Annotated in this window: 369 protein-coding genes, 6 tRNA genes, 2 rRNA genes, 1 other RNA gene, 1 pseudogene and 2 riboswitches (1 of these 381 cut by a window edge); of the genes and pseudogenes, 207 read left to right on the forward strand and 172 right to left on the reverse strand. The window is 63.4% G+C overall.

The features are described from left to right. The first annotated feature begins 303 nt into the window (after nucleotides 1-303). The 5 genes from FFI89_RS02690 to FFI89_RS02710 are packed head-to-tail and all read left to right on the forward strand — an operon-like array spanning nucleotide 304 to nucleotide 5,216. On the forward strand, nucleotides 304-3,072 hold the full coding sequence (locus tag FFI89_RS02690; RefSeq protein ID WP_138832657.1) for a hybrid sensor histidine kinase/response regulator: 2,769 nt from the start codon (nucleotides 304-306) through the stop codon (nucleotides 3,070-3,072). 12 nt (nucleotides 3,073-3,084) lie between these two features. Further along, entirely contained in the window at nucleotides 3,085-3,561 is a 477-nt protein-coding gene (locus FFI89_RS02695) for a chemotaxis protein CheW (protein WP_138832659.1), read from the forward strand. A gap of 41 nt (nucleotides 3,562-3,602) precedes the next feature. Further along, nucleotides 3,603-3,989, forward strand: coding sequence for a PleD family two-component system response regulator (locus tag FFI89_RS02700; protein WP_138832661.1), 387 nt, complete (start codon nucleotides 3,603-3,605; stop codon nucleotides 3,987-3,989). Nucleotides 3,990-4,019: 30 nt separating this feature from the next. After that, complete coding sequence (locus FFI89_RS02705; RefSeq protein ID WP_138832663.1) at nucleotides 4,020-4,892, forward strand: protein-glutamate O-methyltransferase CheR; 873 nt, start codon at nucleotides 4,020-4,022, stop codon at nucleotides 4,890-4,892. 3 nt (nucleotides 4,893-4,895) lie between these two features. Further along, the gene (locus tag FFI89_RS02710; RefSeq protein ID WP_138832665.1) at nucleotides 4,896-5,216 is read left to right on the forward strand and encodes a PilZ domain-containing protein; all 321 of its coding nucleotides are present in this window, start codon (nucleotides 4,896-4,898) and stop codon (nucleotides 5,214-5,216) included. Between the two features lie 175 nt (nucleotides 5,217-5,391). Here FFI89_RS02710 and FFI89_RS02715 read toward each other — a convergent pair whose 3' ends face one another. Continuing rightward, nucleotides 5,392-5,736 carry a hypothetical protein gene (locus tag FFI89_RS02715; RefSeq protein ID WP_138832667.1) on the reverse strand — a complete coding sequence of 115 codons (345 nt, stop codon included), beginning with the start codon at nucleotides 5,734-5,736 and terminating at the stop codon, nucleotides 5,392-5,394. A 154-nt stretch (nucleotides 5,737-5,890) separates the two neighbouring features. Between FFI89_RS02715 and FFI89_RS02720 the strand changes: the two genes are divergently transcribed. Next, nucleotides 5,891-6,526, forward strand: coding sequence for a response regulator transcription factor (locus tag FFI89_RS02720; protein WP_138832669.1), 636 nt, complete (start codon nucleotides 5,891-5,893; stop codon nucleotides 6,524-6,526). A 140-nt stretch (nucleotides 6,527-6,666) separates the two neighbouring features. Here FFI89_RS02720 and FFI89_RS02725 read toward each other — a convergent pair whose 3' ends face one another. The 3 genes from FFI89_RS02725 to FFI89_RS02735 all read right to left on the reverse strand — a co-directional run bounded on the left by FFI89_RS02725 (nucleotide 6,667) and on the right by FFI89_RS02735 (nucleotide 11,707). Further along, nucleotides 6,667-10,170: a PAS domain S-box protein gene (locus FFI89_RS02725; RefSeq protein WP_138832671.1), complete on the reverse strand. Its 3,504-nt coding sequence runs from the start codon at nucleotides 10,168-10,170 to the stop codon at nucleotides 6,667-6,669. Between the two features lie 165 nt (nucleotides 10,171-10,335). Then, nucleotides 10,336-10,770 (reverse strand): response regulator, encoded by a 435-nt coding sequence (locus FFI89_RS02730; RefSeq protein WP_138832673.1) that lies wholly within the window; start codon nucleotides 10,768-10,770, stop codon nucleotides 10,336-10,338. Nucleotides 10,771-10,987: 217 nt separating this feature from the next. Further along, nucleotides 10,988-11,707 carry a GntR family transcriptional regulator gene (locus FFI89_RS02735; protein ID WP_138832675.1) on the reverse strand — a complete coding sequence of 240 codons (720 nt, stop codon included), beginning with the start codon at nucleotides 11,705-11,707 and terminating at the stop codon, nucleotides 10,988-10,990. Between the two features lie 152 nt (nucleotides 11,708-11,859). Here FFI89_RS02735 and FFI89_RS02740 point away from each other — a divergent pair, with 152 nt between their 5' ends. The 5 genes from FFI89_RS02740 to FFI89_RS02760 all read left to right on the forward strand — a co-directional run bounded on the left by FFI89_RS02740 (nucleotide 11,860) and on the right by FFI89_RS02760 (nucleotide 17,030). Beyond that, a complete protein-coding gene (locus FFI89_RS02740) occupies nucleotides 11,860-12,828 on the forward strand; it encodes an ABC transporter substrate-binding protein (protein ID WP_371722546.1) in 969 nt (322 codons plus the stop codon). 4 nt (nucleotides 12,829-12,832) lie between these two features. After that, entirely contained in the window at nucleotides 12,833-13,597 is a 765-nt protein-coding gene (locus FFI89_RS02745; protein ID WP_138832679.1) for an ABC transporter ATP-binding protein, read from the forward strand. Nucleotides 13,598-13,608: 11 nt separating this feature from the next. Further along, nucleotides 13,609-14,472, forward strand: coding sequence for an ABC transporter permease (locus FFI89_RS02750; protein WP_138832681.1), 864 nt, complete (start codon nucleotides 13,609-13,611; stop codon nucleotides 14,470-14,472). After that, a complete protein-coding gene (gene araD, locus FFI89_RS02755; protein ID WP_138832683.1) occupies nucleotides 14,469-16,205 on the forward strand; it encodes an L-arabinonate dehydratase in 1,737 nt (578 codons plus the stop codon). The genes FFI89_RS02750 and araD overlap by 4 nt, the downstream gene beginning before the upstream one ends. A 105-nt stretch (nucleotides 16,206-16,310) precedes the next feature. Further along, a complete protein-coding gene (locus FFI89_RS02760; RefSeq protein WP_138832685.1) occupies nucleotides 16,311-17,030 on the forward strand; it encodes a ribonuclease activity regulator RraA in 720 nt (239 codons plus the stop codon). Nucleotides 17,031-17,239: 209 nt separating this feature from the next. Here the strand turns inward: FFI89_RS02760 and FFI89_RS02770 are convergent, their stop codons facing one another. Then, nucleotides 17,240-19,357 carry a S9 family peptidase gene (locus FFI89_RS02770; protein WP_138832687.1) on the reverse strand — a complete coding sequence of 706 codons (2,118 nt, stop codon included), beginning with the start codon at nucleotides 19,355-19,357 and terminating at the stop codon, nucleotides 17,240-17,242. Between the two features lie 362 nt (nucleotides 19,358-19,719). Here FFI89_RS02770 and FFI89_RS02775 point away from each other — a divergent pair, with 362 nt between their 5' ends. Both FFI89_RS02775 and FFI89_RS02780 read left to right on the forward strand, forming a co-directional pair. Continuing rightward, nucleotides 19,720-21,156, forward strand: coding sequence for an MBOAT family protein (locus FFI89_RS02775; RefSeq protein ID WP_138832689.1), 1,437 nt, complete (start codon nucleotides 19,720-19,722; stop codon nucleotides 21,154-21,156). Further along, nucleotides 21,156-22,262: a hypothetical protein gene (locus tag FFI89_RS02780; protein WP_138832691.1), complete on the forward strand. Its 1,107-nt coding sequence runs from the start codon at nucleotides 21,156-21,158 to the stop codon at nucleotides 22,260-22,262. The genes FFI89_RS02775 and FFI89_RS02780 overlap by 1 nt, the downstream gene beginning before the upstream one ends. Nucleotides 22,263-22,369: 107 nt before the next feature. Here FFI89_RS02780 and FFI89_RS02785 read toward each other — a convergent pair whose 3' ends face one another. The 7 genes from FFI89_RS02785 to FFI89_RS02815 all read right to left on the reverse strand — a co-directional run bounded on the left by FFI89_RS02785 (nucleotide 22,370) and on the right by FFI89_RS02815 (nucleotide 31,616). Further along, entirely contained in the window at nucleotides 22,370-24,091 is a 1,722-nt protein-coding gene (locus FFI89_RS02785; protein ID WP_138832693.1) for an iron ABC transporter permease, read from the reverse strand. A gap of 141 nt (nucleotides 24,092-24,232) precedes the next feature. Further along, nucleotides 24,233-25,300 (reverse strand): ABC transporter substrate-binding protein, encoded by a 1,068-nt coding sequence (locus FFI89_RS02790; protein WP_138832694.1) that lies wholly within the window; start codon nucleotides 25,298-25,300, stop codon nucleotides 24,233-24,235. A gap of 26 nt (nucleotides 25,301-25,326) precedes the next feature. Then, on the reverse strand, nucleotides 25,327-26,388 hold the full coding sequence (locus tag FFI89_RS02795) for an ABC transporter ATP-binding protein (RefSeq protein WP_138832696.1): 1,062 nt from the start codon (nucleotides 26,386-26,388) through the stop codon (nucleotides 25,327-25,329). Between the two features lie 154 nt (nucleotides 26,389-26,542). Then, entirely contained in the window at nucleotides 26,543-27,727 is a 1,185-nt protein-coding gene (locus FFI89_RS02800; protein WP_138832698.1) for an alanine--glyoxylate aminotransferase family protein, read from the reverse strand. 198 nt (nucleotides 27,728-27,925) lie between these two features. Continuing rightward, the gene (locus tag FFI89_RS02805) at nucleotides 27,926-28,675 is read right to left on the reverse strand and encodes an LssY C-terminal domain-containing protein (protein ID WP_138836041.1); all 750 of its coding nucleotides are present in this window, start codon (nucleotides 28,673-28,675) and stop codon (nucleotides 27,926-27,928) included. 222 nt (nucleotides 28,676-28,897) lie between these two features. Continuing rightward, on the reverse strand, nucleotides 28,898-29,623 hold the full coding sequence (locus FFI89_RS02810) for a thermonuclease family protein (RefSeq protein WP_138832700.1): 726 nt from the start codon (nucleotides 29,621-29,623) through the stop codon (nucleotides 28,898-28,900). 265 nt (nucleotides 29,624-29,888) lie between these two features. Then, nucleotides 29,889-31,616, reverse strand: coding sequence for a hypothetical protein (locus FFI89_RS02815; RefSeq protein WP_138832702.1), 1,728 nt, complete (start codon nucleotides 31,614-31,616; stop codon nucleotides 29,889-29,891). A gap of 464 nt (nucleotides 31,617-32,080) precedes the next feature. Between FFI89_RS02815 and FFI89_RS02820 the strand changes: the two genes are divergently transcribed. Further along, on the forward strand, nucleotides 32,081-32,920 hold the full coding sequence (locus tag FFI89_RS02820) for a caspase family protein (protein WP_138832704.1): 840 nt from the start codon (nucleotides 32,081-32,083) through the stop codon (nucleotides 32,918-32,920). A 310-nt stretch (nucleotides 32,921-33,230) separates the two neighbouring features. On the opposite strand, the gene FFI89_RS02825 is transcribed toward FFI89_RS02820, so the two are convergent. Further along, nucleotides 33,231-34,133 (reverse strand): efflux RND transporter periplasmic adaptor subunit, encoded by a 903-nt coding sequence (locus tag FFI89_RS02825; RefSeq protein WP_138832706.1) that lies wholly within the window; start codon nucleotides 34,131-34,133, stop codon nucleotides 33,231-33,233. A 182-nt stretch (nucleotides 34,134-34,315) separates the two neighbouring features. Here FFI89_RS02825 and FFI89_RS02830 point away from each other — a divergent pair, with 182 nt between their 5' ends. After that, complete coding sequence (locus FFI89_RS02830) at nucleotides 34,316-34,549, forward strand: AbrB/MazE/SpoVT family DNA-binding domain-containing protein (protein ID WP_138832708.1); 234 nt, start codon at nucleotides 34,316-34,318, stop codon at nucleotides 34,547-34,549. After that, nucleotides 34,546-34,950 carry a PIN domain-containing protein gene (locus FFI89_RS02835; protein WP_138832710.1) on the forward strand — a complete coding sequence of 135 codons (405 nt, stop codon included), beginning with the start codon at nucleotides 34,546-34,548 and terminating at the stop codon, nucleotides 34,948-34,950. The genes FFI89_RS02830 and FFI89_RS02835 overlap by 4 nt, the downstream gene beginning before the upstream one ends. 61 nt (nucleotides 34,951-35,011) lie before the next feature. On the opposite strand, the gene FFI89_RS02840 is transcribed toward FFI89_RS02835, so the two are convergent. From FFI89_RS02840 to FFI89_RS02860, 5 genes are all read right to left on the reverse strand, one after another. Further along, nucleotides 35,012-35,440 (reverse strand): hypothetical protein, encoded by a 429-nt coding sequence (locus FFI89_RS02840; RefSeq protein WP_138832712.1) that lies wholly within the window; start codon nucleotides 35,438-35,440, stop codon nucleotides 35,012-35,014. Further along, on the reverse strand, nucleotides 35,427-36,188 hold the full coding sequence (locus FFI89_RS02845) for a type I restriction-modification system subunit M N-terminal domain-containing protein (RefSeq protein WP_138832714.1): 762 nt from the start codon (nucleotides 36,186-36,188) through the stop codon (nucleotides 35,427-35,429). Before FFI89_RS02845 ends, FFI89_RS02840 begins: the two co-directional genes overlap by 14 nt. Before the next feature lie 608 nt (nucleotides 36,189-36,796). Further along, complete coding sequence (locus FFI89_RS02850; protein ID WP_138831594.1) at nucleotides 36,797-37,756, reverse strand: IS110 family transposase; 960 nt, start codon at nucleotides 37,754-37,756, stop codon at nucleotides 36,797-36,799. Nucleotides 37,757-38,536: 780 nt separating this feature from the next. Beyond that, complete coding sequence (locus FFI89_RS02855) at nucleotides 38,537-40,990, reverse strand: adenylate/guanylate cyclase domain-containing protein (protein ID WP_138832716.1); 2,454 nt, start codon at nucleotides 40,988-40,990, stop codon at nucleotides 38,537-38,539. Between the two features lie 181 nt (nucleotides 40,991-41,171). After that, entirely contained in the window at nucleotides 41,172-43,223 is a 2,052-nt protein-coding gene (locus FFI89_RS02860; protein ID WP_138832718.1) for an AsmA family protein, read from the reverse strand. A gap of 221 nt (nucleotides 43,224-43,444) precedes the next feature. On the opposite strand from FFI89_RS02860, the gene FFI89_RS02865 reads away from it, so the two are divergent. Beyond that, nucleotides 43,445-44,119 (forward strand): Crp/Fnr family transcriptional regulator, encoded by a 675-nt coding sequence (locus FFI89_RS02865; RefSeq protein WP_138832720.1) that lies wholly within the window; start codon nucleotides 43,445-43,447, stop codon nucleotides 44,117-44,119. A 10-nt stretch (nucleotides 44,120-44,129) separates the two neighbouring features. Here the strand turns inward: FFI89_RS02865 and FFI89_RS02870 are convergent, their stop codons facing one another. From FFI89_RS02870 to FFI89_RS02885, 4 genes are all read right to left on the reverse strand, one after another. Then, complete coding sequence (locus FFI89_RS02870) at nucleotides 44,130-47,288, reverse strand: efflux RND transporter permease subunit (RefSeq protein WP_138832722.1); 3,159 nt, start codon at nucleotides 47,286-47,288, stop codon at nucleotides 44,130-44,132. After that, nucleotides 47,288-48,211 carry an efflux RND transporter periplasmic adaptor subunit gene (locus FFI89_RS02875; RefSeq protein WP_138832724.1) on the reverse strand — a complete coding sequence of 308 codons (924 nt, stop codon included), beginning with the start codon at nucleotides 48,209-48,211 and terminating at the stop codon, nucleotides 47,288-47,290. The genes FFI89_RS02870 and FFI89_RS02875 overlap by 1 nt, the downstream gene beginning before the upstream one ends. Nucleotides 48,212-48,358: 147 nt before the next feature. Next, the gene (locus tag FFI89_RS02880) at nucleotides 48,359-49,036 is read right to left on the reverse strand and encodes an OmpA family protein (protein WP_138832726.1); all 678 of its coding nucleotides are present in this window, start codon (nucleotides 49,034-49,036) and stop codon (nucleotides 48,359-48,361) included. Nucleotides 49,037-49,182: 146 nt separating this feature from the next. Next, the gene (locus FFI89_RS02885; RefSeq protein ID WP_138832728.1) at nucleotides 49,183-50,661 is read right to left on the reverse strand and encodes a caspase family protein; all 1,479 of its coding nucleotides are present in this window, start codon (nucleotides 50,659-50,661) and stop codon (nucleotides 49,183-49,185) included. A gap of 458 nt (nucleotides 50,662-51,119) precedes the next feature. On the opposite strand from FFI89_RS02885, the gene FFI89_RS02890 reads away from it, so the two are divergent. Continuing rightward, the gene (locus FFI89_RS02890; RefSeq protein WP_138832730.1) at nucleotides 51,120-51,926 is read left to right on the forward strand and encodes an N-acyl homoserine lactonase family protein; all 807 of its coding nucleotides are present in this window, start codon (nucleotides 51,120-51,122) and stop codon (nucleotides 51,924-51,926) included. Nucleotides 51,927-52,028: 102 nt separating this feature from the next. On the opposite strand, the gene FFI89_RS02895 is transcribed toward FFI89_RS02890, so the two are convergent. Then, complete coding sequence (locus tag FFI89_RS02895; protein WP_246669576.1) at nucleotides 52,029-52,478, reverse strand: MarR family winged helix-turn-helix transcriptional regulator; 450 nt, start codon at nucleotides 52,476-52,478, stop codon at nucleotides 52,029-52,031. Between the two features lie 224 nt (nucleotides 52,479-52,702). Here FFI89_RS02895 and FFI89_RS02900 point away from each other — a divergent pair, with 224 nt between their 5' ends. The 5 genes from FFI89_RS02900 (at nucleotide 52,703) to fahA (ending at nucleotide 58,337) form a co-directional block, all read left to right on the forward strand. Then, nucleotides 52,703-54,316, forward strand: coding sequence for an FAD-dependent oxidoreductase (locus FFI89_RS02900; RefSeq protein WP_138832733.1), 1,614 nt, complete (start codon nucleotides 52,703-52,705; stop codon nucleotides 54,314-54,316). A 14-nt stretch (nucleotides 54,317-54,330) separates the two neighbouring features. Next, on the forward strand, nucleotides 54,331-54,558 hold the full coding sequence (locus FFI89_RS02905) for a DUF2783 domain-containing protein (protein ID WP_138832735.1): 228 nt from the start codon (nucleotides 54,331-54,333) through the stop codon (nucleotides 54,556-54,558). Between the two features lie 32 nt (nucleotides 54,559-54,590). Beyond that, complete coding sequence (locus FFI89_RS02910) at nucleotides 54,591-55,556, forward strand: MBL fold metallo-hydrolase (RefSeq protein WP_138832737.1); 966 nt, start codon at nucleotides 54,591-54,593, stop codon at nucleotides 55,554-55,556. A 2-nt stretch (nucleotides 55,557-55,558) separates the two neighbouring features. Next, nucleotides 55,559-56,905 carry a homogentisate 1,2-dioxygenase gene (gene hmgA / locus FFI89_RS02915; protein WP_138832739.1) on the forward strand — a complete coding sequence of 449 codons (1,347 nt, stop codon included), beginning with the start codon at nucleotides 55,559-55,561 and terminating at the stop codon, nucleotides 56,903-56,905. A 157-nt stretch (nucleotides 56,906-57,062) separates the two neighbouring features. Beyond that, nucleotides 57,063-58,337 (forward strand): fumarylacetoacetase, encoded by a 1,275-nt coding sequence (gene fahA / locus FFI89_RS02920; protein WP_138832740.1) that lies wholly within the window; start codon nucleotides 57,063-57,065, stop codon nucleotides 58,335-58,337. Between the two features lie 148 nt (nucleotides 58,338-58,485). Here the strand turns inward: fahA and FFI89_RS02930 are convergent, their stop codons facing one another. Both FFI89_RS02930 and FFI89_RS02935 read right to left on the reverse strand, forming a co-directional pair. Next, nucleotides 58,486-58,797, reverse strand: coding sequence for a DUF1272 domain-containing protein (locus FFI89_RS02930; protein WP_138832742.1), 312 nt, complete (start codon nucleotides 58,795-58,797; stop codon nucleotides 58,486-58,488). An 85-nt stretch (nucleotides 58,798-58,882) separates the two neighbouring features. Then, nucleotides 58,883-59,350, reverse strand: coding sequence for an Lrp/AsnC family transcriptional regulator (locus tag FFI89_RS02935; protein ID WP_138832744.1), 468 nt, complete (start codon nucleotides 59,348-59,350; stop codon nucleotides 58,883-58,885). Between the two features lie 139 nt (nucleotides 59,351-59,489). Here FFI89_RS02935 and hppD point away from each other — a divergent pair, with 139 nt between their 5' ends. Further along, on the forward strand, nucleotides 59,490-60,608 hold the full coding sequence (hppD, locus tag FFI89_RS02940) for a 4-hydroxyphenylpyruvate dioxygenase (protein ID WP_138832746.1): 1,119 nt from the start codon (nucleotides 59,490-59,492) through the stop codon (nucleotides 60,606-60,608). Between the two features lie 159 nt (nucleotides 60,609-60,767). On the opposite strand, the gene FFI89_RS02945 is transcribed toward hppD, so the two are convergent. The 4 genes from FFI89_RS02945 to FFI89_RS02960 all read right to left on the reverse strand — a co-directional run bounded on the left by FFI89_RS02945 (nucleotide 60,768) and on the right by FFI89_RS02960 (nucleotide 65,770). Next, nucleotides 60,768-61,880, reverse strand: coding sequence for a CaiB/BaiF CoA-transferase family protein (locus FFI89_RS02945; protein ID WP_138832748.1), 1,113 nt, complete (start codon nucleotides 61,878-61,880; stop codon nucleotides 60,768-60,770). A gap of 161 nt (nucleotides 61,881-62,041) precedes the next feature. Then, entirely contained in the window at nucleotides 62,042-62,842 is an 801-nt protein-coding gene (locus FFI89_RS02950; RefSeq protein WP_138832750.1) for a xanthine dehydrogenase family protein subunit M, read from the reverse strand. Between the two features lie 15 nt (nucleotides 62,843-62,857). After that, nucleotides 62,858-65,197, reverse strand: coding sequence for a xanthine dehydrogenase family protein molybdopterin-binding subunit (locus tag FFI89_RS02955; protein ID WP_138832751.1), 2,340 nt, complete (start codon nucleotides 65,195-65,197; stop codon nucleotides 62,858-62,860). An 87-nt stretch (nucleotides 65,198-65,284) separates the two neighbouring features. Continuing rightward, a complete protein-coding gene (locus FFI89_RS02960) occupies nucleotides 65,285-65,770 on the reverse strand; it encodes a (2Fe-2S)-binding protein (RefSeq protein WP_138832753.1) in 486 nt (161 codons plus the stop codon). Between the two features lie 365 nt (nucleotides 65,771-66,135). Here FFI89_RS02960 and FFI89_RS02965 point away from each other — a divergent pair, with 365 nt between their 5' ends. From FFI89_RS02965 to FFI89_RS02980, 4 genes are all read left to right on the forward strand, one after another. Next, the gene (locus FFI89_RS02965; protein WP_371722547.1) at nucleotides 66,136-68,106 is read left to right on the forward strand and encodes a methyl-accepting chemotaxis protein; all 1,971 of its coding nucleotides are present in this window, start codon (nucleotides 66,136-66,138) and stop codon (nucleotides 68,104-68,106) included. Between the two features lie 234 nt (nucleotides 68,107-68,340). Next, nucleotides 68,341-69,834 (forward strand): MFS transporter, encoded by a 1,494-nt coding sequence (locus FFI89_RS02970; protein WP_138832757.1) that lies wholly within the window; start codon nucleotides 68,341-68,343, stop codon nucleotides 69,832-69,834. Between the two features lie 6 nt (nucleotides 69,835-69,840). Continuing rightward, complete coding sequence (gene otsB, locus FFI89_RS02975) at nucleotides 69,841-70,677, forward strand: trehalose-phosphatase (protein WP_138832759.1); 837 nt, start codon at nucleotides 69,841-69,843, stop codon at nucleotides 70,675-70,677. Nucleotides 70,678-70,876: 199 nt separating this feature from the next. After that, nucleotides 70,877-72,340: a trehalose-6-phosphate synthase gene (locus tag FFI89_RS02980; RefSeq protein WP_168212756.1), complete on the forward strand. Its 1,464-nt coding sequence runs from the start codon at nucleotides 70,877-70,879 to the stop codon at nucleotides 72,338-72,340. A 172-nt stretch (nucleotides 72,341-72,512) separates the two neighbouring features. On the opposite strand, the gene FFI89_RS02985 is transcribed toward FFI89_RS02980, so the two are convergent. Further along, the gene (locus FFI89_RS02985) at nucleotides 72,513-72,860 is read right to left on the reverse strand and encodes a hypothetical protein (protein WP_168212757.1); all 348 of its coding nucleotides are present in this window, start codon (nucleotides 72,858-72,860) and stop codon (nucleotides 72,513-72,515) included. Nucleotides 72,861-73,066: 206 nt separating this feature from the next. Here FFI89_RS02985 and FFI89_RS02990 point away from each other — a divergent pair. Further along, nucleotides 73,067-73,156, forward strand: a tRNA-Ser gene (locus tag FFI89_RS02990). A 109-nt stretch (nucleotides 73,157-73,265) separates the two neighbouring features. Here FFI89_RS02990 and FFI89_RS02995 read toward each other — a convergent pair. The 4 genes from FFI89_RS02995 to FFI89_RS03005 form a co-directional block, all read right to left on the reverse strand. Beyond that, entirely contained in the window at nucleotides 73,266-73,631 is a 366-nt protein-coding gene (locus FFI89_RS02995) for a phospholipid-binding protein (protein ID WP_246669354.1), read from the reverse strand. Between the two features lie 75 nt (nucleotides 73,632-73,706). After that, nucleotides 73,707-73,904, reverse strand: a complete 198-nt coding sequence (locus FFI89_RS03000; protein ID WP_138832763.1) for a hypothetical protein — start codon at nucleotides 73,902-73,904, stop codon at nucleotides 73,707-73,709. A 269-nt stretch (nucleotides 73,905-74,173) separates the two neighbouring features. Next, a complete protein-coding gene (locus FFI89_RS34210; protein ID WP_168212758.1) occupies nucleotides 74,174-74,350 on the reverse strand; it encodes a hypothetical protein in 177 nt (58 codons plus the stop codon). A 26-nt stretch (nucleotides 74,351-74,376) separates the two neighbouring features. Further along, nucleotides 74,377-74,694 carry a GcrA family cell cycle regulator gene (locus FFI89_RS03005; RefSeq protein ID WP_138832765.1) on the reverse strand — a complete coding sequence of 106 codons (318 nt, stop codon included), beginning with the start codon at nucleotides 74,692-74,694 and terminating at the stop codon, nucleotides 74,377-74,379. A 123-nt stretch (nucleotides 74,695-74,817) separates the two neighbouring features. On the opposite strand from FFI89_RS03005, the gene FFI89_RS34215 reads away from it, so the two are divergent. The 3 genes from FFI89_RS34215 to FFI89_RS03015 all read left to right on the forward strand — a co-directional run bounded on the left by FFI89_RS34215 (nucleotide 74,818) and on the right by FFI89_RS03015 (nucleotide 76,556). After that, nucleotides 74,818-74,955, forward strand: coding sequence for a hypothetical protein (locus FFI89_RS34215; RefSeq protein WP_168212759.1), 138 nt, complete (start codon nucleotides 74,818-74,820; stop codon nucleotides 74,953-74,955). A 521-nt stretch (nucleotides 74,956-75,476) separates the two neighbouring features. Next, the gene (locus FFI89_RS03010; RefSeq protein WP_168212760.1) at nucleotides 75,477-75,809 is read left to right on the forward strand and encodes a hypothetical protein; all 333 of its coding nucleotides are present in this window, start codon (nucleotides 75,477-75,479) and stop codon (nucleotides 75,807-75,809) included. Nucleotides 75,810-76,052: 243 nt separating this feature from the next. Next, nucleotides 76,053-76,556 carry an isoprenylcysteine carboxylmethyltransferase family protein gene (locus tag FFI89_RS03015; protein WP_138832769.1) on the forward strand — a complete coding sequence of 168 codons (504 nt, stop codon included), beginning with the start codon at nucleotides 76,053-76,055 and terminating at the stop codon, nucleotides 76,554-76,556. 634 nt (nucleotides 76,557-77,190) lie between these two features. On the opposite strand, the gene FFI89_RS03020 is transcribed toward FFI89_RS03015, so the two are convergent. Beyond that, nucleotides 77,191-78,204: an IS110 family transposase gene (locus FFI89_RS03020; protein WP_138829241.1), complete on the reverse strand. Its 1,014-nt coding sequence runs from the start codon at nucleotides 78,202-78,204 to the stop codon at nucleotides 77,191-77,193. Between the two features lie 640 nt (nucleotides 78,205-78,844). Between FFI89_RS03020 and FFI89_RS03025 the strand changes: the two genes are divergently transcribed. From FFI89_RS03025 to FFI89_RS03035, 3 genes are all read left to right on the forward strand, one after another. Further along, a complete protein-coding gene (locus FFI89_RS03025; protein ID WP_138832770.1) occupies nucleotides 78,845-79,585 on the forward strand; it encodes a DUF2786 domain-containing protein in 741 nt (246 codons plus the stop codon). Nucleotides 79,586-79,875: 290 nt separating this feature from the next. Further along, on the forward strand, nucleotides 79,876-80,934 hold the full coding sequence (locus FFI89_RS03030) for a S1C family serine protease (RefSeq protein ID WP_371722462.1): 1,059 nt from the start codon (nucleotides 79,876-79,878) through the stop codon (nucleotides 80,932-80,934). A 66-nt stretch (nucleotides 80,935-81,000) separates the two neighbouring features. After that, on the forward strand, nucleotides 81,001-83,223 hold the full coding sequence (locus FFI89_RS03035; RefSeq protein WP_138832774.1) for an SLC26A/SulP transporter family protein: 2,223 nt from the start codon (nucleotides 81,001-81,003) through the stop codon (nucleotides 83,221-83,223). A 26-nt stretch (nucleotides 83,224-83,249) separates the two neighbouring features. On the opposite strand, the gene FFI89_RS03040 is transcribed toward FFI89_RS03035, so the two are convergent. Further along, nucleotides 83,250-83,558 (reverse strand): hypothetical protein, encoded by a 309-nt coding sequence (locus FFI89_RS03040; RefSeq protein WP_138832776.1) that lies wholly within the window; start codon nucleotides 83,556-83,558, stop codon nucleotides 83,250-83,252. A gap of 294 nt (nucleotides 83,559-83,852) precedes the next feature. Between FFI89_RS03040 and FFI89_RS03045 the strand changes: the two genes are divergently transcribed. Next, nucleotides 83,853-84,032 carry a hypothetical protein gene (locus tag FFI89_RS03045; RefSeq protein WP_138832778.1) on the forward strand — a complete coding sequence of 60 codons (180 nt, stop codon included), beginning with the start codon at nucleotides 83,853-83,855 and terminating at the stop codon, nucleotides 84,030-84,032. Continuing rightward, nucleotides 84,032-84,328, forward strand: a complete 297-nt coding sequence (locus tag FFI89_RS03050; protein ID WP_138832780.1) for a hypothetical protein — start codon at nucleotides 84,032-84,034, stop codon at nucleotides 84,326-84,328. Before FFI89_RS03045 ends, FFI89_RS03050 begins: the two co-directional genes overlap by 1 nt. A gap of 51 nt (nucleotides 84,329-84,379) precedes the next feature. On the opposite strand, the gene FFI89_RS03055 is transcribed toward FFI89_RS03050, so the two are convergent. Next, the gene (locus FFI89_RS03055; RefSeq protein WP_138832782.1) at nucleotides 84,380-84,844 is read right to left on the reverse strand and encodes an Lrp/AsnC family transcriptional regulator; all 465 of its coding nucleotides are present in this window, start codon (nucleotides 84,842-84,844) and stop codon (nucleotides 84,380-84,382) included. Between the two features lie 159 nt (nucleotides 84,845-85,003). On the opposite strand from FFI89_RS03055, the gene FFI89_RS03060 reads away from it, so the two are divergent. Continuing rightward, a complete protein-coding gene (locus tag FFI89_RS03060) occupies nucleotides 85,004-86,017 on the forward strand; it encodes a 1-aminocyclopropane-1-carboxylate deaminase (RefSeq protein WP_138832784.1) in 1,014 nt (337 codons plus the stop codon). A gap of 18 nt (nucleotides 86,018-86,035) precedes the next feature. On the opposite strand, the gene recQ is transcribed toward FFI89_RS03060, so the two are convergent. Further along, a complete protein-coding gene (gene recQ, locus FFI89_RS03065) occupies nucleotides 86,036-87,898 on the reverse strand; it encodes a DNA helicase RecQ (RefSeq protein WP_138832786.1) in 1,863 nt (620 codons plus the stop codon). Nucleotides 87,899-88,056: 158 nt separating this feature from the next. On the opposite strand from recQ, the gene FFI89_RS03070 reads away from it, so the two are divergent. After that, entirely contained in the window at nucleotides 88,057-88,410 is a 354-nt protein-coding gene (locus tag FFI89_RS03070; RefSeq protein ID WP_138832788.1) for an Hpt domain-containing protein, read from the forward strand. Here the strand turns inward: FFI89_RS03070 and FFI89_RS03075 are convergent. The 3 genes from FFI89_RS03075 to FFI89_RS03085 all read right to left on the reverse strand — a co-directional run bounded on the left by FFI89_RS03075 (nucleotide 88,404) and on the right by FFI89_RS03085 (nucleotide 91,476). Then, the gene (locus FFI89_RS03075) at nucleotides 88,404-89,777 is read right to left on the reverse strand and encodes a VWA domain-containing protein (protein WP_138832790.1); all 1,374 of its coding nucleotides are present in this window, start codon (nucleotides 89,775-89,777) and stop codon (nucleotides 88,404-88,406) included. The two genes, FFI89_RS03070 and FFI89_RS03075, sit on opposite strands and share 7 nt — an antisense overlap. A gap of 7 nt (nucleotides 89,778-89,784) precedes the next feature. Continuing rightward, nucleotides 89,785-90,753 (reverse strand): AAA family ATPase, encoded by a 969-nt coding sequence (locus FFI89_RS03080; RefSeq protein WP_371722463.1) that lies wholly within the window; start codon nucleotides 90,751-90,753, stop codon nucleotides 89,785-89,787. 87 nt (nucleotides 90,754-90,840) lie between these two features. Further along, nucleotides 90,841-91,476, reverse strand: coding sequence for an HAD-IA family hydrolase (locus FFI89_RS03085; RefSeq protein WP_168212761.1), 636 nt, complete (start codon nucleotides 91,474-91,476; stop codon nucleotides 90,841-90,843). Between the two features lie 109 nt (nucleotides 91,477-91,585). Here FFI89_RS03085 and FFI89_RS03090 point away from each other — a divergent pair, with 109 nt between their 5' ends. After that, entirely contained in the window at nucleotides 91,586-92,347 is a 762-nt protein-coding gene (locus FFI89_RS03090; protein WP_168212762.1) for a trypsin-like serine protease, read from the forward strand. Between the two features lie 173 nt (nucleotides 92,348-92,520). Here the strand turns inward: FFI89_RS03090 and FFI89_RS03095 are convergent, their stop codons facing one another. The 3 genes from FFI89_RS03095 to FFI89_RS03105 form a co-directional block, all read right to left on the reverse strand. Beyond that, entirely contained in the window at nucleotides 92,521-94,743 is a 2,223-nt protein-coding gene (locus tag FFI89_RS03095) for an acetate--CoA ligase family protein (RefSeq protein ID WP_138832795.1), read from the reverse strand. A gap of 201 nt (nucleotides 94,744-94,944) precedes the next feature. After that, nucleotides 94,945-95,511 (reverse strand): class GN sortase, encoded by a 567-nt coding sequence (locus FFI89_RS03100; protein WP_138832797.1) that lies wholly within the window; start codon nucleotides 95,509-95,511, stop codon nucleotides 94,945-94,947. A gap of 199 nt (nucleotides 95,512-95,710) precedes the next feature. Continuing rightward, nucleotides 95,711-97,981, reverse strand: a complete 2,271-nt coding sequence (locus tag FFI89_RS03105; protein WP_138832799.1) for a marine proteobacterial sortase target protein — start codon at nucleotides 97,979-97,981, stop codon at nucleotides 95,711-95,713. A gap of 187 nt (nucleotides 97,982-98,168) precedes the next feature. Between FFI89_RS03105 and FFI89_RS03110 the strand changes: the two genes are divergently transcribed. Continuing rightward, nucleotides 98,169-98,933 carry a helix-turn-helix transcriptional regulator gene (locus FFI89_RS03110; RefSeq protein ID WP_138832801.1) on the forward strand — a complete coding sequence of 255 codons (765 nt, stop codon included), beginning with the start codon at nucleotides 98,169-98,171 and terminating at the stop codon, nucleotides 98,931-98,933. A 176-nt stretch (nucleotides 98,934-99,109) separates the two neighbouring features. Further along, complete coding sequence (locus FFI89_RS03115) at nucleotides 99,110-99,319, forward strand: cold-shock protein (RefSeq protein ID WP_138832803.1); 210 nt, start codon at nucleotides 99,110-99,112, stop codon at nucleotides 99,317-99,319. A 95-nt stretch (nucleotides 99,320-99,414) separates the two neighbouring features. Here the strand turns inward: FFI89_RS03115 and FFI89_RS03120 are convergent, their stop codons facing one another. The 3 genes from FFI89_RS03120 to FFI89_RS03130 all read right to left on the reverse strand — a co-directional run bounded on the left by FFI89_RS03120 (nucleotide 99,415) and on the right by FFI89_RS03130 (nucleotide 104,046). Then, nucleotides 99,415-100,653, reverse strand: a complete 1,239-nt coding sequence (locus FFI89_RS03120; protein ID WP_168212763.1) for an ABC transporter substrate-binding protein — start codon at nucleotides 100,651-100,653, stop codon at nucleotides 99,415-99,417. A 76-nt stretch (nucleotides 100,654-100,729) separates the two neighbouring features. Continuing rightward, on the reverse strand, nucleotides 100,730-102,283 hold the full coding sequence (locus FFI89_RS03125; protein ID WP_138832807.1) for a long-chain fatty acid--CoA ligase: 1,554 nt from the start codon (nucleotides 102,281-102,283) through the stop codon (nucleotides 100,730-100,732). 815 nt (nucleotides 102,284-103,098) lie between these two features. Next, the gene (locus FFI89_RS03130) at nucleotides 103,099-104,046 is read right to left on the reverse strand and encodes an MBL fold metallo-hydrolase (RefSeq protein ID WP_138832809.1); all 948 of its coding nucleotides are present in this window, start codon (nucleotides 104,044-104,046) and stop codon (nucleotides 103,099-103,101) included. A 240-nt stretch (nucleotides 104,047-104,286) separates the two neighbouring features. On the opposite strand from FFI89_RS03130, the gene FFI89_RS03135 reads away from it, so the two are divergent. Continuing rightward, nucleotides 104,287-105,231: a LysR family transcriptional regulator gene (locus tag FFI89_RS03135; protein ID WP_138832811.1), complete on the forward strand. Its 945-nt coding sequence runs from the start codon at nucleotides 104,287-104,289 to the stop codon at nucleotides 105,229-105,231. Nucleotides 105,232-105,470: 239 nt separating this feature from the next. Here FFI89_RS03135 and FFI89_RS03140 read toward each other — a convergent pair whose 3' ends face one another. Both FFI89_RS03140 and FFI89_RS03145 read right to left on the reverse strand, forming a co-directional pair. Beyond that, a complete protein-coding gene (locus tag FFI89_RS03140; protein WP_138836049.1) occupies nucleotides 105,471-106,448 on the reverse strand; it encodes an alpha/beta fold hydrolase in 978 nt (325 codons plus the stop codon). A gap of 1,458 nt (nucleotides 106,449-107,906) precedes the next feature. Continuing rightward, complete coding sequence (locus FFI89_RS03145) at nucleotides 107,907-109,124, reverse strand: ABC transporter substrate-binding protein (RefSeq protein WP_138832813.1); 1,218 nt, start codon at nucleotides 109,122-109,124, stop codon at nucleotides 107,907-107,909. A 222-nt stretch (nucleotides 109,125-109,346) separates the two neighbouring features. Here FFI89_RS03145 and FFI89_RS03150 point away from each other — a divergent pair, with 222 nt between their 5' ends. From FFI89_RS03150 to FFI89_RS03190, 9 genes are all read left to right on the forward strand, one after another. Continuing rightward, nucleotides 109,347-110,501, forward strand: coding sequence for an acyl-CoA dehydrogenase family protein (locus FFI89_RS03150; RefSeq protein ID WP_138832815.1), 1,155 nt, complete (start codon nucleotides 109,347-109,349; stop codon nucleotides 110,499-110,501). Nucleotides 110,502-110,681: 180 nt separating this feature from the next. Beyond that, on the forward strand, nucleotides 110,682-111,839 hold the full coding sequence (locus tag FFI89_RS03155; protein ID WP_138832817.1) for an acyl-CoA dehydrogenase family protein: 1,158 nt from the start codon (nucleotides 110,682-110,684) through the stop codon (nucleotides 111,837-111,839). A 33-nt stretch (nucleotides 111,840-111,872) separates the two neighbouring features. Next, entirely contained in the window at nucleotides 111,873-113,084 is a 1,212-nt protein-coding gene (locus tag FFI89_RS03160; protein WP_138832819.1) for an acyl-CoA dehydrogenase family protein, read from the forward strand. A 68-nt stretch (nucleotides 113,085-113,152) separates the two neighbouring features. Next, complete coding sequence (locus FFI89_RS03165; protein WP_138832821.1) at nucleotides 113,153-113,809, forward strand: glutathione S-transferase family protein; 657 nt, start codon at nucleotides 113,153-113,155, stop codon at nucleotides 113,807-113,809. 192 nt (nucleotides 113,810-114,001) lie between these two features. Continuing rightward, on the forward strand, nucleotides 114,002-114,847 hold the full coding sequence (locus tag FFI89_RS03170) for an AraC family transcriptional regulator (RefSeq protein ID WP_138832823.1): 846 nt from the start codon (nucleotides 114,002-114,004) through the stop codon (nucleotides 114,845-114,847). A gap of 58 nt (nucleotides 114,848-114,905) precedes the next feature. Next, a complete protein-coding gene (locus tag FFI89_RS03175; protein ID WP_138832825.1) occupies nucleotides 114,906-115,772 on the forward strand; it encodes a 3-keto-5-aminohexanoate cleavage protein in 867 nt (288 codons plus the stop codon). Between the two features lie 106 nt (nucleotides 115,773-115,878). Then, complete coding sequence (locus tag FFI89_RS03180) at nucleotides 115,879-117,480, forward strand: AMP-binding protein (protein ID WP_138832827.1); 1,602 nt, start codon at nucleotides 115,879-115,881, stop codon at nucleotides 117,478-117,480. Nucleotides 117,481-117,616: 136 nt separating this feature from the next. After that, nucleotides 117,617-119,233, forward strand: coding sequence for an acyl-CoA carboxylase subunit beta (locus FFI89_RS03185; RefSeq protein WP_138832829.1), 1,617 nt, complete (start codon nucleotides 117,617-117,619; stop codon nucleotides 119,231-119,233). Between the two features lie 5 nt (nucleotides 119,234-119,238). Then, nucleotides 119,239-121,203: an acetyl-CoA carboxylase biotin carboxylase subunit gene (locus FFI89_RS03190; protein ID WP_168213140.1), complete on the forward strand. Its 1,965-nt coding sequence runs from the start codon at nucleotides 119,239-119,241 to the stop codon at nucleotides 121,201-121,203. Nucleotides 121,204-121,328: 125 nt separating this feature from the next. Here the strand turns inward: FFI89_RS03190 and FFI89_RS03195 are convergent, their stop codons facing one another. From FFI89_RS03195 to FFI89_RS03225, 7 genes are all read right to left on the reverse strand, one after another. After that, entirely contained in the window at nucleotides 121,329-122,318 is a 990-nt protein-coding gene (locus tag FFI89_RS03195) for an ABC transporter ATP-binding protein (RefSeq protein ID WP_138832833.1), read from the reverse strand. Then, nucleotides 122,315-123,328: an ABC transporter ATP-binding protein gene (locus FFI89_RS03200; protein ID WP_138832835.1), complete on the reverse strand. Its 1,014-nt coding sequence runs from the start codon at nucleotides 123,326-123,328 to the stop codon at nucleotides 122,315-122,317. The genes FFI89_RS03195 and FFI89_RS03200 overlap by 4 nt, the downstream gene beginning before the upstream one ends. Further along, nucleotides 123,328-124,221 (reverse strand): ABC transporter permease, encoded by an 894-nt coding sequence (locus FFI89_RS03205; RefSeq protein ID WP_138832836.1) that lies wholly within the window; start codon nucleotides 124,219-124,221, stop codon nucleotides 123,328-123,330. Before FFI89_RS03205 ends, FFI89_RS03200 begins: the two co-directional genes overlap by 1 nt. Nucleotides 124,222-124,231: 10 nt before the next feature. After that, on the reverse strand, nucleotides 124,232-125,179 hold the full coding sequence (locus FFI89_RS03210) for an ABC transporter permease (protein WP_138832838.1): 948 nt from the start codon (nucleotides 125,177-125,179) through the stop codon (nucleotides 124,232-124,234). A 42-nt stretch (nucleotides 125,180-125,221) separates the two neighbouring features. Next, a complete protein-coding gene (locus FFI89_RS03215; RefSeq protein WP_138832840.1) occupies nucleotides 125,222-126,817 on the reverse strand; it encodes an ABC transporter substrate-binding protein in 1,596 nt (531 codons plus the stop codon). 252 nt (nucleotides 126,818-127,069) lie between these two features. Further along, nucleotides 127,070-128,620, reverse strand: a complete 1,551-nt coding sequence (locus tag FFI89_RS03220; protein ID WP_138836051.1) for an AMP-binding protein — start codon at nucleotides 128,618-128,620, stop codon at nucleotides 127,070-127,072. Between the two features lie 16 nt (nucleotides 128,621-128,636). Then, nucleotides 128,637-129,791, reverse strand: coding sequence for an iron-containing alcohol dehydrogenase (locus tag FFI89_RS03225; RefSeq protein WP_168212764.1), 1,155 nt, complete (start codon nucleotides 129,789-129,791; stop codon nucleotides 128,637-128,639). A gap of 88 nt (nucleotides 129,792-129,879) precedes the next feature. Between FFI89_RS03225 and FFI89_RS03230 the strand changes: the two genes are divergently transcribed. Then, nucleotides 129,880-130,542 (forward strand): glutathione S-transferase family protein, encoded by a 663-nt coding sequence (locus FFI89_RS03230; RefSeq protein ID WP_168212765.1) that lies wholly within the window; start codon nucleotides 129,880-129,882, stop codon nucleotides 130,540-130,542. Between the two features lie 91 nt (nucleotides 130,543-130,633). Here the strand turns inward: FFI89_RS03230 and FFI89_RS03235 are convergent, their stop codons facing one another. Continuing rightward, a complete protein-coding gene (locus FFI89_RS03235) occupies nucleotides 130,634-132,406 on the reverse strand; it encodes an acyl-CoA dehydrogenase family protein (RefSeq protein ID WP_138832844.1) in 1,773 nt (590 codons plus the stop codon). A gap of 538 nt (nucleotides 132,407-132,944) precedes the next feature. Between FFI89_RS03235 and FFI89_RS03240 the strand changes: the two genes are divergently transcribed. From FFI89_RS03240 to FFI89_RS03250, 3 genes are all read left to right on the forward strand, one after another. Beyond that, nucleotides 132,945-134,063, forward strand: a complete 1,119-nt coding sequence (locus tag FFI89_RS03240; protein WP_371722548.1) for an efflux RND transporter periplasmic adaptor subunit — start codon at nucleotides 132,945-132,947, stop codon at nucleotides 134,061-134,063. Next, nucleotides 134,060-137,215 (forward strand): efflux RND transporter permease subunit, encoded by a 3,156-nt coding sequence (locus tag FFI89_RS03245; RefSeq protein ID WP_138832848.1) that lies wholly within the window; start codon nucleotides 134,060-134,062, stop codon nucleotides 137,213-137,215. The genes FFI89_RS03240 and FFI89_RS03245 overlap by 4 nt, the downstream gene beginning before the upstream one ends. Nucleotides 137,216-137,384: 169 nt before the next feature. After that, nucleotides 137,385-138,578, forward strand: coding sequence for an ABC transporter substrate-binding protein (locus FFI89_RS03250; protein ID WP_138832850.1), 1,194 nt, complete (start codon nucleotides 137,385-137,387; stop codon nucleotides 138,576-138,578). Between the two features lie 99 nt (nucleotides 138,579-138,677). Here the strand turns inward: FFI89_RS03250 and FFI89_RS03255 are convergent, their stop codons facing one another. The 6 genes from FFI89_RS03255 to FFI89_RS03280 form a co-directional block, all read right to left on the reverse strand. Then, nucleotides 138,678-140,300, reverse strand: a complete 1,623-nt coding sequence (locus tag FFI89_RS03255) for a porin (protein WP_138832852.1) — start codon at nucleotides 140,298-140,300, stop codon at nucleotides 138,678-138,680. A 478-nt stretch (nucleotides 140,301-140,778) separates the two neighbouring features. Then, entirely contained in the window at nucleotides 140,779-141,171 is a 393-nt protein-coding gene (locus FFI89_RS03260; RefSeq protein WP_138832854.1) for an MAPEG family protein, read from the reverse strand. Between the two features lie 129 nt (nucleotides 141,172-141,300). Then, a complete protein-coding gene (locus tag FFI89_RS03265; protein ID WP_138832856.1) occupies nucleotides 141,301-142,386 on the reverse strand; it encodes a lipocalin-like domain-containing protein in 1,086 nt (361 codons plus the stop codon). Continuing rightward, complete coding sequence (locus FFI89_RS03270) at nucleotides 142,376-144,838, reverse strand: ABC transporter permease (RefSeq protein WP_138832858.1); 2,463 nt, start codon at nucleotides 144,836-144,838, stop codon at nucleotides 142,376-142,378. The genes FFI89_RS03265 and FFI89_RS03270 overlap by 11 nt, the downstream gene beginning before the upstream one ends. Continuing rightward, nucleotides 144,835-145,500 (reverse strand): ABC transporter ATP-binding protein, encoded by a 666-nt coding sequence (locus tag FFI89_RS03275; RefSeq protein ID WP_138836055.1) that lies wholly within the window; start codon nucleotides 145,498-145,500, stop codon nucleotides 144,835-144,837. The genes FFI89_RS03270 and FFI89_RS03275 overlap by 4 nt, the downstream gene beginning before the upstream one ends. 39 nt (nucleotides 145,501-145,539) lie before the next feature. Further along, nucleotides 145,540-146,304 (reverse strand): class I SAM-dependent methyltransferase, encoded by a 765-nt coding sequence (locus FFI89_RS03280; protein ID WP_138832860.1) that lies wholly within the window; start codon nucleotides 146,302-146,304, stop codon nucleotides 145,540-145,542. Nucleotides 146,305-146,576: 272 nt separating this feature from the next. Here FFI89_RS03280 and FFI89_RS03285 point away from each other — a divergent pair, with 272 nt between their 5' ends. Further along, a complete protein-coding gene (locus tag FFI89_RS03285) occupies nucleotides 146,577-147,866 on the forward strand; it encodes an MFS transporter (protein WP_138832862.1) in 1,290 nt (429 codons plus the stop codon). Nucleotides 147,867-148,243: 377 nt separating this feature from the next. Here FFI89_RS03285 and FFI89_RS03290 read toward each other — a convergent pair whose 3' ends face one another. From FFI89_RS03290 to FFI89_RS03300, 3 genes are all read right to left on the reverse strand, one after another. After that, complete coding sequence (locus tag FFI89_RS03290) at nucleotides 148,244-148,813, reverse strand: hypothetical protein (protein ID WP_138832864.1); 570 nt, start codon at nucleotides 148,811-148,813, stop codon at nucleotides 148,244-148,246. A 110-nt stretch (nucleotides 148,814-148,923) separates the two neighbouring features. Continuing rightward, complete coding sequence (locus FFI89_RS03295) at nucleotides 148,924-149,505, reverse strand: hypothetical protein (protein ID WP_138832866.1); 582 nt, start codon at nucleotides 149,503-149,505, stop codon at nucleotides 148,924-148,926. 563 nt (nucleotides 149,506-150,068) lie between these two features. Next, on the reverse strand, nucleotides 150,069-151,811 hold the full coding sequence (locus tag FFI89_RS03300) for an amidohydrolase family protein (protein ID WP_138832868.1): 1,743 nt from the start codon (nucleotides 151,809-151,811) through the stop codon (nucleotides 150,069-150,071). 200 nt (nucleotides 151,812-152,011) lie between these two features. On the opposite strand from FFI89_RS03300, the gene FFI89_RS03305 reads away from it, so the two are divergent. Together FFI89_RS03305 and FFI89_RS03310 are read left to right on the forward strand one after the other, a co-directional pair. Further along, nucleotides 152,012-153,283, forward strand: a complete 1,272-nt coding sequence (locus tag FFI89_RS03305) for an FAD-dependent monooxygenase (protein WP_138832870.1) — start codon at nucleotides 152,012-152,014, stop codon at nucleotides 153,281-153,283. A 62-nt stretch (nucleotides 153,284-153,345) separates the two neighbouring features. Next, a complete protein-coding gene (locus tag FFI89_RS03310; RefSeq protein WP_138832872.1) occupies nucleotides 153,346-154,320 on the forward strand; it encodes a tripartite tricarboxylate transporter substrate binding protein in 975 nt (324 codons plus the stop codon). 23 nt (nucleotides 154,321-154,343) lie between these two features. Here FFI89_RS03310 and FFI89_RS03315 read toward each other — a convergent pair whose 3' ends face one another. Beyond that, nucleotides 154,344-155,552 (reverse strand): MFS transporter, encoded by a 1,209-nt coding sequence (locus FFI89_RS03315; protein WP_138832874.1) that lies wholly within the window; start codon nucleotides 155,550-155,552, stop codon nucleotides 154,344-154,346. Between the two features lie 186 nt (nucleotides 155,553-155,738). On the opposite strand from FFI89_RS03315, the gene FFI89_RS03320 reads away from it, so the two are divergent. Next, nucleotides 155,739-156,986, forward strand: a complete 1,248-nt coding sequence (locus FFI89_RS03320) for a hypothetical protein (protein ID WP_138832876.1) — start codon at nucleotides 155,739-155,741, stop codon at nucleotides 156,984-156,986. Between the two features lie 103 nt (nucleotides 156,987-157,089). On the opposite strand, the gene FFI89_RS34220 is transcribed toward FFI89_RS03320, so the two are convergent. Further along, entirely contained in the window at nucleotides 157,090-157,245 is a 156-nt protein-coding gene (locus FFI89_RS34220; protein ID WP_168212766.1) for a hypothetical protein, read from the reverse strand. A gap of 168 nt (nucleotides 157,246-157,413) precedes the next feature. Here FFI89_RS34220 and FFI89_RS03325 point away from each other — a divergent pair, with 168 nt between their 5' ends. Further along, nucleotides 157,414-157,653: a hypothetical protein gene (locus FFI89_RS03325; RefSeq protein WP_138832878.1), complete on the forward strand. Its 240-nt coding sequence runs from the start codon at nucleotides 157,414-157,416 to the stop codon at nucleotides 157,651-157,653. Nucleotides 157,654-157,782: 129 nt separating this feature from the next. Here the strand turns inward: FFI89_RS03325 and FFI89_RS03330 are convergent, their stop codons facing one another. The 13 genes from FFI89_RS03330 to soxC all read right to left on the reverse strand — a co-directional run bounded on the left by FFI89_RS03330 (nucleotide 157,783) and on the right by soxC (nucleotide 167,024). Beyond that, the gene (locus FFI89_RS03330) at nucleotides 157,783-158,064 is read right to left on the reverse strand and encodes a hypothetical protein (RefSeq protein WP_246669355.1); all 282 of its coding nucleotides are present in this window, start codon (nucleotides 158,062-158,064) and stop codon (nucleotides 157,783-157,785) included. A 5-nt stretch (nucleotides 158,065-158,069) separates the two neighbouring features. After that, nucleotides 158,070-158,315: a transcriptional regulator gene (locus FFI89_RS03335; RefSeq protein WP_138832880.1), complete on the reverse strand. Its 246-nt coding sequence runs from the start codon at nucleotides 158,313-158,315 to the stop codon at nucleotides 158,070-158,072. Between the two features lie 268 nt (nucleotides 158,316-158,583). Beyond that, entirely contained in the window at nucleotides 158,584-159,624 is a 1,041-nt protein-coding gene (locus FFI89_RS03340; RefSeq protein ID WP_138836059.1) for an MBL fold metallo-hydrolase, read from the reverse strand. Between the two features lie 199 nt (nucleotides 159,625-159,823). Continuing rightward, complete coding sequence (locus tag FFI89_RS03345; RefSeq protein ID WP_138832881.1) at nucleotides 159,824-160,270, reverse strand: DsrE family protein; 447 nt, start codon at nucleotides 160,268-160,270, stop codon at nucleotides 159,824-159,826. Between the two features lie 66 nt (nucleotides 160,271-160,336). Further along, complete coding sequence (locus FFI89_RS03350) at nucleotides 160,337-160,738, reverse strand: hypothetical protein (protein WP_371722549.1); 402 nt, start codon at nucleotides 160,736-160,738, stop codon at nucleotides 160,337-160,339. A gap of 56 nt (nucleotides 160,739-160,794) precedes the next feature. Then, a complete protein-coding gene (soxB, locus tag FFI89_RS03355; protein WP_138832885.1) occupies nucleotides 160,795-162,537 on the reverse strand; it encodes a thiosulfohydrolase SoxB in 1,743 nt (580 codons plus the stop codon). 19 nt (nucleotides 162,538-162,556) lie between these two features. After that, nucleotides 162,557-162,865 (reverse strand): hypothetical protein, encoded by a 309-nt coding sequence (locus FFI89_RS03360; RefSeq protein ID WP_371722464.1) that lies wholly within the window; start codon nucleotides 162,863-162,865, stop codon nucleotides 162,557-162,559. After that, nucleotides 162,862-163,722: a sulfur oxidation c-type cytochrome SoxA gene (gene soxA / locus FFI89_RS03365; RefSeq protein WP_138832887.1), complete on the reverse strand. Its 861-nt coding sequence runs from the start codon at nucleotides 163,720-163,722 to the stop codon at nucleotides 162,862-162,864. The genes FFI89_RS03360 and soxA overlap by 4 nt, the downstream gene beginning before the upstream one ends. Next, the gene (gene soxZ / locus FFI89_RS03370; RefSeq protein ID WP_138832889.1) at nucleotides 163,719-164,030 is read right to left on the reverse strand and encodes a thiosulfate oxidation carrier complex protein SoxZ; all 312 of its coding nucleotides are present in this window, start codon (nucleotides 164,028-164,030) and stop codon (nucleotides 163,719-163,721) included. Before soxZ ends, soxA begins: the two co-directional genes overlap by 4 nt. Before the next feature lie 76 nt (nucleotides 164,031-164,106). Continuing rightward, nucleotides 164,107-164,598, reverse strand: coding sequence for a thiosulfate oxidation carrier protein SoxY (soxY, locus tag FFI89_RS03375; protein ID WP_138832891.1), 492 nt, complete (start codon nucleotides 164,596-164,598; stop codon nucleotides 164,107-164,109). 43 nt (nucleotides 164,599-164,641) lie between these two features. After that, nucleotides 164,642-164,965 carry a sulfur oxidation c-type cytochrome SoxX gene (soxX, locus tag FFI89_RS03380; protein ID WP_246669579.1) on the reverse strand — a complete coding sequence of 108 codons (324 nt, stop codon included), beginning with the start codon at nucleotides 164,963-164,965 and terminating at the stop codon, nucleotides 164,642-164,644. 63 nt (nucleotides 164,966-165,028) lie between these two features. Continuing rightward, nucleotides 165,029-165,658, reverse strand: coding sequence for a c-type cytochrome (locus FFI89_RS03385; protein ID WP_138836063.1), 630 nt, complete (start codon nucleotides 165,656-165,658; stop codon nucleotides 165,029-165,031). 64 nt (nucleotides 165,659-165,722) lie between these two features. Further along, nucleotides 165,723-167,024, reverse strand: coding sequence for a sulfite dehydrogenase (gene soxC, locus FFI89_RS03390; protein WP_138832895.1), 1,302 nt, complete (start codon nucleotides 167,022-167,024; stop codon nucleotides 165,723-165,725). Nucleotides 167,025-167,178: 154 nt separating this feature from the next. Between soxC and FFI89_RS03395 the strand changes: the two genes are divergently transcribed. The 5 genes from FFI89_RS03395 to FFI89_RS03415 all read left to right on the forward strand — a co-directional run bounded on the left by FFI89_RS03395 (nucleotide 167,179) and on the right by FFI89_RS03415 (nucleotide 171,423). After that, the gene (locus FFI89_RS03395; protein WP_138832897.1) at nucleotides 167,179-167,544 is read left to right on the forward strand and encodes a helix-turn-helix transcriptional regulator; all 366 of its coding nucleotides are present in this window, start codon (nucleotides 167,179-167,181) and stop codon (nucleotides 167,542-167,544) included. Between the two features lie 60 nt (nucleotides 167,545-167,604). Then, nucleotides 167,605-168,321 carry a DUF938 domain-containing protein gene (locus FFI89_RS03400; protein ID WP_138832899.1) on the forward strand — a complete coding sequence of 239 codons (717 nt, stop codon included), beginning with the start codon at nucleotides 167,605-167,607 and terminating at the stop codon, nucleotides 168,319-168,321. A 101-nt stretch (nucleotides 168,322-168,422) separates the two neighbouring features. After that, nucleotides 168,423-169,682, forward strand: a complete 1,260-nt coding sequence (locus FFI89_RS03405) for an MFS transporter (protein ID WP_168212767.1) — start codon at nucleotides 168,423-168,425, stop codon at nucleotides 169,680-169,682. Between the two features lie 20 nt (nucleotides 169,683-169,702). Then, complete coding sequence (locus tag FFI89_RS03410) at nucleotides 169,703-170,065, forward strand: nuclear transport factor 2 family protein (RefSeq protein WP_138832903.1); 363 nt, start codon at nucleotides 169,703-169,705, stop codon at nucleotides 170,063-170,065. A gap of 131 nt (nucleotides 170,066-170,196) precedes the next feature. After that, entirely contained in the window at nucleotides 170,197-171,423 is a 1,227-nt protein-coding gene (locus tag FFI89_RS03415) for an MFS transporter (RefSeq protein ID WP_138832905.1), read from the forward strand. A gap of 77 nt (nucleotides 171,424-171,500) precedes the next feature. On the opposite strand, the gene FFI89_RS03420 is transcribed toward FFI89_RS03415, so the two are convergent. Both FFI89_RS03420 and FFI89_RS03425 read right to left on the reverse strand, forming a co-directional pair. Beyond that, a complete protein-coding gene (locus FFI89_RS03420; RefSeq protein ID WP_138832907.1) occupies nucleotides 171,501-171,995 on the reverse strand; it encodes a VOC family protein in 495 nt (164 codons plus the stop codon). A 52-nt stretch (nucleotides 171,996-172,047) separates the two neighbouring features. Continuing rightward, complete coding sequence (locus FFI89_RS03425) at nucleotides 172,048-172,593, reverse strand: carboxymuconolactone decarboxylase family protein (RefSeq protein ID WP_138832909.1); 546 nt, start codon at nucleotides 172,591-172,593, stop codon at nucleotides 172,048-172,050. 159 nt (nucleotides 172,594-172,752) lie between these two features. On the opposite strand from FFI89_RS03425, the gene FFI89_RS03430 reads away from it, so the two are divergent. From FFI89_RS03430 to FFI89_RS03440, 3 genes are all read left to right on the forward strand, one after another. After that, nucleotides 172,753-173,937 carry an acyl-CoA dehydrogenase family protein gene (locus FFI89_RS03430; RefSeq protein ID WP_138832911.1) on the forward strand — a complete coding sequence of 395 codons (1,185 nt, stop codon included), beginning with the start codon at nucleotides 172,753-172,755 and terminating at the stop codon, nucleotides 173,935-173,937. 132 nt (nucleotides 173,938-174,069) lie between these two features. Continuing rightward, nucleotides 174,070-175,209 (forward strand): acyl-CoA dehydrogenase family protein, encoded by a 1,140-nt coding sequence (locus tag FFI89_RS03435; protein WP_138832913.1) that lies wholly within the window; start codon nucleotides 174,070-174,072, stop codon nucleotides 175,207-175,209. 238 nt (nucleotides 175,210-175,447) lie between these two features. Continuing rightward, a protein-coding gene (locus tag FFI89_RS03440) for an IS630 family transposase (protein WP_138829534.1) occupies nucleotides 175,448-176,390 on the forward strand; the annotation gives its coding sequence in 2 pieces (ribosomal slippage) (nucleotides 175,448-175,783 and nucleotides 175,785-176,390; 942 coding nt in all). Nucleotides 176,391-176,517: 127 nt separating this feature from the next. Here the strand turns inward: FFI89_RS03440 and FFI89_RS03445 are convergent. From FFI89_RS03445 to FFI89_RS03505, 13 genes are all read right to left on the reverse strand, one after another. Beyond that, entirely contained in the window at nucleotides 176,518-177,558 is a 1,041-nt protein-coding gene (locus FFI89_RS03445; RefSeq protein WP_138832917.1) for an amino acid ABC transporter substrate-binding protein, read from the reverse strand. Between the two features lie 57 nt (nucleotides 177,559-177,615). Then, nucleotides 177,616-178,215: a L,D-transpeptidase gene (locus FFI89_RS03450; protein ID WP_138832919.1), complete on the reverse strand. Its 600-nt coding sequence runs from the start codon at nucleotides 178,213-178,215 to the stop codon at nucleotides 177,616-177,618. 177 nt (nucleotides 178,216-178,392) lie between these two features. Further along, nucleotides 178,393-178,524, reverse strand: a complete 132-nt coding sequence (locus FFI89_RS34765; RefSeq protein WP_138832921.1) for a DUF2474 domain-containing protein — start codon at nucleotides 178,522-178,524, stop codon at nucleotides 178,393-178,395. Continuing rightward, a complete protein-coding gene (cydB, locus tag FFI89_RS03460) occupies nucleotides 178,521-179,531 on the reverse strand; it encodes a cytochrome d ubiquinol oxidase subunit II (protein WP_138832923.1) in 1,011 nt (336 codons plus the stop codon). Before cydB ends, FFI89_RS34765 begins: the two co-directional genes overlap by 4 nt. After that, on the reverse strand, nucleotides 179,528-180,937 hold the full coding sequence (locus tag FFI89_RS03465; RefSeq protein WP_138832925.1) for a cytochrome ubiquinol oxidase subunit I: 1,410 nt from the start codon (nucleotides 180,935-180,937) through the stop codon (nucleotides 179,528-179,530). The genes cydB and FFI89_RS03465 overlap by 4 nt, the downstream gene beginning before the upstream one ends. A 134-nt stretch (nucleotides 180,938-181,071) precedes the next feature. Then, entirely contained in the window at nucleotides 181,072-181,638 is a 567-nt protein-coding gene (locus FFI89_RS03470; RefSeq protein ID WP_138832926.1) for a thioredoxin family protein, read from the reverse strand. Nucleotides 181,639-181,656: 18 nt separating this feature from the next. Beyond that, nucleotides 181,657-182,346, reverse strand: a complete 690-nt coding sequence (locus FFI89_RS03475; RefSeq protein ID WP_138832928.1) for a cytochrome c biogenesis CcdA family protein — start codon at nucleotides 182,344-182,346, stop codon at nucleotides 181,657-181,659. A 262-nt stretch (nucleotides 182,347-182,608) separates the two neighbouring features. After that, nucleotides 182,609-182,803, reverse strand: a complete 195-nt coding sequence (locus FFI89_RS03480; protein WP_138832930.1) for a hypothetical protein — start codon at nucleotides 182,801-182,803, stop codon at nucleotides 182,609-182,611. Nucleotides 182,804-182,979: 176 nt separating this feature from the next. Next, nucleotides 182,980-183,591, reverse strand: coding sequence for a sigma-70 family RNA polymerase sigma factor (locus tag FFI89_RS03485; RefSeq protein WP_138832932.1), 612 nt, complete (start codon nucleotides 183,589-183,591; stop codon nucleotides 182,980-182,982). A 273-nt stretch (nucleotides 183,592-183,864) separates the two neighbouring features. Continuing rightward, complete coding sequence (locus FFI89_RS03490; RefSeq protein WP_138832934.1) at nucleotides 183,865-184,605, reverse strand: response regulator; 741 nt, start codon at nucleotides 184,603-184,605, stop codon at nucleotides 183,865-183,867. After that, entirely contained in the window at nucleotides 184,602-186,347 is a 1,746-nt protein-coding gene (locus FFI89_RS03495; protein WP_138832936.1) for a DUF3369 domain-containing protein, read from the reverse strand. Before FFI89_RS03495 ends, FFI89_RS03490 begins: the two co-directional genes overlap by 4 nt. Next, nucleotides 186,317-188,308 (reverse strand): ATP-binding protein, encoded by a 1,992-nt coding sequence (locus tag FFI89_RS03500; protein ID WP_138836065.1) that lies wholly within the window; start codon nucleotides 188,306-188,308, stop codon nucleotides 186,317-186,319. The genes FFI89_RS03495 and FFI89_RS03500 overlap by 31 nt, the downstream gene beginning before the upstream one ends. A gap of 94 nt (nucleotides 188,309-188,402) precedes the next feature. Next, nucleotides 188,403-189,398, reverse strand: coding sequence for a TRAP transporter substrate-binding protein (locus FFI89_RS03505; RefSeq protein WP_138832938.1), 996 nt, complete (start codon nucleotides 189,396-189,398; stop codon nucleotides 188,403-188,405). 249 nt (nucleotides 189,399-189,647) lie between these two features. Here FFI89_RS03505 and ugpB point away from each other — a divergent pair, with 249 nt between their 5' ends. From ugpB to FFI89_RS03555, 10 genes are all read left to right on the forward strand, one after another. Further along, nucleotides 189,648-190,964, forward strand: a complete 1,317-nt coding sequence (gene ugpB, locus FFI89_RS03510) for a sn-glycerol-3-phosphate ABC transporter substrate-binding protein UgpB (protein ID WP_246669605.1) — start codon at nucleotides 189,648-189,650, stop codon at nucleotides 190,962-190,964. 138 nt (nucleotides 190,965-191,102) lie between these two features. After that, the gene (locus FFI89_RS03515) at nucleotides 191,103-192,053 is read left to right on the forward strand and encodes a phosphotransferase (protein WP_138832942.1); all 951 of its coding nucleotides are present in this window, start codon (nucleotides 191,103-191,105) and stop codon (nucleotides 192,051-192,053) included. A 245-nt stretch (nucleotides 192,054-192,298) separates the two neighbouring features. Continuing rightward, complete coding sequence (locus FFI89_RS03520) at nucleotides 192,299-193,921, forward strand: ABC transporter substrate-binding protein (RefSeq protein WP_138832944.1); 1,623 nt, start codon at nucleotides 192,299-192,301, stop codon at nucleotides 193,919-193,921. 6 nt (nucleotides 193,922-193,927) lie between these two features. Beyond that, the gene (locus FFI89_RS03525) at nucleotides 193,928-194,941 is read left to right on the forward strand and encodes an ABC transporter permease (RefSeq protein ID WP_138832946.1); all 1,014 of its coding nucleotides are present in this window, start codon (nucleotides 193,928-193,930) and stop codon (nucleotides 194,939-194,941) included. 9 nt (nucleotides 194,942-194,950) lie between these two features. After that, nucleotides 194,951-195,850 (forward strand): ABC transporter permease, encoded by a 900-nt coding sequence (locus FFI89_RS03530; RefSeq protein WP_138832948.1) that lies wholly within the window; start codon nucleotides 194,951-194,953, stop codon nucleotides 195,848-195,850. A 94-nt stretch (nucleotides 195,851-195,944) separates the two neighbouring features. Further along, nucleotides 195,945-197,660, forward strand: a complete 1,716-nt coding sequence (locus FFI89_RS03535; RefSeq protein WP_138832950.1) for an ABC transporter ATP-binding protein — start codon at nucleotides 195,945-195,947, stop codon at nucleotides 197,658-197,660. Nucleotides 197,661-197,716: 56 nt separating this feature from the next. After that, nucleotides 197,717-197,899: a DUF4089 domain-containing protein gene (locus FFI89_RS03540; RefSeq protein ID WP_138832952.1), complete on the forward strand. Its 183-nt coding sequence runs from the start codon at nucleotides 197,717-197,719 to the stop codon at nucleotides 197,897-197,899. A gap of 28 nt (nucleotides 197,900-197,927) precedes the next feature. Further along, nucleotides 197,928-199,304: an AtzE family amidohydrolase gene (locus FFI89_RS03545; RefSeq protein ID WP_138836067.1), complete on the forward strand. Its 1,377-nt coding sequence runs from the start codon at nucleotides 197,928-197,930 to the stop codon at nucleotides 199,302-199,304. 2 nt (nucleotides 199,305-199,306) lie between these two features. Next, nucleotides 199,307-199,696, forward strand: a complete 390-nt coding sequence (gene hpxZ / locus FFI89_RS03550; RefSeq protein ID WP_138832954.1) for an oxalurate catabolism protein HpxZ — start codon at nucleotides 199,307-199,309, stop codon at nucleotides 199,694-199,696. 2 nt (nucleotides 199,697-199,698) lie between these two features. Next, a complete protein-coding gene (locus FFI89_RS03555) occupies nucleotides 199,699-200,433 on the forward strand; it encodes a GntR family transcriptional regulator (protein WP_138832956.1) in 735 nt (244 codons plus the stop codon). Between the two features lie 113 nt (nucleotides 200,434-200,546). Here the strand turns inward: FFI89_RS03555 and atzF are convergent, their stop codons facing one another. Then, on the reverse strand, nucleotides 200,547-202,355 hold the full coding sequence (gene atzF / locus FFI89_RS03560) for an allophanate hydrolase (protein WP_138832958.1): 1,809 nt from the start codon (nucleotides 202,353-202,355) through the stop codon (nucleotides 200,547-200,549). A gap of 297 nt (nucleotides 202,356-202,652) precedes the next feature. Here atzF and FFI89_RS03565 point away from each other — a divergent pair, with 297 nt between their 5' ends. Beyond that, on the forward strand, nucleotides 202,653-204,515 hold the full coding sequence (locus FFI89_RS03565) for a feruloyl-CoA synthase (RefSeq protein ID WP_168212768.1): 1,863 nt from the start codon (nucleotides 202,653-202,655) through the stop codon (nucleotides 204,513-204,515). 235 nt (nucleotides 204,516-204,750) lie between these two features. Here FFI89_RS03565 and FFI89_RS03570 read toward each other — a convergent pair whose 3' ends face one another. Continuing rightward, entirely contained in the window at nucleotides 204,751-205,269 is a 519-nt protein-coding gene (locus FFI89_RS03570) for a MarR family winged helix-turn-helix transcriptional regulator (protein WP_138832962.1), read from the reverse strand. A 125-nt stretch (nucleotides 205,270-205,394) separates the two neighbouring features. On the opposite strand from FFI89_RS03570, the gene FFI89_RS03575 reads away from it, so the two are divergent. Then, nucleotides 205,395-206,624, forward strand: a complete 1,230-nt coding sequence (locus FFI89_RS03575; protein WP_138832964.1) for a cytochrome P450 — start codon at nucleotides 205,395-205,397, stop codon at nucleotides 206,622-206,624. Between the two features lie 24 nt (nucleotides 206,625-206,648). After that, on the forward strand, nucleotides 206,649-207,875 hold the full coding sequence (locus FFI89_RS03580; RefSeq protein ID WP_138832966.1) for an ABC transporter substrate-binding protein: 1,227 nt from the start codon (nucleotides 206,649-206,651) through the stop codon (nucleotides 207,873-207,875). 19 nt (nucleotides 207,876-207,894) lie between these two features. Here FFI89_RS03580 and FFI89_RS03585 read toward each other — a convergent pair whose 3' ends face one another. Both FFI89_RS03585 and FFI89_RS03590 read right to left on the reverse strand, forming a co-directional pair. Then, complete coding sequence (locus FFI89_RS03585) at nucleotides 207,895-209,169, reverse strand: NAD(P)/FAD-dependent oxidoreductase (protein ID WP_138832968.1); 1,275 nt, start codon at nucleotides 209,167-209,169, stop codon at nucleotides 207,895-207,897. A gap of 109 nt (nucleotides 209,170-209,278) precedes the next feature. Next, entirely contained in the window at nucleotides 209,279-210,685 is a 1,407-nt protein-coding gene (locus FFI89_RS03590) for a DHA2 family efflux MFS transporter permease subunit (RefSeq protein ID WP_138832970.1), read from the reverse strand. Between the two features lie 175 nt (nucleotides 210,686-210,860). Here FFI89_RS03590 and FFI89_RS03595 point away from each other — a divergent pair, with 175 nt between their 5' ends. The 7 genes from FFI89_RS03595 (at nucleotide 210,861) to FFI89_RS03625 (ending at nucleotide 217,283) form a co-directional block, all read left to right on the forward strand. Then, the gene (locus tag FFI89_RS03595) at nucleotides 210,861-211,169 is read left to right on the forward strand and encodes a hypothetical protein (protein ID WP_138832972.1); all 309 of its coding nucleotides are present in this window, start codon (nucleotides 210,861-210,863) and stop codon (nucleotides 211,167-211,169) included. 21 nt (nucleotides 211,170-211,190) lie between these two features. Further along, nucleotides 211,191-212,090 (forward strand): sigma-70 family RNA polymerase sigma factor, encoded by a 900-nt coding sequence (locus FFI89_RS03600; protein ID WP_138832973.1) that lies wholly within the window; start codon nucleotides 211,191-211,193, stop codon nucleotides 212,088-212,090. Between the two features lie 326 nt (nucleotides 212,091-212,416). After that, entirely contained in the window at nucleotides 212,417-213,589 is a 1,173-nt protein-coding gene (locus FFI89_RS03605; protein WP_138832975.1) for an ABC transporter substrate-binding protein, read from the forward strand. A gap of 345 nt (nucleotides 213,590-213,934) precedes the next feature. Next, nucleotides 213,935-214,852 (forward strand): branched-chain amino acid ABC transporter permease, encoded by a 918-nt coding sequence (locus FFI89_RS03610; RefSeq protein WP_138832977.1) that lies wholly within the window; start codon nucleotides 213,935-213,937, stop codon nucleotides 214,850-214,852. Continuing rightward, nucleotides 214,849-215,796 carry a branched-chain amino acid ABC transporter permease gene (locus tag FFI89_RS03615; RefSeq protein WP_138832979.1) on the forward strand — a complete coding sequence of 316 codons (948 nt, stop codon included), beginning with the start codon at nucleotides 214,849-214,851 and terminating at the stop codon, nucleotides 215,794-215,796. The genes FFI89_RS03610 and FFI89_RS03615 overlap by 4 nt, the downstream gene beginning before the upstream one ends. Continuing rightward, the gene (locus tag FFI89_RS03620; RefSeq protein ID WP_138832981.1) at nucleotides 215,789-216,556 is read left to right on the forward strand and encodes an ABC transporter ATP-binding protein; all 768 of its coding nucleotides are present in this window, start codon (nucleotides 215,789-215,791) and stop codon (nucleotides 216,554-216,556) included. Before FFI89_RS03615 ends, FFI89_RS03620 begins: the two co-directional genes overlap by 8 nt. Then, complete coding sequence (locus FFI89_RS03625; RefSeq protein WP_168212769.1) at nucleotides 216,549-217,283, forward strand: ABC transporter ATP-binding protein; 735 nt, start codon at nucleotides 216,549-216,551, stop codon at nucleotides 217,281-217,283. Before FFI89_RS03620 ends, FFI89_RS03625 begins: the two co-directional genes overlap by 8 nt. 120 nt (nucleotides 217,284-217,403) lie before the next feature. Here FFI89_RS03625 and FFI89_RS03630 read toward each other — a convergent pair whose 3' ends face one another. Beyond that, nucleotides 217,404-218,840 carry a glutamine synthetase family protein gene (locus FFI89_RS03630; RefSeq protein WP_138832983.1) on the reverse strand — a complete coding sequence of 479 codons (1,437 nt, stop codon included), beginning with the start codon at nucleotides 218,838-218,840 and terminating at the stop codon, nucleotides 217,404-217,406. 132 nt (nucleotides 218,841-218,972) lie between these two features. Then, nucleotides 218,973-220,331: an aromatic ring-hydroxylating dioxygenase subunit alpha gene (locus tag FFI89_RS03635; RefSeq protein WP_138832985.1), complete on the reverse strand. Its 1,359-nt coding sequence runs from the start codon at nucleotides 220,329-220,331 to the stop codon at nucleotides 218,973-218,975. Nucleotides 220,332-220,431: 100 nt separating this feature from the next. On the opposite strand from FFI89_RS03635, the gene FFI89_RS03640 reads away from it, so the two are divergent. Next, a complete protein-coding gene (locus FFI89_RS03640) occupies nucleotides 220,432-221,223 on the forward strand; it encodes an IclR family transcriptional regulator C-terminal domain-containing protein (protein WP_138832987.1) in 792 nt (263 codons plus the stop codon). An 8-nt stretch (nucleotides 221,224-221,231) separates the two neighbouring features. Here the strand turns inward: FFI89_RS03640 and FFI89_RS03645 are convergent, their stop codons facing one another. After that, entirely contained in the window at nucleotides 221,232-222,140 is a 909-nt protein-coding gene (locus tag FFI89_RS03645; protein WP_138832989.1) for a helix-turn-helix transcriptional regulator, read from the reverse strand. Between the two features lie 113 nt (nucleotides 222,141-222,253). On the opposite strand from FFI89_RS03645, the gene FFI89_RS03650 reads away from it, so the two are divergent. From FFI89_RS03650 to boxB, 4 genes are all read left to right on the forward strand, one after another. Further along, nucleotides 222,254-223,795 carry a benzoate-CoA ligase family protein gene (locus FFI89_RS03650; RefSeq protein ID WP_371722465.1) on the forward strand — a complete coding sequence of 514 codons (1,542 nt, stop codon included), beginning with the start codon at nucleotides 222,254-222,256 and terminating at the stop codon, nucleotides 223,793-223,795. A gap of 77 nt (nucleotides 223,796-223,872) precedes the next feature. Next, nucleotides 223,873-224,688, forward strand: coding sequence for an alpha/beta fold hydrolase (locus FFI89_RS03655; RefSeq protein WP_138832993.1), 816 nt, complete (start codon nucleotides 223,873-223,875; stop codon nucleotides 224,686-224,688). Between the two features lie 182 nt (nucleotides 224,689-224,870). Next, nucleotides 224,871-226,559, forward strand: a complete 1,689-nt coding sequence (gene boxC / locus FFI89_RS03660; protein ID WP_138832995.1) for a 2,3-epoxybenzoyl-CoA dihydrolase — start codon at nucleotides 224,871-224,873, stop codon at nucleotides 226,557-226,559. Between the two features lie 105 nt (nucleotides 226,560-226,664). Continuing rightward, nucleotides 226,665-228,116, forward strand: a complete 1,452-nt coding sequence (gene boxB / locus FFI89_RS03665; RefSeq protein WP_138832997.1) for a benzoyl-CoA 2,3-epoxidase subunit BoxB — start codon at nucleotides 226,665-226,667, stop codon at nucleotides 228,114-228,116. Between the two features lie 81 nt (nucleotides 228,117-228,197). On the opposite strand, the gene FFI89_RS03670 is transcribed toward boxB, so the two are convergent. Further along, nucleotides 228,198-228,998 carry an SDR family oxidoreductase gene (locus FFI89_RS03670; protein WP_138832999.1) on the reverse strand — a complete coding sequence of 267 codons (801 nt, stop codon included), beginning with the start codon at nucleotides 228,996-228,998 and terminating at the stop codon, nucleotides 228,198-228,200. An 82-nt stretch (nucleotides 228,999-229,080) separates the two neighbouring features. Beyond that, nucleotides 229,081-230,139 (reverse strand): polysaccharide deacetylase family protein, encoded by a 1,059-nt coding sequence (locus FFI89_RS03675; protein WP_138833001.1) that lies wholly within the window; start codon nucleotides 230,137-230,139, stop codon nucleotides 229,081-229,083. Nucleotides 230,140-230,305: 166 nt separating this feature from the next. On the opposite strand from FFI89_RS03675, the gene FFI89_RS03680 reads away from it, so the two are divergent. The 10 genes from FFI89_RS03680 to phoB all read left to right on the forward strand — a co-directional run bounded on the left by FFI89_RS03680 (nucleotide 230,306) and on the right by phoB (nucleotide 240,193). Next, nucleotides 230,306-231,700 carry an OmpA family protein gene (locus FFI89_RS03680; RefSeq protein ID WP_138833003.1) on the forward strand — a complete coding sequence of 465 codons (1,395 nt, stop codon included), beginning with the start codon at nucleotides 230,306-230,308 and terminating at the stop codon, nucleotides 231,698-231,700. 2 nt (nucleotides 231,701-231,702) lie between these two features. After that, entirely contained in the window at nucleotides 231,703-231,999 is a 297-nt protein-coding gene (locus tag FFI89_RS03685) for a hypothetical protein (protein WP_138833005.1), read from the forward strand. A gap of 246 nt (nucleotides 232,000-232,245) precedes the next feature. Beyond that, nucleotides 232,246-233,301, forward strand: coding sequence for a lysylphosphatidylglycerol synthase domain-containing protein (locus tag FFI89_RS03690; RefSeq protein ID WP_138833007.1), 1,056 nt, complete (start codon nucleotides 232,246-232,248; stop codon nucleotides 233,299-233,301). A gap of 117 nt (nucleotides 233,302-233,418) precedes the next feature. Further along, nucleotides 233,419-234,720 (forward strand): ATP-binding protein, encoded by a 1,302-nt coding sequence (locus tag FFI89_RS03695; RefSeq protein ID WP_138833009.1) that lies wholly within the window; start codon nucleotides 233,419-233,421, stop codon nucleotides 234,718-234,720. 140 nt (nucleotides 234,721-234,860) lie between these two features. Then, complete coding sequence (gene pstS, locus FFI89_RS03700) at nucleotides 234,861-235,871, forward strand: phosphate ABC transporter substrate-binding protein PstS (protein ID WP_138833011.1); 1,011 nt, start codon at nucleotides 234,861-234,863, stop codon at nucleotides 235,869-235,871. A 189-nt stretch (nucleotides 235,872-236,060) separates the two neighbouring features. Further along, on the forward strand, nucleotides 236,061-237,053 hold the full coding sequence (gene pstC / locus FFI89_RS03705) for a phosphate ABC transporter permease subunit PstC (RefSeq protein WP_168213141.1): 993 nt from the start codon (nucleotides 236,061-236,063) through the stop codon (nucleotides 237,051-237,053). A 1-nt stretch (nucleotide 237,054) separates the two neighbouring features. Then, on the forward strand, nucleotides 237,055-237,900 hold the full coding sequence (pstA, locus tag FFI89_RS03710; protein ID WP_138833015.1) for a phosphate ABC transporter permease PstA: 846 nt from the start codon (nucleotides 237,055-237,057) through the stop codon (nucleotides 237,898-237,900). Beyond that, a complete protein-coding gene (gene pstB / locus FFI89_RS03715; protein ID WP_138833016.1) occupies nucleotides 237,897-238,721 on the forward strand; it encodes a phosphate ABC transporter ATP-binding protein PstB in 825 nt (274 codons plus the stop codon). Before pstA ends, pstB begins: the two co-directional genes overlap by 4 nt. 22 nt (nucleotides 238,722-238,743) lie before the next feature. After that, nucleotides 238,744-239,460: a phosphate signaling complex protein PhoU gene (gene phoU, locus FFI89_RS03720; RefSeq protein WP_138833018.1), complete on the forward strand. Its 717-nt coding sequence runs from the start codon at nucleotides 238,744-238,746 to the stop codon at nucleotides 239,458-239,460. Between the two features lie 28 nt (nucleotides 239,461-239,488). After that, nucleotides 239,489-240,193, forward strand: a complete 705-nt coding sequence (gene phoB / locus FFI89_RS03725; protein WP_138833020.1) for a phosphate regulon transcriptional regulator PhoB — start codon at nucleotides 239,489-239,491, stop codon at nucleotides 240,191-240,193. Between the two features lie 187 nt (nucleotides 240,194-240,380). On the opposite strand, the gene FFI89_RS03730 is transcribed toward phoB, so the two are convergent. Next, the gene (locus FFI89_RS03730) at nucleotides 240,381-240,890 is read right to left on the reverse strand and encodes a GcrA family cell cycle regulator (protein ID WP_138833022.1); all 510 of its coding nucleotides are present in this window, start codon (nucleotides 240,888-240,890) and stop codon (nucleotides 240,381-240,383) included. Nucleotides 240,891-241,466: 576 nt separating this feature from the next. On the opposite strand from FFI89_RS03730, the gene FFI89_RS03735 reads away from it, so the two are divergent. From FFI89_RS03735 to FFI89_RS03745, 3 genes are all read left to right on the forward strand, one after another. Next, nucleotides 241,467-242,675: an aspartate aminotransferase family protein gene (locus FFI89_RS03735; protein WP_168212770.1), complete on the forward strand. Its 1,209-nt coding sequence runs from the start codon at nucleotides 241,467-241,469 to the stop codon at nucleotides 242,673-242,675. Continuing rightward, nucleotides 242,675-243,601 (forward strand): ornithine carbamoyltransferase, encoded by a 927-nt coding sequence (argF, locus tag FFI89_RS03740; RefSeq protein ID WP_138833026.1) that lies wholly within the window; start codon nucleotides 242,675-242,677, stop codon nucleotides 243,599-243,601. Before FFI89_RS03735 ends, argF begins: the two co-directional genes overlap by 1 nt. A 186-nt stretch (nucleotides 243,602-243,787) precedes the next feature. Beyond that, the gene (locus tag FFI89_RS03745) at nucleotides 243,788-244,792 is read left to right on the forward strand and encodes an Hsp33 family molecular chaperone (protein WP_138833028.1); all 1,005 of its coding nucleotides are present in this window, start codon (nucleotides 243,788-243,790) and stop codon (nucleotides 244,790-244,792) included. Between the two features lie 436 nt (nucleotides 244,793-245,228). On the opposite strand, the gene apaG is transcribed toward FFI89_RS03745, so the two are convergent. Continuing rightward, on the reverse strand, nucleotides 245,229-245,621 hold the full coding sequence (apaG, locus tag FFI89_RS03750; protein ID WP_138833030.1) for a Co2+/Mg2+ efflux protein ApaG: 393 nt from the start codon (nucleotides 245,619-245,621) through the stop codon (nucleotides 245,229-245,231). Between the two features lie 266 nt (nucleotides 245,622-245,887). Between apaG and FFI89_RS03755 the strand changes: the two genes are divergently transcribed. Genes FFI89_RS03755 through FFI89_RS03765 form a run of 3 tightly spaced genes read left to right on the forward strand, consistent with a single transcriptional unit; the run spans nucleotide 245,888 to nucleotide 249,002 of the window. Beyond that, a complete protein-coding gene (locus FFI89_RS03755; protein ID WP_138833032.1) occupies nucleotides 245,888-247,177 on the forward strand; it encodes an OpgC domain-containing protein in 1,290 nt (429 codons plus the stop codon). Then, complete coding sequence (locus tag FFI89_RS03760) at nucleotides 247,174-247,932, forward strand: SGNH/GDSL hydrolase family protein (RefSeq protein WP_138836071.1); 759 nt, start codon at nucleotides 247,174-247,176, stop codon at nucleotides 247,930-247,932. The genes FFI89_RS03755 and FFI89_RS03760 overlap by 4 nt, the downstream gene beginning before the upstream one ends. Nucleotides 247,933-247,946: 14 nt before the next feature. Next, nucleotides 247,947-249,002: an SGNH/GDSL hydrolase family protein gene (locus FFI89_RS03765; protein ID WP_138833034.1), complete on the forward strand. Its 1,056-nt coding sequence runs from the start codon at nucleotides 247,947-247,949 to the stop codon at nucleotides 249,000-249,002. Between the two features lie 120 nt (nucleotides 249,003-249,122). Here the strand turns inward: FFI89_RS03765 and FFI89_RS03770 are convergent, their stop codons facing one another. Further along, nucleotides 249,123-250,316, reverse strand: a complete 1,194-nt coding sequence (locus tag FFI89_RS03770) for an O-succinylhomoserine sulfhydrylase (RefSeq protein WP_138833036.1) — start codon at nucleotides 250,314-250,316, stop codon at nucleotides 249,123-249,125. Between the two features lie 73 nt (nucleotides 250,317-250,389). Next, nucleotides 250,390-250,469, reverse strand: a riboswitch (SAM riboswitch). Between the two features lie 78 nt (nucleotides 250,470-250,547). Here FFI89_RS03770 and FFI89_RS03775 point away from each other — a divergent pair. After that, nucleotides 250,548-251,699 (forward strand): 2'-deoxycytidine 5'-triphosphate deaminase, encoded by a 1,152-nt coding sequence (locus tag FFI89_RS03775; RefSeq protein WP_138833038.1) that lies wholly within the window; start codon nucleotides 250,548-250,550, stop codon nucleotides 251,697-251,699. A gap of 10 nt (nucleotides 251,700-251,709) precedes the next feature. Here the strand turns inward: FFI89_RS03775 and FFI89_RS03780 are convergent, their stop codons facing one another. Beyond that, on the reverse strand, nucleotides 251,710-253,185 hold the full coding sequence (locus tag FFI89_RS03780) for an amidase (RefSeq protein ID WP_168212772.1): 1,476 nt from the start codon (nucleotides 253,183-253,185) through the stop codon (nucleotides 251,710-251,712). Between the two features lie 138 nt (nucleotides 253,186-253,323). Here FFI89_RS03780 and FFI89_RS03785 point away from each other — a divergent pair, with 138 nt between their 5' ends. Both FFI89_RS03785 and FFI89_RS03790 read left to right on the forward strand, forming a co-directional pair. Continuing rightward, nucleotides 253,324-254,385 carry a hypothetical protein gene (locus FFI89_RS03785; protein WP_138833040.1) on the forward strand — a complete coding sequence of 354 codons (1,062 nt, stop codon included), beginning with the start codon at nucleotides 253,324-253,326 and terminating at the stop codon, nucleotides 254,383-254,385. A gap of 120 nt (nucleotides 254,386-254,505) precedes the next feature. After that, the gene (locus FFI89_RS03790) at nucleotides 254,506-255,948 is read left to right on the forward strand and encodes an MATE family efflux transporter (RefSeq protein WP_138833042.1); all 1,443 of its coding nucleotides are present in this window, start codon (nucleotides 254,506-254,508) and stop codon (nucleotides 255,946-255,948) included. A gap of 156 nt (nucleotides 255,949-256,104) precedes the next feature. Here the strand turns inward: FFI89_RS03790 and FFI89_RS03795 are convergent, their stop codons facing one another. The 4 genes from FFI89_RS03795 to FFI89_RS03810 all read right to left on the reverse strand — a co-directional run bounded on the left by FFI89_RS03795 (nucleotide 256,105) and on the right by FFI89_RS03810 (nucleotide 258,474). Next, nucleotides 256,105-256,506, reverse strand: coding sequence for an SRPBCC family protein (locus FFI89_RS03795; RefSeq protein WP_138833044.1), 402 nt, complete (start codon nucleotides 256,504-256,506; stop codon nucleotides 256,105-256,107). Between the two features lie 125 nt (nucleotides 256,507-256,631). Then, on the reverse strand, nucleotides 256,632-256,991 hold the full coding sequence (locus FFI89_RS03800) for a VOC family protein (protein ID WP_138833046.1): 360 nt from the start codon (nucleotides 256,989-256,991) through the stop codon (nucleotides 256,632-256,634). A gap of 55 nt (nucleotides 256,992-257,046) precedes the next feature. Then, nucleotides 257,047-257,886: an AraC family transcriptional regulator gene (locus tag FFI89_RS03805; RefSeq protein WP_138833048.1), complete on the reverse strand. Its 840-nt coding sequence runs from the start codon at nucleotides 257,884-257,886 to the stop codon at nucleotides 257,047-257,049. A 9-nt stretch (nucleotides 257,887-257,895) separates the two neighbouring features. Next, the gene (locus tag FFI89_RS03810; protein WP_138833050.1) at nucleotides 257,896-258,474 is read right to left on the reverse strand and encodes a methylated-DNA--[protein]-cysteine S-methyltransferase; all 579 of its coding nucleotides are present in this window, start codon (nucleotides 258,472-258,474) and stop codon (nucleotides 257,896-257,898) included. A 141-nt stretch (nucleotides 258,475-258,615) separates the two neighbouring features. Here FFI89_RS03810 and FFI89_RS03815 point away from each other — a divergent pair. The 9 genes from FFI89_RS03815 to FFI89_RS03855 all read left to right on the forward strand — a co-directional run bounded on the left by FFI89_RS03815 (nucleotide 258,616) and on the right by FFI89_RS03855 (nucleotide 263,321). Continuing rightward, nucleotides 258,616-258,689: transfer RNA gene (locus tag FFI89_RS03815), tRNA-Gly, on the forward strand. Nucleotides 258,690-258,731: 42 nt separating this feature from the next. Next, the gene (locus FFI89_RS03820; protein WP_138833052.1) at nucleotides 258,732-258,950 is read left to right on the forward strand and encodes a hypothetical protein; all 219 of its coding nucleotides are present in this window, start codon (nucleotides 258,732-258,734) and stop codon (nucleotides 258,948-258,950) included. Continuing rightward, nucleotides 258,940-259,173, forward strand: coding sequence for a type II toxin-antitoxin system RelE/ParE family toxin (locus FFI89_RS03825; protein WP_246669582.1), 234 nt, complete (start codon nucleotides 258,940-258,942; stop codon nucleotides 259,171-259,173). Before FFI89_RS03820 ends, FFI89_RS03825 begins: the two co-directional genes overlap by 11 nt. A gap of 187 nt (nucleotides 259,174-259,360) precedes the next feature. Further along, nucleotides 259,361-259,672 (forward strand): hypothetical protein, encoded by a 312-nt coding sequence (locus tag FFI89_RS03830; RefSeq protein ID WP_138833054.1) that lies wholly within the window; start codon nucleotides 259,361-259,363, stop codon nucleotides 259,670-259,672. Between the two features lie 236 nt (nucleotides 259,673-259,908). Continuing rightward, on the forward strand, nucleotides 259,909-260,181 hold the full coding sequence (locus FFI89_RS03835) for a DUF1905 domain-containing protein (protein WP_138833056.1): 273 nt from the start codon (nucleotides 259,909-259,911) through the stop codon (nucleotides 260,179-260,181). 105 nt (nucleotides 260,182-260,286) lie between these two features. Further along, nucleotides 260,287-260,661: a transfer-messenger RNA gene (ssrA, locus tag FFI89_RS03840) on the forward strand. 121 nt (nucleotides 260,662-260,782) lie between these two features. After that, complete coding sequence (locus FFI89_RS03845) at nucleotides 260,783-261,352, forward strand: hypothetical protein (RefSeq protein WP_138833058.1); 570 nt, start codon at nucleotides 260,783-260,785, stop codon at nucleotides 261,350-261,352. A gap of 80 nt (nucleotides 261,353-261,432) precedes the next feature. Next, nucleotides 261,433-263,127: an FAD-dependent oxidoreductase gene (locus FFI89_RS03850; RefSeq protein ID WP_138833060.1), complete on the forward strand. Its 1,695-nt coding sequence runs from the start codon at nucleotides 261,433-261,435 to the stop codon at nucleotides 263,125-263,127. A 14-nt stretch (nucleotides 263,128-263,141) separates the two neighbouring features. Continuing rightward, complete coding sequence (locus tag FFI89_RS03855) at nucleotides 263,142-263,321, forward strand: DUF2783 domain-containing protein (RefSeq protein WP_138833062.1); 180 nt, start codon at nucleotides 263,142-263,144, stop codon at nucleotides 263,319-263,321. Between the two features lie 94 nt (nucleotides 263,322-263,415). Here the strand turns inward: FFI89_RS03855 and FFI89_RS03860 are convergent, their stop codons facing one another. From FFI89_RS03860 to FFI89_RS03885, 6 genes are all read right to left on the reverse strand, one after another. After that, nucleotides 263,416-263,730 (reverse strand): cupredoxin domain-containing protein, encoded by a 315-nt coding sequence (locus FFI89_RS03860; RefSeq protein ID WP_138833064.1) that lies wholly within the window; start codon nucleotides 263,728-263,730, stop codon nucleotides 263,416-263,418. Nucleotides 263,731-263,741: 11 nt separating this feature from the next. Beyond that, nucleotides 263,742-264,263 (reverse strand): DUF4142 domain-containing protein, encoded by a 522-nt coding sequence (locus FFI89_RS03865; RefSeq protein WP_138833065.1) that lies wholly within the window; start codon nucleotides 264,261-264,263, stop codon nucleotides 263,742-263,744. Between the two features lie 90 nt (nucleotides 264,264-264,353). Then, the gene (locus FFI89_RS03870) at nucleotides 264,354-265,040 is read right to left on the reverse strand and encodes an RNA polymerase sigma factor (RefSeq protein ID WP_138836075.1); all 687 of its coding nucleotides are present in this window, start codon (nucleotides 265,038-265,040) and stop codon (nucleotides 264,354-264,356) included. Nucleotides 265,041-265,181: 141 nt separating this feature from the next. Beyond that, nucleotides 265,182-265,529: a nuclear transport factor 2 family protein gene (locus tag FFI89_RS03875; RefSeq protein WP_138833067.1), complete on the reverse strand. Its 348-nt coding sequence runs from the start codon at nucleotides 265,527-265,529 to the stop codon at nucleotides 265,182-265,184. Nucleotides 265,530-265,779: 250 nt separating this feature from the next. After that, nucleotides 265,780-266,691, reverse strand: coding sequence for a PHB depolymerase family esterase (locus FFI89_RS03880; RefSeq protein WP_138833069.1), 912 nt, complete (start codon nucleotides 266,689-266,691; stop codon nucleotides 265,780-265,782). Next, nucleotides 266,688-267,590, reverse strand: coding sequence for a LysR family transcriptional regulator (locus FFI89_RS03885; protein WP_138833071.1), 903 nt, complete (start codon nucleotides 267,588-267,590; stop codon nucleotides 266,688-266,690). The genes FFI89_RS03880 and FFI89_RS03885 overlap by 4 nt, the downstream gene beginning before the upstream one ends. 240 nt (nucleotides 267,591-267,830) lie before the next feature. Between FFI89_RS03885 and FFI89_RS03890 the strand changes: the two genes are divergently transcribed. Continuing rightward, nucleotides 267,831-268,895: an aromatic ring-hydroxylating dioxygenase subunit alpha gene (locus FFI89_RS03890; RefSeq protein WP_138833073.1), complete on the forward strand. Its 1,065-nt coding sequence runs from the start codon at nucleotides 267,831-267,833 to the stop codon at nucleotides 268,893-268,895. Nucleotides 268,896-269,082: 187 nt separating this feature from the next. Here FFI89_RS03890 and FFI89_RS03895 read toward each other — a convergent pair whose 3' ends face one another. Both FFI89_RS03895 and FFI89_RS03900 read right to left on the reverse strand, forming a co-directional pair. Then, nucleotides 269,083-269,433, reverse strand: coding sequence for a RidA family protein (locus FFI89_RS03895; protein ID WP_138833075.1), 351 nt, complete (start codon nucleotides 269,431-269,433; stop codon nucleotides 269,083-269,085). A gap of 81 nt (nucleotides 269,434-269,514) precedes the next feature. Further along, nucleotides 269,515-271,173 (reverse strand): FAD-binding dehydrogenase, encoded by a 1,659-nt coding sequence (locus tag FFI89_RS03900; RefSeq protein WP_138833077.1) that lies wholly within the window; start codon nucleotides 271,171-271,173, stop codon nucleotides 269,515-269,517. A 287-nt stretch (nucleotides 271,174-271,460) separates the two neighbouring features. Here FFI89_RS03900 and FFI89_RS03905 point away from each other — a divergent pair, with 287 nt between their 5' ends. From FFI89_RS03905 to FFI89_RS03930, 6 genes are all read left to right on the forward strand, one after another. Beyond that, complete coding sequence (locus FFI89_RS03905; protein WP_138833078.1) at nucleotides 271,461-271,946, forward strand: hypothetical protein; 486 nt, start codon at nucleotides 271,461-271,463, stop codon at nucleotides 271,944-271,946. 312 nt (nucleotides 271,947-272,258) lie between these two features. Next, the gene (locus FFI89_RS03910) at nucleotides 272,259-272,453 is read left to right on the forward strand and encodes a hypothetical protein (RefSeq protein ID WP_138833080.1); all 195 of its coding nucleotides are present in this window, start codon (nucleotides 272,259-272,261) and stop codon (nucleotides 272,451-272,453) included. 22 nt (nucleotides 272,454-272,475) lie between these two features. Continuing rightward, nucleotides 272,476-273,066 (forward strand): SCO family protein, encoded by a 591-nt coding sequence (locus tag FFI89_RS03915; RefSeq protein ID WP_138833082.1) that lies wholly within the window; start codon nucleotides 272,476-272,478, stop codon nucleotides 273,064-273,066. A gap of 90 nt (nucleotides 273,067-273,156) precedes the next feature. Beyond that, a complete protein-coding gene (locus tag FFI89_RS03920; protein ID WP_138833084.1) occupies nucleotides 273,157-274,077 on the forward strand; it encodes a transporter substrate-binding domain-containing protein in 921 nt (306 codons plus the stop codon). A 159-nt stretch (nucleotides 274,078-274,236) separates the two neighbouring features. Continuing rightward, nucleotides 274,237-275,877 carry a lysine--tRNA ligase gene (locus FFI89_RS03925; protein WP_138833086.1) on the forward strand — a complete coding sequence of 547 codons (1,641 nt, stop codon included), beginning with the start codon at nucleotides 274,237-274,239 and terminating at the stop codon, nucleotides 275,875-275,877. A gap of 243 nt (nucleotides 275,878-276,120) precedes the next feature. Next, nucleotides 276,121-276,903 (forward strand): class II aldolase/adducin family protein, encoded by a 783-nt coding sequence (locus FFI89_RS03930; RefSeq protein WP_246669356.1) that lies wholly within the window; start codon nucleotides 276,121-276,123, stop codon nucleotides 276,901-276,903. A gap of 107 nt (nucleotides 276,904-277,010) precedes the next feature. Here the strand turns inward: FFI89_RS03930 and FFI89_RS03935 are convergent, their stop codons facing one another. Together FFI89_RS03935 and FFI89_RS03940 are read right to left on the reverse strand one after the other, a co-directional pair. Continuing rightward, nucleotides 277,011-277,496, reverse strand: coding sequence for a mismatch-specific DNA-glycosylase (locus FFI89_RS03935; RefSeq protein ID WP_168212773.1), 486 nt, complete (start codon nucleotides 277,494-277,496; stop codon nucleotides 277,011-277,013). Nucleotides 277,497-277,528: 32 nt separating this feature from the next. Beyond that, entirely contained in the window at nucleotides 277,529-278,179 is a 651-nt protein-coding gene (locus FFI89_RS03940) for a helix-turn-helix transcriptional regulator (RefSeq protein ID WP_210249071.1), read from the reverse strand. A gap of 227 nt (nucleotides 278,180-278,406) precedes the next feature. Here FFI89_RS03940 and FFI89_RS03945 point away from each other — a divergent pair, with 227 nt between their 5' ends. Together FFI89_RS03945 and FFI89_RS03950 are read left to right on the forward strand one after the other, a co-directional pair. After that, nucleotides 278,407-278,751, forward strand: a complete 345-nt coding sequence (locus tag FFI89_RS03945) for a DUF952 domain-containing protein (protein WP_138833092.1) — start codon at nucleotides 278,407-278,409, stop codon at nucleotides 278,749-278,751. Beyond that, nucleotides 278,748-279,845 carry a quinone-dependent dihydroorotate dehydrogenase gene (locus FFI89_RS03950; RefSeq protein ID WP_138833094.1) on the forward strand — a complete coding sequence of 366 codons (1,098 nt, stop codon included), beginning with the start codon at nucleotides 278,748-278,750 and terminating at the stop codon, nucleotides 279,843-279,845. The genes FFI89_RS03945 and FFI89_RS03950 overlap by 4 nt, the downstream gene beginning before the upstream one ends. Before the next feature lie 145 nt (nucleotides 279,846-279,990). On the opposite strand, the gene FFI89_RS03955 is transcribed toward FFI89_RS03950, so the two are convergent. The 5 genes from FFI89_RS03955 to FFI89_RS03975 form a co-directional block, all read right to left on the reverse strand. Continuing rightward, the gene (locus FFI89_RS03955) at nucleotides 279,991-281,313 is read right to left on the reverse strand and encodes an MATE family efflux transporter (protein ID WP_138833096.1); all 1,323 of its coding nucleotides are present in this window, start codon (nucleotides 281,311-281,313) and stop codon (nucleotides 279,991-279,993) included. A 2-nt stretch (nucleotides 281,314-281,315) separates the two neighbouring features. After that, entirely contained in the window at nucleotides 281,316-282,050 is a 735-nt protein-coding gene (locus FFI89_RS03960) for an MBL fold metallo-hydrolase (protein ID WP_138833098.1), read from the reverse strand. 22 nt (nucleotides 282,051-282,072) lie between these two features. Continuing rightward, nucleotides 282,073-282,375, reverse strand: coding sequence for a DUF6460 domain-containing protein (locus FFI89_RS03965; protein ID WP_138833100.1), 303 nt, complete (start codon nucleotides 282,373-282,375; stop codon nucleotides 282,073-282,075). Nucleotides 282,376-282,476: 101 nt separating this feature from the next. Further along, nucleotides 282,477-284,288, reverse strand: coding sequence for a cisplatin damage response ATP-dependent DNA ligase (locus FFI89_RS03970; RefSeq protein ID WP_138833101.1), 1,812 nt, complete (start codon nucleotides 284,286-284,288; stop codon nucleotides 282,477-282,479). Then, nucleotides 284,285-285,346, reverse strand: a complete 1,062-nt coding sequence (locus tag FFI89_RS03975; protein WP_138833103.1) for a ligase-associated DNA damage response exonuclease — start codon at nucleotides 285,344-285,346, stop codon at nucleotides 284,285-284,287. The genes FFI89_RS03970 and FFI89_RS03975 overlap by 4 nt, the downstream gene beginning before the upstream one ends. A 163-nt stretch (nucleotides 285,347-285,509) precedes the next feature. Here FFI89_RS03975 and FFI89_RS03980 point away from each other — a divergent pair, with 163 nt between their 5' ends. From FFI89_RS03980 to pdeM, 4 genes are all read left to right on the forward strand, one after another. Then, complete coding sequence (locus tag FFI89_RS03980) at nucleotides 285,510-286,436, forward strand: class I SAM-dependent methyltransferase (protein ID WP_138833105.1); 927 nt, start codon at nucleotides 285,510-285,512, stop codon at nucleotides 286,434-286,436. A 94-nt stretch (nucleotides 286,437-286,530) separates the two neighbouring features. Continuing rightward, nucleotides 286,531-287,760, forward strand: coding sequence for an ABC transporter substrate-binding protein (locus tag FFI89_RS03985; protein WP_138833107.1), 1,230 nt, complete (start codon nucleotides 286,531-286,533; stop codon nucleotides 287,758-287,760). An 84-nt stretch (nucleotides 287,761-287,844) separates the two neighbouring features. Beyond that, nucleotides 287,845-290,577 carry a ligase-associated DNA damage response DEXH box helicase gene (locus FFI89_RS03990; RefSeq protein ID WP_246669357.1) on the forward strand — a complete coding sequence of 911 codons (2,733 nt, stop codon included), beginning with the start codon at nucleotides 287,845-287,847 and terminating at the stop codon, nucleotides 290,575-290,577. Nucleotides 290,578-290,619: 42 nt separating this feature from the next. Further along, nucleotides 290,620-291,291 carry a ligase-associated DNA damage response endonuclease PdeM gene (gene pdeM / locus FFI89_RS03995; RefSeq protein WP_168213142.1) on the forward strand — a complete coding sequence of 224 codons (672 nt, stop codon included), beginning with the start codon at nucleotides 290,620-290,622 and terminating at the stop codon, nucleotides 291,289-291,291. A gap of 31 nt (nucleotides 291,292-291,322) precedes the next feature. On the opposite strand, the gene FFI89_RS04000 is transcribed toward pdeM, so the two are convergent. Then, a complete protein-coding gene (locus FFI89_RS04000; RefSeq protein ID WP_138833111.1) occupies nucleotides 291,323-291,523 on the reverse strand; it encodes a hypothetical protein in 201 nt (66 codons plus the stop codon). Nucleotides 291,524-291,543: 20 nt separating this feature from the next. Beyond that, nucleotides 291,544-292,407 carry a LysR family transcriptional regulator gene (locus FFI89_RS04005; protein ID WP_138833113.1) on the reverse strand — a complete coding sequence of 288 codons (864 nt, stop codon included), beginning with the start codon at nucleotides 292,405-292,407 and terminating at the stop codon, nucleotides 291,544-291,546. 96 nt (nucleotides 292,408-292,503) lie between these two features. On the opposite strand from FFI89_RS04005, the gene FFI89_RS04010 reads away from it, so the two are divergent. The 3 genes from FFI89_RS04010 (at nucleotide 292,504) to FFI89_RS04020 (ending at nucleotide 295,691) form a co-directional block, all read left to right on the forward strand. Beyond that, nucleotides 292,504-293,439 (forward strand): DMT family transporter, encoded by a 936-nt coding sequence (locus tag FFI89_RS04010; RefSeq protein ID WP_138833114.1) that lies wholly within the window; start codon nucleotides 292,504-292,506, stop codon nucleotides 293,437-293,439. Nucleotides 293,440-293,450: 11 nt separating this feature from the next. Then, on the forward strand, nucleotides 293,451-294,233 hold the full coding sequence (locus tag FFI89_RS04015) for an MBL fold metallo-hydrolase (protein ID WP_138833116.1): 783 nt from the start codon (nucleotides 293,451-293,453) through the stop codon (nucleotides 294,231-294,233). Nucleotides 294,234-294,332: 99 nt separating this feature from the next. Then, nucleotides 294,333-295,691: an NRAMP family divalent metal transporter gene (locus FFI89_RS04020; protein ID WP_138833118.1), complete on the forward strand. Its 1,359-nt coding sequence runs from the start codon at nucleotides 294,333-294,335 to the stop codon at nucleotides 295,689-295,691. A 115-nt stretch (nucleotides 295,692-295,806) separates the two neighbouring features. On the opposite strand, the gene FFI89_RS04025 is transcribed toward FFI89_RS04020, so the two are convergent. From FFI89_RS04025 to FFI89_RS04045, 5 genes are all read right to left on the reverse strand, one after another. Continuing rightward, nucleotides 295,807-296,592 (reverse strand): TIGR02186 family protein, encoded by a 786-nt coding sequence (locus FFI89_RS04025; protein WP_138833120.1) that lies wholly within the window; start codon nucleotides 296,590-296,592, stop codon nucleotides 295,807-295,809. Continuing rightward, a complete protein-coding gene (locus FFI89_RS04030) occupies nucleotides 296,589-297,515 on the reverse strand; it encodes a sulfite exporter TauE/SafE family protein (RefSeq protein ID WP_138833122.1) in 927 nt (308 codons plus the stop codon). Before FFI89_RS04030 ends, FFI89_RS04025 begins: the two co-directional genes overlap by 4 nt. A gap of 267 nt (nucleotides 297,516-297,782) precedes the next feature. Beyond that, nucleotides 297,783-298,508 carry a hypothetical protein gene (locus FFI89_RS04035; protein ID WP_371722466.1) on the reverse strand — a complete coding sequence of 242 codons (726 nt, stop codon included), beginning with the start codon at nucleotides 298,506-298,508 and terminating at the stop codon, nucleotides 297,783-297,785. 158 nt (nucleotides 298,509-298,666) lie between these two features. Continuing rightward, nucleotides 298,667-302,062 (reverse strand): SEL1-like repeat protein, encoded by a 3,396-nt coding sequence (locus FFI89_RS04040; protein WP_138833126.1) that lies wholly within the window; start codon nucleotides 302,060-302,062, stop codon nucleotides 298,667-298,669. A 289-nt stretch (nucleotides 302,063-302,351) separates the two neighbouring features. Beyond that, nucleotides 302,352-302,936, reverse strand: a complete 585-nt coding sequence (locus FFI89_RS04045) for a PadR family transcriptional regulator (RefSeq protein WP_138833128.1) — start codon at nucleotides 302,934-302,936, stop codon at nucleotides 302,352-302,354. Between the two features lie 129 nt (nucleotides 302,937-303,065). Here FFI89_RS04045 and FFI89_RS04050 point away from each other — a divergent pair, with 129 nt between their 5' ends. From FFI89_RS04050 to FFI89_RS04065, 4 genes are all read left to right on the forward strand, one after another. After that, the gene (locus FFI89_RS04050; RefSeq protein ID WP_138833129.1) at nucleotides 303,066-303,476 is read left to right on the forward strand and encodes a nuclear transport factor 2 family protein; all 411 of its coding nucleotides are present in this window, start codon (nucleotides 303,066-303,068) and stop codon (nucleotides 303,474-303,476) included. Between the two features lie 134 nt (nucleotides 303,477-303,610). Further along, complete coding sequence (locus tag FFI89_RS04055) at nucleotides 303,611-305,401, forward strand: acyl-CoA dehydrogenase C-terminal domain-containing protein (RefSeq protein WP_138833131.1); 1,791 nt, start codon at nucleotides 303,611-303,613, stop codon at nucleotides 305,399-305,401. 72 nt (nucleotides 305,402-305,473) lie between these two features. Further along, nucleotides 305,474-306,682, forward strand: a complete 1,209-nt coding sequence (locus FFI89_RS04060) for an acetyl-CoA C-acetyltransferase (RefSeq protein WP_138833133.1) — start codon at nucleotides 305,474-305,476, stop codon at nucleotides 306,680-306,682. Between the two features lie 165 nt (nucleotides 306,683-306,847). After that, a complete protein-coding gene (locus FFI89_RS04065; protein ID WP_138833135.1) occupies nucleotides 306,848-309,064 on the forward strand; it encodes an FAD-dependent oxidoreductase in 2,217 nt (738 codons plus the stop codon). A 188-nt stretch (nucleotides 309,065-309,252) separates the two neighbouring features. Here the strand turns inward: FFI89_RS04065 and gstA are convergent, their stop codons facing one another. Beyond that, on the reverse strand, nucleotides 309,253-309,864 hold the full coding sequence (gene gstA / locus FFI89_RS04070; protein WP_138833137.1) for a glutathione transferase GstA: 612 nt from the start codon (nucleotides 309,862-309,864) through the stop codon (nucleotides 309,253-309,255). 226 nt (nucleotides 309,865-310,090) lie between these two features. Here gstA and FFI89_RS04075 point away from each other — a divergent pair, with 226 nt between their 5' ends. The 3 genes from FFI89_RS04075 to FFI89_RS04085 all read left to right on the forward strand — a co-directional run bounded on the left by FFI89_RS04075 (nucleotide 310,091) and on the right by FFI89_RS04085 (nucleotide 312,817). Next, nucleotides 310,091-310,579, forward strand: a complete 489-nt coding sequence (locus FFI89_RS04075) for a MarR family winged helix-turn-helix transcriptional regulator (protein WP_138833139.1) — start codon at nucleotides 310,091-310,093, stop codon at nucleotides 310,577-310,579. A 96-nt stretch (nucleotides 310,580-310,675) separates the two neighbouring features. After that, the gene (locus FFI89_RS04080) at nucleotides 310,676-312,046 is read left to right on the forward strand and encodes a glutamate--cysteine ligase (RefSeq protein WP_138833141.1); all 1,371 of its coding nucleotides are present in this window, start codon (nucleotides 310,676-310,678) and stop codon (nucleotides 312,044-312,046) included. 216 nt (nucleotides 312,047-312,262) lie between these two features. Continuing rightward, nucleotides 312,263-312,817, forward strand: coding sequence for a PAN domain-containing protein (locus FFI89_RS04085; RefSeq protein ID WP_138833143.1), 555 nt, complete (start codon nucleotides 312,263-312,265; stop codon nucleotides 312,815-312,817). A gap of 66 nt (nucleotides 312,818-312,883) precedes the next feature. On the opposite strand, the gene FFI89_RS04090 is transcribed toward FFI89_RS04085, so the two are convergent. From FFI89_RS04090 to FFI89_RS04110, 5 genes are all read right to left on the reverse strand, one after another. Then, on the reverse strand, nucleotides 312,884-313,462 hold the full coding sequence (locus tag FFI89_RS04090) for a nucleotidyltransferase family protein (RefSeq protein ID WP_138833145.1): 579 nt from the start codon (nucleotides 313,460-313,462) through the stop codon (nucleotides 312,884-312,886). 82 nt (nucleotides 313,463-313,544) lie between these two features. After that, nucleotides 313,545-313,883, reverse strand: a complete 339-nt coding sequence (locus tag FFI89_RS04095) for an MmcQ/YjbR family DNA-binding protein (protein WP_138833147.1) — start codon at nucleotides 313,881-313,883, stop codon at nucleotides 313,545-313,547. Between the two features lie 6 nt (nucleotides 313,884-313,889). Beyond that, nucleotides 313,890-314,660, reverse strand: a complete 771-nt coding sequence (gene lepB / locus FFI89_RS04100; RefSeq protein WP_371722494.1) for a signal peptidase I — start codon at nucleotides 314,658-314,660, stop codon at nucleotides 313,890-313,892. Between the two features lie 23 nt (nucleotides 314,661-314,683). Further along, nucleotides 314,684-316,108 (reverse strand): metalloprotease TldD, encoded by a 1,425-nt coding sequence (gene tldD / locus FFI89_RS04105; RefSeq protein ID WP_138833151.1) that lies wholly within the window; start codon nucleotides 316,106-316,108, stop codon nucleotides 314,684-314,686. 208 nt (nucleotides 316,109-316,316) lie between these two features. Beyond that, nucleotides 316,317-316,835 carry an invasion associated locus B family protein gene (locus FFI89_RS04110; RefSeq protein ID WP_246669358.1) on the reverse strand — a complete coding sequence of 173 codons (519 nt, stop codon included), beginning with the start codon at nucleotides 316,833-316,835 and terminating at the stop codon, nucleotides 316,317-316,319. Between the two features lie 582 nt (nucleotides 316,836-317,417). Between FFI89_RS04110 and coxB the strand changes: the two genes are divergently transcribed. The 9 genes from coxB (at nucleotide 317,418) to FFI89_RS04155 (ending at nucleotide 324,403) form a co-directional block, all read left to right on the forward strand. Further along, on the forward strand, nucleotides 317,418-318,257 hold the full coding sequence (gene coxB / locus FFI89_RS04115; RefSeq protein WP_138833153.1) for a cytochrome c oxidase subunit II: 840 nt from the start codon (nucleotides 317,418-317,420) through the stop codon (nucleotides 318,255-318,257). Nucleotides 318,258-318,329: 72 nt separating this feature from the next. Further along, on the forward strand, nucleotides 318,330-319,961 hold the full coding sequence (gene ctaD / locus FFI89_RS04120; protein WP_138833155.1) for a cytochrome c oxidase subunit I: 1,632 nt from the start codon (nucleotides 318,330-318,332) through the stop codon (nucleotides 319,959-319,961). Between the two features lie 61 nt (nucleotides 319,962-320,022). Beyond that, a complete protein-coding gene (locus FFI89_RS04125) occupies nucleotides 320,023-321,000 on the forward strand; it encodes a heme o synthase (protein ID WP_138833157.1) in 978 nt (325 codons plus the stop codon). Between the two features lie 18 nt (nucleotides 321,001-321,018). Then, a complete protein-coding gene (locus FFI89_RS04130; RefSeq protein ID WP_138833159.1) occupies nucleotides 321,019-321,180 on the forward strand; it encodes a CoxF protein in 162 nt (53 codons plus the stop codon). A 22-nt stretch (nucleotides 321,181-321,202) separates the two neighbouring features. Continuing rightward, nucleotides 321,203-321,841 (forward strand): cytochrome c oxidase assembly protein, encoded by a 639-nt coding sequence (locus FFI89_RS04135; RefSeq protein WP_371722495.1) that lies wholly within the window; start codon nucleotides 321,203-321,205, stop codon nucleotides 321,839-321,841. 106 nt (nucleotides 321,842-321,947) lie between these two features. Further along, a complete protein-coding gene (locus FFI89_RS04140; protein ID WP_138833163.1) occupies nucleotides 321,948-322,844 on the forward strand; it encodes a cytochrome c oxidase subunit 3 in 897 nt (298 codons plus the stop codon). 67 nt (nucleotides 322,845-322,911) lie between these two features. After that, nucleotides 322,912-323,301 carry a DUF983 domain-containing protein gene (locus FFI89_RS04145; RefSeq protein ID WP_138833165.1) on the forward strand — a complete coding sequence of 130 codons (390 nt, stop codon included), beginning with the start codon at nucleotides 322,912-322,914 and terminating at the stop codon, nucleotides 323,299-323,301. Then, nucleotides 323,298-324,071 carry an SURF1 family protein gene (locus FFI89_RS04150; RefSeq protein ID WP_138833167.1) on the forward strand — a complete coding sequence of 258 codons (774 nt, stop codon included), beginning with the start codon at nucleotides 323,298-323,300 and terminating at the stop codon, nucleotides 324,069-324,071. Before FFI89_RS04145 ends, FFI89_RS04150 begins: the two co-directional genes overlap by 4 nt. Before the next feature lie 89 nt (nucleotides 324,072-324,160). Next, nucleotides 324,161-324,403, forward strand: coding sequence for a hypothetical protein (locus tag FFI89_RS04155; RefSeq protein WP_138833169.1), 243 nt, complete (start codon nucleotides 324,161-324,163; stop codon nucleotides 324,401-324,403). A gap of 164 nt (nucleotides 324,404-324,567) precedes the next feature. Here the strand turns inward: FFI89_RS04155 and FFI89_RS04160 are convergent, their stop codons facing one another. Continuing rightward, entirely contained in the window at nucleotides 324,568-324,798 is a 231-nt protein-coding gene (locus FFI89_RS04160; RefSeq protein ID WP_138833171.1) for a hypothetical protein, read from the reverse strand. 891 nt (nucleotides 324,799-325,689) lie between these two features. Between FFI89_RS04160 and thrC the strand changes: the two genes are divergently transcribed. The 4 genes from thrC to FFI89_RS04190 all read left to right on the forward strand — a co-directional run bounded on the left by thrC (nucleotide 325,690) and on the right by FFI89_RS04190 (nucleotide 329,780). Next, nucleotides 325,690-327,108, forward strand: coding sequence for a threonine synthase (gene thrC / locus FFI89_RS04175; protein ID WP_168212775.1), 1,419 nt, complete (start codon nucleotides 325,690-325,692; stop codon nucleotides 327,106-327,108). Beyond that, complete coding sequence (locus FFI89_RS04180; RefSeq protein WP_138833176.1) at nucleotides 327,105-328,394, forward strand: pitrilysin family protein; 1,290 nt, start codon at nucleotides 327,105-327,107, stop codon at nucleotides 328,392-328,394. Before thrC ends, FFI89_RS04180 begins: the two co-directional genes overlap by 4 nt. 30 nt (nucleotides 328,395-328,424) lie before the next feature. Then, entirely contained in the window at nucleotides 328,425-329,012 is a 588-nt protein-coding gene (locus FFI89_RS04185; protein ID WP_138833178.1) for a GNAT family N-acetyltransferase, read from the forward strand. Between the two features lie 129 nt (nucleotides 329,013-329,141). Then, the gene (locus tag FFI89_RS04190; protein ID WP_138833180.1) at nucleotides 329,142-329,780 is read left to right on the forward strand and encodes a hypothetical protein; all 639 of its coding nucleotides are present in this window, start codon (nucleotides 329,142-329,144) and stop codon (nucleotides 329,778-329,780) included. A gap of 52 nt (nucleotides 329,781-329,832) precedes the next feature. On the opposite strand, the gene FFI89_RS04195 is transcribed toward FFI89_RS04190, so the two are convergent. The 5 genes from FFI89_RS04195 to FFI89_RS04215 form a co-directional block, all read right to left on the reverse strand. Further along, on the reverse strand, nucleotides 329,833-330,318 hold the full coding sequence (locus FFI89_RS04195; protein WP_138833182.1) for an ATP F0F1 synthase subunit B: 486 nt from the start codon (nucleotides 330,316-330,318) through the stop codon (nucleotides 329,833-329,835). Between the two features lie 4 nt (nucleotides 330,319-330,322). Beyond that, entirely contained in the window at nucleotides 330,323-330,892 is a 570-nt protein-coding gene (locus tag FFI89_RS04200; protein WP_138833183.1) for a F0F1 ATP synthase subunit B', read from the reverse strand. Between the two features lie 60 nt (nucleotides 330,893-330,952). Then, nucleotides 330,953-331,183 carry a F0F1 ATP synthase subunit C gene (locus tag FFI89_RS04205; protein WP_027537362.1) on the reverse strand — a complete coding sequence of 77 codons (231 nt, stop codon included), beginning with the start codon at nucleotides 331,181-331,183 and terminating at the stop codon, nucleotides 330,953-330,955. Nucleotides 331,184-331,239: 56 nt separating this feature from the next. Further along, nucleotides 331,240-331,989, reverse strand: coding sequence for a F0F1 ATP synthase subunit A (locus tag FFI89_RS04210; protein ID WP_138833185.1), 750 nt, complete (start codon nucleotides 331,987-331,989; stop codon nucleotides 331,240-331,242). A gap of 69 nt (nucleotides 331,990-332,058) precedes the next feature. Next, nucleotides 332,059-332,430 (reverse strand): AtpZ/AtpI family protein, encoded by a 372-nt coding sequence (locus tag FFI89_RS04215; RefSeq protein WP_138833187.1) that lies wholly within the window; start codon nucleotides 332,428-332,430, stop codon nucleotides 332,059-332,061. Between the two features lie 274 nt (nucleotides 332,431-332,704). Between FFI89_RS04215 and FFI89_RS04220 the strand changes: the two genes are divergently transcribed. The 3 genes from FFI89_RS04220 (at nucleotide 332,705) to FFI89_RS04230 (ending at nucleotide 334,457) form a co-directional block, all read left to right on the forward strand. Next, on the forward strand, nucleotides 332,705-333,328 hold the full coding sequence (locus FFI89_RS04220) for a 2-hydroxychromene-2-carboxylate isomerase (RefSeq protein WP_138833189.1): 624 nt from the start codon (nucleotides 332,705-332,707) through the stop codon (nucleotides 333,326-333,328). A gap of 36 nt (nucleotides 333,329-333,364) precedes the next feature. Then, nucleotides 333,365-333,901, forward strand: a complete 537-nt coding sequence (locus FFI89_RS04225) for a hypothetical protein (protein WP_138833191.1) — start codon at nucleotides 333,365-333,367, stop codon at nucleotides 333,899-333,901. Nucleotides 333,902-333,983: 82 nt separating this feature from the next. Continuing rightward, complete coding sequence (locus tag FFI89_RS04230) at nucleotides 333,984-334,457, forward strand: secondary thiamine-phosphate synthase enzyme YjbQ (protein WP_138833193.1); 474 nt, start codon at nucleotides 333,984-333,986, stop codon at nucleotides 334,455-334,457. Between the two features lie 86 nt (nucleotides 334,458-334,543). Here the strand turns inward: FFI89_RS04230 and FFI89_RS04235 are convergent, their stop codons facing one another. Continuing rightward, a complete protein-coding gene (locus FFI89_RS04235) occupies nucleotides 334,544-336,208 on the reverse strand; it encodes an MFS transporter (protein WP_138833195.1) in 1,665 nt (554 codons plus the stop codon). A gap of 326 nt (nucleotides 336,209-336,534) precedes the next feature. Between FFI89_RS04235 and FFI89_RS04240 the strand changes: the two genes are divergently transcribed. Continuing rightward, nucleotides 336,535-337,209: a response regulator transcription factor gene (locus tag FFI89_RS04240; protein ID WP_138833197.1), complete on the forward strand. Its 675-nt coding sequence runs from the start codon at nucleotides 336,535-336,537 to the stop codon at nucleotides 337,207-337,209. 75 nt (nucleotides 337,210-337,284) lie between these two features. Next, a pseudogene (locus tag FFI89_RS04245) lies at nucleotides 337,285-337,401 on the forward strand (transposase); the annotation flags it as partial. Between the two features lie 80 nt (nucleotides 337,402-337,481). On the opposite strand, the gene FFI89_RS04250 reads toward FFI89_RS04245, so the two are convergent. Together FFI89_RS04250 and hemA are read right to left on the reverse strand one after the other, a co-directional pair. After that, nucleotides 337,482-340,991 carry a hybrid sensor histidine kinase/response regulator gene (locus FFI89_RS04250; protein WP_138833199.1) on the reverse strand — a complete coding sequence of 1,170 codons (3,510 nt, stop codon included), beginning with the start codon at nucleotides 340,989-340,991 and terminating at the stop codon, nucleotides 337,482-337,484. A gap of 109 nt (nucleotides 340,992-341,100) precedes the next feature. After that, nucleotides 341,101-342,330 carry a 5-aminolevulinate synthase gene (hemA, locus tag FFI89_RS04255; protein WP_138833201.1) on the reverse strand — a complete coding sequence of 410 codons (1,230 nt, stop codon included), beginning with the start codon at nucleotides 342,328-342,330 and terminating at the stop codon, nucleotides 341,101-341,103. A 282-nt stretch (nucleotides 342,331-342,612) separates the two neighbouring features. Between hemA and FFI89_RS04260 the strand changes: the two genes are divergently transcribed. Next, the gene (locus tag FFI89_RS04260; protein WP_138833203.1) at nucleotides 342,613-343,236 is read left to right on the forward strand and encodes a trans-aconitate 2-methyltransferase; all 624 of its coding nucleotides are present in this window, start codon (nucleotides 342,613-342,615) and stop codon (nucleotides 343,234-343,236) included. A gap of 203 nt (nucleotides 343,237-343,439) precedes the next feature. Here FFI89_RS04260 and FFI89_RS04265 read toward each other — a convergent pair whose 3' ends face one another. The 4 genes from FFI89_RS04265 to FFI89_RS04280 form a co-directional block, all read right to left on the reverse strand. Next, nucleotides 343,440-344,501, reverse strand: a complete 1,062-nt coding sequence (locus tag FFI89_RS04265; protein ID WP_138833205.1) for an MBL fold metallo-hydrolase — start codon at nucleotides 344,499-344,501, stop codon at nucleotides 343,440-343,442. A gap of 213 nt (nucleotides 344,502-344,714) precedes the next feature. Then, complete coding sequence (locus tag FFI89_RS04270; RefSeq protein WP_138833207.1) at nucleotides 344,715-346,859, reverse strand: methyl-accepting chemotaxis protein; 2,145 nt, start codon at nucleotides 346,857-346,859, stop codon at nucleotides 344,715-344,717. A 201-nt stretch (nucleotides 346,860-347,060) separates the two neighbouring features. Next, nucleotides 347,061-347,783, reverse strand: a complete 723-nt coding sequence (locus FFI89_RS04275) for an outer membrane protein (RefSeq protein ID WP_138833209.1) — start codon at nucleotides 347,781-347,783, stop codon at nucleotides 347,061-347,063. A gap of 220 nt (nucleotides 347,784-348,003) precedes the next feature. After that, nucleotides 348,004-348,324, reverse strand: coding sequence for a DNA-binding transcriptional regulator (locus tag FFI89_RS04280; protein ID WP_138836081.1), 321 nt, complete (start codon nucleotides 348,322-348,324; stop codon nucleotides 348,004-348,006). Between the two features lie 98 nt (nucleotides 348,325-348,422). On the opposite strand from FFI89_RS04280, the gene FFI89_RS04285 reads away from it, so the two are divergent. Further along, nucleotides 348,423-348,668 (forward strand): hypothetical protein, encoded by a 246-nt coding sequence (locus tag FFI89_RS04285; RefSeq protein ID WP_138833211.1) that lies wholly within the window; start codon nucleotides 348,423-348,425, stop codon nucleotides 348,666-348,668. 14 nt (nucleotides 348,669-348,682) lie between these two features. Here FFI89_RS04285 and FFI89_RS04290 read toward each other — a convergent pair whose 3' ends face one another. The 3 genes from FFI89_RS04290 to FFI89_RS04300 form a co-directional block, all read right to left on the reverse strand. Continuing rightward, entirely contained in the window at nucleotides 348,683-350,152 is a 1,470-nt protein-coding gene (locus FFI89_RS04290; RefSeq protein ID WP_138833213.1) for a GH1 family beta-glucosidase, read from the reverse strand. A gap of 94 nt (nucleotides 350,153-350,246) precedes the next feature. After that, nucleotides 350,247-351,263, reverse strand: coding sequence for a family 16 glycosylhydrolase (locus FFI89_RS04295; protein WP_138833215.1), 1,017 nt, complete (start codon nucleotides 351,261-351,263; stop codon nucleotides 350,247-350,249). Between the two features lie 129 nt (nucleotides 351,264-351,392). Beyond that, nucleotides 351,393-351,467 (reverse strand) — tRNA-Thr (locus FFI89_RS04300). Nucleotides 351,468-352,101: 634 nt separating this feature from the next. Between FFI89_RS04300 and FFI89_RS04310 the strand changes: the two genes are divergently transcribed. From FFI89_RS04310 to FFI89_RS04375, 14 genes are all read left to right on the forward strand, one after another. Further along, nucleotides 352,102-353,805 carry a cyclic nucleotide-binding domain-containing thioredoxin-disulfide reductase gene (locus tag FFI89_RS04310; protein WP_138833219.1) on the forward strand — a complete coding sequence of 568 codons (1,704 nt, stop codon included), beginning with the start codon at nucleotides 352,102-352,104 and terminating at the stop codon, nucleotides 353,803-353,805. Between the two features lie 62 nt (nucleotides 353,806-353,867). After that, complete coding sequence (locus FFI89_RS04315) at nucleotides 353,868-354,176, forward strand: EthD family reductase (RefSeq protein WP_138833221.1); 309 nt, start codon at nucleotides 353,868-353,870, stop codon at nucleotides 354,174-354,176. A 4-nt stretch (nucleotides 354,177-354,180) separates the two neighbouring features. Then, nucleotides 354,181-354,492, forward strand: a complete 312-nt coding sequence (locus tag FFI89_RS04320; protein ID WP_138833223.1) for a UBP-type zinc finger domain-containing protein — start codon at nucleotides 354,181-354,183, stop codon at nucleotides 354,490-354,492. A gap of 177 nt (nucleotides 354,493-354,669) precedes the next feature. Next, complete coding sequence (locus tag FFI89_RS04325) at nucleotides 354,670-355,161, forward strand: hypothetical protein (RefSeq protein ID WP_138833225.1); 492 nt, start codon at nucleotides 354,670-354,672, stop codon at nucleotides 355,159-355,161. A gap of 122 nt (nucleotides 355,162-355,283) precedes the next feature. After that, the gene (locus tag FFI89_RS04330) at nucleotides 355,284-356,108 is read left to right on the forward strand and encodes an alpha/beta fold hydrolase (RefSeq protein WP_138833226.1); all 825 of its coding nucleotides are present in this window, start codon (nucleotides 355,284-355,286) and stop codon (nucleotides 356,106-356,108) included. Next, entirely contained in the window at nucleotides 356,105-356,764 is a 660-nt protein-coding gene (locus FFI89_RS04335; protein ID WP_138833228.1) for an NAD(P)H-binding protein, read from the forward strand. Before FFI89_RS04330 ends, FFI89_RS04335 begins: the two co-directional genes overlap by 4 nt. Nucleotides 356,765-356,999: 235 nt before the next feature. Continuing rightward, entirely contained in the window at nucleotides 357,000-358,289 is a 1,290-nt protein-coding gene (gene murA / locus FFI89_RS04340) for a UDP-N-acetylglucosamine 1-carboxyvinyltransferase (protein ID WP_138833230.1), read from the forward strand. A 33-nt stretch (nucleotides 358,290-358,322) separates the two neighbouring features. Next, nucleotides 358,323-358,778, forward strand: a complete 456-nt coding sequence (locus tag FFI89_RS04345; protein WP_138833232.1) for a DUF2948 family protein — start codon at nucleotides 358,323-358,325, stop codon at nucleotides 358,776-358,778. Nucleotides 358,779-358,978: 200 nt separating this feature from the next. Then, the gene (gene hisD / locus FFI89_RS04350) at nucleotides 358,979-360,274 is read left to right on the forward strand and encodes a histidinol dehydrogenase (protein ID WP_138833234.1); all 1,296 of its coding nucleotides are present in this window, start codon (nucleotides 358,979-358,981) and stop codon (nucleotides 360,272-360,274) included. Further along, nucleotides 360,271-360,774, forward strand: a complete 504-nt coding sequence (locus tag FFI89_RS04355) for a UPF0262 family protein (protein ID WP_138833236.1) — start codon at nucleotides 360,271-360,273, stop codon at nucleotides 360,772-360,774. Before hisD ends, FFI89_RS04355 begins: the two co-directional genes overlap by 4 nt. 110 nt (nucleotides 360,775-360,884) lie before the next feature. Continuing rightward, nucleotides 360,885-361,352 (forward strand): low molecular weight phosphatase family protein, encoded by a 468-nt coding sequence (locus FFI89_RS04360; RefSeq protein ID WP_138833237.1) that lies wholly within the window; start codon nucleotides 360,885-360,887, stop codon nucleotides 361,350-361,352. Nucleotides 361,353-361,579: 227 nt separating this feature from the next. Further along, nucleotides 361,580-362,203 (forward strand): Maf-like protein, encoded by a 624-nt coding sequence (locus FFI89_RS04365; RefSeq protein WP_138833249.1) that lies wholly within the window; start codon nucleotides 361,580-361,582, stop codon nucleotides 362,201-362,203. Further along, complete coding sequence (gene yacG / locus FFI89_RS04370; RefSeq protein ID WP_138833250.1) at nucleotides 362,193-362,396, forward strand: DNA gyrase inhibitor YacG; 204 nt, start codon at nucleotides 362,193-362,195, stop codon at nucleotides 362,394-362,396. Before FFI89_RS04365 ends, yacG begins: the two co-directional genes overlap by 11 nt. 135 nt (nucleotides 362,397-362,531) lie before the next feature. After that, nucleotides 362,532-362,607: transfer RNA gene (locus FFI89_RS04375), tRNA-Phe, on the forward strand. A gap of 199 nt (nucleotides 362,608-362,806) precedes the next feature. Here the strand turns inward: FFI89_RS04375 and FFI89_RS04380 are convergent. Beyond that, the gene (locus FFI89_RS04380; RefSeq protein ID WP_138833252.1) at nucleotides 362,807-363,295 is read right to left on the reverse strand and encodes a hypothetical protein; all 489 of its coding nucleotides are present in this window, start codon (nucleotides 363,293-363,295) and stop codon (nucleotides 362,807-362,809) included. A 390-nt stretch (nucleotides 363,296-363,685) separates the two neighbouring features. Here FFI89_RS04380 and FFI89_RS04385 point away from each other — a divergent pair, with 390 nt between their 5' ends. From FFI89_RS04385 to FFI89_RS04410, 5 genes are all read left to right on the forward strand, one after another. Then, nucleotides 363,686-366,376 (forward strand): DEAD/DEAH box helicase, encoded by a 2,691-nt coding sequence (locus FFI89_RS04385; RefSeq protein WP_138833254.1) that lies wholly within the window; start codon nucleotides 363,686-363,688, stop codon nucleotides 366,374-366,376. A 3-nt stretch (nucleotides 366,377-366,379) separates the two neighbouring features. Further along, on the forward strand, nucleotides 366,380-367,300 hold the full coding sequence (locus FFI89_RS04390; protein ID WP_138833256.1) for an SWIM zinc finger family protein: 921 nt from the start codon (nucleotides 366,380-366,382) through the stop codon (nucleotides 367,298-367,300). An 89-nt stretch (nucleotides 367,301-367,389) separates the two neighbouring features. Then, on the forward strand, nucleotides 367,390-368,109 hold the full coding sequence (locus FFI89_RS04395; RefSeq protein ID WP_138833258.1) for a hypothetical protein: 720 nt from the start codon (nucleotides 367,390-367,392) through the stop codon (nucleotides 368,107-368,109). Between the two features lie 388 nt (nucleotides 368,110-368,497). Continuing rightward, nucleotides 368,498-368,686 (forward strand): hypothetical protein, encoded by a 189-nt coding sequence (locus tag FFI89_RS04400; RefSeq protein ID WP_138833260.1) that lies wholly within the window; start codon nucleotides 368,498-368,500, stop codon nucleotides 368,684-368,686. Nucleotides 368,687-369,124: 438 nt separating this feature from the next. After that, nucleotides 369,125-369,766 carry a trans-aconitate 2-methyltransferase gene (locus tag FFI89_RS04410; protein ID WP_138833261.1) on the forward strand — a complete coding sequence of 214 codons (642 nt, stop codon included), beginning with the start codon at nucleotides 369,125-369,127 and terminating at the stop codon, nucleotides 369,764-369,766. Between the two features lie 288 nt (nucleotides 369,767-370,054). Here FFI89_RS04410 and FFI89_RS04415 read toward each other — a convergent pair whose 3' ends face one another. Beyond that, on the reverse strand, nucleotides 370,055-370,288 hold the full coding sequence (locus tag FFI89_RS04415) for a hypothetical protein (protein ID WP_138833263.1): 234 nt from the start codon (nucleotides 370,286-370,288) through the stop codon (nucleotides 370,055-370,057). Nucleotides 370,289-370,386: 98 nt separating this feature from the next. Here FFI89_RS04415 and FFI89_RS04420 point away from each other — a divergent pair, with 98 nt between their 5' ends. Next, nucleotides 370,387-373,608: an ABC transporter substrate-binding protein gene (locus FFI89_RS04420; RefSeq protein ID WP_168212776.1), complete on the forward strand. Its 3,222-nt coding sequence runs from the start codon at nucleotides 370,387-370,389 to the stop codon at nucleotides 373,606-373,608. A 392-nt stretch (nucleotides 373,609-374,000) separates the two neighbouring features. Next, on the forward strand, nucleotides 374,001-374,912 hold the full coding sequence (locus tag FFI89_RS04425) for a formylglycine-generating enzyme family protein (RefSeq protein ID WP_138836085.1): 912 nt from the start codon (nucleotides 374,001-374,003) through the stop codon (nucleotides 374,910-374,912). Nucleotides 374,913-374,981: 69 nt separating this feature from the next. Here FFI89_RS04425 and FFI89_RS04430 read toward each other — a convergent pair whose 3' ends face one another. After that, nucleotides 374,982-375,221: a PilZ domain-containing protein gene (locus FFI89_RS04430; RefSeq protein ID WP_138833267.1), complete on the reverse strand. Its 240-nt coding sequence runs from the start codon at nucleotides 375,219-375,221 to the stop codon at nucleotides 374,982-374,984. 465 nt (nucleotides 375,222-375,686) lie between these two features. Between FFI89_RS04430 and FFI89_RS04435 the strand changes: the two genes are divergently transcribed. The 4 genes from FFI89_RS04435 to FFI89_RS04455 all read left to right on the forward strand — a co-directional run bounded on the left by FFI89_RS04435 (nucleotide 375,687) and on the right by FFI89_RS04455 (nucleotide 380,788). Then, the gene (locus tag FFI89_RS04435; protein ID WP_246669359.1) at nucleotides 375,687-376,544 is read left to right on the forward strand and encodes a LysR family transcriptional regulator; all 858 of its coding nucleotides are present in this window, start codon (nucleotides 375,687-375,689) and stop codon (nucleotides 376,542-376,544) included. 532 nt (nucleotides 376,545-377,076) lie between these two features. Then, a complete protein-coding gene (locus FFI89_RS04445; RefSeq protein ID WP_168212777.1) occupies nucleotides 377,077-377,538 on the forward strand; it encodes a spore coat U domain-containing protein in 462 nt (153 codons plus the stop codon). A 78-nt stretch (nucleotides 377,539-377,616) separates the two neighbouring features. Next, nucleotides 377,617-378,351 carry a molecular chaperone gene (locus FFI89_RS04450; RefSeq protein ID WP_138833272.1) on the forward strand — a complete coding sequence of 245 codons (735 nt, stop codon included), beginning with the start codon at nucleotides 377,617-377,619 and terminating at the stop codon, nucleotides 378,349-378,351. Nucleotides 378,352-378,439: 88 nt separating this feature from the next. Next, entirely contained in the window at nucleotides 378,440-380,788 is a 2,349-nt protein-coding gene (locus tag FFI89_RS04455; protein WP_168212778.1) for a fimbria/pilus outer membrane usher protein, read from the forward strand. A 159-nt stretch (nucleotides 380,789-380,947) separates the two neighbouring features. Here FFI89_RS04455 and FFI89_RS04465 read toward each other — a convergent pair whose 3' ends face one another. Then, nucleotides 380,948-381,988, reverse strand: coding sequence for a spore coat U domain-containing protein (locus tag FFI89_RS04465; protein WP_168212779.1), 1,041 nt, complete (start codon nucleotides 381,986-381,988; stop codon nucleotides 380,948-380,950). Between the two features lie 509 nt (nucleotides 381,989-382,497). Between FFI89_RS04465 and FFI89_RS04470 the strand changes: the two genes are divergently transcribed. Genes FFI89_RS04470 through FFI89_RS04480 form a run of 3 tightly spaced genes read left to right on the forward strand, consistent with a single transcriptional unit; the run spans nucleotide 382,498 to nucleotide 391,984 of the window. Continuing rightward, nucleotides 382,498-384,069, forward strand: a complete 1,572-nt coding sequence (locus FFI89_RS04470; RefSeq protein ID WP_168212780.1) for a ShlB/FhaC/HecB family hemolysin secretion/activation protein — start codon at nucleotides 382,498-382,500, stop codon at nucleotides 384,067-384,069. After that, complete coding sequence (locus FFI89_RS04475) at nucleotides 384,069-389,057, forward strand: S-layer family protein (protein ID WP_138833279.1); 4,989 nt, start codon at nucleotides 384,069-384,071, stop codon at nucleotides 389,055-389,057. The genes FFI89_RS04470 and FFI89_RS04475 overlap by 1 nt, the downstream gene beginning before the upstream one ends. A gap of 8 nt (nucleotides 389,058-389,065) precedes the next feature. Further along, nucleotides 389,066-391,984: a diguanylate cyclase domain-containing protein gene (locus tag FFI89_RS04480; protein ID WP_168212781.1), complete on the forward strand. Its 2,919-nt coding sequence runs from the start codon at nucleotides 389,066-389,068 to the stop codon at nucleotides 391,982-391,984. 27 nt (nucleotides 391,985-392,011) lie between these two features. On the opposite strand, the gene FFI89_RS04485 is transcribed toward FFI89_RS04480, so the two are convergent. Then, nucleotides 392,012-392,812: a lytic transglycosylase domain-containing protein gene (locus FFI89_RS04485; protein ID WP_168212782.1), complete on the reverse strand. Its 801-nt coding sequence runs from the start codon at nucleotides 392,810-392,812 to the stop codon at nucleotides 392,012-392,014. A gap of 105 nt (nucleotides 392,813-392,917) precedes the next feature. Here FFI89_RS04485 and FFI89_RS04490 point away from each other — a divergent pair, with 105 nt between their 5' ends. The 6 genes from FFI89_RS04490 (at nucleotide 392,918) to FFI89_RS04515 (ending at nucleotide 399,402) form a co-directional block, all read left to right on the forward strand. Continuing rightward, nucleotides 392,918-394,180: a serine hydrolase gene (locus FFI89_RS04490; RefSeq protein WP_138833283.1), complete on the forward strand. Its 1,263-nt coding sequence runs from the start codon at nucleotides 392,918-392,920 to the stop codon at nucleotides 394,178-394,180. A gap of 668 nt (nucleotides 394,181-394,848) precedes the next feature. Next, entirely contained in the window at nucleotides 394,849-395,076 is a 228-nt protein-coding gene (locus FFI89_RS04495) for a hypothetical protein (protein WP_138833285.1), read from the forward strand. A 192-nt stretch (nucleotides 395,077-395,268) separates the two neighbouring features. Beyond that, the gene (locus tag FFI89_RS04500) at nucleotides 395,269-396,825 is read left to right on the forward strand and encodes a hypothetical protein (RefSeq protein ID WP_138833287.1); all 1,557 of its coding nucleotides are present in this window, start codon (nucleotides 395,269-395,271) and stop codon (nucleotides 396,823-396,825) included. 15 nt (nucleotides 396,826-396,840) lie between these two features. Continuing rightward, on the forward strand, nucleotides 396,841-397,332 hold the full coding sequence (locus FFI89_RS04505; protein ID WP_138833289.1) for a hypothetical protein: 492 nt from the start codon (nucleotides 396,841-396,843) through the stop codon (nucleotides 397,330-397,332). A 122-nt stretch (nucleotides 397,333-397,454) separates the two neighbouring features. Further along, nucleotides 397,455-397,703 carry a hypothetical protein gene (locus FFI89_RS04510; RefSeq protein WP_138833291.1) on the forward strand — a complete coding sequence of 83 codons (249 nt, stop codon included), beginning with the start codon at nucleotides 397,455-397,457 and terminating at the stop codon, nucleotides 397,701-397,703. Nucleotides 397,704-397,842: 139 nt separating this feature from the next. Continuing rightward, on the forward strand, nucleotides 397,843-399,402 hold the full coding sequence (locus FFI89_RS04515; RefSeq protein WP_246669476.1) for an IS1182 family transposase: 1,560 nt from the start codon (nucleotides 397,843-397,845) through the stop codon (nucleotides 399,400-399,402). Between the two features lie 692 nt (nucleotides 399,403-400,094). Here the strand turns inward: FFI89_RS04515 and FFI89_RS04520 are convergent. The 3 genes from FFI89_RS04520 to FFI89_RS04530 are packed head-to-tail and all read right to left on the reverse strand — an operon-like array spanning nucleotide 400,095 to nucleotide 403,006. Further along, entirely contained in the window at nucleotides 400,095-401,036 is a 942-nt protein-coding gene (locus FFI89_RS04520; protein ID WP_138833293.1) for a prephenate/arogenate dehydrogenase family protein, read from the reverse strand. Next, on the reverse strand, nucleotides 401,033-402,130 hold the full coding sequence (gene hisC / locus FFI89_RS04525; protein WP_138833295.1) for a histidinol-phosphate transaminase: 1,098 nt from the start codon (nucleotides 402,128-402,130) through the stop codon (nucleotides 401,033-401,035). Before hisC ends, FFI89_RS04520 begins: the two co-directional genes overlap by 4 nt. 27 nt (nucleotides 402,131-402,157) lie before the next feature. Further along, nucleotides 402,158-403,006: a chorismate mutase gene (locus FFI89_RS04530; protein ID WP_138833297.1), complete on the reverse strand. Its 849-nt coding sequence runs from the start codon at nucleotides 403,004-403,006 to the stop codon at nucleotides 402,158-402,160. Between the two features lie 183 nt (nucleotides 403,007-403,189). After that, nucleotides 403,190-403,269, forward strand: a riboswitch (SAM riboswitch). Nucleotides 403,270-403,352: 83 nt separating this feature from the next. Between FFI89_RS04530 and FFI89_RS04535 the strand changes: the two genes are divergently transcribed. Both FFI89_RS04535 and metW read left to right on the forward strand, forming a co-directional pair. Then, nucleotides 403,353-404,555, forward strand: coding sequence for a homoserine O-acetyltransferase (locus FFI89_RS04535; protein ID WP_138833299.1), 1,203 nt, complete (start codon nucleotides 403,353-403,355; stop codon nucleotides 404,553-404,555). 1 nt (nucleotide 404,556) lies between these two features. Beyond that, complete coding sequence (metW, locus tag FFI89_RS04540) at nucleotides 404,557-405,225, forward strand: methionine biosynthesis protein MetW (RefSeq protein ID WP_168212784.1); 669 nt, start codon at nucleotides 404,557-404,559, stop codon at nucleotides 405,223-405,225. Nucleotides 405,226-405,282: 57 nt separating this feature from the next. On the opposite strand, the gene FFI89_RS04545 is transcribed toward metW, so the two are convergent. Then, nucleotides 405,283-406,149: an alpha/beta fold hydrolase gene (locus tag FFI89_RS04545; protein ID WP_138833303.1), complete on the reverse strand. Its 867-nt coding sequence runs from the start codon at nucleotides 406,147-406,149 to the stop codon at nucleotides 405,283-405,285. Nucleotides 406,150-406,377: 228 nt separating this feature from the next. On the opposite strand from FFI89_RS04545, the gene FFI89_RS04550 reads away from it, so the two are divergent. After that, nucleotides 406,378-407,028, forward strand: coding sequence for a TIGR02594 family protein (locus FFI89_RS04550; RefSeq protein ID WP_138833305.1), 651 nt, complete (start codon nucleotides 406,378-406,380; stop codon nucleotides 407,026-407,028). Nucleotide 407,029: 1 nt separating this feature from the next. On the opposite strand, the gene FFI89_RS04555 is transcribed toward FFI89_RS04550, so the two are convergent. Both FFI89_RS04555 and FFI89_RS04560 read right to left on the reverse strand, forming a co-directional pair. Then, nucleotides 407,030-408,049 carry a YeiH family protein gene (locus FFI89_RS04555; protein WP_138836091.1) on the reverse strand — a complete coding sequence of 340 codons (1,020 nt, stop codon included), beginning with the start codon at nucleotides 408,047-408,049 and terminating at the stop codon, nucleotides 407,030-407,032. A gap of 87 nt (nucleotides 408,050-408,136) precedes the next feature. Next, on the reverse strand, nucleotides 408,137-408,913 hold the full coding sequence (locus FFI89_RS04560) for an MOSC domain-containing protein (protein ID WP_138833307.1): 777 nt from the start codon (nucleotides 408,911-408,913) through the stop codon (nucleotides 408,137-408,139). A 222-nt stretch (nucleotides 408,914-409,135) separates the two neighbouring features. On the opposite strand from FFI89_RS04560, the gene clpB reads away from it, so the two are divergent. Next, the gene (gene clpB, locus FFI89_RS04565; protein WP_138833309.1) at nucleotides 409,136-411,775 is read left to right on the forward strand and encodes an ATP-dependent chaperone ClpB; all 2,640 of its coding nucleotides are present in this window, start codon (nucleotides 409,136-409,138) and stop codon (nucleotides 411,773-411,775) included. A 70-nt stretch (nucleotides 411,776-411,845) separates the two neighbouring features. On the opposite strand, the gene FFI89_RS04570 is transcribed toward clpB, so the two are convergent. The 4 genes from FFI89_RS04570 to FFI89_RS04585 all read right to left on the reverse strand — a co-directional run bounded on the left by FFI89_RS04570 (nucleotide 411,846) and on the right by FFI89_RS04585 (nucleotide 416,660). Next, nucleotides 411,846-412,115, reverse strand: a complete 270-nt coding sequence (locus FFI89_RS04570) for a hypothetical protein (protein ID WP_138833311.1) — start codon at nucleotides 412,113-412,115, stop codon at nucleotides 411,846-411,848. Nucleotides 412,116-412,201: 86 nt separating this feature from the next. Further along, a complete protein-coding gene (locus FFI89_RS04575; protein WP_138833313.1) occupies nucleotides 412,202-412,561 on the reverse strand; it encodes an SPW repeat protein in 360 nt (119 codons plus the stop codon). Nucleotides 412,562-412,775: 214 nt separating this feature from the next. After that, nucleotides 412,776-414,413, reverse strand: a complete 1,638-nt coding sequence (locus FFI89_RS04580) for an SMP-30/gluconolactonase/LRE family protein (RefSeq protein WP_168212785.1) — start codon at nucleotides 414,411-414,413, stop codon at nucleotides 412,776-412,778. A gap of 171 nt (nucleotides 414,414-414,584) precedes the next feature. Beyond that, the gene (locus FFI89_RS04585; RefSeq protein WP_138833317.1) at nucleotides 414,585-416,660 is read right to left on the reverse strand and encodes a LysM peptidoglycan-binding domain-containing M23 family metallopeptidase; all 2,076 of its coding nucleotides are present in this window, start codon (nucleotides 416,658-416,660) and stop codon (nucleotides 414,585-414,587) included. Between the two features lie 869 nt (nucleotides 416,661-417,529). Between FFI89_RS04585 and FFI89_RS04590 the strand changes: the two genes are divergently transcribed. The 4 genes from FFI89_RS04590 to FFI89_RS04605 form a co-directional block, all read left to right on the forward strand. Beyond that, nucleotides 417,530-419,020, forward strand: a 16S ribosomal RNA gene (locus FFI89_RS04590). A gap of 246 nt (nucleotides 419,021-419,266) precedes the next feature. Then, nucleotides 419,267-419,343: transfer RNA gene (locus FFI89_RS04595), tRNA-Ile, on the forward strand. A 35-nt stretch (nucleotides 419,344-419,378) separates the two neighbouring features. After that, nucleotides 419,379-419,454 (forward strand) — tRNA-Ala (locus FFI89_RS04600). A 427-nt stretch (nucleotides 419,455-419,881) separates the two neighbouring features. Then, a 23S ribosomal RNA gene (locus FFI89_RS04605) occupies nucleotides 419,882-421,051 on the forward strand; it runs 1,675 nt beyond the window's last position. Together the 16S and 23S rRNA genes with 2 tRNA genes alongside form the textbook arrangement of a ribosomal RNA operon.

The raw sequence follows: 421,051 nt of genomic DNA on the forward strand, positions 1-421,051 counted from the left end.
CGACGAAGCGTTGCTCGCGGCCTGACGCCGGCGTGTGGCCCCGAGACGAAGTTTTCCGGTTTGTCTCGGATGATCGCCGCGCCTTTTGCGCGAACGTCGATATCGCCCGCATCACCAGAACCCGCCTGGTATCGCCACCTGCGCACCGTTGTCGAAGCTGCAAGCGATCGCGGACGGACGCAGGCGGATCGCCAAAATTCACTTCCTCCGTATTTGCACGGACAACGAAATTAACGTCGTCGTGAAACCCGGACAGGTAGCCTGGAAGGCGACCGCTATTTGAATTTTGGAAGGCATGCTCTGATGGACGATCTGTTGCGGGAGTTCCTGACCGAGACCAACGAGAGCCTGGATACGGTCGACAATCAGTTGGTGCGGTTCGAACAGGATCCGACCGACGCCAAGATCCTGGATAACATCTTCCGCCTGGTTCACACCATCAAGGGCACCTGCGGCTTCTTAGGGCTGCCGCGACTCGAAGCGCTGGCCCATGCCGGCGAGACCCTGATGGGCAAATTCCGCGACGGCATGCCGGTGACGGCCGGCGCGGTGACGCTGATCCTGTCCTCGATCGACCGCATCAAGGAAATCCTCGCCGGCCTCGAGGCCACCGAGACCGAGCCCGAGGGCACCGACGAAGACCTGATCGAGAAACTGCACGAGATGGCCGAAGGCGCCGCGCATGCGGTTGCCGAAGTTGCAGCCGCACCGGTACCCGTGGTCGCCGCCCCTCCGATGGCGCCTGCGGTCGCACAGGGCACGCCCGTGACCAGCGTAGCTGGCGCTTTGGTCGAGCAGGTGCTGGAACGCCCGTTGCGTCCCGGCGAAGTCTCGCTCGACGACCTCGAGCGCGCCTTCCGCGAGACCGAGATTGAAGTCGCGCCGGCCGCGCCCGCGCTTGCTCCTGTTGCTGCACCTGTCGCCAAGGCCGCCGAGCCGGAAGCCGCCCCCGGGCCGCGCGCGAAAGCCAAGCCGTTAAAGAAGCCGGTCGTCGCCGAGGCCGATGTCCAGGAAGCCGACAAGATCGCCAACCAGTCGATCCGCGTCAACGTCGACACGCTGGAACACCTGATGACCATGGTCTCCGAGCTGGTGCTGACCCGCAACCAGCTCCTGGAGATCTCCCGCCGCAACGAGGACACCGAGTTCAAGGTGCCGCTGCAGCGGCTCTCCAACGTCACCGCCGAACTGCAGGAAGGCGTCATGAAGACGCGGATGCAGCCGATCGGCAATGCCTGGCAGAAGCTGCCCCGCATCGTCCGCGACCTCTCCGGCGAACTCGGCAAGCAGATCGAACTGGAGATGCACGGCGCCGACACCGAACTCGACCGCCAGGTGCTCGACCTGATCAAGGATCCCTTGACCCACATGGTGCGCAACTCCGCCGACCACGGCCTGGAGACGCCGGCCGAGCGCTTGGCCAGCGGCAAGCCCGAGCAGGGCACCATCCGGCTCTCCGCCTACCATGAAGGCGGCCACATCATCATCTGCATCGCCGACAACGGCCGCGGCCTCAACACCGAGCGGATCAAGGCCAAGGCCATTCAGAACGGTCTGGTCTCGGAGTCCGATCTGGAGAAGATGACCGAAGCCCAGATCCACAAGTTCATCTTCGCGCCGGGCTTCTCGACCGCGGCCGCCGTCACCTCGGTCTCCGGCCGCGGCGTCGGCATGGACGTGGTGCGCACCAATATCGACCAGATCGGCGGCACCATCGACATCAAGTCGGTGGCCGGCGAAGGCTCCAGCGTCACCATCAAGATCCCGCTGACCCTGGCCATCGTCTCGGCCCTGATCGTGGAAGCCGCCGGCGACCGCTTTGCGATTCCGCAGCTGTCGGTGGTCGAGCTGGTGCGGGCCCGCGCCAACTCCGAACACCGCATCGAGCGCATCAAGGACACCGCGGTGCTCAGACTGCGCAACAAGCTGTTGCCGCTGATGCACCTGAAGAAGCTTTTGAAGATCGACGACGGCTCCTCGTCCGACCCCGAGAACGGTTTTATCGTGGTGACGCAGGTCGGCAGTCAAACGTTCGGCATCGTGGTCGACGGCGTGTTCCACACCGAAGAGATCGTGGTCAAGCCGATGTCGACCAAGCTGCGGCACATCGACATGTTCTCCGGCAACACCATTCTGGGGGACGGCGCGGTGATCATGATCATCGACCCCAACGGCATTGCCAAGGCGCTGGGTGCGGCCGGCTCCGCTTCCCGCGAGCTCGCCGACGAGCATGCCGCCGCGCACGCCTCCTCGGGCGAGCAGCTGACCTCGCTGTTGGTGTTCCGCGCCGGCTCGAACCAGCCCAAGGCGGTGCCGCTCGGGTTGGTGACCCGTCTGGAGGAGATCGCCACCGACAAGATCGAACTCAGTAACGGCCGCTACATGGTGCAGTACCGCGAGCAGTTGATGCCGCTGGTGCAGATGGACGGGGTCACGGTCCGGACCGCGGGCGCGCAGCCGATCCTGGTGTTCGCCGACGACGGCCGCTCGATGGGGCTGGTGGTCGACGAGATCATCGACATCGTCGAGGAGCGGCTGCACATCGAGGTGGCGGGCTCGCAGTCCGGCATCCTGGGTTCGGCCGTGATCAAGGGCCAGGCCACCGAAGTGATCGACGTCGGCCACTTCCTGCCGATGGCGTTCGCCGACTGGTTCTCGCGCAAGGAGATGCGGCCCTCGATGTCGGCGCAGTCGGTGCTGCTGGTCGACGATAGCGCGTTCTTCCGCAACATGCTGGCGCCGGTGCTGAAAGCCGCCGGCTACCGGGTCCGGGTCGCCCCCAACGCCCAGGAAGGCCTCACCGCGCTGCGCTCGGGCCAGGCCTTCGACGTGGTGCTGACCGACATCGAGATGCCCGACATGAACGGGTTCGAGTTTGCCGAGACCATCCGGGCCGACCAGCACCTGAGTTCGATGCCGATCATCGCACTGTCCTCGATGGTGTCGCCGGCGGCGATCGAGCGCGGCCGGCAGGCCGGCTTCCACGACTACGTCGCCAAGTTCGACCGTCCCGGCCTGATCGCGGCGCTGAAGGAACAGACCGCCGCGGCCGAGATCAGGCAGGCGGCTTAAGAAAGCAAGCACATGACAACGACCAAGACCGACACCATCGAGGGCACCGTGGCCGAATACGTCACCGCCGTGATCGGCGGCCAGCTGTTCGGCCTGCCGATCTCCCGCGTCCAGGACGTGTTCATGCCGGAGCGGCTGACCCGGGTGCCGCTGTCGTCGGCGGAGATCGCCGGCGTGCTCAACCTGCGCGGCCGCATCGTCACCGTGGTCGACATGCGCGCCCGGCTCGGCCTGCCGAAGAACGAGGACGGCAAGCCGCCGATGGCGGTCGGCGTCGACCTGCGCGGCGAGTCCTACGGCCTTCTGATCGACCAGATCGGCGAGGTGCTCCGACTCGCCGACGAAGGCCGCGAGGACAACCCCGTCAACCTCGATCCCCGCATGGCCAAGCTCGCCGGCGGCGTCCACCGGCTCGACGGTCAGCTCATGGTCGTCCTCGACGTCGATCGCGTCCTCGAAATCGTGCCCAAAGCAGCCCTCGCAGCATAGCCCGATTGGCAAGCGTCGTTCGTCAGACAAGGAGGCCAACAATGAAAACCTGTCTCGTCGTCGATGATTCCAGCATCGTACGCAAGATTGCGCGCCGCATCCTGGAAGAGATGTCTTTCCAGGTCCTCGAAGCCGAGGACGGTGTAGACGCGCTGGTGATCTGCAAGCGCGCCATGCCGGAAGCCATCCTGCTCGACTGGAACATGCCTGTGATCGACGGCTATCAGTTCCTCGGCCATCTGCGCCGCATGCCCGGCGGCGAAACGCCCAAGGTGGTGTTCTGCACCACCGAGACCAGCATCGACCACATCTCGCGCGCGATCGACGGCGGCGCCAACGAATACATCATGAAGCCGTTCGACAAAGTCATCGTTGCCGCGAAATTCCAGGAAGTCGGCTTGATCGAGTTGACGGAACCGACGGTCTAAATTCTTTCCGCTTGCCCTTGAGAGGCCCCCGTGACCCCGCCAGACTATGAGTATCTGCGTAAGCTCCTGAAGGATCATTCCGGTCTCGACCTGTCCGCAGACAAGCAATATCTGATCGAAAGCCGCCTGCTTCCGCTGTCGCGCAAATGCGGCCTGCCTGGCATCAGCGAACTCGTGCAAAAGATGAAGGGTGGCTCGTCCTCCCTGATCGCCCAGGTGGTCGAGGCCATGACCACCAACGAAACCTTTTTCTTCCGCGACAAGGTGCCGTTCGAACACTTCCGCGATTCGATCATGCCCGAGATCATGAAGGCTCGCGCTAATCGCAAGAGTATCCGGATCTGGTGCGCGGCCGGTTCGACCGGCCAGGAGCCGTATTCGCTCGCGATGAGCCTGAAGGAAATGGGCGCGGCGCTTGCCGGATGGCGGATCGAGATCGTTGCGACCGACCTGTCCCAGGAAGTGCTGGAGAAATCCAAGGCGGGCATCTACAGCCAGTTCGAGGTCCAGCGCGGCCTTCCGATCCAGCTGCTTGTGAAATATTTCAAGCAGAACGGCGAGTTCTGGCAGATCGGCGCCGACGTTCGCGCCATGGTTCAGCACCGGCAACTGAACCTGCTGCACGATTTTTCCCAACTCGGGGTATTCGACGTCATCTTCTGCCGCAACGTCCTGATCTATTTCGACCAGGATACCAAGATCAACGTTTTCGGCCGTCTCGCCAAGACGATGGAACAAGATGGCTTCCTGGTGCTGGGTGCGGCGGAAACGGTTGTCGGCTTGACCGATGTGTTCAAGCCGTTTCCGGACAAGCGCGGGCTCTACCGGCCGACCGGCACGCGTGCGATCAACGCACCGGCCGCAACAGCAACGCCAAAGGTCGCGGCGATGGCAGGACGTTGAGGAATGTCAGAAGACAACAAGGGAACCGAGCGCGTCACGTTCAGCCGGGGCTATGATGTCTGCATCATGGCCATCGACGGCACGTGGCGCCGCGATTGCCAGCTTAATGCGATCTCGGATAACGACGCGGCCTTGACCGTTGAAGGCTCGATCCAGGGCCTCAATCTCAAGGAGTTCTTCCTGTTGCTGTCGTCGACCGGTCTTGCCTACCGCCGATGCGAACTGGTTCGCGTCAACGGCACGGAAATGGACATTCATTTCCTGAGGGGCAAGCACGGCAAGAAGCGGTCGGGCGCTGCCAAGGACGACGAGAAGATGAACTGAGGCGATCCCGCCTCGAGCTTGAGCGCGGCGTCGAGCTTCTCCGTCATCGTGGCGGAGTCCCGATCGGCGCCCGCGATATGCGAGCCGCCAAGCCGCTGCTGCCGCAGGGAGCCAATTGCGCGAGATAGTCTGTCACGGAGGGACATCGAGAGCCCCCGCAGGATGCCGCCTCCGGCTACATCCGCAAGATCGAAAGCGCCGGCGCGAATTCGGCATACGCGCCGGCACCGCGCCCGGGCGCCCAGGAATCCAGCAGGGAGTGGAGGGCGATGCCGAGCTTTGCCTCGCAGGCTTTCAGCGCCGCGGTCGCCTTGACGTAACGCGGCGAGACGTCGTCCAGCACGATGACATTGGCGATGTTTTCCTGGTTGCCGGGCGAGGTTTCCCGGACCATCGTCTGTTCGATCAGCCGCAGGCTCGCCTGGACATGCTCGATCAGGCCGACGAGATCGGATACGACCGATCGATAGCTGTCACCATCGGGTCCGGGCTCGGTGCCGTCACCTGCTGCATCCTGCATGGGTACACTCCCTACTCACATGCTTAGAACGCGCGTTGCTACTTGTGCGTTAAGCCAACGTCCCGTACAAATACGGGTGCGTTCTGATCGGGTATGAAGTTGAATACCGTCACCTAAGTATGTGTCATGATTCACCACGCACGGACGATGAAACATGGCTGAAAAAGCCCTCTCCCGCGGGGAGATCTTCGTGGTCGACGACGATCCGGCGGTCCGCGACACCCTGTCGATGGTCCTGACGGCGGGCGGTTATCAGGTCATCTGTTTTGCAGACGGCGCCGCCCTGCTCGCGCTTGCGAGAAGCCGGACGCCATCCTGCATCCTGCTCGACGTCAACATCCCCGGTAAGTCCGGCCTCGACATTTTGAAGGAACTTCACGGCGAGGACTATCCGGCGCCAATCTTCATGATCTCCGGGCAAGGCGATATCGCGATGGCCGTCAGCGCCATCAAGAACGGCGCGCTGGACTTCATTGAAAAGCCGTTTCGCGGCAGCGAAATCGTCGCGAGACTGGACGAGGCGATCGAGGCATATGCCCGCCGACAGGCGGAAAACGCCGCCTCACGGATCGCGACGCTGCATTTTCCGGGACGCGAACCACTGACGCGACGCGAGCGCGAGGTGCTGGAGCAGTTCACCGCCGGTGCATCCAACAAGGAAGCAGGACGCCAGCTCGGGATCAGCCCGCGCACGATCGAGGATCACCGCGCCAATATCATGAAGAAGCTCGGGGCGCGGAACGCCGCCGATCTGGTCCGGATCGTGATGACCACCCAGCGTCAGGCCTGACTGACTCAATTTTGACCATAGCGTTTTCGAGCGAAGTGGGTACCGGTTCGCACAGCAATCAAGTTTACGCAGATTGCGTAGACTTATCTGCGGTAGAAAACGCGTCAAAACACAGGACTCCACCAGGATCGGGCGTGCGCTCAATCGGCGAGCGCTTTGCGGATCATGATCGCCATATCCGATTTGCGATAGGGCTTGGCGAGCAGCAGCACGCCCTCGTCGAGCCGGCCGTGATGGATGATCGCGTTTTCCGTATAGCCCGACGTGAACAGCACCTTCAGCCCGGGCTTGATCCTCGATATCTCGTTGGCGAGCTGGCGACCGTTGATGCCGGGCATGATCACGTCGGTAAAGAGCAGGTCGAAGGGGCGGCCGGCATTGGCGATCGCCAGCGCCTCCGTCGCATTCGCCGCGTCCAGCGTGACATAGCCCAGCGAATGCAGCTGGGTCAGCACATAGTCACGCACCAGCTTGTCGTCTTCGACGACCAGGATCGTTTCGTGACCGCCCTCCATGACAGGTGCCAGCGTCGGTTCGGCGGCCGGCAACGTCCCCGTGGCCGGCGGCAGGTACATCTTGATCGTCGTCCCGTGACCCTCTTCGCTGTAGATCATGATGTGGCCAGCCGATTGCTTGACGAAGCCGTACACCATGCTCAGCCCGAGGCCGGTGCCCTTGCCGGGACCTTTCGAGGTGAAGAACGGATTGAACACCTTGTCGAGCAGGTCGGCCCGAATGCCGGTCCCGGTATCGCTGACCGCGATCATGGCGTAGCGGCCCGGCCGGACGTCGCCGTGCGTCCTGGCGTAATTCTCGTCGAGCACGACGCCCCCGGTCTCGATGATCAGCTTGCCGCCATTCGGCATGGCGTCGCGGGCATTGAGCGCGAGATTGAGGATGGCGGTGGCGAGCTGATTGGGATCGACCAGGGCCGGACAAACCTCGTCCTCGAACACCGATTCGATTTCGACGTGCTCGCCGAGCGTTCGCTGCAACAATTTGGCGGTGTCGATGATCAGCGTGTTGACGTCGGTCTCCCGCGGTTCCAGCGGCTGCTTGCGAGCGAAAGCCAGCAGATGCTGGGTGAGGTCGGCGCCCCGTGACGCCGCCTCGTCGATCATCCGCGTGATCGCGGCCAGTTGCGGCTCGCCTTTGACCGCGTCGGCCAGGATTTCGATCGTCCCCGTGATCACCGTCAGGATGTTGTTGAAGTCATGCGCAATGCCGCCGGTGAGCTGGCCGACAGCTTCCATCTTTTCGGCCTGCCTGATCCTGTCCTCGGCCGCGATCTTGTCGGTCAGGTCGCGCATGAAGCAGTTGAACACAAATCCGTCGCGGGTCTTCAACGCCGTGATGCTCAACTCTGCGGTGAATTCAGTCCCGTCGCGCCGTCGGGCCTGGACCTCGCGGCGGGGTCTCGCAACCTGTTCGAGCCCGGACTCCAGAAAGTGGCCCAGGCCGGCCTGGACCGGACTCTGGTTCGGATCCGGGGCGATCATCTTGAAAACGTTCTTGCCAAGCATGTCCGTCCGTGGCCATCCGAAGATGACCTCGGCTTGCGAATTCCAGTCCCGGATGATGCCGCGTTCGTCGGTCTGGACGAAGGCATCGAGCGCGGAATTGATGATGCCGCGTGCGAGTTGCTCGCTTTCGCGCAAGGTCTCCTGCGCCAGCCGGCTCTCGGTCATGTCGCGGCCGACGAGGAAAAACCGCTTGACCGGTTCGGACCAGGTCCCGAGCCATGACAGCCATACGGCGCGTCCGTCCTTGTGCATGCAACGGGTATCGGAAATCTTCGAGCGCAAACCGCGCCGCGCCGCGCGCAGTTCCTCGCGGGAGTTCTCGAGATGATCGGGGTGGATGAAGTCGCTGCCGCTGCGACCGATCATTTCCTCGGGCCGAAACCCCAGGATGGCTTCGCAGCTCGGGCTGATCTGGACCAGAAATCCGCGGGCATCCATCACCAGGATCAGGTCCTGCGAGGTCTCGAAGATGCGGCGAAGTTCCTCGGTCTGTTGCCGCAGCACCTGCCTGGTCTTGTTGCTGTCGGTGATGTCGCGCGCCACTTTGGAGATGCCGATCGTCGCTCCCGAGGGCGCCTTGATCGGGGAAATGCTGAGCGAGACCTCGATCGGGGTGCCGTCCTTCCGCAGCCGCACCGTCTCGTTTTGCTCGATGCTCTCGCCCCAGCCGATGCGGCGCAGGCTATCCTGCACCTCCGACAACCGGTCGTCGGGCACGAGCAGCGCGATGCCCTGGCCGGTGGCTTCCGCCGCGGAGTACCCAAACAGACGCCCGGCGGCCGAATTCCAGCCGGTGATGGTGCCGTCGAGCGACATGGTAATGATGGCGTCGTTCGACGATTCGACCGCCGCGCTGAACAGGCGCTCGCGTTCCGCATGGTGATCGCGCGCGGCTATGGTGCGGCGGTGTTCCCCGACCTCGCGCTCGAGCGCGATGGTTTTGGCATTGGCTTCCCCCATCACATGCGCAAACGCGCGCGCAAGCACGCCGGTCTCGCCGCGCGCGTCGACCGGGATCACCGCCGTCCCGCTCCGGGCGGCGGCTTCGACGGCCTTGGTCAACTGCACGATCGGCCGGGTCAGCGATCGCGCGATCAGCAACGCCAACAGTGTTGCACACAATACGGCGATCAATCCGACGGTGATCGAGCTGTTCTGGATCGCCTGCGCCGGCGCCATGACGACGGCATTCGGCACCGATTCGATCACCGCGGTCCACTCGCTGCCGGCCAGCAGGGCGGGCGCCAAAGCCTCGCCGCCGGGGCGTCCGGCCTCCGTTTGCACGATCTGTGCGACACCTTTCGTGGCGCCGATCGACGCCGCCAGATCCGGAAAGTCCTTCCGCCAGTCGGTCGGCGTACCCAGTTGCGAACCGAATTCGCGCGCCCGGTCGGGATGGACGAGATAGTTGCCCCGGGCATCGACCACGTAGACTCTTTCGCCAGGCCGGACCGACGCCCGGACGCGGGCGAGCGCGGGCCGCATATCGGCGGTGGCGATGACGATGCCGAACGGCTTGCCGCCGGGCGCGAAGATCGGCATCGCGATCCGCATCGTCGGCACATGCGGGTTGGCGATGACACCGTTCTCTTCGTTCAAATCGACCGGCGAGACGTAGATTTCATTCGGCGCCAGTTTGATCGTGTCGCGGAAATACGCCGCATCGCCGACCTGCTTCAACTCGGCGTCCGGCACGACGCGGACGGCGTCGTTCGGACCCGAGCGGTCGACCCGGACGATTTCCCGGTGGCCATCCGCAACGCCGATGAAGCGGAGCGAATAGGCCGGCCTGAGCGGCATCTGGGCGGCCAACCGGCCTGCCAGCCGTTCGCGCCAGAGCGCCTCGGTGGTGCCATCGGTTGGATCGATCCCGCCATTGAGACGCGCCCGCATCAATCCCGCCACCGCCGCCAGCCCATGGAAGGTGGCAATGTCGCCGCGCGCGGTGCGGACCTGGGACTCCAGCTCGTTGGCGGCCAGCCGCGAATGGGTCTCGATCCGGTCGAGGACACGCGGCAGGACCGCCTGTTCCAGGCTCCGATAGCTCAGCCATCCGACCGCGGATACCGCAATCGCGACCAGAGCAATCATCGCGATGGCAAGCCTGGTTGTCAGCGTCATCTTGCTTTCGCGCGCCCTCCCATGGCGCCCCGGTCGAGGCGCCGGGCAAATCCAATGCTAGAGCGTTTTCCAGCGAAGTGGAAACCGGTTCGCGTCAAGAAAACGCGTTCAATCAAAAACCTAGAACCTCGTTCCGATTCCATCGGAAAGGGGCTCTAGGGCGCATTACCGGCAGGAGGCAACACCGCCGGATGGCAGGGACGACGGCGAGGATCGCCCGGCCGCTTCCAGGCAGCCGGCGACCGCTACCAGAAGGTCGGCAGGCCTGAACGGCTTTTGCAGGCTCGAGACCGCCCCGAGCTTGGTGGCCATGGTGAGGAAGTCAGGCGCGGAGTCCGGCTCCGTCGAAATCGGCCGGCCGGAGATGACGATGATTGGCATCAGCGGATGGCGCTGGCGAACCATCCGCATGGTCTCGAATCCATCCATCCCCGGCATGAAGATGTCGAGAAACAGGAGATCGAAATCGCCGGTCTCGCACAAGCTAAGTCCCTTGCCGCCGTCGCCGGCCGTGACCACGCTGTGGCCGGCGCGTTCCAGCAACAGGCGGACGGTGCTCTGAACCGCTACATCGTCATCCACGACCAGTATTCTTGCCAAAGGAAGGTTCTCCGCTCCCGCTGATGTAGCCAACGACAGGTTGTGAGTCTTGCCGAAAGCCCGCTCTCTCGCAACCGTTTCCCCTCGACGCAGGTTCCGCGCCAGCGATCAAAAGGCTCTCACAAAAACGCGCTACCCGGATGCTGCCGGGCAGACGACCGCCCGGCCTGCATATCAGCGCAGCATGATTCGCCTGGGGATACCGGAACCGCGCGGCTCAGTTGCTCAGATATTCCGGATAGCGCGCCCTGATCGCGGCGAGTTCGCTGAGCGTGCCCGACAGATGGGTGCGCAGATGCTTCTGCGCCTCGTCGGGTTCGCCGGCGCCGATGGCCTTTGCAATCAGCCTGTGGTGCCGCACGATATCCTGCGCCTTGCCGGGCGAGGGCAGGTGCATCCGCCGCAGACGGTCGATATGCCCGCTGCGGCTGCGTACCAGCGACCAGATGTCCTGCTTGTCGGTCGCCGCATAGAGCTGGGCGTGGAATTCGTTGTCGGCGGCCATGAAACGTTCGAAATCGCCGGCTTTGGCGAATTGCTGCTGGCGCGCGACGGTCGCGTTGAGCTCGGTGATGAACGTGTCGTCATGGTGGATCGCCAGCCCGCGCACGATTTCGAGTTCGACTGCCTGCCGCAGGAAATGCGCCTGCTGCGCCAGCCGCACGTCGACCCGGCTGACCACGGTCGCATATTGCGGAAACACCTCGACCAGCCCTTCCTCCTCGAGCCGCATCAGCGCGTCGCGGATCGGCGTCGAAGAGACCCCGAATTGCGCGGCCAATGCGGCGCGCGACAGCGGCGATCCCGGCGGCAGATCCAGTGAAATGATCATGCCGCGCAGGCGCTCAAAGACCTGCGGCGCCGCCTGACGGTCGCGGTCGAGCCGATCGGCGGAACCCGGAACGGCGCGTCGGGGGACGGTGTGCGATGGGGTCATCAGGCGAAGCCGGCCGTTTCAGAAGGTGCTTGCATCAAATACACTAATACATTAGTGCATTTCGCCAAGGGCGTCAACGAGACCGCCGGAGGAGATGCACAATGAAAAACAGGATTTGGCGCGCGGGCGCGCTCGCGGTCGCGGCGCTGGCCATGGTGTTGCCGGGCGCGCCGGCGCTGGCCCAGGCCAAGAGCGAGATCTCGCTGTCGCGGCAGCCGGGCATTTTCTACATGCCCTCGCACATCATGGAAAAGAACAGGCTGATCGAGAAGCACGCCGCGGCGCTGGGCGTGCCCGGGGTCACGACCAAATGGATCAATCTCAGCGGCGGCGGCGCGCAGACCGACGCGTTGCTCGCCGGCGGCGTCGACATCCTCAACACCGGCACCGGCAATCTGTTGCTGCTGTGGGATCGCACCCGCGGCGGCGTCAAGGGTATCGTCGCCACCTCGGCGCAGCCGATGACGCTGATCAGCCGCGATGCGAATATCAAATCCATCAAGGATTTCGGCCCCAACGACAAGATCGCAGTGCCGACCGTAAAAGTCTCGACGCAGGCAATCGTGCTGCAGATCGCGGCGTCCGAGGCGTTCGGCGCCGACCAGTGGTCGAAGCTCGATGCCAACACCGTGCAGCTCGGCCATCCCGACGCCTACGTGGCGATGACCAACGCCCAGCACGAGGTGCGCAATCACTTCGCGATCCCGCCGTTTACGTTCCTCGAACTGAAGAACGTGCCCGGCGCGCATGTGGTGCTGTCGTCGCCTGACGTGATGGGCGGGCCGCTGAGCCAGGCGCAGTTCTTCACCATGACGAAGTTCGCCGATGCCAACCCGAAAATCATCCAGGCGGTGTTCGACGCCACCAAGGAGGCGCAGGATTTCATCCGCAGCGACACCAAGGGTGCGGTGGAAATCTACAAGGAGGTCACCGGCGACAAGACCAGCGCCGAGGATCTGCTGGCCTGGCTCAAGGAGCCCGGCATGATGGAATGGAACCTGCAGCCGCAGGGCACCATGAAATTCGCCGCGCATCTGTTCAAGACCGGCACGCTGAAGACCATGCCGAAAGCCTGGACCGACTATTATCTGCCGGTCGCGCACGAGCTGAAAGGCAACTGAGCCGATGACCGCGCTTCTCGATGTCAGTGACGTCACGCTGCGCTACAAGACCTCGAGCGCGGTCGTCACCGCGACCGAGCGGGTCAGCTTCACGGTCGATCGCTCCGACCGTTTCGTGTTGCTCGGTCCCTCCGGTTGCGGCAAGTCGACGCTGTTGAAGGCCGTCGGCGGCTACATGACACCGAGCGAAGGCAAGATGCGGATTTCGGGACGCGAGATCTCCGAGCCCGGCGCCGACCGGATGATGATCTTCCAGGAGTTCGACCAGTTGCTGCCGTGGAAGACGGTGCTGGAAAACGTCATGTTTCCACTTCTGATGACGCGCCGGTTGCCGCGCAAGGAGGCGGAGCAGCGGGCGCGGGCCTATATCGAGAAGGTCAGCCTGACCCGCGTCGTCGATGCCTATCCGCACACGCTTTCGGGCGGCATGAAGCAGCGCGTCGCGATCGCGCGCGGCATGGCGATGGAGCCGGATATTCTCTTGATGGATGAGCCGTTCGCAGCCTTGGACGCGCTGACGCGGCGCACCTGTCAGGACGAATTGCTGCAGCTCTGGGCGGAAACCAAATTCACGGTGCTGTTCGTGACCCATTCGATCGCGGAAGCGATCAAGATCGGCAACCGGATCCTGCTGCTGTCGCCGCATCCCGGCCGGGTCAAGGCCGAGGTCATCGATGTCGACCAGGTCTCCAGCGAAGACGGCAGCGCCGCCCGGCTGGAAAAGCAGATCCACGACCTGTTGTTCGCCGAATCCGTAACGGCACACTGAGGGAGCGCGCGATGGGTGAAGCGAGAATCCTGCTGCGCGATGGATCGGCCGCTACGACCGATGTGCCGGTCGAGGTCGAGCGCAAACTGACCGTGCTGGAATTGCTGTGGAACGACGGCTTCGTCCGCAAGGCCGTCATCATCGTCTTTCTGGCGGCGGCATGGGAGGCCTACGGTACCTTCCTCGACAATCCGTTGCTGTTTCCGACCTTCCACGACACCATCATCACGATGTTCGACAAGGTGAAGGACGGCACCATTCCCTTGCGCGCCTGGGCATCGCTAAAAGTGCTGTTCATGGGCTATGGCGCCGGCATCGTGCTCGCGGCCGTCTTCACCATTCTCGCGATCTCGACCCGAATCGGAACGGATTTCCTCGAAACCATCACCGCGATGTTCAACCCGCTCCCGGCGATCGCGCTGCTGCCGCTGGCGCTGATCTGGTTCGGGCTCGGCAACGGCAGTCTGGTGTTCGTGCTGATTCACTCGGTGCTGTGGCCGGTCGCGCTGAACACTCATTCCGGCTTCAAGAGCGTGTCGAACACGCTGCGCATGGTCGGCCGCAACTACGGCCTACGCGGACTTCCTTACGTGGCGCGCATTCTCATTCCGGCAGCCTTCGGCTCGATCCTGACCGGCTTGAAGATCGGCTGGGCGTTTGCGTGGCGGACACTGATCGCCGCCGAACTGGTGTTCGGCGTGTCGTCGGGGCAGGGCGGTCTCGGTTGGTTCATCTTCGAGAACCGTAACCTGCTCGACATTCCCGCGGTCTTTGCCGGCCTGCTGACCGTGATCATCATCGGTCTTATTGTTGAAAACCTGATCTTCCGCACCATCGAGCGCAATACCGTCCAGAAGTGGGGCACCCAGTCATGACCGCCAGAAAGAACCCCGACGATCTCCGCAGCGCGCGCTGGTTCGCGCCCGACGATCTCCGCGCCTTCGGCCATCGCTCGCGCGCGATGCAGATGGGTTACGCGCCGGAGGAATGGAAGGGCCGGCCTGTCATTGCGATCCTCAACACCTGGTCGGATGCGCAGCCCTGCCACATGCATTTCAAGTCGCGTGTCGATGACGTCAAGCGCGGCATCCTGATGGCCGGCGGTTTTCCGATGGAGCTGCCGGCGCTGTCGCTGTCGGAATCGTTTCTGAAGCCGACCACCATGCTCTACCGCAACATGCTGGCGATGGACGCCGAGGAACTTTTGCGCGGGCATCCCGTCGACGGCGTCGTCTTGATGGGCGGCTGCGACAAGACCACGCCGGGGCTGTTGCTGGGCGCCACCAGCATGGGCCTGCCGGCGATCTATCTTCCGGCCGGGCCGATGCTGCGCGGCAACTGGAAGGGCAAGACGCTGGGCTCGGGCTCGGACGCCTGGAAATTCTGGGACGAACGGCGCGCCGGAAAGATCTCCGACAAGGACTGGGTTGACGTCGAGGCCGGCATCGCGCGCAGCTACGGCACCTGCATGACCATGGGCACCGCCTCGACCATGACCGCGATCGCCGAATCGATCGGCATGACCTTGCCCGGCGCGTCGTCGATCCCGGCCGCCGATGCCGGCCATATCCGGATGGCCTCGGAAAGTGGCCGCCGCATCGTCGAGATGGTGTGGGAGGATTTGACGCCGGACAAGATCCAGACCCGAAAAGCCTTCGAGAACGCGATCACGGTGGCAATGGCGATGGGCTGTTCGACCAATGCGATCATCCACCTGATCGCGCAGGCCCGCCGCGCCGGCCAGGACATCGGGCTCGATGATTTCGAAAAGGCCAGCCGCAAGGTTCCCGTGATCGCCAATGTGCGGCCGAGCGGTGACAAATATCTGATGGAGGATTTCTTCTATGCCGGCGGGCTGCCCGGCCTGATGAGCCGCATCAAAGACCACCTGCATCTCGACGTCATGACCGTCACCGGCCAGAGCCTCGGCGACAACATCGCGCGCGCGGAAGTCTATAACGACGACGTCATCCGCACGGTCAAGGATCCGATCTATGCCGAAGGCGCGCTTGCCGTGCTCAAGGGCAACCTTGCGCCGGACGGCTGCGTCATCAAGCCCAGCGCCTGCGAGCCGCGCTTCCTCAAGCACACCGGCCCGGCGCTGGTGTTCGACGATTATCCCTCGATGAAGAAGGCGGTCGACGATCCCAACCTCGACGTCACGGCCGATCACGTCATGATCCTGCGCAATGCCGGCCCGCAGGGTGGCCCGGGCATGCCGGAATGGGGCATGCTGCCGATCCCGACCAAGCTGGTGAAGCAGGGCGTGCGCGATATGGTGCGGCTGTCGGATGCGCGCATGAGCGGCACCAGCTACGGCGCCTGCATCCTGCACGTCGCGCCGGAAGCCTATATCGGCGGGCCCTTGGCGCTGGTGCGGAACGGCGACCGCATCACGCTCGACGTCAACGCGCGCACCATCAATCTCGACGTGTCCGAAGCCGAATTGGCAAAACGCCGCGCCGAATGGAAGGCGCCGGAGCCCCGCTACGAGCGCGGCTATGGCTGGATGTTCACCAAGCACATCAAGCAAGCCAATGAAGGCTGCGATTTCGATTTCCTCGAAACCGGGTTTGGCGCGCCGGTGGATGAGCCGTCGATTTATTAATCCGTCGTTCCGGGGCATCGCGCGGCGATGAACCCGGAACCTCGAGATTCCGGGCCTGGTCCTTCGGACCATCTCGGAATGACGAACAACCTGGGATGTGGAACCATGACAAAACTGAGCGACGCCACCCGCAACAAGCTGAAGACCGTCTCGACCGCCACCATCGCCACTGCGTTGTTCAAGCGTGGCTTTCGCATCCAGATGATCCAGGACGTGCATCCGCTCGGTCCAGATCAGCCGGTATTGGTTGGTGAGGCCTTCACGCTGCGCTACATGCCGGCGCGCGAGGACCTCAACAAGATCGACGTGTTTCGCGACCGCGCCCATCCGCAGCGCAAGGCGATCGAGGATTGCCCTGAAGGCGCGGTGCTGGTCATGGACAGCCGCAAGGATGCCCGCGCCGCGTCCGCCGGCGCGATCCTGGTGACGCGGCTGATGCAGCGCGGCTGTGCCGGTGTCATCACCGATGGCGGCTTTCGCGACTCGGCTGAGATCGCAAAACTCGGCTTTCCCGCCTATCACCACCGCCCGAGCGCGCCGACCAATCTCACGCTGCACCAGGCCATCGAGATCAACGTGCCGATCGGCTGCGGCGATGCGCCGGTGTTTCCCGGCGACGTCATCCTCGGCGACAGCGACGGCGTAATCGTAATTCCGGCGCATCTCGCCGATGAGATTGCCGACGAGGCTGTCGAGATGACCGCGTTCGAGGATTTCGTCACCGAGGAAGTCGGCAAGGGCCGCTCGATCCTCGGCCTCTATCCCGCAACCGACGAGCAGACGCCAAAGGATTTTGCGGCGTGGCGCAAGAAGAACGGAAGGTAGTACGTCGAGCGCGGGCCCTTTCAACCTCGCCCCGCTTGCGGGGAGAGGTCGGATTGCCCCGGCGATGCGAAGCATCGTCGGTGCAATCCGGGTGAGGGGGTACAGGTCTCACCACTGCCAGAGTGCTCGCGGATAGAGGCCCCTCACCCCAACCCTCTAAGAGCGAGCTACGCTCGTCTCGACCCCGCAAGAGCGGGGCGAGGGAGAAGTCACACCTCCGACTTCTCCGCCAGCCCGACCGCCCACAGCGCAAACGCATAGACGATCGCGACTTCGTCCAGCCGGTTGAATCGCCCCGACGCGCCGCCGTGGCCGGCGCCCATGTTGGTGCGCAACAGCACGGGTCCGCCGCCGGTCATGGTCGCGCGCAAGCGCGCGATCCATTTCGCCGGCTCCCAATAGGTGACGCGCGGATCGGTCAGGCCGCCCATCGCCAGAATCGCCGGATAGTCCTTGGCCGCGACGTTGTCGTAGGGCGAGTAGGAGAGGATGGTGCGGAAATCCTTTTCGCTCTCGATCGGGTTGCCCCATTCCGGCCATTCCGGCGGCGTCAGCGGCAAGGTGTCGTCGAGCATGGTGTTGAGCACGTCGACGAACGGCACCTCGGCGACGATGCCTGCGAACAACTCGCCGGAGCGGTTGGCGACCGCGCCCATCAGCATGCCGCCGGCGCTGCCGCCATGGCCGACAATGCGTTTTGCATTGGTATATTGGGCCTTGATCAGCGCACGGGCAGAGGCGGCGAAATCATCGAACGTGTTGGTCTTTTTCTCGCGCTTGCCGTCGAGATACCAGCTCCAGCCCTTGTCGGCGCCGCCGCGGACATGCGCGATGGCGTAGACGAAGCCGCGGTCCACCAGCGACAACCGGTTGGCGGCAAACGATGCCGGCATCGCCATGCCGTAGGAGCCGTAGCCATAGAGCAGCAGCGGCGCGCTGCCGTCTCGCACAAGATCCTTGCGGTGCAGGATCGAGACCGGCACTTGCGCGCCGTCTTTTGCCGTCGCCATGATGCGGGTGGTGACGTAATCGGCCGGGTTGTGACCGGACGGAATCTCCTGGCGCTTGCGCAACACCCGCGTCCGCTTGGCCATGTCATAGTCATAGACTTCCGATGGCGTCGTCATCGACGAATAGGAAAACCGCAAATTCGTGGTCTCGAATTCGTAGCCGCCCATGGTGTCGAGCGAGTAGGCCGCCTCGTCGAAGGCGATGGCGTGTTCCTCGCCCGTCGTGAGGTCGCGGATGATGATCGCGGGCAACGCGTTGGCGCGCTCCAGCCGCACCATGTGGTTAGCGTAAAGTTCGACATCGAGCACATAGATGCCTTCGCGATGCGGAATGAGGTCGCGCCAGTTGGCCCGCTCCGGCGACGCCAGCGGCGCGGTCACCACCTTGAAGTCGATCGCGCCGTCCGCATTGGTCAGAATGAACAGTTCATCGCCGCGGTCGGCGATGGAGTACTGCACGCCTTCCTCGCGCGCCGCGACCAGGCGCGGCGGCATCTCGGGATGGTCGAGATCGATCAGCCGCTGCTCCGACGTCTCGTGGTCGCCACCGGCGATCACGCAGAACCGGCCGCTCGAACTCTCGTGCAGATGGGTGAACCAGCCGGAATCCGCTTCCTCATAGACCAGCGCGTCGTCGGCCTGTTTTGTGCCGAGGCGATGACGCCAGACCTGCATCGGGCGGTGATTGTCGTCGAGTTTGATGTAGAAGAAGCTCTTGCTGTCCTTGCTCCAGACCACGCCGCCGTCGGTCTCCTCGACGAGGTCGTTGCGGTCGGTGCCGTCGGCCCAGTCGCGGACCCGGATCGAGAAGTATTCTGAACCCTTGGTGTCGGCACTCCATGCGTGCAGCTGGTGGTCGGGCGAATGCCGGCTGCCGCCGAACTTGAAATAATCGTGAGCGGCCGCTAGCGCGTCGCCGTCGAGCACGGTCGTTGCGTCGCCGCCGTCGCGCGGCGTGCGCGCGAAAATCTCGTGCTGCCCACCCTCGCGGAACTTGCGAAAATAGGCGAACGGGCCGTCCGGCGACGGCACGCTGGAATCGTCTTCCTTGATCCGCCCGCGCATTTCCGCGACCAGATTCTTCTGCAGCGGCGTGGTGTGGCCGAGCAGGCTTTCGGTGTAGTCGTTCTCCGCCTCGAGATAGGTGCGGATATCGCCGTCAAGGATCGAGGGATCGCGCAGCACCTCCTGCCACTTCTCGTCCTTGAGCCAGGCGTAATCGTCGGTCACGGCGATGCCATGGGTCGTGAACGTATGCGGACGGCGCGGCGCTGTGGGCGCGGAGAGCGAAGGTTTTTTGGCTGCTGCTTGTGTCACTCAATCCTCGTTCAGTTCCAGGAACAAATCCGATGGGCGGTTTCGCTTCACCTCGCCCCGCTTGCGGGGAGAGCGTAGGCCGCGTCCCGCGGCCGTTATTAACAAGAACGCCGAAGCGAAGCTTCGGCTATCGCGCTCTTGCGCGGCGGGTGAGGCGGTACAGTTCTATCAGTTAGCACCGGCTGTGCGGAGAGGCCCCTCACCCCGACCCTCTCCCCGCAAGAGCGGGGCGAGGGAGAAAAGAGGCGCCTGCTTTCCTGCTTATATCATGTCGAATGGCGCGGATTGCCACACCCGTCGGCCGCAGGGTTGTTGCCTCCCGCGTTGTATGGTTAGGCTTTCGGCCCCGCCGGGAAAGCCTGATGCTGTTCAATTCCTACTCGTTCATTTTTCTGTTCCTGCCGGTGGGGCTGGCGGGCTATTTCGCGCTCGGCCGCGGCGGCAATCTGGCCCCGGTGCTCTGGCTGGCATTGGCCTCGCTGGCGTTTTACGCGTTCGGCAACTGGCAATATGTTCCGTTGCTGCTGGCTTCGATCGCGTTCAATTATGGCATCGGCTATTTGTTGGTTGAACGGAAGCTGCGGCCCAAGGTGCGGTTCGCAGTGCTCACAGCCGGCGTAGCCGGCGATCTGCTGGTGCTCGGCGTCTTCAAATATGCCGGCTTTCTCGTCGCCAACTTCAACGCGGTGTTTTCGACCGGCTTTGTCGTCCACATCCTGCTGCCCGTCGGCATCTCCTTCTATACCTTCACCCAGATCGCGTTTCTGGTCGATGCCTACCGAGGGCAGGTCGCACGCTACGCGGTGCCGCATTACGCGCTGTTCGTCACTTACTTTCCGCATCTGATCGCGGGGCCGATCCTGCACCACCGGGACATGATCCCGCAGTTCGAGCGCACGGAGGCCAAACGTCCGGACCCGCATCTCATTCTGTGCGGGCTGATTATCTTCGCCATAGGCTTGTTCAAGAAGACGTGCCTGGCCGACGGCATTCAGCCGCTGGTCGGGCCGGTGTTCGGCCCGGGGTCGCCGACCTTCGATCAGGCCTGGATCGGCGCGCTGGCCTATACGTTCCAGCTCTATTTTGACTTTTCCGGCTATTCCGACATGGCGATCGGAATATCCCTGATGTTCGGCATCTTCCTGCCGCTGAATTTCAACTCCCCCTACAAGGCCACCTCGATCATCGATTTCTGGCGGTGCTGGCATATGACGCTGTCGCAGTTCCTGCGCGACTATCTCTACATACCCCTCGGCGGCAACCGCCGCGGCCCGGTGTGGCGCTATGTGAACCTTGTCATCACGATGCTGCTCGGCGGCCTCTGGCATGGCGCGGCCTGGACGTTTGTCGTCTGGGGCGCGCTGCACGGCGCCTATCTCTGTATCAATCACGCCTGGAACCGGTTCGGGCCAGACGTTGCGCCGCGGCTGCGGCCGGCCGCGACATTTGCGGGTGCGATGCTGACGTTTCTGTCGGTCGTCGTCGCCTGGGTGTTCTTCCGCGCCGACGACATCGATTCGGCCATCTACGTGCTGGTGCGGATGGCCGATCCCACCAGGCTTGCGTTGGGCCGCGTTGAAATCGTCAATCTGGCGTTCATCGCCTGCTATGCCGCGCTGGCGTGGTTCGCGCCGAATACGCAGACGATCATGGGCTACGATCACGCGCGCCGCACTGTCGGCGATAGCCTGGCACAGGCGCGGCTGCGTCCCTGGTTCCTCTACGCCACCGCCGCGGTGCTGGCGTTCGGAATTCTGGGAATCCAGCAGCATAGCGAATTCATCTATTTCAGGTTCTGATGAGTCCTATATCTAAAATCCTGCTGAAGTTCCTGTGCGCGAGCGCGTTCATCATGCTGATGGCGGCGGCGCTCAACTTCGTCGTCGATCCCCTGCAATTGTTTCGCCAGGCGCGGCCGTTTCCGGCGATGTACTCGGCGGATACGCGGATGCAGGACGCCGGCCTGATCCGGAGCCAGCCGTTCGACACCGCCTTCATGGGTACCTCGCTCGCCATCCATTTCCGTCAGCGCGACATCGACCGCATCCTGGGCGGCCGGTCGCTGAAGCTGTCGATGACGGGATCGAACTCGCGCGAGCAGAGCTTTGTGCTTGATGCGGCGATGGCGCGCCATCCGAAGCGCGTGGTCTGGCAGCTCGACGACTGGATCTTTCGCGATACGCCGGAGATCGATTCCGACATCTTTCTTCCCTCAGGTCTCTATCGCCGCAGTGCCGCGGGCCTTGCGGGCTATCTGTTCAGCGGCCAGATGGCGCGGGAGTCGCTGTGGATCCTGGCGCGATCACTGCCGCCGCTTGAACCGGCCATCGCGCGCCTGACCTCGGATCTCGTCTTCAAGTTCCCGATCGCCGATGTCGACGACATCAACGCGCTGCCACCGGATTACGACGTCGCCGCAGGCTACAACGCCAGAAAAGCATTCGCTGCTTTTCGGCACATCACCGATCCCGTGCGCAGCCGGTATCTGGCCGACGGCTACGAGTACGAGGCGATGGTCCGGGCCTTCGAGCGCGATGCGATCAGCCTGATCGCAAGGAACCCCGATGTGGCGTTCGATATTTATTTCCCGCCTTATTCGGTGCTGCAATTCGTGGCGATGCGTGACGCTGCGCCTTCGGCCCTGAAGACGGTTTATGACTTTACAGCGTATGCGTTCCCGCGATTGCTGCAATTTCCCAACGTGCGGCTGTCAGATTTTCGCGCGGTGAAGGAGGTCACCCACGACCTCGAAAACTACGGCGACGTGATCCATCATTCGCCCGCAGTCGACCTGAAGGTGCTGCAGTGGCTGGCGCAGGGCAAATATCAAGTCGATCGCTCTGCGCCGCTGGCATCGCTGGAGCGGCTCAAGGTGCAGGTCGATGCGTATCGGTTGGAACGGTAGAAGGCCTCATCCTGAGGAGCAGGCGGAGCCTGCGTCTCGAAGGATGAATGGCACAATCGGGGCCTCATGGTTCGAGACGGCGCTTTGCGCCTCCTCACCATGAGGGTTTAGCTATTCCTCAACCTTGCCGTCGCGTTGCCGCCGAACACCGGGATCCGGTTGACGGCCATCACCACCGCGAACGTAATTACCAGCATCGCGATGCCGAGCACCGAGATCGCGGCGAGATCGCCGCTTTCGTTGAGATCGTAGATCAGAACGCTCAACACCTTGGTTTGCGACGTGAACAGCACGATCGCGGCCGACAGTTCCCGCATCACGCCGATGAAGATAAAGCACCAGGTCGCGATCACGCCGGTGCGCAGCAGCGGCGCGGTGATCTGGCGCAGCGACTGCAGCCGCGTCGCGCCGAGGATACGGCTGGCGTCTTCCAGCTCGGGATGGATGGTCGCGAACGCCGCCTGCAGTTGCTGATAGGCCGACGGCAGGTTGATGGTGAGAAACGCGATCAGCAGGATCCACAGCGTGCCGTAGAGCACGAAGGGCGGCCGCGTGTAGCTCAGGAACAGGCCGACGCCGAGCACGATGCCGGGGACGGCGACGGGGGCGGTGGCGAGAAAGCCGAGGATGCGATGGCCGGTGATCACGCGGCGGGTGGTGACATAGGCAATCACCAGCGCGAGGATGGTGCCGATGGTCGCGGTGGAAGCGCCGAGGATTACCGTGTTCTTGAGCGCGAGCTGGGTCGACGACAACTCCGTGAACACGAAGACGACGTTGTGCCAGGTTGCCGTCGACGGCGTCACCAGCGTGGTCGCGTTCGGCGAGAACGCCGCGTTGAGTAGCGCCAGATACGGCAGGAACACCGGATTGAGCAACACGACCAGGCAGAACGCAAGTGCTACCCAGCGCCAGGCTTTCAGTTCGACCTGGCGCGGCGCGCCATATTTTCCACCGACCACCGAATAGCCGCGGCGGCCGAGCAGGAATTTCTGGCCCTGCAGCAGCAGGATCGTCAGCACCAGCAGCGGCACCGCGGCGGCCGCTGCGAGTTCGAGTTTCGGCGGATACTGGAACAGGCTCCAGATCTTGGTGGTCATGGTGTGGAAGCCGGCGGGCAGCGCGAGGATCGCGGGCGATCCGAACAGCGTCATTGCCTGCAGGAAGGCGATTAGCGCGCCGGCGACCAGCGCCGGCAGCGCCAGCGGTATCGTCACCCGCCGCGCCGTGGTCCAGGCCTTGCCGCCGAGAATGGCGGAGGCGTCTTCGAGTTCGCCCGGCATGTTGTCGAGCGCATTGGCGACCAGCACGAACACGAACGGAAAGGTGTAGCAGGAGATCACGAAAATGATCCCGGTCAGCGAATAGATGTTGAACAGAACGGAGTCGGACTCGGTGCCGGTCAGGTAGCGATAGAACTGGTTCAGCAATCCGCTGTTCGGCGCGGCCAATAGTTCCCAGGCCACCGCGCCGAGAAACGGCGGCGTCACGAACGAGGCCGTCACCAGCGCGCGGATGGTCTGCCGCCCCGGCATGTCGGTGCGCGAGACCAGCCAGCCGATCGGTGCGGCAACCAGGCAGCAGATCAAAGCCGAGGTGGTGGCGATGATCGCGGTGGTCAGCAGTGGATCGAGGAAATCCGGATTGGTGAACAACGTGACGAAGTTCTGCAGCGTCGGATGCCGGGCCTTGTCGGTGAAGGCGTAGATGGCAAGCCACGACATCGGCAGCGCGATCAGCACCACCATGCAGAGCGCAACCAGCGACAGCACCGGCTTGGTCCAGTCGATGCGGGTCTTGGGGGCGGCGGTGGTAGCGGCGGCGGTCATGCTGTTTCTATTTCCTGTCATTCCGGGGCGCGCGAAGCGTGAACCCGGAATCTCGAGATTCCCCGATGCGCAATTGCGCATCTGTGGTCTGGTGCTAACGCACCATCCCGGAATGACGTCGTTGGTCGGCGCGCCTGCACCCTAAACCCTGAACAGGCGCGCATAGCGCGTCTTGATTTCTTCCGCCATTTTCTCGACGCCGGCCGCATCCTCCTTCATCAGCTTGATGTCGGAGAGTTTTCGGCGTCCCGGGTGCGGCACCACTTGCGCATGGGCCGAATATTGCGCGGTGTAGTCGGTGAAGAACTGTTGGGTCTCGCGGGTGTGCAGCCAGGCCTGGAACAGCCGCGCGGCATTGGGATGCGGTGCCGAAGCGAAGATGGCTGTCGGTCCCGAGATCGTCGGCGTGCCCTCGGTCGGATAGATCGGCTCGACCGGCTGGCCGGCTTCCTTGAGCAGCACGACGCCATATTCGTTGCCGTCGGCCATCACCGCGCGCTCGCCGAGCGCAAGTTTCTTTGGCGGATCGGTCGAGGACTGCACCTGCATCACGCGCTGCTTCGACAGCTTGTCCAGATAGTCCCAGCCCAGTTCACGAACCAGCTGGAAGGTCGCGGTCATGATGGTGCCGCTATAGGCGGGATGGCCCTTGACCATCTTGCCGGCCCATTTGGGATCGAGCAGGTCGGCGTAGCTTTTCGGCGCGTCCTCGGGCTTAACTAATTTGGTATTGTAGGCGATCGACGACAGATAGATCCGCGAGGTCGCCGACATGCCGTCGGGGTCGCGATACTCAGGCAGGAAATGCCGGGCCATGTCATCCGACACGAAAGGTGCCAGCCAGTTATTCTTCTTCCAGGAGATGATGTGCGATGCATCCGAGGTGTTGACCACGTCGGCGGCGTGGATGTTGCTCGCGAATTCCTGGTCGAGCCGCTGGAACAACCGTTCCGAGCCGGAGCGCTCGATCTGCACGGAAATGCCGGGATAGGCAGCCTCGAACGCCTTGCCGAGCTTTTCGCCGACCGGCAGGTCCATCGAGGAGTAAAGAATGACCTTGCCTTCCTTCTTCGCCGCGTCCACCAGCTCGGGCGTGATCGCGACCGGCGCCGGCGCCTCGGCGCGGGCCGGCGAGGCGAATATGCTTCCCGCCGCCAGCGCGGCCGCGCCTTGCAGGATGTCGCGCCTCGAAAGTTTTCGTCCCTTCATCGCGTCCTCCCGTTTGTTTTTCTTGTTCACCGGCTCAACGCGCGGCAGCGGTCGGGCGGCAGTGTCAGCCAGACCTCGCTGCCTTTGCCGACATTGGTTTCGGTCGGCGTGGTGACACGCAGCGCCGTGCCATCAGCGACTTCGACCATGTAGTCGCGCGCGGCGCCGAGAAAGACCTGACGGGTGACGACGGCCTTGATCGTGTTGTCGGGCGACGCCGGCGCCTGCGTCGAAAGTCCGATGTCGTGCTGGCGGATCGCAACCGCTGCACTCTGGCCCGCCGTGAGCGGCGCACCGATCACCTGCAGGGTCGCGCCCGCGAACGAAACATGGTTGCCGTCGCGCGCGGTGCCCTTGATGACGTTGCTGGCGCCGATGAAGCGCGCGACGAATTCTGATTCCGGCCGTGCGTAAATGTCTTCCGGCGAGCCGAGCTGGTCGATTTTGCCGCCGTTCATGACCGCGATCAGGTCGGCGGTGGTCATGGCCTCGGACTGGTCGTGGGTGACATAGACCGTCGTGTAACGGTATTCGTCGTGCAGCCTGCGGATCTCGAACCGCATCTCCTCGCGCAGATTGGCATCGAGATTCGACAAGGGTTCGTCGAGCAGCAGCGTTTCGGGCTCGACGATCAAGGCGCGCGCCAGCGCCACGCGCTGCTGCTGGCCGCCGGAAAGTTCGCCGGGATAGCGTTGCGCCAGCGGCTCGAGCTTGGTGGTGGCGAGAATGGCCGCGAGCTTTTTCGCGATGGTGTCGCGGTCCATTTTGCGCAGCCGCAGGCCATAGACGATGTTTTCGGTGACCGTCATATGCGGCCACAGCGCGTAGCTCTGGAAGATCATCGACATCTTGCGCTGCTCGGGCGGCAGCGTGCGCGCTTTCGAGGATACCAGCCGGTCGCCGACATGGATTTCGCCGTCGGAAGGCTCCAGGAAACCCGCCATCAGCCGCAACGTCGTGGTCTTGCCGCAGCCCGATGGTCCCAACAGGCAGACCAGTTGCCCGTGATCGATCCGCAGCGAGACGTCATCGACCACCGCAAGCGCACCGAAGCGCTTGGTCAGGCCGCGCAAATCAACGGACGCCAATCGGATTCCTCCAGCATTTTCTGGCGCGGATCAGCGTCCGGCGCTTGTATTCTTGTATGCCAGTATAAGCACAGAAAATGCCGGGAGGAACAGCCGTCGTAAGACGAACGGCTGCAAGTAATTTAGCCCTCCCAGAATGGAGAAGGCTAAATCGTCACGCACTCACGCTTTCGCCGAGATATTCGATCGCGGCTTCGGTTCCGCCCTTGCCATGCGGCACATCGAGCGCATTGAGGGCGACTTCGATGACGCCGAGCGTGCCCAGGATCATCGGGGCGTTGACGTGGCCCATATGGGCGATCCGGAAGGCCTGTCCCGAGAGGTCGCCGATCCCGGTGCCGAGCACCACGCCGCATTTCTCCTTGCAGTAGCGCTGCAGCGCAGCAGGATCATGCCCGTTCATCGTCACCGTCGTGACCGTGTTGGAGCGCTCGTTCGCCTCGGCAATGTTGAAGCCGAGCACCTGGCCCTCGGCCCAGACCGAAACCGCGCGGCGCACCGCTTCGGCGAGCAGACTGTGGCGCAGGAAGGCGTTTTCCAGCCCCTCCGAATGGAGCATGTCGATCGCCTTGCGCAGCGCGAACAACAGATGCACCGGCGCGGTGCCGGAATATTTGCGGTAGTGCTCGCTGCCGTCGCGCTCGGTCCAGTCCCAATAGGGCGTGCGCAGGTTGGCCTTCTTGTGCACCTCGCGGGCGCGGTCGTTGGCGGCGACGAAGCCGAGGCCGGGCGGGGTCATCAGGCCCTTCTGCGAACCGGACATCGCGACGTCGATGCCCCACGCATCCATTTCGAACGGCATGCAGCCGAGCGACGCCACCGTGTCGACCATGAACAGGGCCGGATGGCCAGAGGCCTTGATCGCCTTGCCGATGGCTTCGACGTCGTTATAGGCGCCGGACGCCGTGTCGACCTGCACCGCGACGATCGCCTTGATGCTGTGATCCTTGTCCTGCTTCAGCCGTGCCTCGACCTCGGCGGGTCGGATGGCGCGGCGCCAGTCGCCTTTCAGCACCTCGACATCGGCGCCCATCGCCTTGGCGGCCATGCCCCAGCCGATCGCAAAGCGGCCGCTTTCCAGCACCAGCAGCTTGTCGCCGCGCGACAGCACGTTGGAAAGCGTCGCTTCCCAGGCGCCGTGGCCGTTGGCGATGTAGATGTAGGAGTGGCCTTTGGTTTTGAACAGTTTGGAGAGATCGGCGAGCAGGCCGTGCGTCAGCTCCACCATCTCGTTGGAATAAATGTCGAGCGCCGGACGATGCATCGCCTGCAGCACTTCGTCGGGCATGGTGGTGGGCCCGGGGATGGCCAGAAATTCCCGGCCCGCGCGAACGGTCATTTTTTGGTTTTCCTTGTCGGAGATTTAGCGTCGAACATTCAGCCCTGAGTTCCACAATAGGCGATCGAAGCCGTCATTGCGAGCCACCCCAACCGTCATTCCGGGGCTCGCGAAGCGAGAACCCGGAATCTCGAGATTCTCAGGTGCGCAATTGCGCACCATAGTTCGCTTCGCGCCCCGGAATGACGGCAAAGGCCGTCATTTCGACACCGCATCGGCGATCGCGTGCCAGATCTGATCTTTCATCTCGGTCGCCGGCGGGCTCGGGATCGTCACCGCGGGCCCGTCGCGCTTCTTGCAGGCTTCGACCAGCCGCAGCACCCAGATCTCGCCGTCGGTGTAATAAAGGTCGCCGCCGCCATTGTGGCCGGCGAACGTCGGCCCAATGCCGGTGACCTGATATTTGGCGTCGACCATGCCGGCGTTCTCCAGATCGGCCGCCAGCAGCGCGCGTTCGGCGTCGAGGTCGGCGCTGATGTGGTGGGTCACCGCCACCGTGTATTTGCTGACGCCGACGCCACGGTCCTCCGTCGCCGCCCCCAGCCACACCGGACGCTTCTCCTCGCCCTCCGCCAGCACCTTCCAGTAGCGGACATGGTTGCGCCGATCGGCGTTTTGGCCGATCGGCTTTTCAAAGGCGAGGTCCTCGCGGCGGCCGAGGTAATAAAGATGGCTCACCGGCGCGTCCCTGTAGGGCCGGTCGAGCAGCACGGAGCCGACGATCTCGATCGACGATTTCAGCGTGATCGGATCGGCCGGGTACCAGCCGGCCGCGTGCATCGCACAGACCACGTCGCCGATGTCGCCGACCAGGCCGACATTCATGGGATCGCCGGGAATGCCCTGGCCGGTGCGCGTCACCATCGGCAGGTTGGCGAGGCCTTTCTGGTGCTCGTAGTGGGTCCAGAACAACGGCAGCAGCAGATAAGCCAGTGCGGTGTAGACCATGACGACGGCGAGCGAGAGCAGCAGAATGCGCTCCAGCCGCGAATGTTGTCGTAGTCGCTGCGATTCCAGTTCGTCGTAGAGGTCGGACACGGGGCGTTACTCTTGGCTTCATCCTTCGAGACGGCGCTACGCGCCTCCTCAGGATGAGGGAGAGACTTTGAATTCCTCATGGTGAGGAGCGCGGCAACGCCGCGCGTCTCGAACCATGGAGGCCCACAACCGCTAGCGCTTGGTCTCCCGGCAGCCGGCGGCTTCGGCCTCGTCGACCGAGCAGAACCAGCGCGTGCCCTTGCTGATCTTCATCTGGATCCGTGCATACCAGCGGCTCGTCGGCGTGTGGTAGATGCATTCGCCCGAGGTGTTGACGTTGCCCTTGATGGTGCAGTCGGGCGAGGGCGCGACCGGACCGGAGGCCGAAGCCAGCAGGATCGTCGAGGCATTTTCCGGCGGCTTGGCGGCGCCGAGAATGGTGGTCTTCTTGTTGCGGGCGCGCCAGTCCCACGGCGCGATGAAGGCGCCCTGCCACATCCCGGCCTTGGCCTCGCGCGCGGCCTTCTCGTCGGCGTCGTAGTCGTGGCTGATGCGGGTGTAGGACAGCGCCCAGCCATTTCCGACCAGCCACTTCTGGATGTCCTCGCCCTCGACCTCGCATCGCGCCACGGTGTGGCCGCGGCGGTCGGTGTTTCTGGGATGACAGGTCCAGCTCTTGTTGCCGACATGCTTGATCAGTTCGTCGCGGGCGGCGACGCCGCAGGTCCAGCGCTCGCCCGAATTGTTCAGGCAGAGCTGGTCTACCGCCGGCGCGTCAATTCCGCCCAAGCGAATGCGGCTGTTGCCGATCTGGATATGGTCGCCTTCGCGGATTTTCGGCACGCCTGATATGTCGGCCGCCTGGGCCAGGACCGGCAGCAGCGAGAGGATGGCGGCGAGCAAGAACTTCGATGTCATCGGCAATCCCGAAAGTGAGCGCAAAAGGCCTCGATCAAATCTGCGCAATCCAGACCTGCCTATTCATTGTGCGGGCATTGCGACCGGCTTGCCAACAGCCGGGCCGACGCCCGCCTTCAACTTCCCGTCATTGTCGTTGTCATTCCCCGGTGCGCAATTGCGCACCTGAGGGCGATGCGTCAGCATCGAACCCGGAATCTCGAGATTCCCCGGGGTGCAATCGCACCCCTGAGGTCTGGTCCTTCGGACCATCCCGGAATGACAGTCATCCACTCGCCATTTTCCTCCGTGCCAGCGCCAGCCCCATCAGCACGAACGCTGACGTCACCTCGGGGCCGCCGACCAGAATCCGCGTCGGGGTCTTCATCTTGTTCCACTCATAGGCCTTGTAGGGCCCATGCCGGCCGCCTTCGCCGAAACTCGCGACAATGCACGCCAGCGCCGGGGTAAAGGTCGCAACATCGGCGCCGAGATGCGCCAGCGCCATCAGCGCCAGCGCCGCATCGAACGCGTTCATCTCCCGGGTAATCAGCTCACCCTCGACATAGGCCAGCACCTTGCCTTTGATGAAATCGAAACTGCCGCCGGGATCGATCGCCTGCCGCGCCGCCAGCGGCAATGCCATGAACGCGGCATGGCAGCGGCCGAAATAGGCCGAATAGAGTTCGGGCAGATAATAGATATGCGTGCGCGGGTTGGCGAACGCGCTGTTTTCGGCCAGCTTGCGCTGGAAGCCGATGATGCGGTGCACGGTTTCCAGCCGCTGCGGCGTCTCGAGGATGTTCCAGCGGGCGAGGTTGCGGAAACTTACCTCGAGAATGTCGAGATTGAGTGTCGGATCGAGGTCGTTGCCGTAGGGCCGGTCGCCGGCGAGATTGTCGATCCAGGTGACGACGCCGCCCTCGTAATCGACATGGTCGTTCAAGGGCACCGTGACGCGCGGTTCGTTGGCGCCCTCGCGCACCTGGTAGCCGCGGTAGAAGTCGAGCAGCGGCTGATCGAGGATCGGATCGGTCGAGCCGGCCTGGGTCGCGGCCGAGAACGAGCACGCCGTGGTGTCGCAATCCGGCACGTAGATGCCGAAGCCGAGATCCTGCTTGATCTGCGCGAAGAAGCGCGAGAACCGCGGCCCCGACCCGGGCGCCAGCGCGGTGATGACCTTGACCGTCGAGCCGTCGTGCGAGGGCACTTCCTCGGCGCTGGTCTTCAGGCAAAACTCCACCATCTCCGCAATCGCGCGCTGCGACGCCGCGGTCTCTTCGCCCGAGGCGAGCCCGGTCTCGACAAAGCTCAGCAGCGCCTCGGTGAAGAAGGCGTCGTAATAGGCCGAGCGGTGCCGGATCTGCATCGGCTCCCACATCGGCTCGGCGATCCCCCGCCAGGGCGGGTTGATCAGCGCGCGCGCCGGCGAATGCGCGATGAAGATCCGCGCCAGGTTGAACAGCAATGTCGAGTTCTTGTAGCCGCGGGCATTCAGCCCGGTCAGCGCCATCAGCATCTCGCGCCCGCCCACATCGGGGTCGCCGAGCAGGTTGAACGCCGCATAGGTGGGGATGAAGCCGTTTTTCGAGAACGAGCCCAACAGATGCGCGCCGCAGCGGCGGATCACGCGCTCGATCTCGGCCATGCCGGGCGCGCGGGCGGTGGCCGTGACCTTGGCCGGCTCCGGGTGGCACACGTCGATATCGGCCATCAGCTCGGCGATCGGGGCGCCGACCGCGGCCCAGTCCGGCTCGGCGGCGTCGCGGGCATGGGTCAGCGCCGCGCGCAGCCGCTGCAGCCGGGCTTCATCGTTCAGGGCCGGCAGCCCGGTGCGGCGGAGCAACGGCCGCAGCGCCGGGTTGCCGAGCGCGGTCTTGTAGAACTTGCCGAGATGGGGGTCGCCGCCGCGGTAGTTCAGCAGCACGGGATCGCAGACGTCGTACAGCGACGGGCCGTCCTTCCGGGCGGTCAGCGCGCGGAACGCCGCGCCGGCGAAATACTGGAAGCCCATGCCGTTTCTTTCAGCCGGAACGGTGAACCGAGGCGTCTTTATTCATAGGGCATGATCCCGAAAAGTGGGTACCGGTTTTCGGAAAAGATCATGCCCAGCTTCAGAAGGCATGATCCCGAGAAGTGGGTACCGGTTTTCGGACAAGACCATGCCCCCCTAACAAAAATGCCCACCGCCGGCCGGACGCGGCCTGCAAGCCCTTGAAAACTATACAAGTTGGCGGGAAACACAAATGTGATGAAGGTCACATAATCCAGCCCCGGGTTCCGGCCACCATCCGCCGCCATCGGCTCCATGCGCCAAAGGAGGTTGCCCCGGCGAGCGCTGCGGGTTAAGGGTTTCTTTGTTGCAGTGCCGCAAATTGCGCGCAATTCGACGGCACAGATTTGGCAACCCCTCAAACCTAACCGGCATTGGCGCGACTAATTGGCGCGCGCGCTGGAAAACGATTGGGAATGGAAACGATGAATTTGACCCAAGCCCGCATCTCCCGCCGCCCCGTCACCATTGCCGCCGCTTTGGTTGGCCTGGTGTCGCTGGCGATCGGCGCCCATGCGGCGTTGAACAAGCGCTCGCTCGAGGCCGCCAAGGCTGTTGGCACCGAGCAGACCGGCTCGATCGGCAAGGATGCATCGCGCGTCGCCCTCGTCATCGGCAATGGCCATTATCCGGATGCTGCCGCGCCGCTGGCGCAGCCGATCAACGACGCCCGCGGCCTGACCGCGGCGCTGCGCGCCCAGGGCGTTGACGTCGACGTGGTGGAAGACGCCACCAAGGACGACATGGTCCGCGCCATCGAGCGGATGAAGTCCAGGATCAGCAAGGACACCGTGGTGATGCTGTTCTTCGGCGGCTACGGCATCCAGGTCGGCCGCGAGAGCTTCATGATCCCGGTCGATGCCACGATCTGGAAGGAAAGCGACGTCCGCCGCACCGGCGTCAGCATCGAGCAGGCGCTGGACGCGATGACCGAGAAGGGCGCCAAGGCCAAGCTCGTCGTCGTCGACGCCTCCCGCCGCAATCCCTATGAGCGCCGCTTTCGCTCGTTCAGCCACGGCCTCGCGCCGATCTCGCCGCCGGAAAACGCGCTGGTGCTGTCGGCCGCCACGCCGGGCACCGTGACCGATGACGGCAAGGGCCAGTACAGCGTGCTGGTGACCGAGCTGCTCAACAATCTGAATGCGCAGACCGGCGCCGAGACCGCCTTCAACAAGACCCGCGTCGCCATCTCCCGCGCCTCTGAAGGCGAGCAGGTGCCGTCGGTCTCGTCGTCGCTCTTGGAAGACGTCCGCATCGGCGGGTAAGCGCGCAACTGTCGTCCTGCGAACGCAGGCGATCACAACATCATGTTCGTCATCATGGTCGGGCAAAAGCGCGAAGCGCGTCTTCGCGCTAGGTGACCCGGCCATCTACGTTTTCTCTCGGCTTGCTCCGCTGCACCTCTCCCGCTTGCGGGGGAGGTCGACACGCGCAGCGTGGCGGGTGGGGGAAACTCTATCCTCTCGACGAGCTGCTTCGGAGAGGCACCCCCACCCCGACCCTCAAAGAGCGAGCTTTGCTCGTCTCGGCCCGCAAGCGGGAGAGGGAGCGCACCTTCATCGCCGACGTATCGAGTTACTTCACATCCGCGGCCGTCACCGCGCGCACCGGATCGCCTTCGCGCAGCAGCGCGCCGGCGCGGGCCACCACGACATCGCCTTCGACCAGTTGCGAGCCTTCGCGGATCTCGACCTGGCCGCCCGACATCAATCCGGTTTCCACCCGCCGCGTTTCGACGCGGGCGCGCCGCACCACCTGCACCACGGTGCCGGCGGAACCATAGAGAATGGCCGTCAGCGGCACCGACAGGCCGCAGCTCTGCCCGGTCGTGATCAGCGCGCGGCCCGAGGAATTCACCAGCAGCCGCCGGTTGGTGGTGATGCCGATGAAGGCCTGGCCGAGCTGGCTGTCCGGCTGCACGGTGGTCGACAGCCGCCGCACCTTGCCGTCGACCTCGCCGACGCCGATCACCTTGATCCGCGCGGGCTGGTTGACCGCGAGCTTGGAAATATCGCGCGTCGGCACCAGGCCGACCAGGTCGAACTCGCTGCGCGCGATCACCGAAAACAGCGCCTCGCCCTTGCCCGAAGCCACAGCACCAACCGCCGCCGTCGAGGCCGAAATCAGCCCCGCCACCGGCGTCTGCACCGTCGCCGTGCCGCCCTCCGGCAAGGTCAGCCGCGCCAGCACCTGGCCGGCGGTGACGCTGTCGCCGGCATCCGCCAGCACCTCGGAAACCTTCAGCCCCATCCGCTCGGGCCGCACCTGCGTCTCCTCGCGCGGAATGATGGTGCCGGACACCTCGACAATATTGGCAAAACAGGATTTCGCGGCTTTGAGCACCGTGACCGCGGCGCCCTTGGGCACGACTTCGGGATCGTCGGCGGCGAGGGTGGGGGAGGCGGTGAGGGAGAGCAGGCCAGCCACCGCCGAGACGAAGAATATTCGCGACGAGGCGAACGCGCTGAAATAAGGCATCGGCAATCCAGTCTCGGTTTACGGGTCATGGATATCAGAAGGGCGGCGGCGGAGCCAAGGACCATGGGTTTCATTGGATTTGGCCTTTCCGCACACCATTTTCCGGCTTCGCGACCGACTTGAAACTCCATGATATCCTCATATAATATACAAATATCAAATGTATATCACGGAGGCGCCGCATGCAGGTTTCCAAATGGGGTAATAGCCTCGCCGTTCGCCTGCCCAAGGCGCTGGTCGAGCAGCTCGGGCTGAAGGAAGGCGACGAGTTGAATGTCGTCGCCGCCAGCAGCGACACCCTCGCGGTCGAGACCAAAGAGGCCAGGCGGTTGCGTGCGCTCGCTAACATCCGCGCGCGAAACTGGACGTTGCCGGCGGACTACAAGTTCGACCGCGACGAGGCCAACGAGCGGTGAGCGCGTTTCTCGACACCAACATTCTCGTCTACGCGCAGCAGACCGGCCGCAAGGCGGAGGTCTCACAAAATCTGATCGCTGAAGGCGGCACGATCAGCGCCCAGGTTCTCAACGAGCTGGTGAATGTACTGCGCAAGAAGCTGGGCCAAAGCTTCGGTGAAATCGCCGCGGTGCTCGACGATATCGACAACGCGCTCGATCCCGCGCGTCCCCTGACCGCGCAGAATTGCCGCAGCGCGCTTGCCCTTGCCGGCGAGCACGGCCTTTCGTTCTACGACGCGCTGATCGTCGCCTCGGCCATCGAAGCCGGCTGCCACACGCTCTACAGCGAGGACATGCAGCACGGCCGCACCATCGGCGCGCTGACGATCCGGAATCCGTTTAACGAAGGGGTGCGGTGAGGGCTTGCGCGTAGGCGGTGATGCAAAGTGGCGGCAGGAACATCGCCTTGGGAAGGTTTGTCTACTTGGGATTCTCTTCGGCCTTTGCGCCCGCACGCAGTCGCTCATAAATCTCACGCATCAAATGGGCAGATGCTACGTCACGGAATGACGCATCCTGCATGATCCGGTCGAATATCTCTTCGTTTCCTTCCATCCGATCAATGAAAAGCCCTTCATCCTCCATTTCATAGCCAAGACCGCTTTCGCGTCGGGGCAACTTTAGAAGAAGGAACCTGGCATAGGTATAGAATTTCTCCAGGTCGGAATCTTGATAAGGAATAATTTGCGACAGGAAAGAGTACAGATTGCGGAAGCTAACGAGTTTTACCTTGAATTCTTCCTGGTTCGCTTCGTAGAGCGATTTATAACGCTCGACTGCTTGGTCGAGAATCGCATTGAGCTGCTTATGCTCACCCGGCGTGGAATCCTTTCGGTTACGCCTCGTCATTATAATCTTGCCCGAACAAGGTCAGATGAGCCTGCGGATTCTGCTCACGAATGTACTCTTCCGAGACCGAGAGCATGCCACCCGTGCCGCAGGCGGGATCATAAATGGTCCGCGAAATGCCTGGCACGTGAATATCTTCATCGCCGGTATAGAGCACATGCGCCATTAGCTGAATTACTTCGCGCGGTGTGAAATGGTCTCCGGCCTCTTCATTGGCCTGTTCGTTGAATTTTCGGATCAAATATTCGAACACGTATCCCATTTCCAGGTTTGGAACCGTGTTGGGATGCAGGTCAAGTGTTGAAAACTCCTTGATAATCTCAAACAACATATTGTTCGCGTCGAGCTTTTCGATTTCGGCTTCGAATTCGAAGCGCTCGAAAATTTTACGGACATTGGGCGAGAACCCCTTGATGTAGTTCGTGAGGTTGCGGGCAATACCTGACGACTCGCCGAGTAGTTTTCCGAAAGTATACTTGCTAGTATTGAAAAGCGGCTGCTTGCGATCTTTGCTCGCAACTTTCGCGAGAGCTTTTTCAATCGCTTCCGGCGAAAGCTTCTTTGCCTTTAGCTTGTCGACCTGTTTAAGCACCTGATCCTTGGTCGGCTCCAGTACGCAATCGAGACGCCGAAGCACGATTAGCGGAAGCATCACTTTTCGGTACTGTGGAGGGCGATAGGGGCCGCGTAGTTTATTTGCTACGGACCAGATTTTGTCGGCGAGCCTTTGATGGCCTTCAGCGAGCATGGGAGGAGTATCCGAGATTGGAGTGATAACAACCTAGAATAGGTTTGAGTGAGCCCCTTGACCAGCGCCTATCTTGGCGTCGTCGTGTTTTGTGTCCTTCGCTGACGCGATGTCGCTTGTGATTGGGACAGGGCGCATCGTTAGAAAGTTTTTAAAGGCGACAGTTCGCCCGCATCTACCTCGGAAAAGGAATATATGCCGCATATTTCGAGCGGCACATATGAAGATCGTCACGGGCGTGGGAGGGGCGATAGTGTACGCGATGTTGAGCCCTCCTAAGGCCGGGTGCGTAGTGATCCTAGACAGCTGCTCTTCCGCAAATCTTGCCCGACGGGCAAATCAGTTCACGGCTTGGCGATTGATCGTGTCAATACCGAATCAAGAAAATGATCCTCTTTGAGAGTTGGTGGAATCAACCGCACAATGCATGCATCCCATCCCGCCAGAGCAACCATGCTGAGAAGTAGCCCGGCGATCGGGCGGCCTCAAGGCTGGCGCTGACGCGCCCCCGCCTTCGGCGGCTACGGCCTTGACCCCGCCCGCTCGTCGGTCTGTTGGCTTTCCATGCGCACGGTCGGAGACCGAGCGCAGTAAGTGCGCTCGCGCAGTCAACCCGTGGCGTGACGGCCGGGATTCCATTTCTGGCGGCGTGCGAGCATCGTGTTGAGAATGATGATCAGCTTGCGCATGCAGGCGACGAGCGCAACCTTGGGCTCCTTTCCCTTGGCAAGCAGACGCTGATAGAAGGCCTTGAGCACCGGATTACACTGCGTAGCTGCGCCGAGACAGGGCATGTAGAATGCGTTTCGCACCCAGCGGCGCCCGCCCTTGATGTAGCGCTCGCCGCGCCGCTTGCCGCTATCATCGTCGTAAGGGGCAACGCCGATCAGGGCGGCGGCGACCTCGTCGCTGACCTGTCCGAGCTCGGGCATTCCTGCAATGAGGATCGCGGACGTCACGTGCGCGAGGCCCGGAACACTCTCGATGATCTCGGCACGCTCGGCAAACTCCGGTGTGGCCTTGACCTTGGCAGAGATTGCGGCCTCGAGCTTGTCCATTTCGGCGGCGAGGTTCTTCAAGACACGCGCATAAGCCTTCCGGGCCGGTTCTGGGGCCGCATGCTCGTCCTGAGCCTGCAGGCGGATCTTGACGTCGACCAGGGCCGTGCGCGCTTTCGCCAGCGCCGCGAGTTCCTCACGCGCGGCATCAGGGGTCTGGCCCGGCGCCTGGCTGAACGTCTCGGCAAACCAGGCGATCATCTCCGCGTCGATCGGATCGTTCTTCGCCAAGCGTCCGGCCGACTGCGCAAAGCTGCGGACCCGCCTGGGATCGACGATCCGCACCTCGATGCCGGCTTTGTGCAGCACGTTGCGCCATTCCAGCTCGTAGCCGCCGCTTGCCTCCATCACCGCCTTGCCCACTTGGTATCTTCTCAGCCAGGCAACCAGCTTGCGATGACCTTGTGCGGTGTTCGGGAACGTTTGCCGCAACGTGAATCTGCGAATGCAGGCATCCACCTTGTCTTTGGCCACGTCAATACCGACGACAACGAGGTCGTTTTGTGCCATCTTCTACTCCCTTCCTTGCTCGGTTCGGGCTCGAAGCCCTTGCAACTATTCGGGTTGAGGAAGACCACCGGAGCTGTCCCTTGCTCTGATCTCAGGCTCTGCCGCCTTTGGGGCGTCACGGGCTCAGTTCCAGCGACGGGCGGTTTTGCGAGAACCGCCCGTTCGCACATTCTGGCAGATTTCGCGGACACAAGGGGCGTATCGCGATCGTCACGGCGTGGGAAGGGCTGCGGTGGACGCCAAAGGTCGCAAGACGAGGTGGCCTTTAGCGTACGGTGAAATCGTGTGGGTCTGACGCCCCGATGCAGGCGTCAAGTTCGAGGGCGGCTAACGCGGCCTGAGAGCGATGGTGTCACAAAAAGCAGGGTCACCAGGGCGATCACGTATAAGCCGTAAAGCCATTGCGCAGGGAAGGCCGGATGCCTCCGCCAAACCTGTATGCTCGGGCGCAGCATTCCTCTGCAACATTGCGCACGAGACCGCGGGTGCGGCGCGCACCCGGTCTTCCCTGCGCCCTCTGATTTTCGAGGGCAAGGTTACGAGCAAATCCTCGGGCGCGTGGCGCTGCGGGATGATTTGGCGTGTGTGGCTGTTTGATAATCAAATCCGGCCGTCATTCCGGGGCGATGCGAAGCCTCGAACTACGATGTGCAATTGCACATCGGAGAATCTCGAGATTCCGGGTCTGGTGCTAACGCACCATCCCGGAATGACAGTGGAGTGCGACGGCACCCGCCCGTCTTCGCCAAGGGGCTTCGCCGGGCCTGAACGCATTCGCGTTCAGGACTGCTTCTTCCGCCTTGCCGCCGCCGCCGCGGCATCCACCACGTTGTCGACCTCTTCGCGCCAGCTCAGAATCTCCGCGGCCAGCACCGGGTGATTGAAACCCTTGAGGTTGAGATCGTCGATCGCTCGGCCCTCGACCCAGGGTTCGACCATGCCGTAGACGCGCCGCGACACCACGATCTGGTTGGCCTTGGCTTCGTCGCACAGCCGCGACGCCAAATTGGTGACGCTGCCGATCGCGGCGTATTCCAGCCGCTGTTCGAAGCCGATCTGGCCGAGCGTGGCATAGCCGAGCGCGATGCCGATGCCGAAGCCGAGATTGTGGCCGCGGTTGCGCCACTTCTCGGTCAGCAGGCCGATGGTGTCGCGCATCTCCACCGACATCCGCACCGCGCGCGCCGTGTGGTCCTCGAACTGGATCGGCGCGTTGAACAGGATCATCACGCCGTCGCCGGCATAGCGGTCGAGCGTGCCTTCGTAGCGGAAGATCAGTTCGCCGAGCGCGGCGTGATATTCGCGCAGCACGTTCATCGCCTCTTCGGGCTCGGTCTGCTCGGTGAAAGCCGTAAAGCCGCGCAGGTCGCAGAACACCACCGTGACTTCGCGGCGGTGGCTGTCGAGCAGGCCTTCATGGCCGTCGGAGGACGCGATCAGTTGCGCCACCTGCGGTGCGAGGAAACGCTCGAGCCGGCGGATGCGCTCGATCTCGCCGAGCTGCGTCTCGACCCGCTGTTCCAGCGACTTGTTCCAGTCTTTGAGCTGGTCGGTCTGCTGCTGCAGCTTGTCGGCCTGCCGGCGCACCGTGTCATTCGCGGTCAGCAGTTCGCGGCTCTTGTGGTCCACCTCAGTGAACAGCCGCGCATTGCGCATCGCCAGCACCGCCTGGTGCGCAAAGGTTTTCATCAGCCCGATCAGGTTCGGCGAGAACTCGCCGGCGTTCCGCCGCAACACCACCAGCGAGCCCAAAATGCCCTGCTGGTCGACCAGCGGCACCACCAGCACCGAATGGAAGCCGGCGTCGACCGCCATGTCGCGCAGCGGATGCTCTGATGTCGCGTCGAGATTGGGTATAGAGATCGGCTCGCTGTTCGCCGCGGCGTCGCCGAGCGGGCTGCCGGCCTCGTCGATGGCGCGATGGCCGCCTTCGTCCGCACTGTCGATGCCGATCGCCTCGGTCAGGTTGAACTGGCGGTTCGCGGCGTCATAGCCGTAGATCAGCACCGCGTCGGCATGGGTAATCTCGAGCGCACGGGCGGCGACCGTCGGCAGCACCGCGTTGAGATCGAGCGAGGAGGCAACCGCGCGGCCGACTTCCTCGAGCACCTTGAGCTCGTTGATCGACTGCGCCAGATCGCGCGTCCGCTCCGTCACCTTCCATTCGAGATCGGAATATGTCTCCGCCAGCTGCCCCGCCATGCTGTTGAACTGGTTGGCGAGCTCTTCGAGTTCGTCGGATGTCTTCACCTCGATGCGGTGGCCGAACTCGCCGGCGCCGAGACGACGTGCGCCGGCGCGCAATGCCGTGATCGGCACCAGCATGCGGCGCGCCATGATGGTGCCGGCGATGATCGCGACCACGAGGCCGAGCGCGATCAACAGCGCGATCCGCGCCAGCTGGTCGCGGATCGGCGTCAGCGCCTGCGCGGTCGGCTGTTCGTAGAACACGTGCCAGCCGAGCTTCGGCACCGGGCTCGACGTGGTCAAAACGTCATGACCGGCGCCGTCGGTGCCGGTCGAAAGCGCTGCGCCGCCGGGCTTGATTAAGGCTGCGACCTGCGGCAGCGCGGACAGGATCTTGCCGACTTCGGGCCCCTTCGACGAACTCGCCAGCACCTGGCCCATGCCGTCGACGATATAGGCAAAGGCCACCTTGCCGACCTGGGCGTCGCCGAGGAATTCGGTGAGGAAGTCGAGATCGATCTCGGCGACGGTGACGTTGGAATCGGAATGCGACAGCGCGATCGACATATACGGATGCTCGCCGCGGAAATACGGCGGCGAATAGCCGGTGCCGCGCGCGAAGGCTTCGGTGAAGGAGACGTCGCGGGAGAAATCGAGGTTGCTGCCGACATTGACGGTGCGGCGCGACAGCCGGAGCTGTTCGTGGCCGCGGGGGTCGAGCAGCGAAAGCTGGCTGACCTGGGGGACCTGCCGCAGCAGTTGCGCATAGTCGGCGCGGCGCAGCTCGATCGTGTTGGAATAGGCGCGGGTCGCCCAGGAAATCTGCCGCTCGAGGTCGGCCATCGATTGCTCGATGTGCCTGGCGGTGGCCTCCGCCTTCTCCGACATGCCGTCGTTGAGCGTGGTCTTGATGCCGCGGTAGCTGATCCAGATTTCCATCGCGCCGTTGACGGCCAGCACGAACACGACGAGGCCGACCAGGGCGATGACGTATTTGGCGAACAGGCCCTCGCGCAGGAACCAGATCTTATCCTTCACCCCGCTCATCCGGACCCTCGTGCGCCATGCCTCGAAAGGCGCATCAGCCTCGTTGCCGCAAGTGGGCCCCGTGGGGAGGCGCGCATGGGGTCCGTTCTAGCACGAATTGGGGCCCCCGACCGGCTCTCCGCCGGCATGGTTAGCCCCGAATTCGGGGAGGGCAGAGCGTGCGCGAAGCAGAAGCAGTGGCTCAGCGGTTGAACAGTTGCCGCAGCACGTCGTTCATCGGCTGGCTGTCCTGCTGCGCGGTCGTGTCAGCGGGGGCCGGGGGCGCGGTGGTCTCGGCGGGGGCGGCTGGGGTGGACGCGTTCGGGCTTGGAATATTGCGGCCCTGGCTCGGACGCGTGGTGCCTTGACCTGTTCCGCCTTGGCCCAACCCGCTCAAACCTTGCTGCAGGAGATTGCCGATGGCCTCGCCGAGCTGGCCGCCGAGTGGATCGTTCGCCTTGCCGCTCTGACCGGTACCCGGCGCGCCGGCCTGGCCGCCGCCGAGCAGGCCGCCGAGCGCGGCGCCAATGCCGGCACTGTCAAGTCCGGCGCCGCCAGCGCCGAACAGGCCCTTGCCCATCTCCCTGAGCCTGGCGTACGCCGCCTCAGGATTGTCGAGCATGCCCTGCATCTCCGGATAGATCCGCGGCGCGCCCCACGGTCCCTCGATCATGACGGGAATGCCGAGCCCGACCGGCTCGGCGGTGCGGCCCTGGCCTTCGGTGGTCATGACCAGTTTCGGCTCGACGCGGAATCCGATCTGCTTGGTGCCGAGGTCGATGGTGCCGACGCCGGTCATCTTCACCAGCGGGCCGACCAGGTTGAGGTCGGTGGTCTGCGCCTGGCCCTTGTCGATCTTGAACGAGGCGGACAGTTGCGTCAGGTCCGTCGCCTGTTCGCTGCTCTCCTGCCAGCCCGACAGCGTGCTCGCCGTCAGCGAGCGGATCATCTGCGCGAGGTTGAGCCCCTTGATGGCGCCATCCTGGAACACCGCAAACGTCGTACCGGACATGTTCGCCATGATCGCGCGCTGGCTGGTGCCGGACGAACGCACGCTGATCCTGGTCTGCAGCTTGCCGTCGAGCTTGTCGAAATCCGCAAGGCCGTTCAGCAGCGGCAGCGCGCGCACGCCGGTGAGATCGGTACGCAGCGTAAAGGTGGGGTTCGCGGTCGAGGCGTCGATGGTCACGTCGCCATTGGCGGTTCCGCCATAGGCGCCGAGGTTGGAGACCCGTGCCTTCAACACGCCGCTCGCCAGCGTCGCCTCGATCGCGGCGGGTGCGAAATGGCCGTCGCCGATGGTGAGTTCGGCGGCGGAAATGCGCGCCTGCACGTCGACATAATTGAGGCCGGTGAGGTCGATCGTCGCATTGCTCCACGGCTGCGCCGCAGAATCGGCGCGATCAGGCGATTTCGCCAGTGCCAGCCGCTGAAAGTCCAGATCGAGCTTGACCAGCGGCTTGCTCGCCAGATCGATCGAGGCCCAGCCGTTGAATGCGTCGTCGCCGAGCACGCCGCTCAGTCCGTTGATCATCACCACCGCGCCGTTGAGCCGCACCTCGGCTTTGGCCGAAAGCTGTGCCGGCAACAGGCCGGGCGCATCGAGCTTGATCTCGGTCGGGATGTTCTGCCGTTCGAGCGGCGGGGCTGACGGAGCCGCCTTGATCTCGAATTTCAGCGGACTGTCGCCGCTGCGCGCATTGCCGGATATCCGGATCCTGCGATCGGCATCCACGGTGACGTCGGCGTTGATGGTCTCGATCCGGTTCTCGACTCGGTCGCGCAGGTTGGAAAACACCACCGTGCCGCCGGTGATGCTGACATGCTCGATCGAAACGGCGTTGCCGGCGCCTGCGGCCCGGGGCATCGGCGCGGGAGCCGCATCCTTGAGCCGCTCGCGCTGCAGCGGCACGTTGACGACGGGGCGTACGACCACGAGTTCGGTGATCGCGGGCTTGCCGGCCCACACGCTGGCCAGCGTCATATCCGCCTGGATACTGCCGGCGGTGATGCGATTGTCGTTGTCGCGCTCTTTCGGGTCCTGCAGGGTGACGTCGTTCAGGGTGACGTTGAGCGACGGCCACAGGCCGATCCCGGCGCCGCCATTGACGGTGAGCCTGTAGCCGGTCTCGCGCTCGACCCGGGCCGTGATCTGCGCGGTCAGGAACGAGGAGGGGACGCCGACCAACAGCAGCAGCGCGATGACGACGATCACGGCTGCGATAGCGGCGCCGGCGAATTTCAATGCTCTCATTTCGACATTCCAGACCGGGTCACCGGCATCGAGTTCGACCGCGTCACAGGCGCACGCGGCCGATCGGGCGAGTTTATCCCGGAAAGGAACAGCGCCCAAAGAAGCCAAAAATAATCCAAGGCTACTGCAAAGTTATGTGACTTATGACACACTTCCATGCGGTCAAATTTTGCTAACCGGCTAGCGGGCTGGTTGGGACTGATTTGGAAGGCAATACTACAATGAGTAAACAGGCCGAATTTGCGGTCATCCTGAAAATGAATCCGATGTTCGCGGATCTGGGCGCCGATGAATTGCAGCGCATTTCCGGCCTTTGCCATACCCAGCAGCTCGCGGTCGGCGAAATGTTGTTCCAGAAGGGTGACGCCGGCGATGCCCTGTATGGGGTCCGCCGCGGCCAGATCCGGATCGAGACCGGCGCCTCCGACGGCAGCCGCCTGACGCTGAATTTCATGGGCCCGGGCGACCTGTTCGGCGAGGTCGCGGTGCTCGACGGCCAGAGCCGCACCGCGGATGCCGCCGCCGGCGAGCCCTCGGAACTGTTCGTGCTGCGGCGCGAGGATTTCCTCGCCTTCCTGGAACGCGAGCCCAAGGTCGCGATCAAGATCATCATGCTGTTGTGCCAGCGCATCCGCTGGCAGAGCGAGCGCATGGAGGAATCGGTGCTGCAGCCGTTGCCGGTTCGCCTCGCGCGCCGGCTCTGCGCGCTGTCAGACGATTTCGGATCGGAGGTGCACATCTCGCAGGAACAACTCGGCATCTTCGTCGGCGCCGCCCGCGAGAGCGTCAATCGTCAACTGCAGCTCTGGCGCAAGGACGGCATCCTCGACCTGCAGCGCGGCAGGATATTGCTGCAGAACATGACAAAGCTGACGGCGGTGGCGCGGAACGATTAGGGCTTTATCCTCACTTCGCCGCGGGTGACATCGCCGGTGGCGCCGCCGGCGGGCCTTTGGCTGGCGGCTCGTCGTGATCAGAGGCGTGGCCCGCGGGCTCGGTTTCGGCGTGGGAGACGAGCAGCAGTTTGCCGAAGCGCCAGATGAACGCGCCGAGGTCGTCCATCATCATGAACATCGCCGGGACGAACACCAGCGACAGTACCGTCGAGAACAGCAGGCCACCGATCACGGCGAGCGCCATCGGCGAGCGGAATTCGCCGCCGGCGCCGAACGCCAGCGCTGAAGGCATCATGCCGGCGGCCATCGCGATGGTGGTCATCACGATCGGGCGGGCGCGCTTCATGCCGGCGTCGATGATCGCTTCGTCGCGCTTCTTGCCATCGCGGATCGCCTCGACCGCGAATTCCACCAGCATGATGGCGTTCTTGGTGACGATGCCCATCAGCATTAGGATGCCGATCCACACCGGCGTGGTGAGCTGCTTGCCGGTCAAAAGCAGCGCCGCGATCGCGCCGCCGATCGAGAGCGGCAGCGAGAACAGGATGGTGATCGGTTGCAGGAAGGTGCCGAACAGCAGTACCAGCACCGCATAGACCATCATCAGGCCGGCGGTGATGGCGGTGGCAAAGCCTTCCGACAATTCGTTCAGGCTTTCGGCATCGCCCGACGGGCTGACCTTCACGCCCTTCGGCAGGCTCTTCATGACCGGAAGTTCGTAGATCTTCCGGGTGGCGTCGCCCAGCGCAGCGGTGCCGACGAGATCGGCGGCAACTGTCGCTTGGCGTTCCCGGTCGTAGCGGTTGATGCTGGTCGGGCCCTGATCGAGCTGGATGTCGGCGACGACCGATAGCGGCACGCCGCCGCGCTCGCCGCGCTGGCCGAGCGGCACGCGCAATTGCTGCAGCATCTGCAGGTCGCCGCGCGCGTTGTCCTCGAGCTGGACGCGGATCGGCACCTGGCGGTCGCCGGCATCGAATTTGGCGAGTGCCGGCCCGACGTCGCCAATGGTGGCGACGCGGATCGTCTGCGACAGGCTTTCGGTCGAAACGCCCAGCCGGGCGGCGAGCTCCGCCCGCGGCCGGATCCGAAGCTCGGGCCGGTCGAGCGAGGTCTCCGAGATCACATTGGCGATGATCGGAATCCGCTTCATCTGGGTTGCCAGTTCGCTGGCGACGTTGTTGACGATGTTGCTGTCGACGCCGGTCACAACCAGCGAAATCGCGCGCAGGCCGTTTTCGTCGAGGAACCAGAAGCGGATATCGGGAACGTTTTCGAGTTCCTGGCTGATCTCCAGTTCAAGTTGCCGCTGGGTGATCTTGCGGTCCGTCTTCGGGGTGTAATTGATGATCAGCGCGGCGCGCCGCACCTCCAGCGTTCCCGGCGGCACCCGGCCGCCGTCGACGAAGATGCTCTTCACCTCCGGCCGCTTGCGCAGGCGGGCGACGATTTCTTCCGTCACCTTCTCGGTATAGGCGAGCTGCGAGCCGGGCGGCAATTCCATCGCCAGCAGCGAACGTGCGGTGTCCTGCGCCGGCAGGAAGCCCTGCGGCAGCAGCGTGATGCTCCAGATCGAGGCGGCAAAGATGCCGAAGCCGATCAGCACGGTGATGAAGTAGTGCTTCACCGACCAGGTCACGAGCCTGGTGTAGGTCTGCAGCACGCGGCCGGGCGGCGGGTCGTCGTGCGGATGATCCTTCAGGAAGTAGGCGGCGAGCACCGGCGTGACAAAGCGCGCGGCCAGCAGCGAGAAGAACACCTGCACCGACACGGTGATGCCGAACTGCTTGAAGAATTGTCCAGCGATACCGGACATGAAACTGGCGGGCGCGAAGATCGCGATGATGGTTAGCGAGATCGCGATCACGGCGAGGCCGATTTCATCGGCGGCTTCCAGCGCGGCGCGATAGGGCGTCTTGCCCATGCGCATGTGGCGCACGATGTTCTCGATCTCGACGATAGCGTCGTCGACCAGAATGCCGGTCGATAGCGTGATCGCGAGGAAGGAGACGAGGTTCAGCGAGAAGCCGAGCAGGTCCATCGCCCAGAACGCCGGGAAGATCGACAGCGGCAGCGAGATCGCGGCGATGATGGTGGCCCGGATGTCGCGCAGGAACAACAACACGACGACAACGGCAAGAATCGCGCCCTCGAACAGGGTCGAAATCGCGGCGTCGTAGTTGCCCTTGGTGAATTCGACCGAGGTGTCGATCAGCTTCAGATCGACGTCGGGATAGGCGGCCTTCAGCACGTCGATGCGCTTCTGCACGGCGGCGGCGACCACCACGTCGCTGGCGCCCTTGGAGCGCTTGATGCCGAGCGCGACCACCGGCTCGCCGTTGAAGCGGGCGAAGGTGCGGCGGTCGGCGATGGTGTCGGTGACGGTGCCGAGATCGTCGAGCCGGACTTCGCCGCCGCCGAACAGCGGGATCATGGTGCCGGCGAGTTCGTTCAGTGTCTTGGCGCCAGCCAGTGTCCGGATCGCCTGGTCGTTCTTGCCGATTTCGGCACGGCCGCCGGCGAGGTCGACATTGGTGCCGCGCAGGATCTGGCTGACATTGACGGCGGTGAGACCCGCGGCCGCTAGCCGGTCGGGATCGAGCGAGACCAGAATCTCGCGCTCGACACCGCCGATGCGCTCGACCTGGGCGACGCCGCGCACGCCCTGCAGCGCGCGTTTGACGACGTCGTCGACGAAATAGGACAATTGCTCCGGCGTCTTGCCGGGCGAGATCGCGGCATAGGTGACGATCGGCAGGCCGATGACGTCGACGCGCTGGATCAAGGGCTCGGTGACGTTCTGCGGCAGGTTGGCGCGAACGCGGGTGACGGCGTCCTTGATATCGTTCAGCGCGCGGTCGGTATTGGTCTCGAGCGCGAACTGGATTGTCGTCAGCGACAATCCGTCGGTGATCGAGGAGGAAATATGCCGCACGCCCTCGACGCCGGAGACGCCGTCTTCGATCGTCTTGGTGACCTGCGACTCAAGTTCCGACGGCGCGGCGCCGAATTGCGAGACCGCCACCGAAATCACCGGGATGTCGGCGCTCGGCAGCCGCGTCACCGCCAGCTTGGTGAAGCTCACCCAGCCCAGCACCAGCAGGATGATCGAAAACACGATGGACGGAAGCGGGTTCCGGATCGACCATGCCGAGATATTCAAAGCCATTAGCGTGTCCGCGTGCGCTCGAGTTCATCGGCGAACATGGTCTTGATCTGGTCGCCGTCGTGCAGCGAGGTGCCAGCATCGGCCACGACGGTTTCGCCGACATCGAGGCCTTCAAGAATTTCCGTTGACGTGTCGGAGGTCAGACCGACCCGCACCCTTCGCGTCTCCACCGTATTGCCCTTGACCACCTGCAGGGTGAGGCGGTCGATGGCGGTGCGCGGAACGGCGACGCCGCAAGAACGCTTGGCGTCGATATTTGCGCGGGCGAACATGCCGACCTTGAGCGACGGGTTGTTGTTCAGCGTGATCCGGACCTTGCCGAGTTGAGTGGCGCGGTCGATCTGCGGCGAGATCTGCCGGACCTTGCCGACGACATCGGGGGCGTCGTCGCGGCTGATCCGCACCGTGGCGCCGGGGTTGAGCTTGAGCAGATGGACGCTCGGCACCTCGGCCTCCAGCTCGATTTCATTGTTGACCGAAATCCGGAACATCGGTCCGGCCTGCGGCGAGGCCAGCGCGCCGACCGCCGTCCTGACTTCGGTGACGAGGCCGGCCGCCGGGGCGCGCAGTGATGTCGGCCCGGGCCGGCCGGCGGGAACTCCCGGCTGCGGCGGCGGCGGTGTCAGGCGCGCCAGTTCTTGATTTTCGGTGACTGTGTCGCCTTCGCGGACCAGCACGTCGGTGACCCTCGATCCCTCCTGGTCGACGCCGACCTGCGCTTCGCGGCGCGGCACGATGAAGCCGGTGACCCGGACCATGTCGGAGAAGCAGGCGTTGGTGGATTTGGTCACGATCACCAGCGCCTGGCCCGGCGTTTCCTTTTCTTCGGCGCGGGAACGGTGCTCGAACCAGTAATAGCCGACGCCCAGCACAGCAAAGAATGCCACTCCAAGCGCAGGTTTGAGGTATTCGGAGAACTTCATCGCGGGGTCAATCCAGACTGCAAGTCAAATCAGGTAGGGGTGCATTCGGTTGACCGAGAAGCTTGAATGACGCCCAAAACGAATACGTCCCGCACGGGTGTTGCGGGACGTATTGTAGCCGGAAAATCCTGGTCGGCGCCACGCTTGTTACTTGGACGCGGTGGCCTTGTTTTCCATGTTCACGACCTGGACGCGTCGGTTGACCTCGGCCATCGGCTGGCTCGGGTCCTTGAGCTTGCTCTTGCCGTAACCGACGGTAACGAGATCGGTGCCGGTGATGCCGAATTTGTCGACGAGATAGCGCTTGATCGCGTCGGCGCGGCGCTCGGACAGATCCTGGTTGTAGGACTCGCCGCCGGCCGCATCGGTATGACCCGCGACCACGAAGGTCGAGCCCTTCAGATCGGCGTTGGTCAGCGCGCGGCCGAGTGCCTGGACCGACGGCAGCGATTTTGCGCTGATATCGGCTGAATTGTAGTCGAAGTTGATTTCCAGATCGATCTTGGGCTTGTCCTTGACGATGGTGGCGATCTCTTCGCGCTCGGTGCTCGACAGCGAACGGGTGGATCGGCCACGGATCTGCTGCACGAATTTGCCCTCGGCGGCGGCTGCCGCCGGGTCGACGGTTTGCTGCGGTCCGACCGAAAGGCCACGGGTCAGCGGCGCTTTCTTCTCGGGAGCCAGTGCGCGGACGATCTGATCTTCGGTGACGTTCTTGTCGTTGTCTTCGGCCCGGGCGGCCACCGTCGAGAACGAAATTGCGGCGCCGATCGTCGCGATCGACAGGATCGCGCCAAGGGTTCGGGTTGCAGATTTCCTTGACATTGCCAGTCCCTCCAGCGGGCATCCCGCGCGGTTCCAAACGTGATGCAAATGCGTTGCCGGACCAATCGGCCGCGGCCTACTATTTCCGTTAGTCTGGACGCCTGCTCCGGGGTTCAGCAAACGCCATCCTTCGCCTCAAAAAATCGTCACTGCACCCCGTAATCGGCAAATTCCTTTGCGATATTGGGGTCCATCGCCTTTGCATTGTTGATATCCAGATCGCCTTCCGAAATCGAGCCGTTGCGCTTCTTGGCAACGCCGCGTCCGTACAGCGACGAGGTCAATCGCGGGTTGATCTTGAGGGCGGCATCGAAATCAGCAATCGCATTCTTGGTCTGGCCGCTCTTCAGGTTGACCAGACCGCGGCTGTCGAGTGCATCGACGAAGTTCGGCCGCAGCCGCAGCGCCTCGTTGCAATCCTTCAGCGCGGCCTGCAGGTCGCCGATCACCGTGCGCGCCCAGCAGCGGTTGTTAAACGCTTCCACGTCCTTCGGGTTCAACCGCAGCGAATTGTTGAAGTCCTTGATGGCGAGATCGTAGGCGCCCTTGCTGGCATAGACCTGTCCGCGCCGGTACAGCGCAGCGCCGTCGTCGGGATTGTCGACGAGCCTGGCGGTCAGGCTCTTGATGGTCGGATCGTCGGCAAGCGACGGCGTTGCCGGGGTACTCTCGACCGGTTTCGCCGGCGGCGGAGGCGGGGGAATCGCGGCCTCGACCCTGGGCGGGGCCGGTGGCGGCGGCAAAGGCGGTGCGGGAGCCGCCACTTGAGGCGTAGGGGTGGGCGCAGGTGGCGGTACGGGCGCGGGGGCAGGCGCCGCAACCACCGCGGGCGGCGGCGGGCTTGACGGCCGCGGTCCGGTGCCGCCGGGGATGAAAGAGAAATCCTCGGCCAGCGACGACGAAATCCACGGCACCTGCTCGCTGCGCGAGGCACGGGTCACGCCGACACGGGTACGGTTCAGCGATTCCTCCGCCATCAGGTCGGGGGTACGGATTTCCTTGAGAAGTTCCCGCACGAACAGGCTGTGGTCGGTGCCATTGTCGGAAATAACCGACGACAAGGCTGCCGAATACATCACCAACGTGCCGTTCGGCGCGATGACGGGGGCAAGACCCGCCGAAAAGCTGCGGAACCGGCGCTCGAACGGATTGCGCCTGGAGGCGTCGATCAGGGCGATCTTGACACCGGCGCCGCGGCTGTTGATCTCCCCCAGCACGGTCTCGAGGCTGAAACCGTCGCGGCGAACGTCAGGCTCGGTCCAGATCTGCGCATCGACCGGGATCATGTAGCTCTGGCGGCTCGACTGCACGCCGAAGCCCGAGAAGAAAACCAGCGCGACCGAGCCCGGCTTGATCCTGCCGTAAAGCCGGTCGAAGGCGCGGCGCATCTGCTCGCCGGTGAGGTTCTCGCCGACATCGACGTTGAAGCCGTCGCGCTTGAGTTCGTCGGCGACGTCACGGGCGTCGTTGATCGGCTCCTTCAGCGGGGCTTCGGCATCCGGATATTTTGCATTGCCGATGACCAGCGCATAGCGATCGCTTGCTGCGAACGATGGGATGATCGAGGCCGAGAAAATCGCGGCCGAAAAAATCAACGGGGTAAGCAATGCTAGGCGAATTTTCATAATGACGGCGGTCCAGATCGCAGCAGTCCAGCCAAAAAGGCGCCGATACCAGCTTGCGCCGCGGCGACCTTACTCTACGCATCTTGCATTATCAAACCGCGCTCGCAACGCGTCAACTGCTTGCGATGACGTCGTTAATTGCGACAATTCACCGCGACACCGTGGCGCGAAGTAGCGGGAATAAATCGCGCTCAAGGTGAAGTCGCGCCGGCGCCATACGGTGGCAACGCCGGTCCCATTGGCTGCCCCTCGCGAAGCACATTTGCATTGAGCCCACACTGGGTCATGACCGGGGCATTCGCTTCGGTGATGATGCCGGCGGCAATGTGATCTCTCTCACACAGGGGCGCGGCTGGCATGCGCGAGGCGGGTTTGACCTTTGCGGATGACGATGGCTTGTTGCCGGCATCGGCCAATCCGAGACCTCATGAAACAAGACCTCAAGAAAAGTGACACCGATGGGAAATGCCTACGAAGTCTACGCGCTGCGCTATGCAACGATGTCGCCACGCACCCCGCATTTGAATTTCCTGGTGCCGGATCCGCACGAAACCACGGCGCAGGACCTCGATTATTTCGTCTGGCTGATCCGGGGCGGTGGCCGCGAGATCCTGGTCGATACCGGTTTCAACGCCGAAGAGGCCAAGGCACGCGCCCGCAAGCTCACGCTCAACCCGGTTGACGCGCTCGAAGGCTTTGGCGTCAAGGCCGACAGCATCAAGGACATCATCGTCACCCATCTGCACTACGACCACGCCGGCAATCTCGACCGCTTCCCCCACGCCCGGTTCCATTTGCAGGACCGCGAGATGAGCTACGCGACCGGGCGCTGCATGTGCAACGGCATGCTGCGGCATCCGTTCTCGGTGGAGCACGTCACCACGATGGTCCGTCACGTCTATGGCGAGCGCGTCACCTTCCATTCCGGCGACGGCGAGATCGCGCCGGGCGTGACGGTGCATCGCGTCGGCGGCCACTCCGACGGGCTGCAGGTGGTGCGGGTCGAAACCGCGCGCGGGCCGGTGGTGCTGGCGTCGGACGCGGCGCATTACTACGCCAATCTGCAGAAGCGCAGTCCGTTTCCGATCGTCTACAATGTCGGCGACATGGCGCAGGGCTGGGAGATCGTGGAAAAGCTCGCCGGCCATCCCGATCGCTTCATCCCCGGCCACGATCCGATCGTGAGCGAGATCTATCCGCGCGCCAGCGACAAGGTCGATGCCTTCGCGCTGCATCTGCCGCCGTCGCGATCGTTTGTGAAGTAAGAGACAAACGAGAAGTCATTCCGGGGCGATGCGAAGCATCGAACCCGGAAGCTCGAGATTCCGGGTCTGGTCCTACGGACCATCCCGGAATGACGATGCCCCTCAATACGCTTCCTTCGCGTCCGCTTCCTGGCTGTCACGTACCAGCGCGAGGCTGTCCTCGATCTTGCCGAGCAGCAGTGCGAGGTTCTTGCGTTCCTGCGCGGAGAGGCAAGACAGGATCTCCTGCTCCCTGCGCAGCAGGCGCGGGATCAATTCCTCATAGAGCGCCGCGCCCTTGCGGGTCAGGCGCAAGCGGAATTCGCGGCGATCGTCGGCGTTCTCGACGCGCTCGACCATCTGCCGCTTCATCAGCGCGGTGACGGCGCGGCTGATGGTCGATTTATGGGTGCGGGTGCAGTGGGCGATATATTGCGCGCTGCAGGCGTCGTTGCGAAAACCGAGCGTCGCCAGCACGCGCCATTCGGGAATATCGAGCCCGTAACGCGCCTGATACTCGGCGGCGAGCGCCGAACTGACTTCGGCTGCCAGCCGGTTCAGACGGAACGGCACGAACTTGAAGAGATCGAGCCGGGAGCTTTTCCCGGCTGCGTCTTGTTCACGCGAACCACTGCCGGGCCCGGCTCGTGTCCGGGGCGTGCGCTCGCTGGAGGGCGCTTGTGCCAAAATCGCTCCAATTTGAGTTGACTAGGGAATGCGCACAGGATTTAAGATAGTTGCAGATGCGACTATTATCAAGGTCGCATGCCCTTGGCTAGATGCAAGGTTCAGCCCGCATGGCGCCCACCAAAACCCAGTTCGGTTATCGCAGGCATCCCGACCAAGAACGGGCGGGTGCTGATGTGGCCGAATATCCGGTCGTGGTGGTCGGCGCCGGGCCGGTCGGGCTTTCGCTGGCGATCGATCTGGCGCAGCGCGGCCAAAGCGTGGTGCTGCTCGACGATGCCGACCGGATCGGCGAGGGCTCGCGCGCGATCTGCTTTTCCAAACGCTCGCTGGAATACTGGGACCGGCTCGGCGTCGGCCAGCGCATGGTCGACAAGGGCGTGGTGTGGAGCGTCGGCAAGATCTTTCATGGCGATTCGAAGCTGTACCAGTTCAATCTGCTGCCGGAACAAGGCCACAAGCGACCGGCCTTCATCAACCTGCAGCAATTCTACGCCGAGGCCTATCTGGTCGATCGCGTCGAGGAGGTTTCCGCCATCGACCTGCGCTGGCGCAACAAGGTGGTCGCCCTTGAGCAACACAACGACCATGTGGCGCTGACGATCGAGACGCCGGATGGTCCGTACCGGATGCGGGCCGGGTTTATCGTCGCCTGCGACGGCGCCCGCTCGTCGCTGCGGCAGATGGTGGGCGCGGAGTTTGCGGGCCAGGTGTTCGAGGATCAGTTCCTGATCGCCGACGTCAAGATGACGGCGGAATTTCCAACCGAGCGCTGGTTCTGGTTTGATCCGCCGTTCCATGCCGGGCGATCGGCGCTGCTGCACAAGCAGCCGGACGATATCTGGCGGATCGATCTGCAACTCAATCGTTTCGCCGACCCCGCGGTCGAAAAGCAGCCGGAAAACGTGCGGCCCCGGATCGCGCGCATGCTCGGCCATGACAAGTTCGATTTCGAATGGATCTCGCTCTACAAATTCCAGTGTCGCCGCATGGACCGGTTCATCCATGGCCGCGTGATCTTCGCCGGCGACGCCGCCCATCAGGTCTCGCCGTTCGGCGCCCGCGGCGCCAATTCGGGGCTCGAGGATGCCGAGAATCTGGCGTGGAAGCTCGACCTGGTATTGCGCACGCGGTCGCCGCAAACCCTGCTCGACAGCTACCATGTCGAGCGCAGCGCCGCCGCCGACGAGAACATCCGCGAATCAACCCGCTCGACCGATTTCATGGCGCCCAACTCCCATCAGGAGGCGCGGCTGCGCAAGGCGGTGCTGTCGCTGGCGAAAGAGACCGAATTCGGCAAGCGCATGGTCAACGGCGGGCGACTGTCGACGCCTTCGGTCTACGAGACGCCGCTCTCGACCGCCGATTGCGACGTCTGGCGCGACGGCGTGCGGCCCGGGGCGTCGATATCAGATGCGCCGCTGGTGGCGACCTCCGGCGAGCGGACGTACCTGACGGAGGCTTTCATCGGCAGCGGCCTGCGCTTCACGTTGCTGGCGTTCGGCAATGGCGCCGCCGTTGACCCGCCCGACGGCGTCGGCGTGGTCCGGATCGGTGGCGATGATGGACTTTCCGATTCCGAAGGCCTTGCCGGCGCGCGCTACGACGCAGCACCTGGGACGGCCTATCTGTTGCGGCCCGACGGCTACGTCGCCGCCCGTTTCCGGCATCCGACCCGGCCCGCGCTCGATGCTGCACTGGCGCGTGCGTCTGGCCACAACTGAGTACGGAGGTTCTCTTGGCGCTGTCGACCAGTTCGAATTTCGCAAAGCCCGACGATGCGTTTCGCGCCGTCGTCGAGGCACATCGCGGCCTGAGCGACGAGCAGAGCGCCGACCTCGATGCAGCGCTGGTGCTGGTGCTCGCCAACCACATCGGCGATATCGCGGTCCTGCACGAGGCGATTGCGCTCGCCAAGCGGCGGATGCTCGATGCCGGTCAGCAGCAACAACAACAGCAACAATAGATACGTCTCAAACGAAGTCAGGAATGGAATTGATGGCCAAGAGTACTGCCAAGGGTTTCGCGTCCACGACCGATATGGCGGAGAAGAAGATCACGTTCTCCGAGATCGGCACCGATCTCTACGCTTTCACCGCCGAGGGCGATCCGAACTCGGCCATCATCGTCGGTGACGACGGCTGCCTGGTGTTCGACGCGCAGTCGACGCCGGCGATGGCGCATAAAGTGATCGAGCGCGTCCGGACCGTGACCGACAAGCCGATCAAGTATGTGGTGCTGTCGCATTACCACGCGGTGCGTGTGCTCGGCGCCTCCGCCTACAAGGCGCAGGGCATCGTCGCATCGGCGGAAACCCACCGGTTGATCGAGGAGCGCGGCCAGCAGGACTGGGATTCCGAATATGGCCGCTTTCCCCGCCTGTTCCAGGATGCCCAGAGCATCCCCGGCCTGACCTGGCCGACGCTGACCTTCGAAGGCGAGATGTCGATCTACCTCGGCAAGCGCGAGGTGCGGCTGATGCAGCTCGGCGCGGGGCATACCTCCGGCGATATCGTCGCCTGGGTGCCGGACGCCGAAGTGATGTTCTCGGGTGACCTGATCGAATATCACTCGGCGTGTTACTGCGGCGACGCGCATCTGCGCGAATGGCCGATGACGCTGAACGAAATCCGCGCCTTCAATCCCAAGGCGATCGCGCCGGGCCGCGGCGATGCGCTGAAAGGCCTGTCGACCGGGCGCGATGCCATCGCAATGACGCGCGATTTCGTCACCACGCTGTATGGCGCGGCCGAAACCTCGGTCGCCCGGGGGCGTAATTTAAAGGAATCGATGGCGGCAACGCGCGAGGTGATGGATCCGAAATTTTCCTCCTTCGCGATTTACGAACACTGCCTGCCGTTCAACGTTTCTCGCGCGTTCGACGAAGCGTCGGGGATCGACGATCCCGTGATCTGGACCGACAGGCGCGACCAGGAAATGTGGACCGCTCTGCAAGGAGGATAACCATGAATATCAACACCTCGCCTGATCAGATCAGCAAGAGCTCCGTCAACATCACCCCGGGCTACATGTCCGGCTTCGGCAACAGTTTCGAGACCGAGGCTTTGCCGGGCGCGCTGCCGATGGGGCGCAATTCGCCGCAGCGCTGCGCCTACGGTCTTTATGCCGAACAGCTCTCCGGCTCGCCGTTCACCGCGCCGCGCGGCAGCAACGAGCGCTCGTGGCTCTATCGCATCCGTCCATCGGTGAAGCATTCCGGGCGGTTCGCGAAAGCCGATGCCGGCTTGTGGCGCACCGCGCCGTGCCACGAACATGAATTGCCGATCGCGCAACTGCGCTGGGACCCGGCGCCGATCCCCAAGGAGGACATGACCTTCCTGCAGGGCGTGCAGACCATGACCACGGCCGGTGACGCCAACACCCAGGCCGGCATGGCCGCACATGTCTATCTCATCACCAAATCGATGGTCGATCAGCATTTCTACAATGCCGACGGCGAGATGATGTTCGTCCTGCAACAGGGCAATTTGCGTCTGGTCACCGAATTCGGACGTATCGACGCCGAGCCTGGCGAGATTGTTGTCATTCCGCGTGGCGTGAAATTCCGCGTCGAGATTCCGTCAGGCCCCGCGCGCGGCTATCTCTGCGAAAATTACGGCGGCGCCTTCACGCTGCCGGAGCGTGGGCCGATCGGCGCCAATTGCCTTGCCAATTCGCGCGACTTCCTAACGCCGGTGGCCGCCTACGAAGACAAGGACACGCCGACCGAATTGTTCGTGAAATGGGGCGGGTCGCTGTTCAAGACCACGCTGCCGCATTCGCCGATCGACGTGGTGGCCTGGCATGGCAATTATGCGCCCTACAAATACGACCTGCGGACGTTCTCGCCGATCGGCGCCATTGGCTTCGACCATCCCGATCCTTCGATCTTCACGGTGCTGACGTCACCGTCGGAAACCGCGGGCACCGCCAATATCGACTTCGTGATTTTCCCGGAGCGGTGGGCGGTGGCCGAAAACACGTTCAGGCCGCCCTGGTACCACATGAACATCATGTCGGAGTTCATGGGGCTGATCTACGGCGTCTACGACGCCAAGCCGGAAGGTTTTGTCCCCGGCGGCATCAGCCTGCACAACATGATGCTGCCGCACGGCCCGGACCGCCAGGCGTTCGATCACGCCAGCAACGGCGAATTGAAGCCGGTGAAGCTGACCGGCACCATGGCCTTCATGTTCGAGACCCGCTACCCGCAACGCGTCACCGCGCATGCGGCGAAGTCGGCGACCTTGCAGGAGGATTACGCCGACTGCTGGAAGGGCCTTGAAAAGCGCTTCGATCCGAACAAGCCGTGAGTTTTGTACGCTGTCCATGATTCGTCATGCCCGGGCAGAAGCGCGAAGCGCGTCTTCGCGCTAGATGTCCCGGGCATCCACGTCTTGACGCAGCAAAGAAAAGTCGTGGATGGCCGGGTCAAGCCCGGCCATGACGGAATTCAATTGGAGAGATATCGTGCCCCACCCCAACGACCCCAAACTAAAATCCTTCGTCCCCGTCGCCGCCACGTCCGACTTCCCGATCCAGAACCTTCCCTACGGCGTGTTCTCGGCGAACGACGGCCTCGCGCCGCGCGTCGGAGTCGCGATTGGCGATTACGTGCTCGATCTCTGGCAACTCGCACAGGACTGCCGGTTCGAGATCGATGAGCCCGCGGTGTTCGCGGCGCCGTCGCTCAATCCGTTCATGGCGCTGGGCCCGAAAGCCTGGTCGCGGACGCGGGCGCGGATCAGCGAATTGCTGCGCCACGACAATCCGGAACTGCGCGACAACGAGAAACTGCGCCAGCGCACGCTGGTGCCGATGGCCGACGTCAGGCTGCATCTGCCGATCGCGGTTGCCGGCTACACCGATTTCTATTCGTCGAAGGAGCACGCGACCAATGTCGGCGTGATGTTCCGCGGCAAGGACAATGCGCTGCAGCCGAACTGGCTGCACATGCCGATCGGCTACAACGGCCGCGCCTCGACGGTCGTCGTCAGCGGCACGCCGGTGCGCCGGCCGTGCGGGCAGTTGAAACCGCCGAGCGCCGACGTGCCGAGCTTCGGACCGTGCAAGCGGCTCGATTTCGAGCTCGAAATGGGCGTCGTGGTCGGCCAGCCCTCCGCCATCGGCGAGAGGCTCACCGAACGACAGGCCGAGGAGATGATCTTCGGTTTTGTGATCCTGAACGACTGGAGTGCGCGCGACATCCAACAGTGGGAGTATGTCCCGCTCGGGCCGTTCCAGGCCAAGGCGTTCGCGACCTCGATCAGCCCGTGGATCGTGACGCGCGAGGCGCTGGAGCCGTTCCGGTTGCATGGCCCGAAGCAGGATCCGGAGCCGCTGGCCTATCTGCAGCAAACCCAGCCGAACAGTTACGACATGCAGCTCGACGTCGCCTTGCGCGCCGGCGCTGCGAACGCCGCGGCTCGGATCTCCAGCACCAATTTCAAATACATGTACTGGTCGTCGGTGCAGCAACTGGTGCACCACGCGTCCTCCGGCTGTGCCATGAATGTCGGCGACCTCCTGGGGTCCGGCACCATCTCGGGCCCGGAGAAAGACCAGCGCGGCAGCCTGCTCGAAATCTCGTGGAACGGCACCGAGCCGGTCGAACTGCCCGGCGGCGTCAAGCGCACGTTTCTGGAAGACGGCGATTCGCTTGTCATGCGCGGTTGGTGCCAGGGCGATGGCTACCGGGTCGGGTTTGGCGAGGTCGAGGGCACGATTACGCCGGCGGTCGGCTAGCTCCATCCGTCATTGCGAGCGCAAGCGATTGGACTCCGTCATTCCGGGGCGATGCGAAGCATCGAACCCGGAATCTCGAGATTCCCCGGGGTGCAATTGCACCCCTGAGGTCTGGTCCTTCGGACCATCCCGGAATGACAGCAACGGTTCACCGCTTCTCCGGCGGAATATCCCGATACTTCGCGCAATGCGCCGCGACGTCCTCGAGGCTGTATTTCAAATGCACGCGCTTGTCCGACGGCGGCTGCTTGTCGACGCAGACGCCGGGCCGCATGACGGTCATGGGCCGGATCGGCCGCGGCACAAAACCGCCGCCGCAGTTCGGGCAGACATTGTGAAGTTTGTTCTCGGCGCAGTCCGCACAGAACGTACATTCGTAGGAGCAGATCCGCGCCTCGGTCGCGTTCGGCGGCAGGTCCTTGTCGCAATATTCGCAGTTCGGCCGGAGTTGCAGCGCCATGGCGGTCCCGTGCGGTGAGTTGAAACGGATCATCGCAAATCGGGCGGCGAAAGCGAATGGCGAATTTCCCTCGATTTAGGTCATGCTAGGCGCGCAACGGCAATTTCGAACTTTCCTTCAGCCGGTCCAGCACGATCGACGAGCGAACATGCGCCACGCTCTGGTGCGGCATCAGCACGTTGTTGACGATGTCGGAGAGACTCTTGAGATCGCGCAGCACGGCCTTCAGCAGATAATCGGCGTCGCCGGTGAGCGAGTACGCCTCCTGGATGTCGTCGACGCGATTGACCAGAGCGCGGAATTTCTTGGCATTGTCGGGCGAATGCGTCGCCAGCGTGATATGGATGAAGGCGATCAGGTTGAAGCCCAGCGCCTCGCCGGCGAGGTCGGCGTGGTAGCCCGCGATGACCTTCTCGTCCTCCAGCCGCATCCGCCGCCGCGAGCATTGCGAGGCCGAGAGGCCGACCTGGTCGGCCAGTTGCTGGTTGGTCAGGCGGCCGTCGTCCTGCAGCGCGGCCAGCATTTTGAGGTCGAAGGCGTCTACCGTGATCATGCGTAAAATGCCCATATCATACACAAAGTGTGCATGATTATAGCCTACGAAGCCCCGCTTTGCATGCCCTTTGCGCCCGGTATGGCGGAAACTCGACTAAAGCCAGATCAGGGAGATTCCGGCGTTAGGGAGATTAGAGATGGGTCCATTTCCGCATGATGCCCCGGCCGCCACCGTCAGCGCCGACAATCCGATGGGCACCGACGGCTTCGAGTTCGTCGAATACGCTCATCCGAGGCCTTGGGAATTGCACGCGCTGTTCAAGCTGATGGGCTATGCGCCGGTCGCGCGCCACAAGAGCAAGAAGATCACGGTCTATCGCCAGGGCGACGTCAATTATCTCGTCAATGAAGGGCCTGGCACCCACGGCCACGATTTCGTCGCCGCGCATGGGCCGTGCGCGCCGTCGATGGCGTTTCGCGTCGTCGATGCCAGGCAGGCCTATGCGCGCGCTTTGTCGCTCGGCGCGGAGGCTGCCGACCTAGCTGCGGCGCAGAAGACGCTCGATGTTCCCGCCATCAAGGGCATCGGCGGCAGCCTGCTCTATTTCGTCGATCGCTACGGCGCCAAGGGATCGGCCTACGACCTCGAGTTCGACTGGCTGGGCGTCCGCGATCCGCGTCCGGCCGGCGCCGGGCTGTTCTATATTGATCACCTCACCCACAACGTCCATCGCGGCCGCATGGACGTCTGGACCGGCTTCTACGAAAAGCTGTTCAACTTCCGCCAGATCCGTTTCTTCGATATCGAAGGCCGCGCCTCCGGCCTGTTCTCGCGCGCGCTGACCAGCCCGGACGGCAAGATTCGGATTCCGATCAACGAGGACGCCGGCGATTCCGGGCAGATCGAGGAATATCTCAACATCTATCGCGGCGAGGGCATCCAGCATATCGCCTGCGGCGCGCGGGATATCTACCTCACGGTCGAGACGCTGCGCGCCGATGGCTTGCCGTTCATGCCGTCACCGCCGGTGACCTACTTCGAGAAGATCGATACGCGTCTGCCGCAGCACGGCGAAGACGTCGCGCGGCTGCAACGCGATGGCATCCTGATTGACGGCGAAGGCGTCGTCGACGGTGGCCACACCAAGGTGTTGCTGCAGATCTTCTCGGCGAACGCGATCGGGCCGATCTTCTTCGAATTCATCCAGCGCAAGGGCGACGATGGCTTTGGCGAAGGCAACTTCAAGGCGCTGTTCGAATCGATCGAGGAGGATCAGATTCGCCGCGGCGTGTTGAAGGTCGACAATGCGGCGTAAGCGCTGGCGTCACACTCCGCCGTCATGCCCGGGCTTGTCCCGGGCATCCACGTCCTTCCGTCGATGCAAAGGAAGTCGTGGATGGCCGGGAGTGCAGACAAGTTTACGTAGTCTGCGCAACGCGGACTACTACGCCCGGCCATGACGAGGATAGACCTTCTACCGTCCCGCCTTCCACGCGCTGGTCAGTTCGCCGATATCGGCGCTCACCGCGTCCCGGATCGCGGATGGCGTGCGCGAGAAGCGCGGCGCCGGCGCGGGCTGGGTGACCCCGTGACGTTCGACGAAAATATTGCGCGCCGCATTGTGCGGGTGCTTGGGGGCCTCCTGCATGGTCAGGATCGGCGCGAAGCAGATGTCGCTGCCTTCCATGATCTTGCACCAGTCCTCGCGGGTCTTGGTCTTGAACACCTTTTCCAGCTTTTCCTTCAGGGCCGGCCAGGCCTTGCGATCCATCTGGGCGTCGAAATCGGCGTCGATGAGGCCGGCATGCTGGCGCAGCAGCGCGTAGAACTGCGGTTCGATCGAGCCGATCGAGATGAAATGACCGCAGGAGCATTCATAGACGCCGTAGAAATGCGCGCCGCCGTCGAGAAAATTCTGCTCGCGGCCCTCGGCCCAGCGGCCCATCGCGGTCATGTCGAAGAACATCGACATCAGCGACGCCGCGCCGTCGCACATCGCTGCGTCGACCACCTGGCCCTTGCCGGATTTCGAGGCTTCCAGCAATGCGGCGAGCACGCCGACCACGAGATACAGCGCGCCGCCGCCGAAATCGCCGACCAGGTTGAGCGGCGGCACCGGCTTGTCCTTGGTACCGATCGCGGCCAGCGCGCCGGTGATCGAGATATAGTTGATGTCATGGCCGGCGGCGTTGGCCAGCGGGCCTTCCTGGCCCCAGCCGGTCATGCGGCCGAACACCAGGCGCGGATTGCGCGCCATCACCACGTCGGGACCGAGCCCCAACCGCTCCATCACGCCCGGCCGAAAGCCTTCGATCAGCGCGTCGGCATTGGCTAGCAGGTCGAGCGCCTGTGCGATCGACGCCTTGTCCTTCAAATCGAGTTCGACGACTTTCCGACCGCGCGTCGCCACCGCTTTCAGGTTCTTCTTGGCGCCGACGCGATCGAGCGTCACGACTTCCGCGCCCATGTCGGCCAGCATCATGCAGGCGAACGGGCCCGGACCGATGCCGGCGAATTCGACGATGCGGAAACCGGCGAGCGGGCCGGAAGCGCGGGTGGCGGATTGGGCGGCTGGTTTATCGAGCACGTTGTTTCTCTCCCGAACGAAGCGTCGTTAATTAGTTGATTAGCTAAATTGTCCCGCCGAAGCGAGGCCGTGGCAAGCTTCTTTTGCTGACAATCTGTCCAAAATGCAGAACGGCGCGCATTGCTGCGCGCCGTCCCCTGTGATGTTGCGTTTAGGCGCTATCAGCCGGCGGCAGTAACCGCTCGCTGCGCCATCACCTTGACCAAGTTGGCGCGATAGGCGGCCGAGCCATGGATATCGGCGAGCATGCCATCGGCGGCGATGGTGACGCCGTCGATCGCGCCGGGCGACCAATTGGCTTTCAGCGCTGCCTCGATCGCCGGCACCCGCATGACTCCATTTTGCGAGGCGCCGGTTGCAGCCACCCTGACATCGCCGGCCTTTGTCTTGGTCACAAACACGCCGGTCAAGGCAAAACGCGAAGCGGGGTGCCGCATCTTGGCGTAACCCGCCTTGGCCGGAACCGGGAACGACACGGCGGTGATGATCTCGCCGTCTTCCAGGGCCGTCGTGAACAGGCCCTTGAAGAAATCATCCGCCGAAATCGAGCGCTTGTTGGTCTTCACCGTCGCGCCGAGCGAAAGCAGGGCCGCGGGGAAGTCGGCAGCCGGATCGTTGTTGGCAATCGAGCCGCCGATGGTGCCGCGATAACGCACGGCGGGATCGCCGAGCGTCGAGGTGAGGTGGGCGATCGCCGGGATCAACTTTTTCACATCGGCATTGTGCATGATGTCGAAATAGGTGGTCGCCGCCTTGATCGTCAGCGTGTCGCCGGATGCTTCGATGCCGACCAGTTCCTTGATCCTGGCGAGATCGATCACATCGGACGGCGAGGCCAGCCGCTGCTTCATCACGGGAATCAGCGTGTGGCCGCCGGCCAGATATTTCGATTCCGAACCCTTGGCGAACAGTGCCACGGCTTCGTCGACCGAGGAGGGGCGATGGTAAGTTGTCTCGTACATGGCGCTCTCTCCCGCTTAACCGTGAATGGCATGCCAGACGCGATCGGGCGTCGCCGGCATTTCCAGTTTGTTGTTACCGATGGCGTCGGTGATGGCGTTGATCACGGCCGCCGACGAACCGATCGCACCGGCTTCGCCGCAACCCTTGACCCCGAGCGGGTTGCCCGGACAGAGCGTCGGCGTATGCGACAGCTTGAACGAGGGCAGGTCGTCGGCACGCGGCATGGCGTAATCCATGAACGAGGCTGTCACCGGCTGCCCGTTGCTGTCATAGACCGCGAGTTCAAGCAGCGCCTGGCCGATGCCTTGGGCGAGGCCGCCGTGCACCTGGCCTTCGACGATCATCGGGTTGATGAGGCGGCCGAAATCGTCCGCCGCGACGAAGTCGACGAACGAGGTCTTGCCGGTCGCGGGATCGACTTCGATCTCGCAGATATAGGTGCCGGCCGGGAAGGTGAAGTTGGTGGGGTCGTAGAACGCGGTTTCCTTCAGGCCGGGCTCCATGCCGTCAGGCAGGTTGTGCGCGGTGTAGGCGGCGAGCGCCACCATCGGCAGCGCGATCGACTTGTCGGTGCCGGTGACCTTGAACTCGCCGTTCTCGATGACGATGTCGTTCTCCGACGCTTCGAGCTGATGGGCTGCAATCTTCTTCGCCTTGGCTTCGACCTTTTCCATTGCCTTGATGATGGCGGTGCCGCCGACCGCGAGCGAGCGCGAGCCGTAGGTGCCCATGCCGAACTGCACCTTGTCGGTGTCGCCATGGACGATCTGGACCTGGCTGATCGGGACGCCCAGGCGTTCCGAAATCAACTGCGCGAAGGTGGTCTCATGGCCCTGGCCGTGGCTGTGCGATCCCGTCAGGACTTCAATCGTACCGACCGGATTGACGCGGATCTCGGCCGACTCCCACAGGCCGACGCCGGCACCGAGGCTGCCGACCGCTTTCGAGGGCGCGATGCCGCAGGCCTCGATGTAGCAGGAGACGCCGATGCCGCGCAGCTTGCCTTCGGCTTTGGCCTTGGCCTTGCGCGCGGGGAAGCCGGCATAGTCGATCGCCTTCATCGACGCATCCAGCGAGGCGCCGAAATCGCCGATGTCATAGGCCATGATCACCGGCGTCTGATGCGGGAACTGGGTGATGAAGTTCTTGCGGCGCAATTCCGTCGGGTCGACCTTCAACTGCCGCGCCGCGGTTTCCATCAGCCGCTCGACCAGATAGCTGGCTTCGGGGCGGCCGGCGCCGCGATAGGCATCGACCGGCGTGGTGTTGGTGTAGACCGTCATCACCTCGGCGTAGATCGCCGGGATGTTGTACTGGCCCGACAGCAGCGTGGCGTAGAGATAGGTCGGGACCGAGGACGAGAACAGCGACATGTAGGCGCCGAGATTGGCGTGGGTCTTCACCCGCAGCCCGAGGATCTTGTTGTCCTTGTCGAAGGCCATCTCGGCTTTCGAGATATGGTCGCGGCCATGGGCGTCGGTCAGAAACGCTTCGGTGCGGTCGCCGGTCCACTTCACCGGGCGCCGGACCTTCTTGGAGGCCCACAGCGCCACCATTTCCTCGGGATAGATATAGATCTTAGAGCCGAAACCGCCGCCGACGTCGGGCGCGATCACCCGCAATTTGTGTTCCGGCGCGATGTTGTAGAACGCCGAGAGCACCAGGCGCGCGACATGCGGGTTCTGCGAAGTCGTGTACAGCGTAAAATGCTCTTCGGCCTCGTCATATTCCGCGATCGCCGCGCGCGGCTCCATCGCATTCGGCACCAGCCGGTTGTTGGTCAATTCCAGCGTCACCACATTGGCGGCCTTGCCGAAGGCATCCTTGACCGCAGCCTCGTCGCCGATGGCCCAGTCATAGATCACGTTGCCCGGGGCCTCCGGATGCAGTTGCGGCGCGCCCGGCTTGAGCGCCGAGCGGATGTCGGCGACGACGGGCAGTTCCTCGTAGTCGACCACCACGGCTTCCGCCGCGTCCTTGGCCTGGTTCTTGGTCTCGGCGATCACGACCGCGACCGCCTGGCCGACGAAACGCACGGTTTCCGGCGCCATCGCCGGCCATGCGCCCATCTTCATCGGCGTGCCGTCCTTGGAGGTGATGGCCCAGCCGCAGATCAGGTTGCCGACCTTGTCGTCGACGATCTGCTGGCCGGTCAGCACGCCGACCACGCCCGGCATCTTCATCGCCGCGGATGAATCGATGCTCTTGACCTTGGCATGCGCGTGCGGGCTGCGGATGAAGTGGGCATGGGTCATGCCCTGCAGTTTGATGTCGTCGACGTAACGGCCCTTGCCAGTCGTGAAACGGCGGTCTTCCTTGCGCACGACGCTTGCGCCAATGCCTTCAACGCCCATGTTCTGTCCTCCCAACCGGAGTTATTGTTTCCGCCCTTTCCATCGAAAGGTGGCGGTCTTGAATTCGGATTTGGTAGCCGGCAGAGGCTATTCGGCCGCCTGCGCGACCTTCATGCGGCCGGCCGCATCGAGCACCGATTTGACGATGTTGTGGTAGCCGGTGCAGCGGCAGATATTGCCTTCCAGCTCCTGCCGGACGATTTCCTCATCCAGCTTGCCGCCGTAACGGTGCACGATATCGACCGCCGACATGATCATGCCCGGAGTGCAGTAGCCGCACTGCAGGCCGTGATTGTCGCGAAACGCCGCCTGCATCGGGTGCAGTTCGTCGCCCTTCGAAAGGCCTTCGATCGTGGTGACGCTGGAGCCGGCGGCCTGTCCGGCCAGTACCGTGCAGGATTTGACGGCCTTGCCGTCGATATGGACGACGCAGGCGCCGCATTGGCTGGTATCGCAGCCGACATGGGTGCCGGTCAGGTTCAGGTTTTCGCGCAGGAGATGGACGAGGAGGGTCCGATCCTCGACATCGACCGAGACGGCCTTGCCGTTCACCGTCAGTTTGATGGTAGACACGCGTGATCCTCCCGATGTTTTGTAATTATTCCAATTAGAAACAGCGGGGAGGGAACTTGCAACTAGGATTTTGGTCGCGCTTGTCATTGTGATGACATGCAGGGCGCGCGCGGAGTCAGCGCGAACCGTTTTTCTTCCCCCTCCAGGGGAGGGTGAGGGTCGGCCTCCCCCACAACCCAAGGGAAACCGGGCCGAATTTACTCACCCTTATCCATTCTGCCGTAGTTTTACGCAGGGATCGGGGGCCTTCGGCCGCCCGGTCCCTGAGTTTTCAGAACGAAGGCGGGGGGCTTGAGGTGGGAATACTGAAACGTGCCGGGGCGTCGTCGATCAAATTTCCGACCCTCCGGTTCCGCGCCAAGATCATGCTCGGCTTCGCCGTGACGCTGGCCATTTCGGCTGCCAGCATGGGTTTTGCCTATCTCGGCTTCGAGCGGGTTTCCGGGGGCGTGGAGTCCTACCGCCGCAGCGTGCTGGAGGCGGATCTGGCCCGCAATATCGACCGCGAACTGATCTCCTACCGGTCGCTGGCCCGCTATTTCGTGGCGACGGGGAAGGAAGACGACGGCAAGGCGGCGCTGGCGGCCGAGGGCAGCCTGAAGGAGGCCATCCTCGCCTCGATGAAGGGCACCACCAACCCGGCCCGGCTCGAACAGGTCGTGAAACTGGAGCGGGAATTCCGCGCCTTCACCAAGATTTTCGCCGACATCCTCCAGGTCAAGGAGCAGAGCGCGCAGATCACGCAAAATCAGCTCGCGCGCACCGGGACCACGTTGCGCTACAAGCTCGACGATCTCCCCAGCAACGCCGATGACAGCGAACTCCAGGTGGTCACCCTCGGGTCAAAGCGGGTGCTGGATCAGTTTCAGGCGGTGACGGCGCTCGCCAACACCTTCGTGGTCAATTCCGACAAGGCGACCGCGGCGAGCGCGCTGGCGCGCCTGAAATTTGTCGAGGGATCGCTGAAGGCGATCTCGTCGACCACAGACAAGGTCCAGCAGGGGATCAAGGAAGTCTCCGGCATGCTGGACGAGTACCGGCAGGCGCTGACCAAGCTGGTCGATAATTCCAAGGAAATCGACGAGCTGACCCTCGAAATGACGGAGTCGGCGGCCGCCATCAACCAGGGCTCCGGTGTGATGAAGTCGGACCTGCTGGCCGACCAGAAGCGGCTCGAGGCCGAATCGAACGCGACCATCGGCGAGACCGAGCATCTGATCCTGATGCTGGCGGCCGGCGGCTTCGTGCTCGGTTGCGTCTGGGCCTTTTTCCTCGGCAAGGGCATTTCCCGGCCGATGACGGCGATGTGCAGTGCGATGCGCAAACTCGCTGCCGGCAATTTCGACGTCGTGCTGCCCGGCCTCGGGCGCAAGGACGAGCTCGGCGAGATGGCGGGCGCGGTGGAGGAGTTCAAGGTGCAGGCCGTTGCCCGCGCCGAACGTGACGCCGCCACCCAGGAAGCGCAGAACAAGGCCGCAAGCGCGGCGCGGCGCGCCGAGCTCATTCGTTTCGCCGACGATTTCGAGACCGCGGTCGGCGCCATCGTCGGCAACGTTTCGGCGTCGGCCGTGCAGCTTGAAGCGGCTGCGGGCACCTTGACGCGGACGGCGGAAACCACCCAGAGTCTGTCGAGCCAGGTCGCCGGCGCCTCGGAAGAGGCCTCCAGCAACATGCAGTCGGTGGCATCAGCGACCGAGGAGCTCTCGGCCTCGGTCGACGAGATCGGCCGCCGCGTCAAGGAATCCAGCCAGATTGCCGAAGCCGCGGTGCGTCAGGCCGAACAGACCGATGGCCGCATCGGCAAGCTGTCGCGCGCGGCGCAGGAGATCGGCGACGTCGTCAAGCTGATCACCGCGATCGCCGAGCAGACCAATCTCTTGGCGTTGAACGCCACCATCGAGGCGGCCCGCGCCGGCGATGCCGGCCGCGGCTTTGCGGTGGTCGCGTCCGAGGTCAAGTCGCTGGCCAGCCAGACCGCGAGGGCGACCGACGAAATCTCCAACCACATCTCGGGCATGCAGGGCGCGACGCAGGAGTCCGTCGCGGCGATCAAGGAGATCGGCGGCACCATCGGCAAGATTTCGGATATCGCCACCACGATCGCCGTCGCGGTCGAGCAGCAGAGTACTGCCACGCAGGAAATCGCGCGCAGCGTCCAGAACGTGGCGCAGGGCACCCAGGAAGCTGCCGCCAACGTCATGCAGGTCAACCGCGGCGCCACCGAAACCGGCTCGGCCTCGGAGGAAGTGTTGAATTCGGCGCGCACGCTGTCGAGCGAGAGCACGCGCCTGCGCGAGGAGCTCGATCGCTTCATGGCGAATATCAGGGCGGCGTAGCGCACCTGTCGCCGTCCCGGCCTGATGCGCAATTGCGCACGGGCGCCGGGACCCTTAACCACAGGCTTTGGCTGTTACTCTCTCCGTTACTTGTGCCTTGGTTCCTTCATCGCCATGCGGGAACCCTGAGGCTGCGCGGGCGTTGTCTGGCGTGGCGGGCATCATGTTTGCCGCAATTTGGGCGAGGGAACCCCGGGGAAGCCGTTCCGGGGATTTTTTCGTTGGTCGAATCCAATGAATGTGCAGGTGACGGCGCACGGTTCGAAGGCGAACGACAATGCGTTCGCCTCGCGATCGCTGCGGCGAGATAACGATCGCATCATCGAGACCAGTATTCCCGCGCGGCTCGATAATCTGCGTTGGAGCGGGTTTCACACCCGTGTGGTGCTGGCGCTCGGAATCACCTGGATTCTGGATGGGCTGGAAGTCACGCTGGCGGGCTCGCTGGCCGGCGCGTTGAAGGAAAGCCCGGCGCTGCATTTCTCGAATTTCGACGTCGGATTTGCCAACAGTGCGTATCTGGCGGGCGCCGTGCTCGGCGCCTTGGGCTTCGGCTGGCTGACCGACCGGATCGGTCGCAGGAAGCTGTTCTTCATCACGCTGGCGCTCTATCTGACGGCGACCGCCGCAACGGCCCTGTCATGGAGCGTGGCGAGTTACGCGCTGTTCCGTTTTTTGACGGGCGCGGGGATCGGCGGCGAATACACCGCGATCAATTCGACGATCCAGGAATTGGTGCCGGCGCGCTACCGCGGCTGGACCGACCTCGTGATCAACGGCAGCTTCTGGATTGGCGCGGCGATTGGCGCGTTCAGCGCCATTGTTCTGCTCGATCCCGCCGTGATCGCTCCCGATCTCGGTTGGCGGCTGGCCTATCTCACCGGTGCAGGTCTCGGCCTGATCGTGTTCGTGATGCGGATGTGGATTCCGGAAAGCCCGCGCTGGCTGATGATCCACGGCCGTCCCGACCAGGCGCATGCGATCATGGCGGAGATCGAGAAATCGGCAGCGGGGGACGTGCCGCAGCAAACTCTCCCGAAGATCAGGATACGCATGCGCGATCATACCCCGCTGCGGGAAGTGGCCGATACCTTGTTCAAGGTCCATCGTCAGCGCTCGCTGGTCGGACTGGTGCTGATGGCCGCGCAGGCGTTTTTCTACAACGCCATCTTCTTTACCTTCGCGCTGGTGCTGACCGACTTCTTCGGTATCCCGGCCAGTCAGATCGGCTGGTACATCCTGCCGTTCGCCGCGGGTAATTTTCTGGGGCCCCTGCTGCTCGGAAAACTGTTCGATACGCTGGGTCGCCGCGTGATGATCACACTGACCTATGGGGTCTCGGGCGTGCTGCTCGCGGTGTCCGGCTATCTGTTTTCGATCGGCGCGCTGAGCGCGCAGACCCAGACCATCGCCTGGATGGTGATCTTCTTCTTTGCGTCGCCGGCGGCGAGTGCGGCCTATCTCACCGTCAGCGAGACGTTCCCGCTGGAAGTCCGGGCGCTGGCGATCGCGCTGTTCTACGCGATCGGCACCGGCATTGGCGGCGTGGCGGGTCCCGCCTTGTTCGGGGCGCTGATCGATACCGGATCTCGCAACTCTGTTTTCGCCGGCTATCTGTTCGGGTCGGCATTGATGGTCGCGGCCGCCGTCGTCGCCTGGCGATACGCGGTCGCGGCCGAGCGCAAATCGCTCGAATCGGTTGCACGGCCGCTTGCCTTTGTGGAGTAGAATGAGATGAATCAGGAACTGGCTGAAATGCCGTTGGAAGACGAAATCGCGGACGACGATACGGGTGCGCCGGAAACCGTTCCGGTGCCGCGCTCGCTGGTGCCGCATCTGCGCGAGTGTGCCGTGCTGCTCGACATCGACGGTACGCTGCTCGATCTGGCGCCGACGCCGCGCGAAGTCTGGGTGCCGCCGGGCCTGGCGAAGACGCTCCATCGTTTGCTGGAGCGGACCGATGGCGCGCTAGCGTTGGTCAGCGGGCGCTCGCTCAACGATATCGATCTGATCTTCGCGCCGGATCAATTCCCGGCGGTCGGCGGTCATGGCGCGGAGATGCGAATTCGCGGTGACAGCGAAGCCGTCGACGCCCATGCGCCGCCGATGGACAAGGAATTGAAGCGGCGGCTCGCCGCCATCGCCAAGTTGAGCCCTGGAATATTGCTGGAAGACAAGGGCTATTCGCTGGCGCTGCATTACCGGCTCGCGCCGCATGCGGAAAAGGCGATCTACGCGGCGGTGTCGCTGATCAGGGCCGATCTGCCGAGCGCGCCGATCGAAGTGCTGCCCGGAAAATGCGTCTGCGAGATCAAGCATTCCGGATTCAACAAGGCGAGCGGCGTGCGCGAACTGATGATGCACGAGCCCTTCAGGGGGCGCCGTCCGTTCTTCATCGGCGACGACGTCACCGACGAATCGGTGTTCGCCATCATGCCGGATATGGACGGCCTCGCATTTTCCGTCGGCCGTCGCGCCAAGGGCGTGGCCGGACATTTCGATACGCCAAGCGATGTGCGGGAGTTTCTCTCGCATCTGCTTGACGACGAAAGGGACGCAAGCCTGCCATAAACGTTCTGGTGTCGCCGGGTTTCAACCATCATTTCTTCGCGCTTCATCCTCGTTGTCACGTCGAATTTTATTTTTCGTGAGTTCCGGTGAGTTCCGCCCCGTCGCAGCCCGAATTTGGTTTCAATTCGTTGAAACGGTGATCAGGAACCATATTGATGAATGGTTGTTAACTTGCGAGCGAACCAACAGGAGGGGACCTGTGAACCTCGTCGTCGTCTCAAATCGCGTGGCGCACGCCAAGCCGAACGAACCCATGACCGGGGGACTCGCGGCGGCGTTATTGCCCGTTGTCGAGAAATCGGGCGCGATCTGGGTCGGTTCCAGCGGCCGGGTCCGTGACGGGAACCAGAAGGAACCTTTCGCCGAAATCGAGGCCTTGGGGACGGGCGCGCTCGCGATGCTCGATCTGCCGGCCGCGCATTACGGCGGCTATTATGAAGGCTTCGCCAATTCGGCCTTGTGGCCGGCGCTGCACTCGCGCGCCGACCTGATCCGCGCTTCCGAGGAGGACTACGCCAGTTACCGCGAAGTGAACGCCTTCATGGCGCGCGCGCTGCTGCGATTCCAGAATCCGGATTCGATGTTCTGGATCCAGGATTATCACTTCCTGGCGCTGGCCGCGGAGTTGCGTGATCTCGGCATCACGCAACCGATCGGACTCTTCATGCATACGCCGTGGCCCGCGCGCGCGGTGATCGCCGGCGTGCCGCATCATCGTGCGTTGATCGAGGCGATGCTGGCCTACGATCTCGTCGGCTTCCAGACCGACGAGGATTGCGAGAACTTCCTGTCCTACGCGCAGGTGGATCTCGATCTCGTCGTGCACGCTGGGGTCGTGATCTCGCAGCACGGCCGGACCCGCGCCGAGGTGTTTCCGATCGGTATCGATCCGCAGAAGTTTGCCCAGCTCGCGGCCAAGGCCGTGACCCATCCCGATGTCTCGCGGCTGCGGCGCAGCCTGAACGGCGAGGCGCTGGCGATCGGCGTCGACCGGCTGGACTATTCCAAGGGACTGGTCAACCGCATCAAGGCGTTCGACCGGATGTGGACGTTGCAGCCGCAGCTCAAGCGCGCGGCATCGTTGCTACAGATCGCAACGCCGTCGCGCGGCGCGATCGAGGCCTACGGCAACCTGCAGAGCGAACTTGCCAGGCTCGTCAGCGACGTCAACGGCATCCACGGCGAAGCCGACTGGACGCCGATCCGCTATCTCAACAAGGGTTTTGGCCAGGCGGTGCTGGCAGGTCTCTATCGTACCGCGCAGGTAGGCGTGGTGACGCCGCTACAGGACGGCATGAACCTCGTTGCCAAGGAATATGTCGCCGCGCAAAATCCGGAGAATCCCGGCGTGCTGGTGCTGTCGAAATACGCCGGCGCCGCCAACGAGCTCGACGCCGCGCTGCTGGTCAATCCGCATGACATCGACGGCATGGCGCGCGCCATTGCGACCGCGCTGTCGATGCCGCTGCCCGAACGGCGGATGCGCTGGGAAGCGATGATGACGAGACTGCGCAACCACACCATTCAGCAGTGGTCTGCCGATTTCATCGACGCGCTGCAGGAAAGCCAAGTCGATGCAGGCCCTTTGGGACCGATGCCGGCTGAACCGCCGACCCCGTCGTGGCCGCTTCGTTCGGTCAACGGCGGTGTGCGGTATCATTAGAAACGTCAAGCGCTCGCTGGCAATCTTCTCCTCATCCTGAGGAGCGGCCACGTGGCCGCGTCTCGAAGGATGAAAGCCCGGCCTCATGGTTCGAGACGCAGCGGAGCCTGTCATCGGGCGCGCATTCGCGCGACCCGTTGGCGCTCCTCACCATGAGGGAGTCAAATCGACCTCAGTAGCAATACGACACGCCATCGAGCACCGGGCAGCGCGCCCGGCGCGGGTCGCTGGGATTTTCCATCGGCACGACGCCCTTGCCCTGGCCGCCGGCGAACACGCCCTGGCCAACGATGACCGATGGTTTGTGGCCGACGATGACACTCGGATGCGGCGAGGCCAGGCGCGATCGCGTGCCGTCGGCCCAGATGATCGCGTCGCCCGCGAACATCCCGCGCCTGCCGTCGTCGCAACTCACATCCGTGCCCTGGCGGGTACAGGCCTGCGCCATCGCCGGGCCGGCGGCGCCCGCGGCAAAAGCCGCCATCAGGACAGGGAACAGGAGTGTCCGCGTGATGTTCATGCCGTCCTCCGCCCGCAGAATCCGCTGAGTTGCCGCTACGGTCGTCGGCAATAGCAGGATTTCGGTTCAAGGCGCCAGCATCCGCCGCCGCGGCGCTTGGGGTTGGTGCGAAATTATCAAATAAATTCAATTGGTTGGGGAAACTTCGACGGCTGCGCCCGGCGTCCCTTGCAAAATCGGTCCTGCCCCTTCAAGAGAGGGCCGCTGGAGAGATGGCCGAGTGGCTTAAGGCGCACGCTTGGAAAGCGTGTGTGCGGGAAACCGTACCGTGGGTTCGAATCCCACTCTCTCCGCCAGCCTGACCAAAAAACGCTCATTTCCCAGTATCTTACGAAATGGGTTGATCGGCGGCCCATATTCCCGCCCATACTCTTTATGGGACGAGGGAAGCACGGCTACTAGCGCCTATTTCTCAGGAAACTTTCGCGTGGAACTTGCAGTTCCTAGCGTTCCGCCTGCGCCGATCGCCGTAACATCAAATCGATAGTTGTGGCTGCCGCTCGGGGGGCTCGGGGGCGAATAGTTGTTCAGCGCACCGCAAGGAATTGCCTTTTGTCCGGTGTAGGCAACATTGCCGCCGCCGTGATTGTAGTCCGGTTTATCTAGGTCAATCATGTGGAATTGAAGTGTTTTCGTCCCGCTCGGAACGCCGCTCAACGAAAACACCGGAGAAGGTCCACCACACCATTTGAAGGTTGCCGAAAAGGCCGACGCATTGACCGTGCTTGCGACCAGCAGACCGACCGCGCAAAGACACATCTGAATACGCATTTTTTGTCCCAACCTTTTCTGGCACCCGCTGATGAGTGAAATCGAGGGTAACAGGCGACCCAGCTAAATCAACCACTAGGACCATATCGAGAATTCTATCAACCTTGAGCCACCTCGAAAAGTCGGGGTCATGGTGTCCGGGCAATCGAGCTTCTTGCGACAATCAGAGAGACGTTGTCTCGGTTGGTTGACGATCAGCGCCTTGACGGCCTCGCGGGCATCACCGCCGCACGCCTCGATAGCTTGATCCGCTGCCTCCTCAAGCTGGCCCATCAAGCCATGTCCCGCTTTGCCATTTCATCGAATGGGACAGCAACGCTGGCTTGAAGAGCATCGCCGCCAGTCACATGTCATAAGGATCGGGGATCGTTGGCCCGACACACTGGCAACGCACCCACCGCCTCATTGAAGGTCGTGTGCGTCCAAATAAGAGCGAGCACGGGCTGCGTTCGAGCACCGCTCGACACAGTACCTCTACGCAAACGCAACGGCACGAGCCGTCGAGGGAGACCTTGGCGGCTTTTTGCGTGTGGAATCATGCTCTAGTCTTCGTCCGGCTCGCGCACGACCGGCGGTTCGTCGGCGCGGTCCTCTTCCTCTTCCTCTTCCTCTTCATCCTCGTCAGGATGATCTCGGGGCGGCATCGTGTTGCCCATGATCACGAAGGGACTCCAGTCGATCAACCTGGTGGAAAATTCCTCGGGGATGCGTGGGGTCATGTTTTTGCTCCTCCCAAGGCAAGGCATCATCGAAGCAGTCGCGCAGTGTTAGCGGCGGCCTCAGCCAGCATCTCGCAGAGCTGGCGCTTGGTGAATTCCTTAGGCTTTGGCTTGTGTGAAGACATCACCTTTTCCACCGGGCGGTGGCATGCCGCCAACGATGGCCTCGCGATGATCTTGGGATTGGCGGTTGGCGGCTTGTGACCGCGCTTCAGGCCCATGCGCAGCAACTTGGCGCAGACCGCGTTACGGCTATACCCGAGACGGCGCGCGATCTGCGCGGCGCTGTGGCCCTTGGTCCAAAGCGCTGTGAGTAACGCAACGTCGGAGGCGTTCCACTCCATGGCAGATGGCTTATACACCAAACACAAAGGACTGCGAAAGGTTTGGCGGCACCGACTTTTTTAGATTGCCCTCTTCCGGAATTGGACTAGCCTGCTGAACGCAGTTTTTGGGAGGGCGCGCACGTGAACTCCACCCTTAAAATTCAGACACCAGAAGCAATAACCTTGATCGAAAAGATCAAGGCCGAACTCAAAAAGCGTGCCGAGGCAAGGGCCATGCGGATGTGGCTGAGAAAGCCCAAAAGGCTGGCGAGACGTTGAGGGCTAGTCGATCAGCTCATCGGTATCGCCGGTCTCTTTGAAAAGCGTCCTCAGCAACCGCCATAGCTCGCGGTGCGCAGCAGTTTGCCACCGCCGCAGACGATGACACCGCAATCGGCAGCGCAGCTGACCGATGTCTGCGCTCGGGGAGAAATCCCATTTCAAGGGCGTCGGGACCGTGTTTTTAGTGTCCCAGTTTGAAATTCCCGCGCAACGTTGACCGTCACCCCCTGCCGCGAGCCGTGGTATGCTTTAGCGCGAAGCAGGGAGAAAAAGCTTATGCCCGTGGGGCTATTTCGTGAGGAAGGGTGGGTGCAGGTCGATTACGGGACCGGCACCACCATTCCGGTCCCACGCTCAAAGTATGAGGCAAATGGATATAAGCCGGATTTCGATAAACTACCGTCGGAAGCGGAGTATTGGGCCGCAGAGAAAAAGAAGGAAGATGATTCCAAGGGGGCCTAATCGGCAACGAAGATATGTCGCGGTGCCCAGGCGCGATAACATCGGAGGGGACGCGGATGATCACTGAGGGGAAATATTCCGTCTGGTTCAGAACGCCCGTCGGCGAGGGCGCTGGGATGGTGGTGTTTGGCCCCGATGGCAAGCTGAGCGGGGGTGATACAACGTTTTCTTACACCGGGGATTGGGAGCAAGACCGGAAGCGGTTCAAAGCCACATTGTCTGCAAAGCGAACGTTGCCCGGTCCGCCCGGTGTGTTTGGAATGGATGAAATCGATATAGTTGTCGCTGGCTACTCCGATGGCGGTGTCTCGGTTTCATGCACAGGATTTGCAAGACAATCGCCGGGGTTGAAGCTGGATGTCACGCTGGTTCGCATACGTGACGATTAGCGTTCCTTAGGCTCGGTATGGGGCGACGCTGTCGCTCAAAGAGCATTGAACAAGCCCGCCGCCGTCCAAATAAAACCGGCGATCCTTTACGAGGGGCCACTTCCCGAAATTGGCACTTTTCGGACAATGTCCGCTCCCGGGAGTAGAGCGGAAGTCTCATTTCAAGGACGACACTTCCGTTTTTGACCCGACTGAGAGATTAGCGCAATATGGTTTGATATTAGCAAGGAACGGATCGTGTCCATGCGCGGAGCCGCCGCCGTCATCGGTACCGCCATCTTCTTCGTGTTCGTGCCCTGCGTGCTGGCCGGGGTGGTCCCGTGGTGGATTTCGCGCTGGGAGTTCCAGTTGTCGTTCCTCGGAGTCGAACTCACGCGCTTCGTCGGCGCCGCGCTGATTCTTGCCGGCGTAGCCGGGCTCGTGGATTCATTCGTGCGTTTTGCGCTGCAGGGGCTCGGCACGCCGGCGCCGATCGCCCCGCCCCAACACCTCGTCGTTACCGGCCTGTATCGCTACGTGCGCAATCCCATGTACGTTGCCGTCGTCGCCGTCATTCTGGGCCAAGCGATCCTGTTCGGCGACTGGCGTCTCATGACTTACGGCGGGCTCATGTGGCTCGCCTTCCACGCCTTTGTCCTGACGTACGAGGAGCCGGTGCTTGCTCAGAAGTTTGGGGCCCAGTACGAGGATTTTCGGGCCAGCGTTCCGCGGTGGATTCCGCGGCTGTCTCCATGGCGCACCGCATAAGGCCGCCAGCCCAATGGCGGAGACGGGGCGAGCGGGGACGACAGCACTCAAAACCGGCTGCGCACTACAGGGGCGTCGATTTCGGTCATTCGGTCGTGGCCATGCGCTCCCGCGCATCGACTTGTATCCGGTGGCGGTGCGAGCGCCCTCTCCCAATAATCGAAGTTCGCGGCTCAAGCCGACCATCTGCTTTTGGAATTTTCAGCGAGAATTACGGTGACACCCATTAGCCGGCCGGTCGTCAAGATACAGAGCAAATTTTTTTGGCAGCGCTAGCTGCCAACGGCTTTGATTGGTCGCTTTCAGTTACTGTGCGCGTACCGCGCCCGTTTCTTCGTTTAATGGCTGAGTCCGCATCGCGGATCGCGCCAGACACCCATCAGGATCAAGCATCGGCCCGAGTGAGGCCTGCGCCCTGGCGGCATGGCCGCCCCAGAAGAACGTTGGTACCGCCCGTATCCAATAGAGTTTCACAGAACCGTGGTTGCCGGCAGGCCGGTGCCAATCTCCGGATGGCTTACGGTGCGGGCGATCCGCTGTCACAACAGCTGGTGACGGCGATCCGGCGTCCAATTCAGTGCAGCTGGTTGCAGCCCCAGTCACCGTACGTGGCTTGCCGGATCGCCGTCGTCTCTCAGGCAAAGCAACGCGTTACGTCGAACGGCTTGCCCTCCTTCAGAATGTGATAGCTGGCGCGCGCCAGCTTGTGCGCCAACGCCTTGGTGGCGACAACGTTGTTGGTCTTGGCCTTCTTGCGCTCGTGGAAACGCCTGGCCTCGGGGCAAAAGCGCCTGGCGAAGTTCGCCGCCTCGACGAAGGCCCAGGCAAGATATCTGTTGCCGTTCTTGACGTTGCCTTCGCCCTTCTTCTTGCGATTGCTGGTGTGCACGCTGTCGACACAGCGCGCATAGGACGCAAAGTTGCTGACGTCGGCAAACCGATCGATCGGACCGGTTTCCAGAAGAATGACGGTGGCGAGCGTCTGGCCGATGCCCGGCACGCTAGTTAACAAGCCGTATTGCGGTCGGGGCTTGACGCGTTCTTGTAGGCGCTTCTCCAGAACCTCGACCTGTGACTGCAGTGTCGCGATGACGGCAACGTTGGCCTTGATTGCCAAGCCTACATCCGCCGCCAGTGGCAGGCTGTCGATCGTATCGTCGGTCAGCCGCTTGATCTGATTGCTGGTCATCCGCCCACCGAGCTGCCTGGCCATGATGTTTTCCACCGCCAGGACATGTGCCGTGCATGACTGCACCAGCTGCATGCGCTTGCGCGCCAGATCGCGCACGACGCGATGCTCCCTCGGCAGGATCGTACCCGTCGGCAGGATTCCCAATCGCAGCAGGTGCGCAAGGTGCTGCGCATCGGTCTCATCGCCGCTGTGCTTCAGTCCTTCGTACTGCTTGATCGCCGCCGTGTTGGCGAGATGCACGTGGAAGTCCGCATCCCGCAAACCGTCGACCAGCCAATACCAGTTGTAGGTCGACTCGACCACCACGCCGGCCAATTCGTCTTGCCATCGAGCCAGAAAGCCTACGATCTTCGCGATGTCGTTGGGCAGGCGCTTCTGCGCCACAACCCGATCAGCATCGTCGATAATCGCGACGACGCTGTTGTTCGAATGCAGATCAATTCCGCTATACATCATCTTCGCCTCCTCGTCGCCAAAAGTGATTCGTTGATTGCGAATTCACCTTAGCTCCACCGCCTTCTTGGTCGCGAAGGCCGGCTAGATGATCTTCAGTGCACCATACTATCCTGAGTAACGGCCCAGACGACGAGCCGCCGCCCTGCATGCGCCTTTCACTTCGTAGTCACTTCCGACTAACGTCGGCGCTCGTCCTCAGCGGTATACCCACGCGGAACATGATCGCATCAATGCATTAAAGCTGTCACGATGCAGCGTCCGATCATAGGTGAGGGGTTCGCCTGACGTTACACTGGACAGCATCCGTGCGCGCCCGTGGTCGTTCATCGGATTTTGGGATGATAAAATTGTCCCACTGATTTGCCCGACGTGTCAAGTATTAGGCCAAAACCGTCCGTTGCGGCGGGCGCCGGCTACTTTGCATGGGGTTGTTTTCGATATTTTTGGTGAGAGCCGCGGCGACCAGGCGCGACGGCGCCCGGCCTGAACCGCATAGGCCTTTTCAGGCTGTTGCCCAAATCGTGGGTTTGGTCTAGGAGGGTCGAAAATCCTTGATCTTTCAAAGAGGATTGACTCCTACTCGCTCCGCCACCCGCCTTCGCCCGATGTTCTTGGTCGGACTTTCTCGGAGAGATGATCCGTGGACCAGCGCGATATCGGCGGGCTCGACAAGCTGAAGGCCCGCGTTCAGGCCTTGCGCGCCAAGACCATCGACAATGGTTGCACCGAGGACGAGGCGTTGTCGGCGGCCGCCAAGGTCGCGGAGTTGCTCGATCGCTACGACCTGTCACTGACCGACCTCGAGCTGCGCGCGGCGCCGTGCGAGCGTCGTGTCTATGAGACCCATCGCAAGAAGCGAATTCCTCTCGACGACTGCATCGGCGCGATCGCTCGTTTCTGTGATTGCCGGGTCTGGCGCGAGAAGGATGCGGCTGGCGAGAGCAGCTATGTTTTCTTTGGTCTGCGCCCGGATATCGAGGTCGCGCATTATTTGACCGAGCTGATCGATGCCGCGGTGCGCGCCGAACTCGGTCGCTTCAAGACTTCGGCCGATTACGGCCGGTTGCGGCACCAGGAGCGGCATCTGGCCAACGCCTCGTTCGCGCTGGGGATGGTGGCTTCGATTGCGGACAAGCTGATGGCGATGAAGGCCAGTCGCGATGATGTCAACCACAGCACGGGCCGCGGGCTGGTTGTCCTCAAGACCTCGGTGGTCGATGCCGAATTCGACAAGCTCAACATGAAGCTGCGGACCCTGCGCAGCAATAGCCGGATGGTGTCGATGATGGCCTATGAAGCCGGAGGCGCCGCCGGCGCGTCGGTGGCCATAAATCCCGGCATCAGCACGTCGCCACCACGGGCCGCCGGGAAACGCAACTGAACTCGGCGAAGGGGAGAAGGTTCGGCCCCATGATTCAAAGAAGCCTTAGACTCTGGTTGCAAGCCAAATTATGCTCGCCTCGATCTTGCTGGGGGCCTGCCATGAAATTCCGCGTTGCTGCCATCGTAGCGCTGTGGGTTGCGATATTTGCCGGTTCGAATGCGGAAGCGCGAGGGCCTTACGGTTCGATCAATGTCGGAAACTGGAAGGGTGGGGCCTACACCAACGACCAGAACGGGGCGTTTACGCATTGCTCGGCCGGCACCCAATACACCAGCGGCATCTTTTTCATGGTGATGATCGATAGCAGTGGGGGGTGGAGCCTCGCCTTTGCTCACGACAAATGGTCGCTGACCACAGGGGAAGCTTTTCCGCTCACCCTTACCTTCGACGGCCAGCAGCCGTTCAACGTCCACGGAGTGCCAATTGGCGAAAAGCTGGTCCGTGTCCCCATGCCGATCACTTCATCGCTGATCACTCAGTTTCGAAAAGCGAGGGCCATGACGGCCTATACGCAGGGGCAGCTTTTCCAGTTCAATCTCGATCAAACTGCGCAGTTGTTGCCGGCGTTGGTGAATTGCGTCACCAAGACCAAGCAGGGTGGCACCGCCAGTGCCGGTGACTTCTCCGTCCCGGTCGCCAAACCGGTGGTCGCAACCACAACGGCGCCGCCGGCCAAGCCCGACAAACTGTTTGACCAGACCGGCACGGGTTTCCTCGTCAGCACGAACGGCCATGTCGTGACCAACCAGCATGTCGTCGATGGGTGCGTCGGAGACATTCAGGGCAACCTGACCGGTGAGGCGCCCGCCACTCTGCGTCTGGTTTCAAGCGACGAGACCAATGACCTCGCGCTGCTTCAGGTGCCCGGCACGTTCAAGGAGGTCGCGAAAATCAAGGACAAGGCGGTCCAGTCCGGCGACAGCGTCATTGCGATCGGTTTTCCGTTTCATGGACTGCTCACCTCCGATTTCACGGTTACGACGGGAATCGTCAGCTCGCTCAGCGGCCTCCTGAACGACACGCGATTCCTGCAGATCAGCGCCGCCGTTCAACCCGGCAATAGCGGCGGGCCGCTGCTGGCGGCCAGCGGTGACGTGGTCGGCGTGGTTGCCGCGAAATTGGACGCGTTGAAGGTCGTCAGGGCGACGGGCAACATCCCCGAGAATATCAATTTCGCGATCAAGACCGGTGCGCTGCGGGATTTTCTGGATAACAGCGTCGTGCCGTACCAGATTTCCGACGCCAAGACCGAACTGAAGACGACGGACATCGCGCGTAATGCAAGGGCGTTTACCTTTTTGATTTCCTGCAAGGTAAAAACGAAGAACGAGACGGCAAGGAAATAGGATCAGACCGGCACTCCGCGTGTTTCCCACTAGCCATTCCCCTGATCTCCCGGCTAAGTAACCCGGATGGAAGCAAAGACGGCCGCGTCGCGGCGAGCGAACTTCAGCGCGGCCACAGTGCGCGGCGACGTCGTTGCCGGCCTCGTCTCTTCGACGGTCGCCATTCCGCTGGCGATGGCGTTCGGCATGTTCGCCTTTGTCACGCTGGGCGACGAATATTTCGCCTATGGCGCGATGGCGGGGCTGATGTCGGCGTTTATCGCCGGCGTGGTGTGCGTGGTGCTCGGCGATCGCTCCACCCGCGTCTACGCGCCGCGCATCACCACCACCTTCTTCCTCGGCCTGCTGCTGTATTCCCTGCTGCATCGCGACACCGCCGGGGGCGGCGAGCCAAGCGTGCCGGCCACGCTGCTGGTGTTCTTTGCCATCATCCTGCTCGGCGGCGTATTCCAGGCGCTGTTCGGCCTGATGCGGCTGGGCTCGCTGATCAAGTTCGCGCCGCATCCGGTCATGGCGGGATTCCAGAACATGGCAGCGGTGCTGCTGTTTCTGGTGCAACTCGGCAATGTGCTCGGCTTCGATCATAATGTGCGGTTTACGCGCGTGTTCGGCGCGCTCGATGAGACGCGGCCGCTGAGTCTGCTGGTTGCGGCGCTGACCTTTGCGGCGATGTGGAACGCGCGCCGGATCACGACCAGATTGCCGCCGATGCTGGTCGGGCTCGGCTGCGGCATCCTGGCTTACTACGCGCTTGTCATCGTCGGGCTCGGCGGCAGCTTAGGGCCGATCATCGGTTCGCCGACGGCGAGTGCCGCGATGCGTACCGTGCTGGTCGACTTTTCCGGCCTGGCGATGGCCGCTCCGCTGGAGCAGTCGTGGCCGTTGATCGTCTCGAGCGCGCTGGCGCTGGCGATCATCGCGTCGATCGACGCGCTGCTGTGCGCCAAACTCGCCAGCCGGCCCGGCGAACTGCGCGCCGGCGACGACAGCCTGCTGGTTCGTCTCGGCATCGCCAATGCGATTTCGGCGGCCTTTGGCGGCATCACCAGCGGCATCAACATCGGGCCCAGCCTCGCCAACCGTGCCTTCGGTGCGCAAAGCCCGCTCTCCGTGCTCGTCAATGCCGCGGCCGTGCTGGCGGCGGCGACGCTGCTGTTTCCGCTGCTCGCCTACATCCCGCGGGCAGTGCTGTCGGCGGCGGTGATGGTGGTCGCGATCCAGCATATCGAGCCCTGGACCCGGCAACTGGCGCAGCGCCTGATCAGCCCGGGGACGCCGCAGCGCGGCGCCATCGCGCTCGATCTCGGCGTTTGCCTGTTCGTTTCGCTGCTGTCGATCGCCGTCAATGTCGTGCTGGCGGTGTTCATCGGCATCGTGCTTGCGGTGTTTCTGTTCGTGGTTCGCATGAGCCGCTCGAATATTCGAAAGCTCTATCGCTGCGACAATGTCCGTTCGCGGCGCTACCGCGACCCGGCCGAGCTGGCGGTACTGCATGCGCAGGGCGCTTCGGTGCTGGTGATCGAGCTGCAGGGCGCACTGTTCTTCGGCAGCGCCGAGCGGCTGGCGCAAATCGTCGAGCGCGAGACCGCGCAAGGCACCATTGTTCTTTTACTGGAAATGCGGCGCATTACCGAGATCGACTCGACCGGCGCCCGTATCCTCGGTGATATCGACGCGGCGCTTGCCGCGCGCGGTATCAAGCTCGCGCTGGTCCTGTCCGCGCGCACCGAGACCGCCGCCCGTCTCGCCGACATCTTCCACGCGCCCGACCGCTTCTTTCCGGATATCGACCGGGCGATCGAATGGGCCGAAGACGATCTGCTCCGGCAGACCGCCGCAGCGCCTTCGTCGGAATGGCCGCTCGAGCGGCTGCCGCTGGTCAGCGATTTCACGGCAGGCCAGATCGAGCGGTTGCGAAGTTGGCTCGAGCCGGTGGCGTGGTCGGCCGGAGAGGTCGTGTTTCACAGCGGCGATCCCGGCTCGTCGCTCTATCTCGTCACGCAGGGTCGGGCCAGCGTCCACATCCTGCACGACGGCGGCGACATCAGGCTGGCGACGTTCGCGCCAGGTGCCGTGTTCGGCGAACTCGCGCTGCTCGATCGCGGGCCACGCTCGGCCACCATCACGGCTGACGAGGATCTCAAGGCGTTCGGCTTGAGCGAGGCGTCCTTTGCGGTGCTGTGCCAGCAGCAGCCGGATCTCGCGATCAAGCTGCTGACGGCGCTGGGCCGCGAGTTGAGCGTGCGGATTCGCTACGCCAACATGACGATCCAGCAGCTGGAAACCTAGCGCCCGGTTCTGAAGCGTCCGGCGCCTTACCGCGAATTATTGCTGCGCGTGTGCGCGGCCTGCGCGTTCCAGCTACTCCAGCTCACATTGGCGAGGCTTCGCTGGTCGGTCGCAAGAGGCCGCCGGGTCTGCCGTTCGTAGGCCGCGATGATCTGCAGCGACTGGCTGATCTTTCGTTGCAGTTCGGCAATGGTCTTTTGGGTCTTGCCGGTCTTCCTCGATTGGGCAGGCTCGCCAACCGTGAACCTGGCGGTCTCGATATGCTTCAGGGTTTCACGGAGCATCTTGAGCTGTGCCCGGTGCCACGCGATGGTGCTGTCACTATCTGCAGACATGAAAACCTCCTGATTCGCCCCCGAGTCTAGCATGCATGGGGCGATCCGGCCGATATCGTCGCGCCCCAATCTCTCCCGGCAGGAGCCCAGGAGGGCTCCTGTTTTGTTTGACGCGTTTTCTTGACGCGAACCGGCGGCCACTTCGCTCGAAAACGCTATTGTGCCGCATTTTGCCATCGAAGCGACCGGGCGCGGGCCTCGAAACACCAAACTTGCATGCGATCTGCCGTGCGCGCGGTTCCCCCAAATGATCCTTGCGGCGCTCAATGCCGGCCAGGGCCGACGGAGCGTGCGATGAGTGAAATTGAGTTCGACCGGGTGATGGATGCTGTGCGGATGGCGATCGTGCTGCTGCCGATAGAGGACTCGCTGGGGAGATCGTCGACGGCCGCCGGGCCGCCGGAAGCCACCAACGACAATGTCGGGCCATCCTGGCCGACGATCCCATTCCCCGAAGGCGCGTGCGTCTCCTGATGGCGCGGTCGGTTTTCGAAGTCGTGAAGGCGCCGTTGGGGTGGTCGGTGTTTGCCGACAACGTCAAGATAGCCGGCGTCTACGATTCCAGAGCCGCCGCGCTGGAAGCCGCCGCATTGGCCGCATCCTTTGCCGTCAGCGACGGTGTTGCCGTGCAGATCAATGTGCCGGGCGAGGATGAGGAAAGACCGAGATGGGCGGTCGCGTTTGAAATCGCGGCGACGATCCTGCCAAACCGGGAGCCCGCGGCTGCGCCGTCATCGCCGCGCGATACGGCCGGCAAATCGCGGGCTTGAAGGAGCAGCTCCGGACCCAGCATTATCCGGGTCCGTCATGCCTGAGACGGATCAAAAATCCAGCGGTGCATTGTCGACCACCTCCTTCATGACGAAGAAAGTCCGGGTCTGGCGGACGCCTGGCAGCGCGATCAGTTGATCGCCATGGATGCGGTTGAAATCCTCCATGTCGCCGACGCGGATTTTGAGAAAATAGTCGAAATCGCCGGCCACCAGATGGCAATCGAGCACGAATTTCAGCTTCGCGATCGCCCGCTCAAAGGCCGCAAAGCTTTCCGGCGTGGAGCGGTCGAGCACAACACCGACCATGACCAGCGCGCCTTTGCCGACCTTGCGCGGCGCCACCATCGCCCTGACCTCGCCGATAAAGCCATCGTCGAACAGGCGTTGGGTGCGGCGATGACAGGTAGCTGCGCTGACGCCGACCGTTTCGGCCAGTTCGGCATTGCTCAGCCGGCCGCTATTCTGCAGCAAACGCAAGATCTTGAGGTCGGTGCGGTCGAGCGGACCCGCCATGGAAGAATCTCTCGCAATTTCTCTAAAGTGCGGATGAAAAGATAATATCTAGGGATAGATGCGCAAGAAATATAAAAAATTCTCATCAAGTTAGAGAGCACCTTTCTGGGGCTTGGTGATAGGGCATTTCCGCAGATCAGGCCACCAACGGGGATGACAATGCTGGAGAAATTCGAGCGCTATCCGCTGACCTTCGGACCTACCCATATCGAGAAGCTGGAGCGGTTGACGCAGCATCTCGGCGGCAAGGTCGAACTCTATGCCAAGCGCGAGGATTGCAATTCGGGACTCGCCTTCGGCGGCAACAAGCTGCGCAAGCTCGAATACATCATCCCCGACGCCATCGCCTCCAACGCCGATACGTTGGTCTCGATCGGCGGCGTGCAATCCAATCACACCCGCATGGTCGCCGCCGTGGCGGCCAAGATCGGCATGAAGTGCCGTCTGGTGCAGGAGAGCTGGGTGCCGCATGAGGACGCGGTCTACGATCGCGTCGGCAATATCCTGCTTAGCCGCGTCATGGGCGCCGACGTGCGGCTGGTGGACGAAGGTTTCGACATCGGTATCCGGCAAAGCTGGGAGCAGGCGATCGCGGATGTAAAGGCCGCGGGCGGCAAGCCCTATGCGATCCCGGCCGGCGCTTCCGTGCACAAATATGGCGGGCTCGGCTATGTCGGCTTCGCCGAGGAGGTTCGGGCCCAAGAGAAAGAGCTCGGCTTCGCCTTCGATTACATCGTGGTTTGCACGGTCACTGGTTCGACCCATGCCGGCATGCTGGTGGGATTTGCCAAGGACGGCCGCGCGCGCAAGGTAATCGGCATCGACGCGTCCTTTACCCCGGCGCAGACCAAGGCCCAGGTGCTCGACATCGCCCGCAACACCGCAGGCCTCGTCGAACTCGGCAGCGAGATCGTCGAGGACGACGTCGTGCTCGTCGAAGACTATGCCTATCCCGCCTACGGCGTTCCTTCCGAGGAGACCAAGGACGCCATCCGGCTCTGCGCGCGCCTCGAAGGCATGATCACCGATCCGGTCTACGAGGGAAAATCCATGCAGGGCATGATCGACCTCGTCAACAAGGGCTATTTCCCCGCGGGCTCGAAGGTGCTCTACGCCCATCTCGGCGGTGCGCCGGCGATCAACGGATACGCTTATACGTTCCGCAACGGATGACGGCGCGGCCAGCCGTGCTCACGCCTGCGCCGCCCGCACCAGCGCGATCAACTCATCGCCGTAATGCTCGAGCTTCTTGTCGCCGATTCCTGGGATGTTGCGAAGCTCGTTGAGCGTCGTCGGGCGCGAAGCGGCGATGCCGTCGATCGTCGCATCGTGCAGCACGACATAGGCGGGCACGCCGCGTTTGCGCGCAATTTCCGAACGCCATGCCCTGAGGTCGGTCTGCAAACCGGCATCGTTGGGCCGGCCTTCACCGGTGGCGCGCGGCGCCAGATCGCCGCGTCGCGATTTGCTCCGGCTGCCGCGGACACGCGCTCCAGCGGGCGCCTCGCGCAGCATGACTTCGGTCTCGCCCTTCAGCACGCCGCGCGCGCTGTCCGTCAGCTTCAGCGCGCCAAAGGCTTCGCTATCGGCCGCAAGATGACCCATCGCGACCAGTTGCCGGACCACGGCGCGCCACTGTTTTTCGTTGAGTTCGGTACCGATGCCGAACACCGATAATTTGTCGTGACCGAACTGGGTGACGCGCTCGGTGAGGCGGCCGACCAGCACATCGATCAGATGCATGGCGCCAAAACGCTGCCCGGTACGGTAGGCGCAGGACAGGACTTTTTGCGCCGCGACCTTGCCGTCGAGAAGCTGCGGCGGCGACAGGCAGTTGTCGCAATTGCCGCAATTGCCTGACTTGACCGCCTCGCCGAAGTAGCCGAGCAGGCGGCTGCGCCGGCAGCCCGCGGCTTCGGCGAGACCGACCAGCGCATCGAGCTTGCCGACCGACACGCGCTTGAACGCGTCGGACCCCGTGGACTCGTCGATCATGCGGCGCTGCTGCACGATGTCGGACAGGCCATAGGCCATCCAGGCGCTCGACGGCTTGCCGTCGCGCCCCGCACGCCCGGTTTCCTGGTAATAGGCCTCGATGCTCTTCGGCAAATCGAGATGCGCCACGAAGCGCACGTCGGGCTTGTCGATGCCCATGCCGAACGCGATGGTGGCGACCATCACGACGCCGTCCTCGTTGATGAAGCGATCCTGGTTGCGGGCACGAACGCTGGCGTCGAGGCCGGCATGATAGGGCAGAGCGGGGATGCCGGCCTTGGTCAACGCGGTGGCGGTGTCTTCGACCTTGGCGCGCGACAGGCAATAGACGATGCCGGCGTCGCCGGCGTGGCGCTCGTCGATGAAGGCCTTGAGCTGGGTCGGCGCGTTCTGCTTCTCGACGATTTCATAGCGAATGTTCGGGCGGTCGAAGCTCGCGACAAAGCAGGGCGCGTCAGTAAGGCCGAGCCGGTCGGCGATCTCCTTGCGGGTCAGTTCGTCGGCGGTCGCCGTCAGTGCGATGCGCGGCACCTCGGGGAAACGTTCGGCGAGCACCGACAGGCCGATATATTCGGGGCGGAAATCATGCCCCCATTGCGACACGCAATGCGCCTCGTCGATCGCAAACAGCGCAATTTTGGCGCGATCGAGCAGGCTCAGGCAACGTGGCGTCAACAGCCGTTCGGGCGCCACGTACAGCAGGTCGAGATCGCCCGCCAGCAGACGCCGCTCGACGTCATTGGCTTCCTCATAGGACAGCGTGGAGTTCAGCACCGCCGCCTTGACGCCGGCTTCCAGCAGCCCCGCGACCTGGTCGCGCATCAGCGCGATCAGCGGCGAGACCACGATGCCGCAGCCGTCGCGCAACAGGGAAGGCAATTGATAGCACAGCGACTTGCCGCCGCCGGTCGGCATCAACACCAGGCAATTGCCGCCGCCAGTGACGTGGCGGACGATTTCTTCCTGCGCGCCGCGAAACGCCGGCAGGCCGAACACGGCGTTCAGCACGGACAGCGCATCGGGGGCATTGTCGCGGTGACGGGCTGCAGGGGCAGGCATGGGGAATCAGATCATCCGGCTGGAGCACCCTGATATCACTAACCGATCGTAAAATTCAGGAAAAGTTCTGTCAGCCGTGCTTTACGCGCTGTCCACGCGATTGCGTTAGCCTTCGGCGCCCGCTGGCGTCCCGGGCCAAAAATGAGGAAAGACCGCGCATGAAAGAAGCGCCCCAGTTCGACCCATCCGTGTTCCGCGGGCTCTGTTCCGAACTCGGAAACGAAGACGCTGCCGAGGTGTTGCAGACTTTCCTGGACGATACACCGCGCAAGCTGGTCATCATGATATCGGATGTGACGGATCGCCCGTCGATCAGGCGGGCCGCACATTCGATCAAGAGTTCGGCGGCGACCTTCGGCTTTGCAGAATTGTCGACGCTGGCGCGCGATCTCGAATCCGGCATCGGGGGCATGAGCGCCCTGCAGTTGCATGACTGCGTCGGAACGCTCCGCCGGGCATTCGAGAAAACGGTGGAATTTGCGCGGGCGAACCTGCTGCAGGGCGCCTACTGATAGCTGGCCACGATATCCGATACCGCGCGTTCGAGCTGCTGAGCGGTGGCGCATTGACGGACGACGGTGCAGAAGGTCGAATAGCGCGGCATTTCGGAATCGCCCCAGCCCCAGGCCATGCGGCCCTCGGGATTGAGCCATACCAGCCGCTTCGAGCGCTCGGCGATGCGGCGCAGGATGTCGGCGCGCGGATCGAGGTTGTTGCTGCGGGCATCGCCGAGCACGATCACCGTGGTGCGCGGCGTCAGCGAATTCATCCACTCGCCTTCGAAATCGGCGAATGAATTGCCGTAGTCGGACGATCCGAAGCCGACCTTGGACATGATCTCGGCCATCGCCTCTTCCGGCGACTTCTTCTCCAGGATGTCGCTGACCTCGATCAGGTGGCCGGAGAAGGCGAACGAGCGGACGTCGTCGACGACCTCGTGCAGGCTGTGGATCAATAGCAGGAAGAAATCCGAGACTCGCGCCACTGAACCCGAGACGTCGCAGATGGCGACGATCTTCGGCTTGTCGCGGTGCCGGCGTTTCCAGGCGGTGAGGAACGGCACGCCGCCCCACGCGGCGTTGCGCCGGATCGTTCGGCGGACGTCGAGATGGCCGCGGCGCTGGCGCTTGCGCGGCTTGCTGTAACGCTCGCGCAGGCGGCGTGCGATCTGGCGGATCAGATGCCGCATCTGCTCGACCTGCCGCGGCTCGATCCGCGATAGCGGCGCGTTGCGCAGGATCTCGTTGCGCAGGTTTTCGGCTTCCTCGCGGCCGTACAGCATCAGCGCCTGCGCGACCATTTCGCGAACGGTGCCGCGCAACCCCTCCAGCGCATCCGTCAGCCGCTCCGCCAGTGCGGGGTCGGTCGCCTGGAGATCGTCGAGGTCGTCGCGAAGACGCTGGATACCCATCCGCTCGAGGATGCGGCCGGAGAAGATGCCGCGCTGGGTGAAGTAGCGGATATCAGACAGCGAGGCCGCACTGGCCGCGTTGGCGATCGCCGCCGAAATCTCGTTGCGATCCTGCGCCAGCAGCATCTGCGCCAGTTGGCCCAGCCCCTCGGCCTGCTCGCCGCCGCTGGCTTCGCCGGGCGGGCCGGCTGACGGGTCGGATCTTTCCGTGTCAGGCTCGTCCGCCTCGCTGTCCTCGGGCGGGGTTTGCGGCTCCGGCTGATCGAAGAACAGGTCGAAGCAATCGCCGAGCGCCTTTTTCTCGTCCTGGGTCTTGGCGAGCGTCAGCAGAAACGTATCCCGCAGGATCGCGCGATCGGAAATGCCGACCTTGGCGACCGCGCGCATCGCGTCGATGCTCTCGGCCGGCGAGAGCCGGACACCCGCGCCCCGCGCCGCACGAAAGAAGCGATGCAGGTTTTCTCTCATTCCGGCGCTACCCGAAGACGTTCTGACGCGATGTCTTGGCGATGAAGGTCGAGACCTGAGGCATCGTGGCCTCGATATCCGCCTCGTATTTCAGCAGCACGTTCAGCGTGTCCTTGACGATCTCGTGGCCCAGTTCAGGCGCCTGCAGCAGCACCAGCACGCGGGCCCAGTCGATGGTCTCGCTCACCGACGGCAATTTCTTGAGATCGAGCGACCGGACTTCGTTGATGAAGCCGACCATCTGCCTGCGCAGTGTCTGCGAAATGCCGGGCACGCGGCTTTCGACGATGCGCTCTTCCAGTCGCTGCTCGGGGAAGCCGATGTGCAGATGCAGGCAGCGCCGCTTCAGCGCGTCGCCGAGGTCGCGTTCGCTGTTCGAGGTCAGGATCACGGTCGGCGCCGCGACCGCCACCACCGTCCCGAGTTCCGGGATCGTGACCTGGAAATCGCTGAGGATTTCCAGCAGCAGCGATTCGAATTCGGCGTCGGACTTGTCGATTTCGTCGATCAGCAACACGCAGCCGGCCGGCTGTTCCAGCGCCTGCAGCAGCGGCCGCGGCTCGACGAATTCCTTGGAGAAGAACACGTCGCCGAAATCATGCAGCTGCTCCAGCGCCGCCTCGAGCGTCGGCGCGCCGCCGAGCACTTCGCCGAGCTTGTCTTTGAGGATCTGCGTGTACAGCAGCTGCTTGGCGTATTTCCACTCATAGAGCGCCTTGGCTTCGTCGAGCCCTTCATAGCATTGCAGGCGGATCATCTTCAGCCCGCGCCATGCCGCGATGGCTTTCGCGAGCTCGGTCTTGCCGACGCCGGCGGGGCCTTCGACGAGGATCGGTTTCTCGATCTGCTGCGCCAGATAGACCGCGGTCGCGATCTGGCGGCTCGCAATATAGCCTTGCGCCGCAAGACCGCTTTCCACTGCCTCGATCGAGGCCGAAGGCCGATTGTCAGCCACGGGTTTCAACTCCGAATTCACGTGATTTCAGAGTGTTCTGCCTGCGTTCCCGGCAAAGGACAAGCCTCGTTTCAACATAAGGCGGCCGCAAATTCCGCGATTTTCCGTCTAGCGCAATGCCAGCCCGGTCGCGGCTTCCAGTTCCGTGATCGCCTGCGCCGCGTTGAGCACCTTGATCGTGGTCATGCCCATGTCGCGCGCCGGCTTCAGGTTGACGCCGAGGTCGTCGAGATAGACGCAATTCGTGGGGTTCACTTTCAGCGTCTCGACCATGATCTGGTAGATGCGCGGGTCGGGTTTTCTCAAGCCAAGTTTTGCGGATTCGATGACGTGGTCGAACAGCACCATCACTTCGGCGACATAGAGCGAGCGGCCGCTGTGGCTGCCGATGGCGTTGGCCGGCAGATTGTTGGTGATGCAGCCGGTCTTGAACCTGGCCTTCACGCGCTTCAGCGCCTCGACCATTTCGGGCCGCAAATCGCCCGACAGCAGCGGCAGCACGTCCTTGCCGCGAACCTCGGCGCCGAGCGCCCGCGATTCCGTCGCGAACAGTTCGTCGAACGCGTCGATATCGACCTCGGCGCGCTCGAACTTCGCCCAGGCGTTCTCCAGATGGTTGGCGGCGTTGGTGCGCCGGATGATGTCGGCGGGCAGCCCGCGCTCGGTCTCGTATCGCGAGAACGCCTCGAACGGCGAGGTGGTCAGCACCCCGCCGAAATCCCAGATCACGGCCTCGATCATCATTCCCTGCCCATATGGATAAATGTTGCAGAGCGGCTAACACGGAATGGCCGATCGAGCCAGCCCGATCCGCCGCTTGGCGACAGCCGTTGCGCGGGCTATTGCTGCCGCCATGAAAATTCTGCCTCCGGTGATGGCCGGCCTCGCGCTGCTGCTTTCGGTTCCCGCCCATGCCATCGTCGGCGGCGGCGTGCCGTCGATGGATGGCGTCGCCCGCTCGGTCGTTACCATCGTCGGCTCGCGCGGCAATTTCTGCACGGGATCGCTCATTGCGCCAAAGCTGGTGCTGACCGCGGCGCATTGCGTGCAGCCCGGTGCGGACTACAAGATCGTCGAGTACGGCGCGGACAGGCAGCCGTCGCTGCAGGACGTCAGGACAGTGGCTGTTCATCCGGGCTTCAACATGCAGACCATGCTAGCGCATCGGGCCACCGCGGATGTCGCGCTGTTGCAATTGGTTGCGCCGGTCAAAGCAAAGACACCGTCGGCGCTCGGAATGCCCAACATTCCCATCGTCGTCGGCGGCCGCTTTTCCATCGCCGGCATCGGCGTCACCGTGCGCGGTGACGGCAAGAGCGGCGGCATCATCCGCGTCGCCGGCCTGATCGCGACCGGCAAGCCGGGGACGCTGCAGATCAGGCTCGTCGATCCCGTCAATCAGGGCACGCGTGACGGGCTCGGCGCCTGCACCGGCGATTCCGGCGCACCGGTGTTCGAGGACCAGCAAAGCGGCCCCGCCATCATCGGCGTCGTCAGCTGGTCGACCGGGCCGAACGGCTCAGCGGGCTGCGGCGGTCTCACCGGCGTCACGCCGCTGACGCTGTATCGCGATTGGATTTTGCAGACCGCGCGGCAGTGGGGCGCGGGGTTGTAGTCTACTTCACCTCGCCCCGCTTGCGGGGAGAGGTCGCCGCGCGCTTGCGCGGCGGGTGAGGGGGTACAGGTCTCACCACGTTCATAGTGCGCTGAGAGAGCCCCTCACCCCAACCCTCTAAGAGCGAGCTTCGCTCGTCTCGACCCCGCAAGGGCGGGGCGAGGGAGCTTATTTTAATGCCCCGCCGCCTTGTTCGCGGCGGCGTTGTTCAGCACGATCAGGCCGTCGACGGCGACGCCGAGCTTGCTGTTGATCAGGAACGGATTGACGTCGATCGAGGCGATGCGGTTGCCGGCGTCAGCCATCAAATTGGACAGGCCGACCAGCGCCTTCACGGCGGAAGCCTCGTGCAGCGCCGGCTTGCCGCGATAGCCCTTCATTTTTACGCCGGCCTTGGTCCTGGCGATCAACTGTTTCGCCTCGGCCGCATCCAGCGGCGCGCCGGCGAGGGCGACGTCCTTCATCAATTCGATGTCGACGCCGCCGGTGCCGAACAGCACCACCGGCCCCATCTCGGCATCGAGCGAGGCACCGACCACGAGCTCGAGGTCGGCCTTGACCTGCTGGGCAATCAGAATGCCCTCGAGCTTCGGCTTGCCCTTGAGCTTCTTTACCCGTGCCGTGATGTCGTTGAACGCCTTCTTCACGTCAGCCGCGCTGTTGAGGTTCAGCACCACACCACCGATATCCGACTTGTGCAGGATGTCGGCGCTGACCACCTTTGCCACCACCGGGAAGCCGATCTTCTTGGCGATCTTCACAGCTTCCGCCGCGGTTTGCGCGATCTCTTCCTGCGAAACCGGAATGCCGTAAGCCCTAAGCAGCCTCTTCGACGCGACCTCGTCGAGCGCCGCGGCGCCGTTGGCGCTCTTGAGCATCTTTTCCATCATCGCGCGGGCGGAAGCCTTTGAGCTCGACTTGATATCCGGCACTTCCTTGCGCAACTGCGCATAGTCGATCAGCGACTTGATCGCGCCCACCGCGCGGTCCAGCCCCTGCATGACCGCGATGTTCGGCAGCGATTTGCGCAGGCCCTTGGTGAATTCGGTAAATCCAATCGACATCGCGCTGATATAGACCACGGGCTTGGAGGCCGCTGCGGCCATGTCGTTGACGATGCGCAGGTTGCGTTCGCGCAACTCGTGCGGCGCCTTCGGCAATTCAGCGTCGATGATGACTATATCGGTGTCGGGATCGTCGATCATGATCTTGATCGAATTCATGTACACGGAGGGATCGACCACGGCGGCAAAGCCGGCGTCGAGCGGATTGCCGACGATGCTGCCGGGGCCGAGCATTTTTGCCAGTTGCCCGCTGGCGTTGGCACTGAGCGGCGCGAAGTTCAGGCCGGCCGAATGGAACGCATCTATCAGCAGGCCGCGCTTGCCGCCGGACAGCGATACGGCGGCGAGGCGATTGTTCTTCGGCGGCTCGGCATGCACGAAGCATTCGGTGGTCTCGATCAGTTCGTCGAGCCCACGCACGCGGATCACGCCTTCGCGGGTCGAGATCGCGTCAAAAGTTTCGATCGAGCCAGCGAGCGCGCCGGTATGCGCCATCGCGGCGGCGCGGCCACCTTCGGAGGTACCGAGCTTGAGCGCGATCACGGGCTTTCCGGCCTTGCGCGCGGCCTTGCAGGCGTCGCGGAACACCTTGGTGTTCCGTACGCCTTCGAGATAGACGACGATGACACGTACGCTCGGATCGGCGGCGAAATAGGCCATCAGGTCGGGCGTCTCGAGGCCGGTCTCGTTGCCGGTCGTGACCATGTAGCCGACGCCGACGCCGCGATCTTCCAGCGCCTGGCGGATCGCCATCACGATCGCGCCGGATTGCCCGGCAACCGCCACCGGGCCGGCTTCCATGGTCACGATGCGGTCGTCGATATTGGTGAACAGCTTTTCGCCGGCGCTCAGGTTGCCGAGGCAGTTCGGACCGGTGACGGCAAGGCCGGTTTCCTTGACGGCCTGCTTCAGTTCCTCCGCCAGCCGCTGGCTATCGTCGTCCTGCAACTCGCTGAAGCCCGAGGTGACGATGGTGGCGGAGCGGGCGCCGGCCGCGGCGGCGTCGCGGATCACCTGTACGGCAAAACGCGCCGGCACCAGCACCACGACATGGTCGGGCTTTTCGGGCAAGCTGGCGAAATCCTTGTAGCAAGGCACGCCCCAGATCGTTTCGCGCTTGGCGTTGACCGGAAACAGCCCGCCTTCGTACTGGTACTTGATCAGGTTGTTCCAGATGCGCTCGGCATAGTTGCCGGGCTTGTCGGTGGCGCCGACCAGGACGATATTACGCGGGTGCAGCATCGCATGGATGCCTTTGACGATGTCGCTGGCGTCAGGCGAGGGCGCCCATTTTTCGTTTCCTTGCGACGCGGTGCTTGCCTGAACTGCCATGGACTTCCCTTACCCGTTGTTTCCTTTGGCCGTGGCGATCGAGGTGGTCGCCGCGCCATGATTTTCATTTGTTGAAGCCTTTTTATTGAGACTTGGTGAGGGTGGCAACACGCGTTGGACGGGCAGCGCCATTCGCCCTGCGCACGATATCCCGGCGTGCGGAGAATTCAGTACGCGTACGGCATTGACAGGCCCGCGAAATCAGGAGCCGGGTTCGATCATGGTGGCATGCAGCAGATAGCGGTCCGGGCCCGGTGTCAGCGCGTCGAACGGCCAACACGTCGACAACACCAGTTGATGTCCGCGGGCGAGGGGATCGATGCCGGAAGCGTCAAAGCGCGCGACGGAAGTTGCGTCCGCCCGATAACGGAACGTCCGACCGTCGCTTCTGGTGATATCGATCTCGTCGCCGACTGCGACATTTTTCAGGAAGGCAAAGTGCGTATCGCGGTGTGCGGAATAGACCGCGACGCCCCGTTCGCCGGCATTGGGCGTCAGTTCGACATGGCCGGGGCCGAAGGCGAGCGCCTGGCCGCTGCTTCCCGACAGTACGATGGTGCGGGCATGAATCCGCTTCACCTCGATCCGCGCCACCGGCCAGGTATCCGCCCATGACCACGGTTTTGTGGGGTGTCCGGTAGCAACGGTGGTGTTGAAGGCGCGCTCCAGCAGCACCTGGGCAAGCAGCGCCTTGGCGTGGATGTAGGCGCCCTGGCCGAACAGGATCAGACCGGCGAGGGCGAGGAGGAGAGGGAGGAAGCGGGGCATGCGAATGCTCATTGAAGTGCTCCGTCATTCCGGGGCGATGCGAAGCATCGAACCCGGAATCTCGAGATTCCGGGTCTGGTCCTTCGGACCATCCCGGAATGACACCGAGAATAAAACCTCACGCGCGCGGCGTTGGGGGACGGGCAGGCCGCGCGCGCTTTTCAGGAGGAGGTTGGGGCGCCTCCTCCATCGCGTGACGTCAGCGCATGAACAGCTGACGCCGGTTGTAGACGAACAGCATCAGGCTGAGCATCAGCAGGATCGAGCCGGCGATCAGTTTCAGTTCGGCATCGGTTGCCGTCTTCGGCAGCGTGACCGTGGCGGGCTGCACGACCGGAGGCTGGGCACGCTTCAGTGTTGCGACCTGAACCCTCGCGTCGCCATTGTCGGCGCGTCGCTCCGTCGGCGTTGCCGGAAGCTGCGGGCGTTCGCCGAACAGTTTTGCGAAATCCCAGCCGGCGGGCAGGTTGATCGGCAGTTCCGAAACCTTCAGCGGTTCGCCAGTCGGGCGGCTCGGCGTTTGGTCGACCGCAACCAGGCTGGTCAGCCGCGTCACCAGTTGATGCTGCAGTGCCAGCGCGAGGATGGCCTTGTCGGCGTCTTCGGGCTTCAGCTGCTGCGTGGTGCGTGCGACCTCGGCATCCGCAATCTTGCGGCGAGCCCATAGTTTGGACAGGCCCTTGCCTTCGGCGGCATTCGCCAGCGGAAGGGTGACGACCCAGGGACGGTCGCCGATGCGGCCCGTGATCTCGACCGAGCCGGCGAGCTTGTCGAGCTTGGCCGCGAGCACCAGCGGCTCGTCGCGATAGACGTCGGGGATCGCCGCCGGCGTGATGTCGCCTGAGGCCTCGGAGAATTTTGCGGTGAGATTGGTCACCGCGGGGTTTTCCAGCTTGGCGAACAGGCCGCGCATCCGCTCCTCGACCTGCTCGACCGAGCCGATATGGGTGAAGGTGCCGCGGCCGAGTTCGGCGGCGCGCGTCATCAGATAGGTGTTCGGCGCCGAGCCGATGCCGACCATGAAGATACGCGAACGGCCGCGCAGCGCGTTGATGGTTTCGAACAATTGCTGCTCGTTGCCGATGGCGCCGTCGGTCAGGAACACGACCTGACGGACATAGTTGGCGTCGCCGCTGTTGTCGGACAGCGCCGCGCGCATCGCCGGCACCATCTCGGTGCCGCCATTGGCCTGCAGCGCGCCGACAAACGAGGTCGCCTGGCCGAGATGCTCGCGATCGGCCGGTACCGGCGCCGGGAACAGCACGTCCATGGTGTGATCGAACCGGATCACGTTGAAGCGGTCGCTGGGCTGCAGGCGACCGAGCGCGTAGATGAGACTGGCCTTGGCCTGGATGATCGAGACGCCGCCCATCGAGCCGGAATTGTCGATCACGAAGATCACCTCGCGCGGCAGCGGCTTTTGCTGGGCCCGCTCGACCGTCGGCGGCGTGACGAAGGCGAGCAGGTAATCGGCGTCGCCGACATGTTCGCGGAACAGGCCGACCGACGGCGCTTTCTCGGCCGCGGGCTTCCAGCTCAGTTCGAAATCGCGATCGGCCGGCACCGCGCCTTCAGCGAGGCGGACGATGCTGGTGCTGGCGTCGGCCTTTTCGGTTTTGATCGGGTGGTGGTGGCTCTTGACCTCGCCGAGCGGAAAGCCGGCCTGGAGGTGAACGGTAATGGTGGTCGGGTTGACGGGCGCGTTGGTCGCGGGGTCGAGCACTTCGGACGAAATGCGTTCGCGGTCCGGAACGGAATCGGATTTCACCGCGCCCCAGCCGCCGCCGTCGGGCCGGAAGTCGACGCTCTGCACCACGGGTGCCGGATTGTAGCGCGGGCCGACCACCATCGGCACCCGCAGCGAGAACTCGTTGCCGGATTGCTGCACCGGTTCCTGATATTCGATCTGCACCAGCACGGTCTCGCCGGGGCCGATATTGGCGACGGAATTGGTGAAGATGTTCGGCCGCTCCTGTTCGGTCAGCGCCGCCTTCTGGCCGTTCTGCTTGGCCTGTTCGTAGATGGCCTTGGCCTGTTGCCGCTCCTTGATGTCGCCGACCACGACGCGGTCGCCGATCACCATCTTCAGCGTATCGACCGCGCCGCCCGACGGCAGCGGATAGACGTAGACAGCCTCAACCCAGTTTTGCGTCGGGTTGCGAAAGATCTGCGTGACGCGGGCGCGCACCGTCGGCCCCGATACGGTGAGATCGACGTCGATGCCGAGCCGCGAGGCGTCGGCGTAACCGTCCTCGGTCTTCAGCAGCAGTGAGCCGGAGCGGGCGTCGCCCGCCTTGAGGAGAGCCGTCGGCTGGCCGGCCGCCGACCACACCGGCTCGAAGCTCAAAAATAATGCCGCGAACCCGACCAGGATCACGGCAAGTCCTTGCATCACAAAGAACAGCACCACCCTCATCAGATCAGGCACACCGGTGCTGCTGTCGGTTTCGGTCTCATCGCATGTCGTCATGTCGCTCACTCCCAAACGGCGATTTCGCCGCTTGAAAGCGTGCGGAATGCCGCGCTCTGGCGCGAGCGGAATGATCGGCCTTGTTCAGCCGCGGGCCAGCCCGGCGCGCCGCGGCCGCGGCCGATTTGTGCGGGTTTGTGATGGATTGTGCGTCTGGTACACTGAGCTCGACCGAACAGGGGTGACGATGCCGACGCCGGACAAGCAGCTTTCCGCCGAGCAAAGCCGGCAGATTGCGGACACGATTCGCGAGGAGATTGCCCGCCGCCGCATCTCGCGGCAGTCTCTGGCCGAGCTTGCAAAACTCAGTCTGTCGACGCTCGAGAAGGTGCTAGGTGGACGCCGTCCGTTCACGCTCGCAACCACGGTACGGCTCGAACAGGCGCTCGGCGTTTCCCTGCGCACGACGCCGGAGGCGCCGGCACCATCTCTCGCCGTCAACGGCGAGGTCGCATCGGATGGACTAGGCGCCTATTCGCGCCGCGCGGTCGCCTGGATCGAAGGAACCTATGTGACGATCCGTCCGTCGTTCGGCGACAAGGATGCGATCTTCGCCTACCTCACCGAAATCAGCTGGGACGCCGCCGCATCGTGTCTCGTGTTCCACGAGAGCGAACGGCAGGATGCGGCCTACACCCAGTATGGCGAGGTGGCGGTGCCGAACCAGTCGGGTCACATCTATCTCGTCACCAACCGGCACGGCCAGCATCGTCTGATCACGGTCGCGCGGCTCCCCATCTCCGGCGAGATGTTCGGTATCATCACGACATTGCTGGCGGGGCGCGGCTCGCTGCTGACGCCGATCGCTGCCCCGATTGCGTATTTGCCGGCCAATATGATGCCAAATCCGACATTTGGACGGATTTCGCCCGATAATGCCAATTATTCGGCCTATCGCACCCATTTGCGACGGACCCTGGACGAGCCGTTTGCGATGTTTTTGCCGGGGTAGTGCCCTCACCCTTGCTTTTTCGCTGGAATAGACTATATCAGCGTCATTCGAATTACCGCTCTGCCTTGTTGACCGCGCCGAAATCGGCTCCATTCCCAAGACATCGATGAAATCGGATCAAGCCTGCACGGAGGTCGTGTAGGCAAAGCGCATTAGCGCATCTTGGAGATAGTTACATGGCTACCGGAACAGTTAAGTGGTTCAACGCGACCAAGGGCTTCGGCTTCATCCAGCCCGACGACGGCGGAACCGACGTATTCGTCCACATCAGCGCCGTGGAACGTGCAGGTCTGAGCTCGCTCAATGAAGGCCAAAAGCTTTCATATGAAGCGAAGGTCGACAGCATGCGCGGCAAAACCAGCGCGGAAAACCTCCGCGTCGGTTAAGGCGATCGATCACGGAGACCCACGGATGTACTGGGATCCTTCGATCGACTTCTGAATAGAAAAGCCCGCTGGCGATGCCAGCGGGCTTTTTGCTTTTAGCCACCCGTCTCGGCGCTGATGATGTCGCCGAACAGATCCCACTGGCCGCCCTTGAACCGCATGATCTTGAGCTGTTCGATCGGGGCGAAGTCGGTGGCCGAGGTGTTGACCTTGATGCCGGGGATCAGCGTATCCGGCGCAAAATCCTTCAGGCTCGCGGCCTGCTTCATCACGTTCTCCCGGGTCAGGTTGTCACCGGCCTGCTTCAGCACCTGCACCATGGTCTGCGCCGCGGCGTAGCCATAGACCAGGTTGGAGTCGGAGACGTTGGCGCCCGGCATGTACTTGTCGATGAAGGTCATGAACTTCTTCATGCCCTCGTCGTCCTTCCACTGCGGATCGGACGCATCCTTCAGATAGCTGGCCGACAGCACGCCTTCGGAAGCTTCAAGCCCGGCGGGCTTCATCACCGCGCCGATCGAGATCGACACGTCGGTCATCAGGTGCATCGGCTTCCATTCCAGCTCGGCCATCTTCTTGATCGCCTGTGCAGCGAATTTCGGCGTCGAGATGTTGACGAAGACGTCGGCGCCGGTGCCCTTCAGCTTGACGATGTGGGAATCGATCGACGGCTCGGTGGTCTCGTAGCTTTCCTCGGCGACGATGATGCTCGAGGCCTTGTCGCCGAACACGTCCTTCAATCCGGCGACATAATCCTTGCCGAAATCGTCATTGGCGTAGAACACCGCGACCTTGCCGTCGGGCTTGTTCTTCAGGATGTACTTCGCAAAGATCCGGGCCTCGACGCGGTAGCTCGGCTGAAAGCCCATGGTCCAGGGAAAGTCCTTCGGGTCGTTCCACTTGCTGGCGCCGGTGGCGAGGAACAGCTGCGGGATCTTCTTGGCGTTGTGGTACTTCTGAACCGCGGTCTGGGTCGGGGTGCCCAGCGCGTTGAACACCAGGAAAACCTCGTCGCTTTCGATCAATTTACGGATCTGCTCCACCGTCTTCGGCGGGCTGTAGCCGTCGTCATAGGAGATCCAGTTGATCTTGCGGCCGTTGACGCCGCCCTGGTCGTTGATCATCTTGAAATAGGCTTCCTCGGTCTTGCCGATGACGCCGTAGGCCGAAGCCGGGCCGCTATAGGCCTCGACATTGCCGATCTTGATTTCGGTGTCGGAGGCGCCGGTATCGTATTTCTTCTGTGCCAGCGCGCTTTGCGTGGTCAGCAGCGACAGTGCCGCGGCTGCGGCAAGCCAAGACAGTTTCTTGTTCTTCAGTTTCTTGTTCTTCATCGAAATTTTCTTCCCTGGTTTCTTTGTGTTGAGAGGCATTAACGAAATCGCGGCGGTGCTCTTATTAAATCGGCGGTCAGGAGGCGATCGCCTTCGCCGTATCGGTGGCTTTGGGCGCGCCGAACTTGTTGCGCAGCGTCGGTTTGTGGATCTTTCCGGTCGCATTGCGCGGCAGGGCCTCCACGAACTCGATCAGGCGCGGGCATTTGAACCGCGCCAGATTGGCGGCACAATGCGCATGAATTTCCTCGGCGGCAAGGGTATGCCCGGGCCGGATAGCCACGATCGCCATGCCGACCTCGCCCCACTGCTCGTTCGGGATGCCGATGACCGCGGCTTCGGCAACTGCCGGAATTTGATGCAGCACGCTTTCGACCTCGGCCGGGTAGACGTTCTCGCCGCCCGAAATGTACATGTCCTTCCAGCGGTCGACGATGAAGTAGAAGCCCTCCGCGTCGACCCGCGTGGCGTCGCCGGTGTGCAGCCAGCCGTCGGTGAAGGATGACGCGTTGGCGTCCGGCCGGTTCCAGTAGCCGGGCGTGACGTTCGGGCCGCGTACCCAGAGTTCGCCGAGCTCGTCGATGCCGGCGTCCGAGCCGTCGGGGCGAACGATTCTTACCTCCGTGTGCATCACCGGCTTGCCGGACGAGCCGGCCTTGCGCACCGCGTCCTCCTTGTCGAGCGTCAACACGGCCGGGCTGGTCTCGGTCATGCCGTAACCCTGCTGCAGGGCGACGCCGCGCTCCTCCCACACCTTCAACAGCGGCACCGGCATCGGCGCGCCGCCGACGCCGCCGATCACCAGCCGGCTGAAATCGGCGGTCGCGAACGAAGGATGCTGCGCCATGAACTGGTAGATCGAGGGCACGCCGAAGAACTGATTGATGCCGACTGACACATCGCTGATCAGTTGCAGCGCCACGCCGGGATCGAACGTGCGCATGATCAGCACGGTGCCGCCGGAATGCAGCACCGGATTGGTGTAGCAATTCAGCCCGCCGGTGTGAAACAGCGGCAGCACCGTGAGCAGCACCGTCGACGGCGAGATATAGGCGGGGCCGCCGAGATTGACGCAATTCCAGAACGTCATGCCGTGAGTGATGATCGCGCCCTTGGGCTGGCCGGTGGTGCCCGAGGTGTACATGATGGTCGAGATGTCATCGAGCGTGACGGTCTCAGGGTTTTCGAGCGGCTTCGACGCCGCGATCGCGGCCTCGTAGGAGCCGCCGGGCCCGAGCAGCAGCGCCGACGCGACGTTGCAGAGCTTGGCGACGGTGAGGGCTGTTTCCGCCAAATCCGTATCGTGGACCATCACCTTGGGCGAGGCATCGCCGACGATGAACTGCAATTCCGGCACGGTGAGGCGGTTGTTCAGCGGTAGGAACACGGCGCCGATCCGGAAGCAGGCGAACTGCACCTCCAGCGTATCGGTCGTATTCAGCGCCAGCACCGCGACCCGGTCGCCGCGCTCCACCTTCAGCGCGTCGCGCAGATGGCCGGCGAGCCGCGCGATGCGCCTGTCGAATTCTGTATAGGACAGGCGGCGCTGGCTGGCGAGGTCGATGACCGCGGTCTTGTCCGGCGTGCGGCGGCCGAAATGGGCGATCCAGTCGTAATAGCGAACGGACAAGATTTCCTCCTGATGTTCAGCGGTCTGGCACCGCCCGATCCTTAACTGATCCTATCCCATATTGCCGGATGGAGCGGCCGAATTGGAAACCTGTCTTGCGTTGAGTGGTTGTGCCGGGGACGGGTCAACGTCATTCCGGGATGGTCCGAAGGACCAGACCCGGAATCTCGAGATTCTCGGATGTGCAATTGCACATCCTAGTTCGATGCTTCGCATCGCCCCGGAATGACGGCGCATCGATACGACTCCGCATTCTCGCGGCGCAATGCGCCCGGAGCTTTGCAAGGAAACCTTACCCCCTCCAATGAGAGGGCGCAGGGAAGACCGGGTGCGCGCCGCACCCGCGGTCTCGCGTGCAATGTGCATCAAAAAAATGCGCACACGAGCATACAGGTTTGGCGGAAGCCTCCGGCCTTCCCTGCGCAATGGCTTTACGGCTTATACGAGTTCGCCCCGGTGACCGGCTTTCTTGCCACCGTCATCCCTGAGGAGCGTTTGCTCCTCCTGAACTTGACGCCAGCACCGGGGCGTCAGGCCCACACGACTTCGCCGTACGCTCTTGCCACGCTCGTCATCGTGACCTTCGCGTCCACCGCATCCCATCCCGCGTCTGTGACGATCGCGAAACGCCCTCCGAGTGGAACGGGACGGGGGAGGTGTAAGGTTGATTTGGGGTCGCGGTCAAGAGCAATTTCGGAAAATCAGAAATTGAAGGGCCGCCGCTCAGGCGCAGATCGGCCGTGCGCGGCCTGACTTCCGAAGTGGATCCAGAGCAGTCCTGATTGCTTCGAATGTCGGCTTCCAATCGTGTCCGATCAAGGCGAAGTGCGGGCAGGCCGCCGAACCTCTACGTTCTCGCCCACTTCAATAACCATTAGGTCCTCGCCCACCTCCAGCGGCCCGGAGTAAGTCCTTCGCGTTGGCGGAATCAGATCCTGCTCGGTCGCGGTCGGCAGCACAATGTGCGAATACACGGCCAATTTAGGCTTTGTCCGCGAAAACACCTGGCCCGCCTCCTCGGCAGTCGTGTGATGGACAATAATGCTTTGAGCCCGCTCCGGGGATAAGCCCGCCCGCTGGAGGGTTTCGGGCGCGGCCACGTTGTGAACCAACACGTCCACGCCCTGGGAGTATCGGATGAGATTTTCTGAGATACGCGTATCCCCGGACAGCACGACCGAGCGCCCCGCATGATCGATCCTGTAGCCGAATGCCGGTTTCACCGGCGTGTGGTCCACCTCAAACGCAGTTATCTTCACGCCCTCCTTCTCGTAGACCACTCCTTCACCGATATCTTCGGCGAGCAAGACGGCACCGTCCGGCGAAATTTGATCGCCGTAAGGCCGAATACGGATGTCGTAATCGTACGCTTGCTCAAGGTATGACATCATTTTTTTGGTTCCTCTTGGGCCCCATACCTGGAGCGGAACATCCCGTCGAGAAACAAGCCACCCGGTCAACCACAAGTCTGGAAATCCGACCACGTGATCCGAGTGCAAGTGCGTGAGGAATACACCACTCACGTCCTGCCAACGGATGCCGATCTGGCGGAGGCGTTGCAGCGCACCGCGGCCTGCGTCAAAGAGAAATTTCTGTCCGCCAGCTTCCACCAGGGTACTTGGCCCGAAGCGATTCATCACCGGCGGTGGATTACCGGTACCCAGGAGCGTCACCTTGATCCCTTGCGCCTGCATGGCCACCGGGAGAAGGGCGCTGATAAATAATGCAGTAGCAACCACTCTGCAGCAAATGGTGGAGACCATGATGATCGGTCCTGCCTGGTTTCGAATCCAACGTTCGAGTCACACCTCCTCACTTGAGGCGTTGGTCACGCATGGTGGTCCTCTCTCCGCCGAACCTTCGACAGGTCCGGCGTTCAGCCAACAGACATCCAGCAAGCCGCAAGCCTGTTCGATCGTGACATGCGGACTATGCGCCGTGGAGACATACATATCCAATTCTGATATGTGATCGTTGCATAACTGTTTTGATAGGTCCGTGCCATGAAGTGGGTCGATCGCGTCGGACGTCATCTCAAGCTGCGAGACCTGCATATTCTGCTCGCGGTGGTGCAGCGGGGCAGCATGGCAAAGGCTGCGGCCGAACTCGCGATATCGCAGCCCGCGGTATCGAAAGCGATCGCGGACATGGAGCATATGTTCGGGCTCCGCCTGCTCGACCGGAGTCGCAGCGGCATAGAGCCGACAGCCTACGGCCGCGCCCTCGTCATGCGCGGCCAAGCGATTTTCGACGAGCTCAAACACGGCGTCGAGGAACTCGCAGTTCTCTCCGACCCGAGCGTCGGAGACCTGCGTATCGGCAGCACCGAGAGCGTCGCGGCCGGCTTTTTGCCTGCTGTCATCAAACGTTTCTCGCTCGAGCAGCCGCGTGTCAGACTCGACGTCGCGCAAACTGTGATGAGCAAGCTACATTATCGCGAGTTGCGCGAGCGCAGCATCGATCTGCTGATCGGCCGTATTCCGGCGCCGTTCGACGAGGACGACCTCGAGGCGGAAGTTGTGTACAATGATGACACCGTGGTGATTGCGGGCCGGCAGAGCAAATGGGCGAAGTCGCGCAAGCTCAAGCTCGCCGACCTCGCCGGTGAACGCTGGATACTGCCGCCGCGGGATACGATGCATGGCGCAGGCGTACCAAAAGTATTTCGCGACAGCGGCTCCGAAATGCCACCTGCGCCCATCACGACCCTTTCAATTCATTTATGCCTCCGGCTGGTGGCGGGCGCACAATTTGTGACGATGCTTCCAGCCTCGGTACTGGGCTTCGGCAACAGAGACGAATCTCTCAAAGTCCTTCCAATCAACATTCCCGTGCGGCGGCGGCCTGTCGCAATCGTAACCCTCAAGAATCGTACGCGCAGCCCGGCAGCAAAGCTTTTCATTGAATGCGTCCATCGGACGGCGAGAGAGGACGCGAAGGCGCCGTAGCGCGTACACAGCGAGAAGCAGGCTAATCCAAGCGGGAGATGCTGAGGAGGAATGGCGCTTTGGGTCACGGCGAGTTGGCTGTCGCGAAACTCAACGATATAGCCGTCCTTGATCGGACGGTAGTCGGTCGGTGAGGTGTTGAGGGTGATGCCGGCCTGCCCCGTTGACGAATGCACGAATGCCACGACCAGCATCGTCGTATCGCCGAAAACATACGCCTGGGTTCAGGCCTTGCAGGCTCAAGATTTGGAGATGCCCGCGATCAGCGCCTTGTCAAAACCTTCGGGGTCCGTCATTTGCGGCGCGTGGCCGAATTCGGGAAACTCGATGAGCTTCGCGCCGGGAATGGCCTTGGCGGCGGCTTTGCCCAGTTCGGGATAATTTCCAAGCTTCGGCCGAAGCTCCGGAGGTGCGAAATCCTTGGCAATGGCCGTGGTGTCTTTCTGGCCGATCATGAGCAAGGTCGGCACCGAGATTTCCGGAAACCGGTACAGCACGGGTTGGGTCATGATCATGTCGTAGATCAGCGCCGAATCCCAGGCGACGGCTTCCTTGCCCGGACCTTTGTTGAGGCCGGCGAGCATCTGGACCGCGCGTTCGTAGCGATCCTCCCATTTGCCCGCATAGTAGGTCGATTTCTCGTAGGCACGGATTCCATCGGCATTGGTCTTCAGCTCACGCGCGTACCATTGGTCGACCGAGATCGGAGGCACGCCCTTAGCGGACCAGTCCTCGAGCCCGACGGGGTTGACCATCACGAGGTGGCTGACGTCCTGCGGATAGATCAGCGAATAATGTGCCGCCAGCATGCCTCCGGTCGAATGACCGATCACAACCGGCTTTTCGATGCCGAGGCTGGCCAGCAGTTCATGGGTGTTGCCGGCAAGCTGCTTGAAGGTGAACTGGTAAGCGGCGGGCTTGCTCGACTTGCAGAAGCCGATCTGATCCGGCGCGATCACACGATAGCCGGCCGCGACCAGGTCCTTGATGGTCGGCTCCCAGGTGGCGGCGCAAAAATTCTTTCCGTGCAACAGCACCGCCGTCTGTCCGTTCGGGCGGTCCGGCTTGACGTCGAGATAGGCCATCTGCAGCGACTGCCGCTGCGACGTGAAAGCAAAGTGCTGAAGTGGATACGGATAGTCGAACCCTTCTAGTTCCGGCCCGTAGGCCGGTGTTGCGTCGGTCGGCTGCTGGGCCGCCAGAGGTCCCACGACCATAGCCGCTGAAAGCGCTACGCCGACGAAGGTCGTCCGTATCCGGAATTTCATGGTTTTTCCCGCAAATCGTTGGGAGATTTCGAACTCTCTCCCTTGCTGACTATCGCCAAGCGGGCTGCGCCGATAGTCAAAATCCCTTGATGCACCGGATCGGCCGGCGCCATGCAACGGGCCGCCGGGCGCACTGTGCGCAAGATCGTTGTTCCGACGTCAAAACTGCTCGGCGTGCAACAAAGCGGAAGTGCGCTCCGGCTCACTTTCGGACGTCGAAAGCCTGCATCGGTGCGACGTCTGTTTATGCTCGATGAGGTGACAAAATCGGTCCGCGTGCGCAGGTCAGAAAGGTGCCAAAAAGCGGAACTCGCACCTAACGACTTCGGCGGCCCCAGCGCGAAAGCGTTTCGTAAATAGCCCCAGCAAACGCTGCAAGGCCAAGGATTATTAGAAGGACGTTTCCACCAAACTCATACGCGAATAGGTATGGGTCGGCTGCATAAGCCACCGTGCGATGGAAGCCACGGTGCAACGCTATTTGTCCGGTCTCATGCCATTCATATAGAGCCTGCCCACCTACAGAAATGAAAGCGATGCCCATCGCGGCCAGCCCTAAGTTGTACCAACGCTCTTTCATCTGCGAGACTGTTGTCTGAACCTATTGCCGCTTAATGAATGGGCGCTTCAGAAATGTCCGCTAACCGAATGCGCGGCGCAAGCTAATGGCACACCATAGGCCGCACATCATAACAATGATGCGGAGGGCTTGCTGGTAGCTCTTGGGAATGCGCAACAGATTTACGGCAAGCATAGCAACAATTGTTCCCGTGAATGTCAAAGCGATAGCCAAATCAGCGTGTCCTTTGTGAGCTCGATGGCGGGGACTGTATCGCGCTCGGAACAAGTAAGCATAAATCGATTTGCTACATCTGGTTGCGTCGTATTAATAGTTGGTTTGGAATTTCTCACTGCAATAGGGCTTTAGCATTGAATAGACGCTCATCGTTTCTATTGCTTCAGCAGGCACGCCGTGGAGATTTTTGCAGGCATCTTCTACCTTTTCGGCCTTATCTTTGGATGGCCGATACGTGCGTTCCGCCGATGGTTGGATCGACAGCCAGATCGCAACCCGTCTCAAATATCTACATTGCACAAGGTTGGCCGGTTAGCGTTAGCCGCGAGTTTGACGCTTGCTATTTTGATCCCACTGGGATGGCTACTTTTTAGATGACCTAATCCCGTGGACGGTACGGCCCTTTGAGTCAAGAGCTGGCCGGGCCGCCTTGAAGTCCGACTTCGGCAATACCTGTGGGCGCCTTAAATTGAGGCCGTCATGCCCGGCCTTGTCCGGGCATCCACGTCTTTTCTTGGCCCGATGCAGCTAAGACGTGGATGCCCGGGACAAGCCCGGGCATGACGAGCAAGGAGGCCCGACTATGATGCGTTGCTTTCACGCCAGCCTCGTCACGACCCGCCGTGCAGCAATTCGCTGATCACGGCGAGCTGGCTGTCGCGAAACTCGACCATGTAGCCGTCCTTGATCGGGCGGTAGTCGGTCGGCGAAGTGTTGAGGGTAATGCCGGGCAGCAGCATCGACAGCGGGACGCCTTTGAGGTTGGCGGCCTGGGCCATGATGTTGGCGCGGCTCAGATCGTTCTTGCACTGCTCCAGCACCACGACCAGCGCTTGCGCCACCATGTAGCCGTAGCCGGCGGCGAAGTTCGCCGGATCGACATTGGGCAGCCGCGCCTTCATGAAATCGCCGTAGGCGACGAGGCCAGGATCCTTGGAGTCGGGCAGATAAGGTTTCAGCGAAACCACCGACATGATGCCGTGAGACGCATCGAGCCCGGCCGGCACCATCACGGTGTCCTTGTTGGCGCAGCCCGAGGCGATGAAGCGCATCGGCCGCCAGCCGGTTTCATAGGCCTTGCGGATCGCCTGCGCGCAGGCGCGCGGGGTCACGCTGTAGATCAGGAAGACGTCGGCCTTGGTGTTGGCGAGCGTCAGGATCTGCGAGTCCACCGTAGGATCGGCGACCTCGAAGCTCGAGGCCATCGCGATCGCGTTGTCGGCGTCGGCGCCGAGTGCTTCCTTGACGCCGCGCAGATAGTCCTTACCGGCATCGTCGTTCTGGTAGAGGATCGCAAAGCGCGCATTGGGATTTTTGGCGCGCGCAAAGCGCACCTCGATGCCGGCTTCCTCGACATAGTTGGGCGCCCACGGCAGCGCCATCAGCCAGGGCTGCGTCGCCGGCTCGTTCCATTTCGAGGCGGAGGAGATCAGGAACAAATGCGGCACCTTGGCGCCGTTGAGATATTTGGCGGTCGCCGAGCTGGGCGCGGTGCCCATGGTTCCGAACATGAAAGCGACGTTGTCGTTCTCGACCAGCCGGCGGGTGGCCTCGACCGTCTTCGGCGGCGAGAAGCCGTCGTCGAGCGAGATCATGTTGAGCTTGCGGCCGTTGACGCCGCCCTTTTCGTTGATCATGTCGAAATAGGCGGCAAACACCTTGCCGGTGACGCTGAGCGCCGACGCCGGCCCGCTATACGGCATGATATTGCCGAACTTGATTTCGGTATCGGTGATGCCGGGCTGCTGGGCCGAGGCCGCCGTCCCGGCCGCAAGCGACAGCGTGACTGACAAAACGGCGGCGGGGACGAACTGGCTCGATCGGATCATGCTTCATCCTCCCCGGTGAACGACCGTATGTGCTATTTTGTCTTTTTGGAAGGCTAGGCAGGCCACAGGTGATTGTCCAGCCGCTGAACGCAAGTTTGCGCGGGCCAAATCAGGGCAACCTGACCTTTATATTGGAGCATGATCTCCGCGCAAACGCCCCCCGGCGTTTGTCGCGAGGGAAAACCGGTACCTACTTTTCCGGATCATGCTCGGGAGGAAATCATGCTGGAACGAAGCCGGGTACAAAACCCCTTCTACACGCCGGAGCACGAAGCGTTTCGCGACGTGATGCGCCGCTTTGTTTCGCGCGAGATCGAGCCCTATGCCCATGAATGGGATGAGGCCGGCGAGTTTCCGCGCGAACTCTATGCCAAGGCATCCGAGATCGGGCTGTTGGGGCTCGGCTTCCCCGAGGAGTTTGGCGGCGTGCCCGCCGACCAGTTCATGAAGATCGTGGCCTCGCAGGAACTGGCGCGCGCCGGCGCCGGCGGGGTCAGTTCGAGCCTGATGAGCCACACCATCGGTTCGCCCCCGATCGCGCGCGCCGCCCGCCCCGAGGTGAAGGCGCGGGTGCTGCCGGACGTATTGGCCGGCAGGAAAATCTCGGCGCTGGCGATCACCGAGCCGAGCGGCGGCTCCGATGTCGCCAACCTCCGCACCAAGGCGCGGCGCGACGGCGACCATTATGTCGTCAGCGGCGAGAAGACGTTTATCACCTCGGGCATGCGGGCCGATTATCTCACTGTCGCGGTGCGCACCGGCGGCGAGGGGCCGGGCGGGGTCAGCATGCTCTTGATCGAAGGTGATACGCCGGGGTTGTCGCGCACCAAGCTCAAGAAGATGGGCTGGTGGGCGTCGGACACCGCCACCTTGCATTTCGACGAGTGCCGGGTGCCGGTCGAAAACCTGATCGGCGAGGAAGGCCAGGGCTTCAAGATCATCATGCATAACTTCAACAGCGAGCGCATGGGCATGGCGGCGGGCTGCACGGCCTATGCGCGTGTCTGCCTCGAGGAAGCCATTGCCTATGCCAAGGAGCGCAAAACCTTCGGCAAGCCGATTTCGCAGCACCAGGTGATCCGTCACAAGCTGGTCGACATGGCGCAGAAGGTGGCGGCGTCGCAGGCGATGCTGGAAATGCTGGCGTGGCGGCTCGGGCAGGGCGAGAGCCCGGTCGCCGAGATCTGCATGATGAAGAACCAGGCGACCCAGACCATGGCGTTCTGCGCCAGTGAAGCCGTGCAGATTTTCGGCGGCGCCGGCTTCATGCGCGGCGTCAAGGTCGAGCGCATCTACCGCGAGGTCAAGGTCAACGCCATCGGCGGCGGCACCGAGGAGATCATGAAGGATCTCGCGTCAAGGCAGATGGGGTTGTGATACGCGCCGTCGTTCCGGGGCGCGCCGTCAGGCGCGAACCTCAGATGTGCAATCGCACATCGGGGAACCTAGAGATGAGTAAAACAGAGATGAGTAAAACAATGTCGAACTTCTCCGATGTGCAATTGCACATCGTAGTTCGCTCGCTTCGCATCGCCCCGGAATGACGAGAGGACAAAGATGCTCTTCACCGCCGACCACGACGAACCGCGCCGCATCCTGCAGAAATTCATCGCGGCCGGGATCAATCCGTTCGTCGACGAATGGGAGAAGGCGGATATCTTTCCCGCCCATGCGCTGTTCAAGAAGCTCGGCGATCTCGGCTTTCTCGGCCTCAACAAGCCCGTCGAATTCGGCGGTCAGGGGCTCGACTACAGCTATGCGCTGATGATGGCCGAAGAGCTCGGCGCCATCACCTGCGGCGGCGTGCCGATGGCGATCGGGGTGCAGACCGACATGGCGACGCCGGCGCTGGCGCGGTTTGGTTCCGATGAGGTTCGTCGCGAGTTCCTGGCGCCCGCGATCGCGGGCGACATGGTGGCCTGTATCGGCGTGTCGGAGCCGGGCGCCGGCTCCGACGTCGCCTCGATCAAGACCAATGCCCGCTCCGATGGCGATGACTATGTCATCAATGGCGGCAAGATGTGGATCACCAACGGCACGCAGGCCGACTGGATTTGCCTGCTCGCCAATACCAGCGACGGCCAGGTCCATCGCAACAAGTCGCTGATCTGCGTGCCCATGAAGAGCAAGGGCGTCCAGATCGCGCGCAAGCTCGACAAGATGGGCATGCGTTCCTCCGACACCGCGCAAATCTTCTTCGACAACGTCCGGGTGCCGAAGCGCAACCGCATCGGCGAGGAAGGCCAGGGTTTTTCCTACCAGATGGTGCAGTTCCAGGAGGAGCGGCTGTGGGGCGCGGCCGCCTGCCTCAAGGCGCATGAATACATCATCCATGAGACGATCGAATACACCCGCAATCGCAAGGCGTTCGGCAAATCGATCCTCGACAACCAGACCGTCCATTTCAAGCTGGCGGAAATGCAGACCGAAGTCGAGCTGCTGCGCGCGCTGATCTATCGCGCCGCCGAAGCGCTGGTCGCGGGCGAGGACGTCACAAGACTGGCGACGATGGCGAAACTCAAGGCGGGACGTTTGGGCCGGGAACTGACCGATGCCTGTCTGCAGTTCTGGGGCGGCATGGGGTTCATGAACGAAACGCCGGTGAGCCGGGCCTATCGCGACAGCCGCCTGACCTCGATCGGCGGCGGCGCCGACGAGGTGATGCTGACGGTGCTGTGCAAGATGATGGGCACGCTGCCGGGCGCCAAGAAATAGGGCAGGAAAATAAGGAATAAGGACGGTGTGACCATGTTCTACGAACAGAGCCAGAAGATCACCGAGCTGAGGCATCGCCTTGAATCGTTCATGGATCGCCATGTCTATCCGAACGAGGAGCGGTTCTATAAGGAGGCCGAGGATCTGGGGCCGTGGAAGGTTTATCCTGTTGTCGAGGAGTTGAAGCCAAAGGCCCGTGAGGCCGGCCTCTGGAATCTCTTTCTGCCCGAAAGCGAGCGCGGCGCCGGCCTGACCAATCTCGAATATGCGCCGCTGTGCGAGGTGATGGGGCGGTCGCATCTGGCGCCCGAGCTGTTCAACTGCTCGGCGCCCGACACCGGTAACATGGAAGTTCTGGCGCGCTATGGCACCAGGGAGCATCAGGAGCGGTGGCTGAAGCCGCTGCTATCAGGCGAAATCCGGTCCTGCTTTGCCATGACCGAACCGGCCGTTGCCTCCAGCGACGCCACCAATATCGAGAGTTCGATCGTCCGCGACGGCGATGACTACGTCATCAACGGCCGCAAGTGGTACACGACCAATGCCACCGACCCGCGCTGCAAGATCTGCATCTTCATGGGCAAGACCGATCCCGCCAACCCGGATCGCCATCGGCAGCAGTCGATGATCCTGGTGCCGATGGATACATCAGGCGTGACGGTTCTGCGGCCGATTCCCGTTTTCGGATTCTACGGCGTGCCTGACCGGGCGTCGGAAGTCGTATTCAGCAATGTGCGCGTTCCCGCGTCAAACATGCTGCTCGGCGAGGGGCGCGGCTTCGAGATCGCGCAGGGGCGTCTCGGCCCCGGCCGCATTCATCACTGCATGCGGTTGATCGGGCTTGCCGAACGGACGCTGGAGAAGATGTGCGTTCGGACCCGGAGCCGGGTTGCCTTCGGCAAGCCGGTTTCGGAGCAAACGGTGACGCAGGAGCGGATCGCGGAATCGCGCATCATGATCGAGCAGTCGCGGCTCCTGACCCTTCATGCCGCCCACATGATGGATACCGTCGGCAACCGAACCGCAAGGGCCGAGATCGCGATGATCAAGGTGGCGGTGCCGAACATGGCCTGTCAGGTCATCGACTGGGCGATCCAGGCGCATGGCGGCGCCGGCACCAGCAACGATTTCGGACTGGCGGCAGCCTATGCCACGGCGCGTCTGCTTCGTCTGGCCGATGGCCCCGATGAAGTCCATCGCAACCAGATTGCGCGTCTTGAACTGAAAAAGCACAGCAACGGCTGACATGCGCTCCATGGTGCTCGCGCCGCGCCTGTCTTAAACTGACCTGAAATAATTCAAGGGAACGCCTGATGATCACGCTCTATCACTGCGACGGTGCACGCTCGTTTCGTCCGCTCTGGATGCTGGAAGAGCAGGGGCTGCCTTACGAACTCAAAATGCTGCCGTTCCCGCCGCGGGTGTTCGCCAAGGAATACATGGCGATCAATCCGCTCGGTACCATTCCCTTCATGGTCGATGGCGAGACCAAGATGACGGAATCCTCGGGCATCTGCCATTACCTCGGCACCCGGCATGGGCCGACGCCGCTGGTGGTCGGGGTGGATGAGCCGGCCTACGGCGCCTTCCTCAACTGGATGTATTTCAGCGACGCCACGCTGACCTTTCCGCAAACGCTGGTGCTGAGATACAGTCAGCTCGAGCCGGAAGAGCGCCGCAATCCGCAGGTCTCCGGCGATTACGCCAAATGGTTTCTCGGCCGGCTCCGGGCGGTCGAGGCCGCCACAGCCACCGCCGAGACCCTGTGCGCCGGCCGGTTTACCGCCGCCGATATCGCGATCGGCTACGCGCTGCGTTTGGCCGGTAACATCGGGCTCGCCAAGGATTTTGGGCCCAATGTCAGGGCATATTGGGACCGGTTGCAGCAACGCGACGGTTACAAGCGCGCCGTGGCGGCGGAACAAAAGGCCGGTGTCGAACAGGGTGTGAAGGCCAGGGTGCGGCCCTGATGGGTTGCCGTCATTCCGGGGCGATGCGAAGCATCGAACCCGGAATCTCGAGAATCCCCGGGGTGCAATTGCACCCCTGAGGTTCGCTTCGCGCCCCGGAATGACCGTTTTTGTTCGTCTGGTCAGCCCCCCATTTTGCGCTATGGTTGACCCCGTCGCAGCGGCCTAAGAGCCGCGCGAGGAGGATCTGCCATGGACGACATCGGTCACAAGAGCGGTCACAAATCCGGCCACCTGATGCTGATCACCCCGGAACGCGTGTTTTACGCGGGCCTGCTCGGCCGCCCGCGGGCGCGCTGCTCGGGCGCCTTCAATATCTATGTCGCGATCGAGGGCGGGCTGTGGCTCACCACTGCCGACGGCCGTGAGACCTTTTGTGAACTGGCCGCCGTGTTGCCGAACGTCCGGCACACCATCGCCAGCGACTACCGCTCAGTGATCAGTCTCGTGATCGAGCCGGAAAGCGTTCCCCCGGGTGTCTTCGAGGATCTCGTCAAGCGTCTCTCGGGACCCGAGAGCGAACATTTCGCCAACCGGATTCGCGCCGCCCATCGCGCTTTACGCGAGCGCCAGGGCAATGACGATGGCAGCGACGATATCTCCAATGCCGAATTCGATTGCCTGTGCCTCGGCGAGGCGCTGCCGCGACGCGCGCTCGATCCGCGGGTGGCGCGCTCGATCGTGCAGATCGGAAAATTCTGCGGCGAACCGGTGACGGCGGCAAGCTGCGCCGCGGAGGCGGGGCTGTCGCCGTCGCGCTTCCTGCATCTGTTCAAGGAAGAGACCGGAATCTCGTTCCGCTCGTTCCGCGCCTGGAAGCGCGCGCGGCATCTGCTGCACTTCGCCAACCAGGACATCAACCTCGCGCATCTCGCGCAGGATATCGGCTATCCCGACTCGACGCATTTCAGCCACTCGATCCGCCGCTTCTACGGCTTGAAGCCGCGGGCGATCTTTTCCGGCTCGCGCGACCTTGCGATCTATTCGAGCGGTCGCACCGAGGCCGACAATAGCGCATGGACGCAAGAAGCCAGTTGATGCCGGCCGCATGATCGCGAAAGCAATCCAAAGCTTCCGCACATCAAAAGGCTGATCCATGGGCGACAAGGCCGTCATTACCTGCTCGCTGAACGGCGTGCTGACCGATCCGAAACAGCACAACGTGCCTGTCACGCCCGAGCAGATGGCGCGCGAGGCCAAGGCCGCGTTCAACGCCGGCGCCAGCGTCATGCATGTCCATCTGCGCCAGCAGGAGCCGAACAAGGGCCACCTGCCGTCTTGGGACGTCAGCGTGTCAAAAGAGATCCAGCAGGCGATCCGCGAGGCCTGTCCGGGCGTCATCATCAACCACACCACGGGTACGTCGGGGCCGAATTATCAAGGCGCGCTCGATTGTGTGCGCGAGACCAGGCCCGAGATCGCGGCCTGCAACGCCGGCTCGCTGAACTATCTCAAGGTCAAGTCCGACAATACCTGGGCATGGCCGCCGATGATGTTCGATAACGCGGTCGAGAAGGTGCAGGACTATCTCGACGTCATGAAAGTGGCCGGGACGATCCCGGAATTCGAATGCTTCGACGTCGGCATCGTGCGCTGCGTCAACATGTACCGGCAGACCGGGATGTATGCCGGGCCGCTGGAGTATAATTTCGTGATGGGCGTCGCCTCCGGCATGCCGGCCGATCCGGAACTGCTGCCGATCCTGTTGAAGCTGAAGCTACCGGATGCGCGCTGGCAGGTCACCGCGATCGGGCGTGGCGAAATCTGGCCGCTGCACCAGCGCTGCGCTGATTTGGGCGGCCACCTGCGCACCGGCCTCGAAGACACCTTCTATCTCGCCGACGGCACCAAAGTGACCTCGAACGGGCAGTTGATCGAAGCCATCGCCGCCTGTGCCCGGCGCGCCGGCCGCGAGATCGCCAGCCCCGCCGAAGCGCGGCAGATTTTCGGGACCAGGCATTAACGGCACACACCGTCATTCCGGGGCGATGCGAAGCATCGAACCCGGAATCTCGAGGTTCCGGGTTCGTCCTTCGGACGCCCCGGAACGACAAGAGGAGATCATCGGCATGACCAACCTCACCGCAACCGGCGGCGTGCCTGGGCCGGGCCGGATCGGCCGCGTCGCGATCGGCGATTTGCTCAAGCGCGCGGCGGCGCGGTTTCCCGATCGCGTGGCGCTGACCGACGGCGCGCGCCGCGTCACCTTCACCGAGATCGAGCGCGACGCCAACCGCTTCGCCAACTATCTTGTTGGACGCGGGTTGAGGCCGGGCGACAAGATTTCGACGATCTGCAACAACTCGGTCGAATTCGTCAAAGCGCTGTTCGGCATTCACCGCGCCGGCCTGGTCTGGGTGCCCATCAACACCATGCTCGGCCCGGTCGATATGGACTACATCCTCGACCATGCCGAGGTTCGCTTCGCATTGATCGACGATGTCATGCATGCGCAGCCCGACCGCCGCGCCGCGCTGGAAAGGCGCGGCATGCAGATGATCGCGATCGATCTCGCCGGCAACGTCGCAGCGACGGGGCTTGAGAACTTCACCGATCTGATCAAGGACCAGTCCGAGATCGAACCCGAGATCGATTTCGACGACCGCGACCTCGCGATGATCATCTACACCTCGGGCACCACCTCGCGGCCGAAGGGCGCGATGCATTGCCACCTGGCCGTGGTGATGGCCGTGATGAGCAACGCCATCGAGATGAAGCTCGGCCGCGAAGACGGCATCACCGGGCAGTTTCCGCTGTTCCATTGCGCCGGCCATGTGCTGCTGCTGAGCTATCTGTCGGTCGGCGGGCGGATGGCGCTGATGCGCGGTTTCGATCCCGTGGTCTGCATGGAAGCCATCGTCCGCGACAAGCTCACGGTATTCGTCGGGCTGTCGCTGATGTACCAGGCCATCCTCGATCACCCGCGCCGCAAGGAGTTCGACCTCTCGGGCTTGCGGACCTGCATCTACACCATGGCGCCGATGGGCCGTCCGCTGCTGGAGCGCGCGATATCAGACATGTGTCCGAACTTCGTGCTCACCTCGGGTCAGACCGAGATGTATCCGGCCACCACGATGTCGCAACCGGACCGCCAACTCGAACGCTTCGGCAATTACTGGGGTGAATCGCTGATCGTCAACGAGACCGCTATTATGGACGACAACGGCAACCTGCTGCCGCGCGGCGAGGCCGGCGAACTCGTGCATCGCGGGCCGAACGTGATGATGGGCTACTACAAGGACCCGAAGGCGACCGAAGAGGCGCGCAAGTTCGGCTGGCATCATACCGGCGACCTCGCCTTGATCGACGCGCACGGCGAGGTGCTGTTCCTCGACCGCAAGAAGGACATGATCAAGTCCGGCGGTGAGAACGTCGCCTCCGTCAAGATCGAGGAGACGCTGCTGGCCCATCCCGCGGTGCAGAACGCCGCGGTCGTCGGCCTGCCGCATCCGCAATGGGGCGAGGCGGTATCCGCCTTCGTCAAGCTGAAGCCGGGTGCCCAGGCCGATGAAGCCGCGATTGCCGAACATTGCCGCAAGCATCTCGGCGGCTTCCAGGTGCCGAAATTCATTCGCATCCTCGACGAAATGCCGATGACCGCGACCGGGAAATTGCGCAAGGTAGAATTGCGCCAGTCCTTCAGCGAACATTTTACCGGGAAGAGTGCGTGATGATGGTCAACCCTATCAACGTCATTCCGGGGCGGCGCGAAGCGTCGAACTCCGATGTGCAATTGCACATCGGAGAATCTCGAGATTCCGGGTCTGGTCCTTCGGACCATCCCGGAATGACGGAGTGAGATAATTCATGGCTATCCTTGAATCGACGATTGCGACCGGCGGGGCCGCTTACAAGGCCAACCGCGACGGCATGCTGGCGCTGATCGCGCGGATGCGCATGCTGGAGGAGCGAACGCGAGCCGCTTCCGCCGGCGCCAAGGATCGCTTCCACAAGCGCGGCCAGTTGCTGCCGCGCGAGCGCGTGGCGCTGGTGCTCGATCCCGGCACGCCCTTTATCGAACTGTCGACGCTTGCCGGCTACATGTTCGACGTGCCGGACGCGGACAAGAGCGTCCCCGGTGGCGGGTTGATCGCCGGGATCGGCTTCGTCGCCGGCATCCGCTGCATGATCAGCGCCAATGATTCCGGCATCGATGCCGGCGCGCTGCAGCCTTATGGGCTCGACAAGACGATACGGGTGCAGGAACTGGCGCTGGAGAACAAGCTGCCTTACGTGCAACTGGTCGAAAGCGCCGGCGCCAATCTGCTGCGTTACCGCGTCGAGGATTTCGTTCGCGGCGGCAACATTTTTCGCAATTTGGCGCGGCTGTCCGCTGCAGGTCTACCCGTGGTCACCGTGACTCACGGCTCGTCGACGGCAGGCGGCGCCTATCAAACGGGACTGTCCGATTACATCGTGATGGTGCGCGGTCGCACCCGCGCCTTCCTGGCCGGGCCGCCGCTGCTCAAGGCCGCCACCGGCGAGATTGCGACCGAGGAGGAACTCGGCGGTGCCGAGATGCACACCTCGATTTCCGGGCTCGGCGATTATCTCGCCGAAGACGACCGCGACGCGTTGCGCATCGCGCGCGACATCATGGCCAATCTGGAATGGGACCGGCCGAAGCCGACTGAGCCCGCCTGGCGCCCGCCGCGTTACGACCAGGAAGAACTGCTCGGCATCATGGCGATGGACCACAAGCGCCCCGTCGACATGCGGCAGGTGATCGCGCGGATCATCGACGATTCCGACTTTACCGAATTCGGCGCCAATTACGGTCCCGCCACCGTCTGCGGTCACGCCCGTATCGAGGGCCAGGCGATCGGGATCATCACCAACAACGGGCCGCTCGATGTGCCCGGCGCCAACAAGGCAACGCATTTCATCCAGGCCTGCTGCCAGTCGCGCACGCCGATTCTCTACATGAACAACACGACTGGCTACATGGTGGGCAAGGCCTATGAGGAAGCCGGCATGATCAAGCATGGCTCCAAGATGATCCAGGCCGTCACTTCGGCGACAGTGCCGCAGATCACCATCTATTGCGGCGCATCGTTCGGCGCCGGCAATTACGGCATGTGCGGCCGCGGCTTCCATCCGCGCTTCTGCTTCTCCTGGCCCAACGCCAAGACCGCGGTTATGGGCGGCGAACAGGCGGCCGAAACCATGGCGATCGTGACCGAGGCCGCAGCTATCAGGCGCGGCAAGCCGATCGAAAAGGAAAAGCTCGACGCGATGAAGGCCCAGATAACAGGCGTGTTCGACGGCCAGATGGACGTGTTCTCGACCAGCGCGCGCGTGCTCGACGACGGCGTGATCGACCCGCGCGATACCCGCAGCGTGCTCTCGGAGGTGCTGGCGATCTGCCGCGAGGCCGAGGCGCGCATCCCCCAGCGCATGCAATTCTCGGTCGCGCGCCCATGACCATGATGAAGCGGACGCCGTTCTTCAAGATACTGATCGCCAATCGCGGCGAGATCGCGCTGCGGATCATGCGCACCGCGCGCCGGCTCGGCTATGGCGTGGTTGCAGTCTATTCCGATGCCGACCGCGATGCGCTGCATGTCCGCGAGGCCGATCAGGCGGTGCGTATCGGCGAGGCATTGCCGTCGCAATCCTATTTGCGGATCGACGCCATCATCGCTGCGGCAAAGGCCTCCGGCGCCGGCGCGGTGCATCCCGGTTATGGCTTCCTCGCCGAGAACGAAGATTTTGCGCAGGCCTGCCGCGACGCCGGGCTGGTGTTCATCGGACCGTCGCCGGAAGCGATCCGGGCGATGGGTAATAAGGCCGGTGCCAAGGACATCATGCTGAAGGCCGGCGTTCCCTGCGTGCCCGGTTATCAGGGCGCGGACCAGAGCGACGCCGCGATGCTGAAGGAGGCCAAAAAGATCGGCTTTCCCGTGATGATCAAGGCCGTCGCCGGCGGCGGCGGGCGCGGCATGCGGCTGGTCGCGGACGCGGCTGCGTTTCCGGACGCGCTGCGCAGTGCGCGCTCCGAGGCGCAGGGTGCGTTCGGCGATCCCACCGTGATCCTGGAGCGCGCCATTGTCGATCCCCGGCATATCGAGGTCCAGGTGTTTGGCGACCGCTACGGCAACGCCATTCATCTCGGCGAGCGCGATTGCTCGGTGCAACGCCGGCACCAGAAACTGATCGAGGAAGCGCCGTCTCCGGCGGTGACGCCGAGACTGCGGGCACGGATGGGCGCGGTCGCCGTCGATGCGGTGAGGGCGCTGCGCTACGAGGGCGCCGGCACGCTGGAATTCCTGCTCGACCCGAACGGCGAGTTCTATTTCATGGAAATGAATACGCGGTTGCAGGTCGAGCATCCCGTCACCGAGGCGATCACCGGGCTCGATCTGGTCGAGCTGCAACTGCGCGTCGCCAGCGGCGAGCCGCTCGGACTGGTGCAGGAGGATATCAAATTCTCCGGCCATGCGATCGAGGTGCGGTTGTGTTCGGAAGACGCCGACCATGATTTCATGCCGCAATCCGGCAGGATGGCGCTGTGGCAGATGCCCGAGGGCGTCCGTGTCGAGCATGCGCTGCAGTCGGGTTCCGAGATTCCGCCGTTCTACGATTCGATGATCGCCAAGGTCATCAGCCATGGAACCGACCGCAACGAGGCGCGCGGCAAGCTAATCTGCGGCCTGGAGCAGACCGCGGCCTTCGGCGTTACCACCAATCAGGGCTTCCTGATCTCCTGCCTGCGTCATCCCGGTTTTGCCGCGGGTAAGGCGACGACGGCCTTCATCGGCAATCATCGTGGCGAGCTGCTGGTGCCGCGTGCCGATGACAGAGCGGAGGCCGCGCTGGCCGCGTTGCTGCTTTATGCGACCCATCCGAACGCGCCGCCCTGGCGTCCCGGGCGTTCCCTGGTGGCGGCGTTTCCGTTGACGACGCGGATCGATCTTGGTCATGGCGTGCACGAGGTCGACATCGTGCGCGAACGCGACGGCGGCTATCTGGCGTCCTTCGAGGGTGGCGAGCAGCGCTTCGAAATCGATGAACTGGGCCGCGATACAATTCGCTTTCGTTTCAACGGGACGATGGAATCCGCAAGATTCCTGCGCGATGGCGACCAGCTCTATGTTCTGCATCGCGGCGTCACGATCGGCGTCCGCGACCTGACGCTGGCGGCCCCGGTCTCGGCCGCTGCCAGCGGTGGCGACGGCAAGGTGCGCGCGGCGATGAACGGCCGCGTCGTCGCGGTGCTGGTGAAGCCGGGCGACAAGGTCGCGGCGGGGCAACCGGTGATGACGCTGGAAGCGATGAAGATGGAGCACGTGCACACGGCCGGCGTTGCCGGCATGGTCTTGGCAATTGATGTCGCCGAGGGCGAGCAGGTGACGACGGGGAAGATCGTCGTGGAGATCGAGGCGGCGGTCTAATTCTCTCGGCCGTCATTGCGAAAAGCGAAGCGACGAAGCAATCCATGCTTCCTTCGCGGCACAATGGATTGCTTCGCTTCGCTCGCAATGACGGGGGAGCGTTCGCCGGGACGACAATAGAGAGTTTATCCCGGTCGCCCCGTTCCGTCGTTCAGCCAGCACGCCACCTCGTGCTTCGCGCCCGCTTCCTTCAGCACCGGACGTTCCACCTTGCAGCGGTCCATCACATAGCGGCAGCGGGTGTGGAACGCGCATCCGGGCGGCGGGTTGATCGGGCTTGGCACGTCGCCGTCGATGCCAGGCGCGAGCTTTTTCGCCTTGGGGTCGGCAATCGGCACCGAGGCCAGCAACGCCTGCGTATAGGGATGACGCGGGTTGGCGAACAGCTCGGTCTTGTCTGATATCTCGACGATGCGGCCGAGATACATCACCGCGACGCGGTGGCTGATATGGGCGACCACGGCGAGGTCATGCGCGATGAACAGGTAGGAGAAGCCGTGCTTGCGCTGCAGGTCGATCAAGAGATTGATCACCTGCGCCTGGATAGAGACGTCGAGCGCCGACACCGGTTCGTCACATACAATCAGGCTCGGCCCGAGCGACAGCGCGCGGGCAATGCAGATGCGCTGCCGTTGTCCACCGGAGAACTGATGCGGATAGTTCTTCATCTGGTCGGGACGTAGTCCGACCTGCGCGAACAGTTCGGCGACGCGTGCCTGCTTCTCGCGGCCGGTCGCCAGCCCATGCACGCTGAGCGGTTCGCCGACGATATCGCCGGCGGTCATGCGCGGGTTGAGCGAGGCGAACGGGTCCTGGAACACGATCTGCATCGAGCGTCGATGCGGCCGCATCTCCGCCTTGCTGAGGCCGGTGATATCGGTGCCGTTCAGCTTGATGGCGCCGCTGGACGGTTCCACCAGCCGCAGCACGGCGCGCGCCACCGTCGACTTGCCGCAGCCGGACTCGCCGACGAGACCCAGCGTTTCGCCCTTGCCGACCGAGAAGCTGACGCCGTCGACCGCATGCACGGTGCCGATGCGACGGCGCAGCACGCCGCCGCGCACCGCATAATGTTTGACGAGGTCGGTGACCTCCAGCAGGGGTGTGTCGGTCATGGCGCGGCCACCGTTTCCGCCGCGCGCCAGCACGCCGCCAGATGTTTGCCGCCGAATTCCTCCAGCGGCGGATATTCGGCACGGCAGCGGTCGATCGCAAGACTGCAGCGCGGCGCGAAGGCGCAGCCCACCGGCAGGTTGGTCAGCGACGGCACCATGCCGGGGATTTCGGTCAGTCGCGCATCGGCCTTGGCTTCAAGCGAAATCACGGCCGGCATCGAGGCCATCAGTCCGCGGGTATAGGGATGCAGCGGGTTCTCGAACAGATCCTCGACGGTGGCTTCCTCGACCTTCTTGCCGGCATACATCACGATGACGCGCTGCGCGGTTTGCGCCACGACGCCGAGATCGTGCGTGATCAGCACCAGCCCGGTGCCGAGCGTCTTCTGCAGGTCGACGATCAGCGCCAGGATCTGTGCCTGGATGGTGACGTCGAGCGCGGTGGTCGGCTCGTCCGCAATCAACAGCGCCGGCCGGCACGCCAGCGCCATCGCGATCATGGCGCGCTGGCGCATGCCGCCGGACAATTGATGCGGATATTCCTGCGCGCGCCGCTCCGGTTCGGGAATCCGCACCAGGCGCAGCATCTCGACCGCCTTGGCCCACGCCTGCTTGTTGCTCATGGTCTGGTGCAGTTGCACCACTTCGGTGATCTGGTCGCCGATCCGCATCACCGGATTGAGCGACGTCATCGGCTCCTGGAAAATCATCGAGATCCGGTTGCCCCGGATCTTGCGCATCTCGGCCTCGTCGAGGCTGAGCAGGTCGGTGCCTTCCAGCGTCACCGAGCCGCCGACGATCCGGCCCGGCGGGTCGGGCACCAGCCGCATGATCGACAGCGCGGTCACGCTCTTGCCGCAACCGGATTCGCCGACGATCGCCAGCGTTTCGCCGCGGCGGACGGTGAACGACACGTCGTCGACCGCCCGGAACAGCCCCGAATTGGTGAAGAACACCGTCTGCAGGTTCCGGACGTCGAGAACCGTTTCTTCCGCCTGTGCCCCGGTCATCAGCCGCGCTGCCTCGGGTCGAGGATGTCGCGCAGCGCGTCGCCGAACAGGTTGGTGCCGAACACCGCGAGGCTGATCGCGATGCCCGGGAAGATCACCAGCCACGGCGCGGTGCGGACATATTCCGCCGCCGATTCCGACAGCATGCGGCCCCATGACGGATAGGGTTCGGGAATACCGAGGCCGAGGAACGACAGCGAGGCTTCGGTGAGGATGGTGGAGCCGAGCTGCGCCGTCGCCAGCACGATCAGCGGCGCCAGCGTATTCGGCAGCACGTGACGGAGCGCGATGCGGGTTTCACTCATGCCGATCGATTTGGCGGCTTCGACGAACGGCAGTTCGCGCAGCGCCAGCGTGTTGGCGCGGATGACGCGGGCCACCGTCGGGATCAGCGGGATCGCAATGGCGATGATCACGTTCGGCAGCGACGGGCCGAGTGCTGCCGTCATGACCAGCGCCAGCACCAAAAGCGGCAGCGCCTGCAGGATATCGGTGACCCGCTGGAACACCAGGTCGACCCAGCCCGACAGGTAGCCCGAGGCGAGGCCGACCATCACGCCGATCGAAGACCCCAGGAAGGTCGAGCCGATGCCGACCGCCAGCGAAATGCGCGCGCCGTGGACGATCCTGCTCCAGACGTCGCGGCCGAACGAATCCGTTCCCATCCAGTGCCGCCAGTCGGGCGACGCCAGCCGGTGGGCGGAATCGACGCTGAGCGGATCGTAGCGGCTGATCAGGTCGGCCGAGATCGCCACCCAGACGAACAGCAGCATGATGAACAGGCCGAAGGTGCCGAGCACGTAGCGTTGCGCGAGAAACGTCAGCCGGCGCCAGCCATGCGTCGAATGGGCGCCGGCGCGTTTGAGCTCGCTGTCGTAGTTGATCGAAGTCAAGCGGCGGCTCCTAATCCGTATACCGGATGCGTGGATCGATCGCGGCGTACAGCATGTCGACGGTGAAGTTGGCGAACACCACGACCACGGCGATCAGCATCACGAGGTTCTGCACGATCGGGTAGTCGCGCCAGCGCAGCGCTTCCACCAGGAAGCGGGCGACGCCGGGAATGTTGAACACGGTCTCGGTCACGATCAGGCCGCCGATCAGGAAGGCGGCCTCGATGCCGATCACGGTGATGACGGGCAGAATGGCATTCTTCAGCGCGTGGCGATAATTGACCGAGGCCTCGGAAGCGCCCTTGGCGCGCGCGGTGCGGATGTAGTCCTGCCGCAGGATTTCGAGCATCGAGGAGCGGGTGATGCGCATGGTCAGCGCGGCGCTGCGGAACCCGACCGCCATCGCCGGCACGCAATAGATCGCGATCGCCTCGGTCCAGGTTTTCGGATTCGGATTGTAGATCGGCATGGTGCCGAACAGCGAGACCGACGCCATCAGGATCAACAGCCCGAGCCAGAACGACGGCAGCGACAGCCCGCTCAGGCTGACGATGCGCAGAGCGTAATCCAGCCGCGAGCCCTGATGCACCGCGCTGATGACGCCCAAGGGAATGCCCATCGAGGCGGAGAACAATAGCGCCAGGCCGGCGAGCCGCGCGGTGATCGGAATCCGTGGCAGGATCTCCTGCAGGGCCGGCTTTTCCGACACGTAGGAATAGCCGAGGTCGCCGTGCAGCAGCCCGCCGATCCAGTGCAAATATTGCACGTAGAGCGGCAGGTTGAGGCCGAGTTCCTTTTCCAGGTTGGCCTTGTCGGCGGGATCGACGAAGCCGGCGGCGTCGAACAGGATGTCGACGATGTTGCCGGGCACGACGCGCAGCAGCACAAAGATGATGATCGAGATCCCGATCAGGGTCACGAGCATCAAGGCGAGGCGTCGCACGATATAAGCAAACACCTGACGTTTCTCCCTGAGCGTCTCGCTTGTCGCGGCTGGACGCTACTTGTCCATCCAGACGTCTTCGTAACGATAGCCGTTATAGGAGCTGTTGGACATGATGGTAATGTTCTTGACGTAAGGTTGCCAGCAGGTCCCGGTACGGGCGTGGAAGATGATGGGGCGGGCCACGTCTTCCTGCAACTTCTTGTCGATGTCCCAGACCATCTTCTTGCGCTTGGCGACGTCGGTTTCCTGCGACTGCTGGTCGAACAGCTTTTCGATCTCCTTGTTGCAATAGTTGGTGTAGTTCCGCTCGGAACCACAGGAATAGTTCTCGTAGAAGGATTGATCGGGATCATCGACGGCGTTGCCGGTGAGGTTCAGTCCGAGCGCATAATCCTTGCGCGCGACCTTTGGAAACCATTGCGCGGTGTCGACGACCTCGAGTTCGCCGTCGATATAGATGCTCTTGATCTGGTCGATCAGGATGACGGCAGGATCGCGGTAGATCGGAATGTTACGGGTCGAGACCTTGATTTGCAGATGCTTGTCCGGACCGTAGCCCGCCTTTTGCATCAGCTTGCGCGCTTCCTCGCGGTTGGCGTTGATGTCGGGGCCGTAGCCGGGGATCGATTCCAGCATTTCCTTCGGCATCGCCCATTGCCCGGCGGGGGCCGGTTCCATGGTGCCGCCGATATCACCCTGTCCCTCGAACATGATCGAGATGAACGCCTTGCGGTCGAGTGCCAGCGCCAAAGCGCGGCGGATGTCGATATTGTCAAACGGCGGCGAGGACGAATTGACGATGATATTGGTCGAAACGTTATTTGGTTCCACGACGCAAACCGCCTTTGGGGCTTGCGATTTGACGTCCTTGATCATGGGGATCGTCACTTCGGTCGGCAGCGTGATGTCGAACTGGCCGGAGATGAAGCCGAGTATAGCCGTCGAGCGGTTGGGGATGATGGTGAATTCGATGCCGTCGAGATAAGGCAGGCCCTTCTTGAAGTAGTCGGTGTTCCTGGTGAGCTTGATCGATTCATTGGCCTTGAACTCGACGAATTTGAACGGGCCGGTACCGATCGGCTTGGTGCGCATGTCGCCCGGCGAGACGTGGCAGGGATAGACGGGCGTATAACCGGAAGCGAGCAGCGCCAGCAGGGCCGGCTGCGGCCGTTTTAACTTGAACGATGCCTCGTAATCGCCATTGGTGACGACGTCGTCGACCTGATCGTACCAGGACTTGCGCGGGTTCTGCCGGAACTTCTGCGGCGACTTGCCCATCAGCATGTCGAAGGTGCATTTGACGTCGGCGGAGGTGAAGGGCTTGCCGTCGTGCCACTTGACGCCCTGTCTCAATTTGAAGGTCAGGGTCTTGTTGTCGCTGCTCCAGGCCCAACTCTCGGCGAGTTCCGGGACGATCGATTCGATGCTGTTCTGGGCGACGTGCTGATTGTAGATGACGAGATTGTTGTAGACGGGCATGAAGGGGATGTTGACCGAATAGGTCGCGCCCTCGTGGATCGAGGCACTGCCCGGACTGTCGCGGTGATAGAATCGGAGGATGCCGCCGTGCTTCGGCTCCTCAGCCGATGCAACATGATACGCCGGCAGCAACAACAATGCCGCAGCGGCAAGCGCGCGAACGCTCCGCATGGTCCCTCCTCGAGCTTCGGTCTCAATTGGCCGATTGCCGGCGACGATAGCATGGCGGAGCGTCGGGGCAACCGGCCAAGCCGATGCAGGGATTGGCAATTCGGACTACGCCAGTTCGCGTTGCGGAACTTGTGGGCGGGCTATTCGCGCTATTTGCGGGGAATTCGCGCATCGCCCGCGTTTCGGCCGGCCACGGATGGCAACGGCTCGCGCCAATATGCCTCACCCGTTTCACGGGCGCGTTCCGTCTCGTCACACGATCCGCGAGGTCTTGCTGCCCCAGTAGCGGTCGCGCAGCAGACGCTTGTAGAGCTTGCCGGTCGGCAGCCGCGGCAGTTCGGCCTCGAAATCGATCGAGCGCGGCACTTTCTGGCGCGACAGCGACTGGCTGCAGAACGCGATCAGTTCGTCCGCCAGCGCCTGCCCCGGCTCAACCCCGGGCATCGGCTGCACCACCGCCTTCACTTCCTCGCCGAGATCCGGATTGGGCACGCCGAACATCGCGGCGTCGGCGATCTTGGGGTGGGTGATCAAGAGGTTCTCGCATTCCTGCGGATAGATATTGACGCCGCCGGAGATGATCATGAACGTGGCGCGATCGGTCAGATACAGATAGCCGTCGTCGTCGACATAGCCGACGTCGCCGACGGTGCTCATGCTGCCGTCGGGCGAGCGCGACTCCTGGGTCTTGGCCGGATCGCCGAAATATTCGAACGGCGTCGCGGTCTTGAACCATACCGTGCCTGGCGTTCCCTTCGGGCTCGGCTGCATGTTCGCGTCGAGGATATGCAGGTCGCCGAGCAGCACCTTGCCGACGGTGCCGCGATGGGCCAGCCACTGCTCGCTGTCGCAGGCGGTGAAGCCGAGCCCTTCGGTGGCGCCGTAATATTCATGGATGATCGGTCCCCACCATCTGATCATCTCGTCCTTGACCGCCGCGGGGCAGGGCGCCGCGGCGTGGATCGCGATTTCGAGCGAGGACAGGTCGTAGCGCTGGCGGACCTCGGTCGGCAGCTTCAGCATCCGCGAGAACATCGTCGGCACCAGCTGGGTATGGGTGATGCCCCATTGCTCGACCAGCGCGAGATAACGCTCGGGGTCGAAACTCTCCATGATGACGACGGTGCCGCCGTTGCGGATCGTCAGATTGACGGCGGCCTGCGGCGCCGAATGATAGAGCGGCGCCGGCGACAGATAGACCATGCCTTCGCGGTAGTGCCACAGCTTCTGCAGGAAATCGAACAGCGGCAGTTGCTGCGAGGCCGGCTGTTCCGGCAACGGTCGCAGAATACCCTTTGGCCGGCCGGTGGTGCCGGACGAATACAGCATCGCGGTGCCGTTGCTTTCGTCTGATATCGGCGTGTTCGGCAGGCCCGCCGTCGCCCGTTGCAGGCCGACGATGCGATCGCTTTCGCCTTCTCCGTCAACGACGATGCAGAGTTCGACCTTCGGGCATTCCTTCAAGGCCTCGCGCGCAACATCGAGTTTTGCTTTCGAGGTGATCAGAATGCGCGACTGGCTGTTGGCCAGGATGTAGGCGAGCTCGCTCGCGGTCAGGTAGGAATTCACGCAGGTGTAATAGAGCCCCGATCTCTCGCCGGCACCGCAGGATTCGAGATAGCGGTTGTTGTTCTCCATGAAGATCGAATAGTGATCGAGACGTTTGAGCCCGCGGTTGCGGAACAGGTGCGCCAGCCGGTTGCTGCGGGCATCGAGTTCGCGATAGGTGACGGCCTCGCCGGTGCTCGCCATGATGAAGGCGGGTTGCAGCGGACGAAGGTGAGCGTGCTTGCCGGTGTACATCGAATTCAAAATCCTCTCATACAGCCAGTTCAAGAATTTCGCGCACCTGCGCCGGTCCCTCGATCTTGCGCGGGTTGCGCGGCACCCAGGGCGTCGCCATCGCCTGCTGCGCGATGCGGTCGAAATGTTCGGGGCCGACCTTGACCTCGTGCAGGCTGCGCGGCATGCCGAGACCACGAATGAAGGCATCAAGCACGTCGCCGGCATCCTCACCCGGATGGCCCATCGCGGCGGCGACCATTGCCTGGCGCTCGGCATTGACGGGCTTGTTCCAGCGCATCACGAACGGCAGCATCACGCAGGAGGTGTAGCCGTGTGGCACGCCGAACTCGGCGCCCAGCACATAGCCGATACCGTGACTGGCGCCCATCGGCACGCCGGACGACAGCCCGCCCATCGAAAGCCAGGTTCCGATCTGGCAATCCATCCTTGCGTCGAGATCGTTGCCGTCGGCTTTCACCCGCGGCAGCGCCTGCGCCAGCAACGACAGCCCCTTCACAGTCTGCGCGTCGGCGTAGGGGTGCGATTGGCCCGAGCAGATGGCCTCGACGCAGTGGTCGACGGCGCGAATGCCGGTCGATAGCCACAGCCATTCCGGCGTGTGCGATCCCAGCGCCGGATCGAGGATCACCGCGCGCGGAATCGCCAGCGGATGGCGCACCGCCTCTTTGACTTTTGTGGTCTCGTTGGTGACGCCCGCGCTGTGGCTGAAGTCGCCACCGGCGATCGTGGTCGGCGCGCTGATCTGGCGCACGACAGGCGCATTCATCGGCGGCGGTGCGCCTTTTCTTGCCCTGATCCGGTCGATGTCATCAACGGTCCGGACGTCATTGGCGAGGCAAAGCTGTACCGCCTTGGCGCCGTCGGTGATCGAACCGCCGCCGACCGTGACGATGAGGTCGGCGTTGGCGGCGCGCGCCTGATCGGCGGCGGCGATCACCGCCGAGCGCGGCGTGTGCGCCGGCATCGCGTCGAAGGTGGCGGCATAGCGAGCCCCCAGGGCGCGGCGGATTTTCTCGATTTCATCGGTTTCGCGGTTGAGTGTCCCGCTGACCATCAGGAAGGCGCGTTGCGCGCCCAGCCGGTCCATCTGCTCGACCACCGCCTCGGATGCCGGTCGCCCGAACACGACCTCCTCCATGGCGCCGAATACGACACGCCCTTTATGCACGCTTGTCCTCCCCGGACATTTTGGCTTTGTTGCAAGCCTTGAAGCTGCAAGCCTTGAGCCTAGCGTAACTGAGGAAATCTGGAACGTCATGCCCGAAGATGATGCGTTGACGAACCTGGTGCTGTATGGCCGCCATGCGTCGCCCTTTGTGCGCCGCGTGGCGGTGACCTTGCGGTTCTACGGCATCGATTACGATCATGTGCCGCTGATGCCGTTCGGCCCGGACAAGGCGGAACTGGCCGCCTTCAATCCGATTGCGCGGGTTCCGGCACTCAGGCTTGCCGATGGCGAGATGCTGGTCGACAGCGCGGTCATTCTCGATCATCTCGACCAGATGGCGGGCGCGCGGTCGCTGACGCCGGCCGCAGGTGCCGAGCGCCGTCGCGTGCTGACGCTGGTGGCGGTAGCACTTGGCGCCAATGAAAAGCTGGTCGCCGGTCTCTATGAACGTCACTTCCGGCCGCGCGAGGCTTGGCACAAGCCGTGGCTCGACGGCTGCGACAAGCAGGTCCGCGACGGTTTTGGCTGGCTCGACGGACAATTTGCCGGGCCGTGGTTTACGGGGCCCGAGCTGACCCAGGCCGATATCACGGTCGCGGTGTTCTGGCTGTTCGGCTGCGGCAAGCGGCCGAAGTTCTTCGCCGCCCTCGGTTGCAACAGGCTGCAGGCGCTGGCCGAGAAGTTGCAAGGTACGCCGGCGTTTCAGGCGACGTTGCCGGAAAAGGAGACGCTGGCGAAGGAGTTGGGGTGATGGCCCCAGCGTCATTCCGGGGCGATGCGCAGCATCGAACCCGGAATCTCGAGATTCCGGGTTCGTCCTTCGGACGCCCCGGAATGACGGCCTAGACGAGCAGCTTCGCAATCTCACTGAGTGACACCGGCTGCTCCGACAACAACACCTCCGCCGCCGCGCGCTCCCACGTCGCCTCTTGCGGTGCCAGCGGGTCCTGCACGCTCAACCGGTGCTCCAGCACGAGCCGTGCATACAGCGCGCGCCGTGCGTCGGCGCTGGGATTTGCGGCTTCCGAGGCCATGAGGATCGCGCTGGTGACGTGATAGAGCGCGCTTGCAGCCTGCCGCGCATGCTGTTCGGCATCCGGCTCGGCGGCGACGCGTTCGGCAAACGCGACCACGCGATCTAGCGTTTGCCGCAGTCGGTCGCGGAATGCGGCCGGAATCGACGCGGCTTGATCCAGCAATTTCACCAGCGCCGTTTGCAACGCCGTGTGCGCCCGGCTCTTGCCGACCGCGCGGGTGATGATGTCGAGCGCGTTGATGTTGCTGGTGCCTTCCCAGAGCACGCCGAGATGGGCATCGCGCACCAGCCGGGCATGCACCCATTCCTCGATGTAGCCATTGCCGCCACGCACTTCCATCGATCCGGTCGCCACCGGAATGTTGTCGCGACAGGCGCGGAATTTCAGCAGCGGCGTCAGGATGCGCAGGATATTTTGGGCATCCTTGTCGCCGGCATTGGCGCGGTCCATCGCATCGGCCGCGAACAGGAACATCGACAGCGATTGTTCGGCCGGCAGCGTGATCTTCAGCAACTGACGACGCAGCAGGGGATAATCGATGATGGTGTGGCCGAACGCCTGGCGGCTGCGCGCACACACCATGGCCTCGTTGACGCAGCGCCGCATCATCGCCGCCGCGCGCACGCCGTGCGACAGCCGCGACAGGTTGACCTGCTCCATCATCTGCTTGAGGCCCTGGTCCTGCGCGCCGACCAGGTAGGCGACGGCGCCTTCCAGCAAAATTTCGCCCGACGCCATCGAGCGGGTCCCGAGCTTGTCCTTGAGACGGACGATGCGATAGGCGTTGCGGCGTCCGTCCTTCAGCCGGCGCGGCAGCGCGAACAGCGCTAATCCCTTGGTGCCGGCGGGGGCGCCCTCGGGCCGCGCCAGCAGCAGGGCGACGTCGGCGTCGGCATGCGAGCAGAACCATTTGTCGCCGAACAGGCGCCACTCGCCGTCTTCCAGGCGCGCCGTGGTTTCGATGGTGCCGACGTCGGAGCCGCCGGCGCGCTCGGTCATGAACTGCGTGCCTTTCCACATCGTGGCGACATCGCCGGACAGCATTTTCGGCAGCAGATAGGCCTGCAGCTCCGGGCTGGCGAATTTTTTGATCAGGTGGGTCGAGGTGTCGGTGACGCTGATCGGGCACATCAGGCCGAACTCGGCCTGCACGAACAGATACTGCAGCGCGTATTTCGCCACCGCGGGCAGCGGACGATCCAAGCCCAGCGCGCCGGCGCGATGGCTCATGGCGTGGAATTGAAAGTCACCGAAGGCGATCTGTTCCATCTCCCGATAGGAGGCATGGTAGTCGATCCAGTCTTCGTCGCGGCCAAAACGGTCGCGCGGATGCAGCACCGGCGGATGCTTGTCGGCAAGCCGCGCCAGTTCGTCGAGCCTGCCGCCGGCGAGCGCGCCGAGCCGGTCGAAATACGGCTCCAGGTGCTGGAAGTCGGCGGGCGACAGATAGTACGCGAGCAGATCGCGCAAGCCCCGGTCGACGGCGTAGAAATTCTGCCCGGCGGCATCGGGTGCGATGTGGTCGGCGCCGCGGCGCAAGCCCGCATCCGGCGAAGGTCGGGGTGAAAGCGCATCCATGGCGGGCCTCCCTGTCGTGTTTTTCCGATGCTTACCGCTTTAGGGGCGAAGGTTCCACCCGTCGCTGTGACGGAGGAGAGCGAAGCTCCACACTCGTGTCGTGCCCCGCGACGGCGGGGCATCCCATACGCCCTTGCGGAACGGGATGCTTCCCCCACCGGCCGGACGATATTTGTATGATGTCACGTTTCCGTCATCGGGACGTCGAAAGCCGAAATCGGCAAGGGATTTCATGGCCGCAGGGAACGACGCGCCTCCCTTTTTTCCCGGCAGGTTCCACGCCGAACGCCCGACCACTCCGCCGCTTGAGCCGGGCATCCATAAACATTTTGCTTGCTCCGGCGAGGTTCTTGCACAGACTGGGAACCGTTCCCATCTGTGACCTCCGCCGCGGATGCCGCGGGGCCGAGGTCTCGGTCGATGACGTTGTCGGGAAGTGCGGGGGAGTTGGATGTTGGGCGAGACTGGGCCATCTGAATTTGTGACAGGCAAAAGCCTTCATGTTCTTTCGCTTCGCGGCCTGCGGCCGTTGATCCCGCTGGTCGCGCTTGCGCTGACGAGCTGCGGCGACAAACCGCCGCAGCCGGCGGCCGCCGCCGCGCCGCCGGTCACGGTGGCGCAGCCGGTGAAACGCACCGTCACGGACTGGGATGAATTCACCGGGCGCTTCGAGGCGATCGAGGAAGTCCAGGTTCGCGCCCGCGTCGGTGGCTTCGTGACGTCAGTGGAATTCCGCGACGGCGCCATCGTTCATGCCGGCGATCTGCTCTATGTGATCGACTCCCGCCCGTTCGAGGCGGTCGCCGAGCAGGCCGACGGCCAGCTTTCCGATGCGCGCGCCAAGGCAGAACTTGCCAAGCGCGATCTCGACCGCGGCCTGTCGCTGGTCCAGACCAGCGCTGTCTCCGAACAGGTCGTCGACCAGCGCCGCCAGGCCCTGCAGGCGGCGCACGCCGCCGAGACCATAGCCGAAGGCGCGCTGAAGGCGGCCAAGCTCAATATCGAGTTCACGCATGTGATGGCGCCGATCACGGGCCGGGTGAGCCGCCATCTGGTCAGTCCCGGCAACCTCGTGCAGGGCAGCGAGGGCGGTTCGACGTTGCTGACCTCGATCGTTTCGCTCGATCCGATCTACATCTATTTCGACGTCGACGAGGCGACCTATCAACGCAACAGCAAGCTGTGGTTCGAGGGCAAGCGGCCGAGTTCGCGCGATACGCCCAATCCGGTCCAGGTGACGCTGACCGGCGAAACCAAGCCCTCGCATGAGGGCAAGATGGACTTCCTCGACAACCGCCTCGATGTCTCGACCGCCACGCTGCGCAGCCGCGCGGTCATCCCTAACAAGGATTTGTCGATCCTGCCCGGCCAGTTCGGCCGCGTCCGCCTGATCGGCAGTTCGCCCTATGAAGCCCTGCTGTTGCCGGACTCCGCGATCGCGACCGACCAGTCCCGCAAGATCGTGTTCGTGGTCAAGGACGACAACACCGTCGAGGCCAAGCCGGTGGTGCTCGGGCCGCTCGACCAAGGCCTGCGCGTGGTCCGCGAGGGGCTCAAGGCGGAAGACCGCGTCATCGTCGACGGCCTGCAGCGCGCCCGCGTCGGCGCCAAGGTCACCCCGCAGACCGCGAAAGCGCCGGATGGTGCCAAGCCATGAATCTCGGAAGGCTTTCCATCAACCAGCCCATCCTGGCGATGGTGCTGTCGATCGTGCTGCTGATCGTCGGCGCGCTCGCCTATACCACGCTGCCGGTCTCGGAATATCCGCAAGTGGTGCCGCCGACCGTCGTCGTCACCACGCAATATCCCGGTGCTTCGGCGCAGACCGTCTCCGATACGGTGGCGGCGCCGATCGAGCAGGAGATCAACGGCGTCGAGGACATGCTGTATCTCTACAGCCAGGCGACCTCGAACGGGCAGCTCACGATCACCGTGACCTTCAAGCTCGGCACCGATCTCGACAAGGCCCAGGTGCTGGTGCAGAACCGCGTCGCGATCGCGCAGCCGCGCCTGCCCGAGGAGGTCCAGCGCAACGGCGTGACGACACGCAAGAACAGTCCCGACATCCTGATGGTCGTGTTCATGCTGTCGCCCGACGACAGTTTCGACCAGCTCTACATCTCGAACTATGCGCTGCTGCAGGTCCGCGACCAGTTGCTGCGGCTCGACGGCGTCGGCGACATTCAGATGTTCGGCGCGCGCGACTATTCGATGCGGCTGTGGCTCGATCCCGACCGCATCGCCAATCTCGGCCTGACGGCGGCCGAAGTGCTGGCGGCGATCCGTTCGCAGAACCTGCAGATCGCCGGCGGGCAGATCGCGGAGCCGCCGATCGCGGACCGCGCCTTCCAGCCCAATCTCGTCTTTACCGGCCGCCTGAAAGACCCGCGGCAGTTCGAGGATATCCTGATCAAGGCGGGTTCCGACGGCCGTGTCGTCCGCCTGCGTGACGTCGCCCGTATCGAACTCGGCGCGCTGTCCTACGCCACCAACAGCTTCCTGCTGCGGAAATCGGCGGTAGCACTTCTGGTGACCCAGCGCCCCGGATCGAACGCGCTTGCCACCGCCAAGAGCATTTCCGATACGATGGTGCGGCTCAGGGAGAGTTTTCCGAAAGGGCTGGACTACAATATCGGCTACAATCCGACCGAATTCATCGCGCAATCTGTCCATGAGCTGATCAAGACCATCTACGAGGCGATGGCGCTCGTCGTGATCGTGGTGCTGGTGTTCCTGCAGGGCTGGCGGCCCGCCATCATTCCGATCATTGCGATCCCGGTGTCGCTGGTCGGCACTTTCGCCGTCATGGCCGCGCTCGGCTTCTCGATCAACAACCTGACGCTGTTCGGCCTCGTCCTTGCGGTCGGCATCGTGGTCGACGACGCCATTGTCGTGGTGGAAAATGTCGAGCGGCATCTCGAGCACGGCATGAGCCGGCGCGATGCCGCGCTCAAGACCATGGAGGAGGTTGGCGGCGCGCTGGTCTCGATCGCGCTGGTGTTGTGCGCGGTGTTCGTGCCGACCGCGTTCCTCGGCGGCATCTCCGGACAATTCTTCCAGCAATTCGCCGTCACCATCGCGGTGGCGACCGCGATCTCCTGTTTCTGTTCGCTGACGCTGTCGCCGGCGCTGGCCTCGCTGATTCTGGTTCCTCACGAGGAAAAGCGGCCGCCGGCAAGCTGGAATGTCATCGCCCGCGGCTGGGCGGCCTTTACCGGCGTGTTCAACCGCATTTTCGACCGGCTCTCGCACGGCTACGCGGGCGCGGCCGACTTCGTGATCCGGCATACGGTGGTGATGCTCGTGATCTACCTCGCGCTGATCGGTAGCGCCGGCTGGCTGCTGGTGACGACGTCGCAGGGCTTCATTCCGGCGCAGGACCGCGGTTACGTGATCATCTCCGCGCAGCTGCCCGGCGCGGCGTCGCTGGATCGCACGACCAAGGTGGTGCGCGAGATCGAGCGCATTGCGCTGGATACGCCGGGCATCGTTCGGGTCGCGGCCTTTGCAGGCTTCTCCGGCGCGACGCGCACGCAGGCGGGCAATGCCGCGGCGCTGTTCCCGGTGTTCGACGAGCCGGAGGCCCGCCTGAAGAAGGGGCTGTCGGCGAACGCCATCACGGCCGACCTGCGCAAGCGCCTGTCCGTGATCCAGGGCGCTTTCATTATTGTGATCCCGCCGCCCGCGGTGCCCGGCATCGGCACCGGCGGCGGCTTTGCCATCCGCGTCCAGGACAGGCAGGGCCGCGGACCCGAAATGCTGGCCGCTGCGACCGACGAGCTTGTCGGCGTCGCGCGCAAGTCGCCCAACCTCACCTCGGTGTTTTCGCCCTTCACCGCCAACACGCCGCAGGTCTTCGTCGACATCGATCGTGTCAAGGCGCAGAAGCTCGGCGTGCCGATCTCCGGCATCAACGACACCATCCAGACCTATTTCGGCTCGACCTACGTCAACGACTTCAACCTGTTCGGCCGCACCTATCACGTCACGGCGCAGGCCGACCTGCCGTTCCGCAAGGAGACCTCCGATCTGGCGCGGCTGCGCACGCGCAATGCGGCGGGTGACATGGTGATGCTCGGCAGCGTGGTCGACTTCCGCGACATCTCGGGTCCCGACCGTGTCGCGCGCTATAATCTCTATGCGGCCTCCGAACTGCAGGGCGAGCCGACGCCGGGAACGAGCTCGCAGACCGCGCTCAACACCATCAAGCAGCTTGCCGACCAGACGCTGCCGAGCGGCTTTACGTTCGAATGGACCGATCTGTCCTATCAGCAGGTGACCGGCGGCAATTCCGGTCTCTATGTGTTTCCGATCTGTGTGCTGTTCGTGTTCCTGGTGCTGGCCGCGCAGTATGGCAGCTGGACCCTGCCGTTCGCCGTGATCCTGATCGTGCCGATGTGCCTGCTGGCCGCGACCATCGGCGTGCGGATCATGGGACAGGACGTCAATATCCTCACCCAGATCGGCTTCGTGGTGCTGGTCGGACTGGCGGCGAAGAACGCGATCCTGATCGTTGAGTTCGCCCGCGACATCGAGATCGAGGGCCGGCCACGGCTCGAGGCCGTAATCGAAGCCTGCCGGCTGCGGTTGCGGCCGATCCTGATGACCTCGTTCGCGTTCATTCTCGGCGTGCTGCCGCTGGTGGTTTCGACCGGGTCCGGATCGGAAATGCGCCAGGCGGTCGGCGTCGCCGTGTTCTTCGGCATGCTCGGTGTGACGCTGTTCGGCCTGATCTTCACGCCGATCTTCTACGTCATCGTCCGCAACCTTGCCGATGGCAGACGCGGCAACAAGCCCGAGGCCGTGTGAAAGCTTGCTGTCATTCCGGGTTCGCGCCTACGCGCGCCCCGGAATGACGAAGAGCGTTGATGACCGCAACCCCAATACTATTGGCTGATCTGAAATAGATGGGCAGCCGCAGGGTTATGAAATATTGTTGCGCGAGATTTCCCTGAACAGAGACTGCTGGGAGGCACATATGAAGTCGGGATTGTTGGCGGCCGTTGCGATGAGCGGTCTTTTGCTGGCCGGGACGGCGTCGGCACAGGGCGTCAAGATCGGCATTCTGAACGACCAGTCCGGGGTCTACGCCGATTACGGCGGCAAGTATTCGCTCGAAGCCGCCAAGATGGCGATCGAGGATTTCGGCGGCAGTGTGCTCGGCCAGCCGATCGACATCGTCTCCGCCGACCACCAGAACAAGCCGGATCTCGCCACCGCCATTGCGCGGCGCTGGTACGAGGTCGAGAACGTCGACATGATCACCGAATTGACGACGTCCTCGGTGGCGCTCGCGGTCCAGGAACTCTCGAAGGAAAAGAAGAAGATCGACATCGTCGTGGGGGCGGCGACCTCGCGCATTACCGGCGACGCCTGCACGCCGTACGGTTTCCACTGGGCCTACGACACCCACGCGCTGGCGGTCGGTACCGGCGGTGCGCTGGTGCAGGCCGGCGGCGATACCTGGTTCTTCATGACCGCGGACTACGCCTTCGGTTATGCGCTGGAGAAAGACACCGGCGATCTCGTCAGGGAAAAGGGCGGCAAGGTCGTGGGTACGGTCCGCATCCCCCTGAACTCGTCGGACTTCTCCTCGTTCCTGCTGCAGGCGCAGAGTTCGAAAGCCAAGATCATCGGTCTCGCCAACGCCGGCCTCGACACCACCAACTCGATCAAGCAGGCGGCGGAGTTCGGCATCGTCAAGGGCGGCCAGAAGCTCGCCGGGCTGTTGCTGACGCTGGCCGAAGTTCACGGCCTCGGGCTCGAAGCCGCCCAGGGCCTGGTGCTGACCGAAGGCTACTACTGGGATCGCGACGACAAGAGCCGCGACCTCGCCAACCGCTTCTTCAAGCGCACCGGCCGGATGCCGAACATGATCCAGGCCGGCACCTATTCGGCGACGCTGCAATATCTGAAGGCGGTCAAGGCCGCCGGCACCAAGGACGCGGATGCCGTCGCCAAGAAGCTGAAGGAATTGCCCGTTGACGACGACTTCGCGCAGGGCGGCAAGGTGCTCGAAAACGGCCGCATGGTGCACGACCTCTATCTGTTCGAGGTCAAGAAGCCGTCGGAATCGAAGAAGCCGTGGGACTACTACAAGCAGCTCGCAGTGGTTCCCGGTGACAAGGCATTCCCCACAGCCAAGGAATCCGGCTGCCCGCTGACGAAGTAACCGCGGCGGCGATTGTTCGATCGCCGGATAGTGCTGCTCAACGGCAAACGCCGCGCTGGTTTGAAGCCAGCGCGGCGTTTGTTCGTTCAGGTGGCAGGATCAGAAGTTACGCTGGGCGCGGACCTGCAGCAGCACCGTGTTCTGGTCCTTGAACTCGTAGGTGGCGGCCGGCTTCGGCGCGCCCGCGCTGAAGACCGACGTGCCCGTGTACTTCTGGTCGAGGTGGAACCAGTCGACTTCGGCCGAGAACGTCAGGTTCTTGACGGGCGTCCAGCGAGTCACCAAGCCGAGCTGCGAGACGTTGAAATCGGGGTTGCAGGTGTAGGTTACGCCCTGACCGGCATGGCCCGCGGCGAAGGCCGCGCAATACGCACCCTTGGCCGTCGTCAGATCGCCAACCGCACCGTTGTAGCGAACCGCCGAGTAGCCGCCGAACAGGCTGGAAGACCAGTAGGGATCCCAGTTGTGGTTGAACGCGCCGCGAATGCCATAGGCTTCCGTCAGCTTCAGATCGCCGGTTCCGCCGGAACCGACCGGAAGCCAGACGGCGTCGGTCGTCACGCCGAGGCCGATGCTTTGATAGGCGCCGGGAGCGCTGGTGCCGCTGAACATCGCGAAGTTCGGCGAAGCCGAAGAGGTGGAGATCACGCTCTTGGTGTTGCCCTTGGCATAGCTCACGTCGACCTTGATGTCGTCGCCCGCGCCGGTGGGGATGTTCTTGATCTGCAACGCAGCCATCACCGATCCGCCCCATTTGGTCTCGGGGTGGCCGGAGATTTCCGAGAACGCGGTCGGCGATCCGTTGGCAACACCGACGGTACCCGCCGCCGCGGCGGCGGTGTTCAGGACGTTGTAGGAACCGGAGACTTCATGCGCCCCGGCCGAAAGCTGGAACAGACCCCAGGCCTGGTCGACGCGAATGTTGCCGACGATCTCCGGAGCGTGAGCGCCGGCATAGGCGTTGCCGCTGGTACCGGTTGCGCCGACGCCACCGACACCGAGGCCGCTCGGACCGAGATTATAAACCGCGGTGCGGTTCCATACGGTCGGGTCGTCGAGGCCGATTGTGCCCGATACGCCGTTGCCGAACTGGGCGGTGTACTGGATGTTGTTCACGCCGGTATCGGTGTTCTGGCCGCCGAGCAGCGAAGAATTGATGTTACCCGGAAATCCCTGCCAGGGCGTCGCGTAAGCCGAGGCGGACTTGCCGAAGGTGAAGCCGGCGAACTGGATGAAGACGTACTCGACCGCGACATAGCCTTCGCCGGGCTGGTTCAGGAGCGACGTGTTGGTGCCGGCGGCCGGCGAGGCCGTGAAGTTGGCCGGATTGACGGTCGTGCTGCCCTGCGTGCTGAACTGGAAGTCGGCCTGACCAAAGGTGCGGACCACGCCATATTCGGTGGCGGTGCGGGTATCGACGGTCAGCGCCATACGCGAGCGCGAAGCAAAGTAGTCGCGAAAACGATTGCCTTGCCCGATGTCGCCCGACCACGCCGGCGTTCCGTGGATGCCGCCGTTGAAGGTGGTGTCGACGCGCAGATAGCCGCCGAGCTTGATGCAGGTATCGGTGCCCGGGATGTAGAAGAAGCCGGCGCCGTAGAGCGAGCAGATTCGCACATACTCGACCGCCTTGGCCTTGACGGGAAGATCGGCGGCCTGTGCCCCGCTGATGGCTAGTAGACCCGCGGCCGAGCCGAGGATCAGGGTTCTTGTCGAAAACATAGCTATTCTCCGGTGATGGTCTACGCGCTGTTCGAGCGTACTACGGAGATAATGGAGAACCTGAAGTTTAGAATGACAGCAGCGTCATACGCTGCATTTCACGGCGCGATAGTGGTTTTTGCGCAACGAAACAATGAGTTAGAAAGCTAATTTTGTTATGCAATTGAGCCGTTCGGCGCGTGGTATGAATACCATCATACCAAACGATGCAAATTGCAGATGCGTGGTCGAGGTTCGAGCGGGCGATGTTCAGACCGCGCAAATGAAAACCCCGCCCGTTGGGGATCAACGGACGGGGCAGATCAGAGCAACAGCAGCGTACGTGTACGATGCATGCTGCATGATATTCACGAAATGCATGAAGGGAAGACGACATTCTTCCGTGCTCGCGCGACTGTGATACGCGACGCATTGTCGAAGGCATAATCGGCCGCTCCGGACTCGTAGCGGGCAACTCATGTCGAAAACGAAATGATCGTCAGGCGTGAACGATGCGCCAGATGATCATGCCTGATGCGCCGACCCAGAGCGCGATGGTCGCGACGGCCTGAACAGCAAAACCAGGCCCGCGTTTCGCAACCGCCTGCGCATAGCCGAGTACGTAGAGGATGCGGCCGATGACCCAGACCAGCCCCAGCACCGCGGCGATGGTGTCGCTGATATAGATCGCGAACAGCCACAGCGACGGCAGGAAGATCGGGAGCCATTCCAGCGTGTTCATCTGGGCGCGAAACACCCGCTCGAAATCGGCATTGCCCGAGATCGCGGGCAGTTTGACGCCGAACTTGCCGCGCGCCCGCGACACCAGAATCGAAGAGTAGAAGTAGACCAGGATCGCCAGACATGTGACGAGCGCGGTGAAATGGTACATCGAAAGAATCCCCCTCTTGGACTTGTTGGCTCATAGCGTTTTCGAGCGAAGTGGCAACCGGTTCGCGTGAAGAAAACGCGTCAAAACAAAAAATAGAGCCCTGGTTCTGATTCAATCAGGACCACGGCTCTAGTAGCCCGTCATTTCCAGATATCCTAATCCGGCATGGCTGCCGGAAAAGCTGATCGGTCCCTCCCAATAGGGAAAGCTCGTTCCCATCCAGCTTCGCGGGTTCAGCGGCACGCATTCGATCGCGAACGCAAGTCTGGGAATGGCGATGCGCCATGTGGTCGGAATCTTTCGCCCCTCGATTTCGGTAAAGGCCTGCGGCGTCATGGCGATGTCCGCGGAAGCGAGCAGCGTCGTGCTGCCGTCGCGTGCGAACCATTTGCCGGAGCCGTAATGTTGACCGTCGGTCTGGCGCATCCGGTACAGCATCAGCTTGTCGCCGGCGGCAAGATGCAGCGAAAGCCAGTCCCAACCGGGCTGGTCCGACGCCAGCGGTTGGCTGCTCCACTCTCGGTCGAGCCAGGCCTGGCCGGTGACGTCGGCGGGCTTGTCGTCGATGACGATGCTGCCTTTCACCTGATAATGCGGCTGGCTGTAATAATACGAGGCCTGCTCGCGCAGCGATTTGCGGCTGTAGCCGCCGTCGCCTTGCAGGACCAGCGGCCGCTCCGCATCGAGCCGCAGCGCGTAGCTGAAGTCGGCGCTCGACGCGCTGAGTTCGAGCGGCGCAATATTGGCGTCATCCATCGTATCGCGCCCGCGCATCTCCCAGGCATCGATCCAGGCACGAAACGGACTTGCTTCAACGCCGGCCTGCCCGACGCCGCCGCGTGCAAAAGTCTGCGCATAGCGGTGGGTGTCGGCGCTGGTGACCGCGGCGTGGCCCATCCAGATCTGCTGGTTGGCCCATCCCTCCTGCGGCCCGTCGGCTGCGGCCGCCTGACGAAACAGCGTCCATTGCGCGCCATAGGCGGTGCCGTTTGCGGCAACAAGATTGGCGGTCACGTACCACCATTCGATGCGAAACGCCGGATGCGGGCCGTGATCTCTGGGAAACGAAAAGGTCTTTCCGGGGACGACAGCTTCAAACCCGTTGGCGGTTTCGCCGAGCCCGGCAAAGCCCTGCGCCCAAACCTTGCTGCCGAGCCCGCCAAGCAGCGCGCCGGCCGTGAAGCCGCGGCGGGTGATGGCGCGGCTACCGCTCATTGGCAAAGATCCGGATCAGGTTCGCCGGCTGCATGCGCGCGAGCCGGATCACCGGCAAAGCCGATGCGGCGAGCGCCGCCGCCATGGCGACGACGACCAGCCACAGCAATTGCAGCGGGAACACATGGAACGGCAGCCGCCAGCCGAACGCCTTGACGTTGACGATCGCAAGCAGGCACCACGCCACCAGCAACCCGAGCGGCAGCGCGAACAGCGTGGTGATCAGCGCCACCGACATCGTCTTCAGAAGCTCGATGACGGCCAGTTTTTTTCGCGTAATGCCGATCGCCCACAGCGGCGCCAGTTGCGGCAGCCGCGAATTGGCCAGCGTCAGCAGGCTGGTGAGCAGTGCGATGCCGGCGACGCCAAGCGTGAAGGCATTCAGCGCGGCGGTGACGGAAAAGGTGCGGTTGAAGATCCGCCTCGATTCCGCCTTCATGGTCGCCTGATCGGCGACGTTGCGATCATCGAGCCCGAATTTCTCCTGCAGCGCCGCGATCAGCGCCGCGATCTTCGGCCGTTCGACCCGCAGGCCCACGCGCGTCAGCGGGATTTCCGGAAACCGCCGCGTCAGTGCGGCAAAATTGACCGCGATCTGGCCTTTCGGATTGCCGTAATCCGCGTAGATGCCGACCACTTCAAGCGGCCAGTTGCCACCGGGCGCAGGCACGTCGATGCGGTCGCCGAGGCCGATATGAAGACGCCGCGACAATTGTTCGCTGACGAGGCAGGTATCGCCGGGCCGCAGCCTGATCCAGGCCTTGTCGGCGGATTGCAACAGCGGCCAGTTGTCCCGGTAGGTCGGGTGATCGGGCAGGCCCAGTACCTCGATCGGCGCGCCCGCGAGTTGCGTCTCGGCGCGGCCGCCCGGCAGGACCGCCTCGACCTCGGGACGCTCGCGCAACCATGCCTTGATTTCGGTCGCCTGGGCATCGCTGGCGGCGTTGACGTAAACATCCGCCGCCAGCCGCCCGTCGAGCCAGACCAGGAAGGTGCGGCTGAAACTCTCCACCATGGTGGTGACGCCGACATTGACCGCGAGCGCAAGCAGCAGCGCCATCAGCGCCAGTGACAGTCCCGACAGTTGCTGGCGGCTGTCGGCCCAGAACCAGATGCTGAGCGCGCCCTTGGCGTAGCGCTGGCCGAGCGCCAGCACGGCCTCGAGAAACATCGGCAGGACCAGTGCCGCGCCCAGCATCAGGGCAGCGAGCACGGCAAAGCCCGCAATGAGAGAATCGCCGAACCACAGCAAGCCGCCGGCGGTCGCGAACACGGCAAGTGCTGCGATGCTTTGAAACACCAGCCAGCGGCGCTGCGCCTGTTGCCAGGCCTGAGGCTGGGCGGTGGCCAACAGCGGCAGCCGCAGCGCCTTGGCCAGGCTGGCGGCCGCGGCGGCCAGCGCACCCAAAACGCTGATGGCGATGCCGGCAACCCACCATTCCGGCTTGAGCGTCAGCTGTCCCGGGATTTGCGCGCCATAGAGTCCGCGCAGGGAAGCAACGACGTCGGGCAACAGGGCGGCCGCGATGAAATAGCCGCACACCAGCCCGATCAATCCTGCAACCAGCGCCAGCGACACCAGCTCAGCGACCAGCACCGCGTTCAGCATCCGCGCCGAGACGCCGCAGGCGCGCAAGGTGCGCAACATCGTAAGGCGCTGCTCGAAGGCAAGGCCAACGGCCGAATTGACGATGAACAGGCCGACAAAGAACGACAGCAGCCCGAATGCCGTCAGGTTCAGATGAAAACTGTCGGTGAGGCGTTCGAGATCGCTCTCCGCGTTGGGTTCGACCAGGCGAAGCCTGTCGCCGATGATGCTTTCAAGCGGCGCACGCTTGCCCGCGGTCTTGCCGATCAACAGGCGCGACACCTGATCCGGCATTTTCAACAGGCTCTGCGCAACCCCGATGTCGACCACCAGCACCCCGGGCACCAGTTGCGGCTGCACGCGAAGCGGCGGCAGCAGCGCGCCGCCATTGGCCTGATGCCGCGCGCCCTCGGCGAGCTTGAGATCGGACAGCGTCTCCGGCGCCACCAGCATTTCTCCCGGCGGCGTCATGAAGGATTGCAGGTCGGCTTTGCCGATGGCAGGTGCGCTGCCGACTTCCGCGGGTAACGTCACCGGCTCGATGCCGAGCAGGCGGAACGAACGTCCGTCGATCTGGATGCGGCCTTCGAGGACGGGCGACACCGGCCAGCCGGCGCGGCGCAGATCGACAAAGAGTTGCTGCGGGAAGGTCGCCCCGGTGCTTGCGACCAGCATGGCGGTGCGGGTGCCGCCGAAAGTGGCGGCGGCGCGGTCGTAGGAATTGCGCGCCTGCTGGTTGAGCGCCTGCACGCCGCTCCACAGCGCGGTCGCCGAAATCAATCCGATCAACAGCGTGGCGAGTTGCATCGGATGCCGGCGCCAGTGGCTCAGCAACACGGCCAGCGTCCACAGGGCGCGCTTCATGCGATCACCCCCGCAATAATTCCTGCATGGAGGTTGACCTGGCGGTCGAGCGTGGCGGCGAGCCGCGCGCTGTGGGTCACCAGCAGGAAACCGCAGCCAGAGCGCGCGACCAGATCGCGCGCCAGCGCCAGCACTTCATCGGCGGTGGCCTCGTCGAGATTGCCGGTCGGCTCGTCGGCCAGCAGCAGCAGCGGTTTTGTCGCGAGCGCTCGGCCGATCGCGACCCGCTGCTGCTGGCCGCCGGATAGTTGTTCGGGATAACGCTTCAGAAAATTCGATAGACCCAGCCGCTCCACCAGTTCGCGGTGCCAGTCGGGATCGTGACGGCCGGCGATGCGCGACTGGAATACGAGATTGTCTTCCACCGTCAGGCTCGGGATCAGGTTGAACTGCTGAAACACCAGGCCGAGGCGGTCGCGGCGCAATTCGGCCCGGCCGGCATCGCCGAGCTCCGACACCGAAGCATCGGCCAGCCTGATCTCGCCGCCGTCGGCGGCATCGAGGCCGGCGATCAGGTGCAGCAGCGTGCTCTTGCCGCTGCCGGATTCGCCGGTCAGCGCGACGCTCTCGCCGGCACTGACGGTCAAATTCACGCCGCGTAGCACCGCGATTTCTTCGCCAGCGGCGCGGTAACTCTTGGTCAGGCCGGTGACGCTAAGCACAACAGGGCTGCCGTTGGTGATGGCCACGATGGCCGCGCCTCACAACGGCTTCTGGTATTTCAGCACGAACTCGTCGACCGGCACCACCGGCTGAAACACCTTCGCATCCCGGGGATCTTCGGGATGACGCAGGAAATCGCCTTCCGCGACCAGCTTGAAACCGGCGGCCTCGATTTCCTGCCGCAGCGTGCTCTCCTCGATCCGGTGCAGCGTCCTGGCGACGCTGATGCCGTCGCCTTGCTTGGCCGAGTGGTCGGCGATGATGAGGAAACCTCCGGGCTTGAGCGCCGCGAACATCTTCTTGTTCATGACCGCGCGATCGACCGGCATGTAGCTGATATCGTGATAGGCGAAGAAGAACGTGATCAGGTCCAGCCCCGAAACCTCGGGTGGGATCGGATCGTCGAAGTCTCTCACGACATGCACGACATTCTTCATGACGGGCTTCTGGGCGCGGATGTCGAACCTGTCCTTGACGAAGCGTTCGATCACGGCGGCCGAATCCTGGGCGTAGACGGTGCCGGACGGGCCGACGGCGCGGGCCAGAAGCTCGGTGCTGTAGCCGGCGCTGGCCTCCATATCCAGAACCTTCATCCCGGTCCGGACGCCGGTAAAGGCCAGCATCTTGGCAGGCTGGCGGCGCTGGTCGGCCTGGCGGTCGACGTCGGTCCGGTCCGGGGAGGCGACGATGGCCTCATAGTCGGGTGCCTTGGCTTCCTGTGCAAAGGTGCCTGATGGTGCCGCAATCGCCAGTGAGACAAGCGCGCCGATGAGCAACGTGCGTCGATAGACCGTTCCAGACATGAGCATTCCCTTTTGTTTCCGGCAACATATCAGGGCAACACTATCAGATCACGGCCTCAATCCGGTGACGACGGGATCGTGATCCGGCTGCCGGGCTTCCCAAAACAACGTCAGGCGGCGCGTTACGGGCGGCTTGCAGTTGCACTGCACGCAACCTTACCAAAATCCGCAGTTGCGTTGCCGGGAAAGCCGTGGCTAGCATCGGACAAGTCCGGTTCAACCGGGCACGATCAAGAGCAAAGATACAAAGTTACAACGGGGAGAGACCAGTCATGATCACGCAACCGACGCCCAAGGAAACGCCCAAGGGCGCCTGGAAAATCACATTCCTGCTGTTCCTGTTCATGCTGGTGAACTTCGCCGACAAGATCGTGGTCGGTCTCGGCGGCGCGCCGATCATGGACGAGTTGAAGCTGCAGCCGGAGCAGTTCGGCCTGCTCGGCTCCTCGTTCTTCTTCCTGTTCTCGATCTCGGCCATCGTCGTCGGCTTCATCGTCAATCGCGTCGCCACCCGCTGGGTGCTGCTGGCGATGGCGGTGATCTGGTCGCTGGCGCAGTTTCCGATGGTCGGCACCGTCAGCTTCTCCACGCTGTTGATCTGCCGCATCATTCTCGGCGCCGGCGAGGGTCCGGCGTTTTCGGTGGCGGCGCATGCGATCTACAAATGGTTTCCCGACGAGAAGCGGACGCTGCCCACCGCCATCCTGTCGCAGGGCTCGGCCTTCGGCGTGATCCTGGCGGTGCCGGCGCTGAACTGGATCATCGTCAATCATAGCTGGCACTACGCCTTCGGCGCGCTCGGCGTGGTCGGACTGATGTGGACGCTGGCATGGCTGGTGATGGGCAAGGAAGGGCCGCTGGTGCAGACCGCCGCGATGGTCGCGGCCGAGTCCCGGATTCCTTATTTCCAGCTCCTGACCTCGCGGACGTTTCTCGGCTGCTGTGCCGCGACCTTCGGCGCCTATTGGGCGCTGTCGCTCGGCCTCACCTGGTTCACGCCGTTCATCGTCAAGGGCCTGGGCTTCTCGCAAAAGGACGCCGGCTGGATTTCGGTGCTGCCCTGGGTGTTCGGCGCCACCATCGTGCTGCTGACGGGCTGGATTTCGCAGGTGATGCTGACGCGCGGTTACACGACGCGCGGTGCGCGCGGCGTCTTAGGTTCGGCGCCGCTGATCGTCGGCGGCCTGATCCTCGCCGTGCTGCCGCACGTGGCGCCCGGCGGATTGATGATCGCGCTGCTGGTGGTCGGCTCCGGTTTGTGCGGATCGATCTATGTGGTGTGCCCGCCGATGCTCGGCGAATTCGCGCCGGTGCAGCAGCGCGGCGCCGTGATCGCGATCTATGGCGCGATCTACACGCTGGCCGGCATGATCGCCCCGTCGGTGATGGGCGCCGTGATCCAGAACGCAGCGGTGCCGCTCGACGGCTACATGACCGGCTTCACCATCAATGCCGTGGTGCTGGTGGTGTCGGGCTTGCTCGGGCTGTTGCTGCTCTGGCCCAACACCGAACGCGCCAGGCTGGCGGCAGGGCAGGAAGCGGCCCAGGCCAAGTTCGCGTAAGGGAGTGGCCCGCTACAAGCTGCATTGCATCGGCGCGTCAGGCAATTCCTACAGGCTGGCGCTCTACCTGAACTGCGCCGGCCTCGACTAGGAGCCGGTCGGCGTCGACTTTGCCGGCGGCCAGACCCGTGCGGACCTCGATGCTTCGACCGGCGTAGCGGTGCGGAAGGAAGCGGCGCAATTGCGCACGGGAGCGGGGATCCATAGCCACCGATGCCGATGCTCAACCAGGGCGTGACTCATAAATCGAGGTTCGTGAGCGCGGCTCGACCCATGTCTGCTATCCGGCGAATTGCAGACTCAAACCCGACATCGCCTCAGGTCCGAAAAGTGCCGCCATCAGCAGACATGGCAAGGGCACACCAACTTTTCGGGCATCATCGCTTGCAGATATCGCGATTCTGTTTCTCTTGGTTCATCACTCGCAATATCTCGGGCGCCGCAAAACTGCTGAAATCGGCGGCGACAAGCGTGCCATAATGTCGGTGGTTCTTGAGTGCGTTGAGCAGCTTGTCGCTCAAGTTCTCCAAGGTGCGTGCCGCACTGGCCGGGATTCCAGACTTGGACGTGTCGATCTGCTTTGCGGAAGCAAAGAACTTCGTGGTGGCCTCCACCATCGCCGCGCGATTATCGGGATCGCAAAGCTCGCGATCGTCCTGCTCGTAGATGCATTCTGCCAACTCTCCCCATTTTAGGGCCACTGAAACCGTGCGGAATTCCGATCTCGGATCCTCCTGCTTGCCGGCAAGAACGGAAATGTTCGACTGCATGGTGCCGGCCTTCAGGATGAAATATCCGGCGCTCGGCTCGATCTTGTTTACTTCCGAGCCGACGTCCACGACGCGAAAAATGCAGGTCCGTACGACCGGCGCGACCTCCGGTCGGCCGAGACGGCTGGAGTCGGCGAACAGCGATACACTCGGCCCCGTCGAGACGAAGTCCGACATCGCATTCGATATCTTCGGGCCCCAAACCCATGCGCCGACAGCGAGAAAGCCGCCGGCGAAGGCGAATATGAGGGTGACAATCTGGCGAAGCAATTTCAGACTCCCATGACCTAAGCCTTGGAACAGTTATCCGGCGCGCCGTTGTAGCGCTCGAGCATCGGCTTCATTGCCGCCGGGACCGTCCAGCCGAAATCGGCGTTGATCAGGCGACCGTTGCTGGCGTTCTGCATCAGAGCGGAATTGATCGCTCGGTTGCGAGGGCTGTCCCAAAGGCTTCTCACCGTGGCCATCTCGGATTCGCCATATCGCTTGGCGGTATTCATCATTTCATCGAACTGCAGGAAATAGCGGCCGATGTAGTCGACGATGTAGGCGCGGTTGTTCCGCTCGCAAACGGCATTCGGTTCGGTGACGAGATAGCAGTTCAGCGCCGCCGTCATCTCTCTTGCCTTGGTGAGTTCTCGCCAGTCGATGCGATGTTTGTCCGTCGTCAGCTTCGGCAGCATGTCGTCGCGCTCCGGGCTTTCCAGCGCGGGATAACACTTTTCGCGGACCTGTGCCTCCTTCCATTCGCCCATCCGTGGACCGCTGGGCAGGTAGTCTCCGCTATTGCCAAGAACATAATAGTTGATGAGGTTGATGCCGACGAAAATGCCACCCAAGACGAAAGCTACACGCATCAGGAAGTTCATTGGCCAAGCCTGCTCTGGTTGTATCAAGCTCCTATACACCCACGGTGTGCCAAGAATGTTAATCGACGCACGACATATGTATGGACTTGTGACGAGCGCTGCGGCGTAATGACGCAAACAAAATCGAAATGGTTGCTCGATTTTTCGCCGAACCGGCGATGGAATCTGACCATCCGAACAACCTGTTAATACGTTGTTGGCGAAGTCTTTCGATTGCAGGAGCGAATTCGCAAGCGCGGGCGCGCGGCCGGCTCAACCGGTCGACGCAACACAGGCGAGCCGGGGTCCATTCTACTTTGCATGGGGTTGTTTTCGCGATTTTGTGTCTGGACCCCCCCCCCCGAACCTTCCGGCTGTGCTGTGCTGTGCTGTGCTGTGCTGTGCTGTGCTGTGCTGTGCTGTGCTGTGCTCACGGCGAGCCCGATTCAACTCCAAGCCATCATGCTCTGGGGTGTCGACCAACTTGCTTTAAACGATGGGCCGCGGCGTATGGGTCCCCCGATGTGCAATTGCACATCTGAGCTCGCGCTTCGCTTGGCCGGGACGACGACTTGGTGCGTTTACTAACCCGCCGCCGCGCCGAACTGGCGTGCGTCACCCTGCGCGCCGCGCACCAGTTTGCCGGGGCGGGCGCCGGTGGCATTGCCGCCACGCTGCGTCACCACGCCTGAGACGATGGTGGCGTCGTAGCCGTCGACCTGCTGCAGCAGGCGGCGGCCGCCGACGGGCAAGTCGTAATGCACCTTCGGCGGATGCAGATGCAGCCGGTCGTAATCGATTACGTTGACGTCGGCCTTGAAGCCCGGCGCGATCACGCCGCGATCGTAAAGGCCGACCGACAGCGCGGTCTTGCGCGCCTGCGCCGCGACCACGAACGGGATCGACAGCTTTTCGCCGCGGGTGCGGTCGCGGGTCCAGTGCGTCAAGAGATAGGTCGGGAAGCTGGCGTCGCAAATGATGCCGCAATGCGCGCCGCCGTCGCTCAGTCCCGGAACCGAATTGGGATCGCGCAGCATCTCGCGGGTCGCGTCGAGATTGCCGTCGGAGTAATTCAGGAACGGCACATAGAGCATGCCGCGGCCTTCCTCGGTCAGCATCGCCTCATAGGCGAGTTCTTCCGGCTGCCGGCCCTGGCGGCGGGCCTGCGCGCCCAGCGTATTTTCCGGCGGCTGTTCGTAGTCCGGCGGATTGCCGAGCAGATACATCTTGTCGTAGTTCGGCCGGAAGAACAGCGGATCGTCGGTCGCGGTGGCGTGCTCGCTCAGGATCGCCTTGCGCATCTCGGGCTGGTGCAGGCGCTTCAGCCGCTCCGCCAGCGGCAGGTGGGCGATCGCCTTGTAGCTCGGATGGGTCTGGAACGGGTTGCGCGACAATTCCAGCCCGAGCATCAGCCCGACCGGGCGGGCGGGGATCTGCGCGGTGATATTGAGACCGCGCGCGGAAGCGGCGTGGATGATGTCGAGCGTCTTGCGCCAGCGCTGCGGCTCCTTGTCGTTCTGCGTGATCGAGAACGTCACCGGGATCCTGGTATTCTCGGCCACCCGCAGCATCATCGGCAGGTCTTCGTTGATGGTGGAGAGATCGAGCACGAACTGCAGCACGCTGCGGCCCTCGGCATGCATCGCCGCTGCAATCGCGGTCAGTTCGTCCTCGCCGGCCTTCAGCGTCGGCGTGAAGTCGCCGGTCGAGGTGCGGTGGTTGAGGGTGCGCGAGGTCGAAAAGCCGAGCGCGCCGGCCCGTACCGCGTCACCCGCCAGTGCCGCCATCGCTTTGTTGTCCTCGGGCGTGGAGGGATCGCGGCGCGCGCCGCGCTCGCCCATCACGTAGACGCGCAACGCCGCGTGCGGCAATTGCGCGCCGACGTCGATGTCGAAATTGCGCTTCGACAGCCACTCCATGTAATCCGGGAAACTTTCCCAGGCCCAGGGAATGCCGGCGCTCAACACCGGCTCTGGAATATCCTCGACGCCTTCCATCAACTGGATCAGCCGGACATGATCGGCCGGCCGGCACGGCGCGAAGCCGACGCCGCAATTGCCCATGATCGCTGTGGTGACGCCGTTCTGCGACGACGGCGTGATGTCCTGGCTCCAGGCGACCTGGCCGTCATAATGGGTGTGAACGTCGACAAAGCCAGGCGTGACCAGTTTGCCCCTGGCGTCGATCTCTTCCTTGCCCTTGGCGGCGACCTTGCCGACCTCGGTGATGCGACCGCCTGAAATGGCGACATCGGCCTCGAACAGTTCACCACCCTTGCCATCGGCAATATTGCCGCCACGGATCACGAGGTCAGGGGTCGAGGTCATGGCTTTCCATCCCGAATCTGTTTTGTTGCCGCATCATCGGACGTCCCGGCAGGCTGTCAACCGGCCGGGATGAGGTTCTGGGATGCGTTAGGCGGCATTCGGACATTCTGGCCGCACGTCGGCGCTGTCCCCCAAGAACCAGACATCAATCGGACAGGCTGGCATATCGGCTATGGGCCGGAAGTTGATTAAGGCTTCGATTGCCGGACAACGAAAAAAAGGCACAATGCTGCTCAGAAAACTTTGGAAGCCGTCGGGAGGACGCGTCAATGGCCCGTTTGAAAGTTCTCATCGTCGGCGGCGGTATCGGCGGCATCACCGCAATGTTGGCGCTACGACAACGCGGTATCGAGGTCCAACTGTTCGAACAGGCGGCTGCGTTCGGACAGGTCGGCGCTGGCCTCCAGGTCTCTTCGAACGCTGCACGTATCTTGCTCAAGCTTGGGCTTGGTGAGGCGCTCAAGCGCGTAGCTACCTATCCAGACGGCCGCGATTATCGCGGCTGGGACACTGGCGAGCGGCTCTATTACACGCCACTCGGGCAGAAAGCAGAGGCGCATTTTGGCTCGCCGTACTATGCCGCCCACCGGGCCGAACTGCTCGACGTGCTGTTGAGCGGACTCGGCGAGCACGGGTTCCGGCTCGGCTCGCGTGTCGAGCGCGTCGATCAGGATCAAAGCGGTGTCTCGCTCACGTTCGCCGATGGGTCGATTGCGCAAGGCGATATTCTTATCGGCGCCGACGGAATTCACTCGACCGTGCGTGCGCAATTGTTCGGCAAGGAACTGCCGCGCTACACGGGCAACGTTGCGTGGCGCGGCCTGGTTCCTGCCGAACGCGTAGCGCATCTCGATCTTGGTAGTGTTGTCGGCGTCTGGATGGGGCCGAACCGCAGCATCGTCCAGTACTATGTCTCCGCCGGCAAGACCTTCAACTGGATCGGGATAAGCCGCTCATCGCAGCCCGCGCAGGAATCCTGGCTGGCGGAAGGCAGGACTGAGGATGCGTTGGCCGAATATGACGGCTGGCATTCGACCATTCGAAAGATCATCGCGGAGACGCCGAAAATCCTGCGCCAGGCTCTATACGACCGCGAACCTCTGCCAGACTGGCAGGTCGGTCGTGTCGTGCTCATGGGCGACGCCGCACATCCGATGATGCCGTTTTACGCTCAGGGCGGCGCTCAAAGTATCGAAGACGCCTACGTGTTGGCCGGCTGCATCGCCGAAGCCCAGGACCGGCCACTCGATGCGCTCGCGCGCTTCGTCAGAATGCGGCAGCCGCGCACCGCATGGATGCAAGGCCTCGCCCGGCGCGAGGAGCAACTATATCAGATGAACGACGCCGCGGCGATCAGGGCGCGCAACGATCGCATGCGTACGAACCGGGTCCCCGAGACGGCGACGTTTCCGCCGGAACAGGAGCGGCTTTACGGTTACGACGCCGAAATCGAATTGCGCAAAAGCGTCTGATCGAGCTCCGAACAATATTGCGGCCATCGCGCAACGACGCGGGTTCATATTCGGGTAGGGACATGAAATTCAGCAAATCGTGGGCGATTGCGTTATGGGCTGCGACCGCTTTGGTCTCCGATGCCGCAAGTGCGCAAAGCTTTCCCAGTCGGCCTATCACGGTGATCATGCCGTTTGCTGGCGGCAGTGCCAGCGACGTGGTCAGCCGGGTCCTTTTCAACAAGATGGCGACCCTGCTCGGGCAACCGATTGTGGTGGAAAACAAGCCGGGCGCCGGTGGAAATCTCGGCACCGCGATGGCGGCCAAGGCTACTCCCGACGGGTATACGCTGGTCGGCGCGGCTTCGGGCCCGCTGGCCGCCAATCTGACGCTCTACAAAGAGCTTGGCTACGATCCGCAAAAACTCGTCCTGATCTCGCCGTTCGCCAGCTTCACCATCGTGGTTGCGGCGAGCAAGAAGCTTGGCGTCACCACGATCAAGGAGCTCATCGAGCGTGCGAAAAAAGAGCCGGGCGCGTTGAATTACGGTTCGGTTGGTATCGGCTCTTCACAGCATTTGGCCGGGGAATATTTCGCCCAGATCGCCGACGTGAAACTCACCCACGTCCCCTATCGCAACATCGCACAATTCGGACCGGACTTGATGGCCGGGACGGTGCAACTCGGCTTTGCCTGGTATCCGAACGTGTCAGGGCCGCTGGCAGCCAACGGAGCAGTCGCGCTCGCCGTCGCGGGAGACGCTCGGCTGTCGGTGCTGCCAAATACGGTGACAACGGCGCAAGCCGGCTTGTCGCAATATACGTTCGACGGCTGGTTCGGCTTGGGCGCGCCCGCCGGCGTGCCGAAGGACATCCTGGAACGATTGAACGCTGCACTGAACGAAGCGCTGAAAGATCCCACGGTACTTGTCAGATTCGAAGAGATCGGCGCCGTACCGATCGGGCTCGGGCTCGACAACGCCAGGACATTCCTGGCGGACGAGGTGGCGAAATATCGGGACATCATTACCAAGGCCGGGATCGCCAAGATCGAATAGTGGAGTCCGGCGAGATCGACGCCTTAGGCGGTTTTCGCCGGCTTGCGGTCGGTGACCATTGCCAGCACGACCGTCAGCACCATGAAGCCGACGGAGGCGCCGAACACCCAATGCGGCATGTTCTGGTCCATGATCCAGCCGTACAGCAGCGGGCTCAAGATGCCGCTGAAATTGAATCCGGTGGAGACGATGCCGAAGGCGCGGCCGGCGGCGCCGGCGGGCGCGGCGTTACGGACCAGCATGTCGCGCGACGGCGCGATGACGCCGCCGAGGAAGCCTGCCAGTCCCAGCGCCGCGGTCAGCACCGCTGTCGGCAGATTGACCGTTGCGATGACGGTGATGATGACGGCATTGATGCCGAAGCAGGCCGCGGCCACGCTGCCGTGGCGGCGGGTGCGGTCGGCCAGATAACCGCCGGCCAGCACACCTATCGCGCTGGCGCCGAGAAAGGCCGTCAGCGCGATATTGGCGGCCGAAAATGTTACGCCGTAGCCGCTCATCAGCGCGACGACGCCGAAATTGCTGATGCCGGCATTCGACAGGCCGAGCAGCATGAAGAAGATCGTCAGCACGATGATCGCAGGCGTCAGGATGCTTTGCTTCGGCGCCGCCAAATCGTCGCCCTTGCGATCGGCCGAACTGGCGTCGGGAATACCGACGGCAATCAACAGCAGCGCCACCGCCGGCCCCACCGCACCTGCCACGATCAGGGCGCCGAGGCCGCCGACCGTTGCCACCAGGGCTGCCATGATGGCGGGCGCGACTGCGCCGCCGACGAAGCCTGCAAAGGTGTGAATCGAAAACGCACGGCCCATCCGCCTGACGTCCATATGCGCCGACAGAATCGCATAGTCGGCGGGGTGATAGACGCTGTTGGCGAGGCCGAGCAACGCGGCGCAAAGAATCAGCGACGTGTAGCTCAGGTGCATGCCGAGCAGGATCAGTGCGAGACCGCCGACGGTGAGGCCGGCCAGCAGCACCTTGCGGGCGCCGATATGGTCGGCGAGGTAGCCGATCGGCGCCTGGGTCAGGCCCGAGACGACACCGAACACGGTCAGCGCGAAGCCGAGTTCGATATAGCCGACGCCGAGTTGCGCCTTCAGGTACGGAAACAGCATCGGCAGCACGAACAAATGGAAATGGCTGACCCAATGCGCCACCGAAATCGCCGTCAGCGTGCGCAGCGAGGTGTCCGCTTTTGATTGTTGCGGTGCGGCGAGAATATCGACCATGTCAGCTCAGAACCCCGTATCGCTTACGGCCCGGCAAGGCACTGGAATCAAGGCGCGGTGAAACTATAGGCTGGTCGTTATTTGTCCATGAATGCCGCTGCATGGCTGCCCCGGCGCCGTCCCGGACGCGCGCAATGCGTCATTAAAGCTGAAGACAATGACGGGCCGGTGCGGCCATGATCCGGCATGCCTGATGCCATCAAACCGCTCCGCGTGCTCGTCTCCGAGGGTTCCAGTACCTCGGCCCGCGAGGCCATCACGATTCTGGGTCTGTCGGGCCATCACGTCGAGGTCTGCGATCCCTCGCCGTGGTGCCTGGCGCGGTTCTCGCGCTGGGTGCGGAGATTTCACCGCTGCCCGGGGCTGCGGACGGATCCTGCCGGATATCTCGCCTTTGTCGAACGGCTGATCGAGACCGGCCGCTTCGATGTGCTGCTGCCGACGCATGAGCAGGGATTTCTGTTCGCGCGGGTACGGCGGCGCCTGGAGGGGCGCATCGGTCTGGCGCTGCCGGGCTTCGACAGCTACCGCACGGCGCACAGCAAGGCAGGCTTCAGCCGGCTACTCGATCGACTCGCGCTGCCGCAGCCACCGACGCGGATCGTCGCCTCCGTGCAGGCGCTGCGCGAGGCCATCCGCTTTCCGGCAGTGGTGAAAACCTCGGTCGGCACCGCGAGCCGCGGCATCTGGTTCGTGCGCCATGCGGGCGATCTCGAAGACGCGCTGCGTGATCTCGCGGCAAGCGATGCCTTCGCGGATGAGGTGCTGGTGCAGGACCTCGTCGCGGGTACCCCCGAGAAGGCGCAGTCGGTGTTTTGCCGCGGCCGGATGCTCGGCTTTCATGCCTACCGGCAGGTTGCGCCCGGCGTCGGCGGCGGCGAGGCGATCAAGCAGAGCGTGCGCCGGCCACAGCTGCGCGGTGATGTCGCAGCGATCGGGCAGGCGCTCGATTGGCACGGTGCGCTGTCGGTCGATTACATCATGCCGCATGACGATGCGACGGCGCTATTGATCGACTGCAATCCGCGGCTGGTCGAACCCATGAACGCCTATCGCGCAGGCGTCGATCTGGTCGGTCCGTTGCTCCGTCTTTCACTCGGCGAGACGCCGGCACCGCTGCCGGAAAGCCGCGAGGGCGTGCTGACGCATCTGGCGATGCAGGCGCTGTTGGGATCCGCATCGCGCGGCGGAACGCGGCGCGACATCGTCAGGGAATGCGCCCAACTTGCCGCAGTGAGCGGACCCTATGCCGGCAGCAGCGAAGAACTCACGCCCGTCGGACTGGACTGGATCAGCGCCGTGCCACTGGCGATGACGGTGGGATTTCTGCTGGCCTCGCCGGCCTTCGCGATCAAACTCGCGCGCGGCGGCTTTGGCGCGCATCTGCTCGATCTCGGGAGCATCCGAGTGATCGAGGGTGAGGGGTTTGGGTAATCACAACTCGTCATCGCCCGGCTTGACCGGCGGCGTCAGCATTCGACGGAAAAGTCACGGCGTACTGGATCGCCCGCCTTCTTCGCGGGCGATGACAACCTCCTCACAACGGCTCGTCGTCGTTGCCTGAGCGGTCACGTTTCGGCGTGGCGATGTCGCCGTCCTCGTAATCGTCGTCCTCGACGGGAATCCGCGGCGGCTTTTTCGGTTTATCGTCGATTTTCTTCGGAGGTTCGTTGCTCTTGCCGGTTCCGCCCATATAATTCCTTTTTGCCGCATCAATCGGCGTTTGCCCTGCGGGTCGATTCAGAGTAACGGCATAACTACAATCTGACCGACCTTGATGTTCATCCTAGCGCCGGTCAGAAGGATTTTCCTGCCCTTTTTGCGGCGTTAGAGCCCCAAGGGCGTTTTTCACGGAGCCAGCATGAAGAAACCCCGCATCGAGGCGGAAGAACCGCAATCGCGCAAAATTATCCGCGCCGACAAAGCGCCGGTCAGCGGCTATTCGCTGGTGGTGGACGGTCATTTCAAGTCGCACCACGACACGGTCGAAGCCGCCGAAGAGGCGGGCATGGCCTTGAAGAACAAGTTCCAGATGCTGCAGGTGCAGGTCTACGACGCCGAGACCAAGACGCGGTCGATGATCAACTGGCCGCCGGCGTAAACGTCAGCCTCCAGCCTCGACCTGCTCCATCGCGGTTTCGAGCGAAAGCCTGTCCCGGACTTGATCCGGGGTGGCGTCAAAACAAAAAGAGGAGAGCCCGGTTCTGATTCAATCTGAACCGGTCAGGCGCTAGGTGCGCCGGCCGCCGCTTTGCTGGCTTGCCAGCCAATCCGACAGGGCCGGGGCCGGCTCGTCCGCTTTCTTCTTTTTCGGGGCCGCCTTCTTCGCCGCGGCGACGCGCGGAGGCGCAGCCGCTTCGCGCGCCAGCCGCAACGCCTTCAGCTTCGCCATGTTGTCCAGCACGGCCTTGTTGGCCGCGTCGCGGTCGGCCTTCCCTGATCTTGCGTCCTGGGCGGCCCTGGTTTGCTTGTCCATGCGCGCCTGGGCGCGATCACGATCTTCCTTGGTCATGATGCTCAGCCTTTTTTCGCGATTTTGGCTTTTGTCACGCGCTTGGCCTTGACCTTCGGCTCAGGCGGGTTTGCGAGATCGGCAGCTTCCTTGGCCAGACGCAGCGCGCGCAACTGTTCGGTCCGCTTCCGGATCGCGATGTCGGCCGCCGCGATTTCGGCCATCGCCTTGATGCCTTCTACTTCCTGGCTGCGCTTGCGGTGGAGCCGAATTTCCTTCATTTCGGCGGGGCTCTTGGGCTCATCGTTCATCTTATACCTCTGAAATCACGACCGATATCGTCGAACGATCTGTCCGGGTGTTACCACGGATCGCCGGCCAGAGGGCGATATTTTGGGCACCAAAAGCCGCGTTTTCGCGCGGATTTGGCCCTCATGGTGAAGCGGCGGCCCTTCCGGGCGCCGGCCACCGTCTCAACTAGAGCCTTTTCCGTTCCGATGGAATCGGAACGGGGCTCCAGATTTTTGATTTGACGCGTTTTCTTGACGCGAACCGGTTCCCATTTCGCTCGAAAACGCTCTAGCCGTGGACCACCGGGCCGCCGGCTTTCTTCCAGGCATCGATGCCGCCTTCGATATGGGCGGTATTGGCCAAGCCGGCGCTCTTGGCGGCGGCAACGGCCATCGCCGAGCGTTCGCCGAAGGCACAGAAGAACACCACGCGGCGTCCGGTCGCAGCTGCGACTTCGCGCAGCATGCCGCCCGGCTGCAGGTTTTCGCCGATCGCCGGATAGGGGGCGTGCAGCGCGCCCGGGATCATGCCGTGCTTGGCGCGTTCGTTGTTCTCGCGCAGGTCGACCAGGAGGATGTCGGGCCGGCCCAGGCTCTCGATGGCGTCGCGGGCGCAGAGCGCGAGCCCCTGTTTGGCGAGCTCTTCCTGATGCAGGCCGACATGCATGTTGGCGGGCACTGCCACGTCCATCATCTTGGGATTGGGCAGCTTCAGATTGGCCATCAGCTCGATATATTCGTCGACCGAGCGCACCTGCAGCCGTGGATTGTAGCGCTTCTCCTCGCCGATGGTGGAAACCGTATCGCCCTTGTAGTCATGGGCGGGGAACACCATGGTTTCCTCCGGCAGCTTCAAGAGCCGGTTGAAGATCGATTCATACTGGGCGCGCGAAGAGCCGTTCTGGAAGTCGGTGCGGCCGGTGCCGCGGATCAAGAGCGTATCGCCGGTGAAGACGCGGTCGCCCATCAAGTAACTATAGGAATCGTCGGTGTGGCCGGGCGTGTACATGACGTCGAGGCTGAGGCCCTCGATCATCACCTTGTCGCCGTCAGCGACCCGCATCGACACCACGTCGGCCTTGCTCTGCTCGCCCATGATGGTGATGCACTGGGTGCGGTCGCGGAGTTCGCCCAGGCCGGTAACGTGATCGGCGTGCAGGTGGGTATCGACCGCCTTCACCAGCCGCAGATCCAACTCCCTGAGCAATTTGCAGTAACGATCAGCCTTTTCCAGCACGGGATCGAGGATCAGCGCCTCGCCGCCGGGCCGGCTGGCGAGCAGATAGCTGTAGGTGCCCGAGACGCTGTCGAAGAGCTGGCGAAAGATCATGGCGGCTGCCGAATGTTGGTTCCGGAGCATGATATTCTATCGCGGCGACTTATTCAAACCATCCCTTCTCCCTGAGAGGGTGCAGAGCACCGCATCGAGGGCGAGCGCCATGTGCGGAGCCGTTCATCCTGCGAGGCCCTGCGCGAGCGCCTCAACGGCGGAGCCGTTGCGCGGGGATGAGGGACGCAGCTGATGCTCCTCAGGGCCGGACATAACTCCAGCCCTGCTCCTGCAATTCCATCAGCCGGACCACGCCCGAGGGCACGATGGTGGCCTCGGGGATCATGGAAATCGCATGACCTTCGGACTTTTCCATGCCCTGCTTGGTGTTGTTGCAGGCCGAAAACTGGATCTTGCCCGGAAACACCATGTCCTTCAGCCGCCTGATACGGTCCTGCACCGGGGACGTATCGGATCGCAGCATGTGCAGGCCGGGACCGTAGGTGACGATATCGATATCGACGTCCTCGTTCTTGGCCCGGTAATATTCGATGACGTTGGTGGCGTTGTTCAGCGCGAGATTCATCACCTGCGGGTCGTTCTGGTCGACCTGGATCGCGATGCGATGCGGCTTGGCATCGGCGGCCAGCGCGCCTGCGGCAAATGCGATCGAGAGAAGGGCGGCGGTAACCAGGCGACGAAACATTGCGAACTCCCCGGGATGAAACGAACATCTATCCCCGTCATTGCTTCGCTCCGCTCGCAATGACGGTTAAGGCCGGACCAACGTATAGCCGTTTTCGGTCAGGAACAGAATCTGGGCGACGCCAACTTGCACCGGCGTAGCGGCGGCGATGTAGTCCGGACGCTTGCCGGTTTCGCGCTCCAGCGTGTCGACGGTGTTGAGGCAGATATCGACCCGCGCGCCCTGCGCGACCAGGCTTTCGACCAGCTTGCGGTTGGGATTTTCCGGACGCAGCAGCTCGATGCCCGGGCCGAACGTCACGATCTCGACCGCCACCTTGTCGGGGTCGTAGAATTTCATCAGGTTGTTGGCGACGCTGATCACCATGCCCTGCTTCTTCGGGTCATTGTCCGAGAGCTGCAGCACCACCTTGTGCTCGGCGAACGGCTTGTCCTGCAGCGGCGTCTGCTGGGCGTGCGCGGACATCATGAATGTTGCGATCAACAGCGCCGTGGCCAGCCCGCGAAGGATGGTCGAAAATCTCTTCATTGATGTGCCGCGATGCCCGGATTGCCGTCGATGCCTTTCAGCGTGACACCCGGTGCGTCCCGGTTAGGTGGCTTGCCCGATCTGAGATGGTTGGCGACCACGTCCCAGACCGGCCCGCCCTTCTGCTCGTTGACCGAGGCCCATCCCGCCACCTTGTAATTCTTGCCGGCCTCCAGCGTGCGGCCGCCGTCGAGCTTCAGTTCGGAAATCCGCTTGCCAACGGTCTCCGAAGGCGCGCAGGCATAGGACAGGCCACCGACGCGGACCATGTCGCCGCCCTGCTGGTAGTAGGGATCGGGGTTGAACAGATTGTCGCAGACGTCTTCGAGCACGTCCTTGATCTGGGCGCCGGTCATGCTGACGACGTAGGTCTCGGGATAGGTGGTGGCGGTCTGCGCCAGCACGTCTTCCATCGTCAGCGGCTGGCCGGCCAGCACCGTCGTGCCCCAGCGGAAACCCGGCGACAGCGCGATCTCGGCGTTGAGTTCGCCACGCAGCGCGTCGCAGATCAGTTGGTCCATGGTGCCGCTGAAATTACCGCGGCGGTAGAGCAGGCGGTCGGCGGCGGCGATCTTGTCGCCCCAGGCCGCCGCGTGCGGTTCGCGGGCCTTGTCGATCAGCGCCTGCATCGCCGGATCGGGCTTCAGCAGTTCCGAGAACACCGGCAGCAGCCGGTAGCGCACATTGGCGACCTTGCCCTTGGCGATATCGAGATCGAGCACGGCGAGATATTTGCCGTTCGATCCGGCATTGGTGACGAGCGTGACGCCGCCGGCATTGGTCACGGTGATCGGCTGCGGCACGGCGTCATGGGTGTGTCCGCCGAGGATGACGTCGATGCCGGTGACGCGGCTGGCGAGCTTGAGGTCGACGTCCATGCCGTTATGCGACAGCAGGATCACCGCATCGACCTTGTCGTTGTTGCGATGCCCATCGACGAGCTTCTGCAGCTCCTCGTCGCGGATGCCGAACTTCCAGTCGGGCGTGAAACGCTTGGGATGGGCGATCGGGACATAGGGAAACGCCTGTCCGATCACCGCCACCCGATGGCCGCCGATCTCCTTGATGACGGAAGGCTTGAAGACGCGGCCGGAAGCCGGATCGAACGCCTTGGCGTCGTTGAAGGCGGCTTCCTCGGTGAGGAAGACGTTCTGCGCCAGGAATTCACCCTTGAAGCGCGCGAGATTGTCGCGCAGCGCCTGCTCGCCATAGGTGAATTCCCAATGGCCGGTCATCGCCTCGATGCCGAGCAGGTTGGCGGCATCCACCATGTCGGCGCCCTGCATGGCATTGGCAAACCCGGTGCCTTGCCAGAGATCGCCGCCGTCGAGCAGCAGCGAACGCCCCGCGCCGACATCGCTGCGCAACCGGTCGATCAGTGTCTTCAGATGCGCGAAGCCGCCGAGCTTGCCGAACCGTCCGGCGCCCTTCTCGAATTCGATAAAAGTGTAGGCGTAGGCATCGGCGCTGTCGGGGCGGATGCCGAAGCGATCGAGAAAGGCCTTGCCGACCAGGTGCGGCGGGTTGCCCTGCATGGAGCCGATGCCGATATTGACGCTCGGCTCGCGGAAATAGACCGGCTTGAGCTGCGCATGCGTGTCCGTCATGTGCAGGATGCGCGCATTGCCGAAGCGGTCGAGATCGTAGGCGTTGTCGGCACTGCGGGCGAGCCGCGGCAGGCTGCCGGCAAGCGCGGCGGCGCCCGCTAACGTCAGGAAATCCCGGCGGCGGATGGTCATGCGTCTCTCCGCGGAACGCTCAGCGTATTTCCAAGTCTTTCCAGCGGGTCTTCTCGCTGGTGGCCTGGAAGATCGAAGCTTTTGCCAAGGCTTCGGCTTCCTTGGCCGAGGCGGTGGCCTTGTCGAAGTCGCCGCCTTCGGCCGATTTTTTCGCCGCCGCCAGCGTTGCCGCCGTCGTGGTCCACTGGTTGCGCAGGCTGCCTGCTTCCTTGTTCGCCGCTTCGGCCGCGGCGTAGGCCGCCTTGTAGTCGTCCTCGCTCGCCGCAAACGCGGCAGCTGGGCCCGCCAGCAGCAACACGGAAATCAAAGCGGATTTCAGCAGGTTCATGGTCGCGCTCCCGGACCTGAAATCGGCAAACCGTTGCTGACATAGGACAGATAGTATTCGACGTTGCGATACTCATCGTCCTGCGGACTGAGCGGCACGCCGCGGATCTGGCTGTTGCAGGTGGTGAAGCGCCGGCTGGTGGTGCCCATGCCGCTCCATTCCGAACGATAGATCGGCATCGCGTTGAGAATGCCGAGCGCGGGCGCCAGCACTTCGGCGCGGATGCGCTCACCCGGGCTCTGCACGTGGCAGGTGGCGCAGGAGAAGTTGAGCTGGCCGCGGCGGGTGTAGAAATATTCCTTGCCCTTCTCGTAGGCTTCGAGCGCGCGCGGATCGTTGGGGATCTTGATATCCATCGGCTTGCCGCGCGAGGTGAAGGCCATGTAGGCGGTCAGCGCCGCCATTTCGTCCTTCACATAGGAGAACGCCGGCTCGCCATTGGCCTCGCGGCAGCGGTTCAGCGCCAGCTCCAGCGTGACGACCTTGCCTTCCTTCTCGTCGAAATAAGGATAGTTCTGGCGGATGCCGATGCCCTTGTTCGGGAAGCAATCCTGATAGCTCTTGCCGTTCTTGAACGGCTTCGTGAACATCTCCTTGCCCATTTCGAGCGAGAACTCGTAGGGCGGAAACTGTTCCTTCTCTTCCCATTGCCTGTGCAGGTCCTCGTTCATCGAGTAGGGACCGTTGACGAAATCATCCAGCTTCACCTTGGGAAACTTGTCGGTGAAGAATTTCCTGAACGCGGTGGCATCCTTGACCGGATCGACGGTGTCGGCGGCAGGCGCCGGCGCAGCAAACGCCAGCACGGCGAGCGCCAGTGCGGCCGAGGCAAATGGGATCGCGGATCGCAGCCTCATTGAATCTTCGCCGTCGTTGTGTCGGTCGCGCCCTTGTTGTCGACCCAGCTGATCTTGAGGTCGTCGCCCTTCTTGCCGCCCTTGAAGGCGAACTTGACGTAAGGATCCTTGGACACGCCGCCGCCCCAGTCGGCGGCGAAGACGTTCTTGCCGTCATATTCGAAGGTGAGCTGCTGGATGAAATGCGGCGGAATGATCTCGCCCTTGGCGTCCTTGACGAAGCCGGAATCCATCGGATGCTGGATCAGCGCCTGCACCTCGGTGATGTCGCCGTTCGAAGTTGCGCGCACGCGAATGGTCGATGCCATCTGATAATTCTCCTGGCTTTATATTTTGCGCATGATCTGGTGGGGAAACCGGTTCCGCTTTTCCGGATCAAGCGCACTAGCCGCCGCAGCCGCCGACGGTGACCTTGACCTCTTTGGTGGTGCTGTAGACCTTGCCGCCAGCTTCGACGATGACGATGACGTTGCTGGTCTTCGCCATCTTGATGCGATTGGCGACAACAGGCATCGTGCCCGCGGGAATCTTGTAGGACGCCACCAGCACGACCGGATTTTCGCTGACCAGAAACGAGATCGAGGTCACGTCGGGAAGCGTCGTCGTCACCGATACCGGCACCACGGCGCCGTTCTCGGCGATTTCGGGCGCATCGAGCTTGACCTTGTCGGACGTCTCGGCGGGCTTGCCGTAGAGCGCCTTGATTGCGTCGGCTTCGGTTCTCGCCTTGAAGGCGTCTTCCGGATACTTGTCGTTGGCGGCGGCGAACGCACCCCTCACGAAGGGGATATTGCCGAGGCCGACCAGTGCGACCGCGCCTGTGCCTTGCAGGATCAGCCGCCGCGTGGCCGAAAACCTTGTGTCAGTCCTGTCCATCCAAAGTCTCCTCAAGCGTGCGCTCGCGCGCCACGGCTTTGCATCACAGCGTCTGCAGGAAATCCACCACCGCGTTGATCTCCTGCTCGGTCAGGATCCGGTTTCGTCCGAACGGAGGCATCACGGTCAGCGGATTGCGAAGGGTTTCGTCGGTAACAATGGCGACGAGATCGGCGCGATTGGGATATTTGCTCTTGATGTCGACCAGTTCCGGCGCGATCGAGCCGGGCAGGTCGCCGCCCTTGATGACATGGCAGGTCAGGCAATTGCCCTTGCTGCGGTCGAAGGCGAGCTTCTGGCCTTCGGCGGCCGCGGACTGCGCATGGGCCGGATTTGCGAATGCCACGATACCTGCCAGCAGCAACAGGGCGAGCGCCGGATTTGTGACGGGCTTCGTTGAGAGGCGCTTGGTCAAGGGCATTCCTGTTGGCTACTTTGACTGCATGGTATCGAGCGGTCCCGTCGTGCGCGGCGTCAATTGCTTGCCTTCAGCCGTGGACACAATCCTGGTTTCCGCGGGATCGGCACAGGCGTTCATGCATGGCCTCGCCATCGTATCAGGTCTTGGATCGGTCCAGATGAAACTTTCGCTATTGGGCATTTTGACGGTGGGCAGGCTGGTCCGGTCGGCAACGAATTCATTCGGAACGATGTCGTTCAGGTTCAGAACATAGGCTGTCAAAGCATAAACGTCATCGGCTGACAATGTGTGCGGCGCGGGCATCGGCATGGCGCGGTTAATGTAATCCCATAACGTCGGCGCAAACGGCCAGTAGCTGCCGACCGTCGGCTCGGGCCGTTCCCCCTTGAGCGTTCCCTGGCCGCCGACCAGTTTGGGAAAGCGGCCTTCGCCTTCGCCGAAGGTTCCATGGCAGGCGGCACACTGCTCGGCGTAGACCTCCTCGCCCCGTTTGACGGTGCCGCTGCCGGGGGGCAGGCCGACGCCGTCGTCTCCGCGTACGTCGATGTCCCATCCGGCGATCTGTTCGGGCGAGGCTTTGCTGCCATAACCAAAGTGCCCAGGCTCTGCTGCGCTTGCGAAGGTGCCGGCGGCCAGCATCAGGCCAAGGAACAAGCCAAGGAACAGGCCAAGGAACAGGCGACGGCCGAGCAGCATGGAATGTTCACGCGAGCTGAACATCAAATACGCTCCCGTCAGGCTTGATCTGCCAGGTCTGGATCGAGTTGTTGTGGTAGACCGAATTCGTTCCGCGCTGCGTTCGCAGCTGCGCAATGGTCGGTTGGACGTAGCCGGTTTCGTCGATCGCCCGCGATTCCAGCAGCGCGGGCCGGCCGTCCCATTGCCAGGGTAGCGTGAATTTTGTCAGCGCCTTCGACAGTACCGGTTCATGCAGCCGTGCGGTCTGCCAGTTGACGCCGCCGTCGGTCGAGACGTCGACACGTTTGACCTTGCCATTGCCGGTCCACGCCAATCCCCTGATCTCGTAGAGGCCCGGGCCACTGAGCGGTTTTTCCGGACAGGGGAATGTGATCACCGACTTGGCGTCGATCAGCCAGGTGAACCCGCGTGAGGTGCCGTCCGGCATCAGGTCGGTATATTTCGAGGTTTCTTCGCGGGAAAACCAGGGCTTGTCGCCGAGCTTGATCCGTCGCAGCCACTTGATGTTGACGTTGCCTTCCCAGCCCGGCACCACCAGCCGCAATGGGTAGCCCTGTTCCGGCCGCAGTGCCTCGCCATTTTGTGCGTAAACCACAAGGCAATCGTCGAGACACTTGTCGAGCGTCAGGCTGCGGTTCATGTGCGCGCCGTCGGCGCCCTCGACCATCGCCCATTTCGCTTCCTTCCTGACACCGACCTCGTCGAGCAGGGTCGATAGCTTCACGCCGGTCCATTCCGCGCAACTGATCATGCCGTGATTGAACTGCAGCGAGTTGACCTGCGCGGCGCGCCATTCCATGCCGCCATTGGCCGGGCATTCGATGAAATGAATGCGCGACGTCGATGGAAAGCGCACGATGTCCTTCATGGTGAGGACCAGCGGCCGCTCGACCAGGCCATGGATCATCAATCGGTGCTGGTCGGGATCGATGTCTGGCCGTCCCGCATGATGGCGTTCGAAGAACAGGCCATTGGGAGTGATGATGCCGTGCAGGTCCTGCAGCGGTGAAAAGCTGACGGAAGATTCGGCGCCAGCAGTCAGCCACGGGACGTTGCGCCTGATGACGCCGGCCTCGGAGTCGGCGGGCCTGCCATAGGGTCGATCGACCACGCCGGCGCCGATCGATTGCGACCAGGGCGCATCCGCGGGCGGGGAGGCGGGCGCTGGCTCAGCATTGGCTGGCTTCGCACCGATCGCGAGGCTGCCGGTCAATGCGGCACCGAGACCCAGAAAGGAGCGTCGTCCGAGCGGCGTGCCGGCAACGTTCGACGATAGAGATATGCTGCGCCAGAGGTTTGGCCGCATGTTTCCTTCCATCCGCGGTCAGGTAGCCGCATCATTTATTGCTTTTTTTTAGGCGTATCGGCATTCGCTAATTTAGTCAATGCTAAATAACCATGGCCGCGGTAAACTGCTGCCGGCGCCTTGGTCGGCGCCGGTACCGACTGGAAATGAAGCAATGCGAGCCGCTGCGGCAACAGCCACGAAGACACCCCCGAAAACCAGCGCCGACGACGCGGCGTCCCTGAGGAAACTGGCGAAGCAGGCCGGTGAGGCCGCGCAACTTCTCAAATTGCTGGGTCACGAGAAGCGTTTGCTGGTTCTTTGCTTTCTGGCAGCGCGTGGCGAGATGACCGTCGGTGAACTCGTCGGCGTCGCCAAGCTCAGCCAGTCGGCTCTGTCGCAGCACCTTGCAAAAATGCGCGCCGACGGTCTGGTCGAATTCCGGCGGGCCTCGCAGACGCTGCACTACCGCGTTGTCGATCGGCGCGCCTTGCGCGTTCTGCAATTGCTGAAGGAAATCTATTGCGGGGATCTAAAGTGACGCGCCGCCGGCCGCGACTTTGGTTGCAGCCATCGCCCGCCGATACGGTATAAGACTGCCATGGCGGAATATGTCGTGGAATTCGGCAGGGATGGTCGGCCGGTCGAGCCCGATGGGCGACTGGATGCGGCGGCGTTCCATCGCAACCATGGGCCGATCTGGGCGGTGTTGCAGCGATTCCTCGCCGGCAAATCCGGCGATGTGCTGGAGGCCGGTAGCGGCACCGGCCAGCATGTGGTGCATTTTGCCAAGCATAGCCCCGAGCTCACCTGGTGGCCGAGCGATACCAATGAACGCCATCTCGGCAGCATCGCGGCGTGGATTAAATATGCCGGTCTTGCCAACATTCGCCCGCCGCTAACGATCGATCTTTCCGATCCCGCCTGGTGTCCGGCGATGCATGACGGCAGCGGTCCCGGTGAATTGCTGGCGGTATTCTGCGCCAACGTCGTTCACATCGCGCCATGGCGCGTGGCCGAGGGGCTGTTTGCCGGTGCGGCGCGATACCTGCGGCCGGACGGGCGGCTGTTTCTTTATGGCCCCTTCAAGCGTGACGGCAGGCACACCGCGCTCAGCAACGCCGTGTTCGACACCAGCCTGCGCGAGCGCGATGCCGAATGGGGTGTGCGCGACATCGGAGAACTCGGTGCATTGGCTGATGGCGTTGGCCTCGCTCTGGTCGAAACCGTGGAAATGCCCGCCAACAACCTGATTCTGGTGTTCGCGCGATCACAAGCGGTGACGCGGCGATCACCAAAGGGTGACGCCGGCGCATAGCGCGCGCCCGTTTGCGTCGGTTGATGGCGCGGGCTCACCTCTCCATAGTGCCGGAAATGATTCAGGGCTCCCCGCCGGGCGCCTGCCGGGCGGGAATGCCGATGTTGGATAAGACAGCCACGCAAGAGAACGCCCAAGAGATCGCTAATGACGCGCGGGCACGAGCCAACGTGCTGCGGCTGGCCGCGGCACAGGCGCTGACCGGCGCCAATTCGGCGGTGATTTTCGCCACCGGCTCGATCGTCGGCGCAACCTTGGCGCCCTCGATCTCGCTCGCGACCGTGCCGCTGTCGATGTATGTGCTCGGCCTCGCCGCCGGCACCCTGCCGACCGGCGCCATCTCGCGCGCCTATGGCCGCCGCACAGCCTTCATCATCGGCACCTTCTGTGGCGTGCTGACCGGCGCGCTCGGCGCGTTTGCGATCCTGCATGCATCGTTCTGGCTGTTTTGCGGCGCGACCTTCCTCGGCGGGCTCTATGGCGCGGTGTCGCAATCCTATCGCTTCGCGGCGGCCGACGGCGCCAGCGCAGCGTTCCGGCCCAAAGCCGTGTCGTGGGTGATGGCGGGCGGCGTGTTCGCCGGCGTGCTCGGTCCGCAGCTCGTGCAATGGACCATGGATATCTGGCCGCCTTATCTGTTCGCCTTCAGCTTCGTGATGCAGGCCTTGGTCGCGCTGGTGGCGATGGCGGTGCTGTCGGGCGTCGACGCGCCGAAACCGGCAGCGGCCGATCTGCACGGTGGGCGGCCGTTGTTCGAAATCGCGCGGCAGCCGCGCTTCATTGCGGCGGCGATGTGCGGGGTGATCGCCTATCCGATGATGAACCTGGTGATGACCTCGGCGCCGCTGGCGATGAAGATGTGCGGGCTCACGGTCAGCGATTCCAATTTCGGCATTCAGTGGCACATCGTGGCGATGTACGGGCCGAGCTTCTTCACGGGCTCGCTGATCGCGCGCTTCGGCGCGCCCCGGATCGTCGCGCTCGGGCTGACGCTGGAGGCCGCGGGGGCCGCGATCGGTCTGTCCGGGATCACCGCGATGCATTTCTGGGCGACGTTGTTCGTGCTCGGAATCGGCTGGAATTTTGCGTTCGTCGGGGCTTCCGCGCTGGTGCTGGAGACGCACCGGCCGCAGGAACGCAACAAGGTGCAGGCCTTCAACGATTTTCTGGTGTTCGGGATGATGGCGGTCGGATCGTTCTCGTCCGGCCAGTTGCTCGCCCATTACGGCTGGTCCGCCGTCAACATGGTGGTGTTCCCGCCGGTGCTGCTGGGGCTCGGAATCCTGCTGTTTGCGTCGTTCGCGAAGCGGCGGGCGAGCTCGCAGGTGGTCGAGGAAATTCCCGAGCCGGCGTTTGATTGATCAATTCCTTGGAAGGTTCCATGCCGTCGCGCGCCCGTATCGATGAATTCATTGCGGCCGTCGTCTCCGGTGACCATGCCGGCGCGATCGAGCGCTATTACACCGAAGACGCCAGCATGCAGGAGAACGCCGCCCCGCCGCGGGTCGGCCGCGACGCCCTGGTGGCGCATGAGCGCGCCGCGCTCGCGCGCGCAAAAAGCGTGACCTCGATTTGCGTCGCCTCGGTGGTCGAGGGCGACCGGGTCGCGATCAACTGGGTGTTCGAATTTGTCTATCATTCCGGCAAGACCGGAAGGTTCGACGAAGTCGCGCTGCAGGAATGGCGCGGAGACCGGATTTTTCGCGAGCGGTTCTTCTACGACCCGTCGAAGCCGTCGACCTAGTTGCCATCTGCTGACAGTTCGATGCGCATCGAAGTGGTGACCCTTGCAGTTTGGAGGGTGGCTATCGACTTGCTCCGGTAGACGCGCGAAGAACGTCTTCGCGGCGATGACGGCTCAAGAGGGTTGATAGTTTGGACGCTTCCACTCACATCAAATTGGACGAAACCTCCATCCGTTACGATGGCTGGCGCATTGTCGTCGTCTGCTTCCTGCTGGCGACGTTTGGCTGGGGGCTCGGCTTCTACGGCCAGAGCGTCTATGTCGCCGAGCTGCATCGGCTGCACGGCTGGCCGGCGTCGCTGGTCTCGTCGGGCACGACCTTCTTCTATCTGTTCGGTGCGGCGCTGGTTGCCTTTGTCGCCGAGGCGATCAAGGCGTTCGGCCCGCGCAACTGCCTGATCGCGGGCACGTTCGCGATGGCGGCGGCCGCGATCTCGATCGGCCAGGTCACCGAGCCCTGGCAGCTTTATCTCGCCAACGCGGTGCTGGCGTTCGGCTGGGCCGGCACCAGCCTCAGCATCATCAACAACACGCTCGGGCTCTGGTTCGACAAGAAGCGCGGCATGGCGATCAGCCTGGCGCTGAACGGCGCGAGTTTTGGCGGCATTGTGGGCGTCCCCCTGCTGGTGGCGGCGATCGGCTATTTCGGCTTTTCAGGCGCGATGATCGCGTCAGCCGTCGTGATGATCGCGCTGATGGTGCCGGTGATCCTGATCTTCGTCGGGCAGCCTCCGGTCCACGCCTACACGAGTGCCGTGGCTGCGGCCGATGCGCCGTCGCCGACGCAGATCCGGGCGCGGGCGCTTCGCGATATCGCCTTCCTTTCGGTGTCGATTGCGTTCGCGCTGGTGCTGTTCGCGCAGGTCGGCTTCATCGTTCACCTGATCTCGTTTCTGGACTCGGTGGTCGGGCGCGAAAAGGCCGCGATTGCAGTCGCCGTCCTGACGGCGATGGCGGTGGTCGGCCGCGTGCTGTTTTCCTTCGTGATCGATCGGCTCCATCAGCGGCTGGCGTCGTCGCTGTCGTTCATCAGCCAGGCCGGCGCGCTGCTGGTCCTGATCAACGTACACAATGATATTGCCGTCATCGCGGCCTGTGCGGTGTTCGGATTTTCCGTCGGCAACCTGATCACGCTGCCGTCGCTGATCGTGCAGCGCGAGTTCGACCCGCGTTCGTTCGGCGTGCTGGTCAGCCTGATCACCGCGATCAACCAGATCACCTACGCGTTCGGGCCCGGCGTGATCGGCCTGCTGCGCGATATGTCCGGCAGTTATGCGCTGCCGTTCTACGGCTGCATCGGCGTGGAATTGACGGCGGCGGTGCTGATCATGGTTCGCGGGAGGGCAAAGAACTTGTAGCCCGGATGAGCGACGCGACATCCGGGACCGGTTTCGCAGTCACCCGGATATCGCTTCGCTCATCCGGGCTACAGGCCTCACGTCTCCCTCGCGCGCAGCAAATCGTCGAGATCGAGCCGCTTCGTGAACATCGACAGCGTGCCGTCGGGCGTGCGCGGCCACTCTTCCTGCGGGCGGTCGCGATAGAGTTCGACGCCGTTCTCGTCGGGGTCGCGTAGATAGAGCGCCTCGCTGACGCCATGGTCGCTGGCGCCGTCGAGCTGGATGCCGGCGCTGATCACGCGGTGCAGCGCATCGGCGAGCGCCGGACGGGTGGGGTAGAGGATCGCGGTGTGGAACAGCCCGGTGGTGCCCGGCGGCGGCGGATGGCCGCCCTTGCTCTCCCAGGTGTTGAGGCCGATGTGGTGGTGATAGCCGCCGGCCGAAATGAACGCCGCGCTGTCGCCCATCCGCTGCATCACCTCGAAGCCGAGTACGCCGCAGTAAAACCCCAGCGCCCGCTCGAGATCGGCGACCTTGAGGTGCACATGCCCGATCCGCGTACCGGCAATGATAGGTGGGTTTTCGGGCATGCTCTCTCCTGTGCAACGACCGCCTTACGGCGATCTATGCAGCGACCGTTCCTCACGCAAGGTCGGACACTTCGCCCTCGGGCAGCCCGAACTCGAAGGTGTTCAGCGTCATCGACACCATCGTGTAGTAGCCGCACAGGCCGATCACTTCGACGACGCCGCGTTCGGTCAGCACCTTCACGGCCTCGTCGTACAGCGATGTGGAGACGCCGTGGCCTTCGTGCAGGGATTTGGCGACATCGTAGATCATCTGGCCCTTCGGATCGTCGAAGGTGGGCGTACGGCGATCGCGGATGTCGTCGATGATCCTGGGGTCCATGCCGCCTTTCAGCGCCAGGCGTTTGTGCGCATACCATTCGTAATGCGAGGTCCAGTGCCGCGCGGTAACGAGGATCGCGATCTCCGACAGTTTAGCCGGAAAGATGGTGTTGAACCGAAGCTGCTCGCCCAGGCGGGTGGCGTGCTTCGCCATCGCGGGGCTGTTGAGCCAGGCCATCATCGGCGCCGGCGCGGCACCGCGCTTGCCGGCGATCGACTCGTCATAGGTTTCTTTTTGCTCGGCGTTCATTTCGCCAGGCGAAAGCAACTTCAGCCGCATGTCCGTTTCCTCTTGTTTTTCAATCGTTGCGCGCCCTGCGATACACCCGATCTGGCATCGTGACCACCGCGGCCGGAGCATGGCGTGGCCGAGATGGTTATTGAATTCCGCAATGCGATAGCTAAGGTCGATCCAACATTCCCACATGGAAACGCCGATATGTCCGATTTGGAAAATTTTCGCCGTGAGACCCGCGCCTGGCTGGAAGCCAATTGCCCGCCGGAGATGCGGCGGCCGATGACCTCGGAGAGCGACACCTTCTGGGGTGGCCGCAACGCCAAATTCTCTTCCGAGCCGCAGCGCATCTGGTTCGAGCGGATGCGCGACAAGGGCTGGACTTGCCCGCATTGGCCCAAGGAATACGGCGGTGGCGGCCTCGATCCGGAGCAGGCCAAGATCGTGCGCCAGGAGATGGCGGCGATCGGCGCCCGGCAGCCGCTGACCTCGTTCGGCATTTCCATGCTCGGGCCGGCGCTGCTCAAATACGGCACCGAAGCGCAGAAGAAGGAACATCTGCCGAAGATCACCGCCGGCCTGATCCGCTGGTGCCAGGGCTATTCCGAGCCGAATGCCGGATCGGACCTCGCCTCGCTGCAGACCCGCGCCGAGAGCGACGGCGACGACTATGTCATCAACGGCCAGAAGATCTGGACTTCCTACGCGAATTACGCCGACTGGATCTTTTGCCTGGTGCGCACGGACGCGTCAGCCAAGAAGCATGACGGCATCAGCTTCATCCTGTTCGACATGACCTCGAAGGGGGTGACGACCAAGCCGATCCTGCTGATCTCCGGCTACTCGCCGTTCTGCGAAACCTTCTTCGACAATGTGCGCGTGCCGAAATCGCATGTGCTCGGCACCGTCAACCGCGGCTGGGATGTGGCGAAATATCTGCTGCAGCACGAGCGCGCGATGATCTCGGGCATGGGCGAGCGCGGCTTCGGCCGGCCGCTCGGCCAGGTCGCCGCCGACTCCGTCGGCACCGACGAGCAGGGCCGGCTGGAAGATTCGATGCTGCGCAGCCAGATCTCGACCTTCGAGATCGACGAGGCGGCGCTATCGGCGGCGGCCGAGCGCGCGGTCGATCTCGCCAAGGTGGGCCAGTCGCATCCGGCGTTTTCCTCGGCGATGAAATATTACGGCACCGAGCTCAACAAGCGCCGCTACGAAATCCTGATGTCGGCCGGCGGCGCCGATGCGCTGGAGTGGGAAAGCGAGCGCTCCAAAGGCGGCGCCCGCCCGCGCGCCTGGCTGCGCACCAAGGCCAATTCGATCGAAGGCGGCACCTCGGAGGTGATGCTCGGCATCGTCGCCAAGCGCATCCTCGATCTGCCGGGGGCGTAGGCTCCTCCGTCGTCGTTCCGGGGCGATGCGCAGCATCGAACCCGGAACTTCGAGATTCCGGGTTCGCCGCTTCGCGCCGCCCCGGAATGACGAGTTAGCAAATCACGCATTCATCTGAACCGGAAATCCCCAATGGCACTCGTCCTCACCGAAGAACAATCCATGCTGCGCGACAGCGCGCGCGGCCTTATCAGCGACAAGGCGCCGGTGTCGCATCTGCGCAAGCTGCGCGACGCCAAGGATGAAACCGGGTTTTCCCGCGAGCTCTGGAAAGCGTTTGCCGAGATGGGATTTGCCGGCCTGTTGGTGCCGGAGAATTTCGGCGGCAGCGGGCTCGGCTGCGTCGAGGCCGGCGTGGTGATGGAGGAAATCGGCCGCACCTTGATGCCGTCGCCGTTCCTTTCGACCGCGGTGCTGGCCGCGTCCGCGCTGTCGCGCGGCGGTAGCGAGGCGCAGAAAGCGGCGTACCTGCCGAAGATTTCCGACGGCTCGCTGCTGGCAGCACTCGCGATCGACGAGGGCGCCAAACATCGCCCGCTGCAGACCAAACTGCAGGCGGTGCGATCGGGCAACGGGTTCAAGCTTGATGGCGCCAAGGCGTTCGTGGTCGACGGCCACACCGCCGATCTGCTGATCGTAGCGGCGCGCAGCGGCGGCGCCGCCGGCGAGCGCAACGGGCTGACGCTGTTCCTGGTCGATCCCAAGGCCAAGGGCGTCGCGGTCGAGCGCACCGCGATGGTGGACTCACATAACGCGGCGCGGATCGACTTCGTTAATGTCGAGGTCAATGCCGATCACGTGCTCGGCGAGGTCGATCAGGGCGGGCCCCTGCTGGAAGGCGTGCTCAATATCGGCCGCGCAGTGGTGGCGTCCGAAATGGTCGGCTTAAGCGAAGAAGTATTCGGCCGCACCGTCACCTATCTGAAGGAGCGCAAGCAGTTCGGCAAGCTGATCGGCGAATTCCAGGCGCTGCAACATCGCGCCGCCGAGCTCTATATCGATATCGAGATCACCCGCGCCGCGGTGCTGAAGGCGCTGCAGACGCTGGACGGCGATTTCGATCACGCCAGTGCTGCGGTGGCGGTCGCCAAGGCCCGCGCCGGCACCACCGCGACGCGGGCGGTCCAGGAAGGCGTGCAGATGCATGGCGGCATGGGCATGACCGACCAGTTCGACATCGGCTTCTTCATGAAGCGCGCACGGGTCTGCCAGGAATTGTTCGGCGACGCGAACTACCACGCCGATCAGTTGGCGCGGATGAAGAGCTACTAAGCCAACCCCGTCATTGCGAGCGAAGCGAAGCAATCCACGGCCACAAAGAAAGTATGGATTGCTTCGCTTCGCTCGCAATGACGACGAGAGGCCGGCATCTGATTACTAACCGTCATGGCCGGGCAAAAGCGCGAAGCGCGTCTTCGCGCTAGAGTGTTTCCGACTTTTTCTGAATCGGGGATTCCCAAATCAGGTGGGCTCTGATTCAATTTTCCTGCTGGGACGGAGGCCAGCAAGGATGGCGCGAGCATACTCACTGGATCTGCGTGAGCGTGTTGTCGGGTTGGTTGCGAGTGGTGAGACGTGCCGAGCGGTGGCAGAACTGTATGACGTCAGCGTTGCGAGCGTCGTGAAGTGGTCGCAGCGGGCGCGCGCGACGGGCAGTGCGGCGGCCAAGCCGATGGGCGGCAGGCGGCCTTACCTGCTGGAAGGCGAGCGCGACTGGCTGCTGGCTCGGCTGGCCGAGAAACCTGATCTGACCTTGCACGCGCTGCTGGCAGAACTTGGCGAACGCGGTGTCGCGGTGTCCTGCGACACGCTCTGGCGGTTCCTCAAGCGCCAGGGCATCAGCTTCAAAAAAAACCGTGTTCGCGGCTGAGCAGGATCGTCCTGATATCGCGCGCCGCCGCGCCTGGTGGAGACGGCACCAATCGAAAATCGAACCTACCCGTCTCGTCTTCATTGATGAGACCTGGGCCAAGACCAACATGACCCGTACCCATGGTTGGTGGCGACGGGGCATCCCGCTCAAGGCTCAGGTCCCGCACGGCCATTGGCGGACGATGACCTTCCTCGCAGCACTCCGGCACGACCGCATCGCTGCGCCCTGCGTCATCGACGGGCCGATCAACGGCGAGAGCTTCCGTGCCTATGTCGAGCAGTTGCTGGTGCCAACGCTCCAACCTGGCGACATTGTCGTCATGGACAATCTCGGCTCCCACAAGGGTCCCGCTATCCGAAGAGCTATCCGAGCTGCCGGCGCACGGCTCGTCTTCCTTCCGCCCTATAGCCCGGACCTCAATCCGATCGAGCAGGTCTTCGCAAAGCTCAAAACCCTGCTCCGCAAAGCCGAAGAGCGCACCATCGAAGGCGTGTGGCGCCAAATTGGCAGCCTTCTCCAACACTTCACACCGCAAGAATGCGCAAACTATCTGCGCAACGCTGGATATGCTTCCGTCTAAATCGGAAAGACTCTAGATGACCCGGCCATCCACGTCTTTGCTTCAACTAAGCAAGTAAAGACGTGGATGCCCGGCACAAGGCCGGGCACGACGGAAGTGGTTGTGGTCGCTTCGGTGCTCGAAAATCTTACCGGATCGGCGGGGCGTACTGGATGCCGCCGTTGCTCCACAGCGAGTTCAGACCGCGCGGGATCTTGAGTCGCGATCCCGAGCCGACATTGCGCTCGTAGATTTCACCGTAATTGCCGACGTGGCGAATGATGCGGGCGGCCCAGTCCTTGGGCAGGCCGAGGTCTTCGCCGTAGGTGCCTTCGGTGCCGACCAGCCGCATCACGTCCGGCTTCTTCGACTTCAGCGCCTCGTCGATATTCTTCGAGGTGACGCCGAGCTCCTCGGCGTTGATCATCGCATACAGCGTCCACTTCACCAGCATCATCCAGTCGTCGTCGCGCTGGCGCACCACGGGGGCCAGCGGCTCCTTGGAGATGACGTCGGGCAGGATGACGTGGTCGGCCGGCTGGGTCAGATTCAGCCGCAGCGCGTAGAGCTGGGAAACGTCGGCGGTTAAGGTGTCGCACTTGCCGGACTCGTAGGCCTTGATCACCTCTTCCAGCTTGGGAAACTTCATCTCCGTGTATTTCATGTTGTTGGCACGGAAATAGTCCGCGAGATTGAGCAGCGTGGTCGTGCCGTCCTGGACGCACACCTTGCTGCCGTTCAGGTCCAGCGCGGAATCGATCTTGCGGGACTGCGGCAACATGAAGCCCTGGCCGTCATAATAGGCGACCGCCGGGAAGTAGAGGTCATAATTGGTTTCTCGCGACATGCTCCAGGTCGAGTTGCGCGAGAGGATGTCGACCTTGCGGTTCTGCAGCTCCTTGAAGCGCTCGTTGGCGTCCAGCGGCACGAAGCTCGCTTTCTTGGGATCGTCGAAGATTGCCGCCGCTACCGCGCGGCAGAAATCGACGTCGAAGCCGGTCCAGTCGCCCTTGTCGTCGGGGTTCGAGAAGCCGGGCAGGCCCCTGTTGACGCCGCACAGCACTTCGCCGCGGCGGATCGTTCGCTTCAGGGTCTTGGTGTCATAGCGCTCATAGGTGATGGCGCCGGCCAGGATCGCGGCTGCGACCGCCAGACCAATCAGGAGGCCGCCTCGAAATGTACGTAGCATTTTTCAACTCACCAATTTCAGGGGAAATGGATCGGCCAGAACGAGAAGGCGCCGCCGTTACAGTTCCGGCTTCTGCCGGATAATCACCTTGGTGCCGACCGGAACGCGCTCGTAGAGGTCGGCGACGTCGGAGTTGACCAGCCGGAAGCAGCCGGAAGAGACGGCGGTGCCGATGGTGTCGGGCCGGTTGGTGCCGTGAATGCGATAGACTGTCGTGCCGAGATACATCGCGCGCGCGCCGAGCGGGTTGCCCGGTCCACCGGCCATGAAGCGCGGCAGATAGGGCTGGCGCTGAATCATTTCCGGCGGCGGCGTCCAGTCCGGCCACTCCGCCTTGCGGGTGATGTTCACCAGTCCCTGCCATTGAAATCCGTCGCGGCCGACGCCGATGCCGTAGCGCAAAGCGCGGCCATTGCCCTGGATCAGATAGAGATGGCGCTCCGAGGTGGAGATGATGATGGTGCCGGCTGGTTCGTTGGTGCGATAGAGCACGGCGGTCTTCCGGTACTCCGGATCCAGCTCGACCGAGTCATCGGCAATCAACCCGGGCTGGTCGCCGACGTCGGGCTGGCGCAACTGCGCCTGGCTTTGCGAGGTCGAAAGGATCAGACCGGCTGTTGCGATCAACAACCAGATCAGGTGCCGAAACTTCGTCATCGCGGAATTCTCCTTCGTGGCGCGTCAGGCCAAATGAGCGGGGTTTGGCCAAATCACGGAACCATCAAATCTCACGGCCAGCTTGATGGCAAGTTTAGGGCGGGTGTGTCGGATAGGTCGCTGAAATACCTTCTATTTTTGTCGACCGCCGATTTCATGGGGATGTCACGGAAGGCCTTATTTCGGCGCGATCCACAACCGCAGGCCAAATGAGATCAGCGCGACGGTGCCGACCCCGCCGAGCCAGAGCGCGGCGAACCATAGCAGGCGCTGTCGAAGGGGACGCGGATTTGGCTCCGATGGGGTCAATGGTAGCCGCTTTCCGGCTTCACTTTGCCGCGGAATACCCAATAGGCCCAGCCGGTATAGCCGAGGATCAACGGCACCAGCACGGCGACGCCGAACAGCATGAAGAGCTGGCTGTTCGCGGGCGAGGCCGCCTGCCAGATCGTGATGCTCTGCGGCACGATATAGGGGTACATGCTGATGCCGAGGCCGGCATAGGACAGCGCGAACAGTGCCAGTGTCAGGAAGAACGGCTGGAAGTCGTATTTGTTGGCGAGGCTGCGCAGCAGCAATACCGTGACGCCGGCCACCGCGATCGGCACCGGCGCGGTCAGGATGATGTTCGGCCAGGCAAACCAGCGCTGGGTGTACTGCACGTGCAGGAACGGGGTTGCGATGCTGACGGCGCCGATGGCCCCTAACATCGCCAGCAGCAGCAGCCAGCTCAGGTGATAGGCGCGGTCGCGCAACGCGCCTTCGGTCTTCATCACCAGCCAGGTCGCGCCCAATAGCGCATAGCCGATGACGAGCGCCGCGCCGGTCAAAATACTGAACGGCGTCAGCCAGTCCCACCAGCCGCCGGCATAATGCCGTCCGTCGACATGCACGCCCTGCAGGATGGCGCCGAGCGCGATGCCTTGCGCCAGCGTCGCCAGCAGCGACCCGCCGGCAAAGGCGATGTCCCAGCGGTTGCGCTCGCTCTGCGTGGTGCGCCAGCGGAATTCGAAGGCGACGCCACGGAACACCAGGCCGAGCAGCATCGCGATCATCGGTGTGTAGAGCGCCGGCATCAACACGGCATAGGCCAGCGGAAACGCGGCCATCATGCCGCCGCCGCCGAGCACCAGCCAGGTTTCGTTGCCGTCCCAGACCGGCGCGACACTGTTCATGATGACGTCGCGGTCGGCCTTTTGCGGAAACAATGGAAACAGGATGCCGAGGCCGAGGTCGAAGCCGTCCATCACGACATAGACGAACACGGCAAAGGCGATGATGAAGGCCCAGATGGTGGGGAGGTCGATGGGAATCATCGCGCGGCTCCTTCGGCAACGGCACTCGCGGCGGGCGTGATGCCGGCGGCGCGGGCCGGGATGTCGCTGCGCGGCCCCTGTTCGCCGTGATGCGGCGGCTGTGCCATCAGGCGCAGCAGGTAAATTACGCCGGCGGCAAACACCGCGAAATAGACGATGATGAAGGCGATCAGCGACGATGCCACGGCGGGCGCCGCCAGTGGGGAGGCCGATTCAACCGTACGCAGCAGGCCGTAGACCGTGAACGGCTGCCGTCCGGTCTCGGTGGTGATCCAGCCTGCCAGCACGGCGATGAAGCCCGCCGGGCCCATTGCGAGCGCGAACATATGCAGCAGCCGCGTTTCATAGAGTTTGCCGCGCAGGCGCATCAACAGGCTGAACAGCCCAAGGCCCATGATCAGGAATCCCAGCCCGACCATGACGCGGAACGACCAGAACGTGATCGGCACCGGGGGCCAATTCTCGCGCGGCACCGTGTCGAGGCCGGCAAGCGGCGCGTCGAGCGAATGTTTCAAGATCAGCGACGACAGCTTTGGAACCTCGATGGCGTATTTGACCTTGGCGTCAGTCATGTCGGGCCAGCCGAACAGCACCAGCGGCGCGCCGTCCTTGTGGCTCTGGAAATGACCTTCCATCGCCATCACCTTCGCCGGCTGGTGCTCCAGCGTATTGAGCCCGTGCTGGTCGCCGGCGAGAATCTGGATCGGCGCCACGAGCGTGGCCATCCACATCGCCATCGAGAACATCACGCGGGGGCCGGCGAGGTGCCGGTCGCGCAGCAGGTGAAAGGCGCCGACCGCGCCGACCACCAGCGCGGTGGTCAGGTACGCCGCCAGCACCATGTGCACCAGCCGGTACGGGAACGACGGGTTGAAGATCACCTTGAGCCAGTCGGCGGCGACGAACTGCCCGTCGGCGTTGACGGCGTAGCCGGTTGGCGTCTGCATCCAGGAATTGGCGGAGAGAATCCAGAACGCCGAAATCAAGGTGCCGATCGCGACCATCAGCGTCGCCAGGAAATGCAGCCGGTGGCCGACGCGCTCCAGCCCGAACAGCATGACGCCGAGGAAGCCGGCCTCGAGGAAGAACGCGGTCAGCACCTCATAGGCCATCATCGGGCCGATCACCGGACCGGTCTTGTCGGAGAAGGCCGACCAGTTGGTGCCGAACTGGTAGGACATCACGATCCCCGACACCACGCCCATGCCGAAGGCGACGGCAAAGATCTTCAGCCAGTAATTGAACAGGTTGATGAATACCTCGCGCCCGGTTGCAAGCCAGAGCGCTTCAAGCACCGCGAGATAGCTGGCAAGCCCGATCGAGAAGGCGGGAAACACGATGTGGAACGACATCGTGAAGGCGAACTGCGCCCGGGCCAACACAACGGCATCCCAGCCTTCGAACATCGCGCACCATCCATCGTCAATTCCTGAGGCGCGATCTTTTCCGAAAACCGGATTCCACTTTTCGGGATCGCGCCTGCCGGCGTGGACCTTACCACGCCGGATTTGACGATAGTACCGCCTCGTTGTCGCGCAGCTCAGCTATTCGCGTTCAGCAACCTTCCGACGGTGCGGTCGATCTCTTCGTACTGGCCTTCGCCGGCGTGCTGGAACACGACCTTGCCGTTCTGGTCGACGATATATTGCGCGGGCCAATACTGATTGTGCCAGGCGTTCCAGGTCTGCGAGTCGTTGTCCTGCGCCACCGGATAGGTAATGCCGTGCCGCTTCAGCGCGGCCTGGACGTTCGAGGCGGAGCGCTCGAACGGAAATTCCGGGGTGTGGATGCCGACCACCACCAAGCCGCGATCCTTGTACTTGGCGTAGAGTTGGGTCAGGTGCGGCAGCGTGTTGACGCAGTTGACGCAGCCATGGGTCCAGAAATCCACCAGCACCACCTTGCCGCGTAGATCCGCGAGCTTGAGCGGCGGCGAGTTGAACCAGTTGCCGAGGCCGACGAAATCGGGGGCGCTGCTCTGCGCCGCCGCGACCGTGAACGGCGCATCTTGCGCGCGCGCCGTTTCTCGGCCGGCCGCGTGCAGGGCTGCGCCGGTCAGACCGACCGCGATGAATGCAGCGGACGCGACGAACGATCGTAAGGTCATGGCAGTCTCCATTTGGTCTCAGAGGCCGATCTGGCCGTTGGGGTAAAATCCGGTCAGCCACGACACGATCAGGGTGTCGTACTGGAAGTAGGACAGAGCTGCGAAGGCGATCACGACGCCGCCGAAGACCTGCTGCAGTCTTGGCGCGACCCGTGCGATGCTGCGAACGCGGGTGGTGACGGCCTGGCCGCCATAGGCGATCGCCAGCATCGGCAGCGCGGCACCGACCGCGTAGACGATCAGCAGCAGGCTCGCCCAGGCGGTATCCCTCGACGTCGCCACGACGGTCAGGATCGAGCCCAGCACGGGGCCGGCGCAGGGCGTCCAGACCAGGCCGAGCGTGGTTCCGAGCACGAAGCCGCCGATCATGCCCTGGCGCGAACCGGCCGCGCTGCCGCTAAAGCCGCCGATCCGAACCGACAGCCATTCGAAAGGCGCCGGCCAGATCATCAGCAATCCGAAGCCAGCCAGCAGGACAGCCGCGCCAGTTCGCAAGGTATTCGGATCGAAATCGAAAGTGCGGGTGATCGCGCTCAGCAGCAACGCCACCATCGAGAATGACATCACGAAGCCGAGCGCGATCATCGCCGGCCGCGCCTTGCCGGTCTGGCCGACCGATGCCCCGAGGAGAATTGGCAACATCGGCAGCGTGCAAGGCGCTGCGACGGTGACGACACCGGCCAGCAGCGCGAGAACCAGATTGAACATCGAAAGCATCCATCCGCGGGCCCGGTGACAGATTTGTCCATGCCGGGCGTATGATGATCTTCGATGCGAGGCGTTGACGCGTTACGCCGGCCGTATGCAGGCAGCGTCACGTCTCTGTGAGATTTTGGTGCGTCGGCTACACGGAATCGGGTGCCAGACACAGAGCGACCCGGCTGGGGGGCATCCCGGCCGGGTCGTTGGAGGTAACTTGGGAGGTTAGAAGATCGGTCCGTTAGAAAACTAAGTCAGAGTAGAAACTGGTTTAGCGAAGGCTGTCGGGGGAGATCACGCAGACCTCCGTGGGATTCTTGTTGCTGCAATCGATCACCTGTTCGCGGACGAGCATCGAGCCGCTATCGCGCTGGGCGCGGGGCGAGACGTTCTGGGCGGACAGCGAGGCCAGGGTGCAGACGGCGCCGAGTGGGATAATGAAAAAGCGGAAGGACGGCTTCAGCATATTCGCTCTCCTGTTCGGCGTTGGTGTTGCGTTGTTGAGTAAGGGTATAGGGGCTGAGTTTTTCCGCCTGATGTCGTCGATTGTTTCATTTGTTTCGTCGGAATTAATCTTCGTCCGTCGAAACCTGCCCGTTTTCCGCCCCCGATACCCGATTAACAAATTGAAATTGCTATATTTTACGCAGCGAGGCTGTCCACGCCGGCACCCTTAAGCAAGTCGGCCAATTGTTTGCGGGCGTAGAACATCCGGGTCTTCACCGTGCTCTGCGGGATGCCGATGATGGCGCCGGCCTCTTCGACCGACTTCTCGTGATAGTAGACGAGGTTGATGATCTCGCGGTGGGCCGGCGACAGCTTGGCGACACAGGCGCGCAGGATGGCGCTGGTGTTGCTGCGGTCGAGGGAAGCTTCCGGCGTATCGGCGTCGTCGGCGATCTCGAGCACGTCGTCCTGGTCGATATCCTCATGCTTGCGCTGGCGCAGCGCGGTCAGCGCCTTGAAGCGGGCGATCGACAGCAGCCAGGTCGAAACCTGGGAGCGGCCCTCGAACTGGCTGGCGGTCCGCCAGACGTCGAGGAACACCTGGCTGACCAGGTCTTCCGCCAGCGTGGTATCGCGCACCATGCGCAGAACGAAGCGGTAAACCCGGACGTTGTGACGGGAGTAAAGCACATGCATCGCGGTACGGCCGCCTTCGGCAATACTTTCCAGCAGCATCTCATCAGATGTCGCGCGGGCCGCGATGATCGACTTGCGGGCTGCAGCGTTGATGGCGATGACGTTCGGCATGACAGGCTCCCAGTTCGCCGCTTGGCGGCGGTTCGTTGGGAGGATTTTTAGTTAGTCAACGTTTCGGGACGTCTGCACCAAAAGGGAAAAATGGTTTCGTGCAGGGGAGAATTGTTTCGTCGCCGGCCCTGCGACGAAACATTCGGGGCAGAAATGCCAGTAATTTCAATACACGGAAAATTCGAAGCTTTGCGGACGCCAACACAACGGCATCGTCGTCCCGGCCTAGGCGCAATTGCGCACGGGGAGCCGGGACGACGCTGGGGTCGTGCCTCAGGCCTTGTCGCCGGCGGGCGAGAACAGATAGCCGCCGCCGCGGATGGTTCGGATCACGGCGGGCTTGGTCGGATCGATCTCGATCTTGCGCCGGATCCGCATGATCCGCAGGTCGACGGCGCGGTCGAAGGCCTCGGCGTCGCGCGCATTGGCCAGCTCCAGGAGCCGCTCGCGCGACAACACCCGCTTGGGGTTGGCCGCGAACACCTTCAGCAGGCCGAATTCGGAGGCCGTGAGCGGATGCTCGTTGCCCTCTTCGTCGCGCAGCGCCTGGGCCTCGAGGTCGAGCCATTTGGTGCCGAACCGCACCAGTTGCTCCTTCTCGGCCTTCGCCGCCGCGGCTTCGGGCGCCGCAGCCGCCCTGGCCGGCGCGCTCCGGCGCAGCACCGAGCGGATCCGCGCCATCAGTTCGCGCAGTTCGCACGGCTTGGCGATGTAATCGTCGGCGCCGAGTTCGAGGCCGACGACGCGGTCGATCGGGCTTGCGGTCGCCGTCAGCATGATGACGGGGACGTTGATGCGGCTCTTGAGGTCGCGAATGATCGACAGCCCGTCTTCCTCGGGCATGTTGAGGTCGAGCACCACGAGATCGGGCACGTGGGTCTCGATCACGCCGCGCAGGCTTTTGCCGCCGTCGCACAGCGTCACGGCAAAGCCGTGCATCTTGAGGTAATCGCCGACCATTTCGCGGGCCGGCGCCTCGTCGTCAACGATGATGATGTGCTGGCTCTGGGTCATGTCGTCTCTGTTGCGGGCAGTGTAACCGTAAACGACGAGCCCTGTCCGGGGCCGGCGCTTTCCGCGGTCACATGGCCGCCATGCATGTCGATGATGCGCTTGACGATCGACAGGCCGAGGCCGGTCGAACTTTCACCGGCGGTCGGCTTGGCCGAAAGCCGCTGGAAGCGGCCGAACAGCCGGCCGAGGTCCTCCGGCGACAATCCCGCGCCCTCATCGGCGATGCGGATGACGGTATTGCTGCCCTCGTGGCTGACGGCCACCGCGATCTTGCCGCCGATCTGCGAATATTTGATGGCGTTGCTGACGAGATTGTCGATCGCCTCGCGGATCCGGTCGGCGTCGCACATGGTGACGAAATTCGGCGGCGCGGACACGCTGAGCGTCTGTTGCTTGTTGACCGCCGAGGGCAGGTTGGCGTCGACGACCTCGGCGACGAGGGCGGCGACATCGACCGGCTCGCGGCGGATGGTGATGTCGAAGGCGTCCGCCATGGCGTCCGAAATCAGATGATCGACCATCGAGGTCAAGCGCTTGGTGGCGTCGCGGATATGCTCGACCTGCGCGGTGACGTTTTCCTTGGGCGAGCCGGCGCCGATCAGTTCGGTCAGCATTTCGGTACGGCCGAGGATCACGCCCAGCGGGTTCTTCAAATCGTGGGCGACGGTGCCGAGAATTTCGTTCTTGAAGCCGTTGGCGCGCTGCAGCCGCAGCCACTGCGCCGAGAGCCGGCGGTTGGCCTGCATCAGCGCGCGGGTGCGCTGGGCGACGCGGTCCTCGAGCTGGGTATTGGCCTCGTGCAACTGCTGGTACAGAATGACGTTGTCGAACGCGATCGAGAGCCGGCTCGAGAAAATCTCGACCAGCGAGCGGTCGGTGTCGGAGAGCTGGCGCTCGGCCTGCAGCAGCACCACGACCTCGCGGCCGCTGCCGGTGCGCAGATAGAGCACGCTGCGGTGGTCGGCGAATTCGTTCTTGCGGCGCGTGAAGGCGGCTTCCACCATCTGCCGCAGATCCGCATCGAGCGCTTTCGAGCTGGTGGTGCCGATGAAGCGGCTGTAGCAGCCGGAGCCCGCGAGCACCGAGAAATCGCTATCGGCATTGCCGTCGTCGCGCAGCACCAGGATGCCGGCGCAATCGACGTTGAGCAGCGAGGCGAGCTGCGTCAGCACGCCCTCGGCGAGGCGCTGCATCGACTTGAAGTCGTACAGGGTGGAGGCGGCGTCGATGATGATTTCCAGCCCGCGCCGGGTCTGCACCATGCGCTCGAGTTGCTGGTAGCTTCGCAGCGCCGCGGTCAGCGAGGTGAACAGCTTGTCGGCCGTCAGCTCGGTCTTGGCCTTGTAGTCGTTGATGTCGTACTGGACGATGACGCGGCGCTCCGGCGCCTGGCCTGGCTGGCCGGTGCGCAGGATGATGCGGACGGTCTCGTTCTTGAGTTCGCTGCGGATGTATTCGACGAGTTCGAGGCCGGCGACGTCGGTTTCCATGATGACGTCGAGCAGCACCGCCGCGATGTCGGGGTTGTCGCGCATCAACGTGCGGCCTTCGGCCGCGGAATAGGCCGAGAGGACCTCCAGCGTCGCGCCATGGAGATTGTAATCGCTCAGCGCAAAACGGGTGCCTTCGTGCACCGCCGCATCGTCGTCGATGACGGCGATCTTCCATTTGCGCTCGGACGAATCCTCCGGAACGGTTCCGGAATCGTCGATCAGGTGGAGGACATCGTCCTGTTCGGCCATTGAGGAGTTCCGTCGGCTGCAGTGTCTGTTGGCGTGGGGCTGCCCTTGGCGACTTTCGGCATGATAATGCGGAATGTGGTGCCTTGTCCCGGTCTTGACTCCAGCATCATCCGGCCGCCGAGCTGTTGAGTGACAAGATTATAGACGATATGCAAGCCCAGTCCGGTGCCGCCCTCGTTGCGGCGCGTCGTAAAGAACGGGTCGAACGCCTGCCGCTGCACGTCCGGCGTCATGCCGGCCCCGTTGTCGGCGAAAATGATCTCGACATCGTCGCTGCCGCGCCCCCGCGCGGTAATCGTGATCGCCCCGGAACGGCCGTCGGCGAAGGCATGATTGGCGGCGTTGAGGAAAAGATTGGTTAATATCTGGCCGTAGGAGCCGGGATAGCCGTCGATCATCAGCCCTTCCGGCACGTCCACCGACAGCGTGATAGCGGCCTTCTTCAGCACCGGCCGCAGGCTCGCGACGATCTGGTCGGTGGCTTCGCTGAGTGAGAATTGCCGGCGCTCGGCGTGCGAGCGGTCGACGGCCACCTGCTTGAACGACTGGATCAGTTCGCCGGCGCGATGCAGGTTTGCCACCAGTTGCCCCGCGGCGTCGCGCGAGGTCCTGACGAATTCGTCGAGCTTGGAGCGCCGCAACGGTTCGGTGCGCAGATCCTGGTCGAACATTTCGACGCGGCGTGCAAAGCTTGAAGCGACGGTCAGGCTGATGCCGATCGGGTTGTTCACTTCATGGGCAACACCGGCGACCAGGCCGCCGAGCGCGGCCAGCCGTTCGGCGTCGATCAGGTTCTGCTGCGCGGTGTTGAGCTCGAGCAGCGCGCCCTCGGCCTTCTCCTTCGAGGCGCGCAGTTCGTCCTCGGTCGCGCGCTTGGCGATCGCGTTCTCGCGGAACACCTCCACCGCGCGCGCCATCGCGCCGACCTCGTCCTTGGCCGTCGTGCCCTGCACGGCGCGGTCGTAGTCGCCCGACGTGATGGCGTGCATCGCCGCCATGATCTGTTGCAACGGCAGCCGGATCGACAATGCGATCAGGACACCGGCAGACAGGATGATGCCGAGGAAGATCACGGCGATCGACAGCACCCGGCGCGAAATCGCCGACAGCGTCCGGTCGAAGGTCTCCTGCGCCTTCTGCTCGCGCTGGCGCATCTTGACCGACAATTCGTCGATGGCGCCGATTGCATCGGCCTGGCTGGCGTCGATGGTGTTGCGCAACAGCTCGGTCCGGTTGGCGAGTTGCTCGGTCAGCTTGGCAAAGCCCTCGCGCAGCGCCAGCGTCCGCGCGTTCAGCCGCGTCAGCGCCATCCGCTGCAGGTCGTTGTCGGCGAGGTCGGACATCACAGGGATGGTCTTCTCGATCGTCTCGGTATTGCGGCGCGCCTCCTCGGCGGACGCCGACGCCAGCGACAGATAATAGGAGTTGGCGGCGACTAGCATTCCCGTGAACGCCTCGCGGGATTTGCCGAGCGCCGGCCAGATCAGCGCATCGCGATGGCCGGTGGCGCCCTCGATGATGGAGTAGAGTCCGGCCATCTCCTTGGCCGGGCCCAGCACCTGCTGTTCGTAGGTCTTGGTGATGGTCGCCTGCACCCCGCGCAATTCGCCGAAGCCGTTGAGGAAGCGGTCGGTGACATGCTCCAGCCGCTCGACCGATCCTGACAGCATCGGGTCGGTCGAGGCGCGCGTGGTGAGTGTGCCGAGTACCGCTTCGCGCAGCAACAGGATTTCAGCGAACAGTTCCGGGCTCGGCTGGTTGATGTAGCGATGGATCAGGTTCTGCAGCCGGCTGGTTTCGCTTTCCAGCAGCGCCAGGATCTTGTCGGATTCCCGCACCTGGCGGACATCTTCCCAAGCGGATCCGAGCACCGTGGCGCCATTCCAGATCAGCGCGGCGAGCACCACGACGACCGCGGAGTTCAAGCCCGCGATCGACAGGATGCGCCAGCGGATCGGCACCGCCCGCAGCAACTGGACGATGCGGAAACGGCCGCGCGCGACGAGGCTCGCCGGCCGTTCCACTGCTCCGTTCTGTTGCGGCGTCTCGGCCAATTCACTCCACCTTGCGAATGCGTTCGATCAACCCGGCCATCGCCGGGTCGCTCTGTGCCTTGGTATAAATTCCGGCCATCGCCGCCTCGAACGGCTTGCGGTCGATATCGGCGATGATCCTGACGCCGGCGTCCTCCGCCTGCTTGCGCGAACGTTCCTCGAGATCCCGCCATCTCTCGCGCATGAAGCGGCTCGATCGCAGCGCCGCTTCACGGAATATGTTCTGGTCTTCCGGCGTCAGGCTCGACCATGCCTTTTGTGACATCACCAGCACCTCGGGGCTCATCGTGTGTTCGGTCAGCGTATAGAAGCCGGCGAACCTGTAGTGATCGGTGGTGACGAAGGACGGCCAGTTGTTCTCCGCGCCGTCGATCAGTTTGGTGGAGAGCCCGGTCAGCACCTGTCCATAGGGCAGTTCGACCGGCTCGGCGCCGAGCGCGCGGATCATGGTAGACATCTGTTCGGATTGCTGCACCCGCAGCCGCAGTCCCTTGAGGTCGTCGATCGAGCGGATCGGCCTGACGCTGTTGTAGATCGAGCGGGCGCCGGAATCGTAAAACGCCAGCCCAACGAATCCGTAGGGCTCGAAACTGTTTAGGATCTCGTTTCCGATCGGTCCATCCAGCACCTTCTGCTGATGCTCGATCGAGCGAAACAGAAACGGCATCGCCAGCACGTTCATCGCCGGCACGATCGTCCCGATCAAGGCGACGTTGGTCCGGTTGAGATCGATCGCGCCGACCCGGGTCTGTTCGAGGGTTTCCTTTTCCTCGCCGAGCTGGTGGGAATGAAACACCTTGATCTGGTGCCGGCCGCCGCTGCGTTCCGATACCAGGCTGCCCATGTAGCCCAGCGCCTGGACGGTCGGATAATCCTCGTTCTGGGTATCGGCGGCGCGAAATTCGCGCGCAAAAACGCTCGATGAAGCGGCTGCCAGACACAGCGCGACAACAAGCTTCATGGTCCGCGAAAGGTCGGCGCGGCGGTACACTGGCAACAAATCCCCTTGTTGATGGAGTCTGTGGCGGGACGAAAAGGTTCAATGCGTTTTAGCAGAACTGTCCGAGGGTTGGCTATCAAGGGATGGCCAAGGTGCCGAACCGGCTACAATCGTGGATTGTGCGCTGCGACAGCTCCGGCTCGACGGAAGGGTGGATTGAAAGTCGCATTGAAACCGCCGTCCCGGCGATTTAAGAGGGCGGCACGACATCGCAACGCGGCGCAGCAGAGTGGTTCATCAGTGAAACTGGCCTTGAGGTTCCTGCAGCTCACAGCGCTCGCGGCCATCGGGCTGGTGTCGCCCGCGCAAGCCGCCACCGAGATCATGTGGTGGCACGCGATGTCGGGCGAGCTCGGCAAGCAGGTCGAAAAGCTTGCGGCCGATTTTAACGCCTCGCAATCCGATTACCGGATCGTGCCGGCCTATAAGGGCAATTACACCGAAACGGTGACGGCCTCGATCTTCGCCTTCCGTTCGCGCAGCCAGCCCGCCATCGTTCAGGTCAACGAGATCGCGACCGCAACCATGATGGCGGCGAAGGGGGCGATCTATCCGGTGTTCGAATTGATGCGCGACCAGTCGGAGCCGTTCTCGCCCGGCGCCTATCTGCCGGCCGTCACCAGCTACTACTCCGACGTCGCCGGCAACATGCTGTCGTTTCCGTTCAATGTCTCGACGCCGATCCTCTACTACAACAAGGATCTGTTCCGCGCCGCGGGCCTCGATCCGGAGGTCGCGCCGAAGACCTGGCCCGAGGTCGGCGCTGCTGCGAAGCGGCTGCGCGCGGCCGGTGCCGTCTGCGGCCTCACCACATCCTGGCCCTCCTGGATCAATGTCGAGAATTTTTCGGCGTTCCACAATCTGCCGCTGGCAACCCGGGCCAATGGCTTCGGCGGGCTCGACGCCGAGCTCACCTTCAACAACCCGCTGGTGGTGCGCCATATCGCGCAACTGGCGGAATGGCAGGCCACAAAGGTGTTCGACTATGGCGGCCGGGGGCAATCGGCCGAACCGCGCTTCCAGAAGGGCGAGTGCGGAATCTTTATCGGCTCGTCGGCGACGCGCGCCGACATCAAGGCCAATTCGAAATTCGAGGTCGGCTACGGCATGATGCCGTACTGGCCCGACGTGCAGGGCGCGCCGCAAAACACCATCATCGGCGGCGCCACGTTGTGGGTGCTGCGCGACCGGCCGCGCGCCGAATATGCCGGGGTCGCAAAATTCTTTGTCTATCTTTCGAAGCCGGAAATCCAGGCCGCCTGGCACCAGAACACCGGCTATCTGCCGATCACCCGCGCCGCCTTCGACCTCACGCGCGCGCAGGGGTTCTACGACCGCAATCCGGGTGCGGCGATCTCGATCGAGCAGATGACGTTGAAGGCGCCGACCGACAATTCGAAGGGAATCCGGCTCGGCTCGTTCGTCCTGATCCGCGACGTCATCGACGAGGAGCTGGAGCAGGCTTTCAGCGGCAAACGGTCGGCCCAGGCTGCGCTCGATTTCGCCGTCGAGCGCGGCAATCGCATGCTGCGTCAGTTCGAACGGGCCAATCCGGACAGATAGCGTTTTCAAGCGAAGCATGCCCTCGGACTTGATCCGGGGGTGGATACCGGTTCGCGTGAAGAAAACGCGTCGAAGATAGTGAGGCCGGCCAATCGCGGCCTTGCGTCTGCTTCGGCTCCGTGAGATCGACTGCCCGTCATGCATCCACTGCCGAATCTGCCGGATTTTGAGGCTTTCAAGGCCTGGCGCGCCGACACATCGCAATGGCTGCCGGTGGCGCTCGACATTGCGCATGGCCATGGCCTGCCGACCGCGTCGCCGCACATCTTCTCCACCGGGACCAATCTTGTCATCGGCCTCGGCGACGAACTGATCCTGAAAATTTTTCCGCCCTTCTTCCGTGGCAAGTTTGTTTCGGAGCGCAGTTCGTTGGCGCTGCTGCGCGGGAAGCTCGGTATCCCGATCCCCGAAATCGCGTTCGAGGGCGAGCGCGATCAGTGGCCGTATCTCGTCATCACGCGGCTGTCCGGCATCCTCGGCAGCGAAGCCTGGCCGGCGCTGCCGGAAGATCAGAAGGAGCGCGTTCTCGCCGAGATCGGATCGACCATCGCGGAAGTGCAGCGCGTCCCGGTGGGAGAGCTTTCCCTGATCGAGCCGCGCTGGGACCAGTTCATCGCGGCGCAGATCGCAGGATGCCGCGCGCGGCATGTCCGTCTCGGTCTGCCGCAAAAATTTCTGGATGGGCTGGACGACCTTTTGCGCGAGGTGCCCGCGCTGATTCCGCTCGACAGGCTGCCGGTGATGCTGACCGGTGAATACATTCCGGAGAATTTTTTGTTGAGTCGCGATGGTGCGAAATGGCGCCTGTCCGGACTGTTCGACTTCGGCGACGTGATGACCGGCTGGGGCGAATACGACCTGCTGGGTCCGAGCGCCTTCATGGCGGCGGGCAAGCCGCGCCGGGTTCGCAGCCTGTTCGAGGGTTTTGGGTATTCAGCCGCTTATATCGATGCCACCTTGAAGCGGCGGCTGATGGCGCTGACGCTGCTGCATCGCGTCAGCGATCCGGTCCGCCATATCTGCATCGAGGGCTGGCAGCACAAAGCCGGTGACCTCTTCGAATTGCAGGATCTGGTTTGGCCGGTGTGAGACTCGATGCGGCGAAGCCGCCGCTTAGTTATTCGGCCATCTGCATTAGTTGGTTATTATATGAGCAAAACATCTTCTTTGTATGCAATGTGATGGACGGGCTGGTTTGCCGCTGAATCGGAACAATGCCGATATCACGTTTATATATCAATGCTTTAACGGTGTCTTAGCGTTCCCTTAAGGTTTGGCACGAACCTTGCGATTCCAGCTCCAAAGCCGTTGTCCCTCAGGCGTTGGAGCCACCCATGAAGCGTCGCGATTTCCTCAAATCAGTGTCCGGAATCGCCGCTGCCGGCGCGCTGACGCCGGCGCCGGCGATCTGGTCGGCGGCCAAGGCCGACGCCCGGTCGGAGACGTTGTTGATCGTCTCGGAGGGCGGCCCCAACAATCTCGACATCCATGGCGTCGGCACCAACGTGCCCGGCTATGAAGTGTCGTGGAATTGCTACGACCGCCTGATCAGCCACGAGATGAAGGAAGGTCCCGGCGGGGTCCCGTATTACGACCGCGACAAGTTCAAGCCCGAACTCGCCGAGGACATGAACATCAGCGACATGTCGGTGACCTTCAAGCTGAGGAAGAACGCGAAATTCCACGACGGCACACCGGTGACGGCCAAGGACGCCAAGTGGTCGCTGGATCGCGCGGTCAGCGTCGGCGGCTTCCCGACCTTCCAGATGAGCGCGGGTTCGCTGACCAAGCCGGAACAGTTCGTCGTCGTCGACGACAACACGATCCGCGTCGACTTCGCCAGGAAGGACAAGCTGACGATTCCCGATCTCGCCGTGATCGTGCCCTGCATCGTCAACTCGGAACTGGTGAAGAAGAACGCCTCCGAGAAGGACCCGTGGGGTCTCGAGTTTACAAAACAGCAGACCGCGGGATCCGGCGCCTACAAGGTGACGAAATGGACCGCGGGCACCGAAGTCATCATGGAGCGCAACGACGAGTGGGTCTGCGGTCCGATGCCGAAGATCAAGCGCGTGATCTGGCGCATGGTGCCGCAGGCCGGTAACCGCCGCGCGCTGTTGGAGCGCGGCGACGCCGACATCTCCTATGAGCTGCCCAACAAGGATTTTCAGGAACTGAAAGCGGCCGGCAAGCTCAACATCGTGTCGCTGCCGTTCTCCAACGGCATCCAGTATCTCGGCATGAACGTTACCAAGCCGCCGTTCAACAATCCGAAGGTGCGCGAGGCGATAGCCTATGCGGTGCCGTACCAGAAAATCATGGATGTGGTGCTGTTCGGCCTCGCCAATCCGATGTTCGGCGCGCCGGCCGGCAAGGCCACCGACGTGGCGTGGCCGCAGCCGACCAAGTATTTCACCGACATGGCGAAGGCGAAGGCGTTGCTGACCGAGGCCGGCTATCCCGACGGCTTCGAGACCACGATTTCATTCGACCTCAACTTCGCAGGCATCAACGAGCCGCTCTGCGTGCTGGTGCAGGAGAGCCTCGCCCAGATCGGCATCAAGACCACGATCAACAAGGTGCCCGGCGCCAACTGGCGCACCGAGTTGAACAAGAAGGAAATGCCGCTCTACACCAACGTGTTCTCGGGCTGGCTCGATTACCCCGAATATTTCTTCTACTGGTGCTATCACGGCAACAATTCCGTCTTCAACACCATGAGCTACAAGTCGCCGGAGATGGACCGGCTGATCGACGGCGCGCGCACGGCAGCCGCGACCGGCGACAAGACGGCCTACGACACCGACGTCAAGGGCATGGTCGATCTCGCCTTCACCGACATCCCGCGGATTCCGCTGTATCAGCCCTTCGTCAACGTCGCGATGCAGAAGAACGTTTCCGGCTATCAATACTGGTTCCACCGCCGCCTCGACTACCGCGCGCTGGTGAAGGGGTAACCCGCCATGCTGACCATGATCGGCAAGCGGCTGATGTTTGCGATCCCGTCGCTGATCGGGGTCGTGATCGTGACCTTCCTGCTGACACGCGCGCTGCCCGGCGATCCCGCGGCCTATTTCGCCGGACCCGCCGCGACCAAGGAAGCGGTCGAGCAGATCCGCAAGAAGCTCGGCCTCGACAAGCCGCTGATCGAGCAGTTCTTCCGTTACACCAACGACCTCGCGCACGGCGATTTCGGCAACTCGCTGACGACGGGCCAGCCGGTCGCCAGCGAAATCAAGAACCGCCTGCCGGCGTCGGCCGAACTGACGCTGCTCGGCCTCGTGGTATCGATCGTGATTGCGATTCCCTTGGGCGTGCTTGCGGCCACCAGGCCGGGTTCCTGGATCGACCATATCTGTCGCATCACGACGACGGCCGGCGTGTCACTGCCGGTGTTCTTCACCGGACTGGTGCTGGTCTACGTCTTCTATTTCAGGCTCGGCTGGTCGCCCGCGCCATTGGGCCGGCTCGACGTGTTCTACAGCGCGCCGCCCGGCGTGACCGGCTTCTACCTGATCGATACCCTGATCGCGCGCGATTTCGAGGCGTTCCGTTCCGCCGCCAGCCAGTTGATCCTGCCGGCGGTGACGCTGGCGATCTTCTCGCTGGCGCCGATCGCACGCATGACGCGGGCCTCGATGCTGGCGGTGCTGGCGTCCGACTTCGTGCGCACCGCGCGCGCCAGCGGACTTTCGCCGGCGACCGTGATCGTCACTTACGCGTTTCGCAACGCGATGCTGCCGGTCATCACCACGCTCAGCATGGTGTTCTCGTTCCTGCTCGGCGCCAACGTGCTGGTGGAGAAGGTTTTCGCCTGGCCCGGCATCGGCTCCTACGCGGTCGAAGCGTTGATCTCGTCGGACTTCGCGCCGGTGCAGGGCTTCGTGCTGACCATGGCGGTGATGTACGTGCTGCTCAATCTGATCATCGACATTCTCTATGGCGTCATCGATCCCAGAGTGAGACTTGAAGGGTAAGGGGTAAGCATGAGCACCGTTGCGCCTGCTGTTGAACCCGTCGGTCCCGCGCGTACGTCGGGACTGGCTGCGATCTTCGAACACACCCGCTATGTGCTCGGCGAGAACCGCGTCACCGCCTTTGCCTTCGGGCTATTGGTCGTCATCCTGTTTGCGGCGATCTTCGGCCCCTACGTGGTGCCCTACGATCCGCTCGCCAGCGATACCGCGGCCGCGCTGAAGCCGCCGTCGGCGGCGCACTGGTTCGGCACCGATCAGTTGGGGCGCGATATCTTCAGCCGCGTCATCGTTGCGACCCGGCTCGATACCTTCATCGCGGTGGCGTCCGTGGTGCTGGTGTTCCTGATGGGGGGCCTCGCCGGCATCGCCGCCGGCTATTTCGGCGGCTGGACCGACCGCATCGTCGGTCGTATCGCCGACACCATCATGGCGTTTCCGCTGTTCGTGCTGGCGATGGGCATCGTGGCGGCGCTGGGCAACACCGTGCAGAACATCATCATCGCCACTGCGATCGTCAATTTCCCGCTCTATGCCCGCGTCGCCCGCGCCGAGGCCAATGTCCGGCGCAACGCCGGCTTCGTGCAGGCCGCGCGGCTGTCGGGCAATGGCGAGTTCCGGATCCTGCTGGTGCATATCCTGCCCAACATCATGCCGATCATGATCGTGCAGATGTCGCTGACCATGGGCTACGCGATTCTCAACGCCGCCGGCCTTTCCTTCATCGGCCTCGGCGTGCGGCCGCCGACCGCGGAATGGGGCATCATGGTCGCGGAAGGCGCCGGCTTCATGGTGTCGGGCGAATGGTGGATCGCGCTGTTCCCGGGCCTGGCGCTGATGATCGCGGTGTTCTGTTTCAACCTGCTCGGCGACGGTCTGCGCGACATCGTCGATCCGCAGCGGAGGACGTGATGACAGCCCCGACCAGGTGCCATTTTACCTCTGCGCTACTTTGCATGGGGTTGTTTTGCGGATTTTTGGATGACGCGCCGCTTGGGAGGCGCTCATGACCGCGCAGCCGTTGCTCGACGTCAGCGATCTCACCGTCGAATTCGCGACCAGGCGCGGCATCGTGAAAGCCGTGCAGCACGTCAACATCACGGTCGCCAAGGGTGAAACGCTCGGCATCGTCGGCGAATCCGGTTCCGGAAAGTCTGTGACGTCCTACGCCGTCATGCGCATCCTCGATCGCGCCGGCAGGATTGCTGAAGGCTCGGTGGTGTTCTCCGGCATCGACGTCAAGGCCGCGACCGAAAACCAGATGCGAGATCTGCGCGGCCGCGAAATCTCGATGATCTTCCAGAACCCGCGCGCGGCGCTCAACCCGATCCGGAAAGTGGGCGATCAGATCGAGGATGTGCTGCGCCAGCACGTGCAGCAGTCCGCCGTGAGCGATCGCGGCGAGAAGGCGATCGAGGCGCTGGAGCAGGTCAAGATCGCGCGCCCGCGCGAGCGCTATCACGCCTATCCGTTCGAACTCTCCGGCGGCATGTGCCAGCGCGTCGTGATCGCGCTGGCGCTGGCCTGCAATCCGCAGCTCTTGATCGCGGACGAGCCGACCACCGGCCTCGACGTCACCACGCAGAAGGCGGTGATGGACCTGATCGTCGAACTCACCAAGCGGCGGAACATGTCGACCATCCTGATCACGCATGATCTTGGTCTCGCCGCCGCCTATTGCGACCGCGTCATCGTCATGGAGAAGGGCCGGGTGGTCGAGACCGCGAAATCATCCGACATCTTCGCCAACCCCGCGCATCCCTATACCAAGAAGCTGATGCGCGCGACGCCGCGGCTCGGTGTCTCCTTGCGCGATCTCTTGCCGGAGGAGGAGGCCGCCGCGCTGCCGGCCATGCCGGCCGCCGCGCCGGTTGACAGCGAAGCCAAGCCGCTCTTGCTGGTCGAAAAGCTGGTGAAGGAATATCCGCGCCAGGGCGCGACCGCCACGCTCGGCAAGCTGTTCGGCCGCAAGCCGCCGGTTGAGGCAGCGGTGTTCCGCGCGGTCGACGGCATCAGCTTTTCGGTAGGCCATGGCGAGAGTGTCGGCCTGGTCGGCGAATCCGGCTGCGGCAAATCGACGACGTCGATGATGGTGATGCGGCTGTTGGACCAGACTTCGGGCCGCATCCTGTTCGACGGCGACGAGATCGGCGGAATGCTTCCCAACAGCTTTGCGCGGACGCCGCTGCGCAAAAGCATTCAGATGGTGTTCCAGGATCCGACCGACAGCCTCAATCCGCGCTTTACCGCGGCCCGCGCCATTGCCGATCCGATCATGCAGCTCGGCGACATCAGGGGAAGCGACGCGCTGCGCGCGCGTTGCGAGGAACTTGCCGGCCTGGTCGGCCTGCCGGTCAACCTGCTGGATCGTTTTCCGCATCAATTATCCGGCGGCCAGAAGGCCCGCGTCGGCATCGCGCGCGCCATCGCGCTACATCCGAAGCTCGTGATCCTCGACGAACCGACGGCCGCGCTCGACGTCTCCGTGCAGGCCGTGGTGCTCAATCTGCTGCGGGACCTCAAGGCTTCGATGGGCATGAGCTATCTGTTCGTATCGCACGATTTGAATGTGGTACGTTTGTTGTGCGATCGCGTCATCGTGATGCGGTCGGGACGGATCGTCGAGCAAGGTTCGTCCGAACAGGTGCTGGGCAATCCCCAGGACGCCTACACCCGCGAACTGCTGACGGCGATCCCGCATCCACCGTTGCCGGTGCACTAGAGCATGATCCGGAGCACGGAAGCCGGTCGTGTCGCGACAAGAGAGATGGGAGTGAAATGGCTGCTGATCACCTGGACGTCTACATCGACGCCGTTTCAACGGCGCTGGCGCTGCCGGTCGAACAGGCCTGGCGGCCCGCCGTGCGTGCGAATCTTGAAATATCGCTGAGGCTGGCGCGGCTGGTCGATGAATTTGTGTTGCCCGATGAAACCGAGCCGGCCTGTGTCTATACAGCCTGACCGCACCATGACGGTGGACACCGACGGGATGTCTGCCGAGGCCATTGCGCAAGCGGTGGCCGGCAGAAGGATTTCCGCGCTTGAAGCGACCGAAGCCGCATTGGCGCGGATATCCCGGCATGATTCCGTTTTGAATTCCTTCACCGACGTCACCGCCGATCGCGCCCGCGCCAAGGCGCGCGCCGTCGATGCGGCGCTCGCGGTCGGGCAGAAGGTGGGCCCGCTCGCCGGCGTGCCGTTCGCCGTGAAGAACCTGTTCGACGTCAAGGGACTTTCCACCCGTGCCGGATCGAAGATCAACCGCGACCTCAAACCTTCGTCGCGCGACGCGACGCTGATCGAGCGGATGGAAGCGCAGGGCGCGGTGCTGGTCGGCGCGCTCAACATGGGCGAATACGCCTATGACTTCACCGGCGAAAATATCCATGACGGGCCGTCGCGCAATCCGCACGATCCGACCCGGATGAGCGGCGGCTCTTCCGGCGGCTCCGGCAGTTCGGTCGGTGGCGGTCTGGTTCCGATTGCGCTCGGATCCGACACCAACGGCTCGATCCGGGTACCGTCCTCGTTCTGCGGCATCTTCGGCCTGAAGCCGACCTATGGCCGGCTGTCGCGCGCGCGGTCGTTCCCGTTCGTCGCGAGCTTCGATCATCTCGGCCCGTTCGCGCGCAGCACCGGCGACCTCGCGCTGGCCTATGACGCGATGCAGGGGCCTGATGCCGACGATGCCGCCTGCACGGCGCGGCCGGGCGAGCCGGTAGCGCCGCTGCTGACGCAGGACATTTCAGGTCTGCGGGTCGCGGTCGCCGGCGGCTATTTCCAGAAGAACGTCTCCCCCGAGGCGGTCGAGGCGGTGGCGCGGGTGGCGAAAGCGCTGAACGCCACAAGCACGGTCGAAATTCCCGAGGCCGCGCGCGCCCGCGCCGCGGCTTACGTGATCACCACGACGGAGGGTGCTTCTCTGCATCTCGATCGCTTGCGCAAGCGTCCGAACGATTTCGATCCCGCGGTGCGCGACCGCCTGATCGCCGGCGCCATGGTGCCGGCACCTTTGGTCGACCGCGCGCAAAAATTCCGCCGCTGGTATCGCGCCCAGGTGCTGGAACTGTTCAAGACGGTGGACGTGATACTCGCGCCCGCGACCCCTTGCGTCGCGCCGAAACTCGGGCAGGTGACGTTCATGCTCGACGGTGTCGAGCTGCAGGTGCGGGCCAATATAGGTATCCACACCCAGCCGATCTCGTTCATCGGCCTGCCGGTGGTCGCGGTGCCGGTGCCGCTGGAGCCGATGCCGATCGGCGTCCAGATCATCGCCGCGCCGTGGCGCGAAGATGTCGCGCTGCGCGTGGCCCACGCGCTGGAGCGCATGGGCGTTGCCGCCGCACCTCAGCCTCGAGGATTGTAGTCATGGATATCGATCTTCCCGACGTGCTCGCCGAAGTCACCGCGCAGTTCGCGCGCTACGAAAAGGCGCTGGTGTCGAACGACGTCGCGGTGCTCGACGAGTTGTTCCGCAACGATTCCCGCACGCTGCGCTACGGCATTGCCGAAAATCTCTACGGCTATGACGCGATCATGGCGTTCCGCGCGGCGCGCTCGCCGGCCGGGTTGATGCGTCGGACCGACAAGACCGTGATCTCCACCTATGGCCGCGACACCGCCGTGGCCTCGACATTGTTCTATCGAGATTCGCTGGCCGGCAAGGTCGGTCGGCAAATGCAGACCTGGGTGCGCTTCCCCGAGGGCTGGAGAATCGTTGCGGCCCATGTCAGCATCATCAATGAACCTGGATCCTAGACATGAGTCTTGACGATCTTCCGACCCGCGTACCGCCGTCCGGCGCCGAGGCCGAGACGCCGGTTCGGCGCATCGACCGGGCCGCGCCGCAACCGGACAAGGTCACGCGCGCGGAGGAATTGCGGCTGCAGCTCGCCGACGAGATCGTGCGCGGCGTGCTGGCGCCGGGTTCGGGGCTCGACGAGACCGATATCGCGCGCCGCTTCGGCGTGTCGCGGACGCCGGTGCGTGAGGCGCTGCGTCAGTTGGTGGCGAGCGGCCTGGTCGAAGCCCGTGCGCATCGCGGCGCCGTCGTGGCGCAGCCCTCGCTTGAACGCCTGACCGGCATGTTCGAGGCGATGGCGGAGCTGGAAGCCTTGTGCGCGGGACTGGCCGCCGAACGGATGACGGCAGCGGAGCGCCAGAAGCTCGAGGCGATCCACGAGGAGTTGCGGGTATTGAGCCATGCCGGCAATCCCGAGCGCTTCCACGAGGTCAACGAACGCTTTCACAATGCGATCTATGCCGGTTCGCAGAACGGCTACATCGCCGAAATGACCTTGGCAACGCGGGTGCGGGTGCAGCCGTTTCGCCGCGCCCAGTTCCGCAATCTGGGCCGGCTGGCGAAATCGCAGGCCGAACACGACCGCGTCGTGGTCGCGATCCTGCGCGGCGACAAGATCGGGGCTGCGGCCGCGATGCGCGCGCATATCGAACTGGTGCGCGGCGAATACGAGCTTTACGCGGTGTCGGTGTAGGTCTCGTCATTCCGGGATGGTCCGAAGGACCAGACCTCAGGGGTGCAATTGCACCCCCGGGGAATCTCGAGATTCCGGGTTCGATGCTTTGCATCGCCCCGGAATGACGAGAACTACACCGCCGCCTTCTCCGCCATGAACGCCCGCCAGCCGCCGAACACGGAAATATCGCGCGCGCCCTCCACGGCGATCGGTTCGACCATAAAGCCCTTCACGCCGCGGCCGTCGGCGAGGCGGATGGTGCCGATCGACATCGGCGGCGGGATCGCGGCGACGAATTTTCCGAACGCCGCCGCCGACAGCGCCCACAGCTCCAGCTTGATCGCCGTTCCCTTGTGCGTGTCGACGCGCAGCATGCCGGGTTTCGGCGGCGTGGTGTCGAGGGCGTAGAGTTTGTAGTCCGGCGCGGTGGTGGCGGCCTCCAGCAGGCGGCCGTTGAGCGCCTGCAGTTCGCCGTTGAGCGCCATGCCGGAGAGATGCGCGCCGACCACGGCGATGGCGATCTCGTCGCCGACCAGGCTGGTGGACGGCGCTGCCAGCGGCGGCTGCGTCAATCCTTTGGCGCCCATCTTCAGTTCGGTGTCGGCGTGAAAGGCGCGGCCGATGCTGGCGAGCTGTGCGTCATGCCCGGCGGGCGCCAGCAGCGTGATACCGAACGGAATGCCGTCGGAGCGCATCGCCGCCGGCAGCGCCAGGCCGCAGAGGTCGAGCAGGTTGACGAAATTGGTGTAGGTGCCGAGCCGGCTGTTGAGTTCGATCGGGTTGGCCAGCACCTGCGCGGTCGAGTAGGCGGTCGGCGCCGTCGGCAGCACGATCGCGTCGAGATTGGCGAAGGCGCGATCGGCAATGCGCCGCAGTCCCTGCAGGCGATAGAGCGAGGAAAACGTGTCGGCGGCGGTTAGCCGTGCGCCCGCCGCGGTGATCTCGCGTGTCACCGGATGGATCGAATCCGGCGAAGACGCCAGCAGATTGCGGATCACCAGATAGCGTTCGGCGACCCATGGCCCCTCGTAGAGCAGCCGCGCGGTCTCGTAGAACGGTTCGAGGTCGAACTCGACCAGCGTGGCGCCGAGCGAGGTCCAGCGCTGCAGCGCCTCGCCATAGGCTTTCTCCGAGGCGGTGTCGCCGAAGAAGATCAACTGGCCCTTGCGCGGCACGCCGAGGCGAAGATGAGCGGGAAACGCCGAGATTTGGCCGAGCGGCCGGTTGCGCGAAAACGGATCGGCGCCGTCGGGGCCGGCCATCACCGAAAGCGCGGTCATGGCGTCGTCGACGGTGAGGGAGAATACCGAGATGCAATCGAGCGTCCGGCACGCCGGCACCAGGCCTGCGGTCGAGATCAGCCCAAGGCTCGGTTTCAATCCGACGATGTTGTTGAGCATCGCGGGCACGCGGCCGCTTCCCGCGGTGTCGGTGCCGAGCGCCAGCGGCACCAGTCCGGCCGACACGGCGACGCCCGATCCCGAACTCGATCCGCCCGGAACCAGGTCGGCGCGGATCGGATTGACGGGAATGCCGTAGGGCGAGCGGACGCCGACGAGGCCGGTTGCAAACTGATCGAGATTGGTCTTGCCGATGATGATGGCGCCCGCGGCGCGCAACCGCGCCACCGCCGTCGAGTCCTGCGCTGGAGAATAGGAAAATGCAGGACAGCCCGCCGTGGTTGCCATGCCCTGCGCGTCGATATTGTCCTTTACCGCGACGGGTACGCCGAGCAGCGGCAGCACGCCGGCGTCTTTCGCGCTCAGCGCTTCGGCTTCCGCCAGTGCCGCCTTCTCGTCGCGCAGGCTGATGAACACGGCGGGATCGTTGTAGTCGCGGATACGCTGATAGCTGCGCGCCACGGTTTGCGCCGGCGTCATGGTGCCGGCGCGATGGGCGGCGACGATCGCAGCAACGGTTTCGGTCAAGGGATGCCCCATCTTTGGGTTGGCTGATTAATTCATCTCGAACGAAGCAAGCGATGTGCCATTGTGTACATTATAGGCGTGCGCCGGGATATAGAAATAGGTGCGTATATTCAGAGGTTTAGGTAAGTTTTTGCGAAATGCCGGAGGCCTTGCACAACAACAGGACGCGCCGTGCCTGATTAATAATTAGGCAGGTCTAACCGTTAACCGGCAGCTGCTGCTTCGCGCACGATGACACGTTGCCGGACCGCGCGGTTCTCGCGTAGAGGGAACCGCCTGCCCCCGACAGAGAGGCAGCGGAGGAAACCGATGACGTCAGCCGCCGCCACCAGCCGCGACCCTTCCGAGGCGCTGTTCGCAACCCCATCCGTCGTTGCCGATCGCCGCTCCGATGGCAGCATTGTTCTGAAATCGACCGTGCATTTGCGCGAAAGCGCGCGATGCGTCGGCGACTGGCTGGAGCATTGGGCGCGGCAAGCGCCGGACCGGATCTTTCTCGGCGACCGCGCCAGTGTCGATGCGCCGTGGAACACCGTCACCTACAAGGATGCCTTGCGTGAGGTGCGCGCGGCCGCGGCGTGGATTCTTGCGCAAGGGCTGAGTGCCCAGCAACCGCTGGTGATCCTGTCGGACAACAGCGTCGAACACGCGCTGTTCGCGCTTGCCGCCCAGCATGTCGGCGTGCCCTCGGCGTCGATCTCGCCGGCCTATTCGCTGATGTCCAGGGATTTCGAAAAGCTCAGGAGCATGATCACGCTGCTTGGGCCCGGCGCGATTTACGTCTCCGGCAAAACACCGTTCGCGCCGGCGCTGGCGGCGATCGCGCCGCTGCACGCGGCGACCATCGTCAGCGGTGATGCCGGCGACAGTAACGCCGTCTCGTTCCGTGCTGTCGCGGCTACGCCTGAAACACCTGAGGTCGCAAAGGCGTTCGCAGCGATCACGCCGGATACAATTGCGAAGTTCCTGTTCACCTCAGGCTCGACCGGCACGCCCAAGGCCGTGATCAACACCCAGCGCATGCTGACCTCGAGCCAGCAGGCCAAGGCGCAGACCTGGCCGTTCCTCGAGGGGATCAGCGACCTCGTGATCCTCGACTGGCTACCCTGGAGCCACACCTTCGGCGCCAACCACAACTTCAATCTGGTGCTGCGCAACGGCGGCACGCTCTATGTCGACGGCGGCAAGCCGGCGCCGGGATTGTTCACGACCTCGCTCGCCAATCTGCGCAGCGTGATGCCGACGGTGTATTTCAACGTGCCGCGCGGCTTTGAGATGCTGATCGCGGCGTTGCGCGGCGACGACGAATTGCGCCGGCGTTTCTTCAGCGAGGTGAAGTTCGCATTCTATGCCGGCGCCGCACTGCCGCAGAATCTCTGGGATGCGCTGGAAGCGCTCTCGATCCAGAGCGTCGGCCGCGCGCTGCCAATGGTGTCGGCCTGGGGTTCGACCGAAACCTCGCCGCTGGCAACCGACTGTCATTTCCAGGCGAAACGTTCCGGCAATATCGGCGTGCCGATTCCGGGTACCGAATTGAAACTGTTGCCATCAGGCGACAAGCTCGAAGTGCGGGTCCGCGGACCGAATGTCACGCCGGGCTACTGGAAGGCGCCGGAATTGACCGTGCAGGCGTTCGACACCGAGGGTTTTTACCTGATCGGCGACGCCGTGACCTTTGCCGATCCGGCGCGGCCTGAACTCGGATTGTTCTTCGACGGCCGCGTCGCGGAGGATTTCAAGCTCAATTCCGGCACCTGGGTCAATGTCGGTAACCTGCGCGTCGCCGGGATCGCCGCGCTGGCGCCGCTGGCGCAGGACATCGTCGTATCGGGGCATGGTGGCGACGAGGTCCGCTTTCTGGTATTTCCGAATATTGCGGCCTGCCGCGCGCATGCGGGCTTGCCCGACAGCGCCGAGGTGAAGGACGTAATCGGTCACAACAAGGTTCGCGCCGGCATCGCGCAAGGACTCGCAAAGCTCAAGGCGCAAGGCGGCAACTCGTCCGGTTATGCGACGCGCGCACTACTGCTGGCGGAACCGGCTTCCGTCGACGGCGGTGAGATCACCGACAAGGGCTACATCAACCAGCGCGCGGTGCTGACGCGGCGCGCCGGCGCGGTGGCCGTGCTGGACGACGACGCGTCGGCCGAATGGGTCGGCTGCGTGCCGTGAAATTCCAGACTCGGGTCGCGGTGTGGAACCCGAGCCGCAAAGGACTGATCGGTAACGACAAAACCTTGCCGCCGACTATTTTGTTGCTAAGGCAACTAATCTGTGGGAGCTTCCGGCGCATTGCGCGGCGGTTCGACAGAGCAGTCCATCTGCCATGCCGTGCAGGGAGAGACGGATGCCTGAGAGTATGGGTCCCGCGGGACCCGGTGCCGCAGCCGCAACGACTGGCAAGGTTCTAGTCGCGGGCGCGCGGCTCGCCCGGCGTCGTGACGGCGCCGAGATTGCTGTGAACGCGGCGCAGCAGGTTGATCAGCACTTCACGTTCGTCCTTGCGCAGGCAGGAGAGCAGACGGCGTTCGCGCTCCAGCGCGACGACGATCACCTGGTCGTGCGTGGTACGTCCCTTCGGCGTCAGCGAGATCGAATGGGTTCGCGCATCCTGCCGGTCGGGCCTGATCCGCACCAGTCCGCGTGTCTGCAGCAGCGCCAGTGTCCGGCTGACGGGCCCCTTGTCGAAGCCGATGACGTGGCAGATTCGCGCCGCGGAAATCTCCGGCTCGATCGCCAGCAGCGACAGGATCCGCCATTCGGTAATGTTCACGCCGAAGCGCTTCTGGTAGAGCACCGTGGCGGTGCGCGACAGCTTGTTGGCGATGAAGGTGATGAGAGCCGGAACGTAACGATCGAGATCGAGGGTCAGATCGGCTCGCCCGGTTTCATCAGCCGCTGCCACGGTCGGTTTAGTCCTGCGCATGATCGTTCGAACCCACCCCATTTCAGGACGGCCGGCCGCGCTGCCGCGGTGTACGGTCCCCGTCCAGGACCCAGAGATAGAGATACCAGACCCGGCTCCGCAACAACACTGTACCGGAGGCTTGCATGACCACGACCGGCAAGGCGACCGACACCGCGAATGGCGGGACGTCCGCACTCCCCCATCTGGACATCGATCCATTTTCGATCGCGTTCTTCGACGATCTCCATCCGGCCCAGCAACAACTGCGCGAAGCAGGTCCGCTGGTCTATCTCGACAAATGGAAGGTCTATGGCGTGGCGCGCCATGCCGAAGTGCATGCCGTGCTGAACGACCCGGCCACCTTCTGTTCGAGCCGCGGGGTGGGGTTGAGCGACTTCGCCAAGGAGAAGCCGTGGCGTCCGCCGAGCATCATCCTCGAGGCCGATCCGCCGGCGCATACCCGCACGCGCGCGGTGCTGAGCGACGTGCTGTCCCCGACCGCGTTGAAGCAACTGCGGGGCCGCTTCACCGCCGCGGCGGAAGCCAAGGTCGACGCGTTGCTGGAACGAAAGAGTTTTGATGCGATAGCGGATCTCGCGGAAGCCTACCCGCTCTCGATCTTTCCCGACGCGCTCGGTCTGAAAGAGGAAGGGCGCGAGAACCTGCTGCCCTATGCGGGCCTTGTGTTCAACGCCTTCGGTCCGCCCAACAAGCTGCGGCAGGACGCCATCGAGCGCTCGGCGCCGCATCAGGCCTATGTCGCCGAACAGTGCCAGCGCGAAAACCTCGCGCCGGGCGGTTTCGGCGCCTGCATTCATGCCCACGTCGATGCCGGAAACATCACCGCGGCGGAGGCGCCGCTGCTGGTGCGCTCGCTGCTGTCGGCCGGGCTCGATACCACCGTCTATGGCATCGGTGCCGCGGTCTATTGCCTGGCACGCTATCCCGATCAGTTCGCAAAACTGCGCCAGGACCCGACGCTGGCGCGCAATGCGTTCGAGGAGGCCGTGCGGTTCGAGAGCCCGGTGCAGACCTTCTTCCGCACCACCACGCGTAAGGTCGAGATCGGCGGTCACATGATTGGCGAAGGCGAAAAGGTTTTGATGTTTCTCGGCGCCGCCAACCGCGATCCGCGCCGTTGGGACAAGCCTGATAGCTACGACATCACGCGCCGCACCAGCGGCCATGTCGGCTACGGCTCGGGCATCCACATGTGCGTCGGCCAACTGGTGGCGCGGCTGGAAGGCGAGACCATGATGGCGGCGCTGGCGCGCAAGGTTGCCAGCATCGAGATATCAGGCCCGGTGAAGCGCCGCTACAACAATACGCTGCGCGGGCTCGACAGCCTTCCCGTCACCTTCACGGCGGCCTGACAGAAAATCCAAAGGGAGAGAGTCATGAAGAGTTTTGGACGTTATCTGGCGCTGGCTCTGTCCGGCGCGGCGTCACTGGCCTGCGTTGGTGCGGCGCGTGCGGAGATTTCCGATAACGTCGTGCGCGTCGGCGTGCTCAACGACATCTCCGGCATCTTCCAGGACACCAACGGCATGGGTTCCGTGGAAGCCGCACGGATGGCGGCGGAAGACTTCAACGGCGGCGGCAAGAATATCAAGGTCGAGATCGTCTATGCCGACCACCAGAACAAGGCCGACGTCGGATCGGCGATCGCGCGCAAATGGCTCGACGTCGACGGCGTCGACGCCATTGTCGACGTGCCCAATTCGGCCGTCGGTCTCACCATCAATTCGCTGTTGCGCGATACCCGAATGACGTTCCTGGCGTCGTCGACGGCGAGCTCCGATCTTACCGGCAAGGCCTGTTCGCCGAACACCATTCAATGGGTCAACGACGCCTGGGCCACCGGCAACACCACGGCGGCGGCGATGATGGCGCGCGGCGGCAAGGACTGGTACTTCGTCACGGTCAATTACGCGCTTGGCCAGGGCATCGAGGCCGAGGCCACCAACTATATCGAGAAGCACGGCGGCAAGGTGCTGGGATCGAGCAAGCATCCGCTCGGCACCTCCGACTTCGCCTCGTTCCTGCTGCAGGCGCAGAATTCCAAGGCCAAGGTGATCGGGCTCGCCAATGCCGGCGGCGACACCATCAATGCCGTCAAGCAGGCCGCCGAGTTCGGCATCCAGCAGGGCGGGCAAACGATGGTGGCGTTCCTGCTGTTCGTCAACGACGTCCACGGCATGGGTCTGAAAGTCGCTCAGGGCCTGCAACTGCTCGAGGCGTTCTACTGGGACATGGACGATGACACCCGCGCGTTCGCAAAACGCTTCGCGGCGCGGCCGGGCATGAACGGCAAGATGCCGAGCGGCAACCAGGCCGGGGTCTATGCCTCGACGCTCGCTTATCTGAACGCCGTGGCCGCTACCGGCAGCGATCAGGCAAAGGACGTCGTGCCCCAGATGAAGACGTTCAAGGGCAAGGACAAGCTGTTCGGCGACGTCACCATCCGCCAGGACGGCCGCGTCATCCACCCGATGTACCTGTTCGAGGTGAAGAAGCCGGAGGAGTCGAAATATCCCTACGACTATTACAAACTGGTCTCGACCATTCCGGCCGATCAGGCGTTTCGTCCGATCGCGGATGGCGGCTGTTCGCTGGTGAAGTGATCGTAGCGCGCCGGCGCGATCACCACACCACCTTGCTGCTGCCTTGCGTGATCAGCCGCGCGGCGCGCTGGTCGCGGGCGTGAATCCAGAGCCAGCTCAGCGCCACGGACAGGCGGTTGCGCAGCCCGATCAGGAAGTAGATGTGGGCGATGCCCCAGATCCACCAGGCGAGATTGCCGCGCAGCTTGATGCGGCCGAAGTCGATCACGGCCTTGCGCTTGCCGATCTGCGCCAGGCTGCCTGCGTGCTTGTAGCGGAAGGGCGGCAGCGCGCTGCCGTTCAGGCGGGCCTTGATCAGCGCGGCCACATAGCGCCCCTGCTGCTTGGCGGCCGGCGCGATGCCCGGCACCGGCTTTCCGTTGGCATCGGCGATCGCCACGGTATCGCCGATGGCAAAAATGTCGGGATGGCCGGGGACGGTCAGATCAGGCAGCACCTCCAGGCGTCCGGCGCGATCGGCCGGCACGCCCAGCCATTCGGCCGCAGGCGAGGCGCGCACGCCGGCAGCCCAGATGATGGTTTTGGCGTCGAGCCAGTTGCCGCCGAACCTGACGCCGTCGGCCGAGCATTCGGTGACAGGTTGCCCCAGCACCACCTCGACGCCGATCTCTTCCAGCGAGCGCTGCGCGTAGGCGGAAAGATCTTCGGGAAAGCCGGCCAGGACGCGTGGCCCGGCCTCGACCAGCACCACGCGCGCCTTGCGGGTGTCGATGTTGCGAAAATCCGGCGCCAGCGTGTCCTTGGCCAGGTCGGCGATGGTTCCCGCCATTTCGACGCCGGTCGGCCCCGCGCCGATGATGACGAATGTCAACAACGCCGCGAGCCGCGCCGGATCGGTCTCGCGCTCGGCGCGCTCGAACGCGACCAGAATGCGCCGCCGCAGCGTGGTGGCGTCCTCCAGCGTCTTCAGGCCCGGCGCGAACGGCTCCCATTCGTCGTGGCCGAAATAGGCATGGCGCGCGCCGGTGGCGAGCACCAGCGTGTCGTAGGGCAGGGCGTCGCCGTCGTCGAGCAGCACGCGCTTTTGCCCGGCATCGACGCCAGTCACATTGGCGAACAAGGTCGTCACATCCGGACGTGCGCGCACGAGGTAGCGGATCGGCCAGGCGATCTCTGACGTCGCCAGCGACGCGGTCGCGACCTGATAAAGCAGCGGCTGGAACAGGTGGTGGTTGCGGCGGTCCACCAGCGTGATCTGGACCGGCGCGCCGGCGAGGCCGAAGACGGTTTCCAGCCCCCCGAAGCCGGCGCCGACGATCACCACGCGATGGGCTTCTTTCGGCGCTGTCGTCATGGGATGCGACCTCGGGTTCGGATCTATCGACGCATCGGATTATGGAGCCATTTGTGCCGCCGGTCCAAGACGGATTTGCCAATCGGTCGATAGCGAAGACCTATCGTCGTCAGGCATTCTGCGGTGCCGGCGCGGTCGCGACGCGCTTGCGTGCCGGCAGGAAGAGTCCGGCCAGCGCGCCGAGCAGGGACAGCAGCGCCGCAACCAGCATGGCCGAAGCGAAGCCCGTGCTGAAGCCTGCCGCCGAGCCAATGGCGCCGGTGCCTGAAAACACCGCAACCAGAAGCGCCACGCCGAACATGCCACCGAGGAAACGTCCCATGTTGAATACACCTGATGCCTTGCCCATTTCGACCGGGTTGACCGAACTCAGGACCGCGTTCTGAACCGCCGGCATCGCCATCGACACCCCGATGCCGGCGACGATCAGCGGCGCGATCATCGTCGCATAGGCCGCATCGGGTGCGATGATCGCCGCGATCCAGCCGAGGCCGATCGCCTGCAATGATAGCCCCGTCACCACCAGCGGCCGTTCGCCGATCCGGTTCACGATGTTGCCGGCAATCGGTGCGGTCACGAACAGGGTGGCGGTCCAGGGCAGCAACCGCAGGCCGACGCCGAGCGGTCCATAGCCGAGCGTTACTTGCAGGAATTGCGGCAGCAGGAACAGCACGCTGTACAACGTGCCGTACAGCAGGAAGGCGGCAACGATGCCCGACGATAGCGCGCGCGAGCGGAACAGCCGCATCGGGACCATCGGCGCGGGGGTCCGCAATTCCCAGGCGACAAAAGCCACCGCCAGCAGCAATCCGGCTGCGATGGCCGTCAGCACCTCGGGGCTCGTCCATCCGGCGCCGTTGCCGCGTAACAGGCCCCAGACCAGAGCGAAGGCGGAAACCGCAACCAGCACGAGGCCGAAAATGTCGAGCTTGGCCGTCGGGCCGAAACTCTCGCGCAGCCGCGTCATGACCATGACGGCCGCGAACAGCCCGATCGGAAGATTGATCCAGAAGATCCACGGCCATCCCAAGGTTTCGGTGACGGCGCCGCCGATCGCCGGTCCGGCCAGCACGGCTACCCCGACGACGCCACTGAAGATGCCGAGCGCACGTGCGCGTTCTTCCCTTGGAAAGGCTGTGCTCAGCAGCGCCATTCCGAGCGGCATGATCAGCGCCGAACTTGCGCCCTGCGCGGTTCGCGCAACGATCAGCGAGTGGATGCCGGTCGATAGTGCGCAGGCGACGGACGAGGCCATGAACAAGACGATCCCTGCGGCAAACAGCCGTCGTCGTCCGAACCGGTCGCCAAGAGCTGCGCCAGTCAACAGCAGCACCGCGAAACTGAGATTGAAGGCGTTCACCGTCCACTGCAGCGTCTCCATCGGGGTGCCGAATTCGGCGCGGATGGTGGCAAGTGCTGAGGTCAGCACCTGGGTGTCGAGCGCGACCATGAACGAGGCCAGCGAGGTGATGCCAAGCACCCAGTTCTTGTCGGTTCCGTTGTCAGGTTCCTGCATTCCGGTTCTCCATCGTACTGCTGCGCCGGGCGGCGCTTCCGTGCCGAGGACGAGCCGGGAGAGGCGAAGGATGCGGCGGAAAATATATTTGCCGGGACCGCATCCTTTGCCGCTCGCCGAACGTCCTTGGGATCGAGACGCGCTGCTTCCGCAGCCGGTGAACGAGGAGAACGCGATGAAACGGACCCTGATCAGGTACAAGACCAGGCCGGAAATGGCCGACAAGAATGCCGAACTGGTCGCGGCGGTGTTTGCCGAGTTGAAGGCGGCGCAGCCGGACGGTGTCCGCTACATGACGTTGCGGCTGGAAGACGATACGTTCATCCATTTCGTGGAGAGCACGGCGGATGACGGCTCCAGCGCGTTACCGAAACTGGCGGCATTCCAGGCGTTCCAGAGCGGCATCCGGGATCGTTGCGTCGAACCGCCGATGCCGCGGGGCGCTACCATCGTCGGCAACTATCGGATGCTGGGCGAGACTTAGGGCTCGCTTGCGGGAGGCAGAATGACAGAGGTCTCTCAGGCTTCATCGGGTGTCGACATTGCGCGCCTGCTGGTTGCGATGCGGCCAAAGCTGCATCGCTATTGCGCGCGCATGGTCGGCTCCGTGATCGACGGCGAAGACGTGCTACAGGATGCGTTGATCAAGGCGGTGGAGGCGCATGCCGCCGCCGGCGAGATCGGCAATCCCATTGAAAATCCGGAAGGCTGGCTGTTTCGCATCGCGCACAACACCGCGCTGGACTTCCTGCGCCGGCGTCAGCGACAGGAAGCGCTCCATGCGGCCGAGGAGGTGGATATGATGCCCGATCAGCTCGATGCCGTGACCAGCCGCCAGATCGCCAGCGCGAGCCTGCGCACCTTCATGCGGCTGCCGGTGGCGCAGCGCTCCAGCGTGATCTTGATGGACGTGCTCGGCTGCTCGCTAAGCGAAGTCTGCGAGGTCATGGAGTGCAGCCTGCCCGCGGCCAAGGCGGCGCTGCACCGCGGGCGAACGCAGTTGCGCGCCTATGCCGAGGAGCCGGAAGACGTGCCGCAACAGTCTCTGTCGGATACCGATCGCGCGCGGCTCGGCGCCTATGTCGCCCATTTCAATGCGCGCGATTTCGACGCCATCCGCGCCATGATCGCGGACGATGTGCGTCTCGAACTCGTCAGCAAGACCCGCCTGAACGGCAAGGCCGAAGTGTCCCGCTATTTCGGCAATTATTCTGGCATCAGCGACTGGCATCTGGTGCCGGGAGTGCTCGAGGGGCGTCCCGCCATCCTGGTGTTCGATCCGGATGACCGCGATGCAGGGCCGAAATATTTCATGTTGCTGGACTGGGCGGCCGGCAAGGTCGCGACCATCCGGGATTTCCGCCACGCGCCCTATGTCATCGACGGCGCCGAATATCGGGTCTGACGCTCGCCGGTGCCAGCAGGATTTCGAGCATTGCCGCCCAATTTGGCCGCCGCGGGTCCGTGGACGCCGGCGCCGCCAGCCTCAACGGCTGCGACAATCGTTGCTATCGGACCTGAACTATAATTCTTGCCATCCCCTCCATCAGCGAATTATGGTGCAGGCCGCTGGGGTATGCGCCGAAGGTTCTAAAGCGGGCCGGCGGTTCGTGCTTGCTGCCGGCTTGCGATTTCGCGCACAAAACACCTCACTTAAGAGGCGCGCGGGACAAGCGCTGCCCGCCACCCGGCTGGGCGGGACTGGTTCGACATTTGAGGAGGGGAGTGAATATGAAAACGGCATTCTGGCTGGCGGGCGTCACGGCTCTGGCGCTGGCACAGCCCGCGTTGGCTGGCGACACTATCAAGATCGGCTTCGTCTCGACCTTCAGCGGCCCGACCGCTGTGATCGGCAACGACATGCGCAACTCGTTCGAGCTGGCGCTGGACCATTTGGGCCGCAAGATGGGCGGCAAGCCGGTCGAAGTGATCTACGAGGATGACGGCCAGAAGCCGGATGTCGGCAAGCAGAAGACCGAAAAGCTGATCCAGGCCGACAAGGTCGATTTCATCGCCGGCTATATCTGGTCGAACGTGCTGCTGGCCTCGCTGAAGACCGCAGTCGACTCCAAGACTTTCCTGATCTCGGCCAATGCCGGTCCGTCGCAGCTCGCCGGCGAACTGTGTTCGCCCTACGTGTTCTCGACCTCCTGGCAGAACGACCAGACGCCGCAGGCCATGGGCCTCTACATGAACCAGAAGGGCGTCAAGTCGGTGTTCCTGATCGGCCCGAACTACGCCGCCGGCAAGGACATGCTGGCCGGCGTCAAGTCGACGTTCAAGGGCGAGGTGGTCGGCGAGGAATATACGGTGTGGCCGAGCCAACTCGACTTCTCCGCCGAACTGACCAAGGCCAAGAACTCCAAGGCCGAGTCGATCTTCGTGTTCTATCCCGGTGCTGCCGGCGTCCAGTTCCTGAACCAGTACGCGCAGGCCGGCATCAAGGCGCAGATCCCGCTCTATACTGCGTTCACCATCGACGAGTTGTCGCTGCCGCTGCAGAAGGACAATGCGATCGGCATTCCCGGCGCGCAGGAATGGGTCAACGACCTGCCGAACGCCGAGAACAAGAAGTTCGTCGAAGACTATCGCAAGAAGTACACTGGCCTGCGCCCGACCTACTACGGTGCTCAGGCCTACGACGCCGCCCAGCTCATCAACAGCGCGGTGGTCGCGGTCAAGGGCGACACCGACAAGAAGGACGCGATGAAGGCCGAGATGGAGAAGGCGAACTTCAAGTCGCTGCGCGGCCCGTTCAAGTACGGCAACAACCACATTCCGGTGCAGAACTTCTACCTGCAGGACGTGGTCAAGGATGCCGACGGCCAGCTCTCGCTCAAGACGGTGGCCACCATCGTCAAGGACGACCAGGATCGCTTCCACGACAAGTGCCCGATGAAGTGAGTGTTGGCATGGTCGGTGCATAACCGGCATTGCTGTTCACCTCGCCCCGCTTGCGGGGAGAGCATAGGCCGCCTTCGCCGGCCGTCTTTAGGGAGAGCGCCGAAGCATGCTTCGGCTATCGCAAGCGCCGGGTGAGGGGGCTCTCCGCGTACTCATGTCTTTCGAATTTGCGGAGACGGCCCCTCACCCCAACCCTCTCCCCGCAAGTGCGGGGCGAGGGAGATGAGCCGGCACGGCGATGCCTAGGCAGGGAGCATAATCCGGATTTTCCGAATATTTTATGCTTAAAGAAATAGAGTGGATCGCGGTTCGGTTTGATGCGATCATGATCCGGGTTGGGGAACCATGTTGGTCTTCGTCGAACAATCGCTGAACGGCCTGCAATTCGGCCTGCTGCTGTTTTTGCTGGCGGCCGGGCTGACGCTGGTGTTCGGCATCATGGATTTCGTCAACCTGGCGCACGGCTCGCTCTACATGATGGGCGCCTATTTCGCCGCGACCTTCGTGGCGTGGACCGGAAGTTTCGTGTTCGGCATCGTGCTGGCGCTCGGCGCCACGCTGCTGCTCGGCATTGCGCTGGAATATGTCGCGCTGAGACATCTCTACGGCCGCGACCATCTCGACCAGGTGCTGGCGACCTTCGGACTGATCCTGTTTTTCAACGACGCAGTGCGGCTGATCTGGGGCCCGGCCGGCCTCGCGCTGCCGCTGCCGCCGTGGTTGACGGTGCCGGTGCAGATTATGCCCGGCGTGTCCTATCCGGCCTATCGGCTGGCGATCATCGCGGTCGCGCTTGCGGTCGCCGCCATGCTCTATGTCGTCGTGATGCGGACCCGCATCGGCATGCTGATCCGCGCCGGCGCCTCGAACCGTGAGATGATCGGCGCGCTCGGCATCAACATCAAATTGCTGTTCACGCTGGTGTTCGGCCTTGGCGCCGCGCTCGCCGGCCTCGCCGGGCTGATGCAGGCGCCGATCCTGACCGTGCAGATCGGCATGGGCGAAAACATCCTGATTCTCGCTTTCGTCATCATCGTCATCGGCGGCATCGGCTCGATCCGCGGCGCATTTCTGGCGGCGATCTTCGTCGGCATGATCGATACGCTCGGCCGTGCCTTCCTGCCTGATCTCCTGCGCAAGGTGCTGAGTTCCGCCGCCGCCTCGACCGCGGCGCCCGCATTGTCGTCGATGCTGATCTATCTGTTGATGGCGATCGTGCTGGTGATGCGGCCGGAGGGGCTGTTTCCGGCCGCCAAGCGATGAAGCCTCTATTCAATGCCGGTAACGCCGTGGTGGCGCTGGTCCTGCTCGGGCTCGCGCTGCTGCCGCTTTATTCCACTTTGAGCGGCAACATTTTCATCCTGACGCTGTTCACCCGCATCGTCATCTTTGCGCTGGCCGCCGCCAGCCTCAATCTCATCATGGGCTATGGCGGCATGATGAGCTTCGGCCACGCCGCCTATCTCGGCATTGGCGGTTATGCGGTCGGCATCCTCGCTTTTGAGGGCATCGGCTCCGGCTTCATCCAGTGGCCGGTCGCGCTGGCGGTATCGGCGCTCTACGGCCTGGTGATCGGCGCGCTCTCGTTGCGCACCCGCGGCGTCTACTTCATCATGATCACGCTGGCCTTTGCGCAGATGGCCTATTACATCGCCTCGGGTCTTTCGCGCTACGGCGGCGACGATGGCCTGACTATCTACAAGCGCAGCGATTTCGGCGGCCTGATCAACCTGTCGAACCGTGTGCAGTTCTATTATCTGTGCCTCGGCTGCCTGTTCGGCGGCCTCTATCTGATCTGGCGCATCGTCAATTCGCGCTTCGGCATGGTGGTGCAGGGGGTGCGCTCCAACGAACAGCGCATGCAGGCGATCGGCTTTCACGCCAACCGTTATAGACTCGTCTGCTTCGTCATTTCCGGCACCATCTGCGGCTTGGCCGGCGCGCTGCTCGCCAACAACACCGACTTCGTCAGCCCGGCTGTGATGTACTGGACCCGCTCCGGCGACCTGATGGTGATGGTGATCCTCGGCGGCATGGGCTCGCTGTTCGGGCCGGTGATCGGCGCGATCCTCTATCTGGTGCTGGAAGAAGTGTTGTCGCAATTCACCGAATACTGGGCGATGATCATGGGGCCGCTGCTGCTGCTGATCGTGCTGTTCGCGCGCGGCGGCATCATGGGCCTGCTCGGGAGGGTGAGCCGTGGTTGATCCGCTGCTCCGCGTCGAAAACCTGGTCCGCCGTTACGGCGGCATTGTCGCGACCGATAACCTGTCGCTCGACGTCGCACCCGGCGAACTGCACGCCATCATCGGCCCCAACGGCGCCGGCAAGACCACGCTGATCAGCCAGCTCACGGGCCAGGTGATGCCGAATTCCGGCGCGATACATTTTGCCGGCCGCGACGTCACCCGGCTGCCGTCCTACAAGCGCAGCCGGCTCGGGCTGGCGCGCTCGTTCCAGATCACGTCGCTGCTGCCGGATTTCACCGCGTGCGACAATGTCGCGCTGGCGGCGCAGGCGCATGCCGGGCACTCGTTCCGCTTCTGGGGCGCCGCGCGCAAAGAGCCGGCACTGCGCAACGCCGCGCAGGCGGCGCTCAAGCGCGTCGGCCTCGAAAAGCGCGCCGACGTGCCGGTGTCAGAACTCAGCCATGGCGAGCAGCGCGAACTCGAACTCGCGGTGGCGCTCGCGACCAAACCGCAACTGCTGCTGCTCGACGAGCCGATGGCGGGCCTCGGCGTCACCGAATCCGCGCGCATGGTATCGCTGCTGAAGGAACTGCGGCGCGAAGTCACGATCGTGCTGGTCGAGCACGACATGGAGGCGGTGTTCGCACTGGCCGACCGCATCACCGTGTTGGTGTACGGCCGCGTCATTGCCTCAGGCTTGCCCGATGCGATCCGCAATAATGACGAAGTCAAGCGCGCCTATCTCGGCGACCAGCATGCGGTGACCAGCCATGCTTGACAAGAATTTGGCTGAAACCGCGCCACTGCTCGAAGTCGATGGCATCGAGACCTGCTATGGCCTCAGCCAGGTGCTGTTCGGTCTCACGCTCTCCGTTCGATCAGGCGAAATGGTCGCCCTGATGGGCCGCAACGGCATGGGCAAGACCACGACCATCCGCTCCATCCTCGGCATGACGCGTGCGCGCGCCGGTACCATCCGCTTCGGCGGGCAGGAAGTGCGCAGCCTGCCGTCGTACAAAATCGCAAAACTCGGCATCGGCCTGGTGCCGGAGGGCCGCCAGATCTTTCCGAACCTGACGGTCTACGAAAATCTGGTCGCGGCGTCAGGCAATCGCCTGGGCGCGTCCGATCCCTGGACCATCGAGAAGATCCACGCGCTGTTTCCGCGTCTCGCCGAGCGCGGCAGCAACATGGGCGTGACGCTGTCGGGCGGCGAGCAGCAGATGCTGGCGATCGGCCGCGCGCTGATGACCAATCCGAAACTGCTGATCCTCGACGAAGCCACGGAAGGCCTCGCGCCGCTGATCCGCGAGGAAATCTGGAACTGCCTGTCGATGCTGAAGGCGCGCGGGCAGTCGGTGCTGGTGATCGACAAGAACGTCGCCAACCTCTCCCGCATCGCCGACCGCCACTACATCATCGAGCGCGGCCGCACGGTATGGAGCGGCACCAGCGCGCAGTTGATCGCGGAGCCGGATTTGCAGCACCGCTATTTGGGGATTTGAAGTTTCTGTCATTCCGGGGCGATGCGCTAGCATCGAACCCGGAATCTCGAGATTCCCCGATGCGCAATCGCGCATCTGAGGTCTGGTCCTTCGGACCATCCCGGAATGACGGACCCCCCCTCAAAACATCTCGAAATATTCGCGATGTTCCCAATCCGAGACCTCGGTCTGAAAACGCTCGATCTCGGCGTTCTTGATGTGGACGTAATAGTCGACGAACTCGGGCCCCAGCGCCTGCCGGAAGAACGGATCGTCCTGCAGCGCAAATACCGCTTCGCGCAAACTCTTCGGCAGCAGCGCGGCCTTGGTCTCATAGGGCGTGTCGGCCGACGGGCCTGGATCGAGCTTGCGGTCGACGCCGTCGAGGCCTGAGAGAATTTGCGAGGCCATGTAGAGATAGGGATTGGCGGCGGGTTCGCCGATGCGGTTTTCAAGCCTTGTGGCGGCATCATTGGGACCACCGAGCACGCGGATCATGACGCCGCGGTTGTCGCGGCCCCAGATCGCGCGGTCCGGCGCCAGCGAGTAGGTGCGGTAGCGCTTGTAACCGTTGATGGTCGGCGTGGTGAACACCGTCGACGCGCGCGCATGCGCCAATAGTCCGGCGAGATAGGCGCGGCCGAACGAACTCAAGGCTTCGCCCTTGTCGCCGGTCATGAATGCGTTCTCGCCGCTCGTGCGCGACACCACCGACTGGTGCAGATGCCAGCCGGAGGCGAACACATTCGGCAGTTTCGGCCGGCACATGAAGGTGGCGTGAAAACCGTGACGGCGCGCGATCTGCTTCACCGCCGAGCGAAACAGCACCATGTTGTCGGCGGGTGTCAGGCCTTTGGTGGGCGCAAAGGTGAATTCGCACTGGCTCGGACCGAACTCGACCTCGACCGACCGCAACGGCAGGCCGAGCGCCAGCACGTCGCGCCGGATGATCTCCAGCACCGGCTCCATCTGGTCGTAGCGCTGCTCGGTCAGGTATTGATAGCCGTGCGACAACAGGCTCACCGACGGCGGCGTGCCGGGCTGGCCGGCATCCTCGGGCGCCATATGCGCATCTTCCAGCTTGAAGATGTGGAATTCGACCTCGAGGCCTGCGACGAAATCGTAGCCGCGGCTTCCCAGTTGATCGAGCACGCCGCGATAGAGCTGCCGGGTCGCGAACGGCACCGGGCGGCCGTCGGCAAAGTAGAGATCGCACAGCAGCCAGCCGGATTCCGGCGCCCATGGCAGCACGCGAAACGTGGTGGGATCCGCGACCATCAGGACGTCGGCGGCGCCTTCCATCTCCTTCATGCCAAAACCGCCGCCGGAGGTGAACACCGGAAACACCGTGCGGTGCGAGGTGTCCTTGGCCAGCATGGTGGTGGTGATGGAACAGCCGCTCTCCAGCGAAGCCAGCGCCTCGCTGGCGACCAGGGTCTTGCCGCGGAGGATGCCGTGTTGATCTGGAAACGACAGCCGGATCACTTCGAGGTTCTTTTCCTCGACGATCCGGCGCAAGCGGCTCGCCGCTTCTTTCTGCTCGTTCGACCACAGGCCGTGACGTTCGACGAAACTCAACGCGTGGCTCCCCCGTTAGCCGTCATTCCGGGGCGTGCGAAGCACGAACCCGGAATCTCGAGATTCTCCGATGTGCAACTGCACATCGTAGTTCGATGCTGGCGCATCGCCCCGGAATGACGGTGCCCACCATCACTCCGCGGCCGAAAGATGACGGATCTTGCCGGCGATCTCGCTCGGCACCGGGGCGGCCCATGGCGCGCCGCGGCGGCGCTTGACGTCGACTTCCATCCAGTAGATTTCCCAGCCGCGGGTCGGCCCGATGCCGTCCATGGTGGCCGGGCCCTGGATGCTGCGTGCATGCGCCGCGTCGAGGAACATGAACGGCTTCTCGCCGCCCACGACCTTCTCGATTTCCTGCCGCAGCAGCCGGCGATATTGCACGATCGCCTTGTCGGACGTGCCGAGATGTTCGTTGGTGCGGTCTTGAATGGCGCCCATCGATTCCACCGCCCACTGGTCGTGGACGTTGATGTCGTTGCCCATGCCGGTATAGGTCGCGGTCGCCTGCTCGTGCGGATCGAAACCGTAATCGTTGGTCTTGTTCTTGCGCGAGGTGTAGTCGGGCAGTTCGTAGAGTTCGAGCCGCTGCTCGCGCATCTTCTGCTTGTCGACCGGCGCCGCATAGCTGGTGAAGATCGCGTACCAGTAGCAGTTCTGGTCATCGATCGGCACGTGCCACTGCGTGATCGTCATCTCCGTGCTCATCGGAATCACGAAGCCATGCGGGAACAGCTGATTGGTGACGCGCACATGGGTGCGCTCCTCGTCGATCTCGCGCAGCGCGATCAGCCGCATGCCGTATTCGGTATGCTCGACATTGATGATCGGGTTGTCGTATTCGCGCAAAATCTTCGTCATCGGCGTGTCGGAGCCGGCGGAAGCGCCGCGGAACTGCTTGCCGTAGGCGGTCGAGGTATCCTCGTCCTCGAAGAAGCGATGCAGGAATGAGGCATGCGCCGGATCGATGCCGACTTCCAGCGCCTGCAGCCAGTTGCAGTTGATGTGGCCCTTGAACGCGAAAGTGTGGCTGTCGGGGGCGACGAAACAGTCGATTTCGGGAAATGCCGGCGGTTCGCCTTCGCCGAGATAGGCCCAGAGGATGCCGCGCTTCTCGACCACGGGATAGGCGCGCTGCTTGATGCCCTGGCACAGCTTCGAGTCCTTCGGCTCCGCCGGCGTCTCCAGGCACTGGCCGGAGACGTCGAACAGCCAGCCATGGAAGGCGCAACGCAGCCCGCCATTCTCAAGACGCCCGAACGCTAGATCGGCGCCGCGATGCGCGCAGTGGCGATCGATAAGGCCGTAGCGGCTCTCTTCGTCGCGGAACAGCACGAGATTCTCGCCGAGCAGTTTGACGGCCTTAACCGCGCGCGGCCCCTGCAACTCGTCGACCAACGCCGCCGGCTGCCAATACATCCGCATCAGCTTGCCGCAGGGGTCTTGTCGCCCGGTGCGGGTGATCAGATCGTTCGCTTCCTGGCTCATCATGGCGAGAACCTTTCGAAAGGCTAGATTTGTTCGCCTATTGAACTTTTGGGCGATTTTATCGTAGGCTTGGTTTTAGGCAAGCGGATTTTGGAGGCAGAGCATGCCAAAGCCCAAACGCGAGGGCGAGGCGGACACCCGCGGCGCGACCGATTTCATCGAGAGCCTCGATCGCGGTCTGCGCGTGCTCGAACTGTTCGGCGGCGGCCAGCAGCCGATGACGCTGAGCGACCTCGCCAAGGCGGCCGACCTGCCGCGCGCCACGGCGCGGCGAATTCTGTTTACGCTCGAACGCGCCGGCTTCGTCGCCAGCGACGGCAAGCTGTTCCGGCTGACACCGCGCGTGCTGGTGCTGGCGTCGGCCTATCTCGCCTCCAACCACGTCGTGTCGGTGTTGCAGCCGGCGCTCGACAAACTGTCTGCCGATGCGCAGGAAATCAGCTCAATGGCGATCCTCGACGGCGACGACGCCGTCTTCATCGCGCGCGCCAGCCCGACGCGGGTGTTTTCGTCCGGCATCGATATCGGCTACCGGCTGCCGGCCTTCTGCACCTCGGTCGGCCGCGTGCTGCTGTCGCGATTATCCGACGATGAACTCACTGCGACCCTGGCGGCGATGGATCTCGCGCCGCTGACGCCGTTCACCGTGACCGACAAGAAGCGCCTGCTGCAGGCCATCAGGAGCGATCGCGCGCAGGACTATTCGCTGGTCGATCGCGAGGCCGAGCCGGGGTTCCGTTCGATCTCGGTGCCGGTCCGCCGCTATGACGGCACCATCGTGGCCGCGATCAACATGGGCGCGCATGTTGATCGCGTTTCCGCCGGCGAAATGATCGAACGTTTTCTGCCGCCGCTTCGCGAGGCGGCGGCCTCGGTCAAATCGTTGCTGGTGTGAACTCCAGCTCAGGAAGCCGCGCTACGCAGGCCGAACACCTGCGCGTCGCTGCGCAGCACCGGCGCCACCGCGTCGCTCAGCCGCGCTGCCGCGGCGTCCACGCTCAGCCCTGCGGTATCGACCACGGCGGAGGCGCGCGCGTAGAGCGGTTCGCGGCTGACCAGAATGTTGCGCAACTCGGCCATCGCCGAGCGGTCGTCGGCCATCGGGCGCAGGTCGCCCTGGCCGCGCACCCGCGCCATGTGTTCTTCCGGATCGGCCTTGACCCAGATGGTGTAGAACGACGACAGGATCAGATCGAAGGTCAGCGGCTCGGACACGATGCCGCCGCCGGTCGCCAGCACCATCAATTCCTTGCGCGCCAGCAGTTGCGTTAACGCTGCCTGCTCCATGCGGCGAAAACCTTCCTGGCCGTAGAGCGCGATGATCTCGGCGACCGACAAGCCGTTCTGCGCCTCGATCTCCTTGTTGAGCTCGACAAAGCTCCAGCCGATTTTCTTCGCCAGCATCTTGCCGAGCGTCGACTTGCCGGCGCCGCGCAGGCCGATCAGCGCGATGCCCGAGAATGAGTTTCGCCGTTGTGTCGAATCGCTGCCGCCGGCGAGCACATCCCTGGCCTGTGCGATCTGCGCCGGCGTTGCCTTGCGCAAGAGATCGCGGATGACGGCCCAGTCCGGCGCCGGCTCGGCCGTGGGAATGACATCTTCCAGATGCGCGCCCATCGCATTCGAGACCCGGCGCAGCAGCACGATCGAGACGTTGCCCTTGCCGCCTTCGAGCTGCGCGATATAGCGCTCGGAAATTCCGGACACTTTCGCCAGCACTTTGCGCGACATGCCGCGCAGCGCGCGCATGGTGCGGACACGCTGGCCGAGCGCTTCGAGAAAGCCGGTTTCGGGATCGCTGGTGTCGGTCATTTCCGCCCACGATTTGAAATCATCAGGAAGGATAATGCCGATGAGGATTGACAGCAAGCCGATGTAGTGGCTTTCTATGAATTATAATGCTTATAAGTCGGGGAGAGAGCGTCGTGAGTGGCACGTCCGGTTCCTACAATGCGGTGACGTGGCTGCTCGACCGCAATGTCGAGGAAGGCCGCGGGGCCAAGCTCGCTTTCACCGATACCGTCTCCGAGCTCACCTATGGCGATTTGCAGAAGCAATCCTGCCGGGTCGCCAACATGCTGCGCCGGCTCGGCGTCCGCCGCGAAGAGCGCGTCGCGATGATCATGCTCGACACGGTCGATTTTCCAAGCGTGTTCCTCGGCGCGATCCGCGCCGGCATCGTGCCGGTGCCGCTCAACACGCTTTTGACGTCGGAACAATACGCCTATGTGCTGGCGGATTGCCGCGCGCGCGTGCTGTTCGTTTCCGAGGCGCTGCTGCCGGTGGTCAAGGACATGGTCGGGCGGATGCCGGACCTCGAACATGTCATCGTGTCCGGCAACGACGCCCACGGCCACAAGAAGCTCGCCGACGAACTCGCGAACGAGAGCGACACGTTCAAGACCGTGGCGACGCATCCGGATGAACCGGCGTTCTGGCTGTATTCGTCGGGTTCGACCGGCATGCCCAAGGGCGTGCGGCATCTGCATGCCAATCTCGCCGCCACCGCGGAAACCTATGCCAAGCAGGTGCTCGGCATTCGCGAGGAGGATGTCGGACTGTCGGCGGCAAAACTGTTCTTCGCCTATGGCCTCGGCAACGCGCTGACCTTTCCGATGTCGGTCGGCGCCACCACCGTGCTGAATTCCGAGCGGCCGACGCCCGCGGTGATGTTCGCACTGATGAACAAGTACAACCCGAGCATCTTCTTCGGCGTGCCGACGCTATTTGCCGCGATGCTCAACGACGATACGCTGAAGGACGCGCGCGGCGGCAACCGCCTGCGCGTCTGCACCTCGGCGGGCGAAGCGCTGCCGGAATCGGTCGGCAACGCCTGGAAGGCGCGGTTCGGCGTCGACATCCTCGACGGCGTCGGCTCGACCGAGCTGTTGCACATCTTCCTGTCGAACGCGCCGGGCGATATCAAATACGGCTCATCGGGCCGTCCGGTGCCCGGCTACAAGGTGCGGCTGGTCAATGAATCCGGTGCGGACGTCGCCGATGGCGAGGTCGGCGAGTTGCTGGTCGATGCGCCGTCGGCCGGCGAGGGCTACTGGAATCAGCGCAGCAAGAGCCGGCAGACGTTTGAGGGCCACTGGACCCGCACCGGCGACAAATACATCCGTGACGCCGACGGCCGCTACACCTTCTGCGGTCGCTCTGACGACATGTTCAAGGTCTCCGGCATCTGGGTCTCGCCGTTCGAAGTCGAGAGCGCGCTGATCACCCATCCCGCGGTGCTGGAAGCCGCCGTGGTGCCCGAAGCCGATCCGGAAGGCTTGCTGAAGCCGAAGGCCTTCGTGGTGCTGCGTGCCGATACCAACACCGACGGTTTGCATGAGGCGCTGAAGGAGCACGTCAAGCAGAAGATCGGGCCGTGGAAGTATCCGCGCTGGATCGACGTGGTGGAGAGCCTGCCGAAGACGGCGACCGGGAAGATACAAAGGTTCAAGCTGCGGGAAAATTAGCCGTCATGGCCGGGCAAAAGCGCGAAGCGCGTCTTCGCGCTAGATGACCCGGCCATGACGAAAGCAAGAGCAATTGAATGACAACCCTTTGCCCCACCGGGTTCCTCCCCATCGGCGCTGCCGAACTCGAATACCGCATGATCGGTCCACAGCCATCAGATGCACCCACGATCGTGATGCTGCATGAAGGCCTCGGCTCGGCCGGGCTGTGGGGTGATTTTCCGGAGAAACTCCAGGCTGCGACCGGCGCCGGCGTGTTCGCCTATTCGCGCGCCGGCTATGGCGCCTCGACGCCGGCCAAGCTGCCGCGGCCGGTCGATTACATGCATATCGAGGCGCTTGAGGTGCTGCCGAAACTACTTGAGCAAATCGGCTTTCGCCGCGGTCTCTTGCTCGGTCATTCCGACGGCGCGTCGATCGCGGCGATCTATGCCGGCTCGCACCAGGACCATCGGGTCGAAGGCATCGCGCTGATCGCGCCGCACTTCATCGTCGAGGATATTTCGGTGGCCTCGATCGCCGCCATCAGGACGGCTTACGAGACCACCAACCTGAAGGAGAAGCTCGCGCGCTGGCACAAGGACGTCGACAACGCCTTCTACGGCTGGAACGGCGCCTGGCTCGATCCGACATTTCGCAACTGGGATATTTCCGAGTATCTCGCTTATATCCGCGTGCCCGTAGCGATCCTGCAGGGGGCGGATGACGAGTACGGGACCATGCGTCAGGTCGAGATCGCCCAGCAGGAATGCTATTGTCCGATCGATGTGACGGTTATCCCGGGGGCGGGACATCAGCCGCATCGGGAAGCGCCGGAAGCGACGCTGGATGCGATCACCGAATTCGCCAACGCCGTGTTGCGCGTCCACGGCTCGCAGGGACGGGCCGCGTAGCCTATTTTTTTGGGGCGCTGACTGGAGCGGCCGCTGCTCGCCAAGGCCGATTGGATAGCTCTTTCAGTCCCTCAGCCAAATATGCAACAAAATGCATCTTTTTTCGTTTTAGACTAGACTTGATCAAAAACATGCATTATTGTGCATCTTAGATAAGCCAACAAAAGCGTCAGGGTGGCCCAATGGCTGGCGAAGATCGCGTCCTCGCAGGCGGCGCAAAATTCATCGATTTTCAAACCGATCCGTCGCGCTACCGGCACTGGAAGGTCGCGGTCGATGGCGACACGGCCACGCTGACCATGGACGTCGATGAGAATGCCGGGCTGTTCGAAGGCTACCAGCTCAAGCTGAATTCCTACGATCTCGGCGTCGACATCGAACTCGCCGACGCCGTGCAGCGGCTGCGTTTCGAGCACCCGGAAGTGAAGGTCGTCGTGATGCGCTCGGGCAAGAACCGGGTATTTTGCGCCGGCGCCAATATCCGCATGCTGGCGGGCTCCACGCACGCCCACAAGGTCAACTTCTGCAAATTCACCAACGAGACCCGTAACGGCCTCGAAGATTCCTCTGAAAACTCCGGACAGCGCTTCATCACCGTGGTCAACGGCACCGCGGCCGGTGGCGGCTATGAACTGGCGCTGGCCACCGATCACATCATCCTCGCCGACGATGGCACCGCCGCGGTATCGCTGCCGGAAGTGCCGCTGCTGGCGGTGCTGCCGGGCACCGGCGGACTGACCCGCGTGGTCGACAAGCGCAAGGTGCGCCGCGACCATGCCGATTTCTTCTGCACCATCGAGGAAGGCATCAAGGGCAAGCGTGCCGTGCAATGGCGGCTGGTCGACGAGATCGCGCCGAACAGCAAACTCGAGGCCAAGGTCGCCGAACGCGCCAGGGAATTTGCCGGCCTTTCGAAGCGCAACGGCAGCGGTAAGGGCATCGTGCTGACCCCGCTCACCCGCACCATCGACGACACCTCGATCCGCTACGGTTTCGTCAGCGTCGACATCGATCGCGCGGCCCGGATCGCGACCATCTCGATCAAGGCGCCGGAGGCCGCACCCCCGGCCGATATCGACGGCCTGATCGCGCAGGGGGCCGCGTTCTGGCCGCTGCAGGTCGCGCGCGAACTTGACGATGCGATCCTGCATCTGCGTATCAACGAACTCGAAATCGCGATGCTGCTGTTCAAGTCGCATGGCGATCGCGCCAATGTCATCGCCGGCGACACTTTCCTCGAGGCCAACAAGGCGCACTGGCTGGTCAACGAGATCAGGCAATACTGGAAGCGGGTGCTGAAGCGCATCGATGTCACCTCGCGCACGCTGGTGACGCTGGTCGAGCCCGGTTCCTGCTTCGTCGGCACACTGGCCGAACTCGTGTTCGCCGCCGACCGCTCCTACATGCTGATCGGCCAGAAGCAGGGCGACAACCGCGAACCACCGTCGATCGAACTCACCGCGATGAATTTCGGCCCCTATCCGATGAGCCACGGGCTGACCCGGCTGCAGTCGCGCTTCCAGGCCGACCCTGCTGATCTCGACCGCGCCCAAGCCACCATCGGCACCAGTCTCGATGCCGAGGAGGCCGAGGAACTCGGCCTCGTCACCTTCGCGCTCGACGATATCGACTGGGACGACGAGGTGCGGGTGTTTCTTGAAGAACGCACGAGCTTCTCGCCCGACGGCCTCACCGGCATGGAAGCGAACTTACGCTTCGTCGGACCCGAGACCATGGAATCGAAAATCTTCTCGCGCCTGACGGCGTGGCAGAACTGGATTTTTCAGCGCCCTAATGCAGTCGGCGAAAACGGCGCGCTGCGCCGCTACGGCACCGGGCAAAAGGCGCAGTTCGATATGACTCGAGTGTAAGAGGGCGAGTGGCGAGTAGCGAATGGCGAATAGGGAAGAAGAAGACTTCCATTCGCTACTCGCCATTCGCTACTCGCCCGTAGAAATTCTCCAACACGGGAGACTGTGGCCATGAACTTCATGAACGTCGATTACTCAACCAAGATTCCCAACAACGTGAATCTCAGTGAAGATCGCCAGGTGCTGAAGGCGCTGGAGGGCTGGCATCCCGGCTATATGGACTGGTGGAGCGACATGGGACCGGAAGGTTTCCAGCAGTCGCTGGTTTACCTGCGCACCGCCTATTCGGTCGATCCGCGCGGCTGGGCCAAGTTCGACTACGTCAAGATGCCGGAATATCGCTGGGGCATCCTCCTTGCTCCGCAAGAAGAGAACCGCGTCATTCCCTTCGGCGAGAACTTTGGCAAGCCGGCCTGGCAGGAAGTGCCCGGCGAACACCGCGCCACGCTGCGCCGCCTGATCGTGATCCAGGGCGACACCGAGCCGGCCTCGGTCGAACAGCAGCGCCATCTCGGCAAGACCGCGCCATCGCTCTACGACCTGCGCAACCTGTTCCAGGTCAATGTCGAGGAAGGCCGCCATCTCTGGGCGATGGTTTATCTCTTGCAGAAATATTTCGGCCGCGACGGCCGCGAGGAAGCCGATGATTTGCTGCGGCGCCGCTCCGGCGATGCGGATTCGCCGCGCATGCTCGGCGCCTTCAACGAGGCGACGCCGGACTGGCTGTCGTTCTTCATGTTCACCTACTTCACCGACCGCGACGGCAAGATGCAATTGCATTCGCTGGCGCAGTCCGGCTTCGATCCGCTGTCGCGCACCTGCCGCTTCATGCTGACCGAAGAGGCGCATCACATGTTCGTCGGCGAGACCGGCATCAGCCGCGTCGTGCAGCGCACCTGCGAGGCGATGAAGGAGGCCGGGATCACCGATCCCACCGATATCGCCAAGGTCCGCGCGTTGGGGGTCATCGACCTGCCGACGATTCAGAAGAAGCTGCATCTGCATTATTCGCTGTCGCTCGATCTGTTCGGCTCGGAAGTCTCGACCAATGCGGCGAACGCCTTCAATGCCGGCATCAAGGGCCGCTACAAGGAAACCCAGATCGACGACGATCACCAACTGAAGAGCGCGACCTATCCGGTGCTCAAGCTGGTCGACGGCGTGATCAAGCGCGTCGACGAGCCGGCGCTGACCGCGCTCAACATGCGGCTGCGCGACGACTACACGCAGGACTGCGTCAAGGGCATGCTGCGCTGGAACAAGATCATTTCGCTGGCCGGCTATCACTTCAAGCTGACGCTGCCGAACGTCGCGTTCCATCGCCAGATCGGCGAGTTCAGGGATATCCATGCTACGCCCGAAGGCGTGCTGATCGACGATGCCACCTGGAACCAGCGCAAGGGCGAATGGCTGCCGTCATCCGCCGACGGCGACTTCATCGCTTCGCTAATGAAGCCTGTGACCGAAGCCGGCCAGTACGCGTCCTGGATCGCGCCGCCCAAGGTCGGCATCGACAACAAGCCCGGCGATTTCGAGTATGTGAAGATCGATACGTGAGCTCTATGTCGTCCCGGCCCTTATGCGCAATTGCGCATCAGGAGCCGGGACGACAGCGGTTTGCTGGGCGCAGCGCTGCAACTACCCCGCGATCTCCAGCCCCGCATTCGCGTAGACCACGCCGCCATCGACCGCGATGGTGTTGCCGACCACGTAATCGCCGGCGCGCGAGGCGAGATAGATCGCGACCCCCGCCATATCCTCTTCGGTTCCGATGCGCTTGGCCGGAATCCGTCCGGCGAGTTCGTCCGAGCGGTCGCGCGCGGCCCGGTTCATGTCGGAGGCGAACGCACCCGGCGCGATCGCGGTGACGTTGATGCTGTCCTTGATCAGTTTCGTCGCCATGCGCCGCGTCAGGTGGATCACGGCGGCCTTGCTCGCGGCGTAGGAATAGGTCTCGCCCGGGTTGACGAAGATGCCGTCGATCGAGGCGACGTTGATGACCTTGGCGGGCCGCTCGTGGCTTGCCGCCGCGCGCAGCGGCTTGGCCAGCGCCTTGGTCAGGAAGAACAGCGACTTGACGTTGAGGTCCATGACCTTGTCCCAGCCGCTTTCGGGGAATTCGTCGAACTCCGCGCCCCACGCCGCACCCGCATTGTTGACGAGGATGTCGAGCTTCGGCTCCAGCTTGATGATTTCGGCGGCGAGCCTGTCGCAGCCTTCGACCGTTGAGATGTCGATCGGCAGCGCGATGCATTCGCCGTCATAGGCGGCGGAGAGCTCTTTCGCGGTCGCCTCGCAGGGCCCGGCCTTGCGCGCGGTGATGTAGACCTTCGCCGCCCCCTGGGCGAGGAATCCCGCCGCGATCATCTTGCCGATGCCGCGCGACCCGCCGGTCACGACCGCGATCCGGCCTTTCAGCGAAAACAGATCCTTGAACATGCGCTCCTCCATTTGATTTGACGAAGGTTTTGAGCGTGGCGATTGGAGGAGTCAAGGAACCTCCCTTCGCAGGGACGACCAGCTACGCCGCGTCGATGCGGCGAAAGCCGTTCCACATCGCGGTGGCGGCGCCGGAGGTCAGGACGGGGAGGATGCGGACGTCCTGGTAGTTGCCGTTGAGCGAGACCCGCTGCAGCGCCGTCAGATGGTCGGCGCTTTCCGGATAGATCATGCCCGGCCGCGTCGTGACCGCGGTCTTGAATCCCGCCGTTTTCGTCAACGCGAATTCGCGCACCCCGGCGGCGCGGCGGTCGCCATAGGGGTAGGCGAAATGCAGCAGGGGCCGCTGCAGCGCAGTCTCGATCCGCGCGCGGCTGGTGGCGATTTCGAGCGTAGCGCTCTCCTCGCTCTGCCGCGCGAGGTTGCAATGGCTGATGGTATGCGCGCCGATATTGACCAGCGGATCGTCCGCGAACGGTTTCAATTCGTGCCAAGACAGGCAGAGGTCGCGGACGATGGCGGCCTCGTCCACCTCATGGCGCGTGCATAGCGCAGAAATTTCGCGTTGCTGGTCATGTTCGCCGGGCAGCGCGCGCAGCCAGTCGTGAATCCGGTGGAAGGCGGCCTGCTTGGCCGCCGGTGTCGAGGTGTCGAGGCGTGTGACGTTGCCGCCGAAGGGAATCTCGACCGCGGATGCCTTGGCAATCGCCATCTCGAGCGCGACCCACCACAGCCGGCCGGTGCCTTCGGCGAAATCGCTGGCGACATAGACGGTAAGAGGCGCGTCAAATTCGCGCATCACCGGCAGTGCGAAATCGCGGTTGTCGCGATAACCGTCGTCGAAGGTGAAACAGGCGAAACGCCGCGCGAAATTGCGTTGCGTAAGCCGCGCATGCACGTCGTCCATGGTGACGAGATCGACATCGAGCTTGCGCAAATGCTGTAGCGTCGCGCGCAGGAACTCCGGCTCGACCTCGAGATGACGGTTGGGCTGGAATTCGGCGTCGCGGCCCGGGCGGACGTGGTGCAGCATGAAAATGGCGCCGACACCTGCGAAGATTGGTCGCATTAGGTGATGCACGCCTGAGCGAGAAAGCACTTCCAGTCCGGCCCGGATAACGGTGTTTCGGAGCTGCTTCATCCAAGTGGTTGGCCGGTTGGAGTTCGACCACAAGTTAACGGCCGACCCTTGAACAAAAGGTTAGCCGGCCAAATACCCGCGCGCGGAGGTTTCTGTGGTATTTCGGGTTTGACAGCCTCGCAAGGGTTTGTTTTCTCTCAATTCCCCCGGATCCGCAGGACCTCGAATGCACGGACTTTTCAGGTGGAGTAGCAAATGGTGGCCGGGGGTGATTCCGCTGGTCGTCTTTTGGGCTATCGCGGCCTGGACCAGCACCGAACCGCTGGAAGCCGATCTGGTGCAGCGTTCGACCGCCGCACTGAAGGATACCGTGCTCGACAAGACGCGCATCGCGGTCGAAGGCCGCGACGTGACGTTCGCGGCGGATGCGTTTTCGGAAGACGGCCGTCAGAGCGCGGTTGCTTCGGTGGAAGCCGTACCGGGCGTGCGACTCGTCAATGACGAAACCCGTCTCGTTCCCGAAGCCAAGCCGTTCGTCTGGTCGGCCGAGCGCGACGTCGTCCGGGTGACGCTGTCGGGCAGTTCGCCGCTGCCGGCGATCAAGGGCAAGCTGACGGAGGCCGCGCGCGCCAATCTCGGCGGCGTCGAGGTCGTCGACCGCATGAACCTGTCGCGCGGCGCGCCACAGCGTTTCGACAACGCTGCGCTGTTGCTGCTCGACCAGATCGGCAAGTTGAAGGACGGCAAGATCACGCTGTCGGATACCAAGGTCAGCCTGTCGGGCATGGCGCGCGATCTCGGCGGCAGGGAAGCGATATCAGCCGCGCTGAAAAATCTTCCCGAAGGGTTTTCGGTGGCGGCCAACGACGTCAAGGCGCCGCCTTATATCTTCCAGGCCTACAAGGATCCGGTGGCGGTGACGCTGACGCTGACCGGCTACGTGCCCGACAACAATGTCCATGCGGCGCTGGTGGCGGCGGCGGGACGCAAGTTCTTCAGCGAAAAGGTGGTCGACAATCTCAAGGCGAGCGTCGGCGCACCGGCCGGATTCGCCAATGCGGTGGTGCCCGCGCTGGGCGCGCTGTCGCGGCTGTCGACCGGCACGCTGGTGGTCAGCGACCGCGAGGTGAAGCTGTCGGGCGACGCGCTGTATGAAGCCGCCGCCAACCAGATCCGCGCCGGCCTCGGCAAGGATTTCCCGCAAGGTTGGCAGTTCAAGCCGGAAATCTCGGTCAAGCCGGCCGCGGCGCCGGTCGACGCCACCGTCTGCCAGCAACTGTTCGCCGAATTGCTCGGCAAGGCCCGGATCCGGTTTGAATCGGGCAAGGCCGATATCGTGGCGGATTCCGCCGGACTGCTCGATCGCCTGATCGAAACCGCGCTACGCTGCCCGAACGCCAATATAGAGATTGCCGGACATACCGATACCGATGGCGACGAAGCGGCCAACCAGACGCTGTCGGAGAAGCGGGCGCAGGCGGTCACCGATTATCTGGTCAAAGCGGGGCTGGCGGCGAACCGTTTCATGCCGGTCGGCTATGGCTCGACGCAGCCGATTGCCGGCAATGATACTGAGGACGGCAAGGCGCAGAACCGCCGCATCGATTTCGTGGTGAGGTGAGCATGGCCTATCTGGCGACATTCTATTGGGGCTGGTTGCTGGGTTCAGTGCTGCTCGGGCTCGCAATGGGCTGGATTTCCGTGGTTCAGCACGGCGACGGCGTTCCCCGGAAATGGTGTTGGGCGCTGGCGGCCCTGGCGGTGGCGCTGGTTGCAGCGGCGCTTACACGGGTCGTTCCCGGCCGTTTCGGCTACTGGCTCGACCTCGGGCTGATCATGTTCGCGCTTTATCTCTGCGGTTGCGCGGTGGGCTCATGGCTGCGCGACTGGGTAGTTTCGCGCAGCCAGCCTGCGGCCTGACCCATCCGTCACCGGTTTGTCCCTGTCGCGTCGGCGGCCCCAAGCCCGTTTGGGGGGCGTTAATTGCAGCAAAACTGTGCTTCCATTGTCATCGACGACCCCTAATATGTTGAAGAAGCGCGTTTTATCGTCGTCTTGCGAATTCCACTTCGGCTCAAAACGCGCTACCAGAGGGTTCAGGGAGCAGCGTAGCGTCGGCGGGGTCTCACCGTTGCCGTCGTCGCCGGATCGCAATTCGAGGTCTAGATGCTGGAAGCAATACGCAGGGCGATCTCGTTTCTGCGCCAGAAGCAAGTCCTGCATAAACTCGGGGTTGTGATCAGCATCGCGGTCATCGGGATCGCTTGTTACGTGCTCTATCACATGCTGCGCGGCATCGACTCCAACGAGGTGATCGAGGCCATCAAGAGCACGGAGCCGCGCCAGATATGGCTGGCGGCCCTGTTCGTGGCGGCGGGCTATTTCACGCTGACGTTTTACGACTGGTTCGCGGTGCGCGCGATCGGCCACGGCAACATCCCCTACCGCGTCAACGCGCTGGCCGCCTTCACCTCCTATTCGATCGGCCATAACGTCGGCGCCAGCGTCTTCACCGGCGGCGCGGTCCGCTACCGGATCTATTCGGCTTGGGGCCTGAACGCGATCGACGTTGCCAAGATCTGCTTCCTCGCCGGCCTGACGTTCTGGCTCGGCAACGCCGCGGTGCTGGGACTGGGCATCGCCTACCATCCGGAAGCCGCCGCCTCGATCGACCAGCTGCCGCCCTGGCTCAACCGCGTCGCAGCGTTCGCGATCATCGTGGCCCTGGTGGGATACGTGGTCTGGGTCTGGACCCAGCCGCGCGGCGTCGGCCGCGGACCGTGGACCGTGACGCTGCCGGGCGGCCCGCTGACCTTGCTGCAGATCGTGATCGGCATCGTCGATCTCGGGTTCTGCGCGCTGGCGATGTATGTGCTGGTGCCGGACGAGCCCAATCTCGGCTTCGTCGTCGTCGCCGTCATTTTCGTCTCGGCGACGCTGTTGGGCTTTGCCAGCCATTCGCCCGGGGGGCTCGGGGTGTTCGACGCCGCCATGCTGGTCGGCCTGTGGCAGATGGACCGGGAAGACCTGCTCGCCGGGATGCTGTTGTTCCGGGTGCTCTATTATATTGCGCCTTTCATCATATCTGTAATCTTGCTGACGCTTCGGGAGGTTATCATCGGCGCGCGACTCAAGCGGCTGCGCCAGATGACGCCTGGCCCGGCCGCCGAGCCGAGGCATGAGGCGGTCTATGTGCGCGAACGCGGCGACTCCGGCGCCTGAAGACGCGGCCCGTTTTCGAGCGAAGCGGGCACCGGTTCGCGTGAAGCGTCTTCAAACAAAGCGCTTCTTTAAATCGAGCGCTCTTTAAATCGAGACTGAGGGAAGAAAGCCGGCGCTATGGCGATAGACGATTCCTCCTCATCCACCTTCTTTGCGCCGTGGCCGGACCGCCTGCGCCATGCGGCCATTATTCTGCTGGTCGCGGCCATTGCGCTTTCGGTGCTGGTGGTGTTGGCCGAGCTCTCGGCGGCGCGCGCCGCTGCGGTGTTCCTCTGCATCGCGGCCGCAGCCCTGGTGCCGTGGCGGCTGCATAACGCGGTCGCCTCTCGCGAGGATGTCCGCGGCGTCAATCCGGTCGAGGCCGCTGCCGTCAGCGCCGTGGTGGCCGGGATGCCGGATCCGGCCGTGCTGCTCGACCGCGCCGGCCGCGTGCTGCATCTCAACGCCGCGGCCGCCCAGCTCGCGCCGGCGCTGCGCAAGAACGAACTGGCCCAGTTCGCGCTGCGCTCGCCCGAGATCATCACTGCGCTGCGCGAGGCGATCGCGACCACCGAGCCGCGCCGGGCGACCTATCTCGACCACGTGCCGGTCGATCGCTGGATGGAGCTGATCATCACGCCGGTGCCGGTTCCGACGCTGTTCGGCGGCACCGACAAATGCATGCTGATGACCTTCCACGACCAGACGCCGCTGCGGCGGGTCGAGGAAATGCGCGCCGATTTCGTTGCCAATGCCAGCCACGAGCTGCGCACGCCGCTGGCCGCGCTGTCGGGCTTCATCGATACGCTGCAGGGGCCGGCCAAGGATGACGCCAAGGCGCGCGAGCGCTTCCTCGGCATCATGCACGCGCAGGCGACGCGGATGGCGCGGCTGATCGACGACCTGCTGTCGCTGTCGCGGGTCGAGTTGTCGGCCCATGTCCGACCCGACACCTCGGTCGATCTGGTGCCGATCATCCGCCAGGTCGCCGACGGGCTGGAGCCGCTGGCGCGCGAACGCCAGGTCGCGATCGAGATCGACCTGCCGGAGCCGCCGGTGACGATCGCCGGCGACCGCGAGGAGCTGCTGCGGCTGTTCGAAAACCTGATCGAGAACGCGCTGAAATACGGCGCGTCGGGCGGCCGGGTGATCGTTTCCCTGGTCCGGGCGAATTCCGGCGAGGGCGCGCCGGAAGTGCGCGTGCTGGTGCGCGATTTCGGCCCCGGCATTGCGCCGGAACACCTGCCGCGGCTGACCGAGCGCTTCTACCGGGTCGATGTCGGCGACAGCCGCGCGCAGGGTGGAACCGGGCTCGGTTTATCGCTGGTGAAACATATTGTTAACCGCCATCGCGGCCGGCTTTTGATCGAAAGCGTGCCCAAAAACGGCGCCACCTTTACCGCCTGTTTTCCCCAGGCGAAGACCCCGGCGCCGGTATAAATACAAGCGATTTCAATCGCTTGTTGCTGTCATCCAACTGTCACCAAACCTTCGTAAAAGCTCTATCGACCGCACCTACACGGGCGGCGTGAGCGCGATCGGGCGTATCAGACGCTTCGCTCACCAGATGGAGACCAACCATGAATTTCATCAAGACAATCGTCGCTGCCGGCCTGGTCGCCGCTTCGACGTCGGCCTTCGCGGCCGATATCACCGGCGCGGGCGCCACCTTCCCGTTTCCGATCTATTCGAAGTGGGCTGACGCCTACAAAAAGGAGACCGGCAACGGTCTGAACTACCAGTCGATCGGGTCCGGCGCCGGCATCAAGCAGATCCAGGCCAAGACCGTCACCTTCGGCGCCACCGACGCGCCGCTCAAGGCCGAAGTGCTCGAAAAGGACGGCCTGGTGCAGTGGCCGATGGTGATGGGCGCGATCGTCCCCGTCGTGAACCTCGAAGGCATCAAGCCGGGCGAGCTGGTGCTGTCAGGCGAAGTGCTCGGCGACATCTATCTCGGCAAGATCACCAAGTGGAACGACGTCGCGATTGCCAAGCTCAATCCGAGCCTGAAGCTGCCCGCCGACGCCATCACCGTGGTGCGCCGCTCCGACGGTTCGGGCACCACCTTCAACTTCACCGACTATCTGTCGAAGTCGAACGCCGAGTGGAAGACCAAGGTCGGCTCCGGCACCGCGGTCGAATGGCCGGCGGGCGTCGGCGCCAAGGGCAATGAAGGCGTTGCCGGCAATATCGGCCAGACCAAGAACGCGATCGGTTACGTCGAATATGCCTACGCCAAGCAGAACAAGCTGACCTACACCGCGCTGATCAACAAGGGCGGCAAGACCGTGCAGCCGACCATCGCAGCGTTCCAGGCGGCCGCTTCCAACGCCGACTGGGCCAAGGCGCCCGGCTACTACGTGATCCTGACCGACCAGCCCGGCGATACCTCCTGGCCGATCACGGCCGCGACCTTCATCCTGATGCACAAGGATGCGACCGACAAGGCAGCGTCCCAGGAAGCCATCAAGTTCTTCAAGTGGTCGTTCGAGAAGGGCGGCAAGATGGCTGAAGAGCTCGACTACATCCCGATGCCGGACTCGGTCGTCAAGCTGATCGAAAAGACCTGGTCGGCTGACATCAAGAGCTAAAGTTCGCTCACACGACAACGGGAGCTTGCTCCCTTCGTCCAACCCGGCGCCGTCCGGGTTGGACATCCCCTCCTGGCGGGCGGGGCGAGAACCAAAACCAAGAACAATTTGCTGCCGAACCGGCTGCGAAACCCATGGACCGGATTTCGGATTGTTGGGTTATAAGTACAGGGGATTGGCGTGGCAGACATGGCGGTTCAAGGCGACGTAATGGAAGCGGCTGCTGGACCTTACGATCGTGCCCGGGCCCTCAGCGCCTTCAAGTTCGGCGATATCACCTTCTACTGGATCACCCGCGCCTGCGCGATTTCGGTGCTCCTCATTCTCGGCGGCATCATCCTCTCCCTGATCGTGGGCGCCTGGCCCGCGATGAAGGAATACGGTTTCGCCTTCCTGTACACCTCGCGTTGGGCGCCGTCCGCCGATCCGCCGGTGCTCGGCGCGCTCGGCCCGATCTACGGCACGCTGGTCACCTCCGTGATCGCGATGATGATCGCGATCCCCGTCGGTCTCGGCATCGCGGTGTTCCTGACCGAGATCTGCCCGCTCTGGATGCGCCGCCCGATCGGGCTCGCCATCGAACTGCTCGCCGGCATTCCCTCCATCATCTACGGCATGTGGGGCTTCTTCGTGCTCGGCCCGTTCCTGGCCAACACGTTCCAGCCGTTCATGATCAAGATCTTCGACGGCGTCCCCGTGCTGGGATCGATCTTCGCCGGTCCGCCGTCCTATCTCTCGCTATTCAACGCCGCGCTGATTCTCGCGATCATGGTGCTGCCGTTCATCACCTCGATCTCGGTCGACGTCTTCAAGACGGTGCCGCCGGTCTTGAAGGAAGCCGCCTATGGCGTCGGCTGCACCACCTGGGAAGTCGTCCGCAACGTCGTCATCCCCTACACCAGGGTCGGCGTCATCGGCGGCATCATGCTGGCGCTCGGCCGCGCGCTCGGCGAGACCATGGCGGTCACCTTCATCATCGGCAATTCGTTCAAGATCTCGTCCTCGATCTTCGCGCCGGGCACCACGATCTCGGCGGCGATCGCCTCCGAATTCGCCGAGAGCGACGGGCTGCACCAGTCCGGGCTGATCCTGCTCGGCCTGCTGCTGTTTGTGCTGACCTTCTTCGTGCTCTCGGCCGCGCGGCTGATGCTGATGCGGCTGGAAAAGAAGGCGGGGAACTGAGATGAACCCGATTTACGCCTCCCGCCGCCGCTTCGACATCGTGGTCCGGGCGCTGTGCGTCGGCGCCGCTCTGTTCGGCGTCACCTGGCTCGCGCTGATCCTGTTCACGCTGTTCTACAACGGCCTCGCCGGCATCAATTTCGCGGTGTTCTACCAGGACACGCCGCCGCCCGGATCGACCGAGGGCGGCCTGCGCAACGCCATCGTCGGCTCGATCATCATGACCGTGATCGGGGTCGGCATCGGCGCGCCGCTCGGCCTGTTCGCCGGCACCTATCTGGCCGAATACGGCAAGCACGACAAACTTACCTCGGTGATCCGCTTCATCAACGACATCCTGTTGAGCGCGCCATCGATCATCATCGGCCTGTTCGTCTATGGCGCCATCGTAGTCCCGATGGGCGGCTTCTCGGCCTTTGCCGGCTGTCTGGCGCTCGCGGTGATCGTCATCCCCGTGGTGGTGCGCACCACCGAGGACATGCTGGGGCTGGTGCCCAATCCCCTGCGTGAAGCGGCCTCGGCGCTCGGCCTGCCGCGTTCGCTGGTGATCCGCCGCATAGCCTACCGCGCCGCGCGCTCCGGCCTGATCACCGGCGTGCTGCTCGCCACCGCCCGCGTCGCCGGCGAAACCGCGCCGCTGCTGTTCACCGCCCTGTCGAACCAGTTCTTCAGCCTCAACCTGACTAAGACGATGGCGAATCTTCCGGTCACCATCAACAATTTCGTGCAGAGCCCCTATGTCTACTGGAAGCAGCTCGCCTGGAGCGGCGCCCTGATCATCACGCTCACCGTGCTCGCCCTGAATATTGGCGCGCGAATTCTCGGCGCCGAGAGGACAACGAAATGAACGATCTTTCCGTATCCGTCAGCGTTCCCGGCGCCGGCGTGCCGTCGATGCCGCATCAGCCGGAAGCTTCGGCCAAGGTGACGGCGCGCGGCCTGAACTTTTACTACGGCGAGCACCACGCGCTGAAGAACATCAACCTCGCGCTCGGCACCAACCGCGTCACCGCCTTCATCGGCCCGTCCGGCTGTGGCAAGTCGACCCTGCTGCGGATCTTCAACCGGATGTACGACCTCTATCCGGGCCAGAGGGCCACCGGGCAGCTGATGCTCGACCAGACCAACATCCTCGACCCCAAGCTCGATCTCAACCTGCTGCGCGCCCGCGTCGGCATGGTGTTCCAGAAGCCGACGCCGTTCCCGATGACGATCTACGAGAACATTGCCTTCGGCATTCGCCTCTACGAGAAGATCTCCAAGTCCGAGATGGACGGCCGGGTCGAGAAGGCGCTGCGCGGCGGCGCGCTGTGGAACGAGGTCAAGGACAAGCTCAACGCCAGTGGCCTCAGCCTGTCCGGCGGCCAGCAGCAGCGGCTCTGCATCGCCCGCACGGTCGCGGTGCGGCCCGAGGTGATCCTGTTCGACGAGCCCTGTTCGGCGCTCGATCCGATCTCGACCGCCAAGGTCGAGGAACTGATCCAGGAACTGGCGGAGGACTACACCATCGCCATCGTTACCCATAACATGCAGCAGGCGGCGCGCGTCTCCGACAAGACCGCCTTCATGTACCTCGGCGAGCTGGTCGAGTTCGATGACACCAACAAGATATTCACCTCGCCGAGCGATCGACGAACCCAGGACTACATCACCGGCCGGTTCGGCTAGCTTGATCCGGAGGAGATAACACATGGCTTCTGAACACACCGCCAAGGCGTTCGACAGCGATCTGCAGGAACTGACCCGCCTGGTCGCGGAAATGGGCGGCCTCGCCGAACGCATGATCACCGAATCCGTCGATGCGCTGGTTCGCCGCGACATCGCGCTCGGCAACCGCGTCGTCGCCTCCGACGCCGAGATCGACCGCCTGCAGCACATCATCGAGGAACGCGCGGTGCTGACCATCGCGCGGCGCCAGCCGATGGCGATCGACCTGCGCGAGATCGTCGGCGCCATGCGCGTTGCCACCGATCTCGAACGGATCGGCGACCTCGCCAAGAACATGGGCAAGCGGGTCGCGGCGCTGGAGAACGATTTCCAGCCGCTGAAGCTGATCCGCGGCCTCGAGCACATGACCGACCTGGTGCAGTCGCAGGTCAAGTCGGTGCTGGACGCCTATGCCGCGCACGACCTGCCGGCGGCGATGGCGGTCTGGAAGGGCGACGAGGAAGTCGACGCCATCTGCACCTCGCTGTTCCGCGAACTCTTGACCTATATGATGGAAGATCCGCGCAACATCTCGTTCTGCATTCACCTGATGTTCTGCGCCAAGAATATCGAGCGGATCGGCGACCACGCCACTAACATTGCCGAAACCGTATTCTACATGATCGAGGGTCAGCAGATTCTCGACAAGCGCCCGAAGGGCGACATGACGACGTTCGCCACGACAGTACCCGGTAACTGACGCGTCGAAACCAAGGGAAGCAGAATCGATGAACGCACGCATTCTGGTAGTTGAAGACGAGGAAGCGCTGACCACGCTGCTGCGCTACAATCTCGATGCCGAAGGCTACGACGTCGAAACCGTCGGCCGCGGCGATGACGCCGATACAAGGCTGAAGGAGCGGGTGCCCGACCTGATCGTGCTCGACTGGATGCTGCCGGGCCTGTCCGGCATCGAACTGTGCCGGCGCTTGCGGGCGCGGCCGGAGACCAAGCAGCTGCCGATCATCATGCTGACCGCGCGCGGCGAGGAAAGCGAGCGCGTCCGTGGCCTTGCCACCGGCGCCGACGACTACATCGTAAAGCCCTTTTCGGTGCCGGAATTGCTGGCACGGGTGAAGGGTCTGTTGCGGCGCGCCAGCCCGGAGCGGCTCGCCACCGTGCTGACGTACGGCGATATCGAACTCGACCGCGAGAAACGCCGCGTCGCCCGCTCCGGCCGCCAGATCGATCTCGGCCCGACCGAGTATCGCCTGCTGGAATTCTTCCTGGAGCATCCCGGCCGTGTGTTCTCGCGCGAGCAGTTGCTCGACAGCGTCTGGGGCCGCGACATCTATATCGACGAACGCACCGTCGACGTGCACATCGGCCGCCTGCGCAAGCTGCTCAATCCCGGCCGCGAGCAGGATCCGATCCGCACCGTGCGCGGCGCCGGCTACGCGCTGGACGATCGCTTTGCGAAGGCGGAGTCGTAACTACTGTCGTCCCGGCCTTGAGCTGGGACCGATACCCGCCGATGTTGATTGTCTAACAGAGCTGGAGCTTCAGCTCGGCATAACCACGCACGTCTGTGGTTATGGGTCCCGGCGCCTGTGCGCAATAGGCCGGGACGACGGCGGATATAGTCCGCTCAATTCACGACACAGATAGCATCGCGTAAGTTTACCTGGTCGGCTTCGGCGCCGGGCGGCGGCGATCGGAGGCCGGCTGATAGGCGACGCGCGAGTGATGCGCGCAGTAGGGCAGGCCGGAGAGCGCCTTGCCGCCGCAGAAGAAGAAGTCCGAACTCGAGGGATCGCCGACCGGCCAGTGGCAGGTGGCCTCGTTCAATTCCAGCAGCGACAGCCGCTGGCTCATCGGCACGACGTTGTCGTAGGAGATCGGATCCGGCTCCATCTCGACTTCGAAGGCATGGGCGAGCGCAGTGTTGCCGCGCGAGACCGGACGCGCCACCCGCATCATGTGCTGGGCGGGCCGGGCCTTGCGCTGGCGCGGGGCGGCCGAGGAGGGGCTCTTGGCGCGGCCGGACAGACCGAGCCGGTGCACCTTGCCGATCACGGCATTTCGCGTCACATTCCCAAGTTCCGCGGCGATCTGGCTGGCGGACAGGCCGCCTTCCCAGAGCTTCTTAAGCTGCTCGACGCGATCGTCGGACCAGGTCAATACGGTCATCGAATTCTTCCCTTCGCTTCGCGCGGGCCAACCGGGGGCAGCGCTGGCGATGCCAAATCTCCAAAATCCCTGCGGTCAGAATCCCTTAGCCCTCGCCGGGCGCGAAAGTCGCGCCCGAACGTGTACGCTGAACACATGGACTCAAGAGGATCAGAACTGCCGCACGAGATGTCGTACCCGACAGCCCAGACGCTACAATATGGCGTGACTCTGGCGCAAGAGTCCGCAGCTAAGCGTCCACATGTTCCGACATCTAGGCATTGCAATGCGTGTTTTCCACCACACCGGAAATGTACGGATTGCCTTTTATCGCAGTGCAGGAAGGCGGCTGGAGCATGATCCGGAAAAGTGGACACCGGTTTTCCGAGAAGATCATGCTCAAACAAGAAGGTGAACGAGCCTGCGAAGCAGGCTCTACGGCGTGTTGACACGTTCCGTCGCCAGCATAGAATGCCCTGACGTGCCGCCCCAAAAGGCGGCACGTTTTGTTTTCGGGTGGCCGGTGGTTGCGTGCGCGAAGGCTCGCGCACCCTGGCAGCTCGCAAACGGACTGCTCTCAAACCTCAAGTGATCGCCATGACCCATAGCGCCGCGTCGCATCTGCTCCCCGTATTCGCCAGGGTCGACCTTGGCTTCGAACGCGGCGAGGGCGCCTGGCTGGTCGCCACCAACGGCGATCGCTATCTCGACTTCACCTCGGGCGTCGCGGTCAATGCGCTGGGCCACGCCCATCCGCAACTGGTCGCAGCGCTGCAGGAACAGGCCACGAAACTGTGGCACATGTCGAACCTGTTCAAGTCGCCCGACGGCGACAAGCTCGCCGCGCGGCTGTGCGAGCAGAGCTTTGCCGACTATGTGTTCTTCTGCAATTCCGGCGCCGAGGCGATGGAATGCGTGATCAAGGTGACGCGCAAGTATCAGGCCGCCAAGGGTCATCCCGAGCGCTATCGCATCATCACTTTCGAAGGCGCGTTCCATGGCCGCACGCTGGCGACCTTGGCCGCGACCGGCTCCGCCAAATATCTCGAGGGTTTTGGGCCGCCGATGGACGGCTTCGACCAGGTGCCGCATGGCGATCTCGAAGCGGTGAAGAAGGCGATCGGCCCGCACACCGCCGGCATCCTGATCGAGCCGGTGCAGGGCGAGGGCGGCGTGCGCTCGGCGCCGAACGCGTTCTTCAAGGGCTTGCGCGAATTGTGCGACAAGCACGGCCTGCTGCTGGCGTTCGACGAGGTGCAGACCGGCATGGGCCGCACCGGCGATCTGTTCGCCTACAAGCGCCTCGGCGTCACCCCCGACGTGATGTCGCTGGCGAAAGCGCTCGGCGGCGGTTTCCCGATCGGGGCGTGCCTGGCGACCGCGGAAGCCGCGTCCGGCATGACGCCGGGCTCGCATGGCTCGACCTTCGGCGGCAACCCGCTGGCGATCGCGGCCGCCAACGCCGTGCTCGACGTGATGCTGAAGCCCGGCTTCTTCGACCACGTGCGGAAGATGTCGCTGCTGTTGAAACAGAAACTGGCCTCGGTGGTCGATCGCTATCCGAACGTGCTGTCGGAAGTGCGCGGCGAGGGGCTCCTGGTCGGCGTCAAGGCCGTGGTGCCCTCGGGCGATCTCGTCAATGCGTTGCGTGATCAAAAGCTGCTCACCGTCGGCGCCGGCGACAATGTGGTGCGCTTCCTCGCGCCCCTGATCGTGAACGAGGCCGAGATCGAGCAGTCCGTGCAAATGCTCGAGCGCGCCTGCATCGCGCTGTCAGGGGCACCGTTGAAGAAGGCGGCGGGGTAATGAGCAAGCCCGTCCGTCACTTTCTCGACATCAGCGAACTGCCGCTTCAAGAGCTGCGCAACATACTCGACGCCGGCGCCGCCATGAAGGCGAAGCTGAAGGCGCATGAAAAGGTCAACAAGCCGCTCGAAGGCAAGACGCTGGCGATGATCTTCGAACGGCCGTCGACCCGGACGCGGGTGTCGTTCGACGTCGGCATGCGCCAGCTCGGCGGCGAGTCCATCATGCTGACCGGCGCGGAGATGCAGCTCGGCCGCGGCGAGACCATCGCCGACACCGCGCGCGTGCTGTCGCGCTATGTCGATGCGATCATGATCCGCATCCTCAATCACGAGGCGCTGCTGGAACTGGCCGCCTACGCCACCGTGCCCGTCATCAATGGGCTGACGCGGCGTTCGCATCCCTGCCAGGTGATGGCCGATCTGATGACGTTCGAGGAGCATCGCGGGCCGATCGAGGGCCGCACCGTGGCCTGGACCGGCGACGACAACAACGTGCTGGCTTCCTGGGCGCATGCGGCCGAGCGTTTCAAGTTCCAGCTCAATGTCGCCACCCCGCCGCAGTTCGCGCCGAACAAGGCGATGAAGGACTGGATCAAGGCCACCCAAGCCCCGATCGTGCTCGGCGCCGATCCGGAAGAAGCCGTGCGCGGCGCCGATTGCGTCGTCACCGATACCTGGGTGTCGATGGGCGACAAGGAAGGCGAACATCGTCACAACGTGCTGAAGCCCTATCAGGTCAATGCCAAGCTGATGTCGCTGGCGAAGAAGGACGCGATTTTCATGCACTGCCTGCCGGCCCATCGCGGCGAGGAAGTTACCGACGAGGTGATCGACGGCCCGCAATCGGTGGTGTTCGACGAAGCCGAAAACCGCCTGCATGCGCAAAAAGGCATTCTGGCCTGGTGCTTCGGCGCCGTGGCGTAAAGAGCTCCGGGAAGCCAAAATTTCGTCATGCCCGGGCAGTAGCGCGAAGCGCGTCTTCGCGCTAGGTGTCCCGGGCATCCACGTCTTCAAAACTATCGGCAAGCAAGGCGTGGATGGCCGGAACAAGTCCGGCCATGACGCCGAGAGACCTTTCTTTCCGCCCCCGCCGACCCCAGATAGAGCGCCATGTCACAATCCCCCGATACGAAAATCACGGCCGAGGCCCCTATCCGCGCGCCGTCCTCGGTTCCCGTTGACGATGCGGTGCTGCCGTTCGAGGTCAGTGCGCTCGACCTGCGTGGCCGGCTCACCCGAATGGGCCCCGCGCTCGACGACATCCTGACCAAGCACGATTATCCCGCCCCGGTCGGCAAGCTGCTGGGCGAGGCGATCGTGCTGGCGACGCTCTTGGGCTCCTCCCTGAAGTTCGAAGGCCGCTTCATCCTGCAGACCCAGACCGACGGTCCGGTGTCGTTCCTGATCGTGGATTTCCAGGCCCCCGATCGCCTGCGCGCCTATGCGCGCTACGACGCGACGCGGCTGAAGGACGGCCAGGATTCAGGCGCCTTGCTCGGCAAGGGCCATCTGGCGATGACCGTCGACCAGGGCCCGGACATGAGCCGCTATCAGGGCATGGTGGCGCTTGACGGCGGCAATCTCGAAGACGCCGCCCACGAATATTTTCTGCGCTCCGAGCAGATCCCGACCCGCGTGCGGCTCGCTGTCGGCGAAGAATGGCGTGGCGGCGGCGAAGGCCCGAAGCATCGCTGGCGCGCCGGCGGCATGCTGCTGCAGTTTCTGCCGAAGGCGCCGGAGCGGGCGCGGCCGGCGGATCTCGATCCCGGCGACGTCCCGGACGGCGTGGCGAAGCACGAGATCGAGGAGGACGACGCCTGGGTCGAAGGCCAGTCGCTGATCGCAACCGTCGAGGACGTCGAGCTGATCGATCCCGATCTGTCCGGCGAGCGGCTGCTGTATCGGCTGTTCCACGAACGCGGCGTGCGGGTGTTTCCGCCGTTGCCGCTGCGCGCGCAATGCTCCTGCTCGCGCGATGCGGTCTCGGCGATGCTGAAAAGTTTTGCCGCGAAGGACCGCGCCGAGATGGTCAAGGACAACAAGGTGATCGTGACCTGCGAGTTCTGCTCGTCGGTCTACGAATTCACGCCGCAGGAAGCGGGCGTGGAGGAGTAGCGGCGCAACGATTTTGCCCGACGGGTAAATCACGTCAGCTAGCGACAAATTGGCACGACGATTTTGAGGGCAAGGTTTCCAGCAAAACTTCGGGCAAATCATGCTGCGAGAATGAGAAGTCGTATCTATCCGCCGTCATTCCGGGGCGCGCGAAGCGTGAACCTCAGGGGTGCAATTGCACCCCGGGGAATCTCGAGCTTCCGGGTTCGATGCTGTCGCATCGCCCCGGAATGACATCGATAGAGACCGGTGCTTCCGCGTCATTGCGAGCGAAGCGAAGCAATCCATCTCACCACATAAAGAAAGAATGGATTGCTTCGCTTCGCTCGCAATGACGGTGAGGAGTCGAGCGGTCCAGCCACACTTGTCATCGTCCGGCTTGCCGCCTTCGCGGAGTATGACGACGGTGGGTGGAACGGCGGGCGAGCTCCCAATCCTAATTCAGCACCCGCTTGCTGTCCGGACTGTCCAGCGAGAACGTCGGCACGTCGATTTCAAAGCGTTCGCCGCTCTCGTTGACCATCTGGTAGCGGCCGGTCATGAAACCCGAGGCGGTGGGCAGCGGCACGCCGGAGGTGTATTCGAAGCGTTCGCCGGGCGCGAGCACGGGCTGTTCGCCGACCACGCCTTCGCCGCGGACTTCCTGCTTGCGCCCGGTGGCGTCGGTGATGACCCAATGCCGGGTGCGGAGCTGCACGGTCTCGGCGCCGGTATTGGTGATCACAATCGTGTAGGACCAGAAATACTGGCCCCGGTCGGTCGCCGAGCGTTCCGGCATGAAGTTCGGCTCGACGGTAACTTCGATCTGACGGGTGACGGCACGGTACATGCGAAAAAGCTTTCGAAAATCCTGGCGCGCATCATAGCCAAGAAAACAGTGATACCCAAGAAATGGCCGGGAACCAATCGCAGGAAGGGCCGGCGGGGCCGGTTGCGGCGCCTTTCATCGCGGTTTCAACATAGTTCCCTTCTAAAGCGCACCCGCGTGCGGCTGGCCATGTATCTCCTTGCGTATCTTGTCTGCAACCTACGGGCCGATATGATCGATTTCGGACAGTGCAAGCGCGGAATTACCACCTGCCGAGACGGTGCCAGATGACGTCCATTGCCGATCCCATCGCCGGTACGCCGCTTGGCGGTGCCAAGCCCGATATCAAGCCCGATATCAAGGCCACGCCGGCGGCGAGCGACGCCGCGGCGGCTGCGTCCGCACCGGCGATTGCGTTTCCGGCCGCCGGCGAGCGCGAATTGCGGCTCGACCTGTTTCGCGGGCTCGCGCTGTGGCTGATCTTCATCGATCATCTGCCGCCGAACATCCTGACCTGGTTCACGATCCGCAATTACGGATTTTCCGACGCCACCGAGATCTTCATCTTCATCTCCGGCTATACCGCGGCCTTTGTCTATGGCCGCGCGATGCTGGAGGCGGGCGTCGTGGTGGCGACCGCGCGGATCCTGCGGCGGGTCTGGCAGATCTATGTCGCGCATGTGTTCCTGTTCACGATCTTCCTGGCCGAGATTTCCTACGTCGCCACCAGTTTCGAGAACCCGCTCTACAGCGAAGAGATGGGCATCATGGATTTTCTCAAGCAGCCTGACGTGACCATCGTCCAGGCGCTGCTGCTGAGATTCCGCCCCGTCAACATGGACGTGCTGCCGCTCTATATCGTGCTGATGCTGTTCCTGCCGCTGATCCTGTGGCTGATGAAGTGGAAGCCCGACGTCACGCTGGCGCTGTCGGCGCTGATCTATGCGCTGACCTGGCATTTCGACTGGTACCTGTCGGCGTATCCGAATGGCGTCTGGTTCTTCAACCCGCTGGCCTGGCAGTTGCTGTTCGTGTTCGGGGCCTGGTGCGCGATGGGCGGGGCTCAGCGGATGTCGCGGATCCTGGTGTCGCCGGTGACGATGTGGATTTCGTTCGTCTACCTGTTTGCCTCTTTCTGCGTCACCCTGACCTGGTACGTGCCCCAGCTCAGCCACTTGATGCCGCGCGTCGTCGAACAGTGGATGTATCCGATCGACAAGACCGATCTCGACGTATTGCGCTTCGCTCATTTCCTGGCGCTGGCGGCGATCACGGTGCGCTTCCTGCCCAGGGATTGGCCGGGGCTGAAATCGCCCTGGCTGCGACCATTGATCCTGTGCGGTCAGCATTCGCTTGAGATATTCTGCCTCGGTGTCTTCCTGGCTTTCGCAGGGCATTTCGTGCTGGCCGAAGTCTCCGGCGGTGCTGCAATGCACTTGCTGGTCAGCATCTCCGGGATCCTCATCATGTGGGGAATGGCGTGGGTGATTTCGTGGTACAAGCACTCTGCCGACAAGGGTGCGTCGAAAACAAAAAGCGCCGCCGGCAACGCCGACATGGCGGGAGGAGGCGCATGAGGTCCGCTGTCAGGACTCTGCTGGGCATGACGCTGCTCGCCGGCTTGGCGGCTACCGGTTTTGCGCGCGCCGAGGATGCCCCCCAGACCTGCGATGTGCCGGCCTATCTTTTGACCAGCGAAAACTCGCTGCCGAGAGTGGCGGAGGCCGTGAAAAACGGCCAGCCGCTGACCATCCTGGTGGTCGGCAGCCGTTCCTCCTCCATCCCCTCCGCGGAAGCCAGCGCCTACCCCGCCAGGTTGCAGGAGGCGCTGAAAGAGCGGCTGCCGCAGCTCGCGATCAACCTATCCGTAGAACTACAGTCCGCGAAATCCGCCGAGGAAACGGCCGGCACGCTCGTTAAGCTGGTGGAAGCAAAAAGGCCTACTTTGGTTATCTGGCAGACCGGCACCGTCGATGCTATGCGATCCGGCGATCCCGACGATTTTCGCAGCGCGTTGGACGAAGGTGTTGTTGCGCTGCAAAAAGCTGGAACCGATGTGGTCTTGGTCAACCTGCAATACAGTCCGCGCACGGAAACGATGATTTCTGCGCCGCCCTATCTCGACAATATGCGGGTGGTGGCGCAGCAGCACGAGGTTCCGCTGTTCGACCGGTTTGCGATCATGCGTCACTGGAACGACGCCGGAGATTTCGACCTGTTCAGTACCGCGCACGGCATCGATCTGGCCAAGCGCGTCCACGCCTGCCTCGGCCGCGCGCTGTCGAAATTCGTGATCGATACCGCCCACCTTGATGCGGCGCAGCAGAATTAAGGGAACTAGCGTTAATGAGTTGTCACTACCCTTTTCGTTTGACCACATTCGCCGCCGCCGCTTTTGCGCTGTTGACGCCTGCCTGCGTTTTGCCGCTGCACGCGCAAGTTGCCCAGCCGCAGGCCGCGCAGCAGGCCGCGCTCGGCGACAATGCCAAGGCTGAAGCCGCCAAGCCGCCGGCCGCGCCGACGACGGGCGGCTCGCCGACCTCAGTCGGTTCACCGACCACCGGCGCCGGCAATGCCGCGGCCGTCGATCAGGCCGCTCCGGCACAGCAAAAGGGCCTCACCGGCCGGGCGCTCGACAAGGTGAAGGAGGTCGCGAAATCGGCGAGCGATGTCTTCAGCCGCGTGCCGTGTCTGTCGCCGAAGGGCCTCGCCGTGTCGATGGGCTCGCTGCCGCATGTCGCGAACAAGTTGATCGCGGGCCAGCCGGTCGTGATCATCGCGTTCGGGTCATCCTCGACCGACGGTTACGGCGCGTCGTCGCCCGAATTCAAATATCCCAACCGGCTCGCCGCGCAGCTGCGCCGGCAATATCCGACCGCCGACATCACCGTCGTTAACCGCGGCAAGGGTGGCGAGGACGCGCCCGAAATGATGAAGCGGTTGCAGGCCGAAGTGATCGACATGCATCCGGACATGGTGATCTGGCAGGTCGGCACCAACGCGGTGCTGCGCAACCTCGATCCGACCGAGACCGCCAACATGGTCGAGGAGGGCGTCGCGCGCATTCAGGCGGCCGGCGCCGACCTCGTGCTGGTCGATCCGCAATATTCGCCGCGCGTCAACGAACATCCGGAAAGCGCCGGCAAGATCGTCAAGCTGCTCGGCAGGGTCGCCGAACTCCGTCACGTCGGCGTGTTTCCGCGCTTCGAGGTGATGCGCGACTGGCACGAGAAGCAGTCGATCCCGATCGACAGCTTCGTCATCTCCGACGGCCTGCACATGAACGACTGGGGCTACGCCTGCTTCGCCCAACTGCTCGGCGACGACATCATCAAGTCGGTCGGTCAGATCAAGCTCGGCGTCAACGTGCCGGCCAACGTGCGCACGTATCGGCCGATGTGAGTAGAGCAGCGAAGTCGCTACTCTCCGCCGTTATTGCGAGGAGCGTTAGCGACGAAGCAATCCATGCCCGCCACGGATGAGAGCTGGATTGCTTCGCTGCTCGCAATGACGAGGATGCGCTCACGCCTTCTCCAGCGCCGCCGCGAAATCCTCGATCAGATCGTCGGCATGCTCGAGCCCGGCGGAAAAGCGAATAAAACCTTCGCTGATGCCGAGTTCGGCGCGTGCTTCCGGCGCCAGCCGCTGGTGCGTCGTGGTGGCGGGATGGGTGACGAGGCTTTTGGCGTCGCCGAGATTGTTCGAGATCCGCGAGATCTTCAGCCCGTTGAGGCAGCGGAACGCGCCGGCCTTGCCGCCCTTGACCTCGAAGCCGATCAGGGTCGAACCGGCGCGCATCTGCTTCTTCACCAGCGCTGCCTGCGGATGATCGGCGCGGCCGGGATAGATCAGCCGCGAGATCTTCGGATGGCTGGCGAGCGCGTCGGCAATCTTCGCCGCGGTCTCGGTCTGCGCGCGTACGCGCACGGCCAATGTCTCCAGCCCCTTCAGCAGCACCCAGGCATTGAACGGCGACATCGACGGGCCGGTCTGGCGCATGAAGTTGTGAATGTGCTCGGCGATGAACGCTTCCGAGGACAGGATGATGCCGCCGAGGCAGCGGCCCTGGCCGTCGATGTGCTTGGTGGCGGAATAGACCACGACGTCGGCGCCGAGCGACAGCGGGCTCTGCCAGATCGGCGTCGCGAACACGTTGTCGACGATCAGCCGCGCGCCGCCCTGATGCGCGATTTCGGCGATCGCCGAAATGTCCATCACGTCGAGCGTCGGGTTGGTCGGGCTCTCCAGGAAGCAGGTCCTGGTGTTCGGCCGCATCGCCTTCTTCCACTGGTCGAGGTCGAGGCCGTCGACCAGCGTCGACTGGATGCCGTAGCGCGGCAGCAGGTCTTCCACCACGTAGCGGCAGGAGCCGAACATCGCCTTCGCCGCCACCACGTGGTCGCCGGCCTTCAGCGGCGCCAGGATCGCGGTGGTCACCGCGGCCATGCCGGTCGCGGTCGCGCGCGCGGCCTCTGCGCCTTCGAGCTCGATCATGCGGCGCTCGAACATCGAGATGTTGGGATTGGAAAACCGCGAATAGAGGAAGCCGGGATCCTCGCCCTTGAACCGTGCCTCGCATTGCTCGGCAGTGTCGTAGACGAAGCCTTGGGTCAGGAACAGCGCCTCGGAGGTTTCTCCGTATTGCGAGCGCAGGGTGCCGGAATGGACCAGCCGGGTTTCGGGACGATAGCGGGCAGCAGAATTAGCGTCAGACATGTGACCTCCGTCGTGACCATCCCTAGAAATGGTCACAAAAAAACCGGCCTGGAAAAATTTCCACAGGCCGGGATCACACGTGTCCCCGGCCTGTTTAGCTACTTATTTAACGTGGCTGCAAGCCGGCCGGCTCAAATCACCACGGGATAAGTCATGCTGATATTCCCTCGCGCCCTTTTCGTCAAGGCGGCCATCGGATAACCCGTAAAAGCCCTTATTTATGAGGTCTGGATGGCATTCGGACCATCCCGATGGGCCGCCTCAGAGGACCATGCCGTGTCGTTTTCGCTGCCCCCCGACGCCAACGGAATTCTGCCCGACCGCATGATCGCGGCGATGGCCGATGCGGGCCTCATTTTGCCCGAATACCCCTTTGTCGAAAGCCAGATCCAGCCGGCAAGCCTCGACCTGCGCCTCGGCGATATCGCCTACCGGGTGCGCGCGAGCTTCTTGCCCGGTCCGGGCGCCACCGTCGCCGAGCGCATCGACGAATTGAAGCTGCATGAAATAGATCTAAGCGACGGCGCGGTGCTGGAGACGAATTGCGTCTACATCGTCCCGCTGCTGGAAAGCCTGGCGCTGCCGCCCGAGATCGTCGCCGCCGCCAACCCCAAGAGTTCGACCGGTCGGCTCGATGTGTTCACCCGCGTGATCGCCGACGGCACGCGCCGCTTCGACATGATAGGCGCCGGCTATCACGGCCCGCTCTATGCCGAGATCAGCCCGAAGACGTTTCCGGTGCTGCTGCGTGAGGGTTCGCGGCTCTCGCAGGTGCGCTTCCGTACCGGCGACGCCATCCTCAATGCCGACGAGCTCGACGCGCTGCACGCGGCCGAACGACTGGTCGATATCGACGACGCCGACCTCGCCAATGGCGTCGCGCTCAGCGTCGACCTGTCCGGCGAAAATACCAGCGGCTTCGTCGGTTACCGCGCCAAGCGCCACACCGGCGTGGTCGATATCGATCGCCGCGGCGGCTATGCGGTCGGCGAATTCTGGGAGCCGATCGAGGCGCGGCCCGACGGCAGCCTGATCCTCGACCCCGGCGAGTTCTACATTCTGGCCTCCAAGGAAGCCGTGCAGGTGCCACCGGACTACGCCGCGGAGATGGTGCCGTTCGATCCCCTGGTCGGCGAATTCCGCGTCCACTATGCCGGATTCTTCGATCCCGGTTTCGGCTATGCCGGCGCCGGCGGGCAGGGCTCGCGCGCGGTGCTAGAGGTGCGCTCGCGCGAAGTGCCGTTCATCCTCGAACACGGCCAGATCGTCGGGCGCCTCGTCTACGAGAAAATGCTGGCGCGGCCCGACGCGATGTACGGCCAGAAGATCGGCTCGAACTATCAAGCGCAGGGCCTGAAGCTTTCCAAGCATTTCAAGGTGTGAGCGCCGGCCATCAGCCCTTCGTCACGTGCACGCCCGGCCGCTCGCCCGAATTCCACTTACCGCCGATCGCGCGCTCGATCTGGGCCGCGAACTGAAGCAGCAGGCCGTCATTGGCCTGCTTTGCCTGCGCCTGAATGCCGAGCGGCAGCCCGTGTTCGTGCGTCGCCAGCGGCAACGAGATCGCGGGAATGCCGCAGAGATTGGCGAGCGGCGTGAACGCGAAGTTGCGCCACAGATTGCCGAACCAGTCGGCGACTGACGGGTTGTCGCTGATCGTGAGGTACTCCGTGGTGCCGACCTTCGGCGTCGGCAGCGCGGTGACCGGCGTCAGAATGATATCCCATTGCTCGAAGAAATCACCGAAGCCGCGCGATGTCGTGTTGAACACCGCCTGCATGCGCGCGCGTTCGGTGAAACTGGTGTGCCGGCCGGCTTCCCAGATCCGGATGTTGACGGGTTCGATGAGGTCCGCCGGCGGCCGGTCGAGCCCGCGCGCGGCGAGCATGTTGCCGATCACCTGGGCGAAGTTGCTGACATAACACGTCGTCTGCGCCTCGAAGGCCGCGGGGAAGTCCAGTTCCGGCAGCGCGTAATCGACGTGATGGCCAAGGCCTTCGAGGAAGCGCCCGACCCGCTCAAGCTCGGCCGCAATCTGCGCTGTCGCGCGATACTCGCCCCATTGATGCGAGAGCGCGATGCGGAGCCGGCCCGGATCGCGCGCGATCATTTCCATGTAAGGCTCCGGCGTGGTCCAGAACGGCATGAACTCGCCGGGCGCTGGACCCCGGCAGGCATCGACAAAGGCGGCGGTGTCGCGCACCGAACGCGACTGGCAGCCCTGGATCGAGACCAGCCCAGTCAGGTCCGACAGATGCGGTGCGAGCGAGAACACCCCGCGCGACACCTTCAGCCCGATATTGCCATTGACCCCGGCCGGAATCCGGATCGAACCCCCGCCATCGGTCGCATGCGCGATCGGGACTGCACCGGCCGCGACCATCGCGGCGCTGCCGGCCGACGATCCGCAGGTGGTGTAGTCGGTATTCCAGGGATTGCGCGTGATATAGACGGCGGGATTTTCGGCCGAACTGCAGACCCCGAACTCCGGCGTGGTGGTCCGCCCGATCAGATTGAGTCCCGCGTGACGAAATTTTCCGGTCAGGAACGTATCTGACGTCGCGCGATTGCCGCGCATGATCAGCGATCCCATTTCCTGCAGCCGGCCCTTCATCGTCGGGCCGAGATCCTTCATCAGGAAAGGTAGCCCGGCAAACGGCCCTTCGGGATTGGCGCCGTTGCTGACGGGATCGGCGATCGCGTCCTCGAATACTTCAACGACGGCCGACAGCGCGGGATTGACCTTGGCGATCCCTGCGGCCGCCTGCTTCGCCAATTCCTGTGCCGTGAGTTCGCCGTTCCTGACGCGCGCGGCCAGCGCCGTGCCGTCGTGCCGCGTCCACTCATCCCAGCTCATCGGCAATGTCATGCAATCGATCCCTTCGGCGTGGCTTCGGACCATAGTTTCGCAAGCGTCGGCGTCAAGGCAATCCAGCCTCGCGCGCGGCGCATTGCGCCACCGCGCTCGCGATGACAATGTGCTTCCACAAGAAAAGGGAGTGAAGCGATGACGGGGCAGGAGCGCGAACGCGAAGCGCAATGGACGAAGTGGCGCAGCGTCGCCGATCTCTACCATGCGTTTTTTACCGGCCTGATTCTCGCCGTGGTCTCCAGGCGCGGCACCGCGGATGCTGCCGAGTTCGTGTTCCGGGTATTCCGCCGCCAACAGCAGGAGCGCTTCCTGCCGGGGCTGGTCAAGCTCGGGCTCGATCATCTGCCGCCGGCGGTCGCGGCCGCGCGCTATCACTATCTCTCGAACTGGATCGGTGGTGTGCATGTCGAATACATGTACGAGACCGATCGCAAGGCCTGGATCCGCTATCCGCCGCCGCGCTGGATCTGGCGGGGAACGGCGATCTGCGGCGTGCCCGGCGAAGTCTCGCGCGCGATGCTGCGCGGATGGCACGCCAACAACGGCGTGGCGCTGGGCAATCTCAATCTCGGCTTCGTCTGCACCAAGCAGAGCGTCGACGGGCAGGACGGGCTCGAAGGCTACTACTGCGAATACGACCATCCGCTCGAGCTCGACGCGCGGCTGGTGTTCGCGCGGCATCTCGAAGCGCCGATGTTCGATCCGGCGACCGCGCCGGCGCTGCCGGTCGATAGCTGGCCCAAGCCGCGGCTGGAAAAAGCCTATCGCAACTACGCGATGGAATATGTGAAGACGGCGGCGGCTGTGATGGTGCAGGTGTTCGGGCCGGAAGACGCCGGCTATCTGCTGCACCTGACCGGCAAACTGATCGGCATGCAGTATTTCGACGAGATCGCGCGGAGCTTCGCGATGGACCAGGGAGCCGCGAAAGGTTCGGCGAAGGATTTCGTCGCCTTCCTGCGCGTGCTGTTCGAGTCGCAGGACGATGTCGCCGAGATCAGCGCCTCGGAGGGCGCATTCGAAGTTCGGCAGCAGACCTGGAAATTGATGGCTGATGTCGGCGATTATCACCCGGCCTGTGCGAACGTTCTTAAAGGCCTGTTCGAGGGTCTGGCGGCCGGCTGTGGCCGCCACATTCCGGTGCACCTGAAGCCGCCAGTCGGCGGCAAGGCGCCGTTTGTCTGGTCGATCGGGTAGAGAGACCTCGCTCGCCTGCAATCGTGCAGGCCCCCCTTGCGCCCCGTGCACAGGGAATCCTGCCCGGCCGTGGTAGGACAACACCGCGGCGCAGCAATCAGACTGCGCGCGGGAGACGAAATGCCCGATATTGCCGTCGCCGAACTACCCGTAGACGAGGACGAGCGTCCGCTTCCGCCGCCGGAAGCGCCGGCGAAGAATGCGCTGCTCGATCGCCCGATCCTGCGGACGCTGCTGTGGCTCGCCTGGCCCAACGTGATTGCGCTCAGCGCCAGCACCTGCGTGGTCATCGCCGAGACCTCCTATATCGGCCGGCTCGGCGTCGAGTCGCTGGCCGCGATGGCGCTGGTGTTTCCCTGTGTAATCCTGACCATGACGATGTCGGGCGGCGCCATGGGCGGCGGCGTGGCTTCCGCGATCGCGCGTGCGCTCGGCGCCGGCGATGTCGAGCGCGCCTCGACGCTGGCCGCGCATGCGCTGCTGATCGGCCTCTGCTTCGGGCTGACCTTCATGCTCGGCATGCTGCTCTTCGGTCCGAAATTGCTGGAACTGCTCGGCGGCCGCGGCAACGTGCTGGCGCAGGCGATCGCCTATACGCAGATCTTCTTCGGCGGCGCCGTGGCGCCGTGGCTGATGAACACGATGGCCGGCGTTCTGCGCGGCACCGGCAACATGAAACTGCCGTCGCTGATGATGCTGTCGTCCGCGGTCTGCCAGATCATTCTCGGCGGCACGCTCGGCCTCGGCCTCGGCCCGATCCCGCAATTCGGCATGCGCGGCGTCGCCGCAGGCTCCTTGACCGCCTATCTCATCAGCATCTCCGTGATGTCCTGGTACCTGTTTTCCGGACGGTCGCGCGTGGTTCCAAAAATCTTCGGCCTGCGGATTCAATGGGCGATGTTCTTCGACATCCTGAGGGTCGGCGCCATCTCCTGCTTCTCGCCGCTGCAATCGGTGCTGACCATCAGCATCTTCACCCACATGCTGGCGCGTTTCGGCACCGAAATTCTCGCCGGTTACGGCATCGGCGCGCGGCTTGAATTCCTGCTGACTTCGGTGTCGTTTGCGGTCGGCATCGCCTCGGTGCCGATGATCGGCATGTCGGTCGGCGCCGGGCGCATCGCGCGCGCCCGGCGCGTGGCCTGGAGCGCTGGATGTGTCTCGTTCCTCGCGGTCGGGACCATCGCGACCCTGATCGCGATCTTCCCCGATGTCTGGGTCAACCTCTTCACCAACGATGCCAGCGTGCGCGCCGCGAGCCACCAATATCTGTCGACGGCGGCACCGATGTACGCCTTCATCGGGCTGGCGTCGTCGATGTATTTTTCATCGCAGGGCGCGGCCAAGGTGGTCGGCCCTGTGATGGCGCAGACCGCGCGGCTGCTGTTCATCGGCACCGGCGGCTGGTGGCTGTCGACCCACAATGCCACCGCCCATGACTTCTTCGTGCTGGCGTCCGCCTCGATGGTGGTACTCGGCGTGCTGTCCTGCGCCAGCGTGATCCTGACAAGGTGGGGGCCGAAGCAGGTCGGTATTCCCGCGGCGCGGCCGGCGTTGTCGTGAGACGCGACAAATAGCGGCCGTCATTCCGGGGCGTGCGAAGCACGAACCCGGAATCTCGAGATTCCGGGTCTGGTCCTTCGGACCATCCCGGAATGACTGAGTTCATAGCTATCCATCGCCGATACCTTCGGCCATGCCTGCCGCCCCCGACATCGATCACGCGGCGTTGCGCCCTAATGCCTTCTGGATCGCCAGCGCGCCCTGGTCCATCTGCGCGTCGATATAGGGCGCGATCTCGTTCGGCAGCACGTCGGTGATCCAGACGAAACGGGTGCGTCCATCGCTCTCGGCAAAAACCTGCGCCGACGCGCTGTGCTGCTTCAGGCGTTCGCTGGCGATGGCATAGACCAGCCGGCGTCGCTTGTCGTCGCAATCGACCAGGGTTTCGCGGGCGACCGAACCGTTCGCAAACGTCACGATGCGGGCGTCGCCGTCGAGCTTGGTGTCGAGCACGAAGCCCGGGGCGAGCCTCGTATGCACCGCGCCGAAATCGCGCACCGCGTCCCAAACGTCGTCGGGATGCGCGTCGATGATGATGTCTTTGTAGATGGAAGCCATGGATGAGTCCTCTTGTCTGTTACGTTCGTCATTCCGGGATGGTCAGAAGGACCAGACCCGGAATCTCGAGATTCCGGGTTCGATGCTTTGCATCGCCCCGGAATGACATTCGTGATGGTCGCAGCTTACGTGCACACCGCCTCGACATTATTGCCGTCGGGGTCGGTCAAGAACGCCGCGTAATAGGTCGGGCTGTAATCGGCGCGCGGTCCGGCGCCGCCATTGTCGCGGCCGCCGGCTTTCAGGCCTGCGATGTGAAATTTTCCGACCGCCGCATGATCGGGCGCGCGGAACGCGACATGCGCACCGGTGCCTGAATTTCCCTTGTGCAGATGCAGCCAGAGCGCAGGCTGGTCCTTGGGGCCGAAGCCTGCGCCGGAATCATCCCGCGAGCAGAGCACATAGCCGAGGGGGGCGAGCGCCGCGGTATAGAAGCGAACGCTGGCGTCGAGATTTCCGACGCGCAATCCGATGTGGTCGTACATGGTGTTCTCCAGTAATAAGCGCGCGAGATTGCCGCGCGGCCTGGAGTAACCCTAGTCAGTTGAGGGCAAGGTGTTCTTGGAGAATCTTGCGATCACCCCGCGAAGCCTGGCGGAACTTCAGCGGCGAGGCGCCGGCGGCGCGGTGGAACGTGCGTACGAAATTGGAGAGGTCGCCGAAACCGACATCGTAGGCGATATCGGTGATCGCGCTGTCGTCGTCGGCCAGCCGCCGCGCCGCGTGGCGCAGCCGCGAGCGCACCAGATATTGATGCGGGGTGACGCCGAGCGTGTCCGAGAACAGCCGCAGGAAATGGAACGGGCTGATGCCGGCCTGATCGGCGGCGTCTTCCAGGCCGATGGCCCGGTGTGAATGCGCATCGATCCACAATGCGGTTTCGACCGCACGGCGGCGGTCGCGGGCGGCGAGGAAGGCGGCCTTGCGCGGCTTGCCGGAGGCCACTTCGACAAAGCGGCTCGCCAGCAGCTGGCCGATTTCGTCGAGGCCGATGTCGCTGTTGCCATCTGCCGCCGATTGCGCCAGCTCGCCGAGCACCACCAGTTCCGGCAGCGGCGGCGCGCAACCGGCCTGCCAGATCGCCTTGCTGTCGCCGAACGTCTCCACCAGTTCCGCGCTCAGGAAAAACGACAGGCACTCGTCGCCGCAGACGTGCTCATGGGTGCAGGTATATTCGTCGCCGGGATGGCCGATCAGCACCGATCCCGCCACCAGCTCATGGGACTTGCCGCGGCTGTGCAGGCCGAAACTGCCCTTGCGCACATAGGAGATCGAGTAACAGCGATGGTGTTCGGCGAACGGCCTGTCGCCCGGCCCGGCGTCGCAGCGGAAGTCGGATACCGAGATCGATGGGCGCTCGAGCAGCGTGGTCGCGGTCATCCCGCCAATTTAGGTAGGCGCCCGTGGCGGCGCAACGGGCAGCAGCACGTCAAACAGGGTCTTGCTCGAGGTCGGGTGGGCGCCCTCGATCGACAGCAGCCGCCGCTTGGAGATGGCCCCACCATTCGGCGATATCTTGTCGGCATAGTGGCCCGCCTCGAGCACGCGATGGCAGGGCACGATGATCATGAAGGGGTTGCGGGCGATCGCCTGCACCACCGAATAGACTGCCCCCGAGGCGCGCAGGCCGGCGGCGATCTCGGCATAGGTACGGGTTTCCCCGCGCGGGATCTGGCGGGCGAGCGCGTAGACGCGCTGGTTGAAGGCCGGGATGCCGGTCACGTCGAGCGCGACGTCGGAGAAATCGCTGTTCCCGCCGCGCAGCAGCGCCACGATGCCTTCGATCGCGATCTCGGCATTCAGCGGCGGGCGAAGTTCGCGGGTGTCGGGATAGAGCTGGAATAGCCGCCGGCGCGTATCGATCTCGCGGGCCTCGGGGAGCTGTACGCCGATGACACCGGATGGCCCCCATGCGATGCCGCACCGGCCAATCCCCGTATCGAATATGGTGTACCCACGCCCCGTCATACGCCACCGCCCCGGACGGGACCATAACACCGTCCCAAACCGGCGCATCTGGAATCTTTGCGATCGGTTAAGGGCGGGGGCGGAAGCCGACGGAACACCTTGGCGGATGGCGCGGGGTCGGCTAATCAAGGGCGAGCATTCGCGGGCGTAGTTCAATGGTAGAACGGCAGCTTCCCAAGCTGCATACGAGGGTTCGATTCCCTTCGCCCGCTCCAAATTTTCAGGCCGCGCGAAGCGGAATATGCTAGGCTGGGCCCATGGTTAGAACGCTCGAACAAGCCATTGCGCAAATTTCCCGTCTACCGGACGCCGATCAGGAAAACATCGGCCGCAAGCTGCTTTCGCACGTCGAAAAGCTCAATTCGCTTCGCGGTGAGATCGACCGGGGAATTAGTTCGCTCGATGCGGGCCAGGGCAGCGCGCTGAATATCGAAGATTTCCTTCGCAGGAAGAATTCAAGCCGTGGTGGGGCTTAGGCCCCCAACTATTTGGTCGCCAGAGGCTCTCGCGGATGTTGACCGCCTTTGGGACTACTACGCTCACATTGCAGGGCGGGCGACTGCGGACAAGATCATCCGCCAGATCGCGAAAGTCGTTAAAACTCTTGATGACTTTCCTTCGGCGGGACGTACGCGTGACGAAGTTCGTCCGGGCCTGCGTTCACTCGCCGCCTCTCCCCAGGTCGTATTTATCGTTTGAACAACGGTCGGCCGGAAATCGTGCGTGTGCTCGATGGACGGCAGGATATTGAGGAAATTTTTGCCGATGACGAGAGGGACTAGTCAGATGCGGGCGGAACGGCCGAAGGCGTAAGCCCGCCGAGGAATACGGTGTTGGCGGATCGCGCTACGCTGATCCGCCTTACGCGCGGCCAGGGAGGGGAGCATTGCTCATCGACCTTGGTGCACTGGTCGATTGCGCGGGCACCGCCTACTGGCGCCGAAACAAGGCAATCGAATTTCCTGGCGACGCGCGCAACATCGAAGCGGCGAACGAACTGGATCGGTTGGCGATCGAAATCGCCGCTCTCGAAGGTTCCAAATTACACGTGCAACTGGACAAGATCTTCGAGGATGAGGACAGCGGTTCGATCGCGATGTCTGTCATCAGCGATATGCGCCGCCAGGTAGGCTTCTCGCGATGGTATGCTACCGGCGAAGAATTGCTTCAGGCCATCGTTGATGCTTGCTCGGATTAGCCGGGTATTTCGAGCGGATTATGAGTGTGCAGAGATGGCAGATTGCGCCCTTCTCTCATCCGCCCCGCGGTCTTGCGCCTGACCGGTGGCGCCTTTGCAGTTCAATCCGTCCTACGAGCTTCTCGAAAAAAATATGCGTCACGTGTCGGTCCGGCCCAATTCAGGCCGTCTTGTAAGGAAGCGACCCATCGAAGTACCGCTTCACGAGCGGTCTTCCAGCCAGGAAGGTCGGGGCTATGGCTATTCTAAACAAGGAATTCAAAGCTCGGCTTCAAAAAAGTCCAAAAAAGGGGGGCTGGACGTATGTCGTATGGCCGAAGTCCGCAGCGTTCTTTGGTACAAAGGGCTTGGTAAAGGTAAGTTGTACAGTCGATGATCACCCGCTACGCACCGCATTCATGGCGATAGGCGGCGGTGTCCATAAATTGCCTATCAAAGCGGACCTGCGGGCTGCTATCGGAAAGAAGGCTGGAGACACGGTGACCATCCGGCTTTTGGAACGCCGGTGACCGCTCTGTGGCACTTTTCGGGAGTCTCATCCTCGCTGAGCGATGTCCGCAGGCAGCGACTTGAATATCGAGGACTTCCTTCGCAAGAAGATTTCAAGCCACAGCAGCCTATCTTTCGGCCTCGATCGCGGGTACAGTCGCCACGTCGCAAGACGATGGCGCTGAACCTTAGAGTGGACTGCGGGCAGACCCGGGGGCAGTACCCGGCGCCTCCACCTTAGCAGCTTGAGTTAAAGGTCTCATCACGGTGAGATTGATTTGGCCGGAAGGCAAAATCCCAAAGCTTGTTAAGGCTGGCTGCTAAGGCGGGGGCGAACCAGGATCGATGGTCGCAATGAAGCTCTGAATTGTGCTCGGCATGATACCGCCGTTATCGGGTCAAAAACCTAAATGCAAACGATAACGTTGCATTGAACGAAGTGCGCCTCGCGGCGTAACCTGTTCGGGGTTGGTCCACCTGGCAACAGAACGGCCATCGCCGCGTCGACCTTCGGGTCGGCGCGGCTTTTATTTGGGGGCCGGTTCGCCCGAAAATGGGTTGCCTTCAATTCCGGCCGCTGCCGTGCTAGGCCTGAGAGGTGCCGCAAAAAAGGAGTGAGCGTTGACCCAGGCGATCGCTTCGGCTGACACCTCCCGCAATTTATTGATCGTAGCCGGCGCCGGCCTGCTGTCGGGCATTCTCACGCCGCTGTTGCCGACGTTGCTCGACAAGATCGTGGGCGTGCCTGCTGACATCCGGCTGGCGCTGGTCGCGGTCCCGTTTGCCGTTCTGGTTTTCCTGGTGGTCCAGCGCTTCAGCAGCAACCCGTTGTGGGCGGCGCTGGTGGCGGCCGTGATGACGATGATCGCCTTTGTCTGTGCCGTGAACGCCGCGATTTTTATCGACGGGCAGGTCATCGGTGCCGACAAGATGATGCGGAACATCCTGGCGGGCCTCGCCGGCGGTTTCACCGGCAGCGGCTTGATGGCGCTGGGCATTGCGCTGTTGCCGGCCGGTCCGCGCGACACCGTGACGTGGCTGCAGATGCTGGTAACCGGGACGATCGCCGGCGCGCTGCTGGCGCTCGACAATGCGCTCGGCCTCGATCAGACCTCGTTTCTCTATCCGGTCTGGCAGGCCGCGGTCGCGGTGCGGCTGGCGATGGCCTTGCGCCGACGCCGGCTTGCCTGACAGATATTTCGCGAGCCCCTGTTCACCGCATCAGGAGCGCGGCCAAAGAACATCAAGGCAAAAAACTTAAGGGAAGATTCGTGAACCGCCCGTTCAAGCCTTATCCCTTCACGGCGAAGCAATATCCGGCGTCGCTGCCGCCGCTGCAAGGCGGCGCCGACCAGGCGCGGCGTCCCGTCGTGGTGGTCGGCGGCGGACCGGTCGGCTATTGCGCGGCGCTGGGGCTCGCCAGTCACGGGGTGCCGGTCGTTCTGCTGGAGGCGGATGATTCCGTCTGCTTCGGCAGCCGCGCGATCTGCATTTCGCGGCGCAGCCTCGAGATCATATCGCGTCTCGGTGCGGCCGATGGCTTTCTGAAGCAGGGCCTGCCCTGGACCGGCGGCCGCAGCTTCTATCGAGACGACGAAGTGCTGCATTTCAAGATGCCGATGGACGAAAACCAAAAGCATCCGCCGATGATCAATCTCGCGCAATATTCGATCGAGCAGTTGCTGCTCGACGCCGCCGAGCCGCGCAGCGACCTGCTCGAAATTCGCTGGCAGAACCGCGTCAGCGCGATCGACGCGCGCGAGGATGGCGCACGGCTCACCGTCGAGACGCCGAAAGGGGCCTACACGATGGAGGCCGACTGGGTCGTCGCCGCGGATGGCGGCCGCAGCTTCCTGCGCGAAACGCTGGGACTGAAGCTGAAGGGCACCAGCTACGAGGGCCGCTATGTCGTCGTCGACATCGTGCTGGACAGCGCGCGTCCGGCGGAGCGGCTCGCTTATTTCGATCCGCCCTGCAATCCCGGCTCGACGGTGCTGGTGCACAAGCAGCCTTCAGGCGTCTGGCGCGTCGACTATCAGTTGCGCGACGGCGAAGACCCCGATGAGGCGATCAAGCCCGAAAATGTCATGCCGCGCGTCGAAAGTCTGCTCGGGATGATGGGCGAGAAGGGCGCGTGGAGCCCGGTCTGGATCGGCATCTACAAGGCCAACGCGCTCACGCTCGACGACTACCGCTACCGCGGCGTGCTGTTTGCCGGCGACGCCGCACATCTGCTGCCGATCTTCGGCGTCCGCGGTGCCAATTCCGGCATCGACGATGCCGACAATCTCGCCTGGAAGCTTGCCTTCGTGGTCAAGGGGATCGCGTCGCCAAAACTGCTCGACAGCTATTCGGCCGAACGGGTCGCCGCGGCACGGGAAAACCTCAGGCACGGCACCAAGAGCACCGAGTTCATGGCGCCGCCTTCGTTCGCGTTCGAGCTGATGCGAAAGGCCGTGCTGGGTCTCGCCGTGAAATTTCCCGAACTGCGCTCGCTGATCAATCCGCGGCAGTCTTCTGCGATCGCCTACACGCATTCGCCGCTCAATGTGGCGGCGCAGGAGGCGGCGTTCGGCGCAGGACCTGCTCCCGGCCACGTGCTGACGGAGTGCCCGCTGACGATCGCCGAGGGTTCGTCCACGCGCGCGGGCCATCTGACCGACCTGATCGGGCCCGTGATCACGGCGCTGTATTTCAGCGACGACGGCGCGGTGCCGGATGTTCTGACGACGTGTGATGCGGCGATGCGCGCCCGCGGCATTCCCTTCGCGATCGTAGCGGTGGCGCGGCACGCAGGTAACGCCGAGGCGCGCGGCTGGGACAGCACCGGCCGGCTATTCACGATGTACGACGCGGCGCCCGGCACGCTTTATCTGGTCCGTCCCGACGGCCATGTGTTCGCGCGCTGGCGCCGGTTCGATACCGCGGCCGTGACTGATGCCATCGACCATTTGCTGCGACCATGACGGGTACGACGACCATGACCGAAGCCGAACTCGACACCGCCTACACGCATCTGTGCAAGACCATGACGGAGCTCGGCGAGGCCCGCGCGCCGTTGTTCCTGGCGCGTTTTTCGCTGCTCGCGATGGTGCGCATCGGCGATGCTGATGTAGTGCAACGCCTGACCGATGCCGCCGCGGCGGATATCGCTTCGTAGGGTGGGTTAGGCGAAGCCGTAACCCACCGTCTTGTTCGCCGTGAGGGTGGGTTACGCTACGCTAACCCACCCTACGCAGCGATGCGGCGAGCCGTTAGGGCGCGATGTTCAACACGGCCTTCATATTGGGATGGTAGCGGCAGTAGTATTCGACCGAGCCGGCCTTGTTCAGCACCGATGTCACGGTCTTTTTCGGCGGCAGGGTGACGTCGAAATCGCCGTTTCGCGCCGTGGCCGTGTGCGCGAACACGTCCTTGTTGATCCATTCGATGGTGTCGCCGACCTTGGCCGAGACCTCGGCCGGCGACACCACGAGATTTTCCATCACGACCTGAATGGTTGCCGCACGCGCCGGGACGGCCATTGCGCCGAGCGCCAGCGCCGCCAGGAGAAGGTGTCTCGGCTGCATGTCTGGCTCCCTTACTTCAGCGCCGCGGCGACGTGTTCGGCATGCTGCTGGTGGCCCTGAAAGATCTTCAGGCCGGTCTGCAGCAGGCTCTTCAGCTCGGCATTGCTGGCCGAGGGGATCAGCTGCGTCTCCAGCGCGCCGTTGACCGCCTTGTGATAGGCTACCTCGTTGGCGACATAGGCCTTGTCGTAGTCGGCGCCCTTCAGCTTGCCGAGTTCGGCGAGCTTGTCGGCGGCCTGCTTCGACAGCGTCTTGCTGGTGTCGTTGTCTTCCGGTGTTACCTTCAGCTTCTTGACCAGGTCGAGCGCCTGCTTGTTCACGGCCTCATGGTCGCGCACCATGTCTTCCGCGAACGCCTTGACGTCCTTGTTGCTGGCTTTCGAAATCGCCTGCTTCGCCGCGGTGATGTCGATCACCCCCGCGGTGTAGGCGATATGCGCAATCTGCGGATCGGTGGGCTTTGCGGCTTGCGCCAGCGCGGCGCCGGTGAGCAGGCTGAAGGCGGCGACCGCCGCACTCAATCGAACGAACATGGTTGATACTCCTGTGGCGCCGGCACTGCGGCCGCGCGCGTTGTTGGGTCACAGGAGTTGGATGACGCTCGGGTGCGGAGGTTCCCGAAATTATTCGAAGTTTAGCCGCTTCAGAACCGCGTCCGTCAGGCGTTCGCAGCGCCTGCCGGCGAACGGAAATGCTTCCATCACCACCGGGCCGATCTTGTTCTCGACGATGTCGCGCAGCATGGTGCGGGCGCGGTGCAGGCGCGATTTCACCGTCTCCGGCTTCAGCCCCAGAATTTCGGCGGTCTCCTCCACATTCATCCCCTCGATCACGCGGGTGATGAAGACGAGACGAAACGCTTCCGGCAATTCGTCGATGGCGTGCTCGACGACATGCTGAATTTCGCGCTGGGCCATGGATTTTTCCGGATCTTCGGCGACCGCGAGAGGGAACTGGATGATCTGGGCTTCGAGCACGCCCTGCGGCAGCGAGCTGATTTCGACCCCGGGCCGCTGGCGGCGCAGCCGGCCCAGTGCCTCGTTCATGGCAATCCGCGACAGCCAGGTCGCCAGGCTGGAGTCGCCGCGAAAGCTTTCCAGATGGGTGAAGGCGCGGACATAGGTTTCCTGCACCACGTCCTCGGCCTCGCCGTCGTTGCGTAGCACGCCGCGGGCGAGCCGGTACAGCCGGCGGTTATTCGCCTGCATGATGGCGCGTACCGCCGCCTCGTCGCGGGCCAGCGCCCGCCGCACCAGTTCGGCGTCGTTGCTGGCGGCGGGCGCGATTTGCTGGGGATGAGGCTGACGCATCATGGTTCCACCAATAACAGGGTATTGGGGGTTGGATGCGGCAAAGGCCGGAAGGTTCCCGAAATAGTTGGAATGCCGGCAACACGGTTGCCCGGGTGGCCCGGGCAACCGTGTGGGGATCCGTCACGCCCCCTGCGGCACCTAGTCGAGAAATCCGGTGATGCTGCGGATCCGCCCCTCCTTGAGCACCGCGAAGTCAGTACCCTTGATCGGGCCGTCGGTCCCATCCGGGCCGAGGCCCCAGGAGAAACGGACATGGTCGCCGAATCCGTTGGGTTTGCCGATCAGGCTGAACTTGAAGTCCGGAAACTTCTGCTGAACGCCGGCGATCAGGGCGTCGACGCCGTCAAGGCCGTCGCCCGACATCAGCGGGTCGATATAGCGGGCGTCGCTGGTCCAGTTCGTGGCCAGGATTTCGCGGCGGCGGCTTGGCATCCGCTCGTTCCACAGATCGATATAGTTGCGGGCAATCTTCGTAACGTCGGTCATCATCATCTCCTCAACGTGGCGCCGAATGGATCGGCTGACCGACTATCTGACAATGCCGCGCGCCGATCGATTACCTCGGAGGTCAAGAATTTTGCTGTTCAGGGCAATTGCTTGAAGTTCGTCGCAACCATTAACTCCTCATGGTGAGGAGGCGCTCCGCGCCGTCTCGAACCATGTGGCCCGTGGCCATCCTTCGAGACGCCGCTTTGCGGCTCCTCAGGATGAGGACCGGGTGGTTACCTCACCCACCCTACGGAAATTTCCTGAAGAACGCCCAGATGGTCTCGGCGCCGTCGATGTCGTGGTTTTGCGGCCCCAGGAACGCGGTGGCGATGCGGGGAAAGCGCGCGTCGGAGAACGCGCTGGGCATGCGGTGGCCACCGCCATTGACGCGGTAGAGCACGACGTCGCGCGCCGGCGGGCAGCGCGACTCGATCCGCGTCACCGTGCTCTGGTCCTCGCGATCACGGTCCTCGAGGTCGGTCACCGCGCCATCCCCGATGTCACAGCCATTGAGCTTCCGCCAGAACGCCAGCGTCTTCATCGCCGGCCAGAAGCCACCCACGGCGAACCGGCTGCCGCCCTTGCCACCCTCGAACGGGATCAGGGGATCGGCGGTGCCGTTCATCATCAGCGTCGGCATCGGCCGCGACGGATGACAGGCGGCCGCCGCTTCGTCGGTGAGGTTGATGATGACGCTGGCGGCGGCCGCGAACAAATCGGCGCGGGCGCAAACCAGCGTGATCGTCATGGCGCCGCCGTTCGACAACCCCGTGACATAGATGCGCTTCGGATCGGCCGATCCGTTGGCCACGTATTTTTCGATCAGCCGGACGATGAAGCTGACATCGTCGGTTCCCTTGGGCGGTACGCGGCCGGCGCGCTTGGTATCCGGCCGCAAATCGGCCCAGGCGTGGTTGAGCCCGTCGGGAAAGATCAAGCCGAAGCGCTCGCGGTTCGCGACCAACGGCCAGGAGGTGCGCGCCTTGATGTCGGCGCCGGCCTGGGTGTTGCCATGGAGCACGATAACGAGCGGCGCCGGTCTTAAGTCCGGGAACTGGGTGAGGAACGTGCGCGTCACGCCGCCGATCTCGATGGTCTCGGCGGCGGCCGGGCCGGCGGCGAATGCGATCGCAGCGACGATGGCAACAATCCGGATCATGTTTCCTCCCGTCCGCCACCGCGGCCATGCGCTTCCAGCGCATCGAGAAAACAGCGTACCTTGGCCGGAACGAACTGGCGGGCCGGCAGCAGCGCGTGCACGTTGAGCGGCTCGCAGACATGATCCGGCAGCAGCCGCTGCAGCAATCCCGCCGCCACAGCCGCGTTGGTAAAGCTCGCCGTCACCCGCAACACGCCGAGCCCGGCGAGCGCCGCCTGCAACCTTATGTCCGCATTCGAACTGACCAGTCGCGCCTTCTGCACGGTGAGATGTTCGGTGACGCCTTCAGGCGTGGTCAGCGCCCAGGGCGCGTCATTCGGGGCGGTCAGCATCGGCAGCCGCGCAAGGTCTTCCAGCGTGTGCGGCGCGCCGAATTGTTCGAGCAGCGCAGGTGCGGCATAGAGGCCGCGTTGCAGCGACGACACCCTGCGGATGACGATCCCGGTCGGGGGCAGCGGTGCCTCCAGCATCGCAAACACGATGTCGTAATTCTCGGCGACCGGGCTCACGATCTCGTGCTCGACATCGATCCGGATCGCCAGATCCGGGTAGCGATTCATCAATTCGCAGGCCACGGGCCCGGCATGGTGCGCGCCGAATTCGTAGGGCGACTTGATGCGCAGCGTGCCTGATATGGCGCTGCTCATCGCCAGCGCCTCGCCATGGGTATCGTGCAGTGCAATGAACAGCGGCTTGACCCGCTGATAGATGGTGTCGCCGGCATCGGTCAGGCGAAGATGCCGCGTGGTCCGCTCGATCAGCCGCAGGCCCAGATTGCCTTCCAGTCGCTGCACTGCAGCACTGAGGCTCGACTTGGGATGCCCAAGCACGCGCGCGGCGGCGCTAAAGCCGCCGTGCTGAACAACCTCGCAAAACAGCTCCCAATCGCGCCAGTCCATCCGGCAATCGTCCATGTGGCGGGACAGTGTGTCCAGGGAATTCGGATACTCGCCGCAATCCCGATGACATAGAAGACATAGAAGATGACGCTAGAGCCTCTTCCGTTCCGATGGAATCGGAACGGGGCTCCAGGTTTTTGATTTGACGCGTTTTCTTGACGCGAACCGGTTTCCACTTCGCTGGAAAACGCTCTGACGAAAAAGAAAAGCGTTTCGCAAAACACGAGAGGGAGGAACGGCATGTCGGACGACGGAATCTTTCTGCGCGATACCTGGTACGTCGCGGCCTGGAATCATGAACTGATCGACGGCCGCAAGCTCGCCCGCACCATCCTGGAACGGCCGGTGGTGATCTACCGCGGTGCCAGCGGCAAGGTTGTCGCGCTCGACGACCGCTGCTGCCACCGTGCCGCGCCGCTTTCGATGGGCCGCATCGAGGGCGATGACATCAGGTGCATGTATCACGGCATGAAATTCGAGCCGGGCGGAAAGTGCATCCAAATCCCCGGCCAGGACATGATCCCGCCAAAACTCGGCGTGCGCAGCTATCCGATCGTCGAACGCTACAACCTGATCTGGATCTGGATGGGGGATGTCGAGAAAGCCGATCCGAACCTGATCGTGGACTATCCGCCGCTCGCCGATTCCAAATGGAGCGGTCTGCCCGGCTATATGCACTACAAGGCGAACTGGCTCCTGATCGTCGACAACCTGAGCGACTTCGCGCATCTCGCCTTCGTGCACACCCACACGCTCGGCGGCTCTGAGGAATATGCCTACAAGACCAAGCCGGTCGCGATCGAGAAACTGGACGACGGCTTTCGCGTCGAGCGTTGGCACATGGGTGCCGAGCCGCCGCCATATCTCTGCAAGGTGATCGCGAACAAGACCGACAAGGTCGACCGCCGCAATATCGGACGGATGCTGGTCCCCGGTATCTTCCTGCTCGATACGATGTTCGCACCGGCTGGGCAGGGTGCGGAGAAGGGCGTTCAGGTTCCGGGCACGCGGCAATTTCGTAACGCCCAGTTCATGACGCCGGAGACGCGCAGTACGACGCATTTCTTCTGGAATTACCTGCACGATTTCGATCTCGACAATCCGAACATCGCGCTGTCGCTGCGCCACAGCCTCGAAGAGGCGTTCAACGAGGACCTGGCGATCATCGAGGCGCAGCAGAAGGTGTTCGACGTCGATCCGAACTATCAACTGCTCGCGATCGGCGCCGATGCGGCGCTGACGTATTTCCGGTGGGTGCTGGCAAGAAAGATCGAGGCGGAACGGGGCGCGGCGAAAGCGGCGTGAGGTGATGGAGATGCAATTGAGTCGTCATGCCCGGGCATAGCCGTCCAAAGGACGGCGTCGCTTCCGCTCGCCTATGCCCCGGGCATCCACGACCTACGGGCATCCACGACTTATTTTCTTGCTGCTCCAAAGACGTGGATGGCCGGGACAAGCCCGGCCATGACGAATGCTATCGTCCGTAGTAGCGTTACTTCGCCGCGATGACCATGATCTCGACATTGTACTGCGGCGCCGCCAGCTTGGCTTCGACGGTGGCGCGGGCCGGGGTATTGCCGGCCGAAATCCAGCCGTCCCACGCCGCGTTCATCTCCGGAAAAGTCTTCATGTCGGTGATGTAGATCGTCGCCGACAGCAATTTCGTCTTGTCGGTGCCGGCCTTGGCGAGATGGCCGTCGATGATCGCGAGCACGTCCTGCGTTTGCTCGGTCACGCTTTTCCCGGCCGCCTTGCCGGCGACCACGCCCGCGAGATAGACGGTGTTGCCGTGAACGACGACCTGGCTCATGCGAGGTCCGACTTCGAAACGCTGGATGGTCATACTGCTCTCCTGATCTGTGAGGCCGGTTACTTAGCGCGCCGATGCGCCCCGCGCCACTGCGTTATTGCACCGACCCCGGCGTCAGGATGCCGCCTTCGCCGCCGCGCGCCCGGCGTTGCGGCCGGAGAACAGGCAGCCGCCGAGAAAGGTGCCTTCCAGCGAGCGATAGCCGTGCACGCCGCCGCCGCCGAAGCCGGCGGCTTCGCCCGCGGCGTAGAGTCCAGGGATGATCTGGCCGTGATTGCCGAACACGCGCGAGTCGAGATCGGTCTCGAAGCCGCCCAGCGTCTTGCGGGTCAGGATGTTGAGCTTCACCGCGATCAGCGGCCCGTGTTCGGGGTCGAGGATCCGGTGTGGTTTGGCGGTGCGGATCAGTTTGTCGCCGATGTAACGCCGCGCATTGTGGATGTTCATCACCTGCGCGTCTTTCACATAGGGATTCGTCATTTCGCGGTCGCGCGCCTCGATCTGCGCCTTTATGGAATCGAGTTGCAGCAAATTGTCGCCGGACAGCGCGTTCATGGCTCTGACGAGATCGGCGAGGTTGTCGCGCACGATGAAGTCGGCGCCGTGCTGCTTGAACGCCTCGACCGGCGCCGGCGCGCCCTTGTTGGTGGCGCGCTTGATGGTCATGCGCCAGCTTTTTCCGGTGAGATCCGGATTCTGTTCGGAGCCGGAGAGCGCGAATTCCTTCTTGATGATGCTCTGGGTCAGGATGAACCAGGAATAGTCGTGGCCGGTCGACATGATGTAGTCGAGCTGGCCGAGCGTATCGGAGCCGGGAAACAGCGGCGCGGGCAATCGTTTGCCCGTGGCGTCGAACCACATCGAGGACGGGCCGGGCAGGATGCGGATGCCGTGGCGCGGCCAGATCGGGTTCCAGTTCCGGATGCCCTCGACGTAGTGCCACATCCGGTCGCGGTTGATCAGCCGGGCGCCGGCCGCTTCGGTGATGCCGATCATGCGGCCGTCGACATGCTCGGGCACGCCCGAGATCATGAACTTCGGCGGTGTGCCGAGACGCTTCGGCCAGTTCTGCCGGACCAGGTCGTGATTGCCGCCGATGCCGCCGGAGGCGACGATCACCGCCGGCGCGCGCAGGGTGAAATCGCCGACCACCTTGCGCGAGGAGCTCTTGCCGCGCTCGACGGCATCCGGTTCGAGGACCGCGCCGCTGACGCCTTCGACGGTGCCGTTGGTGACGATGAGCGCATCGACGCGGTGGCGGAACTTGAACGTGAGCCGGCCGCGCTTCTGGGCTTCGCGCGCGCGGCGTTCGAACGGCTCGACGATCCCGGGACCGGTTCCCCAGGTGACATGAAAGCGCGGCACCGAATTGCCGTGGCCCATGGCGTCATAGCCGCCGCGCTCGGCCCAGCCGACCACCGGAAAGATGCGATGGCCCATCGCGCGCAGCCAGTCGCGCTTCTCGCCGGCGGCGAAGGCGACATAGGCCTCGGCCCACTTCTTCGGCCAAAGATCCTCGTCGCGGTCGAAGCCCGCGGTGCCCATCCAGTCCTGCAGCGCCAGATCGTGGGAATCCTTGATGCCGAGCCGGCGCTGTTCGGGGCTGTCGACCAGGAACAATCCGCCGAACGACCAGAACGCCTGGCCGCCGAGGCTTTGCTCGCCTTCCTGGTCCAGCAAAATGACGCGTTTGCCGGCGTCGGCGATTTCGGTGGCGGCGACCAGCCCCGCCAGTCCGCCGCCGACCACGATTACGTCTGCGTCCTGAGCCATCGCGTCCTCCCCCAGCCGTTTTTGATTCAAGACCGCGTCATCGGGCGCGGTCAACGACAAATGGCCCTTGCCTGTGGCTGTGCCGCCACCTTCGCAACCGTAACCTGTTCCAGTTTGGGATTTTCCTGAGCCTCCGGTGCAGCGCCCCAGCAACACCTAATTTGAATTTGTTTTGAACGGCCTTCGCCGCCTAGACAAAATCACGATCTCGAAAGACCTTGTCGTCAGTCTTGCATCACCAAGACAGTCAGATTCGGTTTCGACTTTTTTCGACTGGGGCTGGGGACATGAAGCTGTTGACGGGGTTGCTCGCAGCGGTGCTGCTGTTGGCGGGGGGTGGAGCGAGTCATGCGGTGGTTCGCATTGCTGACGACCGCGGCGGCCGGATCGGAACCTATGTCGACAAGTACCAGGGCCTGCGCACCTCGGGCGAAACCGTCATCATCGACGGCCTGTGCGCCTCAGCCTGCACCATCGTTCTCGGCGCAATTGCTCCCGACAAGATCTGCGTGACCTCGCACGCCAATCTCGGTTTCCATGCCGCCTGGGATTTCGGCGCCAACGGCCGCGCCGTCACCAATACCGAGGCGACGCAGATGCTGTATTCGATGTATCCGTCGCCGGTGCGGAAGTGGATCTCGGCGCGCGGCGGCCTGACCCCGCGCATGATCTTCCTGAGGGGCAAGCAGCTGCAGGCGCTCTACAAACCGTGCTACCTAGACGCCCAGGCCTCCGTGCCCGCGCCCAAGCCGGCTGCTGCTTCCTCGCGGTAACTATGCCCGACATCATGGTTCGAGACGCGCGGCTTTGCCGCGCTCCTCACCATGAGGACCCTGCCAGACCTCATCCTGAGGAGGCGCGTTAGCGCCGTCTCGAAGGATCGAGCCCCCGCTGCTGCCGAGCCAATCCTACTTCGCATCACGTGATCGGGCCTGCGGCCATTCTACTTTGCATGGGGTTGTTTTCGCGATTTTGTGTCCGACCCCTCCAGAGCACCCGGATGTACTGATCCCCCTCCGCATCACGTGATCGGGGCTGCGGCCATTAAGCTTGCCTGCCCGGGGAATGGGCCCTATCTCACTGATATGGTTCAGCCGGTTTCCACCCAGCTCGGCGTAATGGCGGCAACCCGGCCTCAGGGCAGGGTGGCCTCGGCCATCGTTTGGGCCGCCACCGGCCTCGGCGCGCTGTTCCTGCTCGGCGCGCTGGTCTTGTGGTTCCAATACGGCACCACGGTGTTTTTTGAGATGATTGCCGCCGGCATCTCGGCCTGCTTCTGATCCGGCAAGAAGGAATTCCATCATGGACCGGACCACCCGCCCGCTGGTGATTTTCGCGGCTTTCGCCGGCAGCCTCGTGGTGGGGCTCGTGATCATGCTGTGGGCGCTGGGCGGCTTGCGCAGCGCGACGGCCCCGGCCGCGATCGGGGGGCCGTTTCAACTGACCAACCAGATCGGCCAGGTCGTGACCGACAGCAGTCTCAAGGGCAAGCCGACGCTGATTTTCTTCGGCTTTACCCATTGTCCGGACGTCTGCCCGACCTCGCTGTTCGAGATTTCCGAGGTGCTGAAGGCGATGGGCAGGGACGCCGATCGGGTGAATGCCTATTTCGTCTCGGTTGATCCGGAGCGCGACACCGCGGCAGCCATGAAGGACTATCTCTCCAGCTTCGATCCGCATCTGCAGGGCCTGACCGGCGATCCCGAGGCGGTGGCGAAGGTGCTGTCGGCCTACCGGGTCTATTCCAAGAAGGTCCCGCTCAAGGACGGCGACTACACCATGGACCACACCGCGTTGATCTATCTGATGGATCGCGACGGCCATTTCGTCTCGCCGTTCAACCTGAAACGGACGCCGCAGGAAGCCGCGACCGACCTCAAACGGTATCTTTAACCTGCAACCGACGGTAAACGCCGCAAAACGGCCCTCGCATCGCAGGCCGGATGGTCTATAAGGCCATCAAATTCCACAGACATTCCGGCCATGCCACGCCCGACCGCCCTGTTGTCCAACCTTAGCCTGTCTCGCACCTTCAGCGCCTTGCTGGCGGGATGGGCGATCACGGCTGTATTGGCGGTCGTCGTGTCCAGCGGCCCGGCAGGCGCCCAGACCCTGCCCAAGCCGCCGGTCGAGGCCGCCCCGCAGGCGGTGCCCGGGTTCTGGGACCCGCGGCGGCGTCCGGACCGGCCCGACCTGTCGCGCCTCACCGTGATCCGCTTCCTGACCGAGACCGATTATCCGCCGTTCAACTTCACCGGGCCGGACGGCAATCCGGCCGGCTTCAATGTCGATCTGGCGCGCTCGCTGTGCGACGAGATCAAGGTCACCTGCACCATCCAGATGCGCCGGTTCGAGACGCTGGTCGACGCCATCACCTCTAATCGCGGCGACGCCATCATCGCTTCATTGGCGGTGACGCCGCAATTGCGTGCCCGGCTCGATTTCACCGATCCCTATTACCGCGCACCGGCCCGCTTCGTGTCGCGGCGCGATGCCGTGATGCCGGAAATTCGCCCCGAATATCTCGAAGGCAAGAAGATCGGCGTCATCGCCGGCACCTCGCACGAGGCCTATCTGAAGGCGATGTTCACCGACGCCGAGATCAAGTCCTACGCCAATGACGACGCGCTGCGGCTGGCGCTGCGGCGGAGCGAGGTCGATTTCATTTTCGGCGATGCGATCGCGCTGGCGTTCTGGATCAACGGCACCGATTCGGCCGAATGCTGCGCGTTCTCGGGCGGCCCCTTCGTCGAGAGCCGCTATTTCGGCGAGGGCATCGGCATCGCCGTCCGCAAGGGCAACGACCTGCTGCGGCAGTCGCTGAACTGGGCGCTGTTCCGGATCTGGGAAAAAGGCCGCTTCACCGACCTGTGGCTGCGCTATTTTTCGATCAGCCCGTTCTAGAAGTTTGAGACTCCGTCATTCCGGGATGGTCCGAAGGACCAGACCCGGAATCTCGAGATTCCGGGTCTGGTGCTAACGCACCATCCCGGAATGACGGCTTCACCACCGTTTTGCTTTTCGACGCGGAAGCGCTAGTTTCCGCGGCCTTGGAGACCTCTGATGTCCACGATCGACCTTGCCGCCAGCCCGAACGACTTGCGGGCGCTCGCCGAACAATCCAACGCCTGGCCGTTCGAGCAGGCGAAAGCGATCGTGGCGCGGCTGAAGAAAAGCCCGAAGGACGAGGTGCTGTTCGAGACCGGCTACGGTCCGTCGGGGCTGCCGCATATCGGTACCTTCGGCGAGGTCGCGCGCACCACCATGGTGCGCCATGCGTTTCGTGTGCTCACCGAGGACAAGATCAAGACCAAGCTGCTGGCGTTTTCCGACGACATGGACGGCCTGCGCAAGGTGCCGGACAATGTGCCGAACAAGGAGCTTCTGGAAAAGCATCTCGGCCGGCCGCTGACGCGCGTGCCGGATCCGTTCGGTACCCATGACAGCTTTGGCGCGCACAACAACGCGCGGCTGCGCGCCTTCCTCGACACCTTCGGCTTCGACTACGAATTTGCGAGCTCAACCGAGTACTACACCTCGGGCCGGTTCGACGCCGCGCTGCTGCGCATGCTGGAGCGGCTCGATTCCGTGATGAAGATCATGTTGCCGAGCTTGCGCGAGGAACGCGCCGCGAGCTATTCGCCGTTCCTCCCGATTTGTCCGCGCACCGGCATGGTGCTGTATGTGCCGGTCACGGCGCATGACGCCAAGGCCGGCACCATCTCCTATGAAGATCCGGAGACCAAGGAGAGCGTCACGGTTCCCGTGACCGGCGGGCGTTGCAAGCTGCAGTGGAAGCCGGACTGGGCAATGCGCTGGTTCGCGCTCGGCGTCGACTACGAAATGGCCGGCAAGGATCTGATCGATTCGGTCAAATTATCGGGCAAGATCTGCGCGGCGCTCGGCGGCACGCCGCCGGAGGGGTTCAATTACGAACTGTTCCTCGACGACAAGGGCCAGAAGATTTCCAAGTCGAAGGGCAACGGCCTGACCATCGACGAATGGCTGCGTTATGCGTCGCCGGAATCGCTGTCACTGTTCATGTATCGCGAGCCGAAGGCGGCGAAGCGGCTGTACTTCGACGTGATCCCGCGCAACGTCGATGACTACCAGCAGTTCCTCGACGGCTACACGCGGCAGGATGCCAAGCAGCAGCTCGCCAATCCGGTCTGGCATATTCATTCCGGCCAGCCGCCGAAGGCCGACATGCCGGTCACGTTCCAGTTGTTGCTGACGCTGGTGTCGTCGTCGAACGCGGAAAATGCCGAGACGCTGTGGGGCTTCATCGGGCGCTATCGTTCGGGCGTCACGCCGCAGACGCATCCGAAGCTAGATGCAATGGTCGGCTACGCCATCAACTACTACCGTGACTTCGTGGCGCCGACCAAGCAGTTCCGCGAACCGACCGACGGCGAGCGCGCAGCATTGCAGGATCTGCGCGATGCACTGTCCAACATGCCGGCGGGTTCATCGGCCGAGGATATCCAGAACGTGGTCTACGAGATCGGCCGCCGCGAGCCGTTCTTGGATCCCGTCAAGAAGGGTAAGGACGGCCGACCGGGCGTTTCGCTCGACTGGTTCAACATGCTCTACCAGGTGCTGCTCGGCCAGGAAAAAGGCCCGCGCTTCGGCTCGTTCGTCGCGGTCTATGGCGTGCAAAACTCAGTCGCGATGATCGACGGCGCGCTGGCGCGGAGCGCGTAAGTTTTTCCTTCTCCCACCCAACTCGGGTTCACCCGCGTTGGGGCATACTAATCTGTCGAAGTCGGATAGATCCGACTTCGATGGGAGAAGGGAAAATCTTCGCCCGCTGCGACGGAGAGCCGCAAATCGAGATAGCAGGCCCCCGGCAAAATCAGCCGCGGCCGGCCTGAATTGCGTTAGACTGTTGGCTCGCAGTCCAGGCCTCCGCAGAGAGGCCGGCTATAGCTCAGCAGGAGGATGCCTATGCACGACAGGGTTTCGCCGAAGGCGCTCGATAACTCCAGCGCCGAGGAATGGCAGGCGCGGGTCGATCTCGCCGCCGCGCATCGGCTGGCCTTCAACCAGGGCTTTAGCGAGGGCATCTTCAACCACCTGACCTTCGCGGTGCCGGGGCGCAGCGATCGCTATTACCAGATCCCGTTCGGCACGCACTGGTCGGAGGTCACCGCCTCCTGCTTCATGGAAGTCGGCATCGACGACGGCGAGGTCAAGCGCGGCGAGGGCGAGGTCGAGCGCTCCTGCTATTGCATCCACGCGCCGATCCACAAGGCGCTACCGCAGGCCAAAGCGGTGTTTCACACCCACATGCCCTATGCGAGCGCGCTGACGCGGCTCGAAGACCCGCGCATCAAGGAGATCGGCCAGACCGAGGTCGGGCTGTCAGGCGCCATTGCCTATGACGACGAGTACACCGGCCCGGCGCTCGATCCCGCCGAAGGCGCCCGGCTGGCCGGCGTGATCGGCGACAAAAAGGTGTTGTTCATGGCCAATCACGGCATCTCGACGGTCGGCGCCACCGTCGCTGATGCCTACGACATGCTCTACTACGTCGAGCGCGCCGCGCAGGTGCAGATCTACGCGATGTGGACCGGGCAAAGGCTGAAGCAGCTTCCCGCCCCCGTGGTCGAAAAGACCCAGCGCGATTACCGCGACGATCATCTCTATCGGGGACCCAGCCCGGCGCAGCGGCACTTCGATGCGTTGAAGCGCATGCTGGATCGCAAAGAGCCTGACTACGCGACGTAGCGGAGTGCCTTCGTAGGGTGGGCAAAGGCGCGATTGCGCCGTGCCCACCATTGGTTCAAATCGCGATACTAGTTGGTGGGCACGCTTCGCTTTGCCCACCCTACGAATTAGGCGCCTGAGCTTTCCCGCACCTCATCCGCAAACCGATGCCAGATCTCCGGCCGCCAACTTCCATTCGCGGCCCCCGATGTCGACGGTAAAATCCAAATTCTGGTATCGCCGATCCGCTCGGACTGCTCGCCGTAATCGCGCTTGCCGCCGAAGAATTTTTGTCCCGCAGTTTTGCTGGTGAACGCGAGGAATTTTGGGCGAAACGCGGCGATTGACGCGTTCAAGCGGGTGCGCGGGTCATCGAGCCTCGTCAATGGAATCTGATGGTCCATCCCAAAATGCGTTTTCACCAGATCGGTGAGGCCAATTCCATGCCGCAGCAGCTCGCGGTACTGGTGTGGCTGCAATGGCTCGGGGATCAGTCTGGTCTCGTACAGAATCTTCCAGAACTTGTTCTGCTTGTTGGCGTAGTAAGCGCCGGCGGTAGCCGACACCGTGCTCGCGGCCGTTCCGCACAGGACGACGCGAAGCTGCTCCTGCAACAGGTCCTGCAGGACGTCAGGCACGGCTGTGGTTATTGGCTCGCCCACACGATCCGCGCGATCCAGACGACGTCGTCGGCATCCAGCGTGCGGTCGGCATGAACGGGATTGAGCGACTGCAGTTCGAGTTGTTTCGCGGTGCGGCGCTTCAATTCCTTGACCATGACCTCGCCGCCCGAGGTTTTCACCACCACGCGGTCGCCGCGCCGGATCGCGGTGCCCGGCGACACGATGACGATGTCGCCGTCGCGATAGGCGGGCTTCATCGAATCGCCGGATATCTCCAGCGCATAGGCGTGCTCGTCGCCGGACGACGGCAGCGCCACCTCGTCCCAGCCCTTGCCAGCGGGAAAGCCGCTTTCGTCGAAATGGCCGCCGCTGCCGACTTGCGCCAGCCCCAGGAGCGGCATCGATTGGGTGCTGCGTGCGCCGTCGCCGATCAACTGCACGAAGGTCTCGATCGACGAATTGGTGGCGGCCAACGCCTTGGAGACCGATTCGGTTGACGGCCAGCGCTCGCGGCCGTCAACCGACATCCGCTTGGACTTGTTGAAGGTGGTGGGGTCGAGACCGCTGCGCTTGGCGAGCCCCGAGGGTGACATGCCGGCCCGCTCGGCCAGCCGGTCGAGCGCGGTCCAGACCTGGGCGTGGGTGAGAATGCGTTGTGATTTATGCTTGGCCATTGAAAGCTCCGAACCGATCTAGGAATTATTGCCTTAATCAGCGGCTTTGCGCAAATCCGGCCTGGGTGAACAGGGCGCGGCAGGGGAAAAGACCGCCCAAGACCGCTCCAGCCCGGTGTCCGGGCGCTTGAGTTGGCGGCTTGCCGCCATTACGGTCTGCGCCTGCCCCGGGGAATTTCCGGGAAAATCCCAAGAGTAACAACAACAAGCAGGGAATCCGCAACGCCGTGCCCACGATCTACAAAATCAGTCCGGCCTCGGCCTGGCGCGAGGCCGAACGGCAGGGCGTCTACCGGGGCAGTGCCGACGACCTGCGCGACGGCTTCATTCATTTTTCTACCGCCGCCCAGGTCGCGGAGACGGCGCGGAAGCATTACTTCGGGCAGACCGGCCTGTTCCTGATCGCGGTCGATGCCGACGCGCTGGGGGATGCCTTGCGCTGGGAACGCTCGCGCAACGACGAACTGTTCCCGCACCTCTATGGCGAACTCGATCTCGGCGCGGTCACCGCGATCCTCGACATGCGGGCGCAGTCCGATGGCTATCACGACATTCCGGAGCTGAAACCTTGATCCGCGCCTTTGACGCCTTATCGCTGCCGCTGCTGCGCTGGTTCGATCCGGAGGACGCGCACCGTATGGCGATCCAGGGCCTGCGGCTGCTGCCGCCGACCAAACCGCGCCGTGACGACCCGAAACTGGCGGTGCGGGCGTTCGGCCTGAATTTTCCCAACCCGATCGGCATGGCCGCGGGCTTCGACAAGAGTGCGGAAGCGCCGGACGCGCTGCTGCGGCTCGGTTTCGGTTTCGTCGAGATCGGCACCGTGACGCCGAAGCCGCAAACCGGCAATCCGCGGCCGCGGCTGTTCCGGCTCGAACGCGATGAGGCCGTGATCAACCGCATGGGCTTCAACAATGACGGTGCGGAAGTAGCACTGCGGCGGCTCGCCGCGCGCGCGCATCTGGGCGGCATCGTCGGCGTCAATGTCGGGGCCAACAAGGACTCGCCCGATCGCGTCGCCGATTACGTCAAGCTGATCGAGACCTTCGCGCCGGTCGCGAGCTATTTCACCGTCAACGTTTCCTCGCCGAACACGCCGGGCCTGCGCAATCTGCAGCAATCGGCCGCGCTCGACGATCTCCTCGCCAAGGTGATCGATGCGCGCGAGCGGGTGCGCAAGAACGCCGGCGATTCGCCGGTGCTGCTGAAGATCGCACCGGATCTCAGTCTGGCCGAACTCGACGACGTCGTGCACATCGCCCGTTCGCGCCGCGTCGACGGCATGATCGTCGCCAACACCACGCTGGCGCGGCCCTCGAGCCTGCGCGAGACCAACCGCGCCAGGGAGCAGGGCGGCTTGTCGGGGCGGCCGCTGTTCCGGCTGTCGACGCGCATGGTGGCGGAGACCTATGTGCGGGCCGAAGGCGCGTTCCCCCTGATCGGCGTCGGCGGCATTGATAGTGGCGGCGCCGCGCTGACGAAAATCCGCGCCGGCGCCAGCCTGATCCAGTTGTATTCGTCGCTGGTCTACAAGGGCCTTGGTCTCGTCGAGGACATCAAGAGCGATCTGGCTTCGACCTTGCTGCGCACCGGCCGCGATTCACTTTCCGAAATCGTCGGCGCCGATGCTGCCACGATTACGGCGGAAGACTGGCCGGTGAAGTAAGGCTTGTTTACCTCGCCCTGCTTGCGGGGAGGCGCAAAGCGCCGGGTGAGGGGGTATAGGTCTCTCGATAAACTTCACGCGTGGATAGAGCCCCTCATCCCGACCTTCTCCCCGTGAAGAACGGGGAGAAGGGGAAAACAAACCGTCACGCCGTAAACGACTTCCGCAGCAACACCGGATAGCGCAGCGCCTCGAGTCCGCCGCGGGCGGCGTAATGCACCAGCAGTGCGCCCCACAGTCCGGCATTGCCGAACGAGCGCAGCGCGAACCAGGCGGCAAGAAAGACCAGCAGCGACAGCACCATCAGGTTGCGCATGTCACGGGCCCAGGTGGCGCCGATATAGACGCCGTCATAGGCAAAGGCGAACACGCCGAGCAGCGGCGCAAACACCACGAACGGCAGGTAGTCGCGGGCGACCCGCCGCACCTCGGTGTTGGCACTCATCATGTCGATGAACGAGGTCCCGAACAGCGCGAAGCTTGCGGCGACGGCAATCGCAAAGACAAAGCCCCAGATCAGCACCAGCCGCACCGCGCCGGCGAAAGCGGGCTTGTTGCGGGCGCCATAGGCGCGGCCGCAAAGCTGTTCGGCGGCGTTGGCGAGGCCGTCGAGGAAGAACGCGCTGATCAAAAGGAAATTGTTCAGCACCGCATTGGCCGCGAGCGTCATGTCGCCGGCGCGGGCGCCTTGCGCGGTGAAGAACAGGAATGCCGTGATCAGCGACGCGGTGCGGATCATGATGTCGCGGTTGACCGCGAGCATGCGCATCAGCTTGACGCGGTCGAACAACGTCGCCCGCGCCACCGCCAATTGCCCCTGCAGGCGACGCGCGATCACGACGCCGAGCAGAAGCCCCGCCGCTTCCGCGATCACGGCGGCGATCGCCGCCCCGGCGATACCGAAGTCGAACACCAGAACCAGCAGCATCGTCGCCGCCATGTTGATGAGGTTGATGGTGATCTGGGTGCCGAGCGCCAGTTTGGCGCGGGCCTGTCCGATCAGCCAGCCAAGCACGACGTAGTTGCCGAGCGCCAGCGGCGCCGACCAGATCCGGATCGTGAAATAGGTTTTGGCGGCGCGGGTGACGCCCTCGCTGCCGCCCATCGCGCCCAGCAAAACCGTGGCCAGCGGGATCTGCAACACGATGAGCCCTGCGCCGATCAGCGCCGCGACGATGAAGCCGCGTACCAGGATCGCGCGCAATTCGCTGGTTTCGCCGGCGCCCAGCGACTGCGCGGTGAAGGCGACCGTGCTCATGCGCAGGAACGCGAACAGCCAGAACATGCAGTCGAACAGCACCGAGGCCATCGCCACGCCGCCGAGCAGCGTGGCGTCGCCGAGCCGCCCGATCGCCGTGGTCGAGACGATGCCGATCAGCGGCGTGGTCAGGTTCGCGACCATCGCCGGACCGGCGATGGCGAACACCTGCGCTGTCGTGACCTTCGAGGGAGCCGCGGGCGAATGCATGGCTAGAACTCGACGATCATGCCGTCGGCGGCGGTGACATAAGAGAGCTCGTGCAGCCGTCCGAGCAGGTCGTCGCTCATATGCGTGAGCACGAGACGTTTGGCGTTGATCTCGGGCAAATGCGCTTCCAGCGTTTTCAGGCTGAGATGATTTCTGACGACCTTGTCGTAGTAATACGCTTCCGCGACGAACAGGTCGGCGTTCTGCGCCGCCGGGATCAGCGTCTGCGTCCATTCGGTGTCGGCGCTGTAGGCGATGACGCGGCCTTCGGCCTCGATCCGGTAGGCCAGAAACGGCCCGCCGGATTCGCCATGGACCACCGGGTAGGGCGTGACCCTGATATCGCCGAAGCTCCGGCTTTGTTCGGGAGCGAGCGCCACGACCGACAGATCGAAGCGCGGCCTGGCTTTCGAGGAATGCTCGAACAACGTCTCCATCAATTGGGTCAGCTTCGCCTCGATGCCTGCCGGGCCCGCGATCACCAGCGGACGGCTCCGCCGCGTGAACTGCGCGTCGAGCAGCAGGAACGGCAGCCCGCCGAAATGGTCGCCATGAAAATGGGTGATCAGGATCAGGTCGATATCGTCGCTGATGATGCCGAGGCGCTTCAGCCCCGGCAGCGACGATGCGCCGCAGTCGATCAGGAAATTGACGCGGCTGCCCGTGACGTGGAAACTGGTGTTGAGCCTGCCGCCCGAGCCCAGCGCGTCACCGCAGCCGACGAATTGCAGTTGCATCGGCTGCCCGCTTTTCGAAGGTCTATCGTCCGCGCGGCGCGCCGAACATCCGCGACAGCAGCCAGACCGGAATCACGATCACGGCGCCGAGCAGGAAGTAACGCCACAGCCAGTTGACGGCGTCGAAGCCGAGATCCCAGAGCCGCCGGAACAGGGTCTGGATGCTGTGCAGGATATTCCAGGGATCGAACCCGATCACCGAGAGCACCACGCCGACCAGCACCGACAGCAGGATCAGCCGGAACGCCACCGACAGCGGCGAGCCGCCGAGAAAGCGGTACAGGCCGTCATTGCCGGCCGGCAAGTCTCTGACGTCGTTGGGCATCGGTCTCTCCCGCGGGATTCTGCCCGCACAGTATAGGTCAAGGCAGGGCACATGGGGAACCCGCGTTGGGGCGTCAATGGCAGCCATGCGCGGTTGGCACCTTAATTTGTTGTCACATTCTTTAACATCCGCTCCAGCGTCTCCAGCCGGTCGGCCTCGCGCGGCGGTTTGTCCCAGCGCAGCCTATTGATGCGCGGAAACCGCATCGCGACGCCGGATTTGTGCCGTGGCGAGCGGGCGAGCCCCTCAAAGGCCACTTCCAGCACCAGGCCCTGGTCCGGCTCATGCACGACATGGCGCACCGGGCCGAACTTTTCGGTGGTGTTGCGGCGGACGAAGCGGTCGATCTGCAGCAGTTCCTCGTCGGTGAAGCCGAAATAGGCCTTGCCGACCGGCACCAGTTGCTCGCCGTCCTCTCCGTTCGTCCAGACGCCGAACGTGTAGTCCGAATAATAGGACGAACGCTTGCCGTGGCCGCGTTGCGCATACATCAGCACCGTATCGATCAAATGCGGATCGCGCTTCCACTTCCACCACTGGCCTTTGGGACGGCCCGGCAGATAAAGTGCGTCGCGCCGCTTCAGCATGACGCCTTCGACGGCGTCGGCGTCCTCACCTGCACCGGCGCTGGCGGGATCGGCACGTGCGGCCGTCAGCCCGTCCCAGCTATCGAAGGCGACCGTCGGCGATAGATCAATACGCGGGTCGTCGAGTTTTTTGATGAAAGCCTGCAGCCGCGCGCGGCGTTCGACAAACGTCAATTCGCGCAGATCGGTCTCGTCGTCGGCGAGCAAGTCGTAGGCGCGGAGGTGGATCGGATATTCCTTGATGAGTTTCGGCGACACGACTTTTCGGTTCAGCCGTTGCTGCAGCACGTTGAAGGTCTGCACGCGGCCGTCGCGCAGCACCAGCAATTCGCCGTCGACGGCGCCTGGCAAATGCAGCGAGGGCGTGAGGTCCGGAAAGCTCTTGGTGATGTCTTCGCCGCTGCGCGAATAGAGCCGCGTCTGCAGATGGCCGCGTTCGTCGCGGCCCGAAACCGCCTGCACGCGAATGCCGTCCCATTTCCATTCGGCGATGAAGTCTGTCGGATCGAGATTGGGGAAATCCGCATCCTCGATCGCATGCGCCAGCATCACCGGGCGGAACGGGGTCGGATCGCGATTGACCGGCTTGTCGGCCTTCCCCTCCAGCCAGGCGAACAGGTCGAGATAGGGCGGGGTAAGCCCCGGCCACATCAGTTCGACCTCGTGCGGGTCCTTATTTCCGAGCGCGGCCGCCGCCGTCTTCGCCAGCCGCGCCGAAACCCCGATCCGCATCGCGCCGGTGACGAGTTTCAACAGCGCCCAGCGGCCGGTCTCGTCGAGTTCGTCGAGCCAGCGCGTGAGCTGTTTCGGCAGTTCGGTTTTGCCGAGGGTGCGCAGTGTGATGACGACCTCGGAGAGGGTGGGGGGAGGTGGATTGTTGTGGCGGTTCGGCGCGAGTGCCGCATCTTCCTTACCTCTCCCGCTTGCGGGGGAGGTCGGAGCGCTCGACAGCGCCCTTGCGCTGTTGGGCGATCCGGGTGGGGGCTCTTTCTCCCCAGTGAGCAAGCGGCCAGACCCCCACCCCGGCCCTCCCCCGCAAGCGGGAGAGGGGGAAGATTTCGGCCACATCAGCGCCACCGTCTCCGAGAGATCGCCAACGTAATCATACGACAACCCGAACAGCACCGGGTCGGTGCGGTCCGTAATCAGGTCGCGAATTAGCCCCGGCTTGGCGTGCTTGAATGACAGCGCGCCGGTCAGCGCCGCCAGCGCGTAGCCGCGGTCGGGATCAGGAGTCTCGCGAAAATACCCGGTGATCAGCCGCAGCTTGTTGTTGCGGCCGGGCTCGTAGGCGAGACGGTCTAGTAGTTCGGCGAAGCGATTCATGCATCGGTCTCGCCGGCGGCCTCGTCGGCCGCGGTCTTATCGGATTCGTGCTCGTGCTCGTCCTCGTCGCCATAGCCGACCAGAGCCAGTGGCCGCGCGGCAAGGCCGCGTGTCTGGCACCAATGCACCAGTGCGTCTTCCTGGCCGTGGGTGACCCAGATCTCGCCGGCGCCGGTGGCTGAAATGGTCGCGGTCAGCCCGTCCCAGTCGGCGTGATCTGAAATCACCAACGGCAATTCGACGCCGCGTTGCCGGGCGCGCGCCCGCACCCGCATCCAGCCCGAGGCAAATGCAGTCACCGGATCGGGAAAACGTCTGGTCCAGATGTCCGATGTGGCCGATGGCGGCGCCAGCGTGATGGTGCCGGCGAGGTCGGCCTTCTTCATGCCCTTGACCGGGCGCAGTTCGCCGAGCGCGACGCCGCGGCTCTGATAATAGGAAGTGATCTGCTCCATCGCGCCGTGCAGATAGATCGGCGCGTCGTAGCCCGCCAAACGAAGCAGCGCGATGACGCGTTGCGCCTTGCCGAGCGAGTAGGCACCGACCAGATGCGCGCGCTCCGGAAACAGCGCAACCGACGCCAACAGCTTCCTCACCTCATCCGCCGCGTTGCCGTGGCGGAACACCGGCAAACCAAAGGTGGCTTCGGTGATGAAAACGTCGCACGGCACCACCTCGAACGGCGTGCAGGTCGGATCGGGGGCGTCCTTGTAGTCGCCGGACGCGACGATGCAGGTGTCCTTGCAGGATACCGCAATTTGCGCCGAGCCCAGCACATGGCCGGCCGGGTGAAATTTTATCGTCACTTCGCCGAGCCGCAGTTCCTCGCCGTAAGCGATCGCCTGCGTGGTACCGGCGAAATTGTCGCCATAGCGCAGCCGCATCATGTCGAGCGTCTCTTGCGTCGCCAGCACGGCGCCGTGACCCGGCCGTGCGTGGTCGGAATGGCCGTGGGTAATGACGGCGCGCTTGACCGGCCGGACCGGGTCGATATGGAAGCCGCCCGGCTTGCAGCACAAGCCGGCGGGAGCTGGCAGCAGGAGGTCTTGCGGACGCATCGGAGTAATATAGGGCCTTTGGTCCGGACTTTTAGTCGCCCTGCGCGGGCTTGACCTGCGCATAGGTCTTCCGGAAAAATCCGGAATCGATGACCGGGGATACAGGCGGGTTTACGCCGTTGGCACAAGCGACTAAGCCCCGGCGATGATGAATGTGGTTCCGATGCCCGCGCGACTGTTTCTCTCCTCCGGCGATCTGATGGCCGACCGCCGGTTCGAATTCGCGCGCGACCTTCAATTGAAGGGCGATCTCGCCGCCGCCGCCGATCTGCTCGCGCAGGCGATCGAACTGGCGCCGAAGTTCACCTCGGCCTGGTTCACGCTCGGCGAACTCCGCGAACAGCTCGGCGAGCATGAGGCCGCGATCGCGGCGTTCCGTGCGGCGCAGGCCAGCGAAGCCGTTGATCGCCATGGCGCCGGCCTGCGGCTGATGCGGCTCGGCGCAGCGCCCGTGTCCGGGATGCCGGGGGCCTATGTGCAGGCGCTGTTCGATCAATATGCGCCGCGGTTCGAAGCCTCGCTGGTCGGCGACCTCGGCTATCGCGGCCCGGCGCTGTTGTTCAAGGCGGTGCTGTCGGTGCGCGCGGCCGCGCGAAAGCCGGCCTTCTTCCGGCGCGCAATCGATCTCGGTTGCGGCACCGGGTTGGCTGCCGCGGCCTTCGCCAAGGGAGTCGATCATTTCTTCGGCGTCGACCTGTCGCCGCGCATGATCGAGCGGGCGCGCGACACCGGCCTTTATGCCGAGCTCGAAGTCGCCGACATGCTGCAGGGCCTGCGCGGCAGGCCTGATGCCAGCGCCGATCTGATTCTGGCCGCCGATGCGATGGTCTATGTCGCCGATATTGCGCCGCTGCTGGTGGAGGCCGCGCGCGTGCTGGCCGCCGGTGGCCTGTTCGCCTTCACCGCGGAGACCCATGGCGGCGAGGGCGTCGTCCTCGGCGCGGGGCTGCGCTATGCCCACGCCGCGGAATATGTGCGTGCGGCCGTCGAGGCCGCCGGGCTCACGATGTCGCTGCGCGAGGATCGCTCCGCCCGCAACGAAGATCACGTTCCCGTGCCCGGCCTGGTTGTTATCGCCGAAAAAACTTGAGTCCAGGCGCTACGCGGGTCGCCACGGCGGCAAATTCACTATTGCCGACGCGTTCGGAATGTTCATCATGCGCGCAACCTAGGGAGAGACAACAATGAACAAGAAACAGACGCGCCGCGAGTTCGGCGCCACCGCATTTGCCGCTGCCGCCGCATCCGTCTTGCCGGCGCCGTTCGTCTGGGCTGCGGAGAAGAAATACGATGCCGGCGCCAGCGACACCGAAATCAAGCTCGGACAGACCGTGCCGCATTCCGGCCCCGGCTCGATCTATGGCGTGCTCGGGCGGATCGGCGAGGCCTATTTCCAGATGCTGAACGAGCAGGGCGGCATCAACGGGCGCAAGATCAAGTTCCTCACTATGGACGACGCCTACAGCCCGCCGAAATGCGTCGAGGCAACGCGGCGACTGGTCGAGCAGGATGAAGTGCTGGCGCTGTTCGGCTCGCTCGGCACCGCGCCGCAGACCGCCGTGCACAAATATCTCAATTCCAAGGGCGTACCGCAGCTGATGCTCAACACCGGCGCCTCGAAATGGAACGACCCGAAGAACTACAAATGGACCATGGCGGGCCTGCCGCTGTATCCGACCGAGGCGCGGATTCTCGCCAAGCACGTCGTCGCCACCAAGCCGAATGCGAAGGTCGGCATCCTCTATCAGAACGACGATTTCGGCCGCGATTTCCTTGGGCCCTTCAAGAAAGTGCTGGCGGACGCCGGCGGCACCGCCCAGGTCATCATCGAGCAGACCTACGACCTGACCGAGCCGACGGTCGACAGCCAGCTCATCAACCTCTCGAAGTCGGGCGCGGATGTCTTCTACAACATCTCGACCGGCAAGGCGTCGTCGCAGTCGATCCGCAAGGTCGCGGAGCTCGGCTGGAAGCCGCTGCAATTGTTGTCGGCGGGCTCGACCGGACTTTCGATCCTGCGGGCCGCGGGCCTTGAGAACGCCAAGGACATCGTCGCCATCCGCTATTCCAAGGAGGCCGGCCCCGGCCGCTGGGAAAAGGACAAGGACGTGATGGCGTTCGAGGCGTTGCGCGCCAAATATCTGCCGACGGTCGATCCGGACAACACCATCGCCTATGCCGGTTACGGCCAGGCGGTCTCGATGGGCGAAATCCTGCGCCGCTGCGGCGACGACCTGACCCGCGCCAATGTACTGAAGCAGGCGTCGACGCTGGCCGGCTTCCACTCGCCGTTCTTCCTCGACGACATCAATTTCAGCTACACCCCCGACGACTACTCGCCGATGAAGACGCTGCACATCTCGATCTTCGACGGCAAGGAATGGCAGATTTCCGAGAAGGCGGTGTCGGAGTAACAGGCCGCTCCCTCTCCCCGCTCTTCGCGGGGAGAGGCGATTCAAGCCCTCGACGAAGCCGCCCCGACCGCTTACCTCTTGGGCGTGCCGTCATCAGATCCCTTGCCTTTTGCGCCGCTTGAAACGGCTGCGTTGCTGCCGGACCGTTTTCGCCGATGGTTCGCCTCGCGCGGCTGGTCGCCGCGTGAACATCAGCTCGAACTACTGGCCAAGGCCCGCGACGACCGCTCGGCGCTGCTGATTGCCCCCACCGGCGCCGGCAAGACGCTGGCCGGATTTCTCCCGACACTGGTGGAGTTGAGTGAGCGCTCATCGCCAATGCGCGCATCTCCCCTCCCTCCGCGAAGCGGTGGGGAGGGGTCGGGGGTGGGGGGTCTCTCCGCGAATCATGCGGACACCGAATCTACCGAAACGCCCCCCACCCCCGACCCCTCCCCGCCACGCGCTACGCGCGCGGGAGGAGGGGAGCGGCTCGCGTCGTCGCGCTCGGAACTCATCTCCACCGGCCGCGGCGTGAAACGCAGCGGCGGCCTGCACACCCTCTACATCTCGCCGTTGAAGGCACTCGCGGTCGACATCGCGCGCAACCTGGAGGCGCCGATTGCCGAGATGGGCCTGCCGATCAAGGTCGAGACCCGCACCGGCGACACGCCGGTATCGCGGCGGCAGCGGCAGCGGCGTTATCCGCCCGACATCCTGCTCACTACGCCGGAGCAATTGGCGCTGCTGTTGTCGTCCGACGACGCGCCGTTTTTGTTTGGCTCGCTGAAGCGGATCGTGCTCGACGAACTGCACGCACTGGTCACCTCCAAGCGCGGCGACCTGTTGTCTTTGGGTTTGGCGCGACTTTGGAAACTGGCGCCCGACATGCGCGGCATCGGTCTGTCGGCAACGGTGGCCGAGCCGGAATCGCTGGCGCGGTTTCTGGTGCCGCAGCGTGAGGCTAAGGAAGTGTCCGCCGACATCGTGGTGGCGGGCGGCGCCGCGGCGCCGATCGTGGAAATGCTCGATACCAAAGAGAGGCTGCCGTGGGCCGGCCACAGCGCGCGCCACGCGCTCGGCGAAATGTACGACTTGATCAAGCACAACAAGACGACGCTGATCTTCGTCAACACCCGCAGCCAGGCCGAAATGCTGTTCCAGGATTTCTGGCGCATGAACGAGGACGGCCTCGCCATCGCGCTGCATCATGGCTCGCTCGACGTCGCCCAACGCCGCAAGGTCGAGGACGCGATGTCGGCCGGCAAGCTGCGCGGCGTCGTCTGCACCTCGTCGCTCGATCTCGGTGTCGACTGGGGCGACGTCGATCTCGTCATCAATGTCGGCGCGCCCAAGGGCGCCTCGCGGCTGATGCAGCGAATCGGCCGTGCCAACCACCGCATCGACGAAGCCTCGCGCGCCGTGCTGGTGCCGGCCAATCGGTTTGAGGTGCTGGAATGCGCGGTCGCGATCGACGCGATTGCCGACAATGCGCAGGATACGCCGCCGTTACGAACAGGTGCGCTCGACGTGCTGGCGCAGCACGTGCTCGGCTGCGCCTGCGGCGAGCCGTTCCTCTCCGACGAGCTCTATGCGGAAGTGCTGACGGCGGCGACTTACTCCAGCCTTACGCGCACCGATTTCGACGACGTGGTCGATTTCGTTGCCACCGGCGGCTATGCGCTGAAGAGCTATGAGCGTTTCGCGCGCATCAAGCAGGACAAGAACGGCCGCTGGCGCGTCGCCAATCCCCGGGTGCGGCAAAGCTATCGCCTCAACGTCGGTACCATCGTCGAGGACACGATGCTGAAGGTGAAGCTGGTGCGCTCGCGCGGCGGCGGCTCGGGCTCGACCGGCGCGTTGGGGCGCGGCGGGCGGATGCTCGGCGAAATCGAGGAAGCCTTTATCGAAGGCCTCGTGATCGGCGATACCTTTGTGTTCGGCGGCGAGGTGGTGCGCTACGAAGCGCTCGCCGAAGACAACGTGTACGTCTCCCGTGCCAACGACAAGGACGCCAAGGTGCCGTCCTATATGGGCGGCAAGTTTCCGCTCTCGACCTATCTGGCCGAACGCGTCCGCAAGCTGCTCGACGACAGGCGGCAGTGGAACGCGCTGCCGGATCAGGTGCGCGACTGGCTGTCGCTGCAGCGGAGCTTTTCGCGGGTGCCGGCCGTGCGCGAACTGCTGGTCGAGACCTTTCCGCGCGGCAACAAGCACTACCTGGTTTGCTATCCGTTCGAGGGACGGCTGGCGCACCAGACGCTCGGTATGCTGCTGACGCGGCGGATGGAGCGCATGCGGGTCCGGCCGCTCGGTTTCGTCGCCAATGAATATGCGCTGGCGGTGTGGGGTCTCGGCGACATGTCGTTCATGATCCGCCACGGCAAGCTCGATCTCAACGCGTTGTTCGATCCGGACATGCTGGGCGACGATCTCGAGGCATGGCTGGCCGAATCCGCGCTGATGAAGCGCACGTTCCGGACCTGCGCCGTCATTTCGGGCCTGATCGCGCGGCGTTTCACCGGCGAGGAAAAATCCCGCCGCCAGGTGCTGTTCTCGACCGACCTGATCTACGACGTGCTGCGCAAGCATCAGGCCGATCATGTGCTGTTGCGTGCCGCCCGCGCCGATGCCGCCACCGGGTTGCTCGATCTCAAGCGATTGGGTGATATGCTCTCGCGAATTCAGGGGCGAATCACCCATCGGGAACTCGACCATGTTTCGCCGCTGGCGGTGCCGGTGATGCTGGAAATCGGCCGCGAACAGGTCTATGGCGAGGCGGCCGACGAGTTGCTGGCGGAAGCCGCCGATGAGCTGGTCAAAGAGGCGACAGGATAAAACGTGACGGCAACGGCGCAGGTTTCGGGATACGATCAGGATATGCGCGTCTCGAAGGTTGCCATTGCCGACGTCATGTTCCTCGCCGATCTCTCCGGCGCGCTGTTCTGGCAGGAGCAGCGTTTGCTCGTGGTCTCCGACCTGCATCTGGAAAAGGGTTCCAGCTTCGCCGCGCGCGGCGTGCTGTTGCCGCCCTACGATACCGTGGCAACGTTGAGCCGGCTGGCCGCCGTGATCGCGCGGCATGATCCCCGCATGGTGATCGCGCTCGGCGACAGTTTTCATGACCGCAACGCCCATGAACGGCTGTCGGAACCTGATCGCGCGGCATTGACGGCGATGCAGGCGCGGCGCGACTGGATCTGGATTTCGGGCAATCACGATCCGCACCTGCCGTCCGATCTTGGCGGCGTGGTCGCAAGCGAAGTCGCGATCGGGCCGATCGTGTTTCGCCATGAGCCGACCGGCGTGTCCGGCGAAATCGCCGGCCATCTGCATCCCAAGGCGCGGGTGCCGACGCGAGGTCGCTCGATCGAACGCAGATGTTTTGCATCCGACGGCGAGCGCGCGGTGATGCCGGCCTTCGGCGCCTATACCGGCGGGCTGAGCATCCGCGATCCGGCCTTCGCCAAAATCTTTCGCGCGCCGGGCCTGATGGCGCATGTGCTCGGCGACAACAAGCTGCACGCGATCGCCGCTTCGCGGTGTTATTGAGGCGACCTGCTCTCAACCACCGATGTGGCCGCTACGTTCGGTCGTTAGGTGTCGCATTGATGAAGTCTTCGTAGAGCCAATAGGCGCCGACGGTTCCCAAGAACCCGGACCCCGTGATCATCCACCAACTCCAGACGGGCGAGAACGCCGCAAAGTAAAAAAGAAAGCCGAGCCCGGAGATCATCAACGCCAGAGCAAGCATCAGACTGATTATTCTGCGAGCCTCGCTCATGGTTACCCCGCTTCGATAGATTACGCCGCCTTCGCCTGCACCGTATCGCAGAACTCAGCCAGGCGATCGGCCAGCCGCAACGTCGCCGGGCTGGCGTCGGGCGAGGCTACCAGTGCCACTTCCGTCTTGTCGATCGGCGCAAAACCATCCTTGGCCGTGAGCACGCGATGATCGGCCTGGATCGCGATGTCGGAGAGGATGCTCAGGCCGAGGCCAGCGGCGACCGCGGCCTGGATGCCGGCGAGGCCCGACGAGGTATAGGCCATGTGCCACGATCGCCCCGCGCTTTCGAGCGCGTGGATCGCGCGCGAGCGATAGAGGCAGCCGGCCGGAAAGCCGATCAGGGGCACCGAGCCGGTTTTGCTGTCGATCGGGTGGGTCTTGCTGGTGACCCAGTGCACGCGTTCGGGCCAGACCGCGATGCCGCCCTTCTCGCCGGCATCGCGCTTGAGCAGCGCGAGATCGAGCTCGCCGCGTTCGATATCGCGCCGCAGATAGGTGCTCTGGTCGGCGCGCACATCGAGCCGCAGGCCCGGTCGTGACCGCGAAAATGTCGCCAGCAATTTGGCGAGGCGATAAGCGGCGAAATCCTCGGGGATGCCGAGCTTCACCGCGCCTTCGCTGCCCGGACGCGCCATCACGTCGCGGGCTTCCTCGGCGAGCGCCAGCAGCCGCCGCGCGTAGGACAATAGCCGCTCGCCGGCTTCCGTCGGTGTGACCTCCTTGGCCGTGCGGTTCAACAAGGGTTGGCCGACATCGTCTTCCAGCCGCTTGATCTGCTGGCTGACGGTCGACTGGGTGCGATGGACGCGCTCGCCGGCGCGGGTGAAACCGCCGGCATCGACCACCGAGACGAAACTGCGCAGCAGCTCCAGATCGAGCATTGCGATGCTCCATTTATAAATCCACTGATACTAAGTTTATCATTTAATTTCCAAATATCAAGTCGAGGGCCTACCTGAGGGGAAAGGAGACTTCCCATGTCGCTCGCCCCCTCGGTCGCGGCTCCCCGCGCCGGCTTCAACCCGCTGCCGCTCATTATCGCGCTGTTCTGCCTGCTCTGGAGCTTTGCCTTCGTCGCCGGCAAGATCGGCGTCACCGATTGTCCGCCGCTGATCCTGCTGACGGCGCGGTTTTCGCTGGCGGGGATTGTGATTCTTGCCATCACGGCGTTGCGCGGCGAAGCGTGGTCGTCGCTGACCTGGCGCGATGCCGCGGTGTTTGCTGTTCTCGGCGTCGCCAACAACGCGCTCTATCTCGGGCTCGGTTACACCGGGCTCAAGACGGTGTCCGCCGGCCTCGGCGGCCTCATTGTCAGCGCCAATCCGGTGTTCACCGCAGCACTGGCGGCGCTGTTTCTCGGCGAGGCGTTGACCTGGCGCAAGGTGGCCGGGCTCGTGCTCGGCATCACCGGTGTCGGCTTCATCGTCTGGCACCGCATGTCGGTTGGGTCAGACAGCCTGCACGGCATCCTGTTCACCTTGGCCTCGCTGGCTTCGATCGTGGTCGGCACCATCCTGTTCAAGGTGCTGGCGCCGAACGGCAGTCTCTGGGTCGGCAATGGCGTGCAGAATCTCGCCGCCGGGATCGTGCTGCTGCCGATCGCGTTCACGTTCTCCGACGTCAGCGAGATCGTTCCGAGTGCGCGGCTGCTCGGCGCCTTTGCGTTCCTCGTGTTCGGCGGATCGATCCTCGCTTACCTGCTGTGGTTTCACCTGCTGAAGACGTGCGGCGCCACGGCCGCCAGCGCCTATCACTTCCTGATGCCGCCGCTCGGCATGCTGTTCGCGTTTCTCGTGCTCGGCGAGCACGTCGAATTTCGCGATGTTCTCGGAATCGTTCCGGTCGCGCTCGGCATCTATCTGGTGACCCGCCCCGCGACGGCGACCGGCCGCTCGCAGCCAACGTTCAAGTAAAGGAGAAAATCATGGCTATTTCCATCACCCTGATCGGCGGCCCCACCGCGCTGATCGAGATCGACGGCTTTCGCCTGCTGACCGATCCGACCTTCGATGCGCCCGGCGACTATCAGTTGCCGCATGTGAAGCTGGAGAAGCTGACCGGCCCGGCCCTGAGCGCGGAAGCGATCGGCGAGGTCGACGCGGTGCTGCTCAGCCACGACCAGCATTCCGACAATCTCGATCATTCCGGCCGGGCGTTTCTAAGTCATGCGCGGCGCGTGCTGACGACGGAAATCGGCGCGAAGCGTCTCGGCGGCCACGCCGAAGGTTTTGCGCCCTGGGAGGTCACCGAGCTGACCGGCCCCAACGGTCACTCGCTGACGGTCACCGCGACGCCCGCGCGTCACGGGCCGGCCGGGATCGAGCCGCTGGCCGGCGACGTGATCGGCTTCGTGGTTTCCTCGAACAGGCCTGGCAGCCGTCCCGTCTATATCAGCGGCGACACCGTCTGGTATGACGGCGTCGCCGAGGTGGCGAAGCGCTTCAAGGCCGGCGTTGTGCTGCCGTTTGCCGGCGCGGCGCAAACCCGCGGGCCCTTCCACATCACGATGGACACCAACGACACCATCGAAACCGCGCGCGCCTTTCCCGACGCCGTGATCGTGCCGCTGCACACCGATGGATGGAAGCATTTCAAGCAGAGCGCCGGTGATCTGCGCGCCACCTTCGATACGCTGGGCTTCGGACAGCGGCTGCGAATTCTGGAGCCGGGCGTGGTGACCGTCATCGAGCCCTTCGTTCCCGCGTAGGGGACGTCGGCCGCTACTTGTCTGCCAGCGGGTCCTCGGGCAAGTTCCTGGTCCGGAACAGAATCATGTCCGGTTCGTTGTCGCTGCGGCTGGACCGGCATGGCAGATCACAGGAAGTCGAATCTGAAGCACCACACAGGCAGGACAGCCGGCAGTGAAAAGCCGGCGCAGAAGGTGGCGCCGTATGAGCCGTTCAGTTTTCGCCATGTCCTGAAAACGCTCGGCCCAGGCCTGATCACCGGCGCCTCCGACGACGATCCCTCGGGGATCGGCACCTACAGCCAGGCCGGTGCGCAGCTTGGTTACGGCATCGGCTGGACCATGCTGCTGACGTTTCCGCTGATGGCCGCGATCCAGGAAATCTCCGCGCGGGTTGGCCGCGTCACCGGGCATGGCATCTCGGGCAATGTGTGCCGGCACTATTCGCCGTGGCTGCTCAACGTGGTGGTGGCGCTGCTGTTCATCGCCAACACCATCAACATCGCGGCCGATCTCGGCGCCATGGCTGACGCCACCAGGCTCCTGGTCGGCGGGCCCGGCATGATCTACGTGCTGTTCTACGGCGTCACCTCGGTCGTGGCGCAGATTTTTCTCGACTACAAGCGTTACGTGTCGGTGCTGAAATGGATGACGCTCAGCCTGTTCGCCTATGTCGCAGCGCTCGCGTTCGCGCATGTGTCGTGGGGCGAGGCGCTGACCGGCATCCTGGTGCCGCGCCTGACCTGGAGTGCGGATTATTTCACCACCATCGTGGCGATCTTCGGCACCACGATCTCGCCCTACCTGTTTTTCTGGCAGGCCTCGCAGGAAGCCGAAGACCAGCGCGTTGACGTCAAGAAGCAACCGCTGATCGACAAGCATTACGGCGCACAGAAAGAATTCCACCGCATCCGCGCCGACACCATCGTCGGCATGGCGTTCTCCAACCTGATCGCGCTGGCGATCATCGTCACCGCCGCAGCCACGCTGCATGCGGCGGGGAAGACCGACATCCAGACCTCGGCGCAGGCGGCCCAAGCGCTGCGGCCGATTGCGGGCCAGTTCGCCGAGGTGATTTTTGCGCTCGGCATCGTCGGCACCGGGTTGCTGGCGATCCCGGTGCTTGGCGGCGCCACCGCCTATGCGGTCGGCGAAGGGCGGCGATGGCCGGTCGGGCTGGCGCGCAAGCCAAAGGAAGCGATCGCGTTCTATTCGGTGCTGGCGCTGTCGGCCGCGATCGGCATCGCACTCAATTTCACCAGGATCGATCCGATCGAGGCGCTGTACTGGAGCGCCGTCGTCAACGGTGTGCTCGCCGTTCCTGTCATGGTGCTGTTGATGTTCTTGGCACGCCGCAAGGACGTGATGGACCGCTATGTGATCGCCGGCCCGTTGTACTGGCTGGGCTGGCTGTCGACCGCGGCGATGTTTTTGAGCGTGCTGGCGATGGGCGTGGGGATGTTTTTTGGCGGCAAGTAAGCCGCACCCACCGACCTCATCCTGAGGAGCGCGCATCGCGCGCGTCTCGAAGGATGGGCCGCGGGCCTCATGGTTCGAGACGGCGCTTCGCGCCTCCTCACCATGAGGAGTTACCTCAATCCTTCCGGAATACGATCGAGGCCATCCAGCCTGTCATCAGCGCCATGAAGGCGGTGACGAGGCCGTAGACGAAGCCGTTCTGGCGCGCGGTGGTGGCGACGAATTGCTCGAATCCGACCTTGACGATCTCGAACGCGCTATCGGTCTTGGTCACCAGCGCACCGTCGGCGAACAGCTTGATTTCGACGTCGTAGGTGCCGATCGGCACTTCCGCGGGCAACGGAATCCCGGTACGAAACAGCGTCGGTGTCAGGAACGTCACCGCCGAGGTCGCCTCGCGATAGAGCCCGTGCTCGGAACGCAGCCGCACGAAAGCGCTGCGGAAGGCATCGTTCGGCACCACGTCGGCATAGTCAGGGCCGACGCGCTGGGTCAACAGCACATTGTTCAGTCCGAGTTGCTGCCGCCGCTGCACTTCCGGCGAAGCGATGGCGTCGAACGGCCGGTTGGAAAACAGCGCGAGATAACTCGGCACTTTCAGGAACTGGCGGGAATCGGTGTTGATCCAGATCCCGAACTTGCGTTCCTTGCGGCGCGTCACCATGTCGGCGCGCGGGCCGGCAACCGTCACGACGAGATCGTAATTGTTGCGGCCGGCCGGCGTCGAGGCGTCCTTTTCGACCGAGCCGAACAGCACCAGTTCCTCGCCGGAATAATTCGGCGTCACCGTCACGCGGTGGTTCGACACCGATACGATCAGCCGCTCGGCCCGGGCCGGCGACGCGGCCAGCGCAGCGCCCAGAACCAGCCCGGCAAGCGTGAGCGGAACGCGCGCGATCATCCGGCGCCTCCGGTTTCCCGGATCGTGAACAGGTCTTCGGGTCGGATCACGAGTTCAACAGCGAAGCGGACGCCGACGGCGAGCACCAACAGCCCGAGCAGCAGCCGCAGATGTTCGCCGCGGATTTTCTGGCCCGCACGCGCCCCGAACTGCGCGCCGGTGACGCCGCCGACCATCAGGATCAGCGCCAGCACGGCGTCGACCAGATGGTTGGTGACTGCATGCAGCATGGTGGCGAACACCATGGTGACCAGCGTCAGCACCATCGAGGTGCCGATCACGGTCGAGGTCGGCACCCGCAGCACGTAGATCATCAGCGGCACCAGGATGAAGCCGCCGCCGATGCCCATCACCGCGCCGATGAAGCCGATGATCAGGCCGATGACGACGACCGGGATCACCGACAGATAGATCTTGGAGCGCTTGAAGCGCATCTTCAGCGGCAATCCGTGGATCCAGCTATGGGTGCCGGGACGTCGGATCGTGGCCGCGCCGCCGCGTCGGGTTCGCAACAGCGCCCGCAGGCCTTCCCAGAACATCAGCCCGCCGACCGTGGTCAGCAGGATCACGTAGGACATCGCGATCATCAGATCGAGCTGGCCGAGCGAACGCAGCAGCGTGAAGGTCCACACGCCGAGCGCGGTGCCGATACTGCCGCCGCTCAACAGCACCAGCGCCAGCAGCGGATCGATGGCGCGCCGCCGCCAGTAGGATAACGCGCCGGAAAACGAGGACGCCGCGATGTGGCTCGCGACCGAGGCGACCGCGACCGCGGGCGCGATGCCGACGAAGATCAACAGCGGGGTCATCAGGAAGCCGCCGCCGATGCCGAACATGCCGGAGACGAAACCAACCGCCGCGCCCATCGCCAGGATGAGGAAGACATTGACCGGAATGTCGGCGATCGGAAGGTAGAGCTGCACGCGTGTCTGCTTTTTTTCGTTCTGCCGCTGGTCTCGCCGAGGCCGCTCACGGCATGGTTGTGGTGGTGCCGGTAGTGGCATCCGGCAGGCCGCGCGATTCGCGTGCGCGGAGCCGGTTACCGCGGCCTTTGCATAACCGAATTCGGTGGCAGGATGGACCAAAGAATGCACCGGAGGGCAATTTTTTGCCTCCGAGCTCGACGCATTCTCGGCTGTGGTGAACAGGTGCGGTTAACGGGCCGCGAACGCTCCCGGGGCCTGTGGGCCTCAGGGCTTACCGAGCGGATCGGTGATGAGGTTCATCGCCAGCGCGTCCTTTGGCGCGAGCCAGCGGATGTCCCGGGTTTCGGACATCGCCTCGACGACCGATGACGAGACCCCCATTTTGGTCATGTAGCCGAGGACGGCGCCCGCGACCCGCTGAGTGTCGGCGACCGGATCGCTCGTGACCTTGGTGGTCACAAACCGATGGACGCCCAGCGCCGAGCCCAGCACCCCGAAGCGGGGCTTGCCGCCCGCGTAGACGAGGACGCAGGCGCTGGCGCAATAAGCGGGTTTGACGCGGCCAGAGGCGTCGGTGGTGCCGACCGCCGTCGCCAGGCCGCGCGATCGAATGATCTCGCCCATGATCACGGCCTGACTGAGATCGCCGCCGGGCGACGACAGCAACACCAGGTCGCCGGCGGCGAGCCCGGCTTCGTCGAGCCTGTCGCGGAACAGTGTTGCGGCGGCCGGGCCGATCGTTCCGCTGACCAAAAGCGTGCGCCGGCCCTGATCGGAGTTGTCGAGGTAGGCTTTGGCGACCAGCGAGGCCGTCAAGCTCGGCGAGACATACTGGTCTTTCCAGTAGTCCCAGGCATCGGGCCGCGACAGGTCGCGGTAGGCACGAATGCCGACGCCGGAAGCGAGCAGGACAAAGACGGCGATCGACCAGTAATTCCGTTTGCGGCGGGTGGTCTGGAAGGGAGGCGCCGGCGGCGGAGCGGCCGGCATGCGCGGCGTCGCGACCGCAGGCCCCGTCGGCGACCTCCGGATACGACGTTCTTCGTCCTGATTATCGTCCGCGGACAATCGATCCTCGTCGCAAGCCAAACCGAATGGGAGCCGAATTCCGGTTCCAGTATACGACGTTATGGCCGAGGATGTCGGCGCTATCGCGGCGTGACCGCGGCGCGCTTGGTCACAACCGGCTTGGCGGCGGGCTTGGTCGCATTGGCCGTCGCTGGCGCCGAGTCCCAGCCGCCTTGCGGGGTCGCCACATTGACGGCGTCGTCGGGCTGCGGCTCCGGCGTGAAGGTCTGGATCGCAAGCTTGGCCGCCGCCAGCGACTGGGCGTCGAGGCGCTTGGCGATATCGTCGCGCTTGTGGCTCGAATCCGCGTCGCCCTGGGCCGCCGCGAGGCTGAACCATTTGAAGGATTCGGCGAGGTTCTGTTCGACGCCGATACCGCGGGCATAGAGAATGCCGAGGTTGAACTGGCTGTCGGCGACGCCGCGATCGGCCGCCTTGCGGAACCATTGCGACGCACTCTTGTAGTTGGCGCCCTTGCCGCCGCCATCGGCATCGAGCACGGCGAGGTTATGCATTGCCTTGGCGTTGCCGCGTTCGGCCGCCTGCAGGTAATAGCGTCGCGCGATATCGACGTCCTTTTTCACGCTCAGGCCCTTCTCGTAGAAGGTGCCGAGCCGGAAGATCGCGGGCACCACGCCGGCCTGCGCCGCGCGGTCGTACCATTTGGCGGCTTCGTCGAGGTTCGCGGTAATGCCCTTGCCCTCGGCAAAGCGCACGCCGACCTCGTAGGCCGCGGTCGGATCGCCCTTCATCGCGGCGGCGCGCAGCACCGGACCGCCGATGGCGTCGGGCAGCCGCTCGCTCGGCGGCACCTGCACCACCCCGAATTTGCCTGACGAGCCCTGCACGGTGGGGATCGCGCCGGTGACGTCGCCGGCCGGCACCGGGGCCGGGGAAGGCTGCGCCTGCGGCGGGATCACGACGCGGGCGCTGTCCAGCGTGTTCGGCGCGGATGTGTTGTTCGATTGCCGGTCGGTCGGGGTCGGCGACATCAGCGAGGGGGTGGCCGGCGCCGGCATTGCCGGCGTGCCGCTGCTCTCCACCGGAGCCGACGGCGGCGCGGCCGGCTCGGCCAAATTTTCCATTGCCGGCATCGGCGGCGGGTTGCCGGTGTCGAGCAGCGACATCGCCATCTTGAAGGTGCCGAGCACGATCACCACCACGCTTGCGCCGACCAGCAGCGAGCGGATCCGGGAGGTCACGTTGGACGGCGTTTTGTCACCCGGCGGCGACGGCTTCGCCCCGATCTTGATCTTGTTGTCGCCGCCCTTGTCCTTGGCAGCAGCCTTCGCTGCGGCGCGGGCCGCCTTCTCATTGACGGGAGCGGCGGCGGCGGCGGCTTGCGCGGCGCGGCGGGCGGCGGCGATGAAGCTCGATGAACTGACGGGTTCTTTCGGCCCTGCCGTAATCTCGTTGATCACGCTCTCGGAAGCGGCGATCCGCTCCGACGGCGAAGACATCCGCGCGGCCGGCCGTGTGCCCGGCTCGAGCGGGTGATCCGGCGGCAAGTCCGGCGCGATCGCAGCGCGCGGCGCCGAAGCATGCGGCTCGAGGATTTCGCTGATCGCGCGCGGCGGCAACGGCGGCGCTGACGGCTGCGCGGCGTGGAATTCACGCGGGGCGGCGGCGAAGGTCTCCTGCATGGAAGCGGGATTCGGCAGTTCCGGCTTCGGCTGCGGTGTCAGCGCCTGCATATAGGGCATCGGCGCGGAGGTTTGCTGCGGCACCGCCGGGCGCGGGGCTTCCTCGCGCATCGCGATGGCCGCCGGGACAAGCGAGGCCATCGGTTCGGCCGCGATCGGCGCGGCACGGACCGCGCGCAGATCGCCTTCGATCATCGCCAGGCGATCGACCACGTGGCCGAGCGTGTTGTGAACCGTCTCCAGCGAGTCCTGGGTGCGGCGATCGGTTTCCGACTGGCTGTAGCGGATGTCGGACAGTTCGCGCTTGACGGCATCGACGATGCCGGAATCCATCGCCGGCGCGCCGCCGCTGCGGGCGGTGTCGGCGAGCGAGACCAGATTGGCGTGCTGGCGTTCCAGCGAGCGCTGAATGTCCAGCAGCCCTTCCTCGACCCGCCCGAGATCGACGGAGGGCGCGGAGGCGCGGTCGGTTGAAGCTTCCAGCCGTTCCAGCAGATAGGACACGCGCTGTTCGAGATGGGCAAACGCCGACGCGTTGTCGTTGCCGACCGGCATGCGGTCGAGGCGTTCCGACAGCGAGCGCAATACGCCTTCGACATATTCCGAAGGCTCAGTGGCCGCGGGGCGTTCGCGGCTTTCCAGCGACGAGGTCAGCGAGGCGATGCGCTGCTCGAGAACGGCGAAGGAGTCACTTTTGCCCTCGGCGCGCGCGATCTGGTCGACCTTGGTCGACAGCGAATGCACGTCTTCGGAAAGCCGCGCCAGCGCGTCGTTGGAGGCGATATTGGAAACCACCGAGCGAAGCGCCGATATTGCGTCTTCGAGCTGATGAACGGTCGACGGGTCGTCGTTGGAGCGCAGGATCAGGTCGAGCTTGGCGCCGAGGTTGCGGATGGCCTCGTCGTAGCCGGTGAGCTGCTCGGCCGGGGTCAGCTTGCTCAGGACGCCATGGATTTCGGCGAGCGCGCGCTCGATACCGAGCAGCATATGGCCGTCGGTGCCGCTCTGGCGGCTGTCGTCGATGCGGCGTGACAGCGAGCGGATTTCGTTCTCGATCGATTCGATCGCGCGGCGCGGCATCGCCTCGGTGATGGCGTGACGGATCTCGGCGAGTTCGCCGCGGAAGGCCGCGATCGACGCCTCGACGTGATCGGGGTTCTGCAGCGACTCGATCTGGCTCGTGATCTTGATCAGATGACGTTCCAGCGCGGAAAAGTCCGGACCCGCGGCCTGCGGCGGCGCCATCGGCGCGGTCGGCGGCGCGCTGCGTGGCGGCAACTGCTGGGGCGAGCCGTCGAGTTCATTCTGTCGCGCCGCGATCTCGGCGATCGCGGAGTCGAACGAGATCGGGCTCAGCGGCGGCGAGGGACGATAGACCTGGGCTGCGGCGCGCTCGACCAATGCGGCCTGGACCTGCCGGTCCTGCGGCGGGACCTGGGAAGGAGCTTGGCGGGCAGCGCCGGCGCTCGAAATCTGCGACAGCCGCGCATCGAGGCGGGAAATGGCGTCGTTGAGCTGGCGGGCCACCGTCGGCTCGGCACGCATGGCTTCGCCACGCGGCGCTTCAGTGCGCGGCGCGGACTTTGAAATCTGTTCGATCTGCCGGGTGATGGAATCCAGCCGCTGGTGAATGTCGGCGACGTCGCGGCTTTCCTGGCTCGGCATCGTCGGGCCTTGATCGTGGGATTCACGAGAAGGGGCCCCGACGGGTTCGCCGACGGTGGAATTGAGCCATTCGCTCAGCGACATGCCGGCGCGGCGCGCGGCTGCCTCGGCCCTTTCGCGAACCGAGGGATCGATGCCGTCAACACTCCACGATACGCGCGAATTCATGCTCAGGTCCGGTTCCGACTCCGGCGCGATACTTGCGCCATCAGCCTCCCCGCGCGTCCCCACCAAGAGACAATCGAATTCCGCGCAGGTCGTCTGCCTCAGATCCTGACTTTTTCGCGTTACGGTAAATAACGGGTTAAGGATTGGGGTGGCCGGTCAGTAAAGTTGCCCGGGCCAGGGCAAAGTGGCTGATCTAGAACTCGGTTGGTTTGTTTTGACGCGTTTTCTTTACGCGAACCGACGTCCACCCACGGATCAAGTCCGAGGGCATGCTTCGCTCGAAAACGCTCTAACCGTTTTCGCGGTGGCCGTCCCCGATCGACACCACGTTGGTCCGCACGGTGCCGGCCGACAGTGCGTCGAGCGCTTCCTCGCACCATTCCACCACGGCGCGCTCGTGACGGACCCCGAGGCGCAGCGAAAGCAGCTTGCCCATGTCGGCGGGCGAAGCCGTGCCGTCGGGGAAGCGTTTGCCGAGAATCCGTTCGTAGCGGGAACAGCGGTCGCGGTGGTGTTCCAGCCGCGCCATCAGGTCGGCGCGCAACGGTTCCAGGTCGACGCTGTCGAGCGCATAAAGCCGCACCAGCAGATCGTCCTTGATCGAGGCCGGGATGCTCGGCCGGGCGGCCCAGTGCCGCAGCGCGGCGCGGCCCTCCGGCGTCAGGGTGTAGACCAGCTTGTTGGGCTTGCCGGACTGCACGACTTCGCGGCCCTGGATATGACCGCGATCGCGAAGTTTGGTCAGTTCGCGATAGATCTGCTGGTGGTTGGCCTTCCAGAAGAACCCAATCGACGAATCGAAGGTCTTGGCGAGCTCATAGCCCGTCATCGGGCGTTCGGTCAGGCAGGCCAGGATTGCGTCGCCAAGGGCCAAGAAAATACCTCCGGACGGTCTTTCGGCTATGAGCAGCGTTGACATTATGCATAAAGTTGCATATGCGTCAACGCGCATAATGGGCCGGACTGCGTCCCGGAGCCCGTCATCGCCCGCGCAGGAGACATGATGACCATGACCGCACTCGACAAGTGGTACGGCTACATGAAGTCCCACGACCACGCGGCGCTGTGGGAGCTGCTGCACCCCGACGCGGTGTTCGAAAGCCCGGTCGTGCACACCCCGCAACGCGGGCGCGACATCACCTTCAAATATCTGTCGAGCGCCGAGAAGGTGCTGGGCGGCCCGGGCTTCAAATATGTCGGAGAATGGCGCAGCGACACCGGCGCGGTGCTCGAATTCGAAAACGAGATCGAAGGCATCAAGATCAACGGCGTCGACATCATCACCTTCAGCGCCGATGACCGCATCATTCATTTCAAGGTCATGGTGCGCCCGCTGAAGGGAATGAATCTGCTGCATCGCCTGATGGGAGAACAGCTCGCCAAGGAAGTCGCGAAGGAAATCGCGAAGCAGTGACATCAGGTCGTATCGCCCAACCCGTTATTTGCTGCCTCGGGAGTAATGGAACCGGCTAAGGTCCGGTTCGGAACGCGCGCCCCACGATTTCACCCCACCTGTCCGCCAAATCTCTGCCCTGCCGGGAGAACGCCATGCCGACCTACAAAGCCCCCGTGGAAGACGTCACATTCCTGCTCAACGACGTGTTCCAGATCGATCGCTACGACAATCTGCCCGGTTTTACCGATGCCTCCGCCGACGTCCGCGAAGCCATCATCGGCGAGGCGGCCAAGCTGAGCGAGGAGGTGCTGCAGCCGCTCAATCGCGCCGGCGATCTCGAAGGCTGTGTTCGCAACGACGACGGCAGCGTCACCACGCCGAAGGGCTTCAAGGAAGCCTTCAAGCAGGTCGCCGCGGGCGGCTGGCTCGGGCTGTCGGCACCGGCGGAATATGGCGGGCAGGGACTGCCGGTGACGCTGAGCCAGGTCGTCACCGAATTCCAGAGCGCGGCCAACATGGCGTTTTCGATGTATGGCGGCCTGACCATGGGCGCGACCGCCGCGCTGATGGTGCACGGCAAGCCGGAACAGAAGAAGATGTTCGTGCCGAAGATGGTGGCGGGCGAGTGGACCGGCACCATGAACCTGACCGAGCCGCAATGCGGCACCGATCTCGGCCTGTTGCGCACCAAGGCCGTCAAGCAGGCCGACGGCAGCTACAAGATCACGGGCACCAAGATCTTCATCTCGGCCGGCGAGCACGACCTCGCCGACAACATCATCCATCTGGTGCTGGCGCGCATCGAAGGTGCACCCGCCGGCATCAAGGGCGTGTCGCTGTTCGTGGTGCCCAAGATTCTGGTCAATGCCGACGGTTCGCTCGGCGCCCGCAACGGCGTGTCCTGCGGCTCGATCGAGCACAAGATGGGCATCCACGGCAATTCGACCTGCGTGATGAATTACGACGGCGCCACCGGCTGGCTGATCGGCGAGGAAAACAAGGGCATGCAGGGCATGTTCGTGATGATGAACGAGGCCCGGCTCGGCGTCGCGGTGCAGGGCCTCGCGCAATCCGAAGTCGCCTACCAGAACGCCGTGAATTATGCGCGCGAGCGCCTGCAGGGCCGTTCGCTGACGGGCGCCAAGGCGCCGGACAAGCCGGCCGATCCGATCATCGTGCATCCCGACGTGCGCCGCGTGCTGCTCACCATCCGCGCCTTCAACGAGGCGGCGCGCGCCATGGTGGTGTGGACCGCCCTGAAGAGCGACGTCGCCCACCGCTCCTCCGACCCTAAGGACCGCCAGGAGGCCGACGACCACATGGGGCTGATGACCCCGGTCATGAAGGGCGTGATGACCGACGTCGGCTTCTCCAACGCCGTGATGGCGCAGCAGATGTATGGCGGCCACGGCTACATCGCCGAACACGGCATGGAGCAGTTCGTGCGCGATGCGCGCATCGCCATGCTCTATGAGGGCGCCAACGGCATTCAGGCGCTCGACCTCGTCGGCCGCAAACTGCCGCGCGACGGCGGCCGCGCCGTGATGGCGTTCTTCGGCGAAGTTACCGCCTTCGCCAAGGAACACGGCGCCGACGACGCGATGAAGCCGTTCGTGACGCCGCTATTAGCCGCGCTCGGCCACCTGCAGCAGGCTACCGGCTGGCTGATGCAGAACGCACTGGCGAAGCCCGACAACGCCGGTGCTGCCGCTACCGACTACATGCAATTGTTCGGCCTCGTCACCTTTGGCTACATGTGGGCTCGGATGGCAAAAGTGGCGCAGGACAAGATGGCGGGCTCCGGCGCCACGCCCTATCTGACCACCAAGCTGGTGACCGGGCGCTTCTTCATGGAGCGGATGTTACCGGAGACGACCGTCCACCTCGCGCGCATCCAGTCCGGCGCTGCCACCACCATGGAACTGGCGGCAGAAGCGTTCTGAGATTCTTCGCCGCGGGCGAGACTCCGCGGCGATTTCAGCACTATATTATGATCCTCATATAAGGAGGGCGACATGCCCGAAGCCTATATCTACGATCACGTTCGCACCCCGCGCGGCCGCGGCAAGGCCGATGGCTCGCTCCATGAGGTCACGGCGCTGGCGCTGGCGACGGTGCCGCTAAGGGCGTTGAAGGAACGCAACAACCTTCCCGAAGACGTCGTCGACGACGTCATCCTCGGCGTGGTCGATCCGGTCGGCGAAGCCGGCTCCGACATCGCCCGCTTTGCCGCGATGAAGGCCGGCCTCGGCGAGGCCGTGCCCGGCGTCCAGATCAGCCGCTTCTGCGCCTCTGGCCTCGATGCCGTCAATTTCGCCGCCGCCCAGATCATGGCCGGCCAGCATGAACTCGTGATCGGCGGCGGCGCCGAATCGATGAGCCGCGTCGGCATCGGTGCGTCCGGCGGCGCCTGGCCGATGGACCCCTCGATGGCGGTGCCGTCATATTTCATGCCGCAGGGCGTCTCGGCCGACCTGATCGCGACCAAATACGGTTTTTCGCGCGACGACGTCGACGCCTACGCGGTGCAGAGCCAGCAGCGGGCGGCGAAGGCCTGGGACGAGGGCCGCTTCAAGAATTCGGTGGTGCCGGTCAAGGACATCAACGGCCTCACCATCCTCGCCAAGGACGAGCACATGCGGCCGACCACGACAATGCAGTCGCTCGGCCAGTTGCAGCCGTCGTTCGTGGCGATGGGCCAGATGGGCGGCTTCGACGCGGTGGCGATCCAGTCGCATCCCGAAGTCGAGCGCATCAACTACGTGCACCACGCCGGCAACTCGTCCGGCATCGTCGACGGCGCCGGCGCGGTGCTGCTCGGCAGCAAGGAAGCCGGCGCCAAGCATGGCCTGAAGGCGCGCGCGAAGATCCGCGCCTTTGCCAATATCGGCTCGGAGCCGGCGATGATGCTGACCGGCCCGGTCGATGTCACCGAAAAGCTGTTCGAGCGCTCCGGTATGAAGAAGTCGGACATCGACCTGTTCGAACTCAACGAGGCCTTTGCCTCGGTGGTGCTGCGCTACATGCAGGCCTTCGACATCGATCCCTCGAAGATCAACGTCAATGGCGGCGCCATCGCGCTCGGTCATCCCCTGGGCGCCACCGGCGCCATGATCCTCGGCACCGTGCTCGACGAACTCGAGCGCACCAACAAGCAGACCGCGCTGGTGACCCTGTGCATCGGCGGCGGCATGGGGACGGCTACGATCATCGAGCGGGTTTAATTTTTTCCCCTCTCCCCTTGTGGGAGAGGGTGCGCTCGCGAAGCGAGGGCGGGTGAGGGGTCTCTATCCGCGGACACAAACCCCTCATCCGGCTCGAACGCGCTTCGCGTGTTCTCGCCACCTTCTCCCACAAGGGGAGAAGGGAAAACCAATTGGGAGCAACACATGGCCTTCAAGAACTTCAAGACCGAGACCGACGCCGACGGCATCGTGCTGGTGACTTGGGACACGCCCGGCCGTTCGATGAACGTGCTGGACGAGACCTCGATCACCGAGCTCGAGGCGATCATCAAGCAGACCTCCGAAGACGCCGCCGTCAAGGGCGTCGTCATCACCTCGGGCAAGGAAGCGCTGTGCGCCGGCGCTGACCTTTCGATGCTCGAGGGCATGGCCCAGACCTATGCCGGGCTGCTCAGGGAAAAGGGCGAGGTTGCCGCCAACCAAGTGCTGTTCGACCAGAGCCGCCGCTTCTCGCAGGTGTTCCGCTCGATCGAAACCTCAGGCAAGCCGTGGGTCGCGGCCATCAACGGTCTCGCGCTCGGCGGCGGTTTTGAGCTGACGCTGTCCTGCCACTACCGTGTCGCGGCGGATAATCCCAAGACCCGGCTTGGTCTGCCCGAAGTCAAGGTCGGGCTGTTTCCGGGCGCCGGCGGCACCCAGCGCGTGCCGCGCATCGTCTCGCCGCAGGATGCGATGCAGTTGTTGCTGAAGGGCGAGGCGATCAACCTCGCCAAGGCCAAGGCGCTGAACCTGATTCACGCCATCGTTCCTCCCGCCGAGATGATCAAGGCCGCGAAGGACTGGATCAAGGGCGGCGGCAAGCCGATCGCGCCGTGGGACGAAAAGGGCTTCAAGCTGCCGGGCGGACTGGTGTTCTCCAAGATGGGCATGCAGATGTTCCCGGCGGGCAACGCGATCTACCGCCGCGAGACCTACGACAACTATCCGGCGGCGCGCGCCATCATGAGCTGCGTCTATGAAGGCCTGCAGTTGCCGATCGACGCGGCGCTGCGGGTCGAGTCGCGTTACTTCACGCAGGTGCTGCGCTCCAACGAAGCCGCCGCGATGATCCGCAGCCTGTTCCTGTCGATGCAGGAACTGAACAAGGGCGCGCGGCGCCCGGCCAACGTGCCGCCGACCAAAGTGAAGAAGCTCGCCGTGATCGGTGCCGGCTTCATGGGCGCCAGCGTCGGTTACGTCTCGGCGCGGGCCGGCATCGACGTGGTGCTGATCGACCGCGACCAGGAAAGCGCCGACAAGGGTAAGGGCCACGCCCAGGCCGTGATCGACGACCTGATCAAGAAGGGCCGCGCCAAGGAAAGCGATCGCGACGCCATCCTCGGCCGCATCTCCGCGACCGCCGATTACAACGTGCTGAAGGACTGCGACCTGGTCATCGAGGCCGTGTTCGAGGATCGAAAAGTGAAGGCGGATACCTACGCCAAGGCGCAGCCGCTATTGAAGGAGGGCGCGATCATCGCCTCCAACACCTCGACCTTGCCGATCACCTCGCTGGCGGAAGAGTTCAAGGACCAGGGCAAGTTCATCGGCATCCACTTCTTCTCGCCGGTCGAGAAGATGATGCTGGTCGAAATCATCGTCGGCAAAAACACCGGCGACCTCGCGCTCGCCACCGCGCTGGATTATGTGCGGGTGATCGGCAAGACGCCGATCGTCGTCAACGATTCCCGCGGCTTCTTCGCCAACCGCTGCGTGATGCGCTACATCGCCGAGGGCACCGAGATGTTCCTCGAAGGCGTGCCGCCGGCGATGATCGAGAACACCGCGAAGATGGCCGGCATGCCCGTCGGCCCGCTGTCGCTGTCGGACGAAGTGGCGCTCGACCTCGGCCTCAAGGTCATGAAGGCGACCGAGGCCGATCTCGGCCCCAACGCGGTCAACCAGGACCAGAAGAAGCTGATGGTCGAACTGGTCGAGAAACAGGGCCGGTTCGGCCGCAAGAATGCCAAGGGCTTTTACGACTATCCCGAGAAGGGCAAGGGCCAGAAGAGCCTGTGGCCGGGCCTCGGCGCGCTGCAGCCGAAACATCTCGATCCCGATACGCTCGACATCGAGGAACTGAAGCAGCGCTTCCTGGTGACCCAGGCGGTGGAAGCCGCGCGCACGGTGGAAGATCACGTCATCACCGACATGCGCGAGGCCGATGTCGGCTCGATCCTCGGCTTCGGCTTCGCGCCGTTCACCGGCGGCACGCTGTCCTATATCGACTTCATGGGCACCAGGAAGTTCGTCGAACTCTGCCACAAGCTCGAGGCCAAATACGGTTCCCGTTTCACGCCGCCGAAACTGCTGGTCGAGATGGCCGCCAACGGCGAGACCTTCTATGGCCGCTTCCCGCCGAAGAAGCAGGCGGCGGCGTAAGCCCGCGCGTATTGGCGAATGGCAACGCGGCGAGGCAATAGACACGACGTCATTCCGGGGCGATGCGAAGCATCGAACCCGGAATCTCGAGATTCCGGGTCTGGTGCTGCGCACCATCCCGGAATGACGGGCAGAAAAAAGGGCCGGATCATCGATCCGGCCCCTTTCGCATTCCCGATGCTGAAAGCTTATGCCGCCTTCATCAGGCCTTCCTTGACAAGGGCTTCCTGCACCTTCGGGCGGGCGCCGACACGGGCCTTGTAGGCCATCAGGTTCGACATGCCGGCGAGATCCCACTTCATCCGCTCGGCCCAGGCCAGCATCGTGAACATGTAGCCGTCGGCCACGGTGAACTGCTTGCCCATCAGATAGTCTTTCCCGGCCAGTTCGCCGTCGACATACTTGAACTTGCCCATCACGCGGTCCTTGAAGAACGCCTTGGCGTCATCGGCGAGCACGGGGCTGAACTGCGGGCCAATGTTCTTGTGCAATTCGCTGTTGATGTAGGTGAGCCATGCCTGCAGCTTGTAGCGCTCGTCGCTGTCGCGGGCGGGCGCCAGGCCCTTGCCGGCCTTGTCGGCGATCATCTGGACGATGACCGGGCCTTCGGTGACGAGTTCGCCGGAGTCCAGCGCCAGCGCCGGCACCTGGCCCTTCGGGTTGATCTTCAGATAATCGTCGCCGTTTTCCAGCTTCTTGGCGCGCAGGTCGACCTTGACCAGGTCGTAGGGCAGACCGGCCTCCAGCAGCGCGATATGGGGGGAGAGCGAGCAGGCGCCGGGCGAATAATACAATTTCATCGGATTTTCCTTCCCTCGACATTTAAGGATTGCGGCTTTTGAGCCTGAGGCCCCGAGCGTATCAGAACCGGTGGGGCCCAAAACCGCTATTGTGTGACGTTTTCTTTACGAGATCAGGTGTTTGAAAACGTTCCGGAGTGACTAAATGCATCTGCATGAAATAGTCAAGATTGATGCAGCTGCATTTAGTGCGGTACACTGATCCGTGACAGAGACGGACTGAACGATGAAACGCAAACCTTCGACCGAGGCCACCGCCGCGTGGATCCGCCTGATGCGGGTCCAGAGCCGGGTGCTCGATGCCGTCGAGCAGGATTTGAAGAAAGCCGGCTTCCCGCCGCTGGCCTGGTATGACGCGCTCTTGGAATTGTCGCGCGCGCCGTCCGGCGAGATGCGCCCGGTGGAGCTGGAGAAGCAGATGCTGATCCCGCAATACTCGACCTCGCGGCTGATCGACCGTCTGGTCGATGAGGGGCTGGCGGCGCGGCGCGAATGCAAGATCGACAAGCGCGGCCAGTTCGTCGAGATCACCGAGGCCGGGCGCGAGCTGCAGAAGAAGATGTGGAACGCCTATTCGGCGGCGATCGAAAAATACGTCGGCTCCAAGCTCTCCGATGCCGATGCCATCAAGCTGTGCGGTCTGCTCGACCGGCTCGGCTGCTCCTGCGGGGATATCAAGGCAGTGGCCGCCCGAGACGGCGTGCCGGCGCGATGATAGCCCCGATACCTTTCGTTGCTGCGGACAATGCCGTCCGTATCCCCCTTGGCCATACGGCGCGTTCGGTCGAATCGCCCCACATCCGGATTTTTTATGGCGCGTGACCAGATCGATATGACGCCGCTGCAATCGCGCGACGAACTCGTGGCGTGGCTGGAGGCCGGCGTGAAGCCGCCGAGCGAATTCCGCATCGGCACCGAACACGAGAAGACCCCGTTCACGCTCGAGGGCCACCAGCCTGTGCCGTATGAAGGCGGCAAGGGCATCGGCGCGCTGCTCGAAGGCATGCAGCTCCTGCTTGGCTGGGAGCCGATCATGGAGCGCGGCAACATCATCGGGCTTTACGACGTCACCGGCGGCGGCGCGATTTCGCTGGAGCCCGGCGGCCAGTTCGAATTGTCGGGCGCACCGGTCGAGACCGTGCACCAGACCCAGTCGGAGCTGATGGCGCACCTGGCGCAGGTGCGCGAGATCGCGACCCCGCTCGGCATCGGCTTTCTCGGGCTCGGCATGACGCCGTCCTGGTCGCGCAAGCAGATCCCGATGATGCCCAAGGGCCGCTACAAGATCATGACCAACTACATGCCGAAGGTCGGCAAATACGGCCTCGACATGATGTACCGGACCTGCACGGTGCAGACCAACCTCGACTTCTCCTCGGAAGCCGACATGGTCAAGAAGCTCAGGGTATCGGTGGCGCTGCAGCCGATCGCGACCGCGCTGTTTGCCAATTCGCCGTTCACCGAAGGCAAGCCCAACGGGTACCTCTCGTTCCGTTCCGAAATCTGGCGCGACACCGACAATGCGCGCTCGGGCATGATTCCCTGGGCGTTCGAGGACGGCATGGGGTTCGAGCGCTGGGTCGATTACGCGCTGGATGTGCCGATGTATTTCGTCAAGCGCGGCGACGAATATATCGACGTGTCGGGTTCGTCGTTCCGCGCCTTCTTCGACGGCAAGAACCCGGCATTCCCCGGCGAGCGCCCGACGCTGTCGGACTGGGCCAACCATCTGTCGACGATTTTCCCGGAAGTGCGGCTGAAGCGCTATCTGGAAATGCGCGGCGCCGACGGCGTGCCGTGGGGCCGGCTGCCGGCGCTGCCGGCGTTCTGGGTCGGGCTGTTGTACGACGACGACACCCTCAACGCGGCCTGGGATCTGGTCAGCCACTGGAATGCCTATGAGCGTCAGGCGTTGCGCGACGATGTGCCGCGTCTGGGCTTCAAGGCCAGGATCCGGGACCGCTATCTGTTCGAGATCGCCAGGGAATGCCTGAAGCTGTCATACGCCGGATTACGGCGGCGCAACCGCGTCGATCATTCCGGCCGCGACGAGAGCCGGTTTCTCGAGCCGCTGGAGCGGATTCTCGATTGCGGGCGGACCCCGGCCGAAGAGATGCTGGAGAAATTCAACGGCGCCTGGGGCGGCTCCGTGGAGCCGGCCTATCAGGAATACGCGTTCTAACCCCTTCGGATTGAAGGCTTGTTCCGGCGCGCTTGCTCGCGCGACAGGGGCCGGCCGCGGGTCACGTCCGCTTGCAGGCCTGATCTGAAAGCGCATGACCTGAAAGTGCCCGCCCGACGACGCTGGCGAATGCCGCATTTTTGAGCCGTTCATCCACCGTACAGGTTGAGGCCGCTCAAATGAGGCTTCGCGACGCGTATTCGAAAGCAATCGCAGATGGGGACAGGTCGCCTGCTCAGGGCGTGTGTGGTGGCGCTCGCCTTTCTGGCGGGGGTGACAGCCGTGCGTCCGGCGCTGGCACAGGCCAATTTCGATCGTCCGGGCGGCGATTATCTGAGTGCGCCGGTCAGCTCGGGGGATCCAGCCGATTGCGCGCTGGTCTGCGAGCGCGACAAGCGCTGCCGGGCCTGGAGCTTCAGCTATCCGACCGACGCGACCAACGGCGCGGTGTGCTGGCTCAAGAGCAATGTGCCGGCCCGCGCGCAGGATAATTGCTGCGTCTCCGGCGTGCGTGGCGCCGGCGTGGTCGAACCCAGGAATACCACGGTCGAAACCTCGATCGACCGTTTCGGCGGCGACTACAAGAATTTCGATCTCAACGGCTCTGAAGGCGACGACGCCTGCAAGGCCGCCTGCGTCGCCGACAACAAATGCCGCGCCTGGACCTATGCCCGGCCGGGCTATGCCGGCCGCGACGCCCATTGCTACCTGAAGAAAGACATCAAGCCGCCGCGCCGCAAGGCCGGGTTTATTTCCGGCGTGGTGCGGTAATCCCTCCGTCATTCCGGGGCGATGCGAAGCATCGAACCCGGAATCTCGAGATTCCGGGTCTGGTGCTTACGCACCATCCCGGAATGACGGCAACACCGTCACCTCCGGCCACAACGCCTTCCAGCGCGCCGCCTTCTTTGCATAGTTCTCCGCCGAGAAATTCGCGGTCCGATTTGGCCGCACGATCAGATTGGCCGCGTCGTCAAAGCCGTCCGGCGCATAGACGTCATAGCCAGCCTGCGTGCGGCGAATGCCGATGCGAGTGTTTTTCGTCAGGAAGCGGTCGATGCCCTCGGTCGAAGTGTGCAGCGGCGGGTAGGGCAGGCCGTGCTTTTGCGTGTACCAGAGGTGCACGCGGGCCTGGTTGCGCACTTCAACGGTGACGCCGAGTTTGGCGAAGCGTTCGGCCAGGGTGCGGATGACCGCGTCTTCGGCTTCCCACGAGGTATCGGGATCGAAATAGAACACGTCGTAATCGCTAATTCCGTAGTCGACGTCGCGGCCGGTCGTGACGTTCCACACCGTCTGCACCAGACAGCCGGAGACCAGCCAGGCGTCGGGGAGTGCGACCGTGAACAGCTCGTCGACGATGATCGCGTTGACGGGATTGCGCAGGGCAAGGCTGAGGAATTCGTCCCGGGTCATGGAAGATTTACACGTTGGATGCGCCGGTTTTCCTCAGCCGCGCAATTGATTGCTTCGCTTGCGCTCGCAATGACGGAAGCGGCTAAAGCGCGTCAAATTCCTTCACCGCCGCCTTTGACGCCAGCGTGCGCCAGTGCCGGCGCAGCAGCGGTTCGACGATGGCGCGCTTGGCCTTCGACAGGCGGATCAGCGTAATCGGATAATCGCGGTAGTGATCGGTGAAGTAAAATACCTTCGGCGCGCTTTCCACCAGCATCTCGCGCTCATCCTGCGGCACATCAGGCATCACCAGGCTGTCGCCGTCTTCCTTCAGGCGCGCCAACAGTTTCTTGCGCACCTTCAGCGCCGGCGTGCCGTAGGAGGTGCTGTCCTCAACCTCTGTCCACAGAAGCGCGAACTTCCGGACGTCGTCGAAGGTCATCTGCGCTCAGTGCACTGACGTGAAAAACCGCGCCATCCGGAAGCCCGACAGCCAGGTCCAGACCGGCTGGCTGCGCACGCCCATGTCCCAGGAGCCGACCACCGCATCGGCGCGGCCGACCAGGTTGTCGATCGGCAGCAGGCCGACGCCGCCGTCGCGCACCGAGACGCGGCTGTCGGCGGAATTGTCCCGGTTGTCGCCGAGCACGAACAGCTTGCCTGCCGGTACCGTCACTTCGGGCGTGTTGTCGTACTGGCCGTTGTCGCGCATCTTGAAGATCGCGTGCGTGACGCCGTTCGGCAGCGTCTCGATGAAGCGATAGGCCCGCTCGCTGCCGCCGCGGTCGTCTTCGGCTTCGCCTGTCCCGTCCGGCTGAAGCGCCGCGGCGTGGTCGTTGATGAAGAGCTGGCCCTGGCGGAGCTGGATGCGATCGCCGGGCAGGCCGACGACACGCTTCACCCAGGCCTGCGAGCGGTCGCCGGGCCAGCGGAACACGACGACGTCACCGCGCTTCGGCGTCTCGCCGAACAGGCGGCCGGTTTCCGGCAGCGTGATCTGGATCGGCAAGGACGCCGCGCCATAACCATAGGGGAATTTCGACGCCAGCAGCGCGTCGCCGATCAGGAGCGTCGGTTCCATCGAGCCGGACGGAACATAAAACGGTTCGGCGAGCGCGCCCTTGGCGATGAACACGACGGCGACGATCGCCACGAGTTGGGCGGCCTGCCCGCGCCAGCTGATCGGCTTGGCAGACGCCGTTTCCCGTTCCGCCGTCACGAGCTCGTTCTTCTCGATGCTCACTAGCCAGTTCCTCCGACCGTAATCCGTTCCATCCGCAGCGTCGGCTGACCGACGCCGACCGGCACGCCCTGGCCGTTCTTGCCGCAGGTGCCGATACCGGTATCGAGCGCAAGATCGTTGCCGATCATGGTTATTCTGTGCAGGTCGGTCGGCCCGTTGCCGATCAGCATCGCGCCCTTCAGCGGGGCGCCGAGCTTGCCGTTCTCGATCTTGTAGGCCTCGGTGCACTGGAACACATATTTGCCCGAGGTGATGTCGACCTGGCCGCCGCCGAAATTGGCGGCGTAGATGCCGTTCTTGACCGACGCCAGGATCTCCGCCGGATCGCGTTGGCCGGCCAGCATGTAGGTGTTGGTCATGCGCGGCATCGGCACATGGGCGTAGCTCTGGCGGCGGCCGTTGCCAGTCGGCTTCATGTTCATCAGCCGCGCGTTCTGGCGATCCTGCATGTAGCCGACCAGAATGCCGTCCTCGATCAGGACCGTGCGGTTGGTCGGCGTGCCCTCATCGTCGATCGACAGTGAGCCGCGCCGCGAAGCCATGGTGCCGTCGTCGACGACGGTGACGCCCTTGGCCGCGACCTGCTTGCCCATCAATCCTGCGAAAGCCGAAGTCTGCTTGCGGTTGAAATCGCCTTCGAGCCCGTGGCCGACCGCTTCATGCAGCATCACGCCGGGCCAGCCAGCGCCGAGCACCACGTCCATCTCGCCGGCGGGGGCGGGGACCGATTCCAGGTTGACCAGCGCCTCGCGGATCGCGCCGTCGGCGGCCTCGCGCCACGCCTTGGTTTCGATGAAGCGCGCATAACCCTCGCGGCCGCCGTAACCCTTGCTGCCGCTTTCCTGGCGGTCGCCTTGTCCTGCGACGACGGAAATATTGACCCGCACCAGTGGGCGGATGTCGCGATAGCTTTCGCCGTCGGGGCGCAGGATTTCCACCACCTGCCAGGTGGCGCCGAGGCTGATCGAAGCCTGCCGCACCCGCGGATCCTTGTCGCGCACGTAAGCGTCGATCTCGGCGAGCAGTTTCACCTTGGCCTCGAAGCCCGGCCCATCCAGCGGATTGTCGTCGCCATAGAGCCGCACGTTGGTGTGGGCCGGCGCGGCGGCGAATTGGCCGCTGTAACCGCCGCGCACGGCGGCGACCGCGTCGGCGGCGCGGATCAGCGCCGGCAGCGACACGTCGGAGGAATGCGCATAGCCGACCGCGTCGTCCTTGACCGCGCGCAGGCCGAAGCCTTGCGAGGTGTCATACGTCGCCTGCTTCAGCCGGCCGTTGTCGAAGGCCAGGGCTTCGGTCTGGCCATATTCCAGGAACAGCTCGCCATCGTCGGCGCCCTCGAGCCCCCGCGCGATCTCGCGGCGGACGGAATCGCGGTCGAGGTTGGCGCGGTCGATCAGGGAGGTCGTGGCGAGGTTGGTCATCTGGACTCCAGAGCAATGCAACGATTTTGACGTCCCTGCGGAAGCAGGGACCCATAACCACAGGTCTTCATGTCCTAAGCAAGAACCCACGGCCGTCCGGTAACACCAGGCGGACATGGTTATGGTTCCGGCGCGCGGTGGACAAGTCGCTCGGCCGGAACGACGATAAGGAAAGATAGGCGCTGTTGCAGCAAACCGGGAGGGGGGCCTACGGCAGCTTGTCGTAGCCTTCGCCGAGCCCGTTCAGGCTGAGCGGGAAGCCGATGCCCTCTTCGGGGGTCTCGAAGATGATGAAGGTCGCGGTCTTGGCGGTGCGGAGCTGGCCGAGCAGCTTTTCGTCCATCACCACTTCCGCAACGCAGCCGTTGGGCAGGCAGCGGACGAAACCGGCGCGACCGACATCCTGGTTGTCGAGCTTCAGGCCGAGGCCGGAGGGCAGCAGCACGCCGAGGGGCGCGACCACCCGCATCAGCTTGCTCTTCTGGTCCGCGGTCTTCAGCACGATCACGGTGAGACCGGCGTTGGAGCGGTCTTCCGCTACCACGCTCTGGATCAGGGCGCATTGTTCCGCCTGCGCGCCCGGCGGGGTGTCGCAGCGGATCTGCCAGTCGCCATGGACCGACCGCACCGCACCCTGGGCATTCGCTGCCCCGGTCAGGCCGAACAGCAAGGCCACGGCAAGCAGGCTGCCCAGCCAGTGGCTGAAATCACGTTTCGAACGCCCCATTCGGGTCGATCCTCTGAGGTTTGCCGGCATTGCCGGCGATATATTTCCGGCCCAGGCCGGTTCTACGCGTTACAGACAAGGGGCTTGCGCCGCAAACCTGCCTTGCCTCGGACTGATACCGCAATGACGGCGCCTTGAAGGCGTCCAGACGCCGTTTCCGCACCCGAAACTCGGCTTCCGCGGGCGAATCAGGGAGCTCCGGAATGCCCTGCCTGTGCCTACATCCGGCAATCCGCCTGTCAAGCGCAGCCCGGTGTCAATCGAGCCGGTTGACCGTGATTTACCGGGAAAACCTGCCATCCAGCGAATAGAAGGTGACGCATGGCTTGGCCCCCCACTACTGCATTGCGAGAGGCTTGGAATTATGGTTTGAGAGGCTGGATTTCGACGCGTTCTAACGATCTGGCCCAAGTGCTGTCGCAACGACTGTTGCAGGTACTTTTGCAAGGTACTTTTGCAAGGCACTCTTCAAGGTGTACTTCTGAAGTACCTCCGGTTGGCCGTTTGTCAGGGCGGATCGTGCGGCATTTCCGGCTATCCGGCGGGAGTGCTTTGGGGATTTATCAAGGGAGCGCGAGCGGCATGAAGATGTCGAAGGGCCAGATTGGCCGTCGGTTGCTGGGATTGGCGGTGGCAGGCATGGCGCTTGTCGCCGGTGGAACGGCATTCGCCGAATTGGGACAGCCTGCGCCGTGGGAATACAAGCTGCAGGAAGCGGGCTCTCCGGTGATGGAGAACATCACCTGGTTCCATAATTTCCTGTTCGTGCTGATCACGGTCATCACGCTGTTCGTGCTCGTGCTGCTCATCCTCGTCGTGGTGAAGTTCAACGCCAAGACCAATCCGGTCCCCTCCAAGACCACGCACAACACGCTGATCGAGGTGGCATGGACGCTGATTCCAGTGCTGATCCTGGTCGGCATCGCCGTGCCGTCGTTCCGCCTCTTGTTCCAGGAACTCGACATTCCCAAGGCCGACCTGACCATCAAGGCCACCGGCAAGCAGTGGTACTGGAGCTACGCCTATCCCGATAACGGCAAGTTCGAATTCGATTCGCTGCTGGCGCAGGACAAGCAGCCGCGCCTGCTCGGCGTCGACAACGAGATGGTGGTGCCGATCAACAAGGTGGTCCGGATCCAGACCACCGGCGCCGACGTGATCCACTCCTTCGCGGTGCCGGCCTTCGGCATCAAGATCGACTCGGTGCCCGGCCGTCTCAACGAGACCTGGTTCAAGGCCACCAAGCTCGGCATGTACTACGGCCAGTGCTCGGAACTCTGCGGCAAGGATCACGCCTTCATGCCGATCGCGGTGCGGGTCGTGAACGACCAGGAATTCGCGGCCTGGACCGAGGCTGCGAAGAAGAAATTCGCGACCAATCCGGCGAACTCGTTCGCCTCGGCGGGCGCAGCCGCGCAGTAATCGCGCGGCGACGGGACAAGGGCGACAGGACCTGAAAGGTCCGACAAAGGGACTGCAAGGCAGGATTTGAACATGGCAACGAGCGCAGCGACACACGACGATCACGCCCAAGAACACGGTCATGACGATCATGAGCACGCCCATCCGACCGGATGGCGGCGCTTCGTCTATTCGACGAACCACAAGGACATCGGCACGATGTACCTGGTGTTCGCGATCATCGCGGGTGTCATTGGCGCGGCGATGTCGATCGCGATCCGCATCGAGCTGATGTATCCCGGCGTCCAGATCTTCCACGAAACCCACACCTACAATGTGTTCGTGACCTCGCACGGCCTGATCATGATCTTCTTCATGGTGATGCCGGCGATGATCGGCGGCTTCGGCAACTGGATGGTCCCGCTGATGATCGGCGCGCCCGACATGGCGTTCCCGCGCATGAACAACATCTCGTTCTGGCTGCTGCCGGCGTCGTTTGCGCTGCTGCTGCTGTCGACCTTCGTCGAGGGTGAGCCGGGCGCCAACGGTGTCGGTGCGGGCTGGACCATGTACGCGCCGCTGTCGACCTCAGGCCATCCGGGACCGGCGGTTGATTTCGCGATCCTGTCGCTGCATCTGGCCGGCGCCTCGTCGATCCTCGGCGCCATCAACTTCATCACCACGATCTTCAACATGCGCGCGCCGGGCATGACCCTGCACAAGATGCCGCTGTTCGTCTGGTCGATCCTGGTGACGGTGTTCCTGCTGCTGCTGTCGCTGCCGGTGCTCGCCGGCGCCATCACCATGCTGCTGACCGACCGCAATTTCGGCACCACCTTCTTCTCCGCCGACGGCGGCGGAGATCCGGTGCTGTTCCAGCATCTGTTCTGGTTCTTCGGCCACCCCGAAGTGTACATCCTGATCCTGCCGGCGTTCGGCATGGTCAGCCAGATCGTCTCCACCTTCTCGAAGAAGCCCGTGTTCGGCTATCTCGGCATGGCCTACGCCATGGTCGCGATCGGCGGCATCGGCTTCGTGGTGTGGGCGCACCACATGTACACGGTCGGCATGTCCTCGGCGACGCAGGCCTATTTCGTCGCCGCCACCATGGTGATCGCGGTTCCGACCGGCGTGAAGATATTCTCCTGGATCGCCACGATGTGGGGCGGTTCGATCGAGTTCAAGGCACCGATGATCTGGGCGATCGGCTTCATCTTCCTGTTCACGGTCGGCGGCGTCACGGGCGTCGTGCTGGCCAATGCCGGCGTCGATCGCGTGCTGCAGGATACCTATTACGTCGTCGCGCACTTCCACTACGTGCTGTCGCTCGGCGCCGTGTTCGGCATCTTCGCCGGCTGGTACTACTGGTTCCCGAAGATGTTCGGCTACATGTACTCTGAGCGGATCGCCAAGCTGCACTTCTGGTTCACCTTCATCGGCGTGAATCTGGTGTTCTTCCCGCAGCATTTCCTCGGTCTGTCCGGCATGCCGCGCCGCTACGTGGACTATCCGGACGCGTTCGCCGGCTGGAACTTGGTGTCGTCGGTGGGCTCCTACATCTCGGGCTTCGGCGTGCTGATCTTCATCTACGGCGTGATCGATGCCTTCGTCCGCAAGGAGCAGGCGGCCAACAATCCGTGGGGCTCAGGCGCCACCACGCTGGAATGGACGCTGTCGTCGCCGCCGCCCTTCCACCAGTTCGAAGTGCTGCCGAAGGTGCAGTAACGCCTATTCACGGCGTGCGACCATCGCGCGCCGTGGTCTTTGCAACCAAGCGAGATCGATCTTGTCGGTAGTCGACCACAACTCCATCGAGTTTCCGCGGATTTCCGAGGCGGAGGTCGGCGACTACCTCGCGCTGTTGAAGCCGCGGGTGATGTCGCTTGTGGTGTTCACCGCGCTGGTCGGCCTCGTGATCGCGCCCGGCCATTTCCATCCCGTGCTGGCCTTCACCTCGATCCTCTGTATCGCGGTCGGCGCCGGCGCCTCGGGTGCGATGAACATGGCCTATGAGAGCGACATCGACGCCCTGATGTCGCGCACCGCCAACCGGCCGATTCCGCGCGGACGCATCACCCCGCCGGAAGCGATGGCCTTCGGCATGATTCTCGCGTTCTTCTCGGTGATGACGCTCGGCATCCTCGTCAACTGGGTGGCGGGCGCGCTGCTCGCGTTCACGATCTTCTTCTATGTCGTGATCTACACCATGCTGTTGAAGCGCTGGACCGCGCAGAACATCGTGATCGGCGGCGCCGCTGGCGCACTGCCGCCGGTCGTGGCGTGGGCCGCGGCCACCGGCTCGCTGTCGATGGAGCCGGTGCTCCTGTTCCTGATCATCTTCTTCTGGACCCCGCCGCATTTCTGGGCGCTGGCGCTGTTCCGCAACGACGACTATGCCCGCGCCGGGGTGCCGATGCTGCCCGTGGTCGCCGGCCCCGATGCGACGCGGCTGCAGATCCTGCTCTATACCATCGTGCTGGTCGCGGTCGCGGTGGCGCCGTGGCCGCTCGGCTATTTCGACGCGATCTACGGCATCGCCTCGCTGCTGCTGGGCGCCGGCATGATGGCGCTCGCGATCAACGTCTACCGTCATCGCGAAGGCAAGGCAGCGGGCCGCGCGACGCGCCGGCTGTTCGCGTTCTCGATCCTGTATCTGTTCGCGCTGTTTGCGACCCTGCTGCTCGAGGTCGTCGTTCCCGCGGTCACACTTGCGATCCGCGCCGTCGCGCCTGCGATCCGCGCCGTCATGCCCGTGTTCGGGTAGGGGGCGCATGGCGACGGCATGGATGAACAGAAGCCAGATGGAATCGTCCTCACCGAGGCGCAAAAGCGAAGCCGCCGTTCCCGCTCGATCGCCATCGCGCTCGCGCTCGGTGTGCTGGTCGTGCTGTTTTTCGCCGTCACCATGGTCAAGGGACCGGGTGTTCTAGTCAGGCCGATGTAACCAGATGGAAAACCAGCCGACGATGCGACAGGATCCGACCGCGAGCCCCAAGACGACTTCCAAGACGGCTTCGCGTCGCGGCCTGACGCGCGATGCGGTGGTGGCGTCGATCTGCGGGTTCGTCGTGGTGCTGATGGTCGGCGCCGCCTACGCCGCCGTTCCCTTCTACAACTGGTTCTGCCGCGCCACCGGCTTCAACGGCACCACCCAGGTCGCGACCTCGGCGCCGGCAGGCGCACCTTTGGCGCGCAAGGTCGCAGTCCGATTCGACGCCAACGTCGCCCCGGGCCTGCCCTGGAAGTTCGAACCTGAGCAGAACGAGATCGAAGTCAAGATCGGTGAAGTCGTCACCGTCTTCTATAACGTGACCAACCAGTCGGCGCGGACCACCGCAGGCCAGGCCGCCTACAATGTGGCGCCGCTGACGGTCGGGGCGTATTTCCAGAAGATCAACTGCTTCTGCTTCACCGAACAGACCATGGCGCCGGGCGAGAAGCGCGAGATGCCGGTCGTGTTCTACGTCGATCCGGCGCTGGTCGCCGATTCCGAAAACGACGGCCTCAAGACCATCACGCTGTCCTACACCTTCTATGCCGTGCGCGATCCGGCGCCGAAGCCTCTGGCTGCGAGCGAACCGGACAAGCGCAAGGGAAGCCTGTAACGGGAAACTTGTAACCGCCGATTCCCGTATCTTGCGGGATTTCGGAACTTGATTTTTGAGACGAAGATGTGCCGAAGAACACGGCACCGCTAACGGAGAGACCGCAATGTCCACGGCGCAAGTCAAGCACCACGACTACCACCTCGTCGATCCGAGCCCGTGGCCGGTGGTCGGCTCGATCTCGGCCTTCATCATGGCCGTCGGCGCCATCACCTGGATGCACCACATGTTCGCGGCCGCGCCGATCATCTTCGGTATCGGCACCATCGGCGTGCTCTACACCATGGCGAGCTGGTGGGGCGACGTGATCCGTGAAGCCCAGTACAAGGGCGACCACACCCGCGTGGTGCAGATCAGCCACCGCTACGGCATGATCCTGTTCATCGCCTCCGAAGTGATGTTCTTCGTCGCCTGGTTCTGGGCCTTCTTCAACTCCGCGCTGTTCCCCGCCGACGCGGTTCACGCCACCCGCGACGCCGTGTTCGGCTGCGGCGCCGGCACCGCGATGGGCGCCTGCAGCGTGCCGGGCACCTGGCCGCCGAAGGGCATCGAGACCTTCGATCCCTGGCATCTGCCGCTGCTCAATACGCTGCTGCTGTTGACCTCGGGCACGACCGTCACCTGGGCGCACCACGCCTTGCTGGAAGGCGACCGCAAGGGCTTGAAGTACGGCCTGATCCTCACCGTCGTGCTCGGCGCCTGCTTCACCTGCGTGCAGGCCTACGAATACGCCCACGCCGCGTTCGGCTTCTCCGGCAACATCTACGGCGCCACCTTCTTCATGGCGACCGGCTTCCACGGCTTCCACGTGCTGGTCGGCACCGTGTTCCTGCTGGTCTGCCTGATGCGCGCCTATGCCGGTCACTTCACCCCGACCCAGCATCTCGGCTTCGAATTCGCCGCCTGGTACTGGCACTTCGTCGACGTGGTGTGGCTGTTCCTGTTCATCTGCATCTATGTCTGGTTCCGCGGCCCTGAAGGCGTCGCGCACGCCGCGCACTGACCGCAGTCTTAAGTGCTACAAAGGGGCGGTCTTGCGGACCGCCCCTTTTCATTTGTGAAGGCTAGCCATGTCGGATGATGCGCTCCCCACCCTGACCCAGAGCGCCCTGCGCGGCATCGCCTGCCGCTGCCCGCGCTGCGGCAGGGGCAAGCTCTATGCGGGCTTCCTCCACCTGCGGCCGAACTGCGAGGCCTGCGGGCTCGATTACACCTTCATCGACACCGGCGACGGGCCGGCGATTTTCCTGATCATGCTGGCCGGCGCCATCGTGGTCACCGCCGCCCTGATCGTGGAGGTCAAATACCAGCCGCCGTTCTGGGTTCACGCCGCGCTCTGGCTGCCGCTGATTCTGGCCACGACGCTGTTGCCGATGCGCTCGATGAAGTCGCTGTTGATCGCGCTGCAGTTTCATCACAAGGCGGCGCCCGGCCGGCTGATCGACCGCGAGCCGAAATGACCGGCCAGCTTGTGCGACGGCGGGGCAGGGCCGGCTTTGCCATCTTCACGCTTGTCATGGTGGCGGTCTGCGTCGGTCTCGGCCTCTGGCAGCTGCAGCGCCGGGTCGAGAAACATGCGCTGATCGGCGCCTTGAACGAACGGCTCGCGGGATCGCCGGAGGCGTTGCCGTTGCCGTCGCAATGGCCTGCGCTGACGCCGGCGCGGGACGAATTTCGCCGCGTCAGTTTCGCGGCCACCTATGCGCGGTTGCCGGATGCGATGGTGTATTCTTCCGGCTCCGCCGTCCGCGACGATGTCTCCGGTCCCGGCACCTGGGCGTTCGTGGCCGCGCAACTGCCCGGCGGCGAGACGGTCGTGGTCAACACCGGCTTCGTGCAGAACACGATGCTGGACCGCGCCCAGGAGGATCGCGCGGTCGGCCGGCTCATCACCGGCCAGCCTTCGAAACTCACCGGCTATCTCCGCTTTCCCGAAGCCGCGGGCGCGCTGACGCCGCATGAGGACGCCGTCAAGCGGCTGTGGTTCACTCGGGATCATCTGGCGATGGCGCGCGCGCTCGGCTGGAACGCAGACGGCAAGATTTTGGCGCCGTTCTATATCGATCTGGAGAGCCCGGCGCCCGAGAGCGGCATTCCCAAGCCCGGCCCGCTCTCGGTCCATCTCAAGGACGACCATCTGCAATATGCGATCACCTGGTTCGGGCTCGCGGCCGTGATGGCGATCGCGTTTGCGGTGTGGTGGCGCGCGCAGCGGCGCAGCGGAGCGTAGGCCGGCCAAAAGGCGCATCGCGCCGCGGGGCGCCATTGAACCCAATCCCGTCAGCTGCCGTCCAAGGAAGCAGTCAAGGGAGCCCCACCATGAAGTATGCGCTTGCCGTGTTGATGCTTTTGCTTCCAGGTATCGCCTGCGCGGAAGAAACGCTGACCGAGAAATGCACCTCCGACGCGGCTTCGTTCTACGGCGGCGAGGGCGACCGCGAATTCTTTGCCTATGACGTCGAGGTCGTCGCGATCGAGCCGAAGGCGCATGGCAGCCTGGTGCTGTGGGTCAAGTCGGCCGGCGGCATGAGCACGCGCAGGCACACGTGCAAGCAGATGTAGACCAGAGCGTTTTCCAGCGAAGCATGTCCTCGGACTTGATCCGTGGGTGGAAACCGGTTCGCGCAGCCGACAAGATGCGGAAGACCTAGCGAGCGTGGCGCCGCGCTCGCTAATGGCTGTGGTCATCAGCGCAATGGCGAGCGCGGTTTCCCGTGAAGATGGGGTCAGTGATGACGCCAGCCATAATGATGTCCGCGGCCTCGGCCCCAGCCGTAGTGATGGCCGCGCCCTCCGCGACCCATATGGCCGCCGCCGTGTCCATGACCGCCCCTGACCTGGATCACCGTATCGTCCTGTGCGGCCATTGGGGCCATGCCCAGTCTGGCCGAGGCGGACGCGGTCAGTGCCAGCGTTGCAGCGAACAGCGCGGCACCAATCATCAAAATACGTTTCATACGGTCTTCCTTCCGATCGCAGGGATTGCGATTTTTGAACCAAGTTCCGGGCACGCGGTTTGTTCCATCACTCGGATTGCAGCGATGCAATTTGCTTTAGAGCCGTCGATTGCGGCTTGCTCACGCCCACCAGCCGAGCGCGGATCACCATCCGCTAGTGCCCATCGCTGCCCGACGGGCAAATCAACAAAAGTCTGTCCAGCCCTTCGGATAAAAATATTCCGCTGGGACCGTCGGGCAAATCAGTCGTAGGACTTCCGCCATCCTGTCCCACCAAGGGGCGTTGGCCATCGTCGCAAACGAGGGGCAGGGAGCGGTGGACGCTGATCCTGCGACTGACGAGCGCGGTCACTAGCGTACGGCGAAATCGTTTGGGTCCGACGCCCCGGTGCTGGCGTCAAGTTGGCGGAAGCGAAAGCTTCCAATGATGATGGTGGCAAGAAAGCCGGTCACCAGGACGAAATCGTATAAGCCGTAAAGCCATTGCGCAGGGAAGGCCGGGTGTTCTCCGCTGAACCTGTATGCTCGTGTGCAGCATTTCTAATGCACATCGCACGCGAGACCGCGGGTGCAGCGCGCACCCGGTCTTCCCTGCGCCCTCTGTTCTCATGAGGGCAAACGAAATGCAAAACTCCGGGCGCAACGCGCCGCGAGAATGCGGACCCGTATCTATCCACTGTCATTCCGGGATGGTCCGCAGGACCAGACCCGGAATCTCGAACTTCCGGGTTCGATGCTTCGCATCGCCCCGGAACGACAGCGCCCGACCAATCCGGCATTTCCCCTTCGCGGCAAAACGCTCTATGGTGCCGCGCGCTTCGCGGTTGACGAAGGCGTATAACTCATAAATATCAAAGGCTTGGCGCAGGGGTCGGGCCTTTGGAGGGCGATTTGACGCGGTATATTTCGACCAGAGGCGAAGCCCCCACACTGGGTTTCTGCGACGTGATGCTGACCGGGCTCGCCCGCGACGGCGGGCTCTATGTGCCCGAAGTCTGGCCGCAGCTCTCGCACGAGACCATCGCGGGATTTTTCGGGCGGCCTTATTGGGAAGTCGCCGTCGAGGTGATCCGGCCGTTTGTCGCCGGCGAGATTTCCGACGCCGATCTCGGCCGCATGGCGAACGAGGCCTACGCCACCTTCCGCCACCCCGCGGTGGTGCCGCTCGACCAGACCGGGCCCAATCAATTCCTGCTCGAGCTGTTCCACGGCCCGACGCTGGCGTTCAAGGACGTCGCGATGCAGTTGATCTCGCGGCTGATGGATCACGTGCTGGCCAAGCGCGCGCAGCGCACCACCATCGTGGTCGCAACCTCGGGCGATACCGGCGGCGCCGCGGTCGATGCGTTTGCCAACCTCGACAATGTCGACCTGATCGTGCTGTTCCCGAACGGCCGGATCTCCGACGTGCAGCGGCGGATGATGACGACGTCGGGCGCCAGCAATGTCCATGCGCTCGCGATCGAAGGCAATTTCGACGATTGCCAGGCGATCGTGAAGGCGCTGTTCAATCATCACGGCTTTCGCGACGCGGTCTCGCTGTCGGGCGTCAACTCGATCAACTGGGCGCGGATCGTGGCGCAGGTGGTGTATTATTTCACCTCCGCGGTGGCGCTCGGCTCGCCCGCGCGCACCGTGGATTTCACCGTGCCGACGGGGAATTTCGGCGACATCTTTGCCGGCTACGTCGCCAAGAAGATGGGGCTGCCGGTCCGCTGGCTGCGGATCGCCTCCAACGTCAACGACATCCTGCCGCGCACGCTCAAGACCGGCATCTATGAAGTGCGCGAGGTTCATGCTTCCGCCTCACCGTCGATGGATATCCAGGTTTCCTCGAATTTCGAGCGGTTGCTGTTCGAGGCCAGCGGCCGCGACGCCGACGTCATTCGCCGCCTGATGGCCTCGCTGAAACAGTCCGGACGTTTCGTGCTGCCGGATTCTGTGCTCGCCGCCATCCGCGAGGAATTCGACGCCGGCCGCGCCGACGAGACCGAGACCGCGGCCACCATCCGCGCCGCCTGGCGCGAGGCCGGCGATCTCGTCGATCCCCATACCGCGGTGGCGCTGGCGGTGGCCGATCGCGACACCTCGGATTCGAAGATCCCCAACATCGTGCTGTCGACGGCGCATCCGGCCAAGTTCCCCGACGCGGTCGAGGCCGCCTGTGGCGTGCGGCCGCAATTGCCGGCCTGGCTCGACGGCCTCCTGACCAAATCCGAACACATCACGGTGATGAAAAATGATTCCGCCGAAGTGGAGCAATTCGTGCGCAAGGTCAGCCGTGCCGCGAAGCAGGGAGTTGCCGGATGAGCGTTGACGTCACCAAGCTGCCGTCCGGACTGACCGTCATCACCGACACCATGCCGCATCTGGAAACCGCTGCGCTTGGCGTCTGGGCCGGCGTCGGCGGCCGCGACGAAAAGCCCAACGAGCACGGCATCTCGCATCTGCTCGAACATATGGCGTTCAAGGGTACGACCAAACGCTCGTCGCGCGAGATCGTCGAGGAGATCGAGGCGGTCGGCGGCGATCTCAACGCCGGGACCTCGACCGAGACCACCGCCTATTATGCGCGGGTGCTGAAGGCCGACGTGCCGCTGGCGCTCGACGTGCTCTCCGACATTCTCGCCAATCCGTCGTTCGTGCCCGACGAACTCGAGCGCGAAAAGGGCGTCATCGTGCAGGAGATCGGCGCCGCGCAGGATACGCCCGACGACGTCGTGTTCGAACATCTCAACGAGCTCTGCTATCCCGATCAGCCGATGGGGCGCTCGCTGCTCGGCACCGCCAAGACGCTGCAGAAATTCGATCGCGACATGCTGAACAACTATCTTTCGACGCATTACCGCGGGCCCAACATGGTGGTGGCGGCCGCCGGCGCGGTCGACCACAAGCGCGTCGTCGAGGAAGTGGCGCAGAAGTTCGCCAGCTTCGATGTCGCGGCGTCGCCGAAGCCGCAGCCCGCGATGTTCGGCAAGGGCGGCTCGCGCGTGGTGCATCGCGACCTCGAGCAGGCGCATCTGACGCTGGCGCTGGAAGGCGTGCCGCAGACCGACCTGTCGCTGTTCTCGATGCAGGTCTTCACCAACACGCTCGGCGGCGGAATGTCGTCGCGGCTGTTCCAGGAAGTGCGCGAAAAGCGCGGCCTGTGCTACTCGATCTACACCTTCCACGCGCCCTATGCCGACACCGGCTTTTTCGGCCTCTATACCGGCACCGATCCCGCCGACGCGCCCGAGATGATGGAAGTGATCGTCGACGTCATCAACGACGCCGTGGAAACCCTGACCGAAGCCGAGATCGCCCGCGCCAAGGCGCAGATGAAGGCCGGGCTCCTGATGGCGCTGGAAAGCTGTTCATCGCGCGCCGAGCAACTGGCACGCCATGTGCTTGCTTACGGCAGGCCGCTGACGGTGGAAGAGCTGGTGGCGCGGATCGACGCGGTTAGCGTGGAATCGACCCGCAACGCCGCGCGGGGCCTGTTGTCCCGCAGCCGGCCGGCGGTCGTGGCGCTTGGCAGCGGCAGGGGTCTGGACACGGCGGTGTCTTTTGCGGAAGGATTGACCCGGTCGAAGGCGAAGACGCTGCTGCATTGACGATTGTTCTTTGCGGGGGGAGTGTAGGGCATGGCCCTGTTTCGTTTGCCGTCCAGCGGACCGGCTGCGCTTATGCCGCGCGGCCATGGGCTGTTGCTGCGCGCCCCGCAGATGTCGGACTTCCCGCAATGGGCGCAGTTGCGTGAATCCAGCCGGGCTTACCTCACGCCGTGGGAGCCGATCTGGCCGTCGGACGACCTGACCCGGGCAGGCTTCCGCCGCCGGCTGCGGCGTTATGCCGAGGACATCATTTCCGACCGCTCGTATCCGTTCATCGTCTTCCGCGAATCCGACGGCACCATGATCGGCGGCATCACGCTGGCGAATGTGCGTCGCGGCATCGTGCAGGCCGGCACCATCGGCTATTGGGTCGGTGAGCCCCATGCCCATCGCGGCTATATGACCACGGCGCTGCGCGTGCTGCTGCCGACGTTGTTCGGCGAACTCAATCTGCACCGCATCGAGGCTGCCTGCATTCCGACCAATGCCCCGTCGATCCGGGTGCTGGAGAAATGCGGTTTTACCCGCGAGGGACTGGCGCGGCGCTATCTCTGCATCAACGGCATCTGGCAGGACCACCTGCTGTTCGGCCTGCTGCACGAGGACTTTCGCGGCTGATTCGGGCGTGATCCCAAGTGCCTTGATTCGGGTGCCCTGATTCGGGTGCCTTGGGTTCGCCGCCATTGGCCTGCTATAAGGCCGCCGTGGACGATGACGATGAAATGACGCGGATGCCAGGGACGTCGCATGGGTAGCACTCGTTTGGTCAAAGGCGCGATCGTGGCCGGTATGGCTTGCGGCCTGCTCGCCGTGCCGGCGTCGGCGCAATCGCTGGGCGATCGCTTCAAGAGCCTGTTCGGCGGCAAATCGGAGGAGCCGACCACGGCGGCGCCGGGAGCGCCCGTGCCGGAAGACACCAGCGATTTGACCTGTCCGCCGGTCACGGTCCGGGCCGGTGCGTCCACCTATGCGGTGGCGGCGCCCGGCAAGCAGCCGGTCGGCAACGACCTGCGGTTTCAGGCGACCATTACCAAGATGGCCCGCGAATGCAGCGTCAATGCCGGCACCATCACCGCGCGGATCGGCATTCAGGGGCGCGTCATTGCCGGTCCCGCCGGCGCGCCGTCCTCGATCCAGATTCCGGTCCGCGTCGCCGTGGTGCAGGGCGGCGTATCGGAAAAAACCATCGCCACCAAGGCCTACCAGACCACCGTCAACATGTCGGAAGGCGGCAGCGAGCCCTTCACGCTGGTGGCCGAGGATCTGGTCTATCCGGCCCCGCCCGGCGCGCTTGGCGACAGCTACATTTTCTATATCGGTTTCGACCCCCAGGCGCTGAAGCCCGAGCGTCCCGCGGCGGCGCCGCGGAAAAAGAAGCAGCCATGAAAAAAGCCGGCGCGATCATCTCGCGCCGGCTTTTTCATGGGTTGAAAACGCTCTAGTTCAGCTTGGCGCGAACTTCGGCAATACCCTTGGCGAGCAGGTCGTCCGCCACCGAACCCCTGACCGACTGCGACAGGATGGTCGAGGCGGCGGCGACGGCGGCGTTGGCCGCCGCGGCACGGACGTCCGCCAGGGCCTGCGCCTCGGCGAGCGCGATCTTGCCCTCGGCGGTCTTGGTGCGACGGGCGACGAAGTCTTCCATCTTGGCCTTGGCTTCGGTCGCGATGCGCTCGGCTTCGGCCTTGGCGTTCGAGATGATCTCTTCGGCCTCGCGCTCCGCGCTGGATCGCTTGGACTTGTACTCGGCGAGCAGCTTGGCGGCTTCTTCCTTCAGACGGCGGGCGTCGTCGAGTTCGGCCTTGATGCGTTCGGCGCGGTGATCGAGCGCCTTCAGCACCGTGCGGTGGATGCCCAGATAGGCGAACAGCACCATCAGAATGACGAAGGCTACCGCGACCCAGGTTTCCGGTTCGAAGAACATCAGACTATCCCTTCAACGAAGCGTCGACCGCGCTGTTCAGCGTGTTGCCGTCGGGCAGCACGCCGGTGAGGCGCTGGACGATGGCGCTGGCCGCATCCGCGGCGATGCCGCGCACGTTGCCCATCGCGGTCTCGCGGGTCACCCCGATTTGCTTTTCGGCGGCGGCAAGCTTGACGGAGAGCTGGTCTTCCAGCGTCTTCCGCTCGGCTTCCGCAGCCGCGTTCAGCTTCTCGCGGGTTTCGTTGCCGATCGCCTGCGCCCGCGAACGCGCCGAAGCGAGTTCGGTTTCGTAGGCTTTCAGCGCCGCATCCGACTCGTCCTTCAGCTTCTGCGCTGCCGAAAGGTCGCCCTCGATCGCATTCTGACGTGCATCGATCACGCCGCCGACACGCGGCAGCGCAATACGCGACACGATCAAATAGAGGGCTACGAACGCGATAACGAGCGACACCAGTTGCGAAGCGTAGGTCGACGACTCGAACGGAGGAAATCCTCCGCCGTGGCCGCCTGGGGCTTCGGTATGGGCGCCGGTCTCGTGGCCCTTTGCCGGGGTACCATGACTCTTTTCAGCCACGGGGTCCTCCTGTTGCTGTCAGGCGCGCCGTCCGGAACGGACGGCGCGATAGGGTGCCGCTCAGAGCGGAACGAACAGCAGCAGCAGCGCGATCAGCAGCGAGAAAATGCCGAGCGCTTCGGTCACGGCGAAGCCGAAGATCAGGTTGCCGAACTGGCCCTGGGCTGCGGACGGATTGCGCACCGCTGCGGCAAGGTAGTTGCCGAAGATCACGCCCACGCCCACGCCTGCACCGCCCATGCCGATGCATGCGATGCCCGCGCCGATAAGTTTTGCTGCTGCCGGTTCCATTTTCTTGAGCTCCTTGAGAGGTAAGATAAAGTGTGGGTGGAAATTCCCCGGACGGTTTAGTGTCCCGGATGAATGGCGTCGTTGAGGTAGATGCAGGTCAGGATCGCGAACACATAGGCCTGCAGGAACGCGACCAGCAGCTCGAGCGCGGTCAGCGCCACCGTGAGCGCCAGCGGCAGCACGCCGCCGGCCCAGCCGAGCACGCCGAGCGAGGCGCCGAGCATGGCGACGAAGCCCGCGAACACCTTCAGCGCGATGTGGCCGGCCAGCATGTTGGCGAACAGACGGACGCTGTGCGAGACCGGGCGCAGGAAGAACGACAGGATTTCAATGAACATGACCAGCGGCAGGATGTAGATCGGCACGCCGGAAGGCACGAATATCTTGAAGAACTTGAAGCCGTTCTTGTAGATGCCGTAGATCAGGACGGTGAAGAACACCAGCAGCGCCAGCGTCGCGGTGACGATGATGTGGCTCGAAATCGTGAAGGTGTAGGGGATGATGCCGATCAGGTTCGAAACGCAGATCAGCATGAACAGCGAGAAGATCAGCGGGAAGAACTTCATGCCTTCCGAGCCGGCCGTGCTGCGGATCGTGCTGGCGACGAACTCGTAGCTGATTTCGGCGACCGACTGCAGGCGCCCGGGCACCAGTTGCCGTCCGGTGCCGATCATCAGGATCGAGATCACCGCTACCGCGATGAACATGTAGAGCGACGAGTTGGTGAAGGCGATCGTCTGGTTGCCGATATGGCCGATCGTGAACAGCGGCTCGATGTTGAACTGATGGATCGGGTCGATTTTCATCCGCGCGGCTCTTTGTCCACCGGCCTGGCCGGCAATCGAATTTCAAATGTCGTGACTTCCCGTCGATGCTCAGCGCCTGCCCGGAACCACGCCAGCGGACCTCACCACGTTGACCACGCCGGCGGTAAAGCCGAGCAGCAAGAACACGATGAGACCGAACGGCGATGTCGACAACAAACGGTCGAACCCCCAGCCAATCGCCGCCCCGACGACAACGCCCGCGACCAACTCCGAGGAAAGGCGGAGACCGATCGCCATCGCCGAAGCTCTGGCAGCCGCATCGCCGCTTTCGGTTCCGGGTTGGTCAGTCCTGATTTTTCGGCTGTCACGAATTTCGGACAACCGGTGATCCAGACTTCCGAGCCTTGCGGAAAGCGCAGCTTCGTCGGAGGACGATTGATCGCGATTTCCATTTGCGCTGTCGTTGCTGTCTTTGGCCATGCCCAAGACAGTAAACGATGTCGCGGTTGATGGAAATTGCGCCCGTCACCCTTAAAAGCCGCGCGGACCATACTTACCGCGTCTAATCAAGTCAAGATTGCGTCGTAACCAGTTAGTGCATTGATTTAACTGGATTTATTTGAAGACCGTCCACGACCCTGTGGACCCGTCATCGCAGTGCAGCAGCTAGCGGGCCGCGGATCGATCTTGCGCGGATTTGGCCGGTCTGTTGGGATGCCCGAAGCGATCAGCAGATCCTCGCTCCGGAGCCCGCATGCCGCGTCAGGTCGACTACTATTTCTCGTTTCAATCGCCGTGGGCCTATATCGGACATCGGGCCTTTCGCGACCTCGTAAGTGCCTACGATCTCAAGATAAATCATAAACCCGTGGTGCTCGTCGACCTGTTCTCGGAGACCGGTGGGTTGCCGCTGACGAAGCGCCACCCGGTGCGGCAGCGCTATCGGATGGTCGAGCTGCAGCGCTGGCGCGACAAGCGCGGCCTGAAATTCCACCTGCAGCCGGCGAACTGGCCGTTCAACGCCCGGCTCGCGGACGGCGTCGTGATCGCTGCGATCGAGGCCGGTTTCGACCCCGACCGATACCTGGCGCGGGGTTTTGCCGCAGTTTGGGAAGATCAGCTCAGCCTGGCCGATCCCGCGACGATTGCGAAACTGGCCGACGAATCCGGTCTGCCCGGCAAGCAGTTGGTGGAGCGATCGGAGCAGGAGGCGATCAGCGCGGCCTATGAGCAGAATCGCCAGGACGCGCTGGCGAGTGACGTGTTCGGCTCGCCCGCTTATGTGCTCGATGGCGAAGTGTTCTGGGGACAGGACCGGATCGATTTGCTGGGCGATGCGTTGAAGTCCGGCCGCGCGGCCTATAGCTCACAAGTCTAGAGCGTACCGGTACTGTCCTGAGGCGGGAGCAAGCTCATGAGCACAGCGACGTCGTTCTCGAAATCCAAGTTTATCAAATCCTGGTCCTTCATTGTGGCTGCCGCACTGGCGTTGTGTCTCGCCGGCCACGCGCGCGCCGGAGCGCTGCCGGACACCGAGAACGGCCGCTACGCGCTGTCGCCGCTGGCCGATGGTGTGCTGCGGCTCGACACAAGAACCGGCGCGGTCTCGACCTGCAGCAATTCGGGCGCGGGCTGGGCCTGCTACGCCGTGCCCGACGAACGCGCGGCGCTGGACGCCGAAATCGGCCGGCTGCAGGCCGATAATGAAAAGATGAAAGCCCAACTCGCCGAACGTGAGCCGACGGTGACCGGCAAGATCGAAGAGCCGTTGCCGAAATCGGACTCGTTGAAGAAAAGCGAGCCGAAGGTCGCCGAGGGCGAACGCAAGATCGAAATCCCGCTGCCGAGCGACCGCGACATGGATCGTGTGATGTCGTTCCTGGAGCGGGCCTGGCGGCGATTGATCGAAATGGCCAACCGGGTACAGAAGGACGTCAACGGCAAGATTTGATCGCTGTTGTTTGATGCTGTCGTCCCGGCCCCCGTGCGCAATTTCGCACTAGGCCGGGACGACGTGTTGAGAGACCGAATTGATGACCGCACCCAAATCCGTCTCCCGCACTCCCCCTTCGGCCGTCACCGCCACCACCATCGTGTCCTCGCTGTTGACGGTGCAGACGCGTGGCGCCGGCTTTACCGATCTCAGCGCCGAAGTCGCAAAATTCGCAGCAGACGCCGGTGCGCGCGACGGTGCGGTGACGCTGTTCATTCGCCACACCTCGGCATCGTTGACGATCCAGGAAAATGCCGATCCGACCGTGCTGGCCGATTTGACGACGGCGCTGAACAGGCTGGCGCCCGAGAACGCCGGATGGCGGCACGACACAGAAGGTTCGGACGACATGCCGGCGCATATCAAGACCATGCTGACCGCGACCTCGCTGCAGGTCCCGGTGCTTCAGGGCGCGCTGGCGCTCGGCACGTGGCAGGCAATCTATCTGGTCGAGCACCGTGCGCGGCCGCATCGGCGCGAGGTCGTGCTGCAGTTCATCGGCAGCGTGGATTAAAGAGAAACGGCCGCGGATTGCTCCGCGGCCGTTTTGTTCGAGGTCACCGGCGACAACGCCGGATAAAAGATCGCGCCGGATCAAGCTCAGGTCTTGGTGATGTCGACGTCCTTGGTCTCGGGCAGGAAGAAGAATCCGACGACCGCCGTGATCGCTGCGAAGATGATCGGATACCAGAGGCCGGCGTAGATATCGCCGGTCGAGGCCACGATCGCGAACGCGGTCGCGGGCAAGAGACCGCCGAACCAGCCGTTGCCGATGTGATAGGGCAGCGACATCGAGGTGTAGCGGATCTTGGTCGGGAACAGTTCGACCAGCATCGCCGCGATCGGCCCGTACACCATGGTGACGAAGATCACCAGGATGAACAGCAGTCCGATAATCGCCGCAACCTGCGGACGGAAGATATCGAACGGGTTCGACATCTTCACGATGCCGGCGTCGCCGGCCTTGGGATAACCCGCGGCTGCGACCGCAGCGGCGACCGCCGGGTTGCCGGCCTTGGCATCCGGATACGGCACGTCCTTGCCGTTGATCGCGACCTTCACGCCGGAGCCGGCGGCGCCGTAGCTGGTCGAATACTTGACCGACGACTGGGCCAGGAAGGCGCGGGCGAGGTCGCACGGAGACGTGAAGACGCGAGTGCCGACCGGGTTGAACAGATCGCCGCAACCTGCGGGATCCGCCACCACCTCGACCTTGGTGGCTTCGATCGCCTTTTCCAGCGCCGGGTTGGCGTTGGTGGTGATCATCCGGAAGATCGGGAAGAAGGTCAGCGCCGCGATCAGGCAACCCGCCAGGATGATCGGCTTGCGGCCGATCTTGTCGGAGAGGGCGCCGAACACGACGAAGAAGCCGGTGCCGAACAGCAGCGACCAGGCGATCAGCAGGTTGGCGGTGTAGCCGTCGACCTTGAGGATCGATTGCAGGAAGAACAGCGCGTAGAACTGGCCCGTGTACCAGACCACGCCCTGACCCATGGTGCCGCCGATCAGCGCCAGGATGACGATCTTGGCGTTGCTCCAGTTGGCGAAGGCTTCGGTCAGCGGAGCTTTCGAACTCTTGCCCTCGTCCTTCATCTTCTGGAAGATCGGCGATTCATTGAGGCGCAGCCGGATCCATACCGAGACGCCGAGCAGCAGCACCGACACCAGGAACGGAATGCGCCAGCCCCAGGCGGCGAATTCAGGCTCGCCCAGCGCAGTACGGGTGAACAGGATCACCAGCAGCGATAGGAACAGGCCGAGCGTCGCCGTGGTCTGGATGAACGAGGTGTAGTAACCGCGCTTGCCCTGGGGGGCGTGCTCGGCCACGTAGGTCGCCGCACCGCCATACTCGCCGCCGAGCGCAAGGCCCTGCAGCAGGCGCAGTGCGATCAGGATGATCGGGGCCGCGATGCCGATGGATGCCGCACTGGGCAGCAGGCCGACGATGAAGGTCGAGAGGCCCATGATCAGGATGGTGACGAGGAAGGTGTATTTGCGTCCGACGATGTCGCCGACGCGCCCGAACACGATGGCGCCGAACGGGCGCACCAGGAAGCCGGCGGCGAAGGCAAGCAGCGCGAAGATGTCACGGGTTGCCGGCGGATAGGCCGAGAAGAACTGCGCGCCGATGATGCCGGCGAGCGACCCGTACAAATAGAAGTCATACCATTCGAAGACGGTGCCGAGCGAGGAGGCGATAATGACGAAACGTTCGTCCTTCGTCATTCCTCCGGTCCTGGCCGACGTGGCAGTCATTGTGGACATTTCAAACGCTCCCCAAATTTATTGATGCAAAGTCCGCCCGTCGCCGAACTAGGCCGGATTGAGCTGTGGGCTTCGGTTTACGGTAACATCGCCGTGAAACTCGCCCCAATACGACTTTCGGCCCTTTGCACGGCCTCGGCAAAAGCCACGGTTTCGATGGCGCGCAATATCTTTCCGGTTGATTCCGTCAGGCCGATTATTGTGCGCCGCACAAGCGGGCCGATTAACTGCTTTCAAACGTGCTAGAATTGCGCGCTTGCACGCGACGCCCCGGCAAGGGACAAGCAGATACGGGCCTGTCGCGCGCGCCCTGCGAAGAGACATCCATGACGACCGCTGCCGCTACCCATCTCGTCATCGCCGATGACCATCCGTTGTTCCGCGACGCCTTGCGGCAGGCGGTGGCAGGTGTCTTGACCTCGGCCACAATCAGCGAGGCCGGTTCGTTCGACGATCTCACGGCACTGCTGGAGCGGGATTCCGAGGTCGATCTGATCCTGCTCGACCTTTCGATGCCGGGCATCAGCGGATTCTCCGGCCTGATCTATCTGCGCGCGCAATATCCGGCGATCCCGGTGGTCATTGTATCCGCCAGCGACGACGCCGGCACCATCCGGCGGTCGCTCGATTTCGGCGCCTCGGGTTTCATTCCGAAGCGCTTCGGGGTCGAGACGTTGCGCGACGCCATCATGAAGGTGATGGAGGGCGATGTCTGGGTCCCGCAGGACACTGACCTTTCGTCGGCCAACGACCCCGACATGACGCGGCTGCGCGACCGGCTGGTGACGCTGACCCCGCAGCAGGTGCGGGTGCTGATGATGTTGTCGGAAGGGCTGCTCAATAAGCAGATCGCCTATGAACTCGGCGTCTCCGAGGCGACCATCAAGGCCCATGTCTCGGCGATCCTGCAGAAACTCGGCGTCGAAAGCCGCACCCAGGCCGTGATCGCGGCTGCAAAAATCGCCGGCGGCCAGTGGCGCCAGGGAACGCCGACGGCGTAACTTATTCTTATTCGCAAATCGTAGGATGGGTGGAGCGCAGCGATACCCATCATCTAACTATCCGGGCATGTCTGCATGACCGACTATCGCCGCAACTTCATCGCCGGGGGCAGTTTCTTTTTCACGGTCAATCTGGCTGATCGACGGCTGTCGTTGTTGACGGAGTGTATCGACGACCTGCGCACCGCCTTTGGTGAAAGGCCATGACTCGCGCTACGAGATGATGGGTATCGCAGCGCTCCACCCATCCGTGTCTGGCCCGGGGGCGCCCACTACTCCGCCGCCACCATCTGCTGGGTGCGCCACTGGCCGAGCAAAGCACGCAGCGAAGCCGGCTTGACCGGCTTGTTGAGCACGGCGATGTTTTCCTCGCGCGCGGCGCCGCGGACATGCGGGCTACGGTCCGCCGTGATCAGGATCGCCGGAATGTTTTCACCGAAGCGGCGGCGAATTTCGCGGATCGCGGCGACGCCGTTGCCGCGGTCGAGATGATAGTCGACCAGCAGACCGGTGACGTTGCCGCCCGAGGCTTCGATCGCCGCGATCGCGGCCTCGGGGTCGGTGACCGCGATCACCTCGGCGTTCCACGCCTTCAGCAGTGTCTTCATGCCGTCGAGGATCGCCGCGTCGTTCTCGATGCAGACGATCAGCGCGCCGCTCATCGGCGTCCTGGAGAGCGGCGTCGCGCTGGTAACGGCGGCGGTATGGTTGATGGCGGTCGCAATCGGCACCGTCACGGAGAACACCGAGCCGCCGGAAGCATTGGCTGATATCGCGATGCCGTGGTTGAGCACGCGCGCCAGCCGCTCCACGATCGACAGACCGAGGCCGAGGCCGCGCGCGATCCGCGCGCCCTGTTCGAGGCGGTGGAACTCCTTGAAGATCTCGCCGCGCTTCTGCACGGGAATGCCGACCCCGGTGTCATAGACGCCGATCTGAAGCGATTGCCCACGGCGGCGGCAGCCGACCAGCACGCGCCCGCGCGGGGTATATTTGATGGCGTTGGAGATGAAATTCTGTAAGAGCCGTCGCAGCAGCGAGCGGTCGGATTCCGCCGGCAGCGAACAGGGGACGAAGGCGAGTTCCAGCCCCTTGGCGCGCGCGATCGGTGCGAACTCGATTTCGAGCGAGCGCATCAGGTCCGCCATCTTGAAGCTCGAGATCGAGGTCGTCATCGCGCCGGCATCGAGCCGCGAGATGTCCAGCAGCGCGCCAAGGATCTCCTCGATCGCCTCCAGCGAGTCATCGATGTTCTCGACCAGGCGCGAATCCTCGCCGCCGTTCTGCCGTTCGACCAGACTGGTGACATAGAGCCGCGCGGCGTTGAGCGGCTGCAGGATGTCGTGGCTGGCGGCGGCCAGAAACCGGGTTTTCGAGATGTTGGCGTCTTCGGCGGTGCTTTTCGCCAGCGCCAGTTCGGAATTGAGCCGGGTCAGTTCCTCGGTGCGGTCGCGCACGCGCTTTTCCAAGGTCGCGTTGGCGCGCTCCAGCGCTTCGGCGGCCTCGAAGCTCGGCGTCACATCGGAGAAGGTGAGGACCAGTCCGCCGCCCGGCATCCGGTTGGAGCGCACCTCGATCACCATGTGACGGTCGGGCAGGCGTTCCAGATAGGGCTCGCCCTCGGTGGTGTAGGCTTCCAGCCGCCGCTGCAGCAGGGCATCGGCGTCGCCGAAGGCGTCGGGGCTGACGGCGCCCATGAATTCGAGGATTTCCTGCAAGGGAAGGCCGAGCTGCACGAGGTGCGGCGGCAGCGCCAGAATTTCGCCGAACTGCCGGTTCGAGCAGATCAGTTGCAGCTCCGCATCGAACACGGCGATGCCCTGGCGCACGTGGTTCAGCGCGGTCTGCAGGATCTCGCGGTTGAAATGCAGCGCGGCGTGGGAATCGTCGAGCAGCTTCAGCGCGGCCTTGGCGGAGACGGTGCGCTTGCGCAACAACAGCGACATCACCAGGCGCGACGAGGCCGCCCCGATCGAGGAGGCGATCAGCCGTTCGGCGTGTTGCAGCAGTTCGAAATCGGCCGGTACGCCCGGATCGAGCGGACGAGGGTGGCCGGCGGCAAAGGCCTCGAAGGCATGCCGGGCCCGCTCGGGGCCGAGATATTGCGCCACCGTGCTCTGGATGTCCTGCACGGTTACCGTGGTGCGCCAGCGCCGCAAGGTCGGTGTGATCGGCGCCAGCGTGTTCGGCACGAACAAATCGGCTTGTAGCCGCTCGATCGCCGACGGCTGACGCGCGAGCGACATCACGATGTAGGTCAGAACGTTGAGCGCGAGCGACCACGCGACGCCATGCAGCAATGGCGGCAGGTCGGCGCCGAACAGCGCCTGCGGCCGCAGCGCCTCGATGCCGAACGGCCCGTGCTGCAGCAGCAGCAGGCCGGCGGGATTGCCTTCGAGGAAGCTCGGCAGGAACAGCGTGTAAGCCCATGCCGCGACGCCGATCAGCATGCCGCCGATGGCGCCGCGGGCGGTTGCCTGCCGCCAGAACAGGCCGCCGAAGAAGGCCGGCGCCAGTTGCGCGATGGCTGCGAATGACAGCAGGCCGATCGCCGCCAGTTGGGTGTTGCCGAGCACGCGATAGTAGAAATAGGCCATCACCATGATGGCGAAGATCGCAAACCGTCGCACCTTGAGCAGGAAGTCGCCGAAATCCTTCTGGCCGTCGCGCGTCTCGCGGCTGCGCTGCAACACCAGCGGCACCACGATATCGTTGGACACCATGATCGAGAGCGCGACGCATTCGACGATCACCATCGCGGTCGCGGCCGACAGGCCGCCGACGAATACCGCGACGCTGAGCAGGTGCGCATTTCCCTCGATCGGCAACGCCAGCACATACATGTCACTGTCGACGGCGCCGAACGGAAAGGTGATGAGGCCGGCGATCGCGATCGGGATCACGAACAGGTTGATGGCGACCAGATAGAGCGGGAACAGCCAGCGGGCGCGGTTGACCTCGGCAATGCTGGAATTCTCGACCACGCTGACGTGAAACTGCCGCGGCAGCAGCATGATCGCGCAGAACGACAGCAGCGTCATGGTCAGGAAATTGCCTATTCCCGGCACATAGTCGATCACACGCACCGCCTCCGGAGTCTTCATCGCGCGTTCGATCAGTTCGACGGGCGTGAACATCCAGAAGGTCACGAAGGCGCCGGCAGCGAGGAAGGCCACCAGCTTGACGATGGATTCAGTGGCGATCGCCAGCATCAGGCCATGCTGGTGCTCGGTGGCGTCGGTCTGGCGGGTGCCGAACAGCACCGCGAACGTTGCCATCGCCAGCGTCACGATCAGCGCAATGTCGCCAATGATCGGGATCGAGGAGAACGCCTTGTCCTCGCTCAGGATGGTCTCCAGCGACGACGCCATCGCCTTGAGCTGGAGCGCGATATAGGGAACCGATCCGATGATCGCGATCAGCGCCACGGTGGCTGCGACCGCCTGGCTCTTGCCGTAGCGCGCGGCGATGAAGTCGGCGATCGAGGTGATGTTCTGCGACTTGGCGAGCTGGATCACGCGGCGCAGCAGCGGCGTGCAAAGCCCGATCATCAGGATCGGGCCGACATAGATCGCGAGGAAGTCGATGCTGGTGCGGGTGGCGAAGCCGACCGAGCCGAAGAAGGTCCAGGAGGTGCAATAGATCGCCAGCGACAGCGGATAGATCAGCATGCCGGCGCGGCCGCGCTGGCTCGGCGACAGCCGGTCGCCCTGGCTGGCGACGAAGAACAGCAGCCCGATATAGGCGAAGGCGGCGGCGATTACGCCCCAGTCGTGCAGCATCGCTGCGTGCTCCTTTCTCAGCCCAAGGCTGGAGCACGGAGTATAAACGCATTGGGCCGGCAGCGCATCGCGCCACCGGCCCAATTTGAGCGGATTCGGAAGGGTAGGGTTACTCGGCCGCCAGCGATTTCCGCTTCAGCGGCAGGCCGAGGCGTTCCCAGACCTGCAGCAGCGCGTCGGCGAGGCCGTCGATCAGGCCGTCGTCATGGTAGGGCGAGGGCGTGATCCGCAGCCGTTCGGTGCCCTTGGCAACCGTCGGATAGTTGATCGGCTGGATGTAGACGCCGTGCTCTTCGAGCAGGATGTCGCAGGCCTGCTTGCACTTCTCGGGGTCGCCGACGAACAGCGGCACGATATGGGTATCGCTCGACATCACGGGCAGGCCGGCAGCGGTCAGGATCGCCTTGACGCGGGCGGCGCGGTCCTGGTGGCGCTCGCGCTCCCAGCTCGAGGTCTTGAGGTGGCGGATCGCCGCGGTCGCGGCCGAGCAGATCGCCGGCGGCAGCGCGGTGGTGAAGATGAAGCCCGGCGCGTAGGAGCGCACGGCATCGATGATGTCGGCATTCCCTGCGATATAGCCGCCGAGGCAGCCGAAGGCCTTGGCGAGCGTGCCTTCGAGCACGTCGATGCGGTGCATGACGCCGTCGCGTTCGGCGATGCCGCCGCCGCGCGGGCCGTACATGCCGACCGCATGGACCTCGTCGACATAGGTCATGGCGCCGTATTTCTCGGCGAGATCGCAGATTTTCGACAGCGGCGCGACGTCGCCGTCCATCGAATAGAGGCTTTCGCAGGCGATCAGCTTGGGCCGGTCGGGACCTGCCGCGATCAAGAGCTGTTCCAGGTGCTCGACGTCGTTGTGGCGGAAGATCTGGCGCTCGCAGCCGGCCTGGCGGACGCCTTCGATCATCGAATTGTGGTTCAGCGCATCCGACAGGATCAGGCAGTTCGGGATCAGCTTGGCGATGGTCGAAATGCCGGTCTGGTTCGAGACGTAGCCCGAGGTGAACAGCAGTGAGGCTTGCTTGCCGTGCAGGTCGGCCAGTTCGGCCTCCAACTGCACCAGCGGATGATGGGTGCCGGCGATGTTGCGGGTGCCGCCAGCGCCGGTACCGACGCGGGTGGCGGTCTCGACCATGGCGCCGACCACCTTGGGGTGCTGGCCCATGCCGAGATAGTCGTTGGAACACCAGATCACGACGTTGCGCGGGCCCTTCGGCGAATGCCAGAGCGCATGCGGGAACCGGCCTGCGATGCGTTCGAGGTCGGCGAAAACCCGGTAGCGCCGCTCGTCATGCAGGCGGTTGAGGGCGGCACTGAAAAATTGGCTGTAATCCATCGCGAGACCCGAAACGGACAGGCCGGGTTGGCCGTCCTCTTGTTAGCTCCGCCTTTTTAGAGCTTTTCCAGGTTTCGTGTCGAGCCGATTCGGGCCTCTCGGTAATGTACCGGAGGACGGGAGGGTTGCTCCGAGCGCGGAGCAAAACTTGATCCCGATCAACATGCTAGGCGCGATTTGCGGCCCCGGTATTTGGCGGCCTGCGCTCACAAGCGCGTCAGGTGCTACGATCGCTTTTTCGAGCGGCTGCGAAATGCGGCCGGACTATCGCGGGAGGCCGCATTGGAGCGTGAAAGCCGGCAGGCCCATTGGGAAGACGTCTACGCCAAGAAGGCGGAGAACGAGGTCAGCTGGTTTCAGGAGAATCCGGCGCCGTCGCTTGAGGCCATTGCGCTGGTTGGCGCCACCAAGGCCTCGGCCATCGTCGATATCGGCGGCGGCGCCTCACGGTTGGTCGATCAACTGCTCGGACAAGGTTTTCAGGACGTCACCGTGCTCGACCTGTCCGGCGCTGCGCTGGAGATGGCGAAGGCACGGCTGGGCACGCAGGCCGCAAAAGCCCGATGGATCGTCGCTGACGTGACGGCCTGGCAGCCGCCGGCGACCTACGACATCTGGCACGATCGGGCGGCATTTCACTTTCTCACCGATGCGAATGACCGCGCCGCCTATGTCGCCTGCCTCAAGCGCGGCTTGAAGCCCGGTGGGCATGCGATCATCGCCACCTTTGCGCCCGACGGCCCCGAGCGCTGCAGCGGGCTGCCGGTGGTGCGCTACGACGCCGATGGCCTCGGGCGCGAGTTCGGTCGTGAGTTCAGGCTGCTGCAGACGCGGCGCCACGAGCACGCGACGCCCTGGGGGTCGCGGCAGGTGTTCCAGTTCAGCGTGTTTCGCCGCGAGGAGTAGAGGGGGATGAAATTAGGTTGGGCCGCGACGACGGACCAATTTTTTTCGCGTGCCCCGGACGCAAGTAGCACGAGTGCTGCGAGCCGGGGTCCATTCTACTTTGCATGGGGTTGTTTTCACGATTTTGCGTCTGGACCCCCAGAACCTCCGGATGTGCTGTGCTGGCGCTCACCGCGAGCCGATTCAACTCCAACCCATCATGCCTAGGTGGTGCGGAACCGCAGCACGCCGTCGGTCACTTCCGAGGTCAGGCGGCCTTCGTTGAGCATGTAATTGACATGCGCGATCAGTTCGCCGGCGGCAAAGCCCATCTGGTGCACGTCGAGCTCGTATTTGTGGAACACGACCGGCACCAGTTGCCGCGAGGTTTGCGGAACCACACGGCAGGCTTCCGCAATCAGCCGGCAACGATCCTCGTGATGATCGGCCAACTGCTTGATCCGCGTCTTCAAGCCGTAAAACGGCACGCCGTGGCCGGGCAGCACCATGACGTCCCAGGGCAATGTCGTGGTCAGGCTCGCCAGCGAGGCCAGATATTCGCCGAGCGAATTCTGGTCGGGCTCGACCGCCCAGACGCTGACATTGGGCGAGATCTTGCTCAGCACCTGGTCGGCGGACAGGAACAACTTGTCGGCGGCGCAATACAGCATCACCTGATCCAGCGCGTGGCCGCCGCCGGTGATAACCTTGAAGCGCCGCGTTCCGATCGAAATCTCGTCGCCATGCGAGATGCGGTGATAGGACGGCGGCAGCACCGAAACGCGCTTCAGGTAATCCTGGCCGCGGCCGAGCAGCTTGTCGGTCAGGTCTTCGTCCATGCCGTGGCGGCGGAAGAACAGCCGCTGCGCCAGCTTGCGTTCCTCGGTGCCGCGGTTCTGGTGGTAGACCGATTGCAGATATTCGACCTGCGACATCTGTAGGGGGCAATTGAAGCGTTCGACGATCCAGCCGGCGAGGCCGACGTGATCGGGATGCGAATGGGTCACGATCAGCCGGGTGATCTTCACATGCCGGAGCGGGCCCTCGAACAGCGTGGTCCAGGCCGCGATGGTTTCCTCATTGCCGAACCCGGAATCGACCATCGCCCAGCCGTCGCCGTCGGCGAGCAGGTAGATGTTCACGTGGTTGAGTCGGAACGGCAGCTTGAGCCGGACCCATAATACGCCGGGCATGACCTCGACGACCTGATCGTGGCCCGGGTGGTTTTCCCAGGGGTATCGCAATGCCTCGGCCGAGGACTGAACCGTGTCTGTTTTTGTATCCATCGCTACGGCTTAGCCGCACCAACGGCGCGGCGCTAGCCGAAAAAGCGAGGGTGGGTTTGGATAAAAGACATGGGTTGAGGGGACCTGGGCCCTCTCGATTTGAACCGTCATTCCGGGGCGATGCGCAAGCATCGAACCTAAGGGGTGCAATTGCACCCCTGGGGAATCTCGAGATTCCGGGTTCGGTCCTGCGGACCGCCCCGGAATGACGACTTACGCCGCCCGGATATTCGACAGGAACGCGTCGATTTCCGCGCGCAGCACGTCGGCCTCGCGGCGGAGCGCGCCGGAGGCGGTCAGTACCTCGTTGGCGGCGGTTCCGGCTTCGGTCGAGGCTGAGGAAACGCCGACGATGTTGCTGGAGACCTCGCTGGTGCCGCCGGCGGCATGCTGGATGTTGCGCGCGATCTCGCGCGTCGCCGCACCCTGTTCCTCGACCGCGGCTGCGATCGCGGTGGTGACGTCGTTGATCTCGCTGATCGTAGAGGAGATGCTGCGGATCGCCGATACCGCCGACGTCGTCACCGTCTGCATGCTGCCGATCTGCTGGCGGATCTCGTCGGTGGCCTTTGCGGTCTGGTTGGCGAGGCTCTTCACTTCGGACGCGACCACGGCGAATCCCCGGCCGGCTTCACCGGCGCGGGCGGCTTCGATGGTGGCGTTCAGCGCCAAGAGGTTGGTCTGCGAGGCGATAGTCTGGATCAGATCGACCACCACGCTGATGCGGCCGGCATTTTCGGCCAGCCCCTGCATGGTGGCGTCGGTGGCGCCGGCTTCCTCGACCGCCTTGCGGGCGATCTCCGCCGAGGTGACGACCTGGCGGCCGATCTCCTCGATCGAAGACGACAGTTGTTCGGTGCCCGACGACACGGTCTGCACGTTGACCGAGGTTTCCTCGGCGGCGGAAGCCACCGCGCTGACCAGCGCACTGGATTGATCCGCGGTCGTGGACATGCTCTGCGCGGTCGTCTGCATCGAGCCCGCCGCCGACTGCAGGCTGTCGAGTGCCGTGCGAACGGTGGTTTCGAACTCGACGATGCGCGTTTCCATCCGGGTGGCGCGTTCGGACTTGGCGATGCGGTCCTTGTCCTGGTCGGCCGAGAGCGCGCGGCCCTGGATCATGCTCTCGCGGAACACCAGGAGCGAATCGGCCATCGCCGCGATCTCGTCCGTCTGGTGGCTCTGGTAGATCTCGGATTCGAGGTCGCCGCTCGACAGCAACTGCATCGAACGCTGCAGGCTGCGGATCCGCCGCAGGATGTTGCGGCCGACATAGAGCCAGACGAACAGGATCGAGCCTATCAGCGTCAGCACGCCGAGCCCGAGCATGACCATGGTCGCCAGCGAAATCTCCTGGCGCGCCTGCCAGGTCGAGGCGTCGGTTTCCTTGCGGACGCCGTCGACGAGCTGCTGCACGCTGATGCCGAGACCGACATTGAGCTTGCGGGTTTCCTCCAGAATGGTCTCGCCGTAGTCGATGGAGTCGAGTTCCTGCTGGCGGATCTTGAAGACGCGGGTCTTGCCTTCGCCGAGCGACAGCAGTTTCAGCGCCGCCTCGGTCAGCGCCTTGGTGCTGGCGTTCTTGGGCAGGGTCTCGAGGTTGGATTTGACGCGCGACTGCGTCTCCTTGAATTCCTTTTCGATGGCTTCCAGCGTGTCGCTGGTGTTGGCCGACAGCGCCGCCGTCATGTCTGAGGCCATCAGGTTGGTGCTGGCGATCACGTTGCCGAGCAATTCGACGTTGCGCGCCGCCTCGCTGGCATCGTCGGTCGAAAGATTGGCGGCGCCGAGCACCGCGTTGATCCGGGCCTGCGCGTCCATCATCGCCGGCGCCGAGGTGGTGACGAAATCGGCCTGCGCCTTGCGCAAGGCGGCGTATTGCTTGTCATGCAGGGCGGCAACGTCGAGCCGCTCGCGCGCCGCCGAGCCCAGGCTCTTGATCATGTCGTCGATGTTCTTGACGGTCTCGTTGAGCGCCGCGACCACGTTCTTGTCGGCGCCGAGCTCGATGATCTCGCCGAGTTTCTGCAGCGCCAGTGTCTGGGTTTCCTTCATCTTCTTGGAGCGTTCGTTCAGCGCCTCCTCGCTGCGCGAGGCCAGCAGCGCCGGCCCCTGGCTGGCAAGGCTCGCGCTCTGCGCCGAGAGCTGCAGGCTGGCGGCGAGGCGGGGGATATCCCGTCCGCTGAGGTCGACCATGGTTCCGCCGAGACGTCCGAGCACCAGGCCGGCGCCGGCGCTGATGACGATCGCCATGCCGGCGATGACGGCGAAGGCGACGAACAGGCTGCCCCTGACGCCGAACCGCGGAAAGCTGAAACCCTTGAGTTTGAATTTGCCTATTCTGAACCGAAACGCCATCTGTCCGCCGCCCCCGACTACGCTACCTTGGGATGTTTCCTCGCGCGGCAGTATCGAGGTACCCGGTTAACAAGTCGGGAAAACGCGAGCGTTTTTCGGGATTTTTCGGATGCGACAGGGTTTTAGACGCGGCCAAAACGACGAAGGGCCGGCATGAAGCCGGCCCTTCCAATCTGTTGCGCAACCTCCCGCTGAGGGCGATCAGTAACGTGCGACGACCGGGCCGCCGATGTTGAAGCGGTAGTTGACGCCGACTTTCAGCGTGTGCTCGTCGTTGCGCCAGCTGCCGAACGGCGCCAGCACGCCCGGGGTCACGAAACGGGTGCTGCCGAAATCGTAGTACATGTACTCGGCCTTGGCCGACCAGTTCGGCGCGAACATGTATTCGAGGCCGGCGCCGACGGTGTAGCCGTTGCTGTGGTTCTTATCCAACGTGAAGGGGACGTTGGCGCCCAGGAGGGTCAGCGTGTCACGGTTGTCGGAATAGGCGTAGCCGCCTTTGACATAGACCAGACCCGGACCCCAGGTGTAGCCGACGCGGCCGGTGATCGAGCCGAGGCCGCGCTGGTTGTTGTTGTAGATGGCGCCGCCCGGAAACGTCGCATTGACGAAGTTGCCGCTGAGCCAGCTGTACTGGCCCTCGACGCCGAGAACCCAGTTCGGAGCGAACTGGTAGTCGGCGCCGGCCTGCAAACCGCCGAGGAACCGGGCGCTGTAGTCGCTCAGCACCAGGCCGTTGAAATTGTTGCTGCCGGCGAAGGCGCCGCCGATGTGACCGCCGATGTAGAAGCCGGTCCAGTTGTAGATCGGCGCGACGTAGGCCGGCGCCTTGTTGTTGTAATAGGGCCGCGCGCCGAGATCGGCGCCAAGGGCCGGGGCGGCGAACGCTGCGAGAGCCACGGTGGCGAGCAGGAACTTCTTCATGATCTTGGTCTCCGAAAGGGTTGGGAGACACCGCGTGCGGGCGTCGTCCATGGCCGGCAGTTAGACAGCTTTTGAATAAAATGCTGTCACTGGCCGGACACAGTGGATGGCAACCCAACCCATTGGCGGATAAACGTTTTTCGTACTTAACAGAGGCCTAATCAAAGCTGAAGAAAGGCTTAATTTTCGTAGCCCCCACGGGCCTCCCGGCAAGCTTTGTTTAACCAATGCGCCGCCGCACGTCGCCGCGCATCTGCTCGCGGAAGGCTTGCCGGCGGGCAGGGCGGTCCTTCACCGCAACGTCGTGGCGGTCGAACACGTTGAACATGTCGAGGATCGGATAGTGGTCGCTGGCCATCGCCAGGATCCGAAGCAGTTCAGCGACCGGCCCGCTCGGACCCGAGACTTCCCATTTGCGGATGGTGTTGGCGCCGCCCTCTTCCGGCAGCCCGCAGAGTTTTGCCATGTCGGCCACCGTCAGCTTCTGGCCGATGGCCTCACCGAGATGTTCGCGCAGTTTCTTCAATTCCGGGCCGGTCACGGTTTCTCCGTTCAAGCGATTTCTGTGAAGTGCGTCACACACGGCGCGCGGGGGTGCAAGCTATACGCAGCGCGTTCGTTACCCAAGAGGAGGCCACCATGCGCCGGTTGATCGAAAGCCTTACCCCCGGCGACCATATCTACTGGAGATGGGTCGGCGGCATGTTCGCTCTTTATGTTGTGCTGATGATCGCGGCGGCAGGTGTATTCGTCCATCACGAATCATCCCGAAAGCTGGCGCAGGAAGCCGCCATGACTGTGGCAATCGACGCCAAACTGCGCTCGATCGTGCAGACCTCGATCCAGGCCCCGATAGCGCCGCACCGCGTCGCCGACAACTATTGAAACCAGTCGGCGCTTCAGGCGCCGATCGCGTTCTGCGCCACGACCTCACGGTAAAACGCCGCGCTGAGCTTCGCAGTCCGGGCCTGGGTCTCGAAATCGACGTGGTAGAGCCCAAAACGCTTTTCGAAACCGAAGATCCACTCGAAATTGTCCATCAGGCTCCACAGGAAATAGCCGCGAACCGGCACGCCCTCGGCGGTCGCGCGCTGCAACTGCCGGAGATAGTTGCGCAGGAACATGATGCGATCGAGATCGTAGACCTGGCCGTCGGCTGAAAGCTTGTCCTCCGACGAGGTGCCGTTCTCGCTGATGTAGATGGTGTCGATGTTCCAGATTTTGGCGGCCAGCCGCGGCGCCCAATAGATGACTTCCGGACCGACCCGCAGCCACTCCGAATTCATGTGCGGAAACGAAGCGGGGAACGGCAGGACTTTCCAGCCCGGCTTCTGGTCGGAGGCGGTGATGTAGAATTGCGGCGCGTAGATATTGAGGCCGACGAAATCGTTCTTGGCGCCAATGATCTTCAGTTGCTCGGCGGTGAATTTCGGGGCGTCCTTGCCGGAATATGCGAGGAAGCCGTCGGTGTACTTGCCCTCCAGCATGACGCCGAGGAGGCCAGCGTTCAGTTCGCGCGTCGCCATCTCGGCGGCGCGGACGTTGTCCGGCGTGTCGAACGCGGGCACGCAGGCCGCGATATTCTCGGCCGGGCCCACCTTAGTGCCGGCGCGCGCGTGAGCGCGGATCGCCTGCACGGCGAGGCCGTGCGCCAGCACGACGTGATGCCGCGCCTGGTTCAGTTCGGCGGCCGGCAGTTTGAGGCCGGGCGCGTCGATGCCCCATCCGTAACCGAAGTTGAGGAAACGTCCGGCTTCGTTGAGCGTGAAGATGTTCTTCACCCGGTCGCTCAGGCGCTCCGCCACATAGCCCGCGTAATCGGCGAACGCCTTTGAGGTGTCGCTGGATCGCCAGCCGCCGACCCGGTCCTCGAGCGCCTGCGGCAGGTCCCAATGATAAAGCGTCGCGTAAGGCTCGATGCCGTTGGCGAGCAGTTCGTCGATCAGGCGGTTGTAGAAGTCGAGGCCCTTGGGGTTGGGGGCGCCGGTGCCGTCCGGAAATATCCGCGGCCACGCGATCGAGAATCGATAGGCCTTGACCCCGAGCGATTTGATCAGGCCGACGTCTTCCTTGTAGCGGTGATAGTGATCGTTGGCGCGGTCGGCGTTGGTGTGATCCTCGATTCTGCCCGGCGAGTGCGCAAAGGTGTCCCAGATCGAGCGGCCGCGGCCGTCCTCGTTGACCGCGCCCTCGATCTGATAGGCCGAGGTGGCGGTGCCCCACAGGAAGTCCTTCGGGAAGCTGGCAGCCGCGTGCCGGTCCACCGCCGGCACGGGCTGGCTCTCCACGGTATTCGCCGCGGCCGCCACTCCGAGCGCGGAAAGGCCGGCAAGCTTGCCGAACTGGCGGCGCGAGAATTTTCCGAACATCATGTCTCCGTCAGTAAAGCGTTTTCCAGCGAAGTGGAAACCGGTTCGCGTCAAGAAAACGCGTCAAATTAAAAAAGCTAGAGCCGTTTCGGCTCTAGCGCTCGTCGATTTGATAGGCGGAAATCCGGTCGATCTCGAACGCGACCGTAACAGGCGACGCGCTGTCGACGAAACCCACGCCGGGAAAATGATTCGAACCCATCGCCAGGTTCACGATCATGTACATCGGATCGTCGAAACCGATGGGGACCTTGATCTCCGATACCGGCTTGCGGTCGATGAAATAGGTGATGCGGTCCGGCTGCCACAGCACACCGTAATTGTGGAAAGTACCCGCCGTGTCCGCGACTGCGAAGTCGAAGCCGCAGGATTCCACGCGCTGCGTGGCCGGTACCCGCCAATGCGTCGTCATCACGATGTTGTCCCGCTTGGGCCCGCGACCCTCCAGCACGTCGATCTCCGGCGGCCAGCCGCCGTCGTCGGCGAGCAGCCAGAACGCCGGCCACACCCCGATCCCGGCCGGTATCTTCGAGCGGATCTCGAAATAGCCGTGCTTCTGCGAGAACCGGCTCTGCGTCGTCAGGATGCCCGATACATATTCATTGTTGAACAGCACCGGCTTGAGAGCGGCAGGGGTGCGGCTGGCGACGATCGAGAGAATGCCGTCGTGCACCCTGAACGGGTCGAGCCCGAGCGGCACCGTTTCGCGCCCGCCGTAGCGCGGATCGACATAGATCTGCTGTTCGCCGTTGTAACTGTCCTTGCGCCGGAAGTCGGAACCGTCGCCGCCCCAATACCGTATTTCCGGCCACGCCGCGCCGCCGGCATAGTGCGGCACCCAGCGGTCGTCCGACAGCGGATGGGTGTCGAAATCGTCGTTGAAGGTCCGGTGCAGCGAGACCTGCGCCAGCGATGCCGGGTCCGTCGTTTCGAAACGGCGGCAGGTGTCGCCAAGCGAAGCGGTTGTGACCTGCAAGGCAAGCGTTTGCGGCGCGCCGGCGAGATCGTCCTGCGCCAGCGCTGGTGCTGACGTAAAGAGGCAGGCGATCAAGCCCAACAGGCGCGGCGTCAATGCGTCGATCCCCAGGGCATGCGGCGACGACGAAGCCATCCGACGTCTCACCCCTCATCGCGATTTCGGATGAGAGGCTAATGCAGGATCGTGCCGGGCGGAATCAAATCATCGACAGAAACGCGACGCGTCAGCTTTCCGGAACGCGCGAATTGGGAGGGAAAGAACTGGTGCTGCCAGACAGGATTGAACTGTCGACCTCTCCATTACCAATGGAGTGCTCTACCACTGAGCTACGGCAGCATGCCCGGTATCGAGGGAGTCGGGCCAAAAGGCCCCCACCGGCGGGCGGTTCTTGCCACAAGGACCCCTCTGGCGCAAGCACGCGGCGGGGCCTGGAATGGCCCAAATTGGGCAAAAAATGACACAAGCCGCCCGTGACGGGTGCGATCCGGTTCCCCGTCGCCGCCATCGACGCCCGTACGGGTCGTGAACGTCCGAATCATGGCCGCTGATCGGGCTTTTGCCGGTGTCGGCGGATGTACCGCGGTCCACCGAAACCCGTTATGGTCCGGCAACAGCGACGCCCGCCGGTCACATGTGCCGAGCGGCTCCGATCAACGGCGTTTTCGACAGGCCCGCATGAAGGACGACCAAGCCAGGCGCGAGGGAAAAGCGAGCGCGGACACGAAGGATCCGCGACGGGATCGCCTCAAGGCCGCGCTGCGCGAAAATCTCAAGCGGCGAAAGTCGCAAGCGAGAGGCCGCGACGACCTCGGGGCCGCATCTTCCGAACGCGCCGATGCCTCCCTAGATGACGCAGGCGGAGAAAAGCCGGGCCAGTAGCCGTCGGGATATGCCCGGTGGCTCGCCGGATGGCGTCCGGCGGGTTCTCCTCGCGGTTTTCTTCCCGGTTCTCTTGATTTGTGGGCGACAAATGAGTGCAGACACCTCGGCCGGTTCGGCGATCGGCGCGACTTCCTTTAAGTTTCCGCGTCACGAGCAGACGTTTCCGACGCTGACGCCGCATGAAATCGAGCGCATGCGCCGGTTCGGCGAGCCGCGCAGCTTCAAGCACGGCGAGACCCTGTTCGAGACCGGTAAACCGGGGCCCGGCATGTTCGTGGTGCTGTCCGGCCATGTCACGATCACCCAGCGCGACGGGCTCGGCCACGTCACGCCCGTCATCGATCAGGGACCGGGGCAATTTCTGGCCGAAATCGGCCAGCTCTCCGGCCGCGTCGCGCTGGTTGACGGCCATGCCGACGGCGACGTCGAGACGCTGTTGATCCCGCCGGACAAGTTGCGCGCCCTGCTGATCGCTGAAGCCGATCTCGGCGAACGCATCATGCGGGCGCTGGTCCTGCGCCGCGTCAACCTGATCCAGGGCGGCGTCGGCGGCCCGGTGCTGATCGGTCCGGCCTCGCTCGGCGACATGGCGCGGCTGCAGAATTTTCTCGCCCGCAACGGCCAGCCGCATCATCTGATCGATCCCGCCGCCGACAAGGACGCCGCCGACCTCGTCGCGCGCTATTCGGCCTCGCGCGGCGACCTGCCGCTGGTGGTGTGTCCCGACGGCACCGTGCTGCGCAATCCGTCCGAGACCGAGCTTGCGATGGCGATGGGCATGATCGGCAACCACGCGCAGCACAAGCTCTACGACGTCGCCGTGGTCGGCTCTGGCCCGGCCGGCTTGGCCACCGCGGTCTATGCGGCCTCCGAGGGACTGTCGGTCGCGGTGTTCGACGCGCGGGCGTTCGGCGGCCAGGCCGGCGCCAGCGCCAGAATCGAAAACTATCTGGGATTTCCGACCGGCATTTCCGGCCAGGCGCTGGCCGGCCGCGCCTTCAACCAGGCGCAGAAGTTCGGCGCCGAGATGATGATCCCGGTCGCGATCACCTCGCTCGATTGTTCGAACCAGAGCGGCGCCTTTGCATTGGCGACCGAATGCGGGCAGCAGTTGCGCGCGCGGTCGATCGTGGTCGCGAGCGGCGCGCGCTATCGCCGGCCGGACATCGAAAATCTCGACGCGTTCGAGGGCCGCGGCGTCTGGTACTGGGCCTCGCCGATCGAGGGGCGGCTATGCGCGGGTCAGGACGTCGTGCTGGTCGGCGGCGGCAATTCCGCAGGCCAGGCCGCGGTGTTCCTGTCGGGCCACGCGCGCAAAGTGTATATGGTGATCCGTGGCGGCGGGCTCGGGGCCAGCATGTCGCGCTACCTGATCGACCGCATCGAGGCCGCGCCCAACATCGAACTGATGTTCAACACCGAGGTGGTGGCGGTCGAGGGCAGTGACGGCTCGCTCGAACGGGTGCGCTGGCGCAGCCGCTTTGCGCCCGACATCCACACGCTCGATATCCGCAATCTCTTCCTGTTCGTCGGCGCCGATCCGGCGACCGGCTGGCTCGCGGGTTGCGGCGTGACGCTCGACCGCGGCGGCTTCGTGGTGACGGGCGCGCAGTCCGAACAGAACCACGGCCGCCCGGTGCCGCCGCTGGAAACCTCGGTGCCCGGCGTGTTCGCGGTCGGCGACGTGCGCTCGGGATCGGTCAAGCGCGTCGGTGGCGCGATCGGCGAGGGCGCGCAGGTGGTGGCGGCGCTGCACGGCTATCTGGCCGATGCCATGAAACCGGCGCTATAGTCCCAAGTACTGTAACTCCAGCATTGGCAACTGCCGATACGACAACAAAAGGGAGAAGCGCCTTGGCCGACCTCGTTGTGCTCTACAAGACCCCGACCGATCCCGCAGCCTTCGACAAATATTATTTCGACACCCACGTTCCGCTCGCCAAGAAGCTTCCGGGCTTGCGGAAATACACCGTCAGCAAGGGACCGATCGCAACCCCCGGCGGCCCGTCCGCGCTGCATCTGATTGCGACGCTGACCTTCGACAGCATGGCTGCGATCGGCGCCGCTTTCGCCAGCCCCGAGGGCAAGGCCACCGCGGCCGACGTGCCGAAATTCGCGACCGGCGGCGTCGAGATGAGCTTCTTCGAAACCGCCGAGGTGTGACGCAATGGCGTCCAAAGGCTGCACGCATATCGCCGGTATCAGGGACGTCACGCCGAGCGCGCTCGGCTGCGAAGAATGCCTCAAAATCGGAAGCCCGTGGCTGCATTTGCGGATTTGCCGCACCTGCGGCCACGTCGGCTGCTGCGACGATTCCCCCAACAAGCACGCGACCGCGCATTTTCATGCCACCGGCCATCCCGTGATCGAAGGCTACGATCCGCCGGAGGGCTGGGGCTGGTGCTATGTCGACGAAGTGCTGTTCGATCTGTCGAAACGCAAGACGCCGCACAACGGCAAGATACCGCGCTACTACTAGGATCGGTCACTTCCTGCCGCGTTTTGTGACAATCGTGCAAAAGATTCATGCACGTTGATACTTTGGTCGAAGCGTGGATGCACATGGCTGTGTTGATCAAGTTGTGTTGGCGGCGTGTGGCAATTTCCACCGCCACGTCGTAGCCTGCCCGCCGGTTTCCAACGAAGGGGGCGCATCATGATACTCGGTATGAGCTTGGCGACGTTCACATTGGTCCATGTGATCATCAGTCTGGTTGCGATCGTCGCGGGCCTCGTCGTGATGTTCGGCATGCTCGGCTCGCGGCGGCCGGGCGGCCTTACTGCGATCTTCCTGCTGCTCACCATCCTCACCAGCGCCACCGGCTTCCTGTTTCCGTTCACGCAATTGCTGCCGTCGCACATGGTCGGGATTCTCTCGCTGGTGCTGCTGGCGATCGCCTGTATCGCGCTTTACGCCATGAAGCTTGGCGGCCCGTGGCGCTGGATCTACGCGCTGACGGCGCTGCTGTCGCTGTACTTCAACGTGTTCGTGCTGGTGATTCAGGGCTTCCTGAAAATCCCGGCATTGACCGCGATCGCGCCGGGCAATCCGCCGTCGGGACCGGTGTTCGCGGTGGTCCAGGGCGTCGTGCTGGTGTTCTTCGTGCTGATGATCATCGGCGCGATCAGGCGCTTCCGGCCGCTGTAATTTTCGTCGTTCCGGGGCGATGCGCAGCATCGAACCCGGAAGTTCGCGCTGACAACCTCTGGATTCCGGGTCCACGCGAAGACGCGTGTCCCGGAATGACCGCGTAGCAGAAGGAGTTTCCCATGCCGACCATCACCACCAAAGACGGCGTCGAGATTTTCTACAAGGACTGGGGCTCGGGTCAGCCGATCGTGTTCAGCCACGGCTGGCCGCTGTCATCCGATGACTGGGACGCGCAGATGCTGTTCTTCCTGAACAACGGCTTTCGCGTCATCGCCCACGACCGCCGCGGCCACGGCCGCTCCACCCAGACCGGCGACGGCCATGACATGGATCATTACGCCGACGATCTGGCGGCATTGACGGCGCATCTCGATCTGAAAAACGCAGTTCACGTCGGGCATTCCACCGGCGGCGGCGAGGTGGTGCACTACATTGCCCGCCACGGCGAGAGCCGGGTGGCGAAGGCGGCGATCATCTCGGCGGTGCCACCGCTGATGGTACAGACGCCGGCCAATCCCGGCGGCCTGCCGAAGTCGGTGTTCGACGGATTTCAGGCCGCGCTCGCCGCCAGCCGTTCGCAATTCTATCGCGATGTCGCGGCGGGACCGTTCTATGGCTACAACCGGCCCGGCGCCAAAGCCTCGGAGCCCGTCATCCAGAACTGGTGGCGGCAGGGCATGATGGGCGGGGCGAAAGCGCACTACGACGGCATCGTCGCGTTTTCGCAGACCGATTTCACCGAGGATCTGAAGAAGATCAACGTGCCCGTGCTGATCATGCATGGCGACGACGACCAGATCGTGCCTTACGCGGACTCCGGTCCGCTGTCGGCAAAACTTCTGAAGAACGGCACGCTGAAGACCTACAAGGGTTTTCCACACGGCATGCCGACCACGGAAGCGGCGACCATCAATGCCGACCTGCTGGCGTTCATCAAATCATGAAAGTGATCTTGTTCGGCGCCACCGGCATGGTCGGGCAGGGCGTGCTGCGCGAATGCCTCGTCGATACCGGCGTCGAGCGCGTGCTGGTGGTCGGGCGCAGCCCGACCGGATTGCAGAATGCCAAGCTGCATGAAGTCCTGCACGGCGATTTCACGAATTTCTCCGCGATCGAATCGGAGCTCACCGGATACGACGCCTGCTTCTTCTGCCTCGGCGTTTCCTCGGTCGGCATGGATCCGGAGCGCTACCGGCATCTGACGTATGACCTCACCATGGCGGCGGCCACGACCTTGGTGCGGCTGAACCCGAATATGGTGTTCACCTACGTCACCGGGCGCAGCACCGACTCCACCGAACAGGGCCCGCAGCGCTGGGCCCGCGTTAAAGGCAAGACCGAAAACGACCTGCTCAAGCTGCCGTTCAAGGCGGCCTACATGTTCCGCCCCGCCGGCATCCAGCCGCTGCACGGTGTGCGGTCGAAGACCGCCTGGGTCAATGCGATCTATGTCGTGTCAGCGCCGCTGTTGTCGTATCTGGCGCGCACGCGGCCGAAGTTCATGACGACAAGCGAAAAGCTTGGCCGCGCCATGATCAGCGTGGCCCGCAACGGCTATCCGAAGTCGATCCTGGAGAGCGAGGATATCAACGGGTTCTGAGCTGTCATTCCAACCCCGTCATTCTGGGGCGCGCGTCAGCGCGAACCTCAGATGTGCAACTGCACATCGGGGGAGTTCGAGATTATAACCTCTAGATTCCGGGTTCGCGCTACGCGCGCCCCGGAATGACGGTGGTGGCCGCGGCCCCATCCCATCAAATCGCCGCAAATGTCCCGGCTTTTGCCATCGGCGCGTGCGACCTGTAGTTATGCATGGCAAAAAATGGGGGGTGGGGATGGACCGCATTCGTATTGTCGGCGGCAGCAAGCTCAATGGCACCATCGCCATTTCAGGTGCGAAGAATGCGGCGCTGCCGCTGATGATCGCAGGCCTGTTGACCGAAGGGACGCTGATCCTCGACAACGTGCCGCGGCTTGCCGATGTTGCCCAGTTGCAGCGCATACTCGGCAATCACGGCGTCGACATCACCTCAGTCGGCAAGCGGCCCGGCGACCGCGAGTATCAGGGCCAGACCCTGCATATTTCGGCGGCCAACATCATCGACACCACAGCGCCCTACGAACTGGTGTCGCGGATGCGCGCCAGTTTCTGGGTGATCGCGCCGCTGTTGGCGCGGATGCACGAAGCCAAGGTCTCGCTGCCGGGCGGCTGCGCGATCGGCACGCGGCCGGTCGACCTGCTGATCATGGCGCTGGAGAAGCTCGGCGCCGAACTCGTCATCGATGGCGGCTACGTGGTCGCGAAAGCCCCCGGCGGCTTGCGCGGTGCTGCGATCGATTTTCCCAAGGTGACGGTCAGCGGCACCCATGTCGCTGTCATGGCGGCGACGCTCGCCAAGGGCACCACCGTCATCAGCAACGCCGCCTGCGAGCCCGAGGTCGCCGACGTCGCCGATTGCCTGAACAAGATGGGTGCGCGGATCACCGGGGCGGGCACGCCGCGCATCACGATCGAAGGCGTCGCAGAATTGCACGGCGCGCGGCATACCGTGCTGCCGGACCGCATCGAAGCCGGCACCTATGCGATGGCGGTCGCGATGACCGGCGGCGAGGTGCAGCTCGCCGGCGCGCGGCCTGAACTGCTGCAGTCGGCGCTCGACGTGTTGACCGAAGCCGGCGCGGTGATCTCCGTCAACGATGAAGGCATTCGCGTCAGCCGGAACGGCGCCGGCATCCGGCCGGTGAAGGTATCGACCGCGCCGTTTCCGGGCTTTCCCACCGATCTGCAGGCGCAACTGATGGCGCTGATGGCCTGCGCCGGCGGCGCCTCGCATATCACCGAGACGATTTTCGAGAATCGCTTCATGCATGTGCAGGAGCTGGCACGATTTGGCGCCAGGATCGCGCTCGACGGCGAGACCGCGACCATCGACGGCACCGCCAGGCTGCGCGGCGCCCCGGTGATGGCGACCGACCTGCGCGCCTCGGTGTCGCTGGTCATTGCCGGCCTTGCCGCCGAGGGCGAAACCATGGTCAACCGGATCTATCACCTCGACCGCGGTTTTGAGCGGCTGGAGGAAAAGCTGTCGGCCTGCGGCGCCTCGATCCAGCGCATCAGCGATTAGGATGCACGCACGTTTAAGGTAGGGGATTTTGCGATGCCCGGGCCCGAACCGCTCAAATTGATTGCACTCGACGCCGACGACCTCTCGGTGATCTCGGCCCATGTTCAGAACGCGCGCGTGCAGACCTCCGACATCGTCTGGCGGCAGGACGAAAAGCGGCTGGTGGTCGGCATGTCCAGGCTCGACTGGGAGCAGACCCTGTCGGGTGGAACCGCCCCGCGCCGGTTGATCGCGGCGCTGCGCTTCGATCGGGTGCTGGCCTGCAAGTCGCGCAACATCGACCTGGAGCAACCGGGCGCGGTGCTGGAACTGGTCGGGATCGAATTCCATCCTGACGAGGCCCCGGCGGGCAGCGCGCTGTTGCTGTTCAACCATGGCGGGGCGCTGCGGCTGGACGTCGAATGCCTGGAATGCGAGCTGACCGACCTCGGCAGCGACGATCTCGGCACCAGCGATGCGGGCGCGGAATCGTCCGGTTTGGGGGCGTAGACCCGCTGCCGTAGGGTGGGCAAAGGCGCCCTTCGCGCCGTGCCCACCATCTTCGACCGCCGACGAGGACCACTTATGGTGGGCTCGCTTCGCTTAGCCCACCCTACGGGTCCGGTTTCCGGGTGCGCAAGGGTTGACGACCTCAGGCCGCCGCGCCATTGAGCATAGACCTCTGGATTACGTCCCGTCAGAAAGCCGCCATGCCCGTTCGCCTCGACAGAAACAGCGCCGATTTCGACGCGCGGTTTACGGCATTTCTCGCCGCCAAGCGTGAAGTCTCCGCCGATGTCGAGCGGGCGACCCGTGCCATCGTCGACGACGTGGCGGCCCGCGGCGACGCCGCCTTGATCGAGGCGACGCGCAAATTCGACCGGCTCGAGATCGCGGCCGGAGCCTTGCGTGTGACCGCGGCCGAGATCGATGCCGCGGTGAAGGCTTGCGACACCGAAACCCTCGACGCGCTGAAATTCGCGCGCGACCGGATCGAGCTGTTCCACCGCCGCCAGTTGCCGAAGGACGAGCGCTTTACCGATGCGCTCGGGGTCGAGCTCGGCTGGCGCTGGAGTGCGATCGACGCGGTCGGTCTCTATGTGCCCGGCGGCACCGCCGCCTATCCGTCCTCGGTGCTGATGAATGCGGTGCCGGCCAACGTGGCCGGGGTGCCGCGGGTGGTGATGGTGGTGCCGTCGCCCGACGGCAGGCTCAATCCGCTGGTGCTGGCGGCCGCTCACCTCGGCGGCGTGTCCGAAATCTACCGCGTTGGTGGCGCGCAGGCCGTCGCTGCTTTGGCCTATGGCACCGCGACCATCGCGCCGGTCGCGAAAATCGTCGGCCCCGGCAATGCCTATGTCGCCGCCGCCAAGCGGCAGGTGTTCGGCAAGGTCGGCATCGACATGATCGCCGGCCCCTCCGAAGTGCTCGTCATCGCCGACTACACCGGCAATGCCGGCTGGATCGCCGCCGACTTGCTGGCGCAGGCCGAGCATGATGCGAGCGCGCAGTCGATCCTGATCACGGACAGCGCGGGCCTTGCCGCCGATGTCGAACGCGCGGTGGAATCGCAACTGGCGACGCTGCCGCGCGCGGAAATCGCGCGCGCCTCGTGGAATGATTTCGGGGCCATTATTCTGGTGCAAAAGCTCGACGAGGCGGTCGAACTCGCGAACATGATCGCGGCCGAGCATCTGGAAATCATGACCGCGGATGCGGAAGCCCTGTCGGCCAAGGTCCGCAATGCCGGCGCGATCTTCCTCGGGCCGCATACGCCGGAGGCAATCGGCGATTACGTCGGCGGCTCCAACCACGTGCTGCCGACGGCGCGTTCGGCCCGGTTCTCGTCGGGGCTCGGCGTGCTAGACTTCATGAAGCGCACTTCGATTCTCAAATGCGGGCCGGAGGCGTTGCGCGCGCTGGGGCCTGCCGCGATGACCTTGGGGAAGGCCGAAGGTCTCGATGCTCATTCACGCTCCGTCGGATTGCGTCTCAATTTGTCATGACCAGGCCGCCACCAGACGAGGACGCCCAGAACCGCATCGTTGCGGTGACGCTCGACGAGGAATCGATCGGGCGTTCCGGTCCCGATATCGAGCATGAGCGCGCGATCGCGATCTACGATTTGATCGAGCAGAACCTGTTCGCGCCGGAAGGCGCTATCGGCGGCCCGTTCACCTTGCATCTCGCGATCACCGGCAACCGGCTGGCGTTCGACATCCGCCACGAGAACGGCTCGCCCGTGGTGGCGCATCTGTTGTCGCTGACGCCGTTCCGCCGGATCGTGAAGGACTATTTCATGATCTGCGACAGCTACTACCAGGCGATCCGCACCGCGACCCCCGACAAAATCGAGGCGATCGACATGGGCCGCCGCGGCATCCACGACGAAGGCTCGCGCACGCTGCAGGAACGGCTGAAGGGCAAGGTGCGGGTCGATTTCGAAACCGCCAGGCGGCTGTTCACGCTGATCTGCGTTCTGCACTGGAAGGGTCAGGACGCATGACCCCGAAAAGTGCGAAGCGGTTTTCGGATCAGGTCATGCGTCAAAAAAAGAGCATGACGTTGGAGCGGATTTTCGAAAGGCTGACGCCCCAAACAAGAGCGGCGTGACGCATGGTGGCGCTGTCGAGCGCACGCACTCCGCAAGCCGTGCTGTTCGCGTGCGGCTTCAACAGCGTGCGTTCGCCGATGGCCGAGAGCCTGCTGCGCCAGATGTTCCCCCACGCGCTCTATGTCAAATCCGCCGGCGTCAGGAAGGGCGAGCTGGATCCGTTCGCGGTCGCCGTGATGGCGGAGCTCGGGCAGGATATTTCCGGCCACAAGCCGATGACCTTCGCGGAGCTCGAGGACTGGGAGGGGCTCAATTTCGACCTCATCATCACGTTGTCGCCGGAAGCCCACCACAAGGCGCTGGAGCTGACGCACACGCTGGCGGCCGATGTCGAATACTGGCCGACGCCGGACCCGACCACGATGGAAGGCAGCCGCGAGCAGAAGCTCGGGGCTTATCGCGAGGTTTGCGACGGGCTGATGATGCGGATCCGCCGCCGGTTTTCGAGGGTCGGCGTGGCCAACGAGTAGGACGCCCTTTCCGTCGTCCATACGCCGCGGCGGAGCGATTTGAGCGGTGCCAGCCGCCAGATTTCATTTGAATGACACAGGCCTGTGGTTATGGGCCCCTGCGTCCGCAGGGGCGACGAAGAATCGAAGCCGCATCAATCACTTGTTCCCTAGTTGTGGAATGCAGCCCCTTCCGATAGGTTCCGCGCGCGTTCGCCCCCGAATCCTTCTCGCCTGACGAATCCCGCATGCTTGGCCGTCCCAAATTCGTTCTCGCTTCCGGTTCGCCGCGACGGCTGAGCCTGCTCAACCAGGCCGGCATCGAGCCCGACGCGCTGCGTCCCGCCGACGTCGATGAAACCCCGAAGCGGGGCGAACTGCCGCGCGCCTGCGCCAATCGCCTGGCGCGCGCCAAGGCGGACGCCGCGCTGAAATCGGTTCAGCTCGACGACGAGCTGCGCGGCTCGTTCATTCTCGCGGCCGACACCGTGGTCGCGGTCGGTCGCCGCATCCTGCCCAAGGCCAACCTGGTCGACGAGGCCTCGCAGTGCCTGCGGCTGTTGTCCGGGCGCAACCACAGAGTCTACACGGCGGTGTGCCTGGTGACGCCGAAGGAGGCGTTTCGCCAGCGCCTGATCGAGACCCGCGTGCGCTTCAAGCGCCTGAGCGAGGACGACATCCAGGCCTATATCGGCTCCGGCGAATGGCGCGGCAAAGCCGGCGGTTATGCGGTGCAGGGCATCGCCGGATCGTTCGTGGTCAAGATGGTCGGCTCCTACAGCAACATCGTCGGCCTGCCGCTCTACGAAACGGTCACGCTGCTCGGCGGCGAGGGGTTCCCGATCCGCTTCGGTTGGTTGAATGCCAGCTAAGCCTCCGAGCGCGGCGGGTTCGGCCGGCGATTCGACGCCGTCGGCCAAGCGCTGCCCGGAATGCGGCAAGCCCGCGAATCCTGCCACCCTGCCGTTTTGTTCCCCGCGCTGCCGCGACGTCGATCTGAACCGCTGGCTCTCCGGCTCCTATGTCATCCCCGGCAAGGAGACCGACCCGGAAGACGCCGAATAATCGTGTTTTGCCAATAATTTGGGGGCGGATGCGAAGCCGGGCCGCGCCTAGCGAAGCCAACGGCGAAGCTGGGTGGACACGGCCGCCTCACCCCACTATAAACCGCCCGCTCGCACGGTCTTTGACCCCGAGTATGCCCAGGTAGCTCAGTTGGTAGAGCATGCGACTGAAAATCGCAGTGTCGGTGGTTCGATCCCGCCCCTGGGCACCATGACTTCTACCCACCAAGTGTCGGTGGTTCGATTCCCGGTCTCACGCCAGATGAAGCGTTATGGAACACGGTGATGAGTCATGAACGACTCTCACATGGGTAGGAATCTGGGTAGCGACGAAAATCGAACCTGACGCCCTACCCAGCCAATTTGTCCGTGGTTCGATTCCCACTAAACGACGCTGACGCCAGTTGGTCATCATGACATCGCTGGTCGGCACTTATATTCCCAAAAACCGCGCTTCCCAATCGACAAGAGAATGCCGTCGCGCACAATCACTCGCCCATCACTTACCTTGGACGACAATGCACGAATTCGCATCTCCTTGGTCTTAGCGTCGATCTCCTTCATCCACACAACATCCGTGATCAGATTATTGAATTTTCCTAAAGCCGGATCGGCGTTGCGGACGATGAGTCTTATCGTTGAAGGAGACGTAATCTGTGCGTCGTCTACAAAGGTGACGGCAATTGGGTATCCTGCGCCGAAATCAAGCTCGCGCTTTGCCCGTCCGTCATCGTCTTTGACGTAAATTTCGCGAAAGTTTCTCTGCGTTGGGGGCTGGTCGCACGTGGTGCTCCAAACGCCAACCAAGCCAAAGCGCTCTAATACATTCCAAGTGGCCTCAGCAGAGAATGCTGAACACGGCATCAGAAGGAAAAAAATGAGTGCTGCTGCCTTGATCATGTCACGCTACAAGGGCGATCCGCCAACAAATTCACTGGGGCCTCCTGGCGCGAGCCGCCAAGTCCCCGCCAATCTAGGAACGGCGAGCGCTGCAACGACTGCGAGCGCAGGGCGAGTTTCCATCTCTTCATGATGTATCATAGCGCACTTTTGCAGCCCACAGTTGCTTGGGTAGAAGCTTGGGTAGGCAATTTTTGTTCGCATAAATTGTGAAGTTTTGTCAGTTGCTTAGGAGATCAGCTATAGTCCGCCCCTGGGCGTCATTCCGCCACCACTCAGGATAAAGTTTGCGATCGGCGCGTCTGTGCCGATGCAACCGATACCAAGCGGCTTGGTCCAACTGGCAACGTCTCCATCTCCATCCCATGCGATCGTAAGAGTCCCTCGATCATGATGCTGGCGCCGGTTCTCACTCCACACGGGTCGCTGATCCTGAGGCAGGCGGACGAAGCGCTTGCGGCCCCGTCTAATCCTCGGCTGGAGCAAGCGTTCTCGCGCGGGCCGGGGCATGGATTGTTGTACCTGGGCGCCGACGAAGTCGGGACGGCTCTGCCTCCGGTGCTGTCATACTGGCGGGAGTTTGCGGTTCACTACGTGACCGCGCTCTGCGCCCTTCCTGATATCGCAGAGGGCGGCACCAAGCCGCCTGTACCGGTCCCAACAGACGGTGAGTTTGACAAGATAGCCGCGGCCGTTCCGCCTATGACAGGCGCGGAATACCTGACGGCGGTTGTCTTGGCCGATCTATGGCGAGATATGGACGCCGCCTTCGATGCCGAACTGGCTGATGCCAAGCTCTCAGTACAGGCGTTCCTCAAAGGCCGGCATCCGGCCTGGAATCTCGTCGGGCGCGTGCACTTCAACCTTGCCGAGAACAGGAAGGATGAGGTCACGCCGTTCGCATTCCTGGCAACCTATACCACGCGGCTATCGGCTCAGGCCAAAGCCCTGCATGTACCGCTGGGTAGAGCCTTGCAGGAATATGCCGGCGCGAAGAATCGCGAGCGACTGCTGTCGCTGCTGCTGCCGGTCCAGCGAGCCGCCGAGCATTGCACATGGTTGAAGGCCATGGTCGACGCGGGCGAGATCTTTCATCCGCTGCGCTGGAGCCCACTCCAAGCCCTGCAATTCCTCAACGACGTGCCCGCGCTCGAAAGCGCCGGCATAGCCGTGCGCATGCCGGCGAATTGGGCGATGAACCGCCCTCCGCGTCCGCAGGTGCGGGCGACGGTCGGGGGACGCGCGCCGTCACAGGTGGGAATGGATGCGCTGCTCGACTTCCAGATGGACGTGACGCTCGACGGCGAAAAGCTTTCGGCGGCTGAAATCAAGCGGCTTCTGGCGCATTCGGACGGGTTGGTCCTGATCCGTGGCAAGTGGGTTCAGGTTGACCATGAACGTCTGCGCCGGACACTCGATAAATTTGAAGCGATCCAACGTCATGCCGCCACCGATGGTTTGTCGTTCGGCGAGGCGATGCGCATGCTGGCTGGGGCAGGCATCGCCGGGAACGGCTCCGGGGAACTCGCGGATGTCGAGTGGAGCCAGACCGTAGCCGGTCCGTGGCTGGCGGAGACGTTGGCTGCCCTGCGCCGCCCCGATGGGCTCGCGCGGGTCGATCCCAGTAGGTTCCTTCAGGGCAAGTTGCGGCCGTATCAATTGGCGGGTGTGCAATGGCTTTATTTGCTCACCCAACTCAGACTCGGGGCCTGCCTTGCCGACGACATGGGGCTCGGCAAGACCATCCAGGTCTTGTCGCTGCTGCTGGTCTTGAAGCATGACGGGGCACACGAGCGGAAGCCATGCCTGCTGGTGGCCCCGGCATCGCTGCTCGCCAATTGGGCGTCCGAGATCGCTCGATTTGCGCCGAGCCTCAAAACGGCCGTGGCCCATCCATCGGCCGCGCCGGCGGAGATGCTCGGCGCAGACGAGGGTAATCTAGCAGATGTGGATTTGGTCATCACGAGCTATGGTTTTCTGGCGCGCTCGCCCTGGCTGGACACCGCGTCGTGGCGATTGGTGGTGCTTGACGAAGCGCAAGCCATCAAGAACCCGGCTGCCAAACAGACCAAAACGGTCAAGCGACTTCGCGCAGATACCCGTATCGCGCTGACGGGAACGCCCATCGAGAACCGGCTCAATGACCTGTGGTCGATTTTCGACTTCATCAATCCCGGGCTGCTGGGATCGCCGAAGCAGTTTTCGTCCTTCGTCAAAGGTCTCGCCGATCGACCGCACAGCCCCTATGAACCGCTGCGCGACCTGGTGCGCCCCTACATCCTGCGGCGCCTGAAGACAGACAAGAGTATCATTGCCGACTTGCCTGACAAGACGGAAATGAAAGCCTTCTGTTCCTTGAGCCGAAAACAGGCCGCGCTCTACCAGCAAGCGGTTGAAGAATTGGCACGCCAGCTCGACGACGTCGATGGAATGCAGCGGAAAGGCGTGGTTCTCGCCTTTCTCATGCGGCTTAAGCAGATCTGCAACCATCCCTCGCAGTGGCTCGGCGACGGCGCATGGGCCGAGGAGGACAGCGGCAAGCTCGCGCGTCTGCGCGACATCCTGGAGGTGATCGCGGCACGGCAGGAGAAGGTTTTGATCTTCACCCAGTTCAAGGAGACAACGGCACCACTCGCGGCGTTCGCCGGCTCCGTGTTCGGGCGGGCCGGCCTGGTCCTGCACGGCGAGACCGAGATCAAGAAGCGCAAGGAACGGGTGAGCCAGTTCCAGGCGGATGAAAATATTCCGTTCTTCGTGCTCTCTCTCAAGGCTGGCGGCACGGGGCTCAATCTTACCGCGGCCTCGCATGTCATCCATTTCGACCGGTGGTGGAATCCGGCGGTGGAAAATCAGGCTACCGACAGAGCGTTCCGAATCGGGCAAACTAGGAATGTTCTCGTCCACAAGTTCGTTTGCCGCGGCACCGTAGAGGACAAGATCGACCGGCTGATCGAGTCGAAGCAGCAACTTGCCGGGGATTTGCTTGGCGGCGGATCTGAAATGATGCTGACCGAGATGAAGGATGAGGACCTGCTGAAGCTCGTGGCTCTCGATTTGAGCACCGCGACGAAGGAAGGGTGAGGGATGAGCTATTTTGAATGGCGCCCTTATGTGCCGGTGGCCGAGAAACGGCGGCAGGCGCAGCGCAAGCTGGCAAAGCTCAAGAAGCGAGGGCAATCCGTCGCTCCCGTGACGATCGAGGGCCGCACGATTGCCAAGAGTTTCTGGGGCAAGTCCTGGTGCACCAACCTCGAGTGCTATAGCGACTTCGAGACTCGGATGCCGCGCGGCCGAACCTGTGTCCGCAACGGCTCTGTCCTTGACCTGCAAATCGCCAAGGGCGAGGTCGCAGCGATGGTCGCAGGTTCTTCGCTCTACAAGGTCAAGATCACCGTTGCGCCGGTCACAGCCGCGCGCTGGAAGGCCATCTGCCGGGATTGCGCAGGAGAGATCAACTCCGTAGTTGAACTCCTTCAAGGCCGCCTGGCCAAAGGCGTCATGGACCGCGTCTGCCGGCTGGGCGACGGCCTTTTCCCATCGCCCGAGGAAATCAAGCTGTCTTGCAGCTGTCCCGACTGGGCCGATATGTGCAAGCACGTTGCGGCGACGCTCTATGGCGTTGGCGCCAGGCTCGACGAAAGGCCTCAACTTCTCTTCGAACTGCGCGGCGTCGACGAACATGAATTGCTTGCCAATGCCGGGCAAGATCTTGCGCTAACACGAGCAGCGCCCGGCGCGGCGAAAATACTCGATAACAGCGATGTCGCAGCGCTGTTCGGGTTGGAAATGGCCGAACCCGCTGTTCCTGATGCTGCCGTTCCCACCGCCCCAAAACGGCATCCGCGTTCGGGCACGTCGAGAGCAAGCAAGACGCAGGTCGTGAAAAAGGCTGCCGTGAAAAAGAAAAGTAACCCACCCCGTGCAACGCGGACCAAGTCGGGGGACAAAATGGCAAGTCCAGCCGGCGCCACGAAGGGAGGCGCGCGACCTCGGCATTTTGCCTAACGTATCCCGTCGACTTGCAGCACTACAAGGGACCCGCTGTCCCAGGGCAATATCTGCCCTGCCAGCACCGCAACGAGGTTCGTGGAGCGATGAACCGGAAGAACCGGACCGTACTCGCCGATCGTGTTGTCCGGGCCGCGGAGGCGGCGCTTGCTGCCCAAGGTTATGTGAGCCTCGTCGACGTGTTCGTCGGGATCGGCTGGCTTGACGTCGGGACGGTGGAACAGTGGCGGCGCGGTCTGATCGATTGCCTTGAGCGTGCTATGCAGACCAGCCTGTCGCGTATCTTGGAAGCGTTGAAGCTGTTCCAATCCTGGGCCACCGGCAAAGGCTTGTCCCCAAGCCCGACGGACTATGTTGCGCGTGCAGCGCAACGCCAGACGCTGCGCTTCAGCCGAAGCGGAGACCCTGCGGTCGAGGCGCTGTACCGGACTCATTGGGTTTCGCAAGAGCTTTCCGAGAAGAAACGCGAAAGCTTGGCAGAAAAAGTAAGCCGAGCCCCTGATTTGGTGGTGGTCCAGCCGTTGAACCGCGAATGGACGTGCCACCGATGTGGCGGTGCCGGAAATCTGTTGATGATGGAAAATTCGGGCCCGGCATGCCTGCGCTGCGTTGGCCTCGATGATCTAGAGTTCTTGCCGGCGGGTGACGCGCTGCTCTCGCGGCGGGTGAAGGCGAAAAGTACGAAATGCGCTGTTGTCGTGCGCTTCAGCCGGAGCCGTCGCCGCTACGAACGACAAGGTCTGTTAGTCGAGCCGCAGGCCCTGGCGGAAGTGCAGCGCGACCTCGTAGCGCGGCGACGCGAGTGACGTCTGCGGGAGACCATGCTCGACCAAAGTCCACCTTCCCTGCCGCATCAAACGAACGATGCTTCGATCGACGCCGTGCAACCCAAAGGTCAAAAACCGTCGCGGAGCGCCCAGCCTTGCTCAAAGAAAAAAATTATGTAGTTATTTCAATCACATATGGGTTCGCAATTTTATACTGAATGGCGCACCATTAAGCTCGGTCCGGCCCTAGCCAGAGGACTTTCCGAGTGAAAGCTCGTCCCGGCGTAGCCCGTAGGGCGCAGCCGGATGGTTCGATCCCTTGAAATAACAATTGATCGAACAGTTCAAAAAAAGTGGGGATATCTCCAAAAAGTCGCTTGATTTCCCATCTTTCTTTTTGCCCGGGGAACTTGATGGGTAAGAGCAGATGACTGATCAACAACTGGCACTGCAGGCGATTAACGAAGCGCAACTCATACTGGAAGACTACCTTCGGCCCCGGCCGCACAACAATGAGCGCGTCCTCGACAGGTTGGTGGAAGTTCTCGAACGCCCTGATTTGGTAGTCGCTGTAAGCCGATTGCAGCAGCGCAGCAGTTTTTCAGGGCGCGAATGAGCAAACCGGCATCAATCGCGTTGGTCGCCGGGATTGCGGCGCTCCTGTCCGCCGGGATGCCCGATGCGCAGGCCAAGCAACCATGCAGCGCCGCGATGCCATCAAATCCGCACGGGCGCTGGTGGTCCTATCGTCTGATCGATGGACGAAAGTGCTGGTACGAAGGCAAGGCCATGCTTTCGAAATCGTTGCTGGAATGGCCCGGGGAGGCATCCGCGCAACCCGAGTCCAACGGACCAGTTACAGGCGCAGTCACTCGAAGGCCTGGCAATCCCTTAGACGCGGAAGCCCGGTCGATGAAGGACGCTGATACCTTCGAAGCGCGATGGCGGGAAAGGGTGGAAATACATTAGGCGTTGCCGCCGAAGGAAGTCTCGAGCAACCGGTTGTTGACCACTCGCGAGCAGCGCTTGTTTTTAAAGCGGCGGAAACCGGCAAATGCGAACAGCTGCAGAATTCAATCTCTATTACGCGACCCCTGATCCCTGGCATATTTCCCACGCGCGATTCAGGGACAAGGTCTTGCGCCGACGGCTGAAGCGGTTGATCCGGGGCAAATCCGTTCTTGAACTCGGTTGCGGTGAAGGCCACTTGACCGATGCCGTTTTTGACAAGGCACGATCCGTCGTTGGCATCGACATAAGCGACGTGGCAATTGCTCGCGCTAAATCGCTGAACCTGCCAAATGCCAGATTTGAATGCGCTGATTTTTTACAAAAGTCATTCGAGGGTTACGACGTGATCACAGCCATCGAATGCGTCTACTATCTGTCCTTCCAGGAGCGGGAAGTTTTTCTGAAGAAAGTTGCCAAGGAACACCCCGGCAAAATACTTCTGCTTTCGGGTCCGATCGTCGACTACAGAAGACACTTCAGTCATAGGCGATTGATGATCGAGTTCACGGCGCTCGGGTTTGCTCCCCTTAAATTCTCCAACCTTTCCGTTTATTGGTATCCGCCTTCATCCAGAATTGTCGCTAACCTGATCAAGCTGCCGCTTGCATACGCCTTGCTTGACTGGTTGCCGGAGGCGATGATCTATCAAAGGCTATACGTGCTTCGAGCACCGAACCGCCCCTGACCCGGATATTCGACGGCCCGAAGCAGCCTCGCGCAAATGACCGCCTAAAGCTCGCCCGCACCATTCGGTAAGCTATCGATCAGACGGGGGTATCCAGAACCCGCCCCTGGGCACCATTAAGCGTGGCCGGCCCCGCCGTATTCAGAGGACTCGCCGAGTGAAAAGCTCGTCCCGGCGTAGCCCGTTGGGCGATGCCGGGTGGTTCGATCCCGCCCCTGGGCACCAATTTTGAACAGATTTGCGAACCACGGGCGTGGGGTGGCCTTTGGGCCGAACGTTGACCGGATGTTATCGTTCGAGCCAACGATTCGAATTTCGTTCTCCGAAACAATCGCCACGCCCGTTCAGCCTTTCTGCGATCTTCTTCGTTCCCCGCGGGCCGCTGCTGCCATCACGGTTCCTGGCCAGATCGAAGACGCGGATCACGATCTCCGCTTCGATCGGCTCGATGGCGAGTTTCTTCTTCTGCTTATTGTTGATTGGCGTCGACAGCTTTTTAGTCAAAAGGAACGATGCCGCCATCAGAACCAGGCTTCGCGCCGCATCGACTCCCGGGATTGGCAGATATAAATTGTCAATCTGTCCCTCCACTCGGGAGATGCGCTGTGGCACAGAATAGGTTGGCCGCTGTCAACCGCCGAGCGACCCACGTCTGGCCGAGGCTTGCTGCGCTGGCCATCGCTGCATGCCTATCGCTTCTGCCATGGCATCAAGCCGCTGCGCTCGAACAAGTTTCCCTGCAGCTCAAATGGAAGCATCAGTTTCAGTTCGCCGGCTACTATCAGGCGCTTGAGCAGGGATTCTATCGCGACGCCGGTCTCGACGTCGCCATCCGCGAGGGCGGTCCCGATATCGACGTCGCCGAAACGGTTGCCGGCGGCAATGCCGATTTTGGCGTCTGCAACGTCAGCGTCTTGGGCGAATGGGCGAAGGGCCGGCGGCTGGTCGTTCTGGCTGCTATCTTCCAGCACTCCCCGGCCGTCATTCTGGTGCCGCGCCGGGCCGACATCAGCAGCGTGTCGGAATTGCGCGGCCGCACGCTGATGGACACGCCCGGCAGTGACGAGATCGCCGCGATGCTGAAGCGCGCAGGGATTGATTACGCGGCACTCCCGCGCGTCGATCACCACGGCGACCCGCGCGATCTCCTGGCCGGTCGGGCCGACGCGATGGTTGCCTACAGCACCAACGAGCCGTTCGTCCTTGAACAGCTCGGTGCGGCCTACCGTACCTTCTCACCCGCCGCATCCGGGGTCGATTTTTACGGCGATAATCTGTGCACTTCAGAGGCGGAGGCGAAAGCCCACCCGGACCGGGTCGAGGCTTTCAGGGTGGCTACCATAAAGGGATGGGCCTACGCCTTGGCGCACAAGGAGCCGACCGTCGACCTGATCCTCAGGAGCTATTCGCAAAAGAAGAGCCGCGAAGCGCTGCTGTTTGAGGCAGAGCACACAGCGACGCTGGTTGGCCGCGACCCCGATCGGATCGGCGAGCAAGATCCCGCGCGCTGGCGGCGCATCGCCGCGACCTACCACAATCTCGGTTTTATCGCCGACGCGACGCTGCCGCAGCCACTGATTTGGGACAGCGAGGACGGCAACCCGCGGCGCTGGCTGCTGTTACTGGCGGTCGGTGTGGCGTTGGCGGCGCTGGTTTGGTTTGCCAACAGGCGTCGTCGCTTCCTGCAGGGTTTGCGGGCCCGGCTGGGCGCGCTTCCGTTTTTCGCCAGGATCGCGCGACCGAGGCTGAGCCTGATCATGTCGTTGCTCTTCATCGGCCTCAGCATTCCGGTTCTCATTTTTATCTTGATCTACAATTACAACAAGAATTCCGCCGGCATGGTGTCGATCCTGAACGATGCGGTCGCGCAGACCAGCCAGGCCGGCGTCGAGCGCACCCAGAACCTGATCGAAAGCACGGAAAGCCCGCTGCGCTTTATCGCCCAGGTGGCCGCCGTCGATCCCGGGTATTTTCGCACCGAGCAAAGCAATGATCTGTTGTACCGGGCCTTGACCTCGGCTGCACATATCGACGCCGTCTATGCCAGCTTCGAGGATGGCTACCATCGCGTGGTTACCCGAATCGACGAGGACCGCAGGCGTAGCGACCCTCGTATTCCGGCGGCTGCGAACTGGCACGCCAGCTACATCGATGCGATCACCTTTGCGCTTTCACGAATCCGCCATCGCAAATTCTTCGATATCTGGCCGCATCTGGTAGGTCAGTACGATGTCCCAACCGACATGGACATAAAGATGTTGCCCGGCTATCAGGCGGCCAAGGTCACCAGGACGCTCGTCGTGACCGAGCCCTCGATCAATCCCGACACCGGTTTTCCCATTCTCTATGTGCGTGTCCCGATCTATCGAGGTGTCGACTTCCTTGGCTGCGCAACGGCCAACATCACCATGGACGTCCTATCGAGCTTTCTCAGCGAGCACCGGGCCAGCGCACACAGCACTACCCTGATCGCGGACCGCAGCGATGGTAAAATTATCGCCTTCCCGAACAAGCAGAAAGGCGTACGCATCAAGGATGGTGTCCTTAGGGTCACAACTCTGGCTGACATCGACGATCCGGACGTGCGTGAGGCTCATCACCAGCACACCCTTGCCGCCCGCGACCGCTTCGTTTTCCGATCGTCAGCAACCGGAGCAGATTTGATCGCAGCCTTCGCTAATTTCCCGGATGGCTTCGGGCAGCCCTGGCAGGTGATTACGCTGACGCCTATCGACGATTTCGTGGGAACGTTGAAGGCGACCAATCGGCTAATGATGGTGATCATCATCGTCCTCACGGTCATCGAGCTGTTCTTCATCTATTTCGCGGCCCGTCGGCTATCGCTGCCCGTCGAAAACGTGTCCCGGCAATTGCAGGAAATCGAAAGTCTGCATTTCGACACACCCGAGGCGCAGCCATCCAATATCCGGGAGATTGCGCGGCTGGAATCCGCGGCCTCTCTGCTGCGGACCTCGCTTAAATCGTTCTCCTCCTTCGTTCCGCTTGACGTGGTCCGCCAGCTCATCAAGTCGGGCATTCCGCTGACCCTCGGCGTCGAGCCACGGCCTCTCACCGTGTTCTTCTCCGACCTTGAGAACTTCTCCAGCCATTCCGAGCGTCTCGCGCCCAATGACCTTCTGATTCAGATCTCGACCTATCTCGAGGAAGTTTCCGGCGCGATCTCCGAGGAGGGCGGAACCATCGACAAGTTCATCGGCGACGGCGTCATGGCATTCTGGAATGCTCCGGTTCTGCGCCCCGACCATGTTCTTCGCGCGTGCGCGGGCGCCTTGCGCGCGTCACGGCGCATGGAGCGCGTCAACGATACCTGGGAGGCCGAAGGACGACCGCGAATCCGAATCCGGATTGGACTGAATTGCGCCACCGTCCTGGTTGGCAACGTCGGCTCGTCAACCCGGCTGAGCTACACCGCGCTGGGCGACGGCGTAAACGTCGCCGCGCGGCTCGAAGGCATCAACAAGCTGTTTGGCACCACGATCTGCATCAGCGACAGCGTGTACGATCAGGCAAAGGCCGACATACTCGTCCGGCCGCTCAAGCGCGTTCAGGTGAAGGGCCGCAAGAGCGAGTTCATGATCTATGAACTGCTCGCTTTTCGCGCCAGTAACGATCCGGACCTGAGGGTCCGTGATCGGGACGAGGAACTGAGTGCGATGACCTGGCTTGCCTCGCAAAAGTTCGAGGCCGGAGATTTTGCTGCGGCGAAGCGAGCCTATGAGGCTCTCCTGGAAAGCTTTCCCGGCGATTCCGTGGCCAAGCTCATGCTGAAAGAATGCGAGGAGCACGCGGTTTCCCAGAGAAAGTCGGTTAGTAGTCAATGATGCGATCAGTTTCGCGGCCGATCGCTTTCGGGAAGGCGAAGGAGCGATGCCACGATAGAATTCCCTCGCGTTGTCTGATGACTTCGTTGTCGAACGCGGCATCGTGGGCGGTCTCGCCATACATTCCTGCAGGTTCTAATGACATGAGGGCGGTGACAGTGCACTCAATTAATTCGGCTCGTTTCTGAAAAAGAGCGACTCATCAATTGAGTGCACAATCCCCAAATTGAATCCGTCACGCTGGCGCGTCTTGACATAGATACCCGCCAGGCAAAGACTCGGATTCAGAAGGCAAGGTTTGTGCGCACTGACAGGGAGTTCTTGCCGTGACCACGGTGCAGTTGAACGACAAGGCCGCTGATACCGGGGCTGGCGATCCGTCTCTCTCCGGAATGATCCGGATTCCGGGCGGCACCTTTCGCATGGGATCGGACAAGCATTATCCCGAGGAGGCGCCGGTTCATCGCGTCACCGTCGACTCGTTTTTCATCGACCCCACGCCGGTGACGAACCGGCAATTCAAGGAGTTCGTGAAAGCGACCGGCCATGTCACCTTTGCCCAGATACGGCCCGATCCCAAGGATTATCCGGGGGCCTTGCCGCACATGCTTTACGCGGGCTCGCTGGTGTTTTCGCCGCCCGCGCGTCCGGTCGACCTGCGCAATTGGGGAGAGTGGTGGACCTTTTTGAAAGGCGCCGACTGGCGGCATCCCTACGGTTCGAAGAGCAACATCAACAATCTCGATAGCCATCCCGTGGTGCACATCTCGTTTGCCGATGCGTTGGCCTATGCGCGCTGGGCCGGCAAGGATCTGCCGACCGAAGCCGAGTGGGAATACGCGGCGCGGGGCGGACTCGACGGCGCCGAATACGCCTGGGGCGATGAGTTCACGCCCGGCGGCACGCATCGGGCCAATACGTGGCAGGGCGAATTTCCGCGGCAAAATCTGGGCGAAGATGGCTACGAGCGGACCTCGCCGGTCACGACGTTTCTGCCGAACGGCTACGGTGTCTACGACATGATCGGAAATGTCTGGGAATGGACCGCGGACTGGTACACGCAGAAGCACGATGCCGACGCGCCGAAGGCCTGCTGCATTCCGGAAAATCCGCGCGGCGGTGCCGAGGCAGGCAGCTACGATCCGCGCCAGCCCAACATCAAGATTCCCCGCAAGGTAATCAAGGGCGGCTCGCATCTGTGTGCGCCGAACTACTGCCGCCGTTACCGGCCTGCCGCCCGGCACGCCGAAGCGGTCGACACCTCGACGAGCCACCTCGGATTTCGCTGCGTGGTCCGGCGCTGACAACGGGGACGTGAGGGAAATGGCCGAGAAAGCGGAGGCAGCGAGCCACAAAGCCCCGCGTCGGTCGCCTCAACCGAAGACGATGCCAATCCGCTTTTCCCTGCGCCAAATGACCTGGCAATGCCGAATGAGGTGGTCAGCGGAGATGACGAGCTCAAATGCCGGCGGGATGCCAACCTGGTTCTCAACCTCAAGGGCGGCGCCGGTATCCGAGAGATTTCGGACGAGACAATCGATTCCTGCACCGTTGAACGTGATTGATCCGGCCTTCAGCGTCCGGCGACGGTCGTTGTTTCGCTTGCTCTCCATCCAAATGTCTCCTTTCACCCGCAAGCTCCTGCGCCGGCCGGGCCGGGAGTCCGCCATCTGTCGCGAATGCGGTAACCAGCAGCAGTTCACGCATTGTTGCGATCGACCGGGCCGCTGTTCACGGACCGCGTCAATATGACGTGGAACCCTTGAAGAATACCTGTATAATAGGTTTGTCGATTCTGCTACTTTCGCGAGCAATGATTGGTCTGTCGATATTGATGTACCTATAAAATTGGAGCGTTCGCTGCTTTGCACTTTGATGCGTTGATTTGAGGCAGGAGAATATTTCAAGATCGTTATCCAGCGTTCTGGCCGCGCGGTTCACGGATGCCAGCAACCCTTCATTCTCATCGGGAGGACTCCGGGCAAAGAGTTCTGGCCAAACCTGGCGTGAAATTCGGCGAGCCGATAAGGCTCATTCTGCGGTTCTAATCGTTCTCGGAATTGTTCAGGGGAATTGAGATGAACAGGCACCATCCATTGAACGTACCGATCGAGATCGTGCGCACGATCGTCGCCATTTCGGAGACAGGAAGCTTGTCGAAGGCGGCGGAAAGGCTTGGCCTCAGCCAACCGGCCGTCAGTTCCCAAATAAAACGCATCCAACACCTGCTTGGAGGGCAGGTCTTTACAAGGACCGCCAACGGCACCACTCCGACAGCCTTGGGCAAGCTGGTCCTCAGCCAGGCACGCAAGATGCTGGAAGCCAATGACCAGATGTTACGTCTCGGAGGCTCCGCGGATGGCCCTCAACCGGTACGAGTCGGGATCAGTACGCTATTTGTGAAGCAGTTCTTTCAGCACCAGAATGCGGAGACCCTGGCGGACGTTGTCGTCCACGCTGACAATTCGGCTGGAATCAGCCGGGGTCTCGTCGAAGGCTACATCGACATTGCGTGCACCTATGAAAACGCCGAAACCGCGGAAGCCATCCGCGCAACCGTCGTCCATGAGCGCCTTGAGAGTTTCGTCTGGGTTCGTTCAAAGGATTTCGTCCTGCGGCCGGGGGCGCCGATTCCAATTTTGACGTGGCCGGGCGATGACTTGATGATTGCCAGCCTGACGCGTCTTGGCATGTCCTACAAAATCGTCTTTAGCAGCCCCGACATTCACTCCAAGCTGGCGGCGCTTGAGGCCGGTATTGGGGTCTCCGCTCTGCCGGCCCGCCTGATTCCGCCATCGCTGATGCAAGCCAAAGAGTATTACCTTCCGGAACTCCGCCCGGTCAAAGTGTTGCTGTGCGCTCGACCGGAAATCGATGCGGCGCGATCCGCCAGGCTTCTGGAGCTGTTGTCTTCCCTGTTCTTCAAGAGTCCCTAAGAGCCGTATCCGTTCCGATGGAATCGGAACGGGGCTCTGGATTTTTGATTTGACGCGTTTTCTTGACGCGAACCGGTTTCCACCCGCGGATCGAGTCCGCGGGCATGCTTCGCTGGAAAACGCTCTAGCGGACCGCTCAGGAAATATCGGTCAGGGTTTGGCCCATGCGGTGAAATTACCTTCACCTGCTGCCATTCAGTCTTGGCTTGCTGTCCGGAGAACGGTGTCGATCCGAATCTTTCCGATCGGCTGCGTATACCGGTGATTTCTATGACTACATCAATTCTGATTTGTTCATAGAGATTGTTCGGAGGCCGTGATCCGGAAACGATAGTCCTAATCCAATCTTCATCGATAAGTTGTTAACCATATAACGGTCGTCGTTGTTGCGATCCGGTGATCGCCGTCCCGCTCCGAGCGTTTAGAAATGAATACGCCGTCCGAATCGAACTCCTGGGTGAAAAGGTGGCCTTGCTCGTCGCCATCGGTCTTCTTGATTCGCCTTTTCGCCTGTCTTCTGGCTGGAGAGCCCGTGGTGGCTCAGGCCGGGACTTCAACGGCGGTCCTGAGCGTGTCGATCGTCATCACTGCCTCCTGCACGATCAATCCGGCGACGCTCACCTTTGCGCCCACGCCCGGCACCAGCCTGGTCACGACAGCCGTCAACGGAAGTTCGACGGTATTGGTTACGTGCACCAGTGGAAGCCCCTACTCGATTGCGATGGACAACGGCTCAAACGCATCCGGCAGCCAACGTCGAATGAACAGCGGATCCAATTTTCTCAGCTACGATCTGTATGTTGACGCGGCGCACACATTGCCCTGGTCCACGGCCACCGGCGCCGGCACCTGTACGACAACCGGTGACTGCTACCTCGGCACCGGCAACGGCTCGGCCCAGTCCATCAACATTTATGGCGTTGTTCCAGTGACCGCAACGGCGCCTCCGGCCGGCACTTACACCGACACGGTTACGATGACGATTACGTTCTGACAACGGCAATATACGTTCGAAAATTATCCACGTGGCGATCGAGTAATTCAATCTCGCCTCCTACAGAAGAGAGAGAACATGACGGTCCGTAGCGCACTCCTATGGGTGATCGTGGGGGTATGCGTCAGTCCCTGGCCCGCCTTGGCGGCCCAGCTCCAGGTCGAACCGGTATTGCTGGAGCTCAGCGCGCCTACCGCGGCCGGTGTTCTGACCCTGCGCAACAACGATGACGTGGAGGCGGTCGTGCAGACGCGGGTAGTCCGCTGGTCTCAGTCAAACGGCAGTGACGTGCTCGAGCCGGCAACCGATGTCGTGGCGTCTCCGCCGTCCGTAACGTTGGCACCGCACTCCGACTACGTGGTGCGGGTAGTCCGTGTATCAAAGCAGCCGGTGAGAGAGGAGGAGAGCTACAGGGTCATTGTAGATCAGTTGCCGACCACCCTGGCGCAACAGAACCGGTCCGTAAATGTCCTGATACGGCAGTCGATTCCGGTGTTCTTCCGGATACGCAATCTTCGACCGGCCAGTGTCTCCTGGACGGTGAGGCGTGAGGTGAAGAAGCTGGTTTTGACCGCAAGCAACGCCGGGAGCGAGCATCTGCGGCTTGCGTCGTTGCGACTTCGTAACTCGGCGGGGATGACGATCTCATACGGAAATGGCCTCGCAGGTTACGTGCTCGGTCAGTCCACCAAAAGCTGGATATTGCCGGACCGCCCAGCTGGCTTTGAGATCAAGGGATCGATCTCGATTGCGGCGGAGAGCGACAAGGGTCCAGTGAGCGCGATCGCCCGGTCGTCAGATGGTCCGCAATAGGAGAACAGCCGCTTTCCTGCTGGCCATGGCCGCTGCCGTATTCTTCCCAGACCGCTCGCGCGCGGATCAGGAGCGGAAGAGCCTGCAGTTGGACGTCGTTATCAACGATGCTCCGATCAAGATGATCGCGAGCTTCGTCCTGCTTGAACAGAATCGAATCGGGACTACGCCGGAGGAACTGGAGGAAATAGGCCTCTGCCTGGAACGGCCTCGCAATCCGGACGAGATTGTCCTGCTCGATGAAATTCCAACCGTGTCCTACGTCTATCTGGAACGAATTCAAACCATTCGAATCACGGTGGATAACCGATACCGCAAGGGTCAAATGCTGGACTTGAGCGGGGCAACCACCGTATCGCCGGTTCGAACCCAGGCGGCCTGGGGAGCCGTCCTGAACTACGATTTATTGGGCACGTCCGCCAACGCTCGCAGCCTTTCCGTCTTCAGCGGTAGTTCGCTCACGCTCGATGGCCGGGTGTTTTCTCCCTACGGCACCTTGCAACAATCGGCCATCGTTCGTTCCGGTCTCCAGCAGTCGACCGAGGTCGTCAGGCTCGACACCGTATTTCGCTATTCCGATCAGCAGAGAATGGTCACGTATGCCGCCGGTGATGTCATCAATGGCGGCCTCGCATGGTCGCGCCCGGTCCGGATCGGTGGGCTCCAGGCCCAAAGCAATTTTTCGCTGCGACCGGACCTCATCACGATGCCGCTTCCATCCCTGGGAGGCAGCGCGGCGGTGCCATCGACGGTAGACGTTTATGTCAACAACATGAAAACGTTTACCCAGGAGGTGGCGGCGGGTCCCTTCAGCGTCAAAAACGTTCCGCTGATTTCCGGCTCCGGCAACGCCGAGCTGGTCATCCGCGATTCCGCGGGCCATGAGACAAGATCGGTATCGCCGTTTTATGCGTCCGCCAGCCTGTTGTCGCCGGGATTAACGGCATGGTCGATAGAGGCCGGCTTGCCTCGACTGTCCTATGGCTCCAGTTCGGATGTCTATCTGGGTTCGCCGATCGGATCGGCAACGCTGCGGCGGGGGATATTCGACTGGATGACGCTGGAGGGGCACGCCGAGGCCGCGGCCGGGCTTGCCGACGGCGGTGTCGGTGCGGTTGTCAGAACGGGAAACTTCGGAGTGGCGGGCGCCGCCCTCTCGGCGAGCACCGGCAACCGAAATTCGGGACTTCAGGCGTATTTGTCCTACGAGACCCGCCTGTTTGGTCTCAACATCTCGGCGAGTTCTCAACGCACATTCGGGTCGTACGAAGATCTGGCTTCGACGACCGCCCGGCTGTCATTTTCCGCCGCCAACCAGTTGCAGGCGCTTTCCGGGCTTTCCTATTCACTGTCACCCAACTTCCTCGCGCCGTTTGCAGCTTCCAACGCCACCGCGGCGGCGAATTCGCAGATCTACACCAGTGTCCGAGCACCGCTTGCACTCGACCGGGTGACCTTCAGCGCGCCATTGGCATTCGACGAAAAATCGAATGTGAGCATGAGCTTCATTCACTTGCTGGATTGTCTGGGAAATCGTTCAGACATCGTGACGGGCACGTTCACACGCTCATTACCGTTCAGTGCATCTGGTTTTGCGACGATATTCCACGATTTTGGCAGCGGGAAGAATACCGGGATCTTTGCCGGCGTGACCATTCCATTGGGCCCGTCGGCTTCCATCTCGTCCGGAATTGCCAAAGGACAAGGCGGCATGACCGCGAGCATCGACGCCGTGCAATCCCCCGGACTCGAACCCGGCAGCTATGGTTGGCGCCTGCACGCCGCCCAGGGAGCTGTGATTGATCGTCAGGCGTCCGTGTCTTACCGATCGAACTATGGCACCGTTCAGGCAGGTGTCAGCGAGACGAATTCCAGCAGCAGCGCCGCGCTGGAATTGCGAGGTTCGATCACGACGATGGACGGTGGCGTATTCCTTTCCAACTGGATCGACGACGGGTTTGCGGTGGTCAACGTCGGAGTTCCGGGGGTGGCGGTGCTGCACGAGAACCGCCCCGCTGGGGTGACCGATTCCCAGGGAATGCTGCTGCTGCCTTCGCTTCGAGCCTACCAGAGAAACAAGATCGAGATCGACCCGGTCAACCTCCCTGTCGATGCCGAGATCGAGAGCACGCACGAGGTTGTAACCCCGGCCGATCGCGCCGGCGCACTGGTCAAGTTTCAGGTTCGCAGCGACAATTCGTCCGCACTTGTAACCTTCGTCAGGGCCGACGGAAGCTTTGTACCCGCGGGAGCCAGGGGCCGCATCGACGGCGGCAGCGGATTCGTCGTGGGTTATGACGGCCAGGCTTTCATCAGGAATCTCGCGGAAACCAATCGCGCCTCGATCGAGACGGTTGCGGGCTTCTGCAGTGCGACGTTCGCATTTGCCGCAAGACCAGGCGAACAGGTCCAGATCGCGCCGGTTGCGTGCCGCTGATGTCGATTGCCGGCCATCGCTGCGCGCAGGGCCGAGAGCGTTTTCCAGCGAAGCATGCCCGCGGACTTGATCCGCGGGTGGAAACCGGTTCGCGTCAAGAAAACGCGTCAAATCAAAAAGCTGGAGCCCCGTTCCGATTTTATCGGAACGGAAGAGGCTCTAGAACGTGATCGTTGCGATCACGGCGTCGGTGTAGGTCCCGACCGGGGGCGCGACCTGGGGAGGCACGCGCCCGTAAACTGTTACGCTCTGGTTGGAGCCTGTGCCCGTGCCAAGCACGCACGTACCGCCTCCATTTGTGCAACCCGATGCTGAGGTCGTTGTGCTCCAGGCCGTCGAGCGTGCGGCATCCGTATAGAGGCCGTACTTAACGTAATTCGATGCGCCGTTCAGCATTCTGCGCTGAGCGCCGCTCGCGTTGGCTCCGCTGTCCAGACCAATCGAATAGGGGGTTGTGTTGGTGCATTGAACGGTGACCGTTCCGACGGCGTCGACGTTCGATGTCAGCAGCGATGCGCTGCCAAAGTTGAGGGGCGTTGCCGACAAATGACAATTTGCCGGGATGGTCGCGAGCCAGGGAGATGACCCTGCGTTGACGAAGTTTCCCGGATTGGCCGAACAGTTTGGGCTGGTGAGTAGATACGCACTGCCTGCAAGGGCGGGCGAGGCCGTGTTCCAGGTGTATGTTCCTGGAATCGCCGTTTGCTGTCCGGCTTTGAGCCGGCCGTAAACCGTGAAGGTCTGGGAAGCGCTGGACAAGAGTGGAATAGTCAAATTGAAACTCACACCTCCCGTACCGTATTGCGAGGTCCCATAGCCCCACGAGCCCCAAACCTGGGTCCGCGCGGCGTCAGAGTAGAGTTCGTGCTGTATCGTGTTGGCTCCGCTTCCCATATAGCGGATGGAGGAATTGCTGTTGGGCGAACCCTGGTCGAATTGGATGCACACGTTGTAGGTGCACCCCAACAGGCAGCCCGAGCAATTGACGGTGAACGACGACGTCGTATCGACCGAACTTCCTGACAGAATATCAACGGAACCGTAGTTTCCCGAGGCGGCAGAGACCGAACAGCTCTGTGCGTCGGCGCGAACCGCGAACATCATCATCACAGCAAGAAATGCCCAGGTGGCCGCGCAAGACCGGATGGTTCGCACCAGATTGAGATGCCGGATGGCTGCTGGCGCAACCCGTGCGCTCACAGTTGAAGAAGGCTCTCCTGAAAGCTCTCCGGATTTTGCGCGGTGTCGCATTGAAGGAGACGATCCGGATTTTGGAGAGCGGAATGGGTAGTGGTCGCCAACGCAGGATATCTGAGTCGGCAGTTTGGCGTGACCCGTCGTCAATATCTATGTCCATATCAATTTTGATCTAGTCAGAAGAACCTTTCGTTCCACCCAAATTCGGCATGGTCGGCATATAGCCGATCTTCATCCTGCTTTGCGAAACTCGCCCAAGGGTTGAAATTCGAGTTGCCAAGGCGGTATTTCTTGTGTCCACGGATCGCGGTAAGAGTGGGGCTGAGTTCGTTCGGCGTAAGCCCAGGCCGCGCGTGCGAGCGATTTGCGATGCGCTCGTGTTGGCGATTTTGCTGATGGCCGCGCCGACATGGTGTCGGGCCCAGAATGCGGCACCCCTGATTGCGGCACCGAGTCAGTTGACGCCGCAAAGCCTTCGCCCCGATTCCACTTCGCGAGATCAGGGCGTTGCCTTGCCCGGGCAGCCTGCTTTGACGCCGCCGGCCGGTTCCGAGGACCTTCACGTCCTGGTTGGCGATGTACGCGTGGATGGCGCGTTTGCCGAACTTGGCCCGCTGATCGCGGCATATGTCCGTGAAATTACGGGTAGTCGGGTTTCCGTCACGCAGATCTACGCGCTAGCGAGGTCGATCGAGCAGGCCTACGCCAGCGCCGGATACTCATTGGCCCGGGTACTCGTCCCTCCGCAAAACCTCGTCGATCGGGGCACGCTGGTCATCGTCGTTGTCGACGGCTTCATCGAGAGCGTCGATGTCGCGGGCGTTCCGGAACGGCTTCGCTTCGAAGTCGCGGCGCGCCTCAACTCGCTGATTGGCCGTCGACACCTCAAACGGGAAGTCATCGAGCGCGCACTGCTGATCGCCGGCGATATACCCGGCCTCAAATTGCGAAGCGCGCTGACGCGCGGCGCGAGCGACGGCGGCACCCGGCTGGTTCTTGAAGGCGAGCATCGCCTCGTGACCGGTTCGCTTGGCACTGACGACCGGCTCACGCAATCGCTTGGGACCTGGCAGTTGCGGGGTACCATCGCGGTCAACAGCGCACTCGGTCTCGGCGAGCAGATCTATGCCTCGGTCGGTTCGGGCGCCGACCTCAGGGCGGCGGTCGCGGGCTCTTCGCCGCTCACGGTCGTCGGCGGCGGCGCGGTCATTCCAGTGGGCACCGAAGGCATCACCCTTAATCCGGAATATACCCGCTCCACCACGCAGACGCCGCAGGCACCGGGAGTGCCGGCTTCGCTCGGAACATTCGAGCGCTTCGCGGTGCGGATGCGCGACCCGGTGATCTGGACCCGCAGTTCCTCCCTGAACGTCAATTTGTCGATTGAGTACATCACGCAGCAGGTGCTGGCACCGGCCTTCGGCGTCGCACTCAACAATGACCGTTACGTCGTTGCCAGGCTGGGGCCGGACTACGCAACGTCCCTGCCGTGGGGAGCCGGGCTGCAGCTGGCCGTCAATCTCTCCCAGGGTCTCGGCGGTCGCACCGAGGCCGATGCCGTTGCGTCCGGTGTCCCGTTGTCGCGGCTGGGAGCCGGACCGGATTTTACCAAGATCACCGGGAATGTTCGCGTTTCCCAGCCGCTGCCGAACGATATCCGCTTCGATCTGATGGGATCGGGGCAGCTGTCGCTCGGCAAGCCGATGTTGCGTTCCGAGCAGTTTTTGCTTGATGGCATGGATGCGGTCTCCGGCTTTGCGGCCGGAACGTTGAGCGTCGATCAGGGCGCAACACTTCGCGGCGAACTGGTGCGCCCGTTCGGTGCGCGGTTCGACGCCGTTGTCGCAACCGTCTCGCCGTATTTGTTCGGTTCGATCGGACGCGGGCGTGAGTTTAGCGTCACCAGTGTCGAGCAATCGATCATCAACGCCGGGGCGATCGGACTTGGCGCGCGCAGCAGCGTCGATGCCGCGGCCGGCTTACCCGGTCTGAGCTTCGGTCTCGAGTTGGCACGGCGGTTCAGCGATGTACCGGGTTGGCGCCAGGGCTGGCGCGGCAACGTGAACGCCATGGTGACATTCTGATGGGTCGCGCGTCGAAACTACTTCGTCGGTATGTCCGTGGGCCGCTCTTGCTCGGCGCGTCGCTGGCGGTGGGCGATTGGCTTTTTGCGCCCTGCAATTGGAACGCCGCGCTGGCGCAAAATATTCTTCCCCAGGGAGGCGCGGTCGTTTCAGGTCAGGCCAGGATTGGCGCGACGTCGGGGGGCGGACTTGCGATCGTTCAAAATTCGTCGAGAGCCGTCATCGACTGGAACAGCTTTTCGGTGGGTCCGACCAACAGCGTGAATTTCCTGCAGCCGAGTTCGTCGTCGGCGATTCTCAACCGGGTGACAGGCTCGACGCCTTCGACCATCGCAGGTCGAGTCACCGCAAACGGCCAGGTCTTCCTGGTCAATCCCAACGGCATTGCCATTACATCGACCGGTTCGGTGCGGGTCGGCGGCGGATTTGTCGCTTCTACGCTCGACATCAGAGATGCCGACTTCAATGCGGGCAACCTCAACTTCAACGGTCGGGGCGCCTCGGCGAGCGTCAGCAGTGCCGGCGTCATATCGGGCGCCCCGGGTGGATTTGTCGGCCTCATCGGCGGCACGGTGTCCAATGCAGGTACGATAACCGTGCCGCTCGGCAAGGTCGGCCTGGGCTCCGGCGAGCGGGCCACGGTCGATCCGACCGGTGACGGCTTCCTGCAGATCATCATTCCTACCGGCGCCGTTGCGACCGATGGGCGCGCGCTGGTCGATGTCGCCGGTCGCATCAAGGCCGCGGGTGGAAGTATCGAGATCAAGGCTGCCACGGTGCAACAGGCCGTGCGCGACGCCGTCAATATCTCCGGCACGTTGTCGGCGCGATCGGTTTCGGGCCGCAACGGCAGCATCGTGCTTGGGGGCGGCGCGGGCGGAAATGTCGTCGTGTCGGGAACGCTGTCGGCGACCGGTGGCCGTCGCGGCAAGGGTGGCGCCATCACCGTCACCGGCCGCAACATCGGACTGAGGGGCGCAACCCTTGACGTTTCCGGCGGCAGCGGCGGCGGCACGGTACAGATCGGCGGCGGCCCGCGCGGGCAAGGCGGTTTGCTGACTGCCGAGACCACCACGGTCGACCGGAACACCACGATCAAGGCCGATGCAACTGTCGACGGCAACGGCGGCAACGTTACGGTCTGGGCCGACGGCACCACCACGTTTGGCGGGTTCATCACGGCGCGCGGCGGTCCGCGGCGCGGCGATGGTGGTCAGGCTGAAGTGTCCGGAAAAACGACGCTCGACTTGACCGGCGACTACAGCAAAACGCCGCTTGCCAATCTCTCGGCCAGCAACGGAAAAGCCGGAACCATCCTGTTCGATCCCGGAACGGTGGATATCATCGACCAGACCAGCCTGTCCGGCAACAAGGCGCTCAACGGCCCCGATACATTTACCGCGCAATTTCTTTCCGGCCAGCTCGCATCCGCCAACGTGACGATCGACACCAACAACGCAACCGGTGCGAACGGTACCGCGGGTGACATCAACCTGATGTCCAATGCGCAGATATCTTGGTCCAGCGGCAACAGACTGACGCTCAACGCCGCGCGCGATATCAACTTCGCGGCCGGCGCTTCCATTACCGGTACCGGCGCGGGGGCGGGCCTCACGCTGCGCGCCGATTCCGGCGGCACCGGAATCGGTACCGTCAAATTCGCCGGCGGCTCTCAGGTGAGTCTGCTCTCCGGCGGCGTCGATCTCTACTACAACCCGGCCTCCAACCGGACCGCCGCCAACGGGGGAACGAATCCGGCGGCCGGGACCGTCAACGCGACCAGTTATACCGGCACGCCGGTTGCGGAAACCTGGTCGAATTTCGTCAGCGCGGGGACGTTCAGGCCGTGGATGCTGGCCAACAGCATCTATGACGTTCAGAACGTCAGCAATAACCTCGGCGCCGGCTACGCACTCGGCACCAATATCGACGCCACTGCGACGGCCGGGTGGAATGCCGGTGCTGGCTTCGTGCCGCTCGGCACCAGCAGTGCCGGCTTTGCCGGCACGTTCGATGGACTGGGCCGTCTCATCTCCAACCTCACCATCAATCGCGGCTTGACGAGCGATGTCGGGTTGTTTGGCTACGTCAACGGCGGCTCGATCAGCAACGTCGGCCTGGCAAATGTATCGATAGCCGGATTGAACAATGTCGGCGGTCTCGCCGGTGTCAATTCCGGTGGCAAAATCAATTCGTCCTTTGTCACGGGCACGGTTAGTGGTGGCCTTCTAAGTCTCTTGGGTGGCAATGTCGGCGGGCTTGTCGGTCTGAACGGCGTCGGCGGCAGTATCAGCAATTCCTACGCAACCAGCACGGTTCACACTACTTTGCTTGGTTTGCTTAGCATCTCCGGCGGTCTCGTCGGCACGAACGACGGAAGCATCACGAGTTCCTACGCCACGGGCTCGACTGAGATGCTGCTCTCCACCTCCGGTGGGCTTGTCGGTTCGAACTCGGCCGGCGGAAGCATCAGCCAGTCGTATTTTGATACGCTGACGACCGGGCAGTCCTCCGGCGTCGGCGCGGGCTCTTCGGCCGGCGTCACCGCACTGACGACATCGGTATTCCAGAACGGCTCCTTGCCCGCCGGCCTGACCTCCGCGCTGTGGACCGCGGCCGTCGGACAATATCCTGTCCTGAATTGGCAAGTCCCGGGCGCGCCGCCACCGGTATCAACGACCGTCGTGATCACGGCGACCGACCCGACTTCCGGCAATCCGGTCTACGGCAACGCCAGCCCGGCATTCACCTACAAGGTTACCGATACACTCGGCAACGTGCTGTGCACCTTGAACTGCTCGGCCTATTTCACCGGCGCGCCGCTTGTCGATACCACATTGTCCTCCACCAGCCCCGCAGGCACGTCGGCCCCCGGCTATATCGCGCAGGGAACGCTGACCGCGCAAAGCGGTTATTCGCTCAAGTTCGTCAACGAGGCGCTTACGGTCGCGACCCGTCCACTGACGATCACGGCGTCAAACCAGTCGAAGACCTACGGTGCTGTCGCTGCACTGGGGACGACGGCATTCACGACAAGCGGCCTGGTGAACGGCGACACCGTTACCAACGCGACGCTGGCCAGCTCCGGCTCGAGCGCCACGGCGACGGTCGCGGGCGGGCCCTATGCGATTACGGCTGCGTCCGCGCTCGGCACCGGCCTTTCGAATTACACCATCGGGTATGCCAACGGGCTTCTGACCGTTAACCCGGCGCCGCTCAGCGTCACCGCGCTCGGCGGAAACTCGACCTACGGTTCTTCGCCGTCGAACCCGGGCTTTTCAGCCACCGGTCTGCAGAACGGCGAGAGCGTCAATGTGCTGACCGGCCTCGGCAACTCATTCGGTATCGGCAACGCCAGCAATGCCGGCAGCTACACGCTCAGCGTCACGGGCTCGCTCACCAACACCAACTACGTTGTCGCCAGCACCAACAACGGGACATGGACCGTCGACCCCGCGCAGGTCAGCGTGACGGCACTCGGAGGATCATCCACCTACGGCTCCGCGCCGACCAATCCGGGCCTGTCGGCAACCGGCTTGCAGAACGGCCAGGGCGTCAATGTGCTGACCGGCCTTGGCAACTCGTTCGGTATCGGCAACGCCAGCAATGCCGGCAGCTATACGCTGAGCGTCACGGGCTCGCTCACCAACCCCAACTACGTTGTCGCCAGCACCAACAACGCGACATGGACCGTCGACCCCGCGCAGGTCAGCGTGACGGCACTCGGAGGATCATCCACCTACGGCTCCGCGCCGACCAATCCGGGCCTGTCGGCAACCGGCTTGCAGAACGGCCAGCGCGTCAATGTGCTGACCGGCCTTGGCAACTCGTTCGGTATCGGCAACGCCAGCAATGCCGGCAGCTATACGCTGAGCGTCACGGGCTCGCTTACCAACCCCAACTACGTTGTCGCCAGCACCAACAACGCGACATGGACCGTCAATCCCGCGCTGGTCAGTGTGACGGCGCTCGGCGGATCATCCATCTACGGCTCTTCGCCGACGAATCCGGGCCTGTCGGCTACCGGCCTGCAGAACGGCCAGAGCGTCAACGTGCTGACCGGCCTTGGCAACTCGTTTGGCATCACCAACATCAGCAGCACCGGCGTCCACACGCTAAGCGTCGCCGGTTCGCTGACCAACCCCAACTACATCATCGCAGCCAAAAACACCGGAAGCTGGGCGGTAACTCCGCTTCGGGGCTCTTTGACCGACGGCCCTTCGCCGTCGCTCATCGGTACGTCGGTGAAACCGCCGCCAGACGGCGGCAGTACCAGCGTGCTTGCCGGACTTGGAAATTCTTCCGGCAGCGTCAATACCGGCGCGGGCGGCAACCTCCTCAACAGCAAGCCCGCCGGCGCCGGTCCGCTCGTCAGGCCGCGCGAACCGGTCGTCGGCCCCAACGTCGGACCCCCGACGCTCACCCCGTTACCGGACAACTCATCCGATCCGATCGCAATTCCGTTCGCCGGTCAAACACCGTACATGGCGGCAACGGCAATTCCGTCCGCGAAGGCAACTTGCCCGGGCGGCAATGCAAGGGGATCCGCGGACGCAACGACCGATGCCTTCGGCTATGCCACCGGGATCTCCGCAGACCCGCAAGGGCAACCCTGCGCGGCACCCGCTCCGGAAAAGCAGGCCGGCCTGATTGACTTCGCCCTGTCCAAGCTCAATCGCGGCGCGCTGTTCGAGGCATTGGACCGGGAAATCTCCGACGTGCGAAATTCAGCAATCAATACCCGCGCCGCGCAGGTCACATTGCTCGCCGGCTCCAGCCTTGCGCTAACCGCCGGCTTCGTCGGCTGGCTGCTGCGAGGAGGGGCGTTGGTCAGCGCGCTGCTGTCCTCAATGCCGCTCTGGCGCGGATTCGACCCCCTGGTGGTCGTTCTGCGACCGAGGCGTAAGCAAGCAGGGGATCGGCGGTCCCCGGACGTGGACCGCATGTTCGATCGCACCCACAACTACGCCAGAGACGCTGGATCATGAAGAGATTCGTGACGCCAACACTGCAGATCAGCATCGGGCTGCTGTCGTTGACGATCAGCCTGATCTTCATCGCCTATTCGTTTGGACTGCTTCCAAACGAGGGCCACGCCGCATTGGAGGCGCGGGCGAGAATTTCAGAACATCTCGCGGTTCAGCTTGCCAATCTGGCCAGCCGAAATGACGCCGACGCCATCCAGGAAACAATGGACTCCATCGTTAGCCGCAACAGCGACATCCTGTCGATTGCCATTCGCAAGGCGGACGGCCAGCTGATCGCCCATTCAGGGGATCACGATGTTTATTGGCGCGAGCCGACCGACGAAAAATCCACGCCAACTCACATGCTGGTGCCATTGCGCGACGGCGATGCGCTCCATGGCAGGATCGAGATCGTATTTCGACCGTTCGATACCAGCAAAGATATTTTCGGTTTCCCCCAGGCCATGATGATGTTTGTCGGCTTCATCGGTTTCGCGGGTTTGGCCGGGTATTACTTCATTCTGAAGCGATCACTCCGGGAACTGGATCCCAGCCGTGCGATTCCGGAGCGGGTCAAGGCCGCCTTCGATACCCTTGCCGAAGGCGTGCTGATCCTGGACGAGCAGGAGTTCGTGCTGCTGGCGAATGACGCCTTTATCAAGAACATTTACGCGAGCTCCGAACCGCTGCTCGGCATCGACGTCAACAAGTTCCCGTGGGCGCCGGCGGACGAGGAGAGCGAGCTGACCCCGGAACCGCCCTGGCGAACCGCCGTGCGCGACGAGAAGCCGGTGCTGGGCATACCGATGAGCATCTCTGATCGCTTCGGCAACCGGCACCAGCTCCTGGTCAACGCAACGCGCATCGTGGACGGAAGGGGTATTGTCCGCGGCGTGATTGCCACGTTCAATGATGTTACCGTCCTTCACCAGACGAATGAGCAGCTGAACAGTTCAATCGATCAGCTCCATGCATCTCAGTTCACGATTTCGGAGCAGAACAAGCAACTGCTGCTGCTTGCGTCGAGCGACCCGTTGACGGGCTGCCTCAATCGCAGAACGTTTTTCGCGGAGGCCGAACAGAGACTTCGGGATGCGCGCAGCCAGGGCAGGCCGATGTCCTTTCTGATGCTGGACGCGGATCATTTCAAGAGCGTCAACGACCGCTTCGGTCATGTCGTCGGAGACCAGGTCCTGATCGGTCTTGCCGACATCATGAAGCGCATATGCGGGGAGCGCGGTCTGGTCGGCCGCTACGGCGGCGAGGAGTTCTGCATTGCGGTCGCCGGGCTGGACGAACCGGCTGTCGAAAGATTGGCCGAACAGATCCGGCGGGCGGTCGCCAGTGTGACGACGCTGCTGCCAAGCGGCGAGCCGGTCACCGTCAGCATCGGAATAGCTTCCGTTACCAAGGCGCCCTGCGAAATCGCCGACCTGGTCAAACGGGCGGATGAAGCCCTCTACGCCGCGAAGACGACGGGTCGAAACCGCTTTGTCAGCTGGAGCCGAATGCCGCCGCAGCCGCTGGCGCCCCCATCGGCTCAGTCCGCGCAGCGGGGTGAAAATCCGGTGGCGTCGCCGGTCCTGGCCGGACCGAAGGCCGATCCGAAGCAGAACGATGACCTGACGGGCTGTCCGAGCCGCGAAGCTCTCGTTGAGCTGATCGATGCAATGATCCGGGAGGACAACGGCGCGCGAGGCTTCGCGATCGCGCGCATCGACGTCGATAATCTGGAATATTTCAATGACCGCTATGGCCGCGACGTAAGCGATGCCTTGTTGGTGAAAATCACTCAGCGGATCAAGGGCAAACTCCGCCGCAGCGACATCCTTGGTCGAATCGGCGCTGACGAGTTCCTCTTGTTGTTTGAGCCGTTCGACAGCAAGGAGCAGATCGAACCGATCGTGGAACGAATACTGGGCGAACTGGAGCGGCCATTCCTGATTGGCGAGTTCGAACTGTTCGGTTCGTGTCGAATCGGCGTCAGCGTTTATCCGGAACACGGCCGCAGTTATGAGGTGTTACGAAGAAATGCCGACAGTGCGATGTTCAGGCCGAAGCAATCCGCCAGGGGCGAGACCGTGTTCTTCGACGCCAGGATGACGCAGGCAATGGCCGCGCGGATGGAGGCTGAACAGCAGCTTCGGCTGGCCATCCGGGATCGGAAATTCTGCTGCGCGTTTCAGCCGAAGGTCGATATCAACAGGCGGCAGGTGGTCGGGTTTGAAGCATTGGTCCGGTTGCGGGATGACGATGGCGAAATTCATCTGCCGGAGAAGTTTATCGGATTGGCGGTCGAACTGGGACTGATCGATCAGATCACCAATTTCGTTCTGGAGTTGGCCCTTGAATCGATCGAACGGCTGGACGCCGCGTTCGGCTCGGCAACAACGGTCAGCATCAACATCGCAGCCGTGTTGGCCAACGATCTGGAATTCATGCTGCGGTTCGCAAACGCAATCAGGGACAGCAGGTTCTCCAATCGAATCATACTGGAATTGACGGAAGAGTCATTTATAGCCAAGGGGATTTTTCAAACCGTGATCATCCCGGTCCTTCGCGAAATAGGCGTCCGTGTGTCGATCGACGATTTTGGAACCGGATATTCCTCGCTGAGCGTGCTTGCCGATATTACGGCAGATGAAATCAAGGTCGACCGCTCATTCATCTCCGGCATACACCAGCGCCCGCGCAATCAGAGCATCTTGCGGGCCATCAATTCGCTGGGGCATGCCCTCAACATGACGATCGTCGCCGAGGGCGTGGAAACGTTCGAAGAGGTGGCCTATCTGCAGGCTGCCACAAGCATCAGGTGCGCGCAGGGGTTCTATTTTTCAGAACCGTTTTACCTGGATGACATGAGCCGCGCCACGAAAGTCCTTTCGAATGGCAATTCCGTTGAATCAACGCGAAGCACGCTCGCTCCATTGCGCATGGGACGCGAATGAGATGAACGGTGCAAACGATCGGGTTGCTCAGTTGCCGCCGTCGATCTGCCGCCCCATCAGCGCGATCGCCTTCTGATAAACCCCCGCCGCGTTCCAGGCTTCGATCGCCGCAAAATTCGGTTCGCCCGGCTGGTAGCCCGCGCCGGCGCGCCAGCCATGGGCTCTCAGGAAGTTGGCGGTCGAGTTCAGCGCATTGGCGGCGACGTCGAGATTGCCGGTGCCGTAGGCCAGGATGTTCTTGGGCATGAACTGCGTCTGGCCGACCTCGCCGTGCATGGAGCCGCGCGTAGCCCCCGACAGCACGCCGCGATCGACCAGCTTCAGCGCGGCGTAGAGCTGCTCGGTGAAGAACTCCGGACGGCGGCAGTCATAGGCGAGCGTCGCGATCGACGACAGCATGTTCTGATTGCCGCGCTGGCTGCCGAACCCGGTTTCCATGCCCCAGATCGCGATCAGCGGCCCCGGCGGAACGCCGTAGCGCGCCTGGATCGAGGCGAACAGCGCGCCCTGCGATTGCTTCAGCGAACGTCCCCGCGCGACAATGGTCGAGGCGCCGCGCTTGGCGAGGAACTGATCGAGCGACAGGCCGAAACTACGCTGGCTGCGATCGGCGTTGATGGTCGCGCTTGCGTAGCTGGTGTGCATCAGCGCCGCGGTCGCGGCGGCGCCGACGCCTTTGGCGCCGGCTTCGCGGGCGAATTCGCTCTTCCACGCCTCGAAGCCGCCGGGGCCGTTGCCGCATTGCGCGGCTTGCGCGCGGCCGCCGAGGCAAGCCAGCATCGCCAAAGCGGTGAACGTGATCGTCGCAAGCTTGTTACAGGCGGGCATTTTCAGACTCCGTTGACCGACCGGCATTTAAGCATAAAGTCGGCCGGCGCATAAATCCCATAATAACAATCGCGCGGGCTCGATCCGCGCGCCCGGGAGGATCTCATGAAGACGCTGATTGCCGCGGCCGTGGCGGCCTGCCTTGCTTTTGACATCGCGCATGCCGCGCCGCTATCGGAGGCAAAGCCCGACGAAGTCGGATTCTCGCAACAGGGGCTGGCCCGGCTGGACGATTTCTTCGCCCGCGAGATTGCGGCGAAACGCGTGCCCGGTGCCGTGGTCGCCATCGCCCGCGACGGCAAGCTGGTGCATTATAAGGCCTACGGCCAGCTCGATGCCGCCAAGGGTACGCCGATGCCGCTTGATGCGGTGTTCGCGCTGGCGTCGATGACCAAGCCGATGGCGGCGGTCGCAGGCCTGACGCTGATGGAGCAGGGCCGGCTGGCGCTTCAGGCCAAGCTCGCGGATTACTATCCGGCGTTCGCCAACATGCTGGTCGGGAGTACGCAGTCAGACGGTTCGCTGAAGACCGACCCGCAGGCGTCGCCGATCTACATTCACGACCTCTATCGTCACACCTCCGGGCTGATGTACGGCGGACGGCCCGACAGTTCGAGCGCGGTCGCGCGTCTATACCCGGACGGAACCGCGCCGGCGCTGGAGGGCGACACCCAGGCCTTCATCGACCGCATCACGAAGCTGCCGCTGGCGCACCAGCCGTCGACGGAATTCGAATACGGCTTTTCGATCGACGTGCTCGGCGCGGTGGTTGAGAAAGTCAGCGAGCAGCGGCTCGGCGAATATCTGGCCGCGAATGTGTGGCAGCCGCTCGGCATGACGGACGCCACGTTCCATCCGACGGAGGCGCAGCGGGCCCGTCTCGCCCGCCCGTTCCCGAACGATCCGCTGACGGGCAAGCCGCAAAGCATCAAGCTGCTGGACGCACCGACCAAGTTCGACTGCGGCGGTGCCTGCTCGTTTGCCACCGTCGGCGACTACATCCGCTTCGGGCAAATGCTGCTCAACGGCGGCGAGCTCGACGGCAAACGCATCCTCAGCCCCAAGACGGTGCATCACATGATCTCCAACCACCTCGGGCCGGAGATCAAGAACAACGTGGCGAACATCGAGCCGCATCGGGCGGGCTTTGGCTTTGGCCTCGGGGTCGCGGTACGCACCGGCGAAGGCCTGTCGTCCGTCCCGGGCAATCCGGGCGAGTTCACCTGGAATGGTGCCTACGGCACCCAGTTCTTTTGTGACCCCAAGGAACGCCTCGTCGTCGTGGTCGGAACCGCGGCGCCCGGCGAACTGCGCAAATATTATCGCGAGCAGGTCCAGGACATCACCTACGGCGCCATGGTGCGGTAGCACGGTCATGTTTATCCACCGTCATTCCGGGACGGTCCGAAGGACCAGACCTCAGGGGTGCAATTGCGCATCGTAGTTCGTGCGACGCACGCCCCGGAATGACAGCGATGGGTCATCGCGAGTCGCTTCGCTCGCAATGACAAATTCAATCGTCGCCCTGCGACAAATCGACCCGACGGGCAAATCACCCAAAGTCTGTCCGGCCCTTCGCGAAAAATATTTCGCTGTCGCCGTCGAGCAAATCAGTGGTTTGAATCCGCGCATCCTGTCCCACCAAAGGGGCGTTGGCCATCGTCGCGAACGAGGGGCAGGGAGCGGTGGACGCGAAGGTTGCGACTGACGAGCGCGGCCCAAGCGTACGGCGAGGTCGTGTGAGCCTGACGCCCCGGTGCTGGCGTCAAGTTCGGGGAGAGCAAACGCTTCTCCGGGCGATGGTGGCAAGAAAAGCCGGTCACCAGGGCGAACTCGAAGTAAGCCGTAAAGCCATCGCGTGGGCCGACCGAAGGCCGGACCCGTTGGCGCCGCCCATCGAAGTTAACCACCGCCACCCGGTAAACTCCCGCTCGCCAAAGCGTGATGGCGCGCCGGGAATGTTGCACCACCGATCGAAGTCTTGCTCTCCGACGATCCACTGACATCACCGTGGGTCGATAACGAGGAGAGCAGAGATGACCAGTTTCAAATTTCTTGCTGCGGCTAGCATTCTGTCGGCGTTGATCGCATCTTCGGCATCGGCGCAGCCGGTGATCGACGAGCCGGGAATGTACGCTTTCTATCGTCCGAATGGTGATCTCGGTCTTGGTTACTCGCGGCCGCCGGCCGATGCCAGGGCGATGGCGCCGCGGCTGATCATGCGCCATCCGGCGTCGATGCGGCACACGCGATCCGCCAAGTAAGACCGGCATTTTCGATTCATGTGGGCTCGGTCCGTAGGGACTGAGCCCGCGTCGTTTGCGCGCGGCTGTTGTTCTGATTTGTGAAATATTCCCGCACAAAACTGTGAAACGAAAGTATCGCGGGCTCGCGAATATCGGAATGCGATCGCCGCTCTCTCCTGATGAGGAAACATCCTCGCGTGGGAGGTTCGCGTGAAAATACTCAGGGGAATTCTACTCGGCAGCGTCGCTTTCTCGGCCGGCCCGGCGTTCGCGGCCGACGACGCCCAAGCGGAACTTCACGCGCTGCAAGCGAAGCTGAAGCAGCTCGAGCAGCGCATCGACGATCAGGCACGCAAGCAGCAGGCGCAGGCGCTGGCGCAGGCGAAGATCGCCACCAAGGCGCCGTCGCCGTTCGATCCGTGCCCCGCCGGCAAGGTTTGCTACAAGGGCGTCACGCTGACATTCGGCGGCTGGGTCGATTTTGCCGGCATCTACCGCAGCCGCAACCTCGCCTCCGATACCGGATCGGTCTATGCGTTCATTCCGTTCCAGCAGAGCAAGAACTTCAACACGCCGGAGGCGCGCTTCTCGGCGCGGCAGACCCGGTTCTCGCTGCTGGCCGAGGCCGATGCCGGCGCCGACACCCATCTGGCGGGCTACGGCGAAATCGATTTCGAAGGCGCCGCGCAAACCGCGAACTCGGTTGCGACCAATTCCTTCAATCCGCGGATGCGCCAGGCCAGCCTCGAGATCGATCGCACCGATCTCGGCCTGCATTTTCTCGCCGGACAATCCTGGTCGTTGAATGCGCCGAGCCGGGTCGGCATCGATCCGCGCGCGGTCGATGCGCCGGGCGTGATCGATTTCGAATCCGTGCCCGGCTTTCTCGCCGCGCGCCAGCCCGGCGTTCGCGTCTGGAAGGATTTCGGGCCTGAATTCAAGCTGGCGCTGTCGGCGGAAAACGCCGCCACTTCCTTTGTCGGCGGTAACGTGCCGTTCGTCGGTACGCCGGCGACCGGCCCGCAGGGCGTGCTGAACCCCAACCTGCTGATCAACCTCACCGGCCCCGGCGGCAGCTTCTTCAACAACGCCAACAACCTCAGCCTAAACCGCGTGCCCGACGTGACGATCAAGGCGGCGTGGGATCCGCAGCTCGGGCCGACCAAGTTCCATGCCGAAGGCTGGGTGCTCTACCGCGAGTTCTACGATCGCTTCAATTTCGCCAGCCACAATATCGGCACCGTGAGTTATGGCGGCCATCTGGCGCTGGAACTGATTCCGAAGACGGTCGACCTGACCTTCTCGGCGGCGCAGGGCGCGCTCGGCCGTTTCACCGCGGCGCCGTTCCCGGACGTGACGTTGCGGCAGGACGGCTCGATGCAGGTGCTGCCCATCACCGCGTTGCAGGCGGGTGCCGTCTGGCACACCACGCCGTCGCTCGACCTCTATGCCTATGCAGGCCTCGAAAAAACCCGCGCCACCTTCTCCAACGTCGGCACGGTGCCGTTCGGCTACGGTAATCCGCTCTACAACAACACCGGCTGCAATATCGAAAACTCGCCGGCCGCCACCTGCAACGGCAACACCTCGGAAGTCCGGCAATATACCGCGGGCTTCTACGACACGGTGCTGAAGGGCGACTACGGCGCGGTCAAGTTCGGTGTGCAGTATTCCTACAACCAGCGCTTCGCGTTCGTCGGCGTCGGCGGAGCGCCGAAGACCGACGATCACATCGTCATGACCCAGGTTCGTTACTATCCGTTCTGACAACAGGAGCGCGTCATGCGAAAGGGAAATACCCCGATGCAGGATTATGTTTTGATCAGCCGGCTTGCACAGGTGATCGAGCGATGCGGCCTTGCGATGACGGGCGCGATGTGCGGCACGTTCGTGGCCGCCCAGATGTCCAAGGTCGATGTCGCGCTGTTCGACTCGGGCGGATTCATCGCGCTGATAGTGTTGACCGGTGCAATTGCGTTTTATATCGGGATCGATGTGCCGCGGCCGCCGGCCAGGCAGGCTTCGAAATACGCAGCCGTCGATGCCGTCGAAGTGCTGAGCGCGGCCGGTACGTTCCTTGCGGCGGTCGCAGCGCTGATCTCGGTGTACGCGATCGTGTTCGATGAGGTCCCGCAACGCGTCTGGGAATTCGTGGTGGCCTCATGGTGGTTCGGCGGCGCGACCATGCAGATTATCGCCGGGTTCATCGGACGGCAGCGCGCAAGCGCGCGCGTCGCGCAACGAGCCATGATCGATGGCAGAAAAGCACGGTAGAACCTGCAGTCGCGGCACTGTGATTGAAATCGCTCTGGCCGAAGGCCGATCAACGCACATCTCCTGATCATCGTTTCAAACAATCCGCCGCGTGCGGCGGGTCGAATGGATGGAGAGAACAAATGACTAATTTGAAGATATTGGCCGCTGCGTTGGTTCTATCAGCGGCTTCGGCAACGACAGCTTTCGCGCAGGCCGCGATTCAGGAACCCGGCGCGTTTGCGTTTTATCATCCGAACGGCGATGTGCTTCATGCGGGATCGCCGACCCCGGCGGCTGGTGCGATGGCGGCCTACCGCGCCGACACGGGCCGGGTCGTGACGGTCGCGCCGCATCGCGCGCGCCATCCGCATTCGGGCCACGTGCACTGAAGCCAGGTCACGTCGACCTGCGACAAACTGGCGCGACGAGACTGGGCAAGAATTCGGCTTGATGTACGATTCGGGTATGACGAATCGCCCATTCAAGACCGGCGAGAGCCGGTACCAAGCCAGCCTGCTTCCACCTCGGATGGAAGACTATGTTGGTCCCAACAATCCGGTGCGCGCGATCGAGAGCTATGTTTGCGCGCTGGACCTTGCCAAGCTTGGTTTCCGCCATGCGGATCGCGGCTTGGAGCAGGGACAGCCGCCCTACGATCCAGCTGATCTGTTGAAGCTCTACCTTTACGGATACATCAACCAGGTCAGGTCGTCGCGGCGGCTGGAGCGGGAAGCCTGTCGCAATCTGGAACTGATCTGGCTGCTCAGGAATCTGCGACCTGGCTATCGAACGATCGCCAACTTCCGCAAGGAGAACTGGGCGGCGTTGAAGGCGGTGAACCGCGGCTTCGTGCTGCTGGTTCGCGAGCTTGGCCTTGTCGGCGGGGCGGTAGTTGCGATCGACGGCTCGTTTTTTCATGGCGATGCCAGCAAGGCGAGCATCTTTACGCGCAAGAGGCTTGCCGATCAGATCGCCAGGCTGGACCTGGAGATCGAAGCTTATGGCAGATCAATCGAAGACAACGATGCGGCGGAAGCCAACGCGCCAGGGAAGGATCGCGCCGACGGTCCGGGTGCTGGCGGCGGAGGAGACGGCAGCGATATCGGTGCCAAAGTATCGGCGCTGATGGCAAAGCGCTTGCGCGCCGAAGCCGATCTGGCTCGGTTGGAAGCGAGCGGCGAGACGCAGATGTCGCTGACCGATCCGGACGCCCGGCTTCTAGTCAAGAACGGTCAGGGCGTCGCAGGCTACAATGTGCAGAGCGTCGTCGACGACAAGCACAATCTCATTGTCGCAAGCGAAGTGGTGAACGACAGCAGCGATGTCGGCCAACTCCACGCCATGGCAAAAACTGCCAAGGAAGCTCTCGATGCGGAGGCACTCCAGGTGCTGGCCGATGAGGGGTATTACAGCAGCCTCGAACTGAAGGCATGCGAGGACGACGGCATCACGGCCTATGTGCCTGTGCCGGAGATCAATGGGCGCCTTGAGAAGAAAGGCCGCTTCAGCCTCAAGGACTTTGCTTACGATGCTTCAGCCGATGCTTACCGTTGCCCGGCCGGCGAACTACTGCGTCGGATGGAGGGGCGCTGGGAGAACACAAGTGGCCGGACTGAGATCCGATATGCGAGTAGCACGAAGGCCTGCAAGGCGTGCCCGTTAAGGACACGTTGTCTGAGCCTGAAGGCAACTCGACGGACCATCGGCCGCTGGGAGCACGAGGATGTCCTCGAGCGTCACCGCGCGAGGATGCAAGGCGCAGGCGACCTGATGCGCCGCCGTTCCGCCATCGTCGAACATCCCTTCGGCACGCTCAAATGCCGCGCCGGTTATCGTCACTTCCTCGTTCGCGGCTTCAACAAGGTCCGCGGCGAATGGAGCCTGATGGCGCTCTGCTACAACTTTACCCGCGTGCTCAACATCCTCGGCATCGAGCGTTTCATTGCAGCCGTCGCAGCGGCGCTCCTTTGGCATCTCCACGCTCTCGCAGGCGCCCTAAAACGCTTCCTGTTCGCTCCAAAGACGCTCTGGATCAAATTTGAGCAACAGGTCGTCGCTGCGCAAGGCCGACTGGTTCTCCTCGGCTGACCCACCGTTCTTGCCCAGCCTCGACGGGCAAATCACCAAAAGTGCGTCCAGCCCTCCGCGCAAAAATATTCCACTAGGGCCGTCGGGCAAATCAGCCGTAGGACTCCCGCCATCCTGTCCCACCAAAGGGGCGTTGGCCATCGTCGCGAACGAGGGGCAGGGAGCGGTGGACGCGAAGGCTGCGACTGACGAGCGCGGCCACTAGCGTACGGCGAAGTCGTTTGGGTCCGACGCCCCGGTGCTGGCGTCAAGTTGGCGGAAGCGAAAGCCGACGTCGATGATGGTGGCAAGAAAGCCGGTCACCAGGACGAAATCGTATAAGCCGTAAAGCCATTGCGCAGGGAAGGCCGGGTGTTCTCCGCTGAACCTGTATGCTCGTGTGCAGCATTTCTAATGCACATCGCACGCGAGACCGCGGGTGCAGCGCGCACCCGGTCTTCCCTGCGTCCTCTGATTTCGGGGGGCAAGGTTTCCAGCAAAACTTCGGGCGTAACGCGTCGCGAGAACGCGAAACCGCGTTCAGGCCTATCAACGTCATTGCGAGGAGCGAAGCGACGAAGCAATCCAGCTATCCGCTATGCCGCGCGATGGATGGCTTCGCGGAGCCTGTCATCGGGCGGCGCTTCGCGCCGACCCGTTGGCTCGCAATGACGGCGGAAAGAGCCAAGGTCGCCGGGACGACGAGGATGGTTCTACTCCGGCTTCTTCTCCAGATTCGCATGCGGCCGGCCGAAATCGGGCGCGGCCGAATCCTGGCCGATCTCGACGATGCCGCGGCGGATGGCGCGGGTGCGGGTGAAGTGTTCGAACAGCGCTTCGCCGTCGTTGCGGCGGATCGCGCGGGTCAGTTTCGAGAGGTCCTCGTTGAAGGTGCCGAGCATTTCCAGCACGGCTTCCTTGTTGGCGAGAAACACGTCGCGCCACATCGTCGGATCCGAGGCCGCGATGCGCGTGAAATCGCGAAAACCGCCGGCGGAGAACTTGATCACCTCGGACGACGTCACTTCTTCGAGTTCGTCCGCGGTGCCGACAATGGTGTAGGCGATCAGATGCGGCAGATGGCTGGTGATCGCCAGCACCAGGTCGTGGTGGTCGGGCGTCATGATCTCGACCCTCGCGCCCATCGCGGCCCAGAACGCGCGCAAGCGTTCGACAGCGGCAGGATCGGTGCCCTCAGGAGGGGTCAGAATGCACCAGCGGTTGGTGAACAGTTCGGCGAAGCCGGAATCAGGGCCGGAATGCTCGGTGCCGGCGACGGGATGCGCCGGCACGAAATGCGCGCTAGCGGGAAGGTGCGGCGCCATTTCACGGACGATCGCGCCCTTGACCGAGCCGACGTCGGAAATGATCGCGCCCGGCTTGAGGAACGGCGCGATCTCTTGCGCCACCGGCCCGCAGGCGCCGACGGGAATGCAGAGAATGATGAGGTCGGCGTCCTTGACGGCTTCCGCGTTGGTCGCGACCACGCGATCGACGATATCGAGTTCGGCCACGCGGGCGCGGGTCTTCTCCGAGCGCGCGGTGGCGACGATTTCGGAGGCCAAGCCCTGGGCCCGCGCGGCGCGCGCGATCGAGCCGCCGATCAGCCCGAAGCCGATCAGCGCGACGCGGTTGAACAGCGGCGCGGAGCTCATTTGCCCGCCATGAAGTCACGCAGCCCATCGACGACGAGGCGATTGGCCTCTTCGGTGCCAACGGTCATGCGCAGCGAATGCGGCAGGCCGTAATTGTTCAGCGCCCGCAGCACCAGGCCGCGTTTGGTCAGATATGCGTCGGCCTCGGCCGAGGTCTTGCCCTTGTCGAGCGGGAAATGGATCAGCACGAAGTTCGCCACGCTCGGGGTCACCTTCAGGCCGAGTTTGGTGATCTCCTCGGTCAGCCAGTTGCGCCACTTCTCGGTGAACGTCTTCGACATCTGGACATGCGCGGTGTCCTCGATGGCGGCGACCGCGGCCAGCATGGCCGGCGTCGAGACGTTGAAGGGACCGCGAATGCGGTTGACGGCGTCGACGATATTGGCCGGGCCGAACATCCAGCCGATCCGCAAGCTTGCCAGTCCGTGAATCTTGGAGAAGGTATGCGTCATCACGGTGTTTTCGGTGGTCGCTACCAGTTCGAGGCCGAGCTCGTAGTCGTTGCGCGACACGTAGTCGGAATAGGCGGCGTCGAGCACCAGCAGCACATGCGGCGGCAATCCGGCGCGCAGCCGCTTGACCTCGTCGAACGGAATATAGGTGCCGGTCGGGTTGTTGGGGTTGGCAAGCCACACCAGCTTGGTCTTCGGCGTAACGCGCGCCAGGATGGCGTCGACGTCGGCGGTGAAATCGGTCTCGGGCGCGACGACGTTTTTGGCGCCGTTCGCCATGGTGGCGATCGGGTACACCAGAAAACCGTGGGTGGTGGAGATCGCTTCATCGCCATGGCTGAGATAGGTGTGTGCCAGGAGGTTGAGGATTTCGTCCGAGCCGGCGCCGCAGATGATGCGGTCGGGATCGAGCCCGAAGGCGCGGCCGATCGCCTCGCGCAGCACCCGCGAGGTTCCTTCCGGATAGTCTTCGAGATGTGCGACGGCCTGCTTGTAGACTTCCTTCACCTTCGGCGACGGCCCGAACGGGGTCTCGTTGGCGGACAGCTTGAACACCTTGCGCCCCGGCTCCGCCACCGGGCTCTTGCCGGGCGTGTAGGGCGCAATGTCGAGAATGCCGGGATTCGGCATGGGGCGGGACATCTCAAAACTCCGGAAATTCGGGCGGCCTTAAGGCTTGGCCGACCCGTTGGAGGGCACCGTATAGCGCGTTGCATGGCTGCCGACGAGGGCCGACGAGCGCACCGACGCACCGGCCGCAATCAGGGCCATCTTGATCTTCTCGAAGCCGGTGCCGGCATCCGACACCAAAAGCGCCGCGCCGTCGAAGGCGGTATCGGGCACGGCGACGATTTCGGCCAGCGGCGCCAGCGCGCGCGCCGTATCCGCGTTCCAGCCGGAGACACGAACGCTCCACATCTCGACCTCGGTCACCATGGCGTCGTCGGCCACACGCGAGATCACGAACACCGGGAGTGCGGCCGGATGGTCGGCGCGTTCCAGGAACGGCAGGCGGGCGATGATCTTCGGCGCGCCGTCGGCTTCCAGTGCGATCCACCATGGCGTGCGGCTCGATATCGCCGAGACCAGCGCCAGATCGCCCTTGGATTTCGCCACTGCCTCGACTGCGGCCTGTGCGCTGAAATGCGCCACATAAGGCACGACGAAGCCGAAATGAAACCGCGCCGAATCCCGCATCGCGGGCTCGCTGACGGAAACATCCGCATGCACCGCGAACGGCGCTTGCACGTAGGTGAACGTCGAGATGATGACGCGCCAGATGCTCTCGATGGTGTCGAGCGGCAGGATGCCGCGATGGCGCCGTACCAGCTCGCGCATCATCGAGGCCTCGCGCGCAGGGCGGAACGCCGAGCCGACTTCCTGGGTCTGCTTGACCTGGATCAGCCGGTCGATGATGTCGCCGCGCGCCATCAGCAGGCGATGGACCTGCTCGTCGATGCTGTCGATCTCTTTGCGCAGCTCCTGCAGCGAGGGCGGAGCCGGGGGGGCCTTGGACATGCGAATAACCTGGCGAGAGCGTACCTTCATCCGGGGCGCGGCACCTGCGCCACGCCTCGAACGGATGAGGCCCGTTCTCCCCCATGGTGCGAGACGGCGCAAGGGTGCCGCTTCGCCATCAGGCCCGCTTGCCTTGTTAACCAAGGGCCTGCCTTGACGAAATGCCCGCTTCGGACTAGCTTTAGGCCACTCCGTGGTCATTTGAGCCGGCCGGCTTGCAGCCACGTTAAACAACTCGCTAAACAGGCCGGGGACAGAAGTGATCCCGGCCGAACCTTTGTTCAGGCCGGGTTTTTTATTGGCCTGATTCTGTCCATGGACCTCCGCTAACGAGGCCGGTGCCGATATGACCAACGTGCAGTCGATACCCAGTCCTTCGATTCACAGCGAGGATCGCGCCCATGAGGCCGACCATCCGAGTTCGCTGCTGGCGAAGTTCGGCATCGAGCAGCCGCTGAAGCTCGATTGCGGCGTCGACCTGGCGCCGTTCCAGATCGCCTATCAAACCTATGGCGAACTGAACGCGGAGCGCTCCAACGCCATTCTGGTCTGCCATGCGCTGACCGGCGATCAGCATGTCAACAACGTGCACCCGGTGACCGGCAAGCACGGCTGGTGGGACACCATGGTCGGCCCCGGCCTGCCGCTCGACACCAACCAGTACTTCGTCATCTGCAGCAACGTGATCGGCAGTTGCATGGGCTCGACCGGGCCGGCATCGACCAATCCGGCCACCGGCAAGCTGTGGGGACTGGATTTCCCCGTCATCACCATTCCCGACATGGTGCGCGCGCAGACCATGCTGATCGATCGGCTGGGCATTGACACGCTGTTTGCCGTGGTCGGCGGCTCGATGGGCGGCATGCAGGCGCTGCAATGGACCGCGGCCTACCCCGAGCGCGTGTTCTCGACGCTGGCGATCGCCTGCTCGACGCGGCATTCGGCGCAGAACATCGCGTTCCATGAGCTCGGCCGACAGGCCGTGATGGCCGATCCGGACTGGCGCGGCGGGCGTTATTTCGACGACGGCACGCATCCGCATCGCGGGCTCGGCGTGGCGCGGATGGCGGCGCACATCACCTATCTCTCCGACGCCGCACTTCACCGCAAGTTCGGACGGCGGATGCAGGACCGCGATCTCCCGACATTCTCGTTCGACGCGGATTTCCAGGTCGAGAGCTATCTGCGTTATCAGGGCTCGTCGTTCGTCGAGCGCTTCGACGCCAACAGCTATCTCTATCTGACGCGGGCGATGGATTACTTCGACATCGCCGCCGACCATAACGGCGTGCTGGCCCAGGCGTTTCGCGGCATCAAGACCCGTTTCTGCGTGGTGTCGTTCACCTCGGACTGGCTGTTTCCGACCTCGGAATCGCGCGCGCTGGTTCATGCGCTGAACGCATCGAGCGCGCGGGTGTCGTTCGCCGAGATCGAGACCGATCGCGGCCACGACGCCTTCCTGCTCGACGTGCCCGAATTCTTCGACATTTCCCGGGCCTTCCTGCAATCCGCGGGCAAGGCGCGCGGGCTCGCCGGTACAGGTGTCTGACATGGCGCTTCAGGAACAGACCTTGCCGCTCGGCGGCATTGCGCCGGATCGCACCGGGAATTATCGCACCGATCACCTGCTGGTCGCCGAGATGGTCGCGCGCGGTTCGAAAGTGCTCGACGTCGGCTGCGGCGACGGTGAACTGCTGCAGCTATTGGAAAGCCGCGGCATCGACGGCCGCGGCATCGAACTGTCGCGCGAGGGCGTCAACCGCTGCGTCGCCAAGGGGCTGGCAGTGGTGCAGGGCGACGCCGACACTGACTTGGTCAATTATCCCGACGACGCCTTCGATTACGTGATCCTGTCGCAGACGCTGCAGGCGACGCGGCAGCCGAAGGTGGTGCTGGAAAACCTGCTGCGGATCGGGCACCGCGCCATCGTCTCGTTCCCGAATTTCGGCTTCTGGAAGATGCGGCTGCAGTTGCTGGTGGGCGGCCACATGCCGCGCACCGAGAACCTGCCGGCCACCTGGTACGACACCGCGAATATCCACTTCTGCACCATCAAGGATTTCGTCGAGCTCTGTGACGCGATCAACGTCAAGATGGAACGCGCCGTCGCCCTCGATCTCTACGGCCGCCCGCTGCGGTTGAATCTGCCGTGGTGGTTCTGGAACATGTTCGGCGAGCAGGGCGTGTTCCTGCTGTCGAGGGCGGGCGGGGGGAAGTGAGTTAGCCCCGTCATTCCGGGTTCGCGTCTTCGACGCGCCCCGGAATGACGGACGGAACTACCCCACCATCATCGACCTTGGATCCCGCACCGGCCACCGGCCTGCCTCGACCAGCGCAATGAACCGCTCGACCATTTCGTTGAACAGCGCAGGCTCCTCCAGGTTGAGCACATGGCCCGACTTCGGGAAGAACGACAGCCCCGCCGCCGGCAGATGCTGCTTCAGGAACAGGCTGGGCTCGACGCAATTGTCGTCCTCGTCGCCGCACAGGATCAGCGCCGGCGTCGGCACCTTCCGGATCGCATCCGTCATGGTGTAGATCGAGGGCCGGCCGCCTTGAAAACTGCGCATGGTGTTGGCCGAGCCTTGCGCGCTGTGGCGGGCCAGCGCCGCATAGAAATCGGCATGACCGCGCGGGTCCTTCAGCAGAAACGGAATCCGGCTCGGCGCCTCGCGCGTCGCCTTCGCGACCTCGACCGAACCGATCGTCTCATACTGCTCGGCGTTGGCCTGGCACTGCCTGCGAAAGGCTTCGAGATTTTCGAGGCTGGAGCCGGAGCCGACCGCGGCCAGCGTCATCGACAGGGCGCGCTCCGGAGCGTTGAGGCCGACTTGAAGCGACGAGTAGGAACCCATCGACAGGCCGATGAAATGCGCCTTGGCAATGCCGAGATGATCGAGCACGGCGAGCGCGTCGGTGTAGAAATGCCGGTAGGTGTAGACGTCGGATGTCGGCGGCACGTCGGAGGGCGTGTAGCCCCGCGCCGAATAGGCGATGCAACGGTGGCCGCGCGAGAAGTAGCGCATCTGCGGTTCCCAATTGGTATGGTCGGCCGCGAATTCATGCAGGAAAATGATCGGGGTTCCGCTTCCCACCTCCTCGAAATACAGGCGGACATTATCTTTCGTAACGGCATGGGGCATTGGCATATCCTCTCGTTGGCCGGCCGCAGATTTGCAGTTAATTCTCGCGGCGGCAATGCGGCAGCATCGATCATGTTTGGTCATCGAATCATCGCGGAATGACCCCGAAATCGTTTCCGCACGGCCATATGAAATCTTCCTCGTGTCACACCCCGCATCGCAAAAACCGCCGTCGCGTTCGTATCCGCACGAACGCGACAGGGGAATGGGGGCTACAGAGGATGATCTATGTTTCAGTTGCTTGCGTTTCGCCGGTCGCTTCGAGTCTTGGCACTGGCTCTGTGTTCGGCTTCGATCGCCGTATCCGTTACTCCCGCTCACGCACGATCTCATCATGGCGCAGGGCGCCACGCGCGGGCCTATCACGCCGGCCATCATGCGAGGCGGCATTACGTTCACGTCCAACGTCGGCACGTCGCTGATGCTTCGCGCTGGGAGCGCGGCGTAGCGCAAATGCGGGCAGGCGGCTTTGCCGACACCAAGGCAAGCCTGACGACAGACGCCAGCGCGTCGGCACCGGCGAGCTTCGGTTCGTCCAATGTCGTCGCCGAGGCGCGGCGTTATATCGGCGGTAATCCGACCGGCCGCGGCAGCCTGTGGTGCGCGCGGTTCATGAACATGGTGCTGCAGCACACCGGCCATCATGGCACCGGCTCCGACATGGCGAGTTCGTTCGCGCATTACGGTCAGCGCGTCTCCGGTCCGCAGGTTGGTGCCATCGCTGTCATGGGGCGGCGCGGCGGCGGCCATGTCGGCATCATTACCGGCATCGATGCTGCCGGAAATCCGATCATGATCTCGGGCAACAACGGCAACCGGGTCAGGGAAGCGCCGATCTCGCGCGGCCGGATCTACGCCTACGTCATGCCGACGGGCTAGATCAGGCGATCTGCAGCAGGCGGATCAGGCCGAGGCTGATGAGGCCCAGGATGACAAGCGAGGCGGTGACCGCGGCAGTAACGCGGACACCGGCGCTGGCCACGACTCTCACATCCACGCCCAACCCGAGTGCGGCCATCGATACGGTTGTGAGCAGACTGGCCGTGGTTGCCAGCGGCACCAGCATGGCCTGCGGGATCAAGCCGAAGGAGCGAACGGCCGCGACGGTCAGAAAACCGACGATGAACCACGGAACCAGCTCATGCAGCGCCGGGCCCGAGCGCTTCGCTGTCCGGCTCTCGGATACGTGCGCACCGGCCCGCGGTTCCGACGGCAGGCGGCGGCTGATCAGGGACAGGCCGAGCACCACCGGGCCCAGCATCAGCACGCGGACCAGCTTGACCACGGTTCCGACCTGATTGCTGAGCGCTCCGATCGGAAGGGTGGCCGCCAGAACCTGCGGTACCGCATAGACCGTCAACCCGGCCAGAACGCCGTATTGCGTCAATGACATCTTCAGCAGTGGGACGAGAAACGGCAGTCCCAGCACAACGACGACTCCGAGCACGGCTGTAAACGCGATCGAAGAGGCCACATCGTCGCCGTCGGCGTCGATGATCGGTGCCACCGCCGCGATCGCCGAGTTACCGCAGATCGAATTGCCGCACGCCACCAGGATGGACATGCGCAACGGCAGGCCGAGCAGGCGGCAGATCAGATAACTGGTCGCAATGGCGACCACCACGATGCCGGCGATCCCCAGGATCAGGGCCGGTCCGAGCGCCGCTGCGGCGCTGGCGCTGACGGACGCGCCGAGCAAGACCACGGCGACCTCCAGCAGGATCTTGGCGCTGAACTGGATGCCGGCGTTCCAGTACGAACCGGGTGTCCAGGCCGCCCGGATGGCGACCCCCAGCACGATCGCGATCACCAGCGCTTCAAGGTAAGGCTGGCCCGCAAACTCGACTTCAACCGCCTGAAGCAGCATGGCGACGACGGTTACGGCAACGCAGAGGAGCATGCCGGGCAGGAGACGAATTGCGTTTTCGATCAACGGACTGCTCCGGTTCCGGCATTCCTGACGGTGATACCGGAAGTGCGGCTCATGCTATTCCTCGGTTGGCGCAATCGCATCGCCCGCGCCAATGCTGCCGCCGGCGATCACCTCGGCATAGATCCCGCATTCATTGTGGCCGAGGCGGCGCATCAGCGTGTTCGGGATCGAGAGGTCGCGCGCGCCGGTGTCCGGATCGACATTGACGGCGGCGCATCGGACGATGCGCTTGACCACCTTGAGCCTGACGCCGTCGATGGCGAGTATCCGGTCGAGCTGCTCGAACTCATGCCAGGCCGGCCAGCCTTCGACATAGAGGTTGGCGCGGAAACGCAGCGGATCGACGGGGTGTTCGACCATGTTCTCGATGGCGCGGACGCTCGCCAGATTGATAATCGAGACCACCTTGCGGGCCACGTCCGAAAAGCTGTGGCCCGGGCTGGTCAGGATTTTGGGCGGTCCCTTGATCTCGCCGGCATATCGGCTGGCAAAGAACTGCTCGATCGCGGTCCGGCCTCCGGCCGTTTCGAGGTTGCCCTCGGCCGCGACCGCGCCGTCCTGGCGGATGGTCAGGACGTGGGTGGCATCGTCGAAATGGGTGCGCAGCGGCGCCAGCCACTCGTCCCGCTGCAGCATCAGGAAGTGGGGCTTTGACAGCCATTTCGGCTCGGCCGGATCGAAACCCGAGGGGCCGTTCTCGATGGCGTAGCGGCGGTCGGCCGCCAGCGTCTCGCCGGGAAGAAGCTCGGCGCGCTGGAGCGGCTCCGGGGAGAGCCCTTTGACGGGATAGCGGTAGATACCGGCGATCGTCGCCGACGGGGACGGGGTCATTCGGCCTTGTAGGAGATTCCCTCAAGCCGCGCCACCGTCCCGAAATTGCAAGCCGGCCTCTTCCGTTTCGGCCGTCGATGCCCACATTTGCGTCAAGCCTGAAAAAATGACGGCGACGACCGCCGGCCGGTTGAGGAAAGTCAACGCGGCCGCGCGGAAACCCAATGAAGATGCCGTATTCATGCCTTAGGGGTGGGGACGGCAGGCCGAGGGAAATCAAGAATGAATATTGAAAAATACACCGAGCGGGCGCGCGGCTTTATCCAGTCTGCGCAATCGCTGGCGGTGCGCGACGGTCACCAGCAGTTCTCGTCGCTGCACATGCTGAAAGTGCTGCTGGACGACAGCGAGGGTCTTGCCGGCGGCCTGATCGACCGCGCCGGCGGTAATTCCCGCGCCATCCTCAAAGCCACCGAGGATGCCCTCGCCAAGCTGCCGAAGGTCTCCGGAAGCGGCGCAGGTCAGGTCTATCTTGCCCCCGATCTGGCGCGCGCCTTCGATGCGGCGGAAAAGGCCGCCGAAAAGGCCGGAGACAGCTTTGTCACGGTCGAGCGGCTGCTGCTCGGGCTGACGCTCGAGAAGGGCAGCGAGGCCGGCGCGATCCTGAGCAAGGGCGGCGTCACGCCGCAGAACCTCAACGCGGCGATTGAATCGCTGCGCAAGGGACGCACCGCGGACAGCGCCACGGCCGAAAACGCCTATGACGCGCTGAAGAAGTATTCGCGCGATCTGACGCAGGCCGCGCGCGAGGGCAAGCTCGATCCCGTGATCGGGCGCGACGAGGAAATCCGCCGCACCATCCAGGTGCTCTCGCGCCGGACCAAGAACAATCCCGTGCTGATCGGCGAGCCCGGCGTCGGCAAAACCGCGATCGTCGAGGGTCTGGCGCTTCGGATCCTCAACGGTGACGTGCCGGAAAGCCTGAAAGACAAGAAGCTCCTGTCGCTCGACCTCGGCGCGCTGATTGCAGGCGCGAAATACCGCGGCGAGTTCGAGGAACGGCTGAAGGCCGTGCTGCAGGAGGTCACTTCGGCCGAAGGCAGCATCATCCTGTTCATCGACGAAATGCATACGCTGATCGGCGCCGGCAAGGCCGACGGCGCGATGGACGCGTCCAATCTCTTGAAGCCGGCGCTGGCACGCGGCGAACTGCATTGCATCGGCGCCACCACGCTCGACGAATACCGCAAGCACGTCGAAAAGGACGCCGCCCTGGCGCGCCGGTTCCAGCCGATCTTCGTCAGCGAGCCCACGGTCGAGGACACCATCTCGATCCTGCGCGGCCTAAAGGACAAATACGAGCAGCACCACGGCGTGCGTATCACCGACTCCGCGTTGGTGGCGGCGACTACGCTGTCGAACCGCTACATCACCGACCGTTTCCTGCCCGACAAGGCCATCGATTTGATGGACGAGGCGGCGGCACGGCTGAAGATGCAGGTCGATTCCAAGCCGGAAGAACTCGATTCGATGGATCGGGAAATCATCCGGCTGAAGATCGAGCAGGAGGCGCTCAAGAAGGAAACCGATGCCGGCTCGAAGAGCCGTCTGCAGACGCTGGAAAAGGAACTCGCCGATCTCGAGGAGAAATCGGCGGTCCTGACCTCGCGCTGGAGCGCTGAGAAAAACAAGCTCTCCAACGCACAGAAACTGAAGAGCGAACTCGACGGCTTGCGCATCGAATTGGCCAACGCGCAGCGCAAAGGCGAATTCCAGCGCGCGGGCGAACTCGCCTATGGCCGGATTCCCGAGCTGGAAAAGCGGCTCGCCGATATCGAAGCCAACGAGAACCCCGGCGAGATGATGGAGGAGGCGGTGACCGCCAACCACATCGCGCAGGTGGTGTCGCGCTGGACCGGCGTTCCCGTTGACAAGATGCTGGAAGGCGAAAAGGACAAGCTCCTGAGAATGGAGGGGTCACTCGGCAAGCGCGTGGTCGGCCAGGCCGAAGCGGTGCGTGCGGTGGCAACCGCCGTGCGCCGCTCGCGCGCCGGCCTGCAGGACCCGAACCGCCCGATGGGCTCGTTCATGTTCTTAGGCCCGACCGGCGTCGGCAAGACCGAACTGACCAAGGCGCTGGCCGAATATCTGTTCAACGACGAGACCGCGATGGTCCGCCTCGACATGTCCGAATTCATGGAAAAGCATTCGGTGGCGCGGCTGATCGGCGCGCCTCCCGGCTATGTCGGCTATGACGAGGGCGGCGTTCTGACCGAAGCGGTTCGGCGGCGGCCCTATCAGGTGGTGCTGTTCGACGAAATCGAGAAGGCGCATCCCGATGTCTTCAACGTGCTGCTGCAGGTGCTCGATGACGGCCGGCTGACCGATGGTCAGGGCCGCACCGTCGATTTCCGCAACACGCTGATCATCATGACCTCGAACCTCGGTTCGGAATTCCTGGTGAACCAGCCTGAAGGCGAGGATACGTCGGTGGTGCGCGAGCAGGTGATGGGCATGGTGCGTGCGCATTTCCGGCCCGAGTTCCTCAACCGCGTCGACGAGATCATCCTGTTCCACCGCTTGCAGAAGAGCGAGATGGGCCGGATCGTCGAGATCCAGTTCGCTCGGCTCCAGAAGCTGCTGGAAGAGCGCAAGATCGTGCTCACGCTCGATGCCGCGGCGCGCGACTGGCTGGCGGCCAAGGGCTGGGATCCCGCCTATGGCGCCCGGCCCCTGAAGCGGGTGATCCAGCGCAACCTGCAGGATCCGCTGGCGGAGATGATCCTCGCCGGCGAGGTCAAGGATGGCGATCGCGTCGTGATCTCGACCGAGGGCAACGTGCTGACCTTCAACGGCAAGGCATCGCAAACCGCCGAGATCGCGCAATTCGAGGCGCCGGTCCCGAAACGGAAGCTGAACTAGGCCAAGTATCAGGCGACAGTCAATCGACTGGATGCATCCTGTCAGCACAGGGTGCATCCAGGCGGATTTGCTATTCCGTCACCTGACCGATCGCCGGGCTGCCGCCCCTGTCGTCCTCATCCTCGCTCGGCTCAAGCTCAGAGAGGATATCGACCAGTTCGCGAACGCGGCCGGTTGCGAGCGGTCTGCCGGCATTCAGCAGCGGCTCGTCATTGACTATCCAAGCCTGGGCTTCTGCCAGTTCGTCCACGCTCGCGCCAGTTCCGATGATCTGGGCGATGGTGACATCGTCAGCCCCGCTGATCGCCTTGATAACATCGTCCCGAGTAACGCGTTTCATGGCTGCTCATTTCGTAAGGCTGCGCCGCTTGCCGCAACGCTGCGCCCTCCCGCTGTCGATGACGGCGAGGCGGTCGCGCAAACGTCTCAGCGGCCCGTGGTAAACCGCGGCGGGTTCTGGGTCATCATCCAGATTTCGATCGCCGCAAGCACCGCCACGGCGGCGCCGATCAGCACATGAACCGTCATGGCCGTGGTTCCGTGGAAGCCCAATACCCAAGGCGATACCAGCGCCCACAATCCGACGATCAGGTTCAGCCACTCTTCCCAGACCGCGAACGCAGCCAGCGCTGCGATCGCGAGGATCGCAATGACCAGGCCGGAGAGGGTGGCGTTCTGGGAGATTTTCCCGGCGTCGAAGCCGAACATCCACGGCGAAACGAACAGAATCGCGCCGAGGACAAGGTTGGCGACGTCGCACAACTTTGCATTGGTCCAATTCTCCATGACACATCCTCCATTGAAGATTTGCCAACAAAAGCTAACCGGGGAGCGGCCGTTTGGGTTCCACGGTGGTGGAACATTCTTTGATGGAACAAATGGGCCGGACGGCTGGCTCCTGAACCAAGGCAAGAGTGTGTTCCCGCACGAAGGCGAAACGCGGCGCGAGCATCGCTGGCGTGCTGGACGACCGGCGATTTGAAGTCGCCGATACGCTTCGCTACTTCTTCGTGATCTTGTAGATCGCGTTCTCGATGTCGGACGAGAAATAGATCGTGCCGGAGGCGCCGACGCCGACGCCGGTCGGGATGTTGGTCGGTAGTCCGCCGGGGGCGCCGGCGAGGCCGATCGGCAGATTGGCGGCGATCTCGGTGACAGTGCCCTTCGCGGGATCGATCTGGACGATACGCCTGGCGCCGACCTCGGCCACGACAAGCATGCCGTCAGGCGCCAGCGCGATGCCCTCGGGCATCTTCAGATCCTTGGCGACGACGGACTTCTCGCCATTGGACTCGATCTTCGATACCTGGCCGGAGAAGGCTTCCGTGACATAGACCGTGTCGTTCGGACCCGCGACCATTCCGACCGGCCCCTCGAGGCCGCCAACCACCACCTGACGGTCCTTGCCGTGCTCGCCGCTGACGCGCAGCAGCGATTTGCTGCCGAGTTCGTTGACCAGAATGGTGCCGTCACTGAGCTTGATCGCGTCGTGCGGAGCCTTGAAGCCGTGCAGCATCTCGGTGGTCTTGCCGGTCTTGCGGTCGATCACCTGCACGGTGCCGGTGAACCAGCTCGACAGCAGCACGTCGTTGCCTTTGGCCGTGGCGCTCATCGGATATTCCAGCGTCACGCCGTCGGCATGCATGCGGGCGGGTTCGGAGACTTCGCCGGTGGTGCCGTCGACGGTGCGGTAGGCGAACACGTCGGCGACATAGATGGTGTCTTTGTCGCCGTCGGAGACCACGCCGATACCGCCGGGCAGCGCCAGCTTGCCGATGATGATCTGCCTGGCGGCGCCGGTTTCCGGATCGACCTCCTGAATGCCGTTATCGGCCATGTTGGAGACGAAGATGCGGTCCTTGTCGTCGATCGCGAGGTTGTCGAGCGAGGGCTTGAGCTGCGCGACCACCTTCTTGGCGCCGGATTTGGGATCGACCCGAACCAGCTGCCCGAGCGCGGTGTCGACGACCCAGAGATTGCCCTTGGAATCGAAATTGACCGCGGCCGGAACCTTGAAGCCGTCGGCGACGACAGTCAGTTCGGCCTTGTCGACGTCGACCTTGGCGACCTGGCCCTTGAACCATAGCGGGCCGTACAGCATGTCGTCCGACCCGAATTCGAAGCCGTTGAGGCCGCCCATCTTCTCCATGATCTGGCGCGGCGGTTTGACGCCCTCGACGTCGATCTCATAGAGGGTGTCGCCGAGGAATACGGTCGTCGCATACAGCCTTCCGTCCTTGCGGTAGGCGAGCGAGTTGATGCCGGGCAGTCCCGAGGCAAGCTTCTTGATCGGGCCGTCGCCCTTGCGCGCATAAAGATCGCCGGTGAGAAAGCCGGTCCACGCCATGGTGCCGTCGGGCGCGAAAGCGATGTCGTCGGCCATGCCTTCCGGCGACGGGATCGCAATCTTTGCCGTACCATTGGCGCGATCGACCTCGTAAAGCGCGGCGCCCGCGACGCTGCCGGCGAACAGCCGCCCGGACTTGTCGATGCCGAGCCCGTGCACGCCATGGAAAGCCGAACCGGGAACGAGTTTTGTGACCTCATAGGTCTGCGCCGAAGCGCCGATGGTGCTGAGGATGGTGGTGGTGAGAATGATCGCCGCAACAGTCGCGCTGGATGCAAGCCTGCTCGTCATGACGCTACCTCCCGTTGATTTTGGGGAACAGTATTCGTCCAGGATGACGGTTTGGCAAACGAAACCTGTCGCGAAAACCACTGTGCCGCAGCCACAAAGTCGACACACGGCCAAATCGACACACGACATCGCGTGTCGGTGATTTCGGTCCTTCAGGATCTGATCAAAAATTCAGCGGTTGCTGACCTGGCGTACCGGCGGCGCGCCGGCGGTGCCGGCGGCATCGGAGACGCGCGCCGCGCTGCCGCGGTTGCTCATCTGGGCATCGAGACGATCGCGTTCTTTCTCGAAGCCCGCCATCATGGGGCCCTCGAGCGAGCGGCCGCGCGGCAGCTTGACGCGCAGCGGGTCGACGAAGCGACCATTGACCAGAATTTCATAATGGACGTGAGGTCCGGTCGACTGGCCGGTCGATCCGACAAAGCCGATCACCTGGCCCTGCCGTACCCGCTTGCCGGGCTCCATGCCCTTGGCGAAGGCCGACATGTGGCCGTAGGCCGTCTCGTAGCCGTTGTTGTGCTTGATACGGATATATTTGCCGTAGCCGCCCTCGGGGCCGACCTTTTCGAGCACGCCGTTACCGGAAGCGAAGATCGGCGTGCCGTAGGACGTGGCCCAGTCGACGCCGGTGTGCATCTTGACGTAACCGAGGATCGGATGGCGGCGGCCGCCGAAGCCCGAGCGCATGATGGCGTTGTTGACGGGTTTGCGGACCAGGAACTTCTTCGCGCTCTTGCCGGTCTCGTCGTAATAATCGACCACGGCGTCGTCGGGGGTCTGGAAACGGTAGTATTTCTTGGTTTCACCGCCGACCGTGAGGGCCGCGAACAGCACCTCGGTCTTTTCGGAGACCGCCGATCCCTCGTCCTCGCCGGCATAGAACACGTCGAAGGAGTCGCCGGGCTGGACCTTGCGCTGGAAATCGACGTCGTAGGAATAGATCCGGATCATGTCCTCGATGACGGTTGCCGGCACCTTGTTGCGCAGCGCGGTCTCGTAAATGCTCTGGTAGAGCCGGACACCGGTGCCGTCATCATCATCGTCGTCGTCCTTGCTGTCGGCGGGCTCGGCAACCGTATTCATGCTTTGGACGTCGACGGCGACATATTTGCCGATGTCCGACAGCGCGGCGACGGCTTCGATGGTCGTATCGTTGGCGACGATCACGCGATAGGGCTGCAGCCGGACCCCGGGGCCGGGGCTTGCCGGCGCCATCAGGATGCGCAGCTTCTGGCCTTCCTTCAGGCCGCCATCGCGACCGCGGGGCCCGAGCATGGCGGCAATCGCCCTGGCTTCATCGGGGGTGGCGCCCTGATCGCGCAGGATCGAGGTGACGGTATCGCCCTTTTTCACGACGTGAACGCGTTCGCCGGACGGGTTGCCGCCGGTGATCTGTTCCTTGGTCTTGGCCAGCAGCGTGACGTTTTCCGGCACCACGCGGGTTTCAAAGCCGGCATAGGGATCGGAGACGTTGCCCTCGGTGGCATAGGCCAGCTTCATATCGGATGGGGTGCCACTGGCGTCTGCCGTGGCGTTGGCGAGCGCGGTGTAGCGTACCCCGCCGCCGGCGCCGCGCCAGTTCGCGGCGTCGCGCACCCGCAGCAGGATTTCGTCGAGCGCGACCACCGCGGCGAGCTTCGCCTTCGGCAGCACGGTGGCGAGGTCCTTGGTGACGAAGGAGACCTCGGCATCGGGTTCGGCCGCGTCGGCGGCACTGGGATCGTCGGACGCGGCAGGCGCCGCGCTGCCGACATCGGTCAGCATGCGCTGGGCGTTGAACGGCGGGATCTTTGCGGAAAGGTCGCTCGTCGTCATCGACAGATTGCCGGAGATGCGGATGAACGGCCGCACCCGCATCACGTCGCGGGTGCCGACGCGGGTGACGGTGGATACCCGCACCACATTGCGCGAGGCGCTGGATTCGCCGGGCGGCGGCAGCCGGTCGCTCTTGTGCAGGCTGACGGTGCGGTCGTTGGCGCCGAACGCGCCGCGCAAGGCGCCCTCGACGCGTTCCGGGACCTTGGCAAAGGTCATCTCGCCGTCGAGTGACGCAAAAACGGCGCCGCCGATAAGAGCTGCGCCGCACAGACCAGTCAGGATAGTGCCGCTAAACCATTGTACCGAGACGCGGCGGCGATCGATCACCGCGGCCTCGGAGCCGTCGACGGAAAGTGGCGGCTCGTGACCGAGATCAATGATCCCGGTCTCGCGCCCGTAGCCGCTCCCGCGTGACGCCCTCTGGCTCAACCCCGTATCCCCCCAAATTCCATCCGCATTCGACAAGACCTTCGCCCGATCCAGAACCGCATTGTTGTTCGTCCCTTTTTCGGGAGCGATCCCGGAGCATGGCGTGCCGCACGCATAGATATATTCGGGAATCAGAGGCCAGAAGAAGACCGGCCGGAGTCTCGAACGTCAATGGTGTGCAGATCTCTCGAAGTTGTCGGCCGCGTGGGAAAGGCGACGGGTTCCCGTAAAATCGTCAGTTCCCTGGTAGATCGACACCGGCAGCCCCCACTGACATCCGGCGCTTTGACGCTTACCTTATCGTCAGAACGTCGCAGGATTGTGGCTCTAGTGCGGCAAAAGCCTCTAAATACAGGGACTTCTGGGCGCCGAAAATTTCTTCCGCACGATGCGACAATTTGTTGACGATGGCTGTTGACAGGTCCGATAGGGCGGGCCTATAACCCGGCCACTGAGCGCGGCGATGCATTGGCTCTGAGGCCAAGGCATCTGGTCGTGCCCGTGAAGCTCCTCATTACGATGAGTGACTCAAACAGCCGATAACAATCGGTTGTTATTTGTCGTCGGAATGAGGATGTAGCGGAGCCTTCCAGAAGTGGAAGGGTGGGATCCCAGCGATCCCGGGCTGTTTGACAAGTGAAGATGAAGAAAGAGAAACGTGGACGGCGGAGTCCTTGCGGGCCTCGATTACTTGAATACGCAAGTATTGAAGTGTTGGGGCCGGACGAAAGACTTCGGCGGTACACGTTTACATAGGTTACACCATCGTTGCCCGCGATGTGAATCGCAGGCAGCTTGTCAGCTTCGGCTGGCAAAAAATGGTGGGACCTCGTCAAACGTTGTGATCAGCCGGTTTAAAGTTTCAAGTCCAACTTGAGAGTTTGATCCTGGCTCAGAGCGAACGCTGGCGGCAGGCTTAACACATGCAAGTCGAGCGGGCGTAGCAATACGTCAGCGGCAGACGGGTGAGTAACGCGTGGGAACATACCTTTTGGTTCGGAACAACACAGGGAAACTTGTGCTAATACCGGATAAGCCCTTACGGGGAAAGATTTATCGCCGAAAGATTGGCCCGCGTCTGATTAGCTAGTTGGTGAGGTAACGGCTCACCAAGGCGACGATCAGTAGCTGGTCTGAGAGGATGATCAGCCACATTGGGACTGAGACACGGCCCAAACTCCTACGGGAGGCAGCAGTGGGGAATATTGGACAATGGGCGCAAGCCTGATCCAGCCATGCCGCGTGAGTGATGAAGGCCCTAGGGTTGTAAAGCTCTTTTGTGCGGGAAGATAATGACGGTACCGCAAGAATAAGCCCCGGCTAACTTCGTGCCAGCAGCCGCGGTAATACGAAGGGGGCTAGCGTTGCTCGGAATCACTGGGCGTAAAGGGTGCGTAGGCGGGTTTTTAAGTCAGGGGTGAAATCCTGGAGCTCAACTCCAGAACTGCCTTTGATACTGAAGATCTTGAGTTCGGGAGAGGTGAGTGGAACTGCGAGTGTAGAGGTGAAATTCGTAGATATTCGCAAGAACACCAGTGGCGAAGGCGGCTCACTGGCCCGATACTGACGCTGAGGCACGAAAGCGTGGGGAGCAAACAGGATTAGATACCCTGGTAGTCCACGCCGTAAACGATGAATGCCAGCCGTTAGTGGGTTTACTCACTAGTGGCGCAGCTAACGCTTTAAGCATTCCGCCTGGGGAGTACGGTCGCAAGATTAAAACTCAAAGGAATTGACGGGGGCCCGCACAAGCGGTGGAGCATGTGGTTTAATTCGACGCAACGCGCAGAACCTTACCAGCCCTTGACATCCCGGTCGCGGACTCCAGAGATGGAGTTCTTCAGTTCGGCTGGACCGGAGACAGGTGCTGCATGGCTGTCGTCAGCTCGTGTCGTGAGATGTTGGGTTAAGTCCCGCAACGAGCGCAACCCCCGTCCTTAGTTGCTACCATTTAGTTGAGCACTCTAAGGAGACTGCCGGTGATAAGCCGCGAGGAAGGTGGGGATGACGTCAAGTCCTCATGGCCCTTACGGGCTGGGCTACACACGTGCTACAATGGCGGTGACAATGGGACGCTAAGGGGCAACCCTTCGCAAATCTCAAAAAGCCGTCTCAGTTCGGATTGGGCTCTGCAACTCGAGCCCATGAAGTTGGAATCGCTAGTAATCGTGGATCAGCACGCCACGGTGAATACGTTCCCGGGCCTTGTACACACCGCCCGTCACACCATGGGAGTTGGTTTTACCTGAAGACGGTGCGCTAACCCGCAAGGGAGGCAGCCGGCCACGGTAGGGTCAGCGACTGGGGTGAAGTCGTAACAAGGTAGCCGTAGGGGAACCTGCGGCTGGATCACCTCCTTTCTAAGGATGATCCTTCAGCTTAGCTTCGGCTAACTATCGGATCGTTTTAGAAACATCAGTGGCCAACGATCGTCAGGATTGTTGAGCTGCATTGGCGGGATTTCGCCGTCTACGTTTCTCTTTCTTCGCGGACGAACACGCGCCAGGACTTTGCGCTGTGCGATGAGACTTGCGCTGGTGCGATGCATTGGCGCGAGCCGATTGCGCGCGAGCAAGTCGCTGAGCCCTATCAAGGGAAAAGCGTTAGGGCTTGTAGCTCAGTTGGTTAGAGCGCGCGCTTGATAAGCGTGAGGTCGGAAGTTCAAGTCTTCCCAGGCCCACCACTTTGATCGAGTGCGAAGCATTCGTCTTCTGGTACGGGGCCATAGCTCAGCTGGGAGAGCGCGTGCTTTGCAAGCATGAGGTCGTCGGTTCGATCCCGTCTGGCTCCACCAGATGGAATTGAAGACCGATGCACTGCTTTTCAGCAAGGCGCTTCGAAACATCGTCCGCGAAACATCACTTCGCATGTCGCATCCTACGGGATGTGCGTGCGGGATTTCTGACATCGTAAAGAGGAGATTGATCCGAGTTTTGGATCTGCAAAGCAATTTGCGGAATCCGATTCATAATCTCCAGGTCATTTCGGCGCTCGCGCATCGAACTTATCGCAAGATGAGTGAGATGAGTGAGTTGTAAATGATCTTTTTGGTGAAGCTTGACCGCCTCGCCATCGGGTTGATCTTACGAAGCAAGCTGGTCTTTCTAATCATTGTCCGGCCGCGCATAGCCTTCATCGAGGGGGCGTGTTCTGGGGTTTCGACCTCAAGACAATTGTGCGGACTACATTCTGCCGAGTGTGTGGACATTGATAATGAGAGCAATCAAGTGCCTTAAGGGTGTTCGGTGGATGCCTTGGCGCTGAGAGGCGATGAAGGACGTGCTACGCTGCGATAAGCCGTGGGGAGCTGCGAAGAAGCTTTGATCCACGGATTTCCGAATGGGGAAACCCACCTTCGATAGCTGGAACTCCAAGACCTTGTGTCTTGGGGTTCATACAGCAATGTGTGAGACCAAGCCGTGAGGTTTTGGATTTCCAGTTATCAAGTGAAGGTATGAAATCTCTGAATTCATAGGAGGTTTTAAGCGAACCCGGGGAACTGAAACATCTAAGTACCCGGAGGAAAGGACATCAAACGAGACTCCGTTAGTAGTGGCGAGCGAACGCGGACCAGGCCAGTGATACATCAAAGACAACCGGAACCTGTCAGGAAAGCAGGGCCTCAGAGGGTGATAGCCCCGTACGGGTAATGCGATGATGTATCCATGAGTAAGGCGGAACACGTGAAATTCTGTCTGAACGTGGGGGGACCACCCTCCAAGCCTAAGTACTCCTCAGCGACCGATAGTGAACCAGTACCGTGAGGGAAAGGTGAAAAGCACCCCGACGAGGGGAGTGAAATAGACCTGAAACCGGACACCTACAAACAGATGGAGCCCAAGATACGTTCTGGGTGACATCGTACCTTTTGTATTATGGGCCAGCGACTTAATTTAACGAGCAAGCTTAAGCCGATAGGCGTATGCGCAGCGAAAGCGAGTCTGAATAGGGCGTCAAGTTCGTTGTATTAGACCCGAAACCTAGTGATCTAGCCATGAGCAGGTTGAAGGTGAGGTAACACTCACTGGAGGACCGAACGGGTGTCTGTTGAAAAAGACTCCGATGACTTGTGGTTAGGGGTGAAAGGCCAATCAAACTGGGAAATAGCTGGTTCTCCGCGAAAGATATTTAGGTATCGCCTCGCATGAATGCTTCGGGGGGTAGAGCACTGGATGGGCTAGGGGGACTTACCGTCTTACCAAACCCAACCAAACTCCGAATACCCGAAAGCAATATGCGGGAGTCACACGGCGGGTGCTAACGTCCGTCGTGGAGAGGGAAACAACCCGGACCTACAGCTAAGGCCCCTAATTCGTGGCTAAGTGGGAAAGGATGTGGAAATCCCAAAACAACCAGGAGGTTGGCTTAGAAGCAGCCATCCTTTAAAGAAA

Source organism: Bradyrhizobium sp. KBS0727 (assembly GCF_005937885.2).
In the GTDB taxonomy this organism is placed as follows: Bacteria; Pseudomonadota; Alphaproteobacteria; order Rhizobiales; family Xanthobacteraceae; genus Bradyrhizobium.

Coding starts and splice junctions, on each gene's coding strand:
- murA (WP_138833230.1), top strand. CDS start 357,000: ATGGACCGCATTCGTATTGTCGGCGGCAGCAAGCTCAATGGCACCATC.
- FFI89_RS03655 (WP_138832993.1), top strand. CDS start 223,873: ATGACAACCCTTTGCCCCACCGGGTTCCTCCCCATCGGCGCTGCCGAA.
- FFI89_RS34220 (WP_168212766.1), bottom strand. CDS start 157,245: ATGGGCGGAACCGGCAAGAGCAACGAACCTCCGAAGAAAATCGACGAT.
- soxB (WP_138832885.1), bottom strand. CDS start 162,537: ATGACCATCCGCCGCCGGGATTTCCTGACGTTAGCGGGCGCCGCCGCG.
- FFI89_RS04040 (WP_138833126.1), bottom strand. CDS start 302,062: ATGAATTCGCGCGTATCGTGGAGTGTTGACGGCATCGATCCCTCGGTT.
- FFI89_RS03105 (WP_138832799.1), bottom strand. CDS start 97,981: ATGACGACATGCGATGAGACCGAAACCGACAGCAGCACCGGTGTGCCT.
- FFI89_RS03450 (WP_138832919.1), bottom strand. CDS start 178,215: ATGACGAAGTTTCGGCACCTGATCTGGTTGTTGATCGCAACAGCCGGT.
- FFI89_RS04330 (WP_138833226.1), top strand. CDS start 355,284: ATGCCGACCATCACCACCAAAGACGGCGTCGAGATTTTCTACAAGGAC.
- FFI89_RS04210 (WP_138833185.1), bottom strand. CDS start 331,989: ATGAAAATCGACCCGATCCATCAGTTCAACATCGAGCCGCTGTTCACG.
- FFI89_RS03515 (WP_138832942.1), top strand. CDS start 191,103: ATGCATCCACTGCCGAATCTGCCGGATTTTGAGGCTTTCAAGGCCTGG.
- FFI89_RS03965 (WP_138833100.1), bottom strand. CDS start 282,375: ATGCCCAACGACGTCAGAGACTTGCCGGCCGGCAATGACGGCCTGTAC.
- FFI89_RS04230 (WP_138833193.1), top strand. CDS start 333,984: ATGACCGCACCCAAATCCGTCTCCCGCACTCCCCCTTCGGCCGTCACC.
- FFI89_RS03160 (WP_138832819.1), top strand. CDS start 111,873: ATGTTCTACGAACAGAGCCAGAAGATCACCGAGCTGAGGCATCGCCTT.
- FFI89_RS03180 (WP_138832827.1), top strand. CDS start 115,879: ATGACCAACCTCACCGCAACCGGCGGCGTGCCTGGGCCGGGCCGGATC.
- FFI89_RS03185 (WP_138832829.1), top strand. CDS start 117,617: ATGGCTATCCTTGAATCGACGATTGCGACCGGCGGGGCCGCTTACAAG.
- FFI89_RS04290 (WP_138833213.1), bottom strand. CDS start 350,152: ATGTTCGGAAAATTCTCGCGCCGCCAGTTCGGCAAGCTTGCCGGCCTT.
- FFI89_RS03330 (WP_246669355.1), bottom strand. CDS start 158,064: ATGACCAAGGAAGATCGTGATCGCGCCCAGGCGCGCATGGACAAGCAA.
- FFI89_RS03250 (WP_138832850.1), top strand. CDS start 137,385: ATGAAGTCGGGATTGTTGGCGGCCGTTGCGATGAGCGGTCTTTTGCTG.
- FFI89_RS02740 (WP_371722546.1), top strand. CDS start 11,860: ATGGTGTTGCCGGGCGCGCCGGCGCTGGCCCAGGCCAAGAGCGAGATC.
- FFI89_RS03525 (WP_138832946.1), top strand. CDS start 193,928: ATGCTGACCATGATCGGCAAGCGGCTGATGTTTGCGATCCCGTCGCTG.
- FFI89_RS04530 (WP_138833297.1), bottom strand. CDS start 403,006: ATGTCCAAGGCCCCCCCGGCTCCGCCCTCGCTGCAGGAGCTGCGCAAA.
- FFI89_RS03090 (WP_168212762.1), top strand. CDS start 91,586: ATGAAAATTCTGCCTCCGGTGATGGCCGGCCTCGCGCTGCTGCTTTCG.
- FFI89_RS04510 (WP_138833291.1), top strand. CDS start 397,455: ATGACTAATTTGAAGATATTGGCCGCTGCGTTGGTTCTATCAGCGGCT.
- FFI89_RS02760 (WP_138832685.1), top strand. CDS start 16,311: ATGACAAAACTGAGCGACGCCACCCGCAACAAGCTGAAGACCGTCTCG.
- phoB (WP_138833020.1), top strand. CDS start 239,489: ATGAACGCACGCATTCTGGTAGTTGAAGACGAGGAAGCGCTGACCACG.
- FFI89_RS04360 (WP_138833237.1), top strand. CDS start 360,885: ATGGTGGCGCTGTCGAGCGCACGCACTCCGCAAGCCGTGCTGTTCGCG.
- FFI89_RS03435 (WP_138832913.1), top strand. CDS start 174,070: ATGGCACTCGTCCTCACCGAAGAACAATCCATGCTGCGCGACAGCGCG.
- FFI89_RS02790 (WP_138832694.1), bottom strand. CDS start 25,300: ATGAAGGGACGAAAACTTTCGAGGCGCGACATCCTGCAAGGCGCGGCC.
- FFI89_RS04520 (WP_138833293.1), bottom strand. CDS start 401,036: ATGAGCTCCGCGCCGCTGTTCAACCGCGTCGCGCTGATCGGCTTCGGG.
- FFI89_RS02950 (WP_138832750.1), bottom strand. CDS start 62,842: ATGTACGAGACAACTTACCATCGCCCCTCCTCGGTCGACGAAGCCGTG.
- boxC (WP_138832995.1), top strand. CDS start 224,871: ATGGCTGGCGAAGATCGCGTCCTCGCAGGCGGCGCAAAATTCATCGAT.
- FFI89_RS04400 (WP_138833260.1), top strand. CDS start 368,498: ATGACTGATCAACAACTGGCACTGCAGGCGATTAACGAAGCGCAACTC.
- FFI89_RS03930 (WP_246669356.1), top strand. CDS start 276,121: ATGCACGACAGGGTTTCGCCGAAGGCGCTCGATAACTCCAGCGCCGAG.
- FFI89_RS03300 (WP_138832868.1), bottom strand. CDS start 151,811: ATGACCTCGACCCCTGACCTCGTGATCCGTGGCGGCAATATTGCCGAT.
- FFI89_RS04135 (WP_371722495.1), top strand. CDS start 321,203: ATGCGACAGGATCCGACCGCGAGCCCCAAGACGACTTCCAAGACGGCT.
- FFI89_RS03535 (WP_138832950.1), top strand. CDS start 195,945: ATGACCGCGCAGCCGTTGCTCGACGTCAGCGATCTCACCGTCGAATTC.
- FFI89_RS03425 (WP_138832909.1), bottom strand. CDS start 172,593: ATGCGGCTGAAGTTGCTTTCGCCTGGCGAAATGAACGCCGAGCAAAAA.
- FFI89_RS04490 (WP_138833283.1), top strand. CDS start 392,918: ATGAAGACGCTGATTGCCGCGGCCGTGGCGGCCTGCCTTGCTTTTGAC.
- FFI89_RS03925 (WP_138833086.1), top strand. CDS start 274,237: ATGTCCACGATCGACCTTGCCGCCAGCCCGAACGACTTGCGGGCGCTC.
- FFI89_RS04235 (WP_138833195.1), bottom strand. CDS start 336,208: ATGTCCACAATGACTGCCACGTCGGCCAGGACCGGAGGAATGACGAAG.
- FFI89_RS03690 (WP_138833007.1), top strand. CDS start 232,246: ATGCTGGAAGCAATACGCAGGGCGATCTCGTTTCTGCGCCAGAAGCAA.
- FFI89_RS03685 (WP_138833005.1), top strand. CDS start 231,703: ATGGCCTATCTGGCGACATTCTATTGGGGCTGGTTGCTGGGTTCAGTG.
- FFI89_RS03315 (WP_138832874.1), bottom strand. CDS start 155,552: ATGGTCGATATTCTCGCCGCACCGCAACAATCAAAAGCGGACACCTCG.
- FFI89_RS03220 (WP_138836051.1), bottom strand. CDS start 128,620: ATGTACACCGGCAAGCACGCTCACCTTCGTCCGCTGCAACCCGCCTTC.
- FFI89_RS04265 (WP_138833205.1), bottom strand. CDS start 344,501: ATGGATACAAAAACAGACACGGTTCAGTCCTCGGCCGAGGCATTGCGA.
- FFI89_RS02900 (WP_138832733.1), top strand. CDS start 52,703: ATGGCGCCCACCAAAACCCAGTTCGGTTATCGCAGGCATCCCGACCAA.
- FFI89_RS03000 (WP_138832763.1), bottom strand. CDS start 73,904: ATGGGCCAGCTTGAGGAGGCAGCGGATCAAGCTATCGAGGCGTGCGGC.
- FFI89_RS02970 (WP_138832757.1), top strand. CDS start 68,341: ATGAATGTGCAGGTGACGGCGCACGGTTCGAAGGCGAACGACAATGCG.
- FFI89_RS03485 (WP_138832932.1), bottom strand. CDS start 183,591: ATGCCGAACGTCATCGCCATCAACGCTGCAGCCCGCAAGTCGATCATC.
- FFI89_RS03680 (WP_138833003.1), top strand. CDS start 230,306: ATGCACGGACTTTTCAGGTGGAGTAGCAAATGGTGGCCGGGGGTGATT.
- FFI89_RS03340 (WP_138836059.1), bottom strand. CDS start 159,624: ATGATCTTTCGCCAGCTCTTCGACAGCGTCTCGGGCACCTACAGCTAT.
- FFI89_RS04095 (WP_138833147.1), bottom strand. CDS start 313,883: ATGACCTTCGACGACGTCCGGAAGTTCGCGCTTCTGTGGACAGAGGTT.
- gstA (WP_138833137.1), bottom strand. CDS start 309,864: ATGAAATTGTATTATTCGCCCGGCGCCTGCTCGCTCTCCCCCCATATC.
- soxZ (WP_138832889.1), bottom strand. CDS start 164,030: ATGGCATCGACCATTCGCGTGCGCGCAACTTCGAACGGCGACATCACC.
- FFI89_RS04180 (WP_138833176.1), top strand. CDS start 327,105: ATGAGCGTTGACGTCACCAAGCTGCCGTCCGGACTGACCGTCATCACC.
- coxB (WP_138833153.1), top strand. CDS start 317,418: ATGAAGATGTCGAAGGGCCAGATTGGCCGTCGGTTGCTGGGATTGGCG.
- FFI89_RS03675 (WP_138833001.1), bottom strand. CDS start 230,139: ATGAAGCAGCTCCGAAACACCGTTATCCGGGCCGGACTGGAAGTGCTT.
- FFI89_RS02825 (WP_138832706.1), bottom strand. CDS start 34,133: ATGCCTTATTTCAGCGCGTTCGCCTCGTCGCGAATATTCTTCGTCTCG.
- FFI89_RS02865 (WP_138832720.1), top strand. CDS start 43,445: ATGAGTAAACAGGCCGAATTTGCGGTCATCCTGAAAATGAATCCGATG.
- FFI89_RS03055 (WP_138832782.1), bottom strand. CDS start 84,844: ATGGCGGGTCCGCTCGACCGCACCGACCTCAAGATCTTGCGTTTGCTG.
- FFI89_RS03820 (WP_138833052.1), top strand. CDS start 258,732: ATGGTTAGAACGCTCGAACAAGCCATTGCGCAAATTTCCCGTCTACCG.
- FFI89_RS02735 (WP_138832675.1), bottom strand. CDS start 11,707: ATGACCCCATCGCACACCGTCCCCCGACGCGCCGTTCCGGGTTCCGCC.
- phoU (WP_138833018.1), top strand. CDS start 238,744: ATGGCTTCTGAACACACCGCCAAGGCGTTCGACAGCGATCTGCAGGAA.
- FFI89_RS04380 (WP_138833252.1), bottom strand. CDS start 363,295: ATGATCAAGGCAGCAGCACTCATTTTTTTCCTTCTGATGCCGTGTTCA.
- FFI89_RS04425 (WP_138836085.1), top strand. CDS start 374,001: ATGATCCGGATTCCGGGCGGCACCTTTCGCATGGGATCGGACAAGCAT.
- FFI89_RS03085 (WP_168212761.1), bottom strand. CDS start 91,476: ATGATGATCGAGGCCGTGATCTGGGATTTCGGCGGGGTGCTGACCACC.
- FFI89_RS03605 (WP_138832975.1), top strand. CDS start 212,417: ATGAAAACGGCATTCTGGCTGGCGGGCGTCACGGCTCTGGCGCTGGCA.
- FFI89_RS02845 (WP_138832714.1), bottom strand. CDS start 36,188: ATGCTCGCTGAAGGCCATCAAAGGCTCGCCGACAAAATCTGGTCCGTA.
- FFI89_RS04310 (WP_138833219.1), top strand. CDS start 352,102: ATGAGTGCAGACACCTCGGCCGGTTCGGCGATCGGCGCGACTTCCTTT.
- FFI89_RS04560 (WP_138833307.1), bottom strand. CDS start 408,913: ATGACCCCGTCCCCGTCGGCGACGATCGCCGGTATCTACCGCTATCCC.
- FFI89_RS03985 (WP_138833107.1), top strand. CDS start 286,531: ATGAACAAGAAACAGACGCGCCGCGAGTTCGGCGCCACCGCATTTGCC.
- FFI89_RS03780 (WP_168212772.1), bottom strand. CDS start 253,185: ATGACATTGCCGATGAGCTGGGATGAGTGGACGCGGCACGACGGCACG.
- FFI89_RS03785 (WP_138833040.1), top strand. CDS start 253,324: ATGACGGGGCAGGAGCGCGAACGCGAAGCGCAATGGACGAAGTGGCGC.
- FFI89_RS03585 (WP_138832968.1), bottom strand. CDS start 209,169: ATGACGACAGCGCCGAAAGAAGCCCATCGCGTGGTGATCGTCGGCGCC.
- FFI89_RS03215 (WP_138832840.1), bottom strand. CDS start 126,817: ATGCGGAGCGTTCGCGCGCTTGCCGCTGCGGCATTGTTGTTGCTGCCG.
- FFI89_RS04160 (WP_138833171.1), bottom strand. CDS start 324,798: ATGAAACGTATTTTGATGATTGGTGCCGCGCTGTTCGCTGCAACGCTG.
- FFI89_RS03405 (WP_168212767.1), top strand. CDS start 168,423: ATGTTGGATAAGACAGCCACGCAAGAGAACGCCCAAGAGATCGCTAAT.
- FFI89_RS03915 (WP_138833082.1), top strand. CDS start 272,476: ATGGACCGGACCACCCGCCCGCTGGTGATTTTCGCGGCTTTCGCCGGC.
- FFI89_RS03615 (WP_138832979.1), top strand. CDS start 214,849: ATGAAGCCTCTATTCAATGCCGGTAACGCCGTGGTGGCGCTGGTCCTG.
- pstC (WP_168213141.1), top strand. CDS start 236,061: ATGGCGGTTCAAGGCGACGTAATGGAAGCGGCTGCTGGACCTTACGAT.
- FFI89_RS02840 (WP_138832712.1), bottom strand. CDS start 35,440: ATGACGAGGCGTAACCGAAAGGATTCCACGCCGGGTGAGCATAAGCAG.
- FFI89_RS04250 (WP_138833199.1), bottom strand. CDS start 340,991: ATGCTGCACGACTGGGGCGTAATCGCCGCCGCCTTCGCCTATATCGGG.
- FFI89_RS03790 (WP_138833042.1), top strand. CDS start 254,506: ATGCCCGATATTGCCGTCGCCGAACTACCCGTAGACGAGGACGAGCGT.
- FFI89_RS03150 (WP_138832815.1), top strand. CDS start 109,347: ATGCTGGAACGAAGCCGGGTACAAAACCCCTTCTACACGCCGGAGCAC.
- FFI89_RS03345 (WP_138832881.1), bottom strand. CDS start 160,270: ATGTTTCGTCGCCTGGTTACCGCCGCCCTTCTCTCGATCGCATTTGCC.
- FFI89_RS03200 (WP_138832835.1), bottom strand. CDS start 123,328: ATGACCGGGGCACAGGCGGAAGAAACGGTTCTCGACGTCCGGAACCTG.
- FFI89_RS03890 (WP_138833073.1), top strand. CDS start 267,831: ATGTCGGACGACGGAATCTTTCTGCGCGATACCTGGTACGTCGCGGCC.
- FFI89_RS04075 (WP_138833139.1), top strand. CDS start 310,091: ATGAAACGCAAACCTTCGACCGAGGCCACCGCCGCGTGGATCCGCCTG.
- FFI89_RS03895 (WP_138833075.1), bottom strand. CDS start 269,433: ATGACCATCCAGCGTTTCGAAGTCGGACCTCGCATGAGCCAGGTCGTC.
- FFI89_RS03175 (WP_138832825.1), top strand. CDS start 114,906: ATGGGCGACAAGGCCGTCATTACCTGCTCGCTGAACGGCGTGCTGACC.
- FFI89_RS03495 (WP_138832936.1), bottom strand. CDS start 186,347: ATGGCCGAACAGGACGATGTCCTCCACCTGATCGACGATTCCGGAACC.
- FFI89_RS03170 (WP_138832823.1), top strand. CDS start 114,002: ATGGACGACATCGGTCACAAGAGCGGTCACAAATCCGGCCACCTGATG.
- FFI89_RS04275 (WP_138833209.1), bottom strand. CDS start 347,783: ATGAAGAAGTTCCTGCTCGCCACCGTGGCTCTCGCAGCGTTCGCCGCC.
- FFI89_RS03565 (WP_168212768.1), top strand. CDS start 202,653: ATGACGTCAGCCGCCGCCACCAGCCGCGACCCTTCCGAGGCGCTGTTC.
- FFI89_RS04345 (WP_138833232.1), top strand. CDS start 358,323: ATGCCCGGGCCCGAACCGCTCAAATTGATTGCACTCGACGCCGACGAC.
- FFI89_RS03195 (WP_138832833.1), bottom strand. CDS start 122,318: ATGACCGACACACCCCTGCTGGAGGTCACCGACCTCGTCAAACATTAT.
- FFI89_RS04495 (WP_138833285.1), top strand. CDS start 394,849: ATGACCAGTTTCAAATTTCTTGCTGCGGCTAGCATTCTGTCGGCGTTG.
- FFI89_RS04020 (WP_138833118.1), top strand. CDS start 294,333: ATGGCAGATCACAGGAAGTCGAATCTGAAGCACCACACAGGCAGGACA.
- FFI89_RS04050 (WP_138833129.1), top strand. CDS start 303,066: ATGACCATGACCGCACTCGACAAGTGGTACGGCTACATGAAGTCCCAC.
- FFI89_RS03145 (WP_138832813.1), bottom strand. CDS start 109,124: ATGATCCGATCGAGCCAGTTCGTCCCCGCCGCCGTTTTGTCAGTCACG.
- FFI89_RS03320 (WP_138832876.1), top strand. CDS start 155,739: ATGCCTGATGCCATCAAACCGCTCCGCGTGCTCGTCTCCGAGGGTTCC.
- FFI89_RS03020 (WP_138829241.1), bottom strand. CDS start 78,204: ATGATGTATAGCGGAATTGATCTGCATTCGAACAACAGCGTCGTCGCG.
- FFI89_RS04145 (WP_138833165.1), top strand. CDS start 322,912: ATGTCGGATGATGCGCTCCCCACCCTGACCCAGAGCGCCCTGCGCGGC.
- FFI89_RS04035 (WP_371722466.1), bottom strand. CDS start 298,508: ATGCCGGCCGCTCCGCCGCCGGCGCCTCCCTTCCAGACCACCCGCCGC.
- hisC (WP_138833295.1), bottom strand. CDS start 402,130: ATGTCCCGCCCCATGCCGAATCCCGGCATTCTCGACATTGCGCCCTAC.
- cydB (WP_138832923.1), bottom strand. CDS start 179,531: ATGATTCCCATCGACCTCCCCACCATCTGGGCCTTCATCATCGCCTTT.
- hemA (WP_138833201.1), bottom strand. CDS start 342,330: ATGGATTACAGCCAATTTTTCAGTGCCGCCCTCAACCGCCTGCATGAC.
- FFI89_RS04155 (WP_138833169.1), top strand. CDS start 324,161: ATGAAGTATGCGCTTGCCGTGTTGATGCTTTTGCTTCCAGGTATCGCC.
- FFI89_RS04385 (WP_138833254.1), top strand. CDS start 363,686: ATGATGCTGGCGCCGGTTCTCACTCCACACGGGTCGCTGATCCTGAGG.
- FFI89_RS04365 (WP_138833249.1), top strand. CDS start 361,580: ATGCTTGGCCGTCCCAAATTCGTTCTCGCTTCCGGTTCGCCGCGACGG.
- FFI89_RS03270 (WP_138832858.1), bottom strand. CDS start 144,838: ATGAAGCGCGCCCTGTGGACGCTGGCCGTGTTGCTGAGCCACTGGCGC.
- hmgA (WP_138832739.1), top strand. CDS start 55,559: ATGAATATCAACACCTCGCCTGATCAGATCAGCAAGAGCTCCGTCAAC.
- FFI89_RS03755 (WP_138833032.1), top strand. CDS start 245,888: ATGACGTCCATTGCCGATCCCATCGCCGGTACGCCGCTTGGCGGTGCC.
- FFI89_RS03255 (WP_138832852.1), bottom strand. CDS start 140,300: ATGTTTTCGACAAGAACCCTGATCCTCGGCTCGGCCGCGGGTCTACTA.
- FFI89_RS03410 (WP_138832903.1), top strand. CDS start 169,703: ATGCCGTCGCGCGCCCGTATCGATGAATTCATTGCGGCCGTCGTCTCC.
- FFI89_RS02830 (WP_138832708.1), top strand. CDS start 34,316: ATGCAGGTTTCCAAATGGGGTAATAGCCTCGCCGTTCGCCTGCCCAAG.
- FFI89_RS03910 (WP_138833080.1), top strand. CDS start 272,259: ATGGTTCAGCCGGTTTCCACCCAGCTCGGCGTAATGGCGGCAACCCGG.
- FFI89_RS04515 (WP_246669476.1), top strand. CDS start 397,843: ATGGAAGACTATGTTGGTCCCAACAATCCGGTGCGCGCGATCGAGAGC.
- FFI89_RS04150 (WP_138833167.1), top strand. CDS start 323,298: ATGACCGGCCAGCTTGTGCGACGGCGGGGCAGGGCCGGCTTTGCCATC.
- FFI89_RS02935 (WP_138832744.1), bottom strand. CDS start 59,350: ATGATCACGGTAGACGCCTTCGACCTCAAAATGCTGGCCGCGCTGCAG.
- otsB (WP_138832759.1), top strand. CDS start 69,841: ATGAATCAGGAACTGGCTGAAATGCCGTTGGAAGACGAAATCGCGGAC.
- FFI89_RS03100 (WP_138832797.1), bottom strand. CDS start 95,511: ATGCCCCGCTTCCTCCCTCTCCTCCTCGCCCTCGCCGGTCTGATCCTG.
- FFI89_RS02775 (WP_138832689.1), top strand. CDS start 19,720: ATGCTGTTCAATTCCTACTCGTTCATTTTTCTGTTCCTGCCGGTGGGG.
- FFI89_RS03640 (WP_138832987.1), top strand. CDS start 220,432: ATGCCAAAGCCCAAACGCGAGGGCGAGGCGGACACCCGCGGCGCGACC.
- FFI89_RS04025 (WP_138833120.1), bottom strand. CDS start 296,592: ATGATCGCGCGCGTTCCGCTCACGCTTGCCGGGCTGGTTCTGGGCGCT.
- FFI89_RS02890 (WP_138832730.1), top strand. CDS start 51,120: ATGGGAAATGCCTACGAAGTCTACGCGCTGCGCTATGCAACGATGTCG.
- FFI89_RS02810 (WP_138832700.1), bottom strand. CDS start 29,623: ATGACATCGAAGTTCTTGCTCGCCGCCATCCTCTCGCTGCTGCCGGTC.
- FFI89_RS03475 (WP_138832928.1), bottom strand. CDS start 182,346: ATGTTCAATCTGGTTCTCGCGCTGCTGGCCGGTGTCGTCACCGTCGCA.
- FFI89_RS03730 (WP_138833022.1), bottom strand. CDS start 240,890: ATGACCGTATTGACCTGGTCCGACGATCGCGTCGAGCAGCTTAAGAAG.
- FFI89_RS02805 (WP_138836041.1), bottom strand. CDS start 28,675: ATGGTCTACACCGCACTGGCTTATCTGCTGCTGCCGTTGTTCTGGACC.
- FFI89_RS03075 (WP_138832790.1), bottom strand. CDS start 89,777: ATGAGAGAAAACCTGCATCGCTTCTTTCGTGCGGCGCGGGGCGCGGGT.
- FFI89_RS04535 (WP_138833299.1), top strand. CDS start 403,353: ATGACCAACGTGCAGTCGATACCCAGTCCTTCGATTCACAGCGAGGAT.
- FFI89_RS02880 (WP_138832726.1), bottom strand. CDS start 49,036: ATGTCAAGGAAATCTGCAACCCGAACCCTTGGCGCGATCCTGTCGATC.
- FFI89_RS03955 (WP_138833096.1), bottom strand. CDS start 281,313: ATGCATTCGCCCGCGGCTCCCTCGAAGGTCACGACAGCGCAGGTGTTC.
- FFI89_RS03060 (WP_138832784.1), top strand. CDS start 85,004: ATGCTGGAGAAATTCGAGCGCTATCCGCTGACCTTCGGACCTACCCAT.
- FFI89_RS04220 (WP_138833189.1), top strand. CDS start 332,705: ATGCCGCGTCAGGTCGACTACTATTTCTCGTTTCAATCGCCGTGGGCC.
- FFI89_RS02820 (WP_138832704.1), top strand. CDS start 32,081: ATGAATTTGACCCAAGCCCGCATCTCCCGCCGCCCCGTCACCATTGCC.
- FFI89_RS02750 (WP_138832681.1), top strand. CDS start 13,609: ATGGGTGAAGCGAGAATCCTGCTGCGCGATGGATCGGCCGCTACGACC.
- FFI89_RS03445 (WP_138832917.1), bottom strand. CDS start 177,558: ATGCTACGTACATTTCGAGGCGGCCTCCTGATTGGTCTGGCGGTCGCA.
- FFI89_RS03760 (WP_138836071.1), top strand. CDS start 247,174: ATGAGGTCCGCTGTCAGGACTCTGCTGGGCATGACGCTGCTCGCCGGC.
- FFI89_RS02930 (WP_138832742.1), bottom strand. CDS start 58,797: ATGGCGCTGCAACTCCGGCCGAACTGCGAATATTGCGACAAGGACCTG.
- FFI89_RS03940 (WP_210249071.1), bottom strand. CDS start 278,179: ATGGCCAAGCATAAATCACAACGCATTCTCACCCACGCCCAGGTCTGG.
- FFI89_RS03900 (WP_138833077.1), bottom strand. CDS start 271,173: ATGGCTCAGGACGCAGACGTAATCGTGGTCGGCGGCGGACTGGCGGGG.
- FFI89_RS04430 (WP_138833267.1), bottom strand. CDS start 375,221: ATGGAGAGCAAGCGAAACAACGACCGTCGCCGGACGCTGAAGGCCGGA.
- FFI89_RS03040 (WP_138832776.1), bottom strand. CDS start 83,558: ATGTCTGCAGATAGTGACAGCACCATCGCGTGGCACCGGGCACAGCTC.
- FFI89_RS03035 (WP_138832774.1), top strand. CDS start 81,001: ATGGAAGCAAAGACGGCCGCGTCGCGGCGAGCGAACTTCAGCGCGGCC.
- FFI89_RS03905 (WP_138833078.1), top strand. CDS start 271,461: ATGAAGCTGTTGACGGGGTTGCTCGCAGCGGTGCTGCTGTTGGCGGGG.
- hisD (WP_138833234.1), top strand. CDS start 358,979: ATGCCCGTTCGCCTCGACAGAAACAGCGCCGATTTCGACGCGCGGTTT.
- FFI89_RS03190 (WP_168213140.1), top strand. CDS start 119,239: ATGAAGCGGACGCCGTTCTTCAAGATACTGATCGCCAATCGCGGCGAG.
- FFI89_RS04000 (WP_138833111.1), bottom strand. CDS start 291,523: ATGAGCGAGGCTCGCAGAATAATCAGTCTGATGCTTGCTCTGGCGTTG.
- FFI89_RS03360 (WP_371722464.1), bottom strand. CDS start 162,865: ATGAACCTGCTGAAATCCGCTTTGATTTCCGTGTTGCTGCTGGCGGGC.
- FFI89_RS04080 (WP_138833141.1), top strand. CDS start 310,676: ATGGCGCGTGACCAGATCGATATGACGCCGCTGCAATCGCGCGACGAA.
- FFI89_RS03870 (WP_138836075.1), bottom strand. CDS start 265,040: ATGCGTCAGCCTCATCCCCAGCAAATCGCGCCCGCCGCCAGCAACGAC.
- FFI89_RS02720 (WP_138832669.1), top strand. CDS start 5,891: ATGGCTGAAAAAGCCCTCTCCCGCGGGGAGATCTTCGTGGTCGACGAC.
- FFI89_RS03520 (WP_138832944.1), top strand. CDS start 192,299: ATGAAGCGTCGCGATTTCCTCAAATCAGTGTCCGGAATCGCCGCTGCC.
- FFI89_RS03765 (WP_138833034.1), top strand. CDS start 247,947: ATGAGTTGTCACTACCCTTTTCGTTTGACCACATTCGCCGCCGCCGCT.
- FFI89_RS04240 (WP_138833197.1), top strand. CDS start 336,535: ATGACGACCGCTGCCGCTACCCATCTCGTCATCGCCGATGACCATCCG.
- FFI89_RS03980 (WP_138833105.1), top strand. CDS start 285,510: ATGCCCGCGCGACTGTTTCTCTCCTCCGGCGATCTGATGGCCGACCGC.
- FFI89_RS04190 (WP_138833180.1), top strand. CDS start 329,142: ATGGGTAGCACTCGTTTGGTCAAAGGCGCGATCGTGGCCGGTATGGCT.
- FFI89_RS02870 (WP_138832722.1), bottom strand. CDS start 47,288: ATGGCTTTGAATATCTCGGCATGGTCGATCCGGAACCCGCTTCCGTCC.
- FFI89_RS03695 (WP_138833009.1), top strand. CDS start 233,419: ATGGCGATAGACGATTCCTCCTCATCCACCTTCTTTGCGCCGTGGCCG.
- FFI89_RS34210 (WP_168212758.1), bottom strand. CDS start 74,350: ATGACCCCACGCATCCCCGAGGAATTTTCCACCAGGTTGATCGACTGG.
- soxA (WP_138832887.1), bottom strand. CDS start 163,722: ATGAGGCTGCGATCCGCGATCCCATTTGCCTCGGCCGCACTGGCGCTC.
- FFI89_RS03575 (WP_138832964.1), top strand. CDS start 205,395: ATGACCACGACCGGCAAGGCGACCGACACCGCGAATGGCGGGACGTCC.
- FFI89_RS03335 (WP_138832880.1), bottom strand. CDS start 158,315: ATGAACGATGAGCCCAAGAGCCCCGCCGAAATGAAGGAAATTCGGCTC.
- FFI89_RS02995 (WP_246669354.1), bottom strand. CDS start 73,631: ATGCGTATTCAGATGTGTCTTTGCGCGGTCGGTCTGCTGGTCGCAAGC.
- FFI89_RS03310 (WP_138832872.1), top strand. CDS start 153,346: ATGAAATTCAGCAAATCGTGGGCGATTGCGTTATGGGCTGCGACCGCT.
- FFI89_RS03975 (WP_138833103.1), bottom strand. CDS start 285,346: ATGCGTCCGCAAGACCTCCTGCTGCCAGCTCCCGCCGGCTTGTGCTGC.
- FFI89_RS03880 (WP_138833069.1), bottom strand. CDS start 266,691: ATGATCCGGATTGTTGCCATCGTCGCTGCGATCGCATTCGCCGCCGGC.
- FFI89_RS03235 (WP_138832844.1), bottom strand. CDS start 132,406: ATGGATGCGCTTTCACCCCGACCTTCGCCGGATGCGGGCTTGCGCCGC.
- FFI89_RS03920 (WP_138833084.1), top strand. CDS start 273,157: ATGCCACGCCCGACCGCCCTGTTGTCCAACCTTAGCCTGTCTCGCACC.
- FFI89_RS02955 (WP_138832751.1), bottom strand. CDS start 65,197: ATGGGCGTTGAAGGCATTGGCGCAAGCGTCGTGCGCAAGGAAGACCGC.
- FFI89_RS02700 (WP_138832661.1), top strand. CDS start 3,603: ATGAAAACCTGTCTCGTCGTCGATGATTCCAGCATCGTACGCAAGATT.
- pdeM (WP_168213142.1), top strand. CDS start 290,620: ATGCGCGTCTCGAAGGTTGCCATTGCCGACGTCATGTTCCTCGCCGAT.
- FFI89_RS03015 (WP_138832769.1), top strand. CDS start 76,053: ATGCGCGGAGCCGCCGCCGTCATCGGTACCGCCATCTTCTTCGTGTTC.
- FFI89_RS03140 (WP_138836049.1), bottom strand. CDS start 106,448: ATGGTCGTGGGACCTCTGGCGGCCCAGCAGCCGACCGACGCAACACCG.
- FFI89_RS03855 (WP_138833062.1), top strand. CDS start 263,142: ATGACCGAAGCCGAACTCGACACCGCCTACACGCATCTGTGCAAGACC.
- FFI89_RS03635 (WP_138832985.1), bottom strand. CDS start 220,331: ATGATGAGCCAGGAAGCGAACGATCTGATCACCCGCACCGGGCGACAA.
- FFI89_RS04005 (WP_138833113.1), bottom strand. CDS start 292,407: ATGCTCGATCTGGAGCTGCTGCGCAGTTTCGTCTCGGTGGTCGATGCC.
- FFI89_RS03490 (WP_138832934.1), bottom strand. CDS start 184,605: ATGACCCAGAGCCAGCACATCATCATCGTTGACGACGAGGCGCCGGCC.
- FFI89_RS02695 (WP_138832659.1), top strand. CDS start 3,085: ATGACAACGACCAAGACCGACACCATCGAGGGCACCGTGGCCGAATAC.
- FFI89_RS03530 (WP_138832948.1), top strand. CDS start 194,951: ATGAGCACCGTTGCGCCTGCTGTTGAACCCGTCGGTCCCGCGCGTACG.
- FFI89_RS04225 (WP_138833191.1), top strand. CDS start 333,365: ATGAGCACAGCGACGTCGTTCTCGAAATCCAAGTTTATCAAATCCTGG.
- FFI89_RS03135 (WP_138832811.1), top strand. CDS start 104,287: ATGAAGTGGGTCGATCGCGTCGGACGTCATCTCAAGCTGCGAGACCTG.
- FFI89_RS03155 (WP_138832817.1), top strand. CDS start 110,682: ATGCTCTTCACCGCCGACCACGACGAACCGCGCCGCATCCTGCAGAAA.
- FFI89_RS03130 (WP_138832809.1), bottom strand. CDS start 104,046: ATGGTCTCCACCATTTGCTGCAGAGTGGTTGCTACTGCATTATTTATC.
- FFI89_RS02690 (WP_138832657.1), top strand. CDS start 304: ATGGACGATCTGTTGCGGGAGTTCCTGACCGAGACCAACGAGAGCCTG.
- FFI89_RS02985 (WP_168212757.1), bottom strand. CDS start 72,860: ATGAACATCACGCGGACACTCCTGTTCCCTGTCCTGATGGCGGCTTTT.
- FFI89_RS02785 (WP_138832693.1), bottom strand. CDS start 24,091: ATGACCGCCGCCGCTACCACCGCCGCCCCCAAGACCCGCATCGACTGG.
- FFI89_RS04055 (WP_138833131.1), top strand. CDS start 303,611: ATGCCGACCTACAAAGCCCCCGTGGAAGACGTCACATTCCTGCTCAAC.
- FFI89_RS02725 (WP_138832671.1), bottom strand. CDS start 10,170: ATGACGCTGACAACCAGGCTTGCCATCGCGATGATTGCTCTGGTCGCG.
- FFI89_RS04195 (WP_138833182.1), bottom strand. CDS start 330,318: ATGTTCTTCGAACCGGAAACCTGGGTCGCGGTAGCCTTCGTCATTCTG.
- FFI89_RS03295 (WP_138832866.1), bottom strand. CDS start 149,505: ATGAACTTCCTGATGCGTGTAGCTTTCGTCTTGGGTGGCATTTTCGTC.
- FFI89_RS03775 (WP_138833038.1), top strand. CDS start 250,548: ATGGCATTCGGACCATCCCGATGGGCCGCCTCAGAGGACCATGCCGTG.
- FFI89_RS02910 (WP_138832737.1), top strand. CDS start 54,591: ATGGCCAAGAGTACTGCCAAGGGTTTCGCGTCCACGACCGATATGGCG.
- FFI89_RS04285 (WP_138833211.1), top strand. CDS start 348,423: ATGCGCCGGTTGATCGAAAGCCTTACCCCCGGCGACCATATCTACTGG.
- argF (WP_138833026.1), top strand. CDS start 242,675: ATGAGCAAGCCCGTCCGTCACTTTCTCGACATCAGCGAACTGCCGCTT.
- FFI89_RS03480 (WP_138832930.1), bottom strand. CDS start 182,803: ATGCTGAAGCCGTCCTTCCGCTTTTTCATTATCCCACTCGGCGCCGTC.
- soxC (WP_138832895.1), bottom strand. CDS start 167,024: ATGCGGCCAAACCTCTGGCGCAGCATATCTCTATCGTCGAACGTTGCC.
- FFI89_RS02850 (WP_138831594.1), bottom strand. CDS start 37,756: ATGGCACAAAACGACCTCGTTGTCGTCGGTATTGACGTGGCCAAAGAC.
- FFI89_RS04415 (WP_138833263.1), bottom strand. CDS start 370,288: ATGGCGGCATCGTTCCTTTTGACTAAAAAGCTGTCGACGCCAATCAAC.
- FFI89_RS02855 (WP_138832716.1), bottom strand. CDS start 40,990: ATGAGCGGGGTGAAGGATAAGATCTGGTTCCTGCGCGAGGGCCTGTTC.
- FFI89_RS03120 (WP_168212763.1), bottom strand. CDS start 100,653: ATGAAGAACAAGAAACTGAAGAACAAGAAACTGTCTTGGCTTGCCGCA.
- FFI89_RS04335 (WP_138833228.1), top strand. CDS start 356,105: ATGAAAGTGATCTTGTTCGGCGCCACCGGCATGGTCGGGCAGGGCGTG.
- FFI89_RS04270 (WP_138833207.1), bottom strand. CDS start 346,859: ATGGCGTTTCGGTTCAGAATAGGCAAATTCAAACTCAAGGGTTTCAGC.
- FFI89_RS03555 (WP_138832956.1), top strand. CDS start 199,699: ATGAGTCTTGACGATCTTCCGACCCGCGTACCGCCGTCCGGCGCCGAG.
- FFI89_RS04395 (WP_138833258.1), top strand. CDS start 367,390: ATGAACCGGAAGAACCGGACCGTACTCGCCGATCGTGTTGTCCGGGCC.
- FFI89_RS03030 (WP_371722462.1), top strand. CDS start 79,876: ATGGTGATGATCGATAGCAGTGGGGGGTGGAGCCTCGCCTTTGCTCAC.
- FFI89_RS03230 (WP_168212765.1), top strand. CDS start 129,880: ATGCCCGAAGATGATGCGTTGACGAACCTGGTGCTGTATGGCCGCCAT.
- FFI89_RS02860 (WP_138832718.1), bottom strand. CDS start 43,223: ATGAGAGCATTGAAATTCGCCGGCGCCGCTATCGCAGCCGTGATCGTC.
- FFI89_RS04015 (WP_138833116.1), top strand. CDS start 293,451: ATGGCTATTTCCATCACCCTGATCGGCGGCCCCACCGCGCTGATCGAG.
- FFI89_RS03400 (WP_138832899.1), top strand. CDS start 167,605: ATGGCGGAATATGTCGTGGAATTCGGCAGGGATGGTCGGCCGGTCGAG.
- FFI89_RS03395 (WP_138832897.1), top strand. CDS start 167,179: ATGCGAGCCGCTGCGGCAACAGCCACGAAGACACCCCCGAAAACCAGC.
- FFI89_RS04295 (WP_138833215.1), bottom strand. CDS start 351,263: ATGGCTTCGTCGTCGCCGCATGCCCTGGGGATCGACGCATTGACGCCG.
- FFI89_RS03165 (WP_138832821.1), top strand. CDS start 113,153: ATGATCACGCTCTATCACTGCGACGGTGCACGCTCGTTTCGTCCGCTC.
- FFI89_RS02715 (WP_138832667.1), bottom strand. CDS start 5,736: ATGCAGGATGCAGCAGGTGACGGCACCGAGCCCGGACCCGATGGTGAC.
- FFI89_RS03810 (WP_138833050.1), bottom strand. CDS start 258,474: ATGACGGGGCGTGGGTACACCATATTCGATACGGGGATTGGCCGGTGC.
- ctaD (WP_138833155.1), top strand. CDS start 318,330: ATGGCAACGAGCGCAGCGACACACGACGATCACGCCCAAGAACACGGT.
- FFI89_RS04010 (WP_138833114.1), top strand. CDS start 292,504: ATGTCGCTCGCCCCCTCGGTCGCGGCTCCCCGCGCCGGCTTCAACCCG.
- pstS (WP_138833011.1), top strand. CDS start 234,861: ATGAATTTCATCAAGACAATCGTCGCTGCCGGCCTGGTCGCCGCTTCG.
- FFI89_RS03470 (WP_138832926.1), bottom strand. CDS start 181,638: ATGACCTTACGATCGTTCGTCGCGTCCGCTGCATTCATCGCGGTCGGT.
- FFI89_RS04505 (WP_138833289.1), top strand. CDS start 396,841: ATGCGAAAGGGAAATACCCCGATGCAGGATTATGTTTTGATCAGCCGG.
- FFI89_RS03010 (WP_168212760.1), top strand. CDS start 75,477: ATGATCACTGAGGGGAAATATTCCGTCTGGTTCAGAACGCCCGTCGGC.
- FFI89_RS03645 (WP_138832989.1), bottom strand. CDS start 222,140: ATGACCGACACCAGCGATCCCGAAACCGGCTTTCTCGAAGCGCTCGGC.
- FFI89_RS03745 (WP_138833028.1), top strand. CDS start 243,788: ATGTCACAATCCCCCGATACGAAAATCACGGCCGAGGCCCCTATCCGC.
- FFI89_RS03670 (WP_138832999.1), bottom strand. CDS start 228,998: ATGTTCAAGGATCTGTTTTCGCTGAAAGGCCGGATCGCGGTCGTGACC.
- FFI89_RS03885 (WP_138833071.1), bottom strand. CDS start 267,590: ATGGACTGGCGCGATTGGGAGCTGTTTTGCGAGGTTGTTCAGCACGGC.
- FFI89_RS03835 (WP_138833056.1), top strand. CDS start 259,909: ATGGCTATTCTAAACAAGGAATTCAAAGCTCGGCTTCAAAAAAGTCCA.
- FFI89_RS02745 (WP_138832679.1), top strand. CDS start 12,833: ATGACCGCGCTTCTCGATGTCAGTGACGTCACGCTGCGCTACAAGACC.
- FFI89_RS04110 (WP_246669358.1), bottom strand. CDS start 316,835: ATGGGGCGTTCGAAACGTGATTTCAGCCACTGGCTGGGCAGCCTGCTT.
- FFI89_RS04555 (WP_138836091.1), bottom strand. CDS start 408,049: ATGCTCCTCTGCGTTGCCGTAACCGTCGTCGCCATGCTGCTTCAGGCG.
- FFI89_RS03115 (WP_138832803.1), top strand. CDS start 99,110: ATGGCTACCGGAACAGTTAAGTGGTTCAACGCGACCAAGGGCTTCGGC.
- FFI89_RS03795 (WP_138833044.1), bottom strand. CDS start 256,506: ATGGCTTCCATCTACAAAGACATCATCATCGACGCGCATCCCGACGAC.
- FFI89_RS04390 (WP_138833256.1), top strand. CDS start 366,380: ATGAGCTATTTTGAATGGCGCCCTTATGTGCCGGTGGCCGAGAAACGG.
- FFI89_RS03045 (WP_138832778.1), top strand. CDS start 83,853: ATGAGTGAAATTGAGTTCGACCGGGTGATGGATGCTGTGCGGATGGCG.
- araD (WP_138832683.1), top strand. CDS start 14,469: ATGACCGCCAGAAAGAACCCCGACGATCTCCGCAGCGCGCGCTGGTTC.
- FFI89_RS03580 (WP_138832966.1), top strand. CDS start 206,649: ATGAAGAGTTTTGGACGTTATCTGGCGCTGGCTCTGTCCGGCGCGGCG.
- FFI89_RS03110 (WP_138832801.1), top strand. CDS start 98,169: ATGCCGACGCCGGACAAGCAGCTTTCCGCCGAGCAAAGCCGGCAGATT.
- FFI89_RS02800 (WP_138832698.1), bottom strand. CDS start 27,727: ATGACCGTTCGCGCGGGCCGGGAATTTCTGGCCATCCCCGGGCCCACC.
- FFI89_RS04550 (WP_138833305.1), top strand. CDS start 406,378: ATGTTTCAGTTGCTTGCGTTTCGCCGGTCGCTTCGAGTCTTGGCACTG.
- FFI89_RS03325 (WP_138832878.1), top strand. CDS start 157,414: ATGAAGAAACCCCGCATCGAGGCGGAAGAACCGCAATCGCGCAAAATT.
- FFI89_RS03970 (WP_138833101.1), bottom strand. CDS start 284,288: ATGAATCGCTTCGCCGAACTACTAGACCGTCTCGCCTACGAGCCCGGC.
- FFI89_RS03260 (WP_138832854.1), bottom strand. CDS start 141,171: ATGTACCATTTCACCGCGCTCGTCACATGTCTGGCGATCCTGGTCTAC.
- FFI89_RS04185 (WP_138833178.1), top strand. CDS start 328,425: ATGGCCCTGTTTCGTTTGCCGTCCAGCGGACCGGCTGCGCTTATGCCG.
- hpxZ (WP_138832954.1), top strand. CDS start 199,307: ATGGATATCGATCTTCCCGACGTGCTCGCCGAAGTCACCGCGCAGTTC.
- FFI89_RS04140 (WP_138833163.1), top strand. CDS start 321,948: ATGTCCACGGCGCAAGTCAAGCACCACGACTACCACCTCGTCGATCCG.
- FFI89_RS04205 (WP_027537362.1), bottom strand. CDS start 331,183: ATGGAACCGGCAGCAGCAAAACTTATCGGCGCGGGCATCGCATGCATC.
- hppD (WP_138832746.1), top strand. CDS start 59,490: ATGGGTCCATTTCCGCATGATGCCCCGGCCGCCACCGTCAGCGCCGAC.
- FFI89_RS04575 (WP_138833313.1), bottom strand. CDS start 412,561: ATGGAGAATTGGACCAATGCAAAGTTGTGCGACGTCGCCAACCTTGTC.
- yacG (WP_138833250.1), top strand. CDS start 362,193: ATGCCAGCTAAGCCTCCGAGCGCGGCGGGTTCGGCCGGCGATTCGACG.
- recQ (WP_138832786.1), bottom strand. CDS start 87,898: ATGCCTGCCCCTGCAGCCCGTCACCGCGACAATGCCCCCGATGCGCTG.
- FFI89_RS03805 (WP_138833048.1), bottom strand. CDS start 257,886: ATGACCGCGACCACGCTGCTCGAGCGCCCATCGATCTCGGTATCCGAC.
- FFI89_RS04475 (WP_138833279.1), top strand. CDS start 384,069: ATGGGTCGCGCGTCGAAACTACTTCGTCGGTATGTCCGTGGGCCGCTC.
- FFI89_RS02710 (WP_138832665.1), top strand. CDS start 4,896: ATGTCAGAAGACAACAAGGGAACCGAGCGCGTCACGTTCAGCCGGGGC.
- FFI89_RS02965 (WP_371722547.1), top strand. CDS start 66,136: ATGCTCGGCTTCGCCGTGACGCTGGCCATTTCGGCTGCCAGCATGGGT.
- FFI89_RS03595 (WP_138832972.1), top strand. CDS start 210,861: ATGAAACGGACCCTGATCAGGTACAAGACCAGGCCGGAAATGGCCGAC.
- FFI89_RS03860 (WP_138833064.1), bottom strand. CDS start 263,730: ATGCAGCCGAGACACCTTCTCCTGGCGGCGCTGGCGCTCGGCGCAATG.
- FFI89_RS03005 (WP_138832765.1), bottom strand. CDS start 74,694: ATGGAGTGGAACGCCTCCGACGTTGCGTTACTCACAGCGCTTTGGACC.
- FFI89_RS04485 (WP_168212782.1), bottom strand. CDS start 392,812: ATGCCCGCCTGTAACAAGCTTGCGACGATCACGTTCACCGCTTTGGCG.
- FFI89_RS03385 (WP_138836063.1), bottom strand. CDS start 165,658: ATGCTGGCCGCCGGCACCTTCGCAAGCGCAGCAGAGCCTGGGCACTTT.
- FFI89_RS03960 (WP_138833098.1), bottom strand. CDS start 282,050: ATGCAACTGCAATTCGTCGGCTGCGGTGACGCGCTGGGCTCGGGCGGC.
- FFI89_RS03350 (WP_371722549.1), bottom strand. CDS start 160,738: ATGATGTCCGCGCACGCCCAGCAGACGCCGCTGCAGGACAAGCCGTTC.
- FFI89_RS04355 (WP_138833236.1), top strand. CDS start 360,271: ATGACCAGGCCGCCACCAGACGAGGACGCCCAGAACCGCATCGTTGCG.
- FFI89_RS04435 (WP_246669359.1), top strand. CDS start 375,687: ATGAACAGGCACCATCCATTGAACGTACCGATCGAGATCGTGCGCACG.
- FFI89_RS03590 (WP_138832970.1), bottom strand. CDS start 210,685: ATGCAGGAACCTGACAACGGAACCGACAAGAACTGGGTGCTTGGCATC.
- tldD (WP_138833151.1), bottom strand. CDS start 316,108: ATGACCAACCTCGCCACGACCTCCCTGATCGACCGCGCCAACCTCGAC.
- atzF (WP_138832958.1), bottom strand. CDS start 202,355: ATGGGGCATCCCTTGACCGAAACCGTTGCTGCGATCGTCGCCGCCCAT.
- FFI89_RS04320 (WP_138833223.1), top strand. CDS start 354,181: ATGGCGTCCAAAGGCTGCACGCATATCGCCGGTATCAGGGACGTCACG.
- FFI89_RS03540 (WP_138832952.1), top strand. CDS start 197,717: ATGGCTGCTGATCACCTGGACGTCTACATCGACGCCGTTTCAACGGCG.
- FFI89_RS03070 (WP_138832788.1), top strand. CDS start 88,057: ATGAAAGAAGCGCCCCAGTTCGACCCATCCGTGTTCCGCGGGCTCTGT.
- FFI89_RS03420 (WP_138832907.1), bottom strand. CDS start 171,995: ATGCCCGAAAACCCACCTATCATTGCCGGTACGCGGATCGGGCATGTG.
- FFI89_RS03245 (WP_138832848.1), top strand. CDS start 134,060: ATGAATCTCGGAAGGCTTTCCATCAACCAGCCCATCCTGGCGATGGTG.
- FFI89_RS04065 (WP_138833135.1), top strand. CDS start 306,848: ATGGCCTTCAAGAACTTCAAGACCGAGACCGACGCCGACGGCATCGTG.
- FFI89_RS04570 (WP_138833311.1), bottom strand. CDS start 412,115: ATGAAACGCGTTACTCGGGACGATGTTATCAAGGCGATCAGCGGGGCT.
- FFI89_RS03265 (WP_138832856.1), bottom strand. CDS start 142,386: ATGAGCGGTAGCCGCGCCATCACCCGCCGCGGCTTCACGGCCGGCGCG.
- FFI89_RS03875 (WP_138833067.1), bottom strand. CDS start 265,529: ATGACCGACGTTACGAAGATTGCCCGCAACTATATCGATCTGTGGAAC.
- FFI89_RS03735 (WP_168212770.1), top strand. CDS start 241,467: ATGACCCATAGCGCCGCGTCGCATCTGCTCCCCGTATTCGCCAGGGTC.
- FFI89_RS02815 (WP_138832702.1), bottom strand. CDS start 31,616: ATGGGCTTCCAGTATTTCGCCGGCGCGGCGTTCCGCGCGCTGACCGCC.
- FFI89_RS03865 (WP_138833065.1), bottom strand. CDS start 264,263: ATGTTCGTTCGATTGAGTGCGGCGGTCGCCGCCTTCAGCCTGCTCACC.
- clpB (WP_138833309.1), top strand. CDS start 409,136: ATGAATATTGAAAAATACACCGAGCGGGCGCGCGGCTTTATCCAGTCT.
- FFI89_RS04325 (WP_138833225.1), top strand. CDS start 354,670: ATGATACTCGGTATGAGCTTGGCGACGTTCACATTGGTCCATGTGATC.
- FFI89_RS03600 (WP_138832973.1), top strand. CDS start 211,191: ATGACAGAGGTCTCTCAGGCTTCATCGGGTGTCGACATTGCGCGCCTG.
- FFI89_RS04450 (WP_138833272.1), top strand. CDS start 377,617: ATGACGGTCCGTAGCGCACTCCTATGGGTGATCGTGGGGGTATGCGTC.
- soxY (WP_138832891.1), bottom strand. CDS start 164,598: ATGGACAGGACTGACACAAGGTTTTCGGCCACGCGGCGGCTGATCCTG.
- FFI89_RS04085 (WP_138833143.1), top strand. CDS start 312,263: ATGGGGACAGGTCGCCTGCTCAGGGCGTGTGTGGTGGCGCTCGCCTTT.
- FFI89_RS03545 (WP_138836067.1), top strand. CDS start 197,928: ATGTCTGCCGAGGCCATTGCGCAAGCGGTGGCCGGCAGAAGGATTTCC.
- FFI89_RS04410 (WP_138833261.1), top strand. CDS start 369,125: ATGCGAACAGCTGCAGAATTCAATCTCTATTACGCGACCCCTGATCCC.
- FFI89_RS03800 (WP_138833046.1), bottom strand. CDS start 256,991: ATGTACGACCACATCGGATTGCGCGTCGGAAATCTCGACGCCAGCGTT.
- FFI89_RS03570 (WP_138832962.1), bottom strand. CDS start 205,269: ATGCGCAGGACTAAACCGACCGTGGCAGCGGCTGATGAAACCGGGCGA.
- FFI89_RS04130 (WP_138833159.1), top strand. CDS start 321,019: ATGGATGAACAGAAGCCAGATGGAATCGTCCTCACCGAGGCGCAAAAG.
- FFI89_RS03050 (WP_138832780.1), top strand. CDS start 84,032: ATGGCGCGGTCGGTTTTCGAAGTCGTGAAGGCGCCGTTGGGGTGGTCG.
- FFI89_RS02885 (WP_138832728.1), bottom strand. CDS start 50,661: ATGAAAATTCGCCTAGCATTGCTTACCCCGTTGATTTTTTCGGCCGCG.
- metW (WP_168212784.1), top strand. CDS start 404,557: ATGGCGCTTCAGGAACAGACCTTGCCGCTCGGCGGCATTGCGCCGGAT.
- FFI89_RS03625 (WP_168212769.1), top strand. CDS start 216,549: ATGCTTGACAAGAATTTGGCTGAAACCGCGCCACTGCTCGAAGTCGAT.
- apaG (WP_138833030.1), bottom strand. CDS start 245,621: ATGTACCGTGCCGTCACCCGTCAGATCGAAGTTACCGTCGAGCCGAAC.
- FFI89_RS04215 (WP_138833187.1), bottom strand. CDS start 332,430: ATGGCCAAAGACAGCAACGACAGCGCAAATGGAAATCGCGATCAATCG.
- FFI89_RS03465 (WP_138832925.1), bottom strand. CDS start 180,937: ATGTTCGAAGGCTGGGATGCCGTTGTGTTGGCCCGGGCGCAGTTCGCC.
- FFI89_RS02780 (WP_138832691.1), top strand. CDS start 21,156: ATGAGTCCTATATCTAAAATCCTGCTGAAGTTCCTGTGCGCGAGCGCG.
- FFI89_RS04580 (WP_168212785.1), bottom strand. CDS start 414,413: ATGACGAGCAGGCTTGCATCCAGCGCGACTGTTGCGGCGATCATTCTC.
- FFI89_RS04090 (WP_138833145.1), bottom strand. CDS start 313,462: ATGACCCGGGACGAATTCCTCAGCCTTGCCCTGCGCAATCCCGTCAAC.
- FFI89_RS03285 (WP_138832862.1), top strand. CDS start 146,577: ATGATCACGCAACCGACGCCCAAGGAAACGCCCAAGGGCGCCTGGAAA.
- FFI89_RS03610 (WP_138832977.1), top strand. CDS start 213,935: ATGTTGGTCTTCGTCGAACAATCGCTGAACGGCCTGCAATTCGGCCTG.
- pstA (WP_138833015.1), top strand. CDS start 237,055: ATGAACCCGATTTACGCCTCCCGCCGCCGCTTCGACATCGTGGTCCGG.
- FFI89_RS02875 (WP_138832724.1), bottom strand. CDS start 48,211: ATGAAGTTCTCCGAATACCTCAAACCTGCGCTTGGAGTGGCATTCTTT.
- FFI89_RS03280 (WP_138832860.1), bottom strand. CDS start 146,304: ATGTCTGGAACGGTCTATCGACGCACGTTGCTCATCGGCGCGCTTGTC.
- FFI89_RS04545 (WP_138833303.1), bottom strand. CDS start 406,149: ATGCCCCATGCCGTTACGAAAGATAATGTCCGCCTGTATTTCGAGGAG.
- FFI89_RS03770 (WP_138833036.1), bottom strand. CDS start 250,316: ATGTCTGACGCTAATTCTGCTGCCCGCTATCGTCCCGAAACCCGGCTG.
- FFI89_RS03095 (WP_138832795.1), bottom strand. CDS start 94,743: ATGGCAGTTCAGGCAAGCACCGCGTCGCAAGGAAACGAAAAATGGGCG.
- pstB (WP_138833016.1), top strand. CDS start 237,897: ATGAACGATCTTTCCGTATCCGTCAGCGTTCCCGGCGCCGGCGTGCCG.
- FFI89_RS03290 (WP_138832864.1), bottom strand. CDS start 148,813: ATGTCGGACTTCGTCTCGACGGGGCCGAGTGTATCGCTGTTCGCCGAC.
- FFI89_RS04060 (WP_138833133.1), top strand. CDS start 305,474: ATGCCCGAAGCCTATATCTACGATCACGTTCGCACCCCGCGCGGCCGC.
- FFI89_RS03430 (WP_138832911.1), top strand. CDS start 172,753: ATGTCCGATTTGGAAAATTTTCGCCGTGAGACCCGCGCCTGGCTGGAA.